The sequence below is a fragment of the Oceanobacillus sp. GQ8 genome (assembly GCF_059758495.1).
The window spans coordinates 115,343-576,715 of the sequence record NZ_JCAXEV010000001.1 but is presented as its reverse complement, the minus strand read 5'-3'; the positions used below and the strand labels follow the sequence as shown (position 1 = coordinate 576,715).

The 461,373-nt window shown below is 38.1% G+C and carries 497 protein-coding genes, 7 tRNA genes, 2 other RNA genes, 2 pseudogenes, 2 riboswitches and 3 other annotated features (2 of these 513 only partly in view); of the genes and pseudogenes, 88 read left to right on the top strand and 420 right to left on the bottom strand.

Translation table 11 applies throughout. The features are described from left to right. From AC6CHS_RS03120 to AC6CHS_RS03095, 6 genes are all read left to right on the top strand, one after another. Positions 1–76 carry the 3' portion of a gamma-glutamylcyclotransferase family protein gene (locus tag AC6CHS_RS03120; RefSeq protein ID WP_498234026.1) on the top strand. 743 nt of this gene lie to the left of the window's left edge, so the window shows 76 of its 819 coding nt (coding positions 744–819); its start codon lies off the left edge, out of view; it ends in the stop codon at positions 74–76. Positions 77–156: 80 nt separating this feature from the next. Continuing rightward, a complete protein-coding gene (locus AC6CHS_RS03115; protein WP_498234024.1) occupies positions 157–1,680 on the top strand; it encodes an FAD-dependent oxidoreductase in 1,524 nt (507 codons plus the stop codon). 72 nt (positions 1,681–1,752) lie between these two features. Then, the gene (locus AC6CHS_RS03110; RefSeq protein ID WP_498234022.1) at positions 1,753–1,989 is read left to right on the top strand and encodes a hypothetical protein; all 237 of its coding nucleotides are present in this window, start codon (positions 1,753–1,755) and stop codon (positions 1,987–1,989) included. Between the two features lie 207 nt (positions 1,990–2,196). Further along, positions 2,197–3,171 (top strand): cysteine synthase A, encoded by a 975-nt coding sequence (gene cysK, locus AC6CHS_RS03105; RefSeq protein WP_498234021.1) that lies wholly within the window; start codon positions 2,197–2,199, stop codon positions 3,169–3,171. 146 nt (positions 3,172–3,317) lie between these two features. After that, positions 3,318–3,830, top strand: coding sequence for a CPBP family glutamic-type intramembrane protease (locus AC6CHS_RS03100; protein WP_498234020.1), 513 nt, complete (start codon positions 3,318–3,320; stop codon positions 3,828–3,830). Continuing rightward, positions 3,800–3,970: a CPBP family glutamic-type intramembrane protease gene (locus tag AC6CHS_RS03095; protein WP_498234018.1), complete on the top strand. Its 171-nt coding sequence runs from the start codon at positions 3,800–3,802 to the stop codon at positions 3,968–3,970. The genes AC6CHS_RS03100 and AC6CHS_RS03095 overlap by 31 nt, the downstream gene beginning before the upstream one ends. Positions 3,971–4,797: 827 nt before the next feature. On the opposite strand, the gene AC6CHS_RS03090 is transcribed toward AC6CHS_RS03095, so the two are convergent. Further along, complete coding sequence (locus tag AC6CHS_RS03090) at positions 4,798–5,769, bottom strand: aldo/keto reductase (RefSeq protein WP_498234017.1); 972 nt, start codon at positions 5,767–5,769, stop codon at positions 4,798–4,800. A 70-nt stretch (positions 5,770–5,839) separates the two neighbouring features. After that, positions 5,840–6,592, bottom strand: coding sequence for an SDR family oxidoreductase (locus tag AC6CHS_RS03085; RefSeq protein WP_498234016.1), 753 nt, complete (start codon positions 6,590–6,592; stop codon positions 5,840–5,842). Positions 6,593–6,732: 140 nt separating this feature from the next. Here AC6CHS_RS03085 and AC6CHS_RS03080 point away from each other — a divergent pair, with 140 nt between their 5' ends. Continuing rightward, the gene (locus AC6CHS_RS03080; protein WP_498234014.1) at positions 6,733–7,176 is read left to right on the top strand and encodes a MarR family winged helix-turn-helix transcriptional regulator; all 444 of its coding nucleotides are present in this window, start codon (positions 6,733–6,735) and stop codon (positions 7,174–7,176) included. A gap of 1,151 nt (positions 7,177–8,327) precedes the next feature. Here AC6CHS_RS03080 and AC6CHS_RS03075 read toward each other — a convergent pair. Together AC6CHS_RS03075 and AC6CHS_RS03070 are read right to left on the bottom strand one after the other, a co-directional pair. Then, positions 8,328–8,570 (bottom strand): hypothetical protein, encoded by a 243-nt coding sequence (locus tag AC6CHS_RS03075; RefSeq protein ID WP_498234012.1) that lies wholly within the window; start codon positions 8,568–8,570, stop codon positions 8,328–8,330. A 49-nt stretch (positions 8,571–8,619) separates the two neighbouring features. Further along, on the bottom strand, positions 8,620–9,105 hold the full coding sequence (locus AC6CHS_RS03070; protein WP_498234010.1) for an RNA polymerase sigma factor: 486 nt from the start codon (positions 9,103–9,105) through the stop codon (positions 8,620–8,622). Positions 9,106–9,378: 273 nt separating this feature from the next. Between AC6CHS_RS03070 and AC6CHS_RS03065 the strand changes: the two are divergent. From AC6CHS_RS03065 to AC6CHS_RS03035, 7 genes and pseudogenes are all read left to right on the top strand, one after another. Next, a pseudogene (locus tag AC6CHS_RS03065) lies at positions 9,379–9,929 on the top strand (MBL fold metallo-hydrolase); the annotation flags it as partial. A 437-nt stretch (positions 9,930–10,366) separates the two neighbouring features. Continuing rightward, entirely contained in the window at positions 10,367–11,068 is a 702-nt protein-coding gene (locus AC6CHS_RS03060; RefSeq protein WP_498234008.1) for a response regulator, read from the top strand. Next, complete coding sequence (locus AC6CHS_RS03055; RefSeq protein ID WP_498234006.1) at positions 11,065–12,063, top strand: sensor histidine kinase; 999 nt, start codon at positions 11,065–11,067, stop codon at positions 12,061–12,063. Before AC6CHS_RS03060 ends, AC6CHS_RS03055 begins: the two co-directional genes overlap by 4 nt. A gap of 262 nt (positions 12,064–12,325) precedes the next feature. Continuing rightward, complete coding sequence (locus AC6CHS_RS03050) at positions 12,326–13,099, top strand: ABC transporter ATP-binding protein (protein ID WP_498234004.1); 774 nt, start codon at positions 12,326–12,328, stop codon at positions 13,097–13,099. Continuing rightward, complete coding sequence (locus AC6CHS_RS03045; protein WP_498234002.1) at positions 13,074–14,945, top strand: ABC transporter permease; 1,872 nt, start codon at positions 13,074–13,076, stop codon at positions 14,943–14,945. The genes AC6CHS_RS03050 and AC6CHS_RS03045 overlap by 26 nt, the downstream gene beginning before the upstream one ends. Positions 14,946–14,970: 25 nt before the next feature. Further along, positions 14,971–15,327 (top strand): YxeA family protein, encoded by a 357-nt coding sequence (locus tag AC6CHS_RS03040; protein WP_498234001.1) that lies wholly within the window; start codon positions 14,971–14,973, stop codon positions 15,325–15,327. Between the two features lie 133 nt (positions 15,328–15,460). Then, complete coding sequence (locus AC6CHS_RS03035; protein WP_498233999.1) at positions 15,461–15,661, top strand: GntR family transcriptional regulator; 201 nt, start codon at positions 15,461–15,463, stop codon at positions 15,659–15,661. A gap of 66 nt (positions 15,662–15,727) precedes the next feature. Here the strand turns inward: AC6CHS_RS03035 and AC6CHS_RS03030 are convergent, their stop codons facing one another. The 4 genes from AC6CHS_RS03030 to AC6CHS_RS03015 form a co-directional block, all read right to left on the bottom strand. After that, positions 15,728–15,955 (bottom strand): tyrosine-type recombinase/integrase, encoded by a 228-nt coding sequence (locus tag AC6CHS_RS03030; RefSeq protein WP_498234554.1) that lies wholly within the window; start codon positions 15,953–15,955, stop codon positions 15,728–15,730. Between the two features lie 44 nt (positions 15,956–15,999). Further along, a complete protein-coding gene (locus AC6CHS_RS03025; RefSeq protein WP_498233997.1) occupies positions 16,000–16,149 on the bottom strand; it encodes a tyrosine-type recombinase/integrase in 150 nt (49 codons plus the stop codon). After that, complete coding sequence (locus tag AC6CHS_RS03020) at positions 16,122–16,595, bottom strand: site-specific integrase (RefSeq protein ID WP_498233995.1); 474 nt, start codon at positions 16,593–16,595, stop codon at positions 16,122–16,124. Before AC6CHS_RS03020 ends, AC6CHS_RS03025 begins: the two co-directional genes overlap by 28 nt. A 345-nt stretch (positions 16,596–16,940) precedes the next feature. Then, a complete protein-coding gene (locus AC6CHS_RS03015; RefSeq protein ID WP_498234552.1) occupies positions 16,941–18,428 on the bottom strand; it encodes an FAD-dependent oxidoreductase in 1,488 nt (495 codons plus the stop codon). A gap of 163 nt (positions 18,429–18,591) precedes the next feature. Here AC6CHS_RS03015 and AC6CHS_RS03010 point away from each other — a divergent pair, with 163 nt between their 5' ends. Next, positions 18,592–18,858, top strand: coding sequence for an acylphosphatase (locus AC6CHS_RS03010; RefSeq protein WP_498233994.1), 267 nt, complete (start codon positions 18,592–18,594; stop codon positions 18,856–18,858). A gap of 70 nt (positions 18,859–18,928) precedes the next feature. Here the strand turns inward: AC6CHS_RS03010 and AC6CHS_RS03005 are convergent, their stop codons facing one another. The 3 genes from AC6CHS_RS03005 to AC6CHS_RS02995 form a co-directional block, all read right to left on the bottom strand. Next, positions 18,929–19,168, bottom strand: a complete 240-nt coding sequence (locus AC6CHS_RS03005; protein WP_036572900.1) for a ferredoxin family protein — start codon at positions 19,166–19,168, stop codon at positions 18,929–18,931. 291 nt (positions 19,169–19,459) lie between these two features. Then, positions 19,460–19,987 (bottom strand): PadR family transcriptional regulator, encoded by a 528-nt coding sequence (locus AC6CHS_RS03000; protein WP_498233991.1) that lies wholly within the window; start codon positions 19,985–19,987, stop codon positions 19,460–19,462. Positions 19,988–20,022: 35 nt separating this feature from the next. Further along, the gene (locus AC6CHS_RS02995) at positions 20,023–20,871 is read right to left on the bottom strand and encodes a sialate O-acetylesterase (RefSeq protein WP_498233990.1); all 849 of its coding nucleotides are present in this window, start codon (positions 20,869–20,871) and stop codon (positions 20,023–20,025) included. A gap of 475 nt (positions 20,872–21,346) precedes the next feature. Here AC6CHS_RS02995 and AC6CHS_RS02990 point away from each other — a divergent pair, with 475 nt between their 5' ends. Continuing rightward, positions 21,347–22,537 (top strand): M14 family metallopeptidase, encoded by a 1,191-nt coding sequence (locus AC6CHS_RS02990; RefSeq protein ID WP_498233988.1) that lies wholly within the window; start codon positions 21,347–21,349, stop codon positions 22,535–22,537. A 59-nt stretch (positions 22,538–22,596) separates the two neighbouring features. Here the strand turns inward: AC6CHS_RS02990 and AC6CHS_RS02985 are convergent, their stop codons facing one another. From AC6CHS_RS02985 to AC6CHS_RS02945, 9 genes are all read right to left on the bottom strand, one after another. Beyond that, positions 22,597–22,803, bottom strand: coding sequence for a DUF6501 family protein (locus tag AC6CHS_RS02985; RefSeq protein ID WP_036572896.1), 207 nt, complete (start codon positions 22,801–22,803; stop codon positions 22,597–22,599). A 39-nt stretch (positions 22,804–22,842) separates the two neighbouring features. Then, on the bottom strand, positions 22,843–23,802 hold the full coding sequence (gene msrB / locus AC6CHS_RS02980; protein ID WP_498233986.1) for a peptide-methionine (R)-S-oxide reductase MsrB: 960 nt from the start codon (positions 23,800–23,802) through the stop codon (positions 22,843–22,845). An 83-nt stretch (positions 23,803–23,885) separates the two neighbouring features. After that, on the bottom strand, positions 23,886–24,341 hold the full coding sequence (gene vrrA / locus AC6CHS_RS02975; RefSeq protein ID WP_498233984.1) for a VrrA/YqfQ family protein: 456 nt from the start codon (positions 24,339–24,341) through the stop codon (positions 23,886–23,888). A 325-nt stretch (positions 24,342–24,666) separates the two neighbouring features. After that, positions 24,667–24,876: a YozE family protein gene (locus AC6CHS_RS02970; RefSeq protein WP_498233982.1), complete on the bottom strand. Its 210-nt coding sequence runs from the start codon at positions 24,874–24,876 to the stop codon at positions 24,667–24,669. Positions 24,877–24,892: 16 nt separating this feature from the next. After that, a complete protein-coding gene (gene tatC / locus AC6CHS_RS02965; protein WP_238019027.1) occupies positions 24,893–25,654 on the bottom strand; it encodes a twin-arginine translocase subunit TatC in 762 nt (253 codons plus the stop codon). A 74-nt stretch (positions 25,655–25,728) separates the two neighbouring features. Further along, positions 25,729–25,926: a twin-arginine translocase TatA/TatE family subunit gene (locus AC6CHS_RS02960; protein ID WP_036572892.1), complete on the bottom strand. Its 198-nt coding sequence runs from the start codon at positions 25,924–25,926 to the stop codon at positions 25,729–25,731. A 19-nt stretch (positions 25,927–25,945) separates the two neighbouring features. Next, positions 25,946–26,140 carry a twin-arginine translocase TatA/TatE family subunit gene (gene tatA / locus AC6CHS_RS02955; RefSeq protein WP_036572891.1) on the bottom strand — a complete coding sequence of 65 codons (195 nt, stop codon included), beginning with the start codon at positions 26,138–26,140 and terminating at the stop codon, positions 25,946–25,948. A 151-nt stretch (positions 26,141–26,291) separates the two neighbouring features. Further along, entirely contained in the window at positions 26,292–26,780 is a 489-nt protein-coding gene (locus tag AC6CHS_RS02950) for a dihydrofolate reductase (RefSeq protein WP_498233979.1), read from the bottom strand. 20 nt (positions 26,781–26,800) lie between these two features. Continuing rightward, the gene (locus AC6CHS_RS02945; protein ID WP_498233978.1) at positions 26,801–27,757 is read right to left on the bottom strand and encodes a thymidylate synthase; all 957 of its coding nucleotides are present in this window, start codon (positions 27,755–27,757) and stop codon (positions 26,801–26,803) included. Positions 27,758–27,880: 123 nt separating this feature from the next. On the opposite strand from AC6CHS_RS02945, the gene AC6CHS_RS02940 reads away from it, so the two are divergent. Both AC6CHS_RS02940 and AC6CHS_RS02935 read left to right on the top strand, forming a co-directional pair. Beyond that, complete coding sequence (locus AC6CHS_RS02940; protein WP_498233976.1) at positions 27,881–28,909, top strand: C40 family peptidase; 1,029 nt, start codon at positions 27,881–27,883, stop codon at positions 28,907–28,909. Positions 28,910–28,980: 71 nt separating this feature from the next. Continuing rightward, positions 28,981–29,343: a DUF2512 family protein gene (locus tag AC6CHS_RS02935; RefSeq protein ID WP_036572886.1), complete on the top strand. Its 363-nt coding sequence runs from the start codon at positions 28,981–28,983 to the stop codon at positions 29,341–29,343. Positions 29,344–29,422: 79 nt separating this feature from the next. Here the strand turns inward: AC6CHS_RS02935 and AC6CHS_RS02930 are convergent, their stop codons facing one another. Together AC6CHS_RS02930 and AC6CHS_RS02925 are read right to left on the bottom strand one after the other, a co-directional pair. After that, positions 29,423–30,010: an HD domain-containing protein gene (locus AC6CHS_RS02930; RefSeq protein ID WP_498233975.1), complete on the bottom strand. Its 588-nt coding sequence runs from the start codon at positions 30,008–30,010 to the stop codon at positions 29,423–29,425. Then, positions 30,010–31,680: a formate--tetrahydrofolate ligase gene (locus AC6CHS_RS02925; protein ID WP_498233974.1), complete on the bottom strand. Its 1,671-nt coding sequence runs from the start codon at positions 31,678–31,680 to the stop codon at positions 30,010–30,012. Before AC6CHS_RS02925 ends, AC6CHS_RS02930 begins: the two co-directional genes overlap by 1 nt. 327 nt (positions 31,681–32,007) lie before the next feature. Here AC6CHS_RS02925 and AC6CHS_RS02920 point away from each other — a divergent pair, with 327 nt between their 5' ends. Together AC6CHS_RS02920 and AC6CHS_RS02915 are read left to right on the top strand one after the other, a co-directional pair. Further along, the gene (locus AC6CHS_RS02920; protein WP_036572880.1) at positions 32,008–32,208 is read left to right on the top strand and encodes a cold-shock protein; all 201 of its coding nucleotides are present in this window, start codon (positions 32,008–32,010) and stop codon (positions 32,206–32,208) included. Positions 32,209–32,511: 303 nt separating this feature from the next. Then, positions 32,512–33,195, top strand: a complete 684-nt coding sequence (locus tag AC6CHS_RS02915; protein ID WP_036572877.1) for a queuosine precursor transporter — start codon at positions 32,512–32,514, stop codon at positions 33,193–33,195. 15 nt (positions 33,196–33,210) lie between these two features. Here AC6CHS_RS02915 and AC6CHS_RS02910 read toward each other — a convergent pair whose 3' ends face one another. The 10 genes from AC6CHS_RS02910 to AC6CHS_RS02865 form a co-directional block, all read right to left on the bottom strand. After that, on the bottom strand, positions 33,211–33,720 hold the full coding sequence (locus AC6CHS_RS02910) for an isoprenylcysteine carboxylmethyltransferase family protein (protein WP_498233973.1): 510 nt from the start codon (positions 33,718–33,720) through the stop codon (positions 33,211–33,213). Positions 33,721–33,901: 181 nt separating this feature from the next. Further along, on the bottom strand, positions 33,902–34,423 hold the full coding sequence (locus AC6CHS_RS02905; protein WP_498233972.1) for an isoprenylcysteine carboxyl methyltransferase family protein: 522 nt from the start codon (positions 34,421–34,423) through the stop codon (positions 33,902–33,904). Then, positions 34,424–35,509: a type III polyketide synthase gene (locus tag AC6CHS_RS02900; protein WP_498233971.1), complete on the bottom strand. Its 1,086-nt coding sequence runs from the start codon at positions 35,507–35,509 to the stop codon at positions 34,424–34,426. Between the two features lie 26 nt (positions 35,510–35,535). Next, a complete protein-coding gene (locus tag AC6CHS_RS02895) occupies positions 35,536–37,035 on the bottom strand; it encodes a carboxypeptidase M32 (RefSeq protein WP_498233969.1) in 1,500 nt (499 codons plus the stop codon). Further along, a complete protein-coding gene (locus tag AC6CHS_RS02890) occupies positions 37,036–38,175 on the bottom strand; it encodes a THUMP domain-containing class I SAM-dependent RNA methyltransferase (protein WP_498233967.1) in 1,140 nt (379 codons plus the stop codon). Between the two features lie 289 nt (positions 38,176–38,464). Beyond that, an RNA gene (gene rnpB / locus AC6CHS_RS02885) (RNase P RNA component class B) lies at positions 38,465–38,842 on the bottom strand. A gap of 64 nt (positions 38,843–38,906) precedes the next feature. Continuing rightward, complete coding sequence (gpsB, locus tag AC6CHS_RS02880; RefSeq protein WP_498233966.1) at positions 38,907–39,215, bottom strand: cell division regulator GpsB; 309 nt, start codon at positions 39,213–39,215, stop codon at positions 38,907–38,909. 260 nt (positions 39,216–39,475) lie between these two features. Further along, on the bottom strand, positions 39,476–39,874 hold the full coding sequence (locus AC6CHS_RS02875; protein ID WP_036572864.1) for a cytidine deaminase: 399 nt from the start codon (positions 39,872–39,874) through the stop codon (positions 39,476–39,478). Positions 39,875–39,917: 43 nt separating this feature from the next. Next, positions 39,918–40,274 (bottom strand): DUF1798 family protein, encoded by a 357-nt coding sequence (locus AC6CHS_RS02870; protein WP_379550062.1) that lies wholly within the window; start codon positions 40,272–40,274, stop codon positions 39,918–39,920. Positions 40,275–40,346: 72 nt separating this feature from the next. Continuing rightward, positions 40,347–40,562, bottom strand: coding sequence for a hypothetical protein (locus AC6CHS_RS02865; RefSeq protein WP_498233963.1), 216 nt, complete (start codon positions 40,560–40,562; stop codon positions 40,347–40,349). A 157-nt stretch (positions 40,563–40,719) separates the two neighbouring features. Here AC6CHS_RS02865 and AC6CHS_RS02860 point away from each other — a divergent pair, with 157 nt between their 5' ends. Further along, the gene (locus AC6CHS_RS02860) at positions 40,720–40,821 is read left to right on the top strand and encodes a hypothetical protein (RefSeq protein ID WP_498233961.1); all 102 of its coding nucleotides are present in this window, start codon (positions 40,720–40,722) and stop codon (positions 40,819–40,821) included. A 182-nt stretch (positions 40,822–41,003) separates the two neighbouring features. Here the strand turns inward: AC6CHS_RS02860 and AC6CHS_RS02855 are convergent, their stop codons facing one another. Next, a complete protein-coding gene (locus AC6CHS_RS02855; RefSeq protein ID WP_498233960.1) occupies positions 41,004–41,966 on the bottom strand; it encodes a DUF2515 family protein in 963 nt (320 codons plus the stop codon). 119 nt (positions 41,967–42,085) lie between these two features. On the opposite strand from AC6CHS_RS02855, the gene recU reads away from it, so the two are divergent. Further along, a complete protein-coding gene (recU, locus tag AC6CHS_RS02850; RefSeq protein ID WP_498233958.1) occupies positions 42,086–42,685 on the top strand; it encodes a Holliday junction resolvase RecU in 600 nt (199 codons plus the stop codon). A 17-nt stretch (positions 42,686–42,702) separates the two neighbouring features. Beyond that, entirely contained in the window at positions 42,703–45,516 is a 2,814-nt protein-coding gene (locus AC6CHS_RS02845) for a PBP1A family penicillin-binding protein (RefSeq protein WP_498233956.1), read from the top strand. A gap of 43 nt (positions 45,517–45,559) precedes the next feature. Here the strand turns inward: AC6CHS_RS02845 and nth are convergent, their stop codons facing one another. From nth to AC6CHS_RS02780, 13 genes are all read right to left on the bottom strand, one after another. Beyond that, positions 45,560–46,222, bottom strand: a complete 663-nt coding sequence (nth, locus tag AC6CHS_RS02840) for an endonuclease III (RefSeq protein WP_498233954.1) — start codon at positions 46,220–46,222, stop codon at positions 45,560–45,562. Between the two features lie 3 nt (positions 46,223–46,225). Then, on the bottom strand, positions 46,226–46,912 hold the full coding sequence (locus AC6CHS_RS02835; protein ID WP_498233952.1) for a DnaD domain-containing protein: 687 nt from the start codon (positions 46,910–46,912) through the stop codon (positions 46,226–46,228). Positions 46,913–47,183: 271 nt separating this feature from the next. Continuing rightward, a complete protein-coding gene (asnS, locus tag AC6CHS_RS02830) occupies positions 47,184–48,476 on the bottom strand; it encodes an asparagine--tRNA ligase (protein WP_498233950.1) in 1,293 nt (430 codons plus the stop codon). A 19-nt stretch (positions 48,477–48,495) separates the two neighbouring features. Then, a complete protein-coding gene (locus tag AC6CHS_RS02825) occupies positions 48,496–49,683 on the bottom strand; it encodes a pyridoxal phosphate-dependent aminotransferase (protein ID WP_498233948.1) in 1,188 nt (395 codons plus the stop codon). Between the two features lie 15 nt (positions 49,684–49,698). Next, positions 49,699–50,235: a cell wall elongation regulator TseB-like domain-containing protein gene (locus AC6CHS_RS02820; protein WP_498233946.1), complete on the bottom strand. Its 537-nt coding sequence runs from the start codon at positions 50,233–50,235 to the stop codon at positions 49,699–49,701. Continuing rightward, on the bottom strand, positions 50,195–50,365 hold the full coding sequence (locus AC6CHS_RS02815) for a YpmA family protein (protein WP_081779338.1): 171 nt from the start codon (positions 50,363–50,365) through the stop codon (positions 50,195–50,197). Before AC6CHS_RS02815 ends, AC6CHS_RS02820 begins: the two co-directional genes overlap by 41 nt. 248 nt (positions 50,366–50,613) lie before the next feature. Then, a complete protein-coding gene (gene dinG, locus AC6CHS_RS02810) occupies positions 50,614–53,412 on the bottom strand; it encodes an ATP-dependent DNA helicase DinG (RefSeq protein ID WP_498233945.1) in 2,799 nt (932 codons plus the stop codon). 50 nt (positions 53,413–53,462) lie between these two features. Then, positions 53,463–54,458: a biotin--[acetyl-CoA-carboxylase] ligase gene (locus AC6CHS_RS02805; RefSeq protein WP_498233943.1), complete on the bottom strand. Its 996-nt coding sequence runs from the start codon at positions 54,456–54,458 to the stop codon at positions 53,463–53,465. Next, positions 54,425–55,627 (bottom strand): CCA tRNA nucleotidyltransferase, encoded by a 1,203-nt coding sequence (locus tag AC6CHS_RS02800; RefSeq protein WP_498233941.1) that lies wholly within the window; start codon positions 55,625–55,627, stop codon positions 54,425–54,427. The genes AC6CHS_RS02805 and AC6CHS_RS02800 overlap by 34 nt, the downstream gene beginning before the upstream one ends. 17 nt (positions 55,628–55,644) lie before the next feature. Continuing rightward, entirely contained in the window at positions 55,645–56,766 is a 1,122-nt protein-coding gene (gene bshA, locus AC6CHS_RS02795) for an N-acetyl-alpha-D-glucosaminyl L-malate synthase BshA (protein ID WP_498233939.1), read from the bottom strand. Then, complete coding sequence (locus AC6CHS_RS02790) at positions 56,763–57,185, bottom strand: methylglyoxal synthase (protein WP_498233937.1); 423 nt, start codon at positions 57,183–57,185, stop codon at positions 56,763–56,765. The genes bshA and AC6CHS_RS02790 overlap by 4 nt, the downstream gene beginning before the upstream one ends. 12 nt (positions 57,186–57,197) lie before the next feature. Continuing rightward, a complete protein-coding gene (dapB, locus tag AC6CHS_RS02785; RefSeq protein WP_498233935.1) occupies positions 57,198–57,989 on the bottom strand; it encodes a 4-hydroxy-tetrahydrodipicolinate reductase in 792 nt (263 codons plus the stop codon). A gap of 26 nt (positions 57,990–58,015) precedes the next feature. Further along, the gene (locus tag AC6CHS_RS02780; RefSeq protein WP_259343639.1) at positions 58,016–58,324 is read right to left on the bottom strand and encodes a nucleotide pyrophosphohydrolase; all 309 of its coding nucleotides are present in this window, start codon (positions 58,322–58,324) and stop codon (positions 58,016–58,018) included. A gap of 232 nt (positions 58,325–58,556) precedes the next feature. On the opposite strand from AC6CHS_RS02780, the gene AC6CHS_RS02775 reads away from it, so the two are divergent. After that, positions 58,557–59,432 carry a YitT family protein gene (locus tag AC6CHS_RS02775; protein WP_498233933.1) on the top strand — a complete coding sequence of 292 codons (876 nt, stop codon included), beginning with the start codon at positions 58,557–58,559 and terminating at the stop codon, positions 59,430–59,432. Between the two features lie 87 nt (positions 59,433–59,519). Here the strand turns inward: AC6CHS_RS02775 and AC6CHS_RS02770 are convergent, their stop codons facing one another. The 37 genes and pseudogenes from AC6CHS_RS02770 to prsW form a co-directional block, all read right to left on the bottom strand. After that, complete coding sequence (locus AC6CHS_RS02770; protein ID WP_498233931.1) at positions 59,520–60,206, bottom strand: zinc metallopeptidase; 687 nt, start codon at positions 60,204–60,206, stop codon at positions 59,520–59,522. A 63-nt stretch (positions 60,207–60,269) separates the two neighbouring features. Next, positions 60,270–60,389 (bottom strand): annotated as a pseudogene (locus tag AC6CHS_RS02765) (sporulation protein YpjB); the annotation flags it as partial. A 208-nt stretch (positions 60,390–60,597) separates the two neighbouring features. Further along, the gene (gene lhaT, locus AC6CHS_RS02760; RefSeq protein ID WP_498233930.1) at positions 60,598–61,179 is read right to left on the bottom strand and encodes a lipoprotein heptaprenylglyceryl N-acetyltransferase LhaT; all 582 of its coding nucleotides are present in this window, start codon (positions 61,177–61,179) and stop codon (positions 60,598–60,600) included. A 210-nt stretch (positions 61,180–61,389) separates the two neighbouring features. Next, complete coding sequence (locus AC6CHS_RS02755; protein ID WP_106896799.1) at positions 61,390–62,166, bottom strand: menaquinol-cytochrome c reductase cytochrome b/c subunit; 777 nt, start codon at positions 62,164–62,166, stop codon at positions 61,390–61,392. A gap of 15 nt (positions 62,167–62,181) precedes the next feature. Further along, positions 62,182–62,856 carry a menaquinol-cytochrome c reductase cytochrome b subunit gene (qcrB, locus tag AC6CHS_RS02750; protein WP_106896800.1) on the bottom strand — a complete coding sequence of 225 codons (675 nt, stop codon included), beginning with the start codon at positions 62,854–62,856 and terminating at the stop codon, positions 62,182–62,184. Positions 62,857–62,862: 6 nt separating this feature from the next. Continuing rightward, positions 62,863–63,375 (bottom strand): QcrA and Rieske domain-containing protein, encoded by a 513-nt coding sequence (locus AC6CHS_RS02745; protein ID WP_106896801.1) that lies wholly within the window; start codon positions 63,373–63,375, stop codon positions 62,863–62,865. Between the two features lie 158 nt (positions 63,376–63,533). Next, complete coding sequence (locus AC6CHS_RS02740; RefSeq protein WP_498233929.1) at positions 63,534–63,995, bottom strand: YpiF family protein; 462 nt, start codon at positions 63,993–63,995, stop codon at positions 63,534–63,536. A gap of 221 nt (positions 63,996–64,216) precedes the next feature. Next, positions 64,217–64,792, bottom strand: coding sequence for a ReoY family proteolytic degradation factor (locus tag AC6CHS_RS02735; RefSeq protein WP_106896803.1), 576 nt, complete (start codon positions 64,790–64,792; stop codon positions 64,217–64,219). Between the two features lie 41 nt (positions 64,793–64,833). Next, positions 64,834–66,102 (bottom strand): tetratricopeptide repeat protein, encoded by a 1,269-nt coding sequence (locus AC6CHS_RS02730; RefSeq protein WP_498233927.1) that lies wholly within the window; start codon positions 66,100–66,102, stop codon positions 64,834–64,836. A gap of 218 nt (positions 66,103–66,320) precedes the next feature. Then, positions 66,321–67,604 carry a 3-phosphoshikimate 1-carboxyvinyltransferase gene (gene aroA, locus AC6CHS_RS02725; protein WP_498233925.1) on the bottom strand — a complete coding sequence of 428 codons (1,284 nt, stop codon included), beginning with the start codon at positions 67,602–67,604 and terminating at the stop codon, positions 66,321–66,323. A gap of 30 nt (positions 67,605–67,634) precedes the next feature. After that, on the bottom strand, positions 67,635–68,735 hold the full coding sequence (locus AC6CHS_RS02720; RefSeq protein WP_498233924.1) for a prephenate dehydrogenase: 1,101 nt from the start codon (positions 68,733–68,735) through the stop codon (positions 67,635–67,637). After that, on the bottom strand, positions 68,732–69,838 hold the full coding sequence (gene hisC / locus AC6CHS_RS02715) for a histidinol-phosphate transaminase (protein ID WP_498234550.1): 1,107 nt from the start codon (positions 69,836–69,838) through the stop codon (positions 68,732–68,734). Before hisC ends, AC6CHS_RS02720 begins: the two co-directional genes overlap by 4 nt. Positions 69,839–69,843: 5 nt before the next feature. Further along, on the bottom strand, positions 69,844–70,218 hold the full coding sequence (gene aroH / locus AC6CHS_RS02710) for a chorismate mutase (RefSeq protein ID WP_498233923.1): 375 nt from the start codon (positions 70,216–70,218) through the stop codon (positions 69,844–69,846). Beyond that, positions 70,215–71,291 carry a 3-dehydroquinate synthase gene (aroB, locus tag AC6CHS_RS02705; RefSeq protein WP_498233922.1) on the bottom strand — a complete coding sequence of 359 codons (1,077 nt, stop codon included), beginning with the start codon at positions 71,289–71,291 and terminating at the stop codon, positions 70,215–70,217. Before aroB ends, aroH begins: the two co-directional genes overlap by 4 nt. After that, a complete protein-coding gene (gene aroC, locus AC6CHS_RS02700; protein ID WP_498233921.1) occupies positions 71,291–72,460 on the bottom strand; it encodes a chorismate synthase in 1,170 nt (389 codons plus the stop codon). The genes aroB and aroC overlap by 1 nt, the downstream gene beginning before the upstream one ends. Positions 72,461–72,562: 102 nt before the next feature. After that, positions 72,563–73,336, bottom strand: coding sequence for a CheR family methyltransferase (locus tag AC6CHS_RS02695; protein ID WP_498233919.1), 774 nt, complete (start codon positions 73,334–73,336; stop codon positions 72,563–72,565). Between the two features lie 79 nt (positions 73,337–73,415). Next, positions 73,416–73,862, bottom strand: a complete 447-nt coding sequence (ndk, locus tag AC6CHS_RS02690) for a nucleoside-diphosphate kinase (protein ID WP_498233918.1) — start codon at positions 73,860–73,862, stop codon at positions 73,416–73,418. 83 nt (positions 73,863–73,945) lie between these two features. Next, positions 73,946–74,917 carry a heptaprenyl diphosphate synthase component II gene (gene hepT / locus AC6CHS_RS02685; RefSeq protein ID WP_498233916.1) on the bottom strand — a complete coding sequence of 324 codons (972 nt, stop codon included), beginning with the start codon at positions 74,915–74,917 and terminating at the stop codon, positions 73,946–73,948. 59 nt (positions 74,918–74,976) lie between these two features. Next, positions 74,977–75,684 carry a demethylmenaquinone methyltransferase gene (menG, locus tag AC6CHS_RS02680; protein WP_498233914.1) on the bottom strand — a complete coding sequence of 236 codons (708 nt, stop codon included), beginning with the start codon at positions 75,682–75,684 and terminating at the stop codon, positions 74,977–74,979. A 4-nt stretch (positions 75,685–75,688) separates the two neighbouring features. Then, on the bottom strand, positions 75,689–76,471 hold the full coding sequence (locus tag AC6CHS_RS02675; RefSeq protein ID WP_498233912.1) for a heptaprenyl diphosphate synthase component 1: 783 nt from the start codon (positions 76,469–76,471) through the stop codon (positions 75,689–75,691). Positions 76,472–76,573: 102 nt separating this feature from the next. Continuing rightward, positions 76,574–76,798, bottom strand: coding sequence for a trp RNA-binding attenuation protein MtrB (mtrB, locus tag AC6CHS_RS02670; protein ID WP_036572810.1), 225 nt, complete (start codon positions 76,796–76,798; stop codon positions 76,574–76,576). A 150-nt stretch (positions 76,799–76,948) separates the two neighbouring features. Beyond that, entirely contained in the window at positions 76,949–77,221 is a 273-nt protein-coding gene (hbs, locus tag AC6CHS_RS02665) for a non-specific DNA-binding protein Hbs (protein ID WP_036572809.1), read from the bottom strand. Positions 77,222–77,639: 418 nt separating this feature from the next. Beyond that, positions 77,640–79,118: a stage IV sporulation protein A gene (gene spoIVA, locus AC6CHS_RS02660; protein ID WP_498233911.1), complete on the bottom strand. Its 1,479-nt coding sequence runs from the start codon at positions 79,116–79,118 to the stop codon at positions 77,640–77,642. Positions 79,119–79,320: 202 nt separating this feature from the next. Beyond that, complete coding sequence (locus AC6CHS_RS02655) at positions 79,321–80,046, bottom strand: YphF family lipoprotein (RefSeq protein ID WP_498233909.1); 726 nt, start codon at positions 80,044–80,046, stop codon at positions 79,321–79,323. 18 nt (positions 80,047–80,064) lie between these two features. After that, positions 80,065–80,262 carry a DUF2768 domain-containing protein gene (locus tag AC6CHS_RS02650; RefSeq protein WP_036572806.1) on the bottom strand — a complete coding sequence of 66 codons (198 nt, stop codon included), beginning with the start codon at positions 80,260–80,262 and terminating at the stop codon, positions 80,065–80,067. 338 nt (positions 80,263–80,600) lie between these two features. Further along, complete coding sequence (locus tag AC6CHS_RS02645; protein WP_498233907.1) at positions 80,601–80,861, bottom strand: stage VI sporulation protein F; 261 nt, start codon at positions 80,859–80,861, stop codon at positions 80,601–80,603. Positions 80,862–80,920: 59 nt separating this feature from the next. Continuing rightward, positions 80,921–81,961: an NAD(P)H-dependent glycerol-3-phosphate dehydrogenase gene (locus AC6CHS_RS02640; protein WP_498233905.1), complete on the bottom strand. Its 1,041-nt coding sequence runs from the start codon at positions 81,959–81,961 to the stop codon at positions 80,921–80,923. 13 nt (positions 81,962–81,974) lie between these two features. Continuing rightward, on the bottom strand, positions 81,975–83,285 hold the full coding sequence (gene der, locus AC6CHS_RS02635) for a ribosome biogenesis GTPase Der (RefSeq protein ID WP_036572801.1): 1,311 nt from the start codon (positions 83,283–83,285) through the stop codon (positions 81,975–81,977). A gap of 85 nt (positions 83,286–83,370) precedes the next feature. Then, on the bottom strand, positions 83,371–83,556 hold the full coding sequence (locus tag AC6CHS_RS02630) for a capping complex subunit for YIEGIA (protein WP_498233903.1): 186 nt from the start codon (positions 83,554–83,556) through the stop codon (positions 83,371–83,373). 3 nt (positions 83,557–83,559) lie between these two features. Beyond that, the gene (locus AC6CHS_RS02625) at positions 83,560–84,450 is read right to left on the bottom strand and encodes a YIEGIA family protein (protein ID WP_498233901.1); all 891 of its coding nucleotides are present in this window, start codon (positions 84,448–84,450) and stop codon (positions 83,560–83,562) included. Next, positions 84,447–85,046, bottom strand: coding sequence for a YphA family membrane protein (locus AC6CHS_RS02620; RefSeq protein WP_498233900.1), 600 nt, complete (start codon positions 85,044–85,046; stop codon positions 84,447–84,449). The genes AC6CHS_RS02625 and AC6CHS_RS02620 overlap by 4 nt, the downstream gene beginning before the upstream one ends. A gap of 227 nt (positions 85,047–85,273) precedes the next feature. Further along, positions 85,274–86,404, bottom strand: a complete 1,131-nt coding sequence (gene rpsA / locus AC6CHS_RS02615) for a 30S ribosomal protein S1 (RefSeq protein WP_498233898.1) — start codon at positions 86,402–86,404, stop codon at positions 85,274–85,276. Between the two features lie 426 nt (positions 86,405–86,830). Beyond that, on the bottom strand, positions 86,831–87,514 hold the full coding sequence (gene cmk / locus AC6CHS_RS02610; RefSeq protein ID WP_498233897.1) for a (d)CMP kinase: 684 nt from the start codon (positions 87,512–87,514) through the stop codon (positions 86,831–86,833). 176 nt (positions 87,515–87,690) lie between these two features. Further along, positions 87,691–88,347 (bottom strand): flagellar brake protein, encoded by a 657-nt coding sequence (locus AC6CHS_RS02605; RefSeq protein WP_498233895.1) that lies wholly within the window; start codon positions 88,345–88,347, stop codon positions 87,691–87,693. Positions 88,348–88,444: 97 nt separating this feature from the next. Next, a complete protein-coding gene (ypeB, locus tag AC6CHS_RS02600; RefSeq protein WP_498233893.1) occupies positions 88,445–89,788 on the bottom strand; it encodes a germination protein YpeB in 1,344 nt (447 codons plus the stop codon). Positions 89,789–89,803: 15 nt separating this feature from the next. Next, positions 89,804–90,592 (bottom strand): spore cortex-lytic enzyme, encoded by a 789-nt coding sequence (gene sleB / locus AC6CHS_RS02595; RefSeq protein ID WP_498234549.1) that lies wholly within the window; start codon positions 90,590–90,592, stop codon positions 89,804–89,806. Between the two features lie 337 nt (positions 90,593–90,929). Beyond that, entirely contained in the window at positions 90,930–91,607 is a 678-nt protein-coding gene (gene prsW / locus AC6CHS_RS02590; protein WP_498233891.1) for a glutamic-type intramembrane protease PrsW, read from the bottom strand. Between the two features lie 83 nt (positions 91,608–91,690). Here prsW and AC6CHS_RS02585 point away from each other — a divergent pair, with 83 nt between their 5' ends. Further along, positions 91,691–92,665: an asparaginase gene (locus tag AC6CHS_RS02585; protein WP_498233889.1), complete on the top strand. Its 975-nt coding sequence runs from the start codon at positions 91,691–91,693 to the stop codon at positions 92,663–92,665. A gap of 98 nt (positions 92,666–92,763) precedes the next feature. On the opposite strand, the gene AC6CHS_RS02580 is transcribed toward AC6CHS_RS02585, so the two are convergent. From AC6CHS_RS02580 to AC6CHS_RS02545, 8 genes are all read right to left on the bottom strand, one after another. Further along, the gene (locus AC6CHS_RS02580; protein WP_498233888.1) at positions 92,764–93,762 is read right to left on the bottom strand and encodes a YpdA family putative bacillithiol disulfide reductase; all 999 of its coding nucleotides are present in this window, start codon (positions 93,760–93,762) and stop codon (positions 92,764–92,766) included. A 172-nt stretch (positions 93,763–93,934) separates the two neighbouring features. Continuing rightward, entirely contained in the window at positions 93,935–95,215 is a 1,281-nt protein-coding gene (locus tag AC6CHS_RS02575; protein WP_498233886.1) for a Glu/Leu/Phe/Val family dehydrogenase, read from the bottom strand. 125 nt (positions 95,216–95,340) lie between these two features. After that, positions 95,341–96,264 carry a D-alanine--D-alanine ligase gene (locus tag AC6CHS_RS02570; protein WP_498233884.1) on the bottom strand — a complete coding sequence of 308 codons (924 nt, stop codon included), beginning with the start codon at positions 96,262–96,264 and terminating at the stop codon, positions 95,341–95,343. Between the two features lie 78 nt (positions 96,265–96,342). Continuing rightward, a complete protein-coding gene (locus AC6CHS_RS02565) occupies positions 96,343–96,927 on the bottom strand; it encodes a genetic competence negative regulator (protein WP_106896833.1) in 585 nt (194 codons plus the stop codon). 341 nt (positions 96,928–97,268) lie between these two features. Further along, on the bottom strand, positions 97,269–97,583 hold the full coding sequence (locus AC6CHS_RS02560) for a hypothetical protein (RefSeq protein ID WP_498233883.1): 315 nt from the start codon (positions 97,581–97,583) through the stop codon (positions 97,269–97,271). After that, the gene (locus AC6CHS_RS02555; protein WP_498233882.1) at positions 97,573–98,160 is read right to left on the bottom strand and encodes a CPBP family intramembrane glutamic endopeptidase; all 588 of its coding nucleotides are present in this window, start codon (positions 98,158–98,160) and stop codon (positions 97,573–97,575) included. Before AC6CHS_RS02555 ends, AC6CHS_RS02560 begins: the two co-directional genes overlap by 11 nt. Further along, a complete protein-coding gene (locus tag AC6CHS_RS02550) occupies positions 98,157–99,692 on the bottom strand; it encodes a RecQ family ATP-dependent DNA helicase (protein ID WP_498233881.1) in 1,536 nt (511 codons plus the stop codon). The genes AC6CHS_RS02555 and AC6CHS_RS02550 overlap by 4 nt, the downstream gene beginning before the upstream one ends. Further along, entirely contained in the window at positions 99,679–100,758 is a 1,080-nt protein-coding gene (locus tag AC6CHS_RS02545; RefSeq protein ID WP_498233879.1) for a YpbB family protein, read from the bottom strand. The genes AC6CHS_RS02550 and AC6CHS_RS02545 overlap by 14 nt, the downstream gene beginning before the upstream one ends. A gap of 156 nt (positions 100,759–100,914) precedes the next feature. Here AC6CHS_RS02545 and AC6CHS_RS02540 point away from each other — a divergent pair, with 156 nt between their 5' ends. Then, a complete protein-coding gene (locus AC6CHS_RS02540) occupies positions 100,915–101,169 on the top strand; it encodes a ferredoxin (RefSeq protein WP_498233878.1) in 255 nt (84 codons plus the stop codon). Between the two features lie 137 nt (positions 101,170–101,306). On the opposite strand, the gene AC6CHS_RS02535 is transcribed toward AC6CHS_RS02540, so the two are convergent. The 16 genes from AC6CHS_RS02535 to AC6CHS_RS02460 all read right to left on the bottom strand — a co-directional run bounded on the left by AC6CHS_RS02535 (position 101,307) and on the right by AC6CHS_RS02460 (position 116,075). Beyond that, positions 101,307–102,464 carry an RsiX family anti-sigma factor gene (locus AC6CHS_RS02535; RefSeq protein ID WP_498233876.1) on the bottom strand — a complete coding sequence of 386 codons (1,158 nt, stop codon included), beginning with the start codon at positions 102,462–102,464 and terminating at the stop codon, positions 101,307–101,309. Further along, entirely contained in the window at positions 102,454–102,996 is a 543-nt protein-coding gene (locus AC6CHS_RS02530) for an RNA polymerase sigma factor SigX (RefSeq protein ID WP_498233874.1), read from the bottom strand. Before AC6CHS_RS02530 ends, AC6CHS_RS02535 begins: the two co-directional genes overlap by 11 nt. 201 nt (positions 102,997–103,197) lie before the next feature. Then, complete coding sequence (locus AC6CHS_RS02525) at positions 103,198–103,698, bottom strand: ECF transporter S component (protein WP_498233873.1); 501 nt, start codon at positions 103,696–103,698, stop codon at positions 103,198–103,200. A 5-nt stretch (positions 103,699–103,703) separates the two neighbouring features. Further along, a complete protein-coding gene (locus tag AC6CHS_RS02520) occupies positions 103,704–104,138 on the bottom strand; it encodes a DUF4430 domain-containing protein (RefSeq protein ID WP_498233871.1) in 435 nt (144 codons plus the stop codon). 37 nt (positions 104,139–104,175) lie between these two features. After that, complete coding sequence (locus tag AC6CHS_RS02515; RefSeq protein ID WP_498233869.1) at positions 104,176–105,942, bottom strand: ATP-binding protein; 1,767 nt, start codon at positions 105,940–105,942, stop codon at positions 104,176–104,178. Next, positions 105,942–106,655, bottom strand: coding sequence for a response regulator transcription factor (locus tag AC6CHS_RS02510; protein ID WP_498233867.1), 714 nt, complete (start codon positions 106,653–106,655; stop codon positions 105,942–105,944). Before AC6CHS_RS02510 ends, AC6CHS_RS02515 begins: the two co-directional genes overlap by 1 nt. A 141-nt stretch (positions 106,656–106,796) precedes the next feature. Next, positions 106,797–107,990 carry a c-type cytochrome biogenesis protein CcsB gene (ccsB, locus tag AC6CHS_RS02505; RefSeq protein WP_498233866.1) on the bottom strand — a complete coding sequence of 398 codons (1,194 nt, stop codon included), beginning with the start codon at positions 107,988–107,990 and terminating at the stop codon, positions 106,797–106,799. 21 nt (positions 107,991–108,011) lie between these two features. After that, positions 108,012–109,655, bottom strand: a complete 1,644-nt coding sequence (gene resB / locus AC6CHS_RS02500; RefSeq protein ID WP_498233864.1) for a cytochrome c biogenesis protein ResB — start codon at positions 109,653–109,655, stop codon at positions 108,012–108,014. 28 nt (positions 109,656–109,683) lie between these two features. Then, positions 109,684–110,262 carry a thiol-disulfide oxidoreductase ResA gene (gene resA, locus AC6CHS_RS02495; RefSeq protein WP_498233863.1) on the bottom strand — a complete coding sequence of 193 codons (579 nt, stop codon included), beginning with the start codon at positions 110,260–110,262 and terminating at the stop codon, positions 109,684–109,686. Positions 110,263–110,325: 63 nt separating this feature from the next. Beyond that, positions 110,326–111,060, bottom strand: coding sequence for a pseudouridine synthase (locus AC6CHS_RS02490; protein ID WP_498233861.1), 735 nt, complete (start codon positions 111,058–111,060; stop codon positions 110,326–110,328). Positions 111,061–111,400: 340 nt separating this feature from the next. After that, positions 111,401–111,931, bottom strand: coding sequence for a spore maturation protein (locus AC6CHS_RS02485; protein WP_498233860.1), 531 nt, complete (start codon positions 111,929–111,931; stop codon positions 111,401–111,403). Further along, positions 111,932–112,519, bottom strand: coding sequence for a nucleoside recognition domain-containing protein (locus AC6CHS_RS02480; protein WP_498233859.1), 588 nt, complete (start codon positions 112,517–112,519; stop codon positions 111,932–111,934). A 1-nt stretch (position 112,520) separates the two neighbouring features. Continuing rightward, the gene (locus tag AC6CHS_RS02475) at positions 112,521–113,621 is read right to left on the bottom strand and encodes a D-alanyl-D-alanine carboxypeptidase family protein (RefSeq protein WP_498233858.1); all 1,101 of its coding nucleotides are present in this window, start codon (positions 113,619–113,621) and stop codon (positions 112,521–112,523) included. 142 nt (positions 113,622–113,763) lie between these two features. Continuing rightward, positions 113,764–114,636, bottom strand: a complete 873-nt coding sequence (locus tag AC6CHS_RS02470) for a superoxide dismutase (protein ID WP_498233857.1) — start codon at positions 114,634–114,636, stop codon at positions 113,764–113,766. 99 nt (positions 114,637–114,735) lie between these two features. Continuing rightward, positions 114,736–115,335, bottom strand: coding sequence for an SMC-Scp complex subunit ScpB (gene scpB, locus AC6CHS_RS02465; RefSeq protein WP_498233855.1), 600 nt, complete (start codon positions 115,333–115,335; stop codon positions 114,736–114,738). A 2-nt stretch (positions 115,336–115,337) separates the two neighbouring features. Beyond that, on the bottom strand, positions 115,338–116,075 hold the full coding sequence (locus AC6CHS_RS02460) for a segregation/condensation protein A (RefSeq protein ID WP_498233854.1): 738 nt from the start codon (positions 116,073–116,075) through the stop codon (positions 115,338–115,340). 147 nt (positions 116,076–116,222) lie between these two features. Between AC6CHS_RS02460 and AC6CHS_RS02455 the strand changes: the two genes are divergently transcribed. After that, positions 116,223–116,306: a YjcZ family sporulation protein gene (locus AC6CHS_RS02455; protein WP_036572750.1), complete on the top strand. Its 84-nt coding sequence runs from the start codon at positions 116,223–116,225 to the stop codon at positions 116,304–116,306. Positions 116,307–116,404: 98 nt separating this feature from the next. Here AC6CHS_RS02455 and AC6CHS_RS02450 read toward each other — a convergent pair whose 3' ends face one another. The 20 genes from AC6CHS_RS02450 to AC6CHS_RS02355 all read right to left on the bottom strand — a co-directional run bounded on the left by AC6CHS_RS02450 (position 116,405) and on the right by AC6CHS_RS02355 (position 133,190). Continuing rightward, positions 116,405–116,764 carry a GNAT family N-acetyltransferase gene (locus tag AC6CHS_RS02450; RefSeq protein ID WP_498233852.1) on the bottom strand — a complete coding sequence of 120 codons (360 nt, stop codon included), beginning with the start codon at positions 116,762–116,764 and terminating at the stop codon, positions 116,405–116,407. A 217-nt stretch (positions 116,765–116,981) separates the two neighbouring features. Next, positions 116,982–117,449: a site-2 protease family protein gene (locus tag AC6CHS_RS02445; RefSeq protein WP_498233850.1), complete on the bottom strand. Its 468-nt coding sequence runs from the start codon at positions 117,447–117,449 to the stop codon at positions 116,982–116,984. A gap of 35 nt (positions 117,450–117,484) precedes the next feature. Next, entirely contained in the window at positions 117,485–117,922 is a 438-nt protein-coding gene (locus tag AC6CHS_RS02440) for a peptidylprolyl isomerase (protein WP_036572746.1), read from the bottom strand. A 68-nt stretch (positions 117,923–117,990) separates the two neighbouring features. Then, positions 117,991–119,298, bottom strand: coding sequence for a diaminopimelate decarboxylase (lysA, locus tag AC6CHS_RS02435; protein WP_498233848.1), 1,308 nt, complete (start codon positions 119,296–119,298; stop codon positions 117,991–117,993). 295 nt (positions 119,299–119,593) lie between these two features. Beyond that, the gene (locus AC6CHS_RS02430) at positions 119,594–121,072 is read right to left on the bottom strand and encodes a spore germination protein (protein ID WP_498233846.1); all 1,479 of its coding nucleotides are present in this window, start codon (positions 121,070–121,072) and stop codon (positions 119,594–119,596) included. Between the two features lie 25 nt (positions 121,073–121,097). Beyond that, positions 121,098–121,526, bottom strand: coding sequence for a stage V sporulation protein AB (locus AC6CHS_RS02425; protein WP_498233845.1), 429 nt, complete (start codon positions 121,524–121,526; stop codon positions 121,098–121,100). Continuing rightward, complete coding sequence (locus tag AC6CHS_RS02420; RefSeq protein ID WP_498234547.1) at positions 121,504–122,112, bottom strand: stage V sporulation protein AA; 609 nt, start codon at positions 122,110–122,112, stop codon at positions 121,504–121,506. Before AC6CHS_RS02420 ends, AC6CHS_RS02425 begins: the two co-directional genes overlap by 23 nt. A gap of 249 nt (positions 122,113–122,361) precedes the next feature. Continuing rightward, the gene (gene sigF, locus AC6CHS_RS02415) at positions 122,362–123,123 is read right to left on the bottom strand and encodes an RNA polymerase sporulation sigma factor SigF (RefSeq protein WP_498233843.1); all 762 of its coding nucleotides are present in this window, start codon (positions 123,121–123,123) and stop codon (positions 122,362–122,364) included. Positions 123,124–123,136: 13 nt separating this feature from the next. Next, a complete protein-coding gene (gene spoIIAB / locus AC6CHS_RS02410) occupies positions 123,137–123,577 on the bottom strand; it encodes an anti-sigma F factor (protein WP_498233841.1) in 441 nt (146 codons plus the stop codon). Further along, positions 123,574–123,927, bottom strand: coding sequence for an anti-sigma F factor antagonist (gene spoIIAA, locus AC6CHS_RS02405; RefSeq protein ID WP_036572737.1), 354 nt, complete (start codon positions 123,925–123,927; stop codon positions 123,574–123,576). The genes spoIIAB and spoIIAA overlap by 4 nt, the downstream gene beginning before the upstream one ends. Positions 123,928–124,033: 106 nt before the next feature. Next, positions 124,034–125,209 carry a D-alanyl-D-alanine carboxypeptidase family protein gene (locus tag AC6CHS_RS02400; protein ID WP_498233839.1) on the bottom strand — a complete coding sequence of 392 codons (1,176 nt, stop codon included), beginning with the start codon at positions 125,207–125,209 and terminating at the stop codon, positions 124,034–124,036. A 204-nt stretch (positions 125,210–125,413) separates the two neighbouring features. Continuing rightward, a complete protein-coding gene (locus tag AC6CHS_RS02395; protein WP_498233838.1) occupies positions 125,414–126,718 on the bottom strand; it encodes a pyrimidine-nucleoside phosphorylase in 1,305 nt (434 codons plus the stop codon). Between the two features lie 15 nt (positions 126,719–126,733). Beyond that, on the bottom strand, positions 126,734–127,558 hold the full coding sequence (locus tag AC6CHS_RS02390) for a purine-nucleoside phosphorylase (protein ID WP_498233836.1): 825 nt from the start codon (positions 127,556–127,558) through the stop codon (positions 126,734–126,736). Between the two features lie 12 nt (positions 127,559–127,570). Beyond that, a complete protein-coding gene (deoB, locus tag AC6CHS_RS02385) occupies positions 127,571–128,752 on the bottom strand; it encodes a phosphopentomutase (protein WP_498233834.1) in 1,182 nt (393 codons plus the stop codon). Positions 128,753–128,869: 117 nt separating this feature from the next. Then, positions 128,870–129,763, bottom strand: coding sequence for a site-specific tyrosine recombinase XerD (gene xerD, locus AC6CHS_RS02380; RefSeq protein ID WP_498233832.1), 894 nt, complete (start codon positions 129,761–129,763; stop codon positions 128,870–128,872). A gap of 4 nt (positions 129,764–129,767) precedes the next feature. Further along, entirely contained in the window at positions 129,768–129,974 is a 207-nt protein-coding gene (locus tag AC6CHS_RS02375) for a YqzK family protein (RefSeq protein ID WP_036572728.1), read from the bottom strand. 192 nt (positions 129,975–130,166) lie between these two features. Then, entirely contained in the window at positions 130,167–130,625 is a 459-nt protein-coding gene (gene fur / locus AC6CHS_RS02370; RefSeq protein ID WP_379549911.1) for a ferric iron uptake transcriptional regulator, read from the bottom strand. 111 nt (positions 130,626–130,736) lie between these two features. Then, on the bottom strand, positions 130,737–131,375 hold the full coding sequence (gene spoIIM / locus AC6CHS_RS02365; RefSeq protein ID WP_106896867.1) for a stage II sporulation protein M: 639 nt from the start codon (positions 131,373–131,375) through the stop codon (positions 130,737–130,739). A 94-nt stretch (positions 131,376–131,469) separates the two neighbouring features. After that, positions 131,470–132,645 (bottom strand): endonuclease Q family protein, encoded by a 1,176-nt coding sequence (locus AC6CHS_RS02360; protein WP_498233829.1) that lies wholly within the window; start codon positions 132,643–132,645, stop codon positions 131,470–131,472. Positions 132,646–132,647: 2 nt separating this feature from the next. Further along, positions 132,648–133,190, bottom strand: coding sequence for an NUDIX hydrolase (locus AC6CHS_RS02355; RefSeq protein WP_498233828.1), 543 nt, complete (start codon positions 133,188–133,190; stop codon positions 132,648–132,650). Positions 133,191–133,380: 190 nt separating this feature from the next. Here AC6CHS_RS02355 and AC6CHS_RS02350 point away from each other — a divergent pair, with 190 nt between their 5' ends. Beyond that, positions 133,381–134,295, top strand: a complete 915-nt coding sequence (locus AC6CHS_RS02350) for an aldo/keto reductase (RefSeq protein WP_498233826.1) — start codon at positions 133,381–133,383, stop codon at positions 134,293–134,295. Between the two features lie 449 nt (positions 134,296–134,744). Here the strand turns inward: AC6CHS_RS02350 and AC6CHS_RS02345 are convergent, their stop codons facing one another. The 4 genes from AC6CHS_RS02345 to AC6CHS_RS02330 form a co-directional block, all read right to left on the bottom strand. Next, positions 134,745–135,068 carry an iron-sulfur cluster biosynthesis family protein gene (locus tag AC6CHS_RS02345; RefSeq protein ID WP_498233825.1) on the bottom strand — a complete coding sequence of 108 codons (324 nt, stop codon included), beginning with the start codon at positions 135,066–135,068 and terminating at the stop codon, positions 134,745–134,747. A 25-nt stretch (positions 135,069–135,093) separates the two neighbouring features. Beyond that, entirely contained in the window at positions 135,094–135,891 is a 798-nt protein-coding gene (locus AC6CHS_RS02340) for an SDR family NAD(P)-dependent oxidoreductase (protein WP_498233823.1), read from the bottom strand. Next, positions 135,866–136,840, bottom strand: a complete 975-nt coding sequence (locus tag AC6CHS_RS02335; RefSeq protein ID WP_498233821.1) for an MBL fold metallo-hydrolase — start codon at positions 136,838–136,840, stop codon at positions 135,866–135,868. Before AC6CHS_RS02335 ends, AC6CHS_RS02340 begins: the two co-directional genes overlap by 26 nt. A gap of 99 nt (positions 136,841–136,939) precedes the next feature. Continuing rightward, positions 136,940–138,577, bottom strand: a complete 1,638-nt coding sequence (locus tag AC6CHS_RS02330) for a M20/M25/M40 family metallo-hydrolase (RefSeq protein WP_498233819.1) — start codon at positions 138,575–138,577, stop codon at positions 136,940–136,942. Between the two features lie 68 nt (positions 138,578–138,645). Here AC6CHS_RS02330 and AC6CHS_RS02325 point away from each other — a divergent pair, with 68 nt between their 5' ends. From AC6CHS_RS02325 to AC6CHS_RS02310, 4 genes are read left to right on the top strand one after another with little or no spacing between them, the layout of a single operon-like run. Then, a complete protein-coding gene (locus tag AC6CHS_RS02325; protein ID WP_498233818.1) occupies positions 138,646–139,377 on the top strand; it encodes a glycerophosphodiester phosphodiesterase in 732 nt (243 codons plus the stop codon). A gap of 26 nt (positions 139,378–139,403) precedes the next feature. Continuing rightward, entirely contained in the window at positions 139,404–140,417 is a 1,014-nt protein-coding gene (gene namA / locus AC6CHS_RS02320) for an NADPH dehydrogenase NamA (protein WP_498233817.1), read from the top strand. Between the two features lie 18 nt (positions 140,418–140,435). Continuing rightward, the gene (gene rnz, locus AC6CHS_RS02315) at positions 140,436–141,362 is read left to right on the top strand and encodes a ribonuclease Z (protein ID WP_498233816.1); all 927 of its coding nucleotides are present in this window, start codon (positions 140,436–140,438) and stop codon (positions 141,360–141,362) included. Positions 141,363–141,375: 13 nt separating this feature from the next. Continuing rightward, positions 141,376–142,746 carry an aldehyde dehydrogenase gene (locus AC6CHS_RS02310; protein WP_498234546.1) on the top strand — a complete coding sequence of 457 codons (1,371 nt, stop codon included), beginning with the start codon at positions 141,376–141,378 and terminating at the stop codon, positions 142,744–142,746. Positions 142,747–142,788: 42 nt separating this feature from the next. On the opposite strand, the gene AC6CHS_RS02305 is transcribed toward AC6CHS_RS02310, so the two are convergent. The 4 genes from AC6CHS_RS02305 to mce form a co-directional block, all read right to left on the bottom strand. Then, entirely contained in the window at positions 142,789–144,039 is a 1,251-nt protein-coding gene (locus tag AC6CHS_RS02305; protein ID WP_498233815.1) for a DNA polymerase IV, read from the bottom strand. Between the two features lie 234 nt (positions 144,040–144,273). Next, positions 144,274–145,404, bottom strand: coding sequence for a M20/M25/M40 family metallo-hydrolase (locus AC6CHS_RS02300; protein WP_498233814.1), 1,131 nt, complete (start codon positions 145,402–145,404; stop codon positions 144,274–144,276). Between the two features lie 23 nt (positions 145,405–145,427). Further along, on the bottom strand, positions 145,428–146,969 hold the full coding sequence (locus tag AC6CHS_RS02295; RefSeq protein WP_498233813.1) for an acyl-CoA carboxylase subunit beta: 1,542 nt from the start codon (positions 146,967–146,969) through the stop codon (positions 145,428–145,430). Continuing rightward, the gene (gene mce, locus AC6CHS_RS02290; protein ID WP_498233812.1) at positions 146,966–147,433 is read right to left on the bottom strand and encodes a methylmalonyl-CoA epimerase; all 468 of its coding nucleotides are present in this window, start codon (positions 147,431–147,433) and stop codon (positions 146,966–146,968) included. The genes AC6CHS_RS02295 and mce overlap by 4 nt, the downstream gene beginning before the upstream one ends. Positions 147,434–147,622: 189 nt before the next feature. Between mce and prli42 the strand changes: the two genes are divergently transcribed. Beyond that, the gene (gene prli42, locus AC6CHS_RS02285) at positions 147,623–147,733 is read left to right on the top strand and encodes a stressosome-associated protein Prli42 (protein WP_119574645.1); all 111 of its coding nucleotides are present in this window, start codon (positions 147,623–147,625) and stop codon (positions 147,731–147,733) included. 84 nt (positions 147,734–147,817) lie between these two features. Here the strand turns inward: prli42 and AC6CHS_RS02280 are convergent, their stop codons facing one another. The 10 genes from AC6CHS_RS02280 to AC6CHS_RS02235 form a co-directional block, all read right to left on the bottom strand. Then, positions 147,818–148,804: an aromatic acid exporter family protein gene (locus AC6CHS_RS02280; protein ID WP_498233811.1), complete on the bottom strand. Its 987-nt coding sequence runs from the start codon at positions 148,802–148,804 to the stop codon at positions 147,818–147,820. A 166-nt stretch (positions 148,805–148,970) separates the two neighbouring features. Beyond that, the gene (locus tag AC6CHS_RS02275; RefSeq protein WP_036572699.1) at positions 148,971–149,402 is read right to left on the bottom strand and encodes a BrxA/BrxB family bacilliredoxin; all 432 of its coding nucleotides are present in this window, start codon (positions 149,400–149,402) and stop codon (positions 148,971–148,973) included. 113 nt (positions 149,403–149,515) lie between these two features. Beyond that, positions 149,516–150,790, bottom strand: a complete 1,275-nt coding sequence (locus AC6CHS_RS02270) for a dihydrolipoamide acetyltransferase family protein (protein WP_498233810.1) — start codon at positions 150,788–150,790, stop codon at positions 149,516–149,518. A 20-nt stretch (positions 150,791–150,810) separates the two neighbouring features. Next, the gene (locus AC6CHS_RS02265) at positions 150,811–151,794 is read right to left on the bottom strand and encodes an alpha-ketoacid dehydrogenase subunit beta (RefSeq protein ID WP_443149051.1); all 984 of its coding nucleotides are present in this window, start codon (positions 151,792–151,794) and stop codon (positions 150,811–150,813) included. A 15-nt stretch (positions 151,795–151,809) separates the two neighbouring features. After that, positions 151,810–152,823 (bottom strand): thiamine pyrophosphate-dependent dehydrogenase E1 component subunit alpha, encoded by a 1,014-nt coding sequence (locus AC6CHS_RS02260; protein ID WP_058949847.1) that lies wholly within the window; start codon positions 152,821–152,823, stop codon positions 151,810–151,812. Between the two features lie 12 nt (positions 152,824–152,835). Further along, entirely contained in the window at positions 152,836–154,257 is a 1,422-nt protein-coding gene (gene lpdA / locus AC6CHS_RS02255; RefSeq protein WP_498233809.1) for a dihydrolipoyl dehydrogenase, read from the bottom strand. Next, entirely contained in the window at positions 154,241–155,374 is a 1,134-nt protein-coding gene (gene buk / locus AC6CHS_RS02250; protein ID WP_498233808.1) for a butyrate kinase, read from the bottom strand. Before buk ends, lpdA begins: the two co-directional genes overlap by 17 nt. Positions 155,375–155,385: 11 nt before the next feature. Further along, entirely contained in the window at positions 155,386–156,480 is a 1,095-nt protein-coding gene (bcd, locus tag AC6CHS_RS02245; RefSeq protein ID WP_498233807.1) for a branched-chain amino acid dehydrogenase, read from the bottom strand. 12 nt (positions 156,481–156,492) lie between these two features. Further along, a complete protein-coding gene (gene yqiS / locus AC6CHS_RS02240; RefSeq protein WP_498233806.1) occupies positions 156,493–157,404 on the bottom strand; it encodes a phosphate butyryltransferase in 912 nt (303 codons plus the stop codon). Positions 157,405–157,520: 116 nt separating this feature from the next. After that, complete coding sequence (locus tag AC6CHS_RS02235) at positions 157,521–159,584, bottom strand: sigma 54-interacting transcriptional regulator (protein ID WP_498233805.1); 2,064 nt, start codon at positions 159,582–159,584, stop codon at positions 157,521–157,523. A gap of 134 nt (positions 159,585–159,718) precedes the next feature. Here AC6CHS_RS02235 and AC6CHS_RS02230 point away from each other — a divergent pair, with 134 nt between their 5' ends. Next, positions 159,719–159,961 carry a DUF2627 domain-containing protein gene (locus AC6CHS_RS02230; protein WP_498233804.1) on the top strand — a complete coding sequence of 81 codons (243 nt, stop codon included), beginning with the start codon at positions 159,719–159,721 and terminating at the stop codon, positions 159,959–159,961. Positions 159,962–160,135: 174 nt separating this feature from the next. Then, on the top strand, positions 160,136–161,482 hold the full coding sequence (locus tag AC6CHS_RS02225; RefSeq protein WP_498233803.1) for an aspartate kinase: 1,347 nt from the start codon (positions 160,136–160,138) through the stop codon (positions 161,480–161,482). A gap of 108 nt (positions 161,483–161,590) precedes the next feature. Here AC6CHS_RS02225 and spo0A read toward each other — a convergent pair whose 3' ends face one another. The 26 genes from spo0A to AC6CHS_RS02095 all read right to left on the bottom strand — a co-directional run bounded on the left by spo0A (position 161,591) and on the right by AC6CHS_RS02095 (position 183,756). Next, positions 161,591–162,367, bottom strand: coding sequence for a sporulation transcription factor Spo0A (gene spo0A, locus AC6CHS_RS02220; RefSeq protein WP_498233802.1), 777 nt, complete (start codon positions 162,365–162,367; stop codon positions 161,591–161,593). Positions 162,368–162,640: 273 nt separating this feature from the next. Then, on the bottom strand, positions 162,641–163,933 hold the full coding sequence (gene spoIVB, locus AC6CHS_RS02215) for a SpoIVB peptidase (protein ID WP_498233801.1): 1,293 nt from the start codon (positions 163,931–163,933) through the stop codon (positions 162,641–162,643). Between the two features lie 306 nt (positions 163,934–164,239). After that, complete coding sequence (gene recN / locus AC6CHS_RS02210; RefSeq protein WP_498233800.1) at positions 164,240–165,958, bottom strand: DNA repair protein RecN; 1,719 nt, start codon at positions 165,956–165,958, stop codon at positions 164,240–164,242. Positions 165,959–165,991: 33 nt separating this feature from the next. After that, positions 165,992–166,441, bottom strand: coding sequence for a transcriptional regulator AhrC/ArgR (gene ahrC / locus AC6CHS_RS02205; RefSeq protein WP_036572680.1), 450 nt, complete (start codon positions 166,439–166,441; stop codon positions 165,992–165,994). A gap of 205 nt (positions 166,442–166,646) precedes the next feature. Continuing rightward, positions 166,647–167,474 (bottom strand): TlyA family RNA methyltransferase, encoded by an 828-nt coding sequence (locus AC6CHS_RS02200; protein ID WP_498233799.1) that lies wholly within the window; start codon positions 167,472–167,474, stop codon positions 166,647–166,649. Further along, the gene (locus AC6CHS_RS02195; RefSeq protein ID WP_498233798.1) at positions 167,471–168,082 is read right to left on the bottom strand and encodes a hypothetical protein; all 612 of its coding nucleotides are present in this window, start codon (positions 168,080–168,082) and stop codon (positions 167,471–167,473) included. Before AC6CHS_RS02195 ends, AC6CHS_RS02200 begins: the two co-directional genes overlap by 4 nt. 747 nt (positions 168,083–168,829) lie before the next feature. After that, positions 168,830–169,714, bottom strand: a complete 885-nt coding sequence (locus tag AC6CHS_RS02190; RefSeq protein WP_498234544.1) for a polyprenyl synthetase family protein — start codon at positions 169,712–169,714, stop codon at positions 168,830–168,832. Further along, positions 169,714–169,947, bottom strand: a complete 234-nt coding sequence (locus tag AC6CHS_RS02185) for an exodeoxyribonuclease VII small subunit (protein WP_036572668.1) — start codon at positions 169,945–169,947, stop codon at positions 169,714–169,716. The genes AC6CHS_RS02190 and AC6CHS_RS02185 overlap by 1 nt, the downstream gene beginning before the upstream one ends. After that, positions 169,937–171,289: an exodeoxyribonuclease VII large subunit gene (gene xseA / locus AC6CHS_RS02180; protein WP_498233797.1), complete on the bottom strand. Its 1,353-nt coding sequence runs from the start codon at positions 171,287–171,289 to the stop codon at positions 169,937–169,939. The genes AC6CHS_RS02185 and xseA overlap by 11 nt, the downstream gene beginning before the upstream one ends. A 2-nt stretch (positions 171,290–171,291) precedes the next feature. After that, on the bottom strand, positions 171,292–172,140 hold the full coding sequence (gene folD, locus AC6CHS_RS02175) for a bifunctional methylenetetrahydrofolate dehydrogenase/methenyltetrahydrofolate cyclohydrolase FolD (RefSeq protein WP_498233796.1): 849 nt from the start codon (positions 172,138–172,140) through the stop codon (positions 171,292–171,294). Between the two features lie 14 nt (positions 172,141–172,154). Further along, complete coding sequence (gene nusB / locus AC6CHS_RS02170) at positions 172,155–172,535, bottom strand: transcription antitermination factor NusB (RefSeq protein ID WP_498233795.1); 381 nt, start codon at positions 172,533–172,535, stop codon at positions 172,155–172,157. A gap of 172 nt (positions 172,536–172,707) precedes the next feature. Next, positions 172,708–173,106 carry an Asp23/Gls24 family envelope stress response protein gene (locus tag AC6CHS_RS02165; protein WP_498233794.1) on the bottom strand — a complete coding sequence of 133 codons (399 nt, stop codon included), beginning with the start codon at positions 173,104–173,106 and terminating at the stop codon, positions 172,708–172,710. Positions 173,107–173,137: 31 nt separating this feature from the next. Next, positions 173,138–174,496, bottom strand: a complete 1,359-nt coding sequence (gene accC / locus AC6CHS_RS02160) for an acetyl-CoA carboxylase biotin carboxylase subunit (protein WP_498233793.1) — start codon at positions 174,494–174,496, stop codon at positions 173,138–173,140. Positions 174,497–174,509: 13 nt separating this feature from the next. After that, positions 174,510–175,007, bottom strand: a complete 498-nt coding sequence (gene accB, locus AC6CHS_RS02155; protein WP_498233792.1) for an acetyl-CoA carboxylase biotin carboxyl carrier protein — start codon at positions 175,005–175,007, stop codon at positions 174,510–174,512. A 165-nt stretch (positions 175,008–175,172) separates the two neighbouring features. Further along, positions 175,173–175,793 (bottom strand): hypothetical protein, encoded by a 621-nt coding sequence (locus AC6CHS_RS02150; protein WP_498233791.1) that lies wholly within the window; start codon positions 175,791–175,793, stop codon positions 175,173–175,175. Between the two features lie 200 nt (positions 175,794–175,993). Next, positions 175,994–176,581, bottom strand: coding sequence for a SpoIIIAH-like family protein (locus AC6CHS_RS02145; RefSeq protein ID WP_498233790.1), 588 nt, complete (start codon positions 176,579–176,581; stop codon positions 175,994–175,996). 15 nt (positions 176,582–176,596) lie between these two features. Further along, positions 176,597–177,226: a stage III sporulation protein AG gene (spoIIIAG, locus tag AC6CHS_RS02140; RefSeq protein WP_498233789.1), complete on the bottom strand. Its 630-nt coding sequence runs from the start codon at positions 177,224–177,226 to the stop codon at positions 176,597–176,599. Continuing rightward, entirely contained in the window at positions 177,223–177,849 is a 627-nt protein-coding gene (gene spoIIIAF / locus AC6CHS_RS02135; protein WP_498233788.1) for a stage III sporulation protein AF, read from the bottom strand. Before spoIIIAF ends, spoIIIAG begins: the two co-directional genes overlap by 4 nt. A gap of 11 nt (positions 177,850–177,860) precedes the next feature. Continuing rightward, positions 177,861–179,042 carry a stage III sporulation protein AE gene (spoIIIAE, locus tag AC6CHS_RS02130; protein ID WP_498233787.1) on the bottom strand — a complete coding sequence of 394 codons (1,182 nt, stop codon included), beginning with the start codon at positions 179,040–179,042 and terminating at the stop codon, positions 177,861–177,863. A gap of 41 nt (positions 179,043–179,083) precedes the next feature. Beyond that, entirely contained in the window at positions 179,084–179,476 is a 393-nt protein-coding gene (spoIIIAD, locus tag AC6CHS_RS02125; RefSeq protein WP_106896908.1) for a stage III sporulation protein AD, read from the bottom strand. A 6-nt stretch (positions 179,477–179,482) separates the two neighbouring features. Then, complete coding sequence (spoIIIAC, locus tag AC6CHS_RS02120) at positions 179,483–179,689, bottom strand: stage III sporulation protein AC (protein ID WP_036572644.1); 207 nt, start codon at positions 179,687–179,689, stop codon at positions 179,483–179,485. Between the two features lie 120 nt (positions 179,690–179,809). Then, complete coding sequence (spoIIIAB, locus tag AC6CHS_RS02115; RefSeq protein WP_498233786.1) at positions 179,810–180,322, bottom strand: stage III sporulation protein SpoIIIAB; 513 nt, start codon at positions 180,320–180,322, stop codon at positions 179,810–179,812. Next, positions 180,267–181,244 (bottom strand): stage III sporulation protein AA, encoded by a 978-nt coding sequence (spoIIIAA, locus tag AC6CHS_RS02110; protein ID WP_498233785.1) that lies wholly within the window; start codon positions 181,242–181,244, stop codon positions 180,267–180,269. The genes spoIIIAB and spoIIIAA overlap by 56 nt, the downstream gene beginning before the upstream one ends. A gap of 226 nt (positions 181,245–181,470) precedes the next feature. Continuing rightward, on the bottom strand, positions 181,471–182,028 hold the full coding sequence (gene efp, locus AC6CHS_RS02105) for an elongation factor P (protein WP_498233784.1): 558 nt from the start codon (positions 182,026–182,028) through the stop codon (positions 181,471–181,473). 32 nt (positions 182,029–182,060) lie between these two features. Next, entirely contained in the window at positions 182,061–183,122 is a 1,062-nt protein-coding gene (locus AC6CHS_RS02100; protein WP_498233783.1) for a M24 family metallopeptidase, read from the bottom strand. 118 nt (positions 183,123–183,240) lie between these two features. After that, the gene (locus tag AC6CHS_RS02095; RefSeq protein ID WP_498233782.1) at positions 183,241–183,756 is read right to left on the bottom strand and encodes a YqhR family membrane protein; all 516 of its coding nucleotides are present in this window, start codon (positions 183,754–183,756) and stop codon (positions 183,241–183,243) included. Positions 183,757–184,014: 258 nt separating this feature from the next. Between AC6CHS_RS02095 and AC6CHS_RS02090 the strand changes: the two genes are divergently transcribed. Further along, positions 184,015–184,395, top strand: coding sequence for an SA1362 family protein (locus AC6CHS_RS02090; protein ID WP_498233781.1), 381 nt, complete (start codon positions 184,015–184,017; stop codon positions 184,393–184,395). A gap of 12 nt (positions 184,396–184,407) precedes the next feature. On the opposite strand, the gene AC6CHS_RS02085 is transcribed toward AC6CHS_RS02090, so the two are convergent. Together AC6CHS_RS02085 and mntR are read right to left on the bottom strand one after the other, a co-directional pair. Further along, entirely contained in the window at positions 184,408–185,298 is an 891-nt protein-coding gene (locus AC6CHS_RS02085) for a patatin-like phospholipase family protein (protein ID WP_498233780.1), read from the bottom strand. A gap of 74 nt (positions 185,299–185,372) precedes the next feature. Further along, the gene (gene mntR / locus AC6CHS_RS02080) at positions 185,373–185,792 is read right to left on the bottom strand and encodes a transcriptional regulator MntR (protein ID WP_036572634.1); all 420 of its coding nucleotides are present in this window, start codon (positions 185,790–185,792) and stop codon (positions 185,373–185,375) included. A 206-nt stretch (positions 185,793–185,998) separates the two neighbouring features. Between mntR and AC6CHS_RS02075 the strand changes: the two genes are divergently transcribed. After that, a complete protein-coding gene (locus AC6CHS_RS02075) occupies positions 185,999–186,370 on the top strand; it encodes a rhodanese-like domain-containing protein (RefSeq protein ID WP_036572633.1) in 372 nt (123 codons plus the stop codon). 58 nt (positions 186,371–186,428) lie between these two features. Here AC6CHS_RS02075 and gcvPB read toward each other — a convergent pair whose 3' ends face one another. Genes gcvPB through gcvT form a run of 3 tightly spaced genes read right to left on the bottom strand, consistent with a single transcriptional unit; the run spans position 186,429 to position 190,353 of the window. Continuing rightward, complete coding sequence (gene gcvPB / locus AC6CHS_RS02070; RefSeq protein WP_498233779.1) at positions 186,429–187,886, bottom strand: aminomethyl-transferring glycine dehydrogenase subunit GcvPB; 1,458 nt, start codon at positions 187,884–187,886, stop codon at positions 186,429–186,431. Continuing rightward, positions 187,879–189,228 carry an aminomethyl-transferring glycine dehydrogenase subunit GcvPA gene (gene gcvPA / locus AC6CHS_RS02065; protein WP_498233778.1) on the bottom strand — a complete coding sequence of 450 codons (1,350 nt, stop codon included), beginning with the start codon at positions 189,226–189,228 and terminating at the stop codon, positions 187,879–187,881. Before gcvPA ends, gcvPB begins: the two co-directional genes overlap by 8 nt. Before the next feature lie 12 nt (positions 189,229–189,240). Next, positions 189,241–190,353 (bottom strand): glycine cleavage system aminomethyltransferase GcvT, encoded by a 1,113-nt coding sequence (gene gcvT, locus AC6CHS_RS02060; protein WP_498233777.1) that lies wholly within the window; start codon positions 190,351–190,353, stop codon positions 189,241–189,243. Positions 190,354–190,506: 153 nt separating this feature from the next. Further along, a riboswitch (glycine riboswitch) is annotated at positions 190,507–190,603 on the bottom strand. Between the two features lie 3 nt (positions 190,604–190,606). Then, positions 190,607–190,718: riboswitch (glycine riboswitch) on the bottom strand. 152 nt (positions 190,719–190,870) lie between these two features. On the opposite strand from gcvT, the gene AC6CHS_RS02055 reads away from it, so the two are divergent. Further along, positions 190,871–192,523: a DEAD/DEAH box helicase gene (locus tag AC6CHS_RS02055; RefSeq protein ID WP_498233776.1), complete on the top strand. Its 1,653-nt coding sequence runs from the start codon at positions 190,871–190,873 to the stop codon at positions 192,521–192,523. Beyond that, positions 192,513–193,292: a YqhG family protein gene (locus tag AC6CHS_RS02050; RefSeq protein ID WP_498233775.1), complete on the top strand. Its 780-nt coding sequence runs from the start codon at positions 192,513–192,515 to the stop codon at positions 193,290–193,292. Before AC6CHS_RS02055 ends, AC6CHS_RS02050 begins: the two co-directional genes overlap by 11 nt. Positions 193,293–193,511: 219 nt before the next feature. Here the strand turns inward: AC6CHS_RS02050 and AC6CHS_RS02045 are convergent, their stop codons facing one another. Further along, a complete protein-coding gene (locus tag AC6CHS_RS02045; protein ID WP_498233774.1) occupies positions 193,512–193,685 on the bottom strand; it encodes a YqzE family protein in 174 nt (57 codons plus the stop codon). Positions 193,686–193,823: 138 nt separating this feature from the next. On the opposite strand from AC6CHS_RS02045, the gene comGA reads away from it, so the two are divergent. The 8 genes from comGA to AC6CHS_RS02005 all read left to right on the top strand — a co-directional run bounded on the left by comGA (position 193,824) and on the right by AC6CHS_RS02005 (position 198,131). Beyond that, positions 193,824–194,855 (top strand): competence type IV pilus ATPase ComGA, encoded by a 1,032-nt coding sequence (comGA, locus tag AC6CHS_RS02040; RefSeq protein ID WP_498234542.1) that lies wholly within the window; start codon positions 193,824–193,826, stop codon positions 194,853–194,855. Continuing rightward, positions 194,806–195,849, top strand: a complete 1,044-nt coding sequence (locus AC6CHS_RS02035; protein ID WP_498233773.1) for a type II secretion system F family protein — start codon at positions 194,806–194,808, stop codon at positions 195,847–195,849. Before comGA ends, AC6CHS_RS02035 begins: the two co-directional genes overlap by 50 nt. A 12-nt stretch (positions 195,850–195,861) precedes the next feature. Beyond that, positions 195,862–196,170 (top strand): competence type IV pilus major pilin ComGC, encoded by a 309-nt coding sequence (gene comGC / locus AC6CHS_RS02030; protein ID WP_498233772.1) that lies wholly within the window; start codon positions 195,862–195,864, stop codon positions 196,168–196,170. Positions 196,171–196,179: 9 nt separating this feature from the next. Further along, a complete protein-coding gene (comGD, locus tag AC6CHS_RS02025; protein ID WP_498233771.1) occupies positions 196,180–196,599 on the top strand; it encodes a competence type IV pilus minor pilin ComGD in 420 nt (139 codons plus the stop codon). Further along, positions 196,586–196,936 (top strand): type II secretion system protein, encoded by a 351-nt coding sequence (locus AC6CHS_RS02020; RefSeq protein WP_498233770.1) that lies wholly within the window; start codon positions 196,586–196,588, stop codon positions 196,934–196,936. The genes comGD and AC6CHS_RS02020 overlap by 14 nt, the downstream gene beginning before the upstream one ends. A 10-nt stretch (positions 196,937–196,946) precedes the next feature. Further along, positions 196,947–197,342, top strand: a complete 396-nt coding sequence (locus tag AC6CHS_RS02015) for a competence type IV pilus minor pilin ComGF (RefSeq protein ID WP_498233769.1) — start codon at positions 196,947–196,949, stop codon at positions 197,340–197,342. Then, a complete protein-coding gene (locus tag AC6CHS_RS02010; protein WP_498233768.1) occupies positions 197,308–197,691 on the top strand; it encodes a hypothetical protein in 384 nt (127 codons plus the stop codon). The genes AC6CHS_RS02015 and AC6CHS_RS02010 overlap by 35 nt, the downstream gene beginning before the upstream one ends. A 197-nt stretch (positions 197,692–197,888) precedes the next feature. Further along, complete coding sequence (locus AC6CHS_RS02005; RefSeq protein WP_106896928.1) at positions 197,889–198,131, top strand: DUF2626 domain-containing protein; 243 nt, start codon at positions 197,889–197,891, stop codon at positions 198,129–198,131. Positions 198,132–198,175: 44 nt separating this feature from the next. Here AC6CHS_RS02005 and AC6CHS_RS02000 read toward each other — a convergent pair whose 3' ends face one another. Next, a complete protein-coding gene (locus tag AC6CHS_RS02000; RefSeq protein ID WP_498233767.1) occupies positions 198,176–198,835 on the bottom strand; it encodes an MBL fold metallo-hydrolase in 660 nt (219 codons plus the stop codon). Between the two features lie 134 nt (positions 198,836–198,969). On the opposite strand from AC6CHS_RS02000, the gene AC6CHS_RS01995 reads away from it, so the two are divergent. Further along, complete coding sequence (locus AC6CHS_RS01995; protein WP_081779330.1) at positions 198,970–199,146, top strand: DUF2759 family protein; 177 nt, start codon at positions 198,970–198,972, stop codon at positions 199,144–199,146. A gap of 136 nt (positions 199,147–199,282) precedes the next feature. On the opposite strand, the gene AC6CHS_RS01990 is transcribed toward AC6CHS_RS01995, so the two are convergent. From AC6CHS_RS01990 to AC6CHS_RS01975, 4 genes are all read right to left on the bottom strand, one after another. Next, positions 199,283–201,199 (bottom strand): LTA synthase family protein, encoded by a 1,917-nt coding sequence (locus AC6CHS_RS01990; protein WP_498233766.1) that lies wholly within the window; start codon positions 201,197–201,199, stop codon positions 199,283–199,285. A gap of 243 nt (positions 201,200–201,442) precedes the next feature. After that, on the bottom strand, positions 201,443–202,423 hold the full coding sequence (locus AC6CHS_RS01985; protein ID WP_498233765.1) for an ROK family glucokinase: 981 nt from the start codon (positions 202,421–202,423) through the stop codon (positions 201,443–201,445). A gap of 1 nt (position 202,424) precedes the next feature. Then, positions 202,425–202,637, bottom strand: a complete 213-nt coding sequence (locus tag AC6CHS_RS01980; RefSeq protein ID WP_498233764.1) for a YqgQ family protein — start codon at positions 202,635–202,637, stop codon at positions 202,425–202,427. 154 nt (positions 202,638–202,791) lie between these two features. Further along, on the bottom strand, positions 202,792–204,246 hold the full coding sequence (locus AC6CHS_RS01975; protein WP_498234540.1) for a spore germination protein: 1,455 nt from the start codon (positions 204,244–204,246) through the stop codon (positions 202,792–202,794). A gap of 141 nt (positions 204,247–204,387) precedes the next feature. Between AC6CHS_RS01975 and AC6CHS_RS01970 the strand changes: the two genes are divergently transcribed. Continuing rightward, positions 204,388–205,254, top strand: coding sequence for a hypothetical protein (locus AC6CHS_RS01970; protein WP_498233763.1), 867 nt, complete (start codon positions 204,388–204,390; stop codon positions 205,252–205,254). A 139-nt stretch (positions 205,255–205,393) separates the two neighbouring features. On the opposite strand, the gene AC6CHS_RS01965 is transcribed toward AC6CHS_RS01970, so the two are convergent. The 5 genes from AC6CHS_RS01965 to rpmG form a co-directional block, all read right to left on the bottom strand. Beyond that, the gene (locus AC6CHS_RS01965) at positions 205,394–205,888 is read right to left on the bottom strand and encodes a GNAT family N-acetyltransferase (protein WP_498233762.1); all 495 of its coding nucleotides are present in this window, start codon (positions 205,886–205,888) and stop codon (positions 205,394–205,396) included. 90 nt (positions 205,889–205,978) lie between these two features. Continuing rightward, entirely contained in the window at positions 205,979–207,520 is a 1,542-nt protein-coding gene (locus AC6CHS_RS01960; protein ID WP_498233761.1) for a rhomboid family intramembrane serine protease, read from the bottom strand. A gap of 277 nt (positions 207,521–207,797) precedes the next feature. After that, complete coding sequence (yqgO, locus tag AC6CHS_RS01955) at positions 207,798–207,995, bottom strand: protein YqgO (protein ID WP_498233760.1); 198 nt, start codon at positions 207,993–207,995, stop codon at positions 207,798–207,800. 84 nt (positions 207,996–208,079) lie between these two features. After that, the gene (locus tag AC6CHS_RS01950) at positions 208,080–208,634 is read right to left on the bottom strand and encodes a 5-formyltetrahydrofolate cyclo-ligase (protein WP_498233759.1); all 555 of its coding nucleotides are present in this window, start codon (positions 208,632–208,634) and stop codon (positions 208,080–208,082) included. A gap of 64 nt (positions 208,635–208,698) precedes the next feature. Beyond that, positions 208,699–208,848 carry a 50S ribosomal protein L33 gene (gene rpmG / locus AC6CHS_RS01945; RefSeq protein WP_011066322.1) on the bottom strand — a complete coding sequence of 50 codons (150 nt, stop codon included), beginning with the start codon at positions 208,846–208,848 and terminating at the stop codon, positions 208,699–208,701. 422 nt (positions 208,849–209,270) lie between these two features. Between rpmG and AC6CHS_RS01940 the strand changes: the two genes are divergently transcribed. Next, positions 209,271–209,486: a hypothetical protein gene (locus AC6CHS_RS01940; protein ID WP_036572581.1), complete on the top strand. Its 216-nt coding sequence runs from the start codon at positions 209,271–209,273 to the stop codon at positions 209,484–209,486. 39 nt (positions 209,487–209,525) lie between these two features. Next, positions 209,526–210,104, top strand: coding sequence for a hypothetical protein (locus AC6CHS_RS01935; RefSeq protein ID WP_498233758.1), 579 nt, complete (start codon positions 209,526–209,528; stop codon positions 210,102–210,104). Positions 210,105–210,137: 33 nt separating this feature from the next. On the opposite strand, the gene phoU is transcribed toward AC6CHS_RS01935, so the two are convergent. The 11 genes from phoU to AC6CHS_RS01880 form a co-directional block, all read right to left on the bottom strand. Continuing rightward, entirely contained in the window at positions 210,138–210,794 is a 657-nt protein-coding gene (phoU, locus tag AC6CHS_RS01930) for a phosphate signaling complex protein PhoU (RefSeq protein ID WP_498233757.1), read from the bottom strand. A 126-nt stretch (positions 210,795–210,920) separates the two neighbouring features. Further along, positions 210,921–212,993, bottom strand: a complete 2,073-nt coding sequence (locus tag AC6CHS_RS01925; RefSeq protein ID WP_498233756.1) for a peptidoglycan D,D-transpeptidase FtsI family protein — start codon at positions 212,991–212,993, stop codon at positions 210,921–210,923. A gap of 72 nt (positions 212,994–213,065) precedes the next feature. Beyond that, entirely contained in the window at positions 213,066–214,337 is a 1,272-nt protein-coding gene (locus AC6CHS_RS01920; protein WP_443149016.1) for an MFS transporter, read from the bottom strand. Positions 214,338–214,469: 132 nt separating this feature from the next. Continuing rightward, positions 214,470–215,081, bottom strand: coding sequence for a superoxide dismutase (locus AC6CHS_RS01915; RefSeq protein WP_036572569.1), 612 nt, complete (start codon positions 215,079–215,081; stop codon positions 214,470–214,472). A gap of 224 nt (positions 215,082–215,305) precedes the next feature. Next, positions 215,306–215,381: transfer RNA gene (locus tag AC6CHS_RS01910), tRNA-Phe, on the bottom strand. A 42-nt stretch (positions 215,382–215,423) separates the two neighbouring features. Further along, positions 215,424–215,516 (bottom strand) — tRNA-Ser (locus AC6CHS_RS01905). A 9-nt stretch (positions 215,517–215,525) separates the two neighbouring features. Further along, positions 215,526–215,602, bottom strand: a tRNA-Ile gene (locus tag AC6CHS_RS01900). Between the two features lie 16 nt (positions 215,603–215,618). Next, positions 215,619–215,694: transfer RNA gene (locus tag AC6CHS_RS01895), tRNA-His, on the bottom strand. A gap of 16 nt (positions 215,695–215,710) precedes the next feature. Then, positions 215,711–215,787 (bottom strand) — tRNA-Met (locus AC6CHS_RS01890). A gap of 312 nt (positions 215,788–216,099) precedes the next feature. After that, on the bottom strand, positions 216,100–217,728 hold the full coding sequence (locus AC6CHS_RS01885; RefSeq protein WP_498233755.1) for a Na/Pi cotransporter family protein: 1,629 nt from the start codon (positions 217,726–217,728) through the stop codon (positions 216,100–216,102). A 231-nt stretch (positions 217,729–217,959) separates the two neighbouring features. After that, on the bottom strand, positions 217,960–218,586 hold the full coding sequence (locus AC6CHS_RS01880; RefSeq protein ID WP_036572564.1) for an NfeD family protein: 627 nt from the start codon (positions 218,584–218,586) through the stop codon (positions 217,960–217,962). A gap of 74 nt (positions 218,587–218,660) precedes the next feature. Here AC6CHS_RS01880 and yqfZ point away from each other — a divergent pair, with 74 nt between their 5' ends. Continuing rightward, entirely contained in the window at positions 218,661–218,972 is a 312-nt protein-coding gene (gene yqfZ, locus AC6CHS_RS01875) for a protein YqfZ (RefSeq protein ID WP_498233754.1), read from the top strand. Between the two features lie 99 nt (positions 218,973–219,071). Here the strand turns inward: yqfZ and AC6CHS_RS01870 are convergent, their stop codons facing one another. Continuing rightward, positions 219,072–219,470, bottom strand: coding sequence for a hypothetical protein (locus AC6CHS_RS01870; RefSeq protein WP_498233753.1), 399 nt, complete (start codon positions 219,468–219,470; stop codon positions 219,072–219,074). Between the two features lie 161 nt (positions 219,471–219,631). Between AC6CHS_RS01870 and AC6CHS_RS01865 the strand changes: the two genes are divergently transcribed. Further along, on the top strand, positions 219,632–219,916 hold the full coding sequence (locus tag AC6CHS_RS01865; RefSeq protein WP_498233752.1) for a DUF2624 domain-containing protein: 285 nt from the start codon (positions 219,632–219,634) through the stop codon (positions 219,914–219,916). A 41-nt stretch (positions 219,917–219,957) separates the two neighbouring features. Here the strand turns inward: AC6CHS_RS01865 and AC6CHS_RS01860 are convergent, their stop codons facing one another. From AC6CHS_RS01860 to gpr, 39 genes are all read right to left on the bottom strand, one after another. Next, complete coding sequence (locus AC6CHS_RS01860) at positions 219,958–220,851, bottom strand: deoxyribonuclease IV (RefSeq protein ID WP_498233751.1); 894 nt, start codon at positions 220,849–220,851, stop codon at positions 219,958–219,960. Positions 220,852–220,874: 23 nt separating this feature from the next. Further along, complete coding sequence (locus AC6CHS_RS01855; RefSeq protein WP_498233750.1) at positions 220,875–222,188, bottom strand: DEAD/DEAH box helicase; 1,314 nt, start codon at positions 222,186–222,188, stop codon at positions 220,875–220,877. Positions 222,189–222,220: 32 nt separating this feature from the next. Further along, positions 222,221–223,339 (bottom strand): Nif3-like dinuclear metal center hexameric protein, encoded by a 1,119-nt coding sequence (locus AC6CHS_RS01850; RefSeq protein WP_498233749.1) that lies wholly within the window; start codon positions 223,337–223,339, stop codon positions 222,221–222,223. Then, the gene (locus AC6CHS_RS01845) at positions 223,317–224,042 is read right to left on the bottom strand and encodes a tRNA (adenine(22)-N(1))-methyltransferase (protein WP_498233748.1); all 726 of its coding nucleotides are present in this window, start codon (positions 224,040–224,042) and stop codon (positions 223,317–223,319) included. Before AC6CHS_RS01845 ends, AC6CHS_RS01850 begins: the two co-directional genes overlap by 23 nt. A 103-nt stretch (positions 224,043–224,145) precedes the next feature. Continuing rightward, positions 224,146–224,541, bottom strand: coding sequence for a cytochrome c550 (gene cccA / locus AC6CHS_RS01840; RefSeq protein ID WP_498233747.1), 396 nt, complete (start codon positions 224,539–224,541; stop codon positions 224,146–224,148). Positions 224,542–224,644: 103 nt separating this feature from the next. After that, the gene (locus AC6CHS_RS01835; RefSeq protein ID WP_498233746.1) at positions 224,645–225,175 is read right to left on the bottom strand and encodes a hypothetical protein; all 531 of its coding nucleotides are present in this window, start codon (positions 225,173–225,175) and stop codon (positions 224,645–224,647) included. A gap of 99 nt (positions 225,176–225,274) precedes the next feature. Beyond that, a complete protein-coding gene (gene rpoD / locus AC6CHS_RS01830) occupies positions 225,275–226,399 on the bottom strand; it encodes an RNA polymerase sigma factor RpoD (RefSeq protein WP_498233745.1) in 1,125 nt (374 codons plus the stop codon). A 29-nt stretch (positions 226,400–226,428) separates the two neighbouring features. Beyond that, on the bottom strand, positions 226,429–228,246 hold the full coding sequence (gene dnaG, locus AC6CHS_RS01825) for a DNA primase (RefSeq protein WP_498234538.1): 1,818 nt from the start codon (positions 228,244–228,246) through the stop codon (positions 226,429–226,431). A 484-nt stretch (positions 228,247–228,730) separates the two neighbouring features. Then, positions 228,731–229,534, bottom strand: coding sequence for a pyruvate, water dikinase regulatory protein (locus tag AC6CHS_RS01820; RefSeq protein WP_498233744.1), 804 nt, complete (start codon positions 229,532–229,534; stop codon positions 228,731–228,733). Between the two features lie 20 nt (positions 229,535–229,554). Further along, a complete protein-coding gene (gene ccpN, locus AC6CHS_RS01815; protein ID WP_498233743.1) occupies positions 229,555–230,184 on the bottom strand; it encodes a transcriptional regulator CcpN in 630 nt (209 codons plus the stop codon). An 88-nt stretch (positions 230,185–230,272) separates the two neighbouring features. Beyond that, complete coding sequence (gene glyS, locus AC6CHS_RS01810) at positions 230,273–232,357, bottom strand: glycine--tRNA ligase subunit beta (protein ID WP_498233742.1); 2,085 nt, start codon at positions 232,355–232,357, stop codon at positions 230,273–230,275. Next, the gene (glyQ, locus tag AC6CHS_RS01805) at positions 232,358–233,236 is read right to left on the bottom strand and encodes a glycine--tRNA ligase subunit alpha (RefSeq protein ID WP_106896957.1); all 879 of its coding nucleotides are present in this window, start codon (positions 233,234–233,236) and stop codon (positions 232,358–232,360) included. 339 nt (positions 233,237–233,575) lie between these two features. After that, entirely contained in the window at positions 233,576–234,319 is a 744-nt protein-coding gene (recO, locus tag AC6CHS_RS01800; RefSeq protein ID WP_498233741.1) for a DNA repair protein RecO, read from the bottom strand. Between the two features lie 42 nt (positions 234,320–234,361). After that, positions 234,362–234,505, bottom strand: a complete 144-nt coding sequence (locus AC6CHS_RS01795; protein WP_081779328.1) for a YqzL family protein — start codon at positions 234,503–234,505, stop codon at positions 234,362–234,364. 94 nt (positions 234,506–234,599) lie between these two features. Next, complete coding sequence (era, locus tag AC6CHS_RS01790; RefSeq protein WP_498234536.1) at positions 234,600–235,502, bottom strand: GTPase Era; 903 nt, start codon at positions 235,500–235,502, stop codon at positions 234,600–234,602. Between the two features lie 291 nt (positions 235,503–235,793). Continuing rightward, positions 235,794–236,153, bottom strand: coding sequence for a diacylglycerol kinase family protein (locus AC6CHS_RS01785; RefSeq protein WP_498233740.1), 360 nt, complete (start codon positions 236,151–236,153; stop codon positions 235,794–235,796). Further along, positions 236,143–236,607 carry an rRNA maturation RNase YbeY gene (gene ybeY / locus AC6CHS_RS01780; RefSeq protein ID WP_498233739.1) on the bottom strand — a complete coding sequence of 155 codons (465 nt, stop codon included), beginning with the start codon at positions 236,605–236,607 and terminating at the stop codon, positions 236,143–236,145. Before ybeY ends, AC6CHS_RS01785 begins: the two co-directional genes overlap by 11 nt. 1 nt (position 236,608) lies before the next feature. Beyond that, the gene (locus tag AC6CHS_RS01775; RefSeq protein WP_498233738.1) at positions 236,609–238,750 is read right to left on the bottom strand and encodes an HD family phosphohydrolase; all 2,142 of its coding nucleotides are present in this window, start codon (positions 238,748–238,750) and stop codon (positions 236,609–236,611) included. 115 nt (positions 238,751–238,865) lie between these two features. Then, on the bottom strand, positions 238,866–239,831 hold the full coding sequence (locus tag AC6CHS_RS01770) for a PhoH family protein (RefSeq protein ID WP_498233737.1): 966 nt from the start codon (positions 239,829–239,831) through the stop codon (positions 238,866–238,868). A gap of 2 nt (positions 239,832–239,833) precedes the next feature. Then, positions 239,834–241,060 carry a sporulation protein YqfD gene (gene yqfD, locus AC6CHS_RS01765; RefSeq protein WP_498233736.1) on the bottom strand — a complete coding sequence of 409 codons (1,227 nt, stop codon included), beginning with the start codon at positions 241,058–241,060 and terminating at the stop codon, positions 239,834–239,836. A gap of 22 nt (positions 241,061–241,082) precedes the next feature. Then, positions 241,083–241,364, bottom strand: coding sequence for a sporulation protein YqfC (gene yqfC, locus AC6CHS_RS01760; RefSeq protein WP_036572516.1), 282 nt, complete (start codon positions 241,362–241,364; stop codon positions 241,083–241,085). Positions 241,365–241,522: 158 nt separating this feature from the next. Further along, positions 241,523–242,038, bottom strand: coding sequence for a YqfB family membrane protein (locus tag AC6CHS_RS01755; RefSeq protein ID WP_498233735.1), 516 nt, complete (start codon positions 242,036–242,038; stop codon positions 241,523–241,525). A 31-nt stretch (positions 242,039–242,069) separates the two neighbouring features. Beyond that, complete coding sequence (floA, locus tag AC6CHS_RS01750) at positions 242,070–243,062, bottom strand: flotillin-like protein FloA (RefSeq protein ID WP_106896966.1); 993 nt, start codon at positions 243,060–243,062, stop codon at positions 242,070–242,072. 37 nt (positions 243,063–243,099) lie between these two features. Then, positions 243,100–244,428, bottom strand: a complete 1,329-nt coding sequence (locus AC6CHS_RS01745; protein WP_498233734.1) for an NfeD family protein — start codon at positions 244,426–244,428, stop codon at positions 243,100–243,102. A gap of 242 nt (positions 244,429–244,670) precedes the next feature. Further along, positions 244,671–245,117, bottom strand: a complete 447-nt coding sequence (locus AC6CHS_RS01740) for a GatB/YqeY domain-containing protein (RefSeq protein ID WP_036572509.1) — start codon at positions 245,115–245,117, stop codon at positions 244,671–244,673. A gap of 15 nt (positions 245,118–245,132) precedes the next feature. Continuing rightward, a complete protein-coding gene (rpsU, locus tag AC6CHS_RS01735; RefSeq protein ID WP_010650937.1) occupies positions 245,133–245,309 on the bottom strand; it encodes a 30S ribosomal protein S21 in 177 nt (58 codons plus the stop codon). 143 nt (positions 245,310–245,452) lie between these two features. Continuing rightward, on the bottom strand, positions 245,453–246,124 hold the full coding sequence (deoC, locus tag AC6CHS_RS01730; RefSeq protein ID WP_498233733.1) for a deoxyribose-phosphate aldolase: 672 nt from the start codon (positions 246,122–246,124) through the stop codon (positions 245,453–245,455). 118 nt (positions 246,125–246,242) lie between these two features. After that, entirely contained in the window at positions 246,243–247,589 is a 1,347-nt protein-coding gene (mtaB, locus tag AC6CHS_RS01725; RefSeq protein WP_498233732.1) for a tRNA (N(6)-L-threonylcarbamoyladenosine(37)-C(2))-methylthiotransferase MtaB, read from the bottom strand. Then, the gene (locus tag AC6CHS_RS01720) at positions 247,577–248,347 is read right to left on the bottom strand and encodes a 16S rRNA (uracil(1498)-N(3))-methyltransferase (protein WP_036572504.1); all 771 of its coding nucleotides are present in this window, start codon (positions 248,345–248,347) and stop codon (positions 247,577–247,579) included. Before AC6CHS_RS01720 ends, mtaB begins: the two co-directional genes overlap by 13 nt. 329 nt (positions 248,348–248,676) lie before the next feature. Next, a complete protein-coding gene (gene prmA / locus AC6CHS_RS01715; RefSeq protein ID WP_498233731.1) occupies positions 248,677–249,615 on the bottom strand; it encodes a 50S ribosomal protein L11 methyltransferase in 939 nt (312 codons plus the stop codon). A 105-nt stretch (positions 249,616–249,720) separates the two neighbouring features. Next, positions 249,721–250,848 carry a molecular chaperone DnaJ gene (dnaJ, locus tag AC6CHS_RS01710; RefSeq protein WP_498233730.1) on the bottom strand — a complete coding sequence of 376 codons (1,128 nt, stop codon included), beginning with the start codon at positions 250,846–250,848 and terminating at the stop codon, positions 249,721–249,723. 270 nt (positions 250,849–251,118) lie between these two features. Further along, positions 251,119–252,960, bottom strand: coding sequence for a molecular chaperone DnaK (gene dnaK, locus AC6CHS_RS01705; RefSeq protein ID WP_498233729.1), 1,842 nt, complete (start codon positions 252,958–252,960; stop codon positions 251,119–251,121). Between the two features lie 30 nt (positions 252,961–252,990). Next, positions 252,991–253,572, bottom strand: a complete 582-nt coding sequence (gene grpE / locus AC6CHS_RS01700; RefSeq protein ID WP_498233728.1) for a nucleotide exchange factor GrpE — start codon at positions 253,570–253,572, stop codon at positions 252,991–252,993. Positions 253,573–253,653: 81 nt separating this feature from the next. Then, complete coding sequence (hrcA, locus tag AC6CHS_RS01695) at positions 253,654–254,685, bottom strand: heat-inducible transcriptional repressor HrcA (RefSeq protein WP_036572495.1); 1,032 nt, start codon at positions 254,683–254,685, stop codon at positions 253,654–253,656. Positions 254,686–254,836: 151 nt separating this feature from the next. After that, a complete protein-coding gene (gene hemW / locus AC6CHS_RS01690; RefSeq protein ID WP_498233727.1) occupies positions 254,837–255,994 on the bottom strand; it encodes a radical SAM family heme chaperone HemW in 1,158 nt (385 codons plus the stop codon). Positions 255,995–256,069: 75 nt separating this feature from the next. After that, positions 256,070–257,878, bottom strand: coding sequence for a translation elongation factor 4 (gene lepA / locus AC6CHS_RS01685; RefSeq protein ID WP_498233726.1), 1,809 nt, complete (start codon positions 257,876–257,878; stop codon positions 256,070–256,072). A 554-nt stretch (positions 257,879–258,432) separates the two neighbouring features. Beyond that, the gene (locus AC6CHS_RS01680; RefSeq protein WP_498233725.1) at positions 258,433–258,756 is read right to left on the bottom strand and encodes a hypothetical protein; all 324 of its coding nucleotides are present in this window, start codon (positions 258,754–258,756) and stop codon (positions 258,433–258,435) included. Between the two features lie 3 nt (positions 258,757–258,759). Next, positions 258,760–259,935 (bottom strand): stage II sporulation protein P, encoded by a 1,176-nt coding sequence (spoIIP, locus tag AC6CHS_RS01675; protein WP_498233724.1) that lies wholly within the window; start codon positions 259,933–259,935, stop codon positions 258,760–258,762. A gap of 107 nt (positions 259,936–260,042) precedes the next feature. After that, positions 260,043–261,143 (bottom strand): GPR endopeptidase, encoded by a 1,101-nt coding sequence (gene gpr, locus AC6CHS_RS01670; protein WP_498233723.1) that lies wholly within the window; start codon positions 261,141–261,143, stop codon positions 260,043–260,045. Between the two features lie 222 nt (positions 261,144–261,365). Between gpr and rpsT the strand changes: the two genes are divergently transcribed. Next, on the top strand, positions 261,366–261,632 hold the full coding sequence (rpsT, locus tag AC6CHS_RS01665; protein ID WP_379549705.1) for a 30S ribosomal protein S20: 267 nt from the start codon (positions 261,366–261,368) through the stop codon (positions 261,630–261,632). A gap of 91 nt (positions 261,633–261,723) precedes the next feature. On the opposite strand, the gene holA is transcribed toward rpsT, so the two are convergent. Then, the gene (gene holA, locus AC6CHS_RS01660) at positions 261,724–262,740 is read right to left on the bottom strand and encodes a DNA polymerase III subunit delta (protein WP_498233722.1); all 1,017 of its coding nucleotides are present in this window, start codon (positions 262,738–262,740) and stop codon (positions 261,724–261,726) included. A gap of 312 nt (positions 262,741–263,052) precedes the next feature. On the opposite strand from holA, the gene AC6CHS_RS01655 reads away from it, so the two are divergent. Next, on the top strand, positions 263,053–263,187 hold the full coding sequence (locus tag AC6CHS_RS01655) for a YqzM family protein (protein WP_036572483.1): 135 nt from the start codon (positions 263,053–263,055) through the stop codon (positions 263,185–263,187). A gap of 182 nt (positions 263,188–263,369) precedes the next feature. Here the strand turns inward: AC6CHS_RS01655 and AC6CHS_RS01650 are convergent, their stop codons facing one another. From AC6CHS_RS01650 to AC6CHS_RS01600, 11 genes are all read right to left on the bottom strand, one after another. Continuing rightward, a complete protein-coding gene (locus tag AC6CHS_RS01650) occupies positions 263,370–265,652 on the bottom strand; it encodes a DNA internalization-related competence protein ComEC/Rec2 (protein WP_498233721.1) in 2,283 nt (760 codons plus the stop codon). Between the two features lie 2 nt (positions 265,653–265,654). Then, positions 265,655–266,230, bottom strand: a complete 576-nt coding sequence (locus AC6CHS_RS01645; RefSeq protein WP_106896982.1) for a ComE operon protein 2 — start codon at positions 266,228–266,230, stop codon at positions 265,655–265,657. A gap of 222 nt (positions 266,231–266,452) precedes the next feature. Next, the gene (locus AC6CHS_RS01640) at positions 266,453–267,046 is read right to left on the bottom strand and encodes a helix-hairpin-helix domain-containing protein (protein ID WP_106896983.1); all 594 of its coding nucleotides are present in this window, start codon (positions 267,044–267,046) and stop codon (positions 266,453–266,455) included. 93 nt (positions 267,047–267,139) lie between these two features. Beyond that, positions 267,140–267,898, bottom strand: coding sequence for a class I SAM-dependent DNA methyltransferase (locus tag AC6CHS_RS01635; RefSeq protein WP_498233720.1), 759 nt, complete (start codon positions 267,896–267,898; stop codon positions 267,140–267,142). Positions 267,899–267,902: 4 nt separating this feature from the next. After that, on the bottom strand, positions 267,903–268,253 hold the full coding sequence (gene rsfS / locus AC6CHS_RS01630; RefSeq protein WP_036572473.1) for a ribosome silencing factor: 351 nt from the start codon (positions 268,251–268,253) through the stop codon (positions 267,903–267,905). Beyond that, the gene (gene yqeK, locus AC6CHS_RS01625) at positions 268,254–268,829 is read right to left on the bottom strand and encodes a bis(5'-nucleosyl)-tetraphosphatase (symmetrical) YqeK (protein WP_106896985.1); all 576 of its coding nucleotides are present in this window, start codon (positions 268,827–268,829) and stop codon (positions 268,254–268,256) included. Then, entirely contained in the window at positions 268,819–269,385 is a 567-nt protein-coding gene (locus AC6CHS_RS01620) for a nicotinate-nucleotide adenylyltransferase (protein WP_106896986.1), read from the bottom strand. Before AC6CHS_RS01620 ends, yqeK begins: the two co-directional genes overlap by 11 nt. A gap of 16 nt (positions 269,386–269,401) precedes the next feature. Further along, entirely contained in the window at positions 269,402–269,692 is a 291-nt protein-coding gene (gene yhbY, locus AC6CHS_RS01615) for a ribosome assembly RNA-binding protein YhbY (RefSeq protein WP_106896987.1), read from the bottom strand. A 4-nt stretch (positions 269,693–269,696) separates the two neighbouring features. Then, on the bottom strand, positions 269,697–270,539 hold the full coding sequence (aroE, locus tag AC6CHS_RS01610; RefSeq protein ID WP_106896988.1) for a shikimate dehydrogenase: 843 nt from the start codon (positions 270,537–270,539) through the stop codon (positions 269,697–269,699). A gap of 10 nt (positions 270,540–270,549) precedes the next feature. Continuing rightward, a complete protein-coding gene (yqeH, locus tag AC6CHS_RS01605) occupies positions 270,550–271,653 on the bottom strand; it encodes a ribosome biogenesis GTPase YqeH (RefSeq protein WP_498233719.1) in 1,104 nt (367 codons plus the stop codon). A gap of 2 nt (positions 271,654–271,655) precedes the next feature. Then, positions 271,656–272,171, bottom strand: coding sequence for a YqeG family HAD IIIA-type phosphatase (locus AC6CHS_RS01600; protein WP_036572458.1), 516 nt, complete (start codon positions 272,169–272,171; stop codon positions 271,656–271,658). A gap of 567 nt (positions 272,172–272,738) precedes the next feature. On the opposite strand from AC6CHS_RS01600, the gene AC6CHS_RS01595 reads away from it, so the two are divergent. From AC6CHS_RS01595 to sigK, 9 genes are all read left to right on the top strand, one after another. Then, positions 272,739–272,885: a sporulation histidine kinase inhibitor Sda gene (locus tag AC6CHS_RS01595; protein ID WP_036572456.1), complete on the top strand. Its 147-nt coding sequence runs from the start codon at positions 272,739–272,741 to the stop codon at positions 272,883–272,885. Positions 272,886–273,164: 279 nt separating this feature from the next. Continuing rightward, positions 273,165–275,486, top strand: coding sequence for a Na+/H+ antiporter subunit A (locus AC6CHS_RS01590; RefSeq protein ID WP_498233718.1), 2,322 nt, complete (start codon positions 273,165–273,167; stop codon positions 275,484–275,486). Next, entirely contained in the window at positions 275,486–275,824 is a 339-nt protein-coding gene (locus AC6CHS_RS01585; protein ID WP_036572450.1) for a Na(+)/H(+) antiporter subunit C, read from the top strand. Before AC6CHS_RS01590 ends, AC6CHS_RS01585 begins: the two co-directional genes overlap by 1 nt. Continuing rightward, entirely contained in the window at positions 275,817–277,298 is a 1,482-nt protein-coding gene (locus AC6CHS_RS01580) for a Na+/H+ antiporter subunit D (protein ID WP_498233717.1), read from the top strand. The genes AC6CHS_RS01585 and AC6CHS_RS01580 overlap by 8 nt, the downstream gene beginning before the upstream one ends. 7 nt (positions 277,299–277,305) lie before the next feature. Next, on the top strand, positions 277,306–277,782 hold the full coding sequence (locus tag AC6CHS_RS01575; protein WP_036572447.1) for a Na+/H+ antiporter subunit E: 477 nt from the start codon (positions 277,306–277,308) through the stop codon (positions 277,780–277,782). Beyond that, positions 277,779–278,090 carry a Na(+)/H(+) antiporter subunit F1 gene (locus AC6CHS_RS01570; protein ID WP_036572444.1) on the top strand — a complete coding sequence of 104 codons (312 nt, stop codon included), beginning with the start codon at positions 277,779–277,781 and terminating at the stop codon, positions 278,088–278,090. Before AC6CHS_RS01575 ends, AC6CHS_RS01570 begins: the two co-directional genes overlap by 4 nt. Next, on the top strand, positions 278,083–278,460 hold the full coding sequence (mnhG, locus tag AC6CHS_RS01565) for a monovalent cation/H(+) antiporter subunit G (RefSeq protein ID WP_498233716.1): 378 nt from the start codon (positions 278,083–278,085) through the stop codon (positions 278,458–278,460). The genes AC6CHS_RS01570 and mnhG overlap by 8 nt, the downstream gene beginning before the upstream one ends. A gap of 121 nt (positions 278,461–278,581) precedes the next feature. Continuing rightward, the gene (locus AC6CHS_RS01560) at positions 278,582–280,051 is read left to right on the top strand and encodes a UDP-N-acetylmuramoyl-L-alanyl-D-glutamate--2,6-diaminopimelate ligase (RefSeq protein ID WP_498233715.1); all 1,470 of its coding nucleotides are present in this window, start codon (positions 278,582–278,584) and stop codon (positions 280,049–280,051) included. Between the two features lie 254 nt (positions 280,052–280,305). After that, entirely contained in the window at positions 280,306–281,010 is a 705-nt protein-coding gene (gene sigK, locus AC6CHS_RS01555; protein ID WP_498233714.1) for an RNA polymerase sporulation sigma factor SigK, read from the top strand. Between the two features lie 20 nt (positions 281,011–281,030). Here sigK and AC6CHS_RS01550 read toward each other — a convergent pair whose 3' ends face one another. The 22 genes from AC6CHS_RS01550 to AC6CHS_RS01445 form a co-directional block, all read right to left on the bottom strand. Continuing rightward, on the bottom strand, positions 281,031–281,261 hold the full coding sequence (locus AC6CHS_RS01550) for a YrhC family protein (protein WP_498233713.1): 231 nt from the start codon (positions 281,259–281,261) through the stop codon (positions 281,031–281,033). A 70-nt stretch (positions 281,262–281,331) separates the two neighbouring features. Further along, positions 281,332–282,021, bottom strand: coding sequence for a 5'-methylthioadenosine/S-adenosylhomocysteine nucleosidase (mtnN, locus tag AC6CHS_RS01545; RefSeq protein WP_498233712.1), 690 nt, complete (start codon positions 282,019–282,021; stop codon positions 281,332–281,334). Positions 282,022–282,044: 23 nt separating this feature from the next. Further along, entirely contained in the window at positions 282,045–282,734 is a 690-nt protein-coding gene (locus tag AC6CHS_RS01540) for a YrrS family protein (RefSeq protein ID WP_498233711.1), read from the bottom strand. Between the two features lie 416 nt (positions 282,735–283,150). Then, positions 283,151–283,891 carry a DUF4352 domain-containing protein gene (locus AC6CHS_RS01535; RefSeq protein WP_498233710.1) on the bottom strand — a complete coding sequence of 247 codons (741 nt, stop codon included), beginning with the start codon at positions 283,889–283,891 and terminating at the stop codon, positions 283,151–283,153. A gap of 111 nt (positions 283,892–284,002) precedes the next feature. After that, positions 284,003–285,394 (bottom strand): type VII secretion protein EssB/YukC, encoded by a 1,392-nt coding sequence (locus AC6CHS_RS01530; protein ID WP_498233709.1) that lies wholly within the window; start codon positions 285,392–285,394, stop codon positions 284,003–284,005. Between the two features lie 12 nt (positions 285,395–285,406). Then, the gene (locus tag AC6CHS_RS01525; RefSeq protein ID WP_498233708.1) at positions 285,407–286,309 is read right to left on the bottom strand and encodes a serine/threonine protein kinase; all 903 of its coding nucleotides are present in this window, start codon (positions 286,307–286,309) and stop codon (positions 285,407–285,409) included. A 21-nt stretch (positions 286,310–286,330) separates the two neighbouring features. Next, complete coding sequence (locus tag AC6CHS_RS01520) at positions 286,331–287,266, bottom strand: PP2C family protein-serine/threonine phosphatase (protein ID WP_498233707.1); 936 nt, start codon at positions 287,264–287,266, stop codon at positions 286,331–286,333. Continuing rightward, complete coding sequence (locus AC6CHS_RS01515; RefSeq protein ID WP_498233706.1) at positions 287,263–288,822, bottom strand: DUF6382 and FHA domain-containing protein; 1,560 nt, start codon at positions 288,820–288,822, stop codon at positions 287,263–287,265. Before AC6CHS_RS01515 ends, AC6CHS_RS01520 begins: the two co-directional genes overlap by 4 nt. A 64-nt stretch (positions 288,823–288,886) precedes the next feature. Further along, entirely contained in the window at positions 288,887–289,135 is a 249-nt protein-coding gene (locus tag AC6CHS_RS01510; RefSeq protein ID WP_498233705.1) for a hypothetical protein, read from the bottom strand. A gap of 62 nt (positions 289,136–289,197) precedes the next feature. Further along, positions 289,198–289,824 carry a DUF4352 domain-containing protein gene (locus tag AC6CHS_RS01505; RefSeq protein WP_498233704.1) on the bottom strand — a complete coding sequence of 209 codons (627 nt, stop codon included), beginning with the start codon at positions 289,822–289,824 and terminating at the stop codon, positions 289,198–289,200. A gap of 107 nt (positions 289,825–289,931) precedes the next feature. Next, the gene (locus AC6CHS_RS01500) at positions 289,932–290,456 is read right to left on the bottom strand and encodes an A24 family peptidase (RefSeq protein ID WP_498233703.1); all 525 of its coding nucleotides are present in this window, start codon (positions 290,454–290,456) and stop codon (positions 289,932–289,934) included. Positions 290,457–290,479: 23 nt separating this feature from the next. Continuing rightward, positions 290,480–291,040: a hypothetical protein gene (locus AC6CHS_RS01495; RefSeq protein ID WP_498233702.1), complete on the bottom strand. Its 561-nt coding sequence runs from the start codon at positions 291,038–291,040 to the stop codon at positions 290,480–290,482. Positions 291,041–291,265: 225 nt separating this feature from the next. Continuing rightward, positions 291,266–291,547: a hypothetical protein gene (locus AC6CHS_RS01490; RefSeq protein WP_498233701.1), complete on the bottom strand. Its 282-nt coding sequence runs from the start codon at positions 291,545–291,547 to the stop codon at positions 291,266–291,268. A gap of 200 nt (positions 291,548–291,747) precedes the next feature. Beyond that, positions 291,748–291,918, bottom strand: a complete 171-nt coding sequence (locus AC6CHS_RS01485) for a hypothetical protein (RefSeq protein WP_498233700.1) — start codon at positions 291,916–291,918, stop codon at positions 291,748–291,750. Between the two features lie 122 nt (positions 291,919–292,040). Further along, positions 292,041–292,700, bottom strand: coding sequence for a hypothetical protein (locus AC6CHS_RS01480; protein WP_498233699.1), 660 nt, complete (start codon positions 292,698–292,700; stop codon positions 292,041–292,043). Positions 292,701–292,720: 20 nt separating this feature from the next. Beyond that, complete coding sequence (locus AC6CHS_RS01475) at positions 292,721–294,901, bottom strand: DUF5702 domain-containing protein (protein ID WP_498233698.1); 2,181 nt, start codon at positions 294,899–294,901, stop codon at positions 292,721–292,723. A gap of 16 nt (positions 294,902–294,917) precedes the next feature. Next, a complete protein-coding gene (locus tag AC6CHS_RS01470) occupies positions 294,918–295,532 on the bottom strand; it encodes a TadE/TadG family type IV pilus assembly protein (RefSeq protein ID WP_498233697.1) in 615 nt (204 codons plus the stop codon). Between the two features lie 30 nt (positions 295,533–295,562). Then, positions 295,563–295,763 (bottom strand): Flp1 family type IVb pilin, encoded by a 201-nt coding sequence (locus AC6CHS_RS01465; RefSeq protein WP_498233696.1) that lies wholly within the window; start codon positions 295,761–295,763, stop codon positions 295,563–295,565. Positions 295,764–295,799: 36 nt separating this feature from the next. Next, on the bottom strand, positions 295,800–296,663 hold the full coding sequence (locus AC6CHS_RS01460; protein WP_106897012.1) for a type II secretion system F family protein: 864 nt from the start codon (positions 296,661–296,663) through the stop codon (positions 295,800–295,802). A 5-nt stretch (positions 296,664–296,668) separates the two neighbouring features. Then, on the bottom strand, positions 296,669–297,619 hold the full coding sequence (locus AC6CHS_RS01455; protein ID WP_498233695.1) for a type II secretion system F family protein: 951 nt from the start codon (positions 297,617–297,619) through the stop codon (positions 296,669–296,671). Between the two features lie 4 nt (positions 297,620–297,623). Beyond that, positions 297,624–298,868: a TadA family conjugal transfer-associated ATPase gene (locus AC6CHS_RS01450; protein ID WP_498233694.1), complete on the bottom strand. Its 1,245-nt coding sequence runs from the start codon at positions 298,866–298,868 to the stop codon at positions 297,624–297,626. Beyond that, entirely contained in the window at positions 298,846–299,982 is a 1,137-nt protein-coding gene (locus AC6CHS_RS01445) for an AAA family ATPase (protein ID WP_498233693.1), read from the bottom strand. The genes AC6CHS_RS01450 and AC6CHS_RS01445 overlap by 23 nt, the downstream gene beginning before the upstream one ends. A 611-nt stretch (positions 299,983–300,593) precedes the next feature. Here AC6CHS_RS01445 and AC6CHS_RS01440 point away from each other — a divergent pair. After that, the gene (locus AC6CHS_RS01440) at positions 300,594–302,021 is read left to right on the top strand and encodes a zinc ribbon domain-containing protein (RefSeq protein WP_498233692.1); all 1,428 of its coding nucleotides are present in this window, start codon (positions 300,594–300,596) and stop codon (positions 302,019–302,021) included. A 58-nt stretch (positions 302,022–302,079) separates the two neighbouring features. On the opposite strand, the gene greA is transcribed toward AC6CHS_RS01440, so the two are convergent. The 15 genes from greA to cymR all read right to left on the bottom strand — a co-directional run bounded on the left by greA (position 302,080) and on the right by cymR (position 317,097). After that, positions 302,080–302,556, bottom strand: a complete 477-nt coding sequence (gene greA, locus AC6CHS_RS01435) for a transcription elongation factor GreA (RefSeq protein WP_036572387.1) — start codon at positions 302,554–302,556, stop codon at positions 302,080–302,082. 180 nt (positions 302,557–302,736) lie between these two features. Further along, positions 302,737–303,375 carry a uridine kinase gene (gene udk / locus AC6CHS_RS01430; RefSeq protein WP_058949349.1) on the bottom strand — a complete coding sequence of 213 codons (639 nt, stop codon included), beginning with the start codon at positions 303,373–303,375 and terminating at the stop codon, positions 302,737–302,739. A 15-nt stretch (positions 303,376–303,390) separates the two neighbouring features. Next, complete coding sequence (locus AC6CHS_RS01425; RefSeq protein ID WP_498233691.1) at positions 303,391–304,029, bottom strand: O-methyltransferase; 639 nt, start codon at positions 304,027–304,029, stop codon at positions 303,391–303,393. Positions 304,030–304,282: 253 nt separating this feature from the next. Beyond that, the gene (gene mltG, locus AC6CHS_RS01420) at positions 304,283–305,401 is read right to left on the bottom strand and encodes an endolytic transglycosylase MltG (protein ID WP_498233690.1); all 1,119 of its coding nucleotides are present in this window, start codon (positions 305,399–305,401) and stop codon (positions 304,283–304,285) included. Between the two features lie 314 nt (positions 305,402–305,715). Then, positions 305,716–306,003, bottom strand: a complete 288-nt coding sequence (locus AC6CHS_RS01415) for a DUF1292 domain-containing protein (RefSeq protein WP_106897016.1) — start codon at positions 306,001–306,003, stop codon at positions 305,716–305,718. A 13-nt stretch (positions 306,004–306,016) separates the two neighbouring features. Beyond that, a complete protein-coding gene (ruvX, locus tag AC6CHS_RS01410; RefSeq protein ID WP_036572377.1) occupies positions 306,017–306,430 on the bottom strand; it encodes a Holliday junction resolvase RuvX in 414 nt (137 codons plus the stop codon). Continuing rightward, complete coding sequence (locus tag AC6CHS_RS01405) at positions 306,431–306,700, bottom strand: IreB family regulatory phosphoprotein (RefSeq protein WP_036572375.1); 270 nt, start codon at positions 306,698–306,700, stop codon at positions 306,431–306,433. 174 nt (positions 306,701–306,874) lie between these two features. Beyond that, positions 306,875–309,514: an alanine--tRNA ligase gene (alaS, locus tag AC6CHS_RS01400; protein ID WP_498233689.1), complete on the bottom strand. Its 2,640-nt coding sequence runs from the start codon at positions 309,512–309,514 to the stop codon at positions 306,875–306,877. Positions 309,515–309,944: 430 nt separating this feature from the next. After that, positions 309,945–311,006, bottom strand: coding sequence for an AI-2E family transporter (locus AC6CHS_RS01395; protein WP_498233688.1), 1,062 nt, complete (start codon positions 311,004–311,006; stop codon positions 309,945–309,947). A 48-nt stretch (positions 311,007–311,054) separates the two neighbouring features. Continuing rightward, positions 311,055–311,243 carry a YrzR-like zinc ribbon domain gene (locus tag AC6CHS_RS01390; RefSeq protein WP_498233687.1) on the bottom strand — a complete coding sequence of 63 codons (189 nt, stop codon included), beginning with the start codon at positions 311,241–311,243 and terminating at the stop codon, positions 311,055–311,057. A 66-nt stretch (positions 311,244–311,309) separates the two neighbouring features. Continuing rightward, on the bottom strand, positions 311,310–313,622 hold the full coding sequence (gene recD2 / locus AC6CHS_RS01385) for an SF1B family DNA helicase RecD2 (RefSeq protein WP_498233686.1): 2,313 nt from the start codon (positions 313,620–313,622) through the stop codon (positions 311,310–311,312). 19 nt (positions 313,623–313,641) lie between these two features. Next, positions 313,642–314,304: a tetratricopeptide repeat protein gene (locus tag AC6CHS_RS01380; protein ID WP_498233685.1), complete on the bottom strand. Its 663-nt coding sequence runs from the start codon at positions 314,302–314,304 to the stop codon at positions 313,642–313,644. Between the two features lie 15 nt (positions 314,305–314,319). Next, complete coding sequence (mnmA, locus tag AC6CHS_RS01375) at positions 314,320–315,432, bottom strand: tRNA 2-thiouridine(34) synthase MnmA (protein ID WP_498233684.1); 1,113 nt, start codon at positions 315,430–315,432, stop codon at positions 314,320–314,322. Positions 315,433–315,447: 15 nt separating this feature from the next. Next, positions 315,448–316,590, bottom strand: coding sequence for a cysteine desulfurase family protein (locus tag AC6CHS_RS01370; RefSeq protein WP_498233683.1), 1,143 nt, complete (start codon positions 316,588–316,590; stop codon positions 315,448–315,450). An 87-nt stretch (positions 316,591–316,677) separates the two neighbouring features. Continuing rightward, complete coding sequence (gene cymR / locus AC6CHS_RS01365) at positions 316,678–317,097, bottom strand: cysteine metabolism transcriptional regulator CymR (RefSeq protein ID WP_036572361.1); 420 nt, start codon at positions 317,095–317,097, stop codon at positions 316,678–316,680. Positions 317,098–317,329: 232 nt separating this feature from the next. On the opposite strand from cymR, the gene AC6CHS_RS01360 reads away from it, so the two are divergent. Both AC6CHS_RS01360 and AC6CHS_RS01355 read left to right on the top strand, forming a co-directional pair. Then, the gene (locus tag AC6CHS_RS01360; protein ID WP_498233682.1) at positions 317,330–318,607 is read left to right on the top strand and encodes a replication-associated recombination protein A; all 1,278 of its coding nucleotides are present in this window, start codon (positions 317,330–317,332) and stop codon (positions 318,605–318,607) included. A 369-nt stretch (positions 318,608–318,976) separates the two neighbouring features. Then, on the top strand, positions 318,977–319,645 hold the full coding sequence (locus AC6CHS_RS01355; RefSeq protein WP_498233681.1) for an RsfA family transcriptional regulator: 669 nt from the start codon (positions 318,977–318,979) through the stop codon (positions 319,643–319,645). 126 nt (positions 319,646–319,771) lie between these two features. Here AC6CHS_RS01355 and ssrS read toward each other — a convergent pair. The 4 genes from ssrS to AC6CHS_RS01335 form a co-directional block, all read right to left on the bottom strand. Further along, a non-coding RNA gene (gene ssrS, locus AC6CHS_RS01350) (6S RNA) lies at positions 319,772–319,960 on the bottom strand. A 70-nt stretch (positions 319,961–320,030) separates the two neighbouring features. After that, positions 320,031–321,812 carry an aspartate--tRNA ligase gene (aspS, locus tag AC6CHS_RS01345; RefSeq protein WP_498233680.1) on the bottom strand — a complete coding sequence of 594 codons (1,782 nt, stop codon included), beginning with the start codon at positions 321,810–321,812 and terminating at the stop codon, positions 320,031–320,033. Beyond that, the gene (gene hisS / locus AC6CHS_RS01340) at positions 321,805–323,094 is read right to left on the bottom strand and encodes a histidine--tRNA ligase (RefSeq protein WP_498233679.1); all 1,290 of its coding nucleotides are present in this window, start codon (positions 323,092–323,094) and stop codon (positions 321,805–321,807) included. The genes aspS and hisS overlap by 8 nt, the downstream gene beginning before the upstream one ends. Positions 323,095–323,201: 107 nt before the next feature. Further along, positions 323,202–323,420 (bottom strand) — a binding site (T-box leader). Between the two features lie 51 nt (positions 323,421–323,471). Then, complete coding sequence (locus tag AC6CHS_RS01335; protein ID WP_498233678.1) at positions 323,472–323,645, bottom strand: hypothetical protein; 174 nt, start codon at positions 323,643–323,645, stop codon at positions 323,472–323,474. 112 nt (positions 323,646–323,757) lie between these two features. On the opposite strand from AC6CHS_RS01335, the gene AC6CHS_RS01330 reads away from it, so the two are divergent. Then, entirely contained in the window at positions 323,758–324,831 is a 1,074-nt protein-coding gene (locus AC6CHS_RS01330) for an N-acetylmuramoyl-L-alanine amidase family protein (protein WP_498233677.1), read from the top strand. Positions 324,832–325,055: 224 nt separating this feature from the next. Here the strand turns inward: AC6CHS_RS01330 and dtd are convergent, their stop codons facing one another. The 7 genes from dtd to AC6CHS_RS01295 form a co-directional block, all read right to left on the bottom strand. After that, positions 325,056–325,499: a D-aminoacyl-tRNA deacylase gene (gene dtd / locus AC6CHS_RS01325; protein WP_498233676.1), complete on the bottom strand. Its 444-nt coding sequence runs from the start codon at positions 325,497–325,499 to the stop codon at positions 325,056–325,058. Between the two features lie 81 nt (positions 325,500–325,580). Next, positions 325,581–327,785 (bottom strand): RelA/SpoT family protein, encoded by a 2,205-nt coding sequence (locus tag AC6CHS_RS01320; RefSeq protein WP_498233675.1) that lies wholly within the window; start codon positions 327,783–327,785, stop codon positions 325,581–325,583. A 263-nt stretch (positions 327,786–328,048) separates the two neighbouring features. Continuing rightward, positions 328,049–328,561, bottom strand: coding sequence for an adenine phosphoribosyltransferase (locus AC6CHS_RS01315; RefSeq protein WP_106897032.1), 513 nt, complete (start codon positions 328,559–328,561; stop codon positions 328,049–328,051). Continuing rightward, positions 328,551–330,872, bottom strand: a complete 2,322-nt coding sequence (gene recJ, locus AC6CHS_RS01310) for a single-stranded-DNA-specific exonuclease RecJ (protein WP_498233674.1) — start codon at positions 330,870–330,872, stop codon at positions 328,551–328,553. The genes AC6CHS_RS01315 and recJ overlap by 11 nt, the downstream gene beginning before the upstream one ends. Positions 330,873–331,094: 222 nt before the next feature. Next, entirely contained in the window at positions 331,095–331,424 is a 330-nt protein-coding gene (locus AC6CHS_RS01305) for a LapA family protein (protein ID WP_379549599.1), read from the bottom strand. A 221-nt stretch (positions 331,425–331,645) separates the two neighbouring features. Further along, entirely contained in the window at positions 331,646–333,898 is a 2,253-nt protein-coding gene (gene secDF, locus AC6CHS_RS01300) for a protein translocase subunit SecDF (RefSeq protein ID WP_498233673.1), read from the bottom strand. A 97-nt stretch (positions 333,899–333,995) separates the two neighbouring features. Next, the gene (locus AC6CHS_RS01295) at positions 333,996–334,298 is read right to left on the bottom strand and encodes a post-transcriptional regulator (protein WP_498233672.1); all 303 of its coding nucleotides are present in this window, start codon (positions 334,296–334,298) and stop codon (positions 333,996–333,998) included. A 129-nt stretch (positions 334,299–334,427) separates the two neighbouring features. On the opposite strand from AC6CHS_RS01295, the gene spoVB reads away from it, so the two are divergent. Next, the gene (spoVB, locus tag AC6CHS_RS01290; RefSeq protein WP_498233671.1) at positions 334,428–335,981 is read left to right on the top strand and encodes a stage V sporulation protein B; all 1,554 of its coding nucleotides are present in this window, start codon (positions 334,428–334,430) and stop codon (positions 335,979–335,981) included. A gap of 176 nt (positions 335,982–336,157) precedes the next feature. Here the strand turns inward: spoVB and AC6CHS_RS01285 are convergent, their stop codons facing one another. Then, positions 336,158–337,456 carry an ArsB/NhaD family transporter gene (locus AC6CHS_RS01285; RefSeq protein WP_498233670.1) on the bottom strand — a complete coding sequence of 433 codons (1,299 nt, stop codon included), beginning with the start codon at positions 337,454–337,456 and terminating at the stop codon, positions 336,158–336,160. 294 nt (positions 337,457–337,750) lie between these two features. Between AC6CHS_RS01285 and AC6CHS_RS01280 the strand changes: the two genes are divergently transcribed. After that, positions 337,751–338,134, top strand: a complete 384-nt coding sequence (locus AC6CHS_RS01280) for a TIGR04086 family membrane protein (RefSeq protein WP_036572322.1) — start codon at positions 337,751–337,753, stop codon at positions 338,132–338,134. Positions 338,135–338,361: 227 nt separating this feature from the next. On the opposite strand, the gene yajC is transcribed toward AC6CHS_RS01280, so the two are convergent. From yajC to AC6CHS_RS01145, 27 genes are all read right to left on the bottom strand, one after another. Further along, positions 338,362–338,619: a preprotein translocase subunit YajC gene (gene yajC, locus AC6CHS_RS01275; protein ID WP_036572319.1), complete on the bottom strand. Its 258-nt coding sequence runs from the start codon at positions 338,617–338,619 to the stop codon at positions 338,362–338,364. A 39-nt stretch (positions 338,620–338,658) separates the two neighbouring features. Then, positions 338,659–339,798: a tRNA guanosine(34) transglycosylase Tgt gene (gene tgt, locus AC6CHS_RS01270; RefSeq protein WP_036572317.1), complete on the bottom strand. Its 1,140-nt coding sequence runs from the start codon at positions 339,796–339,798 to the stop codon at positions 338,659–338,661. Positions 339,799–339,915: 117 nt separating this feature from the next. Next, positions 339,916–340,941 carry a tRNA preQ1(34) S-adenosylmethionine ribosyltransferase-isomerase QueA gene (queA, locus tag AC6CHS_RS01265; RefSeq protein ID WP_498233669.1) on the bottom strand — a complete coding sequence of 342 codons (1,026 nt, stop codon included), beginning with the start codon at positions 340,939–340,941 and terminating at the stop codon, positions 339,916–339,918. A 15-nt stretch (positions 340,942–340,956) separates the two neighbouring features. Beyond that, positions 340,957–341,154: a DUF2905 domain-containing protein gene (locus AC6CHS_RS01260; RefSeq protein ID WP_498233668.1), complete on the bottom strand. Its 198-nt coding sequence runs from the start codon at positions 341,152–341,154 to the stop codon at positions 340,957–340,959. Beyond that, positions 341,151–342,152: a Holliday junction branch migration DNA helicase RuvB gene (ruvB, locus tag AC6CHS_RS01255; protein ID WP_036572308.1), complete on the bottom strand. Its 1,002-nt coding sequence runs from the start codon at positions 342,150–342,152 to the stop codon at positions 341,151–341,153. Before ruvB ends, AC6CHS_RS01260 begins: the two co-directional genes overlap by 4 nt. Positions 342,153–342,167: 15 nt before the next feature. Then, positions 342,168–342,773: a Holliday junction branch migration protein RuvA gene (gene ruvA, locus AC6CHS_RS01250; RefSeq protein ID WP_498233667.1), complete on the bottom strand. Its 606-nt coding sequence runs from the start codon at positions 342,771–342,773 to the stop codon at positions 342,168–342,170. Positions 342,774–342,911: 138 nt separating this feature from the next. Continuing rightward, entirely contained in the window at positions 342,912–343,643 is a 732-nt protein-coding gene (locus AC6CHS_RS01245; RefSeq protein ID WP_498233666.1) for a YebC/PmpR family DNA-binding transcriptional regulator, read from the bottom strand. 239 nt (positions 343,644–343,882) lie between these two features. Continuing rightward, positions 343,883–344,395 carry a YhcN/YlaJ family sporulation lipoprotein gene (locus AC6CHS_RS01240; RefSeq protein ID WP_498233665.1) on the bottom strand — a complete coding sequence of 171 codons (513 nt, stop codon included), beginning with the start codon at positions 344,393–344,395 and terminating at the stop codon, positions 343,883–343,885. Between the two features lie 72 nt (positions 344,396–344,467). Beyond that, complete coding sequence (gene nadE / locus AC6CHS_RS01235; protein ID WP_498233664.1) at positions 344,468–345,211, bottom strand: NAD(+) synthase; 744 nt, start codon at positions 345,209–345,211, stop codon at positions 344,468–344,470. A 241-nt stretch (positions 345,212–345,452) separates the two neighbouring features. Further along, positions 345,453–346,397: a SafA/ExsA family spore coat assembly protein gene (gene safA / locus AC6CHS_RS01230; protein WP_498233663.1), complete on the bottom strand. Its 945-nt coding sequence runs from the start codon at positions 346,395–346,397 to the stop codon at positions 345,453–345,455. A 186-nt stretch (positions 346,398–346,583) separates the two neighbouring features. After that, on the bottom strand, positions 346,584–347,441 hold the full coding sequence (gene pheA, locus AC6CHS_RS01225) for a prephenate dehydratase (RefSeq protein WP_498234535.1): 858 nt from the start codon (positions 347,439–347,441) through the stop codon (positions 346,584–346,586). Between the two features lie 32 nt (positions 347,442–347,473). Beyond that, positions 347,474–348,754, bottom strand: coding sequence for a GTPase ObgE (obgE, locus tag AC6CHS_RS01220; protein WP_498233662.1), 1,281 nt, complete (start codon positions 348,752–348,754; stop codon positions 347,474–347,476). 12 nt (positions 348,755–348,766) lie between these two features. Beyond that, positions 348,767–349,306 carry a Spo0B domain-containing protein gene (locus AC6CHS_RS01215; protein ID WP_498233661.1) on the bottom strand — a complete coding sequence of 180 codons (540 nt, stop codon included), beginning with the start codon at positions 349,304–349,306 and terminating at the stop codon, positions 348,767–348,769. Positions 349,307–349,701: 395 nt separating this feature from the next. Continuing rightward, positions 349,702–349,992, bottom strand: a complete 291-nt coding sequence (gene rpmA / locus AC6CHS_RS01210; RefSeq protein ID WP_106897049.1) for a 50S ribosomal protein L27 — start codon at positions 349,990–349,992, stop codon at positions 349,702–349,704. 14 nt (positions 349,993–350,006) lie between these two features. Continuing rightward, positions 350,007–350,333 carry a ribosomal-processing cysteine protease Prp gene (locus AC6CHS_RS01205; RefSeq protein WP_498233660.1) on the bottom strand — a complete coding sequence of 109 codons (327 nt, stop codon included), beginning with the start codon at positions 350,331–350,333 and terminating at the stop codon, positions 350,007–350,009. A gap of 12 nt (positions 350,334–350,345) precedes the next feature. After that, positions 350,346–350,654: a 50S ribosomal protein L21 gene (rplU, locus tag AC6CHS_RS01200; protein ID WP_036572291.1), complete on the bottom strand. Its 309-nt coding sequence runs from the start codon at positions 350,652–350,654 to the stop codon at positions 350,346–350,348. Positions 350,655–350,671: 17 nt separating this feature from the next. Then, positions 350,672–350,747: a sequence feature (ribosomal protein L21 leader region), on the bottom strand. 79 nt (positions 350,748–350,826) lie between these two features. Further along, positions 350,827–351,684, bottom strand: a complete 858-nt coding sequence (locus AC6CHS_RS01195) for a M50 family metallopeptidase (RefSeq protein WP_498234534.1) — start codon at positions 351,682–351,684, stop codon at positions 350,827–350,829. Further along, entirely contained in the window at positions 351,677–352,447 is a 771-nt protein-coding gene (locus AC6CHS_RS01190) for a peptidoglycan DD-metalloendopeptidase family protein (protein WP_498233659.1), read from the bottom strand. The genes AC6CHS_RS01195 and AC6CHS_RS01190 overlap by 8 nt, the downstream gene beginning before the upstream one ends. Before the next feature lie 115 nt (positions 352,448–352,562). Beyond that, positions 352,563–353,360, bottom strand: coding sequence for a septum site-determining protein MinD (minD, locus tag AC6CHS_RS01185; protein WP_036572282.1), 798 nt, complete (start codon positions 353,358–353,360; stop codon positions 352,563–352,565). Next, a complete protein-coding gene (gene minC / locus AC6CHS_RS01180; RefSeq protein WP_498233658.1) occupies positions 353,353–354,036 on the bottom strand; it encodes a septum site-determining protein MinC in 684 nt (227 codons plus the stop codon). The genes minD and minC overlap by 8 nt, the downstream gene beginning before the upstream one ends. A gap of 116 nt (positions 354,037–354,152) precedes the next feature. Then, a complete protein-coding gene (mreD, locus tag AC6CHS_RS01175) occupies positions 354,153–354,692 on the bottom strand; it encodes a rod shape-determining protein MreD (RefSeq protein ID WP_498233657.1) in 540 nt (179 codons plus the stop codon). Then, a complete protein-coding gene (gene mreC, locus AC6CHS_RS01170) occupies positions 354,689–355,579 on the bottom strand; it encodes a rod shape-determining protein MreC (RefSeq protein WP_498233656.1) in 891 nt (296 codons plus the stop codon). Before mreC ends, mreD begins: the two co-directional genes overlap by 4 nt. A 12-nt stretch (positions 355,580–355,591) precedes the next feature. Further along, positions 355,592–356,632: a rod shape-determining protein gene (locus AC6CHS_RS01165; protein ID WP_036572273.1), complete on the bottom strand. Its 1,041-nt coding sequence runs from the start codon at positions 356,630–356,632 to the stop codon at positions 355,592–355,594. A 506-nt stretch (positions 356,633–357,138) separates the two neighbouring features. Further along, positions 357,139–357,402, bottom strand: a complete 264-nt coding sequence (locus AC6CHS_RS01160; RefSeq protein ID WP_498233655.1) for a hypothetical protein — start codon at positions 357,400–357,402, stop codon at positions 357,139–357,141. Positions 357,403–357,563: 161 nt separating this feature from the next. After that, positions 357,564–358,253 carry a RadC family protein gene (gene radC, locus AC6CHS_RS01155; RefSeq protein ID WP_058949373.1) on the bottom strand — a complete coding sequence of 230 codons (690 nt, stop codon included), beginning with the start codon at positions 358,251–358,253 and terminating at the stop codon, positions 357,564–357,566. A 179-nt stretch (positions 358,254–358,432) separates the two neighbouring features. Next, positions 358,433–359,335, bottom strand: coding sequence for a hypothetical protein (locus AC6CHS_RS01150; RefSeq protein WP_498233654.1), 903 nt, complete (start codon positions 359,333–359,335; stop codon positions 358,433–358,435). A gap of 149 nt (positions 359,336–359,484) precedes the next feature. Then, complete coding sequence (locus AC6CHS_RS01145; protein WP_498233653.1) at positions 359,485–360,765, bottom strand: bifunctional folylpolyglutamate synthase/dihydrofolate synthase; 1,281 nt, start codon at positions 360,763–360,765, stop codon at positions 359,485–359,487. 86 nt (positions 360,766–360,851) lie between these two features. On the opposite strand from AC6CHS_RS01145, the gene AC6CHS_RS01140 reads away from it, so the two are divergent. Together AC6CHS_RS01140 and AC6CHS_RS01135 are read left to right on the top strand one after the other, a co-directional pair. Then, positions 360,852–361,766: an ATP-grasp domain-containing protein gene (locus tag AC6CHS_RS01140; protein ID WP_498233652.1), complete on the top strand. Its 915-nt coding sequence runs from the start codon at positions 360,852–360,854 to the stop codon at positions 361,764–361,766. Beyond that, on the top strand, positions 361,759–362,646 hold the full coding sequence (locus AC6CHS_RS01135) for an ATP-grasp domain-containing protein (protein ID WP_498233651.1): 888 nt from the start codon (positions 361,759–361,761) through the stop codon (positions 362,644–362,646). The genes AC6CHS_RS01140 and AC6CHS_RS01135 overlap by 8 nt, the downstream gene beginning before the upstream one ends. A 298-nt stretch (positions 362,647–362,944) precedes the next feature. Here AC6CHS_RS01135 and AC6CHS_RS01130 read toward each other — a convergent pair whose 3' ends face one another. After that, on the bottom strand, positions 362,945–365,590 hold the full coding sequence (locus AC6CHS_RS01130) for a valine--tRNA ligase (RefSeq protein WP_498233650.1): 2,646 nt from the start codon (positions 365,588–365,590) through the stop codon (positions 362,945–362,947). A gap of 163 nt (positions 365,591–365,753) precedes the next feature. After that, positions 365,754–365,992, bottom strand: a binding site (T-box leader). 136 nt (positions 365,993–366,128) lie between these two features. On the opposite strand from AC6CHS_RS01130, the gene AC6CHS_RS01125 reads away from it, so the two are divergent. Then, positions 366,129–366,317 (top strand): YszA family small membrane protein, encoded by a 189-nt coding sequence (locus AC6CHS_RS01125; protein WP_058949379.1) that lies wholly within the window; start codon positions 366,129–366,131, stop codon positions 366,315–366,317. Here the strand turns inward: AC6CHS_RS01125 and AC6CHS_RS01120 are convergent. From AC6CHS_RS01120 to hemA, 8 genes are all read right to left on the bottom strand, one after another. Continuing rightward, complete coding sequence (locus AC6CHS_RS01120; protein ID WP_498233649.1) at positions 366,314–367,327, bottom strand: phosphotransferase; 1,014 nt, start codon at positions 367,325–367,327, stop codon at positions 366,314–366,316. The genes AC6CHS_RS01125 and AC6CHS_RS01120 overlap by 4 nt on opposite strands. A 131-nt stretch (positions 367,328–367,458) precedes the next feature. Then, a complete protein-coding gene (gene spoVID / locus AC6CHS_RS01115) occupies positions 367,459–368,625 on the bottom strand; it encodes a stage VI sporulation protein D (protein WP_498233648.1) in 1,167 nt (388 codons plus the stop codon). A gap of 268 nt (positions 368,626–368,893) precedes the next feature. After that, a complete protein-coding gene (gene hemL, locus AC6CHS_RS01110) occupies positions 368,894–370,183 on the bottom strand; it encodes a glutamate-1-semialdehyde 2,1-aminomutase (RefSeq protein WP_498233647.1) in 1,290 nt (429 codons plus the stop codon). A 49-nt stretch (positions 370,184–370,232) separates the two neighbouring features. Then, positions 370,233–371,216, bottom strand: coding sequence for a porphobilinogen synthase (gene hemB, locus AC6CHS_RS01105; protein ID WP_498233646.1), 984 nt, complete (start codon positions 371,214–371,216; stop codon positions 370,233–370,235). A gap of 5 nt (positions 371,217–371,221) precedes the next feature. Continuing rightward, positions 371,222–371,983: a uroporphyrinogen-III synthase gene (locus AC6CHS_RS01100; protein WP_498233645.1), complete on the bottom strand. Its 762-nt coding sequence runs from the start codon at positions 371,981–371,983 to the stop codon at positions 371,222–371,224. After that, entirely contained in the window at positions 371,983–372,912 is a 930-nt protein-coding gene (hemC, locus tag AC6CHS_RS01095) for a hydroxymethylbilane synthase (protein ID WP_498233644.1), read from the bottom strand. Before hemC ends, AC6CHS_RS01100 begins: the two co-directional genes overlap by 1 nt. Positions 372,913–372,934: 22 nt before the next feature. Then, a complete protein-coding gene (locus tag AC6CHS_RS01090; RefSeq protein ID WP_498233643.1) occupies positions 372,935–373,753 on the bottom strand; it encodes a cytochrome C assembly family protein in 819 nt (272 codons plus the stop codon). A gap of 18 nt (positions 373,754–373,771) precedes the next feature. Beyond that, the gene (hemA, locus tag AC6CHS_RS01085; RefSeq protein ID WP_498233642.1) at positions 373,772–375,142 is read right to left on the bottom strand and encodes a glutamyl-tRNA reductase; all 1,371 of its coding nucleotides are present in this window, start codon (positions 375,140–375,142) and stop codon (positions 373,772–373,774) included. A 229-nt stretch (positions 375,143–375,371) separates the two neighbouring features. On the opposite strand from hemA, the gene AC6CHS_RS01080 reads away from it, so the two are divergent. Beyond that, on the top strand, positions 375,372–375,854 hold the full coding sequence (locus AC6CHS_RS01080) for a LiaI-LiaF-like domain-containing protein (RefSeq protein WP_498233641.1): 483 nt from the start codon (positions 375,372–375,374) through the stop codon (positions 375,852–375,854). Between the two features lie 44 nt (positions 375,855–375,898). Here the strand turns inward: AC6CHS_RS01080 and AC6CHS_RS01075 are convergent, their stop codons facing one another. From AC6CHS_RS01075 to AC6CHS_RS01040, 8 genes are all read right to left on the bottom strand, one after another. Continuing rightward, the gene (locus AC6CHS_RS01075) at positions 375,899–376,639 is read right to left on the bottom strand and encodes an amino acid ABC transporter ATP-binding protein (protein WP_498233640.1); all 741 of its coding nucleotides are present in this window, start codon (positions 376,637–376,639) and stop codon (positions 375,899–375,901) included. A gap of 15 nt (positions 376,640–376,654) precedes the next feature. Then, the gene (locus AC6CHS_RS01070; protein ID WP_036572241.1) at positions 376,655–377,323 is read right to left on the bottom strand and encodes an amino acid ABC transporter permease; all 669 of its coding nucleotides are present in this window, start codon (positions 377,321–377,323) and stop codon (positions 376,655–376,657) included. A gap of 58 nt (positions 377,324–377,381) precedes the next feature. Continuing rightward, the gene (locus AC6CHS_RS01065; RefSeq protein ID WP_498233639.1) at positions 377,382–378,194 is read right to left on the bottom strand and encodes a transporter substrate-binding domain-containing protein; all 813 of its coding nucleotides are present in this window, start codon (positions 378,192–378,194) and stop codon (positions 377,382–377,384) included. A 471-nt stretch (positions 378,195–378,665) separates the two neighbouring features. Next, a complete protein-coding gene (gene yihA, locus AC6CHS_RS01060) occupies positions 378,666–379,247 on the bottom strand; it encodes a ribosome biogenesis GTP-binding protein YihA/YsxC (protein WP_036572238.1) in 582 nt (193 codons plus the stop codon). Next, a complete protein-coding gene (lon, locus tag AC6CHS_RS01055) occupies positions 379,234–381,567 on the bottom strand; it encodes an endopeptidase La (RefSeq protein ID WP_498233638.1) in 2,334 nt (777 codons plus the stop codon). The genes yihA and lon overlap by 14 nt, the downstream gene beginning before the upstream one ends. A gap of 339 nt (positions 381,568–381,906) precedes the next feature. Beyond that, entirely contained in the window at positions 381,907–383,184 is a 1,278-nt protein-coding gene (clpX, locus tag AC6CHS_RS01050; RefSeq protein ID WP_036572235.1) for an ATP-dependent protease ATP-binding subunit ClpX, read from the bottom strand. Positions 383,185–383,530: 346 nt separating this feature from the next. Continuing rightward, on the bottom strand, positions 383,531–384,817 hold the full coding sequence (gene tig, locus AC6CHS_RS01045) for a trigger factor (RefSeq protein WP_498233637.1): 1,287 nt from the start codon (positions 384,815–384,817) through the stop codon (positions 383,531–383,533). 145 nt (positions 384,818–384,962) lie between these two features. Beyond that, positions 384,963–385,949 carry a DUF3196 family protein gene (locus AC6CHS_RS01040; protein WP_498233636.1) on the bottom strand — a complete coding sequence of 329 codons (987 nt, stop codon included), beginning with the start codon at positions 385,947–385,949 and terminating at the stop codon, positions 384,963–384,965. A 490-nt stretch (positions 385,950–386,439) separates the two neighbouring features. On the opposite strand from AC6CHS_RS01040, the gene AC6CHS_RS01035 reads away from it, so the two are divergent. Then, positions 386,440–386,766, top strand: a complete 327-nt coding sequence (locus AC6CHS_RS01035) for a hypothetical protein (protein ID WP_498233635.1) — start codon at positions 386,440–386,442, stop codon at positions 386,764–386,766. Between the two features lie 112 nt (positions 386,767–386,878). Here the strand turns inward: AC6CHS_RS01035 and AC6CHS_RS01030 are convergent, their stop codons facing one another. Next, positions 386,879–387,568: a CPBP family intramembrane glutamic endopeptidase gene (locus AC6CHS_RS01030; protein ID WP_498233634.1), complete on the bottom strand. Its 690-nt coding sequence runs from the start codon at positions 387,566–387,568 to the stop codon at positions 386,879–386,881. A 108-nt stretch (positions 387,569–387,676) separates the two neighbouring features. Here AC6CHS_RS01030 and AC6CHS_RS01025 point away from each other — a divergent pair, with 108 nt between their 5' ends. Continuing rightward, entirely contained in the window at positions 387,677–388,414 is a 738-nt protein-coding gene (locus AC6CHS_RS01025) for a MerR family transcriptional regulator (RefSeq protein WP_498233633.1), read from the top strand. 316 nt (positions 388,415–388,730) lie between these two features. Here AC6CHS_RS01025 and AC6CHS_RS01020 read toward each other — a convergent pair whose 3' ends face one another. Next, positions 388,731–389,438: a hypothetical protein gene (locus AC6CHS_RS01020; RefSeq protein ID WP_498233632.1), complete on the bottom strand. Its 708-nt coding sequence runs from the start codon at positions 389,436–389,438 to the stop codon at positions 388,731–388,733. Positions 389,439–389,910: 472 nt separating this feature from the next. Between AC6CHS_RS01020 and AC6CHS_RS01015 the strand changes: the two genes are divergently transcribed. The 3 genes from AC6CHS_RS01015 to AC6CHS_RS01005 all read left to right on the top strand — a co-directional run bounded on the left by AC6CHS_RS01015 (position 389,911) and on the right by AC6CHS_RS01005 (position 392,659). Continuing rightward, on the top strand, positions 389,911–390,897 hold the full coding sequence (locus AC6CHS_RS01015; RefSeq protein ID WP_498233631.1) for an alpha/beta hydrolase family protein: 987 nt from the start codon (positions 389,911–389,913) through the stop codon (positions 390,895–390,897). Between the two features lie 91 nt (positions 390,898–390,988). Next, complete coding sequence (locus tag AC6CHS_RS01010; RefSeq protein WP_498233630.1) at positions 390,989–391,207, top strand: hypothetical protein; 219 nt, start codon at positions 390,989–390,991, stop codon at positions 391,205–391,207. A gap of 96 nt (positions 391,208–391,303) precedes the next feature. Next, positions 391,304–392,659 (top strand): hypothetical protein, encoded by a 1,356-nt coding sequence (locus tag AC6CHS_RS01005; RefSeq protein ID WP_498233629.1) that lies wholly within the window; start codon positions 391,304–391,306, stop codon positions 392,657–392,659. Positions 392,660–392,713: 54 nt separating this feature from the next. Here AC6CHS_RS01005 and AC6CHS_RS01000 read toward each other — a convergent pair whose 3' ends face one another. Further along, a complete protein-coding gene (locus AC6CHS_RS01000; protein WP_498233628.1) occupies positions 392,714–393,031 on the bottom strand; it encodes a YolD-like family protein in 318 nt (105 codons plus the stop codon). A 257-nt stretch (positions 393,032–393,288) separates the two neighbouring features. Here AC6CHS_RS01000 and AC6CHS_RS00995 point away from each other — a divergent pair, with 257 nt between their 5' ends. The 3 genes from AC6CHS_RS00995 (at position 393,289) to AC6CHS_RS00985 (ending at position 394,913) form a co-directional block, all read left to right on the top strand. Next, complete coding sequence (locus tag AC6CHS_RS00995) at positions 393,289–393,648, top strand: SHOCT domain-containing protein (RefSeq protein ID WP_498233627.1); 360 nt, start codon at positions 393,289–393,291, stop codon at positions 393,646–393,648. A 66-nt stretch (positions 393,649–393,714) separates the two neighbouring features. After that, positions 393,715–393,963, top strand: coding sequence for a hypothetical protein (locus AC6CHS_RS00990; protein WP_498233626.1), 249 nt, complete (start codon positions 393,715–393,717; stop codon positions 393,961–393,963). A gap of 113 nt (positions 393,964–394,076) precedes the next feature. Beyond that, on the top strand, positions 394,077–394,913 hold the full coding sequence (locus AC6CHS_RS00985; protein WP_498233625.1) for a TIR domain-containing protein: 837 nt from the start codon (positions 394,077–394,079) through the stop codon (positions 394,911–394,913). Here AC6CHS_RS00985 and AC6CHS_RS00980 read toward each other — a convergent pair. The 47 genes from AC6CHS_RS00980 to AC6CHS_RS00750 all read right to left on the bottom strand — a co-directional run bounded on the left by AC6CHS_RS00980 (position 394,906) and on the right by AC6CHS_RS00750 (position 429,484). Further along, complete coding sequence (locus tag AC6CHS_RS00980) at positions 394,906–395,133, bottom strand: hypothetical protein (protein ID WP_498233624.1); 228 nt, start codon at positions 395,131–395,133, stop codon at positions 394,906–394,908. The genes AC6CHS_RS00985 and AC6CHS_RS00980 overlap by 8 nt on opposite strands. Before the next feature lie 53 nt (positions 395,134–395,186). After that, entirely contained in the window at positions 395,187–395,966 is a 780-nt protein-coding gene (locus tag AC6CHS_RS00975) for an N-acetylmuramoyl-L-alanine amidase (protein ID WP_498233623.1), read from the bottom strand. A 65-nt stretch (positions 395,967–396,031) separates the two neighbouring features. Beyond that, entirely contained in the window at positions 396,032–396,256 is a 225-nt protein-coding gene (locus tag AC6CHS_RS00970) for a phage holin (RefSeq protein ID WP_498233622.1), read from the bottom strand. 16 nt (positions 396,257–396,272) lie between these two features. Then, complete coding sequence (locus tag AC6CHS_RS00965; RefSeq protein WP_498233621.1) at positions 396,273–396,614, bottom strand: hypothetical protein; 342 nt, start codon at positions 396,612–396,614, stop codon at positions 396,273–396,275. Between the two features lie 66 nt (positions 396,615–396,680). After that, entirely contained in the window at positions 396,681–397,097 is a 417-nt protein-coding gene (locus AC6CHS_RS00960) for a hypothetical protein (protein WP_498233620.1), read from the bottom strand. A gap of 67 nt (positions 397,098–397,164) precedes the next feature. After that, the gene (locus tag AC6CHS_RS00955; protein WP_498233619.1) at positions 397,165–397,299 is read right to left on the bottom strand and encodes a CD1375 family protein; all 135 of its coding nucleotides are present in this window, start codon (positions 397,297–397,299) and stop codon (positions 397,165–397,167) included. Next, positions 397,300–397,605 carry a hypothetical protein gene (locus AC6CHS_RS00950; RefSeq protein ID WP_498233618.1) on the bottom strand — a complete coding sequence of 102 codons (306 nt, stop codon included), beginning with the start codon at positions 397,603–397,605 and terminating at the stop codon, positions 397,300–397,302. A gap of 16 nt (positions 397,606–397,621) precedes the next feature. Continuing rightward, complete coding sequence (locus tag AC6CHS_RS00945) at positions 397,622–400,519, bottom strand: phage tail spike protein (protein ID WP_498233617.1); 2,898 nt, start codon at positions 400,517–400,519, stop codon at positions 397,622–397,624. 12 nt (positions 400,520–400,531) lie between these two features. After that, on the bottom strand, positions 400,532–401,980 hold the full coding sequence (locus AC6CHS_RS00940; RefSeq protein ID WP_498233616.1) for a distal tail protein Dit: 1,449 nt from the start codon (positions 401,978–401,980) through the stop codon (positions 400,532–400,534). Continuing rightward, positions 401,973–405,830, bottom strand: coding sequence for a phage tail tape measure protein (locus tag AC6CHS_RS00935; RefSeq protein ID WP_498233615.1), 3,858 nt, complete (start codon positions 405,828–405,830; stop codon positions 401,973–401,975). The genes AC6CHS_RS00940 and AC6CHS_RS00935 overlap by 8 nt, the downstream gene beginning before the upstream one ends. A gap of 40 nt (positions 405,831–405,870) precedes the next feature. Then, positions 405,871–405,993 carry a phage tail assembly chaperone GT gene (gene gpGT / locus AC6CHS_RS00930; protein ID WP_498233614.1) on the bottom strand — a complete coding sequence of 41 codons (123 nt, stop codon included), beginning with the start codon at positions 405,991–405,993 and terminating at the stop codon, positions 405,871–405,873. Positions 405,994–406,055: 62 nt separating this feature from the next. Continuing rightward, positions 406,056–406,418, bottom strand: a complete 363-nt coding sequence (gpG, locus tag AC6CHS_RS00925) for a phage tail assembly chaperone G (RefSeq protein ID WP_498233613.1) — start codon at positions 406,416–406,418, stop codon at positions 406,056–406,058. Positions 406,419–406,455: 37 nt separating this feature from the next. Next, entirely contained in the window at positions 406,456–406,812 is a 357-nt protein-coding gene (locus tag AC6CHS_RS00920; RefSeq protein ID WP_498233612.1) for a hypothetical protein, read from the bottom strand. Between the two features lies 1 nt (position 406,813). Then, a complete protein-coding gene (locus AC6CHS_RS00915; protein WP_498233611.1) occupies positions 406,814–407,464 on the bottom strand; it encodes a major tail protein in 651 nt (216 codons plus the stop codon). A 38-nt stretch (positions 407,465–407,502) separates the two neighbouring features. Next, on the bottom strand, positions 407,503–407,886 hold the full coding sequence (locus tag AC6CHS_RS00910; RefSeq protein ID WP_498233610.1) for a hypothetical protein: 384 nt from the start codon (positions 407,884–407,886) through the stop codon (positions 407,503–407,505). Beyond that, positions 407,887–408,279 (bottom strand): hypothetical protein, encoded by a 393-nt coding sequence (locus AC6CHS_RS00905; RefSeq protein ID WP_498233609.1) that lies wholly within the window; start codon positions 408,277–408,279, stop codon positions 407,887–407,889. After that, positions 408,279–408,644 (bottom strand): phage head completion protein, encoded by a 366-nt coding sequence (locus AC6CHS_RS00900; RefSeq protein WP_498233608.1) that lies wholly within the window; start codon positions 408,642–408,644, stop codon positions 408,279–408,281. The genes AC6CHS_RS00905 and AC6CHS_RS00900 overlap by 1 nt, the downstream gene beginning before the upstream one ends. Before the next feature lie 13 nt (positions 408,645–408,657). After that, complete coding sequence (locus AC6CHS_RS00895; RefSeq protein WP_498234533.1) at positions 408,658–408,897, bottom strand: phage gp6-like head-tail connector protein; 240 nt, start codon at positions 408,895–408,897, stop codon at positions 408,658–408,660. Between the two features lie 58 nt (positions 408,898–408,955). Then, positions 408,956–410,113, bottom strand: a complete 1,158-nt coding sequence (locus tag AC6CHS_RS00890) for a phage major capsid protein (RefSeq protein WP_498233607.1) — start codon at positions 410,111–410,113, stop codon at positions 408,956–408,958. 12 nt (positions 410,114–410,125) lie between these two features. Then, on the bottom strand, positions 410,126–410,908 hold the full coding sequence (locus tag AC6CHS_RS00885) for a head maturation protease, ClpP-related (protein WP_498233606.1): 783 nt from the start codon (positions 410,906–410,908) through the stop codon (positions 410,126–410,128). Next, complete coding sequence (locus tag AC6CHS_RS00880) at positions 410,908–412,038, bottom strand: phage portal protein (protein ID WP_498233605.1); 1,131 nt, start codon at positions 412,036–412,038, stop codon at positions 410,908–410,910. Before AC6CHS_RS00880 ends, AC6CHS_RS00885 begins: the two co-directional genes overlap by 1 nt. A gap of 4 nt (positions 412,039–412,042) precedes the next feature. Then, the gene (locus tag AC6CHS_RS00875) at positions 412,043–412,813 is read right to left on the bottom strand and encodes a DNA-methyltransferase (protein WP_498233604.1); all 771 of its coding nucleotides are present in this window, start codon (positions 412,811–412,813) and stop codon (positions 412,043–412,045) included. Positions 412,814–412,905: 92 nt separating this feature from the next. Beyond that, complete coding sequence (locus AC6CHS_RS00870) at positions 412,906–414,549, bottom strand: terminase TerL endonuclease subunit (RefSeq protein ID WP_498234531.1); 1,644 nt, start codon at positions 414,547–414,549, stop codon at positions 412,906–412,908. Further along, positions 414,546–414,884 (bottom strand): P27 family phage terminase small subunit, encoded by a 339-nt coding sequence (locus AC6CHS_RS00865; RefSeq protein ID WP_498233603.1) that lies wholly within the window; start codon positions 414,882–414,884, stop codon positions 414,546–414,548. The genes AC6CHS_RS00870 and AC6CHS_RS00865 overlap by 4 nt, the downstream gene beginning before the upstream one ends. 238 nt (positions 414,885–415,122) lie before the next feature. Beyond that, positions 415,123–415,464 (bottom strand): HNH endonuclease, encoded by a 342-nt coding sequence (locus AC6CHS_RS00860; RefSeq protein ID WP_498234529.1) that lies wholly within the window; start codon positions 415,462–415,464, stop codon positions 415,123–415,125. A gap of 43 nt (positions 415,465–415,507) precedes the next feature. Continuing rightward, a complete protein-coding gene (locus tag AC6CHS_RS00855; protein WP_498233602.1) occupies positions 415,508–416,023 on the bottom strand; it encodes a hypothetical protein in 516 nt (171 codons plus the stop codon). Between the two features lie 98 nt (positions 416,024–416,121). Beyond that, the gene (locus tag AC6CHS_RS00850) at positions 416,122–416,352 is read right to left on the bottom strand and encodes a hypothetical protein (RefSeq protein WP_498233601.1); all 231 of its coding nucleotides are present in this window, start codon (positions 416,350–416,352) and stop codon (positions 416,122–416,124) included. Between the two features lie 62 nt (positions 416,353–416,414). After that, entirely contained in the window at positions 416,415–416,789 is a 375-nt protein-coding gene (locus AC6CHS_RS00845) for a hypothetical protein (protein WP_498233600.1), read from the bottom strand. A 61-nt stretch (positions 416,790–416,850) separates the two neighbouring features. Next, on the bottom strand, positions 416,851–417,420 hold the full coding sequence (locus AC6CHS_RS00840) for a hypothetical protein (protein WP_498233599.1): 570 nt from the start codon (positions 417,418–417,420) through the stop codon (positions 416,851–416,853). Between the two features lie 57 nt (positions 417,421–417,477). Continuing rightward, complete coding sequence (locus AC6CHS_RS00835) at positions 417,478–417,819, bottom strand: hypothetical protein (protein WP_498233598.1); 342 nt, start codon at positions 417,817–417,819, stop codon at positions 417,478–417,480. Positions 417,820–418,504: 685 nt separating this feature from the next. After that, positions 418,505–419,005: a hypothetical protein gene (locus AC6CHS_RS00830; protein WP_498233597.1), complete on the bottom strand. Its 501-nt coding sequence runs from the start codon at positions 419,003–419,005 to the stop codon at positions 418,505–418,507. Between the two features lie 205 nt (positions 419,006–419,210). Next, positions 419,211–420,146, bottom strand: a complete 936-nt coding sequence (locus tag AC6CHS_RS00825) for a hypothetical protein (RefSeq protein ID WP_498233596.1) — start codon at positions 420,144–420,146, stop codon at positions 419,211–419,213. A gap of 323 nt (positions 420,147–420,469) precedes the next feature. Continuing rightward, entirely contained in the window at positions 420,470–420,925 is a 456-nt protein-coding gene (locus tag AC6CHS_RS00820) for an ArpU family phage packaging/lysis transcriptional regulator (protein ID WP_498233595.1), read from the bottom strand. 55 nt (positions 420,926–420,980) lie between these two features. Further along, positions 420,981–421,481 (bottom strand): hypothetical protein, encoded by a 501-nt coding sequence (locus AC6CHS_RS00815; protein ID WP_498233594.1) that lies wholly within the window; start codon positions 421,479–421,481, stop codon positions 420,981–420,983. A gap of 123 nt (positions 421,482–421,604) precedes the next feature. After that, positions 421,605–422,141 (bottom strand): RuvC family protein, encoded by a 537-nt coding sequence (locus AC6CHS_RS00810; protein WP_498233593.1) that lies wholly within the window; start codon positions 422,139–422,141, stop codon positions 421,605–421,607. 251 nt (positions 422,142–422,392) lie between these two features. Continuing rightward, positions 422,393–423,682 carry a replicative DNA helicase gene (locus AC6CHS_RS00805; protein WP_498233592.1) on the bottom strand — a complete coding sequence of 430 codons (1,290 nt, stop codon included), beginning with the start codon at positions 423,680–423,682 and terminating at the stop codon, positions 422,393–422,395. Further along, positions 423,660–424,433 carry a replication protein gene (locus tag AC6CHS_RS00800; RefSeq protein ID WP_498233591.1) on the bottom strand — a complete coding sequence of 258 codons (774 nt, stop codon included), beginning with the start codon at positions 424,431–424,433 and terminating at the stop codon, positions 423,660–423,662. The genes AC6CHS_RS00805 and AC6CHS_RS00800 overlap by 23 nt, the downstream gene beginning before the upstream one ends. Before the next feature lie 14 nt (positions 424,434–424,447). Next, positions 424,448–424,783 (bottom strand): hypothetical protein, encoded by a 336-nt coding sequence (locus tag AC6CHS_RS00795; RefSeq protein WP_498233590.1) that lies wholly within the window; start codon positions 424,781–424,783, stop codon positions 424,448–424,450. After that, entirely contained in the window at positions 424,780–425,532 is a 753-nt protein-coding gene (locus tag AC6CHS_RS00790; protein WP_498233589.1) for an MBL fold metallo-hydrolase, read from the bottom strand. The genes AC6CHS_RS00795 and AC6CHS_RS00790 overlap by 4 nt, the downstream gene beginning before the upstream one ends. A 138-nt stretch (positions 425,533–425,670) precedes the next feature. Continuing rightward, entirely contained in the window at positions 425,671–426,579 is a 909-nt protein-coding gene (locus tag AC6CHS_RS00785) for a RecT family recombinase (RefSeq protein ID WP_498233588.1), read from the bottom strand. Then, positions 426,569–426,664 carry a hypothetical protein gene (locus tag AC6CHS_RS00780; protein ID WP_498234527.1) on the bottom strand — a complete coding sequence of 32 codons (96 nt, stop codon included), beginning with the start codon at positions 426,662–426,664 and terminating at the stop codon, positions 426,569–426,571. The genes AC6CHS_RS00785 and AC6CHS_RS00780 overlap by 11 nt, the downstream gene beginning before the upstream one ends. A 73-nt stretch (positions 426,665–426,737) precedes the next feature. Continuing rightward, on the bottom strand, positions 426,738–428,255 hold the full coding sequence (locus AC6CHS_RS00775; protein WP_498233587.1) for an ATPase: 1,518 nt from the start codon (positions 428,253–428,255) through the stop codon (positions 426,738–426,740). Positions 428,256–428,258: 3 nt separating this feature from the next. Then, a complete protein-coding gene (locus AC6CHS_RS00770; RefSeq protein ID WP_498233586.1) occupies positions 428,259–428,444 on the bottom strand; it encodes a hypothetical protein in 186 nt (61 codons plus the stop codon). A 182-nt stretch (positions 428,445–428,626) separates the two neighbouring features. After that, the gene (locus tag AC6CHS_RS00765) at positions 428,627–428,866 is read right to left on the bottom strand and encodes a hypothetical protein (protein WP_498233585.1); all 240 of its coding nucleotides are present in this window, start codon (positions 428,864–428,866) and stop codon (positions 428,627–428,629) included. A 14-nt stretch (positions 428,867–428,880) separates the two neighbouring features. Beyond that, on the bottom strand, positions 428,881–429,090 hold the full coding sequence (locus tag AC6CHS_RS00760; protein ID WP_498233584.1) for a hypothetical protein: 210 nt from the start codon (positions 429,088–429,090) through the stop codon (positions 428,881–428,883). Continuing rightward, positions 429,087–429,287 (bottom strand): helix-turn-helix domain-containing protein, encoded by a 201-nt coding sequence (locus AC6CHS_RS00755; protein WP_498233583.1) that lies wholly within the window; start codon positions 429,285–429,287, stop codon positions 429,087–429,089. The genes AC6CHS_RS00760 and AC6CHS_RS00755 overlap by 4 nt, the downstream gene beginning before the upstream one ends. A gap of 14 nt (positions 429,288–429,301) precedes the next feature. Then, positions 429,302–429,484, bottom strand: coding sequence for a helix-turn-helix domain-containing protein (locus AC6CHS_RS00750; RefSeq protein WP_498233582.1), 183 nt, complete (start codon positions 429,482–429,484; stop codon positions 429,302–429,304). A gap of 337 nt (positions 429,485–429,821) precedes the next feature. Here AC6CHS_RS00750 and AC6CHS_RS00745 point away from each other — a divergent pair, with 337 nt between their 5' ends. The 3 genes from AC6CHS_RS00745 (at position 429,822) to AC6CHS_RS00735 (ending at position 431,889) form a co-directional block, all read left to right on the top strand. Further along, on the top strand, positions 429,822–430,247 hold the full coding sequence (locus tag AC6CHS_RS00745) for a helix-turn-helix domain-containing protein (protein WP_498233581.1): 426 nt from the start codon (positions 429,822–429,824) through the stop codon (positions 430,245–430,247). A 93-nt stretch (positions 430,248–430,340) separates the two neighbouring features. Further along, positions 430,341–430,682 (top strand): ImmA/IrrE family metallo-endopeptidase, encoded by a 342-nt coding sequence (locus AC6CHS_RS00740; RefSeq protein ID WP_498233580.1) that lies wholly within the window; start codon positions 430,341–430,343, stop codon positions 430,680–430,682. Between the two features lie 37 nt (positions 430,683–430,719). Further along, positions 430,720–431,889, top strand: a complete 1,170-nt coding sequence (locus AC6CHS_RS00735) for a tyrosine-type recombinase/integrase (protein ID WP_498233579.1) — start codon at positions 430,720–430,722, stop codon at positions 431,887–431,889. A 94-nt stretch (positions 431,890–431,983) separates the two neighbouring features. On the opposite strand, the gene AC6CHS_RS00730 is transcribed toward AC6CHS_RS00735, so the two are convergent. From AC6CHS_RS00730 to AC6CHS_RS00695, 8 genes are all read right to left on the bottom strand, one after another. After that, positions 431,984–432,057, bottom strand: a tRNA-Arg gene (locus AC6CHS_RS00730). A 9-nt stretch (positions 432,058–432,066) separates the two neighbouring features. Further along, a tRNA-Gly gene (locus tag AC6CHS_RS00725) sits at positions 432,067–432,140 on the bottom strand. 334 nt (positions 432,141–432,474) lie between these two features. Beyond that, complete coding sequence (locus AC6CHS_RS00720) at positions 432,475–432,984, bottom strand: metallophosphoesterase (RefSeq protein ID WP_498233578.1); 510 nt, start codon at positions 432,982–432,984, stop codon at positions 432,475–432,477. Positions 432,985–433,045: 61 nt separating this feature from the next. Then, positions 433,046–433,654, bottom strand: a complete 609-nt coding sequence (locus AC6CHS_RS00715) for an XTP/dITP diphosphatase (protein WP_498234525.1) — start codon at positions 433,652–433,654, stop codon at positions 433,046–433,048. Positions 433,655–433,667: 13 nt separating this feature from the next. After that, the gene (rph, locus tag AC6CHS_RS00710) at positions 433,668–434,417 is read right to left on the bottom strand and encodes a ribonuclease PH (RefSeq protein WP_498233577.1); all 750 of its coding nucleotides are present in this window, start codon (positions 434,415–434,417) and stop codon (positions 433,668–433,670) included. A gap of 145 nt (positions 434,418–434,562) precedes the next feature. Further along, positions 434,563–435,630, bottom strand: a complete 1,068-nt coding sequence (locus AC6CHS_RS00705) for a GerMN domain-containing protein (RefSeq protein WP_498233576.1) — start codon at positions 435,628–435,630, stop codon at positions 434,563–434,565. Positions 435,631–435,820: 190 nt separating this feature from the next. Then, positions 435,821–436,642: a glutamate racemase gene (racE, locus tag AC6CHS_RS00700; RefSeq protein WP_498233575.1), complete on the bottom strand. Its 822-nt coding sequence runs from the start codon at positions 436,640–436,642 to the stop codon at positions 435,821–435,823. Between the two features lie 22 nt (positions 436,643–436,664). Then, a complete protein-coding gene (locus tag AC6CHS_RS00695; RefSeq protein WP_390620588.1) occupies positions 436,665–437,069 on the bottom strand; it encodes a MarR family winged helix-turn-helix transcriptional regulator in 405 nt (134 codons plus the stop codon). Positions 437,070–437,427: 358 nt separating this feature from the next. Between AC6CHS_RS00695 and AC6CHS_RS00690 the strand changes: the two genes are divergently transcribed. Next, positions 437,428–437,652: a helix-turn-helix domain-containing protein gene (locus AC6CHS_RS00690; protein ID WP_498233574.1), complete on the top strand. Its 225-nt coding sequence runs from the start codon at positions 437,428–437,430 to the stop codon at positions 437,650–437,652. Between the two features lie 115 nt (positions 437,653–437,767). Here AC6CHS_RS00690 and AC6CHS_RS00685 read toward each other — a convergent pair whose 3' ends face one another. The 4 genes from AC6CHS_RS00685 to AC6CHS_RS00670 form a co-directional block, all read right to left on the bottom strand. After that, positions 437,768–438,211, bottom strand: coding sequence for an acyl-CoA thioesterase (locus tag AC6CHS_RS00685; protein WP_498233573.1), 444 nt, complete (start codon positions 438,209–438,211; stop codon positions 437,768–437,770). Between the two features lie 89 nt (positions 438,212–438,300). Next, positions 438,301–439,065 carry a succinate dehydrogenase iron-sulfur subunit gene (gene sdhB, locus AC6CHS_RS00680; RefSeq protein WP_498233572.1) on the bottom strand — a complete coding sequence of 255 codons (765 nt, stop codon included), beginning with the start codon at positions 439,063–439,065 and terminating at the stop codon, positions 438,301–438,303. Next, complete coding sequence (sdhA, locus tag AC6CHS_RS00675) at positions 439,065–440,831, bottom strand: succinate dehydrogenase flavoprotein subunit (protein WP_498233571.1); 1,767 nt, start codon at positions 440,829–440,831, stop codon at positions 439,065–439,067. Before sdhA ends, sdhB begins: the two co-directional genes overlap by 1 nt. A 28-nt stretch (positions 440,832–440,859) precedes the next feature. Then, positions 440,860–441,480, bottom strand: a complete 621-nt coding sequence (locus AC6CHS_RS00670) for a succinate dehydrogenase cytochrome b558 subunit (RefSeq protein ID WP_106897089.1) — start codon at positions 441,478–441,480, stop codon at positions 440,860–440,862. A gap of 316 nt (positions 441,481–441,796) precedes the next feature. Between AC6CHS_RS00670 and AC6CHS_RS00665 the strand changes: the two genes are divergently transcribed. After that, a complete protein-coding gene (locus AC6CHS_RS00665; protein WP_498233570.1) occupies positions 441,797–442,234 on the top strand; it encodes a DUF2507 domain-containing protein in 438 nt (145 codons plus the stop codon). 79 nt (positions 442,235–442,313) lie between these two features. Here AC6CHS_RS00665 and uvrC read toward each other — a convergent pair whose 3' ends face one another. The 12 genes from uvrC to zapA all read right to left on the bottom strand — a co-directional run bounded on the left by uvrC (position 442,314) and on the right by zapA (position 455,683). Next, positions 442,314–444,104 carry an excinuclease ABC subunit UvrC gene (uvrC, locus tag AC6CHS_RS00660; protein WP_498233569.1) on the bottom strand — a complete coding sequence of 597 codons (1,791 nt, stop codon included), beginning with the start codon at positions 444,102–444,104 and terminating at the stop codon, positions 442,314–442,316. An 87-nt stretch (positions 444,105–444,191) separates the two neighbouring features. Then, on the bottom strand, positions 444,192–444,506 hold the full coding sequence (gene trxA, locus AC6CHS_RS00655) for a thioredoxin (RefSeq protein WP_036572212.1): 315 nt from the start codon (positions 444,504–444,506) through the stop codon (positions 444,192–444,194). 427 nt (positions 444,507–444,933) lie between these two features. Next, positions 444,934–445,908, bottom strand: a complete 975-nt coding sequence (locus AC6CHS_RS00650) for an electron transfer flavoprotein subunit alpha/FixB family protein (RefSeq protein ID WP_498233568.1) — start codon at positions 445,906–445,908, stop codon at positions 444,934–444,936. A 29-nt stretch (positions 445,909–445,937) separates the two neighbouring features. Continuing rightward, entirely contained in the window at positions 445,938–446,711 is a 774-nt protein-coding gene (locus tag AC6CHS_RS00645; RefSeq protein ID WP_498233567.1) for an electron transfer flavoprotein subunit beta/FixA family protein, read from the bottom strand. Between the two features lie 27 nt (positions 446,712–446,738). Beyond that, positions 446,739–447,512: an enoyl-CoA hydratase gene (locus tag AC6CHS_RS00640; RefSeq protein WP_498233566.1), complete on the bottom strand. Its 774-nt coding sequence runs from the start codon at positions 447,510–447,512 to the stop codon at positions 446,739–446,741. Positions 447,513–447,528: 16 nt separating this feature from the next. Beyond that, a complete protein-coding gene (fadR, locus tag AC6CHS_RS00635) occupies positions 447,529–448,113 on the bottom strand; it encodes a fatty acid metabolism transcriptional regulator FadR (RefSeq protein ID WP_498233565.1) in 585 nt (194 codons plus the stop codon). 132 nt (positions 448,114–448,245) lie between these two features. Continuing rightward, entirely contained in the window at positions 448,246–449,955 is a 1,710-nt protein-coding gene (locus AC6CHS_RS00630; protein WP_498233564.1) for a long-chain-fatty-acid--CoA ligase, read from the bottom strand. Positions 449,956–450,129: 174 nt separating this feature from the next. Continuing rightward, positions 450,130–450,537: a DUF350 domain-containing protein gene (locus AC6CHS_RS00625; RefSeq protein ID WP_036572201.1), complete on the bottom strand. Its 408-nt coding sequence runs from the start codon at positions 450,535–450,537 to the stop codon at positions 450,130–450,132. 21 nt (positions 450,538–450,558) lie between these two features. Continuing rightward, positions 450,559–452,904, bottom strand: coding sequence for an endonuclease MutS2 (locus AC6CHS_RS00620; RefSeq protein WP_498233563.1), 2,346 nt, complete (start codon positions 452,902–452,904; stop codon positions 450,559–450,561). 25 nt (positions 452,905–452,929) lie between these two features. Further along, a complete protein-coding gene (gene polX, locus AC6CHS_RS00615) occupies positions 452,930–454,648 on the bottom strand; it encodes a DNA polymerase/3'-5' exonuclease PolX (protein WP_498233562.1) in 1,719 nt (572 codons plus the stop codon). A 229-nt stretch (positions 454,649–454,877) separates the two neighbouring features. After that, a complete protein-coding gene (locus tag AC6CHS_RS00610) occupies positions 454,878–455,417 on the bottom strand; it encodes a CvpA family protein (RefSeq protein ID WP_498233561.1) in 540 nt (179 codons plus the stop codon). Between the two features lie 2 nt (positions 455,418–455,419). Beyond that, entirely contained in the window at positions 455,420–455,683 is a 264-nt protein-coding gene (zapA, locus tag AC6CHS_RS00605) for a cell division protein ZapA (protein ID WP_036572195.1), read from the bottom strand. Between the two features lie 151 nt (positions 455,684–455,834). Between zapA and rnhC the strand changes: the two genes are divergently transcribed. Continuing rightward, positions 455,835–456,770 carry a ribonuclease HIII gene (gene rnhC / locus AC6CHS_RS00600; protein WP_498233560.1) on the top strand — a complete coding sequence of 312 codons (936 nt, stop codon included), beginning with the start codon at positions 455,835–455,837 and terminating at the stop codon, positions 456,768–456,770. A 111-nt stretch (positions 456,771–456,881) separates the two neighbouring features. Here the strand turns inward: rnhC and pheT are convergent, their stop codons facing one another. The 3 genes from pheT to AC6CHS_RS00585 form a co-directional block, all read right to left on the bottom strand. Continuing rightward, a complete protein-coding gene (pheT, locus tag AC6CHS_RS00595; protein ID WP_498233559.1) occupies positions 456,882–459,308 on the bottom strand; it encodes a phenylalanine--tRNA ligase subunit beta in 2,427 nt (808 codons plus the stop codon). A gap of 14 nt (positions 459,309–459,322) precedes the next feature. Next, entirely contained in the window at positions 459,323–460,357 is a 1,035-nt protein-coding gene (gene pheS, locus AC6CHS_RS00590) for a phenylalanine--tRNA ligase subunit alpha (RefSeq protein WP_498233558.1), read from the bottom strand. A gap of 422 nt (positions 460,358–460,779) precedes the next feature. Continuing rightward, positions 460,780–461,373 carry the 3' portion of a TrmH family RNA methyltransferase gene (locus AC6CHS_RS00585; RefSeq protein WP_498233557.1) on the bottom strand. The gene runs 144 nt beyond the window's last position, so 594 of the gene's 738 nt are visible here — the last part of the coding sequence; the start codon falls outside the window, past its right edge; its stop codon occupies positions 460,780–460,782.

Sequence of the window (461,373 nt, the reverse complement as noted above, 5' to 3'; positions counted from 1 at the left end):
ACGGGGAGCGGCGGACATTTTATCACCATCCTATGTTGCGCGAATTCGGTCTCATATAAACCATTTATTAAATTAGAAGTTCTGACTTAGTGTTTACACCTTGCTAATTAAGGTTATTAGAATAACATAATCAAAGTTTAACCTGGAGGTATAACATTGAGACAAAATGAGACGACATCTATTTTACCTAAAGCAAATGAATCCTATTGGAGAGACACAGGAAAAGTTCCTTCATATGGTGAGCTGAAAAATGATCTTCATGTGGATACGGTAGTAGTCGGAGCAGGAATAGCTGGTGTGATGACTGCTTATCAGCTTGCCAAGGAAGGGAAAGAAGTAGCACTGCTTGAAGCGCGTGAATTATTTAGTGGTACGAGCGGTTTTACTACAGCAAAACTAACTGCACAGCATAATCTCATTTATGACGAATTAATAAATCGTTATGGACAAGAAACAGCTAAACTGTTCTATCAAGCGAATATGGAAGGGATTGCGTACATTAAGGAACTTGCCGACCAATTTGATATTGATTGTGAACTAGAAGAACGAGAAGCTTTTGTTTTTACTCAAAAAGCAGAGAACCGCAGCAAAATTTCAAAAGAGGAAGAAGCCTACGAAAAACTGGGAATTGAAGGCGAGTTTGTTGAAGACCTTCCATTAAATATGAATGTAGAAGCTGCAATTATGATGCGTAATCAGGCACAATTTCATCCGGTTAAGTTTTTAGCTGGGCTGTTAAAGGAGTTTGTAAATCTTGGTGGTAAAGTATATGACCAGACAAGGGTAATGGACATTACCGAAAAAGCCAATAAGACAGAATGTACGACAGAAAGTGGGTTAAAAGTAACAGCCAGCCAAGTGGTACAGGCAACACATTTACCAATTATAGAACCTGAAAGTAAATTCTTCTCAAAACAAAATAATCCAGAGAGCTCTTATGCACTTGCAGTGAAAACAGAAGATGAATTCCCAGACGGTTTATACATTAATGCAGACTTACCAAAACGGACGTTACGTGGTTTAGATAGTAAAACAGGAAGGGTTGTATTAGTTGGTGGAGAAAGTCATTCGACTGGTGATGGAAAGTCTTCCTCAGAGCGATACAAAGAGCTAGAATCTTTTGCCAAGGAGCTGTTTGAAGTGAAAGAGATTATAAATCGCTGGTCCGCCCATGACTATATTTCAGAAGACAGACTCCCATTTATTGGCGCGCTTTCAGAAGATCAACCTAATGTTTATGTAGTAACAGGGTTAAGCAAGTGGGGGCTGGCCATTTCTGCTACCGGTGCAAAAATTCTTACCGACACCATCCTTGAGAAAGACAATCCTTACAAAGCTATGTTTGCTCCTGAAAGGAATATTCAAGAAAGCATTTCGGTAGAACCACAGGAAGAAAATCCTAATCACTATGATGATGCCAGTGAAGAGAATAATCCGGAAGAGCTGTCAAATAATCAAGGGATGATCACCAAGCGCGATGGCGAAGAGGTAGGAGCCTATAAAGATGAACATGGCAACTTACATTATGTTGATCTTACTTGTACGCATCTCGGTTGTGGTGTCCAATGGAACGACGGTGATAATACATGGGATTGTCCCTGCCACGGATCACGTTTTAGTGGAACGGGTGAGGTAATTGAAGGTCCTGCTGTGGAGTCGCTAAAGACTTTAAATGAGTAGTAGGTCGTTATTCTTACGATGTTTCATTGACTGCTATTTATACTGAATTTGATACAAAGAAGCTGCTTCACAATGGAAGCAGCTTTTTTGGGGGTTAATCTATTTGTTACGGTTGTTGTTGCGATTGTTTTCATTACGGTTATTGTTGCGGTTATTATCATTGTTACGGTTGTTGTTATTGTTGTTATCGTCAAGGAATTCATTCGCAAATTCAACGTTGTTGATATCTTGATTGTTGTTATTGTTGTTCTCATTACGGTTGTTATTGCGGTTGTTCTGACGATTGTTGTTATTGTTGCTCATCGCTAACACTCCTTTTATTTTTTTATATGTGGTTTGGTTTTTGCAGGCCACATAACAATTACAAAAATTATTTTAACCCTTTATGCAATTCCTATACATTTCATCACACTACCAATTAATACCAATTTATCTTGTGCAGTTTACTTGTTTGTCATAACTTTAAGGTGATATGATCGAAATACAAAAGAGAGTGCGAAAAGGTAGGTTATCTATATGAAGGTTGTTCAAAATATAACAGAATTAATTGGCGAAACCCCAATGGTAAAATTAAATCGAGTCGTTCCAGAGAATGCAGCAGATGTATATATAAAGATGGAAATGTTTAATCCGAGTAAAAGTGTTAAAGACAGAGCAGCTTATAATATGATTAGAGTAGCAGAAGAGAAAGGGTTCATTAAACCAGGGGACACGATTATTGAACCAACAAGTGGGAACACCGGAATTGGCCTAGCAATGAATGCTGCCGCCAAGGGCTATAAAGCGATTCTTGTTATGCCTGACAATAGCACACAGGAAAGAAGAAACCTTCTACAGGCTTTTGGAGCAAAAGTAGTGTTAACACCGAGCAAAGAAAAAATGCCAGGTGCAATTCAAAAAGCGTTGGAGTTACAAAAGGATATACCGAACAGTTTTATTCCTCAGCAATTTGAAAATATAGCCAATCCTGACGTGCATCGTGTGACAACAGCCCCTGAGATTCTCAAACAGATGGATGGAAAACTTGATGCATTTGTATGCACCGCAGGGACAGGTGGAACGGTAACGGGCACTGGAGAAATGTTAAAAGAGAAATTACCAGAATTAAAAATAACCGTAGTTGAACCAAAAGGCTCTCCTGTTCTTTCTGGTGGCGAGCCGGGGAGTCATAAACTGGTGGGAACAAGCCCAGGATTTGTACCCGATATTTTAAATACATCTATATATGATGAAATTGTTCAAATTGAAGACGAAACTGCAGTTTCCATGTATAAAAGGTTACCTCAACAAGAAGGTATCTTCATTGGACTATCAGGAGCGGCTGCAGTCGCAGCTGCCATAGAGGAAGCAGTTCGATTAGGAAAAGGGAAACGTGTCGTATGTATAGCTCCTGATACAGGAGAAAGGTACTTAAGTATGAATCTGTTTGAGGGTAATGATGCTCAGTTTTCCAAATCACCTAAAAAAAGTCTCAATAACGTAAAACCTTAGTCTATTTCTATATTGGTAAAAAGCCTGTATTCCTTGGGAAGCAGGCTTTTTTATTGGTAAACTCATTTGAATATTTCTTATGTTAAAATAAAAGTAGTCTTTTAAAGTTGATATTTATAGCATTCTGAAAGTAAGTGGGGGAGAACATGAATAAAAAAACAACCTATATTTTGTTAAGTAGTTTCTTTACCTGTGCTGTACTGGCATTTATAGAGCATGGGATAGAGATTAATTATGTTATAAAGACTGTCTGTAAAATAAGTTTCTTTTTCATCGTTGTATGGGTCTATATGAAGTTATTCAAGGATTTTCATTTCAAACAAGTGCTTGCATTATCCAAGATGGGAAGGAGAGAATGGCTGAAAGTTATGATTCTCGGCATATCATCAGCAGGAATTGTGCTTGCTGCTTATCTGTTATTTTTACCACAAATTGATCTTAACCTGATCCAGCAAGACTTAACAGATAGACTCGGCATTACAGCAACTGGTTTTATTTTTGTCAGAATTTATGTTTCTTTTGGTAACTCTTTACTTGAAGAGTATTTCTTTAGAGGGTTTATATTCTTTAATTTACCGCGTAAATGGGGCTATATATATAGCCCGTTATTGTTTGCAAGCTACCATTTATGTTGTGGTTTACAGCTGAAATTATTTTAATTTGCTTTATTGGGTTATGGGTAATTGGTTTGGTTTTCCAGTTGGTTAATGAGAAGAACAGAACCATTTGGGCTTCATGGATAATACATATTTGCGCAGATTTAATGATTATTATAATCGGGTTAAATTTGTTTTATTAAGCCAGGTGGTAATGAAAATAGTTAATAACAACTACTCAATAAAAGTGATTTCCCAAAGTAATCCAGGACTTATGGGTAAGAAATAGTAACTTTTGGAATCCAGTAGTTTAATGGGGAAGAGAATTAATTAAAATGCTAACGGCTAATTTTTTATTTCTTCTAGTTTTCACAATATATATTCTGTGTTAAGTAAGTCTTACTTACCGGATTATGTCAATTGTTATTGTTCCATCCCTACATATTATCAGTTCCGTCTTTGAAAATTATATTCATAATAGTCATGAACATAATTTAATAATAATTATTTCCGAAAAAAGTAATTAAAATACTAAATTTGATAATATTCAACATTAGGCTATTTATCGCTTTAAGTCGTAGTATACAAGATTTATTTGAACTAATCGATAGCATACGGAGTAAAAATGCAAATTTTAAATCCTTAAAAGATACATGACTAGATTTAGAAGGTAATCCCTATAGCCATTTTTTGATTAGAGTTACGGGTAGCGTGAGAAAAGTGCGGATTTACAACGATAAGGAAATTCCCATACCAAAAAGCTCAACTCTCTCGTAAATAGAGAAATTGGGCTTTTTCATTACTTCATTAAAACACCCGATTATGGAAATTATTGTTCAGTAAGCTACCCAATACTTCGTAAATATTCGAGAGGTTGGCGCACTATTTATAGCTGAGGTTGTCACTTTTTTGGGTGACTCTTTTTCTTTAATATCGTTTTGTTCAACCATCGGTTAACCCTTAGCAATTAAGAAAATATAAAAAAAGAGCGAACACCTTTTAAGTGTTCACCCTAAGCGCAGTTGTGTATTTACACCAAGGGATGTGGTACATAAAGTTCTTCCAAATTCTTAATTTCTTCAGATGTCAATTTGACTGATAACGCCGACACTGCATCTTCAAGATGGCTTATCTTGGTCGCCCCAATAATCGGTGCTGTGACCTCTTCCTTTTGCAACAGCCATGCAAGTGCGACCTGTGCTCGTGGAATACCTCGATCTGCAGCAACCTCCGCCACTCTTTCCACTACTTTGCAATCAGCTTCTTCTGTCTTGGTAAACAGGGCCTTTGCTACTTGGTCATTTTCTGATCGAGCGGTCTGCTCATTCCAATCGCGGGTTAATCGACCTGCAGCAAAAGGTAAATATGGCGTAACGCCAACTCCATCATCTTTACAAAAAGGTAGCATTTCTCTTTCTTCCTCTCTATAAAGCAAGTTAAGTCTATTTTCCATGGATATGAAACGAGTCCAACCGTTGCGTTCTGCCACATGTTGAGCTTTTGCGAACTGCCAAGCTGACATGGAGGATGATCCGATATACCTTACCTTACCGACCTTAACTAGATCATGTAGTGCCTCCATTGTCTCTTCAATCGGTGTGTTAGGATCCCATCGATGGATTTGATACAAATCGATGTAGTCTGTACCCAATCGTCTTAGACTATTATCAACTTCAGTCATAATCGCTTTGCGGGAAAGCCCCATAGCATTTGGACCTTTACGCATTGGAACGAATACTTTTGTAGCAATGACAACTTCGTCACGGCGAGCGAAGTCCTTTAATGCTCGTCCAAGAATTTCTTCACTTGTGCCGTCAGAGTACATATTAGCGGTACTGAAAAAATTTATTCCTAATTCAATGGCTTTTTTTATGATTGGTCTGCTCTTTTCTTCATTTAGTGACCATGGCGTATTTCCTCGTTCAGGTATTCCGAAGCTCATGCTTCCAAGACATAGTTCTGAAACATCCAATCCAGACTTTCCGAGTTTTTTATTTTCCATTTGTATAACTCACTCCTTCTGTAATATGTCAAAAAATTAATAATTATTTAAATCAGCGAGAGACCCATCATCACCACGGAAGTTGACGTCTCTCATTTGAAAACGAGCCTGTAGGACCGTTCGCGTCAAGAAGAGCAAGGCTCACAGGATGGCAAGCTGCCTGTTGAACGGTTCCTGTTCCTTCAAAATTGTTGAGGTCAGTTGCAGTAAAGCCCGGGCATACCGCATTGACTTTAATACCTGTTGATTCAAGTTCAATAGCAAAAGCAAGCGTGATGGCGTTAAGGGCAGTCTTTGAAGGGCTATAAATTGCACCGAACATTTCACGATGCGAATTGTTCGGATCAGCATTGAGTGCCAGCGATCCTGCACCACTAGATATGTTGACGATGCGGGCAGCAGGTGCTTTCCTAAGAAGAGGTAGCATCGCTTGAGTAACAGCAATTACACCAAATACGTTTGTCTCAAACACAGTGCGTACCTCATCTAGAGACGCAACGCTTGGTCTGCCTAAATTACCTACCTCTTCAAGCTTCCTTCCAGGCTCACCCGCATGCGATATGCCCGCATTGTTGATAAGTACGTCGAGACGACCTAGCTCGCTACGGATACATTCTGCTGCTGATTCGATAGAATGTTGATCGGTAACATCAAGCTGTATGGCCCGAGCATCTGCCCCGACACTAATTGCTGCTTTTTTCCCTCTTTCAAAATTTCGTGAACCAACAAGGACAGTGAATCCGTGTGACGCAAGTTCCTTTGAGATTTGAAGACCAATTCCCTTATTGGCCCCAGTAACCAAGGCGACAGGTTTAGTATGCATTGTAAATTCTCCTTTCTATATGCAACTTTGTCATTACAGGTAAATTCCTCCCATTACACATTTTTTATTTGGTTGATGTATCAACCCAAATACACTTTATCACCTTGCGGTTGATGTGTCAACTATGATATTATTGATTTATGAAAAGAAAAATGATAAGTGAAGAAGAAATGCAAATATGGCATATGTGGAAAAGCTCTTATACGAACATCTTTGGGCGCGTTGTAAAAGACATGTTCGAGCAAACTGGGCTATCGGAGGGGGATTTTGGTATATTAGACCGATTGGATCTTTATGGAAAAGGCAAGCTACGCCAGCAAGAATTAGCAGACTCAATGGATTGGACCAAGAGTCGGTTGTCCCATCATTTAACGCGAATGGAAAAACGTGAACTTGTTTTAAGGGAACCATTAGAAACTGAACGAGGAGTGCAGGTAATCACTACTTCGGCCGGAAAATCAGCATTGAATAATGCACGCCCTGTCGTTTCCGTGGCAATACGTGAGCATTTTTTAGAATTATTAACCGAACAAGATATTGATTCGATTACTAATCTGGCGGAAAGAGCAAAAGCAAAGTCTTAATCGGCTTGTAAAGCCTCACCATCTTAACTGCTTTTTTTGATGTTATGCAAGAAGAGTATAATAATAAGGGACAAACTTTTTTTACAGTAAAATGGAAGTTAGGAATATGTTAGAAAGGATAGAAAGTTGGTATAAAAAGAAGTAATAGTTGAAGGCCTTCTAGGAACATTTTAACAGTCGATATTGAGGGGCAGAAAGGTTAAACATACGTGCTGATTATATTAATGGCGACGCCTACTCGGGGTAGCGTCAGGAAAATGCGGATATACAACGCTAAGCCATAAAAATCCCAAATTCCCTTTATGTTTTAAGAAAAAGTGGGATCAACCACTGTTTACCATATTCCGAAATAGTTGTAGCTTTAAAATAAAGTTTGGGAAAAAAGACCTTGAAAACCCTTATTTTACGATAAATTGAAAGGATCCATTTTGAAAAAAATTGATCAAAATGAGTTCCTCTTTTGTAGATTTAAATTTGGTTTTTATAATAAAGCTTGATCATTTCCTACAATGGTCTTCGACAATCACCCAGTTTCTTGAAGAACATTAGAAGAACATTTTAGTGGGGCCATATCCTATAAAGCGGTCACAATTGATCTGTCATTGTTCAATACATATTAACCTGGATTCCCGCCTTCACATAACGAGGAAGTGAGAAAAACCCTTGATAGTATTGGGTTTTTCTCCATTTCTTACTCACATCTTCACTCGTTATGTGTAAAGACACATAACGAGTGTGCAATAGGACAAATGCCTATCATTATCGGGTTATACACCTACCTCGTTACGAGTGTTCGGGAATCCAGGTATTAACTACTTAGTTTAAATCCATACATTGTTTTCAGCAGCTACTTCGCCTTTAATTTCACCAGTGTTGACAACACCTTTGGTATCACATACATTTTTCCTTTTGAGAGTTTGACCTCTCCATAAGGAAAGGCTATGGCCACCTCGCCATCAAGTACTATGAATACTTCATCAGTCTCTTTAAGATCGTGCCATAGAAAATCCCTTAGAACCTTTATCAGTTTATACAGGTCATTCATTTCACTTATTTTGGAGTTTCATATTATCCAGTGACGTTTATATACTTGCGGCGCTATGCTAACGACAATTTACTTTTTTATGCCGCGGTTAAAAGCCGCCTTTCTCTCAGTCTAGCGAAAAAAAGAGCCACTCTGATTTATAAAATGGTATAATAACTAAATTTCCGTATTTTGACATTAGTGTAACAAGTACGTTTGAAGACTCTGAACCAACAACTGATTGAATTATAATCTTTGGAGAAAAACCTGATTGCTCACTTGTTTCCAACATACGTGGTTCACCAACTTCTTTCCGGAAAAGGTCGACAAGCGTTTCTGATTGGCCGTTTTGTAATGCTGTAATATACATTTTGACACTATCATCTTCCGAATAAATAATAGTTTGATTCTCACCTGTTTTAATTTCCTCCGAGCCGATGAAGAACAGCCTTTACGGCCCCTTCGTTTGTCTCCATCATTTTTGACGTTTCTTGCATTGTGTAATTTAATCCATCAACGAGTAGCACTGCTATACGCTGTTTCGATGAGAGTTCTTGCAACAAAAGGTGTATTCCCTCTATGAGGGTATCTAAATTTGTTGATTTTTCATCGGCTATTGCTGAAATGTCTTGATTAAAGTCTTCGCTTAGCTTTCGTTTCCGATTTCCATCAATCCTAGTATTACGTGCAATTCGAAACAAATAGGATTTGGAGATTATTGGATTTAACGTTGTTGCATAGCTCTTATATGCCTTCATCAAAGTTTCTTGCATCAGGTCTTCTCCATTCCAAGACGATTTCATCAAGTAACGGCAATATTTTTTTAAGTCCTCCATGTAGGGTATAATGGCGTCTTGGAAATTTTTATGCGCTTCAGTAGAAACATCTTGAACAAATGGACACATTGCAAATGCCTCCTTTTTTAACTCTTCATTTATTATAAACGAAAAACAAGATCAGAAAGATACTGCAAGGATAAAAAGTATTAATATCCCCCGTAACTATTTATAACGCTTTTTCGTTTTATTAATTGATGGGGTGCATTTTCGAGGTAGATCCTTATTATAAATATGTATTTCATATTCCAGCTTAAACAGTATTATCTTCATTTTACTGACCCACTCAGGGATCGGCCCCTAGAATATTTAGCATACTGAATCTTGAAGGGAGAAAGAACTATGGAAATTTCAAACGGAGTAAAAATGATTGAATTGCAGATCGAAGCTTTCGGTGGTCGTCAAGAACTGAATCCCACTCTTATTTGGGACGCTGATTGTGCTGTTCTGATCGACACTGGGACACCTGGGAATTTGGAACAAATACGGACAGCCATGAATAGTGCCGGGATACCTTTTGAAAAATTAAAAGTTATTATTCTGACGCATCATGACATTGATCATATTGGTAGCCTTCCTGAAATTTTGCAAGAAGCTAATTCCAACATTGAAGTTTACGCTCATGAAATCGATGGGCCCTATATTGAAGGAAAGTTACCACTATTAAAGGCAAACCTTGACAGTATGGCTTGGCAACTAGAGGAGCTTTCAGCGGATAAACGTCAGGAAGTTGTGGCTCAAGTTAACAGTTCACCAAGAGCTAAAGTTGACAAAACCTTGTTTGGTGGGGAAGAGCTCCCGTTTTGTGGAGGAATCCAAGTTATTTTTTCACACCCGGGCATACACCAGGTCATATAAGTCTTTATTTAAAAAACAGCAAAACCCTATTATCTCTTATCAAGGAGAGAGTTACTGCTTAACAAATGCATTATCTAAAAGGAAATGAAGAGAAGTATTACGGGTGACAAACCTCTGCACTTTTCTATTGCAAAATACAAAAGAGATGTTTCTTAGCATAACCTAATCCGTTGTTGATTAGGCAACACTTATTATATTAGACAAAGTTTTACCTTATCTTACAAAAATGTAATATCTATTTAATAAAATTCGATGGTTACGACCTCCATTATTTTTTACAATAAAATCAATAGTTGTTAGAAATAAAGGAGCGATGAGATATGATAAAGATTTTCAATATAATTATTTGCATTATTGAGGTACTTGTAGATGGTAAGCGGGTAGTAATCGAATTAAATGACCAAATGAGTTAAAATGCAATAAACTATTAGTTTAGAGGGGTGTCTTACTAAGCAGAGAAGGGATAATATCCATGAAAAAAATCATGATAGTTGAGGATAATGATAAACTCCGTATACCTTTAGCTAAACATATAGAAAAATTCGGGTACGAAGTAATTACTTTAGAACAATTCAATGATATCGTAGGCAAATTTCTTGAGAAAGAACCTGATTTAGTATTACTAGATATAAATTTACCATCATTTGACGGCTTTTATTGGTGCAGACAGATTCGCCAACGTTCTACATGCCCGATTATCTTTATATCTGCACGAGAGGGTACAATGGATCAAATTATGGCCCTAGAAAACGGAGGGGATGACTACATTACAAAACCTTTTGAATATGATATGGTAATTGCTAAAGTCAAGAGTAATCTAAGACGAGCATATGGCGAATATGCACCCAGTCAGGGTGAGCGGATGATTGATTTTCATGGTTTGGCATTTTTACCAGAGCGAATGGAACTTCGATTTCAATTGAAGTCAACAGAGGTTTCAAAAAAGGAATTATTATTATTAGAAGTATTATTAGAACGTGGAGAAAAGATAACAAGTAGAGATCGTTTAATTGAAAAAATGTGGAATACGGATATGTTTATTGATGAAAATACGTTAAACGTTTATATCACACGGGTAAGGAAAAGACTTTCTGATATTGGAATCAAAGATGCTATTGAAACAGTTCGTGGGGCAGGTTATAGGATGAGATGTACATGGGAGGAAGTAGAATGAAGTTATTTCTTCGTTCACATTTGTCCCTTATTTTTGTTACCATCATACAGGGAATATTTGTATTTGTTTACTACTGGTTTTTAGGATTTCAAGAATTGGATCATTTGTTTTATGTCTTTATGATTCAAGTAATAACTATAGGAATTTATCTAATTTATCGATGGATACAGGATATAAAACTTTACCGATGGTTACAAAAGTCTAATGATGACGAATTATATGTAACACAATTGGGAAAAAGCGTACTAGCTGAATCCATTTATGAAAGGCAATCTGTACTCACCGAACTATATGAAAATAATCTGCAACAGGTTAAGAAAGATTTAAATGAAAGAGTAACATTTACAAATCAATGGGTACATCAAATGAAAACGCCCTTATCTGTCATCCATTTAATGATTCAAGATAATGATGAAGCGTTATTTCAGGCAATTCGAAAAGAGTTATATCGATTAGAAGATGGATTAAAAACTGTGCTATACTCATCACGACTATCTATGTTTGAAAAAGACTATTCTATTGAAAAGATCCCTCTTCAAAACTTTATGAATGAAATTATAATGGAAAATAAAAGATTGTTTATTCAATACAAAATTTTCCCTAGAAAGTACTTCCCAAAAGATAAATTGTGCGTGTATTCTGATAAGAAGTGGCTGCAATTTGTTATAGGTCAAATTATTTCAAACGCAGTTAAATATTCCGCTAACAAAAGTGATACATTAAATATCAAAATTGAGAAACAAGAAGAGTGCATCTTATTAGAAATTAAAGACTTCGGTGTTGGAATTCCTTCACAAGATATCAGAAGGGTTTTTGAACCTTATTTTACAGGAGTAAATGGAAGATTGTATCACGAGTCAACGGGAATGGGGCTTTATTTAGTAAAAGAAATTATGGGTAAGCTCCAGCATGAAATAGAACTACAATCAGAAATAGGACAAAGTACAACCTTTAAAATATATTTTAAGGAATATGTTTCATCGAATAAACACTAGCATAAAGGGAAATGAAAGAGTCGTGTTTAAAATGGACAATATAGCGGGCTAAAAACATACAAAATCGTCGCCATAAATTTCGACAAACTTCATAATTAGATTGAATCCTAAGAGGAGGAGCCTTACCCAACTAATGAAGGGGTAAGGTTCTTTTATGTCTTTTCCTTACTAAAGTGTAAGGTTGATTTAAGGTAATTCTATTTTTGTATTTTTATATTCCTTATATAATCAATATACAGTCAAATATGTAGGAGGCAATATAATGGCAGATGTATTACAAGTACAAGATTTAAATAAAATTTATGATGGAAAAGCGACCTTCCAAGCTTTAACAAATATTACGTTTAATGTGGAAAAGGGAGAATTTATTGGTGTAATGGGGCCGTCTGGATCGGGGAAAACAACACTATTAAATCTAATCTCCACCATTGATAGACCGACATCGGGACAGGTCATTGTTAACGGACAAGAGCCTCATAAATTTAAAAAAGGGAAACTTGCAGAATTTCGAAGGAAAGAACTAGGATTTGTTTTTCAGGACTTTAACTTATTAGACACATTAACATTGGAAGAAAATATTATGCTGCCTTTGACACTAGAAAGAGTAGATTCAGGTGAAATTGACAAGAAAGTACAGGCTATCACTCAAAAGCTAGGTATTGATTCAATCTTAAATAAACGAACATATGAAGTATCAGGCGGTCAGAAACAACGTACTGCAATCGCTAGAGCAATCATTCATCAGCCTTCCTTGTTGTTAGCTGACGAACCAACGGGAAACTTAGATTCTAAATCATCGAAAGACGTGATGCAGACTTTACAAATGATTAACGAAAAAGATAAAACAACGATGTTAATGGTTACCCATGATCCATCTGCTGCTAGCTATTGTGATCGAGTTATTTTCATTAAAGATGGTAAATTGTACAACGAAGTATATAAAGGAACGAATCAAAAGGTATTTTTTCAACAGATTTTAGATGTTCTATCAATGCTAGGGGGAGATTCGGATGACCTTTCCACAGTTCGCTTATAAAAATATAACGCGTAATTTGCGAGCATATCTAGCCTTTTATTTAAGCAGTTCGTTCGCTGTTATGATTTTCTTTATGTTTGCGATGTTCATCTTTCATCCTGCATTAGAAACAGGTTATATGAATAACATTGCCAAAAAAGGCATGGTATTTGCAGAATGGGTCATTTTTATATTTTCAATCTTATTTGTCCTTTATTCTGTAAGTGCCTTTTTAAAAACACGGAAAAGTGAATTTGGAATCCTTACAATTCAAGGGTCATCACCTAAACAACTTCGCCTACTAATCACACTGGAGAATGTATTCATCGGTCTTGCTTCTATCGTTACAGGAATCATTGGTGGTACAGTGCTTGCTAAACTGTTCTTTACTGCAGGGTCATATATAGTCGAAATGGAACCACTTGAACTATATTTCCCCTTGAAAGCACTAGGAATAACAATTGGGGTATTTCTACCTCTGTTTGTGCTTATTTCTCAATTTACACTCTTTATTATCCATTCAGAAGAAGTAGTTTCTTTACTGAAGGGGTCGGTCAAACCAAAAAAGGAACCAAAGCCTTCTATACCTTTTTCTATACTAGGAATGATGTTCTTAGGTGGAGGGTTTGGCTTGGCATTATTTGCAGGTATTGATATTGGTAGTGCAGTTATTATTACTGTTTGTACAGTAATAGGGACCTACTTGTTTTATAGCCAATTAAGTGTCTGGATACTGAAACTGTTGAAACGAAATAAGAAATTTTATAGAAAAGGTACAAATCTACTTTGGGTTTCTGATTTAATGTATCGAGTCAAAGATAATGCTCGTTTATTTTTCATCGTAAGTATTGTTTCTGCTGTAGCCTTTACGGCAACAGGAACTTTAGCCACTTATAAATCAATGTTTACTACTGAAGATTCATTATATGAAATGGAGTTTCTATCCTATTCTAGTAACAAGGATGAAAATGAACAACTGACATATATTCAACAACAGTTTGAACAAAAAAATATAGATTACGAGCAATCTAAATTTAAAGTGATTGAAACTGGTCAAGGATCATCGAATTATCCTGTTTTAGTTCTTTCATACAAAGATGGGATGAAGATATTACCTGAATTAAAAACTTCTAAACTTGAGGAAGGAAAAGGGGTTTACTTTGGGCAAACAGAACGAGAAGGATATACAGTACTCCAAGATAATACGACAGATTTACAATTAAATAACCAACAAATGTCGATAAAGTTGCAATCAATTGAACAGCCAGTCCTTTCTCTTCATGATGTGTTAGTTGTTAATGAAAATACCTTTAATCTATTGAAGCAAGGTAATGAGTTAGTAACCTTTTATGCTTTTCAATTTGCTAATTCAAAAGAGAACTTAGATATAAGTCAAAAGATACATGATCATATCGTTGGTGAAACATATAACCCAGATGCTAGGTACTCTTCAAAGGCCATCGAATATTATCAGACTGTTCAATTACCAAGTTTAAGTCTGTTTATTGGTTTATTTATTGGCATCATCTTTTTCTTGGCTGCTGGGAGTTTCTTGTATTTCAGGTTGTTTACGGATTTATATGAGGAAAGAAAAAAATATAAATCACTAGCTAAAATCGGATTGAGTGAAAAGGAAATGGTTAAAAACGCAAACATTCAAATGGCAATCCTCTTTTTCCTACCATTTTTGTTGGCTATTGTTGAAACAGGTTTCGCCTTACAGGTGTTACAAAGGGAGGGAGGATTTTCTAACGTATTTCAATCAGGAGTTATTACCATTTTAGGATTCTTGGGATTACAGCTTCTATACTTTATTGTCATTCGTTCTAGTTACATCAAAAATTTAAAAGAATATGTATATCGCTAATTAAAAATTAAGGGAGAGATAAATATTGAAAAAAGTAGTGAAAATAACTGTAGGAATTGTACTTGCTTTAGTTGTCATATTAGTTGGTTTTTTTACGATTGTTCCAGAAGTAGATAGAGATCTTATCAACCCTTTTGTACCTAAAGAAGAGGTATATGTACAAATCAATGAAGAACCCATTGATGCTCGCAGATATGAATATACTTTAATTGGCTATACTGAAGACGGTGATAAAAAGGAAGTAACATTTAGTTCAACAAGAGTATTAAAAGAAAATGCCTTTTTAATAGTTACTACAAAAGGGTCTTATGTAGAAAAGTGGGAAGAAATACAGGTTGAAGAACTACCAGATAGAGTAAAAGAACAGTTAAACAGTGATTGACCAAATAGATATGCCACCATCTGTTTAAAGTTCGAAATTATAAGTTTGAGTATCTGAAATGAGTAAAAGAATATTTTGTAACTATATTAAGAGAAAATAGCCATCCCAATAATTAAGATGATGGAGAGGTTATATGTTTAGATTAGATAAACAAAATAGAAATCCAACATACGAGCAGTTAACCGAAAAAATAAAAGTGGAAATTTTAAGTAATATTATTAGCCCGAATACTGTACAAAGATCATACTATGAACTTGAAAATCAAGGATATTTATATTCTATAAAAGGAAAAGGTTATTATGTCGCATCTATTAATATTTTTCAAATAGGATAGAAAATAGAACATGAGTTAAAACCACAGTTTTTAAGAGTAATACAAATGGCAAAATATCTTGGATTATCAAGTAAGGATATACTGGAATGGTTGGGTGAAGCAGATTGGATTTAATTCATTATTAAAAAGTTCCTGCAATGTACGTAGGTCAACTTTTGTATCTTGTTGCAACAAGATGGTCGCAAAAGTATGACGCAAATGATGTAGAGAAAAACGATTGGAAGGTAGACCGGCTTTTTCAAGCAATTCCTTAAATAACTTATGGACAGAGCGAACATTTAATGCTACGTTCAGCTTGCTGTAAAATACAGGTTCTGTCTCATACTATTCATTTTCTGTTAGTGTATCCCGGTAAACGTTAAGGGTTGTATTACCATAGGATGAATAGGGAGTAGGCGCTCTTTTTTTCCTTTTCCGTAAATTAAAACAGTCTTTTCATTTAAATCAATTTGCCCCCAGGTTAGTTCAACAATTTCAGAGCGTCGCATGCCGGAAGTAGCAAGCAGCTTGAACAGGTCTCATTACGTAGTGCAAAAGGGTGTCGGTCATTCTCCAAATATCGTAAAAACTGTTGGAGTTCGGCAAGCTTCATATATTTGGGGAGCTTTTTATCCGTTTTCGGTGCTACAATCCCAGCCATAAAGTCTACCGATAGATACCGTTCCTTGATACAAAAGCTAGTGAATGATTTGAGACAGGAAATTCTACGTTGGACTGAGCGAGGTTTCATCTTTTGGTTTAATACCTGATCTTGAATAAACCGACGGACGATGGAAGATGTAATATCTGACAACTCGCAGGAACGGCCATATTTCTTCAGAAAACTTTCAAAACAGCGTAGATCAAAAGCATAAGCCTGGATTGTATGCGGAGAACAGTTTTTTTCAACTTCTACATACATGAGATACTCATCCATAGCATGATACAGTTTCATTAACAACAACCTCCAAAAATTGAGTTACAAGGACGAGCTGCAAAATTATGGGCTGAAACTGTAAGTTATAAGAAACGAATCATGTATTATGTATTCCGAACAAAACGTTACAGGTTAGGAAGAAAACAACTTCACAATAATAAATCTTATAGGAATAAGGGACTTAGAGTTATTGTTCTGTTTTAGTTTTTCTAGTTTACATAATATATATTATAGGAAGTTGTGACGAAAACCAGAAATTTCATCTTATTAACAAAGTATACTTGAGATAGTGAGATATTTTATGAAAAAACTACACTAGAAACAATTTTCAAAGTGTAGTTTTTTTCTTATATTCTTTTCTAATCAACCATGTTCACTTTTAATGTCTACTTTAGCTAGAGGTTTTTTTGCTGGACCTTCCATTACCTTACCCTCATAAGAAAATCTCGAGCCGTGACATGGACAATCCCAGCTTCGGTCACCAGAATTCCATTCGACTTCACAGCCTAAATGTGTGCAGGTCGTGTCTACGGCATGCAACGTTTGCTCTTTATCCTTATAAACCCCAGTTCTTTTACCGTTAATTCGTGTAACAATTGCTTCATCTGTTTTTATTTGTGCTAACTCATTATTAGAAAAATCCAGTTTACCTTTTACCATATGTTTTGCTACATCTGCATTCATCTCAATAAATTTACGTACAGATGGATCTGGCTGAAATCTCGATGGCTCATAAATATCCGCATGTTCATTCGGTGTCTCCGTTATTTTATCAGCAAGTATCATGGCTGCTGCAGTTCCATTCGTCATACCCCATTTTCTGTAGCCTGTAGCTACATAGACATTACTCTCTCCTTTGGATACAGCACCAATATATGGTACTTTATCTATGGTGGTTAAATCTTGGGCAGACCAACGATAGGCAATATCCTTCATTTTAAAATGCTTCGATGAAAAATCCTCAAGCTTTTCATAGTGATGGATTACAGACTCTCCTTGACCTGTTTTGTGATTCTCACCTCCAATTAACCACAAGGCTCCCTTCTCACCTGGTGTACTTCTAACAGATCGTGAAGGGCTCTTTGCGTTAATATACATACCCCCAGGGTATTTTAGCTTTGAGTTGATAGCTAGAACGTAAGATCGTTCAGGGTACATTCTGGCAAAGTAAAAGCTTTGCTTATCATAAAATGGGAAATGTGATGCAGCAATCACATGATTACATGTGATACGATGGCCATCTTTTGTAACAATATTTGGGTGTTTGTTATACTCAATATCAACAGCTGTCGTATTCTCATAAAACTCGACTCCATTATCCTTGCTTGCTTGAACGAGTGCTTTTAAGTATTTTAAAGGGTGGAATTGAGCTTGGTCTTTCATCATAACCGCAGCTTTGATTGGCAGATTTAAAGGCATTTCCGACAAATATTCACTACTAATTTCTAACTTTTCATAAGCTTTTATTTCATTTTCTAGCTGCATAATATATTTATCATCATTTGTGTATACATAAGCATCTTGTGTTTCATAATCACAATCAATTTTATTTTCCGATATGGTATCCTTAATGAATTCCTTCGCCTTTATAGCAGCATGATAATACTTGGCTGTTTTTTCTTCTCCCATATGTTTCATAAATTCATCGTAGATTAAACCATGCTGTGCAGTTATTTTGGCTGTTGTATGACCTGTAGTACCATTAAGTATTTCATCAGAATCGATTAAAACAACTTTTAAATTTTGTTTGGATAATAAATAGGCTGCAGTGATACCAGTAATACCGCCCCCTACAATCCCAACATCAGCTTTTATGGAAGTGGTCAGTTTTTCAAATGTGGGTAGTTTCATTTCTCGCCAATAAGGTTCTGGAAATTGTGGAAGTTGAATTTCACTCACTAATTTGTCTCCTCTTCTGCAATATAGATTAGCATTATTATGAACTATTTTAGATGAATATATGTGTTTTAATAACAGTTAAACAGGTAATTAGAATAAATAGAGAGGTGAAATGATGAGAAAGCATCTAAATATTAGTGGACGAGTGCAAGGTGTAGGTTTTAGGAATTCAGCACAGATGAAAGCAAAAAAAATGAACCTATATGGTTGGGTTCAAAATAATGAGGATGGTACGGTAGAACTTGAAGTTGAAGGGAAAGAAGAACAGCTAAACACCTATATACAACAACTTGATGAAGGTTTAAATAAGTTTATTAACGTAGAAAACATGGAGATTGAAACCATGGAAGACTATGGGTATGATAGTTTTCAAACAAGATAATCAACTCTACATCAGTTTAGTAACAAAAAGCTCAACCGGTATTTTTTCCGGTTGAGCTTTTTGTTACTAATTATTTTTCCTCAAAAAACTTTTGGTTTATTGCGATATATGGGGTCTCTTCTTCTGGAACCTCATCCTCCATATAAATTGCTTCTACAGGACAAACAGCTTCGCAAGCACCACAATCGATGCAAATTTCTGGATCTATATAAAACATATCTTTTCCTTCTTCTATACAATCAACAGGACAAACCTCTACACATTCGCCCGCCTTTTCTTCCTTACACGGTGAAGTTATTACAAAAGCCATAAAACCATTTCCTCCTCTAATCATTACATATCCGTTTCTAATAAGTATGCTACAAGCTATTATAACTATTTTTACCAAAAATTAAAAGAGCAAACCTTCTACCTCGACATGTGTAGAGAATCTTCATTACTTAAGCTGTCGTCTAAAATGAATGTATCAAGACAAGCTGCACGTTGTTCCAAATTGACCGCTTGTCCGCAATCCTTTATATTCTCCGCCCTTCTATCCAGCACAATTTTGCTGAGGTGATGACAGTGTGCTCACATTGCCAAAAAAGGTCTGTTGTTCCCACTATACTTCTGAATCAATCTCGTTTAATAGCTCATGAAACCAATTTATATTAACTATATGGTGTGAAAGAGAATTTTCTAACATACGAACAAAATTCTTCATGAGAGTTGATCTGTTTATTAATGCTTCTTCGATGAGCGTAATTTTTTTCTTTGTTTGTTTAATCTGAACATGAATTAGTTCCCTCATCTTTTCTTTGTCGAATTCTTTTTCAAAAAGCATAGCATTATAAAAGGAAAGGTTTATATAATCTGTTTTTGTCCCGTACTTCGTCATTAAACGATTAAACTCTTTAATTCCCAAATCAGTAATAGTATATTTATTTTTTTCCCTGGATTCTGTTTTCCTCGTTTCCGAAATACGTAGAATCAATCTTTTTTCTTCTAATTGTTGAAGATTGTAATAAAATGAACCTTTGGTGTAGCTGACTACAAACTCGTAATTTCGCTCATTCATGATTGACAGCAGTTCATACCCATACGAACATTGTTTTTCTTTTAACAAACCTAAGATTAAAAGTGGAATCAATTGATCTCTCCTCATAAAATGTGATTGATTTTGCTTTACTTACTGTTATTAATCTCGGAGACATTAACAGTAAACTCCTCAAAACTCAATTGTCCTATAGCAAACTTTATACTTTGAACAAATATACGTTCATTCTTAGTTAGTTCGCGTTTTCCTACCTTTTCTATCCATTCTTGCTCTATATCCAAAATATCTAAAACATGCTTTTGTTTTAAGAAAGCTTCATAGTATCTCAATCCGAATTTTCTTTGGGATATAGCATCAATATGAATCCCATCTGGATTTGCGGTTAAGCCTTTTGATGTTACAAAATAGCAATTTTTTTCGGTATGAGCAACTTTAGATAATATCTGGTTAATTTGTTCGTATTCTACAGCGCTTTTCCCAAAACCTGATTCCCCAAGGTAGTGTCCCAACTCACCGATTATCAGCGGAATATCTGGTGCGTTTAATTCTTCTCTCAGGTGTTTAAATAGTAGAAGTAACTTATCTTCATAAGTCTTATAACTTTCTCCATAACTATCGCTTTCTCCTTGATGCCACAGAATTCCCACTAATTCACTTGTTTCCATAGCGAATTTCGCTTCTGAAATCGCGTGTCTTGTTAATAGCCCATCAATTGCCCACTCATCAATAGAGCTTCCACCCTCGGCACATGGTATTAATCCAATGGACTCGCCCGGATGATCCTCTGTCCAGGCTTGAGCAAAGGAGGTTGCCGGTCCAACACCGGCTACGTTGCGATCAAAATTAAGTGGTTCTGCCATCATTTGCCATCTACCGTTTCGCAACATATTTATATGTTCATTATAAATCGGTGATACTTCCTCTATAAAACCTCTGCCCGCCATATTTGATTGTCCGATTAATAATATTGATTTCATAGGAAAACCTTCTTTCTGAATTATAATAGTCTAATTAGACTAAGTGAGTTTAAGAGTATAGCTTCATTAGACCATTGTCAAGACATAAACATTAGTTCTTAGTTATTTCAAGTAAGCTATGGAAAGAATCAAGGAAAGAGCCACTCAACTATTGCGGCATCCTTAACCAGCAATTATTGGCAAACCTGGTTGAACATTTCTTTTATACAAATCAATCCGTGATTTTGTTCATCGAAGTTTCTTCTTCTAACAAAACAACTATTTGAAGCAACATCTTTATATAATTCGAGTATCCCTTGATGAAATCTCTTCTCCTATTTTACTAGTTCGATTGGTCGCAGTTTTTGTATATTATAGCATAATATTTAAAAATTCATACTATTTATAAAGTAATACAATCTACACACCTAGTAAGATTCACTTTTTAAACGTATAACCATATTATTTAGTAATACATGATAAGGGAGAGAATTGCATGGAGATAACAATCCGCCAAGGGGATTCATTATGGTATTACAGCCAGTTATTTGGAATTCCCCTGGTTCTAATAGAACAATCAAATTTGGGAATATCCCCCAATCAATTATCCATAGGGCAGAATGTACAAATCCCCGGTTATGTAACTGATCCCTATAACATACAGGCAAATGATACATTGTATTCTATTTCAATCCGTAATAACGTCCCTTTGGATATGTTGTTTCTAGCAAACGATTCTCTGGTTCCGAGCAATTTGCAACAGGGACAATTACTACAGATCCCCCAAAAGGTTAACGCTATGCTCTTCACTGATCCGGATAGGTATACGTATGATAGGATGTTAGAAGATCTCCAAGCATTACAAGAGGTATATCCTTTTATTCGGCAAAACATTATTGGAAATTCCGTAATGGGTAAAGATCTAATTGAATTGCAAATTGGTAATGGAGCAAAGCAAGTCCATTTAAATGGCTCTTTTCATGCAAATGAATGGATTACAACACCAGTTATTATGCGATTTTTAAACGAATATGCCCTTGCATTGACAAATCATCTTCCCATAAGAGGAGTTTTTGCATTACCATTATTTACAGATACGACTTTCTCTATCGTTCCAATGGTTAATCCAGATGGCGTAAACCTCGTTCTTAATGGTGTTGGTGCTGCTGAGGACAGAGAAGAAGAAGTTTTGGAGATAAATAGTCAACAGGCTGATTTTTCAAATTGGAAGGCGAATATTAGGGGAGTCGACCTAAATAACCAATACCCAGCACTCTGGGAAGTGGAAGCTGAACGAAAACCAACTTCCCCCGAGCCTAGGGACTTCCCAGGCTATGCCCCTTTAACTGAACCTGAGGCGATTGCAATGGGAGAATTAGCAAGACAACGTGATTTTGTGCGTGTGAATGCTTTACACACACAGGGAGAAGAAATTTATTGGGGGTTTGAAGGTTTTGAGCCACCAGAATCAGAACAAATTGTGATGGAATACGCACGAGTTAGCGGTTACGAGCCTATCCAGTATATCGATAGTTATGCAGGCTATAAGGATTGGTTTATTCAAGAGTTTCAACTCCCAGGATTTACAATAGAATTAGGCAGTGGAGTGAACCCCTTACCCATTGAACAATTTGAAGATATCTACCAAGAAACCCTCGGAATCATGCTTGCAAATCTTTATTTATAAACCAGTTCGAAGAGACTCGGTTAAAAAATAAGAGGTAAAATAACAAGGGGGCTCCCCTGTTATTTTACCTCTTCAAAGTAATCTTTACGAAAACCGCCAATGCGATTACTGTTATCCATGATGAAATAAAACTCATCTGTTTCATTTTTTACGTCATAAACTTCCCCTGGAGTTAATTTATGATGTACGATAAACTTTTTAGCATCCGCATGGACACATTTTATTTGTTTTTGTGTTTGTCTTTTATCCCAATCTAAATGAATCATGCTTGATTCCTCTCTTTGTTTACATAATATTATTATGGTTTACTTGAATAAATAAAGAAACTTTTTATAACCTTCTTCATCCATTTTGCTTACAGGTACAAATCTCATAGCAGCTGAGTTCATACAATATCGAAGCCCTCCCGCTTCCATTGGACCGTCTTCGAAGACATGTCCAAGGTGAGAATCGGAATCTTTACTTCTTATTTCTGTACGCCTCATGCCGTGTGTAGTATCTGTTTTCTCCTCCACTTGATTTTTATCAATTGGCTTAGTAAAGCTTGGCCATCCACAACCTGCATCATATTTGTCTTTAGAAGAGAATAATGGCTCTCCTGTAATAACATCGACATAAATTCCCTCTTCTTCATTATTCCAATAGTCATTTTGAAAAGGTCTTTCCGTCCCGTTTTCTTGGGTAACATGATATTGAATAGGAGTGAGTTTTTGTTTAAGCTCCTCTTTGTCAATAGCTTTCTTCCATGTGTTTTTTATAAAGTCTTCTCTTCCGGATCCTTTTTTGTACAGTCTATAATGAAACGACTGTTTCTTATAGTAATCTTGATGCTTCTCTTCCGCTAAATAGAATGGTTTTGCTGGAAGAATTGGTGTAACAATGGGCTTAGAGAATTTTCCGCTCTGCTCTAATTCCTTTTTAGACTGCTCTGCTTGTTGTCTTTGTTGCTCATTGTGGTAAAAGATAGCGGTTTGATAAGATTCTCCGCGATCGTTAAATTGTCCTCCGGCATCCGTCGGATCGATTTGTTGCCAGAATGTACGAAGTAATTGCTCATACGGCATGACGTCTGGATCAAATGTAATCTCTATAGCCTCCACATGGCCCGTTGTATCTGAGCAAACTTGTTCGTATGTTGGGTTTTCTACATGTCCCCCTGTATATCCTGATACAACGCGATGAATCCCTGGCCTCTGATCAAATGGTTCTACCATACACCAAAAGCAACCCCCGGCAAATGTTGCAATTTCTTTGTTTGAACTCATGCTATTACCTCCATTGCTGATTTCAGCTTACCTCTATTTTTCCGTTTCTTATTAAAAAAATCAAGTCGGGGGTCTTATATTTTTTAAAAAAATAGAATTGGCTTTGAATCACCGCTCGTTTCTTTCTTTCTTTGTATCCTGGGTTGATTATTTGTGGTTTGTTCTTTTCTTTGCTTTTGCTCATCTAAATCTTTTGGCGTATCCTTGGATTCTTTATCATCTGCTTCCATATCTTTAAAAGCTTTCATCATACGATACATAGATGGCAGGTTCTTTACCATTGGACCGTATTCCTGCACAATAGGTGCGGTAGACTGTACGACTTTTAAAACTTGCTGCACATTATTTAAAGTCGAAGATAGTCCACCCACCCCTTTATTTATTAATCCCACAGAGCCTTGTTGGTTTGTAAATTTACCTAAAAGTGATGGTAATCCTTGTCTAGTTGCTCCTACATTTTGATTGGGAAACATAAATGGATTAGAACTTGGACCTGATGGACGTTGGAATGGCTGGTTCCGAGGTGCTGGAAATACCATGCTGCACTTCCCCTTTATTATATGAATTTTGACTTTGCATCACTAATAGAATACGTTGCATTAACAAAATGGTGTAGGCTAAGAAATAGGGGGAATAATTTAATGGAATATTTCCCGGGCAACCGCATGATTCAACAGTTTCTCGCCGATGAAGGGGCTTAATTTGTCGAAAGGGGAACCATTATGGTGGGATAATGCTTCCTTCCTTATTTATAAAGACTGCTACCGCTTTTCTTAACTCATGTAATTTTTGATCAAACGTTTGTTTGAATATTAATAAATAAAAAAGCTGCCTTTTAGACAGCTCTTCCACTCATTGTAAATTTTATTTTTTATAATCATCCCACAACGCATCGAAGGTCACCAACGCCGTAGCAAAAGGACTGTTCCACTCGAGGTAGCTACTTAACTCGTCGTAGTCAGTAGAATGCCGTGGAAAGTTATGGTCGTAAAATGCCCAGTCCGCCAACTGTGATTTATTGTCAGGCCTTTTCTTCCCACGATAGGTCATTAAATAATGATAAAAAGAGCGCATGTATATTCCTCCTCTGTTACAGCTCCTCCTGATCCATAAATTCTTGATGCCTTTTTAATTTCTTCCTATAAACGAATGCTGAAAGACGTATACTGATTTCATAGAGAAGAATTAATGGTACTGCTACAACGAGTTGTAGTAAGAAATCAGGTGGCGTGACAATAGTGCCTATAATAATCAAGATTAAATAGGCGTATTTTCGGCTCTTGCGCATAAATTCTGGTGTTAGAACACCAATTGTGGTTAGAAACATTGCAATGATTGGAATCTCAAACAGGATCGCAAATGGCAATGTAACGCGCAACATAAATTTAAAGTACTTTTCTGTTGTAAACATCTCGTTAAACATACCTTCACTTAAACCAAGTAAAAAAGGCAGTATTAATTCTACGAATAAGTAATAGCCAAATACTAAACCAGCAATAAACAGTAAAAATACAGCAGGTATGTATGCCATGGAGGCTTTTCTCTCAAGGTCTGTTAATCCAGGTTTAATAAATGCCCAAATCTGGTATGTTAATACTGGTATTGTACCAGCGATTGCCACAAGACTTGCCATGGTAAAATAAAGCCAAATCGTCTCACCAGGGCTAATAATGTTTAGCTGAAAACTGAGATCTGCTGTGAAAAAGTGATAGATGTCCTTCACATAAATAAATCCCAAAGCGAAAAAGGCTACAAAGAAAACTGCTGTAACAATTATTCTATTTCTCAACTCTGTTAGATGTCCCGTTACGTTCATTTCCTTCTCATGTAAATCTGTACTGTTGTCTGACATATTCCACACTCCTGAATTATATCTTAGCAGACACAAAAGAAGATGCAAGGGTATGTACCTTACACCTTCATTCATTAATTTTTAGTTGATGTATGATTATTACTTTTGTTGGTGGTTTCTTCATCTGAAACAATATCTCTTGTAGCATTTTTAAATTCTTTCAGAGAACTTCCAAAAGCTTTGCCGATTTCTGGTAGCTTAGAAGGTCCAAAAACAATTAAAGCAACAATTAAAATTAATATTAAGCCCGGGATGCCGATACTACTGAACATTTCATTTCACTCCCAAGTTTTATTTTGTTTCACTTTTAGTGACTTCTTTTTCATCGTATGAGTCATCGTTAGTTAGGTCACGGGTTGACTTGCGAAACTCACTTAATGACTGTCCCGCTGCTTTCCCTATTTCTGGAAGTTTTTTCGGACCAAAGATAACAAGTGCTATGATAAGGATAAGAATCAATCCAGGAAATCCAATACTTGAAAACATCTAAACACCTTCTCTACTCTTTAAAGTTATGTCTTGATGATACAGACTTGTTTCCCTTAGTTTACCATGGAAGCCCATAGACGAACAAGCTTTTATGTGTCTCTTCTTAGTTTAATCACTTTAAATTATTTCATTCACTTTTCACAGTCAATCATTTAACTCGATCATATTGGATAAAGTAATAATCATAAGGATTACTCTCGTCCTTTTCTCCTTTTATCTTAGATGTCTCTTCCCAGTCCTTATAAGAGATTTCGGGAAAGTAAGTATCTCCCTGGAAGGCTTCATCAATCAACGTAATATACATTCGGTCAGCAAATGGCAGAACTTGCTCAAATAAACGGCCACCACCGATAACGAAGTATTCTTTTTCAGGGTTCATTTTGTTCCATTCCACAATAGTGTCCACACTCGATATACAGGTTACCCCTTTTTCTAACTCTGAAGCGCTGGTGATCACAATATTTTCTCTTTTGGGTAGCGGAAATCCTATTGACTCAAAGGTTTTTCTTCCCATGATAATTGTATTGCCTAACGTTTTTTCCTTAAAGAATCGTAAATCTTTAGGTAAATGCCATGGAAGATCATTGTTTCGTCCAATCAGGTTGTTCTGATCCATCGCCAATAACAAAGATATCATTCTATTCCCTCCTTTTTTCCCTAAACTGCGATTGGTGCTTTAATAGACGGATGAGGATTATAATTCACTACAGCAAAATCACTCATCTCAAAGTCGAAGATAGACTGCTTGTCTCCCGTAATGTTTAACTTAGGCATACTACGAACATCTCTGTCTAATTGTGTCTTTACCTGCTCAACATGATTTAGATAGATATGCGCATCACCTAAGGTATGAACGAATTCGCCAACTTCAAGGCCACATTCATATGCAATAAGATGTGTTAGCAGTGCATAACTTGCGATGTTAAAAGGTACACCTAAAAAGACGTCGGCACTTCGCTGATATAGTTGGCAAGATAGTTTCCCATCTGCTACATAAAATTGAAATAAAGTGTGACATGGCGGTAAAGCCATTGTTGGTACATCTTCAGGATTCCAAGCAGAAACGATATGACGTCGGGAATCAGGGTTATGTTTAATAGATGTAATTACATCTTTTAACTGGTCAATGGTTGTATCGTTTGAGGTTTTCCATTCTCTCCATTGTTTCCCATATACGGACCCTAAACTTCCATACTTGGCAGCAAAATCATTATCCTGCAATACATTTTGCTTAAAAAGGTTCATTTGCTCTATATATTGCGCTTTGAATGCCTCGTCCACCTGACTGCGGTTTCCGAAGTCCTTCATATCAGGTCCTTTATATTCTGTGCTATTAACCCACTTTTCGAAGGCCCACTCATTCCAAATATTATTATTATGCTCTAAAAGATAACGTATATTGGTGTCACCTTTTATGAACCATAACAGTTCAGAAGCAACAAGACGAAAAGGAACTTTTTTAGTAGTTAATAGTGGAAATCCTTTACTAAGATCAAATCGCATTTGATGACCAAAAACAGAGTATGTTCCAGTATTTGTCCGGTCCTCCTTTTTTGTTCCGTGCTCCAAAATATGTTTACACAAATCTAAGTAAGCTTGTTCACCAGTTATCATTATGATCTCCCCACTTCAATAATCTCAAATTAATGTTTATTGTAACATAAACGTAACGCATGAAAATATAATTTTCTACATAAATCTGTTAAGAGCTTTCATATCGGGAAAGGGGATTGTTGCATGCTGAATGGAACAATGGAACATGTGGTAAAACATTCCATATTGTGTAGTTATGTACTTAGTCAGCCGCTTGTTACGTACGTCGATGCATACCCTGAACTGCAAAATAAAAAATTAATGGAAACAGAACAGCTAGAGTTTGGAGAACACGGAGAGTCTATTAAACTTCTTCAGAAAAAGCTTAATAAGCTAGAATATTTTGATGCTGAATTAGATGGAGAATATGGTGTTTTAACTGCCCATGCTTTGAAAAACTTTCAGGCAGATTATAATATAACAATCAACGGCCAAGCAGATGAACAAACTATCCAGGCCTTGATAGATACCGAAAAAGATCTCTATTTAAAACAAATCCAAAGTCTTTCCACAGAAGTATATCCAGGATTAACAGGAGAAAATGTAGAAACAGTTCAAAACGCCCTTCAGTATTTTGGTTATTATAAAGGAAATATCGATGGTATATATGGACCGCTTACGAAAGAAGCACTTATTACCGCAAGCAATGAACATGATGGCATTGAGTTGGCCGAAGCTCCAGCCGTAAAGGTGACAGTCCAAAACAAGGTTGAATCAGAAGCAGTAAAGGCTCAAGTAAGTAACGCTGGTGAAAAGGAAAATGTTAAAGAAGAAAAAGAGGAAGAAAAAAAGCAGGTAGTTGTTGAAGGAATTAACGGTGGAAGCATCGTTTCCCAGGCGCACTCCTTTGTTGGTGTTCCCTACGTATGGGGCGGCACTACACCAGCAGGTTTTGACTGTAGCGGTTTTATCCAATACGTGTTCAACATGCAGGGGATCGAAACTCCAAGAACGGTAAGTGATATGTGGAATTTTGCTAAACCTGTCGATTCAAAGTCTGTTGGAGATTTGGTTTTCTTTGAAACCTATAAACCAGGTCCTTCCCATATGGGAATATATATTGGCGATGGAAAATTCATTCACGCTGGTGAATCGCGCGGCGTTGAGGTCACGAACTTAAATAATGAGTATTGGAAAGAAAGATATATTGGATCCAAACGGGTTATGAAATAGATAGGATATGTTCGGATAAGAAATAGCTGATTACATATACTAAGCTATCAAAAGAGTAAAAGGTGGATTCTATGACAGGCCTCTTATTGAAATTAATCATCACACCGTTGGGAATTGTTGTTTCATCCTGGATATTGCCAAATGTGCAATTTGCTGCTTGGTATCAGCCGATTTTGTTGGGAGCAGTGTTAGCTGTTATTGGTTATATGGGAGAGCTCATGTTTCTTGGTAGAAAAACGAAAGGCTTTGTTCTAGCAATGGATTTTGTTATATCTGCTGTCGGGATATATATTGGGGCATGGGTGTTTGCAAACACTGGTGTAACCTTACTTGGAGCCATTCTAACAGCAGTCATTCTCGTTATTACTGAGATCTTTCAACATAATTGGCTAATCAATAGTGGAAGAATAAAGAAAGAAGGCATTTTACGCTAAAAAGGTCTATAAGGATGAAAAAGTATATGTTAGAAATAGCAGGCACCGTTGTGAGGATGCCTGCTATTTCTAATTTTACTTACCATTCTTGATGAAACTTCTCCAAAAATTGTTGCATAAATTGATGTCGATCCTCTGCTAGTGATTTTGCAGTACTCGTATGCAAGGTTGATTTCAGTTTTAATAATTTATCATAGAAATGTTGAATCGTATTATCATTATCCTGTTCATGGTACATAAATTTCCCCCTTGCTCCGCCAAAAGTAAAAGCTCTAGCAATACCAATAGCACCTATGGCGTCAAGGCGGTCGGCATCTTGAACAATTTTACCTTCCAGCGAGGATGGTACTTTACCTTTACTAAACGAAATGGCGTTTATTCCTTTTACAATGGCTTCAATATTAGGTCTAGTTAATTGAAGAGACTCTAAAAAGTTTTCTAATTCTTGTATTGCCGCCTCTTCATTTTCTACAAGCTTATGATCTGCCGCATCATGCAACCATGCAATAGCCTCACATTGAAATATATTAGCATTCTCTTCCCCAGCGATTTTCATCGCCATACGGGTGACGCGTTGTAAATGATAAAGATCATGGCCTGTTCGTTCATTATTAAAGGAGTTTGTTACATACTGCCGAATTGCAGTTAATTGCTCATGCTTCTCCATTAGAATAACCCTACTATCTTGCCATCTTCTGTCACATCCATGTTTAATGCAGCGGGATGCTTTGGTAAGCCTGGCATTGTCATTACATCCCCAGTCAACACCACAATGAATTCCGCCCCAACAGAAGCTCGTAGTTCCCGTATGTGAATTGTAAATCCTGTTGGGCGTCCTACCTGTGAAGGGTCATTAGACAAAGCATATTGGGTTTTTGCCATGCACACAGGCAATCTACCCCACCCCAGATTTTCGAAAAATACTAATTGGGAGCGAGCTTTAGCGCTTAATACGATGTCATCTGCTCCGTAGATGGTTTGGGCTACAGTTCTTATTTTTTCTTCTAGAGGATCGTGTAGATCGTATGTATATTTTAAGCTTGTAGCCGGTTCTTCCGCTTTTTTGATAACTTTTTCTGCTAAGTCGATGCCGCCTGCTCCACCGTTCTTCCATACATCGGTGAGTGCTACTTCTACATTATTCGTGAAGCACCATTCTTTCAAAAAGTCTATTTCTTTTTGAGTGTCCGTCGGGAATTTATTAATTGCTACAACATATGGAAGGCCGAATGATTCGATTGTCTCTATATGTTTCTTTAAATTTTCAACCCCACTTGCAATTGCTTCCACATTTTCGGTTGTTAGTTCACTTTTCCCAACGCCACCATGCATTTTCAAAGCGCGGAGGGTAGCAACAATGACCACAGCACTAGGTTGGATGCCTCCTGCACGTGATTTAATGTTTAAAAATTTCTCTGCACCGAGATCTGCTCCAAATCCAGCCTCAGTAACAACATAGTCCCCTAGCTTTGCTGCTGTTTTGGTTGCAATGATACTATTACAGCCATGAGCAATATTAGCAAACGGACCACCATGAATGATAGCAGGCGTATTTTCCGTTGTCTGGACAAGATTAGGCTTTAATGCATCTTTTAGTAATACAGTTAATGCACCTTCTGCATCTAAATCATCAACTGTAACTGGCTTTTCATCGTAGGTGTAGCCTATTACAATCTTCTTAAGCCGGCGTTTTAAATCGTGAAGGTCCTTGGCCAGACATAAAACAGCCATGATCTCAGAGGAAACCGTAATACTAAAAGCATCTTCTCTAGGAACGCCTTTGGTAGGTCCACCTAGTCCTACTACAACTTGGCGTAATGCTCTATCATTCATATCAAGTACCCTGTTCCATTCCACTCTTCTTGGATCGATATGTAGATTGTTCCCTCTATGTATATGATTATCAATAAGCGCAGACAACGCGTTATTCGCTGTTGTGATAGCATGTAAGTCTCCCGTAAAGTGCAGGTTGATATCCTCCATTGGAAGAACTTGAGCATATCCTCCACCAGCAGCGCCACCTTTTAAGCCCATTACAGGTCCAAGACTCGGTTCACGTAACGCAATAATTGCCTTTTTATCAAGTTTATTTAATGCTTGTCCCAAACCTACTGTTACGGTCGACTTTCCTTCACCTGCTGGAGTGGGATTAATAGAGGTGACTAAAACTATTTTCCCATCGGGCTGTTCCTCTAACTTTTCTAAGAGACCTGTGGAGAGTTTTGCCTTCGTTCTACCATACGGTTCCCAGTCTTCTTCTGATAAGCCAAGATCTGTTGCAATGTCGTGAATCGGTTTTAAAGTTGTTTCCTGTGCAATTTCAATGTCTGATTTCACTCTCTTATTCCTCTTTTCTATTTGCTGGTTTGTCGAAATGTAGAAAATTATTTTGAAATGGTTACATTATACCTGTATTTTAAAAAAATTCCTAGAAAATCATTTAAATATACAGTCTATTTCTTGACTGACATGTCTATATAAGCTATATTAGACACAAGCAAAGAAGATGTATGGATCCTTTATGACACAGGCAGCTTCTATAGAAGTGGATGTAACGTGATCCTACACTTCTATAGAAGCTGCCTTCATTTATGTTCTATAAATCTGCTTTGTATTAACACGTTTCTAATTTCGAACGTGAAAGTTTCTAGGAGGATTATATTCATGGAAAACGGAGTAGTAAAATGGTTTAACGCAGAGAAAGGCTACGGTTTCATCCAATTAGAAGAAGGAAATGATGTATTCGTGCATTATTCTGCAATCCAAGAGGAAGGCTTCAAATCATTAGAAGAAGGACAAGAAGTATCCTTTGAAATAGTTGAAGGCGAACGTGGACCACAAGCTGCAAATGTAACAAAAAAATAAGTGAACGTATATAGAGGCGGTAATCTGTAAAAGGATTACCGCTTTTTCTGTTTATTTTGTCCCGGTGCAACCGTCCGTAAGTCTCCCACTTCAAAACATGAGGTGGAATCGTGATGTTTAAGTGGGAGTACACGGACGATAACACCCCGATTCGTTCAACTAACAATCAGTGGGGGAAGAATGAAAGCCCCCACTGATTGAAGTTTCACTTTATCTCTTTCGTGCATTTAGCTAAAAATATGCTATAATAATATTTTCGCGGTTCGCAAACTCCCGCGTTATCAAAACTAAGGAGGCATTTACATGTCAAATGAACTTATATGGATTTTGTTTGCACTAATCAATTTTTCTTGTTTACTCTTGTTTTATCGTTTATTTGGTAAAACAGGACTCTTTGTGTGGATTGGGATGTCAACTGTCGTCGCCAATATGCAAGTACTAAAAACGGTTGAGCTGCTCGGTCTGACAGCAACGTTAGGGAATATTATGTATGGAACAGCATACCTTGCAACCGATATAATCAACGAAAAATATGGTAAGAAAGAAGCTAAAAAAGCCGTCTGGCTTGGGTTTGCTACTTTAATTACCATGACCGTTGTAATGCAGTTCGCACTAGCGTTTCAACCAGCAGCTGATGATATTGCACAAGGGTCACTTGCTACCATCTTCGGCTTAGTAGTTCGGGTTGCAGCCGGAAGCCTCGCAGCATATATTATTAGTCAATATTTTGATGTATGGATATATGACAAACTGAGAAAACTCTTTCCTTCTGACCGGCAGCTATGGATTCGAAACAATGGTAGTACTGTAATAAGTCAATTGTTGGATTCAGTCGTGTTTTGCACAATAGCCTTCTACGGACAATTTCCGTTTTCTGTATGGCTGGAGATACTTTTAACAACATATGTTATAAAATTTATCGTCGCACTCTTAGACACACCTTTTATGTATATTGCAAAAAGGATGAACAACGAAAAGGCCAGCTAATGCTGGCCTTTTTCTTTAAGCATTGGTATAGACCTTTTGTGCTCCGCTTTGAATTGATTTAAAATAGATCATATATAAAAAGGGGAAGACGCACGCCGTGATATAAGCTCCAAATAAGAAGGAAATAAAAGCAATTTCCAATAATGTAATAACATATTCAGGTTGTTTTACATATTTGTACGGCCCTTGTTTAAACAATCTTACCCTTGGTAATGTAATCTTCTTTGCGTTCCAGAACATTCCTGCAGATCGAATGCACCACCATTTCCCACTGAGAATGATGACACAGCAAACAAAGAAGAACATATTAAAGGTGACGGTTGATTGTCTTAAAAATATCAATTCAAACAGAATGGCACCATAGCTTAAATACTGCACAATTAATAAGCCACGATAATGCTTTTCGATGGAGCTTCTCCCCCCTTTTTCTAAAAGCCATCGTTCATTTCTGCTAGAAATCTGTTTGGTAGCAATTCTTTCTACTACTAAGCCAACGATTGCAAACCACATCCAGGATACTATCACCAAAACCCTCTCCTCTACTTTTTCTGTTTAGTATTTGCATTAGGTTGTTAATTTATGAAGTCGAAATACAAGCAATTTCAACGGTGTTTTGGTGTTTGAGTCCTTTTGTACTCATAAATTATCTATATAAAAAATAAAAAGAGACAATCAACGTATTGTTGACTGTCTCTCATTTAGTAGATCATTTAGAAAAGGATGTCTCCCTTAGTGCCCGCTCCTCTGCTGGGATACGGATAAGGAGGAGGATAATATGCAGGATCGGGAATATAATACTGGTCAAATAGGCTTGAAACATAATGGGTATAATAAAGAGCTCTATCCCAACCACAACATAATTAGGATGGGAGATGTATTTATATGGACCCGTTTTAATCAATGGGTAGTTTGGTGAAACAATAATCTTTGTGTTCCAGAACTTCCCTAGTGATGTAATACACCATACCCGTAAAACTTGCGTTAAGATAAATAGTGTTAGTAAAACCAGCCCAGGATTTTGTACAGGCGCTTTTCTTGTATAAACTTCTAAAAGAATAGACAAGAAGAAAAGAGTATGGACAATAATAAACCATTTATAGTGTTCTTCCCCTTTTTCCACGCCACCTTGTGCTTTGAGCCACCGCTCATTCCGTTTGGCGATGTTTACCTCTACTAGCCTTTGAACAACAAGATAAATAAATATGACCCATAAAAATACTGGTAACATTTATGACCACTCCAGTAACAACAATTCTGAGCTAAAGCCAGGTCCGAGAGCAGAAAGTACACTTTTTGCTTTCGCAGGGTTCTGCTCCTTCATCGCTTCATTTAAGACAAAGAAAACGGTAGCAGAAGACATATTTCCATGGTTTTTTAAAACGCGATAAGAATGCTTCAATTTCGTTTTCGACGTTTCCAGGACCTCCTCCATCGCTTCCAGCACTTTTTTACCACCGGGATGGGCAATATAGGAATGGATCATGTCTTCTTCAAGCTCCCTTTCTATAAAAAAAGCTGAACTATGTTCCCTCCAAAATGAATGCACCAAGGATGGAATGCTCCTTGAAAAGATAACTTCTAATCCTTGATCTGTTACATCCCATCCCATTACATCCGTGCTATGCTTTTTCGTCCGGGAACTAGTATGCAAGATTTTAGCAGGGTTTGTTTTAAGATGGCTTCGATAAGGGGACGTCTCGCCCATTAATAAGACAGCGGCTGTTCCGTCACCGAATAAAGCGCTTCCTATTATATTACTTTTTTTTAGATCGCTTTTTTGAAAGGTTAAACTACATAATTCACAACATACGATAAGTGCTGTTTTATCTGGGTTTGCTGTAATCCAGTCATGGGCACGGGACAGAGCAATAGCTCCCCCTGCACAACCTAGCCCCCATAGCGGCATGCGTTTTATATCACTGCGAAAACCTCTCTGATTATATAAGTAGGTATCAATAGAAGGTGTCGCTATCCCAGTGCTAGAAACAAATAATATCATATCAATAGCAGCATGGGGAACTTCCTTTTTTAAGAAATTATCGTTAGTTAAACAATTGTCAATTGCTTCTAGAGAAGTCGTTACAGCATGTTGTTGATAAAGCTCGTTTCGCTCTTTAAAACTATGGTCTGACCGAAACCAATCTTTATTAACCACAAATTGTCTCGTGGCAACCTCAGCATTTTTAAAAACAGGAAGTAGCCTTGTGATATGCCTACTGGAACTACGGAAAATATCTTGAACTAGTCCCGTAATCTCTTCTTGTTGTATCGCATTGGGGGGAACCCCTAACCCAGTTGAACAAATGTATGTCATAACGCACCTTCCAACAGTTTATTCGTTTAAAATTGATAGATACCGCTATATTTCTTCGTTAAATAGTCGACGAGATACCTTGCATCCAATGCTTCACCCGTCACATCGTTGACTATCTCCAATGGCTTTTTCATTTTCCCATATTGGTGAACATGTTTGGTAAACCACTCTCTAATTTGATCGAATTCCCCTGAGGCAATAAGGTTGTTCACATTCATTTCCTTGTTCAATGTATGGTTAAATTGAGCAGCATACATATAACCAAGAGCATAGGATGGGAAATAACCAAAATCTCCTCCGGACCAATGAATGTCTTGTAGTACACCTTCTTTATCTGAAGGCGGTACTATACCTAAATAATCTTTCATTTTTTCATTCCACAAACTAGGCAAATCTTTCACGTCTATCTCGCCGTTAATGAGTGCTTTCTCAAGTTCATATCGAATCATAATATGAAGTGGATAAGTTAACTCATCTGCCTCTATGCGAATAAAGGAAGGTTTAACTTCATTTACAGCTCGATAAAATTGATTTAATGGTACAGATTGAAACGCCTCTGGGGCATAATTTTTAAATAACTCATAATGACTAGACCAGAATGATTCACTTCTACCTACAAAGTTTTCCCAAAATAAGGATTGTGATTCATGAATTCCCATAGAAGTTCCAGTAGCCAGTGGAGTACTTGCCAAATTGGGTTTTATATTTTGTTCGTAAAGCGCATGCCCACCTTCGTGGATTGTACCAAACACAGCCATACGAAAGTCTTCTTCATCATATCTAGTTGTTACGCGAACATCGTTAATGTTTAGTGAAATAGCAAAAGGATGTATGGTTTCGTCAAGCCTTCCAGAACTGAAGTCATACCCCATTCTTTCTAAAATATCTAACGTAAAAGCTTCCTGCTTTGTTTTGGGGAAATGCCCTTTGAGCACTTGTGGGTCTGGTTTTACATTGCTTTGATTGATTTTATCCAGCAAACTTGTTAGCGAATTACGTAACGCAGGGAACACTTGATCTAAAGTTTCTGTTGTGACACCTGGTTCATAATTATGTAACAATGCATCGTAAATATTTTTCTCATATCCCCAGTAATTAGCAAACTTTTTATTATAGTCCACAAGCTTTTCTAAGTATGGCTGAAAAAGCGTAAAGTCTGACTTTTCTCGTGCTTCTTGCCAGATTGCCTCGGATTTAGATTGGAGCATCACATATTCTTTAAATTCATCATGTGGGATTTTGCGATTTCTCTCATAATTCTGCTCACATTCTTCAACCGTTTTTCCTATAATATCGTCTTTTGTATTATCCTTCAGCACGTCTATGAAGTATTTCATCTTCTCGGATGTTTCAAGTTGGTGAAGCTTCTCAGCTAGAAAACCAACCATTTCTGAACGCTGCTCCACTCCCTTTTTTGGGATCTTTGTTCTCATGTCCCAATGAGCAAGAGCTATTGCTTCCTTATAAGCGCTTTGTTCTTTTAACAGTTCTTTAAAGTCCTTCTCGATTAAATATGTGTTCTCCAATTACTTCTCCCCCTTGGTTTTCTTTCCAAAGTATTGGTAGTAGTCTGTTTTTATAAACCCATTAAATAGTTTACGCTTTTTGGTAGCAGTTTTTCCATACTGTTTCTCAAATTTTTCAAAAGCAGTTAGGATATAAACACTCCAGCTAGGATGCTCTTGCATAACAGATCCAAAGTCATGATAAATCTTCGCTACCGCTTCCTTATCGCTAAGTCGTTGCCCATATGGTGGATTGCCAATGATATACCCATTTTCTTTTTTAATAGATAAATCCTTTACTTGCATTTGCTTCCAAGAGATTAAGTCACCAAACCCAGCTTCCGTGGCATTACCTTCAGAAATTTTAATTAGCTTATGGTCAATATCGGACCCCGTAATTTCAAGTTTCTGGTCATAATTTGCCTTGTCCTCTGCTTCTTCAAAGGCTTTTTCCCAATGTTTTGCTTTAATAAGCGACCAACCTTCTGAAGCGAATTCCCTATTGAAGCCAGGAGCGATATTCTGTCCAATCATAGCGGCCTCAATCGGAATCGTGCCTGAACCACAAAACGGATCAATTAATGGATACTCAGCTTTCCAGTTCGTCAGTAATACAAGTGCTGCAGCCATTGTTTCTTTAAGTGGAGCCTCACCTTGGCCAATTCTGTAGCCTCTTTTGTGAAGACCTACACCAGATGTGTCAATGGTTAGCATTGCTTCATCCTTTAATAAGGAAACCTCAACCTTGTAAAGAGCCCCTGTCTCTGGCATTTTAGAGGCAACACCATGCTTTAGCTTAAGTCGTTCTGCAATTGCCTTTTTGGTAATAGCTTGACAATCTGGAACGCTAAATAATTTGGATTGGACTGATTTCCCTGATACCGGAAACTGTCCTTCTTCAGAAATATAGTACTCCCATGGTAAGCCCTTCGTTGCTTCAAATAACTCATCAAACGTATAAGCTTTAAATCTTCCTACAAGTAATCGGACCCTATCTGCTGTTCTGAGCCATAGGTTACACCGTGGAATAGCAGAAACCGGTGCTTCAAAAACAACGCGGCCATTCTCTACTTGTACTTCATACCCCAAGCTTTTTACTTCATTCGCAACAATTGATTCAAGTCCCATTGCTGCAGTTGCAATCAATGTAACATTCTGCATGTAATGTATCCTTTCATATCTCGAAATTAATTCTTTTTCAGTTTATCATAATCCTTTGTAAAAGATGAATCCATATCCATTGAGTTAACAGCTTACCATCCGGCATAATGGGCTTGAGGAGCACCTCATCACCAACTTGTTAACTAAAAGCTTATTCGGTATTTATTATGGACATATGGGATGCTGATCTAATCCTATACAATAAAAACTCATAAAATATTAAAAAAACCTTGCTCACAGTATTGCTGTAAGCAAGGTTTTCATTTCTGTTATGATAGACCAATAAATACTCGATAAGCCATGTTCTGTCGCCAACGTACTACAAATGGTGGTCAGCCTCGTACATTGGTTGTAATCATCTATCTACAAGTGTAAAACTTGTCCCTACTTCGGTTCATTTCCCTACTGAAGGATGCCCCTACCAAAATTTGGGTTGCTCACTCGTGGGGTTTACCTCGTTCCACCTGAATCGTTTCCCATTCAGCTACGTCACTGTGGCACTTTCAAGGTACGTATTCCATATCCGAAGACTTAGGAATACCTCCTGCCGTTAACCATAAAGGTTACCTTGACTTATGAATTCGTCAAGCACGAACACTACAAACATCTCAGTTTGTGTGAGCATGGACTTTCCTCTGCATGTAGCATGCAGCGATTACGTGAGTATTTATGTTCAGTTTCCCTATTGTACCATTTTTTTGCTGATTCGACAAGTTCTGCTTTACATAAACCTAGTTATCCGTTTCTGCAAACTTTTTACCAAAAACAGCTTTCTCCAAGTTGGATAATCTTTTTAAAACATCATAATTCATTTGGGGCGCTGGTTGTGTAGATCGGCTTCTTGTTTGATCTGATGTTGTTTTCTTAAGTCGGTCATTCTCTTGTTGTAATCGGTCAATTTCTTGTTTAAATAGATCGTAATCTTGAATGATCTTGTCTAGGAACTCGTCCACTTCTTCCTGATTGTATCCTCGCATACCTGTTTTAAATTCTTTCTCAAGTATGTCTTTCCCACTAAATTGAACTTGACTTAAACTCAATTTTATCACCTCATCCTATTTACATGCCTATTTTTCCAAAATACAAACTTATTGTCAATGTAAAGTCTATTTATCCGAAACTTATTTTATACATCGTTATGCAAATTGAACGTTTCGCATACCTATATGGTACCAGTTTACCAATAAAAAAGGAACCTGAAAGATCAGCTCCCTTTACTTTTCGTTCTATACCATGCTTGTACTATTCATTATAGGTATATCATCAGTCCAGATAGTGGACTGATGTAAAGAACATGCGATTACTTTTCCATATCGGATTGGTGAAAAGAAAAAGGAAGAAGTTCCTCCATGGTCACAGTTTTAACCATTTTTTCATTATTCGTCAAGTGGATCACCATTTCACTATCAAAAAACTCACTCATCACTTGTCGACAAGAACCGCACGGCGGCACTGGACGTTTCATATCAGCTGCTACCGCCATTTCTGTAAATTCCCTTTCACCATCTGAGATTGCTTTAAAAATGGCCACTCTTTCGGCACAACATGTTACAGGATATGCTGCATTTTCAATATTACAGCCAGTATAAAGCTTACCAGATTTCGTTAACAAAGCAGCCCCCACGGGAAATGAGGAATATGGGATGTAAGCTTTTTCTCTCATCTTCAATGCTTCTTCAATCAATTTATCTTTCGTCATTTTGTATCCCCCAGTAATCATTCTTAATTTATGTAAAACGGTATTATGCTTGGGACAACTCCCGATGGATTTGATCCAGTACATAATGGATAGAATTGTTTAATTCCATATACCGTTTCCTTCTCGCATCAATATAGTAGCTATGCATAAGCATTAACTCCATGTTCTCTCTTGTGGAAGTTACTTGGTGTGGGTGTACCTGTACCTCCCTGTTCTTTACCGCCTCTAATGCGGACTGCTCCCATTGGTTAAGGAGCTCATAAACCGGTTCTGTTTCCTGCTTAACCTGTAAAAAGAATTCTCTATCTTTTTTATTTTCAGGTGGCTCACTGTATTCAAATTTGTCTTTCAGCGTGATTAGATATTGCTGAAGTTTCTCTGTCTGTTCGAGTAAATTCATATTAAAACAACCGCCTTTTGCCTTCATACTCTACCTCAATACTTTATCATCAATTTACAGAAAATGCACCTTCTACTTTAGCGAAAATGCCCCTCTGATAGTTGAGCGTGTATGACTTATCCTTAATTGCTGTGTTTCAAAGTCTTCAGAAATAGTACGATCCAAACGTGTTGTTAATTTCTGATCCATTCTTCTAACTTGATCAGCTAATCCTTGTAAGTGCAGTTCCACCGAATTCTTTTCTACTCCATTGACACTACTCTCTACATACTTTATTGCCAGCCCCATTTACACCCACTCCTCTTCATTGTGTATTTGTTTTATTCGCGTCAGAATGAAAGTGTCCTGCCTGTTCGACAAAAGAAGTAAGAAGATAACAAAAGAAGTGGAATTACTTATCATTTAGCGATAATGAGACAAACTAATAAGCGAAGGAGGGATAGTAATGAATAAGAAAAAGCAAAAGCAAAAAGCAGAAAGCGAAAAGTCCCGCTCTCTAAAAACTGGGGATAAGAAGCTACAAGGTCCGAATCGCCCTTCCACATAAAGTGAAACTTCAATCAGTGGGGGTTTTCGTTCTTCCCTCACTGATTGGTAGTTGAACGAATCGGGGTGTTAGCGTCCGTTTACTCCCACTTAAACATCACGGTTTCACTTCATGTTTTGAAGTGGGAGTCTTACGGACGGTTGCTCCGGGATAAATAGTAAGCATCAGGCCCGGCTGGATATTTACCAGTCGGGCCTAATTGCGTACTTCATATAATAGTATCCGAATAGTAAGTCGCGTTTCCTATAATATGTTTTTTTCATGTCCTTCAAAGGTGACTCTTTTGGTGTTTGCCACCATTTACTAGGAATACCCCCTGTCTTCCACCAATCTTTACGAATATTATCCTGATGTTTAATTACTGGGTAGAGTACGCGTAACATTGGAGCGTACGGATAATGTGCAGGTAAATATGGTTCATAATCCCTGCGTGAGCCAGTATGTTCTTGTGTTTTAGCAAAATAAAGGGATTTGTCATAAACATTCGGGGAATAGAGTATATTAGCAAGTCGGACACCTAAGCCTATTCGTTTCGAGATATTTGTAAATCCATGAACATACGACCCGAACACTTCTGAGGAACTAGTTGGGAATAATACAGCATTCAAACGTAAAAAATTCTGCATTATGTATGGAAGTTGATTAAAAACATGATACTGAAAGTACGTTTGTTTCACAACTGGACCTTGGATTACATTTTGTTCATTAATGATTAGGGCGATCATAAGCTTGTCGCGTTCCTGCCTTTCCCAAAATAAAATCCATTGCTCGATCATAAATGATGAAACGTGAAACTTTTTCAACAAATGAAACAGCGGTTTTCCTGCTTGCTTGGAAAGGTTATATACTAGTAACTGAGGGAAAGCATCTGAAAAAATCAGCCAATTTGCTCGCTCATACGTCATAAATAACTGGTCTCTTTCTTTTTTTCCTAAGATTTTTTTAAAAGGTTGTAAATGAAGGTCAGTCATGTTCCAGCCTGCATTTCTAGAAACCATGCTTGCAAGAAAGGCCCATTTAATTTCCGGGTTTTCTAAATAGAAGTTCTGGTAAGCCTTTGTCCGAGAAATATTGTCTTTATTATGCTTCCTTGTGGTGTTTATTATATAATGGATATATGGATCGAATGAGTCGTCTCCGTACATGGATGAACCTGCTTTCGTTTGCTATATTTTGTTTCATTCTCATCCAATTGATGCTTTTACAGTTATCATTTCCTACTATATCTGATATGATACTGTAATATGCAAGGAGGATTTTTTTAATGAACTACCCAAATGGAAAAAAAGGATCGTTAACACAACCTTCTCAAAGTAGACCCTCCAGTGCAGCAAACCATGCTTTTAGTAACAGAGGAATGACGTTAGAAGAAGATATTAATGAAACAAACCGCTTTTACCTTGATACGGACAAGGCGATTATTCATAAAAAACCAACACCTGTTCAAATTGTTAAGGTAAATTACCCAAAAAGGAGTGCTGCTGTAATAACAGAAGCATATTTCAAACAAGCATCAACCACTGACTATAATGGTGTATACCGAAGCAAGCATATAGACTTTGAAGCCAAAGAAACGAAAAACAAAACGTTATTTCCATTAGCAAATATCCATGATCACCAAGTTGCTCATATGCGTTCTGTTGTGGAACATGGTGGTATTTGTTTCTTACTAATTCGATTTACTTTATATCAAGAGACGTACTTTTTACCTGCTGAGAAACTTTTTCAGCACTGGGACGACAAATTAAAAGGTGGAAGAAAATCGATAAGCTACGACCAGATATGTCAGGAAGGGCACCTAATCCCCTTTCAATATCAGGCAAGAATTGATTATTTAGCTATCATTGATAAGCTTTATTTTTAGAGACGGAGGAATGAGTTATGGCCAATAATAGCCAATCTCGTACAGCAAGAAGAAAACAAAAGAAATCATCGAAAAAGCCTTTATGGAAAAAAATCCTACTTATTATGCTACTTATCTTTATTATTATGGGAATAGGTGCTGGGGCAACCGCAGCTTATTGGATTGCAACAGCACCCGACCTTGATGAATCAAAATTATCCGATCCCCTTGCTTCTCAAATACTAGATAAGGATGGAGAAGTATTTGCAACACTGGGGGAAGAGAAAAGAACAAAAATCAGCTATGATGACTTACCGCAGGTACTGATAGATGCGGTCACGGCTACTGAGGATGCCAGATTCTTCGAGCATTCCGGAATTGACTTACGACGCATCGGTGGTGCCGTTATTGCAAACTTTAAGAATGGCTTTGGATCAGAAGGAGCTAGTACAATTACCCAACAGGTAGTGGAAAAATCCTTTTTGTCTGCTGAAAAAAAGATCAGCTTAAAGGTTCAGGAGCAGTGGCTTGCTCTAAAACTGGAACGTGAATATTCCAAAGAAGAAATATTGGAAATGTACCTAAACAAAATTTTCTACGGTAGCGGTGCATATGGCGTTGCAAAGGCTGCTGAAACTTATTTTGGCAAGAAGGACTTAAGCGAGCTTACCCTTGCAGAGGCTGCAATTTTGGCAGGTTTACCTCAGCGTCCAACAGCATACAATCCATATGAAAATCCAGATTTAACCAAAGAACGCATGGATACTGTCCTCACGCTTATGGTACGTCATGGAAAGATATCACAAGAAGATGCGGATGAAGCAAGAGAAGTAGATATCCCTTCCATGCTGGCCGGAGTAAGCGAAAATTCTATACCTTACAAGGATTTTCTGAAGCAAGTACAACGTGAAGTAGAACAAAAAGTTGATGGTGCAGATATTTATACAGATGGCCTTAAAATACAGACTACTATTGATACAAGCATCCAGGAACACGTAGAGTTTCTTCTAACAGATAGTGAGGAAAACCCTATCCCCTACCCTGATGATGAAATGCAAGCAGGGATGACAGTGCTTGATACAAAAAATGGTGCCATTCGAGCAATTGGCGGTAGCAGGAATGGGAATGGTACGGGATACAATTACGCCATTCAAGGTGGACAACAAGGTGGTTCTACGATGAAACCTCTTTTGGCATACGGTCCAGCTATCGAATATAACAAGATGTCTACCTATCATCAGATTAATGATGATAAGCCATATGATTATGGCGGGGAAAGCCCAATTAGAAACTGGAACCGAAGCTATGCAGGTTGGATGAGTGCAAGACATGCACTAAATCAATCGCTTAACGTTCCAGCTGTGAAAACATTAGAAGAAGTAGGCTATGATAACGCACAGAACTTTGCAGAAGGCTTAGGAATAAATTTTGCAGATGATACTGTTACGATAGGTGATGTACTAGGAGGAACCGGTACGAACGTAACACCATTACAAATGGCGGGAGCATATCGAGCATTCGGGAATGAAGGTTTATACAATGACCCTTATGCCGTTACCAGTGTTGAATTCCCTGATGGCAGGACCGTCGAATTAAAGCCAGAGGCTGAAGCCGTGATGGCTGATTACACGGCCTACATGATTACGGATATGCTGAAAACGGTAATTACCGATGGCACAGGTACCGCTGCTAATGTTCCAGGTGTGACAGTAGCAGGTAAGACTGGAACAACGAGTTTACCTGACGAGTCAGGAAGCCCGGACTCCTGGTTTACTGGTTACTCAACGAATTATACGATTTCTGTCTGGACAGGTGGATACACGAATGAGGATGGACAAAGAGCAGCAATTCCGAATGGTCAAACGAAAATACCACATGCCCTGTTTAGTAATACAATGGCAGAGATCTCGCAAAATGTAGAGAATAGCGATTTTAATAAGCCAGATTCAGTAGTAGAAGCGGCAGTAGAAAAAGGGTCTCGCCCTGCAGCAAAGCCAAGTGACTACACCCCTTCTTCCCAAATCGTAACGGAGCTCTTCGTAAAGGGAACAGAACCAGATGACACCTCTGAAAAGTTTGATGAACTTGATCCTGTAAGCGGGCTATCTGCAAGCTATAACGAAGATAGTAACGCGATTGAAATTACATGGGATTACGACGGTGATGCAGATGTTTCGTTTGAAGTAAGTGCTCAGGTAGATGATGGTCAAATGCAAGGTCTCTCGACAACCGAAGATACATCTATGGAGATATCTGAAGTAGAACCTGGTACTGACTATACAATACAGGTAGTTGCAACAAGCAATGACGGGGATATGCAAAGTGAACCGGCAACGACCTCGGTTTCCGTTCCTGGCGGTGATGAGGAAGAAGAAGGAGGAAATATCCCGCCTGTTAGTGGGTTATCTGCTAAATATAATAAAGATGCCTCCATTATCGATGTGTCATGGAATTACAATGGGCCACCAGCCTCTTTTGAGGTAGCGGTTAACGGTCAAACCCAGACAGTTGAATCCAATGGCATTGAAATTAGTGGTGCCTCACCTGGTGAAACGTATGATATTGTCGTGACACCTATTGGTCAAAATGGCGCAAATGAAGGCGTCGAGGGTGAATCTCAGTCAACAAGCGTCACGGTGCCAGCGGCGGAAGAAGATACTGGCGAAGGTAGCGGTGACGATGAGGACAGCGGAGACCAAAGTGATGAGGGCTCTGATGAGGGAAATAATGATGAAGGTAATAATGAAGACAATGGTGAGGGTAATGGAAATAACGGAAATGGCAATGGAAACAATGATGAAGGTACAGACGAAGAAAGTGGAAGTGATGACGAGGAAGGTAGTGGGAATTAATCTTCCCCCCTTCTTCTAATCTAAAAAGAGGTAAACGCAGTTACTATGCGTTTACCTCTTTTTCTTTCTTCATTCGTTTTTGCCCTTCTCTACAAAGGTCTAGTAACGGACATGTTGGGCACTCAGGATTTCTCGCTTTGCAATGATACCTGCCAAAGAATATTAATCGGTGATGTGTATCGCTCCACTCTTCTATAGGCACTTTCCGCATCAACGTCTCTTCAACTTGAACAACTGAATCCTTCCACCTACAAATACCTAAGCGTTTAGATACCCGCTCTACATGCGTATCTACAGCGATTGCTGGTTCGTTAAACGCAACAGATGCTACAACATTCGCAGTTTTACGACCGACACCAGCCAGCTTCTCCAGTTCTGCTTTTGTCCTCGGTACTTCCCCACCATAATGCTCAATTAATACTTCACATAGTTTACGAATATTTTTCGCTTTATTACGATATAAGCCGATGGAACGTATGTCTTGTTGTAATTCCTCAAGGGAAACTGCAAGATAGTCCTCCGGTGCCTTATACTTTTTAAAGAGTTCAGCGGTTACTTTATTTACAAGTACATCTGTACATTGGGCGGATAATAAAACTGCTATCACTAGCTCAAAAGGATTAGCGTGCTTTAATTCGCATTCCGCATCGGGAAACATTTTTGTTATTTCATCCAAACAAAATCGTATTTGTTTTTTATTCAGCATTGGCTAATCCTCCCCTTCTAGCCAGTTATAGTAAAAAGATGTGTCCCGTTTAGTACGAGGGCCGTCTTGTTTTGTAGTCTGATTGCCATGAAACTTTTTACTCGCATCTCTTGCTTGTTCTACCGTGTGGATTCCTTTCTTGTGCCATTCTCTTAAAATACGATCAATGTACTTGAAATTCAACTTGCCCATTAAGACTGATTCTCTTAAGGCTGCCTTAATTAAAGAGGCAGCTTGTTTATCTTCATCAAGCCAACCATTGATTGTTTCAATTTCAAAAGGTGAGAGTGGTCTACCGAATTCTTGTTCAAACAGAACAAAAATCGTCCCATCTGTATGTTCTTCCGATTTTTCTTCCTTTTCCGCATAGAGTTTTTCCCATAACTCGTTTAAAGAATATACTTCACTAATCTTTTCCGTGTCTTTATTGTTATTTTGTTCAATAACCAGTACTCCTTTTTGAATTAGCTTGCGTAATAAATTGGAGCATTGTTCCTCATTTATTGTCATATTATCGGATAGTTCTGCTGGGGTGGGAAACCCAATACCCTTTTGTTGAAATTGTTGTACTTGCAAAAGAAGCATGACATCTGTTTCGTCTAGCCCCAGCGTTTGAAAAGAAGTTAAAAGTTTTATTGGTATATTAATTTGATTCAATAATATTTGTTGAATTTGCAATGGCTTCTTCATATTAACACCTCAATTGTAAGTATAGCATGATAAAGTTAGAAAAATCTCGATTTGCATTGTCTAGTGTAATACTTTTCAGTGTGAAACTTCACCATTTATTCGCGTTTTGACACATCATTTTTTAAGCGTAAAATGCCTATAGGACTGAAATTGGTTACAAGAGATATTTCTCTGAAGTTACCTGTCCCCTTCTATTTTTCCTACCGAAACGGAATAAAAATCCCTTGCACTATAAAGGCAAGGGATTACGTTTTAAAAACTTAATCGATACTTATGGATACAAACGATTTAGTAAACGTGGGAATGGAATCGTTTCTCTTACATGGTCTACACCTGATAACCATGCTACCGTTCTTTCTAAGCCGAGGCCGAAACCAGAATGTGGTACACTTCCATATTGGCGAAGTTCGAGGTACCATTTATAAGCTTGTCCAGTTAGACCATGCTCTTCATAGCGTTCCTGCATTAATTGTAGATCATCAATACGTTGAGATCCTCCAATAATTTCTCCATAACCTTCTGGAGCAATTAAATCCGCACATAACACAACATCTGAACGATCTGGATGTGGTTTCATATAAAAAGCTTTAATATCTTTTGGATAGTTTGTAATGAATACAGGCTTGTCAAAGCTTTCTGCTATAGCCGTTTCATGTGGTGCGCCAAAGTCTTCGCCCCATTCAATATCTGTAAATCCTTTTTCTTGAAGTAATGTAATCGCATCGTCATAAGAAATTCTTGGGAAAGGCGCTTTAATAGCTTCCAATTTCGATGTATCCCTCTCGAGAACATCCAACTCTAATTTACAGTTCTCTAAAACATTTTGTGCGATAAAGCTAACATATTGCTCTTGTATCTCTAAGCTTTCCTCATGGTCTACAAACGCCATTTCAGGCTCTATCATCCAGAACTCGATAAGATGCCTTCTCGTTTTAGATTTTTCGGCACGGAAGGTTGGCCCAAAAGAGAATACTTTACCAAAAGCCATTGCAGCTGCTTCCATGTACAATTGTCCACTTTGAGAGAGGTATGCTTCCTCATCAAAATACTTAGTATGGAAAAGCTCTGTTGTCCCTTCAGCAGAAGAACCAGTAAGGATTGGTGGATCTATCTTTACATAGTCATTTTCGTTGAAAAATTGGTAAGTCGAACGAATGATCTCATTACGAATCTTCATCACTGCATGCTGACGTTTTGAGCGAAGCCATAAATGTCTATGGTCCATTAAGAACTCTGTCCCATGCTCTTTTGGTGTAATTGGATAATCTGTTGCTTCATGAATCAATTCGATATCACTGACCTGCATTTCATAGCCAAAAGGAGATCTTGTATCTTCCACGATCTTACCAGTTATGTACATGGAAGATTCCTGTGTGATATTTTTTGCGAGCTGAAAAGCTTCCTCGCTGACATCACTTTTTACAACAACACCTTGGATAAAACCTGTCCCATCACGTAATTGTAAAAATGCAATTTTACCACTTGAGCGTTTATTTGATAACCATGCCCCCATAGTAACGGTTTGTTCATTATATTTTGGTGCTTGCGATATAGTAATTTTCACTTTCCTACCTCCTACACATCTATGATTGATGTTTTATAACAAATCGTTTTATTCTTTCGGCTGCTTCCTTAAGTGCTTCTGTTGAAGTAGCATAAGACAACCTAATATTATCCTCTGAGCCAAATCCAGAACCAGGTACAACGGCAACCTTTTCCTCTTCTAATAAAGCTGCTACCCAATCATCTACATTGGCATAGCCACAATTGCTTGCTGCTTCCTTAACATTAGGAAATAAGTAAAAAGCGCCTTTTGGTTTAATACAGCTAATACCAGGTATATCACTTAACAACGCGTGTAGCATTTCCAATCGTTCTGCAAATACTTTCTTCATTTCATCTAATGTTGTATCACCAGTCTGCTCATACGCCGCTAAAGCTGCATATTGAGCAATAGATGTCGGGTTTGAAGTAGAATGCGATGCAAGGTTTGTCATGGCTTTAATAATTTCTTGTGGACCAGCTGCATATCCAATTCTCCAACCAGTCATAGAGTGGGATTTACTTACACCATTGATTACGATGGTGTGTTCATATAATTCCTGTGATAACTGGGCAACTGATACATGTTCATCATCCGTATATATTAGCTTTTCGTAAATCTCATCTGAAACGATAAGGATATTATGTTTTAAGCATAACTCACCTAATGCCTGTAACTCTGCTTTTGTATACATCATACCTGTTGGGTTACTTGGAGAGTTGATAATAACAGCCTTTGTTTTCTCTGTAATCGCCGCCTCAAGCTCCTGTGGTGTCATTTTAAAATGATTGTCTTCTTTTGCAGTTACAAAAACAGGGTTCCCGCCAGCTAGTTTTACTTGCTCCGGATAGCTTACCCAATATGGTGTTGGCACAATAACTTCATCTGTTTCATCTAATAATACTTGAAATAACGTGTACAATGCATGTTTGGCGCCAGTTGTTACAATAATCTGGTCAGGACGATAACTAAGTTGATTATCTGTTTGAAACTTATTCACAATCGCATCTTTCAATTCTGCAATGCCACCAGATGGTGTATATTTTGTTCTTCCATCATTCATTGCCTCCATTGCAGCATCGAGGATATATTGTGGGGTATTAAAGTCCGGCTCTCCTGCTCCGAGTCCAATTACATCATGTCCTTGCTGTTTTAACTCCTTCGCTTTTGCTGTAATAGCAAGTGTGGAAGAGGGTGATAATGTTTTTACTCTTTTCGCTAAGTTCATTCACTTTTCACCTTTCTATTTAAACATTTGTTTTAAGCGGTATTGTTCGAATTGACTACCATCTTCGATCGCATAGTAGTCGAGAACATAACGGTCAGAAGCATCCCGATACGTGATTTCCCAGAGTACTTCTTCATCGACAATCCCTGGTACGATCTTAATAAATTCACAATCGGTACAATTGCTTTTCCACTTACGTAGCATATCTTCTTCACTAACCATCTCTTGTTCGTTAATAGTCGTCAAGGTTTTTTCTTTTCCCTCCAAAGGGTAAAAAACGAGTCTGCCTTCATTCTCATCTGTTTGACCAAATACTACATGATAGCTCTCTGCCCCATTGAAGGTGACAACTTTTTCAATCTCTGTTACAGATGTAGCAGATAAGACCTGCTTTTTTGTTGTTTCAAATCCTGCAGTTCGATTTTCGTTTATGTCATGATACAAAAATGCAGCATATATCCCTACTGCTACTACTACAATGCCTACTAGCAGCAAGCTCCATCTCAGCCAGCTAGGTTTTGTATATGGTGAAGATTGCCTGATTCTCATCATTTTCATCCAATGTTAGACCAAACATTAAATCATCCTCTTTAAGAGTTCGATTTAATGAATCGACAATTTTATAAAGATCTGATGAATATTGGAGCTTGACTGTTGACAGGGTTTGTATTTTATTATCCATCTTTTCCCCTCCAGTTAAAGAACTGCTTGTTTTATCAAATATTGTTAGACATAGTGTAGGGCTCATTGCTTATACTATAAGTATGTTGATGTAAGGTGAAACGCAATTACAGTATACCAAGTAAGCGAAGGATTGTGTTTTATTTAATTCAATAAATTTATTCCAACCTATACCATACCATCTTTCCTACTGATGCACAATTGAGGCATCAGTAGTTTTTTTCACTTTACTATTGAACAATAAATATATTAGAACCATTCCTCTGCTTTTCGCATTAACTGCTGAGTTGTATCCTTCGTTAAAGGGATCTCAGGTATAGAATCAAGAAAATACTTGCCATATCTCGCTTGAATGATCCGTGAATCACAAACGAATACAATCCCTCTATCCGTGTTTGAACGGATAAGCCTGCCAAAGCCTTGTTTAAATCGAATAACGGCATTTGGTAACGATAATTCCATGAACGCATTCTTCCCATTTTCCTTTAAGTTTGCAGATTTCGCTTCAAAAATAGGATGATCTGGTGGTTGAAATGGTAAACGTACGATAACCAGACTGGATAAGTCTTCTCCAGGTATATCTACACCTTCCCAGAATGAATTGGTACCAAGCAATATGGATTGATCAAATGATTGGAAATTCTTTTTTAGCCTGCTCCTGCTTCCACTTGATATGCCTTGCGCAATTAAAGCGTAGGTGGATGTGTCCATGATTTCTTTAAGCAGATAGTAGGATTTCTTTAACATATCATAAGATGTAAATAGAACAAGCATTCTTCCGCTGGTGATTTCAGCTAGCGAAAAGATAGCCTCACACGTGGCATAAATAAAGTCGTCCTGATTGCCATGTTTTATATCAGGAAAATCAGTCGGAATCATCAATTGAACCTGATCTTTATAAGAGAATGGAGAAGGAATCTTCTTGGTTTCAATTTCTTCGTCTGTTAATCCTAATCGCTCTTTAATAAAAGTAAACGAGTTCTTCATAGTCAGGGTAGCGCTGGTCAAAATAACACTTTCTTTTTTTGCAAAGAAATCAGTGGACAGAAAGCCTGATATATCTGTTGGCTCACTGTATAGATATACTGCATTTTTTGCTCCATATGTTTCCACCTCCACCCATTTAACGAACTTAGGTGAATCGGCTGCAAGAAAGAGGGATTCAAGATGATCCATATATTGTTGTAGCTGCTCAATATACTGTTCAACTTCATTTTTGTCATATTTATCTTCATACTGTTTCGCAAGAGTCTGATCTAGCCTTGCTAAAATATAGATTAAATCACGAAGGAAAAACATCAAACGGTTTGTCATCTCTAAAATAGTGTCCCATTTTGCCGCATCTTCCTTGCTACTTTCAAACCTGTATTGTGTCCGACCAATATCGCTTAAAGATTTTTGATGCTTATTTTGTTCGGCCACATACTGGAAAATACCTCGAAACAAATCATCGGTCTCATATTTTGCATCAATTATGAGATCATCCCATCGTTCAATCATTTCCTCTTCTATAAAGTCTCTGTATTTTGTAATCAATTGACCAATAAATTTGGGATCATTGGTCTCGCCTATTTGATTTAGCGTATACTGCATGTTCATATAATCTAGCTTAAGACCATAGTGCTTTGATGCAGTTTCCTCAAAATGATGTGCTTCATCAATGATCACTTTATCGTAGCTTGGCAATAATTGATAATCATTAAAGATATCTGTAGCTAGAAGTGCATGATTTGTAATCACAATGTCAGCCTGTTGAGCTGCTTTTCTCGCTTTCTGGTAATAGGATCTTAAAAACCATGGAGACTGGGGATCCACATGGGCTTCTGTATCTGTAGAAACGCGTCTAAAAAATAAATAACCACTTGAAGGTAATTGCACCTCGTCAATATCTCCCGTTTGTGTTTCTGTTAGCCAAACTAAAATCATGGCCTTCGTGAGGGTGATATCATAATTATCCTTCTCTGTGCTAAGTAATTCCCTTTCGAATTTTTCCAAACTGATATAATGGCTTTTCCCTTTTAGTAAAGCTGCCTTAAATGGAAATGGAAGAAGATTACGTACTAGCGGGATTTCATCTTCTAATAGCTGTGTCTGTAACTGGGTAGTAAAGGTACTGATAACCAGTCGCTGTCCAGATATAACGGCATCATAAATAGCAGGAAGTATGTATGCAAGTGATTTTCCTGTACCAGTTTCTGCTTCTATTAAAGCATGGCGTCGAGATTGAAATGCGTCATAAATGGTTTCTGACATCTCACGCTGACCTGTTCTTTTTTCATACCGAGCCATTTGTTGAGATAGTGTCCCGCCTTCTTCATAGATTGCATCTAAAAATTCTCCATAGGAGCCTATCCTAGATTGTGGCGAAATCTTTGTCTCCTTGACTTTTCTAAATGCAAGACCTTGGAAGATTTCTAATTCGGGATCTTCGTGAGTAGAAAATGCAAGCTCATTTTCTCGATCAGCCAGTAATGCGAAAAGATCTGATTTTAACATTTTCTCAAGGCGTATTAAATGTGTAATTGTCTCATATGGAAGGTTATCAAGTCGTTCCCTAAGCTTTAAAAATAGCTTTGCTGTTACGTATGCGTCAGATAATGCGCGATGCGGGTCTTCATGGTGAATTCCTAAGTACTCTGCAAGCTGACCTAATTTATAGCTGGGAGCCTTAGGGTAAAGAACACGAGCCAATTCGACCGTATCTAGAACTGGATTTTTCAGTAGTTCTCTCCCCACTGCTGCAAATTCAGCGTTTAAAAAGCCCATATCGAATGGGACGTTATGTGCAATTAAATAACTGTCTTCAAATAAAGCAGCAATTTCCTCTGCCCTTTCTTCAAATGTCGGTGCATCTTTAACATCCTCATCCCTTATACCTGTTAAACTTGATATAAATTCAGGAATGGATTTACCCGGGTTGAGGAAAGTGCCATAGCTATCAACTATTTCATTCTCTTCGATAACTACAATACCAACTTCAATAATTTTATCTCTTTTTACTGCTGAATGGCCGGTAGTTTCTAGGTCGATCACGACAAATCGTTCCACTCGACCACCTCACTTTCCCTCTATCTATACTTTCATTATATTACTACTTCTTATTCTTCCACAAACCAATCAATTTCAGCTGAATAAATTTTTTCTGCTTCTCCGTTTGATGATTCAATTAGGAGTGCACCATCCTCTGCGATACCTAAAAAAACGGCTTCCTTCTTTTCAGTACCACTATGTAAAGAAATCTTTTCGCCTATCCTAAATCCATAGTTTTCCCATTTTGATTTTACATCACGAAAACCTTTTTTGAGAAAAGATTCGTATTCTTTTTCAAGTGCTTCAAGAATTTTTTGCACTAACTCTATTATTGGCCATTCCTTCTCTGTCTCCATTTTTAAAGAAGTTGCCCTGTAATGTATGGCATCAGGTATTTCTGTATTGCCTTGGTTTACATTTAAGCCTATGCCCACTACCACATACTGGATACGATCTTGTTCAGCCTGCATCTCTGTAAGAATACCAGCTACCTTTTTATTCTGAATAAGAATATCATTTGGCCACTTTATTTTAGGTTGTATGCCATCATACTGATCCAGCACCTCAGCAATAGCTGTTGCTGTCATGAGGGTTAGCTGTGGAGCCATATATGGCGGTATATTAGGACGTAAAATGATACTCATCCATACACCCTTTCCTTTTTTGGAATGCCATACGCGCTCCATTCTTCCCCTGCCACTGGATTGTTCATCAGCTATGACCACTGTGCCATGAGGTGAGTTATCCCGTGCAGCTTGGTGTGCAACAAACTGCGTGGAGGTGACTGTAGGTTTATGAATAATCTCCTTACCTATCCACAACGTGTTAAGTCCCCATGTAATAGTATTGGAACTAACGTTTCCTGAAAATTCCTTAATTCTGTATCCTGTTTTAGGTTTCGCCTCGATCACGTACCCATCCTTTTCTAATTCTTTCATGTGTTTCCAAATTGCCGTTCTGGAAATATGTAATTGTTCCGAGAGCTGCTGACCTGAAATATAAGACTCTTTAGCATCTGCAAGCAGTCGAATCAATTTACTTCTGGTGGATTCCATTTTAACCATTCCCTTATTTTTTCTTTCTTATTGGTTAATTTTCTCATTACAACAAGATATTCTACTTGGTAAAGGAGCTTTTGCATCCAAGGCCCTTTTGTTACATCGGGAAATAATTTAATTAAATCATTCCCATCTATTTCAAGCTCTTGCCGATTTTCAATAGGCAGACCAGATGCAATAGTTCGCATTTCTTGCAGAGTTGGTATGGCGTGTTCAGAAAGAGCGGTTAATACACGAATAAAACCTGCATAGAGGTCACTCGGTAATTGATAAACAATCCAGTTTTCTAATCCATTGTTTCTAAATTCTGTCACTGCTTCAACCAGTTTGATTGTATTCCGTTTCGATTGATTGGAGGCCTTCCATTCTTTTATCCATGTGTTTATCGGAATTTGCGGACAAAGGAAGTGAAAAAAGGCAAACATTTCTGCAAGTGAGTGTAATGGTGTCTGTTTCGCTGGAAGCAGATTTATTAAACTTGGTTGGTGTTCAAAAACAGGGAGATTATTAAAAAGCTCGGTTGTTTTTAACTCCTTCATCGCCTCGGAAACATCGTCACCTGCAAAGAACTTCTCCATCTCAACAGCAATACGTTCTACAGCAACTGTATTCATTTCTTTATTTAATGACCTGATCTGTTTTTTTGTTTCTTTATCTAACGTAAATCCAAGCTGACTGGCAAATCGCACTGCTCGGACCATCCGTAGGGGATCTTCTTTAAATCGCTCAAATCCATCTCCAACCGTACGAATAATTCGTTTTTTTATGTCTTCTCTACCATGGAAGAGGTCAATAATTTGGCCTTGCTTATTCATTGCCATGGCATTAATTGTAAAATCACGTCTTTCTAGGTCTTTATCTATCTTATTAATAAATGCGACATGGTCAGGATGACGGCTGTCAGAATAGGATCCATCAATCCGAAACGTTGTAACTTCATAGGAAGTTTTTCGATGCCGAACAATAACTGTCCCATGTTCTATCCCTACTGGTATTACTTTATCAAATATATTTTGGACGAACTGCGGTGTTGCAGAGGTTGCAATGTCTACATCTCTTATCTCTCTACCAAGGAGATAATCACGAACACAGCCTCCAACGAAATAGGCTTCATGTCCGTTTTGTTCAATACGCTCTAAAACGGCAGTCGCTTCTTTAAATGGACTATCAAGCATTTTATCACCACTAGTGTTTAGTTTAGCACCCTATAATAGAGTTCGATATACTGTTGTACAATGCTCTCTGAATTGAAATAGCTGTTGGCTCTACTAAGTGCATTTTGTGAAAACTGTTCTAACTTCTCTGGATCCTGCAATAGTTCAATCCCCAGTGCGGCAGCCCGCTTCGTATCTCCTAGTTCCACGATATAGCCAGTCTCACCGTCATTCACTACTTCCGGTATGCCACCAATATTTGTTGCAATACAAGGAACTTCACAGGCCATAGCTTCAAGTAAAACCAATCCAAAGCTCTCTTTCTCGGATAAGAGTAATTTAAGATCAGAAATAGATAATAGATCACGTATATTTTTCTGTTTACCAAGAAACAGTACTTCATCCTCTATATTCAGTTTTTTTACTAGTTGAACTGCATTTGTATATTCTGGTCCATCGCCTATCAAAAGTAATTTACTCTGTACCTCCGACTGGATTTTATAGAAGGTTTGAATAACATCCTCAAGCCGTTTAACTTTACGAAAATTGGAGATGTGAATGACCACTTTTTCTTCGTCCTGGATCCCGTATTGCTTTTTCAACTCTGGAATATGCTGCTTATAGTATTCATTTTCATTTACAAAGTTATAAATCACTTCAATTTCTTTATTAACCTGTAGCATTGCTTCTGTTTGTCTAACTAAATCTGCTGACACTGCCGTGACGGCATCTGACTGCTCAATGCCATGCTTAATCATTTTTTGGAAAGTGTTATCTATACCTAAAACCGTAATATCTGTGCCATGAAGTGTTGTCACGATCTTCACCTCATGGTTGGCAATGTCTCTGGCAAGAATAGCACATACAGCATGTGGCATCGCATAATGGACATGTAGTATATCAAGTTTCTCTCTGTCAATAACCTCTGCCATTTTAGTCGCAAGGGCAAGGTCATATGGTGGATATTGAAAAACAGGATAATGATTAAGTTCTACTTCATGATAAAAAATATTTGGATATACTTTATTTAATCGAAAGGGCAAACTTGACGTAATAAAATGGATTTCATGCCCTTCCTCTGCTAACCGTATCCCCAGCTCTGTTGCGATAACACCAGAGCCACCAACAGTGGGATAACAGGTAATTCCTATCTTCTTCATCCCTGTTTTTCCTCTTCCTCTCTGTCTTTAATGATTTTTCTCCAGTCTAAGTCTCCTTGATCCAATCCTCGAATAAATATCTCAGCAGCTGCTATATTTGTCGCAAGTGGAATTTGATGAACGTCACAAAGTCGCATAAGAGCACTCACATCTGGTTCGTGTGGCTGTGCAGTTAATGGATCTCTGAAGAAAATAACCATATCCATTTCATTATTGGCAATCATGGCACCAATTTGCTGGTCTCCTCCAAGCGGGCCAGATTGAAATAAATGTACAGGTAAGGAGGTCGCTTCCGAAATCTTACTTCCTGTTGTACCTGTCGCAAACAATTGATGTCTTTTGAGAATGGAGGTATAGGCCACGGTAAAGCCAATTATTTCTTGTTTCTTCTTATCATGTGCAATTAAAGCAATATTCATTGTGTTCTCCCCCTATAAAACATTTTCTAAACCATATATAACTTCTTGTATTTCCATTACTTTATCAGTGGCTAGTTTAATCCCTTCCATAAAAGAAGTGCGATTAATTGAGTCATGCTTTATTGTTAAAGTTTGCCCAGGGCTTCCAAAGATTACTTCCTGATGGGCAACTAAGCCTGGTAAGCGAACACTATGGATTCGCATTCCATCATAATCTGCTCCCCTTGCACCTGGATAGGTCTCTTTTTCATCTGCATGTCCCTGTTTCTTATATTCCCTAGATTCCTTTATCATTTCAGCTGTTTTTACTGCAGTACCTGAAGGGGCATCTAGTTTGTTGTCATGGTGCTTCTCAATAATATCAACGTCTGGGAAATATTGTGCTGCCATTTGAGAAAATTTCATCATTAAGACGGCCCCAATAGCAAAATTAGGCGCAATAATACATCCAATTTTTCTTTCGCTAGCGAGCCAACTTAGCTCATCAATTTGTTCCTCAGTAAATCCAGTAGTACCAACAACTGGTCGAATACCATGCTCCATTGCCGCTTTCGTATGTTTATATCCTTGTTCTGGGATAGTTAATTCAATTAGAATATCTGCATCAATTTCACTAAAGCACTCCAATGCATCTTCATAGATTGGCACATCTAGATTAGGTAACTCCTTGATGTCTGCTAGCTTTTTCCCATTGTTTTTTCGGTCAATACAAGCGACCAAACGCATGTCTTCCTGAGATAGCACAAGTTTTATAGCTTCAGAGCCCATTTTGCCACGTGGTCCAGCAATAATTATCTTCTTCATTTTCTGCTTCCTCCCTGACTGGTAATCTACGTTGTTTCCTTTTTTGTCCAGCGATTTTTATCTCTTGTCTCTATTTTTGTTAGTGACGTATTAAAAGCATCAGATAAATCAATATCTAGCGAATTAGCAAAGCAGGAAAGCACAAATAAAATATCCCCTAACTCGTCTTCCACTGTCTTTGCCTGCTCGCTTTCCTTTTTGGGCTTTTCCCCATAATAGTGGTTAACTTCACGTGCTAATTCTCCCACTTCTTCCGAAAGTCTTGCCATTAAACTTAATGGAGAGAAATATCCTTCCTTGAATTGGGAAATATAATCATCGACACGTTTTTGCATTTCTTTTGTGGTATAGTCATGTGTATGAATAATAAAAAACCCCTTTATATTGATTGATACGTTTCATTCAACTAACTCTTGGCTAGATAAGTCCCTACCCAATGAAGTTTCACTTTATCCTATCTAACATGTTAGCTAATAGGCTGTGATTTGACAAACTTTTTATTCTGCCATACCGTAATTGGGGCGTGGATATAAATTATTTACATATAAATGAAGGGAGGACTTGTCCATGATATTTGGCTTAAAATTAAAAAACATTATCTTTATTTTATTAGGTTCTGCTATTTTTTCTTTTGGTATCGTCCATTTTAATATGCAAAATAACCTCGGAGAAGGCGGATTTACCGGAATTACCCTCCTTCTATATTTTATTTGGGGATGGGATCCTGCCATTACAAATATATTGTTAAATATTCCTCTATTTTTTATAGGTTGGAAATTTCTTGGCCGGAATACGTTTCTTTACACCATTATCGGGACGTCAGCAGTATCTGTCTTTCTAAGCATTTTCCAAGCGTATCAATTTCAAATAGGCTTACAGAATGATATGACACTAGTAGCTTTATTTGCAGGGGTATTTATCGGTGTGGGACTCGGTATCATATTTCGTTTTGGTGGAACCACTGGTGGTGTTGACATTATTGCGAGGCTTGTAAATAAATATGCAGGCTGGAGTATGGGGCGCACGATGTTTATATTTGACTTTGTCGTCATCGCAACATCGGTTTTTGCTATTCTTGATCTTGTTGAAGGCATGTACACACTCGTTGCAGTATATGTTGGAGCAAGGGTCATTGACTTTATTCAAGAAGGTGCCTATTCAGCAAAAGGGACAACCATTATTTCCAGTCAAAGCGAAGAAATTGCAGGAAAAATCCTTAAGGAAATGGATCGTGGTGTCACAGTCTTGGATGGCCGAGGCAGTTTTTCAGGAGAGAAGAGAGATGTGCTTTACTGTGTCGTAGCAAGGAACGAAATAGTCAGGTTAAAAGGTATCATTAACTCCATCGATCCTCATGCTTTCGTAGCAGTAAGTACTGTCCATGATGTTTTAGGTGAAGGATTTACGTTAGATGAAAATAAAAACCCCCTACATGATGATTAAAATTAAAAAGAAAGCCAAGCGATCATATAATGGCCGCTTGGCTTATTTAATGGGAAAAACATATTTAGTGTTGTGTTTAAGCTATCGTTACTCCCTTGAAGCTGCATACATTAGAATGAAGCGAAGAAGCTCGGCTACAGCTACAAGTGCAGCGGCTACATATGTCATTGCGGCAGCATTTAAAACTTTCTTGGTTTCTCGCTCTTCGTTATTTCGAATTATTCCTGTCGAAACAAGTTGACCCATAGCCCGATTGGAAGCATCAAACTCAACCGGCAATGTTACAAGCTGGAATAAAACAGCTGCTGCCATAAAAATAATCCCGAATAGAAACAGTTCCATCATCCCAGTAAAAAAACCTACGAGGATTAAAAAGAACGATAAATTTGATCCAAGGCTAGCCACAGGTACAAGCGCACTTCTAAATTTTAGAAATGCATACCCTTGTTCATCCTGGATAGCATGTCCTACCTCGTGAGCAGCCACTGCTGAGGCTGCCATTGAAGGACTGTGGAAGTTTCCTGAAGATAAGCGAACGACTTTCTTCCGAGGATCGTAGTGATCTGATAACATTCCTTTCGTTTCCTGAATGGAAACATTGTATAATCCATTATCATCTAATATTTTTCGAGCAACTTGAGCACCTGTCATTCCAGAGGAAGTTGCTTTATTTGAATACTTTTTGTACGTACTTTTAACTTTTGATTGTGCCCACAACGGGATAATCATAATGAGCGCAATGTAAATGAGATACCCACCTAACCCGCCAAACATTCTACATTCCTCCATGTTTTTAAAATAGATTCCTTAAGGTCAATTTTAGTCAAAAATGAGGATTTAGTCAATTATATTGTCTTGTTGCTTTTTCTTCTTTTCTTCCCCTTTATATTTTCTCCAGCTTACATAAGTTAATGTAATGGCAATACATCCACCTACAATTCCAATGGTCCAGAACAATAAAGTAAAATCAGCTTTCATTCCGTTTTGCTGTGCTGCTGCGCTAGGTGTATAGGCCAGAACGTGGGTTGAAGTTGTCAGCAATGTTATCTTAATCCCTATGAGGATGAACAGTAACCAGCAAATTCTTTTCTTAGCCATAGAGATCACCTCGTATATATCTTCTACATCTACTATATGGCGAGGGAACTCAATATATAACAACAACTCAGGCTCTTATACGGTTATTTCTATTTACTGTATATTGGTAAGCAATAAATATCGAAAGAATACTTAACCAAAACGTAAAATAACCAATTTTGTTCATATAATTGGTTAGGGATGAATAAATTGGCATCATTCCAAAAACATAATCAATGATATCATTATGCAATGTCCAGATCGCTGCAACGGCAATATGGCGAAGCTTTATTTTGTAATATGGAGCGTATAACAATCCCTGTAGGGCCATAGCGCCATGCGAAACCATTAGCATATATCCGGCTGGTGAAAGCGAACCATCTATAATTAACGTTAAAAGATTCATTACCACAGCCCATACGCCATATTTAAATAGCGTTATGATGCCGAGTGCTTCTATATATGGAATATTTCTTCCAAAGATGAAAAACAAGAGGAAAATAGTAAAGAACAGACTCGCTGTAGGGCTATCAGGGACGAAAATAAGAAAGATATCAGGGGTTATTGCAAGCTGGCTTTCGTACCATATATAGCCATAAATAGTACCTAATAAATTAATAATAAACAATATAATTAAAAAGCGCTTATCACGTAATATGTAGTTAACCATAGCTTCTCCTTTATTCTACCGGATTAGATAGATTAGAATCACCCACGTTCGCTTGTCTTTTAGCGAATGTGCACGTTTTTATTTATTAGGGACTTCAAAATTTCAATCTGCGTCGTCATCGTTTCCTCGATTTAATTTTTATGTATCCCTAACGTCTAAAAAAACACCTTCACCAGTTTACGTGGCAAAGGTGTTTTCTTTTAGTCATTTTTATTCAGCCTGTTCATTAACCGAAACAATAAAATCTACAAGCTGTTGTAATTCTTCATCACTACCTTGGAATTGTTCGGGGGGCATAGAACCAATCCCTTCAACCGCAATGGTAGCTATTTCTTCAGCTGAGTGCTCTGTCCCTATCAGAGCAGGTGCAGCTCCCCCACCTTGTAAATCGTCTCCATGGCATTGTAGACAACTATTTTCATAAATAGCATAGCCAGGATCCTCTGTATCAATTTCTACATCAGAGGCGGGAATAGGTTTATTTGCTTCTGCACGGCTTTCCCAGTCAACATGTGCAGCTGACTCATAGGTTAACCACATAACAGATGCAAGTCCTAAAATCATCATGCCAACTGCAATTGGCCGCTGATGTGGCCTTCTACCAGGCCCATTATCAAGGAATGGCGCAAGTAGTAGTCCTCCAAAGGCGATACCAGGTAAAACAAGAATGCCCAAGATTGTCCAATCACCACTAGCAAATTCATATTTCAGTAATTCATATAAGAATAAGAAATACCAATCCGGTAATGGTATATAGGCGGCATTCGTCGGATCGGCTACACCTTCAAGTGGTGAAGGATGAGCCAATGTCAATGTTAAAAATCCAGCAAGGAAGACAGCACCAACCAACCATTCTTTTAATAAAAAGTTGGGCCAGAAAGCTTCTGTTCTTCCGGGATATTCAGAATAATCTTTTGGTACGTTAGGTTTTCTCTCAGCAGAAATACGAGAATCCCCTACAAATTTCATGCCTTTTCCCTTATGCACAGCTTTCCCTCCTTTTTATAATGGTCCTGAAATACCTTGTCTTCGTATTAGTATAAAGTGAGCAGCCATCAATCCAAATAAAGCTGCTGGCAGGAAAAATACATGGATTGCAAAGAAACGAGTTAATGTTTGCGCACCAACAATGGATGGATCACCAGATAGTAATGTTTTAAGCTGGGTTCCAATAAATGGAACCTGTTCTGCTATCTCCAGTCCAACCTGTGTTGCAAAAAATGCTTTATTATCCCAAGGTAATAAATACCCTGTGAAACCAAGGCCAAGCATAATAAAGAAAATTAATACTCCGACAATCCAGTTAAGCTCACGTGGTTTTTTATAAGCCCCTTGGAAAAACACTCGCAATGTATGTAGTAGTAACATGACAATGACAACACTAGCTCCCCAATGGTGCATTCCACGGACAATTTGCCCATGCGCCACTTCTGTCTGCAAGTAATATACCGACTTCCATGCATTCTCAATATCGGGAACATAGTACATGGTCAAAAACATCCCAGAAAGGATTTGAATGACTACGACAAAGAATGTCAGACCGCCAAAGCAATATACAAATGCAGAGAAGTGATGGGCTGGATTAACATGTTCTGGAACCTCGTGATCAGCAATATCCCGCCATATTGGCGTAATATCTATACGATCGTCGATCCAATCATAAATTTTTTGTAGCATAAATCATTACGCCTCCTCTCTAGGAACTGCATCGCCAAGAAACAACATTCCGTCTCTAACTTCTTGTTCATAAACATCTAGTGGAGCTAATGGTGGTGTACCTGGAACGTTTTCACCGCTCTTGTAATAGCGTCCATTATGGCAAGGACAAAAGAATTCATTCGGATAAGACTCATTACCTTCCCAGGATACGACACATCCTAGATGCTTACATATCGGGGAAAAAGCCTGAATTTCATCATTTTCATCCTTAAATACCCATGCAGACCTACTAACCTCAGACTCATACCATCCATCCACCTGATCAATTTTCCAATCAATTCGTTGTGGCTCGGTTGTAATATCCTCAACAGCCAGACTGACATTGGTCAACCCACCATGTCCAGACTCTTTAAGGACAGGATCTACAGCCATACGAACCATTGGCATTAGCATACCAGCAGCCATAAATCCGCCAACGCCTGTAAGCGTATAATTTAAAAACTGTCTACGGGATACTTGTTGCTTTTTCTCACTCATCTGTTTCCCCCCTCTTTACATTAATCACGGGACAATTATTAGTTAATTATCATATTACTAGGACATTACCATGATAGCGCAAACTGCTTGTCCGGTCAATAAATATTCAGCCTAATAACAAAATTAACTGTTCTAAATGAAAATGCATACATTTTTTATTATACCCAATAGGAACGGATCAATTCTCCTAACTGGTCTACCTGGTCTTTTATAACCGCGCGCATTTCAGCTGATTGCAGGTTTCCAGATTTACTTCCAGGCAACCAAAGAAGCGTACCATCCAACTCTTTCTCTAACTTCTTCCAACCAGAATCAAAGGTAAGAAAGAAAACATGTTCAAAAGGCTGCTGCTTTACATCTTGAACCCACTGATTAAGACGAGATACTTCTGTGTCCTTGGTGGTGCTTTTCAGGTAATGTAAAGGTGGTGTAAGCAATACTCTCCCCGTCAGTTCTTTTTCAATCTCATTTGCTAGAATGTGAATAACCTCACTTTGAAAGGTGCTTGATGGTAATGTATTATCATCTGAAACCTGAAAAGGCACCAATGGAATAAGTACACTATCGATAAAGTCTTTTGCCTCCATATACTGAATAATATCATTCTTTTTCCACTTCATTATTATCCACCATCCTCTCTTTGTTTTTACAATATGTAGCTAAATACATCTAAAGTCTATAAGTTTCAACCTCATTATACGATAAAAAAGGAGGATCAAAGTTACTGTAATACATCCACTTTTTTCAGGTCAAAGGTGACTCGTTGTGATGATTCAATAATATAGCTATAAATGCGAAATGCTTACATAAATCTTATCTTAACCAATCAAAAAAAATCAACCTATTGCTCCTGCAAAGGTTGATTTTTGGAAAACGAGTCTTCTAGCTTCTTTAATTCATTGGAAAGGTCAAGGAACCTTTGCTGATCCATTTTATCTAGAGCCAGATCGATTTCCTGAGTTAAATAGCTTCGTTTAAATGTGTAAATTGATCTTTCTAGTAGATCTTCAGCTATCTGCTGGTCCTTTTCTGTTATAAAATATTCATCTGGAATGTAGGGGTTTTCTTCTAATACCGCCACATATGCAGCATTTTGATAGGATTTCTTAAAATTTAATTGTAAATATAAAGGTTCATTATGGTTAAGTCGAATGTCATGGAATGATTTTTCAGCATCTGTTGTCACCAATTGGTTTTTATAGAATCTAAATGGTGTCTCTTCGGAACAGTGGCTCGTCATAATGATACCTCGCGGACAAAATTTAGCTTCCCTAACAAAGTGGACGTTTGCCAGGATTTCATCATGATTGACCAAATAATTTAAGATCCATACACTTTCTCTTTTTTTCAGTTGATAATGGTTAAGAAACCACTGAAGAAACCCTTTTTTATCTTGTATGGAAATAGGAGTTTGCATCTATTTTCAGTCCCCCTTCAATTATCTGTTCTTGCATTACATTACGCTTCAGTGTTCGCTTGTTTCAAGCGACTTAAAAATCCTTCCACATCATCATCCAAGGGTTGCTGCGCCATATAGGATTCCAATATCGGTATTGCCTCCTGGACCCTCCCTTCCTCTGTAAGAAAATAACCATATTCCTTCATAAAGTCACTGTCCTGATTAAGGCTATTATATGCTTCCTTATAATGGTTTAATGCATCTTTATATAATTCTTCCTCATTATAAGCTCGGGCAAGTTCCCATTCATAAAGAGGATCACTAGCTCCTGTACTTTTAATTTCGCCAACGAGCTCAATAATCCCTTTAAAATTCTCATTATTTTTTAATAGTTCTATTAAAAATAGGACTCCTTCCTTATAATCTGGGTCTATTGCCACAGCTTCCCGCATCCACTTTTCGCTTTCATCATTTTTATCAAGTTTATGTGCTAACTGACCCGCCATAAAATATAGTTCTTTGTTGAATTCATCGTACTTTAACCCTTTAATGGCTGTTTCATAAGCTTCTTTTTCCAAGCCTTCTTCTTCATATGCGCCTGCAAGCTTTTGGTAAACGGTATGGTAATATGGATCTGTTTCTACCACACGTTCCCAAGCCTTAATAGCAATGTCTTTCCGATCTGCTTGATTTGCGGTCACGCCATATTTGAAAAGAGAATCCGAGTTTTCCATCTCTTGGCCTTGGTAAATCTCCAAAGCTTTTTCGTATTCACCTGACGCTGCAAGGGATTCCGCGCGTCTATCATCAATAGATACATTTGCCAGCTCTTTAATATCCATGCTTGCAACCTTATCATAATAGGTGGTGGCACCTCGGTATTCTCCGATCGAGAATAGCAATTCTGCAAGCGCAAAATCAATAATAGGTTCATTAGGAGCAACCTGTTTGGCGTTCAACAGCTTTTGCTCAGCTACTTCAAATAATCCTTGGGCCTGATATAAATCCGCAAGCTGGATTAGCACCTGAACATAGGCTTCATCATCCTCTTTAACCTCGTTCAATAATTCAATTGCAGACTCATCTTTTTCCAATTCAATGTAGATATCAGCTAAAGTGATCTTTAACTCACTTTCTTCAGGGTATAATTGAAGCAATTCATCTAAAATTTCGCTTGCCTCCGGTAAAAACCCCCACTGCAAATAAAGTTCTGCTATTGTATACTTCTCTTCTGGGTCCGCAGTTGGTAAATAACCCTCCAAGAGTTGTATTGCTTTTTCTGTTTGTTTTGCTTCCATTAAATGGACAGCTTCCATGATTGTTTCCATATATTAAGCATCCTTTCCTACCGTACCTTTTCATTATAACCAACCCTGCTGCACATAGAAATCAAGATCTGTACTGTTCCTATACATTGAAAAGAAACATATAACCTATGTGAACTTCCTTTATAACAAAAATGTTCTTGGAACTAAAAGAATCCGCTTTAAGCAGATTCTTTTAGTTGATTACTATTAATCAACGAAATGTAATATAACGTTAACTTTTATTTTATCCGTTGTAAATCCTCAAAGAAGCTTGGATAGGATATGGCTATAGAAGATATATCATCTATGATAACATCTTCTTCTGTAATTAATGAAGCAATTGCACTCATCATGGCGATACGATGATCGTTATAGGAGGCAGCTTTCCCACCTTTTAGTTGAGTTTTCCCATGAATAAGCATCCCGTCTTCTGTAGCTTCAATAGAAGCTCCTAACCCGTTTAATACATTTGTAACAGCTGTAATTCGATCCGTTTCCTTTACTCGAAGTTCCTCTGCATCTTTAATTATAGTCGTTCCTTCAGCTTGAGTGGCAAGTAAAGCAAGCACTGGAATTTCATCAATTAGTCGAGGGATCAAATCTCCCTCTATCGTTACACTTCTTAGTTCTCCACCTTCAACGATAATATCTCCGAAGCTTTCTCCACCTAATATTTGCTCATTCAAGATATTTATTCGTACACCCATCTTTTGGATCACATCAAGTATTCCTGTTCGTGTATGGTTTAATCCAACGCGCTTCAATGTCAATTTGCTACCAGGTACGATTGCAGTTGCAACGATAAAGAAAGCGGCAGATGAAATATCACCTGGTACATATACGTCTGTACCCTTCAATGTTTTTTCGTTTGTAACAGTAGTTTTTAGTCCTTCTGTTTTAATGGAGGCACCGAAGGCCTGTAACATCGTTTCTGTATGATTTCTGGTTAGATTAGACTCTCTAACTATCGTTTCTCCTTTTGCCTGTATACCTGCCAGCAATACCGCTGACTTCACTTGTGCACTTTTAACGGGCAAACTGTAATCAATTCCTGCCAAGGGCTGACCCGTAATAGTTAATGGTAAATAACTGCCAGAATCAGCCCCATCAATTTTTGCGCCCATTTTCTTTAGTGGGTTCACAACCCGATCCATAGGTCTTTTTGTTAAGGAAGCGTCGCCATACACCGTTGAGTTGAACTTCATTCCAGCAAGTACCCCAAGCATTAACCTAGCAGTTGTTCCGGAATTTCCGAAATCAAGTCGTTCTGTAGGTTCCTTTAGGTTTGTTATTCCCTTGCCTTCTATTTTGAGTTCGTCTCCTCTTTTATTTATAGAAACACCCATCGCTTGGAAGGCTTTTACAGTCCGCATGCAATCTTCCCCATCAAGGAAGTGGCGCACATGTGTAACGCCATGTGCCATAGAACCGAACATTACGGCGCGGTGAGAGATCGACTTATCTCCAGGAACTTCTATTTCTCCATCTAGGGAATGATTAACAGATTTCAATCGCTTTTCCATTAAAGTCCTTCCTCCTTTATATGATACAAATTATTTTTCAACCATTGTTTCATAACCATGATCACGTAATAATTGGCTTGCATGGACCAAAAAAGTTTGGGAAGAAAAAGATAAACGTAATGCTCCCGTGATCCCTTCTCTAATTTCAAGAATTTGTATATTATTAATACTAATAGAATGCTCTGCTAGCAACTGCGTAACACTAGCAATAGCACCTGTTTGGTCACGTATGTCGACATAGAGATCATGATAAGAAGGAATGGCACCTTTTTCTTTTTTACCAAGTCCGTCTCGGTATACTTGAGCTTCCTCTAGATAGGAGATCATTTTCTTTCTATCTTTTTGCTCTACAAGTTGCTTAAGAAAGGACATTTCTTTAATCCACTCATCTAGTAATTGGACCATTTTTTCTCGATTATGATGAAAAATATCTTGCCAAAGGACTGGATTACTTGAGGCAATACGCGTAATATCACGGAACCCCCCTGCTGCAAGATTTGGTAAATACTGATGTGTCTCTTCCCACTTTCTAGCCTGGTGAACAAGGGAAGAGGCAATGAGGTGAGGGAAATGTGACACAACACCCGTCATTTCGTCATGTTCTGTTGCATTTAATTCAATAAATTTACAATTTGTTGCTGAAAGAATTTCTTTTAGTTGTTTAACTTGATTCGTATGTACAGTACTTCCCGAAACGAGGACATAGATAGCATTCTCAAATAAATGGGCCTTTGCTGCCTGTACTCCTTTTTTGTGCGACCCTGCCATGGGATGTCCGCCAATAAAGTATAGGTGGGGGTTTACTAAATTCTCAGCAGTCTCCATTACTGGCCTTTTTACAGAGGACACATCTGTTATGATAATGTCCTTCTCAAAATTTACATTATCAAGCTGCTCCATTAATCTAATTGTCTCAGAAATAGGAGCTGCTAGAATGATATAGTCAGCTCTTTTAGCGACTGTCATCAGGTCAGTAGCAGCTTCATGAATCATCCCCATTTCTAAAGCAAACTGGAGTGTTTCGTTATTTGTATCATAACCTATTACATAATGACCATTATCACGAACCACACTTTTCGCAATGGATCCGCCAATTAGGCCAAGGCCCGCCACTACGATTACTTGTTTCACAATGAAAGCTCCTTCTTTAATTGTTCATTATAACTTCTAAGAACATTTTTTAATGTTTCCATGTCATTCTCTGTACCGAGTGTCATTCTAATTGTTTGTGGACAACCTAGGAGTTCTCCAGGACGGACAATATAGCCTCTTTCAATTAGATGTTGGAAGACATCCATCCCACTAACTGGGGTAGAAACAAGCAGGAAATTAGTTTGTGATGGAATATATCTCCAACCGAGCTCATCAAGAAACGCTTCAAAGGACTCTCTGACCGAAAGATTCCTCGAATAAGTTTCCTTAATAAACATCTCATCCTCTATTGCCATTTGGGCTGCTTTTTGAGCTATAGATGTGGTGTTAAATGGCCCACGAATCACATCCAGCTTTCGAATTAGTTCTGGATTGGCAAGTCCATATCCAATTCGCAGACCAGCGAGGCCGTAAGCTTTGGAAAGTGTCCGTAAGATGATCAAATTGGGATAGCGCGATAGTAATTTTATTGCTTGAGGGTCTTCCCTCTCTTCCATGTACTCATAATACGCTTCATCTAATGCTACTACGATATGCTGTGGGCATTTATCAAGAAAGTCATATAGTAACTCTTTTTCAATAACACTACCAGTAGGGTTGTTTGGAGAACAAAGCCACATAACATTCGTTTGATCATCAATCGCTTTAAGCATGGAATCAAGATCATGATGCCCATCAACTGTAGGGACTTCCTTAATGTCAGCTCCTTCAATTAAGGCATTATGTTTATATTGAGGGAAGGATGGTGTAGGCATGATTACATTAACACCTGAATATAAAAAAGCCCTGCTCAACATTTGAACAATCTCTTCGGATCCGCTCCCGAAGATAATTTGATCTTCTTCTACTTCACATTTTTCTGCTACAGCTTTTCTAAGCTCAGTAGAATAACCATCTGGATAAATGTTAAAATCGATCGGGTTTTCTTTAAAAAATGCTTTTAATGTCGGAGAATAACCATATGGGTTCTCATTAGAGGAAAGCTTAACGATTCTCTCTAAACCATATGCTTCCTTAATTTCTTTCATTTGTTTTCCTTGTTGGTATGGCGTCAACTTATCTAGAACCTTTTTCCCTCGCATGATAGTCATAAACCACCTTTCTCAGTTAAATCAGGACGTAGCTTTATTGCTTCATTGTGAAAGATGTGGTTAATTCTAGATTGGTCAATTTCTATATTGGCGACCATCATAACACGGATACAGTTTGACAGACTGCCTGGAACGTCTATTTCTGTCATACACATTACAGGCACATACGTGTAACCTGGCAATTCACGCAAACCTTTGGCTGGAAAGGTTGCATTTAAATCTTGTGTAACAGAGATAAACACATGGGAAATATCTTCTGGTGCAATGTTGTTAGCTGTAACCATTTCTTCTATTAGTTTACGTGTTTCTTCTATTATGGTAGTTGCTTCATTTTGAACTACAGTTGTTGCCCCTCTTATACCACGTGTCATACTTCCACCAACCTTTTTGAAAATGAATGTAAATAGTTTTGTAACGCTTCGTCAGAAACAATTCTATTCACAGGCTTTCCTATATTCTCTAGTAGTACCATTTGTATATTCTTATCTACCGTTTTTTTGTCTGCTTTCATTTTTTTAATTAAAACTTCTGTATCTGAAATTAACTTTGCATGAAGTGGATAGTCATTTACCTTCATCCAATCATATATTTCCTTATATGGAAGAGTCGTTTTAAAAAGGTCCTCACTAATATGTAGTGAGAATAACGTGCCGATTGCTACCGCCTCACCATGGGTTAGCTTACCGTATCCATGATAGGACTCAAGGGCGTGGCCAAGTGTATGACCAAGATTAAGATACTTACGAACTCCAGCTTCTTTCTCGTCTTGTTGTACAATTGCTGCTTTCTTCAAAATTCCTGCTTTTAAATCCATGCTGAGTTTGCTAGGAACGAGATTATTTAAATCTGCATTTAAAACATTGGCTAAAGTAATCTGATCCGTAATCAAGGCTTCTTTGACTAACTCTGCGTAACCTGAACGAACTTCTTTTGTAGGAAGTGTAGATAATGTTTCCATGTCATATATGACTGCGGTAGGAGGATAGAAGCTGCCGATGAGATTTTTACCGTACTCATGGTTAATGGCAACCTTACCTCCAACACTACTATCATGTGCTAGAATTGTTGTTGGCATCTGTATATAATCAACACCACGCATGAAGGTGGCCGCAACAAACCCTGCCAAATCGCCTACTACTCCGCCTCCAAGCGCTACTATTAAAGAATTTCTATCTAATCCGCATTCTAAAGCAACAGTTTGCAACTTATAGAATGTAGCAATGTCTTTTGATTGTTCTCCTGCGTTAATACTTGTGTGAAAAATGTGTTCGCTATCTAACCCTGCTAGAACATCCTCTAAGAATAATTCACCAACTTTTTCATCTGTCACAATTAAGATGGAAGAATAGTCTTTGCTAACAAATTTACTAAGCTGGGATCGTATTCCTTCTCCCATGGTAATGGTGTAATCATGCATACTTGATTTGATTACGATTTCCTCCATTAAAAACACCTGATTTCTTCTCTATATTCCTCCACAGCCTTTTTCAGTTGAGAAAATTGATCACTTGTAAATTGTTCTGTTAAAGCATTAGCTAATTCAAAAGCTACAACGTGTTCCATAACCACAGCAGCTGCAGGAACCGCACAAGCATCTGATCGCTCTACCGTTGCTTTGAAAGGCTCTTTTGAATCAATATCAACGCTTTGAAGAGGCTTTTTCATAAGTGTAGGGATTGGTTTCATAACCCCTTTAATCACAAGTGGCATTCCTGTAGTCATCCCACCTTCAAAGCCTCCTAGACGGTTTGTTTTACGGTAATATCCAGAGGTTTTGTCCCAGGCTATCTCGTCATGTACGTTACTTCCATTTCGGCGGGCTGCTTCAAATCCTAAGCCAAACTCCACTCCTTTAAACGCATTAATACTGACAACAGCGCCTGCAATCCGGCTATCAAGTTTTCTATCAAAATGTACATAGGAACCCACACCAGCAGGCATTCCTTCTACGTAGACCTCTACCACCCCACCGATCGAGTCTCCTTCTTTCTTTGCCTGATCAATTGCATCCATCATAGGTTGTTCTACTTCTTTATCTAGAACCCTAACTGGGGATTCTTCAGCCGTATTTTGTCTTTCCTGTATAGTTAATTCAGGCTTTTCCTCTGCTTCGATTCCTGCAATCTCCCTAACATAGGAAGCTACCTCTATACCTAGTTGTCTAAGTAATGTTTTTGCTACAGCTCCGGCTGCCACCCTAGCAGCAGTTTCACGTGCAGACGACCTTTCCAATACATTACGAATGTCGCGATGTCCATATTTCAAAGCACCGTTTAAATCTGCATGGCCTGGTCTAGGTCTTGTTATGACTCTTCTGATTTTTGTATCTTCATCAATTGGGTCATCACCCATAATATCTACCCAGTGTTTAAAATCATCATTATGTATAACGAGAGATAGCGGTGATCCTAAAGTGTAGCCATGTCTAACTCCGCTCGTAATTTCCACAAGGTCTTTTTCAATCTGCATTCTTTTACCACGCCCATGTCCTTTCTGTCTACGTAGTAAGGATTCATTAATGTTTTCTTTCTGTAATGGCATTCCAGCTGGGACGTTTTCAATAATGGTAGTTAATTGTTTTCCATGGGATTCTCCTGCAGTTAAATAGCGCATATTCATACTCCTTTAAGATTTTTCTAACTACTATAACATATCTTACAGAATTGTGGTAAAAAAAATCATGAAATGCTCAATTTATGTATAAAACAGCCCATCTTATCGTTTCTCATAGAAGAAAGTATCCTTTAAGCTCATCTTGTATGTAGCTGGACTAAAAATCTGTTCCGTGCTACCGACAAACAGAAATCCTCCATTTTTAAGTGATGCGCTGAAATTATGATAAATGGTTTCCTTTGCAGGGTCAGTAAAATAAATTAGGACATTTCTACATACGATCAAGTCCATGTTTTTGGGATAACTATCAGCTAGTAAATTGTGCTGCTTAAATATGATCTTTTCTTTAAGGATAGGTTTTACAGTATAAAGGCCATGATGTTCACTAAAATATTTTTCTTTTAATTTAGCAGGTAATTCTTTTAATGACTGCTCACTGTAAATTCCCTGCTTCGCTTTTTCTAAGGCGTTTTGATCAATATCAGTTGCGGTAATTTGAAAATTTGTCTCGGGAAAATATTCATTTAAAAGGATTGCTAGACTATAAGGTTCCTCACCTGTAGAGCATGCAGCACTCCAAATAGATAGTTTTGGTGTGTTTTGTAGCAACAATGGGAAAATTTCCTTTTCCAATACTTCCCAACGCTTTGGATTGCGATAAAATTCAGATACATTAATTGTAATTCTATCAATGAACTCATTTAATAATAATTCTTCTTGATTTAAAGCTTCAAAATATGATTTAAAACTAGAATAGCCCCTTTTATTTCGTAAAGAGGTAAGTCTTCTTTTCATTTGTGCCTCTTTATATAAATTAAGGTCAATCCCAAGTTTCAATTTTATATTTGCGGTAAATCCAACGTATTCGTCAATCATGTTTATTCCTCTTTCGCCAGCTTAATTTTTTATAAATGAAAAACCTCCGCATTTAAAACGGAGGCTTTTGCTTAATTGCTTAATAAATCCAAGCACTATCCTGTTTTTCGTAAGAATTGGTTTCGCTTTCATTGAAGAACAACGCGATTTCTCTTTCAGCGCTTTCTGGTGAATCAGAACCATGAATAACATTTTTACCAACTGTCACACCGAAGTCACCGCGTATTGTCCCTGGCGCTGCTTCAAGAGGGTTCGTTTTACCCATCATTTCTCTTGCAGTTGGGATAACATCCTGTCCTTCCCAAACCATTGCAAATACAGGGCCAGAGGTGATAAATTCCACCAATTCCCCGAAGAAAGGTCTTTCCTTATGCTCAGCATAATGATTCTTTGCTAGATCCTCTGAAATTACCATAAGCTTTGCCCCAACGAGTTTAAACCCTTTTCTCTCAAAACGGTTTACGATCTCGCCAATTAAGTTACGTTGTACACCATCGGGTTTTACCATTAAAAAAGTTGTCTCCATGCTTTCACCCCTCTAATATGTATAGGCTTAATAGACTACCGTAAAAATTCTATCAAATTTTTTGAAAAATAACAATAGATTTATCAAGAACGTCTTTTACCGATATATTTAGCAATGTTCTCTAGAGTATGCTTTGCCCGCCCTTCCGGCAGTTCCTCCAAAGCTTTTAAGGCTTTTTGCAGATATAGTTCACTTAGTTGATAGGATTGCTCAATGGCATCGGTATTTTTTAAAGCATACAAAATATTACCAAGCTGCTCTCCGTCTAGAGTGTCGTTGGCTTGGATTGCACTTTTTAAAACAGAAGTAAATTTTTTATCTTTCATTGCGTATAGTACAGGCAATGTTATATTACCTTGTAATAGATCACTACCTGACGGCTTACCCAATTCTTTTTCCGTTGAGGTGAAATCTAATATATCATCAATAATTTGGTAGGACATTCCAATATAATAGCCATATTTATAAAGATTGTTAGCTTGTGCTTCTGTTAAATCAGAAACTAAGGCCCCCAATTGACAACTTGTAGCAATGAGAAGAGCCGTCTTACGTTTAATACGACGCAAATAATCGCGAAGCCCTTGGTTCCAATTGTATTTGTCTTTTATTTGTTCTATCTCTCCGACACAAACTTCCACAATTGTTCGTGAAAGAAGCTGGTGAACAGGAGTATCTTCAATCTGGGTTATTTCTTCAAGTGCTCTAGCTAATATATAATCCCCTGTATACATAGCAACCCTATTGCCATAAAGTTCCCGGATAGTTGGCTGACCCCTTCTTAACGATGCATCATCAATAACATCATCGTGGACTAATGTAGCCATATGAATGAGTTCAAGCGATACAGCAACCGTTTTGACGCGGTCTGGCTGATATCTTCCCAGTTGTCCTGATAGTATCACAAAAACAGGTCTTATCCTTTTACCACCTGCTTTAAGAAGCTCAGTAGAGGCAGCATGCAGAATAGGATGCTCTGCTTGAAATACCTCATTAAGGGATTCCTCTATTATGTCTAAATCTCTTTTTAAAAAACTATAAACTCTTGCTAGCTTCATGTGTGTCACCTTTAACTTCACTTAAAAAGTATAAATTTATTAATCCATAAAAGATTGCTTTATTTGTGCCCCATATGCATGGCAGCTACTCCACCGGTATAGCTCTTGACTTCTACACGGGAAAAACCTGCTTGTTGAAATAATTGTTCTAATTTTTCTTTATCCGGAAAGTCCTTTGCTGACTCATGCAACCAGGCATATTCTTTATAGCTCTTTGCCATCATTCTACCAAGCAATGGCATTATAAATCGGAAGTAAAGATAGTATAGCTGGCGAAATCCTATTAGTGATGGCTGAGAGGTTTCCAAGCATACTACTTTCCCACCTGGCTTAACTACCCTATACATCTCTTTTAGCACCGTTACATAGTCAGGAACATTGCGCAACCCAAAGCCTATCGTCACATAGTCAAACGAATCATCTTCGAAAGGTAGCTCCATAGCATTCCCATGCAGTAATTCAAGCTGGGATAATTGAAGATCTTCTTTCTTTTCTTTGGCAATCGATAACATATTTTCACTAAAGTCTAGTCCGATAACCTTTCCACTTGGGCCCACAGTAGCTGCTGAAGAAATTGCCCAATCGCCTGTTCCACTGCAAACGTCAAGAACTTGTGAGCCTTCTGCCATATTCATCCGGCGCATAACATCTTTTCGCCATGACTTATGACGCTGAAAGGAAATGATGGAATTCATTTTGTCGTATTTCCCATAAATCTTTTCGAACACATGGTGTACTCGTTCTTCTTTAGATTGTTGTGGCTTCATGTATCTATCCTTCTTCCGCTAACGTGCTGTTTTCTTTTAGGAGTTTTTGGATTGCTTCTCCAAGTATTGTCTCCTTATTTGCATAGTTTTTCATAAAAAGAGAAAGCTTTTGAAGACTTCCACCAATTTTTTCGTTTACTATAGCAAGAACGTCTTCCTTGTTTCCTTTATCTGTATAATGAATTCCTGCATCAATCAATAGTGAATTACCATGTTGCAAATAGTTCTGCTTCTCTCGGAGTAAACGGTTCGTTAAAATCCATTCCCTGTAAATACTTTCGTAGGCGTTGTTATCAACATAGTTTGCAACACTTGTAATAAGTAATGATTCTATGTTTGTTAAAATGTTGAGGTAATCTTCAAAAGTAGATGCCTCATTATAGTACAATTTCATTTTATTTTCGTTTATTTCTTTAATGGCATTTGCCAATTTATGTATAAGATCTATTTCTTTCATCTCTGATAAGAGTAAATAATAAAGGCCACTGTAATAATCTCCAGCTAATACATTTAGCTGTCCAGCTACTTTTCTTCCTTTGTCTTCATCCACCTTACTAGTCGCAGGAACCTTTTCATGCGTATCAAGCGCCACCTGGACGAGCATAGCTGTAATAATGTAGCTTTCTTTTTGCGAAGTAGACAAGGAAGTCTCATCTATGATCACAGTTAATAGGACAAGCTTGGCTTCATCTAATATGGGCTTCTCAATATGCTTATATAAGTAAGCATGTCTCATTTTTTCACGGAGTAGCTCTTTTAGGTGGTAAATGTCTAATCTTGCAGTCATCAAAATATCACCATAGCCCTTTCATTGTTTCACTAACGCTTTCGTTATTATAGCATAAATTAAGTGATATCGATAATCAAACAATCCGACAAAGCCTTATCACTATGTATTTTCAATCTCGCCATGGCTAGTTTGTATGATTGCCTTGCCTCTAACTTTTACCGCAGAAGTATGCTCCGTAAACTGGGCAATCATCACTTCATTTCTATCAAGCTTTTCGGAATGATGGAATCTAGTATCTGTCCCTCTAGTCAATCCAATCACGCTGACACCATCTTCCAAAGCCTTTATAACGAAAAAGTCTGATTTAGCTGTTGAATCATCCATATTTATTCCTCCTTAGCATTCTCATTAAAATAATCTACCATCTATCCTGCACTGTCAAACATCCAGGTACTAACTATTAAGTATAGGAAGATAAATTTAAGAAAAAAAGGATACGCCTAAGCGTATCCTCTCCCTTCGCCCTATGTAAAATTATTTTACACTATCTTTAAGGGCTTTTCCTGGTTTGAAAGCAGGAACTTTACTTGCAGGGATTTCAATCTCTTCTCCAGTTTGTGGGTTACGCCCTTTACGAGCTGAACGCTCACGTACCTCAAAGTTACCAAATCCGATTAGTTGTACTTTTTCACCGTCTTTTAGTGAATCCATGACAGATTCGAAAACTGCATCAACTGCTTTGGTTGCATCTTTCTTAGAAAGATCGCTTTTTTCTGCTACAGCATTAATTAAGTCTGTTTTGTTCATGACATTCACCTCCTCCCAAATCATTTCAATCGAGATTAGCTCACAAAAAGAAACTATCATCATTTGTTTACCAATCTGCCTGTTTTTATACTTAAAGCCATCACTTTCTTTTGATGACAAGGCTTATATTAACCGAGTTCGCTGCAAAATTCAACAATTAGTGCTGAATTTCTATGTTTTTATTTAAAAAAAGTAAAATATATCCAAAGAAACCCCTAATTTTTACCAAATTAATGTATTTTAATAACTTGTCTGATTTGCTGCGATACTCTGGCTTTAAAGCTTATTATACATATACGACATGAATATCAGAATTCCTGCCGTTGCAGGAAAAATATCTTGGGCAGAGTGAAAAATGACGGATTATCTAATCAAATTATCTTTTTAAAAACAAACAAAAAGCAGCTAAAATTAGCTGCTAAAGGATAATTGCTATTAATCCACCAGAACCTTCGTTAATAATTCGTTCCAGTGTATCTTTTAATTTGTATCTTGCATTCTCAGGCATGAGAGCAATTTTTGCTTGGATTCCTTCCCGCACGATAGAACTTAATGATCTACCAAATATATCAGATTCCCAAATGGACAATGGGTCTTCCTCAAAGTCCTGCATTAGGTAACGAACTAGTTCTTCGCTTTGCTTTTCTGTGCCAATAATTGGTGCAAATTCTGATTCAACCTCTACTTTAATCATGTGAATGGATGGAGCAACAGCCTTTAAACGAACACCGAAGCGCGACCCTTGCCGAATTATCTCTGGTTCATCTAATATCATGTCTTCAAGGGATGGTGCTGCAATACCATAGCCAGTCTGTTTCACCATTTTTAGAGCACCAGATACCTGGTCAAATTCTCTCTTTGCATGCGCAAAATCCTGCATTAACTGAAGTAAATGGTCTTTTCCTCGAATCTCTTCTCCCACAATTTCTTTAAGAATATTATCGTAAAGATAGTCAGGGGCATGGAGGTCAATTTCTGCTACTCCTTCTCCCATCTCCATACCTGCCAGGTTAGCTTTATCAATATATTCATAGTCCCTAAATTCACCGACTATTTGATCTACATCCCTTAACCGCTTAATGTTTTTAACTGTTTCCTGTATCGCTTCTTGGTAATTTTTTCGTAACCAATGCTTTTCGTTTAATACCATAACCCAGCTTGGAAGGTTAACATTAACCTCTAATACTGGAAACTCATACAATGATTCTCTAAGGACATTATACACGTCATGCTCTGTCATAGATTCAACACTCATAGCTAGCACTGGTATATCATACTTCTCTACTAGGTCCTGCCTAAGTAGCTCTGTCTCCTGGCTAGTTGGCTTAACCGAGTTTACAACCATGATAAACGGTTTGCCCACTTCTTTTAATTCATCCACTACTTTTGCTTCAGCATCGATATAATCACTTCTTGGTATTTCGCCAATTGAACCATCTGTTGTAACAACAACACCTATAGTCGAATGCTCCTGAATTACTTTTCTTGTTCCGATTTCTGCAGCATCATGAAATGGAATAGGTTCTTCATACCACGGAGTATTGATCATTCTTGGTCCATTCTCATCTTCATAACCCTTGGCGCCCTGTACAGCATAACCTACACAATCAACTAGTCTTACATTTACATCTAGTCCTTCTTCCACATTAATAGATACTGCTTGATTCGGAATAAATTTAGGCTCTGTTGTCATAATTGTTTTTCCAGCAGCACTTTGTGGCAGTTCGTCAAGCGCCCGAGCACGATCTGTATCATCCTCGATGCTAGGAAGTACAACCAGCTCCATGAATTTCTTAATAAACGTCGATTTTCCCGTCCGGACAGCACCTACTATACCAAGGTAAATATCTCCATTTGTCCGTTTTGAAATATCTTTAAAAATATCAACTCTTTCCAAAAGATCCCCTCCCGATCTCCTTGCATTTGTTTACGTACAGACTGCGATTAATTGACATTACAAGTCTATGATGTTGTCCTATCAAAATATGACTTAAATATGTGTAAAAGTATTATTACTCATTCCCTTCGCATCCAAATGTATGGCGGTATACAAATAAACCCTTGCAACAATATATGTTACAAGGGCATGTTTATGATATTTATTTGTCATTCATAAATACTGGTTCCCCTGAACGGACAGTATAGGGTAACGAGTATGCAGGGACGAATGGTGTGTTCTCTGCAAGCAGAAATCGTATATCATCCCCCTCCTGGTATGTGTGCTCATAGTCCTCTAATGCATTAAGAAGATCAATACGATAATCGACATAGAGATTTCCATCTACATCCATAATAATAGGAAGATTTTCTTGTGAATATGGACTAACAACATGTGGTGGGTTTTCAAATCCTAATTTTTCATAATCAATTGTAAATATACCTTCTTCTATTTCCTTTTTAAATGGTGGATATATATGATCATTTCGATATATATCTAATTTGACATTTACACTTCTAATTTGCTCTGTAATGCGCAAATCAATTAATTTCACCCTAGGATCTTCCTCGGGGGTAATCAATGTATATTGGTAAAGACCCCCATTTTCATAAGCAGTACCTGGTATTTCTTGTAGAATGTTATTTTCCTTTAATAAGGAAAAATCAACCAAGTATTTTTGAAATAAAGGAGTATCATTGTCCTTTGTTTTAATTGGGACCAAACCCTGCTTCATTTCTCTATACTGCTCCACCGCGCTCTGAACCATCTCTAATTGGGCTTCATTAGGTGGTTGGTTCTTTGCAAGTTCTCCTTGGGGATATAAGCAACCGCTTAATACGGCAAGTACACAAACCATAGTGAAAACAAGTATGTAGTTGTGTTTCATATTAATCCTCCCTATGTACTATCCTGTTGGTCCACTGAATACAATATAAAAGATAATAAGTCCACCTGAAATTAAAAATATGTATGCAAGAATTGACACAATCACGGCTAATATTCCTTTAAGCTTATAGCGACTTAGCAGAATGAGCCCTATAGCAAGAAATAAAAATATCATGCCAGCGAATGATATGTACATCTTAAGCATTGATAAAGACAATTTTCTTCACTCCTGTATGCGTTCTCTTAACAATTTCATGCATGGAGTATTATACCATAGAGTAATCAAACCAAACATAAAATTGCGTTTTTTATAAAGAAAAGCGTAAAGTGCCGTATTGAGGAACGCCAACTAAATACGACCCTTCTTGGGTCAACGTTGGCATGACCCGGTTCCACAGTGCACACAAAATTTAAAATGAAAAAACCGGGATTAAGAGGGCTAGCCTTATCCCGGAATGACTAAATAATGTCCGCTACAGCTCTATTGTGAATGCTTGTGCGATTTAGTGTATGCAGCTGGAAGCATTACTGTATCCTCAATTGCCTATACTCCTACTACTTTTTAAAAAGTTTGTTTAATGATTGCATATCCATTGGAACATTGTTCTTTGTAATAGACTCAACTATTTTGTCTTCTTTTTCTTTTGGTATAGATTTATTAGCTAACTTGGCCAAATGACGAACCAGTTTTCTCACAGTTTGCTCATTGGAAAAATCAGCATTCTTCACAGAATCAGCAACTTTATATACATCCTCTGGCTTTACATTTGCATTCTTCTGTATCTTATCAAACAGACCTTTTTGAAAGTTATTCACCTATTCTCCTCCTTGCATGTGTTATTCAACATAGTATATGCAAGGAGGTATAATCCGTGTTATTGGGTATATCGCTCATTTAAAAGCGCTGCAAGGTCGTCCATTTCTTCTCGCTTCGTTCTACTCATCAATTGCTCGACAACCTTTTTAGGGTTCTCTTCTTTAAAGAGAATCTCGTATATACCTTTGGTAATTGGCATTTCTACATCTTGCTCTTCAGCAAATTGATAGGCAGCCTTAACCGTCCTAACACCTTCGACGGCCATGCCCATTTGTTCTAATACATCATCAAGCTTATAACCTTTGCCCAATAGGTTCCCGGCACGCCAGTTTCTACTATGCACACTCGTGCAAGTCACAATTAAGTCGCCGACTCCAGGCAAACCTAGGAAGCTTAATGGATTTGCACCAAGGGAAGTTCCTAGTCTGGCAATTTCAGCCAATCCTCTCGTTATTAGAGCAGCTTTAGCATTATCTCCATAACCAAGACCATCTGAAATTCCTGCTCCAAGCGCAATAATATTTTTTAAAGCGCCACCTAGTTCAATTCCTAATATATCTGGGCTCGTATATACACGAAACGCATCATTAATAAATAAATCTTGAGCGTATGAGGCATTTTGGGCATCCTTTGAGGATACTGTTACCGTAGTTGGTTGTCTTAATGCTACTTCTTCAGCATGGCTAGGTCCCGATAGTACAACAATTTCTTCTTCCGTGTATTGTTCCATCTCTTCAGCTATTAACTGTGATACTCGTTTAAGTGTTACAGGTTCTATCCCTTTAGTTGCATGGATGATGGTAACTTTTTGTTTTAAGACAGCTTGAAGCTGCTTACAAACTTCGCGAATTGCTTTGGTAGGAACCACTACAATTACTGCAGATACTTCATCCACTGCTTCGCTTAGATCGTGATATGCTCTAATGTGTTTAGGTATCTCCACATTTTTAAGATACTTTTCATTTCGATGCAGGTTATTTATTGCTTCAGCCTGTTCACTACGGTGTGTCCATAATCGTACTTCATGATCATTATCAGCAAGGACAATACTTAAGGCTGTTCCCCAGCTCCCTGCCCCAATAACTGCTACTTTCTCCATATGCCCTTCCTCCTTATTGTCTTCTTCTTGCAAACAGTTTTATAGGTGTTCCAACAAAACCAAAGGCATCTCTAATTTTGTTTTCTAGAAAACGTTCGTAGGAAAAATGCATTAATTCGGGATCGTTTACAAATACCACGAAACTCGGTGGTTTGACAGCAACTTGTGTTGCATAAAGCACCTTAAGCCTCTTCCCTTTTAAGGTAGGGGTAGGGTTCATTGCAATTGCATCCATAATGACATCATTTAACACATTGGTAGGTACACGTTTTGCATGATTTTCACTTGCTAATTTGACTGCAGGTAAAAGGGTGTGTAATCGCTTTTTGGTCTTTGCAGATAGGAAGACCACTGGTGCGTAATCTAAATACTGAAAATGCGCACGAACTTTTGTCTCGAATTCCTTCATAGCTTTCTCGTTTGATTCTACGGTATCCCATTTATTTACTACAATGACAATAGCTCTTCCCGCTTCATGTGCGTAACCAGCAATTTTCTTGTCTTGCTCTCTAATACCGGTTTCTGCATCAATTAAAACGAGCACAACGTCAGATCGTTCAATGGCTTTTAGTGCCCGTAAAACACTATATTTTTCAGTTGTTTCGTAAACTTTTCCTCTCTTACGCATACCAGCCGTATCAATAATCACGTAATCTTGTTCGTCTCGAGTTAGTGTGGTATCAATTGCATCTCTTGTGGTCCCTTCTATTTCACTCACAATAACTCGTTCTTCGTTAAGCATGGCATTAACAAGGGAAGATTTCCCAACATTCGGGCGACCAATTAAACTAAAGTAAATGGTCTCTTCATCATAGACTTCTTCAGATCGTTGTGGAAAATGCCCTACAACTGCGTCTAATAAATCCCCTAACCCTAATCCATGCGATCCTGATATAGGGAATGGTTCTCCAAAACCTAATGAGTAGTATTCATAAATAGTCTCACGCATTTCTGGGTTATCAATTTTGTTTATTCCCAGAACAACTGGCTTGTTAGATTTAAATAGTAGCTTGGCTACTTCTTCATCAGCCCCAGTTATGCCTTCCCGACCATTTAACAGAAAGATAATAACATCAGCTTCATCAATTGCTATCTCTGCCTGTTGTCTCATTTGGACTAGGAGTGGTTCATCTCCAATCTCTATTCCACCAGTATCAATAAGATTGAATTTGGAAGTTAGCCATTCAGCTTCTGCATATATTCGGTCACGCGTTACACCTGGTATATCTTCAACAATTGAAATTCTTTCTCCGACTAGTCTATTAAATATTGTCGATTTTCCGACATTAGGTCTTCCTACGATTGCTACAACAGATTTTCTCATGAAAGGAGCATCCTCTCTCTATACGTTCTTATTTTCCTAACATTTATTCATTCTAGCAAAAGTAACACATATTAACAATTTATTTTTAATGTTTTACAATGATGTATATCTCATCCGAGAGGGAATGCGCAATCCCATCCGTTATTGCTTCAAGGTTTGCAGCTACCTTTGCTGACTCTTTTGCATCATTACAATAAAAAATAGGCGCGCCACCACTGACTTTTGATTGGTTTGTTGTTATTACTGCCAAAATTGCTTTTTCAATCTTCATATTTTATTGTTTCTCCTTACTATGAGATTTTGACTCTGATGGCATTCGGATTGCATTTTCCAAAACTGGTACGGCACCTATTACTTCAATCGCTTTTTGCTTCTCCCTTAACTGTGGAAGAATAAATATACCAATTCGTCCATCGTCTAAATCTCTCTTGATTAAAGGGGTTAGAGCTGGAGTCCCAGAATCCCTTACAACACCTAGTGAAACAGAAACATCATGAAGGATCGCCTGACGTTGTCCAAGATTTCCAATCGTAGTTATGACATTCATATTTTTCGGTGTCAAAATAAAACCCATTCCATATTTAAGAATTTCCTCTTGCCTTTCAGGTAGCCCTATATTCATAATATAAATATTGTCCACGTATAGGCCAGCCCCTTCAAAACGAAGCTCACGGTAGTCTATGTTGACAATATCTTTGATTGTAGAACCACTCATTAGTGCTTTATTCACAATTAAGCTCACAATCGCTCCGGCAAGCGCGATGTAAACGTTAAATACAATATACAAGAGAGTGGTAATAAATGCAGTCATGATAACAAGATAGTTTCTACTTTCAAATGAAATGGCAATGCCCTCAATATATGTATTCCCACGGGGTACCAGTTCAAACTCATCAACTTCGGTTAGTGTGTTACGCTCCATATTTCTAACTTCTCTAAATTGCGTGGCAGCTACTGTAAGAAAGGTGACAGCTGTGAATTCCATTTCCATTATAGCTGGAACGGCCACTGCTCCAAGTGCGGCAGCAATAAATCCAAGTGATAAATGAATAACTTTCCCATGTAAGTATGTAGGGTACTGTCGATAATCAGTCCTAAGCATTAAAATTCTCGCGAATGTTCCTAATAACACCCCAAAGATTATAGGATATGTATATTCATTCATTTTGCTACCTCCAGGTCTATAGGTATAGTATGATGCTTGGCTTTTTTGGTTCTACTTTTTCGTATTATGTCTAAAAACACAATAAATACTATCGCAATCATAATATTGCCTAAAAAAGGAAGCTCCCCAGTGCCTCTTGAAACTCCGTATGAAGACAGAGTAAAGCTAAAGACACATTCGCCAAAGCTAGTTCCAAGCAGTACTACACATAACCGGCTCTCAAGCCCCCTCACAAGCAGCAGGGCTGTCAGACCAAGGAGAAGAGGAACTAACACTTCTCTAGGCCAAAAAAGCCATATTGGAGCAGCTTTTTCCCAAAAAAGGAGGGAAGCATAGCCAAGCATTATAGTAAAGGTACATATGGTTAGGTAAATCTGCCGCTTAAGGTGAAGGAGGAGAATAATGGAACTTATTATTAAAAGAAATAAGGAGGCATTATATTCTATCTCTCTTATCATTACACTGGTATTAGATAAAATTAAAATGCCCAGGAGCCATACTGTAAATAAGTCTCTTTTCTTTCCTCTCTTCATAAAAAACGTTGTCATGATCCAAAGCATCCATCCAACCCAATAAAAATATGCTTCGTTTGTCATTAATAATCTCACCTGCCCCTCTTCATTATGGGTATTTTAGCTGTTATGTATACAATCGCCCATATTGAAAGCGGACAGCTGTGTATGATAGAAATAGGCTCAGTTACGTCAAGTTAAACAAACTTGTTTATTCCAGAACATATGTCACAATTAACCGGTATATATAATTTTATAGACAACAAAAAAGCGCCTCCCAAACTGGGAGACGCTTTTTTCTATAATTAATATTATTTGTACTTATTTAATTTATCTCCGATGAAATCACCTAACTGGAAACCAGACTGATCCTCATCTTTTGCGTATTGCTTATATTCCTTTTCAGCTTGTTCTTGTTCTAACTCCTTAATACTTAATGAAATACGCTCTTCGTTTTCATTTACATCAAGTATTTTGACGTTAACTTTTTGTCCAACTTCTAGTACTTCTTGAGGTGTACCAATATGTCGGTTGGCAATTTGCGAAATATGCACAAGACCTTCTACCCCAGCTTCAATTTCAACAAATGCACCAAAGTTAACTAGTCGTCTGACTGTCCCTTCGACTGTATCACCAGCCGAGAATCTACTTTCAATATCTGACCATGGACCCGGGATTGTATTTTTATGAGATAAGGAAATTCGCTCGTTATCCATATCTACTGAAAGGACTTCAACTTTTAGTTTTTCTCCTTCAGAAACTATATCTGAAGCCTTTTCAACGTGTTTATGAGCTAATTGGGAGATATGAACAAGTCCATCTACTCCTCCAAGATCCACAAATACACCAAAGTTTGTAATACGTTGTACTGTACCTTCAAGCACTTGACCTGCTTCTAAAGACTGTAGCAACTCACCTTTTTTCGCCTGCGCTTCATCTTCAGCTACAGCGCGGTGTGAAAGGATAATACGATTCTGATCTTTGTCCAGTTCAGCAATTTTAACGGCAAGCATTTTATTTTTATAGTCTGAGAAATCTTCCACAAAATACGTTTCGACTAATGAAGCAGGAATAAATCCTCTAACCCCTACATCTACTACAAGGCCGCCCTTCACTACCTCTTTCACTTCTGTTTCAAAGATTTCACCACTTTTGTATTTTTCTTCAAGCTCTACCCATGCTTGATCAGCATCTATTGCTTTCTTAGAAAGGACAACTTCATCATCATCTATTTTTTTAACTTTAAGAGTAAGTTCGTCTCCTTCTTTCACAACGTCCCCAGCTTGTTCCACATGCAAACTGGATAGCTCACCAATTGGTACTATACCCTCTGTTTTGTAACCAATGTCTACAAGTACTTGTTTTTCTTCAACCTTGATTACCTTACCAGTAATAGTAGTACCTACTTGTAATTCTGGTAATTCATTGTTTTGTTCTGTCATATCCTAGCCCTCCTAAGTACATATCAAAAAACGCATTAACGTAACATCATTTAACTCTATCTTTTTGAATTTAGAATTAAATAGAAAGTTCCTTTTCTATAACTTCTAATAATTATAATTATTTGTCAAGTAATGTTGTTTGATTCTGATAATTTTCTTTATTCGATTATACGATCTCATGTATGCTTAATTATCTTTGAAACTCCGCTTAATGGCCATTTCACCATAAATGCTTCGCGTCTTAAAATGGAAAAACTTCAGCTATAATTAAATTTCCCCAAATAATGATTTTTAAAACAGTCACCTTATTTGAGTCTTGTATGTATGAAAAAGCAACTTCCCTACTATCTCTCCCTATCGAATAAATGGGAAGATAAAGCAGAAGAAGTTACCTTGGAAGTTAATCTTACATGACCAATATAACACCTAAGAACGTTGGAGAACCTTATACGCTTCATTTAAGATATTGTCAGCTACTTGTCCAATAGTTAGAGAAGTAGTGTCTATTTCCACCGCATTCTCTGCCTTAATAAGCGGTGCAGCTTCTCGTTGAGAATCAATTAAATCCCTTTGCTCAATTTCCTTTTTTAATTCCTCTAGGTCAACGTTGTACCCTTTTTTAGTATTTTCTTCAAACCTCCGTTTAGCCCGTTCTTCGACAGATGCTATGAGAAATATCTTCACCTCTGCATTAGGAAGAACATGCGTTCCTATATCTCGTCCGTCCATTACCACGCTCGTATGGGCTGCCAATGCTTGCTGACGGGCTACCATTTCTCTCCTGATCTCTGGGTGCATCGCCACATAGGAAACATTGTTTGTAACCTCTTGTGATCGTATTGCCTCCGTAACATCCTCCGTATCCAAGATGACCAATTGACCAGTTGCACTTTGTTTTAATTTAATTGTAGTGTTTGCTAGCAATCCTACCAATGGTTCTTCTTTTTGTAAGTCGACTTGATTATTTATTGCTTTTAGCGTTAATGCCCTGTACATTGCTCCAGTGTCAATATAGACACATGAAAGTTTTTCTGCGACTATCTTTGCTACAGTACTTTTACCTGCAGCTGCTGGGCCATCAATTGCGATGGCTATCATTTCATTTTCCATTTATAAAGCTCATTCCTCTCAACTATCATTCGACTATCATTCAGCCTCATAACCAACATTAAATGAACATAGCCAGCTAGAGATGAAAATCTGGCAATAGCCGAAATCTTAACTATTCTATATAAATCATAACATACCAATAAAATAATGGTCTATTCGGATACAAAAACTGAAATTTAAACGGATAGTTCCTTTTTCCTTGCTTCTCGCTGTTTTTCAAAAGAAAAACGAATTATTTTATGTTGGTCTTCTTTTAAGAGGTTAATGAATTTCAATGATGCTGTATGTACAAGTGTATCTTGCTCTTTAATGAAAACCAACTCCGCTTCGGCATTAATATAGAAATATTCCCCTGATTGCATATCTAAAGTGAGCCATAAATCTAAAGGTCCATCACTCTCCATTGTTTTGCCATGTGGTAGGATTACAGAGAGGCCACCCCCACTAATATCCGTACTCACAGTGACAATTGGTGAAAAAGAATTATTCTTAGAATGGATAGCAACATCTATCGCTGCCTCTACTCTTACAAATTCCCTTCTTTGTATTCGTTTTAGATCATCGCCAGGCAATTTAATGGCCAAGCCAGGAACGGTTAACTTTACTTTAGCAACAATTTCTGTCTTAAAAGCATATAAGTTCTGCTTTTCATCCATATACATTGCTCTTAACACGGTGCCTTTTGGTATAAAGGAAGTTTTTTTAGTTTTTTCGTGTATTGGATAATCGATAAATAGATAATGTTCACTTTTTTCGATAATTTTGCATCGATACGTCTCCATCTTTTTTCCTGCTTTTTTCAACTCAAGAGTAAGTACGCTCCCAATTTTCACTTGAAATCCCTCCGTACTGGTAAAAAATCACTACACTAATTCGATATACCTATTATCACAGAAAACGGAAAAAAGAGAAAGACTAATGTCTCTCTCTTTAGCTATTTGCTGCATAATTAGCTTCTGCACCATCTAACTTTTCTACCTTTTCTTCTTTTCCATCCATTGCGTTAATAAATATTCGGTATGTCTCATTCCCCATGATACCTAAGAACTCATATGTCAGGACTTCTTCACCGAGGTCATTGTCAATAACTGCTAGAAACGATTCTTGAATTTCAACTTTTTGATTAACTGCTTCCTTTGCCTCATCCTCTGATAGTGTTGGTTCTGGTATCTCTCTTTCAGTATGGTTCATCAGATAATCTCTCGCTGTAAGACCAAGAATGTCACCGGTATCTAATGCAACCTTTATTTCTAACGCGTCAGAATAAACCCTCACTCCGTCCTGGTTATAAAGAAATGAATAGACACCTATATTGTCATATTGGCTACTCAAGAACAACTCCATGTCTTTAAATTGGTATTTCGCCAAGTAATCCTTTGCCTTTTCCATACCTTCATTTAGGCTAATCTGTTTATCCTTGATTTGCCTTTGTACTAAAACTGTAATGGGGTGTCCACCTTGTTCTGTTAGATCCATATATGCGCTTTTTTTATTATCTTTATAAGAGATACTATATGTTGGAATGTCCGCACCATCTCCACTTTTGGTAACATGTAGCTTTTCGGCATCTTTCACATCAAGTATTTCTTTCCCCTTCTCACGTACCTGTTCTTCAGAAATTTTTTCTCCGTTTATCCCCTTATAAGCATGATCTTGAGAGGAAGTGCCAACTATGGGAGAGTCTACATTACTTTCAGAGTAACCCTCGACTGTCTTTTCCACAGTTTGAAAACCATCAACGATTGTGTTATCTACTTGCTCCTCTCCATTTGCCAATGCTAACTGTACATCCATCCACCGTAAGTTATTATCAAGTACGACATGCTGGACTTGACGCAATTCATCTTTAATATCGCCTGACTGCTGGTATAGCTCTTCAAAAGATTTTGTCTCTTCCTCAGAAAGTGGTTCATCATCTAAATTCCGTACGGCAGTCTTGTAGGTAAAATCCCCTATATTTGATAAGAATTCTTCGGTTTTATTAAATGGCAAAAGTCCTAATGGCAACTGTCCTACATTTGAGAGGGCTTCTGAAGTTAATCTCCAGATATCTACCATTTGCGGGGAAAGACTTTGGCCTGAATTCATTGCTAACGCAGAACCTATTTTATCGTGCAGTAAATCAACGTGATAGGAAAGCTCATGGAAAGATCTTTGGTACGTGTTTTCAGCTTGTATTAAAACAGCATTTTTTTCTTGATGTTCCTGGTAACCCCAAAAAGCAGTTCCAGTAACCCCAATTGCCAAAACAGCGATTATGATCCACCTAATCAATGTCATCACACCTTTCTATTTACAGAATATATGTTTTCCTATTTGCTTTATCTGTGGTCTTGTCCAGATCCAACTTGATGTAGCTGTGTCAGGATTAAAGTAATAAAGTGCATTACCAGTAGGGTCCCACCCATTTATAGCATCAAGCACTGCCTCTTTTGCCGTTTCATTCGGGGTTAACCAAATTTGTCCATCGGCTACAGCGGTGAATGCTCTAGGCTCAAAAATTACACCCGAAGCGTTATTTGGGAATGTAGGGCTTTCTACTCGGTTTAATATTACTGCGGCAACCGCTACTTGTCCGACATAGGGTTCCCCTCTAGCTTCCCCGTATACAGCATTGGCCAATAATTGGATGTCGTTCTGAGAATAACCCTGTGGGACATTTACTGATGTATTTCCTGTAGCAGGGGCATCTTCACTTTGGCCCCCTCCGCCTTGATTTGTTTGTTTCTTGTTATCCGTACCGCCATAATGTGTAAATTTATTACCCTGGTTTAACTGTTCTTTGACATATTGCTCATCATAATTACTTGCTTGTGCTAATTTATCCTTGGTGGACTGGCCGGCCAGCCCATCTACTTCCATGCCGAACTCATATTGGAAATTTCTTAATGCCCAATATGTTCCCCAGCCAAAGACACCGTCAATCTTGCCATTATAAAATCCTAAATATTGTAATCTAGCCTGCAATTCAATTACATCATCTCCCACTGCACCTTGTTGTATGACTTGAGAGCTAAAAGCATGTACCGGACTTTCCGGGTGAGTTGCTTGAAGCGTTACACATAAAATAGGTATCATAATAAAGAATAGGAACTTTTTATGCTTCATATGGTATCCTCCTGGTTATTTCATTATGTTGTAAACCTATTTTTTGAAGAAACCTACTTTTTATTCACCCTGTTTATACCAATATCTTTTTATAGGAGAAATAAAATAGGCTGATATAAAGTGAACCTTCAATCAGTGGGGGTTTTCATTCTTCCCCCACTGATTGTTAGTTGAACGAATCGGGGTGTTAGCGACCGTGTACTCCCACTTAAACACCACGGTTTCTCTTCTTGTTTTAAAGTGGGAGTCTTACGGACGGTTGTACCGGGATAAAAAATACCCCCTGTCAATTCACTGACAGAGGGTATTAGGCACCTTGCTTTTTTTTCTGAAACATCGTTAATGGTGCAGCTTCACTGGCTATTTTCACACGTCGTAGTCCAAGAATCCATAATAAGATCATAAAAGGGACTAAGAAGAGAAGCCAATTACCAGGAACGATGTTTAAGATATAATTATAGGTTCCATGGAGTAGAAACGGTATAATAAAAGCCATTGCAATGTTACGTTTCTTATGATGTTTGTTTGTTTTCGCCTTACCGAAATAATAGCCCATGATAACTCCTATAAGGGCGTGAGATGAGACAGGGAAAAGAGCTCTGCTCAGGGCATATCCTATTCCATTTGTAAACAAGTACAAAACATTTTCTACTGTGGCAAATCCTAGACTAATTGCCACGGCATAAACAATACCATCATAGTGTGCATCGAATTCAGAATGATGATAGATGGTATAAATAAATAAAAACCACTTAAAAAACTCTTCAGTTAAGGAGGTATATAGAAAAGATTCAACTAAATAATTATCTGTCAAGCCTTCTGTAGTAAGAACATATTGAATGAACATGATTGGGAACACAAGTAAACATCCAATAATAAATGTACGTATAAGTAATGGAAGGGGTTCTGAATAACGGTCTTTCAAATAGAAGAAAGACATGAGTGCGATGGCCGGTGCAATTCCAGCTGAAAATATAGCAAACATCAAACGGCCCCTTTCCTAATTTACTATCATTATGTTATCACTAAAGAAGGATAAAGAAAACAACATTTGTGAGGGAGAATAAAATGAAAAAGAAAATATTAATTATTCATACAGGCGGAACTATTTCTATGGTGGAGAATAAAACCACTGGGGAAGTTACAACAGCAACAAAACATCCATTATCAGAGCTAACTTACTATTTTAATCAATATGCTGATGTAGAGGAAATGACGGAGTTTTCTCTCCCATCCCCCCATATTGAACCAAGACACATGCTGCAACTTGCTAATCGAATAAAGGAAGAGCTCCCTTCCTACGAGGGGATCGTCGTGACACATGGAACAGATACATTAGAAGAAACCGCTTTTTTCCTTGATCTTATCGTTCATACTGATAAGCCAATCATTATAACAGGTGCCATGCGTTCAAGTAATGAAATCGGATCAGACGCACTATATAACTTAATAAGTTCCATTCGCGTTGCTAGTGATGGCAATGCAAGTAAAAAGGGAGTACTAGTAGTGATGAATGATGAGGTACATACTGCTAGAAATGTAACAAAGACTTCTACAAGTAATATTGCTACCTTCCAAAGTCCGCAATATGGTCCTCTTGGAATCATAACAAAGGATTCGATCATTTTTCATCACACGATTACTTCGCGATATTGCTATAATGTAGATGCAATTAATCAACGCGTTTATTTGCTAAAAGCATATGCAGGGATGGATAATGGTCTGTTAGAGGCTGTCTTAGCAGCAAGACCAGACGGATTAGTTATCGAGGCATTAGGCCAAGGTAATCTACCTAAAGAATCAGTTCCTTATTTAGCAAAGATTATGGAATCTCAGATACCTATTGTACTTGTTTCACGCTGTTTCCAGGGAATTGTTCAGCCGACTTATGGATATGAGGGTGGAGGACGTAAGTTAAAAGAAATGGGAGTTATCTTTTCTAATGGATTAACAGGTCCTAAAGCGCGAATTAAGTTGCAGATCGCATTGGAACAGAAGATGGACTTTACAAAACTAAAAGATATTTTTGAAAAGGAAAACTAAGAAACCGATTGGTTAAAGGAAACAAGGGCTGGGACGTTATGTCCTAGCCCTTGTTAAAACGCGAATCATAAGATAAGAAAAAAGAGTGCTTTTGTTGTTTAATTTTCTTTTGTCCCATCCACTACTCTACCAGTAATTATTCTGGCAATGTCCTCTCCGTGAAAGCGTCCATTTTCAATAAATAATTTATTATTATTATATCCTGCAGCTACAACGCCAGCTATAAACAAATTGTCTATATTGGTTTCATAGCTGTTTTCTTTGTAAGAAGGTGATCCTGTCGCGGCATCAACATGTATTCCAGCGCTATTTAGAAATTCTAAATCTGGCTTATAACCAGTCATAGCAAACACAAAATCGTTTTTAATTGTTTTTTCTTTTTCACCAACACGATAGCGAAGACTGTTTTCCTTAATCTCTACTATATTTGCGTTAAATTCCATCTTAACAATTCCTTTTCTTACCAGGGAATCAAATTCTGGTAAGATCCATGGTTTGATGCTCTTCGAATACTCTGCACCTCTGTATAATACTGTTACATTAGCTCCTGCTTTATGAAGCTCAAGTGTGGCATCTACTGCAGAGTTTTTGCCACCAATTACGACAACATCCTTTTTAAAATAAGGATGCCCTTCTTTAAAATAATGTGTAACTTTATTCAGCTTTTCACCTGGAATATTCATATAGTTAGGTTGATCATAATAGCCAGTTGCTATTATGACATAATCAGCCGAATAAGTATTTACCTGGTCACTACGTGTAATGGTGGACAGCTGAAATAAGCCTTCCTTTTTTGTAATTTCAGTAACTTTTTCAAAGGCATTAATTCGTAATTCTTCACGCATAGCCACAGATCTGTAATATGCAAGTGCCTCATTTCTAACAGGTTTTTGTTTTTCTGTAATAAATGGAATGTTTCCTATTTCTAGTTTCTCACTGGAACTAAAAAATGTTTGGTGTGTAGGAAACTGGTGAATCGTGTTTACAATATTTTCTTTTTCAATGATTAATGGGGTAAAACCCTCTTTTTTTAATTCCAAAGCACAGGATAAGCCACACGGCCCTCCCCCTACAATAATTACTTTTTCATGTTGCACAATATGCACTTCCTTTAGAAGAATTCTATCTCGCAGGCTGTTTACCGAAGATTTATTTAGTTAATCTTAATATCTAAGTTCCTCTTCAAGCAATAATAAACGTAAAAAAACTCCTATCTAATAATACAGGATAAGAGTTTTTTTGTCATACAATTGATTTCTCAGCAGGCCGTTAGACCCAACCGCGGAATCGTGATGCTTCCGCCATTTTCCTTACACCGACCATATAAGCAGCAAGACGCATGTCAATTCTTCTAGTCTCCGCTGTGTTATATATGGAATTAAATCCTTTAATCATAATTTCATGTAGCTTTTTATCAATTTCTTCTTCGGTCCAATAGTAACCTTGATTGTTTTGTACCCATTCAAAATAGGAAACAGTAACGCCACCAGCAGAAGCAAGCACATCGGGAACTAGTAAAATACCTCGTTCACTCAAAATCCTCGTTGCTTCCATTGTCGTTGGACCATTTGCAGCCTCGACGACAATACTAGCTTTGATTTTATGTGCATTGTGCTCTGTAATCTGATTTTCGACTGCTGCTGGTACAAGAATATCACAATCCAATTCTAATAAATCCTGATTGGAAATTGTATTATTAAAGAGTTTCGTTACGGAACCGAAGCTGTCTCTTCTATCGAGCAGATAATCAATGTCTAATCCATCAGGGTCATGCAACGCACCGTGTGCATCAGAGATTCCGACAACTTTTGCCCCTGCATCGTTAAGGAATTTCGCCAGGAAGCTCCCCGCGTTACCAAATCCCTGGACAACAACGCGAGCCCCTTCTACTTTAAGGCCCTTCTTTTTAGCAGCTTCATTAATACAAATTGTAACCCCTTTGGCTGTAGCAGATTCTCTTCCATGCGACCCACCAAGAACGATAGGTTTACCAGTAATGAAACCAGGACTATTGAATTCATCTATACGACTATACTCATCCATCATCCATGCCATAATTTGAGAGTTTGTAAAAACGTCAGGAGCAGGAATATCTTTAGTTGGTCCTACAATTTGGCTGATAGCACGTACATAGCCCCTACTAATCCCCTCTAACTCTCTAAAAGACATTTCTCGAGGATCACAGACAATGCCACCTTTACCACCACCATAAGGAAGATCTACAATACCCGCCTTCAAACTCATCCAAATGGAAAGAGCTTTCACTTCTGTCTCAGTGACATTTGGGTGGAACCTTACCCCGCCTTTTGTAGGTCCAACTGCATCATTATGTTGAGCCCGGTAACCTGTGAAAATTTTGATTGATCCATCATCCATTCGAACAGGAATACGAACCGTCATCATACGAATCGGTTCTTTTAGTAGTTCAAATACTTCATCAGGGTAACCCAACTTCTCCAATGCAGTTTTTACAACAGTTTGTGTGGAACTTAATACATCCGGTTTTTCATTACTTTCTCTGGTAGAATCTGCTGCGTTATCGGCTACCATGAATTTACCTCCTATAATATCTGTAAATAGTTTATAATAGCTGTTCTCAGAAATTAGTATACACGTTCATATCAAATATGCAATAAAGAATACGAGAAATATACTAATATTAAAAGATACTTTTTCTAGTTTTTATCTCCTACTGTTCGTTTAATAAATGTTTCTATCATAGAGTCATAATCAAGCCCAATAACCTTGGCAGCATCCGGAAATAGACTAGTTGGTGTCATACCCGGAAGTGTGTTTACTTCTAGAATTACAGGCTGATTTTCCTCTGTCAATATAAAATCTACTCGAGAATAGGTTTTACAGCCAAGTACGCTGTGAGCTTTAACAGCCAGCTCTTGGATAGTCTTGGATGTCTCGGAATCAATTTGTGCCGGGACAATATGTTCACTCCCACCAGCAGCATATTTAGACTCATAATCGTAATAAGCATTTTTCGGAATGATTTCAATAATTGGAAGTGCTTTCTCTCCAAGAACCGCTACTGTAATCTCTCTTCCTTGAATAAAATCTTCAACCAAAATCATATCATCACTCATCGCAGCACTGTTTAAACCATCTAATATTTGTTCTGGGTTTTCTACTATTGTCAAACCCAATGTAGATCCTTCACTATTTGGCTTAATAACAAACGGCACCTTAAATACTTGGTTAACTTCTTTTTCTACATCTTGCAAATTTGTCTTGTCTGTAATAGTATACACCTTACTTTTTGCTACAGGGATATCGTTCGATTCAAATATCTGCTTGGCCTTCGCTTTATCCATAGCAAGCGCAGATGCTAATACTCCTGATCCTACATAAGGCAAGCCTAGCATTTCCAGCAGTCCCTGGACACGCCCATCTTCCCCAAATTTCCCGTGAAGCCCGATAAATACAAGATCTACATTTAATTCAAGGATTTCTTCAAGCCTTTCAGGGTGAAAATCAATTCCTGTAACTTCATGCCCGTTGTTTTTCAGTGCTTGTATAATTCCTTTCCCTGAGGAGAGCGAAACTTCTCGTTCTCCTGAGGTCCCTCCATATAGTACAGCAATTTTCATTCCGTGCACTCCTTATCTCAGTTCTCTAGCAAAACCATATACTATCGTATCATTTTAAACAGTCATGTTCTATCATTTTTAATCTATATGGAAGGTTTTCATAATGTTTTTAACAGCATCTGCTACATAAATTTGCTTCCCATATTCAATTAAGCGGTAAGAAGTAATAATGCTCGGACTGGAGTACTCAGACATGATGGCAATTACGTCTTCTTTATCCATATCTTCCAGATCATCATCACTTAGAAGCATGTAATAGGTACCTTGCATAAAGTAAACCTGGCCGCCATTTATGCCGATTTGGCTCAAATAAGAAGCAACCTGAATGATGTTTTCAAAGTCTGAAAATGAAAAAATTAATTCTTTACTTTCATCCAGTGTCACTTTCATCTCAATAAAATCCTCATCCCAATCCATATTTTCAAATTTTTGTGTGACGATAACATGCATGCCTTGTGCCTGCATCAGATGAACTTGAACAAGAAGTTCACCTTCCAACTCAAAATCCAGTTCGGAACTCGCTTCGTACATCATATCACTAAACAGGTTCTGGACGCTTGTAGCATCATGCCACAGATTTTCTTTTGTAAACCCACGTTCAATCAAATCATCAAAAGTTAAAAAAATAGTGAACTGGTCATCAGACACTCTTTCTATGCGCATACAGCATCCTCCTCCAAATAATCATCTGTTTAAAGCGGTCTAATTATTATTCCCTTACAAAGCTCTTTCTCTATACTATATGCTTTTCGTTAGTATGTTGAACTTGACAGCCTCATTTTTCACTACTTTCAAGCTTTAGCCTAGGTATTCCAATCTGAGATATCAAAGAAATGTATTAGACCATCAACGGTAGATGGGTTTTAGCATTCTTTCTCTCGCAGAAAAAATAGGCATCTACCGTCGTGAAGTGTAGGGAAGCAACAGAATGCTCTAAAAAATTGTACCATTATTTTACCTTGGATTACCTATAGAACTTACAAATTTAACGCCTTGTCGTATTATTAGCTTGTGAAAAATAACATTATTTCATCCTGCCATATAAAATACACTCCTGCCAGGATACAAAATAAAAAGATAACAACAATTGTTAGCCTAAATAAAGACATACTCATTTTCAATTTAGGGCGCTTTGAGTTCTGATCATGTATTTCTTTTCTGGGAGGTAAGTTAAGTAGGTCCATCTCATCACCTTTGGGATGACTTTCTGTTTCTTCTCTTTCATTCGGTGCCATTGGTTCAACAGAATTCTCAAGTTCCACAAAAATCCTTCGAAGCTCGTCAGCCTGATCTTCTGTTTCTTTTGTATTATGCTTCACTGATTATTCCTCCCTTATAATAGCGAATGGTTACCCCCAATAAAAAATCAACAATAAAATGTGCCGTAATAGTTACAAACAAATTCCCGGTTTGTTCGAATAAATAACCAATATAAAAACTAATCATTAGAACAGAAGCCAGGAGAACAGGCTTTTTCAAATAACGTATATGGACGATTGCAAAGAAGACACTTGCAATAACATATCCAAATGAGGTCTGAATGACACCTCTAAATAATATTTCTTCACTCCCAGCAACAAGCAAGGAAAGGAAAAAAATAAAGGAGACTGGCTGCCCCTTAAATAGTTTTTCATTAACCCCACCGTCGTCGAAGGTAGACTTCGGTAAGAAGCGCATCAAAATAACATCAATTAAGACGATTATAATACCAGGCAATAGTCCAAAATAAAAAATCTCTTTTGGGTTCCAATTAAAGTATCGGAGCCAATCCCCTATTGAATCGAATAATAACAAACTTAATACAATACTAGCAGCAAGGAGAAGACCTTGTGAAAGTATAACTTGCTTTCTTAGTTCTCTATCAGTCATTTCTAATATAATTTCTCTTTGACTCATTGCACATCCACCAAAAGGAGTTTTTTAAGTTTTTCTTCCCAAGAGTATGCCTTCTCTCGTTGGTGTGTTAGCTGTTCAGGTTGCCAATCTTTCCAAGAAAAACCACAATTACTGCAACACTGATCGACTGGTTCAGTATACGACGGCTGGAAATCTTGATAAAGCTTTTTCCGGAGACAACCCGTGTGATAAACCCACTTAATGACGGACTGTAGTTGCTTGTCCTTCTTCATTAATCGCTCCTCACACCTATTGCTAATAGCAAGAAAAGCTTCTTTCCATAATAGTTGATCATACATTATAACGTAGTTTTCTTTAAGGATATCATGTTTTTCAAGTTGATACTGTAAAAAACGCCACTTTGATTCGGAAACTTGAAACACCGCTAAATTCTCTTGATCTGTAGTGGGAAGCGATCGACCTTGATCATACATCGCTTTTAATTGGCGGAACACGGTAGTTATTTCATTTTTGGTTGGCAGTTCACCTTTTATTATATTCTTTGGTAAAAAAACATCACTTTCGGAAAATAACAATAGGCCCACACTCGATTTATTATCGCGTCCTGCTCTCCCAACCTCTTGTATATAGGCTTCCAGCTGTGGCGTTAAATGGTAATGTATGATCAACCGAACGTCTTTTTTATTTATCCCCATTCCAAAGGCGCTTGTGCAACAAATGGCATCTAACTGACCATTCATAAATTGTTGTTGGATTATAATTCGGTCTTGTGACTCCATTCCACCATGATAAAATGCAACGCGACGATCTGTTTGTAAACTAAGAAGAGCCGATATATTTTCTGCCTCTAACCGGCTGGAAAAGTATATAATAGTCGGAACATAATAAGCTTTTAACAACGACACAATTTTCTCCTGTTTTTCCTTGTCACCAGATAAGTGTTCAACATTAAACGTAATGTTCGGTTTGTCAATTGGATAGATATGTTTTATCATATTCGGTTTATTCAAATATGATAAAATATCCTGCTGAACATTTGTCGTGGCAGTAGCACTTAACGCTAGTACAGTTGGGTGGTCCAAAAAGGTAATTATTTTTTTAAGTTTCAAATAGTCTGGTCTAAATTCATGCCCCCATTGCGAGATACAATGGGCTTCGTCGACAACGAAAAGATCTACTCCTACCAGCTTTAATTTTCGCTGAACATCTGGTCGCTGAAGCAATTCTGGAGATATATATATTAATTTATACCGATGTAATGTATTCCATATTTCCCTCCGTTCCTTCGTGTCCATGAAACTATTGATGGCAACAACACCTTTTATATTTATTGCCTTTAATTGTTTTACTTGATCCATCATAAGTGAAATTAACGGTGAGACAACTATTGTTACACCTTTCAAAAGCATTGCCGGCAATTGATAACAGATAGACTTACCAGATCCGGTTGGAAGTACTCCTAATACATCGTTACCTGACATAGTATCCTCAATAATTTCCCGTTGACCTGGACGAAAAGCTTGATAGCCAAAATACGTATCAAGCCCCTTTTCTAAGTTAATTGTAGACATTATTATCACCCGTTTGCTCTACATAATCGATTCCTGCCATAAATAGCCGTATTTGAAAATATGTAGTATCTAATTCTGTTAGTCCTTTAATTTCCTTTAATTTATTAGAAGATGCTTTTTCAGTCGCTGCTAAAATGTCCTTCTGAATATCGGTAGGAACATAGCGCTCAATAGGAAAGTCCATTTGATAAAGCGCAATCTCCACAAGGTGATCCTGAATTGTATTAATACGTAAATTGCGTACCAATGCAATATTTTCAATGGAGTAGTCTTTCTCAAGTAACTGGTAAGTCTTATAAGCAGATTCTGTCATAAGACGTTTATTGTTTCCTTCTTCTATCATCTGATAAAGCAACGGGAAAGATGCTTTATTTTCCAAGATTTGGTGAGCCATTTTATGAGAAATACCATTTAGGAGTATCTGTACATCTTCTATAGTCATATCATAATTTTTAGCTAATTGCTCCCAGCTCATGCCATAGTACTGGTGTCCACTTAACCTGTCAACAAAAATGCTGGCTTCCTTTTCTTTAATACTCTGGAGTAATGGTAAAAGTTCGCTATGTAATTCGTTCAGGTAAATAGAAATTCGTTCTTTATTTAACCTATATTGTTCTTTCACCCAGTTTTCAACCAAGGGATTGTCCAGTACCGGAATAAAAGAGAAATGTTTCATCCCTACATTAGAAAACGTTTGGACAAGCAGGATTAATCGTTCAAGAAATAACACTGCACTGCTTTTGAACTTTAAGCCGTTAAAATAATGTAGTGGCAGCTGCTCTTTAATTTCTTGAAGCCATGCTTCCCCTTGGTTGGTTAATTCAAGCGTAAGCGAAGTATGATCCCGTATTATAAACCCTTCCTCATGTAATTCTTTAAGTATTCGATCGTAAACAGTTCGTTCTAATTTTCTGTGGACACCGTAATATTTTGTTAGGTGATACAGATGAATATCTTGTACTGTTTGCACAGACTTTTTTCCTGTAAGGATGTGGAAGGTTGCTGATTCTGTTCTTTCCACAGATAACGTTTTACAGCATAATAGCACGATTCCTTTGAGCAGCATCATTTCTCCTCCTCTCTTCTACCTGTAAGGAATATATAATTCTATTATAAAGAATGGTAACATGAAAAGAAAGATAAGCTGTTGTTATTGAGATTAGAAGGAATCCGTTTATAATGGATTAATGATTGAGTATAAGACCAATTTGGAGGTGGAGTAGTGCCAAAGTACACCATTGTAGATATTGAAACGTGTATTGCTTGTGGTGCGTGCGGTGCGGCTGCACCAGAAATATATGATTACGATGACGAAGGAATTGCATATGTAAGACTGGACGATAACAAGGGAATGATCGAGGTAAATCCTGAATTAGAAGAAGACATGCTTGATGCATTTGAAGGTTGTCCAACGGATTCAGTAAAAGTATCTTCACAGCCTTTCAACGGCGACCCCTTAAAATATGAAGAGGATTAAACTTTGTTATACCAAAATAAATCATATTTCCATATTTGACAAGGCTACCATAATGTTAGCTTATACCCACCATACCATTTTTTGTGCCGAGCGAATAGTTATATCAGATTCGCTCGGCTCCTATCTTACCTGGAACATTAATGAAGCATAATCGGGTTCACAGCATCAGGAACTCGCAGTGGTTCTGATACATCATAATAACCTACTCTGTCACCTGAGATATTATTTATCTTTACAAATTTATACCCAAAACTCTTTGCAGTCATTAAGATTGCCTCCACCATGATGGTACCAGTACGACTATCCTCTATGGCGATCTCGTTTTCTAACGATATATCGAGCTGCTCACCTTGTGTGACGACTGAGAATTCCATTTCATCTGGAACAGTCGGAAAAACATTATAGTCTTCCTCCCCTATTTGCATCTCTGCAAGTGCTTCCTCTATTGTTGTATATTCATCGAGAGGTACCTCGACAAGCAAATTATTTTGTTCGTTGCTATATAGTTTATAGGCAGTTTTCGTTTTATTTAAAGCCAATTCATGAATGGTACCAAATTGACCGAAGTCTATCCCCTCAGTATTATTAAAAACAGCTTTTTCAATACCATATGGCGAGAACATAGAACGTAACTGGTCTTCAAACATATTGGGCACAGTAGAGCCTTCACTAATACTAAAACCTTTTGGTAGCTCTAAAATCACTTCTTTATTTCCCTCATCTAATTTAAACGATACCCCTTTGAATAAATAATTTGAACTAATCGGAACATATTCCTTTAAATAGTTCTCTAGCTGGTTATAATATATTTCTTTTGAGTTGTCTTCTGGAGCAATAAAAGAAACAGGGATGACAAACTGCAATTGTGGGTCACTTGTTACACCATGGATGACCATAGATTGCTCGTTCGTCTGTTGCACAAACATTCCCACCTGATTAGAAGATTCCATATTTCCATTCGATTGGGCGGCATTTTCTTGGTCCGCGCTTTTCTCTATTAATGTTTCTTCTTCTGTAGCGTACTCCATCGCATCCTGTTGCGTACTGTTCTCTTTTAAGACATTGGTGTTCGTGTAGTAAAGGAAAGAAATAAAAACCAAAACGGTTGTCGCAAGCAGGGTACTGGCGAGAGGTATCCATCTCTTTCTATGCTTATATTGTTTTGTAGGTTCACCCTGCTTCATTTGAGCAAAGACCTGTTGTCTAATTGCTTCTTTATCACGCCTATCTGTAAATGTTGGAAATTGTGAAAGCTGTTCAGTAATGTCGTCATACTTCTGCTTGTTAGAATCCATTAGATGCCCCTCCTTTCTCCTGCTCTTCGATAATGTGTTTTCTTAATAACTTAAGCCCTCTGTGTTGAGTTGTTTTCACCTTGCTAACAGTGAAATTTAAAATAGCTGCAGTCTCCTGGATAGAAAATGACTGGATATATCTAAGGATGAGAACACTTTTTTGATCAACTGTGCAAAAATCAAGGTATGTATATAAATTTTTAATTTCTTCAGTTTTAATTGCCATTTCTTCAGGTAGTGGACGCTCATCCTTTATAAAATGGCTTTTCTCACCCCAATCAAAATAATCAGCGATTCGATCTCGGGTACGTTTCTTCCTACGAAAATGATCGAGACTTACATGTCTAGCAATGGAAAAAAGCCATGTCTTAATACTGCTATCTCCCCTAAACCGTTCAGAAGATTTAAGTACCTTCAAGTAGACCTCCTGCACTAAGTCTTCTGTTACCTGCTTATCTTTTACCATATAAAATATAAATTGATACAAATCTTGATGGTATTGATCATAAATTTTATCAAAAACGACCTTCATGCAAGATCCCCCGTTCTAATAGATAGTCGTTTGTCTCTTTAAAAAGTTACAGTCTAGGTACACTATATGTCAGTATGTTGGATTTTAGCAAGTCCATCTGTAATTAGGTTTTATAAGGGGGTCTTAAAATTAAAAATGATCCACTTTAATAGGGATCATTTTCGATAGTAAATTAAAATTCCATAAATAAAATTTACCAATTTAAGTGATAAGTTTATTTTTGTAGTGTTTAAATAGGTAGTAAAAGACCGGGTAAAACAACATGATAAACAAAGCATTTCCAATAGCATGCTGAGTGTCAAAAGGTAACCCCGCAATATAATACGGCCAAAAATGTCCACTAATTTGATAATTAGTCAGGGAAATAATGAACCCATATAGAAATCCAGAGAATGCAGCATAAATGGCGATAATGAAAAGTGGCGCTCTTCTTAGTTGCTTCCTAAAAAGCCCGCTAACGAGGCCGATGAGTCCCCAAGATATCAACTGCCAAATAGCCCAGATCCCCATCCCAAGAAGCATGTTAGAAAGAAAGGTCACCAATATTGTTAGGATCAGCGCAGAAGCTGGTCCGAGCATTAAGCCACATATAATGATAAGTGCAGTAACTGGTTGAACATTAGGCAGGAATGCGAATACATACCTGCCTAATACTGCCAATGAAGCCAGCAACGCCAATAAAGTAAGCTTATAACTATTCACTTACATTATTTCCATTTTTGAAAATCAAGAATGACTTCATCACCAGCTTGTAATTCATACTCGGCTGCACCTACATTAGGAGATTCACCATTTACGGTATAGATCCAGGCTCTTTCTTCATCATCATCTGAAGAAACGCGTTCAATTGACGTTATAAATTTGCCAGTATCATCCGTTTCTACATAGAAATTCTCCTCCAATACATCTAAAAGAAGATCCCCTTCTTCGACTGGTATTTCCTTTTCATGGATATATTCCTCACCCTGGTCTTTCGTTAACGTAATTCTTACCGTGTCTTCGTTTTGTTCAGAGGACTGATTGCTCTCTACTTGGTCAGAGTTTGACTCTGGTGCGGTCTCTTGATTCGTTCCTGAACCACAAGCTGTAAGTAGTACAAAAAAAAGTAAGATAGCCCCTGTTTTCCATAGTATTTTATGCATCCTATCTCCTCCACTTCTTATCTAATATTTATTTAGATTAGCTACTCCGTTTATGTGGCAATCGTATGGTAAATGAAGTTCCTTCGTTTATCTTGCTTTTAACTGTAATAATTCCATGGTGAGAATCAATGATATTTTTCGCTATAGCAAGCCCTAAACCAGTGCCTTTCTTTTTGTCATTACGAGCTCTGGATTTATCTGCTTTATAAAACCTTTCAAAGATAAATGGTAGATCATCTTCGGGAATACCACTTCCACTATCTTTAATCTCGATAGAAAGCTCACTATTATCATTGCTGGCATATACGGTAACATGTCCCTCTTCACAGGTATGCCTGATTGCATTATCTATCAGATTGATCAATACTTGTTCCATACGATCAGGATCAAATCGTGCTGTTTGCTTTACTATGTTGTATTTTAATTCAATACGTATTTTTCCTTCCGTTGCCAACCCACTAAACTTCTTCACTATCCGTTTAAGGTATGGCTCTACCTCAACCTCTTCCACTTGAAGCTGCTGGTGTCCTGCTTCCATCCTTGCAAGGTCAAGCAATTCGTTTACCAGCCTACCCATTCGTAATGATTCTTCATGAATAATTTGGCCAAGCTCATTTTTTTGTTCCTTCGTTTCAGCTATATCATCGACAATTGCTTCACTATAACCTTGAAGCATCGATATTGGAGTTCTTAATTCATGCGATACATTTGCAATAAAATCTTTACGCAATTTATCCAGGCGCCTCTCCTCCGTCATATCCCGAATTACCGCAACAGCACCTCTAACAAATGTTTGATCATATAAGGGTGTCATTAACATTACCCAGTTCCGCCCCTGAAGACTAATTTCATGAAGTACTTCTGTTTCTCCTTCAATAACTTGCAACAAGATTTGGTTTAGCTCATCCGGTAGCTTTCGATCCTCACTACTAACTGCTCGGTTATTCTCGTAATACAAGCTTTCAATAAATCTTTCGGCTGGTCTATTGGTTACGATCATATCTCCATTTCGATTTAAAGTGATGACACCATCCGCCATCGAGCTTACAATACTTGAGAGCTGTTCTTTCTCTTGTCTTAATGCATTAATATGGAATTTCAATTGTCTTCCCATACGGTTAAAGGCCAACGCAAGCTCCCCTATTTCATCATGGGTTAGAATAGGAACTTTCGTGTCAAACTCCCCTCTTGTCAAATCAAAAGCAGCCTCTCGCATTTTAATTAGCGGTGAAGTAATTCTTGTAGAGAGGAAGAAAGCAAAAATAACAGTCAGGATAATCGCGATTCCTGCTGCAAGAAAGATAATCTTCGTAGTTTCTGCTTTCGTTTGATCAATAACGTCAAGTGACTGGTATACAAAGATAGCTCCTTGGTTATCTGGAGTGGGGATGCCAACAATCATTGCTTCTGTATTACCATCAGGCAACAGCATTTGCTTGCGAATTTCATTATTACTTTCAAGTTCCTCTAATAACTTCTCTTTTTGCAGCCATGTTTCCTCAAGTCTTGATAAGTTATCATCTCCACCTTTGGATACCCATACATCACTATCTTCGTATAAAATAGCTACACGACTAGCAGGATCTTTAACTCTTTCCGTCGTTTCCGCAATCAAGTCTCTGCTCTCATGCTGTTCAAGTAGTACCGATACCTTTGTAGCTGTCTGTAACATGTCGCTTTCTGCAGATTCAATATGAAAGTTTTCAAAGAACTGCAACAGCAAAATTGTTAAAATAAATAGAACAAAGGAAACAAGTAAAAGTATAGTTATTGCAAGCTTACCAACGACACTTTTCCAAAACATTAGCTTTCTTCTACCTCGAACTTATAGCCTACTCCCCATACTGTTACGATCATTTTTGCTGCTTCAGAAGAAACCGTATTGAGCTTTTCCCTTAACCGCTTAACATGTGTATCAACAGTCCGTAAATCACCGAAAAATTCATATTGCCATACTTCCTTTAAAAGGTGCTCTCTATTAAACACTTTGTCCGGTGATTTTGCTAGGAAGCATAATAATTCATACTCTTTCGGTGTCAAGTTGACTTCCTGTCCCTCAGCCATGACACGGTGTGCATCATCATCAATTTCTAGATGTGGGAATACCAATACATTTTTTGCAGCTCCGTTTCCTTGGTTAACAGATGAAGGTGATACTCTGCGTAATAATGCCTTTACCCTGAGCACTACTTCTCTTGGGCTGAATGGCTTGACGATATAGTCGTCAGCACCAATTTCAAATCCTTGGACTCGATTCGCTTCTTCCCCTTTAGCAGTAAGCATAATGACAGGGGTGGATTTTTCTTTTCTTAACTCCTGACATACTTCTATTCCATCCATTTCTGGCATCATAATGTCGAGCAAAATAACATCATATTCATTGGAAAGAGATAATTCAAGTGCGTCTTTACCATTGTCAGCTTCTTCTACTTCATACTCTTCACGTTCCAAATACATCCTGATTAATCTGCGAATACGTTCTTCATCATCTACTATTAATACCTTTCCAAGTGGCATTTGGTCAGTCCCCCTATCAAATTATTAACTTTAAGTATAAACATAGTTTGCACGTATCTCATATTGGTTGTATAAATATATGTTAACAGTAAAACAAGGCATTCCACGATGAATACCTTGTTAAGTTGTGAATTCGTTTTGTTAAGCATAAGAATGCAGGCCTGCTAGTACAAGGTTCACCACAATTAAGTTGAACATAATAATTGCAAAACCTACTGCAGCAAGCCATGCAGATTTCTCACCATGCCAACCTCTTGAGAGGCGAAGATGAAGAAACGCTGCGTAAAAGAACCAGGTGATAAGCGCCCATACTTCCTTAGGGTCCCAACCCCAAAATCTTCCCCAGGCTTCTTCCGCCCAAATGGCAGCAAAGATCAAGCCTCCGAGTGTGAAGACAGGAAAGCCAATTGCAACAGCACGATATGCAACTTCATCCAATAGATCAAGCTTTGCATTCTTTAAGAGTGGCTGTATTGCTGCACCAAGTCTCTTACGGAGAACGAGCCTTAGTAATAGATAAACAATAGAGCCAGTTAGAATAGACCAAATTAAGGTATTGAATTTTCTACCTGCATCTGCTCCATGCATCCAGGCTGGTGTCTCAAATAGTGGTTCCATTACATCTTTGGTCAGCAGTGTACCATCTGTCGGCCCTGCGATAGCAGGTAGATGATATTCTGTTGTTACGGTGTTACCACCAGTAGCAGGATAATCAAACTGCGCACTATAATGCATTAAGTTAAATACTACCGTGATGATAATAAAGCCAACGAACAATATAAGAGAATACAATACAACTTCTAGCCACGTTGTATGCTTGCTTTTGACGGTCTGATCAATCTTTTTAATAAGATAAATTAACCCTGCAACAAAGCTGATTGTCAAAATACCCTGTCCAAGAGAGACAGTAGTCACATGAATGTATAGCCAATGACTTTGTAATGAAGGAATTAATGGCGATACTTCTGTAGGGAACATGCTCGCATATGCAATAATAATTAAAGCCACAGGCAATGCGAAAAGCCCTAGTACAGAGATCTTGTATATAAAGTAAATGACAATGAACGCGAATACGATCGTCATTCCGAAAAATGTCATAAACTCAAATAAATTACTTACTGGTGCATGTCCACTGACAATCCATCTGGTGATAAAATAACCTATTTGTGCTATCAAGCCAATGATAGTTAACGTGATCCCAATTCCACCAGCTTTCCCTTTTTTGTTTTTTCCTCGTTTATCTCGGATTGTTGCGGAGAAAAAGATTGTTGCGATCAAATATAGAATAAAAGCAGTGTAAAGTAGTGCACTACTCCACTGTATTAAATCACTCATGAGAAACCTCCTGTTCAACTATTAGTCGTTTATTTCCTGCTGGTCTGCTACATTTTTAATGGTTGTCCCTGAAATTACTTTTTCAATATCCTTCTTAACACCATACCAATTCTTATTCGTATGAGCTGCTAATAATAATCCGCCATCTTTCGGGTTTACCCAAATTCTTCTATGCTGCCAGTACATTCCCTGGATAACACCAATCATAAAGATCGCAGCTCCCAACCCGAAAAATGGTAGAGAGTAATCTTTTCGAACAGTTAACCCACTTGCATCACGCATCTCAAAATCTGTAATTCCAACATTATATTGGTTTTCACCAGATGCATCAATATTCTTTCCAATGCCTAGAAAGCTAATCTCAGGTGTATCACTGTCGGGTGGGTATACAAACATTACAAACGCCGGATTTCTCGGATAATTAGTCTCGGAAGCAGGTGTCCCATCATCTTGTAAATAATAATCCGGATAATAATTTCGCAATTCTACTTTAAAACCATTTTCTAGTTCGTACTCTGATTCCGGATTAGTCAGGTTTATTGTGAACGTATCGAGGGCTTCTTCCTCTGGATCGTCGTTTTTATGAATTTTAAACGACATTTTTTCAAATTCGTTAGCTTGGTATCCTGATTGGTAAACAGAATAGCCATCAAATTTCACAGGATGATTCATTCGTATCGAACCTTCTGCGATCTGCTTCAGCTCTGCTTCAGCACCTGGCAACGGATTATCTTCTGTCTTATATATAGTGACATCTGTTTGGTAATTACTAGGTACATCCGCTCCTTCTAACGAGATGGCATCACGAAAACGTTCATCATTTTCATCATATGTTTCTAGGATAAAGTCCTGATTCTCAATGTAGTATTCTCCATCGGTTCCCGGGATGACCAATTGTTCACCTTCTCTTACCCATACATACTCGTTCGTATAGAAGAAAGGTGTTGACCGCAGGATAGCAGCAATTAATATAATGATTAATCCAATATGGTTAACATATGGGCCCCATCTTGAAAAACGGCCTTTCTCAGCAAGTATGTACCCCTCTTCGTCCCTTACTTTATAACGCTGTTTTTTCAAATTCTCTTTTAACGTTACCAAATCCTCGGTCGGAACGTTGTCCGACTTACTGAACAAACGTTGTCGACTCAAAAAGGACTCATGTCGTTTTGCCTTTTGATGTCTAAGCGCTTTGAATAAAGGAACAAACCTGTCAAGACTCGCAATCACAAGCGACACACCTATTAGTCCTATAAGGATCATATACCACCAAGAGCTGTATAAGTGGTGAAATCCCAATTGGTAATATATAAGGCCTAAAATTCCATATCGGTCTTCATAGAAAAACTCAGGAGCTCTATTCGGCGCATCTGCTGGTATGTATATTTCTTGCGGGAATATTGAGCCAATCGCCGAAGAGACCAAAGCTATAAATATAAGCCATACGCCTACTTTCACGGAAGAAAAAAAGCTCCAAATTTTATCCACTATAGATTTATTATAGGTTTGCGATCGTCTAGCAGTTCCGTCATAACGCATATTAAGTAGATTTTTCTCGTCATTTCCTTCGATATGCTGGTTCCCCTCAATAGGCTTCCCACATGCTTCACACAGGATTGTACCTTCAGGGTTCATATGCCCGCAATCACACTTCGTTTTTTTCATAAAAATCCCTCACAATTTGTAATCACTATCACGATGCATTTGGTTGTATATCCTGTAAATGTTTTTCTAAGGATTCCAGTGACAATGCTCCTTCCACAATATGTTCTATTGTGCCGTCTGGGTTAATAAAGAAAGTACTTGGTATCGGACCAATCTTATAAAGGTCTTTCACTTCGCCTGCTGCATCGTAAGGAATGGGAAATGTCAGATTGTAATCATCAATAAACCTATTCACAACTAACTCGGTTGCATCTAAGCTTACAGCGATGATCTCGACTCCTTTTTCTTTGTATTCAGGATAGAGTTGTTCCATATAAGGCATTTCCTTCTTACATGGTTTACACCAAGTTCCCCAGAAATTCAACATAACGCCCTTGCCTTTGTAGTCGCTAAGCCTAAAAGATTCCAAATCATTATTATGGCTAATTTGATTAAGCATGAAATCTGGTGCCTGATCACCCACATCATAAATTGTATTATCTTTTTGCAAATTAGAAACTAATGCGAAGATAAGCGCAATAACCAATATGGCAAGGATGCTAATTCTGAAAATAAAGCGGTTTCTCTTTTTGTTCTTTTTCGTTTTCTTTGCTTGATCCCGACTCAAACAGATCACTCCTCCAAGTAATTATTATACCATTAGACCTGGAAGCTAATTTTGACTATTATCTTACAATTTCAACGCCAAATTTCGCATCTGTTTAACTTCTTTTGGCGTCAATGCGCGATATTTCCCTGGCTGTAGTCCATCAAGATTTAAAAGACCATATGATTCCCGTTTTAGCTTCTCAACAGGGTAGCCTAAGCTCTCCATCATTCTTCTTACATGGCGGTTCTTTCCTTCGCGTAGAGTTAATTCAAGTAGCATAGAGTCCTTTTTCTTATCTACGGAAAGAACATTATACTGAACTGCTTTTAATAAGTCTTTGTCGGATTTTACTCCTTTTTTAAGCTGTCCTAATTCTGTCTTAGTTGGTATGCCTTTGAGCTTGGCAACATACACTTTATCGACCTCATATTTTGGATGCATTAGTAGGTTAGCGAATTCGCCATCATTTGTTAAAAGCAAGACCCCGGAAGAATCATAGTCCAGTCTACCAACAGGGTAGACACGTTCAGGGATGCCTACAAGTAGATCTGTTACAACTTTTCTATCTTTATCGTCTTTAACACTGGAGATAACGCCCCGTGGCTTATAGAGTAAGTAGTAAACCAACTCTTCCTTCACCAATGGAACCCCATCCACTTCAATGCTATCACTCGGCGTTACCTTTGTACCAAGTTCCGTTACAACCCGGCCATTCACCTTTACTTTTCCTTCCGTTATAAATCCTTCTGCTTTTCTTCTTGAGGCAAGACCACTTTGGGCAATAACCTTTTGAAGACGTTCATTCATGTTTGACATTTATATCACCATTTCCTTTTGTATCGAACCATTTAACATGGCGTGAGACTTACGCTAACTTACTTGTCCAGAACTTGTTTGACTATTGCCAGGTTTCTAAAGATGTGAGTTAAAACGTTCCCAAGCAATTGTACCATATATTATAAACTAAAAATAATTCTTAAACACATAAAGAGAGTAACATTTATAGAACAAAACTCGGTTTCCAAATTAGAAAAGTAAAAAAACCGAATGACCTTCGACCTTTAAAATTACTAGTCGAACCCACTCGGCTTTTTTACGCTATGCAGTTTTCAAAGTGAAAATTGAAAGAAAGCTTTTATGATACATCTGCATGTCTTTAACCAAATACGAGCCTTACAACGATGATAGAAGCAACTATCCCAATAACATCTGCCAACAGGCCAACCTTTAAGGCATAGCGCATTTTCCGTATTCCGACTGCACCAAAATAGACAGTTAATATATAGAGTGTTGTATCAGTGCTCCCCTGCATGGTTGAAGCAAGTCTACCAATGAAAGAGTCGGGACCGTGTGTTTGAATTAGCTCCGTAGTCATACCTAACGCTGCTGTTCCGGAAATTGGTCTAACAAGAGCCAGTGGTATAATATCGGGCGGGATACCTATTAGGCTTAAAAGGGGAGCTATCAGCCCAATAAAGGCTTCCATGGCCCCTGATGCTCGGAGAATAGAAATTGAAACAATCATTCCAACCAAAAAAGGAAGTAAAGAAAAGGCCATTTTGACACCCTCTTTCCCTCCCTCTACAAACGTTTCATATGCAGGCACTTTTTTCCACGATGCTACTAGTAGTACAATTAAAATAAAGGACGGTATGAGCCAAACGCTGACAGAGGTTACAATTCCCATTTACTTTCCCCTCCGATTACTTCTATAAAAATAGAATCTATCAATTAAAATCGCACTTGTAGTCGAGATAATAGTAGCTATGATAGTAGTACCAACTATTTCAGTCGGTGATACAGAGTTATATTGCATGCGAATTGCTATTACTGTTGTAGGAATAATTGTAAGGCTGGAGGTATTTAGGGCTAAAAAAGTAATCATAGAACGAGAGGCTGTATCTGTACCACTTAGTTGCTTCATTTGTTCCATTGCCTTTATTCCCATTGGAGTTGCTGCATTACCTAATCCAAACAGATTAGCTGTTAAATTGGATAGGATATATCCCATTGCTGGGTGATCCTTTGGTATTTCAGGAAAGAGCCTACTCACCAACGGACGAAAACCTTTGGCAAGAATCCGTAGAATCCCCGCTTCTTCTGCAACTCGCATAATTCCCAACCAAAACACTAGCACACTAATAAGCCCAATTGATAGGGTAACTGCTTCACTAGAGCTTTGAAAAATAGCTTCATTTACTTTATCCATTGTCCCCGCAAGCATGGCATAAACAATCCCGATAATAGCCATACCTGCCCATATAAGGTTAACCATATTATGGCCATCCCACTATGTCTTGAAAAATATCTAGAGTACTTGTAAAAAAATTATCTCTTTGTTTTACTTCGTCTTCTTTATAAATAAATACTTCGCCAATTTGATCTTCATTAAAATAGTAGACCTTCTTGCCGATAATATTATCCTCTGACTTAGATTGATCTTTTAGAATGTAATTTTGCTGCGTAATGAGCGATCGTTCTGATTTTGCTAAAGGAAAATGTATTTCTGATGCGATATGACCAACAATAGGCTCCTCGAAATCAGGCAACGTATAGGCAGCTTTTCCTTTATCATCAATCGTCTCAAGGGAATAATTTTCAAACCCCCATTCAAACATTCCTATATGATCTTGCCAATCATTAGGGGCATTTAATGTTACTGCAATCAGCTTCATACCATCCTTTTCTGCTGAACTTACTAGTGTTCTTCCTGTCTTTTTTGTATAGCCAGTTTTCCCGCCAATACAGTATTCATACAATTGGGTTAGGAGTTTATTCTTGTTTTGCCAGCTGTACGTCCTACTTTTGGAAAGGTATGACGTTGCTCCTGTAATCTCTTGAAACTTCTCATTATCCATCGCATATTGCATAAGGATTGCCATATCATAAGCTGTGGAATAGTGGGTATCTGAATCAAGACCATGCGGGTTATCAAAGTGCGTGTTTGTCATCCCAAGCCATTTAGCCTTCTCATTCATAAGATGAACAAATCCCTCTTCACTTCCCCCAATATGTTCTCCTATCACAACAGCGGCATCATTCCCAGAACGTAACATCAAACCATAAACCAGGTCTTCCACAAGCATTTTTTCCCCTTGCTCCAAGTAAATAGATGATCCTTCTGTATGTATTGCCTTTCTGCTTGTCTTTGCCATTTCTCCCATTTTCCCAGACTCTATCGCTACGATCGCCGTCATGATTTTCGTAATGCTAGCAATAGATTGTTTTTCATGCGCTTTCTTTTCAAATAAAACCCTGCCAGTAGACTGTTCAATTAAGATGGCATTATTTGCTGAAACTCCTGGTGCTGCTTGTCCAGCAATTGGGTATAAAAAAACAATTATAAAAAAGATAAGAAGTGTAGATATAAATCTCATAGCAGGCTTCCTCCCACAGGTTAGGTGTCTGTATAGTCTATGCATGTCTACATTAGTTATGACATGTAAGTATTCAACAAAAACTAACTATAAGAGGATCCTGCTTATTAAAATAACAGAATTAATCTATACAACTTAAAGATTAATAAAGTGCCCACTTTAGTTTTTTAGCTTTAGAAAATCTCTCATTCACATTTTGCCAGTTAACAACATTCCACCAATTTTCAATATATGATTCTTTATCCGTTTTATATTGTAAATAGTAGGCATGCTCCCACATATCCAAAACAAGCAATGGAATAATATCTGCTATTTGAAACAGTTGATGTTTCTCAAATGATTGTACACCAAGCCTTCCATTTCTCGGATTCCAATACAGAACAGCCCACCCATCACCCTCAACAGAGGAAGCTGTATTACTAAAAAGACTTTTGAATTTCTTCCACGTACCAAAATCTTTTTCAATTTGTTTTAATATTTCTCCAGAAGGTTTCTTATCTGAATTAGGAGTCATATTAAACCAAAAAATAGTGTGGAGATTATGGCCAGAGCCATGAAACGCTTGTTCTCTCAGCCAGTGCTTTACGAGACTCTTATCAGGCTGTTTTACATATAGTTCGTTTTCTGCTTTATTAAGCCCATCGACATATGCTTGATGGTGCACATCATGATGCAATCGCATGATTGCTTCACTTATATAAGGCTCCAATGCATTATAATTATAGGGAAGCTGAGGAAGCTTGTGTTTTCCATACCCAACCTGTTCGGTATTACTATTATTTTTGTGTTTCATTGACAGGACGATCCGTTGGGCATCCTCTTGCAACACGTTAATAATCTCATCATCAGGAGTAAGTTCACGGCTTGTATTGACTTTAACATCTTCTATCCATGTTTCTAACTGTTTTTTTAAGCTATCCTTTTCTTCAGCGCTGATTTCTAGACTATCTATTTTCCTTTGGACTTCTTCTCCCCACACCAGTAATTCTTGTAAGTAATTTTGAATTGTACTCATATCATCACCTCGCTGTAGCATATGCCCAGTAAATAAGATTGGTGAAACAATAACTAGTCTGGAGTTAAACAAAAAAAGCTGGCCATTATGCCAGCTTTTTTAATTAGATGGTTCATCTTCTTTCAATTGTTCATTAAATCTCTCAAAAAAAAGATCAGCCTCTTCTTCTAATTCACTATTTGATTGCCCTTCCGGTAATGGAGGAAGGTCCTCAAGGGACGTTAACCCAAAAAATGTTAGAAATTCCTTGCTTGTCCCGAATAAAATAGGTCTGCCTATACTGTCTTTTCTTCCAACTTCTTCGATTAGCATTCTTGCCACGAGAGTTTGCACAGGACGATCACTCTTTACCCCACGAATTTCTTCGATTTCAGTTCGAGTAATAGGTTGCTGATAAGCAATTATGGCTAATGTTTCCAACGCCGCCTGTGACATTCGAGTGGAATGGGGTGTTTCAATAAACTTTTGATAATACTTACTATGTTCCGGTTTTGTCGTAAGATGGTAGGATCCATGTGAGTGCATCAACATTATCCCACGTTCTTTATTCTCATAATCATACTTCAACTCTTCTAGTATGGTATGCACAGAGGCCTCTGTTATTTCAAGAATATTCGATAGCTGTTTAACCGTAATTCCTTCATCTCCACTTGCAAACAATAGGCCCTCCAATATTGCTTTCATTTGCTGAATTTCCACTGCTATTCCTCCATATAGTGAACGAGTAAAGCATCAAAATGCCTCTCTTGTTCACAAAACACTTTCCTAGACTTCATTAATTCTAATAATGCCATAAACGTTATGACAATATGAGTTCGTGACTGGTAAGTGAAAAGTTCATCAAAATAGACGCCTTCTCGTCTGTCACGAACAAGCTCTATGACCTCATCCATTCGCTGTTCAATCGGTATCTCAGCTCTCTGAACCTTAGTATCAAGCGGTTCTTTCCATTTTTTCCGTTCCATCATTTTCCCTAAAGCCCCGAGCATGTCATAAATAGTTAATTCACCTTTCACTACTTTTGGAGGACTTTGTGTAAGCTCCTCAAATATAACAGGAGATCTTGTAAACAAATGACTAGATTCCTCTTCTTTCTGCTTTAGCTTTTCTGCTGCATCTTTATATTTGCGATATTCAATTAATCGATGCATCAGTTCCTCTCTTGGATCTTCTACATATTCATCCATCTCTTCATCTATTTCCTGTTTCGGTAAGAGCATTTGACTTTTAATAGCGACTAAAGTCGCTGCCATTACTAAATACTCACTGGCGATATTCAAATCCAGCTTCTGCATTGTGTGTATGTAGTGCATATACTGTTCTGTAATCTGTGCTACAGGGATATCATTTATATCAATTTCATATTTATTTATTAGATGCAACAGCAAATCAAGCGGTCCTTCAAATGCCTCCAGCTTAACCTGATAAGCTTCGCTCATAAGCAAACTTCCTCTCATGAATAATGAAAATAAAAAGCAATGTAACATCCGCCCAAACAACTTGGAGCATTTCATCATACGTTATTAACGTAAGATAAATGTTACCATAAAACATTTATGTTAAGAAGAAAAAGGAGGAATTTCATTATGAGTAATAGTTATGGCGGAGGTTTCGCGTTAATCGTAGTATTGTTTATTCTTTTAATTATTGTTGGTGCTTCTTGGTTCTAAGATTCTAGCGAAACCCAAAATTGCATCGCTAAAATATTTCCTTAATGGAAAGAAGAAAAAGGCCAGCCTCTAAGGCTGGCTTTTTTTGATGGTATGATTTATTCTATATCATCGTCACACTTTGTGTAAAACTGTTGAATCTCATCAGCAGCACAAACCGCGTATTTTTCCTCATAAAGCTTCGACACTTCATTTACCATTTTCTTGCCAATCCCCTGATTTCTGTGGGAAGGATTAACAGAAATATGCTGAATGACAGCATTAATATCCTCTTCCAGTCTTACTCCAACAGCTCCCAGTACATCATCAGCTTCTTTCCATAAGAAGAGATGCCAATCAGAATTCGTCTCGTATTCTTTTATTGTGCTCTGGAGTTTTTTTACGTCTTTTTCTTCAGGCATAAAAGATAAAAGACCCATTGCAATCTTCTCCAGACTTTTTTTGTAACGAATTAACATAGATACCCCTCATTAACAAAAAAGCTCCCAAATGTCTTTTAGTTCGCTATTTTGCTGTTATTTTTATGACCGATTACGGCTGATTTGTATCCTAGGTTTCGGTTACCCAAAAGGTGTTTATATATATTTATGCACGATATGACAGCAATTGTCAAATCAGCTAGTTTTTTTTATCCTATTATGTATCATCATGAACAATTAACAGAAAATGCATACATTAGCTGTTCATTTTATCTTTGTGCACAATCGTTTCAAGTATATTGTATCCGTCAGACTTCTGATTTTTCAACTTAAATGGTACTAAATTAATAATGACTAACCAGAGATTAAATAAAGCGAACAAGTGTAAGTAATCGCTTTTAAAATGACTCTGTAACTCCCAAACAGAAAGGAATACAACAACATTGACAAAAGGCCCGAATATACTAATTATGAATCTTTCAAAACGACTAAAAGGTGTGACTCGTTCACTATTTGCATATCCCCCCATGAAATATCCCGCATGAATAATGAAATGGAGTTTGCCGGGAGAGTATTCGATCACTCGCTTCCCCCGGCCAATAATTAGGTAAACAAGTTCAGCCTTAAAAATAATTCCTGCTATTGCATGTCCAAGTTCATGTAAAAAAATACTAATTGGTGCTGCAACAAACAGGAGAAAGGTTATGAGATAAATATCCACCATTTCGAACTCCCTAAGGTAGGATTGGGCCTACGCGGTTATTCAGAAAATACCTTAACCTCTTTCATTACATCCCCATTTTTCATTGCTTTCGCATGTTCTATTCCAGACGTAACTTGACCAAACACTGTATGTACGCCATTTAGATGTGGTTGTGGCTCATGAACAATAAAGAATTGACAGCTTCCCGTGTTTTTCCCCGCATGTGCCATAGACAGACTGCCTTCGACATGCTTATGAGGGTTTCCTTCCGTTTCACAATCAATTGTATAACCTGCAGAACCAGTACCATTTCCAGTAGGGCAACCACCTTGGCTAACAAAACCATCAATTACACGGTGGAAAGTTAAACCGTTATAAAACTCTTCATTAGCAAGCTTTTCAAAGTTAGCTACTGTATTTGGAGCCTCGTTCGGGTATAATTCAAATTCTATTTTATTGCCATTTTCCATTAGGAAATATCCTTTTTTAGTCATGTTTGCATCTCCTTTAAATTTAATAAACCACGACAAGTTTATCATTTAATCTATAAATTGAAAAGCAATTACAAGTAAGACAAATCGTTCTTAACTACGTCTTGATAGCTTTCTCTTTTTACGACAAGCTTTGCTTCTTTATTTTCCACAAAGACTACAGCAGGTTTAGCAAACCGGTTATAGTGGCTTGCCATGGAATAACCATAAGCACCAGTGGAAAAAATTGCTAATAGATCATTAGTTTGTACTTCTGGTACCGGCAAATCCCAAATAAGCATATCACCAGATTCACAGCATTTTCCAGCAACGGAAACTTCTTTTATAGGAGTTTGGTCGGCTTTATTTGCAATAACTGCTTCATACTTTGCTCCATATAAAGCAGGTCGTAGATTATCTGTCATACCTCCATCTACAGATATATACTCTCTTATGCCAGGAATCGACTTCATTGAGCCAATCGTATATAAAGTAACGCCGGTATTTCCGACTATTGCCCGTCCTGGTTCGATCCAAATTTCCGGCAGAGGAATATCCATTTTTTCTGATTGTTTTCTAACCTCTTCCACTAGTGCATAGACATATTGTTCATATGGTATAGGCTCATCCTCGGAAGTATAACGGATTCCAAATCCTCCTCCCAGGTTCAAGACTTCTGGAATATAGTTGTCGTTTCGCTTCCATTTGGCTAGCTCTGCAAATAATATTTCTGTAGCACTTAGAAAGCGGTCTGTTTCAAATATTTGTGAACCAATGTGGCAATGTAATCCTTTAAAGCGAATAGATGGATACTTTTTAAGGAGTTGGAAAGCTTCATCGGCCTGACCGTTTTTTAAATTAAAGCCAAACTTTGAGTCCTCGTTCCCCGTCATAATATACTGGTGGGTTTTTGAATTGACACCCGGAGTAACGCGCATTAGAACATCCATTTCTTTATTTTGCAGATCTAGGAGTTCTCCTAGCAGTTCAATCTCATAAAAATTATCCAAGACGATACATCCGATATTTTGTTCTATTGCCATTTGTAGTTCTTGTCTGCTTTTATTATTTCCATGCATATGGATTCTTTCGGATGGAAATCCTGCTTCAAGCGCGGTATAAAGTTCACCTTCTGATACAACATCAAGGCAAAGCCCTTCCTGTTGTATTACTTGGAGCATTGCAATGGATGAAAATGCTTTACTCGCATACGCTACTTTTGCATTAACACCCAATTCTTTGAAAGTGTTAACAAATGAACGAGCATTCTTTCTTATGAGGGAAACATCATATACATATAATGGTGTACCGAAGTCATGTGCCAAGCTTAGGGCATCTACTCCTCCAATTTCTAGATGGCCATGACTATTAACAGTAAATGGGTGTCTATCGATGATCATAAAGCGTCCTCCGTTACTAAATATAATTTAAAACTTTATCATAATAAAGCTGAATTGAAAAGAGGACAAGACCAAGACTTATCGCAATAGTGGCTTTTAATGCAAAAAAATTTAAAAGTTGTTTGGTAATTGTTATCTAAGCTACGTATTTTTCTGCTATTGCTATGTTTAAAGCGAATGACTATAAAGATGCCGAGCAATATTCCTACTTTGTCTAAAAGTATCGAATGATCGTTCGGCATTTTCGTAACTATTTCAAGTGTATTAATCTCACCTTCCAACTTGGAAAGGTAGATTATTTTTTTGTTGGCTGACGGTAGTTATTTTTCGGATGTACTATACTTGGCCTGTTGTTCGAGTATGGTACAGGAATACGGAAGATAATCTGTAGCATAGCTTTTGGATTGAAAGGCAAAAAAGGCCACAAATAAGGGGTCTTAATTGATTTTAGATTAACAAGGTATATAATATGAAGCGTTATCCCGATCACAAACCCAATTGCGCCAAATAAACCAGTGAAAATCACCATTATAATATTGACTACTTTATTTGCAACACTTAGTTCGTAACTTGGAGTAACGTATGACCCTATCGCACTGATTGATACATAGAGAATGACTTCTGGACTAAACATCCCCACATCAATTGCTATTTGGCCTATTAACACGGCTGCAATTAAACCCATTGAAGTGGATAAGGGAGTCGGTGTGTGGATGGCAGCCATTCTCAAAAATTCAATCCCAATAACAGCCATCACAATTTGGATCGTAATTGGAATATTTCCTTCCTCATTTGGCCCGATAAAAGCAAGTGCTTTCGGAAGAATCGTAGGGTCGAGTACGAAGAGTAACCAAAGTGGCAAGAGATACATGGAAGCAAGGATTGCTAAGAAACGGATCCATCTTACAAATGTTCCAATCGCTGGTGCCTGTCTATACTCTTCAGCATGCTGTAAATGATGAAAAAAAGTAGTTGGCAATATGATTGCACTCGGGGAAGTATCAACCAAAATGAGGACATGCCCTTCAAGTAAATGATTTGCAGCGACATCTGGTCTTTCCGTATACCTGACAAGAGGATATGGATTCCATTTTCGATCAATGATAAACTCCTCAATGGTTTTATCTGCCATACTAATACCGTCAATTTCAATCTCCTGTATTTTCTTCTTGATTAAATGGACTAGTCCTTCATCTGCGATATCCTTTACGTAGCTTACGCAGACATCTGTCTTCGATCTTTCACCGACCTTAAGCATTTCGTGTCTAAGCCTTGCATCCCGTAACCTTCTTCTCGTTAGGGCGGTATTTTCGATAATATTTTCAGTATAACCATCTCGAGAACCACGGATAACGCGCTCTGTATCTGGTTCTTCTGGTGTCCGTCCTGGGTAGTGACGAACATCGACAACATAGGCAAATCTTTCTCCATCAATAAATACAACAATAAGTCCAGACAAAACCTGATCTACTGATTCATCCATCGTTTTAACCGATTCAACCTGTTGATGTAAGAGACGATTTTCAATTATTTCAGGTAACTTCTTACTGTTGGATTCGTGATCATTTAAGTTAACCAGTTCCTTCAAAAGGTCCTGAATAATAAGAGAGTCACACAATCCTGTTAGATAATAAACATGCACTTTCCTTTTTAATATAATAACTTCTCTAAAACCGAGGTCAAATGAAACGTCCATTCCAAGACGTTTTTCCATATAAGCTTTGTTTTCTTTTATATTTGCTGCAATTTCTATTTTATCATCTTTTTGACGCATGCTTTCACACCTTCCACCAGCAGAATTACTTTACAAAATAAATCCATTGAAAAAGTGACCCTGCGACTTTTCCAAATAAAATAGCCATTAGCATCCACAAGAGATAGCCATCCATCCCGATCCTTTTAGATAAAATCGGGAATACATTCAAGACTTCAGTTAGAGCTGCGGCTAGCATTCCATTAAATATTCCATGAAATAGCCCCCAAATGACTAAGAATAAAAGAGGCTGCTCCCAGTTTATCGATGTAAAGGATAAATAGGTTCCAAACAAACTTCCTGCGATAACACAACCAATATATACTTTTAACATTTTTCCAGTTTTACTCAATTGTATTAATCTTGGTATAACGCCTAAAACAGTAAGAAAGGCAACAAAACCTCCTCCTACAGCCATTCCGCTTGATAGTCCGATAACTACTTGTATTAGATTAGTCAAAAGGCTTACGATCATTTAATTCGCTCTCATATTGAATGACGTAATTGTCAAGGTCTTGCTGATATTTATAAATTTCAACCTCAAGCGGACTTGGTTCCTCGTTAAACCGTCTGTTAAACCAGTGATTAAAAAACAGTAGCATCCCTAACCCTAATCCTAGAGAATAAGGTATTTGTATCCATAAAGGATATTCATTTTCCTTACCTGTTAATAGAAAATGTAATTTCTGTTGTACCTCCTGCATGCTTACATCATAATGAAAATTCATTAACGTCATTGCGGTACCAATAAACAGAATGAGCCAGACTACTGTTGCAAATAAAACGTTAGGCGACTTACTTTTTTTAAGGATGCGGATGATCGTTTGCTCCGGGCCAATTAACTGAAACTCCATATCTTCAAACAGTTGACTTAAATGGTCAATAATAACAAAACCATCAATTATTACGATCGATTGGTCCTTTTTGGACAGACGGTAGATTGGTACGGATTCTAGCTTTTTCTTCCATACTGGTTGTGCAGAAATATGAGCGATATCTTTTAGCTTTAATTCCTTTAGTGTCGTAATTTCTAAGTGCTTCTTCATTCTCAGGTAAATCATCTCACTCACAGCTAATCACCCTCTACCAGAATCGTTTATAATGTATTATTTACAGAACAATGGTTTTTATGATTGGTAATTTAAAAAAGCATATTGCTGTAAATTTATCGAGGCGTGTAATATGAACAAAAAAACCGAGCAACCACTCGAATCTTACTTCCCGGGGGGTTCAGTACCCTCATAAGAAACGAATGGTTGTTCGGAATTAGCGTTAGCACTACTTATTGTGCAACCTGTTTAAAAATATTGTCATGAAGTAAAGTCTAAGTTTACTTTCATATCATGTAAAATTTTCTTCTCTAATCTCGAGACTTGTACTTGTGAGATTCCTAGCCGCTCAGCTACTTCAGACTGTGTTTGATCTTTGTAGTAACGCAGGTATACAATTAGGCGCTCCCTTTCATTCAGACAACGAATAGCTTCTTGCAAGCTAATCCTGTCAAACCACCTTGTATCCTGATCAGCAATTTGATCAAGCAAGGTAATTGGATCCCCATCATTTTCAAATACGGTTTCATGAATAGAATGAGGTGACTTTGCCGCTTCCTGTGCATGGACAATATCTTCCGGGGAGAGCTCCATAGCCTCTGCTAATTCTTTAACAGTAGGTGAACGACCGAATTTTTTTGTCAGCTCGTCTTTTTTTCTACGAATTTTATTACCCGTTTCCTTTAAAGACCTGCTTACTTTGACACTGCCATCATCGCGAATAAAACGTTGAATTTCTCCAATAATCATGGGCACAGCATAGGTAGAAAAGCGAACATCATAGGACAGGTCAAACTTATCAATTGATTTAATTAAACCAATACTACCAATCTGAAACAAATCATCTGGATCATAACCACGATTAATAAAACGCTGTACAACTGACCACACTAAGCGTACGTTCTTTTCAACTAGTATATCCCTAGCCAGTTTATCACCCTGCTGACTAAGTTTAATATATTCTTTAACCTGATCATCTGTTAGTGTTTCTTTCCGCTTCTGGCGCTCAACATTTACATTCATAGGCACCCCACCTCTATTTACAAACAGACTTTGTTTTGGCGAGCTGCTTTGTCATATGAACTGTAGTTCCTTTGTCGGGTAAGGAGATAACTTCCACTGTGTCCATAAAGTTCTCGATAATGGTAAATCCCATTCCAGAACGTTCCATATCTGGTTTGGAAGTATACAGTGGCTGTCTCGCTTCCTCAACATCGCCTATTCCAATGCCATCATCCTTTATCGTCAACTCTATCCCATCTTCTGTGATGGTACAGGAAATAAAGATCTTTTGATTCGGATCATTATTGTACCCGTGAATAATGGAATTTGTGACAGCCTCAGAAACGACTGTCTTTATTTCAGTTAATTCGTCCATCGTAGGATCAATTTGTGTTATAAAAGAGCCCACCGTAACACGCGCAAAAGCCTCGTTCTCACTAATGCTAGAAAATTCCAAAGACATTTCATTTCTCATGAAGCCACCCCCAAAGTCATTAAGGCAAATGATTCGTTCTCCTCTAATCGAACGATTTTAAACAAACCAGACATCTCGAATAGGCGTTTAATAGGTGGCGATACAGAACAGACAACCATTTCTCCGCCTAACTGTAACACCTCTTTATATCTACCTAATACAACTCCAAGTCCAGAACTATCCATGAAGCTTACATCTTCAAGATTTAGAATGACGTGCTTCACCGGATTCGTATACATGGTATCCTTCCACTGATCACGCAGTCCTTCTGCCTCATGGTGATCCAGCTCTCCGGACAATCGAACAATTAGTACTTCTTCTTTCACTGCAAAGTTTGCCTGAAGACCCATCTGTATTCCTCCTTATTTATCCTTCATGTACTTCTTTTTCTTCATTACTTGCAATAATTCCTGCATGATGACAAAAGAAGAAGGAAAGGTACTAAATCAGTGGATATTAGTCAAACTTCACCAATTTCTGCAACGATCTTTTCATTAATGTATAGTAACTTGCTTTTTCAATTGTTTCTTTTACGGTTAGTTGTGATTCTGATAACACGTTGTCTCCATCCTTTACGATTAAAGTTCCAACATGATCTCCTTTTTTTATAGGCAAGACTAGGTCTTGCTTCATTTTCACCTCAGTTGTAATATTATCAACTGAATCTCCTTTTGCATGCAGAGTACTAATGGATTCAGAAGCAACCACCTCATTCTGCTTTTTCTCAGCCTTAGTCAGTCGAAGTGTTGTGATTACATCTCCTTTTGCAAAAAGCTTGTTCGTTTGAAATTTATTGAAAGCATAATCAAGCATCTCAGATACAGATGCGTTTCGTTCTTTCGTTGTTTTTGCTCCCATCACTACTGCAATAACCCGCATTCCGTCTTTCTCAGCAGTCGCAGTTAAGCAGTATTTTGCCTCATTGGTAAAGCCCGTTTTAAGTCCATCTACACCTGGATAAAAACGAACAAGTTTATTTGTATTAACCAGCCAAAATTCATTTTCCTGACCTTTTCTTAAGTAGTCCTCATAAACAGAAGTGTAGTTTGTTATAGATTCGTATTTTAGTAATTCTTTTGCGATTATCGCCATATCGTATGCTGTACTATAATGATCATCAGCAGGGAGACCAGTAGTGTTTTGAAATTTTGTATCCTTTAGCTTTAATTCTTTCACCTTTTTATTCATCAAGCTGACAAATTCTTCTTCACTGCCAGCAACTCTTTCAGCCATGGCTACACTAGCATCGTTTCCAGAGGCTATTGCTATTCCTTTCAGCAGATCATTTACAGTCATTTCCTCTCCCGCTTCCAGGAAAATTTGTGATCCACCCATGGAGGCAGCGCGCTCACTTACCCGAACCGTCTCATCTAATTTCAAGCTTCCCTTTTCTAACTGCTCCATGATTAAAAGTAATGTCATAATTTTAGTCATGCTCGCAGGAGGAAGCTTTTCATGTGCGTTTTTGTCGAATAAAAGCTTTCCTGTATCACGTTCTAATAAAATGGCTGAATCAGCACCTTTAGCAAGGTTTGCTTTGCTATTGTCACTACTTTTTTCTTCTGCTGCTACTGGTATAGTCATTGCAAAAACACATAAAAGCACGATGCTTAGTAGTACAATTTTTTTCATAGCTATCCCTCCAACAATCAATATATAGTTAGGATTGACAATCATAAGTGTATTTATACGCACTAACATTTCCTTGATTGCGGATACAAACTACAGAAAATTGACTGAGTATTTTTGTTGATAGCTATTTAGAAAAAAAGAGCATGGCCTTATGTACAAGGCCATGCTCTTGAGAAATTACTTCCTATGTTGCTTAAGAAACAGTTATTTTGTTATAGTATCATATACTAACGTTGGTGCAGGTACATTTTCACTAGCTATTACAATGCTATCATATAGTTTAGCGCGGACTTCATCAACATTTTCCTGATTAGCATGAATTGTTAGTAACGCTTCGCCCTCTTTTACGCTATCACCGATTTTCTTATGAAGAACAATACCAACAGCAAGGTCTATTTCCGAATCCTTTGTTGCTCTACCTGCTCCTAACATCATTGCGGCAGTACCAATATCATCGGCAATGATTTTCGAAACCGTACCGGCTGATAAACTAGGTAATTTTATCTTGTACTCTGCTTGTGGCATGTTTTCAGGATGATCTGCGACAGATGCATCTCCACCTTGTGAAGCAAGAAAAGTTTTAAATTGCTCAAAGGCTTTCCCATTTGCAATGCTTTCCTTTAATTTCTCTCTTGCTTCCTCCATATTTTCAGCCTTATTAGCTAAAACAACCATCTGACTTCCTAAAGTAAGACAAAGTTCGGTTAAATCTTGGGGACCTTGCCCCTTTAATGTATCAATTGCTTCATTAATTTCAAGCGCGTTGCCGATTGCATACCCAAGCGGTTGGCTCATATCAGAAATTACTGCCATCGTTTGTCTACCTACTCGATTCCCTATTGTCACCATTGCTTCAGCAAGCTTTTGGGCATCTTCTAAGTTTTTCATAAATGCCCCAGCGCCTGTTTTAACGTCCAGCACAATTGCATCTGCTCCTGATGCAATTTTTTTACTCATGATAGAACTTGCAATCAGAGGTATGGAATTGACGGTTGCCGTAACATCGCGTAAACCATATAGCTTTTTATCAGCTGGTGTTAGATTCCCTGACTGGCCGATTACAGCAACTTTATTTTGATTTACAAGTTCAATAAACTTCTCGTTGCTTATTTCCACGTGAAAACCGGGGACTGCTTCAAGCTTATCTATCGTTCCTCCTGTATGGCCGAGACCTCTTCCACTCATTTTTGCTACTGGTACACCAACAGAAGCTACCAATGGTGCAAGGATAAGCGTAGTCGTATCACCAACCCCACCAGTGGAATGCTTATCTACCTTTACGCCAGAAATCTCAGATAAATCTATTTGATCTCCTGATTCCACCATAGCGGAAGTTAGATTTGCACGTTCCTCCACAGTCATATCTTCAAAATATATCGCCATTAACAACGCACTTGCTTGATAATCTGGAATTTCTCCATTGGTATACCCGTCAATAAAGAAATAGATTTCTTCTTTTGTAAGTTCATGACCATCTCGTTTTTTTTCAATAATGTCATACATTCTCATTTTGATCACCTCATTTTATGATAGTGGTAATGTCTGAACAATCTGTTTCACAAACCGTAAAAAGTCTTCTCTTACTTTTTCAGTTGTTTCGATTACCTCTGTATGGGTCAAAGGTTGATCCAATATACCAGCTGCCATGTTTGAGATACATGAGATTCCTAAAACACGAAGCCCTGCATGACCAGCAACAATCACTTCCGGTACGGTAGACATACCAACAGCATCTGCCCCTATCGTACGTAGCATCTTAACTTCAGCAGGTGTTTCATAGGAAGGACCAGTATTTCCAGCATATACACCTTGACGTACTGATAGCCCTAATTCGTTAGCACATGCTAGTGCACACTTAATAAATTCCCTATCATAAACTTGTGACATATCCGGAAAACGTACCCCTAAACTATCATCATTCTTTCCGATTAGTGGATTATCACCCATATTATTAAGGTGATCTGAGATAATCATTAGATCTCCAGGGTTATACGTTTCATTTACTCCTCCGGCAGCATTTGTCACAATCACAGCCTCTATTCCAAGTTGTTTCATGACACGAACAGGAAAGGTTACTTGTGTCATGCTATAGCCTTCGTAGTAATGAAATCTTCCTTGCATTGCAATAACTTGTTTCCCTTCTAAGGTGCCAACTACAAGCTGGCCCTTATGACCAGAAACAGTGGACACAGGGAAATGCGGAATCTCTTCATAGGGTATATTCACTGGGTTTTCTATTTCTTCACCCAACACACCTAAACCAGACCCAAGGATTAAACCTAGAGTTGGCTTTGCTTCCAATTTATCTTGAATAAATGCTGTAGCTTCTTTTAATTCCATATGATTCATCATGTCATCCCCTTAATTTTTTATATCTTTTAAAAAGCTTTCACCATGTTCTAGTGTAGCCACTTCAAAATTAGCTGCAATCGTTGCACCAATGTCAGCAAATGTCTTTCTTACCGGGAGTTCTGTAGCTTCTGTTATTCCGGTGTGATAAGCCAGTAATGGCACGTATTCACGTGTATGGTCAGTTCCATGATGGACTGGATCGTTCCCGTGGTCAGCTGTAATCAATAGCAAGTCATCTTCTTTCATTTTCCCTAACACTTCTGGTAGCCTTGCATCAAACGCTTCTAGTGCCTTTCCATACCCCTTGGGGTCACGTCGGTGGCCAAACTTGGCATCAAAATCCACCAAATTCAGAAAACTGATGCCAGTAAAATCTTTGTCCATGCTTTCCACTATTTTAGTCATGCCATCTTCATTGTCTGTCGTCCTAATCGCTTCAGTGACACCTTCTCCATCATAAATATCCGAAATTTTCCCTATCGCAATTACGTCATATTTCTGATCCTGCAATTCGTTCATCACTGTATGTCCAAATGGTTTAAGAGCATAATCATGGCGATTAGAGGTTCTTTCGAACGCACCAGGTGAACCAATAAACGGTCTTGCTATCACACGGCCAACCATATATTTTTCATCAAGTGTTAACTCTCTGGCTATTTCACATATACGGTACTGTTCTTCAAGTGGAATAATCTCTTCGTGTGCGGCTATCTGTAGTACCGAGTCTGCAGATGTATAAACTATAAGAGCTCCTGTGTCCATATGTTCTTGCCCAAGTTCATCGAGGATTTCTGTGCCCGATGCAGGTTTGTTACCGATTATTTTACGGCCAGATTTCTCTTCTAATTCATTAATTAGTTCATCAGGAAAACCTTCAGGGAAAGTACGGAAAGGTTGCTCGATGTGTAGACCCATAATCTCCCAGTGCCCTGTCATCGTGTCTTTTCCATTAGACGCTTCCTGCATTTTCGTATAGTGGGCTTTCGGCTTTTCTGCCTTATTAATACCTTTAATTTCTCTAATATTACTTAATCCAAGTGATCCCATATTCGGCATCTTAAGCCCATTCATATGCTCGGCGATATGTCCGAGCGTATCTGCACCCTTGTCATTAAATTTTTCAGCGTCTGGTGCCTCGCCAATCCCAACTGAATCCATTACGATTAAAAATACACGTTTAAATTTTCCCATGTTGATACCTCCTGTACATTATCTTCCCATATTTCTGCTGTTATATGTTTATTTTCGTTAGCTATGTATACTTGTGATTCAACCCACTTGTAGGATGTCAGACAACTAAAACTGTAATTAAGCTCTGGGATGATAAGAATCATAAATATCTTTTAATCTAGCTTTTGTAACATGTGTGTAAATTTGGGTGGTAGAAATGTCAGCATGTCCTAGCATTTCCTGCACTACACGCAAATCTGCCCCATTCTCTAATAAATGGGTTGCAAAGGAATGGCGTAATGTATGTGGTGTAATACTTTTCTTTATCCCTGCAGTTTGTGCAGACGCTTTTAGTACTTTCCAGAAGCCCTGTCTGCTCAGTGGCCGACCATGTTGGTTTACAAAAACAGACTGGTCGTCCTTTTTATTTTTAACTAGAGTCGGTCTTGCCTGGTGTAAATAGGTCTCGATTGCTTTAATTGCCACATTGCCTAGTGGGACGATCCGTTCTTTCGATCCCTTTCCGAAACACTGGACGAAACCCATCGTTAGATGCAAGTCACCAATTTTTAGTGAAAGAAGTTCACTCACCCTTAACCCTGTAGCATAAAGCAGTTCAAACATCGCTCTGTTTCGAATATGCAACGGGGAAGCAGCAGGAATTTGTAGAAGTGTTTCAATATCCTTCAATGACAAAATGTCAGGAAGCTTCTGATCTTTCTTAGGCGTTTCAATATTAAGACTAGCATCCTGGTTAACCAATTGTTCTCTAACAAGGAATTGATGGAAGGATCTAATGGATGATACATGTCTGGCAATTGTTGCAGAGGATTTATTATCATCCTTTAAAATATGTAAGAAGCCAACAATATCGGAGCGCCTTATTTGATTCCAATCCGTTTTTTCTAGTACTTTTTCCGTATAGTATAGATAATGAGAAAGATCTCGATTATACGACTGCAATGTGTTATCTGAAAGTCCTTTTTCTATGCGTAAAAAATGATAATAATCCTCTAAAGCATCTTTCAGCATCCGATTACTCCCCCAAGCGAAAAAATAGATTTAATCTGTCTAGCAGACTTGATTCTTGTTGAAACACTTTTACTGCAGGGCCATCCGGTTGATCATAACGATGGAATTCTTCATACTCCGTATGCATAGCTTTAAGCCCGAAATAAAATAAACAGGTGCAGGCAGTAAAGATAATGAAAACCTTTAACGTGTCCCATACTAATCGTTTCAAATGTATAACTCCCCTTCTGTTACCTTCTATTATTAGAAGATATGCCAAAAAAGATTAACATTATACATAGAAACATAGAAGTTTTAAAAAGAACACTGCCTACAATTTACCCTTTTTAATAGCTTTTGTAAATGCTTACTTATAGTTAGCAAATCAAAAATGCCTTTCTTCAGCTGAAAAAAGGCAACAGGACTATTTTTTCAATGTAGTGGTTCCTTCATGACATTTCCTACATATGCCGTGGAAAGTCAATCGATGATCTTTTACTTGAAATCCCCAGTCTCGCTCAACAATTTTTTCTACATCACCCAATAAGTCATTTTCAATTTCTTCAACTGAACCGCATTCTATACAAACAAGATGGTGATGGAAGTGTTCTGCGCCTTCTTTTCTTAGATCATAACGAGACACACCGTCGCCAAAATTAATCTTATCTACAATCTTTAGTTCTGATAATAACTCTAATGTACGATAAACTGTTGCCAAACCGATCTCAGGTGCTTTTTCCTTTACCAGTAAATAGATATCTTCTGCACTCAGATGGTCTTCTTCTCTTTCAAGCAAAACCCTAACCGTGGCTTCCCGTTGTGGAGTAAGCTTATAGCTCTGTGCATGGAGCTGTTTTTTTATTTGGTCTATGCGATGTTCCATGGCAGGTTCCCTCCCTCGTATCCCATCTTTATTATAGGCATCGAATTAGAACGTGTCAAAATATAATTTGATTATTATTTTATATTTATAATTATTATAGTTTAAGTTTTATTATTGGTAAAATGATTTGACTATATATGTCATCGCTTCATTCGATACATAGGTCTCTAATAAAGCTGCTGCGAATGAAAGGATCAAGAGAAAACCAAATATCATAGCATATCTCCCAAAAGGCTGGAAGACTGGTTGCGATACTTTACGAGTAAATAATTTTCCCAGCAATTTTAGAGAAAAGATCATTGCTAAACTACCCGCAACAATATATATAGGTATAATCAGAATATTTTGTGGTGCTATGGAAAAAGTAGCTAGTAAAAAGCCATCCATTCCTAGTTGATTTACGATAAACCCAACTGAAAATCCTACGACAAGGCCTTTAATAAACAATAAGATCCATACAATCGGAAGCCCGATTACGGACAACCCAAGTATAAATAGTAAGAGTAGATATTTCACATGATAGAAGAAACTATTTTTTAAGATCGTTGTATTTTCAGTTAGTTGCTGATTGTGAAGCTGACCGAAAAAACGTTCCAAATAAAAAATGAGATCCTGTTTTTGAACGACACTCATACTATTAACTAGAATGGCACCAAATACGATCCCTGTCATAAACAGGATAATCATAAACAAGTAGATGGTGGCATGATCTTTTAGGTGGTCTGTAATAATAGCTCTATTTTTATACATTCCGAATCCTCCATTCAAGAGATACTGCTATACTAAAAACTATGAAGAATTCCAGTTAAAAATACCAACTTTACTATTATTACTTTCTTATAAATCATGTCTCATCCGAAATTATCTTTCCATACTTCCCCCCGCCACCAGCTTTTATCCCTAATTTTCCCTCTCGCATTTGGATGATAGATTTGGCAATCTTCCCTTGTACGATCTCTTCCATTTCTTCTAATGGAGCGCGGTGAATCACATTCATTTCGTTGTCAAATCTCTTCAGTAACTTCTCATACGTTTTCTTTCCAAGGTAAGGAATATATTCAAGCGGTACTTGATAAAAGTAAGGTGGTCGGTTCTGCTTATTCGGTATACCGTTACTTAGTTCATTTATTCGATCTGCCACACCTTTTGTTATTTTGTTGGAACCACAGTGAATACAATGTGTCGATTTTGAGGGAGTATGTTGGTTACACTCATTACAAACTGTAAGATGGTACTTGCCCAGTGCTGGGTTCATACCATAGTTAGCAGAGATAGCCCGCCCTTTCACATTGTGTAATGCCCATAGAAACTCTTTAAACGATGGGCTTTCCATTCGTACTACTTGATATTCACGAGCGATTTTAGCCAGGGAGTGTGCATCAGAGTTTGTTAAAAAAGTATAGGCATGTAGTTCAGCAAGCTGATCCGCCATTTCGGTGTCAGAACTAAGTCCCAGTTCAATCCCGTCAATTAGATCTGAATCAAATACCTCGGTCAGCGATTTTCTAACTCCTTTTCCGAACAAGCTTTTAAACGGGGTAAAGACGTGCGCGGGAATGAAAATACCTTCTAGCTCTTTAATCTTGTATTGTAATTCTTTTCCAGTTCCATAGTAGCGTTGTGAGCTTAAATTGATATTTGTCATTCTCTGTGCGAGCCATTCGGTAAACTCGGACATGCTTTTAAGATTAGGAAGAAAACACAATACATGAATAGGTCCCTGACTGGAAGCATCATATATTTCAATTTCTGATCCAAGTAATAAAGTAACCCCTTCAAATTGTATCCCACCGTCTTCTAATTCCCGTGCTTCCCCAGATTTAATCAGCATGTTGATTTCTCTCTGAACCGCTGGGGCATGGCAATCAATCACACCAATCATGCCCATCCCCTTATTCCTGCTTGCTTCTATAAGAATGTTCGTTAACGTTAGCGACTTTGCACCAGTTATTTTCACTGGCCTATTATCCATATCTCTACCAATATGAATATGCATATCAACAAAATAATTTGATAGCATGATTATCTCCCCAATGCATGCAAGTAAAGAATTGCATAATTTGTTTTGGCATCATGAATTCTTTCTTGCTCGACAAGCTCTTTCGCCTCATCTAATGTCAGTTCAAGGACCTCAACAAACTCGTCTTCGTCACTTTCGGGTTGAGTATCCATCTTCTCAAGCTCATCCGTTATATAGATATGCATTAATTCATCTGCAAAACCGGGTGATGTGTAAAATGATGTAACGAATGAAAGCTCGTTAGTTGTATAACCTGTTTCTTCCTCTAATTCACGTCTGGCAGTAACTTCGGGCGCTTCACCAATTTCCACTTTCCCAGCTGGGATTTCAACCAGTGACTTTTCAAGTGGCTTGCGAAATTGTTCCACTAACACAATTTTATTATCTTTTGTAATTGGAATTACTGCTACTGCTCCTGGGTGCTTAATTAATTCTCTTTTCGCTGTTCTCCCATTTGGAAGACTTACTTCATCCACCCGCAAATCAACAACTTTCCCTTCATAAATGGAAGTTGTGTTTATTGTTTTTTCTTCAAACTTCTTCATATATAATCCTTCTTTCTTTTGTTCTTCGTTTCAGGAACACTACTTCGTTAAAATGATTTCCCTTATAACAAGCATTCAATTAACTTTCTTCTGTTAGTATAAGATATTATAAAGGCCACCGCAAAATAGTTGTATTGCGTTTAAGTACTTTTTACAATGGGAATAGTACTAAATTAGGAGGATGATTCGTTTGAGAGAAAATCAATTGGGTAAATCGGGAATTATGATTTCTGCCCTCACATTAGGTTGTATGTCACTTGGCACAGATGAAAAAAAGGCAAAAAATATAATCAATATGGCACTTGATAGAGGAATAACACATCTTGATACGGCAGATCTATATGATTTTGGTACAAATGAAGAAATCGTAGGAAAAGCAATTAAAGGAAAACGAGATAAGGTTGTTCTCACAACAAAAGTGGGAAATCATTTTAATAAAGAAACAAAAGACTGGCACTGGGACCCATCAGCTAAACATATAACGGAAGGGGTAAAAGACAGTTTACATCGTCTACAGACAGATTATATTGACTTCTATATGTTGCATGGTGGCACGCTCGATGACCCAATAGATGAATCAATTGAAGCATTTGAACGTTTGAAAGAAGAAGGTTACATACGAAGTTATGGAATTTCCTCTATACGTCCTAATGTTATTCGTGAGTATGTAAAACACTCAACGATTGATGCTGTTATGATGCAATATAGTATCTTTGATCGCCGCCCCGAGGAGGAACTACTTGATCTACTACACGCAAATGGAATCAGTGTACTTGCAAGAGGCCCATTAGCCAAAGGAATGTTGAGTAATCAGGCTAAACAAAAGATTGAGGCGAAAGGAAGTGAAGGGTACCTCACCCACTCCTACGATGACTTACAGAAATACTATGAGAGACTATCCAATCTCACATTTAAAGGTGGCCTGCAAGAACTTGCTCTACAATATGTACTCAAACACCCAGCTGTTGCCAGTGCAGTATTTGGCTCAAGTTCTATAGAACAACTAAAGGCTAGCACTGGATTCTCATTAGAAGAACTTTCAAATGAAACTTATTTGGAAATTCAGCATGATGTAAAACCAATTCGGTATGAAAATCATCGGTAACTATAAGCACACAGCTTTTATCTTTCTATTGTATAAATTAGGGGCTGAGACATAACGTCCCAGCCCTTTTAAAACGCGAACAATAATAAAAAACTGCTTAATTACCGCTCTGGAAAATACTCCGCTTTCCGTGGGCACGGCCTTGGGCTAACAGGATGTTGGTCACGAAGGGGTTGCCACAGGACGTGGCGCTCTTAGCCTTTGTTCCTTTACTTGCGGGGCCTTCGGACTCGTGTTGTTTCCACTGGACAAGTAAGGTTTCGGCAGCATTTCATCGCACGCAGAAAATGCGAATGCATTTTCAAGGAGTCTCCGCATTTTTCCTTCGCTAAAGTGTGATTCAGATACAAAAAAATTAGGTACTATCCGGAAGTGTTCGAACTTTTTCTGCAATACTCCGTTTGAATGTACGGTTTTTTCTTGTTTAGTTTTCTTATGTCCCAGACTCTTTATATTTCACATATACTTTGTGGTGCGATAAATGGATTTAGGATTCCTTCAGGACTCGATAAACGAAGCATGCCATTTATTACATCAAGCTTCATTGATTCAGCAAAAAATACTTTTTGGTGCTCTTGTATTAAAACAGGGAAGCTGTCACTTTCTATCTCAAAATAGTCATTTGTATAGCCATTAGTAAATCTTATTGTAGGTACGCCATTTACACCACAACCACATCCCTCTGTGTCATACCAGAGAACAACATAACGATTTTGATTTACATTTCTTTTTTCCAGTTCCTCTTTTGCACCTGGGGTGATATGAAGTTCCATACTATTCCCTCCATTTGATCTTTGTTTATTTTTTATTAAATTGCGTTTCAAGGAGTTTTTCCATCATACCTGGAAAAACATGGTACAGTCTGCTCCCTGCTTCCATCCAACCAGGCATATTAATTTCCCTTTTCTGCTTGAACAGGTTTCGCGTAACTTTGTTTGCAACACAATTAGGGTCTAGTATATAACGGCCAACATTTTTCTTATACGACCCTTTAGGATCTGCCTGAGTAAAAAAGTTTGTATCTACAGGTCCTAAATTTACTGCTGTAACAAAAATGTGATCTTTTGCAGTTTCCATACGCAAACTATTAGTAAAACCAATAACGGCATGTTTCGTTGCAGCGTAGACAGCCGATTTAGGAGTAGATATTTTTCCTGCCTGTGAGGCAATGTTTACGATATGCCCTTGTTGCTTTTGCTGAAAATGTGGGAGGAGCATTTTTGTAAAGTGTATTAAAGAGATAACATTAACTTGAAACATGCTTTCTACGTCCTGCATAGATATTTCTTCAACAAGCTGAAATTTGCCAAAACCAGCATTATTGATTAGTCCATCTATATTAGGATGGTCATGTAAGAGTAAGTCCACTGTCCGCATCATTTCGTTTTTATTCGATAAATCACAAGTATAGTAATAACAATCGATGTTAAAAGTTTGTTTTATTTTATCACAATGCTCCTTCATTTTAGCAGTGGAACGTGCTATTAGAAGTGGTACCCCTCCACTTGCAGCGATATGCCATACGATGCTTTCTCCAATTCCACTTGAGGCGCCAGTAACAATTACTTTTTTATTTTCCAGCCGTCGTTGCTTCATAAAACTTCGTCGTCCCCTCTGTACTTTTGCTAACAAGCCCACCCGCTTTAAGATAGTCGAGCTGGCCAATAATATCTGACATAGTCAAATCAATTTGGCTCTCATAACGCATCGGGAATATTTTTTGACATAGTTGAAAAGCAGTTTGTTTACCTGTTTGAAGGAAAGCTAATACATTAGCAGCACGTTTTTCCTGTTTATTAAAACGAGACTGAACGATCTCCGATACATTCGAAAAGATCTCTCCATGACCTGGTAAAACCTGACTAATTTCGATAGATACACACTTTTGAAGGCTATCCCTATACTGTAGCATGGGAGATGCTCTTCGTTCCCCTTTATGTATTGGGGCTTCAACTACAGGATTGGAAGAAATGTTTTTCAATAAATGGTCTCCGCCGATGAATATTCCATCAGACTCTCTATAAAAAGAAACATGGCTCTGTGCATGGCCCTTCGTGTTAAGGACCTGCCAATCAGGATGTCCTGGCAGCCTATCCCCCTCTTCAAGAGTTTTGGTTAAATGGCCCTCTCCAGCATAGCTTAATAAGGACCGTAACTTTTTTCCTATACCCTGAAAACGTTCAGGAATATCACATTGGATAAAATATTCTTTGAAGAAATCCTCATATCTATTAAAATATTGCTCGTCTTTTCTTAACCACAGGTCAACAAGATGATTAGCCATTATTTCCCTAGCACGTGGAAATGCCTCAATCAATCCAGTGTGATCTGGATGATGATGCGTCAATATAATTTGTTCAATATCCCTTGGATGATAGCCAATTTGTTTTAATTGTATTTGAAATGCTTCATAAGCTTCTTTTGTCTTTACTCCTGCGTCAATAAGAGACAACACTTCTCCTTTTAGTAAATAAACATGTACATCCCCAACTGCAAAAGGAGTTGGGACAGTGATTTGATATAATGTATTGTCAATAATTTTCATGATTTCCACCCTTTAAGATAAGCATAGCGTACGGTGTCGTTCCCGAACTCAGCAATAATGAATAGCCATTCATTATTGCTATTCTACACTATTTTTAGCTTATTGTCTTTTCGGGGAACTTTCCAGCAACTGTTGTATGGCTCTGGAAATAATAGTAGGTAAAGAATGAAAGCTATAATTTAACTCTAGCCTTTCAGTCCACTGGTGAGGATCCCTCCCCAATGGCCCAATATTCAGAATTGGCATTTTTAATTGCTCCATCATTTCCTCAGGAAAGACAAAACCATTATGCTGAAGCGGCATGTTTGCTGTAAGCTGCTTTATTCTGCTATTAGAGGTAACAGGACCTACAAAGCTCAAATCGGACAAACCAGTGAAAAACTCTGAATTAACTAAATCAATACCATAATTTTCTTTTGTAAACTTTTTTATATCAGCCATAACATATTGTATATACGGGTCATGGTGTGAAGACACAGCAGGATAAAATGGCGGACTGTAGAACAACACGATCATTGGAGCTAAGTCATTACACATGGCTGCTAATTCCTGAACTAATAACGTGGAAAAGTCACGGTCTCCCTGTTCCCGTTGACTGCTTAACAGGTTTTGCCGGCGGTTTATTTCTTCTTGGCCATACCTTTTAACAGCCTCTTGGTATAATTCCTCATACATAAATACACTTACCTTTGAAGCAGGCATGGTAAAGTCCTTTGCTACTGTTGCAAAATGCTCTGCTTTCTTTTTTACATATGCTTCAATTTGCTTTACAGCTTTATTAGCACTATCCAGAAGCTTTCCGTTTAATTCTTCAAAGCTTTGTTTTAAATAAAGAACGTTATACATTGCGATGGCAGCTTGAGGCGTCTGCACAGAATATTCCGCTTTTAAATCTCGATGCATTAAACTCACAGGTGGTGGCGTGATTTCATCTTCTATTTGCTCAATAAATGCCTCATTTAATTCCATCTGCTGTGATAAAAAACTAATCATTAGATTGGGGTTAATCCCTGCGAATGGTTCCCCAACATGTGATTCTTTTCCATAACAATAAAATCCAGGAAGCACTTTTCCAATCGATCCCGTGTATACATAATGAGCAGGATCTCCAGGGTATTTGCTAAACATAGGCTCACTATTTAAGCAGGCAATGTATTCTATTTCTTCGGTTTCTTTTAAGTGATTTAACACGGGAAGTGCTGTAAGCATACCACTAGAATTCACTTCCTCATCAGGTACAGAAAGTAGTAACACGTTCCCATCAAACTCCCCTTCAATTGCTCGTTCTAGCATTGCTAGTTGAAGCGCCAACCCCGCCTTCATATCCATCGTCCCTCTTCCAAACAGCCAATCCCCTGCTTCTAGATCCTTTCTAACATTCTCAGGGAGTTGATGCTTTGATTGGAAGAGTTCCTTTGTCAGTTCCTTAGGATGAAAGGCTAAATTTCTAAGAGAGCCATAATCTTCAACACCAACCACATCAAAGTGGCTCAGCAGGATAACCGTGTCTTTTTTCTTTTGCTTTCCTTTCACAAGTGCTGTTAACAGCCTCCTTCCATCTTCTAATGGATGAAGATTCAAAGAAGATGCGTTCTTTTGAAAGTATTCCTTTTGGGATAGGATGTGATAAAGATATTCCGCAATTGCAATTTCCGCAGTTGAACCAGTTATACTTTGATATTGTACTATGGAGCAAAGTAAATCCGTTAACTCTTCTTTCGTTTGCCACTTTTTCAATTTAAATCCCCCTGTCTAAATTGACTTTTGCCCTAAAATAAAACACAATTAATATAGAGGTGAAACTATTGCAAACAAAAATTATTGCGCATCGAGGTGCAAGTAAATACGCACCAGAAAACACGATGCCAGCCTTTGAACTAGCGCTTGAGCTTGGCGCTGATGGTATCGAAACAGATGTTCAGTTAACAAAGGATAAAGTACCTGTATTAATTCATGATGAAAACGTAAAGCGGACCTCCGATGGAAAAGGCTACGTTAAGGACTTAACCTATGAACAATTAATCAATCTCGATATGGGTTCTTGGTTCTCCACTAAATTCATTGGAACAAAGATTGTTTCATTAGAAAACTTCCTACAATGGGTCCAAGATAAACCGTTACATTTAAATATTGAACTAAAAAATAATAAAATAGATTATAAGGACTTAGAAAAGATTGTACTAGATTTATTAACCAACTATCAGTTATTAAATCGTACCACACTATCTACCTTTAATCCAAAGAGCGTAAAGAGGTTGCATGAGCTTACTAGTAAGGTCGATATCGCTTTTTTAAATTCAAAACGAATGAAATATTTCACTAAGTATGCTAAAAATCTTGGCGCTTCCTCAATCCATATCAAGTATCGCTTACTAAATTCTCGATTAATGGAGAAAAGCAGACAGCATCACCTGAATGTTCGTGTCTATACCGTGAACAAACCGTCACACTTAATACGCTGTTTCAACCAGGAATGCGATGCGATTTTTACTGATGTGCCAGATGTCGCTAAGGATTATCGTAGATTATTCACCTGATCTTTTTATAACGGGAGGAAGAAAACATGGCTAAACTATTTTCACCAATTAACTTTAAAAACGTAACCTTAAAAAACAGAATTGTAATGGCACCAATGTGTATGTACTCCTGTAACGAAGAAGATGGCAAGGTTACTCCTTTCCATGTAACACATTATACTTCCCGGGCTGTTGGCCAGGTTGGATTAATCATGCTTGAAGCAACAGCTGTTCAACCAGAAGGTCGCATTTCTTCTCAGGACCTAGGTATTTGGGATGATGATCATGTAGAAGGGCTTACAGATTTAAACCATCAGATTCATCATTTTGGTTCCAAAACAGCTATACAGCTGGCTCATGCTGGTAGAAAAGCACAATTAGATTCCAACATCTTTGCTCCGTCTGCCCTAGCCTTCAACGATTCCTATAAAACACCTCAACAAATGACTGTAGAAGATATCAAGGAAACGATCGAAGCGTTTAAAGCTGCAAGCAAAAGAGCAAAACAGGCAAACTTTGACATTATAGAAATACACGCAGCTCATGGTTATTTAATTAATCAATTTCTTTCTCCATTAACAAATAAACGTGAAGATTCCTATGGCGGTAGTAGAGAAAATCGCTACCGTTTACTCGAGGAAATTATTTCAGCAGTAAAACAAGCGTGGGATGGTCCGTTGTTTGTACGGATATCTACCGATGAATACGCAGAGGGCGGAAATAGTTTGGATGATTTTGTCTATTTTTCTCGTAGAATGCGCGAACAAGGAATTGAGTTGATTGATTGCAGCTCTGGTGGTGTTGTGCCAGCATCTATCTCTGCCTATCCAGGCTATCAGCTTCCACGCTGTGAGATGATCAGAAAAGAAGCAAACATCTCAACAGGCGCTGTAGGTCTCATTACTACAGGCGTGCAGGCTGAGGAAATTATACAGAATGAACGTGCCGATCTAATCTTCCTGGCAAGAGCATTGTTGAGAGATCCGTATTGGCCAAGAACGGCAGCTACTGAATTAAACGAAAAACTATCTGCCCCTAAACAATATGAGCGTGGCTGGTAAATCATGGAGGAATAAATTATGGAACTCGTTTTTCTTGGGACTGGCGCAGGTGTTCCCTCAAAGGAACGGAATGTAACGTCCATAGCCTTAACTCTCTTACAAGAGCAAAACAGTGTTTGGCTATTTGATTGTGGTGAAGCAACCCAACATCAAATACTAAATACCTCGATTAAGCCTAGAAAGATTAATAAAATCTTTATTACCCATCTACATGGCGACCACTTATTCGGTTTACCAGGACTTTTAAGCAGCAGATCTTTTCAAGGAGGCGAAGAAAAAGTCACCTTATACGGACCAGAAGGATTAAAGAATTTTGTTTCTACTTCTTTAAAAGTTAGTGGCACCCATTTACGTTATCCTATCGACATCCAGGAAATTACTGAAGGTAAAATCTATGAAGACGATCAGTTTACCGTGTTTGCAAAACAGCTCGATCACGGTATAACTAGTTATGGTTATCGCATTGAAGAAAAGGACCGACCAGGAGAACTACTTGTAGAGCGGCTAAAAGAACAAGGCGTTCAGCCTGGTCCCATCTATCGCCAAATAAAAGAGAGCCCCTTTGTGGATATCGCTGACGGACAGCGGCTAGTAAGTGAAGATTTTATTGGGCCAAACAAACCAGGAAGAGTTCTAGCTATACTTGGGGATACGCGTGCTCTGGCAACACACCATGAATTCATAAAAGATGCGGATGTTCTTGTGCATGAAGCTACCTTTGAAAGGGAAAAGGAACAGATGGCATGGGACTATTTCCATTCTACTACTACACAAGCAGCCGAAGCCGCAAGACAAGCTAATGTTGGGAAATTGGTGCTGACACATATTTCCTCTCGTTACCAAGGAGAAGATAACGATCGCTTACTCCAAGAAGCAAAGCAAATATTTTCCAATACAAAACTTGCTACGGACTTCTTCAAACTAGACATCACTGCACATTCATAAGGGGGAGATCAACATCACTACAATCAAACAAATCGTAGAAGAACAGCGGGCTTTTTATCAAAATGGAAATACAAGAGACTATCAGACTCGTAAAGCATCATTAGAAAGCTTGAAAAGGATGCTTAAGAAGCATGAAAAAGATATATATCATGCCTTGCGATCAGATTTGAACAAATCTGAACACGAAGCCTATACTACTGAGATTGGTTTTCTTTACTCGGAAATCGACTTTACTTTAAAAAATTTAATGAATTGGATGGAGCCAACGAAAGTCACTGCTCCTATTACTCATAAGGGAACCAAAAACTACATTGTGCACGAGCCCTATGGCGTTAGCTTAATTATTTCGCCATGGAACTACCCACTCCAACTAGCCCTCGCTCCGGCAATTGGTGCTATTGCTGCGGGAAATTGCGTGGTAATAAAACCTTCGGAGCACGCTAGAGCAACTTCCTCTTTATTGGCAAGTATGATAAAACGTACATTTGACCCTTCCTATATTACGGTTATTGAAGGTGAAAAAGAAACGAATCAAGAACTGCTACGCCAGCGTTTTGATTACATTTTCTTTACTGGTAGCACAGATGTTGGAAGAATTGTGATGAAGCAAGCCAGCAAATATCTTACCCCGGTCACACTTGAACTAGGTGGTAAGAGTCCTGCCATTGTTGATAAGGATGCTAATATCAACTTGGCTGCCAAACGTATAGTGTGGGGTAAATTTACAAATGCTGGCCAAACTTGTGTAGCTCCAGATTATGTATATGTTCATGAAAAAGTGAAATTTAAGCTATTGAAAGCAATGAAAAAATATATTAAGTCTTTTTATGGAAAAGAACCTTTAAATAATCCTGATTATACTAAAATCATTAATGAAAGACATTTCGATCGAATTTTAGGATATCTAACAGATGGTACCCTGCTTCATGGGGGCAATGCAGAAAAACAATCACTTATGATCGAACCAACTATTCTTGATAAAATTTCATGGGACGACAGCGTAATGCAGGAGGAAATATTCGGACCTGTTTTGCCGGTTCTATCTTTTACAAATGTAGAAGAAGCTGTGGAAATGATTAGTAAGCAGGAAAAGCCACTGGCACTTTATTATTTTGGAGAAAATATTAAGACACAAGAGCAGGTCATTCAATATCTTTCTTTTGGTGGTGGAAGCATTAATGATACGATCTTTCATTTAGCAAACCCTCATCTTCCATTCGGTGGTGTTGGCAATAGTGGAATGGGACAGTACCATGGTCAATCTAGCTTTAAGACATTTTCCCACCAAAAAAGTATTCTAAAGCAATCAACTAAATTTGATGTGCCTTTCCGTTATCCTGGAAGCAAACTGGGCAAGGCTGTAATCAAGCGAATTATGAAGTAACACCAAAAAGCTCCCAATTTTTCATCTAGCGAAAAATGGGAGCTATTCTTTTTTATAGTCATCAAGAAAATCTTTTTGAAAACTAGTTCTTGGTTGATCTTCTTCTTTAACCGCTTCTAGTTTTTTAAATACATCCTTGCCATACTTCTCTGATAATCCTTCTATTGCTTCATAAAGCTTTTCTTTTCCTGCCTCTTTCTCATACGTAAACAGGTCTAATTGCTTTGCAATATTCTTTTTCACTTCCACATCTTGAAGCGTGATGCCGAGTAATCTAACAGGCTCTTGATTCCAATGTTTATGGAAAAGTTCTTCTGCTTCATACATAATTTCATCTTTTGTATCAATATACCGATAAAGCTTCTTGCTCCGTGTAATCGTTTTACGATCTTGGTATCTTATCATTAATTGTATACTCTGCCCTGCTGCATTCTTTCTTTTCATTCTGCGCTCCACGTTCTCTGAAAGAATCGCAAGTAGCCTTCTTACTTCCTGTTCATCAACAGTATCATAAGGTAAGGTTTGTGAGCTTCCAATGCTTTTAAATTCAAAAACGGCATCTGGATCAACTGGTCTGTTATCTATTCCATTTGCTCTGTTTTTAAGTCGTTCCCCATTTATACCGAGTACTTGCTTTAATTCATACGTATTATAATTTGCCAGATCACCAATAGTCTTTATTCCTTTTTCAATCAATTTCGTTGCTGTCTTTTCCCCCACACCATACATTTCCCCTATGGGAAGTGGCCAAAGTGTTGAAGCCAGCTCCCTTTTCCTTAAAACCGTTATGCCTAATGGTTTTTTCATATCGGAGGCCATTTTGGCTAGAAATTTATTAGGTGCAATCCCAATACTACAGGGTAAGTCTAATTCATCAAGTACTCTTTTTTGTAATGAATCGGCTATTTGTAATGGCGTAAGATCACTGGTTACATGGGTTATATCCATATACCCTTCATCAATGGAAACAGGCTGAACATCTGGCGTGATCTCTGATAGAATACGGAATAGCGCTTTTGATGCTGCACGGTACCGTTCAAAGTTTGGACGCATCACAATGAGTTCAGGGCAATTCCTTTTTGCCTGCCAAATTGTCATGGTCGTTTTAACACCTTTTGCACGGGCCTCATAACTGCTTGTCACAACAATCCCTTTCCGTTCCTCCGGATTACCCGCAATAGCCAAGGCTTTACCTTTTAAATCAGGGTTGTAAGCAGCTTCCACAGAGGCATAAAAACAGTTCATATCTATATGGAAAATAACCCGTCCTTTGTGAGGATTGTTTGCTGTCAATTTCATACACCCTTTATTATTATCTATAACAATTATAACACAAGAAAAGCGGAGAGCGCCCATACTAAAGAACGCCGGCTAAAAACGACCCGTCCTGGGTCAACACCGGCATGACCCAGATCCTCCAAATGAACCATCCAAAGAGAAACCCTCTTAAGGCTTCACCTCAAAAGGGTTTCTCAGTATGAGTTATAAAACGAGGTTGTCGAAAGTAAATTGCTGTTCAATATACCTTTACGCTTCTTTAGCTGCTTCCGTTATAATAGATCCGACAAGCTCTGTTATCTTCACAAGTTCTGCTACTGGGATACGTTCGTTAGTAGTATGAATTTCTTCATATCCCACAGCAAGGTTAACCGTAGGGACGCCATGACCAGCTATTACGTTGGCATCACTTCCACCACCGCTTTGTAATAGCTTACTTTCACGTCCTACTGCCTTTGCTGCACGACGAGCTACCTCAACGACCTGGTCTCCTGCCTTTTGTTTAAACCCTGGATACATAACGTTAATCTGAACATCAGCTGAACCACCAAGTTCCTGTGCCGTTTTTTCGAATGCTTCTTTCATCTTGGCAACTTGTGCTTCCATTTTCTCTGGTACAAGAGATCTCGCCTCAGCAAGGATTTCCACATGATCTACGACAATATTAGTCTGCTTGCCACCTTCAAAGCGACCAATATTAGCAGTAGTTTCCTCATCAATTCGTCCTAAAGGCATTTTAGCAATAGCCTTTGCTGCTAATGTAATAGCGGAAATTCCTTTTTCAGGCGCTACACCTGCATGAGCTGTTTTTCCTTTTATAACGGCGAAAACCTTCGCTTGGGTAGGGGCAGCGACGATAATATCTCCTACATCCCCATTACTATCCAATGCATAGCCATACTTCGCATTAATATGTTCTGGGTTCAATGCTTTTGCACCCACTAGTCCTGATTCTTCACCAACAGTAATAATAAATTGAATATCCCCATGTTCTGTATTGTTCTCTTTAAGTACACGGATTGCCTCTAGCATTGCCGCTAAGCCTGCTTTATCGTCAGCTCCAAGGATTGTTGTTCCATCCGAAACAATATAGTCACCTTCAATTGAAGGCTTAATTCCCTTACCTGGTACTACTGTATCCATATGAGAAGTGAAATAAATTGGATCTACTCCTGACTTCGTTCCCTTTAAGGTGCAAATAAGATTTCCAGCTCCATGGCCAGTCACTTCTGATGCATTATCTTCCACTACCTCAACGCCAAGGTCTGTAAATTTTCGCTTCAGTACCGCTGCAATTTCTGTTTCATATTTTGTTTCTGAGTCAATTTGGACAAGTTCAAAAAATTCGTTGATTAATCTTTCCTGGTTTACTGTAGTCATAGATTTTAGTCCTCCAATAGTTACTATAATGGCATGTTACCATGTTTTTTCTCTGGTCGTTCCACTTGTTTATTATACATCATTTCCAAAGCTTGAATAAGTTTAATGCGCGTTTTCTCTGGAAAAATCACATCATCGATCATCCCTAAGGCAGCAGCCGTATAAGGATTAGCGTGCTTTTCTCGATAAACGGCTATCTTCTCTTCTCTAGCTTTCTCTGGGTTTTGGGCTTTCTTTATTTCATCACTGTTTAAAACACTCACTGCACCTTCTGGGCCCATGACAGCAATTTCAGCCTGCGGCCAAGCGTAGACTACATCAGCACCGAGCGATTTACTATTAAGGGCGACAAAAGCACCACCATATGCTTTACGTAAAATTACCGTGATTTTAGGAACAGTTGCCTCTGCATAGGCATAGGCAATTTTTGCTCCATGCCGAATAATTCCCTCGTGCTCTTGCTTTACCCCCGGTAAGAAACCCGTAACATCTTCTAAAGTAATGAGGGGAATATGAAAGCAATCACAAAAACGTATAAATCGCGCTGCTTTATCACTAGCATCGATGTCCAGTCCCCCGGCTTTATACTTCGGCTGGTTACAAACCAATCCAATAGCTATTCCATGCACCCTAGCAAAACCTACTACAATATTCTTTGCAAATTTGTCATGAATCTCCATAAAAGAATCCGCATCTACTATTTGCTCAACTATTCGCCTTACGTCATAGGCTGTCTTGCTATCAGAGGGAACCAATTCGAGTAATCTTGGTCGCTCATGATTTTCTTCACTAATGGGTAATGGCTTTGTCTTTTGTTGGTTTTGCTCAGGTAGAAACATTAAAAGTTCCTTAACCGCGTCCAACGCTTCCCATTCTGTTGGTTTTGTGAGATGGGCATTCCCACTTTTTTGGCTGTGTATAAAAGAGCCGCCCAGTTCTTCGGCCGTGATTTGCTCTCCTGTAACCTCCTGCATTACCTTAGGTCCTGTCACAAACATCTGAGAGATTTTTTCTACCATGATGACAAAGTCTGTCAATGCGGGAGAATAAACTGCCCCACCCGCACTTGGTCCCATTATGACAGAAATCTGGGGTATAACACCAGAATAAAGGACGTTTCGGTAAAAAATCTGACCATATCCATCTAATGAGGAAACCCCTTCTTGAATACGTGCCCCACCAGAATCAATTAAACCAATAATAGGAAGACGATTTTTACCAGCAAGGTCAAGAATTGTTGCTATCTTTTTCCCATGCATTTCACCTAGAGATCCACCTAATACTGTAAAATCTTGCGCATAAACATATACGGCCTTTCCAGCTATCTTACCAAAGCCACCAACAACCCCATCTCCATTTAAAGATTCTAGATTATTGCTATGTTTTCGTTCTGTTAAAAAAGGTTGGATTTCTATAAAACTACCCGGATCAAGTAAATAGGTCAGACGTTCTCTCGCCGTCCACTTCCCTTTAGAATGTTGCTTAGAAGTTCGCTTTTCTCCTCCACCTGTTTCCACTTGTTCTCGTTTGCTAGCTAGCTCTTTTATGTACTTGGATGGGGTCATTGTTCTCTACGCCCTCTATACTCGCAGAATTCGACTAATGTACCATTTGTAGCACCTGGATGGATAAATAAGATATCACTGTTCCTAGCGCCCTTTTTCACACCTTCATTGACTATTGGCAGATTTTTTGCTTTTAAGTCTATAAGTACTTTTTCTATGTCGTTTGTTTCAAAGGCAATGTGGTGAAGGCCTTCACCATATTTGTTTAAATATGATTGCAAAGGGGAATTTGTATGGCTTGGCTCCAATAATTCTATCAAAATATTTTCAGCTTTTAAGTGAACAATTCTAACCCCTTCAGAGAGTACTTCTTCTTTGCTCTCAACTCGTAATCCTAAGACTTCTGTATAAAAGGGCAATGCTCTATCCAGATCTCTTACTGCAATTGCAATATGAGAAATCCTTGGTGGAAGAGACATAGTACTGTTGTCAGCTGTAGCTTTTGTTCTCGCACAAAAGTCCATAAAATCTTCTCCCTCCTATTTCAGCTTCTTAATAAAAAGTTTCTCTACTATAAGAAGATTAATATGCTTCAAATTATTGGAGGATAACTTTATCTTTTGCAACATTTAGTTCTTTTAAACTTTTACTTGTCCAAATCCGGTTTTCACGATAAAATACAAGTAACAGAAGGGTTCAAAGGGGGAAAGAAAATGGCTGCAAAAAAATCAAAGCGTCAAAGAAGGACTACAGTCATCGTGTACATTATGATTATTGCAATGGTACTTTCAACATTAACTGCTGGACTGGCAATGTTTATATAATTAATCGGCAAAAGACTGAAATCAAAATTGATTTCAGTCTTTTTTAATGGAAAAAATAGCAACGACACGCTTTTTAACGGCGCCTTACGCTTTTGCTTTAGATTTTGCCTCTTTTTTATGTTGGATGTCGCTCTTTTTAAATTTCTGTTTCAATAATAAGTAGTCTTCTATTTCATGGAGAAGGCGAAACAGATTAGCACGAGTTTCGAATTCCTCACGTGTTTCAGGCAGTTCTTCCTCATCAAACTCTTTTTGTAATTTAGTTAGTTCCTCTAAGTACAATATGGCTGTATTACCTGGATGAACAGCTTTTGATAAGCTTTCAAAGAAAACAGCAACTTTTTCAGAAATGGATATTTTATTTGGTAATTTTGTTACGAGTGGTAGCATCCTTTTCAACAATTCAAATTGTCGCTGGCGCATATAAAAATAATCCTTATATGGGTGCTTGCTACGCAATAGATGATTCTCTTTGTCCCGTTCAACTAAATCAAAAGCTTCCTCAAGGATCTGTTCTGTTTCAGATATTTCCTTGCCATCCCAATGTATCTCTTTATTGCGGATATATAAAGCTACCTCATACAAAATAGTCTGGAAATTACTTTCCACTCTGTTCTGCTTATTTTTTAACTTTTTATCCAAGCTCGGCATGTATAAATTTAATAACAGTCCTGTACCAATTCCCACAATGATCAATACAAACTGATCTGTTAAAAAATTCAAATCTATCCCCGAGGCACTATATAAATTTAAAATAATTACAGAGCTTGTAGCGATTCCCTGTGTAATTTTTAAATAAACAGTCGTCGGTATAAATACCGCTAGCATCAAACCCACTGAAACAGGATGGTAGCCAATGATCTCGAAGAATACTAAAGAAAAAACACTTGCTAGTACACAAGCCAAAAAACGGTTCCAGGCACTTAGAAAAGATTGTTTTCTTGAAGGCTGGATACAAAGAATAGTTAAAATTCCTGCTGAAACAAAGTTTGTTAAACCAAGAAATTGAGCAATAGATATGGCAAGAGGTGTACCTATTGCCGTTTTTATCGTTCTATAGCCGATCTTCACTTTTATAACTCCTTTAACTCGCATTGCTTTACGGCATATTCGTTTTGTAACGAATGTTCACGTTTCTCTTAGGCTTGAAACGTGAAAAAAGAGGCTGACCTAAATAAATAGCGACAGCCTCTTTTTAATATACACTTTTTGCTTATTAAAACAAGCAAAAAATGCGTTAAATTTCTTCACAGTGTTCATCAAATATGGATTGCAATCTGCCAACAACATCCATCGCGCTATGGCCTTCTATATCATGTCTTTCTAACATGGTTACAATCTCCCCATCTTTCAAAAATGCGAAGGAAGGTGATGAAGGAGGATATCCTTCAAAATAGCTTCGTGCTTTTTCTGTAGCTTCCTTGTCCTGACCGGCAAAAACAGTAACTAAATGATCTGGTCGTTTGTCATAATGAACAGAATTAGCTGCAGCTGGGCGAGCTACTCCTCCTGCACATCCACAAACAGAATTCACCATCACAAGGGTCGTCCCTTTACGAGCAACTGCTTGATCTACATCTTCTGGTGTTTTCAGTTCTTCGTATCCTGCTTCCGTTATATCTTCACGTGCTGCATTGACAACATCATTCATAAAAATGTTGAAATCCATACGAAATCCAACCCCTTACGTTAAATTAGTTCTATCAAATCTTGTAAACAGCATACCAAGTTTTACTTGATTTATCAATTTATTAAGATTAACAACATACTATGCTCGCTGATTTAGTAAATACTCATTGTCTTTTCATTCATATTTTCTAACGTTTTCTTTAGATAGGAGAGGAAATTCCCACAAACTAAACCATCTAATACTCTATGGTCAAGGGATAAAGATAGATTAACCATATCTCTAGCTGCAAACATATTGTCGACAATAACTGGACGCTTTACGATCGATTCTACTTGTAAAATGGCAGCCTGCGGGTGGTTAATGACACCCATTGAACTAATTGACCCAAAAGAACCAGTATTATTGACCGTAAATGTACCACCTTTCATGTCGTCCCCTGTTAATTTACCTTTCCTCGCTTTAGCTGCCAGTTCAGTAATATCTTTGGCAATTCCTTTAATACTCTTCTCGTCAGCATTCTTTATTACAGGGACAAATAATTCCTCATCTTTTGCTACGGCAATGGATAGGTTGATTGCCTTTTTCTGTATGATTTTATCTCCAGCCCACATACTGTTTAATTGAGGATATTCTTTCAATGCCTGAGCAACTGCTTTTACAAAGAAAGCAAAGAACGTAAGGCTGAATCCTTCTTTTTTCTTAAAATCATCTTTAATTTGGTTACGATATGTGACCAGATCTGTCACATCCACCTCCACAGTCATCCATGCATGAGGAATCTCCTGTTTAGATCGAACCATGTTTTGCGCAATTGCTTTTCGTACCCCTGTTACAGGGATTTCAATATCTCCTTGTTGCACATCTGAAACAGATGCGGAAGAAGTAGCTTTTTCTACAACTGTCTCTGACTGAGCTTGAGAAGACTTAGAAGACACTTCTTGATTACTGCTTGTCGTTTTTGGTTTTCCATTTGACAAGTAGTTTTCAATGTCTTTCCGCGTTATCCTACCTTTTTGACCAGAACCAGTAACTTGGTCAAGATCAATATCCTTCTCTTGTGCTAGGCGGAGCACTGCAGGAGAATAGCGTTTTTTCATGGATTGATCTTGATTCGGTTGCTCTGTAGTTTCTTTTGGATCCTCAACCGTTTCTTTATTCGTAGGCTGTGTTGAATCGCCTGCGCTGTCTTCTGTATCGATGTAGCACATTAAATCACCGACAGCAATGGTTTGCCCTTCTTCGGCAACGAGCTCTTTAATGGTACCAGTGAAGGAAGAAGGTACTTCTGCATTCACTTTATCTGTTAGTACCTCTGCAATTGGATCATATTTATTTACTTTGTCGCCTACTTGAACAAGCCAAGAGCTTATTGTTCCCTCTGTTACACTTTCCCCTAACTGGGGCATGTTAATTTTTTCCGAAGCCATTATTCAATCCTCCTTCAAGTTTAAAATTCCGCAAGTTCTCGCATCGCTTTTTCTACTTTATCCGGGTTCATCATAAAATACTTCTCCATAGTTGGTGCATAAGGCATGGATGGCACATCTGGGCCAGCAAGACGCTTAATTGGTGCATCAAGATCGAATAAACAGTTTTCTGCAACAATTGCTGCTACTTCCCCAATAATGCTTCCTTCTTTATTGTCTTCTGTTACAAGAAGTACTTTACCCGTTTTTTGAGCTGCCTCTATTATGGCTTCTTTATCTAATGGATAAACGGTACGTAAATCTAGAATATGAGCGTCGATTCCTTCTTCTGCAAGTTTTTCAGCAGCTTGTAGAGCGAAATGGACACACAAACCATACGTAATAACGGTGATATCAGAGCCTTCTCGCTTCACATCTGCCTTGCCGATCGGGAGTACATAGTCATCTTCAGGAACCTCGCCTTTAAGTAACCGGTACGCTCTTTTATGCTCTAAGAAAAGGACAGGATCATTGTCCCTAATAGATGCTTTTAACAGTCCTTTTACATCATAAGGTGTAGAGGGCATAACAATCTTTAACCCAGGCTGATTAGCAAAAACTGCTTCAATTGACTGGGAATGATAAAGCGCTCCGTGAACTCCTCCGCCATATGGGGCACGAATAGTCATCGGAACATTCCAATCATTATTGGAACGGTAGCGCATCTTTGCAGCTTCTGAGATAATTTGGTTGACGGCAGGCATAATGAAGTCAGCGAATTGCATTTCCGCAACTGGACGCATTCCGTACATTGCTGCCCCAATCCCTACACCTGCTATTGCAGACTCAGCAAGCGGCGTGTCAAGCACACGTGCTTCACCAAATTCATCATAAAGACCATCTGTTGCGCGGAATACGCCGCCTTTTTTTCCTACATCTTCTCCCAAAACAAATACTTTTTCATCTCGTTGCATTTCTTCTTTTAGTGCAGCTGTCACTGCTTGAATATACGACATTACTGGCATGTTTCTATTCCCTCCCTACTCTTCATAAACATATTTTAATGCATGTTCCGCTTCAGCGTATGCTGCGTTCTCAGCATAGTCAGTTGCTTCATTTACAATGGAGTTAATTTCGTCTATCATTTCTTTTTCCGATTCATCACTTAACACACCATTTTCCTTTAAGTACGCAGCAAAAGTAATAATAGAATCCTTCTTCCTGGCTTCTTCCACTTCATCACTTTCCCGATACTGACGATCATCATCATCACTTGAATGTGCAGTAAGTCTGTATGAAACTGCTTCAATTAGGGTCGGGCCTTCTCCGTTGATCGCCCTTTCTCTTGCTTCTTTAACAGCTTCATATACAGCTAACGGGTCGTTTCCGTCAACAGTTACTCCAGGCATCCCATAACCAATCGCACGGTCAGAAACATTTTTGCTCGCAATTTGTTTCTCTATTGGAACAGATATGGCATATTTATTGTTTTCTACCATTGTAATAACAGGGAGCTTATGTACCCCTGCAAAGTTCAATCCTTCATGAAAGTCCCCTTGATTAGATGAACCTTCTCCAAGAGTTACAAAAGAAACAAAATCCTTCTTTTCCATTTTTCCAGCTAGTGCCACGCCCACTGCATGTGGTACTTGTGTAGTTACTGGGGAAGAACCACTTAAAATCCTGTTCTTTTTCTGGCCAAAATGTCCAGGCATCTGTCTTCCACCTGAGTTAGGGTCCTCAGCTTTTGCGAAACCTGATAACATCAATTCTTTTGCGGTCATACCAAATGCTAGAACCACACCCATATCTCTGTAATATGGTGCCGTGTAATCTTTTTCCCGATCTAGTGCGAAGGAAGCCCCTACCTGAGCGGCCTCCTGTCCCTGACAGGAAATAACAAATGGAATTTTACCAGCACGATTTAAAAGCCACATGCGCTCATCCAATTTTCTGGCAAGCAGCATGGTTCTAAACATTTCAATAACCTGATCATCAGTCAATCCTAACGCTTCATGACGTTCTTTTCCCAATTTAATAGCCTCCTTTTTCATTAAAACTATCTTTTATCCATGTATCTGCTTTCCTTCTACTGCTAAAGCAGCTTCCCCAACAATCTCAGACAATGTCGGATGTGGATGCACTGTATGGCCAAGCTCCCATGGTGTAGCATCCAATACTTTGGCAAGTCCAGCTTCTGAGATAAGATCCGTTACATGTGGACCAACCATATGAATACCAAGCAAGTCCTCGGTTTTCTTGTCTGCAACTATTTTTACAAAGCCTTCTGATTCCCCGTGAACCAATGCTTTTCCAATTGCTTTAAAAGGAAACTTTCCAACCTTTACTTCATAGCCTTTTTCAGTAGCCTGTTTCTCAGTTAAACCTACGCTTGCCGCCTCAGGGCTTGAATAGATGCAAGAAGGAATATTATCATATTCTAATGCAAGAGGTTTTTCGTCTGCCATATGCTCGACAGCTACAATACCTTCGTGTGATGCCACATGAGCAAGTTGCATTCCACCAATAACATCTCCAATTGCGTATATATGCGATTCTTTCGTTTGGAAGAATGCATTTGTTTTGATAAAGCCATTTTCTAATACAATGTCCGTGTTTTCTATTCCAATGTTGGTTGTATTTGCTTCACGTCCGACAGACACAAGCATTTTATCAGCAATATAGGATTCCACGGCATCCGCTTTTTCTGCTGAAATAGTTACATTGCTGTTAAGTTCAAGACTATCAGGAAGAACCTTTGCGCCTTTAACAAACGTTACTCCTCTTTTTTTCAATTGCTTTTCAACCTCTGATGCAACAGCCTTGTCCTCTGTTGGTAAGATTTGTGTCGCATATTCCAAGACAGTCACCTTTACCCCAAAGTCAGTCAGCATAGAAGCCCATTCAACGCCAATAACGCCGCCTCCAACAATAAGAATAGACTCAGGGAGAGTTTGCATTTTTAAAGCATCATCAGAACTCATGACCATTTCCCCGTCCAGTTCCAACCCAGGAAGTGATTTAGGTTTAGAGCCAGTTGCGATAAGAACATTTTTAGGGACGATCATAGTATTTTCATCCCCGTTAGCATATTCAATGGATATGGTTCCAGGCATTGGAGAAAAAATACTTGGTCCTAAAATACGGCCATAGCCCTGGAAAACATCAATTTTCCCCTTTTTCATTAATCCCTGTACACCTTTATGCAATGTATCAACAATTTTATTCTTTCGTTCTTGTACTTTATTAAAGTTTAAGCTCGGATCCTTCGTTTCCACACCATACTCGGCAGCTTCTTTTGTCTGTCTAAGTACCTCTGCGCTTCTTAAAAGAGCTTTTGATGGAATACAGCCTCTATGCAGGCATGTTCCGCCCAATTCTCCTTTTTCCACGACTGCTACTTGCATTCCTAGCTGGGAGGCACGAATAGCAGCCACATAGCCGCCCGTTCCTCCGCCAAGAATGACTAAATCATATTCTTTTGCCATACAAGAATCGCTCCTCTTTGTCATCATTAGGATAAACTTTAGGTTCTTCTTGCTCCCGAAGCACTCGAAGAACACCCTCGTTAAGTGCCTCTAATTCATTTTCACCAGGGTATACGACCGTATCAGCAATCCAATTTACCCGTTTCATAATCATTTCGGTGAAGGTTTTCCCATAAGCCAACCCACCCGTAAGTACGATTAAATCTACTCTACCCTTAAGAACGGAAGCCATAGAACCGATTTCCTTTGCGATTTGATAAGCCATCGCTTCATATACTTCTTCCGCGTATGTATCTCCGGCTTCAATTCGCTTTTCTACTTCTACTGCATCGTTTGTTTCAAGGTATGCCATTAGGCCACCCTGCCCGACTATTTTTTTCATAATTTCACCAACATAGTACTCTCCGGAGAAGCATAGTGAAACGAGGTCCCCTGCTGGAACCGTTCCCGCACGTTCTGGAGAAAATGGGCCATCGCCATGTAGTCCGTTGTTTACATCTACTACTTTGCCACCTTTATGGGCCCCAATGGTTATTCCACCGCCCATATGTGTGACAATCATATTCATCTCTTCATATGCCTTATCAGCATCGTGGGCTGCCTTTCTTGCTACAGCTTTTTGGTTTAGAGCATGGAAAATACTCTTTCTGGGTATTTCAGGTACTCCTGAGTATCGTGCGATATCAGCAAGTTCATCCACAACCACCGGATCGACAATAAATGCAGGGATGTTTAACCCACTGGCAATTTCATTAGCGATAATTCCTCCAAGGTTTGAAGCATGTTCGCCATTATAACCAGTTTGCAGGTCATGTAGCATGATGTCATTTACCTCATAAGTTCCACCTTCAATGGGTTGTAATAGACCACCCCTGCCGCAAACAGCACTCAATTTGGAAATGTTAATGCCTTCATAGTCTAATTGTTCAAGAATAACGTTTTTTCTAAAATCATATTGATCCATTATGTTGGGATACTGGCTAAGATCTTCCCCACTGTGACGTATTGACTTTTCGAAAATACATATGTCATTCTCAAAAACCCCAATTTTAGTAGAAGTAGAGCCAGGATTAATGACTAAGTTTCTGTAATTTGATTGCAAAGTATTACCCTCCATTGCACACACGATTACCTTCTGCTCAGGATATGGTGGTCATTTAGTAAGAATTGGCTTCTTGAATTTCTTTTCGCTTCAATTCGCTCTTCTGCCATACGATCAGCAGCTACATATGTCGGGATGTTATCTGTTCTGGAAATTTCAAATACTCTTGTTAAACTATCATATATTGTTTCAACTTTTTTCATGGCCCGTTTTTGATTATATCCAACGAGTTCGTCCGCAACATTAATAACACCACCAGAATTTATTACATAATCTGGTGCATAAACGATCCCTTTTTCATGAATGATGTCCCCATGCTTAGAAGACTTAAGCTGATTATTTGCTGATCCAGCAATAATTTTTGCTTTTAATCGATTTATTGTATCATCATTAACCGTTGCACCCAATGCACAAGGTGCATAAATATCACAATCAACATCATAGATATCATCCGGTTCTACGGCTGTTGCATTAAATGCCTCTACAGCTCTCTCAACAGATTGTTTATTGATATCTGTTACAATTAGTTTAGCACCTTCCTCATGTAGGAATTCACAGAGCGCATACGCAACATTTCCTACTCCCTGTATAGCAACTGTTTTGCCTTCTAGTGAATCACTACCATAAGCTTCCATAGCTGCTGCTTTCATACCTTTGTATACGCCGTATGCAGTGACAGGGGAAGGATTGCCTGATGAACCTGATTCAGGTGAAATTCCTGTTACAAAATCTGTTTCAAGGTGAATTAAATCCATATCATGGACAGTAGTTCCAACGTCCTCTGCCGTAATATAACGACCATTTAACCCCTGAATATATCTACCAAAGGCACGGAACATTTCTGGATTCTTATCTTTTTTTGGATCCCCGATAATAACGGTCTTCCCTCCACCGAGATTTAATCCAGCAGCTGCATTTTTATATGTCATTCCTTTAGCAAGCCGAAGTGCATCTTCAATCGCCTCTGCTTCCGATTTATATGTCCACATTCTAGTTCCACCAAGTGCAGGTCCTAAAGTTGTATCATGTATGGCTATAATCGCCTTCAGTCCAGAGCTCTTATCCTGACAAAAAACAAGCTGTTCATAATCATATTTCTCCATATAAGTAAATATTTCCATTATAATTTCCTCCTAAAAAGTAGTTGTGGTAGCTAAAGCTAAAGATAGTGAATATAATTTACTTTTTGCATCATCTGATCTAGATGGCAAAACAATTGGTGCTTTTGCACCACTAACCATAGCTGCCACATTTGCACCTGCAAAGTAAATAAATGATTTATAGAGTGCATTGCCAACATCAATCGTCGGTACTAACAAAATGTCTGGATCCCCTGCGACTTCAGATTGGATACCTTTATGCTTTGCTGCTTCAACAGAAACAGCATTATCAAAAGCTAATGGACCATCGACAATACAATTTTTAATTTGACCACGTTTTTGCATTTGCGTAAGTAATGCTGCATCAACGGTGGACTGCATTGCTTCGTTCACTGTTTCAACAGGTGCTAGGACCGCAACTTTTGGTTTCTCTAAACCGATGCCTCTAGCTACCACCACAGCATTTTTAACAATTTCGGCTTTTTCCTTCAAATTTGGCTTGATGTTCATTGCTGGATCTGTTAAAAATAGCAAGCGGTCACGACCAGGAATTTCAAAAAGCGCCACATGTGATAAAATGTTTCCCGTTCTGAGTCCAAATTCCTTATTTAAAACAGCCTTTAATAGTGTCTTTGTGGAAATATTCCCTTTCATTAAGACATCAGCTTCCTGGTGTGAAACTGCCTTAACAGCAGCTTGAGCCGCTTCATCAGGTGTCGCAGTTTCTTTAACAATAATAAAAGCATTTTCCAAATCGAGGGCAACCTCTTTTGCTGCATCTTTAATTTTCTCCAAGTTACCGAATAGTATAAATGAACATAGATCTTGTTCTAAAGCATCGCGTACAGCCAGTAACACTTCTTTATCTGCTGCATTTGCAATGGAAACGGTTTTTCTGTTTTCTGAATTTCGATTATTTGATATAAGCGCATCTAAACTCTTCAAGTTTGACCTCCTGTCTGCCCAATATATATGTAGCAAATTTCATGCCAACTTCCTTTTGCCGTATTAACGCATAATCAAGGTGCTATTGATTTGACGCAAACATGCAAACATGCAAACTATTGCATGTTGTTTTTTTCAATTTTATATTTTTCCATTTTGTAATAAAGATTACGAATAGAGATTTTTAAATCTTTAGCTGTTTTTGTTTTATTAAAGTTGTTTTGCTTGTATGTTTCGTATATATAAGTACGTTCAAATTTTTCCATAGCCTCTTGGAGTGGTTGTCCTTGCCTTGGACTAAAATTCTGGGTCTCTGTTTCTATCCGAGCTGACTGAAGATCAGGAAGATCTTTTGCTTTTATCTCTTCCTGCGACATGTCCATGTATATCATGGCACGTCCAATTACATTTTCTAGCTCTCTAATATTACCTGGCCAATGGTAGTTCTTTAACTTACTCAGTGCTTCAGCCGAAATCGATTGGACATTACGTCCATAATCTTCGTTGATTTTAAGAATCATATGCTGAACAAGTACAGGCAGGTCAGATAACCTCTCCTTTAGTCTTGGAATGTAAATTGGGAGGCGATTCAACCGATAATAGAGGTCTTCACGAAATGATTTTTTTATTATTGCTTTTTCAAGATTAACATTTGTCGCAGCAATAATACGAACGTTTATGCTAATTGGCTCTGTGCCACCTACCCGCACAATCTCTTGCTCTTGGAGTACACGCAATAACTTCGCTTGCATATTTAAAGATAACTCCCCGATTTCATCAAGGAAAATGCTACCGTTATTTGCTTCTTCAAAGTAGCCCTTTTTCCCACCATGCTTCGCTCCCGAAAACGCTCCCTCTTCATAACCAAATAACTCACTTTCCAAAATCGATTCAGCAATAGCCGCGCAATTTACCCGAATGAATTTATTATGCTTCCTGTCACTTTCATTATGAATTGCGTGGGCAAATAGTTCCTTTCCAGTACCTGACTCACCTCTTAGCAAAACAATTGCTGGTGTTTTGGCTCCTACCTTTGCCTGTTCCAAAGCCAGTTTCATTTCCACTGAATCCCCAAGAATGTCTCGGAATGTATATTTCGCTTCAAGGTTACGAATGATTTGTCTAGCCCGTCTTAGTTCACTCGTTAGCGACTGAATTTCTGAGACATCATGTAAAACACCAACGCTACCCTTAATTTTTCCATCCACGATGATAGGTGCTACGTTGACATAAACATCCTTACGCCCTGGACCAACTTTCATTCTAACTCCTCGAACAGCTCTTCGGGTCTGCAATACCTTTAAATGCATGCTCTCCCCTTCAGAAATATCCACTGTTGCCGGCTTACCGATTATATCCGCTTCTTTTAAACCAGTAATTCGCGTGTAAGCAGGGTTAATCATCATCCCATTCCCGTTTTCATCTACGACGGTAATGGCTTCATCAGACGAATGGATAATAGCCTCTAGCATCGTTTTTATCTCATTTAAATCCGTATTTTCTTCAGCAAGGTTCACAACCTCTGTTATATCTTTAAAAACAGCAAAAGCACCAACCAAATTCTGCTCGGCATCTATAACAGGGATTCTCGTGGTAATGATTTGTTTCCCATTATCAAGCGTTAATTTTTGGTTTACCTCTTTTCGTTTATTGCGAAGAATCTTAGGCAGACGAGTATTTGGTATAACGGTCTGTATATATTTCCCTTCTACTTGTTTTTTTGCTAGGCCAACAATTTGTTCAGCACTTTTATTCACAAACTGAACAACACCTTGGTTATTAACAACAATCATTCCGTCTCGAATGTTATTTAAAATAAGATGTTGATTGTTCATCTGCAACTTTATCCGTTCGAGCAAGGCTTCTTTCTCGTTAAAAAGCTCCGAGATTATGTATGCAACACTTCCTGGGATTACAACTGTTTTTCTGTTTCGTTTGTCAACAATCTCATCCAGTACCTTTTCTTTCCCTGTTGCTTCAATAACAATATCTATATCTTTGTTTATCCACTTTTTCCAGTCATAACCTATTTCAATTCCATACTTCTGGGCAACCTCTAAACCTTCAGCCTGTTTGTCTACATCAATTACTGCTACAATGTTCATCTGATTTGCCTGATAAAGTATGTTTAACAGAATACTACCGCCTTTACCTGCCCCAACGATAAGTACACGCTTCATCTCATCCCACCTTGCATTAATTTGCACAGTTCTATAATACGCTATCATGCATACTTTGGCAAATACCTTTGGGTACATTTAGCGTACAACCTCTGATATAATAATAAGGAATATATAATCCAAGGGGAAATCATATGAGTAGATCACTTGCCTTAATTGTTCTCATTATTCCAGGTATTATTGCAGCATTTGGCATTAAACTTATGAGAGACGCACTTTTTTCTGAATTCTATCCTATTTTTCTACATATAGGTGTACAATTTGTTGTCGGCCTTCTCTTTTTCATTGCAGGCTTAGGTTTCATCGGTGGTTTTATTGTTTATCGAGATCGCAAAAGACAAAAAAATAAAGAACAAACAAAAAAGATGGACAAGTAGCCATCTTTTTTTATGAAAATAGGATCTACCTTTAAGCTCGGCATTCTTCTCTTTTAAACTTCTAGCTAAGAGTGTTAAAACGAAGAGACATCTCTATTGTTTGTTTTGTAGTGTCCATATTTCTGAATGTGTGTTATTATTTTATATAAAAATTATTGATTCAGGAGGCTTTTTATGAAAGTAGCAAAATTTGGGGGAAGCTCGATGGCAACAGCAACCCAACTTCAAAAAGTGGGTAATATAATTCAAGACGACCCCGCAAGAAAAATTATTGTCGTCTCTGCTCCAGGTAAAAGGACACCTGATGATGTAAAAATAACCGATTTATTAATTCAGCTCGGTGAAGCATACATAAATGGTGAATCATATGAGCAAAGCTATGAGAGAGTCATCGATCGTTTTAGAGAGATAACTGAAGACCTTTCGCTTGATATAGCTCTGTTAGAGGACATTGAACAAACAATTAAATCCGTAATAGGTCAAGACACATCTTCAATCTCCAAACTAGATGCCCTAAAGTCTATTGGGGAAGATAGTTCGGCAAAGATTCTTAGTGCTTATCTTTGTTCGATTGGGTTAGATGCTTCTTATATTAATCCAAAGGATGCTGGCATTATTGTGAGTAATGATCCAGGTAATGCACAAATTTTGGATGATAGCTTTGCAAGAATATACAACTTACGTGAAAAAGTCGGAATATTAGTTATACCTGGATTTTTCGGATACACAGAGCAAGGTGAATTAATGACCTTCTCTAGAGGTGGTTCTGATATAACCGGATCCATTGTCGCAGCAGGAGTAAAAGCAACACTCTACGAAAATTTCACAGATGTAGATTCCGTTTATGCGGTTAACCCATCCATCGTAGCAAATCCAAAAGAAATTAAGACATTAACATACAAAGAAATGCGGGAACTTTCCTATGCGGGGTTCTCTGTTTTTCACGACGAAGCTCTTATACCAGCTTTTAAAGAACAAATTCCTGTCTGTATTAAAAATACAAATAAACCTCACTTACCAGGAACAAATATTGTAGCCGAGAAAAAACAAGACGAAAAATGTGTCGTTGGTATTGCAAGTGACACCGGGTTTAGCAGTTTGTATGTAAGTAAATACCTTATGAACAGAGAAATTGGCTTTGGTAGGAAACTACTGAACATTTTAGAGGATGAAGGTGTCTCGTTTGAGCATGCACCGTCTGGTATTGATGACATGTCCGTCATTATACGTGACAGCAAATTAACAAAAGAGAAAGAAGCTAATATTACAAAGCGTATATACGATGAACTACATCCTGACACGATAATCATGCACAGGGACTTGGCTATGATTATGGTGGTAGGAGAAGGCTTAGTCAGCACTGTTGGTGTTGCACAAAAGGCAACTACCGCGCTTGCAAGTGCAAACGTGAATATTGAGATGATTAACCAGGGTTCTTCAGAGGTTTCCATGATGTTTGGGATAAAAGCAGAGGACCTTAACCGTTCTGTAGAATCGCTATATCATGTGTTTTTTGATTAAGTAGTAAAACACTGCAATAATTTGCAGACTCACTCTTATACTACATGATAAAAAAGAAAAAGACGATTCACCTCAAGGGAATCATCTTTTTCTTTTTATTATGTTGCTTTAACTCGCTTTATGCTCTAATCTCAAACGATCTGCAACCATTGCAATAAATTCGGAATTCGTTGGCTTTGCTTTTGTAATGGAGATGGTATAACCAAATAAAGCGGAAATTGAATCTATATTTCCCCTGCTCCAAGCTACTTCGATGGCATGGCGAATCGCCCTCTCAACCCGGGAAGCTGTTGTGTTAAACTTCTTAGCAATATCCGGATAAAGAACCTTGGTAATTGAACCAAGCAATTCTATGTCGTTATATACCATCGTAATCGCCTCTCGCAAATACATGTAGCCTTTAATATGAGCAGGAACACCAATTTCATGAATAATATTCGTAATGCTCGCTTCAAGATCTTGCTTTTTTCTTTCCTTACGTACCACCTTTTTGGCAGCTGAAGGCATGGAGTTTGTTCCCTGAACCTGACGAACCTGGTCAGCTAAATTGTCAAGATCAAACGGTTTTAATATAAAATAGGAAGCACCTAAATCTACGGCCTTTTTCATTACTTCCTCTTGGCCAAATGCTGTTAGCATAATTACATTTGGCTTGTTGCCGTCCATTCCTCGAACTGTATTTAAAACGGCAAGACCGTCAACATGTGGCATAATAATATCTAATATTAACACGTCGGGTTCATGGTCTTCTAACATTGTAAGACAATCTCTGCCATTAAATGCTGTACCAATCACCTCGATATCTTCTTGCTCTTCAAAGTAATCCTCCATTAACTGCACTAACTCCCTGTTATCATCCACCAAACAAACCGAAATTTTATCCACTCAAAAGCTCCTCCTTTATGTAATAAACTCTTCTTATTCTTACTTATTCTACACAACTTCTAAATATCCTTTATTTATTTAAAAAACTTTGGCTTTTTCTACAAATACTAGAAATATCATCGTTTTACTACGGGTTACGCTATGATTCGATAAATTTATACATGTTTTGTCGAAAAATATTTACAATGTTAGTATAACATAATGTGGCGTTATGTTTTCTGTTAATTACAAAAAAAGTGACTTGGATGGAAAATATCCATACAAGTCACTACTTTAACCCGCTTTTTGCTCATCTCTTGTTTGCTTATAAATATTAACTCCTGCATCTTGAAGCATCCATTCAATATGAACACCATATCCTGATGTCGGATCATTAACGAAAACGTGCGTCACCGCCCCAATTATCTTACCATCTTGTATGATAGGACTACCGCTCATGCCCTGAACAATCCCTCCTGTCTTTTTCAGGAGCTCCTTATCTGTAACCTGAATGACCATTCCTTTTGTTGCCGGGAATTTTTGAGGAACAGAGCTTACTACCTCAATATCAAATTCCTCCACTTTTTCATCCTCAAGTACAGTCAAGATCTTTGCTGGTCCTTCTTTTACTTCATGGGATAAAGCTACTGGCAGAGGTTTGTCATTTTTGCCATTTTTAATGGTCTCTTCCAACTTACCAAATATGCCAAACGGTGTATTTTTTGTTATGGATCCAATTTGGTTTTCCTTCACAGAAAATCTTGCTTGTTTTTCACCGGGGACGCCATTATTTCCTTTTTCTATTGCCGTAACTGTCGATTTTACAATGGTACCGTCGTGTATCTCTATAGGTTTTTTCGTATCCATATCTGATATAACATGCCCTAAAGCACCATATTTCTTCGATTTCGGTTCATAAAACGTCATCGTCCCAATTCCCGCTGCCGAATCCCTGATATATAGACCAATTTTATAATCTTCTTCCTTATCGTCTAATACAGGAGTCAGTTTCGTATCGATTATTTCCTTGCCCCTTTTTATTTTTACATCCAATGACTTATTTTGTTGACCAGCTTTTTCTACAAATGGTCTAACTTCCTTCATTTCTTTGATGGGTTTCCCATCAATCTCCAACAAAACATCGCCAACCTTAATTTTTGCTTCTTCACCTGGAGATAGTGACTTATCTGCGACATTTACCAAGTGATGTCCAACAACCAAAACACCTTGGGTGTGAAGTTGTACCCCAATGGATTGCCCTCCTGGAATTACTTTCATATCATCTAAAACAGAGACATCAACTTTTTTTATTGGCAAGCCTGCAACTTCATACATAAGCTGACTATTTCCAGAATCCTTCGTTTCAAAAACAGAACTATCTACGGCCTGTACAGCTTGACTGCTTGAGGCAATGTGTGATTTCTCTCCTAAATTGGGCAGTTCAATCGGAGACTCGTTATGAAAAGTAACAATTTCATCGGGAATGGATAGATACTGCTTTACAGGGGATATAAAGGGTATGGATAATACGAAAGCAAACAATATCGAGCCAACCCATAGTCGTATTTTATTTTCTTGTGGTTTCAAGTTTCCATTCACTCTCCTCGTTCCTAACCCATACCAGCAACTTATTTATTTGTGTACTTCTAATTTGACCGAACAAGACCTGTTTTAAACTGGTGAAACCTAAGCAAGATGTGTAACATTTCCTTTTTTAAAACCTTTAATTATTGTATAACCTTTTATAAAGGAGCTTTCCTCGTATGCATTCACGACAAGTTGGAAGAAATTCGCATATGTATCAAAACCTCTGTAGTTTCCGAAGGCTTAATTAAAGCAAAATAAAAAAGCCAGTTATTATAGCATCTGACTTTTCAAGAAAAAATATCCTTTTTATTTGGATTTAAATGTAAGAGCCATGTCCAGTAATTCCTTGGCATGATCCTTGGCAGTTTCAGTAAGCTTCGTGCCTGTGATCATTCTACTCAATTCCACCACTTGTTGATCAGTCGTCAATTCTTCAACTTTTGTAGCAGTACGGTTGTTACTCTCAGCTTTTTCAATTAGTTTATGTGTATCAGCCATGGCTGCTACCTGTGGCAAGTGAGTAATACATAACACCTGAGAACTATTTGATATTTGATAAATCTTCTCTGCAATAGCTTGAGCTACACGTCCGCTTACTCCAGTATCTACTTCATCAAATATAACACTAGTTACACCCTGATGTTTGGCAAAGATTTTTTTCAGCGCCAGCATAATCCGTGATAATTCCCCACCTGATGCTACTTTATGAAGATCTTTCAACGGCTCGCCTGCATTTGTAGAAATCAAAAAGCGCACTCTATCAAAACCATTCTTATGCAACTTTTGCTTTTGCTCATCGAATCCCACTTCATCATGATTCGTTTGTTGAAATGATATTGAAAAAGTCGCCTTCTCTAAATATAGATCTTTTAACTCGTTCTTAATTTCATCCATTAATGCATTCGCGTTTTCTACTCGTATGTCATGTAACTGTTTGGCCTCAAGAAATGCATCCTTCTTAACTTCCTCTATTTGTTCAGAAAGTTTAGCGAGGTGGGAATCTTTATTGGTTATTTCTTCAATTTCTTCTTCTATCTTCGCCATATAATGAAGAATATCATTAACAGTAGGTCCGTATTTCTTCTTTAATCTGTTAATTTCATTTAATCTGGACTCTACTTCATTTAGCCTACCCGGATTATACTGCTGTGATTCACTATAGTTCCTCAAAGAATAGGTTAATTCCTCCAGGGCATAATAATGATTGGAAATTTCCTCAGCTTTATCACTAATAAACGAATCAAAGTTACTGCTTACATCTAACGCCGTACGGGCAGTGTTCACCCATTCAAGACCTTTTTGTTCTCCATATAAGGCATTGTAAGCATCTTGCAAAGCCGTATAAATTTTTTCGAAGTTAGCTAAAGATATTCGTTCCTCTTCAAGCGCCGTATCTTCATTTGGTTCCAAATTAGCTTGTTCTAGCTCTTGGAGCTGGAACTCCAATAAATCTAGACGATGGGCCATTTCTTGTTCATTTTCACTTAGTTCTTTATACCTTGTCTTTAGATTACTAAGACGTTCATAAAGGTAGCTGTATTCTTTCTTTGTAGGTTTCATCGCTTCCGGATCATAAAGATCGAGCAACTCTAAATGGCTTTCAGGGTCCATTAAAGACTGTGTTTCATGCTGACTGTGAATATCGATTAATGTTTTGCCAAATTCACGCAGTATACCTAAAGTCACAAGCTTGCTATTAACCCGACATATACTTTTACCATTCGAGGTTATGGTCCGTTGAAGAACGACTTGTTCATCAGATATCTCAATACCAAAATCCCTGCCCACTTGATAAATGGGATGCTCTTTTCTATCTAGAGTAAACAAACCTTCGATCTCAGCCTTTTTAGCTCCATGGCGAACAAATTCAACAGATCCTCTGCCACCTGCTAATAATTGAACTGCATCAATTATAATAGACTTACCAGCACCAGTTTCTCCTGTCAGCACAGTTAACCCCTCATTAAATGTTATGGATATTTGATCAATAATTGCAAAATCCCGAATAGATAATTCTGTTAACATATATAACATTCATCTCCATTTTAGAAATAATCATTAGAGCATTGTTAAAAATCGTTCCTTAATTAGTGCTGCGTTCTCTTCTGTTCTGCAAATAATTAGGCATGTATCATCACCACAGATTGTTCCCATAATTTCTTCCCAATCAAGATTATCAATCAATGCGCCAACTGCTTGTGCATTTCCTGGTAGTGTTTTAAGGATAATCAGATGACTCGCATGTTCTATTTTCACAAAAGCATCCATGACGAGTCTTTTTAGCTTGTCTAGTGGGTTAAATCGTTGATCTGCAGGAAGACTGTACTTATATTTTCCGTTGGAAGCAGGTACCTTTACTAGATGGAGTTCTTTTATATCACGTGAAACCGTTGCTTGGGTGACTTTATAGTCTAATCTCTTTAGCCGATCAACCAGATCATCCTGTGTTTCGATTTCATTTTCTGTTATTAACTCACGAATTTTAATATGACGTTGTATTTTACTCATATAACACCTCTTCATTTTCTATAAAGTGAAACTTCAATCAGTGGAGGTTTTTGTTCATCCCCCACTGATTGTTAGTTGAACGAATCGGGGTGTTAGCGGCCGTTTACTCCCACTTAAACATCACGGTTTCACTTCATGTTTCGAAGTGGGAGTTTTACGGACGCTTGCTCCGGGATAAACACAAACGGCCTACATCAGTAGCCCGTTATTTTTCTTGTGATGTATGGAACTCATGGTGTGCACGCTCTACTATCTCTTCTATTTCGACAGTCGACTCAGGTATTCCTTCCTTTTCTTTTCGCCAGCCAAAGTGCGCAAGAAATTCTATATTACCATCTCCACCGGTAATAGGGGAATATGTAAGATCAATTAATTCATACTCTTCCTCTGTTGCAAAATGAATAATATCCTTTAATACCTGTTTATGAACTTTCTTATCACGAACAATTCCCTTTTTTCCCACTTGTTCTCTTCCCGCTTCGAATTGTGGTTTAATTAACGCAATTACATCACTATTTTCTGCAAGCAATTGTCGAAGCACAGGTAAAATAAGTCTTAGCGATATAAAGGAAACATCAATTGTAGCAAGATTAGGAGTACCTTCCTGAAGCATATCTTTGGTAACATATCTAAAATTAGTTCGTTCCATTACAACTACACGATTATCATTTCGTAGCTTCCAGTCAAGTTGATTGTAGCCAACATCGATTGCATAGCTTCGCTTCAACCCATTTTGTAAAGCACAATCAGTAAAACCACCTGTAGAGGAACCCACATCTACCATTATTTTATCTTTTACTGATATACCAAAGTATTTTAAAGCCTTTTCAAGCTTTAGTCCACCTCTTCCGACATACGGAATAAGCTTACCTTTTACGGTAAGGGGGATAGCACTATCCACTTTCATACCAGGCTTGTCAAGGCGCTCCTGTTCCGAGTACACCAACCCTGCCATAATGACTCGCTTTGCCTTTTCTCTAGATTCAATTAAATTCCGTTCTACCAGTAGTATGTCTAATCTTGTTTTTGTCATCTTGTCTGTCCTTTATTACGTGTCTTATTTTTTGTAGTATTAGAAAACACAGTGATTTTTAATTTGTTTTCCACTAGGGATATTATTTTCCCAGCAAAAAAAATGATTCTTGTGGAGGCATTAATCCCAAAATATTTCCCTAATGCTTTCCCACCTACAGTTAATGCAGCTACAATACTTGTTAAAACAACTGATAGAATAATTTGTAGGGTGGAACCATCACCTTCGCCGAACAGGTTGGCGATCTGTAAAACAACGATAGCTGTAGCCGTACCACTGACAATCCCGGAGATATCTCCGATCACGTCATTACAGAAACTCGCGAATCTGTCAGCATTCCTTACGATCATAACTGCTTCCTTAGCTCCAGGTACCCTTTCTGCTGCCATGGCATGGAAAGGTGTTTCATCTGCTGCTGTTGCTGCAATCCCCATCATATCAAATAAAATACCGATGAGAACAATTAATAGGACAATGAACAATCCTACAAACCAAACTACCCCTCCTAAAATAGAGGAAGAGATAACTGAAAAAATAGCCGCTAGCACAAAAGTGATAACGGCAATGGTTAAGCTAAACTTCAAAGAACGCTTTATATTGGGATTCATTTCATACCTCGATTTATTGTTAAAATATGTAGTAAGGAATGGTCATTTAAAAGGTAAAAACTGTGGCTTAGGTCCAGTAGGTTTTCCCAAATGATTACCTCATGTTGCCATGTAGGCGGTTCCCCTTTAAAATCATCTTAGCATTGTCACCAATTGCTAGACTGGATTACCACTTAGTCCACACTATAATCCCTTTTAAAAGTCTTCGAACAGTCTAGGAGATTTCCTCAGCAGCCTTTAACCGTCCCCTAGCCTCTTTTGCAGTGCTGATTTCATAGAGATGAAAATAGTCAACCCATTGGCCATATGAGTTGCTACCTATGACTCTAATCCCCTCAAACACCACTCAAGGCAGGCTACGCTGCAAATATGATGTCCCTTACCATATTGTGCAGGTTCATACCCCATTCCATAATAGCTCCTAGGCTTAGTCGCTACTACAGAGATGGGCCTCCGCGGTAATCGGGTCAACGCCCACATGCCTTTGTGGATCGCCCAAAAACCTTAACTCCCAGCATAAACCCAAGGCTGGGCGCCTCAAGCCTACACAAGGAACTTCATCGATGTGCCCTTTGGCGAATTTTTAGGCCCGCCTTCAGAAACGGAAGACTGACTAGAATACTGCACCATTCCTTTTATAAAATTATTATAGCACAAACTCGCACGTTTTTCATTTATTTAAGCTGTTTTTCCAGTAAGTTTCATACTGATGCTGATTTGTTGTATGGTTTATTAAAAAAAGGCAAATTAATAATCACGATTGCTAAAATAATCGGTTAATTCCATAAGAGTCGAGCCTTCAGCTCCTGCAAGCTGCAATGCTTTTTTTGCTTCCGTTACATAGTAGTCTTTTCTATTTTGAGCACCTTCAAGTCCTAGTAATTTTGGATAAGTACTCTTTTGATTTTCTTCATCACTTCCAACAGGCTTCCCTAATTTCTCTTGATCTCCTGTTACATCAAGAATATCATCCTGCACTTGGAAAATGAGACCAAGATAATATGCAAATTTTTCTAATGCTGCAAGTTGTTTTTCATTCGCACCAGCAATATATGCGCCCGCAAAGACAGCAAACCTTAACAATTCCCCTGTCTTTAATGTATGGATCCGTTCTAACTCTTCCAGAGAAACCGCACGATCTTCTGCTTCCATGTCAAGTAATTGTCCACCTACCATCCCAGTAGGACCACTTACTTGTGCAAGCATTTTGACTAAGCGAATTCTTTGTTCATCAGAGAGACCTGTATCAGTTCCCACAATTTCAAAACTGTATGTAAGAAGAGCGTCACCAGCTAAAATTGCTGTGGCTTCATTGAAGACTTTATGATTCGTAGGTTTCCCTCTCCGATAATCATCATTATCCATAGCTGGCAAATCATCGTGGATAAGGGAGTAGGTATGAATCATTTCAAGGGCAACAGCAGTTGGCAAGACCTTCTCAAGTTTATCCCCATAAGCCTCGTAGCTTGCTAATAGCAGGATTGGTCTAAGTCTTTTCCCACCAGCTTCAACAGAATATAGCATAGATTCTTTAAGTACCTCAGGAATTGTTAGTTGATCAAGCTGGTTTATTAATTCTTTTTGAACCAGTTCCTTATTACGATCGATATATACACTTAAGTCCGTCAAAATCACTCTTCCCCCTCTACATGAAAAGGTTCTAAATCTCCTTGCTCATTCATAATAGTAGTCATCTTTTCTTGCACATTTTTTAACTTGTCATTACAAAGTTTAGAAAGCTTCATTCCATCCTGATAATACGTGATGGCTCTTTCTAATGGGACATCTCCCTCTTCTAATTTTTCAACTAGGCTTTCCAACTCCTTCATTGCCTCTTCAAACGAAAGTTCTTGTTTATCTGTCATTGCTCTCCTCCTCGATATCCTGTACCTGACAGTTTAATTTACCATCTGCTAGCGTTACTTCAATATAATCCTTTTTCTCAACATCTTTAACGGACTTAATTAATTCACCATCTGAACTGTATGGAAGGGCGAATCCTCTTTTCATTGTTTCTAAAGGGTTAAGCAAAGTCAGTTTATCAATTAGGCCGCTCCACTCCGTGGTTTTTCTCTGCAATATTTGCGACATACTAGCATTTTGCCGTTTTTTCATCTCAATAAGACGGTCCCCTGCACGGTTAATTTTCTCATTTGGATGTTGGAGGGCAATGCGATTATGCAAATTACGATAACGCTCTTGCAAGGTTCTTACCTGGTAGGAAAGCCCTTTTGTTAAAGATTCTACTGCAGTGTCTAGTGCTTGCTCCTTTTGTTTAATAAGCTGTTCAGGATACCTGAAAGCATAAGACTGTTTTAATTGCTTCAAGTGTTTCTGGTGAGTCGTTAATAGTCTTTCCAGCTCTCGTTGTACAGTTTTTCTACTTTTCCTAATGCTTTCAAACAACTCATCCTGAGACTGTACGGCAATTTCTCCTGCTGCAGTTGGAGTTGGAGCACGTAAATCGGCAACAAAATCACTAATAGTCGTGTCTGTTTCATGACCAACCGCCGATATAATAGGAGTCTTTGACTTAAAAATTGCTTCTGCTACTATTTCTTCGTTGAAACACCAAAGTTCTTCAATTGATCCACCACCCCTCCCCACAATCAGTACATCAAGGGAGAGTCGATTATTCGCAGTATCTATTGCTTTCACTACTGACTTAGCAGCATTAGGCCCTTGGACCAAAACTGGTATAACGGTTAATTCGGCAATGGGATATCTTCTTTTAATTGTGGTGATAATGTCCCTAACCGCTGCGCCTGTTGGTGATGTTATGATACCAATGCGTTCAGGGAAAAGTGGTAGAACTTTTTTATATTCCGCATTAAAGTAGCCTTGCTTGCTCAGCTTTTCTTTTAACTGCTCATAGGCAAGATATAACGCCCCTATTCCATCTGGTTCCATATCCTGTATGTAAAGCTGATATTGCCCATGGGCTTCATAGACACTTATTTCGCCTTTGATTAGCACATTCATTCCATTTTCTGGCCTGAATTTTAAAGACCGATTATTGCCAGCAAACATGACAGACTGCATTCTTGCCTGTTCATCTTTAATAGTCATGTACATATGTCCACGGCTATGCTGCTTGAAATTAGAAATTTCCCCTCTTAGCCATACATTTCTTAAGTGTGGATCAGTATCCATTTTACGCTTCAAATATCTAGTTAATGCAGTAACAGTTAAATACTTGTCTTTCACGTCTATGCCAGCCCTTTTGCAGCTTTAATCGTATTTTCAAGCAACATTGTGATTGTCATCGGACCAACTCCACGAGGAACAGGGGTAATGTAAGATGCCTTCTCTTTTGCTGCTTCAAAATCTACATCTCCTGTCAGGGATCCATCTTCCAATCGATTTATCCCTACATCGATCACGACAGCTCCTTCCTTAATATGCTCTGCACGAATGGCATTTACTTTGCCAACTGCCGCAATGAGAATGTCTGCTTGTTGCGTCAACTGCTGTAAATTGGTTGTTCTTGAATGGCAATATGTAACAGTAGCATGTTCATTTAGCAACAATTGACCTACTGGTTTTCCGACAATATTGCTTCGCCCAACTACCACTGCATGTTTTCCAGCAATAGGAATGTTTTTTGATTTAAGCATTGTAATAATGCCGAACGGGGTGCATGGCAAGAATGCATCCTCACCAGTCATCATCCGGCCAATATTAATGGGATGAAAGCCATCTACATCTTTTTCATAGGAAATGGTATCAATGACCTTTTGTTCCCGGATTTGTTTAGGAAGTGGTAATTGAACAAGAATACCATGAACGGATGGGTCTTCATTAAGTATTTCAATTTGCTGCAGCAATTGTGCCTCAGTCGTGTCACTATCCATTTCGATTACATCAGAAAGGATTCCTGTCTCTTTGCACGCTTTCTTTTTGCCGTTGACATAGCTTTTCGAAGCAGGATTGTCACCAACCAAAATAACGCTTAATTTGGGATAAATACCACGATCATTTAGCTCTGATACCTTCTGATTCATTTCCAGTCTCAATTCGTGTGCTAAGTCTTTTCCGCTTATTATTTCTGCAGCCATTGATTACTTCCCCTTTATTTATTTATTTTAGATAATACACCGTTAATAAACTTACCAGATTTATCATCGCCGTAAGTATTAGCTAGTTCCACAGCTTCATTTATGGATACATTAACTGGAATGTCTTCGAGATACTTCATCTCAAATGCAGCAATTCGTATAATTGTCTTTTCAACAGAAGCGATCCGTTGTAGACTCCAGTTCTCTAGGTTGTCGGAAATGATCTTGTCCAATTCCGTTTTATGTGATGCTACTCCTTCAACGAGCAATGTTAAAAAAGCATCATTCTCCTCTGATTCAAGAAACTCAGCGATAGCCTGTTTCGGTTCATTATCGTTTATATCCAATTGGAAGAGTATTTGAAATGCTTTCTCCCTTGCTGCATGTCTATTCATTCTAAATTAGCTCCTTTTATCCTTATCTCCTACAAATCATAACATGATTGAAATCTCAATGCTAGAATCAAACTAATAATCCACACGTCAAAAAGAGCTTACCATCACAGGGCTGAAAAATTAAAAACAGGATCAGAAGAAGTTACTTTCTGATCCTGTCTAAACCATATCCCTATTCTTCGTAATTATCGTGCTCTTCTTTAATATCCATCTGAATGCCAACAACATGAATATTTATTTCATCAATTTCTAATGCTGTCATATTCTTCAGAGTTTGACGTATATTTGTCTGTAGATTTTGAGCAACCTGTGGAATGGAGACGCCGAAATGCAATATTACGTAGAGATCAATCAGTATGCCACTTTCTGTCAGCTCTACCTTGACACCCTTACTATGTGCTTTTTTCCCAAAACGTTCTGCTACTCCGGATGCAAAGTTCCCACGCATTGCATATAATCCTTCGGTTTCGGCAGCTGCAATACCAGCGATTACTTCTATTACTTCAGGTGCAATTTCCACACCACCAAGGCTCGTATCATCACTCACATTTAACAAAGGCTGTTCACTCATCGTCTCATCACTCCTTTATTAATACTTTCTTCTAATCCCCTTTTTCGAGGATTGGGTGATCTTCAAGAAACTTTGTATTAAAATCACCTTCGATGAAAATTTCATGTTCCATCAGTTGACGATGGAACGGGATTGTTGTATGAACCCCCTCGATAACAAATTCATCGAGTGCCCTTCTCATACGGTCAACCGCTTCTTTACGTGTTGCACCATATGTAATCAACTTAGCAACCATGGAATCATAATACGGTGGGATATAATAACCAGGGTATGCGGCAGAATCCACTCGAACACCTAGACCACCTGGCGTTAAATACATGTTAATTTCCCCAGCAGATGGCATGAAATTTTTGAATGGATTTTCTGCATTGATCCTACACTCTAGTGCCCAACCATTAAACTGGATGTCTTCTTGTTTGAAAGAGAGTTCTTCATTATTTGCAATTTTAATTTGCTCTTTAATCAAATCTACACCTGTTACTTGCTCTGTTACTGGATGTTCAACCTGAATCCGAGTATTCATCTCCATAAAATAGAACTCATTTGATTTTCTGTCAAAGATATATTCAATGGTTCCTGCACCCTCATAATTAACCGCCTTTGCAGCTTGCACAGATGCATCACCCATTTTTTGTCGTATTTCTTCCGTTAAGGCTGGAGATGGTGATTCTTCAACCAACTTTTGAAGACGTCGTTGTATTGTACAATCTCTTTCCCCTAAGTGTACTACATTCCCGTGTCTGTCAGCCAACACTTGTATTTCCACATGACGAAAATCTTCAATATACTTTTCAAGATAGACGCCAGGGTTTCCAAAAGCTGTTTCTGCTTCATTCTGGGTAATCTGGATTCCTTTAACTAACTCTTCCTCTGTTCGTGCAACGCGGATCCCTTTACCGCCCCCACCAGCAGTGGCTTTAATAATAATTGGGTAACCAATCTCTAAAGCTAATCCTTTCGCTTGCTCCTCATCTTCAATGATACCATTAGAACCAGGAACAATCGGAACATTTGCTTGTTTCATTGTTTCTCTTGCGACATCCTTAATCCCCATTTTTTGAATCGCTTCAGGGGTTGGTCCAACGAATGTAATATTACATGCTCTACAAATCTCTGCGAAATCGGCATTTTCCGCTAGAAAGCCGTATCCTGGATGAATGGCGTCTACTTTAGTAGATGTAGCCACGCTCATAATATTTGTAAAGTTAAGGTAACTGTCCTTCGATAAAGTTGGTCCAATACAATATGCTTCATCTGCCATTTGCACATGAAGTGCTTCTTTATCTGCTTCAGAGTAAACAGCGATTGTTTCAATGCCCATTTCCTTACAAGCACGAATAATCCGAACAGCTATTTCTCCTCTATTAGCAATCAATAATCTTTTAATCACACCATACATCCCCTTACTTTGTGGTTACTCTAAACAATGGCTGCCCGTATTCAACTAGATCGCCATTATCTGCAAGAATTTCCACGATTTCTCCCTTTACTTCCGCTTCGATTTCATTAAATAATTTCATTGCCTCTACAATACACACAACAGTAGAAGGATCTACTTTACTGCCGTTTTTCACAAAAGGATCACTTTCAGGCGTAGGTGCCATGTAGAAAGTTCCCACCATTGGTGAAACAATCTCATAGTCATAAGCCTTGCTTTCTGTTTCATTGTTTGATGTATCTGCTTCTGTTTGTGCTTGGGTTTCTGTTGTATTCACAAGTTTTTCACTTTGTGTTGCGACTGGAGCTGATACATTAGGCACTGGAGCAGTTACTGCTGGTACACCAGTCTCATTATTTTTCTTCATTTTCACGGTAGTTCCGTTCGTTTCATACGAAAATTCATCAATAGATGATTCATCAATTAGTTTAATTATTTCACGTATTTCTTCTACCTTTAACATATTTACAGGCACCCTTTCATTTCTATAACTTTAATATTAGGTACTAATAACTCCTCTTAATATAGTACGATAAATGTATGGTAAACATCAAGATAATTTCACTATTGCACTCTCAGAAGTCCATTATAGTTAATACAGGCATTGACTGAAAGCACACTTCTTTTACTATGCTTCTTGAGGTTTCAACGGCTCTTCTGCCACCTTCCCATACTCTCTAAGAACCTCCGTAATCTTATCTTTTGTTTCTTCAGATATCACGATGCAGTAGGAACTAAAAAGATGTCGTTTGAAGACTAATTCATAACCCGCTTCGTTGACCTCTTTAGTATGGCCATAGAAACGATGGTCGATATCAATTGGCTTGAACTGGAATGATTTTATGTCTTTCCAATGTACAAATCGCCCCCCATCCAATAGACCGTCCCTTACAATAGAGTACATATTGAATAAATTATGCAAGTATAAAAGCGAAATAGCCGGAGTCAGAAGTAGTGGCCAATTTTCAAGAGATACTGTGTGTATAAACAATGCCAGCATAAACAAAAGGAACACTCCATATATTATGATACCATTTTTCTGGTTCTTATAAGTTGGCCGGACTACTGGCCTTACAGGATGTCTTCTGATTGCCATAATATCCTTCTCCTCAACTGGGAAAATGGCTTTTTTTCTCATCTTCACTAAAACTTGAATGTACCGCATGATATGGTAAGCAATTAGCATTAGAAATAAAACGATCACCGTGATTTTCAAAAAACTCACATTTTCTGAATAACCTTTTTCCATAAATTACATTTATTATTCTTTATTACTTAGCTGAAACAAACTATTGTGGGATACTTCTTATTATAAGTATAAACGATCTATGGAAGAAACTGGAGTACTATGTGTATATTTTCAGAAAAGATTTCCTTTTTGTCTAACTGCTTCTAGCGCTTCACGGTACATAAAAAAACCGAACACCCTAAAGTGTCCGGTTTTCCTTATTACTCTTCTTCACTGCTTGCTGGCTGATAATTCACATCTACAACCACATCTCTATCAAATTCATCCCTTACCATCTGCATAATGTTATTTGCCTCGGTCGGTGATAGTTCTTCAGCTCTTACGTGTACGTGTACTTTATCATCCTCAGAGCGGACGAGAACATCTGGATATTCACCAGACTCTGCAATACTTCCTTCCAAAATTGTTTCTTTTGTTTCAACTTCTTCAATCACGTCAATCTCTTTTAATGCTTCATCTTTTTCTTCAGGTGAGCTTGAGCTTGAAGCAACGACATCTGTAAGACGATCCTTTGTTTTACTTCGTTGATCGGTGAGTTCCATTCTAATTGTTGTAAATAGTTCATTTTCTCCAAGGTTTGAAATACTATCCACTTCTGTCTCATCTTGGTTTCCATCAGCTTCTCCCTCATCCTCAGAAGGATCAGTTGATGCAGCTTCTTCTGAATCATCTTGTCCATTATTTAGATAAGCCAGATCTTCACTATCAGGTGAAGTCATGTAATACACACTCAACACAATCATGAGACTCAACATAGTTAGTAACCAAACAGTTTGCTTTTTTAACATTATTTCTTCCTCCCTTTAATTCTTTGGCATTACTGATACTCTATGTGTTGGAACATCAAGTACGCGAGATGTTGACTCTATTATCCAATTCTTTACCGAAGCGTGGTCTGCCCCTTTGGCGACTACAAACACACCTCTTACTTCCGGTTTCTTTGTTTGGATAAGCAATGGGACTTCCCCTTCACCTTGCCTGACTAATACGGTTTGTGCTTCTTCCGTACTGTCCTGCACCTTTCTTGTGCCACCATTTTTGTCTGACTCATCTGTTGATTGCTGGCCGTAAATAAGATTTTTTTCATAGACTTTAATTTTAGTTGATTCAAGATTGACCATTACCTCAGCTTCAGATACACCTTTTATATTATTTAGCATGGATTCGAGATCTTTTTTATAGCTTTCTTCCAATTCAGAGATGTCTGAGGTGGTCATATCTTCATTTGATTTAACCTGTTTAGCAGTTTCTTCTGATTCTTCATCCAGGTTATGCGTTATCTCTTGCTGTGGTGGTGTCTCATCAGAAGAAGTAAATAAATTGCCTACAATGATTAACATCAGACCACCTAGTGCAAGAATCAGCATATAGCCTGTCTTTTTCGAAGGACCTTTGGCTCCATTTTTAAAAAGTTTATCCAATAATTGTTTCAAGATGCCCCTCCCTCCCAAATGATGGTCAGTTCTTTCTCTTGTAAATCCCAAACATCTCTTAACAGACTTACTATTTGTTTTTCTTCTTCTTCATTATCTTTTGTGACTGCTGGCTCTTCCGTGTTAATTACCACATCTTCAACTATACTCACTGCTCCCTCCCCATCTTCTTCTATTTCTCTTATACTAACAATGACCTCATCGAGAACTTCGAATGATATTTCATCTTCCTGAGAAAACAAGAAGCTTATATCTGTAATCTCGACATGATAGTCCTCCAGTAATGGATCCTGTGCAAGATCCGTAAGTTGGACAGCCATTTGTTCTAAAATATATGCAGACTGTGATGTTTCTATTTCACTTTTTTGAAATTCGATTAAACTTTCTACATCTTCTCCTTCATTTCCCTGCTGTATCACCTGCTGAAAGGAACGGTTTAACTGGCTTCCAATATCAATTTGAAATAAATAGAAAACAGGTTTTAAAAGGATCAAAATTAGAATTAATCCTACAATTAACTTGATATATTTCTTCATGGAGGTTGAGGGCATTAATAAATCTATTATGGTAGCTAGTAGTACAAATATGATAATTTGGGTAACCCATTGGATCAAAGCATCCATTTTTCATCATCCTATCGTAAAAGCAGCGTTAAATTACTAGCTATGACTATAATCACAATTGCTAATAGAAACATAAACGACACAGCCAGCATGCATGCTAGAATGTATACGATATATTTACTGATCGTATTTATACTTGAAATAACTGGCCCATCGCCTAGCGGCTGTAATATTGCTGCAGCAATTTTATAAATGAGCGCAATTGCAAATATTTTTAGTGCAGGGAATAAAGCAATAAATATAATGAGTAGTAATCCGACTAACCCTACTGCATTTTTCAATAGTAAAGAGGCACTAAGAATGGTGTCCGCTGCGTCCGTAAATGTTCTGCCAATGACAGGAATAAAATTACCTGTAATAAATTTTGCAGTTTTCATTGCGACACCATCCTGAATTGCACTGGTCGCACCTTGTACGGACATAACCCCAAGAAATATCGTGAAAAAGACACCCAGCATCCCCAACCCTACTGTTTTAAACAGATTTGCAAGATGCGTTACTTTATAATTCTCACTAAGACTACTAACAATTAGCAGAAGGGCTGATAAAAATAAAAGCGGTAAAATAATAGTGGAGACGAGAATACCGCTAAAATTCACTAGAAAAATAATGATTGGATGGAAGAATGATACGGATACTATGTTCCCAAAAGTAGCCATTAAGCCTAGCATTAATGGAAGTAAGGCAATCATAAAGCTGCTCATCGTATCAATGGCTTCCTTGGCATAGGAAACAGCGAGATAAAAGCTGTTCAATGCAATGAATATTAAAACAATATAGACTACAAAGTAGGCGATTTTACTTACAGAGCTCTTTTCAAAGGCATTATGCATTGTTTGCAGAAGTACCGAAAACAAGATAAGCATAATTAACAAACCTAGTAATTTACCGTTTATAATCAGTTCATGAAATAAAAATTCTAGTAGTCCATTTATTGCATTTTTAATAGAAAGTTCACCGTTATCTTTAATAAACTCATATACACTCGTCTTCTCCAATTCTGGAAGGTAACCACCATATTCACTTACCAGGTCTGTCCAATAGCTCTGTACCTCTGTTAAGGACACTTCTTCAAGTACCTTATCGCTAGGATCTTCCACACTAACTGTAGGCGATGCACTTACCGAGGCTTGTCCAAACAATAAACAGAAAAAAACGGTTAGGAACAGGATTGACTTCTTATTTGGCTTCATTCACTATAACTTCCCCCTTCAAAGGAAATGGAGGGATTTGACTACGTTGTAGGTAGAAAACGTATAATGGCTTCGATTACAGCGCTAATAATCGGAACCGCAAGTAAAAGGATAAATATTTTCCCTGCCAGTTCAATTTTTGCAGCTACTGAACCTAACCCAGCATCCTTTGTAATCCCCGCCCCAAGTTCAGCAATATAAGCAATTCCTATTATTTTTAGAATGGTATCCATATACATACCTTCCACGTTCGCTTTTGTACCCAATGATTGAATCAGCTGAAAAATACTGCTAATCTGCTGGATGACCGAAAAGAAGATAATTATCCCGGTTATCAGAATGACAAAAAACGCCATGGAGCTGTTTATCTCTTTTAAAATGATATATAAAATGCTAGCAACGATACCAAGTGTTACAATTTGTACAATATCCATTAACGATTACCCTTGAAAGAGAAAGACTGATTTAATTTGCTGGAAGAGATCTGATAGTCCGTTAATAACTACAACGAGTACTATAATAAAACCTATCAGTGTAGCAAATTGAGCAATTTCCTCTTTCCCCATCTGTTTTAAAATGGTATGAATAAGCGCCACAATTATGCCAATGCCAGCTATCTGAAATAGAATGGATGCATCTGTAAACATGGACTGGCTCCTTTCACTAATAATGCGTGTCCATAAAGGTGGATTATGTTTTTCCTACGTTGTTTGGAAAGTATTCCATTAAACGCAAGATATTCATCAATTAGGGCTTCATGTATTTCCTTATAAAAGAAGTAAAACAACAAACAGTCCACACAAAACGCCGAGACTTTTCGCCATCTTGCCGTATTTTAAATGGTGATCCCTTGCTTCTTCTAATTCGCGTTCTAGGTGACTGAGCGTGAGTTGAATATGCTTTTGTTGTTGGTGAAAATCATGCTGCCCCAGGGTTCTCCCAAATTGCTTGATTATTTCTTGCTCATTACGTCCTAAACTTGAGTACTTCATCAGCCCATCAACCGATTGTTCCCATACTGAAAATAGATCGCGCTTATCGTGCTGTAGTTCGGAATATAAGGTGTCAAAAAACTTGCTAGTTGGCTGAGGTGTTTGTTTGGCAATTACCAAGAACGCCTCATTTAGTGGAAGCTGACTATATAAAATCTCAGCCTCAAGTATTTGCAATGCATTCTTTAATTGCCTTATTTGCTTTGGTCTATTAGAGAGTCTGCTACTCCACTCAAACCCTACCCACGTGCTCGTTATGACGAAAAGAAGTGCCCCAATCCATTGCATGTGGCCTGTCCTCCGTTACCTCTGAAATAATCTCACCATACTCGTTATAAACTTTACTAATTTGTCCAGGAATTCGTTTCCTGTCTAATAAAATAAACCGTTGAAAAACATGTTGCTCAAATAAATTGTACAAAGATGGTCGTTTTTTTAATTCCTCTAGGCTTTTTCCATGGATGGAACTAATAATAATAACACCCGCATTTATCGCTTCTAGTAATGCTTGTACATCTTTTTTGCTACCTATTTCGTCGACAACTAAGACTTCCGGAGACATGGAGCGTATCATCATCATCATTCCTTCTGCTTTCGGACAGGCATCCATGACATCAGCTCTAGTACCTATATTGTGTTGTGGCACTCCTTTTATTGAGCCGGCAATCTCGGAACGTTCATCGACAATCCCAACTTTCCTTGCTGAAATATTCTTCCAACCTGAAGCTATTTGCCTTGCAGTATCACGGAGAAGTGTCGTTTTTCCTGTTTGCGGAGGACCAACGAATAATGTATTAAGATAGTCTTGCTGGTAAAGAGAAGGCATAATTTTATCTGCACAGCCAATTCTTTCCTTTGCTACACGAATATTTAAGAACGTTATGTGCTGAATCGCTTTTACTGCTCCTTGCATTGTATTAACTTTCCCAGCAATTCCGATTCTGTGTCCGCCTTCAATCGTAATATAGCCTTCGCGTAATTCGTCTTCCATTCGATATAAAGAGAACTCACTAAGTTGATTTACCATATAGGTAAAATCCTGTTTAGTCAGCGTGATCGCTGTATCCCATTCGTTCCTCGTGTTTAGGATGATTTCTAACTGCTTATTCAGTCGACATCGAATTTCTTGAAGCTCATTCCACCTGCCAGCAATATGCTTCTGAAGGGGTGCTTGCAATCCTTCTGGAAATAACCGGATTATTTCTTCCATATAAAACTTCCTCACTTTGCTTGATAGCTTATTATTAAATGTATGATGAAATTAAGCATTTATGACTTAGAAAGTAGCTCAGCTTCCAGTAAATCTATTTTAAGAGAAACCCAATTTGTGCAATGATAGATGTCAGCGCAACATTATATTCTTTATTACATAAAAAAAGAGGCTGTACCAAAATGAATTGGTACAGCCTCTTTTTTATTTCTTCATGCTTTGAAATTTATGCTCTTGATACATATTTTCCATCAGAGGTGTTGATAACAAGCACGTCTCCCTGATTAATGAAAAATGGAACTTGTACAGAATGGCCTGTCTCTAGTTTTGCTGGTTTAGATCCACCACTTGCTGTATCTCCTTTTATCCCAGGTTCGGTTTCAATAACTTCTAACTCTACGTTATTTGGAAGGTCTACTCCTAATATTTCGCCATCATAAGTAATGATATGAACTTCCATATTCTCTTTAATGAATTTTAATTCATGTTGGATTTGATCAGTTGTTAGCTCAATTTGTTCATACGAGTTCGAATCCATAAATGCATGAGCATCCCCTGAAGCGTAAAGATATTGCATCTTTCTATTTTCAATATGTGCCTTACTTACTTTCTCTCCGCCGCGGAATGTTTTTTCCTGAATATTCCCATTACGGAGATTGCGTAGCTTAGATCTAACAAAGGCTGCTCCTTTACCAGGCTTTACGTGTTGGAATTCCAAAACCTGCCATATATCATTGTCAACTTCAATTGTTAGTCCTGTTTTAAAATCATTTACTGAAATCATACTTATTTTTTCCTCCTCATCAAAAGCTCAACTTATAAATGTATTAATTCTTTTGGTGCGTGTGTGAGGCGTTCATTACCCCTCTCGGTTACAATAATATCATCTTCAATCCTGCATCCGCCAACTTCTGGAATATAAATTCCTGGCTCAACCGTTACTACCATACCGGCTTCTAGCTTCTTATCACTTCTAAAGGATAATCCAGGACCTTCATGTACTTCTAGACCAAGACCATGGCCAGTTGAATGGCCAAAATAGTCTCCGTAGCCTTTTTCCGTAATATAGTCCCGTGTCAGTGCATCTGCTTCTTTACCCGTAATACCTGGCTTAACACCCGCTACACCAAGAAGCTGTGCCTCTAAGACTGTATTATAAATGGTAGTGAGTTCGTCACTGATTTCTCCTACTGCAAAGGTTCTTGTAATATCTGAACAATACCCTTCATACCATGCTCCGTAGTCAAGCGTTACCAACTCACCTGAGTTAATTTCTTTATTTGAAGCCACGCCATGCGGTAATGCTGAACGAAGACCAGATGCCACAATAATATCAAAACTGGAGGAAACAGCACCTTGTTTTCGCATGAAAAATTCAAGTTCGTTCGAGACATCAATTTCCTTAACTCCAGGCTTAATAAAGGACTGTATATGTACAAAAGCATCATCCGCAATCTTAGCAGCCTTTTTCATTACAGCTAGTTCATCAGCTGTTTTAATAAGTCGCATTTCTTCAACAAGACCACTAATAGGCTTCATGTCAACATCAAATACTTTTTTATAATTTTCATATTGGGCAAAGGTTACATGATCCTTTTCAAAACCAAGGTGTTTAATACCCATTTCCTTTAGCTGGTCACGTATTTCTTGTTCAATTAATTGTTTGTGCTCTACAACTTGAAATTCAGTTGCTTGTTCAGTAGCCTGAGCGGTATAACGAAAATCTGTTATAAAACGTGCATGCTCTTTACTAATAAGTGCTACCCCGGCAGTTCCAGTAAATCCAGACACGTAGCGTCTGTTAATAGAACTAGTGATAAGTATTGCATCCAACTCATTTTTTTCTAACAATTCACGTAACTTTGTTAGCTTCCCCACTAAGAATCATCCCTTTCTCTATTACATTTCTATACGTAAAACGATGGATGACTTCAGTTTATCATAAACCTTCGTAATTAATAAGTATTTACGTTCTTTTGCTGTGCAATTTAGCCTGCTATGCGTGCTTGTTATGTTCATTCTTCTCTTTCATTACTTTATCATGGTAATCATAAGATAATGAATATCCAATAAAAGTTCCATATAAGACATAGAGACAAATAGTCGTCACAATCGTTTCTTGATTAAATTCCTGAATGGGTTTAATATTAGTGAAAATTGGATCTAATATAAAAAACAAGATCCCCCATAAGATCACACCATAAACAGCCCCCATCCACATGGAGTTTATTTTCCGCATGAAAAGGTAATAGATAAATGCTACCAAAACAGACAAACCACCTAGGATCATAATAGTGATTACGGTACCAAGCCATCCATCAGTCCATGTGGCTGTTGTCCATGAACGCAAAACGTATGATTTTGGTGCAACCTCTGTAAAGTTAAAGTAGGCTAAAATTGTAGCAATAAGCCCCCAGAACACACCACCGACAAATCCAGTTACTGCGGACTGACTAAATAATGTTAAGGGCTCTTCTCTTTTATTTTGGTCTAATTGTTTCTTATCGCTCATTTGATCACCTCGCTTAATATTATGACCAATATAAGAATTTGCAATCCTATATAATGTGATGTTTTCTTTCTGAGCAACTGGTTTTCCGCATCAAAATCAAGTAAAATAAAAACAAACCATTCTAGTAAAACTGAATACTTTTAAGTGTTATAGGAAATAATAAATAATAAGAGCATATAGAAAATGGGCTTTAGGAATAAATAGTGCGATAACCTCGTAAGGAAGAATTGGAATTAATTTCAGAATGGTGGAAAAACAATGCAACGGAATAAAATCTCCATATTTATTTATCTCATTATTGGTTTAGCTGCTATCGGTTTAGTATCTCAACTTTTGACAAATACAAGTGGGTTTTTTACTAACATCTTAGTCATGATTGGTACGGGGATTGTTTTTTTTGGTGTTATTTATTTTTTATTTTTGCGTAAGCGAACTACTTCGGATGACATGAAAAAATACAAGCAGGCAGTAAAACAATCGAAAGCAAAATACCAAGACAATCGGCCCGTCTACCACACACAGTCAAAGGGAACCAAATCAGTTTCAACACCGACTAGAAAGAAAGTGTCAAAACGGGCTTCTCACCTTAGGGTAATTGAGGGAAATAAGCAGAAAAAAAATGACCGCGCTACTTTTTAAGTAGGGTCATTTTTATTTTGGCCATTTTTGTAAGAAAACCTCAGCACTTTCCATTCCTATATCTATAAGGTTCTCCTTCGTTGATTCATTAATAGATAAGTTAATTGCACCAATTCCTTCTACCGGGACAAAGATGATGTTTCTTTTTTGTGCTGTAGATATGTAACGTGTGTCATGGGCCATTTTCATTGTGGCAAAAAGCGCCTGAAACATATCTAGTGCGTTTCGTATCCTTCTAGGCTCTGTATTTTCCACAGTCTCACTTAACTTAACACCAAGAATCGGTCTATCCTGTTTTCCTTTTTGGTTATCAAATATCCATAGAGGAAAGTTGCTTAACAGCCCACCATCTACGATAATACTTTTAGTATTACTTTTTCCGGGAAGCTTTTTAGGCATAAAAAAATAAGGAAATCCCGCGCTCATGCGGACAGCTTTTGCAACAGGAAAATGTAGCGGATTGATACCATAAATTCTTTCCAAGTCATCTGGTATAACGACAAGCTTACCTAGTGACAAATCACTTACCACTACTTTTAAATACCCTCTGGGGAGATCGTTAAATGTATAGATGTTTTTCTCAGCAAGCTGGCTATATAACCAGTTTTCTAATTTGTCGCCTTTGTTAATGCCCAGTTGAAAATAGAGAAATACCCACTTACTAAACGGTAACCACTTTGTAATCAGAGGCGGGTCGAGGAACATTTTAAGATCAAGTTCATCTAGCTTTAAACGAATATCATCGACATCAAATCCAGAAGCCAAAAAAGAAGCAATAATAGCGCCTGCCGATGTCCCAGCTACACGTTCAAGCTTCAATTCCTTACTTTTCAACACTTCTAAAACACCAAGAAATGCATAGGCTTTTACACCGCCACCTGAAAACACACCATCGATTTTCATGACACCACTCCTTATGCCTGACAAAGGATGTTTATACATTTTTAAGCATAAGGATGACATAATAGAACTATTTTTTATTTCTCAGCTTGCTTTTGGATGTCTCTTAATTGATTAACCCGCTTACTATCTTGCTTAAAGTAGTTCACTAAGTCACCTATACGGTCAATGGAATTCCAGCTTAGATGATGCTCAATTCCTTCAACATCTTCATAAATATTTTCTTTTTCAACTCCGATGATTTCTAAGAAGTCTTCTAATAATTCGTGGCGGAAGACTAGTCTTTCTCCAACCTTTTTCCCTTTAGCTGTAAGAATGAAGCCTCTATATTTCTCGTAATTTAAATAATCATCTTTATCAAGTTTTTGTACCATTTTTGTAACGGAAGAAGGATGTACTTCTAGTGCTTCGGCAATATCGGAAACTCTTGCATATCCCTTCGATTCCATTAAGTTATAGATTTGCTCTATATAATCTTCCATACTTGGTGTAGGCATGTATTCTCCTCATTTCAAGAATCTTTTTTTATCTAATGCAAAACTGTTTCTAATAAAAGGATACATGAAATAATATTGTTATACAAGTGGTTGCAAATATACCAACTCTATTGACTTGGTTCAAAAGAACGAAAATACTTTGAAAAAATAGCTGTTTGCGCATATAATAGAGAAGAAGTATACGGACAGACGGGGGAAAAACTAGCATGGAATTTTTAGTAATCGCTATTGTTGCTTTATTGGTTGTTGGCGTATTTCGCTACTTTAGACAGAAAAACTACCTGAAGGTACTTACAGAGCAACAGTTCAGAGAAGGCTATCGTAAAGCACAATTAATCGATGTCAGGGAACCACAGGAATTTGACAAGGGGCATATCCTTGGCGCAAGAAATATACCATTGACACAAATGAAACAACGTTTAATTGAGATGAGGCCGGACAAGCCTGTATATCTATACTGCCAAAGTGGGTCACGATCAGCGCGTGCGGCTCAACTTCTAAATAAAAAAGGCTATACAGATATTTATCAGCTAAAAGGCGGATTCAAGAAATGGACAGGTAAAATTAAAGCCAAATAAAAAAATCCTGGGGTGCAAATGACCTCAGGATTTTTATTTGTTTCCATAGAAAATGTTACTATTTTTGATATCTTAAAACTGGTTTTCTTGCAGCGAGTGTTTCATCCATTCGATTCACAATCGTATTATGCGGGGCTTCCTGAACTATTTCTGGATTATTCTCTACCTCTTTCGCAATAGCTAACATGGAATCTATAAATGCATCTAATGTTTCTTTAGACTCCGTTTCTGTTGGCTCCACCATCATCGCTTCTTCTACATTAAGTGGAAAATAAATGGTTGGTGGATGGTAGCCAAAATCAAGCAGTCTTTTAGCAATGTCGAGTGTTCGAACACCTAGCTTTTTTTGTCGCTTGCCAGATAATACAAATTCATGCTTGCAGTGCTGGTCATATGGTAAATCATATTCCTTCTGCAGTTTTCTCATCATATAATTTGCGTTAAGAACTGCATATTCACTTGCTTTCTTAAGTCCTTCCGCCCCCATTGTTCGAATATACGTGTAGGCACGAAGGTTAATTCCAAAATTGCCATAGTAAGGCTTTACTCTACCAATAGAAGAAGGACGATCATATTCAAATACATATTTTTCTTCTTTTTTGGTAAGTAGAGGTTTTGGCAAATAGGCGGCAAGTTCCTCCGATACACCTACTGGTCCCGATCCAGGACCACCCCCGCCATGAGGGCCTGTAAATGTTTTATGAAGGTTTAAATGGACTGCATCAAATCCCATATCCCCAGGTCTGGCATACCCCATTATTGCATTGAGATTTGCACCATCGTAGTACAATTTCCCGCCTGCACTATGAATAATCTCAGCCATTTCTATTATCTCCGTTTCAAATAATCCAAGCGTATTTGGATTTGTCAGCATAAGTGCGGCTGTTTTTTCATCCACAACCCGTTTTAAGTCATCTAAATCAACTAAACCATTTTCATTCGTTTTTACCGTTATAGCCTTAAACCCAGCTACTGTTGCGGACGCAGGATTTGTACCATGGGCTGAATCTGGCACAATAACATTTGTCCGATTAACGTCCCCATTTGCTTCATGGAAAGCACGGATCATCATGAGGGCCGTCCACTCGCCGTGAGCTCCAGCTGCTGATTGCAAAGAAACTTCATGCATCCCTGTAATTTCCTTAAGAGAAGACTGCAGGTCATACATCATTTCCATCGCACCTTGAACACTTTCTGTTTCCTGATATGGGTGGATATGGCTAAATCCATCAAATCGTGCTACATCTTCATTCATCTTTGGGTTGTATTTCATTGTACAAGAACCAAGTGGGTAAAAACCGGAATCCACGCCGTAATTTCGATTTGATAACCCTGTATAATGGCGCATGATGTCCAATTCACTTACTTCAGGTAAATCTGCTGGGGTAGTTCGGATATAATTACTTTCTATATCTGCATCCAGATCAAAATCCGGGATATCTAATTCAGGTAAACTATAGCTTGTACGTCCTTCCTTGCTACGTTCAAACATTAACGGAAAATCCTTCTTATTCATGCAAATCCCCCAATTCCTTCACAAAGATGTCTATCTCCTCTTTTGTACGGCTCTCCGTAACAGCAATCAACATATGATTTATAAGTTCAGGATAATTCTCTCCCAAATCATATCCACCAATAAACCCTTTATTTAAAAGCTGTTTATTAATTTCACTTATGTTGGACCCAAGATCCACTACCAATTCATTAAAGAACATCCCTTCATGTGCAACTCGCAGGCCTGTCTCTTTCAACTTCTGTTTCATGTACCGAGCTTTTTTCATATTTAAAACTGCCATTTTTCTTAAGCCGTGTTTTCCAATCGAACTCATCGCAACAGAGCTTGCAAGTGCGTTTAACGCCTGGTTCGAACAGATGTTTGACGTAGCTTTATCTCTTCGAATGTGCTGTTCTCTTGCCTGTAATGTTAAAACAAACCCTCGCACACCGTCCTCATCGACCGTTTGGCCTACTAAGCGTCCAGGTACTTTGCGCATTAATTTATCCGTGGTTGCAAAATAGCCACAATGTGGTCCGCCAAATTGCGCAGGAATACCAAAGACTTGCGTATCCCCTACCACAATATCAGCGCCGAACTCCCCAGGTGGTGTCAAATAGCCAAGTGAAAGCGGGTTACTTGAAGTAATAAGCATTGTTTTGGTTTGGCTCTTTACCAGCTCATTAATTTTTTCCAATGGCTCTATTTGACCAAAGAAGTTTGGATATTGCACAACGACACTTGCAGTATCCTCATCGATTGCGTCTGCCAATTGCTGTAAGTTCGTATACCCATCTTCACAGTCAATTTCCACAATTTCCAGTTCTGGCCCTTTTGCATATGTTTCGATAACAGCACGTGATTCTGGATGTACTGCTTTGGACACGAGAATTTTTTTTCGTTTTGTATGAGCTGCACTTAAATTAACAGCCTCTGCTAGAGATGTTCCGCCATCATACATCGAAGAATTGGCTACAGGTAATCCAGTTAATTCGGATATCATGGTTTGAAATTCAAAAATTGCCTGTAGTTCACCTTGAGAAATTTCTGGCTGGTAGGGCGTATAAGCAGTATAAAATTCGGAGCGTGAAATTACATGATCTACAACAGATGGAATATAATGATCATAAACACCAGCTCCTAAAAAAGAAGCATGTGTTTTAAGATTTACATTTTTATTTGCCATATCGGCAAGTTCCTTCTTTAATTGTGCTTCATTTGCTGGCTTTTTTAAGTTTAAACTTCCTCTAAAGCGAATCTGTTCTGGTATATCAGCAAATAATTCTTCCGTAGAGTCCACACCAATTGTTGCCAACATCTCTTGTTTGTCTGAGTCTGTCATCGGTAAATATCTAAATTCCATCTCGGTCCCTCCCTATTTCTCTCTTTTATAAAAAGGTGTTTTAATTACAACACTACTTAATTCTCTGTTTCTTACTTGAACAGTCAATTGTTGGTCTAATTGAGCTAATTCTCGTTTGACTAGTACCAGGCCAATGTTTTTTTTCAAAGTTGGAGATTGTGTTCCCGATGTCACAAATCCGACTTCTTCTCCCTCATAGAGAACTTTGTAACCATGTCTCGGAATCCCCTTATCTATCATTTCAATACCGACAAGTTTACGATCAGGTCCTTCTTCTAATTGTTTCTTTAAAACTTCACGACCAATAAAGTCTCCTTTATCCACTTTCACAGCAAATGTTAAGCCAGCTTCAATTGGCGTAATGGTTGCGGATAACTCTTGCCCATAGAGTGCTAGATTTGCTTCAAAACGCAAGGTATCTCTTGCTCCTAGACCAATTGGTTCAAGTCCTTGGTTTGCTCCTTTTTCTAATAAAAGATTCCATAAATCGGGTGCATAATCTTTATCAATATAAATTTCAAATCCGTCTTCCCCTGTATACCCTGTTCTTGAAACAAGGGCAGTCGCTGCAATGTTGCCGATCTTAACGCTCTGTGCGAATCGGAAAAATTTTATTGAACCTAAATCAGTGTCAGTCAGTTGCTGTAAAATTCTTTCTGCCAGTGGCCCCTGTAAGGCTAGTTGCGCATAATCATCGGATACATTGCTGATCGAAACCTCGTCATTTGAGTAAGTGTTATTCTCTACTAACCATTCATAATCTTTTTTTGTATTTGCAGCATTTACAACGAGTAGATAGTCATTTTCTGCAAGCATATAAATAATAAAATCATCTACTGTTCCACCATCTGGGTAGCACATCAGTGTATACTGCGCTCGATCTGGAACAAGTTTTGTAACATCATTTGTCGTGATCCCCTGGAGGTATTCTTTGCTTTTGGGCCCTGTTACGTGTATTTCGCCCATATGTGATACATCAAACAGCCCTGCCTTTGTCCTTGTAACTTCATGTTCCTGTTTAATGCTTGAGAATTGAACTGGAAGGTCCCACCCGCCAAAATCAATTGTCTTCGCCCCGCTTTTTTTATACTCGGAATACAATGGGGTGCGCTGTAGATCAGTCATTATCTTCACTCCTTTTCACCACTTTTAGTGGAAAAATTTTTACACTTATTCACCTATAGCGACGATGAATGTTTTTATAAACTTGGATCGCTATTATGCATTAATTCCAAGCGTACAAAAAAAGACAGAGATTCCACTGTTAATCAATGAAATCTCTGTCCTTAAACCAGAAAGTTGCATAGCTGTCCCTATTATGTACATACAGCTACTTGCTTCGTGGGTGGTTTACTTATGTAAACTCTCTCCAGAGGTGCGTCCTACAAGAGTCTTTTTGCCTGAGAGATTCGCATATTTGCTTGCTCCTTCGGCGTTATCTTCCAAATTGACTAACGAAATGGAACGATAATCTCTCCCCATGTAATCATTCGCTTTTATGAAATAGTTGAAGTTGGATATACTATGTACTACTTATTACAGGGAATGCTCTAATTTCAAATTCATTATAGCATAGAAATGTTTTATAAAGTAGAAATTATGAAGAAACTCTTAATAAAACTATTTATAAAGGAAGTATCTTATGAATGAAATATCAATCCAAAAGGATTCTAACTATATCGGTCAATTACAAACAGAGCTAGAAAAAGGAGAAGCCTTGTCTTCTTGGGAACTATTTTCGATGACGTACGAAGCAGAATTAACCTCGATGACACCTGAATTCCATGGTCTTCGGTCGCTCGATTTCTTACCGCATGTGAATTTTATGGATCACCAGGTCTCAACAGCTCAACAGGTTATCGAACAGATGAATGGGCGAGCCATACTAGCAGATGAGGTAGGACTTGGAAAGACGATAGAAGCTGGATTAGTCATGAAAGAATATATGATTAGAGGATTAGTTAAAAAGATTTTAATCTTAGTTCCCGCTTCCCTTGTTAACCAATGGGAAAGAGAATTAAATGAAAAATTTTACATACCTGCTATAGGTCATCGAAGAAACTATGCATGGGAAGAATACGATATTTTAATTTCATCGATGGACACAGCGAAGCGTTCTCCACATAGAGAGAAAATTCTTGATATTGATTATGATTTAATTCTGATAGATGAAGCACATAAGTTAAAGAACCACAAAACAAAAAACTACGAGTTCGTTCGCTCTTTAAAAAAGAAATATTGCTTATTACTAACCGCTACACCTGTGCAAAATAAGCTTGTAGAGATATTTAACCTCGTCTCCATTCTTAAACCAGGCCATCTTGGTAATTATGATGACTTCCTTACTAAGTTTGGCAAAGATAGAACAAAGATGAAGGACGATCTATTTCTTAAGCAATTAGTTCAAAAGGTAATGGTTAGGAACACAAGGGCGGAAACCACCATTAAAAACACGAAACGGAATATCGAAACAGTCTGGCTAGAATTCTCTGAACCTGAAAAAGAAGTATACCAGTTACTGGAGAATAGTATTCACAAAAGCTCTTTCTCAAAAATAACCTATTTAAGAGAGTTCTGTTCCTCAAGAGAGGCATGCTACCTTTCATTAGCAAAACTTAATGATATAAATAATCCCAATGAATTACTTCAAACAATCACCAGCAAAATTGAAGCACTCCCGCACCATAAGAAAGCTGAGAAGCTGGTTGAGTTGATAAAAGATATTGGAGATGAAAAGGTCATTGTGTTTACAGAGTATCGTGCTAGCCAATTGTATTTGCAATGGTATTTGCAACAGCATGGTATCTCTTCTGTCCCATTTCGTGGGGGGTTTAAACGTGGAAAAAAAGATTGGATGCGCCAATTGTTTGAAAACCATGCTCAAGTGCTCATCGCAACGGAAGCAGGAGGAGAAGGAATTAACCTTCAATTTTGTAACTACATGATTAATTATGACTTACCATGGAATCCAATGCGATTAGAGCAACGAATTGGTAGAATCCATCGATACGGCCAGGAAAATGACGTCCACATATATAATTTTGCCATTAGAGAAACAATTGAGGAACATATTATGACATTACTTTATGAAAAAATAGAACTATTTGAGAAGGTTATTGGACATCTCGATAATATATTAGCTGAACTGGAGATAACCAACATGGAAAAAGAAATTGCAACAATTTATTCTGAATCAGAGTCAATGGGTGAAGCAAAAATTAAGCTTGATAACCTTTCACATGTCTTAAAGAACACGTTCCATGCTGGATCTGAGGAGGAGCAATATGGCAATTGAAAACTTAAATGAATTTCTCGCTGGTTATTTCCGTGCCCATCACTGTCAGTTACTCAGTAATAGGAATGGCATCCTACAGGTTCAACTAACCGAAGAAATGGACCGAGCATTAATGAACAGACCATTTTATTGGCATTATATTAAAAAGATGGGCCGTGAAGGTGAACCAAAACAGCTGACATTTATAACAAACCCCGACAAAAGAGAAGAACAAGGTGAATGGATTCATTTTGGCAGTCCTCGCCTGCAACAAATCCTTCGTCATTTGAAGCAAAATGAGAAGTACACAAAGCTTTTTCAGCGTGTTGATACACAAGTAAATACCCCTATGTATCCTTGGCTTGTGGTCAATTTGAAAATAAGTTATAAGGGCAAGCAGAAAAAAGAAGAAATCTTCTCTCTAGGTTTACAAATGGTGACAGGTGAAATGAGAGCAGAAATGATGGATACACTCCGAACCTTATCTCTACAGCAAACCATTTCTGACTATTGTTATACAATATCACCAATTATTCGTCTAAACAGTGGTTTTAAGCGACTGGAGGCTGTAATAGACAACTACATTGAGAACCAAACCCATGACTGGGCAAAAGCTTCCCTTTCAGCTATGAAGGAAGATATTGACACGTTAAAACACTTTTATGTAGAACAAAACGATATAGAGACAGAAACAATGGAAAAAGAAATTGCAGAGATTGAAGAGAGATATCGACCTGTTATCTCCTATGAGGTTATAAATGGCGGCATGTTTTATCTTTCCAAGGTGTAACCAAGTGCGGAGAGCGGTGTACTAAAGACCGAAGTTTAAAGATAACTTTTCATGGGGGTAAGGTATAATCCGGCTCCATCCGCTCCTCTAGTGAACTGCCTTCAACAGTGGGATAGACCGACGTCCTTTAGAGATAATGCAACGAAAAGCCACCAGACAAGGAATGACAACTTTTCTGGTGGCGATAAATTATAACGGTGTTATATATTTTTACTTTAATTATTTACGCAGAAAGGTTTTGATTGCAAAAGGCAGTACACCAAGCCAGCGTGAGCTGTATACTGGCCGAGGGACCTTTTCTTGTTTCTTCCTTTTTTTTCGTTCCTCTTGTGGCAAATCCAAATAGGCTACAACCTGTTCTGTCATAAATTTGAGATAGTCGTTACCAGACATGCTTATCATCCTTAAAGATCTTGTTTTGATTAGCTTGTCCAAACCCTTCTCGATTTATGCTAAAAAAATTTTAATTAAAAGAAGGAATCTCGCTAATAATGTCGAATCTAGTCGGTATGGTGCAATAATATGCAGGAGGTGAGTCCTTTGAACCACGCCACCGCACTATCCAAAAAGCTCTTCAACGAAGCATTCCGTCAATTAGCCACAGACATTCACTTCTATCCTTTTGAAACAGGTACAGATGTCTATTTTCGAATTCATGGCAAACGCATGTATCACACTTCGCTTCCCACTTCCACTTATCGTTCCTTACTCTCTTATTACAAATTTGCTTCAGGTATGGACATTGGCGAGATTAGAAAACCACAAAACGGTACACTTACCCACCAAGCAATAGATAAATTAATTTCCCTTCGGCTCTCCACCCTCCCTGTAAAAGAACATGAAAGCTTAGCAATACGACTACTTCCAGAGCAAAATCTATTGAGACTTGATCAGCTTTTTCTCTTTTCTTACCAACTACAAAAATTGAAAAGGTGGGTATCTAGCCGTTCTGGTATCATTCTATTAACAGGCCCGACAGGAAGTGGAAAGACGACCACTCTTTATGCATTACTTCAGACAATTCTTCAAGAAAAATCCTACCAAACCATCACTTTAGAGGATCCAATCGAAAGAAAAATGGATAATATGCTTCAGGTTCAGGTAAATGAAAAGGCTGGAGTTACTTATCAAGCAGGACTTAAAGCAGCTTTAAGGCATGATCCAGATATTATAATGGTTGGTGAGATACGTGATTCCTTCACGGCTAAATTTGCATTTGACGCGTCTCTAACAGGGCATTTAGTTTTCAGTACGCTTCATGCCAAAAATACCACAGGGACCATTCATAGATTGCTGGAAATGGGATTAAAAAAAAGTGACTTGGAGCAATCCTTGCTGGCCGTAGCTTCACTCGAGCTACTCCCTTTACAGATCGACGGAACAACCAAGCGACGCGGTGCTATTATGGAATTACTTGAAGGAAAACAGTTGGAAGAGTCGATTCTTAATAGAAGCTGTAATATGGTAGAACGACTTCATTCCTTCGACCATTTAAGAAAGAAGGCTCTTGCTTATGGATTTATTTCCGAAAGCGTTTATAAAGAATTACAAACCCACTCATGAGATGCAATTGGCATTTTTAACCAGATTGCATCGGCTATTATCAATAGGGTACCCTCTCATGCCTGCATTGGAGCGGACCAAGTGGGAAGATAGGTTTGTAAAGTTAGCTGACACAATAACTCAGGCATTAACAGCTGGGAAAACAATTGATGAAGCGTTTGAATTGGCAGCATTCCACCCTCATATAGTCAGCCACCTCTATCTGAGCAGAACGACGGGGAATTTAGAGGAAAGCATAAGTAAGGCAGCAGACACATTCAGTGACCGCATATTCTATTTTAATAAAATCAAACAAATAACTAGATATCCTCTACTTCTTCTATTCATCTTTTGCATTCTGTTATTTCTCATGAAACAGCTCGTACTTCCTTCCTTTTCGAGTCTGTTCCAATCAACCTCCGCCTCCTCCACCCTTGTTCTCTTTATGCTCCTAGTGGATTATGTAGTTTATCTCCTTGTCATAATTGCATTCATTGGATTGTTCATTGTTTTCCTTTGGCCAATTTACACGAGGAAAGTAACCACAAATACGCTTATCAAAATTTATCAATCCCTTCCCCTATGTCGCAGCTATATTAAGACCCACACCTCCCTACTCTTTGCAGCACATTTCAGTTCTCTTCTAAAAACTGGCATTTCTTATTATGACATAGTTCACCAAATGTCAGGGTTAAAGAAACAGCGTGTCATTTCCTTCTATGCATCTCACTTAAAAGAAGAACTATCAAAAGGCTATACGATGTCTTCCTTACTAGATTCTTTACCGCTTTTTGATAACAAACTATCTTTATTATTTAATCAAGACACAAGTTCAGTGCACTTAACGCAAGACCTTGATATGTTTACAGAAGTATTAACAGAAGAAATGAAGCGGAGAGCCCTTAGACTTGTGACATATATCCAGCCAGTATTTTTCCTAGTACTAGCAGGCTTCATTATTTTTATTTATATAACAATCATGTGGCCAATGTACGAACTAATTAAAACGATATAAAGGAGACTTATCATGTTAAAAAACGAGCGCGGTTTTACACTAATTGAGATGCTAATCGTGTTAATGATTATTTCAGTATTAATATTGCTCTTTATACCTAGCCTTAGCGGGAAGAGCGAAGAAGTGAACTCAACAGGCTGTGAAGCACTAGTAGCAGTAGTCCAGGCTCAGGTAGATGCTTACTATTTAACCGAACGAGAATATCCTGCTACACTTGCTATCCTGGTAGAAGAAGATTATATAACATCAGAACAAACAACTTGCAGTAATAACCTTTCCTTAGGATATGCAGATGGCCAAGTAACAGCGCCTAGTTTGTAGGACATTAATATGAACGAGGACGGCTTTACACTAATTGAGATGCTTATGGTGTTAGGTATACTTTCGACCTTGGTTTTACTCGCTTTCCCCCTACAATTTGATGTATTAAAAGAACAGGAAGAAAAACTTTTTTTTAAAACCTTAGCGTCTGACGTTTTATATATCCAGCAACGTTCCACCCTATCAAGTGGGATGAATCGGATAACTTTTAATGAAAACAGCTATCGCATTACAGTAGACGGACGACCAGATAAGAATCGAACCTATCCTAAAGGGCTGACTATTGATACACGAACAGATCGAAATATCAACTTCAATTATAATGGGAATATAAAAAATCCAAGAACACTTTATCTGATCTCATCGCTAAACAGCTATAGGATGGTGTTTCCGTTTGGGAAGGGAAGATTTTATCTTGAGAAACAATAAAGGTTTTACCTTAATTGAAGTGCTTATCACAGTATCAATCCTATTAGGTGTTGTTATTACAGTGATTCCCTTACTTCAGTTACTAAGACTTGAAAGCGAGACCCTTAAAGACAGACGATATATGAACCAAGAATTACTTGATGAGCTACAGTCCTTTCTATGGTCACCTGGGCGTCCTCTCCCCCAATCTAACCATACAACCTTTCAAGAAAACGGAATGAAAGCCGTATACCATTTTACGCTAGAACGTGATTTGATAAAAGGATGTGTCGAATGGACGAATGTTAAAGAAAAAAGAGAAACAATCTGTTTATATGGTGTTCCTAAAAAGAAGTAGTGGATTCACTATGATCCAATCATTGTTAGCAATCAGCTTCCTCGCCTTAAGCCTCCCTTTTCTCACTTCCCTTCTGAAAGCTGCCGACATACCACTTCACGAGCAGGAGCTTTCTGTCCAACAATTCTTTACCTTCTTACAAGACGATGTAAAAAATGCAACAAGCTTTAAGCTAAAAGATGCTGGTAAGATATTAGAACTCAACCTTGTCGGTGGAGCGAATACGACGCTTGAGGAATATGGTAACTTGATTCGTCGCAGGGTAAACGGGACGGGACATGAGATTTATTTAAGAAATATAGCAAATCTTCGCTTTGAACAAGCTACTTACGGATTTTCCATATTCGTTACGATGGAGGATGGTGAAACATTTGAAAAGACGATCATATGGTACGATGACGAATGAAAGAGGATTTTTTCTTCCCTATGTGCTGGTAGTCCTCTCGATCATTTTCCTTTTGCTTTTTCACGGAACTGCAGGTTATCGTAATGAACTTCATATGACTGATATGCAAATGGAGCAAACTAAAATAGAAACACTTTTTCAATCCTCTAGGCAACTACTAATTGAAGAGATTAAAGCTACCGGAAATGTAACAAGTCAAGCTTCCTATCTTTTTCCACATGGAGAGGTATTTATTGTTGTAGAGCGAATTAATGAAGCTACCTGTTTATTAGCCTTTACCATTACGACGGAAGGAAATGCAGTAAAAAATATCGAAAGCCCACTTTTGGTAAGCGGACTATTGGATTAGATAGTTCCACAATCATAATCTTTTATGAGTTGGTTATACTAAATAAAGGAAGGATTAACGATAGGCAGATGCAATCGTTTACGTCTAAATTTCCCTCTATTTTGCAAATCTTTCTTTTGTTTAGCAAGATTCGTTTACAAGTAGCAGAAGGTCGTTTATAATAACAATGAAAAGGTTACCTAGAAGGAGGGGGAAGCATGGATCGTATGTTTCGCGTGCTTGCCTTTTGGACTGGCATATTCACCGTTATGTTATTTATCGGTGATATGCAAGGAGCAGCTCTTCTTTTCCTGGTTCAAACGGCATTTTTCCTTACAGTAAGTTATTTGAAATTATCTGAGCGTATGTATATGTATTTATTCGGGGCTTATTGTACGGTATTTTTTATCGGCTTTACATGGTACTCGGAGTTTATACTAGTACCAGGCTTCGGACATTAAAAAACAGGGCATCCAGTCAACTATTTTGACCGATGCCCTGTTTTTTAATGGTCAGGGAAAAAGGGATTTTGGTGCTTTTCAAACCCAATAGTGGTTTCAGGACCGTGACCTGGAAAGACCGTATAGCCATCATTCAAGTTATATAACTTGTTTCGGATGCTTTTTTCTAGCACATTTATGTCCCCGCCAGTGAGATCCGTTCTTCCTATCCCTTGTTTGAATAGTACATCTCCACTAATTACTATAGACTGATCAGGGAAAACAAAGCTTACACTCCCTGGTGAGTGTCCTGGTGTATGTCTTATCTCAAACTTAAAGCCATACATCTCTATATCGCCTTCTCGGAGCTCGTGATCTGCCTCATAAGTGGTTATTTCTTGTCCCATAAGACCTAGCGAACCATTTAATGAAGCATCCTGTAGCCAATTGCTTTCCTCAGAGTGTAAGTAAACTTCAATTTGATACATTCCTCTTAATTCTTGGACTGCTCCTATATGGTCAAAATGAGCATGTGTTAATAAAATAGCTTTCGGAGTCAGCATAAGGTCTTCCATAAGTGCTATTACTTTTTCTGGATTTCCTCCGGGATCAATAATCAATGCTTTTCCTTCTTTATGTATGATATAACAATTTGTTCCTATAGGCCCTAATGATAACGCTTTTACTTCCATCTCAATCCCTCCAACTGCTTGTCGCCAATTCATTCATTTTTAGTCCATGTATTTCTCGACAAATGATACGAAATACTATAAAATAAATAATATATTGGGTTAGTTACATAATAATATAAACGGTAGTCACTATCAATTTTATGAACTGAACAAGGGGGTTAACTAAGATGCATATCGTTTTGGCAATATTATTATTATTGGTTGCATTACTTGCAGTTGTATCTGTTATTCGTCAGCTTAAATACAAAAACTTCTTCGCTCTAGCATTTTCTGCAATTGCTGCTGTTGCATTTGGATTTTTCTCTATAGCAACGCTTATCACTGAGATCTCGGGAATGAATTAAAATAAGGGTGAACAACAAAAAGTCCGTACGGTTATTTAACTAATTCGGGCTTTTTTTATTTTATCAGATCAACCTATTAAAAAACGGAGGTTTCCTTGTGACTGCTCAGCAGTCCTTGGTCACCTCCGTTTTATTGTTATTTTTCTTTATCATCAAGTTCAATAAACCGAAACAGATCTCCATAAATCATGTCATCTGAATAAGCAAGTTCCTGATCTACTTTATCCGCTATAGGAGTACAAGTAGTTACCTCTTCATCAATTGAAACATCTAGAGAGGCTTCACTTTCCTCTTCTACTGGCTCACCTGTTTGGCGATCATAGCAAATACCGCTTGTGAAAACGAAATCTTCATTTATAAAATCGCCATTTCTTAAGGCAATATAATCTTTTCGTTCATTTGAGAACAAATCATTTCCAAAATATATATCATCTTCATTTTCAATCCCCAGCAAGCTTAGCAGAGTCGGTTTGACATCAATCTGCCCTGATACCTCAGAACGTACTTCCCCTTTCCCATGACCAGGAATGTGAACAAAGAAAGGCACCCGCTGAAGCTGTACGTGATCAAAAGGAGTAATTTCCTCTTTATCGAGATACTGACTCATCGCTTTATTATGATTGGCGCTTATCCCATAATGATCTCCCATAATGACGATAATCGAATCTTCATATAATCCTGCAGCCTTTAACTGTTCAAAAAATTGCTCAATGGATTCATCCATATAACGGACTGTAGGAAAGAAATTATTTAGAGTAGCTGAGTTAGAATCATAAGCATCTATAGACTTATCTTCATCCGTTAATTCAAACGGAAAGTGATTTGTCAACGTTATAAATTTAGAGTAATAAGGTTCCTTTAATGTCTTAATATGATCAATAGATTGTTCGAAAAAAGGTTTATCTTTTAATCCCCAACCTACAGAATTATCGTCTGTTACCTCATAAGCCTCTTTCCCATAAAACGCATCAATACCTAGGCTTTCGTACATCTGGTCTCTATTCCAGAAACTTTTATTATTCGCATGGAAAACATTCGAAGTGTAACCTTCTTGACCTAGGATTTCGGGCATTGCGTTGTATTCATTCTGTCCATGTGTAAAGAAAACAGCCCCCCGAGACAAAGGATACAGGGAGTTTTCAACCAAAAATTCAGAATCAGAAGTTTTCCCCTGCTCTGTCTGATGATAGAAATTTTCAAAGTAATACGTGTCTTCATCTTCTGTTAAGCTATTAAAGAATGGCGTAATTTCTTCCCCATTTACTTCATTATTGATCACAAAACTTTGTAAAGACTCGGCATTGATAAAGATAACGTTTTTATCTTCCGCAACCCCGAACATCTCTGATTTTTGATCAGCCTTAACGTTATTCTCTACATACTTCTTAATTTCAGGAATTTCATTGCCATCCGCAAAAACTTTCTGTGTAGTTGCTTTTGTATTAATCGCAATGTCGTATATATGGTAGTTAAATAGCCCTATATTCTTCACAAGATATTCGCGGTCAAATGCACGCGTGAAAAGCTGTGGGCGCTCCATCTCTGCCAAAAAAAAGTTTCCGGCAATTAGTACAAGAGACATTGCTAAAGCAAATACTTTCCCTCTCCTTGAAAAATCTATAATGAAACTATCTGCTCGTCTTTTGCTTAAATACCATATTACTGCTACGTCGATAAACAATAAAACGTCATACGGTTTCATCAAGGATAAGATACTTTTCCCTAGGTCAGCAGCATTACTTCCCTGTAATAACTGGGGAATGGTGATAAAATCAGCAAACGATCGATAAAACACAATATTAGCAAATACTACTAGGGAAGCAAGTAATGCTGTATACCGTAGAAACTTCATTTGTCTTGATTTTTTGCTGAACCAGACGCTAATTGCAAATAACAAAAAGGTTGAAACAAATGGATTTATAAATAGGATTAACTCTTGCATTATATTTTCAAGGTCGATATTAAATATAAAACGGTAAACGATGTATGTTTTTACCCCAAATAATATAGTAGCAATGATAAAAAAAGGCATTTTCTTTTGATTAAAATTCATCTTTGTTTCCTCCTGCTTTTCCCTTACAACACATTGTCAAAATAACATATATGTACATAGCTAACATATTCCTATCACTATTTATCAATTCCCCTGCATTTATATTATAAACGCAAGGATAAATTCATGTATGATTTCTGTAAAGCACATATAAGTATAAGACGTATTGAATATAATAAAAGTTTCAAAGCAACATAAAAAATTTTGGTGGATTACAATAATCTACAGGAAAAGGTAGAAAAACTAGAAAGAAACATGAAGAACTTTTTGCTTTACTAGGAATGCCGCCCCTATGATGCCCGCATCATTTCCCAGCTCTGCAACTCTCATATCGCAAATGGAACTTACCCTTTCAAGGGCATATTTTTCAAAAGATGCCTTAATCGCATCAAGTAATTGATCTCCAGCTTTAGACACGCCACCGCCAATTAATACTTTGGACGGGTTAAGGAGTGCACCCATATTAGCAATAACTAAACCAAGTACATCGGCAGTATAGTGAACAATGGAAGTAGCTTCTTCATCCCCTAATGCCGCATAGTGGAAAATATCTTTAGCAGTTAAGACACCGTGATTTCCAAAATGTTCCTTTAGTTTACTTTCCCTATTCCCCGCTTCAATTAACTCCATCCCCTGTCTTACAATCCCCGTGGCTGAAGCTATTGTTTCAAGACAACCTGTTCTTCCACAGTTACAAGGTCTTCCAGCTGTTTCAATCGTCATATGTCCAATTTCACCAGCCATCCCGTTTGCACCGTTTACAATATCACCGTTCGCAATAATGCCTCCACCTACACCAGTTCCAAGTGTAATGGCAATTACATTTTTCTCCTGACGACCTGCTCCCCTCCAATTCTCGCCTAGCACAGCGACATTTGCATCGTTCTCTACAAAAACTGGAAGTCCTGAAAGTTGTTTTAAATGACCTGGTAAATCATACTCCTTCCAGCCAATATTAACTGCTTCGTATATATAGCCAGTATCTCCGTCAATAAACCCAGGTGCGCCTAAACCAATACCTAATATATTATCTGATGAGATATTCAATTCAGATAGCTTCTGTTGGACGGAGTTCCAGACATCCTCCATAATATGCTGCCCACCATCTGATTTATCTGTTTTAATTTCCCATTTCTTATAAATATCACCCGCTGCTGAAATAATGCCAATCTTTACACTCGTTCCTCCAACATCAACACCAACAATCCATTCGCTCTGAGTCATGTTAAGTGTTCCCCCTTCTCTCTTTTTCTACTTTAGATATTTCGCTTCGCAAAAGTAACTTGGCCATTGTATAGTCTTCTACACTAATAAAATCCCATTTATGCAATTCAGTTAGCTCCATGTCCATCAATTCCAAATCTCCCAAACGATCCCCCGTATATACAAACGTTCCATATCGTTTAAGAAGTTGTTGAACATCATAAATTGTTTTCATAAAAATCACCAAATTTAATTATAGCAAACTTCTTTTATAATAGGAACTACAATAAAAGCGATGGGATTTGGTGTGGGAGACTACATACGCCTTGTCCTGGTGCGATATCGACATAACACGATTCTTTATGCATAAAAAAACCGCAGGTAACCTGTTAACGGTCAGGGTCCTGCGGGTTTAAAAAGAGTGGTCTTCTGTTTTTTAATGGGATGGGTGTCCGTACAAAAATGTCCCGAAATGGACGATAGGAAAAAGGCAGGAACGGCCAAAAATAAGGTATATGAAACGACTGCATTCTGGCAAGATAAAGAATCCAAAGTGTAATTCCAGTTACATATCCCATTACACCAAACAAAGAAGTGCAGATTAATAAAAAGATACGTACGAGCCGATTAGCTAAACTCATTTCATAACTCGGTGTTGCGTATGTTCCTATAGCAGCTACGGCCAAGTATAAAACAACTTCATTAGAGAACCATCCAACTTCCACAGAGATTTGTCCAATTAGAATGGCTGCCACTAGTCCAAGAGCAGTGGCTAAAGAAGATGGCGTATGAATGGCAGCCATGCGCAAGACATCAATTCCTATTTCTGCAATTATAAACTGGGCAATTATAGGCACAACACCCATTTGGTTTGGACCAATGAACTCTAATCCAGTTGGCAGCAGTTCAGGATTTACAGAAAATAAATAGTATAGTGGAAGAATAAAAATCGAAGCGAATACAGCAATGAACCTTATCAGACGTAAATAGGCACCCACTAATGGCTTCTGCCGGTATTCTTCCGCGTGTTGCAGGTGATGCCAATACGTTGCGGGTGTAATCATGACACTTGGTGAGCCATCGATGATAAGCAATACATGTCCCTCATAAAGGTGAGATGCAGCTGTGTCAGGTCTTTCTGTGTATCGAACTGTCGGATATGGGTTCCAATAACGCCCACTAAGAAATTCTTCGATCGTTTTTTCGGCCATCGGCAGTCCGTCTGTATCAATTTTATCTAATACGCCTTTCAAATGTTCGACTCTTTCCATGTCTGCAATATCTTCAATATAACAAATACAAACATCTGTCAAAGAACGGCGCCCAACCTGGGTATATTCCATTCTTAGCGTTCTATCACGTACTCTTCTTCTTGTTAAAGCCGTGTTGAATACAAGTGTTTCCACATATCCATCCCTGGACCCTCGTACTACTCTTTCTAAATCTGGCTCGGCAGGGGTTCTTGCGGGATATGTTCTGGCATCGATCATGATTACTTTATTGATACCTTCTACGACCAATGCGGAAGGACCAGCAAGTATTTGCTTAGTAGCCAGGTTAAGGTCATCCACCTGTTCTATCTCTACGTAGGGAATATACGTTTTAAGTAATTTGGCTAATGGATCAGGTTCAATATCTTCGGGCTCCAACTTTGCAAGTAACTTCATCAAAAGGTGGAGAATGTCATCCTTTGCAAATCCATCTATTAAAAACAATGCCATTCTTCTTCCAGCATACTCTAAATCCAGTTGTATAATATCAAAGCTTTTATCGACACCAAGTCTTTTTGATAAATATTCTACATTTTTATCATAGCTGGTGTACATAACTTTTTCTTTGTTCATTTCTTCTGACATATCCTCACCCAACTCTTTCCTTCATAATGCTAGTTTGACAAGCTGGGTTGTTTTCTATACATCTAACATATCTTCTTTCCAAAATTCATACAATGGATTAGACAAGCTACTCTAGAGGGTGAATAGTTGATGAATAAATGGGGATTTCTTTCAATCATTATTGTTTCAATAAGTGCTGCTGTCATCATTTATGTAATAAACATTCATACGTTGCCTGCCATAACCTATTTTCCTATAACAGAGAATCAACGTTTTGAGAAAGTACAAACAGATATATCGCTGTTTTCGGAAAATGGGAATGATTCATATGAAATTATTTGGTCAGCAACTTCAGTCAGCGAAGCTCCAACCTACCTTAGACAAGACGCTTCTCTATTATTTGATAATGGGAGACTACGAGGGGTAAGAAGTAAATGGAAGCAAAATACAGACAGTATTATTATGAAAGAACGGTTATTCCATGAAGACAGCAGCTTATTTCAAGCTATTACGTTTCATCACGGTGAGATTCATAAACAAGATAAATCCATTCATAGTATGCAACAAATAACTGCAGATCAACTATATGTCATTGACTCTCCTACAACTGCTTTAGAATCGTTTAAAAAACCACAGAATAATTATGAGGTGGAGTGGAAAAACCTCTTGGAAAAAACCACTCGTCAGCAGCTTTTATACCATTGGAATCAGCTATTTACTCATTTTGATATAGATAGTCGCAACTATCTATCCGTCCCTTTGACGAGCCTGGCTACTTATCAAACAGAACCACTACCATCTTTAACACAGCAGGAAACAGACAAAATCATGGGGCAGTTATGGGAGGGGCTCTATAAGAATTATATTGTACCTGCCACAACGAAAAACAACAAAAAACCTACTAGCTACATCCCCATTATTCTTTTTAGTAAAGATCAAGATCATTTACTTGTACTTTTTGAGCTAAATGGGAGAAAAAATCAGCTTATACAAAAGTATAGTCTTACTGAAAACTAAAAAAGTGCTAATGAGCACTTTTTTAGTTTATTCCCATATGTTTCTTCATTAGGAAATAATATTTATATCGTCTTAGCTTCCGGTTATCCCCTACTTCAAAAACCTGAGGGAAACTCCAGTAAATGAAAGTTTCACTTTATTATAATTTCTTATAATAAAAATTATTATCTTTGTAATTACCGAAGGCATCCTGCGAATAAGCTGGCACTTGTCCGTATAGCTCATACCCCTCTGATTGATAAAGCATGTTAGCTGAGGATCCCTTGGCTGTATCCAATAATAGAAGCGTTCTCTTTTCTTGCTTGGCTGCTTGTTCGGCAAACTGAAGGAGTTTTCTCGCTACCCCCTTCCTACGTGCTTCTGGATGTGTCATTAACTTGGCAATTTCGGCTCGGTGCAGTCCATTCTCCTTATTTGCGAGGTGTAACTGAATTGTACCTACTACCTTACCATCAAGGAGACAAATAAATAATTGAACCTGCTCGGATACAACATTTTTCCAGTAATGAATGGCTGTTTCGTAATGCATGGGATATAAATAATTAAGTGCAGCACCTTCAGCTACTACTTCTTGAAACAAAGTTGCCAATTCTTCCTGATAGGCAGCTATATCTTTTATTTCTACGATTTGCAACAGATTTACCCCCATCTCAAATTTTTTCTAAGTGAATGCCTCATTCTCTTATTGACTGCTAGCTTAGTTGAAAAAAGCAATAGATACTTTTTAAGGACTTTGTTCCATTAATTGATCATATAAACTTTTAATATTTTCATCTTTAGGGTTAAGTTGACTAGCACGTTCAATCGCTTCTCTCGCCTTTGTCAAATCTCCCTTATTCGCATAAAGCACGGCCAAGTTATAGTGAGCTTCTGACAAGCTATTGTCAATTACTATTGTTTTTTCAAGGTCTGTCTCCGCCTCTTCTGATCGATCTAATTGTATATAAGCATACGACCGTTGAAAAAGCAGATTCGCCTCCAATTCTCCCTCTTTTGCCAGCCCCTCAGTGGCAACCTCTACAACTTCCTGATACTTTTCCTGCTGTAAAAGTTCCTCAATTTGCATTAAATAATATTCTTGGCTAGTTTCGTTATGCTGGATACCAAAAGCTACCAGCCCACTTAACAGTAAGAAATAGATTACCAATGCGCTAAGTTGGAGTGCAATCTTTTTCTTTTGTGGCAAATGGATAATGGCAGAAACAATAAACCCTGCAGCAAGTCCACCTAAATGTGCACTATAATCAACTTGAGGCACTAGGAATCCAAAAACAATATTAATAGCTAGAATGATTAAGACGCCACGCCCCATTGTTTGAAAAAAGATTTTCTTATATATCACTCCGAAAAACAATAAGGCGCCAAATAAACCAAATAATGCACCTGAAGCACCGGCAGAAATATTATAGGAAAAGGCAAAGCTTGCAAGTCCCCCTCCAATACCAGCTAGGAAGTAGATGAATAAAAATCTTGCTGATCCGTAAATTCTTTCTACGGTGGAACCTAGGTAATAAACAGCCAGCATATTCATCATTAAATGCAAAACCCCGATATGTAAAAACATCGAGCTTATTATTCTCCACCATTCTCCTTCAATAATTGCCGGGTTGTATTTTGCCCCAGATTCAATAAGATTGTGAATATCTTCACTGCCACCTCGTACTTCCAACCAAATAAATAAAATAATATTTATAGCTAACAACAAATACGTTAAGAATGGTTTACCATAAAAAAATAAATTATCTACTTCTTTTTTCTTTGCAAAAAGTGCGTCCTGTAATGCCTTTTTATAAATTAAAACAGCAGTTTCCTTCTCTTCATTGGAACCTCCCTCTAACGGTGGGTCCACTTCAAGGGAACGGAATAGTCGTGATTTTTCTTCTTTGCTGTTTCCATCAGTAGTAATATAATAGACATTCATTTTCGTGGCATTTTTCTCTTTTAATTGCATAGGATTTTTTAGAAATTCCCAGTCATCAACTGGTGGGTGTGATGAAAAATAAACATTATGTATTGTAACAAATTTTCCAGTGATGACTTTACTCAATGCTTTACATCGTTGAAATGTAATCGCGATATCATTGCGTAAATGATTTTTCCAGTCGAATCCCTTATGTATAAGTCTAATCACATTGGAGTTTCGTTTCACATTTTGCTCTAGCCAAATTTCTTCATCTTTATTATTTATATATAGTACCTCGAACTGGTGTTTCGTTACGAAGTGATGCGCCAGTTGATACATTGAAAATTGTTCATCTAAGTACATGGTCTCCCCTCCTGCCTTTCCATCATACCAAACTTTTACCCCGGTGCAACCGTCCGTAAGACTCCCACTTTAAAACATGAAGTGACAACGGGATGTTTAAGTGGGAGTACACGGACACTAACACCCCGATTCGTTCAACTAACAATCAGTGGGGGAAGAACAAAAACCCCCCTGATTGAAGTTTCACTTTATATACTTATCCTGATAAAGGTCTCTTCATGCTAGTGATTTCTTGTGGGTAAATTACAAAAAAGAAGCTGCCATGGCAGCTTCTTTTTTACATCTCATTCGATTGTTGTTTTCCAAACAAACCAGGTAATATTTTCGATCGAATAGTTGGCATATTCATGGATAAGGTAACAGCAAGACGTCGTAAAAAACTAATTGCCAGTAATGTATTAACGATTCTGTATCGCCATTTATACACAACACCTATAATACCTAATATTCCTAAAACAATTGTCGTAACTCGCATACACTTTTCACCTTCTCTTTCTTTAGATGGTGAACTTAGTTTGAGGTGGTTCATCATTATTTATACATCTAGCTTATTTGCTCTCTACCAAGATTTCTCTGCTGTTATGATATGTTGAACTGGAATATCAAATGACTCTGCTGGTACTTGATCAACAAGTTGCTCAGAATGCATGAGTGAAGCTGTTACATTTGGATAATCGGCAAGATAACGATCATAATATCCTCCACCAAAACCAATTCGATAACCCCGTTTGTCAAAAACGAGACCTGGGACTAATAATAGCTGAATTTCCATTTTAGCCACTGGTTGTGTCACAGTTGGATTTGGCTCAAGCAAATTATAGTAAACTACCTCTAATTGATTAAATGACTCTAACTTATAAAAGGTAAGCATCTTTTCCTTTGGCGAGCATTTTGGAACGCACACCGTTTTTCCAGCCTTCCAAGCTTCTTCAATAATTGGCTTGGTATCCCACTCCATTGCTTGGGAGACGGTTAACCCAATTGTAGTTGCTTGCTCCCAAATAGAACTGGAAACCAATTGATCCTTAAGTTTTTTTTCTGTTATGTATCTGTCTTCCTTACTAACCCCTTTTAAAAATTCTATCGAGCTTGCACGCAATTCTGCTTTTATCAAAACAATCAGCTCCCTAAAATATAAATAAAACCCCTGTCATCAATGACAGGAGTTTCGTTTAAAACTATTTAGTCTCGCGATGTAAAGTGTGTTTTTTAAGACGTGGACTATATTTCTTAAGCTCGATACGTTCAGGGTTCGTACGTTTGTTTTTTGTTGAAATATAGTTACGATCACCTGTTTCAGTACAAGCTAATGTAATGTTTACGCGCATAATTTTCCCTCCAAACTATAAGAAACTTGCTTATAGGCAGCTCAGCATTCATTTCAGACTTAATAATAATAGCAGAATTTCGCCAAACTATCAAGAAGTAACAAAAAAATTATTTTATCTCCCTATAATTCTCTTTCACGGGTTACTGCCACATCAATTCTTTATTTAGGTAAAACATATTTCTCATTATAATTATTCGTTTCAATTAAATTTATTATTTTAGAAAGCCTTTATGATAGATTATAAGTGGGTAATTATTTAGCTCAATCTATGATTCCACCAAGCATTGTTTATTCGGTTTTCGTTTTGAAAACTATATATTTACTATGGTCTAGTGCTTGTTTATATGATATAACTAGTAATGTAGAATAAAAGCGAAATGACTCAAATTAAGCATTTGCTGATAATAAGGAGGTTGAAAAATGTTATTCGCAGTCATTGCTATTCTTGTGGTTGCTATTGTGTTATTCGTTCTGTCTTTCTTTATGAATGACCGTTTGGAAGATTTGGAAAGCCAGCTCGAGCAATTTTCTATTTCAACAATGCAAGATACATATCAAATGAAGAAGAAGATTAAGATTTTGGAAGAAGAATTACTTACTGAAAACTACCCAGAAGACTTAACTAAAAGCAATTGATCCAAAAGGTAACAATCTGTATTTGAAAAGGAGAAACCAATGAAACAAAGTGTACGATCGTTTGCTATAGGGTTATTTACTGCAGGTATACTGCTACTTGGCGGGATATTCTTTTTTGGTACCGGTGGAGAGAAAGTAGAGGATTTAGCTGCAGAGGACCTAATCGACCTTGTTGAACAAAAAGGCTACTATGTCTTAAATAAAGAAGAATATATTGCTGCTTCGGTTGGAGATGAAAGTAAAACAGCTTCCGCTGAAACTGATTCTAAAGAAGAAAATTCCGAACAGGAATTTTCCAATAAAGAAGAGGACGCTTCGAAAGATCAGGAAGACGAAGCAACTGAGAAAGCCAAAGAAGAAAACTCTGATGAAAATGATAACGAAAAAGCAGAAAAGGAAGAAGAAAAGGAAAAAACTCCCTACACGTTAAAGATAAAAGAAGGAATGGCCTCTTCTGATATCAGCTCTGTATTAGAAAATAACGATATTATTGATGATGCAGGAGACTTTAATGAATACCTGATAGATAATGATTATCACTTGAAGGTACAAATTGGTGAATATGAACTTACCACTGGCATGAGCCATTATGAAGTAGCTGAGGCAATTACAAAATAAGTAGTATGGCAGATTTTAACTGCCATACTGCTTTTAATTTAAATTATAATTTTCACCTTTAACTAGGAACAAAATACTTTCCCCGATGTTCGTTATATGGTCCGCATAGCGCTCCAAATATCTAGCGCAAAATGAGACTTGCATAACATATTGAATTTTGTCAGGATTTGTAGCTGTTTCACCAAGCAATTCACTGATAATTAATTTGTACAATCGGTCCACTTTATCATCCATCGCAGATAGACTACTTGCAAGTGTTATATCTTCTTCTCTAAAGGCTTTTAAAGCCGTGTGAAGCATGTCTTTAGCAATTTCATGCATCTTCTTTAATCCTTCTGGTAATACAACCTCATTATATTCACCTAAATAGATCGTAGCATTGGCAATATTTTTTGCGTTATCTGCCATACGTTCCAAATCTGTTACAATCCTTAAAGCAATAATGAGCCTTCTCAAGTCTGTTGCTACCGGTTGTTGCTTGGCAATAAGTAAAATGGTTTTATCATTAATATCAATCTCCAGCTTGTCAATATTATAATCCTGTTCAATAATTGCCTTAGCTTGCTCTGTGTCTTTGTTAAATAATGCGTTAATTGCATTCACTAATGCTTCCTCGGCTGCATCTGCTAACCGGACGATATCATTATTTATTTCTTCCAGCTCATGGTGAAACTGTCCACGAGTCGCCATGGAATCCCCCCTATTCTCTCTAACATACTATAAGGGTAACAGGTAAGTATTAAGCTATTATTTACTCTTTGTAAAATTTTCGTAAACAAAAAAACAGCCCTCCTCCGCAGGAGAGCTGTTTTCTACTTAGTTCTCTTCTTCCTCACTATCATCTTGCATATCAAAATATGCATCAAGAATGCGTGAAGCCATATTATGCTGGATAGGATGTTGATCTTTAATTTTCCCTGTGTTTGGTGCAATAACAGCAAACGCTACTTCCGGGTCATCATATGGTGCATAGCCAACTAGTGAAAGGTTCTCTGTATCAACCAGATTACCATTCTCATCTATCGCAAAATTTTCTGCAGTCCCTGTTTTGGCTGCTGGCATGTAATCTTTATTTGCAAGTTCGCTGGCTGTCCCAACCGTAGCCACAAGTCGGAAGCCTTGTTGTACTCTTTTAATATAGGATTCATCCATTTCAATTTTATTTAGTACTTCCGTATTCGCATTGCGATATACTGAGCCTAATTGTTCGTCAGAAGTTCCAGGCTCCCGGATCTCTTTTAGAAAATGTGGACGTACACGGTAACCGTCGTTTGCTATAGTTGAGACATACTGCGCCAATTGCATTGCTGTGTAAGAATCATATTGTCCTATAGCATAGTCCATTAGTAAACCTGGATTATTATTTGAATCTCCGACAACGCCAACACTTTCATATGGATAGTCGATTCCCGTCTTTACCCCTAACCCAAACTGTCGGAAGTAGTTCCGCATCTGCTGCCATGCAGCTGAATCAAACGATGCCGTACTGCCGTCAGGAAAAGGATACCTATTCTCTCCACCCATTTTTAAAGCAATATAGAACATATAAACGTTGGAAGACTTCTGCAAAGCTCTAAGGTCATCAACAGGTCCCAATCGACTATACGAACCCTTTATTCTCCCCGCAATATTAATTGGTTTGTCATTGAAAGTCTGTCCAGGAGTTATGACACCTGATTGTAATCCCGCTAGTACCGTTGCTCCTTTTACTGTAGATCCAGGTAAATTTGCATTATACAAAGTCCGAAGCTCTGCATTCGAGTATTCCTTTGTCTTCTTATTATATGCTTGCCCACTAGCGGCCAAAATTTCTCCTGTTTTTGGGTTCATAACAACTGCGATGGCATCTTCCATAAATCTATTCGCATAAGGATGCTTACTCTTGGCAGCTTTTAGCTCCTCACGAACAATTTTGTCCACTTCTTTTTGGAACTCCATATCGACCGTGAGCACGAGATCTTTTCCTCGTTCCCCTTCTACAATCGTTTTAGAATCGATTACTCGTCCAGACTTGGTTGTCGTATATTGAATCTGTTCTTTTCTGCCACGAAGAGATTCTTCATAATATTCTTCCAGACCACTCTTGCCGACACGGTCATTTCTGCTATACCCTCTTGTCATGTAATAGGCTTCACTTTCAGCTGGAATACCCTGTTCTTGTGAAGTAATGGAACCGAGTAAGCCTTTGAAAGTGTCCTTGTATGGATATTCTCTGTCCCAATCAGTTGTTGCATTAACACCCGGTAGTTCACCAAGATGTTCTGCAACTTGAGCATATTCTTTTGCAGTAACATCTTCATTTTTAACAATTTGTGGTGTTAAAGAATAAGCTTTGTCTAACTCTTTTTTTATTGCTATGACTTCTAACTCTTGCTTCGAAAATTTATCTTGATCTATGTCTTCCTCTGGAATACGCTCTAAAACAAGCTTATAAAAATCAGAATTACTAAGCTCTTTTCGCTCTTCCGCAGTTACGCGATCTTCTGCTTTTTCTATGTCTTGTAAATATATATATTCCTGTATGTTTCTTTCCGTAATCCCGTCTAGATAATCTTCACTATCCATTGAAATGAATGTTGCAAGTTTTTTGGCGACCTTTAGCCTATCTTCAGCCTGTGTCCCCTTTGCTGGAGTATAGGTAATGGAATAAAGTGGTTTATTATCGACCACCACGTTGTGATTAGCGTCATAAATCTTCCCACGCGGTACTGGTATTTTTGTGGTGTCTTGAATCGTTCTGTCAATTTCCTCCTGAAATGCTTCCCCATTAAGTATTTGCACAACACCAAGCTGCATAATCAGTACGGAAAACATAAGAAACACAACAAAAAACAATATGTTAATCCGAAAGGGAAGTTGTGCTTTTTTCTTTCTTTTCTTATTACCCATTGCTTCTCCCCCATAATAAAAATAGTCATATATTTTTATTATAACACGTCTGATAGTATAATCTAAGTGGATTTATCGGTTTTTTTCATCTGTTATTTGATCTTTTATTAAGACCTCTTTCTTTTGCTTTGTTCCGAGGTAAATATTCTTAACAAAAAAGTAAATGATCAAGTGTCCGCTCCCAAGAATTATAAGCAAGACTGGTATCACTTGCTTTGCTGGGAACAGCATGACTGCTCCCAAGAAGAGGACAATAGAAGCAACTCTCCCTAAATTTACGAATAGTTCTCTTACAACAATGTACTCTACGCGCATCTCCTTGGCTTTCCAAGCCTTACCAATCACATCATACGTCATGGAGACGTATGGAACGTTAATAATCGGGTAAGCAATTCCAATAAAAACAGCATATATGATTAATTGGACGTAACCTAAATTAAACAGGATAATAAAGGTGGAGAAAAAGAGAATTAGTCCACCAAGTAAAATCGCTTTTTTGCGCAGTTTATTTTTAATAAACTTTGTTGCGATGAAATAAAACACAAAAGAAAGCCCTGATAAGACTAAGTTAAACATACCAAGTGAAAATTCACTTTGGGTTATCAAGAAAACCCATATAGAAATAATAAAGGCAAAAATACCCTCACGCAGTCCCTGAAAAGTGTGCGCATGTAAGATCCTTCGCCAATTCTTATTATGGTGGCGCTCCTGTAAGATTCTTCTAAAATGAAAGCTTCCTTCAGCTCTTCGCCTATTAAGAAAAAAGCTACAAGCGACCGCCAAAATAAACAGGATAAAGGAAATTGTAAAGATGGTCGTGTACCCAATGTTTGCTTCCATACGAGCAATAATTATCCCAGCCAACAACGGGCCAATCATACCACCAAAGGACTGAAGCACCCCTAGGAAGCCATTAAAAAAGTCACGTGTTTCAGGTTCCGTAATTTCGAATGTAAGTACATTAAAAGCAAGCCAGTAGAAGCCATAACCAATCCCTAGTAGGCTCCCTAATAAAAAATTGTACTTTGAAGCTTGTTCTCCAATAAGAAGAACACTTAGAAAAAATATGGACAGAAAGATTACTCCAAGCCGGAGGACGACCACCCTATCCACTTTTTTAGCTAATTTCCCCGCTAAAATAAATGTAGCGGGTTGAAATAGGTATATGGCCAGGTTGTAGATGGCAATCGTAATATAATCACCCGACTGCTTCCACAAATATATGTTTACAAAAGTATTGGACAAGAATATTCCCAGAGAATACAATCCGCCAATAACAAGCAAAAAAAGTAGATCTTTATTTATATCTAATTTCTCTTGGTAAAATTGTATAGCCTTCCGCATGAATCATACTCCTTCATGAATCCTTTCTTAGTTTGAACAGAAGTAATGGAGATATGCAGTATGCTTTTTACTAATCCATATAAAAAGAGCACAGGGCTCTAAGCCTTGCGCTCTTTGAATTAAAGACTATTTTTATTTTGCTTCATTGTAGTTTTTATTTACTTGATCCCAGTTAACTACATTCCAGAATGCAGATACATAATCAGGGCGTTTGTTTTGATATTTCAAGTAATAAGCATGCTCCCAAACATCAAGACCTAATAGAGGAGTTTTTCCATCCATTAGAGGTGTATCCTGATTTGGTGTGCTTGTTACTTCAAGCTCTCCATTGTTAAGAACTAGCCATGCCCAGCCGGATCCAAAGCGAGTTGTTGCAGCATTTTCAAATTCTTCCTTGAATTTATCAAAACTGCCAAACTTACTGTTTAGTTTGTCTGCAAGCTCACCTGATGGCTCGCCGCCACCATTTGGTGATAAGACGTTCCAGAATAAAGTATGGTTTGCATGTCCGCCACCATTATTGCGAACGGCAGTGCGTGCGCTTTCTGGTACCGCATCTAAATTGCTTAAAAGGTCTTCTAATGATTTATTTTGAAGATCTGCATGCCCTTCTAATGCTCCGTTAAGCTTCGTAACATAAGTGTTATGATGCTTCGTGTGGTGAATGTTCATTGTCTCTTTGTCGATAGTTGGTTCTAACGCGTCGTATGCGTATGGTAGTTCTGGTAATTCAAATTTTGCCATAATTAATGTTCCTCCTCTAATAAATATGTTTATTAAAAGGAATGTATCCACCCTTTATGGAAAGAGTATCAAAGCACGCATACAGTTGCAACTAATATGCATGCGTATCAAATATAGCCTTCCAAAAAAAATCCCCTAGTTCTACTCAAAATTTACGTAGCTTCTATGTAGAAAACTTTTGAAAACACAAAAAAACAGGCCTTCGCCTGTACATCATTTTAAAATGGTGGCTCGGGACGGAATCGAACCGCCGACACAGGGATTTTCAGTCCCTTGCTCTACCGACTGAGCTACCGAGCCATTATGAAAAATATTATTAAATTGTTTTTGTTTAAGTATGTATGGAGGAGGTAGAGGGATTCGAACCCCCGCGCGGTTTGACCCGCCTGTCGGTTTTCAAGACCGATCCCTTCAGCCAGACTTGGGTATACCTCCGAGTTTTTATGGTGGACCCTGCAGGACTCGAACCTGCGACCGATCGGTTATGAGCCGATAGCTCTAACCAACTGAGCTAAGGGTCCTTTGCTTTTATATTTATGGGGCGACCGGTGGGGATTGAACCCACGAATGCCGGAGCCACAATCCGGTGCGTTAACCACTTCGCCACGACCGCCATAAAATTATGAAATTGGTGGCGGCGGAGGGGATCGAACCCCCGACCTCACGGGTATGAACCGTACGCTCTCGCCAGCTGAGCTACACCGCCATGTTTATCTTGTTAGTAGTGACTGGTAGGATACATTGTAACCTGATTACCGTGTCTTTTTTGTTACGCATTGTTTCGGCGACAAGATATAATTTACCACGTTCGACAAAAACTGTCAATCATTTTTTTAAAAAGATTTTTTTCTTTTTACAATCTATGTAGTTTGTCCTCGGAAACGACAATATATAATATATCACTTTCCTAACTCGATTTCAATAATAAAATTATTTTTATTTTATTTTGAACATTAAACAATTTTTAATACCATCTAAAATAGAAAAGAAGAGCCTTAACAGACCCTTCTTTTCATCCTTACTCTTCTCCTAACACTTCTTCCGCAATATTAACGGCATGATCCCCTATTCGTTCGAGATTGCTGATAATATCTACGAAAACGATCCCTGCAGAACCACTGCATAACCCTTCGTTCATTCGAATGATATGTTTTTTCCTAAACTTCCGCTCCATCTTATCAATTTCATCTTCTTTTTGTACAACTGCCAGAGCTTCTTCACGATCTGTTTTTTCAAGTGAACGAATAGCCTGCTTCACTGTAGCAATTGTCAGCTCAAACATTTCGTTAAGATCTTCATTCGCTTTATCAGTAAGATGTACTTTATTTGAAATCTTATAGTCAATAAGCTCGATAATGTTTTCAAAATGGTCCCCAATCCGTTCAATATCGCGTACAGAGTCCATGAGGGCAGTATGCTTGCTACTCTCTAGCTCTGTTAGAGAGCCTGCAGAAATACTTACTAAATACTCGGTAATCTTGCGGTCGAGGTTATTTAGAGCACCCTCTACCTGCATAGCCATATCTGAATGCTTTTGGGAATGGTTGTTTAAATAGAGATTTGTCTCTTCCAATCCTTGATACGCATATTCCCCCATCCGGATAACTTCGGCTTTTGCTTGGTCCAAAGCCAGTGTAGAAGATTGCTGAATAAAAATAGGGTCTAGATGCTTTGGTTTATATTCAACTATCGTATCTTCTCCAGGAATTATTTTTGTTACAAGCCATGCTAATGCACCGATAAATGGAAATTGGATAATCGTATTTGTTACGTTAAAAGTACCATGGGCGAATGCTATTGTCATTTCAGCATTCAAGTCAAATTGTCCTTGCAGGTAAGTAATTACCTGGGTGAAAACTCCAAGAAAAACAATAAATATAGTTGCACCGACCAGATTAAAAATAACATGCGTGTAGGCAGCACGCTTTGCTGCTACCGATGCACCGATAGACGCAAGAACTGCGGTTATCGTTGTACCAAGGTTGTCCCCAAAAAGTACAGGTATAGCGGCTTTAAGTTCAATGGCACCTTCTGAAAATAGACCTTGCAGAATTCCAATAGTGGCACTTGAACTTTGCACAATTAAGGTAAATACTGTTCCAATCACCACTCCTAGTATTGGACTATCACTCATATTTAAAGTCAACTGTTGAAAGGATTCCAGTTCTCTTAATGGTGACATACCACTGCTCATTAGCTCCAAGCCAAAGAATAAGGCACCAAAACCAAATATAGTTTGTCCAATGGCGTTAACCAGTGTGTTTTTAAAGAAAAACAGTAAGAAACAGCCCACTGCAATAATTGGCAGCGCATATTCCCCAAGGTCAATCCCAATAATAAACGCGGTTACGGTTGTCCCGATGTTCGCTCCCATTATTACACCAATTGCTTGTCTGAATGTCATAAAACCTGCATTTACTAGACCAACCGTCAAAACGGTTGTACCTGAACTACTTTGAATCAGGATAGTTACAATAATTCCAGCTAAAACTCCCATAAAAGGATTGCTTGTAAATTTATCAAGAATGTTTCTTAACCGATCTCCTGCCGATTTTTGAAGTCCTTCTCCCATGTATTTTATACCAAGAAGAAAGATCCCTAATCCTCCGATAAATTCAAATAACAGTGTTTGCAGATCTAATTCCAATCCCTTTTACCACCCTTCATTCATGTAGAAATTTGTCGCACACTTAGACTATTATTAATAAATATAAATACTTTGTAAAGGTTTTGCGTACAAATTTAACATTAAATTTACAAACCGTTTATCGCTTCCCTTTTATTTAGTTCCCTACTCCTGTTGTTAAAATGCAATCAATGGGCAAATAAAAAATCTTTTACAAACCGATTGGTTCATAAAAGATTCTAATATTAACTATTATTGTTTTTCAACTAAAATTTTTGTTCCATCAACCATCGCTACTCGTATTGAAGTTCCTTTTGTTATCCATTGCCCATTTGACACCGCACTATAGTCCTTATTGTTAACCCTAATTGTCCCTACAGGCCTTAAATCAGTCAGTGTTACGCCTTCCTGATCAACAAGTGTGGCATAAGTTTCATTTATTGAATTATAGCCTGCTTCCGTTGAAAGCTGATCCTTTAGTGTTAACTTATTCCACATATCCCTTCGTTTAAATACTTTCAAAAATAGAAATGACGCACCGGTCCCTAGCAACACGCCTAATACAGCATAAAGACCGGCTGTCAAATTAGGTGCTGGTAAAGCCACTGCTGTTAGCATAGCTGCAAGTCCAATGGTGGCAAGCGTACCATCGTTCAGGAGTTTACCATCAATGATGATAAGTAATAATCCTATAAAGTAGATAATAAGCATAAGAATAACAGAACCTGTCTCAACATAAGCACCAAAATATACTGTAATAAATCCAATTCCCAATAGAGCAAAAAAACCACGCATATTAACGAGTACCTCACCAATTAGAAACAAAGTACCAAAACCAGTAATAACAAGTGCAATCCATTCTAAATTTAATATATCCAAGAGAAATCCTCCTCCCTACATCTAATGATACGTTTAACACAATGGTTTAGTTTCAATAAAAGGGGGCAAAATGTATGTCATTTTTAAAAAGATGCACACTTTTTCTAATATGTGTATTCCTCATTGCAGCTGTCTATACAGATTTAACAAAAGGAAGTTTACCTATGACTCCAGAAAATAACGAGTCTAATACAACAAATTATACCGCGAAACAATTAAAAGTACAGCAGGGTGAAACAGTTCTTTCTATAATTGAGAAAATTAACCCTACTTTAACCGAAATAAGTGTCGATAATTTTGTAACTGATTTTCAAGTACTTAATGCGGATGCTGATCCATTTCACCTACAAGTAGACCGTTACTATTATTTTCCTGTTTATGAATGAGTACAAAACATATATAGATATTAATACAGTGTATCCGCAAAGATTCTATGACAAGAAAAAAAGGGCTGATACCCTCAGCCCTTTTTACCATACAGTTATTTAAATAAATGGCAGTATAAATAACGTAATGGCGATTGAAATAGTTCCTGCAGCTATTGCTATATTGCCCAACGTGTCTGCACCTTTGCTCCTTGAGACAAAACCGAAAATAATACCCGCAGCCCCCATAATAACAGGCCATACAAAAAATGAAATAACTGAGAGCGCAATTGCAATCCATCCATATGTGTAATTCACATCAGATTCCGTCTCAGAGGTTGTATTAGCATCTTCAATTAAAGAGGCATTATAGTCATCTGCGGTTAATTCAGCAGCGTACTCTTCGTCTCTGGTGCTATCTGGTTCTACTCCAACATAATCTTCATTCTTACGGTTTTCACCATGATTTGGCGCTTGCTCAACTTGGTTCTTATCTTGATAAGATTTGAACTCATCCATATTAAAGGAAACCTCCTTTATTTACTTGAGGTGCAGTCTTAGTCTATGGATATTTAACTGAATTACCTATGGTATTTTTTGGAGTGCATTTCTTTTTGTTAACGATTTCTGCAATCAGAGCATAAGCTATGAAGTGAAATAAAAACTAAAGGAGGAACAATATGTCTTTTTTCATTAAGCAAATGATAACTTCTAAATTAAAGCAACTCTCACCCGAAGAATTATTAAAATACGCAAAGCAATATGGTTTCACGATCACAAGAGAACAAGCTAATTCTATAGCTCAGTACTTAAAATCACATAACGTAGACCCCTTTACGGAGAAAGGTCGCAATACAATGGTCCAAGAATTAGCTGAGAGAACGGATGTTTCCACAGCCCAAAAGGCACACAAGCTTTTTACTGAGCTTATTACTTCATATGGCCTTGAACATTTATTCGAATAAAAAAAGGCAGGAAGCTGCTATAAGCGTTCCTGCCAATCATGTTAGTTTCCCATTATTTCTTCTTTTAGATTATCATTAAATTCGCCGGACTTGATCATATCAATTTCATGTTTATATGGCGCTTTTTTATCTTTTTTATCTTCACCAACAAAAGGGGTTTCTAAAATCTTTGGTAATTCTTCTAATTGCGGATGGTGTATGACTTTATGTAAAGCCGTAAACCCAATATGGCCAAAGCCGATGTTCTCATGCCTGTCTTTATGTGCCCCTCTTTCGTTTTTACTATCATTTACATGGACAACTTTAATGCGATCGACTCCGATAATTTTATCAAATTCATTTAATACACTATCAAAATCATTTACAATGTCATATCCTGCATCGTGGATATGGCAAGTGTCCATACATACAGAGAGCTTTTCATTATGGGTGACACCATCAATTATTTTGGCGATTTCATCAAAGGTTCGTCCAATCTCAGACCCTTTGCCAGCCATCGTTTCCAATGCAATTTGTACATCTTTTTCTTTTTCTAATACTTCATTTAAACCTTCGACTATTTTCTTGATTGCCTCTTCAGGCCCTGCACCTACGTGGGCGCCGGGATGCAATACAATTTGTTTTGCACCGAGTGCTGCTGTCCTATCAATTTCGCTACGCAGAAAGTTAACACCTAAATCAAAGGTTTGTGGCTTTGTTGTGTTACCAATATTTATAATATATGGAGCATGTACTACAAGGTCTTGTATTCCATGTTGCTTCATATGTTCGAGCCCTTCTGAAATATTTAATTCTTCGATGGGCTTTCTTCTTGTATTCTGTGGGGCTCCTGTATATATCATAAACGTGTTTTCCCCATATGAAACTGCTTGCTCACTTGATCCTAATAACATTTTCTTCCCGTTCATTGAAACATGTGATCCTATCTTCAACAACTTAAGCACCTCTCCACGTTATTTTATTTTTTAAATTTATTTTTACGTGTCATCTCTCTTTTTATCTTGGTCTGTTGATATTTCATTTTCTTTTTATACCCTGGCTTTACTTTTTTAGCCTTTTTAACACGTTTCCAGGCTTCTTGTTCCACATCTGTTGTTGTATTCGTTCGAAGTTTACGTTGATTCCAAGGTTTTGCTTCCGTCCACTCCCCTTTACGGAGATCTGTATAAGTGAAAGTAAGCCCTTTTTGTTCTAGCTTTTGAATGAGCTTTATATCATCATCCTGGTAAATACTAATCGCCGTGCCTTCCATACCGGCTCTAGCAGTTCGTCCAACTCGATGAATATAAAAATCTTCTTCTTTTGGAAGCTGAGCATTTATCACATGACTGACACCCTTTATATCAATTCCTCGTGATGCTAAATCTGTTGCAACGATGTATTGATAGCGGAGACTTTGGATCTCTTTAAGCACCCTTTTTCGTTCTCTGGGTGCTAATCCACCATGAATAAGACCAACTTTTAACCCTTTTTGTTGTAGAGAATCTGCCAACTGGTTCGCTTTTTCTTTTCCATTTGTAAAGATAATGGCTAGATAGGGTTGGATCGTTTTGGAAATTTCAAAAAGAAGTTGTGCTTCATCACGGTGTTTTAGGGCAATTAGTTGATGCTCCATCGTTTCGGGCGAAAAATGATCTTTTATTTTTATATATAACGGATTCTCTAAATATTTTCTAAAGAAATGCTGTAGGCGCTGGGGAATAGTCGCTGAAAATACTAAAAGTTGAATATCTTTTGCTGACCGAACCAATAATTGGTCGACATCCGTAATAAATCCCATATCTAACATTAAATCTGCTTCATCTACGACAAAAGATTTTGCAGAATAAATGGATACTGCTTCATCTTTCACTAAATCAAGAATTCTACCAGGCGTTCCAACAATAATATGCGGTGGCTGTTTTAATTTTTCTGCCATTTTCTGTTTATCTGTTCCGCCAATTAGTAATTTCGCAACCCATTGCTTTTCCCTATCAGCATAATGGATAATACGTTTCACTTCATCATAAAGCTGTGTTGCCAACTCTCTAGTGGGAGCAGTAATGACAAATTGTACTTCTTTCTTGTTCGTGTCAATCTGATTAAACATGGGCAGTAGAAAAGCATGGGTCTTACCAGAACCAGTACGTGACTGTCCAATAACACTGGTCCCTTTTAAAATTGATGGTATAGCCTTTTTCTGTATTTCTGTCGGTTCCTTGAAACCCAATCGCTCTATAACATTCTGCATGATTGGGTGAAAAGAGAATTCACTAAAGTTGTTTTGTTCCATTCAAATAGAACTCCTTTATACAAATTTTTATTTTAAATAAACGTGAAAGGATCTGTATTGGCAGTAGATGCCAATAGTTCAATACCATTTTCACTAAATTCATTTTCCAAGTATTGAACAACGGCTTCTTTCATTACTTTTTCAGCGTAATGACCCGGGTCAATAATAGCAAGACCTGTTTGCCAAGCATCCTGAGCAGTGTGGAAGGTCATGTCACCCGTAACAAAAGTATCAGCTCCAGCGTTGCGTGCAGCCCGTATATATTTTTCTCCACTTCCGCCTAAAACAGCAACTTTTTTTACCGGGCGGTCAAGGTCGCCTGTAACACGTACCCCAGGTATGTCTAATTGCTTCTTAACTAGTGAACTAAATTCTTGTAGACTTAGTTCCTCTTTCAATGTGCCGACTCTGCCGAGGCCATATTTCTTTCCTTCATTTTCCAATCGGAAGATATCATAGGCCACCTCTTCATATGGGTGTGCGGAAATCGTGGCAGCAAGAATCTTATTTAGCAGACTTTCTTGAACAATGGTTTCTATTTTAACCTCAGGAACAAACTCCATTTTATTTTGGGATCCAATATAAGGGTTTGTCCCTTCTAATGGTTTAAATGTCCCTTCCCCCATAGTTTGAAAAGTACAGTGGCTGTAATTACCGATATGACCTGCTCCTGCTTTTCCTAAGGCCTCACGTAATTCTTTTTGATGTGTTTGAGGTACATAAACTACTAATTTATAAAGTGTTTCTGTTCTCTCTTTTATAAGAACCTTTGTGTTATTTATTTTTAGTTTTTCACAAAGTACATCATTCACTCCACCTTCAGCAATATCCAAGTTTGTATGTGCAGCATAAACGGTTATATTATGTTGTAATAGCTTGTGCAGCACACGCCCCTGTGGTGTATCTGTATTGAGCTGTTTGACTGGTTTAAACAACAATGGATGGTGAGCTATGATTAAGTTCACATTTTTTGCAATAGCTTCGTCCACTACCTCTTCCAATACATCTAATGTTACCATAATCTTTTTAACAGGCGTACTAAAAGAGCCAACTTGCAAACCGACATTATCCCAATCGTAAGCTAGTGATTTTGGAGCAAGTCTTTCCATCGCAGCAAAAACATTTTTATTAGTGATCTTTGTTTTCGTCATTGATTATCTCCTCCATCCATTTTAACTCTTGAGTAAATTGTTTTATTTTAATCTCGTCTTTCACTTTTGCTCGCTCCATTTGCAAAAGAACGCGTTGTAGCTTCTCATACTCGTGACGCCATTTTTTAAAAAATGCTACGTTCCGGTCCTTCATCAAATATGGTCCAAAGAGCAGCTGTCTTTCAAGTAGCTCATCTTGGTAAGGTGAAGACGTATCGTCTCGTTTGGCGGATAATATCTCGTATATATGACCATTCTCTTCTAGAATACCTTCATTTTCAATTATGTAATCATTGTCTAGAAACCATTTTCTTACACTTCTAGCATCTATATTTGGCTGCGCAATGATTTGCTTAACCGAACCAAGCTTATCTTTACCGTCTTCCAATATACTACGAATAAGCGAACCGCCCATCCCTGCAATAACTAATTGGTCTACTTCCTCTTTTTCAAGTACTGCCAATCCATTTCCCAACCGTACATCAATACGATCATTCATGTTAAATTGCTTTACTGTTTTGACTGCACTCTCATAAGGGCCTACATTTACTTCTCCAGCAATCGCTTGAGCAGAATGATCCTGCAGGCACACATAGCATGGTAAATAGGCATGATCCGAACCTATGTCTGCAAAAAATGCTTCTTTTGGTAATAGAGAAGCTACTTTCTTTAATCTTTCAGATAAATTGATATTAAATGACATAACTATCTCAACTTTCTATTATATCGTAATTTCTAGGTAATAAGAAAAGCTTTCTGTCGTAATTGGCAGAAAGCTTAACTATCTGGATTTCATATCGTTAAAACTACTTCTTTTCGGCAAGCCAAGCAGCCAAGACTTCCGCTTCTTGTTCTGTTGCCATTCCTGCTGGCATAGAACCGCGACCATTAATAATAACATCATGTATTTCTTCTTCTGACAATTTGCTTCCTACCTGTGTTAAATCCGGTCCTACTCCACCGGATAGGTCAGCACCGTGGCAGCTTGAACAATTAGATTTAAAGATTGCTTCTGGGTCTTCAGATGTTTCTCCTTCACTAGACTCTCCCTCAGAAGACTCCCCGCCTTCTTCGGTTTGTTCTCCTTCTTCAGCCTGGTGAATTTGTTCACGTTGGTCCAAACCAATAACAGATATAACAATTACAGCAAGTATTCCCAATAGAGCTATTAATGCATATGGGATAACTGGGTTTCTTCTCATTGCGTTTCCTCCTTATGTAATCCCCATATTCTATTTCGCTAGAAAAGACTATTTATATTTTACTCGAAAAACCAAATTGTTTAAAGAGTTTACCTATTAAAATTCACAAAATAATGTAAAGGCAAGTAAATAATAGAGCAACTATACCCGTATAAACTAAATATTTAAGTCGTTGGCGTTTTCCTATCAAGATCCAAGAACAGAAGTTAACTGCAAAAAACAAACTAGTATAAATATCGTGGAAGTGAAGTAACTTCCCAATTGTCAACGTTATTAAGAATATAAGAAATAAGCTTGTAATTAAACCTGCGTGATAGAGTGTATTATCCCTGTTTTTCATAGAGGCATACGTCCAGCCACTGTAGCATAGAAAAAGGAGTAACATACCAAGTTGCAAAAACAGGTCTATTTGCGTAAAATAAAGAACATAGAATGAGAACGGTAACAAAATAGACACTAAAATAATTTGCAAGCTATTCTTAGGTCGTTTTTTAGCGCTATTTTCCTTCCCTGTAACCCCTTCGCCATTGGTATATAACGCAAGTAGGAAATCACAGTATGTATCAGGAAGCAAGTGGTGTTCTTTCCAGTAGTTAATCTCTCTCACAATAGTAGCAATTCTATCCTCTGACATCCCTCACACTCCCATAAAAGAATGCTAAAAGAGCGTTTTTCCTTATAGTAATAGGAGGGGCCATTGAACATGCAGCATGTACAATGACCGTACTACTATTTAATCAAGGAAATCCTTTAATCGTTTGCTTCGGCTAGGATGTCTTAACTTTCTTAGAGCTTTAGCTTCGATCTGACGGATTCTCTCACGTGTCACTCCAAAGACTTTTCCGACTTCCTCAAGCGTTCTAGTTCGTCCGTCGTCAAGTCCAAAACGTAAACGTAATACGTTCTCTTCACGATCTGTTAGTGTGTCAAGTACGTCTTCCAGCTGTTCTTTTAATAATTCATAGGCAGCATGATCTGATGGTGACACTGCTTCCTGATCTTCTATAAAGTCGCCAAGATGTGAATCATCTTCTTCACCGATTGGCGTTTCTAATGATACAGGCTCTTGTGCAATTTTCAAGATATCACGAACTTTGTCTGGTGAGAGTTCCATTTCTTCACCAATTTCTTCTGGTGTAGGCTCCCTACCCAAGTCCTGTAGTAATTGACGTTGTACCCGGATAAGCTTGTTAATGGTTTCAACCATATGAACCGGAATACGGATGGTTCTGGCTTGGTCGGCAATAGCACGCGTAATAGCTTGGCGGATCCACCAAGTTGCATACGTACTAAATTTGAATCCTTTTCGGTAGTCAAATTTCTCAACAGCTTTCATCAGACCCATGTTTCCTTCTTGGATCAGATCGAGAAATAGCATACCTCGTCCAACATAACGTTTAGCAATACTTACAACTAGACGAAGGTTTGCTTCAGCAAGTCGTCTCTTTGCTTCGTCTTCATCATTTTCAATTCTTGTTGCAAGATCAATCTCTTCCGCAGCAGACAAAAGATCCACTCGTCCAATTTCCTTTAAGTACATACGAACAGGATCATTAATTTTGATTCCTAGTGGGACACTCAGATCATTAAGGTTAAATTCTTCTTCCTTAGCAATTTGCTGCATGTTCGGATCATCTTCGGATTCACCAATTATCTCGACACCCTGTTCTCCAAGGTACTCGTAAAATTCATCCATTTGATCAGATTCGATTACAAAATTGGATAGGCGATCAGCTATTTCCTCATATGCCAGCACACCACGCTTTTTCCCCATCTCAAGTAATTGATCTTTTGCTTGTTCAATGGTTAGTTCAGGCTCATTATTTTCTTTGGTTTCTGAAGGCTTATTTTCGGCCATGAGTCCCCCTCCTTCCAGACTACGTTAAATTAATTCGTATTCTTTAATTGTTTTCGTATTTCCATGATTTGTTTAGCAATCTGAGCTGCTTTTAATGGATCATTCTGCCTCTCAGCCATTACTTGTTGATTTTTCAACGATTGAATGTCCGTCACATCATTTGCTTGCGTACGAATCACTCTAATATAATCGTTGATCTCTTTATCACTGATATCTTCAAAAACAGGGGCCATTGCAATTTCAATCACCAGCTGCTTTAACTTTTGGTCAGTTAGCCGTTCAATGAATAAACTTACATCGGCTGTATGACCGTCTTCATAAAAAGCGTATAAATAGGTAGCAATAATTTTGTGCTCATCCACATTAAATGCCGCCCCAAGCTCTTCACGAACATTTTCAGCAATGGATGCGTCCTGTAACATATATGAAATGAGTTTTTTCTCAGCATTTTGAAAAGCAGGTAGTAATTTTTTGCTTCGAACAGATACTATTCCATTATTAGTATATCTGTTCTTTTCGCTCTTATCCTTCACTCTGCCGTTTCTACTTTGGTATGACTGTAACTCACCAGCTAAAGTATCCAGTGATATGTCAAATTCCTTACTTAACTCTTTTAAGTAATATTCCCGTTCCACTGGACTATCAATCATCGCAAGCTGCTCAAGCATTTTTTCAATATACTTAATGCGGTCACCTTCAAGATTTAAATTATACGCTTGACGGTGATATCGCATATAAAACGCGATAAAGGTCTCACTTGCTTTTATCACTTCATTCTGGAAGGCTTCTTTGCCGTATTTCTGAATAAAGCTGTCTGGATCAAGTCCATCCTTTAATCTTGCTATTTTCACTTCACAACCAACAGTGCGCAACAAATCAGCGGCTTTGCTCGTTGCTTCGACACCAGCATTATCTCCGTCATAGCAAATAATAACCGTGTTCACATAACGTTTTAACAATTTCGCTTGATATTCCGTCAGCGATGTTCCCATTGTAGCAACTACATTTCTGACATCGGCCTGGTAGGCGGATATAACGTCCATATATCCCTCAAACAAAACTGCTTCGCCTTCTTTGCGAATGTACTTTCTAGCTAAATCGAAGTTAAACAGTAGCTTACCTTTTTGGAATAAATCACTTTCTGGGCTATTTAGATACTTCGGTTCTTGACCTTCCCCTAAAGCTCGCCCGGCAAATGCAACTGTTTTCCCCAAATGATTTCGGATTGGAAAGATCACCCTGCCCCGAAACCGGTCACTTACACTATTATCATTCAGAAGCGAAACTAAACCTGCTTTGACAAGGATTTGTCTATGAAACCCCTTTTTTTCTAGGAATTCAGCAGTAAAGTCCTTTGCATTTGGTGCAAAACCTAACTGAAATGCATCAATTGCCTCTTCTGCCAACCCTCTAGCTTGTAAATAGTGGTATCCCTCTTTGCCATCTTTCGCATATCGTAATAAGTGATGGTAAAGCTTTGTAACCCATTCATAAGCGGACAGAACGCTCTGGCTTTCCTGTGATAAGGAGGATTCTTTTTTAATCTCCGTGTCAGGTAATTCCTTGCCAGACCTGTCTGCTAAGAATTGTAGTGCTTCATAGAAAGAATAACTTTCCATTTCCATTAGGAAGGTTACAACATTGCCTCCCTTACCACAACCAAAACAGTGAAATATTTGTTTTTCCTGTGTTACGGAGAAGGAAGGAGACTTTTCTCCATGAAACGGACAAAGCCCAAAATAATTCCGACCTTGTTTTTTCAATTGAACGTAGTCCCCGATAACATCCACAATATCATTAGCTTGTCGAATTTCTTCGATTACTGTTTCGGGAATTTGATTTGCCATTGACATCACCATACTATCATTACTATTCGTCGTATAAGAAAGAAAATCCTTCATTATTCGACAATATTTTTTCTTTACGGAGAAAAAATTCCTTCTTTTGCGAAGTATCTCTGAGAAGGATTAGTTGCAAATAACACGTGCAATTATTTTGTTATTTTACTTACTCCATCAAATTCAGGTATGAAGCTCCGTAATAATGACTATCCTAAAACAAGGTTAAACGAATTAAAACGAACTAAATAGTTACTTGCTTTACACTATTTCTACATATTCCATAAAGAATCCTTCTTTTAATTGAATGTTTTACTTTTCAGAATATGCACCAGTCATATAAATAGAACGATTGTTTCTATATATATCTTTACACAAATTACGATTATAATACACTTTAACCAAAAACGCCAGAGTTTAGCACATTAATTTAATTAAAAGTCGTAACAAAAAACATTCTATCTAATGAATAGAATGTTAAATTGTTATCTCCTTAATCCTGAATTAATTGTAATATATTATTCGCCGTCTCTTCGACAGCCTTATTCGAAACATCAATTACTTTACAGCCAATCCGATTGACAACATCATCAAAATAACGAAGCTCCTGATGTATCCTCTCTATATTGGCATATGTAGCCTGCCCACCAAGTCCGAGTGCCTTTAATCGCTCTTTTCTTATTTCATTTAATTTATCTGGGCTAATCCGCAACCCGATACATTTATCAGGATGTACCTCAAAGAGTTCTTCTGGTGGATCAACTTCTGGAACAATAGGAACATTGGCTACCTTTAATCGCTTATGTGCAAGAAATTGTGACAATGGTGTTTTGGAAGTTCGAGAAACACCGATCAGGACGATATCAGCACGTGCAATTCCTCTTGCATCACGGCCATCATCATACTTAACAGCAAATTCAATAGCTTCAACTCTCTTAAAGTAATCTTCATCGAGTTTATGAACAAGCCCTGCTTCCATCCTCGGCAAGTTATCAAAAACACGTTCCATAGAAGCAAGCATAGGACCCATGATATCTATGGCTTCAATATTCATCTCCACAGCCTGATCATTTACGTACTTTCTTAAAACTGGATCAACTAGAGTAAATCCAATCATTCCCTTATTCTCTTTCGTCAGTTGCATTACTTCATCAATTGTACCAGTATCCTCTACATAAGGGATCCGATGTATTTTATACTCTCCATTATTAAACTGACTAAGCCCCGCTTTGATTACAAGTTCAGCGGTTTCTCCGACAGAGTCTGAAATAACGTATACAATCGGTGTCAATGTCATCCATATGCCCCCTTCATATATTAAACTTGGTCATTTGTAATCAGCTCGACAAATACCTTAGTAATAGTAGTCTTGGTAATTCGGCCAATGACTTCAAGGCCCGTTTTTGTGTCCCGTACAACAGGAATTCCGTCTATTTGCTTATTTATCAGCTTCATCGCAACATCAATCAATAAATCTTCTTTTCTGCAGACTGTTATATTCGGCATCCTGGTCATAATAATATGTACTGGCACACTGTTTAAGTCCTGCTGTCCAATGCTTGCTCGCAATAAATCCTTACGGGATAAAACACCAGTTAAACAAAACTGATCATCCACGACAAACAATGTCCCCACATCTTCAAGAAACATGGTTGATATGGCGTCATACACAGACACACTTTCTTTTACCACAATCGGAACATGCTGGAACTGCTGAACCTTAAATTTTTTGATTTGTTCTGTAAGTAACTCCGATCCTGTCTTCCCTGTGAAAAAATAGCCTACTCGCGGTCTAGCATCAAGAAACCCGGCCATCGTCAGGATGGCCAGATCTGGTCTTAATGTTGCACGTGTCAGACTTAATTTTTCTGCGATGTTTTCACCAGTTATCGGTCCAGCTTCTTTTACAATCTCTATAATTCGTTCCTGTCTTTTCGATAATTCCATCAAGCCACCACCTGGCGATCAATATTGCATACTTGCATCATATTATAGCTTATACACAAAGAAAAAGAAAATATAGCAACAAATGTTACTAGAAATGCTGCTTCCATTCAATATTTGCAAGATCAGCGTAGTCTCTAATCAGCATTGCAATCTGCTGAACAAGTGCTAAGCGGTTGGCACGGATATTTTCATCGTCGGCCATGACCATGTTATGTTCAAAGAATTCATGGATAGATTCAGAAAGGGTCGAAAGAACGTCTAATGCAGCTTTTGCCTCTTTCCCCTCTTTTTTATCCTGATATTTCTCTTGCACCAATTGGAAGTTCTGATACAATTTTTTTTCAGAATCTGTTTCAAATAAATTCGTATCCACATTACCAGGCTTTTCTTCCTTGGCGAGATTCAAGAGTCTGACAAGCGCCTCTAGTACTGGCTTGAATGCTTCATCTATTCTAACTGCAGACAATGCTTGTGCTTTTGAAATAGTGTAAGACACATTGCCAATTTCCTCATGCAATACAGCCTGTGTTATATCTTGTTCGACTCCTACTTCTTTCAAGATAAAGCTGGCGCGAGCTGTAAAGAAAGAATGTAGTTCTTTGTGTACATCTGTTTCTTCTTTTATCTGAATACCGGTTTCCTTTAGTAGCTGTACAGTGATAGTCAGTAATTCCTCAAGCGTAATATTCCATCCTCTTGCTTCAAGAATACGCATTACACCAAGAGCTTGACGCCTTAGTCCATATGGGTCCTGTGAGCCTGTTGGCGTAAGCCCTATGGCAATGCAACCCACTATGGTATCTAATTTATCTGCTACACTAACCATTGCGCCAATCTCACTATCAGGTAGTGTACCGTTTGCTTGCACAGGTAAGTAATGTTCTTTTATAGCGCTGGCAACCTGTTCTTTTTCTCCAAAGTGAAGTGCATATTTTTCGCCTATAATCCCTTGAAGCTTGGTAAATTCATTTACCATATTCGTCATAAGGTCAAATTTGCAAATTTCTGCAGTTCTTAATGCCTGCTTTGTAATTTCTTCGTTGCTGTCAAGCCGTTTTGCTAATTCCCCTGTAATACCTATAATGCGTTTTGTTTTATCTCCTATTGTGCCAAGTTTTTCCTGGAAAACAACCTTACCCAATTTTTCTTGGAAAAAGTCTATGGAATGCTTTTTGTCTTCATTGTAGAAGAAAGCTGCATCGGATAAACGAGCACGTAACACTTTCTCATTTCCTTTTATAACCGTCTGTAAGCCGTTTGAATCACCATTACGTACTCCTACGAAATGAGGCAATAGTTCGCCTTCCATTGATTTAACCGGAAAGTATCGTTGGTGTTCCTTCATAGATGTGATGAGTACTTCAGAAGGAAGCTTTAAATACTGTTCTTCAAAAGATCCAATAAAGAGTGTTGGGTATTCAACAAGGTTTCGAACCTCTGCAAGTAATTCTTTATCGACTGGTATTTGATAACCATTCTCCTCTTCAGCTGACTCTATTTCATCTAGAATCATCTTCTCCCTTACACGTGTATCAACAATCACATAACTCTCTTCTAGTTTCCCCTTATACTCTTCTGGATTTGTTAGTGTGATTTTATCTCCTAGAAAGCGGTGGCCGTATGTGACATTACTTGTTATCACGCTTGCTACTTCAAATGGAATTACCTCACTGCCAAATAAAGCAACAATCCATCTAATCGGCCTTGCATAACGTAATGATTGCGTTCCCCAACGCATGTTTTTACCAAATTGGATGGACTCAATAATGGACTGAAATGCCGGAAGTAGCTCATATGTTGGCTTTCCTTTAATCACTTTTGAGACATAAATATAGTTTGTTCCTTTCATTTCTTTGATATAAATATCGGAGACATCTTTTCCCTGTCCTTTAGTAAAGCCTATAGCTGCCTTAGACCAATTACCACTCTCATCTTTGGCAATTTTCTCAGCAGGTCCTTTTGCTTCTTCTTCGATAGTTTCCTGCTCTTCAGCTACCCCTGTAATGTGGACTGCAAGCCTTCTGGGAGTAGAATAGCTATTAATAGAATTAAAAGCAATCCGTTGTTCTTCAAACCAACTTGCCGTCTTCTCTTTTAGTTGGGTTTCTGCATCATCGACAAACCTGGCAGGTAGTTCTTCTAGTCCGATTTCAAGTAAGATATCCTTTGCCATTTACTTCTCCTCCTTTTGAAGCATAGGGAAACCAAGCCTTTCCCGTTCCGCTACATATGCCTTTGCAATGCTTCTGGCAAGATTACGTATCCTTCCAATGTACCCCGTTCTTTCGGTCACGGATATGACTCCTTTGGCATCAAGTAAATTAAAGGTGTGTGAACACTTAAGGACATAATCATATGAAGGAAAGACTAAACCTTTCTCCATCGTTACCTTTGCTTCTTGTTCGTACATTTCGAATAACTGAAACAGCATGTCTGTGTTCGACTGCTCAAACGTATAGACAGAATGCTCGTATTCTGGCTGGAAAAAGATATCCTTTACTGTTACACCTTTTGTCCATTCAAGGTCAAAAACATTTTCTTTATCTTGGATGTATGATGCGAGGCGCTCAATGCCATAAGTAAGCTCTACTGTAACCGGACTCGCTTCTAGACCACCAATTTGTTGAAAGTACGTGAATTGTGTGATTTCCATTCCATCTAACCAAACTTCCCAACCAAGCCCCGCTGCACCCAATGTAGGGTTTTCCCAGTTATCTTCCACGAAGCGAATGTCATGTTTTAAAGGATCAATCCCAAGTTTTTTAAGTGACTCTAGATATAGCTCCTGAATATTATCAGGTGATGGTTTCATGATCACCTGAAACTGGTGGTGCTGATAAAGGCGATTCGGGTTTTCTCCATATCTGCCGTCATCTGGCCGTCTTGATGGCTCTACATATGCTACATTCCATGGTTCTGGTCCAAGGCTTCTCAATAATGTCATGGGTGACATCGTACCAGCACCTTTTTCCACATCATATGCTTGCATGATAATACAATTTTGGTCTGACCAGTGCTTTTGCAAAGTCAAAATCATTTCTTGAATATTCATTGTCACAAACCTCCGTTTTATCAATTGACATGTCATAGCTTTTTGGCTATAAATTTCCTTTCCTAGCGTACAAAAAACCCGTCCCTATGTCTATTGTATAGACATAGGGACGGGTTTTAGCCGCGGTTCCACCCTATTTGCTCAAGCAAGAATGAGCCACTTTATTGGAACTACTCCAGAGGTGCCATTCCTTTATGTACTGTCATTCGGCTTACACGATCCCGAATTCGCTGTGCACAGATCCCAAAAAGTACTAATCTCTATCACTGTAGCTATTATTCACAATGAAATATGTAAAAATAATACGTCATAAACTCCTGTCTTGTCAAGTTGAATCCCTTATGAGAACAAGTCAATCTGTGATAGGAATTTTCTTGATTTTAAATAAAAACCCCCATATGCATCATAGTAACTGTTCAACAACTGTCGAAGGAGGTTTTTATTTTCCTCTTTTACCGAGATAGATCCGACCTGGTCTAAATTAACTGCTGAAAATACATACAAAAGCCGTGTGACGGAATCTGGAAGCTCTACTGCTGCGCCATCTAAATAGCGACACTGTTTACAGAGAAGTCCACCTTCTTGTATGGAAAAAGCATAAGGGCTTTGCTTTCTCCCACAATTGGCACAACGGTCAACAGTTGGAGCAAAACCACCTTTTTGAAAGAGTTTCATTTCCAGCATCATTATGGGAATTACAGGATCTTCTTTTTCTGCAATCCAATGCATAGTCCGCTCGAATTCATCATATATATTGATGTCCGGACTTTTTTGGTCCATTAATTTATCCAGCAATTCAGAGATATAAGCGGCATAAGAGGTTTTTACAATATCTTCTCGTATCGCGCGCAGAGAATGAAGAACCTCTCCCTGCTGCAGGGTGCTTAACCCACTATTTAGATAAACGAAAAATTCACCATAAATGAATGGCTGCGTAACGGCAGCCATTCGGCTTTTAGGTTTTTTAGCACCCTTTGCCAAGAGAGAGAACTTGCCTACCTTTTTACTAAAGATCGTGACTATCTTATTGGTTTCACCATAATCCGTCGTTTTAATTACGAAGCCATTTATTTTCTCTAACACAGACCTTCCCCTTTTCTAACGGAATGTGCCCAAGTTTTCCTACTAAAGCTGTGAATCCATTGAAGTTTCTTCCTGCTCCGTCTGTCCAGTAATAGTATTGTTTGGTTCATTTTCCAACTCTTTCATTAATAAATAGGTTTCAATGTTTCCCGTCTGACTAAAAACTCTCCAGGTTAAGTCGATCACAAGAAACCCCACCTTTCTTTTTAGTTTGAAAATGTAACTCATTAATTAGAATGACCACACGAGCTAAAACAATTAGTATAAAAATTTACCATGTTTAATATTCGTCGCTTCTAAACCCGTATTCATGAAGCTGATTTTGTTTGTTTCTCCAGTCTTTTTTTACCTTTACCCAAAGTTCGAGATAAACTTTTGATCCAAGTAATGCTTCAATATCTTGTCTAGCATATTTTCCAATATTTTTCAGCATGCTCCCCTGTTTACCAATTAGAATGCCTTTTTGTGTCTTTCTTTCTGTCACTATGGTCGCTTGAATAAACAGCGAGTTATTATCCCGTTCTTCCATGTTTTCCATGACAACAGCTATGGAATGGGGTATCTCTTCTCTTGTTAATTGCAATACTTTTTCTCGAATCAGTTCAGTAATAATAAAACGTTCAGGGTGATCCGTCACCTGATCCTCGGGATAGTATTGAGGACCTTCAGGCAAATTACCTTTCAAAACGTCTAGTAAGTGGGTCACATTATTTCCTTCAAGCGCCGAAATAGGGATGACTTCTTCAAATTGCAATTTCCCTTTGTATTGCTCAATTAGAGGGAAAAGGTCATCAGGGTGGATCAGATCTATTTTATTTATAACAAGATAGACTGGTCGATTTACATTTTGTAGCATATCGAGGATATACTGATCTCCTCTGCCATATCCTTCTTTTGCATTAATCATAAATAAAATAGAATCCACCTCATTAAGCGTGTTTTCCGCTGTCTTGACCATAAAATCTCCCAGGCGATGCTTTGGTTTGTGAATCCCTGGGGTGTCGATAAAGACAATTTGGGCGTCATCCTGTGTGAGTACCCCTTGAATCTTATTTCTTGTGGTTTGCGCTTTGTCACTCATAATAGCAATTTTTTGTCCAATTACTTTGTTCATAAACGTTGATTTCCCCACATTGGGTCTACCGATGATTGCTACAAATCCTGATTTGAAATTTTCCATGATGTTTCCTCCAAGACGAGATTTCTTTTTATTATCATACTACAAATACTAGCTACTTTCATATAATCGACAAAACCTTTAAAAACTTTCTATCTTCTGCAAGAATATTACACGTTCTCTTATTACGTCAGTGCCTATTGAAAAGCTTTAAATTATAAGTCAAATTAGAAAAAACAGGGTTTCGCTCGACTTTTAGCGAAAATAATCTCCTTTTACATTTGGCTCTTGGAATTAGAGTTCTCCAAAATAAAATGTATTTACTTACCTACGTGAAAAAAGCCCCTCCTCGGGACTTTATATACCCACTATTTTAGGGATAAAAACAACCAACCCTATAATTGCCGCCATGATAGCACAAAGCAACACTGCCCCCGCAGACAGATCCTTCACAATTTTTGCTTTTGGATGAATCTCTGGATTAAGGTAGTCAAGCATTTTTTCAATTGCGCTGTTCACACATTCCGTCACTAAAACGCTACCTATCGCTACTACAATAAATAACCATTCTACCTGGCTCAATTGCATAACCAACCCAGTCATGATGACAATAGCAGTTACAAGCAGGTGAATTCGGAAATTTCTTTCCGACCTCACCACACTTATAATACCATTCCAAGCAAATTTAAAGCCAATGGACTTTCGATTATCTTTCAATGCCAAATGCACCCAAGATTTCTTCTTGTCTTTTAAACATAACCACTTCGTCTTCTTTTCTAATATGGTCATATCCTAGCAAATGAAGAAAGCCATGAAGTGTGAGAAATGCTAATTCACGCTCAAGTGAATGATTATAATCGTCAGCCTGTTCTTTCGCCTTATCAACAGAGATGACGATATCACCAAGAATAAGTGGCATCTCATCGCCAACGATGTTTAACTCACCTTCAACCGTTTCCTGCATCGCAAAAGAGATGACATCTGTAGGTACATCCTTTTGTCGATAATTTCTGTTCAGCTCCTGAATTTCATCGTTATCAACAAAATTAATCGACATTTCTGCCTCAGTAGAGATTTTTTCCTCTTTTGCTGCAAATCTTATAAGTTGTTGAAGCATGTCAATATAATCACTATCCACTGTATTAGTACTGTCATGAAAATCAATATACATACTATTTTGCCTCCTTCATTGGGTATTGAATTCTTGAATGGAATATCCCTTTGAGTGTATCACAGATGGTACGTTGTACTAAATTTAAATCCTGTAGCGTTAATGGACTTTCATCCAACTGCCCATCTGTCATTCTATCTCTAATAATGGAGGCCACAATATCCTCAATTTTTTCCTCAGTTGGCTCTTTTAAAGATCGAACAGCTGCCTCAACAGAATCACAAATACAAATAATGGCAGCTTCTTTTGTCTGGGGTTTGGGCCCGGGATAACGATAGTCGGATTCCTTCACATCTTTATTTTTATCCTTTTCTTTGTAATAAAAGTATTTCAATAGTGTTGTTCCATGATGCTGGGATGCAATATCAATGATCTCTTTTGGTATGCGATATTTTTGTAGCATTTCAGCTCCATCATAAGGATGGCTAATAATAATTTCTGCACTTTGCTTCGGACTAATCACATCATGTGGGTTTTTAATGGCTAGCTGATTTTCAATAAAATAATGCGGTCTTACGGTTTTCCCCATGTCATGATAATATGCCCCGACCCTCGCTAACAAACCATTTGCTCCAATCGCTTCACACGCTGTTTCACTGAGATTAGCAACCATAATTGAATGATGATAGGTCCCAGGTGCTTCTGTTAACAGTTTTTTTAGCAATGGCTGATTAGGACTAGAAAGCTGCAACAATTTGATATCAGAAAGGATACCAAGGACGGTCTCAAAAAATGGTAATAACCCTATAGTTAATACTGCTGACAAGAAAGCCGCTCCGATTCCATATGCTGTTTGAATAAATATATCTCCAATAGCATATTTTTCGAAGGATAGAAATACAAATGATAGTAGTGTTACAATATTTACAATAGACATTCCTGCTCCGGCCTTCAAAATCGCCAAACGATCCTTCACATTCATAAGGAAAATGATAGCTGCTAGCTGTGATAGCAAAAAATAAATACCAGCTTCAATATTTAGTGAGCCTGGAATTTGATAATTGAAAATAATGCTTCCCAAAGTGGCATATATTACACTCAAAACAATAGCTGAGCGCTCATGGATTAATTGTTTAATGAGCAGCACACCCGTCGCCAACGGAACTACAAAGAATAACTGATTGCTTTGTGTCGTATATAAGCTAACGATTTTCATCAAAGAAACAACAATGACACTTATCAGCACAATGGAAGCAATTTTACGCTTATCTGCATGAAACTTTTTTGTAACCCAATTCATTTCATACGCTACAAAACAGGATAGTAAAATGACTAAGAAGCCTAAGCCAATGATGGGGTATATATTACGCTCATTATTAAGCAATCCAACAAGCTTCATTTCTTCGTAAACTTCATTTGTAATGGTTTGGCCTTCACGCACGATCACTTCACCAGCTCGTATCATCACCGGCTCTACACTACTAGCAGCGTTTTTACGTGCTTCGCTTGTATTCTCTGCATCATAGATAGAATTTTCCACTACAGCGAAGTTTGCTAATTCTGATAATACTTCTGTAACATTCTCATTTAATGAGGAATATGCAATAATTTCCTTGGCATTTGATCTAGCACTAGCTAAGCTTTCTGTTCTTACACCCGTTTCAAAGGTATCATTTAATGCTTCAAGCAGTATTTCTTTGCCTTTTCCACGCTGCTCTTCGGGCATGTTCACAAGACTTGATAGCGTAGCATCGCTCAACTCCTCTGTAATTTCATCTGAAAGAATCTGCTTTAAACGCTGCACTTTTTCCTGACTAGTCAGCGGTACCCTTGTTGCATCTTCATTATTCTCTTCAGTATTGGAATTCTCTTCTTCAAGCTTTGAAATCGCTTCAAAAACCTCGTTCGTATAAGATAGACGCTCCTCTGTAATTTCTTCTGAGATATTGAACCTGTCTTCAACAGACTGGACGGTCTCTCTCGTTTTTCTTTGTGTTTCTTGTTCATTTTCTATGGTGATTGGAGAACGGATTGTTTCCGTGGCATTTGCAAACCGTTCTATATTGTATACTTCTGTATGTACGTTTCCCAGTGTTATGAAGAAGAAGAAAACGGCAATCAACACTGTCGCTATTAATATAAGAAACCAGTTCTTTCTTAAACTTCGATAAACCCTCTTATTTAACCCTTTGTTCTTTTTCAATTTCTCTCCCCCCCCACATCCATCTCAATAGAAAAACTGAATATCCCTTTTTAGTAGTTCTGCATAATTTGTATTTTAAAACGAATAGAGAATAAGACCCTTCTCAGGGTCTTATTTAGCTTGATTCCCCTTTTTCGTACGCATTTATAATACGTTGTACTAGAGGATGACGGACAACATCTGTTTGCTCCAGATAGGTAAAAGAAATACCTTTTACTTGATCAAGCATCTGTGCAGCAGCCTGTAATCCGGATTTTTTCCCTTTTGGAAGATCTATCTGGGTGACATCACCGGTAATAACCATTTTTGAACCAAAGCCTAATCTTGTTAAAAACATTTTCATTTGTTCAGGTGTTGTATTTTGAGCCTCATCTAAAATGACAAAAGCATCATCCAATGTTCTCCCCCTCATATAAGCAAGAGGTGCAATTTCTATTGTTTCTCGTTCGATTAACCTTTGCGTATGTTCTACTCCCAAAACATCGTGTAAAGCATCGTACAAGGGACGAAGGTATGGATCAACTTTCTCTTTTAGATCACCAGGTAAGAAACCTAGGCTTTCTCCTGCTTCTACAGCTGGTCGTGTTAAGATGATCTTCTTGATATTGCCATTTTTTAGAGCATGTACAGCCATTACAACTGCTAGATACGTTTTACCGGTTCCTGCTGGTCCAATACCGAACACAAGATCATTTGCTTTAATGGATGCAATATACTTCTTTTGACCAAGTGTTTTGACACGGATGGATTTCCCTTTAACATTTTTAGTTATCTCATCCTCAAATAAAGTTTCAAACTGATCAATCTTACCTTTTTTTGCCAGGTCAACAGCATATACGACGTCGCGTTCAGAAATGGTTAACCCTTTTCTAATAAGAGATAACATGGTTAAGAGTATGTTCTGCACAAGCGTAATATTGGTCTCATCTCCTGATACGCGAACGACTTCTCCTCTTGTAACAATAGAAACATTTAACTGTTCTTCCAATTGAAGAAGATATTTATCGTTTGTTCCAAACAAGGCTAACGCTTCATTTGGACTGTTGAGTTGTAAATCAATTTCCGTTAGGTTCTCTGACATAATCAATCTCCTTGAGTTAAAGGTTGGGCTTTTGCAATGTTCTCTTCAACGTTAATATATAAGTTTAATTTAACTTTACCATTCTCGATTGTTTCATGCAAAACTTTTTCGGAAACGATTACGGCATCCGGGCCAAGTTGGAGTGCCAACTCTTGTTTTGCCTGCTCAATTCCTGCTTTAACCGCTTCCTCCTGAGAACGTTCTACACTAGTATACGTTTTTTCATTCAAAGTGGTTTCAATAAATTGTACAGGCAACTCCCATTTTAAAAATTTGATCTTGTTCTGATTTATTTCCCTATGAATATGTTTGTAATCTGGTGTACCAAATCCCCATACTGGCAAATGGAAATTCCCAGCTTTTAAGAAGAATTTTTTTTCTTTATTTCCTGTTAAGCTCTCATAGCTTGTTTCCAATGGAGCTGTTACGTTCACTTCATACCAAGTAGTTGCAATAATCTCACCTTCAGCTGCTACTAGCTCTTTTTTTGCTTCTTTCTTTTTATCTTCTTCCTTATTATCTTCTGTAGTTGTCTCGTTTATAACACCTGAAACAAGCTTATCACCAGGTTTCACATAATCGTTTACTTGAACCATTGCTAGCCCATTTGAGACATACATTTTCTTGATGACCCCTTTTTTGGTTGCTACTAGATCCCTTGGTCCTATAGGCTCTTCTTCTTCGACAATGATTTTCTCTACCCCTTCGAGAGAGAAGGTTGTCCCTTTTTGCTCCACACCTACCCATAATAGCTCAGGCACATCCTTAACTAATTTCTGTTGAATCTCATTTGGGGACTTTAATGAGAAAATCCAAGCCCCTGGATGTATACCATCACTTTGTAGCTGCTTATTAATTTTTTCTTCAATATCCTTAGGAACCCCCGTTATTTTAACCTCCCAAATAATATTAGAGAGAAATAAAATAAGAAACATGCTAAGGATTATGCCAAGTAATAATTCCTTACGTCTAACAAATCTTCGTAATAGAAAGGGATAGCCTTTTCTATCGGTAAACTTTAATTTGTAATTGGTTTGTTTATTAAGTTTACGAAGATATTTAAGGTCCCGTAGCTTTAAGTTACCATCACACCTATCAGGTGCTTTCTTTCTAACATTCCAGACCGTTATTCCAGCGCTTGTACAATATTGAAAAAAAAGCTCAGGCTTTTCACCTGTGACGGATAATGTAACATAACCTGTCAGATAAGAATCCTGTACCTGTTTCATTTTTTCCCCCTTAACACCCTAGTTATTCTGGTACAAACTTCACTTCCTGAATGGTGCCCTCTAATAAGATTTCTTCCGGTAGCATCATCTTTAATACAAAGCCCGATCCCGTTATTTGAATAAATCCTTTATTTATTTTCAGCTTAAGCTCTGTTTCAGAATATGTGGCCAGGCCTTTATGATTCTCAATGTAGACATGTAACTGTCCTATAATGGTGATGCGTGGAAGTTCAAGCACTATATCAGAAGGAAGCGCAAGATATTTTATTAACCACGGGCGAATCCCTTGTTGCAATTTCTTCACAGATGCAGCCCCCTCTCCTCTACATATTTATGTTTCCAATACTTTAATAAGAACTGGAAACGTAGAAAACAACCTGTCTTAAGGGGCATTTACAAAATAAAATTCCAATAAAAAAATCCAGAACAAGGAAGGATATATTCCTCATTCTGGATTATCTATTATTTTCTTTCTGACGTTACACTTCGATAAGGCTTCTTAGCTCTTGGTGGTCCAAGTATCTCAGCCATGATTACCCCATTTGCAACACCTTGCTTTGTGAGGTTGCGGTCGAACCGTTTCTTAAACTTTTTTTGTTTGGTAGATAACTGTTCTTCTTTCTTTTCCTTTACTTCCCTCAACGAGGAGCTTCTCTGCAGATTATCTGGAATGCTTTTTGCAGAGCGCTTAGTTGTAGCATACCTATCAGCCAACTGATCAAGTTGGCTCTGATGCTTCTCCTCAACAGAAGAAGTATCTACTGTGCTATGTTGAGTGTTTGTGGAAGTAGATGTTCTTTGGCTCGGCATATTCGTTCTTCCCGACGGTGTTGAAGTTGGCCGGGGCTGATTGGGAGACTGCTGTTCTCCCTTATTATCAGATCCATTTTTAAAAAAGCCAATAATACCGGCAACAATGGCAATTAGGATGAAAATATTGCCAAAAATTGCTTCCATTAAATTGGATATAGCATCCATTTACAAAACGCCTCCTTTATTACCAAAGCGCTTAGTTTTGATCGTTGTCATCGTGATTTTCAGACAATTTACCAAGCGAGTCACGCATGTCAGTATCTGCATCAATATTTCTATAATTCATATAATCCATTACTCCAAGATTTCCTGAACGTAATGCTTCTGCAAGAGCCAATGGAACATCTGCCTCTGCTTCTACCACTTTAGCACGCATTTCTTGTACTCTAGCAACCATTTCCTGTTCTTGTGCAACAGCCATTGCACGACGTTCTTCGGCTTTTGCTTGCGCGATGTTTTTATCAGCCTCTGCCTGATCAGTTTGCAGAATGGCTCCAATGTTTTTCCCGATATCCACGTCTGCAATATCGATCGAAAGGATTTCAAACGCTGTACCAGCATCAAGTCCACGATTTAACACATTATGTGAGATGGAATCCGGATTTTCCAGTACTTTAGTATGAGCTTCTGAGCTACCAATTGTACTTACCACACCTTCACCAACACGGGCAATAACAGTTTCTTCGCCCGCACCACCGACCAAACGGTCAATGTTTGCTCTAACTGTAATTCTCGCTTTTGCTTTTACTTCAATCCCATCCATCGCAATACCGGCAATAAATGGCGTTTCAATCACCTTAGGATTTACACTCATTTGTACAGCTTCCAGTACGTCACGCCCAGCAAGGTCAATAGCTGCTCCTCGTTCAAAAGGAAGCTCGATATTTGCTCTGTGAGCGGCAATTAGCGCATTAACTACTCTGTCCACATTACCACCAGCAAGGTAATGACTCTCAAGCTGGTTCGTTGTCACATCAAGCCCGGCTTTATGTGCTTTAATCAATGGGTTAATAACACGATTTGGCACAACACGACGAAGACGCATACCAATCAATGTAAAGATGCCCACTTTCACACCGGCAGCTAGTGCGCTAATCCATAGCATCACGGGTATGAAAGTAAATAAAATTGCTACTGCAATCAATATTACCGCTATAATAATTAACGGCATTAGATCTTGTATTTCCATGTAAGTTCCTCCTGTTAATTGTTTTTATTTATTAAAGTTAGATTTCTCTAACTACAATACGAGCTCCTTCTACCTTAACGATCTTCACGTTTCGGTTTGTTTCAATAAAACTACCTTCTGACACTACATCGAGACGCTCATTGTCAAACACTGCTGTACCGGCAGGACGAAGTGGCGTAACCGTCTTACCTTCCAGCCCTAATAGCTCTAAGCGATTTGCTGTCGACACATATCCCAGTTCAGTAGTTGTTTGGTCTCTTAGAATGATATGGCGAAAGACCCCTTTGTCTAGGCCAATTCTTCTAAATAAAATGACGGAGGCAATAACAGCGACCATAAAGGCTATTGCGATACTCATAGACATATGGCCAATGTCATACCCAGACATCAGCAGAGATCCAATGATAGCGCCAATTCCCAATAAGCCAAGAATTCCCCCAGGGACAAAAAATTCTACAATTAGTAACACAACTCCTAGTAGGAGAAGAATCATGGCTTCCATACCCGCCAAACCTGCTACAAAGTGGCCATAGAAAAATAAGATTAACGCGATAATGCCCATGGATCCTGGTACACCAAAACCTGGAGAATAGAGTTCTACAATCAAGCCTAGACTGGCTACTGATAGTAGGATAGGAATAACAATAGGATTGGTCAGAAATCTAGCTACCTCCTCAGCAATTGTTGTTTCTTTTTCAACAATAGTAGCGTCAGAAAGACCAAGCTCATTTAATAGTTCTACTCTGTCATCAACCGTACCTTCTGAATAATCAACTTCTGTTGCAATACTTGGAGTTAAGGTTAAATACTCTCCCTCTCCTGCACCGTACTCGGATAGATCAATACTTGGATCTGCCATGGCAGCTGCATATAGCGGATCTCTACCTTTAGACTCCGCAGCACTTCGCATCGATGCAAGCCACGCAGATTGTGCTTTTTTATCTGCAGCATTTCCATCAGAAGTAATAACACCACTTGCACCCATGGTCGCTTGTGGACGCATGTATATTGTATCCGTATTTAATGCAATGTATGAGCCAGCGGACAATGCTTCATTTACTACGAATGATGTAGTTGGTATTTCCAACGCCTGTAAATGACCTGCTATCTGTCCAGCAGAATCCACTCGACCGCCTGGTGTATTTATTTCAAAGATGATATGATCTGCACCCTGTTCGACAGCTTCATCTGTCGTTCTTTTCAAAAAAGCTTCCAGTCCCCGTTCTACTTCCTTTTCAATAGGAATCACATAAACTGTTTTACCTGCCCCATTATCAGCATGAGCAATGCTTTTTATAAAAGGGGTACATAAAAATAAAACGGAAAATATTAGTACTATGTATGGTAGCAGCCTCTTTCTTGACAATATAGGATTCACCTCCTCTAAACTGTTCCTCTTTATATATACGGAATCGTAAGGAGTAAAGTTTCATTTTTCTTTATACTCCTCTAAATAGTATCATATATTCGAGACTGTTTGTAAATTTTAAACAAACTTACTTAGACTACAATTAATAATTGATACAAGTTACAAAAAATATTGTTGAGAAGAAAAGTTCGTATAAAAAAAATCCCTGCTAATGCTAGCAGGGATTTTTTTTATTTAAATTAGTCCAAATGCTGTTGTACGAGTTTGTTAATCCGAGAGCCATCTGCCTTACCTTTAACCTTTGGCATGACAGCACTCATCACTTTACCCATATCTTTCTTAGATGTTGCGTTAACTTCCCGAATCGTTGACTGAACAATTACCTCAAGCTCTTCTTCTGTAAGCTGTTTCGGCATATATTCTTGCAAAATATTGATTTCAACTTCAAGTTTTTTAACAAGATCTTCGCGTCCAGCTGATTTGAATTCTTGGAGGGAATCTTTTCTTTGCTTTAACTCTCTTGAAAGGATTGTTAATTCTTCATCCTCACTAATTGAGTCTTTACCAAGCTTAATTGATTCATTTTGCAATGAAGATTTAACCATACGGATAACGCTCAGTTTTTCTTTATCCTTCTGCTTCATTGCCTGCTTCATATCTTGATTCAGCTGTTCAAGTAATCCCATGCTCTTGCACCCACTTTAGAATTTACGCTTTCTAGCAGCTTCAGATTTCTTCTTACGCTTAACACTAGGTTTTTCATAATGTTCACGCTTGCGATATTCCTGCAGTGTACCACTTTTTGACACACTACGCTTGAAGCGACGAAGAGCATCCTCAAGAGACTCGTTTTTACGAACGCGAGTTGTATTTGACATGCTAATTTCCCTCCCTCCGAAGCACAAAAAAGAATTGTACCGGCATATGTAATCTGCTATCACATGCCTTGTTAAAGTATAATATATTCCTAGTTATTGGTCAACAAATTATTTACATTCTGTTAAAGTTTTGCATAAAAACTTTAATAGTCGGAAGTCCCAGTATTACCGTTAATGATATCAATCCCAGCGCTTGCGCCTATTCTAGTTGCACCAGCGTCTATCATCGCCTCCGTGGAAGCTAGGTCTCTAACACCTCCGGAAGCTTTTACACCCATATCTGGGCCAACCGTTTCGCGCATAAGTTTAATGTCCTCTACTGAGGCTCCACCCCCAGAAAAACCAGTGGATGTTTTAACAAAATCAGCTCCGGCCTCTTTTGCAAGCTTACATGCGCGTACTTTTTCTTCGTCAGTTAGCAAGGATGTTTCAATAATAACCTTCGTTAACGCTTTTCCTTTAGCTTCTTCAACAACTGCTTGAATATCTGTTTTTACCAGATCATCATGTTTAGCTTTTAGTTCACCAACATTGATTACCATATCTACCTCTGTTGCCCCATCGCTAACAGCTTGTTTTGTTTCAAATACTTTTGTCTGTGTGGAGTTAGCACCAAGTGGGAAGCCAATTACAGTACACACCTTTACATCCGTGTCTTTTAAATGTTTATAACAAAGCGGAACCCAATATGGGTTTACGCAAACAGATGCAAAGTGGTATTCTTTTGCTTCTTCTACAATTTTTTCAATTTGTTCTTGTGTTGTAGCTGGTTTTAATAGGGTATGATCTATATAGCTTGCTAAATTTTTACTCATCGTGTCATCCTTCCTCTTTTGCAGCACGTGCTTTTCTTCCATAATATCATGTAGCATAGTAGAAATCTAATTTTATGAGAAACAACGAATAAGAAAAACCGGTCCGCAGACCGGTTTTTTATTTCGCTGCTACTGTTGGAGCATCTTCCATCACCCTAACAAAGGTTCCCGCGTTATATGGGTAGCCGGATTGGTTAATTTTTACTCGAACAAGCTTTCCTATCATATCGTGTGTTCCTTCAAAACGTACTTTAAGATAATTGTCAGTATAACCTACAAGCATTTCCGGATTGTTTTCATCATGGACTCGCTCTTCCGGTATTACTTCAAGTACCTGATTCTCAAATTCTGAAGCATATTCTTTTGCTAGCTGGTCAGATAGCTCAATGAGTTTGTGGACACGGTCATTTTTAACATCCTCTTCCACTTGGTTGTCCATTCTTGCGGCAGGTGTACCCGTTCTTCTGGAAAAAGGAAATACGTGTAACTCAGAATATCCAATTTCTTTAATAAACGCATAGGTCTCTTGGAACTCTTCATCCGTTTCACCCGGGAACCCAACAATAACATCGGATGTAATTGCAAGTCCTGGCAAGGCTTTACGTATTTTCATAACCTTCTCTTTATAAAAATCGCTAGAATATTTCCGACGCATTCTGGCAAGAACAGTATCTGAGCCTGATTGTAAGGGAATATGCAAATGACGAACGATTTTTTCGGATTGATCTAAAACTTCAATTACTTCGTCTGTAATTTGACTGGCTTCGATTGAAGAAATGCGGATACGCTTTAACCCTTCCACTTTTGTTTCCAGATCTTTAAGCAACATTGCAAAGTTATAATCTTTACGGTCTTCCCCATACCCTGCTGTGTGAATTCCTGTTAGCACAATTTCTTTGTAACCAGCATCGACTAAGTTCTGCGCCTGTTTAATTACACTTTCAGGATCTCTTGAACGAAGTAAGCCTCGAGACCAAGGAATAATACAGAAGGTGCAGAAATTATTACAACCCTCCTGAATCTTCAGTGATGCACGTGTTCTATCAGTGAATTCAGGAACATCCATTTCTTCAAAAACACGGTTTTTCATTATGTTGGTGACACCATTAATTGGTTCACGAGTCTGTTTATGTTCTTCGATGTATTTAATCATATTCTTACGGTCCTGTGTGCCGACAACAACGTCGACTCCAGGTATTTCCATGATTTCACCAGGAGAAGTTTGCGCATAACACCCCGTTACACAAACAATGGCTTCCGGATTTTTCCGAATTGCACGTCTGATTATCTGTCTGCTTTTTTTGTCTCCTGTATTGGTTACAGTACAAGTATTAATTACATAAACATCAGAGTCATGGTCGAAATCCACTCGCTCATAGCCGTTATCCATGAACATTCGCCAAATCCCCTCTGTTTCATAATGATTCACTTTACATCCTAATGTATGAAATGCTACTGTTGGCATTCATTCCACCTCAATTCTTCAAAATGATAAGAAACACTCGCAAGCATATACAGGGCAGCTGTTTCAGTACGTAAAATACGCGGCCCTAAACGAACGGGACTAAATTCACTTTCTTTTAACTGTTCTGCTTCATCTTCCGAAATACCACCTTCAGGACCAATGAGCACTAACAATTTTTGCCCTTCTTTCATCCCCTGCAAAATCGTACTAAACGATTGGTAATTGGTTGTTTTTGCTTCTTCTTCATAGGCAAAAATTTTTACATCATATTGTTTGCTTTCGTCGATTAGCTCTGATAATGACAAAATTGTTTTTATCTCAGGGATAAGGTTTCGATGGCTTTGCTCGCTTGCTTCTTTCGCTATTTTTTCAAACCGCTCTTTTTTCTTGTGACGTTTTTTATCGTCCCACTTTACTACAGAACGTTTAGCCTGAACAGGTATAAAAGCTTTGGCACCTAGCTCGGTTCCCTTTTGAATGATAAGGTCTAATTTATCTCCTTTGGGTAAGCCTTGCGCAATGGTAACATCAACTGGTAGTTCAACAGAATTGTCTAGCCACTCTATCACGGTAGCATGAACAGCGTCTGACTCAACGGAAGCTATAATGCAGCGTGCGGCATGTCCAGCTGGGTGGCTGCAAATTATTTCATCTTCTGCTTTTAGACGGACAACCCTGTTAATATGATGGACATCATCACCGGAAATTGTTACGGATTCAGCTTGCCAATTTTCCTCAGGAACAAAGTATTGCTGCATGCCTTACACACCTACCTCCATGTTACTATTCTTATCTTCTTATATTTAACTCCATGCGGCGCTCTATGCTTTTTTTATTGTCTAGCTCCGAGCGCCAGAAACTAGGCTACTTCGTAAATCGCCTTGCCATATAGAAGACTTGCTGAATGGTGTTAACCAGAAGCTTAGTCGCACTTATGCCTGGAAGGTGAAAGTCATCTTCAGTTCGAGATTTAAGTGGGTCGACTAAAAACGGCCTTTGCGGCCAACGCCGACATACCCCTTTTGCAGGGGCAAGATTCCTTTATCTCAGTTAATTCACTCCAGTCGCTATGTTTCTTAGCGGCGCTCTATGCTTTTTTTGCTACAATGGAGACCCAGTCTTCTAGCTCATTGACTTGGATAATTGTGAAGCCTTGTTCCTCTAATTTATCTTTTACAAGTTGCTTTTTATTTTGAATTATTCCTGAAGTAATAAAGTAGCCACCTGGCTTCAAATTTCTCCAAGCGTCATCAACAAAGCGAACAATAATTTCAGCGAGTATGTTCGACACAATGACGTCAGCTTGGTCGTTCACGTGGTCAAGAAGATTATTTTGCTTTGTATGTATCTTCTCCCCTAACTTATTTAGCTTGGCATTTAATCGTGTACTCGTCACTGCTACGTCATCTAAATCAAAGGCATCTACTTTTTCTGCTCCTAACAAAGCAGCAGCAATACTCAACACACCTGAACCTGAACCAACGTCGATCACGTTATCTCCTTCTGCTAAAAATTGCTCTAAGGCTTGGATGCTTAAAACCGTAGTTGGGTGGGTACCTGTACCAAATGCCATACCTGGATCTAATTCAATGATAATCTCATCACTTGATACAGGTTCATATTCCTCCCAAGTTGGTGTAATTGTAATTCTTTTTGAGATCTTAACAGGCTTGTAATACTTTTTCCAAGCAGTAGCCCACTCTTCCTCATTTACTTCACTTAGAGAGATTTGGTTCTTTCCTAGGTCAATATCATAAAGCATTAATTCATTAATTGCCTGTTTAATCTCCTCAACTGTTTCTCCAAAAAAACTATTGACTGGAAGGTATGCCTTAATATAGACCCCTTCCTCAGGATATTCAGAAGGGTCAAGTTCAAATACTTCCCCAAATGGAGTCGCATGTGCTTTCACTAAGTCCATTGGGTCTTCAATCACCAGGCCACTTGCCCCTGTTTCATGAAGAATGTTAGATATTGGCTCAATTGCTTCATTTGTTGTATGAATGCAGACCTCTGACCATTTCATTACCGCTCACCCATTTCTCTTGAGAAATTAAGAAACTTTGTTTTTGAAGCAACAGCTTTCAATCTTTCCTATTCTCATAATATGTACACGGTGCTTAACGCACCGCTATTCACTTTTAAAAGCTTTTTTAAACCGCTGAAACAGAGAACTCTCCTGCTCATCTGTAGCTTCATTCCCAGCTATATCATTAAATTCTCTTAATAATTCTTTTTGTCTCTCAGTTAATTTCGTAGGAGTAACTATTTTGACTTTAATATGTTGGTCACCTTGTCCATAACCACGAACATTTGGTGCCCCCTTCCCTTTCATGCGGAAAGTTTTTCCTGTTTGGGTTCCGGCTGGTATTTTAAGCATTACATTTCCATGAACCGTTGGAACTTCTACTTCATCCCCAAGTGCAGCCTGTGTAAAGGTTAGTGGCAGTTCACAGAAAATATGATCTCCTTCACGTTCAAAGAATTCATCTCTTCTCACTTGAACCACGACATATAAATCGCCTGGAGGTCCTCCGTTTACGCCTGCTTCTCCTTTACCAGAAACTCGAATTTGCTGTCCTTCATCTATTCCGGCTGGTATTGTAATATGGATTTTCTTATGCTTCTTGACTTTTCCATTTCCTCCACAAGTATTACACTTTTCAGGAATTATTTTACCGGTACCGTTACAGTAATTACAAACTCGTTTGTTTACAACCCTACCGAAAGGAGTGTTCTGTTCCATATTTAACTGTCCAGAACCGTTACAGTGCGAACATGTTTTTGTTTTAGTCCCAGGTTTAGCTCCAGACCCATTACATGTATCACAGTTTTCTTCTTTAGGAATTGTAATATCTGTTTCCTTGCCAAATATGGCCTCTTTAAAATCGAGGACCATGGTATATTGTAAATCAGCGCCTTGTTGCGGTGCATTGGGGTCTCTTCGTCTACCCCCGCCGCCGAAGAACATATCAAAGATATCTCCGAACCCACCAAAGTCTTGTGCTCCACCGCCAAATCCTCCAAACCCCTGTCCTTGAGGATCTGCATGACCAAATTGATCATATTGAGCACGTTTCTGCTCATTACTGAGCACCTCATAAGCTTCTTTTGCTTCTTTAAATTTTTCTGATGCATCTGCTTCTTTATTGACGTCTGGATGATATTTTCTTGCCAATTTACGATAAGCTTTCTTTATTTCTTCTTTTGGAGCCTCTTTACTTACCCCAAGAACGTCATAATAATCTCGCTTACTCAACTCCATCACTCTCCCGACACACACTATTGCATAAATTTTATCATATCATCAAGTTAACTCGCATGGCAAATCGGTTTTGGCTTTCTGAAAGAACCGCATTTACTCACAAAATGAATCTGAACACTTGAAATAACAAAAACCTATATAGGTGATATTTTTACTCTCTCAATGTGTAAAAAAGTCAAAGCCAAGAGAATCCTGACTTTGACTTTGGATTACAGGGTAAGATCTCTCTCCCACTATATTTTTATTATAGCGAGATATCCTGCATTATTTATTTTCTTTACTTTCTTCATCATCTACTTCTTGATAGTCAGCATCTACTACATCATCGCCGCTGTTTTCTTGGCCTTCTTGACCTTGTTGAGCTTCTGCATCTTTTTGCATTTGCTCATACATCTTAACAGATAGCTGTTGAACTTGTTCCTGCAATGCTTCTTTTTTCTCTTTAATTTGATCAAGATCATCAGATTCTAATGCAGTTTTTAATTCTTCTTTTGCAGCTTCTGCTTTTTGTTTTTCTTCTTCAGATACATTGTCTCCAAGATCTTTAATTGTTTTATCAGTAATGAAGACAAGCTGGTCTGCTTCATTACGCAACTCTACTTCTTCACGGCGTTTTTTGTCAGCTTCAGCATTTTCTTCTGCTTCTTGAACCATTTTTTCTACTTCATCGTCAGAAAGACCAGAAGAAGATTTAATGGTAATAGATTGCTCTTTATTCGTACCCATATCTTTAGCACGTACATTAACAATACCATTAGCATCAATATCGAAGGATACTTCGATTTGAGGTACTCCTCTTGGTGCTGGTGGAATATCTGTTAGTTGGAAACGGCCAAGTGTTTTATTATCAGCAGCCATTTCACGTTCACCTTGCAATACATGAATATCAACAGCTGTTTGGTTGTCAGCAGCAGTAGAGAATACTTGTGAATGACTTGTTGGAATTGTTGTATTACGCTCGATTAATTTTGTAAAGACAGATCCCATTGTTTCAATACCAAGAGATAGTGGTGTTACATCAAGTAAAACAACATCTTTCACATCACCTTGAAGTACGCCACCTTGAATTGCTGCACCTAATGCTACAACTTCATCAGGGTTAACTCCTTTTGAAGGATCCTGACCGATTTCTCGTTTGATTGCCTCTTGTACTGCTGGGATACGTGTAGAACCACCAACAAGGATAACTTTATCAATCTCATTTGATGAAAGATCTGCATCTTGCAATGCTTTTCTTGTAGGTACCATTGTACGCTCAACTAATTCTGAAGAAAGCTCTTCAAATTTAGCACGCGTCATGTTCATTTCTAAATGAAGTGGACCTGCTTCACCAGCTGTAATAAACGGTAGTGAAATTTGTGTTTGAGACACACCAGAAAGATCTTTTTTCGCTTTTTCAGCTGCATCTTTAAGACGTTGTGTCGCCATTTTATCTTTGGAAAGATCAATGCCATTTTCTTTTTTGAATTCTTGAACCATGTAATCAATTATTACATTATCAAAGTCATCCCCACCAAGTCTGTTATCACCTGCAGTTGAAACAACCTCAAATGTACCATCACCAATATCAAGAATGGATACATCAAACGTACCGCCACCAAGGTCGTAAACTAGGATAGTTTGATCTTGATCTTCTTTATCAATACCATATGCAAGTGCTGCAGCAGTTGGTTCATTGATAATACGCTCTACTTCTAATCCAGCAATCTTACCAGCATCTTTTGTTGCTTGACGCTCTGCATCATTAAAGTATGCAGGTACAGTAATTACAGCTTTTTCTACCTTCTCACCAATATAATCTTCTGCATAAGATTTAATATGCTGAAGAATAATTGCTGATACTTCCTGTGGTGTATATTCTTTGTCTTCAATTTTAACTTTATAATCTGTTCCCATATGACGCTTAACGGATTGAATCGTATTAGGGTTAGTGATTGCTTGACGTTTCGCAACCTCCCCTACTTGACGTTCACCATTTTTAAAAGATACAACAGATGGTGTAGTACGGTTGCCTTCCGGGTTAGGAATAACAACTGCTTCTCCACCTTCCATTACAGACACACATGAGTTAGTAGTACCTAAATCAATTCCAATAATTTTACTCATCTTCCATTTCCTCCTTAACTGCGCTTCTCTTTATTTATTCACTTTAACCATTGCTGGTCGAATAACACGATCTTTAAGCATATAACCTTTTTGTAGCTCTTCGACTACGGTATTCGCTTCTAATTCAGCATCTTCAATTTGCATTACAGCATGATGAAGATTAGGATCGAATTCCTTGCCAGTTGTTTCAATTTCTTCCACACCAGCTGACTTCAACGCATCCTTAAGTTGACGATAAACCATTGTAATTCCCTCAACTAAGCTTGCATTTTCTTCAGAACTTTCTACCTGAAGGGCTCTTTCAAAGTTATCAACCGCAGGTAACAAATCATTTACCAAGTCTTGTGATTTGTACTTGCGATCAGCTTCTTTTTCTTTTTGTGTTCTTTTCTTAAAATTATCGAATTCAGCCTGCAATCGCAAAAAGCGTCCGTATACTTCATCTTTTTCTTGCTTTAGTTTGTCCACTTCTTGTTGTAAGGGGTCCGGACTTTCTCCTGCGTTTCCAGCTTCTTCCATGATGCTTTCTTCTGAATCAATCACTTCTATATGTTCTGATTCATTATTTTCGGTTTCATTTTCATTTATAACGTTTTTATCTTCGCTTTCCACTATGTGCCACCTCCTATTAAATCATCCTGTTAAACTATACCACTTCATGTACTGTAGATAAAATGGTCTGCCTTCAACTGTTTACTCATTGTTTTTATACCACATGTACAATGCATCTGTCATTTCATTCGATACAATGTTCAGCAGCGAAATGACCTTTTTGTATTCCATTCTCATCGGACCTAGTAATGCAATCGTTCCAAGCTGCCCATCCCCTAACTGATAGGAGGAGGTAATTAAGCTGAAATCTTTAATTGCATCTACTTCGTTTTCTTTCCCGATCGAGACATTAATACCATGGTCTGTATGTTTGAGCAGGCTAATTATTTCTTCTTCTTTATCCATCATGGTAAAGAAAGAGCGGATTTTATCCACATCATTAAATTCAGGCTGTCTTAAAATATTAGATTTACCACCAATATAAAGTTTGACCGGGTGATCTGACAAAAATGCTGCTTTAAGGTAATCATAGGAACGATCAAAATCCTCTACATACATCTTCATCATAGCTGCAATTTCTGTGTTGAAAATCTCTTGCAGCTTCAAAATAGGAACATCATGCAGCCGATTATTCAAGATGTTTACCATTCTTTCCAAATCTGATGGGTTTACTTCAGCCGGAATGGAAAACGATCTGTGTTCAACATGACCTGTATTCGTAACAAGGATAGCTACAGCTGTATGTGCCGATAACGTAATCAACTGTACTTGCTTCAACTTCGTTTCGAATAATTCCGGCCCCAAAATAATGGATGTATAGTTGGTTAATTCAGACAGTACTTCGGCTGACATTTGAACAATCTGTTCAAATTCGAAAAACCCATCCTTTAACATATGGCTGATCACATTCCCCTTGTGAGTTTGCCCCGCAGGAGAAATCAAATGATCAACATAATAGCGATAGCCCTTTTCAGATGGAACTCTCCCAGAGGAAGAATGTGTCTTTTCCAGGTAGCCTTGCTCTTCTAAATCTGCCATTTCGTTGCGAATTGTTGCAGCACTAAATGGTATATGCTCTTTCTTTGAAATAGCTCTAGACCCAACAGGATGAGCTGACTCGATGAAATCATCAACAATGACTTGTAGTATTAATAACTGCCTTTCTGTTAACATGATGATCACCCCTGTTAGCACTCTCTAGCCGCGAGTGCTAATTCTAATATTAAATTATCAAATCATATTTTTTTTGTCAACGACCATGCCTCAGAAATTGAAAATCCCACATAAGAACCAACATTTTAAAAAGATTGGTTTTCTTCATTTCTTATATCGTAACCGGATCGTCAAGTAAGAAACGTTCAAATACTTCGTTTGCAAGAAGAAGACCGTCATCTGTTAGACGCACCCAGTCTTTATCTTCAGCCAACCAATCTCTACGAATAAGCTCCTCAATCGAACTACTGTAAAGATCTGCAGGGGCAATACCAAACTTATTTTGAAAAAGCTTTTTGCTTACCCCTTTCGTTCTACGAAGACCTAGGAACATTTCTTCTTCAATTCTTTCTTTCCTAGTAATAGTATCTACATGAAGAATTGGGCGGCCATCTTTCATTGCTTGCTTCGTATAAGCTGGAAGTGGTTTAATATTTCCGTATCGTTTACCTGGAAGATAGCCATATGCACCAGCCCCAAAGCCATAATAATATTCATTACCCCAGTAGGTTAAATTATGCTTACTTTCGTAGCCTGGTTTCGCAAAATTACTTATTTCGTACTGCTCAATCCCATAAGCTTTCGTCGTCTCCCTTAATAAATGGTACATGTCTACTTCTTCTTCCTGTGCTGGGCGATGAAGCTTCCCTTTTTTATGCTTCTGATAAAAAACTGTCTTAGGTTCGATTTGCAAAGCATAGGTAGACAAATGTGGAAGTCCGAAAGACATAGCTTCTTCTAAAGACCCCTTGAACTGGTCTACCGTCTGGTTCGGCAAAGCATAAATCAAATCAAGACTTATATTTGAGAAACCATGTTGTTTTAATCTGTCTACAGTTTGATAAACATCTTTAATCTTATGCAGTCGCCCCAGTTCTTCTAACTTTTGGTCATCAAACACCTGTACTCCTAGAGAGATGCGATTGACACCGTATGCTGCAAGAAGCTGTATCTTTTGTTCATCAAAATCACCTGGATTTGCTTCAATCGTATATTCTTCGCAACTTGAAACATCAAATTTTGTATCAATAATTTTTAATAGGGATGTAAGCTGCGTTAAAGTCAATGCAGTAGGGGTTCCTCCGCCGATAAAAATCGTTTTAATTTTGTTTTTCTCACCTGGTACATTCGTATTAATTTCATTTGCTAATGCCTCTATATACTCTGTAGCCAGCTTTTCATTAAAGAAAAACTTTGTGAAATCACAATAGTGACAGATCTGCTCACAGAACGGAATATGAATATAAACCGATTGAATTTCGTTTTTCAATGTAAATCCTCCAGTGTAAAAGGAAAAGGGAAACCTGCAGTCTTTAACACCCACAAGTTCTCCCTCCCTTTACGATTAATCATCATTCATTTGTAAGACGGCCATAAATGCTTCCTGTGGCACTTCAACAGAGCCTACCATCTTCATTCGTTTTTTACCCTCTTTTTGTTTCTCTAATAACTTACGTTTCCGTGATATGTCCCCACCGTAACATTTAGCTAGCACATTTTTACGCATTGCTTTAATAGTGGAACGGGCTACGATTTTATTACCAATCGCCGCTTGAACAGGGACCTCAAATTGCTGGCGTGGAATAAGTTCTTTTAATTTGTCGACAATTTGCTTTCCTCTTTCATAAGCAAAATCACGATGAACAATAAAGGAAAGCGCATCAATCGTTTCTGCATTTAGAAGAATATCCATTTTAACTAATGTAGATTCTCTATAACCAATTAACTCATAATCAAAAGATGCATACCCTTTTGTTTGAGATTTTAGTTGATCAAAGAAATCATACACTATTTCTGACAAAGGAATGTTATATACTACATTAACGCGAATATCATCTAAATATTCCATATCAATAAATTGCCCGCGCTTTTTCTGCGTTATTTCCATAACCGCGCCCACATATTCATTAGGTACCATTATCGTAGCCTTGACGAATGGCTCTCGAATTTGACTTATTTGTTGAGGGTCTGGCATTAACGATGGATTATCTATCTCCATCAAATCCCCATTCGTTTGCTCAACTTCATAGATTACACTAGGAGCAGTCGTAATTAAATCAATATTAAATTCTCTTTCAACTCGTTCCTGAATAATTTCCATATGCAATAGACCAAGAAAACCACAGCGGAAACCAAAGCCTAATGCCTGTGACGTTTCAGGTTCGTATTGTAAAGAAGAATCATTTAATTCAAGTCGTTCAAGCGCCTCTCTAAGATCATTATAGTCATTCGAATCGACAGGATAAAGACCACAGAATACCATAGGATTCAGTCTTCGGTAGCCTGGTAATGGTTCTGCAGCAGGTCTATTAGCAAGTGTAATGGTATCCCCAACTCTAGAATCCCCAACATTTTTAATGGAGGCTGTTAGGAAACCAACATCTCCTACTGTAAGTTCCTTTTTACTAATAGGCTTTGGTCCGAAAACACCTAGCTCATTCACTTCGAATGTTTTTCCGGTTGCCATCATCTGTATTTTGTCTCCAACTTTTACAGACCCTTCTTTAATACATACATAGGCAACAACCCCACGATACGGATCATACAATGAATCGAAAATCAATGCTTGAAGGGGTTTTTCAACATCTCCCGCTGGCGCAGGAACTGCTTCAGTAATCCGTTCCAAAATGTCTTCAATGCCAATATTTGATTTGGCGCTTGCTAGAATAACATCGTCTTGATCAATGCCGATAACATCTTCCAATTCCTGCTTCACCCGGTCTGGATCCGCACTTGGGAGGTCAATCTTATTAATGACTGGAATTATTTCAAGTTCATTATCTAACGCTAGATAAACATTCGCCAACGTCTGTGCTTCGATCCCTTGGGCTGCGTCCACTACAAGGATCGCTCCTTCGCAGGCAGCCAAACTTCTAGAAACTTCATATGTAAAATCCACATGCCCCGGGGTGTCAATTAGATGAAATATAAATTCTTCTCCACTTTTGCTTGTATATTCCAACTGAACTGCATTTAATTTAATTGTAATACCGCGTTCTCTTTCAAGGTCCATTGCGTCCAGTAACTGATCCTTCATTTCACGTTGCGTTATCGCTTTGGTATTTTCCAAAATCCGATCAGCCAACGTAGATTTACCGTGGTCAATATGGGCGATAATTGAAAAGTTACGGACATTTCTCTGTTTTTTTGCCATTATTGGTGTTCACTCCTACACGCCTTTTATCTTAAATTAGATAAAAGTTCCAAATTTATCGCTGTAATTTATCCCGGTGCAACCGTCCGTAAGACTCCCACTTCAAAACATGAGGTGAAACCGTAAGTTTTTAGTGGGAGTAAACGGACGCTAACACCCCGATTCGCTCAACTAACAATCAGTGGGGGAAGAATGAAACCCCACTGATTGAAGTTTCACTTTATATAAGGATTATGAATCCCCTTTTAGTTCACTATCAAATAATAATCTATAACTCGGATGGAGCAACCTCTTAAAAGCTCCACTTCTAACAACGATAAGGGCTAGCATTGATTATAGCAATAGCCTGTCTTATATTCAAGAAATATCGAAATAGGAACAAAGCATCATCACCTTTACTTGTAAAATGGAGAAAGAAAGTCTCTGACTGAAATCTATAACAAATCTTCTTTGCTAAGTGAGAAAGTCTCGCTAGTATTGAACGGAAGCAAGTGTTAAACGCATCCTCTTACAAACAAAAAAAGCAAAGATGTTGTAAGCATCCTTGCTCCCCCCTAAAAAAAGATCTGTGATATTTGGTACATAATCTGTACAATTGCTTCATAAAAGCCTTTGACACCGGCCTCCATTATGGAAGCCGTCTTTTGGGTGAGATTTGTTGGTTCTTCCATTTGGAGAGAGGTAGCAGAATTGTCAGGTGACTCTTCTGTCTCTTTCTCTTTCTCATTCCCCGAAACAGGTAGCTCTTCCTTAGCTTCATCATGCTGTTCTGCTTTCGGTTCTTCAAGGATTATTGCTTCGTCCTTATTCAGGCCATATAGCATCCCCGTAAGGAAAAAGACAGCGAGCAATAACAAGACAACGATTGAACGTAACATCGATTACTCTCCCTCCGCATCGGCATCAACTTTTTCTGCATCCCAATAAAATTCACTAAACACATCGGCAATTGCATCGGCTGATCGGTAAAGCTCATCCATATTATTTCCCACTCCACCAACCTCCACTAACAATGCATTTTCCGTAAGATCTTGATTATATATACCATTCACACCAGCGCCAGCTTTTGTAATTACCCCACGGCTTAGACCAGGGTACTTTTTCTCTATTAGATCGTGAAGTGCCCTAGCGACTTTTAGATTCTTTTTATAATTTGGGTGCTCTAATCCAACTACAAACATAATTCGGGCATAATTCTCTCCATTTAGCTTTTTGGTTGTTTTTTCCCTTCCTATCGAATCACGATGCAAATCAAAGACGTACTGGATCTCTTTATTTGTTGCCAGCGCCTCTGCTGCCACTTCCCGAGAAGCATCGTATGACTTTCCAAATCCCCAGCCTTTGCCATTCAGTATACTCATAATGTCACTATCATCTACACTTGTTCCAATACCGTTTTTCTCTAATGATTCCGCAAGACGATCACTCACCATCGTTATGTTAACTTCTTTGTGACTTGCCTGATTTGGATCTGTAACACCAGGAAGGTGCGGCAAAAAGGACTCTCTGTTGTGCGTGTTATATATATAAACGACATCTCGATCACCTGTGGTAGGCGTATCTTCTGTTTCCTCGTTTTTCTCCTTCTCCACTTCTTCGTCTTCTTCAGTTTCTTTGACTACTGCATCACGATCTTTTAGAACATCCTCTAAAGGAGGAGAGGATTCCATTGGTAAATTTGTATAGTTAGTGCCTTCCCCAGCGATTAGAATACGACTGTCGAACTCCGAAAATCCAGGTAGTTCATTGCCAAGGAGGCTTCTTGGATCATTTGGTTTTACACTAGTTGCAACTTGCAATAATGCTGAAGATATTTTTGGCATCCTTTTATCATCTGGATACGCTTCTCTATAGACTCTATTTTCCATTCCAAGTAGATAGAGGAAGGTAGAGCTATCGATATCACTGGTCAAATTGGTAATGACTTCTGATGATAGTCGGTAAGCTGGCTTTATGGTGGTAAGTATCCCGATACCAATAAATAATACGATGATACCGAGCAAGTATAGCCCACCTCTTTTATATAAAGTCTGTATCCCTCTATTTCTCCGCAGCATACATCTAACCTCCCGAAATCCGACTCTATAGTTCACTCTATGAGCGGTGTTTCGGAAGTAGAACTAATTCTTTTAGAATGCAATAACTTTAATAGAGAGTCATTTCCCTATCTCGAATAGGAAGCGAAATTGTCGACATTGACCTTTTCATGAAGTGCTGCATTAACGCCATTAGAAATTACACTTGCCATATCAATCATAAATCCATCTACTTCTTTAGGTGTTACCATTAGATTATGACCAATCGGTGTCAGCACTTCTGTAATTAATTTCCGCTTTTCTTCATCAGATAATGTGCCGACAATACCAAGAAAGGTTTGCCTTTGTTCATCATTTGGAAGGTCTTCTTCTGAAAATTTTTTGGTACCAAAATTCATGCTAGCTGGCGCGAGCGCTTTAGAAGGTCTGTCTTTCTCGTTCCATTCCCTGCCAAAATGCTTTAAAATATAATCGATTGTATCACTAGTAATAGTTACGGCATCTACTACTGTTGGAACACCTATGGCCATTACCGGAACACCGAGCGTATCTTTACTTAGTTCTTTCCTTTTGTTCCCCACTCCTGAACCTGGATGAATCCCGGTATCAGATATCTGTATTGTCTCATTTACTCTTTCAATAGAGCGTGAAGCTAATGCATCAATTGCTAAAACAAAGTCCGGTTTTAATTTCTCCACAATCCCAAAGATGATATCACTCGTTTCTATACCTGTTACACCCATCACTCCTGGTGTAACTGCAGCAACAGGGCGATACCCTTCTGAGACTGTTTCCTGCTGAAGCTTAAACAAGTGACTCGTCACTAGTATTTTTTCAACTGTCATCGGTCCTAGTGCATCTGGGGTAACATTCCAATTACCTAACCCTACAATTAAACCAGTACTGTCTGGCCCTATATTATTTTTAGCAATTAGTTCTTCTAACTCCTTCGCCAAAATTTTAGCTGCTGCTTCCTGCCTGGCTGTATCCTGTTTTTTTACACCATCAGCATAAATTGTAATGTATGAACCAGGTTTCTTTCCAAGCATTTTGGCGCCCTCTTCGTCTATATCAACATAGGATATCTTTATGTTGTCTTGCTCTCTCTCTTTAATAGTCACCCCTGTTAGCTTTCTTTCATCAGATTGATCCTTTTCCACGTACATATCCTTTGCTTCAATGGCAAGGTCTGTACGGACTTGAAATACGTTATCTTGTTGCTCCTTCATGTCTCTCATCCTTTCAGAACTCATTAGTAATTAGAATTAACAAATTCACTTAAAACATACAATTTGCTGAAGAAGACAACAAAGCTATTGAAAACAATCGGTTCCTTTGGTAAAATGTCTCTTGTCCACTAACAAAGTAATGAAGGCATTGCCTTTGCTTAAATTAGATTGGGATACATTAGAATTGGAATGTAAGTTGAAGTTCTTTTAGGAGGTGAAATAATGGCTAATATTAAATCTGCAATGAAGCGCGTAGAAACAAACAGCAAAAAACGCTTGCAAAATAACGCTCAGAAATCAGAAATGCGTTCTCAAATTAAACGTGTTGAACGTCTAGTAGAAGCAAATGATGCGGAAAACGCAAAAACTGCTTTGCAAACAACAATCAAGCATATTGACAAAGCTGTTCAAAAAGGAATTATTCATCAAAACAACGGTGATCGTCAAAAATCCCGTCTGACTAAAAAAGTTAATACAATTGGTGCTTAATAGACCAAATAAAAAACGATCCCCTAAGGATCGTTTTTTTACTTTCCAAAAACTTATTTTGTTACTTAGATCAAAATCCCCTAAGAGCCCATCATCTTATTTGCACTAAATCATAGAGCAGAAGCTCCAGAGTAAGCTCTTTTTCCATTCCGCCAACTTTCATTGCTGCATCGGCATTAGCAAGCTTGTCCATTATACGTTGCAACACATGAAGCTGAAATTTCTTCTCCCTGCTTAAGGCAATTTTAATAACATAAGGGTGTACACCAAGTTGCTTTTGCATCTGGGACTGTGTATACCCCTTCTGTTTTAACAGTTTTACTCTTAAGATGGTGCGAAACTGAAAACTAAGCAATCCAATTAGGGCAATTGGTTCTTCCTTCAATTTCTGCAAATCCTTAGAAATAGAGATTGCCTTATACAAATCTCCCTCTATTACAGCATCAACCAAACGAAGCGATGAGTTATCTGCAGTATGTGCAATTAACTGTTCTGCAATCTCCCTTGTAATAACCCCATTCTCTCCTACATATAAAGCCAACTTCGTCAATTCATTCTCTAGCATCTGTAGGTTAGTTGACAACTCTGATTCAAAAATTTCCAAAGCATCAGGAGCAATGCTGACTTTAAATTGAACAGCTAAGTCTTTAATCCATTTATTGACTTCATACTCTTTTACCGGGTTACATACTGCCACTGTTGCTTGCTTTTTAAGTAGCTTACTTACTTTCTTTCGTTCATCTATTTTTTCATATGGTGCTATCAACACAAGGACCGTGTAATCAACAGGGTTAGAAAGGTATCTTTCTAATGTACTTACCTCATGTTCAAAGGATAATTTATCAGGCTTAGCTTTTAAAAAGACTGGGTTATTTGCAAAAACTAACTTCCTACCACCAAAAAAAGGATAGGTTTCCGTATCCGTAACGACCTCTTGAATTGGTGTCTCATCTAATTCATATATCGAAAGATTTTCCTTCTCTTGGCCCAACACTTGCTTTATTAGTTCCTTTTTAAGTTTCTCGATAAAATATGTTTCCGTTCCGTAAATCATATAAACCGGAGCAACTTCTTTTTTCAAACTTTTCATGACTTCCAGATAACTCATTCCACTCACTCCACTACTATGTATACCATAATGGTACGTCTTCAAAGGTGGAATAGCAAGGAATTTTTAGAGGGAAATAAACTTCATTATTTCCCTCCGATATCTATATAAACGCTTTGCTTCAAGGCCTAGGAACTATCGGCAAAACGATATTTGTTCTCCTTTATAGAGTATCCATCAATGCCTTAAAGTATGGTTGTTAAGTCTTTCTATAATTGGAGACGTATAAATCGTCTGTAATAAATATTTAGCCATAAGTGGATTTTTTAACGTTTTTAATTTATACTAAATGGTGATATAGGAGGGGTAAAAGTGAATGATTTTGAAAAGAATGTACAATCCAAAAACAATGATGTAGTTGATTCCATTAAAGGCTTTGCTTTTTCATTTATTTTCTTCACTTTAATTTTTGCGATCGGTGTCATTATCAGCGTAGCCGGCCGTTAGACGTGAATAAAGTAATAAGTAGTCAGCAATGTGCCGTGCTGATTAACCAAGAGACTGCTCCGATACAGTCTCTTTTTTTCTTGGAGTTATAAAATGAGCATGTAGCATTCTTTAATGAAAGTAGCATCATCAGGCTAGCTTTGCTTCTTAACCTAACCCTGTGCTTTTGGTCATACATTATCCTATGGTAGAAATTTATAAAAGGTTCCTTCTTCTTGGGTAAATACAAACTGTACGGCTCCATCTTTATCTGTTCGTAAAATTGTGGCTTCAACATTCTCTAATCCAGCAATGACTTCCTCAGTTGGATGGCCATATCTATTATTCCTTCCAGCTGATATCAACGCAATTTCTGGTTCGATATGTTCTAAAAATGTATCATCCGATGATGAACTACTACCATGATGCGCAACTTTTAATACATCAATAGATAAATGGTCGTAAGAACGCATAAGCTTCTTTTCTTCCTCCCTGCCAATGTCACCTGTGAATAGCCACGATTGTCCACCAAATTCTGATAGTAGTACGATTGAATTTTCATTTGGAGATCCTTTATCATTCATTGGTGCCAGCACATGTAGCTGTTGTCCTCCCAAATTAAGTTGATCCCCCTGTTTAACACGCTGAACTGTAATATTTTTTTGATTCCATAATTCTTTTGACATCTGATCAATCTCATAATATTCACTCACTATAATTTGATCTGTCTTATACTCCTCAGCCAAATATTGGACACTGCCTGAATGATCAATATCCTTATGCGTTATTATAATGGCATCAAGCTTAGTAACCCCTCTCGATTTTAAATAGGGCTGAATGATTTGTTTATATTTCGAGTTGGTTGGTGTTCGTTCAGGAAACGATACACCAGCGCCCGCATCTATTAGAAAAACTCCTTTGCGGTATGGCAATTCAACTACATAGGCATCTCCCTGCCCAATATCAAGCATTGTAACCACTCCATACGGCGAGAAATAGGGTATAGCTACAAAATACGAAACTAAAACCATGATAGTTGAGCCGGCGACAAATGCATTTTTGTTGTCTTTGTTTTGTACATAATACATAAAAACAAAAAATAACCCGTAATAGACAGCAACAAACTCAATTGCCATCCCGTCCATTGTCCATGGATAATTAACATGCTCGTCAAAGAACGTAAGCAAAGTTAAAAGTACATTTTGCGTCATTGAAAATAACTTATCGAAGACATTGATAATCGGTAAAGGAGAAATGAGGAGAAAAAGGAACATGGAGGGAATGACCAGAACAGAGAAATACGGAACGACAAGAGTGTTGACCAAGACAGAGAGTGGTTGAAAAATGTAGAAATGATGGAACAACAATGGAAGGATCATCATTTGGGCTACAAAGCTAATCTTTAATCCTTGTTCTATCAGTGAATTTGAATTAGAAAGCCATTTTTGTGAGAGAAGTAATCCTAGCGTAACGAGGAATGAAAGTTGAAACCCAACATGGTAAACCATATAAGGATTTATTAAAACAAATAGTAGAAACACTAAACTAAGGACGTCGGTGTAACTAAAGGCTCTCTTAAATTTTCTTAAGAGGATAAAACATACTACCATCATGCTTGCACGCCAAATCGAAGGCTCTCCTCCAGCTACAACTGCATAGGCAGGAAGTAAAAATAGTATAAGCCACTGTGCTTTTTCTTTTGTAAGCAAATTGAGTTTTATTAGGGCGAAATACAAAAAAGCCACAAATAAACCAACATGTAAACCTGAAATTGCCAAAAGATGAGATAGACTCCATCTTTGAAAAAGTTCAATGGTATCTTCAGGGATTGCGGAATCATCTCCCAGTACTAAGCCCTTCATCCAGGCACTCGTATTTGAAGATACTCGTTTATCTATATAGGTGGATATATTTTCACGTAAGGTGTAAAAGCGGTGAAATAAGTCTTGGCCTGTACAGGTAACGTCATGTAAAGTGCTTAAATTGACTTGATACGTTATTTTCTTCGAAGCTAAATAGTCCCGATAGTTAAATTCCCCAGGATTCGTACTCGGATTAGGGCGTTCTGGAACCCCTTGGAATTCACAAGTAGCGTCAGACTTTAAATGAGATGAGTTTAATGTTTCTGAGACATCATTTTGGAAGTACATAACGAGGTAACGTTGATTAGTGGCGTTATCTTCAAAGGTGAATTGGATATGTGTTGGTTTCTTTTCGATCGGCCCGCTAATTTGACCAATAAAGCTTTGTTCAGGAAGCGAGGTTTCTGAGAATCCAGGTTGGGAATCTTGGATCTTTGGAGTGTAGAGGAGGAAAAAGCAAAGGAAGGCTGAAGTCAGAAGAAACGTAGCCTTTCTCAGCCTTCTTTGAAAAAATAAGTATCCGAGCCATATAATATAGCAGGCAACAAAGAGATAATTCGATGCCAGAACGGTGATAATACTAACCGTGACAGCCATCGCTACGATATGCCAGTTTCCTTTCAAGCTTAACCCCTACTAGTTGTTGCGGAAAATAAGGCGTCCGCTTTCTCTTTTAGTTTTTCAAATTCCTTATGCTCGGTACTATCCGACAACATAGCAAGCAACTCGTCAACATAGTTTTGTTTTTCCTGATAATTTAAATCTACAGCTAAGTAATCCAAGGCAACCTTTTTCACAGAAACACCAGCTTCTTTAAATAACTGAATGGCATATTCATTGTTTCGGTAATCTTCTTTATAATAGATCGTTTTAATACCTGCTTGAATTAATTGCTTAGAACATTGAAGGCATGGGAAATGAGTCACGTAGACATCCGCATCTTGCGTTGGCACCCCAAATTTAGCACATTGTAATAATGCATTTGCTTCCGCATGCACGGTTCGTACGCAATGACCATCCACTACATAACAGCCTTCATCAATACAGTGGATACTTCCGGAGACACTCCCATTATAGCCACCAGCAATAATTCGTTTATCTCTTACAATGGACGCACCTACCATCAATCTAGTACAGGTACTTCTCAATGCAAGTAGCTGACTTTGTGCCATAAAATACTGATCCCACGAAATTCTTTCCATTTTTAAGTCCCCTTTTTCAATATGCTATTAGTAGTTTACCTTTCGTTATTTCTGTTCGTCAATAAAGTGAAACTTCAATCAGCGGGGGTTTTCATTTCCCCCACTGATTTTTATTTGAACGAATCGGGGTGTTAGCGTCCGTTTATTCCCACTATAAACTTACAGTTTCACTTCATGTTTGGAAGTGAGAGTTTTACGGACGGTTGCACCGGAATAAAGTGGTTATGGCACTTGAATAGAATCTTGTAACTGTTCGATTGTTTTTTCACCAATTCCCGAAACATTAAGTAAATCTTCCAACGATTGAAAAAGTCCATTTTCTTCTCGATAAGCAATAATTGCCTCTGCTTTACTCGGCCCAATCCCACTCAGTGTCTCAATTTCTTCTTTGCTAGCCGAATTAAGATGTACCTTTTCTGAGCCTATCTCGTTATTGGACACATTTTCAATAACGTCTCCGGTTGTCGGGACAATAATACTCATCTCATCATGTACCTTTTGTGCAAGATTTACTTGAGTTTGATCAGCTTCATTTGTGAAGCCACCAGCTCTTTGGATCATATCATGGACTCGTTCCCCTGGAGTAGCTTCAAAGACACCAGGATTGTTTACCTCTCCTTTAATATCGACATAAATTGAAACATCCTCGACAAAGGCATCTTCAGTATCGTCCGGAGGATCATCCGTTTGGGAGGGGGTTACTTGATTGAGGTTTTTATCACCTGTAGTAGAATTATCTCTTGAGAGAAACAGAAACAGGATCATAACAGCAGCCGCGACAATAAAGATCCCCGCTTTTTTTACTGTTTTTAACAACGTTTTCCATCTCCTTTCATTAAAATTAGGGGATATCTTTTATATTCGATACCAACTCTCGTATTCCTTCAAACAAAAAAAGAGGAGGATAGTTTAACTATCCTTCCCTTTTTCAGCTGAAAAAAAGATTCTCTCCGCATGTTCCAAGTCAATTTCTTCATTCTCCTGGAAATCCCCGTGTACTTTTATGTTTTTAAAGCCTGTCCTCTTTAATAAATTTATATAAAAATTCGGTTTATATGTCCGTTGGTGATGATTTTCATCAAATCGTACATATGTGTCGTCCTCTTGAGACTGAAAAAAAGTCAACTCATGAAACATTTCTCCTGGCACCTCTCCTTGATGACAGAACCAAATATAGGAAGCATCTTCCAGTACATCTGCAAAGGTTTGGTTTACGTAGTTATTTTCGACTTGATGGATGGAATGCACATCAAAAATGAACAGCCCATCTTCTTTAAGGCTATCCGCCACTCCTTGAAAGACGCTTGTTAAATCATTTTCCTCAGTAATATAGTTGATTACATCACAATAGCTAATAGCTGCATCCAAATCCCCAAGGCCTTGTAAATCTTTTAGATCCTGATTTAACCACTGGACTTTAAGGCCTGCATTACTACACTTTTGTTCCGCATATGCTAGCATGTCGGAGGAATAATCAACACCTATCACCTGATAGTCCTCCATCGCAAGTCGTTTGGTTATCTCACCAGTGCCACAACCTAAATCAGCGATTTTTTGTACGGATGTTCCATATTCTTTAAAGATGTATTGCGTAAATTCAAGCCAGGCATCATACGGTGCACTCTCCATGAGGCGGTCGTATACGTTAGCCATCTGTTTATAGGCCATCTATCTAGCCCTCATGATCAAACTGAAGGCGTTCTGCGTCTCCCCAGAGTCTTTCAAGATTATAATAAACACGCTCTTCTCTATGGAACACATGACATACAACGTCACCTAAATCAACAAGTACCCATCTGGATTGTTCTAGGCCTTCAATTCGACTAACAGCTACACCTGCCTCATCCATCGCTTCTTTAATGCCTCGCGCTATTGCCTGAACCTGTCTTTCTGTGTTTGCATGGCAAATTAAAAAGTAATCTGCAACTAATGACACCTCATTCATATCAAGTGCCGTAATATCTTCTGCACGCTTGTCATCACAAGCCTTTGCTGCTAATTTTACAATTTCCTTATTTTCCATTCATTCATTACCTCCGTTTATATGACTGCTTAAATCATTGTAAGCATGGAATGTATCCGGGTAGATTTTAGCATTTTTTCTTATTAAATATTGTATTGTATTTCGAACTGCTAGCCAGCAGGCATGCTCCAAATTAGTTTTCGCCGACTCTCTAACTTCTTCTATCCCAGGAAAGCTTCTTCCTGGTTCAATATAGTCAGCCAAAAAAATAATCTTTTCTAACTTGGTCATATTGGCTCTTCCAGTTGTATGGTATTTGATAGCGCCCTTAATATCTTCGTCTTTTAGGCCACATTCCTCTTCAACCAAAATTGCTCCAATTGGTGCATGCCATAGCTCAGAATGAAAGTCCAATAAATCGTTAGGCAAGTTAAATGCTTTGATTTGCTGTTCCATTTCTTCTAAAGGACGATACTTAGCATAATCGTGTAAAATTCCTGCTAACTCCGCCTTTTCCTTTGACCCACCATAGAGATCAACTAGATAGCGCGCTGTTTCTGCTACCCGAAGTGAATGGTCAAACCTTGCCTCTGTTAGGTGAGGCTCTACAAGCTCCTTCGCCTTACTAATTTCCATATAAATAATTCTCCTTAATATACGCTTGCACACGTTCTGTGGTTAGATAAGTGATTTGTTGATTTAATTTAACCCTTTGCCTCAAATCTGTTGAAGAAATGTCAACACTAGGAATATCAACGATTATTACAGGGTAATCCGTGTCTAATGTTGATCCTGCTCTTTTAACCCCTACAAATTGTACTAAGTTAACTAACTCTTCAATTTGATACCATTTCGGCAAATATTCCACCATATCTGCGCCGATAATAAAATAGAAGTCATGATCAGGATGCATTTCCTTTAAACGCTTGATGGTATCAATTGTATAGGATTTTCCCGTCCTATCTATTTCTATTGTATTCAGCTTGAAAAAGGGATTATTACTAATTGCACAATTAACCATTTTCATACGATCTTCTGCAGTTGTACCTAGATCCGCTTTATGTGGCGGAGTAAAGGAAGGAATAAACCAAACTTCCTCTAATTCAAGTTTTTCACGCGCTTCCTCAGCAATCATCAGATGACCGAGATGCGGAGGGTCAAACGTGCCACCTAGGATACCTACTTTCTTCATATTAAACACCCCTTCTTTAGGGAAGTAAAAGCTGTTTGTTCTCTTCAGACTCGCGGTAAAGCACAATATTGTTTCCAATTATTTGAGCAATTTCCGCTCCCGTTCCCTCTGCTAGTTTTTCCGCAACAGTATGCTTATCCTCAAGGCAATTTTGTAAAATACTTACCTTAAGTAATTCCCTCTTCTCGAGTGCATCTCCTATTTGCTCTATCATGTTGTCATTTACCCCATCTTTTCCTACTTGGAAAATAGGCTTAAGCTGATTTGCTTCAGCTCGCAAAAATCGTTTCTGCTTACCTGTTAACATCGTATCATCCTTCCAATATTGTTTTTAATTCCCTATCCATCTCACCAATAGGTACGCGCTTGCCTGTCCAAATTTCAAAAGCATACTGTGCCTGGTACAATAACATAGTATGCCCGTAGTGGAGTTTCGCTCCAAGATCATCAGCCTGCTGTAAAAAAGCAGTCTTAATCGGTTGGTAAACGATATCGCTTACGATTGCGCCCTTTTTTATTTGGTTTAATGGAATAATTGATGTATCCGTTTCTGGTTTCATACCCACCGAGGAGGTCTGGATAATGAGATCGTACCGTCCAGTTAGTCTTGCTGCCTCTTCTAATGTGAACACTTCTGTCACGGTTCCCTCACCTTGAAGAAGTGCAATTTCCTCTGCCTTTTCTATTGTCCGATTTGCAATATCGACGTTTTTAAAACCTGCATTCACAAAAGCATGATAGATTCCCCTACAAGCCCCACCTGCACCAAGTAGTAAGACATGTACTTTATCCTGTTTTATTATTTCTGGATATTCTTCTACAAGCGACCGTAAATAACCCATGCCATCTGTGTTATATCCTATCCATTGCCCATCCTCAACACAAATTGTATTAACAGCACCAATATCAGCTGCTCCGGGATCGACCTGGTCTAAAAAGGGAAGAATCTTCTGCTTATAAGGAACTGTAATATTAAAGCCATTCAAATTTTCCTGTTTTAGCATGGAAATCTCTTCATGAAAGTTCGTATCAGGCGAAATTTCTATTCGTCTATAGCTACCATTTACTCTAACTTGATTCATAAAGGACTCATGAATCCATGGAGAAAGAGAATGTTCAATCGGATATCCAATTAACCCAAGACGATAGACCATAAGCTCCCCCCTATAATAATGATTTTCTAATAGAGGCGGAAACCTCTTTTGGACTGTGAGCCGCAACTGTTACATCTTCTGCAATCACACTTACCCAACCCAGGCCAGGAAATACGATATCCGTCTTTTCCCCACCTGTTAGCCGGAAAGCATTCTCTTTTAGTTCTGGTAGAACCTCTAATGTCTTTTGATCAGGTGGTGACAGTAGCTCCCCAATATGTTGTTCATATAATTCATCTGCATTTTCTAATTTTGTTCGGTGTATAGGAACTTGATTAGAGAAATAACATACAAAGGAAGTTCGTTTCCCTTTTACGAAGTCTAATCTTGCCAATCCACCAAAGTAAAGAGTTTGCCCACTGTTCAATTGATACACTCTTGGCTTAATTTCCTTGTTCGGTGTAATAAGCTTTAAGTCTTGTTCAGATACATAGTGCGCAATTTGCTGCCTATTCACAATACCAGGTGTGTCGATTAATGATGTTTCATCATCAAGAGGAATCTCAATGAATCCAAGGGTTGTGCCAGGGAAATAAGAAGTGGTAATTACTTCTCCATACCCGGTCGATTGTTTAATCAAGCGATTTATAAACGTGGATTTCCCAACGTTTGTCGTCCCTACTATATATACATCTCGGTTTTTACGTTGTTCCTCAATAACTTCAGTCAGGTCCTTCATACCGTATCCATTTGTTGAGGAAATTAAGCAAACTTCCTTGACATTAATACCAGCCTCCTTGGCCGAGGACCGAAGCCATTGTTCCAATTTCCGCTTGTTTGTTGATTTAGGCAGCAGATCAACCTTATTACCGACCAATACAATGGGATTATCTCCTACAATTCTTGGTAGACTTTTAATCAGGCTGCCATGCACATCAAATATATCTACAACATGTACTACGAGCCCATTCGCACTTCTAATCGAGCTAACCATCTTCAAGAAATCATCGTCTGTAATGGCTACGTCCTGAATTTCATTATAATGCTTCAATCGAAAGCAACGTTTACAGAGTATGTTCTCCTTTTCCAATGAAGATGCTGGTGTGTAACCAGGCGCTTGTGGGTCTGAAGTTTGAATAAGGACACCACAACCTTGACAATATAATTCTTCCATCCCTATTCCTCCCAGGTGATTTTTCCTTTTTTCCTCATATAATGTAATATTCTTCGTTCAATCTTCCGGTTGATCTTCGTTATTTTTCCATCTGTTTGAACTATCGGTACAACTAAAATGGTATAGAAACCAGCAAAGTTCCCACCTAAAACATCTGTTAGCAACTGATCGCCAATCACTACAATTTCTTCTTTCTTCATTCCCATTTGTTTTGCTACCGACTTAAAGGCTTTGCTCAAAGGCTTTCTTGCACTAAAAACGAATGGCGTTTCCAATGGCTCAGAAAATACTTTGACTCGCTCCTGCTTATTGTTTGAAATAATCGTTACTTTAATGTCATTTTCTTTCATTTGTTTGAACCATTCAATTACTTCCGGAGTAGCATCCTTCACATCCCAAGCAACTAGCGTGTTGTCAAGATCTGTAATAATACCTTTAATACCTTTGCTTTTTAAAACTTCTGGATTAATATCAAAAACGCTTTTCACATGTTCGTTCGGCAAAAACTTTTTTAACAACCTTCACACCTCATATTCTCAATCATCAGTTCGAACTTCATACGAATCACCATTATAAACCATTCTATAATAACATTCCATAATGTAAAACTTCAATCTGTGGGGGATTTCTTTTGGATGCTTGGTAATACTAGGAGGGTATGACCAAAACGGGACTTGGACAGGATCAGACAATAACTGGGAGTTAGATCCCCTTTTCATCTCACCACTTGGGCATAGAATGCAGTGTAAATTAAAAGAAAAAGTTCTTTAGAGGAATTTCATGGAATTTTGCATAAATCGTCTTTCTTTCATTATAAAAACGAAACGCATCTGTGTTGAATCTTGTAGATAGCTATAAATATTCCAAGAATCGTTCGACAAATATCCCTAAAATCCGCAATTGTGGATAACTTTACTAACATAAGAAAAGTTGTTGTAACAACATTTGTCGATATAAAAAAGTAATTATACACACCTTATCTACAAGGGTTTGTAGATAACTTTCGCCTTGTCCTGCCATATATAAAGTGGTAAGTTATTAATAACCTAATTGGGAAAATTACAAACTTTAGGAGGGCTGAGTTGATGGAACATTTGTCAGATGAACTATTAATTGAATCTTATTACACAGCAAATGAATTAAATTTGAGCCCTGACTTTCTAAACTTAATTGAAGAGGAAATTCACAGAAGGAGATTGTCCCATAAAATCACAGAAAAAAGACCCGTCTAAAAAATTTTATATTTAAATATGAAGAAACGCGTTAACCCCTATTATTTTGCGAAATAACAGGGGTTATTTATTTTTCTTAAATTTATATTGTGTTAAACTAATCCTTGAATATTGGAACTTACATAGCCTACAGCAGACCATCGTTTTTGTATTAAAAATGTGTTTGGAGAAAATATAAGGGTCTAGTAGATTTTGAATTAAAACCAATTACTCAATGGAAGAGCAGAGGATTTACACATAGAGATACAACTAAGATTTTATAAGGAGGAATACCGTTAGATGATATTTGCTGTATTAATACCACTTCTTGTTGCTTGTTTTATTCCCACACTCAGCAAGGCTAAAAATAAGATACATACTGGGATATTCACTTTCTTTGTGCCATTCTTTATCTTTCTGTATTTTATTAGATTTGTAGGAAAAGACTTTACACCTATTCGGCAAACCTACAATTGGATCCCCTCTCTAGGAATTAATTTGGATTTCTATCTTGATGGGTTGAGCTTATTATTTGTTCTATTGATAAGCGGGATAGGATCACTTGTTGTCCTTTATTCCATCTTCTATTTGGATAAACAAGAACGACTAGGCCATTTTTACGTTTACTTATTGCTCTTTATGACGGCAATGTTTGGAGTTGTTCTTTCAGATAATGTATTTGTCTTATATACATTCTGGGAGTTAACATCTATTTCTTCATTCCTGCTAATTGGTTATTGGCATTTTAAAGAAAGATCGAGATATGGTGCATTAAAATCAATGCTAATTACCATTTTTGGTGGTTTGAGCATGTTCGGCGGTTTCATTCTGCTCTCCGTTATAACAGGCACAACAAGTATTCAAGAGATGATCAGCCAAACAGATGTCATACTTTCAAGTAATTATCTTCCATTAATTCTTGCATTCATTCTGCTTGGAGCTTTTACTAAATCCGCTCAGTTTCCATTTCACATCTGGCTACCAGACGCTATGGAAGCACCTACTCCGGTTAGTGCCTATCTTCACTCGGCTACCATGGTTAAAGCAGGAATCTTCCTGATAGCAAGATTTTCTCCAATATTCTCTGGTTATGAAGGTTTCTTTATTACAGTTAGTCTCGTTGGAATCGTAACACTTTGCTGGGGCTCATACATGGCAGTGAGACAAACAGACCTAAAAGCAATCCTTGCATTTTCAACCATCAGTCAGCTAGGTATGATCATGGCAATGCTAGGATTTGGTACAACTGCGGCGGTCTTTGCTGCTGTCTTCCATATTTTAAACCATGCCACGTTTAAGGGAAGCCTCTTTATGATTGCAGGAATTATCGATCATGAAACAGGCACAAGGGATATTAGAAAATTAGGTGGATTGTTTACACTTCTTCCTATCTCTGCAACATTGGCTATATTTGGAACATTTTCTATGGCAGGTGTTCCGTTCCCATTCCTGAATGGTTTTTATAGTAAAGAATTATTCTTTGAAGCTACCTTGGATTTGGAGAGTGCTTCCTTATTAACTGAGCTAATTCCTTATTTAGCTATTCTTGGAAGTATCTTCACCTTTGTATACTCTATGTATTTCTTTTTTGGTGTTTTCACAGGACCTAAAAAGCTTAATCAATTACCGAAGAAACCACATGAAGCACCTGTTGGAATGTTACTATCACCCATTATTCTCGTCCTTGGTGTAATTTTAATTGGATTATTTCCTAACATTGTTAATGCACCTTTCATTCAACATGCTGCAGAAGCGGTTAACAGTAATGCAGAATACCATAAAATTGGTTTCTGGCACGGTTGGGATTTCACCCCACTTCATATGTCCCTAATCGTTGTTGCTCTTGGAATCGTGTTGTTCTTAACACGGAAAAAGTGGAGTGGTGTGTACAAAGTTCTACCTGGCAAGTTAAGTTTTAACCGAGTTTATGACGGTCTTGTTAACAAGCTGGATACCTACTCTGCAGGTATTACGAATTCATATATGACTGGTTCATTAAAGCTGTACATGTCCTTGATTCTCGCCACGATGATTATCGTGACAACCGGCTTTATGTTGCTAACAGATGGATTTACGATTAGCTCAAATAACCTTGCTGACATTACCATTATTGAAGTGTCTATTGTCATTATCATGGTAGTGGCTGCCATCGCAACGATATTTACAAAACATAATATGGCTGCTCTTCTTATACTAGGAGTGGTTGGTTATGGGGTTGCTCTACTATTTGTTATCTACCGAGCACCGGATATAGCACTAACACAGTTTGTTGTAGAAACCATAACAGTAGCATTGTTTATTCTATGCTTTTACCATTTGCCGAAGTTAAGAAAAACAGACGATTCAAGTGGGTCCAAAACGCTAAATGCTGTATTGGCAATTGGGTTTGGTGCCATGATGACTTTAATTGGTATATCTGCCTATAGCACGAACTGGTTTGACTCCATTTCGGATTACTTCCTAAAAACCTCCTACAAACTAGGAGGCGGAGATAATGTCGTGAACGTTATCCTAGTCGATATGCGTGGGCTGGATACCTTATTCGAAATTGCAGTTCTCGGTATTGCTGCACTCGCCATCTTTAGCCTCATTAAACTTAAGAAAAACAAGGGGGCAGAATAATGGAAATAATCATCCTTATCTTATCAGGTATATTATTTGCAACGGCTATTTACAATTTACTGCAAAAACAATTACTACGAATTGTAATCGGAACTGCTCTTCTATCTCATGGTGCCCATCTGTTCATTTTAACAATGGGAAAGCTAAAAACAGGGCAGCCTCCGATTCTTACGGAAGGGGTTTCCGACTACACGGATCCCCTTCCCCAAGCATTAATTTTAACTTCCATTGTAATCAGCTTTGGTGTGACCAGTCTGCTTCTCGTACTGGCATACCGGACGACACAGGAAAATAAAACAGATAATATGGAACAATTAAGGGGTAAGGCAAATGAGTAATTTAGCAGTTCTACCAATCATCCTGCCACTCGTGGCAGCCATTGTGTTAATATTTTTCAATTCTAAAGTGAACGTTTCCCGTACCTTAACAAAAGTTTTTTCTCTAATTGGGCTTGGTTTAAGTGGATACATTGTGTGGGAAGTTTTAAAGAATGGTACGATTATACTGGAGACAGGTGACTGGGTAGCACCGTACGGCATTGTCCTTGTAATGGATTCCCTTGCAGCTGTCCTTGTGATGACTACTAACGTCATTGCAGTTGCCTGTGCTTTTTACGCCCCTTCTGCCGGACTTGGAGAAAAAGAAAATTACTATTTTTATCCTTTTTTCTTTTTCTTAATCACGGGTGTCTCAGGGGCTTTCATTACTGGGGATTTATTTAACCTATTTGTATTCTTTGAAGTATTGTTAATGGCTTCCTATGCACTCATTGTACTTGGTGGTGACAAAGTACAATTAAGGGAATCACTAAAGTACTTACTTATTAACTTATTTTCCTCCATGCTTTTCGTTACGGCAGTGGCCTTCGTGTATGGTGCAGTTGGGACCGTTAATATGGCACAAATAGCGCAGCGCGTTCAAGAAGCAGATCAACAAGGAATATTAACAACTGTAGGTATCCTACTATTCTTTGTCTTTGCTACGAAGGCGGCTTTATTTCCCCTTTACTACTGGCTTCCGAAATCGTATGTCGTTCCGAATCCAGTGATTTCTGCTTTATTCGGTGCCCTGTTAACAAAAGTAGGTATTTATTCGATCTTCCGTGTTTTCACACTAATTTTCGTCCATCGAGTGGACTTAACCCACGAAGTCTTTATCTGGTTTGCAGGGTTGTCGATGGTCTTCGGTATAATCGGAGCTCTCTCAACTTCCAATATTAAGCTAATTATTGCATACAATATAATTCCAGCAATTGGGTTTATACTCCTTGGGATAGGAGTTATGAACGAGACAGCTATAAGTGGATCCGTCTATTATTTAGTACATGATATGATCATTAAATCAGCACTATTTTTACTTGTTGGTGTTATCGCCTATATTGCTGGTACATCTGACTTAAAGAAAATGGGAGGGCTTATTCACACCTATCCCCTACTAGGTTGGCTCTTATTTATTGCAGCGTTTGTGCTAGCAGGTATTCCACCATTTAGTGGTTTTATTGGAAAGCTTCTATTATTACAAGGAGCGTTTGAGGGTGAGCATATAATTATCATCCTTATCGGACTTTTAACAAGTCTGCTTATCCTATATTCTGTTGCAAAAATTTTCATCCATGCTTTCTGGGGTGACAAAGATGCAATGGGCCCAATAGAGAAAAAATCTACCAAAGGGATGGTAGCTCCGATTGTATTCTTGCTCGCTCTTTCAGTCATAATGGGAGTCGGAGCTGAATATTTCTACCCTATTGCAGACTCAATAGCTGCATACCTGATGGATCCGCAAATCTATATTGATTCTGTGTTAAAGGAGTAGTGAACTAATGGCATTTCAGATTGTTATAAATTTAATCATCGCATTTTTATGGATGTTCTTAAGTGAATCGTATTCTGCTCCCAGCTTTATTGCTGGTTACTTGTTAGGTATACTTTTGCTTTTCCTTCTGCGCCGTTTTGTTCCTGATACCTTTTATCTGAGGCGAATTTTTAAGATTGGAGCCCTGCTCCTCCTCTTTATAAAAGAATTGTTATCTTCAAACTGGGAAATTGTAAAACTTGTATACAAACCGAAGCAGGACTTTGAGCCAGGTATTTTTGCATTGCCAATTGATGTGAAAAGCAATTGGGAAATTACGTTGCTAGCAAATCTAATTTCCTTAACGCCTGGTACCCTATCCGTAGCTATTTCTCGTGATAACACGAAAATATTTATCCATGCAATGCACATACAAGACAGTGAGGAAGCCATTTCTTCAATTAAAAATACATTTGAGAAAGCAATTCTGGAGGTGTCAAGATGACGGAGGTTTTATCCATCACCGAAAATATTCTAGACATAGCTGTCACCATCAGTTTTGCAGGTATAGCTATTTCACTTCTATTGCTTCTCTATCAGGTCATTGTCGGTCCAACCCAACCGGACCGCGCTGTTGCGCTAGATGCAATAGGAATTAACATTATGGCCTTAGCCGGTATCATGGCAGTCTATCTGGTAACATCCAAACTAAATGATGTTATTTTATTGGTTGGAATTCTTGCATTCCTTGGAACACTTTCCATTGCAAAATATTTAGAAAAGGGTGTTATCATTGATAGAGACGTTGATTAATATTATCATTAACATTCTTGTTATCATCTCCCTGTTGGCAGGTACGTTCTTCATCCTGTCTTCCTCCATAGGGATTGTGCGATTTCCAGATGTTTATACGAGGCTGCATACTGCTACCAAAGCCTCCACTTTAGGTATTGCTTTTATATTAATCGCAGCGTTCTTATATCTCTACGCTGCGCACTCCATTGTGAGTGGTAAATTATTACTCGCAATTGTATTTATTCTTTTAACGGCACCCGTATCGGCCCACATGATCGGAAGAGCCGCACATGCCAATGGGGTAAAACCAGTCCTGAAAAATCGAGGAGATGCATATCAGGAAGCGAAAGATGCGTATATCAAGCAACAATCATCAGATAAAAGTTAAAAGCGACTATAACTAGTTGCTTTTTTTCTTAAAAAATTCAAGATATCTATTCAGTAGATATAGATAGAATATGTTACATACGGATAAAATAAGTAATAAGAAGAATTAGAGGTGACGGTCAATGAATACAGAAAACTTACTAGAATGTCTCCATGTCAAACAAATAGTTGGTCCTCTTCCACTAAACATCCAATCAATTCAGCAGGATTCAAGAAAAGTGGAAGATGGTTCGATGTTCGTTTGCATAAAAGGGTATACCGTTGACGGCCACCACTTCATAGAAGATGCTATTGATCGTGGTGCAACTATTATAGTAGCGGAAGAGAAACCTGACATCGATTTATCCAACACAGCACTCGTTATCGTACCAAATACTGCTAAAGCACTTGCTCATCTCGCAAATAGATTTTATTCTTATCCCTCTATAGATATGGATATTATCGGGGTTACTGGAACAAATGGTAAAACAAGCGTATCAACACTTATAAATAAGTTACTTGAAAATTCGGGGCGTAAAACGGCTCTAGCTGGAACAACCGGGATCACAATTAATGGTGAAGTCAAACATACCGACAATACGACCTGTGACGTGTTAGGGAATCAGAAAATGTTAAAAGAGGCAGAGGATCTTGGAGTCGAAGATGTGGTTATGGAAGTGTCTTCACATGGACTGGCCCAGGGGCGAGTATGGGGGATTGATTTTAATATAGCTATCTTTACCAATCTAACTCAAGACCATCTTGATTACCATCAAAGTATGGAACAGTATGGATATATCAAAGGCTTATTATTTGCCCAATTAGGTAATGATGCAACAAAACGTAAGTATGCCATCCTAAATAAAGACGATGCCTGGTCAAAAATTTATGAAAACATGTCACCTGCTGAGGTCTTAACATATGGAATATCAGAAGAAGCCGATTTTCAAGCCAAACAAATCCAATATTTTGAGGATAGGACCTTGTTTACCCTCCAAAGCCCTGAAGGAGGTTATTCTGTAGAGACTAGGTTACTCGGAGAGTTTAATGTATATAATGTTCTTGCAGCGTTATCTACTTTATTCGTCAAAGGTATCCAACTGTCTGCAGCCGTGAATCTACTCAAGTTGATTAATCCAATTGAGGGAAGAATGGAGAAAGTAAAGCACAATGCGCCGCTTAAAGTTTTTATCGATTATGCGCATACGCCTGATGCTATCCGAAGTTCCATTACATCCGTCTCAACATTTAAAAGAAATCGCCTCATCTATGTAGCTGGAACAGGCGGCGACCGAGATAAAGAAAAACGGCCTCTTATGGCCAAAGAAGCATCCACTGCTGACATCGTCATTTTAACTATTAATGATTTACGGAACGAAGATGCTACAAGTATCCTTCAAGATATGGAACAAGGAATGCAACACGAGAATTATGGTATGATTGCCGATCGTAAAGAGGCTATCGAACATGCGGTAGAGATAAGCGAACCTGGTGACATTCTAATCATTGCGGGGAAAGGTAAAGAGCATTATCAAATCACAGGAAATACAAAACAACCCCATAGTGATGAAACGGTAGTAACAGAGTGCTTAAACCGAAAATATAATAAATGAAATACCAAGTACTTCTTTCGGGAAGTGCTTTTTTTACACGTTAGAAAAGTATAAAATTTCAGCTAGGAAGCAATGTCGACGTAGTTAAAATTTTGAAGTCCCAAGTATAAGAAAAACGTACACATTCTCTAATAGACGAGCGAATGCGAGTTTTTCTAATTATCTTTAGAAGGACAGACACGAAAAGCCCCTTATCTACATAAAATCGAATTATAGGCAATAGCCCAGCCGGCACTTTTAGGAGGTGGATATATTTGTCCGGAATATTAAGCGTGCTTGCTCTTCTAATAAAAGAAACCCTTTTCTTTGTCTCGTATGTGAAAAACCATGCCTTCCCCCAGCCGCTTCCCCCAGAAGATGAGATAAAATATTTGAAAGAAATGAAAGAAGGAAGTGAGACTGCTCGTAACAAGCTTATCGAGCATAATTTACGCTTAGTGGCACACATCGTTAAAAAGTTTGAGAATACAGGTGAAGATGTAGAAGATTTGATATCCATAGGTACCATTGGTTTAATCAAAGGGGTGGAGAGTTTTTCTGTTGATAAAGGCACAAAGCTTGCGACATATGCAGCCCGTTGTATCGAAAATGAAATTTTAATGCATTTACGAGCATTAAAGAAAGTAAAAAAAGATGTTTCCCTCCATGATCCGATCGGGCAGGATAAAGAAGGAAATGAAATCAGCCTTATTGATATTCTAGAGGCTGAAAACGATAATATTATCGAATACATCCAGTTAAATATGGAAATTGCCAAGATGCAGGAATACTTTACAATTTTGGATAAACGGGAAAAAGAAGTCATTATCTACCGTTATGGCTTAAATGATCATAAAGAAATGACCCAAAGAGAAATTGCCAAGATGCTGAATATATCAAGAAGTTATGTATCACGTATTGAAAAACGGGCCCTTATGAAAGTGTTTCATGAATATTACCGTAAAGAACGTAGAAATTGAAGAATGAGCGCTGATTCAAATCAGCGCTCATTCTCTATTTCTTTCTTTATATTAAGTTGCTTAACCGCTAAAATTATTCCCGTTACAATACCACCAAGTGACAATACGAATAGCATATCCCCATTGCCTGGGGGTTTCATATACGTATTAATGATGGCACCCATATATAGGTAACTGCTTAATATTAGTAGAACTGCAGTAAAACGCTGATAATCTTTCCATTTCAACTCTAATTTCTTTTGTTTATCCAATACGTCCCCTCCTCTATAACGCATCATAACATAAATTATGCATACTTTTGGAAGGTAAATAATGGACATATTACATACTTTTGAGCATGGTCATAATCAGAGTAGCTGCATTTTTCGCTGCCTTCTCAAGAAACTGGTCAAAGGAAACAGATGATTCTTTGCCAGCAATATCTGAAAGAGCACGAATAACAACAAATGGCTTTCCGTATTGATGGCAAACCTGTGCGATTGCAGCTGCTTCCATTTCTGCTGCGATCATCTCAGGAAATTTCTCTCTAACGAACGCTACTCGTTCTGGATCCTGCATGAAGGAATCACCTGTTGCAATGATTCCTTCTTGATAACTTAAGCCCATTTCTTTTACTGAAGAGATTGTTTTTAATACAAGATCTGTATCGGCATCATACATAGCCGGCATGCCAGGCACCTGGCCATATGCATATTGGAAAGCCGTTACATCAACGTCATGATGTACCACCTGAGTGGAAATAACAACATCGCCTACTTCCAATTTTTCAGCAAATCCACCTGCGGAACCTGTGTTGATGATATGCGAGGGTTCGTATCTTTCATGCATAATGGTCGTCGCCATTGCTGCGTTCACTTTTCCTATACCAGATTGAAGAATGACAACTTCTTTTCCGTTTATTTGTCCTTTTACAAATTTACATCCGGCGATGCTTTCCTCACTTTGGTTTGATACATTTTGTAAAAGTAATGCAACTTCTTCATCCATTGCTCCTATAATACCTATTGTCATGATTATGCCTCCGATTTGTGCGATTAGTTGTTATTAGGTACTGAATTTAAGACTTCTACCTTGGTCGGCTGCCAGCCTTCATTATCAACCCAAGATAAATAGACACGGTAAATTTCTGATTGACTTTCATTAGATACAGTAGCTTCTACTTTTTGATCTCCACCATTTCCGACCCAATGTGTGGTCATCGTACTAGCATTAAGTCCTGTGGCTAGCTCAACAGCCCTTGCTATCTCCTGTCTATCCTGCGAGCCACTATCATAGTTTGTAGTATGAGGCCCCTCTTGGTCTGTTCCAACTGGTTCCCAATTTCCGGTGTATGCTTCTTTTACATTTTCTCCAGAAGGTTCAACCTGTTCTGTTTCAATATCTTCTGCAGACTGATTCTCGTCTCCATCTGTTTCAGCATCCGATTCTTCATCGTTGGCTTCGTTTGCTTGTTCATCTGAATTAGAGGAGTTGTTTTCATCTGTTTCGGCTTGCTCTTCATTTGATTCTTCAGTGTCATTATTAGTTGATTCATTTGTAGATTTATTTTCTTCTGTGGTCTGTTTTTCCTCTGATGCTTGGTCATCCCCACCACCAAATATCCACATACCAAGTAAAACTACTACAAGAAGAGAACCTGCTATCATTAGAACAGAAATAGATTTTGTATTCTTCCTTCTTTTTTCAAATTTATCAACTCTGGAATGTTTATCGAAATCATTCATGGCCTTCCCTCCCTATGTTTACTCTACTATAGTATCATATTTTTAAGATAGAATAATATGATAGGGATATTACAAAAGTAATTTTCATTCGTGTTTTAACACTTATAATAATGAGGTTACTCCTTTGCTTCTTCTGCAGGAATAGTCCAGATCACCTGGTTACTGGTCTCCGCAGCAATATTGCCAACTTTTTTAGTGAAATAATAGTTACCTTTAAAATATAAATGTCTCATACTGACTTCTCTTAATTGCAATTTTCACTATTAACAACCCAATACCCCTTTAACTAATTTACAAAAAATTGAGATCACACCCCAACACCATTAATTTAAACAATTCACTTTTAACCACATATTAAAACACACTCTAAATAGTCTAAGCTAACTATCTAGAGTGTGTTAAACTTACAAAATCAATTACTGTAATTCCTCTTTTGCAATTTCCCAAACAACGTTGTTACTCTCTCCTGAGCCTTCTGTTATACCTGATCGCATTTTAAAGTAATACGTATCTCCATCATAGACCTCTGTTACAAATTGACCTGTAGACTCCTCATTTGGTGTAATATCATCAGTCATCTGTTCCACACTATCAAAACTCTCTGCATAATCACCATAACCAGTCATCTCTAAATCATCTGTCACTCTAAGACCGTATAGAAAATCTTGTGCATTCCATGTTTCTTCTCCAGTGTTCTTAATTGTTATATTCATTAAAAAGAAATGATCTGCTTGAGATTCCTCTCCATCTAATTCGTCTAATAACTCTGCAGAATTTACTGTCACCTCAAAAGTACCCATCGTGTCATCAAAATACCCTGTGTCACCTACTTTAAGTCCTATCTGGTCTGGTGTTTCAATTCCAAAACCTGCTGTTGTTTCCCTAATTTCAACTGAATCGCTCTGATTATCAAGAACTACATCACTTAAGTTTTCTTCGGACTCCTCAGAATCCTCCTCTGACTTATTGTTATCTTCAGTACTAGCTTCACTCGCATCGTTATCTGAAGAATCCTCACCTTTATTACTATTTCCTTCGATCGTTTCATTTAAATTTTGCTCATCCTCATTGGCTTTCGTATCCTCTTCATTTGCACAGGCACCCAATATCAATATACTACTTACAATTATTAAAAAACTCGTTAGTTTACTTTTCATTATTACCACCTCTTTACTAAAATTTTTTTTTAGTATACTTCAATTTTGTCTACTAGTCTCAATTAAGAAAAAATGCTGTATAGTTTCAACTAACCTACACAGCATATGCTATTAATCCTTCAATTCTTTTATCTTTTTATTTAATTCATCCAATTTCTCACCTTTTTCTTCTTTGTCCATATCTTTGTTATCTTCTGCCTTTTTCTTTTCTATTTCTAAGCTACCAATTTGGACCTGTTTGTTCTTAAGCTCTTTTCCTAACTTCATTGCTTCTTTATTGTTTTCAAGCTCAAGATAGCTATTAGCTGCTAAGAGTTTAGCATGATTATTGTCGGAAATTTGCTTATATACTTCTAATACTGTTTCATAATCTTTCTCTAGCCATGCTTGTTCAATTAATACTTCTGGTGCACTGGACGTTAGTGATAGAATGACGTCATTTGCTTCATCATTTTCAAGCTGAGCTAATTTTCCTACGATTTCAGCTTGATAGGCTTCACCCATTCCAGCAGCTTTTGTCAAACTATCTACCGTATTCAACTTGATATACTGCTGGATTAACGTTTGCTCAGCATTTTTGTCAGGACTATTAACTTTCTCCAAGTTGGTAATTGCTGCTTCTGTATTGCCTGCCATTGCCTCTTGATATCCTTTTATAATAAGTTGGTTTTGATCTACCTTCTCTTGAAGCTCCTGATTTTCTTCCGTTAAACTATTCTCTTGCTCACTCATTTCACTCTCAAGAGCGCTGGCTGAATCTGCCAAAGGTACCACTTTAATAAGGTACAACCCGATCATGCCGATTAAAACACCAATTAGCACACCTGACATAAGGGATAGTTTTATCTTTTTTGGTTGTTTCACTTCGGTTGTTTTGCGACTATCTTTATGGGTTTTCTTGTCTTCTGAAGAGACAGCTGGAACATGTGTGGCAAATAGCTTTCGAAGTTGGTCGATAGAAGTTGCTATATTAATTGCATTCAGTAAGCTATTGTTTCCTGACACCAAAAGCTGCTTATCTTCAACTATATCTTCAAAAGTATGATTGCTGTGTAATGCTATTAATATTGGCTTTAGCTCGTTTAATAAGCCTTGCTCAGTAAATTCCTCAGGTGGTAAAACAGAACGGATACTGCGATGTGCAAAGTTTACATCCCCTCGCTCATTTACATAAATGTTTGCAGGATGCAGAAAAGTGCTGAATTGTGTACCAACTAAGCTCTCTGTTTGCAAGAGTTTATCAGTCACTTTTTTCTTCTTCTTGTCGTCCATCGTCTTAATTTGGGCCAAGCATACATAACCAGCCTTTTTCTTATAAAAGATGGTAACAAGATCTTCCTTCACTTGATAATGCTGGCAAGAGAAAAACAGGGATTCATCGCGTTTTAATTCTTCAAGTTGTTCTACATCTTGAATGTTCGTCTCTTCTCTGGAAATCTGATATGTAACCAACCCTTCGTTCTCCATTATCCGACCATATGGTAGTTTACTATACTCACTCATTTTTTCGCCTCCTTACAAAGAAAATAATATAATTGTTGCAACTACTGCTAAAGAACCAATTACATATGGTAAAAGATTCTTTTTTGAGTACTGTTTTGATTTTCGATGTTCCCATTCTTCTCTAGCTTTTAATAAGAGTATCTTCGCCTCTCTAACATCCTGCAGTCTGTCTTCGGGATCCAATTCAACAAGTTGGTCAACACAGGCTTCAAGACTTTTCGGGATAGATGAATTGAGTGATTTTATTGGCTCTTGTGCGATATACACATATTTCCCTCTAGATAAAAGATAGTAAAGCAATGCTCCAAGAGAGAATAAATCGGTACGTTTATCCGTCTGCTTTTTTTCGAATTGCTCTGGCGCTGCAAAACCTACTGTTCCAATCTGAACAGTGTCCCTCATCTGTTTTTCCTGGTATTTACGTGAAATTCCGAAGTCAATCAACTTGATCTGATCATCCTTCTTTAATAAAATATTTCCTGGCTTCAGATCACGGTATATAATCGGATGAGGTTTGCGAGTATGTAAGTAATATAGTACATCACAGAGCTGTACCCCAATGTTTACAATATCCTCAAGCTTAAGTTCATTAGAGTCGTCTTCCAGAAATTGTGTTAAAGATACACCTTCCACATACTCCAACACAAGGTAGAAATAATTATCATCCTGAAAAAAGTCAACTACACGCGGCAAAATAGAGTGATCTAGTTCACTTAATAGCTTTGTCTCATCTATCAACTTTCTCGATAGCTTACTAGACATATTTGAGATCTTCACAGCCCACTCTTGAAATGAATTGTTCATGTCTTGGACGCGATATACCTCCGACATACCACCAGTTGCTATGTGCTCTACTACCTTGTATTTTTCACGTAAAATGTCACCTGGCTTCACGAAGATATTATGTTTACTCATTGTTAACACCCCATGCCTCCACTACCATTTCATTCCCAGTATTGATAACAAATTTCGTCTTCCTTTTGTTTCTGTTTTCTCCACATATAAGTTCCGAATGAGCATGAGTGTAATGTTGTCTTCAGCATTGGAAAAATTACAAAAGTTTATTAAGTACTCACACATCATTTGTAGATTTGTGTATTCCTTCTCCAGATTTATTAACATAGTTAAGATCTCTTCATTAGAATACAAGGAATGAAAGCCATCCGAACATACAAGAAACATATCACTTGATTGATATTGCCCCATTTTTATTTGCGGGTTTATTTCATCCTCTATTCCAAGACATTGTGTCAATACATTTCGCTTCGGGTGATTGCGGGCATCCTCATCTGTTAAGATCCCATCCTTTACTTGTCTTTCCACCCATGAATGATCCTCTGTTAGCTTCACTAGTTCAGGGTTTGATTCCAAAATTTCTGTGCTCTGTTCTTGCAGGAGACTAGTAAGGTCCTCCTGGTTAGCATGATGAAAATATTGCTGTAACCCGTAATTCCAGCCTCTCATCTGATAAATCCTACTATCCCCAACATGGAGAACAACATATTGGCCTTTAAACATAATGAGCAAGGAGAGTGTCGTTCCCATCTTCTTCCCTGTATGCAAACTCGTAGCTTTAATTGAAGTATTTATCTGTTTCATGGTCGATACACCCTCTCGGGCAATTCGTTTCATTATATCTCGCTTTTTTAATAGTTTGATGATGCGCTTATCCCACCATCTTTGAAAAAAAGATATTGCTAATTTGCTGGCGGTGTCTCCAACCTCATAGCCACCCATCCCATCTGCCACAGCGAACATCGCAATTTCGTTTCCTTCGCTATCAATGGCATGGCGATGCAGATAGGAATCTTCATTCTTATTTTTTCTAGTCCCTTTGTGTGTAGCTTTACCAGTTTGCCATCTTCTGCTCACGAGGAATGACTCCATTTAAAAATATAAGTGGCTTTTCCAAGCATAATTTCATCATCTTCCTGAAGTGCATACACCTTGTATGGGACCATGGTATTTCCATTTAGCTTCGAGCCGTTTTTCGACCCTAAATCCTTTATGCCATAAGAAGTGGAATCAATTTGGATAATTTCTGCGTGTAGGCGGGATACCCCGGTTGCTTCCTCCGCATAGCTTACAGCGTCTGCATTTCTACCAATAAGAAAGTTATTTCGATTCAGTTCAATTGTTTCCTCCTGTCCATCAGGGGAAGTTTTAGATAATATTGCTGTTACATTTGATGGAGCAGTTGATGTGGTAGATAGATTAGCTTCATCCTCCAATAACACCGTATCATCCGATGGGTTTGTCAATAGTGTGGTATCCATGGCTGTTGCAGCGGCTAGCTGTTGACTTGCATATGCTGGTTGCTGTGTCTGTGTTTGATGTTGGAGCGTCTCTTTTGACGGTTGACTATAGCTTTGTGGCTGAGGTTGGGCCTGTGTCTGTAGATTAACAGGGTTCACTCCTACCTGTTTCCCATTCCCTTTTTGTTTTTTCACTGGATTCGAAGTTTGAGTTTCTATTGGCTTCACTCCAGGGCGCCACCATTTAATGTAAGTAACAACTGCCACTACAATGATAATAGAAAGTCCACTGCTTACTGCCAGCATAGCCTGTGTAGTCACTGCATCGTATAACTTCCATATTAAAGCTAGGGATAATAACGTCCCAGAGAATATATAGACCTTTTCTCTTGATGTTAGTTTTGGCAGCTTCTTTATTGTTTTATACTGAGTTGGAGTCACAGTTGACTGTTCATTTTGTGAGGTAGTTACTTTAGTTCCATTATTGCTGGATGGCTGCTGTTTATTGGACGATGGATGGACCCCATTCTCATTTATTCCCGCTTCATTAGAAAATCCACTAACCTGGCTAGAGTGGTTCACATTTGATCGCAAGGAAATTAACTCTAATAAAAGCTTTTTCAGACCACCTACACTAAAACCATCGTTTTTAATATAATTTAAGATGCTTTTAAATTCGTTCCCTTGAAGACCTTCTACCTCTCCAGCAACATCGGTTAAAAGTTTTTTCATATCCTCTGTAACATTGGTCTCTTTGTCTAATTTTTTCACAGGTAAATAGGCGATATAGATATCACCGGGGTTCTTTCCAATATAAATAAAATCCTGTCTTAAGATAAATTTCTCTTGATCTAGCATATAGGAAGAACAGCTTTCCAAAGTAGATATAATAGACAGGAACACTTGATAATAATCATTCATTGTTGCGTTCTTCTTTTGAAAATAGGATGTCAACTTACTTTTTGAGGTAAGATCGTAAAATAGCTTTGTTTTTAAGTCCATATTTTCTACGGAAAGGGAAAGCAAATGTGGTATTGAATTAGACTGAATCATTTTAAGTTGAACCTCATTTAGGTCTCCCGAAGTAATACTTTTACCATTTTGTTCTGTGAACACAATTGATTGACCGTTATGATTCGAATAATCATAGTGAAGGCCATAAATTTGCCCCATTATTTTCCCTCCTGGCTTGTCGAATAGATTTTATAAGACATATGTTTGTAAAATGTGTAAGAAGTCAATCATCCCTTCCACCATCAAAAGGGCTTCGATTAGGGTTTTTGGTACCTATAGTGGTGCCCACAATTATAAGGAAGATAATAAACATTATAAAGATACCAACAACTATTGCAGTAGTTTCCTTTTCAACTAAATCCGTCTTCATCAACAGATCTGCCAGTGCATCGGCTGACCAGAAAAAAGCTACCAAAATAAATTCCATTATTTTCGAGGCTATATTTGACAAAAAATCTATTATTTCTGTCATCTTGGCCCTCCCCTTACAGTAAATAGAGAAAGCTTACTATCTATTCGGCTTCGTTTCTACATCTACTTGGATTCCTCTGGTGAGAAGGTAAACGTTACGTAATTAGATAACCCTTCAAGGTGCTTAGCCATTGTCATAATATACTTCTCACTCTTTGCTACATCAAATAAAAGAGAGCCCGATTGAGTCTCCCCAGGCGCAATCTCGCTATCCCACGCCTCTACCACACCATCGATATAAAACCATGTGAAACCACTTGAGTTTTCCTTTGTCTCTAAACTAGTACTGCTAAATGCATCCACGCCTGTTAAGGGCCCATCGCTTAGATTTTTAACAGTTAAATCTAAAATGACATAGTTCCCTTGTTCTGAAGGAGTTTCACCTGCTTTTTCTGTTACTTCAACTGCATCCAGTGTCACCTCAAATTCTGTGAAATTATTTTCTACTTTTGCAGTGTCACCAATTTTCAATCCTAGTTGATCTTCCGCAGAGATGCCTTTCTCATCGCTTTGCGTTTCACCAGTTGTACCATCATCAGAGCCATCCTCTTGCTGATCTGAACTAATCTCATTTTCGCTTGTATCCTCATTTACATCATCGTTCTCCGTAGTATTTTGTTGTTCTTCCTCATTACAAGCAGTGAGGAACAATCCTAACAATAAAACAATACTAAAACATAAATATTTCATCTTATGGATTCTCCTTTAGCCATTATCAATATGAGTAATCAGTTGAGCTGGGTGTCTTATAATCCTAGAATATTTTCTAAAGTTTGAATGCTTTAACTTCTACTCACCTACATAAAGTTATAATAATACGTCACAATTACAGCGGGTATTACAGCGTACATAAAAGGGAACCTAGTCGTTTTGTTTATATCAAACTCTCTTAAATCCTTCAGCTTCCCGGAAAGGAGTGAATTTACAAAATTAAAGAGCATATTTAAGAAGTTCCTCAGAAATGTTTTCATGAATAACAATAAAATAATTCCAATTACCCCTGCAAACACTACGGAATACATCATGAAGTAGAACACCATTGGAACTCCTGTAATAGCACCAATTGCAGCAAACAACTTTACATCCCCTGCTCCTATAGCCTTAAACAAATACAAAACAAGAAAAATGCCGCCCCCTGCAAGGAGCCCTATAAAAGAAAAAATAAGACCGTCTAAACCAGATATTATAAGATGATATAGGATACCTAATATCATCGCAGCAGCAGTTAACCAATTCGGTAATTTATTAAATCTGATATCCCAAATAAGTGCAATCAGCAGGACTACAAATAGCAGATAGTCAGAACCTTGTAGCAAAATCATCACCCCTCTCTACCAATTTCAATTTAAGATCCTGCCCATAGCCTTTCGTAGGATGTTTTTTTAAGAATAATTTCTTTATTAACAAATGGTACAGCTACATCAATTTTATAGCTGGCGTCTATTTCTATAAACGCCCCATCTCCAGTAAAGCTTGTGGGATGCGTAACTTGATCAATTGATAAATTGGATGAATCAAAAAAACTTCCTCCCACTTTATCAGCAAACTTATCCTGAATAACAGGTTCTAACAAATCCGCTGATATGCTTTGTAAATAACCATTGACATCAATATTTATATCTAAATATTCCATACTGTCTGTTAGCAAACTGGCAGCAAGGTTTAGATCCAAATCCTCGTGAATCCCTGATAACTTATCATTTAAAATATCCTCCACTGCAGTGGTCGCCAAATCTGCAGGATAGGCGTGGGTCGCAATCACTTCATTGGTTTCCGAAACAGATTGGTATAATGCCATGTCAGCAATTGAAATTCGAATAATAGTCGCTAAGAAAACGATAAATAACATAAAAAAGGGTAGTACCATCGCTGCTTCTAACGTTATACTTCCTTCTTCTTTCCTCATGAAATGTCGAATAGCAACTCGCCCCCCATCTAGACTTCACTACCTATACTGCTTCGTGATTAAAATCATTTGTTAAGAATATTCATATAACTACACAAAATAATCTCTTTGCATTAGATTCATCCCCCTCAAAACCACAGGGTTACTAGCTTAATATGTATAAATAGATACCTAGTAGTATTATGGAATTTAAATTCCATAATACTACAGGCACATTAGTATTTATTATCTCACTTCTTTATCTGGAATAGTCCAGATAACCTCATTACTTGAGCCAGAAGTAGTTATTCCTGATCTTAAGCGGAAATAATATTCTTCTGCTTCATAAACTTCTGTAATATATTGTCCTGAAACTTCCTCGCCTGGTTTTAAATCGCCTGTCATCTCGTCAATACTTGCAAAACTCTCAGAGTAATCTTGATATCCTGTCATATCAAGTGCAATTGTTACTTCAAAACCGTATAATAAATCTTCTACAGGTTGGGTAGTTTCACCTGTATTCTTCACTGTAATATCAAGTATTATATAGCCCCCGATTTCGGAGACCTTTTCGTCTACTTCTTGCTGGATCGCCGCATCATCTAACGTTATTTCAAAAGTGGTCAGGTCTGTATCAAATCTACCAGTATCACCAATTGTCAGATCCAGTTGGTCTTCTGTTTGGGTTTCAAAACCTCCACTAACATTTTCTGAGTCCTCCTCGTCTTCTACTGAAGTGTCATTTTTTTTTCTTCATCTTCCTGCTCATCTTTATTATTATTTCCTTCTATAGTTTCCTCCAAATTTTGTTCTTCATCATTTGTGCTTCCTTCTTCATCACTACATGCGCTAATTATCAATGTTATCAATACTAATAAAATAACCAACCACTTTTTCAATTTCCCCACCTCCTGCATCGTACCTCGGTGACTTTCCCGCCTATGTATATATGCAGACTGTTTAACCTAACAGCATTGTAGTAATTAAAACTACAACACTGTAGGTAAACATTGTCTATCTGCTATTTAGCTTCCTTTGCAGGAATAGTCCAAATAACCTCATTACTTGCACCAGACCCTGTGATCCCTGATCTTAAGCGGAAATAATACTCTTCTGCTTCATAAATTTTTGTAATAAACTGTCCAGAAACTTCTTCACCTTTGTCTAATTCACCGGTCATATGATCTAGACTTTCATAATTTTCGGAGTAATTTTGATATCCAGTCATTTCGAGGTTATCCGTAACTTCAAACCCATATAGTAAATCTTGTACAGGTTGAGTGGTTGCACCCGTATTCTTTACAGTAATATCTAGAATTATATAGCCATAGAGTTCAGATTTTTTACCTTCTACTTCTTGCTGAATTTTGGCATTTTCTAAGGTTATTTCAAAAGTAGTTAGGTCTGTATCAAATTTCCCAGTGTCCCCAATAGTCAGATCCAATTGGTCTTCAGTTTGTGTTTCAAAACCTCCACTGACATCTTCTGACTCTTCTTCTGAAGTATCATTTTCTTTTTCTTCCTCTTCTTCTTCCTCTTCCTTCTCGTCTCCATTATTATTTCCTTCTATAGTTTCCTCTAGATTCTGCTCTTCATCCTTTTTGCTATCTTCTTCATCACTGCATGCACTGATTACCAATGTAATCATCATAACCAATATAACAACCAACCACTTTTTCAATATTCCCACTCCTTTTATACTTAATATGAATAGTTTATTGCTTTCTCAATTATAAACTTGTTTCCTTCTACATTTCCTTCAAGCACTCCCGTTTCTCCTAACATCTTAGATAACCCAGGTAAAAACCATAAATTAACAGAGCTTTTAGCATTTGCTGTAATATATGTAGAAGCACTTGTTAAGTCCGTCTCCGTTTCTTGATCTATAACCGCCATCACCCTCTCTGTCTTTTTTCCTTCACTATGCGCAAACAAAAATAGTCTTAAGTGATCTTTATAATCCATAGTTGGATACTCTTTACCTGGGATTAAGTCGACAACTCTCCCCGAAGTTAATATCCTCATATCATCTAATGTCTGAACAAACGCATCTCCTAAAGCTGCAACCCAAAAATAAGGTCCAAAAAGTTTGCTTCTCGGTTTTTTCAATGCATCAACAAAGTTAATTGCAAACCTCACTGCAAAAATTTCACTAAGTGCTGCCATGTAATTAGCCCCAAAAGAATCAAAACCATATATTATATACTCAACTTGGTTATTATCAAAGGTATACCCTGAGGTCCCACCTGTAGGAAAAGTATGACTGCTAAACCTAGTTAGAATGTACTCGTTAAAATAAAGCTCATCTCGACCATTAATTAATTGCTCTCCGATATTTTTAAACAATGTATCGATAAAATTCATTGCTTGGTCTGCTGTATCATCTTTATCCTCTAATCCAAAACTTTCACCATTTGACTCTATTGCTCCCTCATATTTGATTACTAATTCTGACAAACTTTCATATACTTTCGTGTCACCAGTAATATCTTCATAAGCTCCAATCCATTCATCCATTTGGTCTTTAAGATTACCTAATTCATCATCAGCCCGTTCATTTTCTTCTTCAAGCTCATCATCTTTAAACTCCTTTCTGCCTTCTTCCAATAAGTCTATAGCATTCTGAATATGTTTTTGAGAAGTGTCATGATATGTTCTGGAATTAACTACGTCAGATTCTATCCCATTTTTATTTCTGTTTTTAAATCCATTTTCTACAGTACTTTTCAACTCTTTTAATTTAGGAATCAAAGCATCTGATCTGGTTTCCTTAGTCAGACTATCGATTCCTTTTTGTATTTCGTCCTCAACATCTGTAAAAAGCTCTTCATCAAGCACATAATCATCTATAGAGCCTGTCGCTTCGCTCACATCTCCACCAGTGTCTAAATCACTATTGTTCTCGCCTTGTGCGTTATCATAGATATCTCCCTTGCTATCCTTTGCTTCACTAATTTTTCGGCTTATACTGTCGTTGTTTTCTTTAGCCTCACCTAATAGTTCTAGGGCTTGATCCAGATCTTCTTTTGCTTCTTTGGCAATAGGGATGATGTCATTTAATAATTCAAGAGCATTTTTATGATATTTATCAGCTTCTTCTTTATCTTCTTTTTCCTGTTCCTTTTCTTCATCAGTTTTTTCTTCGTCATCTTCCTCTGGTGGGTCCTTAGGATATGCTTTTATATATTCTAAATGTCCCCAATACAAATCTTCCAAATTGTTTACAGCCGGATATGCAGTTCTACTTTCAGAATGTATTTTAGATTGAATGGAGTCCAGTTTTTCCTTTGCTGATTTAAGGGATGCCTCGACATCGTCTAGGTTCTGTTCTCTGTCATCCACATCCCCTTCAATATCTTTTATAACATCGGTATAAACGGATACTTCTTCCATGTCATCTGAGAGAGCTAAGAAACTTTCTATAATGGATTCACCAATTTCAATAGGAGCTTTATATTTCATCTCCTCTAAGACTTGGTACTTAAAAACATCCTTGTTTGCAAGGCTTCTATTCAGATTTAACTCCGTCGTTATTTCACTCTCTTCAGGCTGTACATCTACGAACTTAAACCCTTCTCCATCCCCTGGTTCGAGATTCTTTGCAAATACCTTCTTAAAAAGTTCACTAGATTGACCTTGGTCTCCATCAAACGCAAACAAGCCTTTGTCCTGTAATCCTTGGTTATAGGAAGACATTGTAGAACGAAGCGCTACCTTTGCAGCTTGTTCTGTCTGCCTTTCAGCTACTAGAATACGTGCATAATCAATTAACACAGCGTTAAATAAGAAAAGGAGTAGGGTGATGATAATCAGATAAATGGATACAGCCCCTTTATCATCCATAATAAATTTGTGTATAAACTTCTTTATACCTTTCTTCAAAACAACTACCCCTTTTCTACTTGCCCTTACCCATAAAGTCAAAGATATAGCTACCGTATTTAGCGATCTTCCCAGATCCATATATTACAAAGTCAGTATTTCTAATTAACTCGGTCGGTTCAGTAATTGGTTGTTTTGCCACCGCACTAATTCCATTTCCACCAAAAAGTTTTGAAATAGAGGAAGGGAGGGCTAAAGATTTCTTTAAGGAAACTTCTATCTCTCGAATCAGAAAACCATTATTAAAGGAAATTTCTCCATTGTAATCATTAATTCGATCAATCTTTTTTGTTACTAAACTATTATCAGCTGATCCTTCTAGACCAAATTTGCTTAATACATTGTTACCTGTTAACCGCCAGTATAAGCCGTCCCCGTTTGCCTGCGTAGAAAGTTCTTCCACACCAAACGCTGCTGTTTCTACATCCATGGAACTATTGTTCCAAGTATAGGCAAGATCACTGGCAATACTGTTGGCTTTGTAATGTAGGGTAGCCTTCTCATAGATAACTAGACTAAAGAATATAAAGCAGATAACCAACATCATAAGGATAGGGAAAATAAGAGATGCTTCAATCGTAAAACTACCCTGTTCATTCTTCTTTAAAGTGGAGAATGATTGTTTAAACATTTTAACTGTTCAAGCCCTTCGTATAAAATTTTATTCTCCATTACCTCCCTGTTTAAATTTATCAATCTCTGTACCACCAAAGTCGAGTAAACTTTTTACCCACTCCATAATACTCTTTCTAAACAACAACGCGATAACAACAATAACTGCGATAATCAGCATAATTTCCAAGGTCTGTAGACCATCTTCATCCTTCCAAAACTTCTTACAAGCGTTTTTAAACTTTTTCATTTTATGATTCCTCCTAAGATTTTATATATAACCTGATTACATGATTGTAATCGCGGGGTAACCTACTATAATCATGACTGCTACAAAGATGATGATTAAGGGAAACACCATTTTGGATGATGCTTCCTCACCCTTTGTTTTGGAAATGTTCTTCCGTTTTTCCCATAGCTCGTGTGATAACTCACGAAGTGCGAGTATTAAATCATTTCCACCTTTTCGATAGTTTAATAGTATGGTTGTAGTAAAAATAGAAATTTCTTGTATTCCACACTTTTTACTTAAGTCATTTAAGACCTGGTGGAATGGCTCATTACTTACCATCTTATTTACTGTCTCGGTCAACTCTCTAATAAGCGGAGAGTTTGGATTTTGGGTTGTGGTAACACAGCGAATTAGTGCCTGTTGCACCGTTTCTCCTGCATTAACTAAGAGAATAACTTTATTTACCACCTCTGGAAGCTCTGTTAAAATGTCCTCTTTTCGTTCCTTCTCCTGACTGGCCAATTTAGCAACCATCGCGTATGGAATCATGACAGTAAAGATCAATCCAACAATTAATATCGTTGTGTCCCCTTCAGAAAGCAATGTGAAAAGAAAGGTTCCCAGTAAGCAGACAAGTGATGTGGAAATTAATTGCGCGACATACATTCTCGTGTGCTGTAAAGCTGTACGGTTGCCATAGAGACTAATCATTTTCTGCTGGATTTTAGCAATTTGACTATATAACCGCTCCATAATTTTAAAGTGATCAATTAAATATAAAGAAACGGGGGCCATAAACATTAGTGGATACTGATCCTTAAAGTCTTCAACCACGACATCGTAGCGTTTTCCGACCTTTAAAGATAATCCAAAATAGATTCCGATTATAATGAACGTTAATATTGCGTAAATAACCATACTTATCACACCTTAATATCCATAATTCGCTGTCCATACCAGTATGAGAAAACGAGCAATCCAAGGCAGATGGTCATAAATACCGGCCCTCTGCTACTCCATTGGTACATTGGAGCCAAGTAATCTTCTGCACTGTATTTAAGTAATAGAATCATTCCTATAGGAGCAACACTCATAATTCGGGACTCAAATTTCTTCTGTGATACCATTACGGCAACTTCTTGTTGTATATCAATTTTTTCACTAATAATGTCTGATGTTCTTCTGATTACTTCTACAAGGTTTCCACCAGTCCGTTTACATGTGATAAAAACATTAGTGAAATTTTGAATATCTTCCATATCTGAACGATTACTAAAATCAAGCAATGCATTTTCAATCGTTTCACCGTTTTCGATCCTTCGGTTAATAACCTCAAACTCCCGAATGATTAATGTATTAGGATCTGGGTAGAGCAAATACAGATCGGCGACCACTTCACGAAAGCTATTCTCGATGGATCTTCCCGCTGCTAAGGAAGAAGACAAGGAGGCAATGGCTTCTTTGAACTGTACTTTTAGCTTTTCTTTACGCTTGTTTAATAAGGTTTTCCGTTGGACTTTAGGATAGAGCAGACCTAACGCTCCCATTATGATAGTAGCAATTATACTTTCATAAAAAAGGTATCCTACGAAGGAAAAAAAAGCTCCTGCTATAACAGCGTAAAACACAAATTCCTTTACTGAGAGCCGATAAACAGCGTAATTAACCAGATGGCCTTCTACTTCTTTGTTCTGCTTTTCGTTATGTTTTTCCATGAAATGCTTCTTTTTAAGCAGTTCTAATTCCTTGTTTTTTTTGTCAGCTAGCTTACTGTCTAGCGGAATAGCTGCTTCCTTCTTTTTTCGCCTTCTAACAGTATAAAAATAGGCTCCCACTAAGCTAAGCAAAAGGATAATTAGTATAACATCTGTCATGTGTTCACCCACTCAGTCTTTCCTGATTAACAGAAATTCCAGCCAACTGTGCTTTTGTTTCATTCAGAAGGTCATTACCTGTTGACTGCAATTCACCAATCACTTTTCCTGTATCCGTTTCTCCTTCTTCAACAAATTCATAAAGCGGGTTGAGAAGGACCTCACCGTTTTCTACCCCAATCACTTCACTTATGGCTACTACTTTCCTCGTATTATCCCTAAGTCGCATGAGGTGAACCATAATATCGATGGAAGAGCTGATTTGCTGGCGAATAACTTCTACTGGTAAAGAAGCACCACTTAACACCATTGTTTCCAGTCTGCTGAGCATATCTTTCGTTGAGTTCGCATGACCCGTAGAAAGCGATCCATCATGGCCTGTATTCATGGCCTGAAGCATATCCAATGCCTCGGCACCACGGACCTCCCCAACAATTATCCGATCAGGACGCATTCTTAGAGAAGATTTAATCAAATCTCTAATTGAAATTTCGCCCTTTCCTTCTGTATTGGCATTTCTAGTTTCCAAACTTACGAGGTTTGGGACACTTTTGATTTGCAATTCTGCTGAATCCTCAATTGTGATAATCCGTTCATCCTGTGGAATAAAGTTAGATAGTACGTTAAGGAAGGTCGTTTTACCAGATCCGGTACCTCCACCAATGAAAATATTATATTTCGAGACAACGAGCTTTTGTAAAAACTCGGATGCTTCCTTCGAGATAGAGTTCTTCTCAATTAAATCCTCAATCATGAGTGGTTTTTCCGGGAATTTACGAATGGTCATGACCGGTCCTTTTAATGCAATTGGCGGTAAGACCACGTTCACCCTCGATCCATCATGAAGCCTTGCATCCACAATTGGCGAAGATTCATTAACCACACGATCCACTTTAGAAACAATTGCCTGGATTATATCCTCCAGTTTTTGTTCACTCTCAAACTGTATGTCTACCTGAGAGGTGGAACCATCTTTTTCGATAAATACTTCTTTATGGTTATTGACCATAATCTCTGTAATGCTTCTATCGTCTATTAATGGTTGAAGAACATCATAGCCTCTAAATGCATTGTAAATTCGTTCTACAAGATACTTTATCTCACTCGATTTCAACTTGTGTTCACTTGCATAATCAAAAACAGCGGCTTCTACATATTCTCGTAGCTCATCATTTTTAATAGAATGCATTAAATCAAGGGTTTCACGTAAATGCTGGATTAGTTCTTTAATTACCTTCTCTGTTTCCACTTACGACACCCTCCCTTACTGGGATGATTTTGTCCTGAATAATGGCTTGTAGTTCCTGGTTAAATAGCTCATTCCCTAAAATCTCTGAGCTTGACTGCATACTAGACCAGGTTTCAATGTAAGGGAGATAACCATCAATGCTCATTTCTGCAGCTTCAATATGTTGCACAGGCATTCCTATATGTTTGTTTAGAAGAACATGCGTCTTATCTTTCACAAGGTTTTCTTTCCCTACTAATTTCTCTTCCTCTGCAAAGAAGCTTTTAAGTTTTAATTGACTTTGTACATCGTTCACGATTGTCCAGATGACATGATCTGCTTCCTTCAACACTGCAATATTGCGTTCATGCAATGAACTGTCAAGATCCACTACCACGTAATCATAAGTACCAGTTTCTACAATCCCGTTTACTAATGTACCTACATCCTTTTCGGACATTTCCAGCATCTCATCAGCATTTATTTCCAAATCGAAGTAATCAACCATGGAATAGGGATCGTATTTTTTTAATGCTTCTAATTTTGAGCGAAGTTGCTCTGTCTCTGCCTTTACATAATAAAATATTTGCAAAGATGGTCTATCTTCTGCAGATGTAAAATACAGGCTTGTTGAATTAAATAACTCAAGATTCAGATAGAAAACTTTTGCATCTGTAAGTGCAAGCTGTTTACTTAGATTTACTGCAACGGTTGTTTTACCAGCTCCGCCACTTGTTGAATAGGATGCAATAACCCTTGTTTGCTTACTTCTACTCAGAAGCTTTCCAGCTACTTCATTGTGCTCATAATAAATAGCTAACATGGAGGATATCAGTTGGTTTAATCTTTGATATCGATATATAGCATTCATTCCATTTTTCCCTTTAACTTCATCATCCTCTAACGTCATAATCGTTGTTCCAGGATTTACTTGAAGATTTTCTGTTAATAAAGAAGTACTAATCAATAAGATATCGATCTGTTGACCTTGATGTATGTATGTGTGTAAATTAGTAGCTTCCGTAAAGCACGTTACAATAAACTGATTTGTCTCTTCTGAGGTCCGCATAAATGCGGATAATGACTCCAAGTAATCTTTATTATCATCCAATATGACTACACGTAACTTTTTCATGCATTCACCACCGTCATTTCACTATCGTCTTTGTCACTTCTAAATATTACTAAATTTGTCACATGAAATTAAGAGCTATAAGCAAAAACAGTTCCATTTACCCATTGTCATTAGTATATTATCTTAAATTCAAGATAATTTTCTGGCTTAAATAGCAATAATTAATCCAGAAAGCGTATAATAGATAAAAAAGCAAAACATAACGTTTGGATTAAGAGCGTTTTTAAGTGAATAACAGTCTTTAACTGAATAATTAATAATTTTGAATAATTAATCAAAAAAGTAAGATTGTAATTTAATGGAAGTGTATGGAGACCATATGCCTGATTCTTTTTATCTAATTTTGTTTTGGAGTAAAAATAAACCGGGATTGTAACAAAAATGTAATATTTAAAAGGAGAAAAATTGAAGTTTAATACCTGTTGTAGAATAAAAAATGTGTAGTAGCATTACCTATTACCCTTTTAGAAAGTGCCAGGTGTTTTCGAGATTAATAATATATACCCAGATAAAAAACTTCTAAACAGTAAAATTGGTTCATAATTAATCAACTTGAATATGTTACGATTAATTACATACTATTACAATTCGTTTAAGGAGGGATTTATCAAGTGAAATGTAACCATTGTGGTGCCGCTTTAAAAAGCAATACGAGTAAATTTTGCCCTGAATGTGGAGCAGATCTTACAGAACAAATTGTAAAGGCAAAAAGAAGAAGTAAAAAGATTTTATTCATCATTGTCCCCGTTCTGGTTCTCGTTGCGGTACTTTCTGTTTTCTTTTTTATTGCGAAGGGGAAATTCACACCAGAAAATACTGTAGCTTCGTTTGAAGAGGCAGTTGAACAGGAAGATGCCGGCATGTTAGTTGATTTGTTAACTCCAGCACACGATTCTCTTGAAATCACGGAAGAGAATACTGCTCTATTCATAACCTATCTAAAGGATCACCCTACTGCGTATGAAGAGCTTTTAAGTAGACTACATAACCAGGTAGAATTCATCAAGTCCACGCCTGAAAAAAGTAATGGGACAGCCTACTTAGATGATATGTATGGAACCGTTAATATCAGACAAGACGGCAAAGAATGGCTCCTATTTGATGGCTACCAGTTACAAGTCGTACCAGCATTTATTAAATTAAATACAGCAAATAAAGATGTTGAATTACTTATAAACGGAGAAGTAGCGGGAACATCAACTGAAGAAGATTTTACGGATACATACGGACCGTTTATGCCTGGATCCTATGAAGCAATGGCCAACTTTAAAAATGATTATTCTCAAGTAGAGGAAAAAGTAGAAATAGAACTCTTTACAATGAGACAGGACACCGTAGAGGAGTCTTTTAAGTTACCAATAAGCGAGATTTCTGTTGAATCCTTATTAGATGGCTATACGTTAGCTCTCAACGGGGAGAAAACTGATATTGAAATACAAGAGGGAGAACAGACTGTGGGAACATTCCCAACAGATGGGTCAGTTTCTTATTCTTTCCATAAAGATTTCCCTTGGGGAGAGGTAAGCAGTGAGGAAGAACCATTGGAAAGTAATTATGTTGGACTTGATACAGTAAATGCGTTAACGCCTGAAATGGAAACAAACATAATGGAACAACTTAATACTACAATTGCGGAGTACCATCAGGCATTAGCTGAAAAGGACGTATCCATAATGAAAACTGGTGTTACCAATAAAATGAAGGATACACTAAAGGAGAGACAGGCAAATACTGCAAAAAAGTATCCTGAATATCAAGGTAAACTTATACGCGCAGAATATGACCTCTCTAACATCTCAAACCCTGTATTCGACGAGGAATTAGATGCCTACACGATAACAATGAGAGCCCACTATATTTTTTATGAACCAGTGGAAAACCTTGGGTGGTTACTAGCTGACTGGGAGAAAGATGAATATACGCGTAGTAGAGAATTAGAGTTAGTTTACGATGAGGATGCGGAGCAATGGAAACTGGATACTTATGAAAACGAGTATTTTATAATTACTTCAAGTTTCGAAAAAGCATTCGATTTATAGTTAAATAAATTTATAATTGTTAAACATAAAAAAAGCGGGGACGCACCCCGCTTTTTCTCTATTCTACTTTTGTAATTTTAACCTGAATGTCTCCACCAGGTGTTGCAACTGAAACTTCTGTACCTATTTCATGTCCTAAAAGACTTTTCGCCATCGGAGAATCGTTCGAGATCTTCCCTTCAAACGGATCGGCTTCTGCACTACCTACAATAGTATACGTTTCTTCATCACCATCTGGTAGTTCTTGAAACGTTACAGATTTACCTAGTGAAACAATGTCTGGGTTATCGTTATCATTTTCTATAATAACAGCATTGCGTATCATTTTTTCAACTTGAGCAATTCTAGATTCAACAAAGGCTTGGTCGTCTTTTGCTGCATCGTACTCGGAGTTCTCAGAAAGATCACCAAAGTCACGAGCAACTTTAATCCGTTCCACAACCTCTTGTCTACGCTCTGTTTTTAAATGATGTAATTCCTGTTCTAACTTTTCTTTCCCCTCTTGTGTCATATAAAAGCTTTTCTCTATTGCCATTAAAAAAACACTCCTTTTCTGACTTCCTTGGAAATGATTAGCTATATCAATTGAGAATAATTCTCATGATAAGTAAAAATATACTAAACAATACTATGGCAGATTTTATTTATATTTTCAATAGTTTTCTTATTATTTTCTAAAATTTTCCTTAGTTTGTCTTTCTGATTGTATAAAATTTTACTTAAGTTGCTTGTTTTTTTCTAATATATTTTCAATTTTTGTTGCCATAAGATCTATTGCAACATGATTCTGCCCACCCTCTGGAATAATAATATCGGCATAACGCTTCGTTGGCTCAATAAATTGCAGGTGAGATGGGCGGACATTTTGGATATATTGATCAATCACGGAATCAAGTGTTCTGCCGCGCTCCTTAATATCCCTTAATAGTCTACGAATAATTCGTAAATCAGCATCCGTATCAACAAATACCTTTATATCCATCAAATCAACCAGTCTAGGGTCCTCAAGAATTAAGATTCCCTCCAGGATGATAACTTCTTTAGGCTCTACAGGAATTACATCACTTGAACGTGTGTGTAGCTTATAATCATAAACAGGCTTTTCTATTGGTTTATTTCTTAATAACTCGTGTAAATGTTCAATTAATAAGTCATTATCAAACGCTAAAGGGTGGTCATAGTTTGTGTTTAACCGCTCCTCTAGTGGTAGATCACTTTGGTCCTTATAGTAATAATCTTGCTCAATAACGAGCACCGTTTTATCGGTAAAGCGCTGGGATATAGATCTAGTAACAGAAGTTTTTCCACTACCACTTCCCCCTGCTACACCAATTACTACTGGTCTGTCTTGCATTCTTTGTTACTCCTTTCAGGGCTTTCGTACACTAATTGCTACCCCATCACCTATGGGAACAATAGACGTTGTGAAGTGTGGGTGCTGCATTAGCCATTCGTTGTAATCAATAATTTTACCCACCATTTTTTTATATCGACCAGTTGCCTTCTCAGGCTCAGCGACATACCCTTTGAATAATACATTATCTGAAAGAATTACGCCACCCGTAGATAACATTGGACTAGCTAGCTCGAAAAATCGCTTATATTGTCCTTTTGCTGCATCGATAAATACTAAATCAAACATCCCATCCAATTTAGGGATTTCTTCCAAGGCATCACCAAGAATAACAGAGATATTATTCTCTTTTCCTAGCTGACGGATTCTCTCTAAAGCCTGTTTATATCTTTCTTCATCACGTTCGATCGTAACAATGCTTGCTTCTGGGTTTGCTTGTAGCATACGTAATGCAGAGTATCCAATAGCCGTACCAATCTCTAATATTCTTTTTGGTTGATTCATGCGAATTAATTGAGTTACAAAATGCATACTGACTTTATCCATAATTGGGACATGGTCAGTAATCGCCTCCGCTTCCATCTCTTCTATCCATGCTTCTTTTGTTGGTAACAGGTCAATTAAATAGTTGTTCATTTCTTCTTTCAGATACATGCAACTACCTCTTTTCCTTAAACTCTAACTCATTACATTTAAAACTTGTTACTTTGCTATAAAGACTTATATTGTCTCGTTGTGTTAGAAAAACTCGTATTCGCTCATCTTTTTAGCCAATGTGTCCGTTTTTCTTATACTTGGGACTTCAAAATTTTAACTACGTCGTTATTTCTCCCTAGCTAAAATTTTATACTTTCCAAATGTGTAAAAAAGGGAAATGTGAACGTCTCATTCACACTCCCTATTAGATTTAATTAATATGTTCATCCTTATATTCCAAATGCTCTTCGTAGGTCTCGGCGTAATAGATATCGCCTTCCCCATCATGTAAAAAATAAAGAAAATCTGAATCCTCAGGATGTAATGCAGCATCCAGTGAGCTCTCTGCAAAATTGCCAATTGGCCCTACAGGAAGTGCGTCTACATAGTACGTATTATAAGGCGATTCAATTTCTAGGTCTTTATTCAGTACTTTATCTTTATGTTCTCCCAGAGCGTATAGAACAGTCGGGTCTGTCTGAAGCTTCATCCCCTCTTCCATCCGGTTTATGAATACTCCAGAAATTTTCTTGCGTTGTTCCTCATTTCCAGATTCCTTTTCAACCAATGACGCATAGGTTAACACCTCATGGAGGCTAAAATCGGACTCATTAATCGCCTCTCGGTATTCTGCAATAACGGAGTCTGTTTTATTCAACATTTCTTTGACCACTGCTTCTACGGATGGCGAATCGACATAGAAATTATACGTTGCGGCAAACAAATATCCTTCTAGAGGTGTCTTTATCTCTGGGTCAAGGATGTCTTCTGTTAGTATCGAAGGATATGCTTCGATAAGTTGCTCAATGTATGCCTGATCATTTACAGTGTTTAAAAAGTCTTCTTTTGTAAACGATAGTTCCTTGGCATATATTTCAGCAATTTCCTCAATCGTTTTACCCTCAGGAACAGTAACAGTATGTACCGGCTCCGCAATTACTCGGCCTTCTTTCAGTGATTCAATTATTTCATCAATTGACATAGACGGTGTGAATGTATATTCCCCAGCTTGAAAGTCTGATTCGTTTTTAAACTTTATATAAAAACGAAATATCCGCTCATCTTTAATAATCCCATTATCTTCAAGAATTGCAGCAATAGTAGAGGTTGAAGAACCAATTGGTATATCAACGGTAACCTCTTCATCACTAGAAGGATCCACAGGTTCTAATGCAGATTTAACATACAAATAGCCGGATATACTACCAATTATAAGTATAAGAAGCAATGAAATGATAATGATTGCTACAATCTTTCTCACCGTTTTAGCTTCTTCACTTCGAGCAATGAGATTGTCCTTAAAATTGCCATTCTTTTTCTTCTTGGACATTAAGTATCCCCCTCTCATCCGCTATATTATACTAAAATATACGATTATATGCCATTATAATCCTACAATTCGACAGGTACGGGTTATATTTCTTATTGCTATTGCCTAAGGAATTAACATAATCATACAAGATATATTACTTCCCATTCCGCTTTCATAAGTAGATATAGACACATTTGAGGGAATTATTGTAGAAAATGAGTACAGCGAAATGAATAATTGTATGTCTCTATTGAGCTCATAGACGATAAAAAATAATAGTACTCAAAAAAAGCTGGTGCCCCTTATTAGGACACCAGCAGTTTGTGCATTTTTTAGGATTCGTTCTCTTCATCTGCAAGTGTGTGTAACATTTCTTCAACCATTTCCCATTCTTCATCTGATTCGATTGGGAATAAAGATAAGTCATCATCATCTTTTGACTTCTCTTCATAACGGAAAGCATATACTTCAACTTCCTCGTCTTCTGACTGTTCCACTGGTGTAACAGCGATGTACGAATGACTTGTTTTGTCTACATCAAAAGTAAATAAAACCTCAAATAAATGTTCTTCCCCGTTTTCGTCCGGTATTATGATACGCTCTTTTTCTTCTAGTGCCATTTATATCACTCCTTTATTTTTGATTTAGAAAGCCTTGCAAAATCATCACGGCAGCCATCTTATCGATAACTTTCTTCCTTTTCTTCCTACTCATGTCTGCTTCCAAAAGAACACGTTCAGCAGCTACAGTCGTTAGACGTTCATCCCATAATACGGTATCAATGTGATGGGTTTTTTCGATATGTTCTGCATAACGCTGAGATGCTTCGCCACGTTCCCCAATAGAACCATTCATATTTTTAGGAAGGCCAATAACAGCTTTTCCAATTTCGTTCTCTGCTATAATTTCTGCAAGTTTTGAGTCTGCAGAAGTAATGCTCTCTTCGTTCCATTCGATTGTAGTTAGCCCTTGAGCAGTCCAACCAAACGCGTCACTTACAGCAACACCGATTGTTTTGGATCCTACATCCAGTCCTAGTATTTTCATTTAGTTATTCCTTTGCTGTTGTTCTAAATAAAATTTGACCAGCTCTTCTATGACTTCATCCCGCTCAATTTTACGGATCAAATTCCTTGCATCATTGTAGCGCGGGATATATGCAGGATCACCTGATAGTAAATAACCCACAATCTGATTGATCGGATTATATCCTTTTTCACGTAGCGCTTCATGCACGGTAAAAAGAATTTCCTTTATATCCTGATCAAAAGGTTCCTCCGAAAAATTAAATTTCATCGTTTTATCAATTGAGCTCATCATGACACCTCGATCTTAGAATAACACTTTGTTCCTGCTTTGATTAATAGATTTGTTCTACTCAAACCAGTTTGTAACCAGATTTTCCCGAACCTGTCACCGTTAAATTCATTCTAACATGTCTGTGTGTTTCATTATACTTATTCCTATCGCTCGTTACAAGCTGAAAGGAAATTATTTCAGATTATCCGCAATATATTCGCTCGTTACAGATAGAGCCTCACCGATTTTGCTAGTGTCTTTTCCACCAGCTTGTGCCATATCTGGGCGGCCACCGCCACCACCGCCACAAATTCCTGCTGCTAACTTGATAAGTTGTCCAGCCTGTAAGCCGCGTTCAATTAAATCTTTGGAAACACCTGAAGCTAGCTGCACTTTTCCATTATTTTCTGCTGCTAATAAAATGACACCAGATCCTAGTTTTTGTTTTAATTCATCAACCATGTTCCGTAACTGGTTCATATCTTTTACATTTACTTTTTGAGCAAGAAACGGGACATCTTGGCTTTTTTCTACTTTATCTAAAATGGAAGAAGCCTCTACATTGGAAAGTTTCGCGTTCAATGATTCATTTTCCTTCTGTAGTGTCCGAATTTCCTGGAATAGACCATTAATACGCTCTGGAACGTTTTCATCTGTTGATTTCACTTGACTTGCAGCCTCTCTTAATACATGCAGCTTACTATTCAGGAATGTGTAAGCATGCTTGCTCGTAACTGCTTCAATTCTTCTTGTTCCTGCCCCAATCCCACTTTCTGAGCTGATCTTAAACAGACCAATCTCTGACGTATTGGAAACATGACAGCCACCGCATAGTTCAATACTATAGTCTTCCATTTGTACAACCCTAACAACATCACCATATTTCTCACCAAACAGGGCCATTGCCCCCATTTCTTTGGCTTCGTCCTTCTGCATCGTCTCAATCTTAACCGGCATAGATTCCCATATTTTTTCATTTACAATTGTTTCAATTTGCTGTAATTCTTCATCTGTCACTGCGCTAAAATGAGAAAAGTCAAAGCGCAGTCGATCTGGACTCACAAGGGAACCAGCTTGATTAACATAATCACCTAGTACATCCTTCAATGCTTGGTGTAGCAAGTGTGTTGCAGTATGGTTTTTCACCACTGCCGCCCTAAACGGATTATCTATTTTCGCTTTGAGGCTATCCCCAGTACGAAGCTCTCCTTCAGTTACTGTTACATGGTGAACATGCTGGCCTTTTGGCGCTTTTTGAACATCCTTTACATAAGCAGTCCCTTTTTCTGAATAAAGCCAGCCTTTATCCGCTACCTGTCCACCACTTTCGGCATAAAACGGGGTGCGATCAAGTAGTAAAAAGACTTCCTCGCCCTCTTGGGCTACATTTGTTCTTTCATTCTCATTAATAATGGCAGCAAGTTTTGTTTCTTTTTCCAGCTCGTTATAGCCGACAAATTCACTTTCTACCTCTATATCTCCTAAAAGGCTATCTTGAACCTGCATAGAATCTACTTTCTGACGGGCATTTCTTGCACGTTCACGCTGTTTCTTCATCTCTTTTTCAAAGCCTTCAAGGTCGATCGTAAATCCTTGTTCTTCCACATACTCTTCCGTTAATTCTTTAGGAAAACCGTACGTGTCATAAAGACGGAAGACTTCTACCCCTGGAAAGACATTGCTACCCTTTGTTTTTTCTTTTTTAATGATCGTACTTAAAATCTCTAGGCCATCATTTAAGGTTTCATGGAAACGTGTTTCCTCAACTTTTATGATATTCTCAATCAGTTCACGTTGTTTTAACACTTCTGGATAAAAATCCTTCATGATGTTGCCTACTGTTTCGACAAGTCCGAACATAAATGGTTTTTCTATGCCAATCTCTTTAGCAAATCGCACGGCACGACGTAATAGTCTTCTAAGAACATAGCCTCTCCCTTCATTTGAAGGAACTGCTCCATCGCCTATAGCAAAGCTGACTGTACGGACGTGGTCGGCAATCACTTTAAATGCTGTATCGCCTGTCTTTGTCTTTCCATACTTGGTGTTCGCAAGTTCTTCGGTTTTCCGGATAATAGGCATAAACAAATCTGTTTCAAAGTTAGTAGGAACATCCTGGATAACCGAAACCATTCTTTCTAGTCCCATGCCTGTATCAATGTTTTTCTTAGGTAAAGGGGTGTACGTATCATCTGGATTATGGTTAAACTGAGAAAACACTAAATTCCATATTTCTAAATAGCGATCATTTTCTCCACCAGGATATAGTTCAGGATCTTTGGGATCGTTTCCGTATTTTTCTCCTCTATCATAGAAGATCTCTGTGTTTGGACCACTTGGACCCTCCCCAATGTCCCAGAAATTTTCCTCTAAACGAATGATGCGTTCTTCTGGGATCTTTATGTCATGTAGCCAAATATCAAATGCTTCATCATCTTCTGGATGAACAGTAACAGAGAGCAATGCTGGATCAAACCCAATCCATTTACTGCTCGTTAAAAATTCCCATGCCCACTCAATTGCCTCTTTTTTAAAATAATCCCCTATTGAGAAATTACCCAGCATTTCAAAAAAAGTATGGTGTCTTGCTGTGAAACCAACATTTTCGATATCATTGGTTCGGATAGATTTTTGGGCATTTACAAGCCGAGGGTTATCTGGAATCACCCTACCATCAAAATATTTTTTCAGTGTAGCTACCCCACTATTAATCCATAGCAATGTCGGATCCTCTTGTGGAACGAGTGATGCACTTGGTTCAACACGATGCCCTTTTTCCTTAAAGAAATCGATATACATTTGCCTTACTTCTGCAGATGTTAACTGTTTCATCCATATACCTCCTATGTGTTTTATAAAAAACAAAAAAACCCCTCTCTGCACAATGCAGGGACGAGTTTCGTTCGCGGTACCACCCTAATTACAAATAAGTACAAGACTTATTCATCACTTGATCATGGTAACGGTATGAAACCGACGGGGATTAACCGCACTCTGGTTTAGCATTCCATGCGTCCTATTCAGGTTTTCTTTCAGCCAAGGAAAACCCTCTCTTATCAATCGACCTTCATGTACTTGGAACCTTCTACGTATTGGTTTTATTGTTATTAAACTATGCACAGTTTTTTATTATAGTTCAGCGATATTATAGAAAACATTGTAGCCAATGTCAAGAAAAAGCCTAGACATCGGGTAAAAGGGTAACAACGGAATTAGATAATCTCTTGCCAGATCCCACTGAAACCGTTAAACATCATCCAAGTTAATGCTCTGTATGGAGCAAATGCTTTATGATGACCTTGGACGTTGTAAAGACAGGTACAGCAAGAATCATACCAAGTACCCCAAACAACTGTCCGCCAAGTAATAATGCAAATATAATGGCAATGGGGTGCATATTTATGCTTTTCCCAACAATATACGGTGCAAGTAAATTACTTTCAATCAATTGCAGTACAAACACGGATAGGATAACAAATAAAACCATTTTCCCCGACATTGTTAATGCGATTGCTACGGCAGGAACTGCCCCAATGATTGGACCAAAATAAGGAATGATATTTGTAATTCCCATAATGAGTGCTAAGAGGAGGGCATACTGCAACCCAAGTAATTGAAATAGAATAAAAGAGGTTATGCTCACAAATAGACAAACAATTAACTGACCTCGAATGTAATTGCCAATTGTTTCATCTACCGCTCTTACCATTTTACCTGTCCTAGACTTATACTTTTCCGGAATATATCTTTTAATATAGGATTTAATTTTAGTATCATCCTTGAGAAAATAGAATACAAGAACCGGAATAACCGTTATGACGACAATCATATCAAATATCTTTGTCGTACTTTCTATTATATTTGAAAGCAAACCATTCACAAAACCTTCGAGTCGAATAATAAGCTCATCAATTTTATCATGGACCGTTTCAGGTAAGAAGGAAGTATATTCATACATTTGATAGATAAGTTTTTCATACATGCTAATAAATTGTGGAAGCTGTTCATTTAGATCCCTGATTTGGAGTAGCATAACTGGAAAAATGCGATAGACTAAGTAACCCACACCTCCGAAGAATAATAAGTAAATAAGTAAGATTGCCAAGCCTCGTGGAATTCCTAAGCCGTGAATCCGATTTATCACAGGATAAAGCAAGTATGCAATGAAACAAGCAATGATAAAAGGTGCTAATAAATGCCATAAAAAAGAAAATACAGCTCCGTACAATGGAAACAACTTTACCATTAAATAAACAAATAAAAAAAGAAAAATACCAAAGATTAACCAGTAGAGAATAGTCAATCCCTTCCTGTCTTTGAACATAGTCCGTCCCCCTCGCATACTACATACTTCATTTAATGCTTCAGGTGACTACCAATGTATTTTTCTTTCTTCCTGGGAGAAAAGATCATCTAGCGAACTAAGCGAGCCATCTGCTTCAACCTGGTGAACTTTTAGCTCATCATTGACGACCGCCATTTCAATAAAACAAGTCCAACAATAATATTGTTGTACGCCAATTTTACCAATATCCCTGCCATTACAATTCGGACAACGCATTAACTCAAGCCCCTTTAACATAAAACTTATTAAGCTAGGCTTTCCCAAATTGTAACAAATTATACATTACATAAAGTCATACGGCGAAATTTCCTCTTCTTCGTGTTCTTCACTTACATCTAATGGTTTTTCAAGTCGTGCTTGCAGTTGTTCTTTTAAAGCTGAATAGCGTTTATTTGTATCCATTGTTTCAATGCCGCGAATGAACGCACGCTGTTCCCCACAAATAATAAGGGATTGTTTACTACGGGTAATTGCTGTATATAACAAATTCTTGCGTAGCATTCGGTTATACGCAGACACTACTGGTAAAATTACGATCGGAAATTCACTACCTTGTGATTTATGAATCGAAATACAGTAGGCATGCATAATATTTGTGTAGTCTTTCCTTTCATACACCACTTCTTTTTCATCATAGACGATGACGAGTTGTTCCACATTATCTGTGTTTTCATCTTCCGTAAAAATGGCCACAACCTCACCAATGTCACCATTATATACGCCATCTTCAGGTTGGTTAACGAGCTGAATCACTTTGTCTCCTACACGAAATACTGCATCCTGTGTTCGTACCTCTCGCTTTTGCGGAGTTTTCGGATTCACCAATTTCTGAAGTTCCTTGTTAATCATCGTTATGCCAGCCTGTGAGCGATACATTGGTGCAAGCACCTGAATATCACGGACTTCAATTCCTTTGTCCATTGCCTTAGAAAAAATCTTTACGATAACGTCTAGCAGCTGCGGCTCATAGCAAGAAATATAGCTAAAATCCTTATCATTTTCCAGGTTGGTCGCCTGGTCATTTTTTATTTCGTGAGCAAGCTGAATAATTTTTGATCCTTCTTTTTGCCGATAAACCTCGGTTAGACGTACAAAAGGAATATTTCCACTGCTAAGCAAATCAGATAGGACTTGACCAGGACCGACAGAAGGAAGCTGGTCCTCGTCCCCTACTATTAACACCTGCATGTTTTTAGGGATAGCTTTAAACAAACTGTTCGCAAGCCAAATATCTACCATAGAAAATTCATCGATAATTAGAAATTTCCCATCAAGTTGTTCGCTTTCTCCTTTTTCAAAACCGCTTACTCCGTCCCAGCCAAGCAAGCGATGAATGGTAACGGCAGGAAGTCCAGTTGATTCTGTTAAACGCTTTGCAGCACGGCCAGTTGGTGCCGTAAGAATAAACGGATACTCCGAGCGATCCTGGTAGTCCTCTTTGTTTAACGAGAGATTATGGATGGAGGCATAAGCATTTAAAATACCTTTCACAACAGTTGTTTTCCCTGTCCCTGGCCCACCAGTTAATATCATCATTTTGGAATGGATTGCCTGATTGATCGCTTCAAACTGTTCCTTCCCATAGCTCAAAACTTCCTCTTCTTCCATCGATCCGATGATTTTCATTAATTCTGCGGTTGGTGTCTCATGATCTGTCTCTTCACTCATAATGCGTTTTACCTGTGCTGCAAAACCATCTTCTGCATAATAAAGGGAAGGCAAATAAACATTGCCTTCTTGAAGGATAATCTTTTTCTCAGTATTTAACTCTGTCAATCTGTTGTGAATGACTTCATGTGTTAAGTCCACTGTTGCTAGCAAATCGAGAACCCTGGTAGTACATTCATCCATTGGCATATAAACGTTGCCTTCTTGAACGCTTTTTTGCAACACATAAATACAGCCTGCTCCAATACGATTAGGATGTGTGGGGGCAAGTCCATTTCTTCCGGCTATTTCATCAGCTGTTTGAAAGCCAAAGCCTTCAATATCAAAAACATAACGATATGGGTCCTCTTCCAAAATATCAATTGCTTCTTCTTTATACGCCTGATAAATTTTTTGTGCCATTTTTAGACCAATATGGTAGGTTGCAAGATGAACAACAACATGTTCAAAACCCTGGTTCTCTTGCAACGTTCTAGCAAGAGATTCTGCCTTCTCTTTTTTTATCCCTGGGACGCCCTCTAAAACTTTAGGGTCATTCAAGATTTTCGAAATAGCACTTTCTCCAAGCTTCCCAACTATTTTTTCGGCTGTTTTTTCGCCAATCCCGTAAAAAATATCGCTGGATAGATACGCCACCAACCCATCCTTCGTATCTGGAATAAACGTTTTATAGGAATGAACATTATACTGCATTCCGAATTTAGCATGCTTCTCAAATTCTCCATAAAAAAAGTAGGGTGTATTTTCCTGGAGAGTGGAAAAATACCCCTTTGCCACAACATCCTTCTCTTGAAAATCTTCATCTGTTTCCAGTATTCTAATCTTTGCAATAGAAAAATGCTCTGTCTCATTATGAAAAATGGTGTAGACTAGTTCTCCTTTTATATAGCCAACTTTTTCTTCCTCGGAATGCCTGCCCATTTCCATTTAACACAACCCCACAATCTTACATTTCGCTTAGTAACTGTTCTGCGTTTTTCTTTCCGTTCTGTGCCAGAACGTGATCAGGTTGAGCTTCAAGCGCACGTTCAAAATGCTCCAACCCTTTATTTATCTTATCTTCAAATAGTGCAATAACTCCAAGGTTATAGTGCGCATCACTATGTGCCTCATTTAAACGGATGACTTTGTCAAAAACGGAACCAGCATCCGAGATGTGATCACTTTGCGCAAGTGCTAGTCCGTATTGAAAGAGAATTTCCTCATCCTCTGGTGCCAGTTCAGCGGCCCTAAGCAAATAAGGAAGTGCTAGCTTATCGTGCTCCTGTTGCAAGAATGTCATACCAAGCATATAGTACACATCTGCTTCTTCTAAACCAAGTTCAATCGCTTTTTGGTAGTTGACCTGTGCTTTTTCATAATTAGCTTGTTCAACATATAAATTTCCTAAGCCATAGTAAGAAGTAGCAGCTTTCTCATCTAGTTCGATGGCCTTTTCAAAAAAACGTTGGGCACGCTCTTGGTCATTAACATGCAATAGTAAATTACCAAAGTTAATGTATCCAACAGGATCATTTGGCTGCTCCTCAATTACTTCCGTAAAAAGAGCTGCTGCCTCTTCAAATTTATTATCTTGCATATAAGCAATAGCCTGCTTGTTTTTATCCATCGTAAAACCCCTTATTTATCCAACATAATTTAGTGCTTTCTCTTCTTTTAAAATTTCATCTATCGTACCGCCACCTAGGCAAACCTCACCATCATAGAATACAACAGCTTGTCCTGGTGTAACAGCACGTTCCATTTCAGCAAAATCAACTCTTACCTTACCATCTTCCAGCAATGACACCGTAACCTTGCTATCTTTTTGACGGTATCTAAATTTAGCTGTACATGTGAATGTGTTTTCTACTCTATCTTTGTTAATCCAATTTAAATCAGTTGCTATTAGGCCGTCAGAATACAGGGTATCATGAGAATATCCTTGCTCCACATAGAGAATATTATCATTAAGATTTTTACCGACTACAAACCAAGGATCTCCTGCCCCACCAATTCCAAGTCCTTGACGTTGTCCAATTGTATAGTACATTAAGCCATCATGTTTTCCTTTTGTTTCTCCAGATAATGTCTTCATTTCTCCAGGTTGTGCTGGCAAGTACTCACTCAAAAACTCTTTAAAATTTCGTTCGCCGATAAAGCAAATTCCTGTACTGTCTTTTTTATCTGCCGTTACAAGGTCATGTTTCTTTGCTATTTCTCTAACCTCAGATTTTGGAAGGTGCCCTAGTGGGAACATAACTTTCTCTAGAACTTCTTCTGTCAATTGGTTTAGGAAGTAAGTTTGGTCTTTATTGTCATCCACCCCACGAAGCATTTCCACTCGTCCATCTGTTTCACGAACTTGTGCATAATGGCCTGTTGCCAAATAGTCCGCTCCGAGTGAAATAGCGTGGTCTAGAAAAGCCTTGAATTTTATTTCTTTATTACACATTACATCTGGGTTCGGTGTTCTACCGGCTTTGTATTCATCAAGGAAATACGTGAATACTTTATCCCAATATTGTTTCTCAAAGTTTACGGCATAGTAAGGGATATCTAACTGGTTACAAACTCGTACAACGTCATCATAATCCTCTGTTGCTGTACAAACTCCAAATTCATCGGTGTCATCCCAGTTTTTCATAAATATCCCGACAACATCATAGCCTTGTTGTTTTAATAGTAAAGCTGCAACAGAGGAATCTACTCCTCCGCTCATGCCCACTACCACTCTTGTATCTTCAATTCTTTTCATTTTCATTCATCCTTTTTATGAAACTAATCGTTTTACTATTTTGGACACTCTTTCTGCAGCTTCTTCTACATTTTCCTTTGAATTCGCAAGTCCAAAGCTAAATCGGATGGAATTAGTTGTACATGGATGTCCTTCACCAAACATCGCACTAAGTACATGGGAGGGCTCTACTGAACCTGCTGTACAAGCACTGCCACTTGAAGCAGCAATTCCGCTAAGATCAAAATTAGTAAGAAGTGCTTCCACATTGGTTCCAGGAAAACTAATATTTACAATAGAAGCAATCGCCGATTCCGGATCGCCATTTATAGCAAAATCTATTTCATTATTTTTTAGTATTTGTACGAAGTGATCCTTAAAGCTTTGATAAAGCTTATTTCTCTCCTGTCGCTTCTCCATAGCTATTTCAACTGCTCGTTTAAAACCTACAATAGCCGGAACATTTTCTGTACCTGGGCGACGTTTTCGCTCCTGTTCACCGCCAAATTGTAATGCCTGCATTGCAATACCTTCCTTTACATATAGAAAGGCTATTCCTTTAGGGCCGTTTATTTTATGAGAAGAAACGGTAAGCAGATCAATACTCATTTCCTTTACATTCAAATCCAGTAATCCATATGCTTGGACTGCATCTGTATGAAAATATGCCTGGTGTTGGCTCACAAGCTTCGCTGCTTCTTCAATTGGCTGTATAATTCCCGTCTCATTATTTACAAACATAATTGAAACGAGAATCGTATCGTCACGAAGAGAAGTACGTAAATCCTCAATTGCTATTTTACCGTCCTTATAAATCGGTAAATAAGTAACTTCGAATCCCATTTTCTCCAGTTTTTCTGCAGTATGCAAAGTCGCATGATGTTCCTGGCTTACGGTGATAATATGTTTTCCTTTATGCTGGTTAGCTAAGGCCGTCCCAATTAAGGCCATATTATCTGCCTCTGTACCACCACTTGTAAATATAAGCTCTTTTTCATTAGCATGGATGCTTCCTGCTAATACCCTTCTCGCTTCATCCAGTTGCTGTCTCGCTTTTCTACCAAACGAATGAACACTGGACGGGTTACCAAATACGTCTGTATATATCGGAATCATAGTAGCAATTACTTCTTCGTGCATCGGGCTTGTTGCAGCGTGATCCAAATAGATTTGTTCCATTGTAATCGATCCTTCCAAACAATTTATCTCAAAATGATTTACCTAACATATGGTGAGAGAATAACCCCATCATAATGAAGTTTCACTTTATATATAAAACATGTAGCCTTCTTCAGGCTGCTCCCCGTTATGGTTCGCCAAATCCTCTAGTGTTGTAGTATCCAAAACATCTTTCACTGCATCTCTTATTCGCATCCATAGTGCTTGCTTAGCAGGTTCTTCGTCCTCAATGCCTTCGACTGGTGTGATAGGTCCTTCTAAAACCCGGATAATATCTCCTGCACTAATCGTGGCAGGCTCTTTTGCCAGAATATATCCTCCATATGCACCTCGGATGCTCTTAATTAATCCCGCGTTTCGCAACGGAGATGCTAGCTGTTCCAAATAGTGTTCTGATAAATCATTTTCTCTTGCAATATTTTTTAAAGAGGTCGGCCCATTACCGTGCTTTTTAGCTAGATCGATCATAATGGTGAGACCATATCTTCCTTTAGTTGAAATCTTCACTTGTTACACCTCTATTTTAAGTACAATGCTATCCTGTTTATACATGATAGTATAGCACGAATCTTGTCTTTCTTGCATTTTATCGGCATCATGCTTAAGCTAAGGTTAGACATATCTATTGCGCGTATAACACTTCAACCAGTTAGTTTCGGACTTTTTTAAACGGGTTGAAAAAACAATAGAATGTACATTTTTTAAAGAAACTACTATTTTACTATAGAGGACGGTATAAATGAAACAGAAACCACTTGCCTTTCGAATGCGACCTGCAAACATTTATGAAATTATTGGACAGGAGCATTTGGTTGGAGAAGGAAAAATTATTTATAGAATGGTAGAAGCGAACCGATTAGCTTCGATGATTTTATTTGGGCCACCCGGCACTGGCAAAACTTCAATGGCTCAGGCACTTGCCAAAAGCCTTGGTTTACCTGTGAAAAAACTGAACGCTGTGACAGATAAGAAGAAAGACATGGAAATTGCTGTAGAAGAAGCAAAAATGCGTGGACAACTCGTTTTAATATTGGATGAAGTACACCGGCTGGATAAAGCGAAACAGGACTTTTTACTTCCTCACTTAGAAAGTAATTTAATTACATTGATTGGCTGTACAACGAGCAATCCTTACCACTCAATTAATCCAGCAATAAGAAGTAGGTGTCATTTATTCGAACTTCATCGATTGTCTGAGGAACATGTTAAGGTAGCCATCAAAAGAGCAATTCAAGACGATCAGGAAGGTTTTGGTGACCTGACAATAGAACTAACAGATGAAGCATTAAGTCACTTTTCCGGCAGTGCAAATGGGGATATGCGATCTGCTCTAAACGGACTGGAACTGGCGGTGGCTTCTACCCCCAAAAACAGTGATGGGCACATCGTAATTGACTTAAATATAGCAGAAGAATGTATGCAAAAGAAGAGTTTTTCTCATGATAAAGGGGGCGATGCTCATTATGACGTCCTATCAGCATTTCAAAAATCAATCCGTGGGAGCGATGTCGATGCGGCGCTCCATTACTTGGGAAGGCTGATTGAAGCAGGCGATCTTGATAGTATTGCACGCCGAATGATTGTAACCGCCTATGAGGATATCGGGCTTGCAAACCCACAAGCTGGCCCACGGGCTATTGCTGCGGTACAGGCAGCTGAACGTTTAGGCTTTCCGGAAGCTCGCATCCCCCTCTCCGTTGCCATTGTGGAATTATGTCTTTCTCCAAAATCAAATACTGCTTATAAAGCTTTGGATGCAGCACTTGCTGATATCCAGAATGGGAGAAGTGGGGAAATACCATCTCATTTAAAAGACGCGCACTATCTGGGAGCCAGTAAACTCGGACGAGGTGTAGAATACAAATACCCTCACAACTATGATAATGCCTGGATCGACCAACAATACTTGCCAGACTCTATTAAAAACAAACACTATTACCAGCCAAAGAGTACAGGTAAGTTTGAAGCAGCCATGAAACAAGTGTATGAAAAGCTACAGAGTGAGAAGAAACAATAAAGTGAAACTTCAATCAGTGGGAGTTTTCTTTCTTCCCCCACTGATTGTTAGTTGAACGAATCGGGGTGTTAGCGTCCGTTTACTCCCTCTTAAACATCAATGTTTTACTTCATGTTTTGAAGTGGAAGTCTTACGGACGGTTGCACCGGGATAAAGGTCTCCCTAACTACTAGCCTGTTTTTTCAAGAGAAAGTAGTAAGACAAATTATACAGAAAACAGAGAAGTCTGGCGATAATATTTTTAAAAAGCAATACAAGAAAAAAAACGACTCTCATAATCAAGGTATAAAATTACTCCATATCGGTAAAGATAACATTATAAAACATGAAATCTATGATTAATTTTTATCGATGAAGGAGTTGAACCAAATGGTTAAAGTAAGACAGGATGCATGGTCCCATGAAGATGATTTATTGTTGGCGGAAACCGTTTTACGCCATATTAGAGAAGGTAGTACACAATTAAATGCGTTTGATGAAGTAGGGGATAAGCTAAATCGCACCTCTGCTGCATGTGGATTTCGCTGGAATGCAGAAGTTCGTACAAAGTATGACAATGCTATTGATCTTGCAAAAAGACAGAGAAAAGAGAAGAAACGCGCTTTAGCTGGACATTCTCCACGCGTAATGAAACCCGTGGCCCAAATCTCAGCGCAAACTTCTGAGAGCGACTATCAACCTGTAGAGCAAACACAAACACCTGCAGTAGTTGAAAGCACAGCTATCACCATGGATACCGTGATTCGCTTTCTAAAGGATGTTAAAAAAGACTACTATGCTTCCAATCAATCAAAAGCTTCTCTAGCTCAAATGGAACAAGAGAATACGAAGTTAAAAGAAGAAGTAAAAGAATTAAATCACCAATTAAAACAAACTGAGAATCAGCTTGCAACCATTCAAGAGGATTATCAGGTATTCATCCAAATTATGGATAGAGCAAGAAAAATGACGGTCCTAGAAGAAACTGGCGCTTCAGCCCCACCAGCTTTCCGTATGGACAAAAACGGAAATCTTCAGCAGCTTGCTCAAGGAAATTAATAAAACAAAAGTGCAAGCGGCTACTTCTTTTTAAGAATGGTCTGAAGCTCGATTTTTTTCTTCCCTATCTATCAAGCAAAAAAGAAGCCCCCCTGCATTATTTCTACAGGGGGCTTCTTTTTATGTAGTAATCCCGATTGTGCCGTCCGGTAACAAGTTTTGATCCCGCTCATAGCAGGTGGGTGCTCTGTTCTGCATATATTATGCTTCCTCTCCACAAGGGAGAGGCATGCACGCAACACAGAAACGAAACGAGCTCCCAAATAATCAGTTGTTCGGTCAAACACTTTATTCAGACGTACACATCAGGATTAATAACTTTATGATTTTGTAAATTCATCTTAACATATACCCCGTGGCTTTTCAACGGTAGTATTTATTTGTCTTATTCTTTCTCAGTTGTGGCTTTTTCTGTTAACCCGATTGAAAGCTCATCCAACTGGGCATGGCTTACCGGACTAGGTGCTTCTGTAAGTAAGTCAGATGCAGAAGCGGTTTTCGGAAACAGGATGGTGTCTCGTAAATTCGTTCTTCCGGCCAATAGCATTATAATTCTATCTAATCCTAGTGCCACACCCCCATGAGGTGGAGCTCCATATTCTAGTGCTTCCATCAAAAAGCCAAACTGGTCATTTGCTTCTTCCTCAGTAAAGCCTAGTACGCGGAACATCTGTTGTTGCTGTTCTTTCTTATATATACGAATGGATCCCCCACCAAGCTCATATCCATTTAAAACAAGGTCATATGCATTTGCTCTTACATTACCTGGATCTGTCTCTAACAAAGAAGCGTCTTCCTCAACAGGTGACGTAAACGGATGATGCGCAGCAAAATATCTACCAAGCTCTTCATCATACTCCAGTAGCGGCCAATCCGTTACCCATAGGAAGTTGAATAAATCGTTATCAATCAGCTGAAGTTCTTTTCCCAGCTTTAATCGGAGGGCGCCAAGACTGTCATATACAACACTTGTTTTATCAGAACCAAATAATAGAAGATCTCCGTCTTCAACATCCGCAGTCTCTTTAATCCCTTTCACTTCATCTTCTGATAAGAATTTTGATATTGGTCCTTTTAAGTCTTCTCCTTCTGCTTTCAGCCAAGCCATTCCCTTTGCACCATAAACTTTAACAAATTCTGTTAGTTTATCAATGTCTTTTCTTGAATAATTAGCTGCCTGCCCTTTTACGTTTAACAGACAAACTTTACCGCCTGATTCGATAGCACTTTTAAACACTTTAAAATCAGAGTTTGCTAATACTTCGGTCACATGTGTTAGTTCCATACCAAAGCGCGTATCCGGTTTATCGGAACCATATCTAGCCATTGCTTCATCGTATGGCATTCTTGGTAGTGGGAGTGTAATATCTAAATTCTTAACTTCCTTCATGACTTGTTTCATCATTTCCTCCGTCATGGCCATGATATCATCACTTGACATAAAGGATGTTTCAATATCAATTTGTGTGAATTCTGGTTGACGGTCTGCTCTTAGATCCTCATCACGGAAACAGCGTGCAATTTGATAATACTTTTCAAATCCACCCATCATAATTAACTGTTTAAACAGTTGAGGAGATTGTGGTAAAGCATAAAATTCTCCTGCATGAACCCTGCTTGGCACAAGATAGTCTCTTGCTCCTTCTGGTGTGCTCTTTGTTAAAATAGGTGTTTCCATTTCAAGAAAATCATTGTTATTCAAATAATTCCTCACTGCTTGTGTTGTTTTATGACGCAACTTAAATGTTTCTTGAAGCGGCCCTCTGCGCAGATCCATGTAACGATATTTCAATCGCAAATCCTCGGATACCTCTGTTTCATCCTGGATGACAAAAGGAGGCGTTTTTGCTTTATTAATAATCGTTAATTCATTTGCAAGTACTTCGATTGTCCCGGTATTCATATTTGGATTTACCGTGGATGGATCTCTTTTTACAACATTTCCTTTTATTTGAACTACATATTCTGTTCTTACTACCTCAGCAGTCTCCAATGCTTCCTTGGAAATGTCCGGATTAAAAACAACCTGAACGAGTCCTGACTTATCACGAAGATCTATAAAAATTAGACCACCAAGATCCCTTCTTTTCTGCACCCATCCTTTTAGTAATACGGATTGCTCAATATGAGCATCGCGTAGCGTTCCTGCGTAAACTCTTTCACTCATTTCCTTTGCCTCCCTGCAACGTTCCTTTCATGTATGAAACAACTTCCTGGAGCTTAACTTCTATTTGATCACCTGTCTCAAGGTTTTTAACATTTATCATCTGCTTTTCTAATTCCTCATCGCCTAGCACTAGCACATAGCTACTGTTAAAGCGATCAGCAGATTTAAATTGCGCCTTCATTTTACGTCCGAGGTAGTCCTTATCTGCCTGAATTCCCACAGCACGAAGTTCATGAAGAATTTTTACAGACTCTTTTTCGGCTTGGTCGCCCATCGCAACAACATAACAATCTAATTGCTCCTCTATTGCGACTTGCTTATTCTCAGCTTCAAGTGCCATAATTAGGCGCTCAAATCCCATTCCAAAACCGATTCCCGGCGTGTCAGGACCACCTAGCTCTTCGACAAGGCCATTATATCTGCCTCCACCAGCTAATGTCGTGATGGCACCAAAACCTTCTGCTTCACTCATGATTTCGAAAGCTGTGTGATTATAATAATCAAGTCCTCTAACCAGATTTTTATCAACTTCATACTCAATGCCCATCATCGTTAAATAGCTTTTAACCTGTTCAAAGTAATTCTTGGATTCATCGTTTAAGTAGTCTAGAATAGATGGCGCATTTTTCATGGCAGGGTGTTCCCTATCCTTTTTACAGTCTAAGATTCGAAGCGGGTTTTGCTCTAGCCTTATTTGACAGTCACTACATAGTTCTTCCTTAACAGGTGAAAAATGCTCTACAAGCGCTCTTCTGTGATTGTCTCTACTTTCACTGTCACCAAGTGAATTAATGACGAGCTTTAATGAAGTCAATCCCACCTCTTTATAACACGTCATAGCTAAGTCAATAACTTCAGCGTCCACCGCCGGATCAGCACTTCCTAGCACCTCTACTCCAAACTGATTTAACTGCCGCATTCTCCCTTTTTGTGGGCGTTCATAACGAAACATCGGCGCGAAATAGTATAGCTTTGTTGGCTGAATAGGATTACCAAATAATTTGTTTTCGACATAGGCACGGGCAACAGATGCTGTCCCTTCTGGTCTAAGGGTTAGACTCCGTCCACCTCTATCTTCAAAGGTATACATTTCTTTTTGGACAATGTCTGTAGAATCGCCTACACCGCGTTGGAATAATTCGGTGTGCTCAAAAACTGGTGTCCGAATCTCATTAAAATTGTACCGATCACAAATATCTTTTATTTTTTTCTCGGCATACTGCCATTTCCTTGTGCTTTCAGGAAGTAAGTCCACAGTACCTCTTGGCGCCTTCATATTCATTGCAAATCCTCCTATATAACATCATTTGATAAAACACTATTGTTTTTCTGTGCATGTGGATCTCGCGTCTTTTCTAAAAAAACATAAAAAACTCCCGTCCCTTAAAAATAAGGGACGGGAGTTCACCCGCGTTGCCACCCTAGTTGATGCAATAATATTGCATCCGCTCTTCACAGTTAACGCCTGCAAAACGTTTATACTTACATATCAGCATAAAGCCTCGGGAGTGTCTTTCGTTGAGCCATCAAGTGAAAATGCTCTCAGCCTCTGGCATTTTCTCTCTTATTTATGTGGGACTCCTCTACTTTTTCCGTCATCGGTTCTTTTATTCGTGTATTATGGAATGACTATTATATTAATTGCTACATGAAGGATTGTCAAGCACGATTCAGTTTTTTCTTTAGCATTTTCACTTCACCTAAGGAAATTCCGAATTCCTGAGCTATTTCCATATGATTAGCATGTCCCTCCATCTCTACAAACTGATGGAGATTTACGCCAAATAATTCTTTGTTATTGGTGGAAGTCCATTGTTTCTCACCATATCGCATGCAATTTTCCCTCCAAGATCGTCTAAGATTTCCTAACTTACCATTAGTTTTGCCTAAACGGTCTATTTTTATTATACTTTGTTAAAGAGTACATAATTTAGGAGGAACTATTTTGCGCATAGAGAGAAAATGGCTTACCTTCTTCAGTTTAGCAGTAATCTGGTTTGCATTCCCTTTTACTATTTTCGCTGATGAAATAGAGCTTACAGGAGACAGTGTAAACATACGCAGCGGTCCTGGTACTAATTTTGATGTAATTGGAAGCGGAAATACTGGAGATACATACGAACTGCTTGAAGAGCAAGGGGATTGGATAAGAATCCAATTTAATGAAGAGGACGGCTGGGTAACAAGCTCCTTCACAAAGATGGTAGAGGCAGAGGAAGAAGAAAAAGAAGATGAGAAAGTAACAGAAACGAGCACAAGCTCTGTAGAAACAATATCTATTCCATTTGATAACACTCATATCCGGTCCGCTCCCTCAACTGACGGGGAGATTGTTGGATTTGCTGAAAAAGGAGATACCTTTAATGTGATTGGTGATCAGGAAGATTGGTTTGAGGTTTCCAACAATGATTTATCCGGCTTTGTATCCAAACGGATAATCAAGAAGAGCCCTAGCTCATCTACTTCTACTTCAGTCTTTAAAAACAAGACTATCGTTATTGATGCCGGCCATGGCGGACGGGATGTTGGAGCGATTGGTTCCTCTGAGGTACTTGAAAAGGATGTCACGTTTCTAACCGCACAGGAATTAGCAAGCGAACTCACCATGCTTGGTGCTGAAGTATTACAGACTCGCCTAGAGGATGAATACATTTCATTGAGCAGCAGAGTAAGCTATGCCAATACGATGGAAACAGACGCCTTTATTAGCATACATTATAATAGCATACCAGAACACCCTGATGTAACCGGGATCGGCACCTATTTTTATAAAGGAAAGAATGAAGTTCTTGCTTCCTACATTCAATCAGAGCTGGTAAAAGAAACAGAAGCCACAGACAGAGGTGTTACCCATGGGAATTTTCTAGTTCTAAGGCAAAGCATGCAGCCTTCTGCACTTTTAGAACTAGGCTTCCTATCCAACCCAGATAAAGAGTCTTTACTTGGAACAGTTGCTTACCAAAAGAAACTTGTTTCCGGAATTGTCAACGGCCTGGGTAAATACTTTGCTAACGAGTAATCGAAAGAAAAAGCTGGACATGTTCGAATAATTATTCGACTTTGTCCAGCTTTTTGATTTTCATACTTTTATTGTCATATTATTAGCTATCATCCTTACCACGAGATGCTAATATTCTCTAAATGATAACTCATGATAACTCTGGTTATTACTCTTCAGCAATCATTGTTCTTATGCGCCGTAAGCGGTTCTTCACTCTATCTTTATACTTTTCATTCACATTCTTACTCTTTACTATCAATAATGAGAGTCACAGGTCCAGAATTCGTTAACTGCACGTCCATCATTTCGCCGAACTTGCCTGTTTCCACATGTATATTTTGTTCTTTAACAAGCTCATTGAATTGATTATAGAGCTCTAACGCATCATCTGGCCTGGCAGCCTGCATAAAGTTTGGCCTCCTGCCTTTTCTCGTATCTCCATAAAGGGTAAACTGCGATATAGAGAGCAGACTCCCATCCGTATCCTGTAAAGATAAATTCATTTTTTCATTTTCATCCTCAAAGATTCGGAGGTGAATGATTTTCTGAACTAGGTACTTTGCGTCCTCTATAGTATCTTCATGAGTAATTCCCAACAACACGACTAGTCCCTTGTCAATGCTGCCAACAACTTCGCCATCCACTAAAACACTGGCATCTTTCGCTCGTTGTATTACTGCTTTCATTCAGGCATTCCCCCGATCTGCTCTTTATTGAAAGTGTCATTTAACTTCCTGAAAAACTAGGCCCTCTTTGTTAATGAGCTACTATTGCAGAGTTCTTGTAACGGTATAAACATCTTTTATCTGTTTAATTCGCTCTACAATTTTGCGTAGGTGTCCGGTATTATGGATTAAAATAGTAATCTGGATGAGCGCCATTTTATTTCGATCTGATTTACCATTTACGTAGGTAATATTTGTTTTCGTTTCGTTTACTGCCTGTAGTACTTCATTTACTAGGCCTCGGCGATCATATCCAGATATCTCCAGCTCTACATGGTATTGTTTTTGGACAGAATGGTTCTTTTCCCATTCCACATGCAAATAGCGTTGTTTAGCTTCATCGGTTTGAACATTTGGGCAATCAGACCGGTGGACGGAAACGCCTCTTCCCTTTGTGATATATCCCATAATCTCATCCCCAGGAACTGGGTTACAGCACTTGGATAAACGAACTAAGAGATTATCGACACCTTCTACTCTTACCCCTGAATCTCGCTTATGAGGTTTTTTTTCTTTGAGCTCCGTTGTCTTTACTTCTTCAATGGTTTGAGCAAGATCTTGCTCTTTTAGTTTAGTCTGTCTAATTTTATCAGTAAGTCTTGTAGCTATAAGTGCTGCTGTAATTCCCTGATACCCGACAGCTGCATACATATCATCTTCATTCATAAAATTGAATTTCTCATAAACCCTTTGCAAATTCTCTTGTGTCAGAACTTCTTTTGGTTCCAAACTTAACGCTTGGATTTCCCGATCTACTGCTTCTTTGCCCTTAGCAATATTTTCGTCACGCCGTTGCTTTTTGAAGAATTGCTTAATCTTGCTCTTTGCTTGTGAAGTTTGGGTGATCTTCAGCCAATCCTGTGATGGCCCATAAGAGTGCTTAGAAGTCATCACTTCAATAATATCGCCATTTTTTAAACTGTAATCAAGTGGCTCCATTTTCCCGTTAATCTTCGCACCAATTGTTTTATTGCCTATTTCGGTATGAATTTTATAAGCAAAGTCAAGTGGGACAGATCCTGAAGGCAATTCGATTACATCGCCTTTAGGTGTAAATACATAAACCATATCGGAGAAAAGATCGACTTTTAATGTCTCCATGAATTCTTCCGCATCATGTGTTTCATTCTGCCAGTCAAGTATTTCTCTGAACCATGTTAGCTTTTCTTCAAAAGATTTCTTACTAGTATGCGCCTGCTTCCCTTCTTTATAGGCCCAATGCGCAGCAATGCCATACTCGGCAATCTCATGCATTTCTTTCGTGCGGATTTGCACTTCTAACGGATCCCCTTTTGGCCCAATTACTGTCGTATGAAGCGACTGGTAAAGGTTAGGCTTAGGCATCGCAATGTAATCCTTAAAGCGCCCTGGCATGGGTTTCCAGCACGTATGAATTATGCCGAGTACTGCATAGCAGTCTTTAATACTATCCACGAGAATACGTACAGCAAGAAGATCATATATTTCATTAAACTGTTTATTTTGCTCCACCATTTTGTGATAGATGCTATATAGATGCTTCGGCCTACCGGACATTTCCGCCTGTATATTTACTTCATCTAATTGCTTCGTGACTTCGTTCATTACTTCATCTATATAGGATTCTCGTTGATCCCTTTTTTGCTTCATCAGTTGAACAATACGGTAATATTGCTGTGGATTTAAATATCGTAGTGCTGTATCTTCCAGTTCCCATTTAATTGTTGAAATTCCAAGCCGATGTGCCAAAGGTGCGAAAATTTCCAGGGTCTCATTAGATATGCGGCGTTGTTTCTCAGGAGGCAGATGTTTTAGGGTTCTCATATTATGGAGGCGGTCAGCAAGTTTGATTAATATAACTCGAATATCTTTTGCCATCGCGACAAACATTTTGCGATGGTTTTCAGCCTGTATTGCTTCCTTCGATTTATACTTAATCTTACCCAACTTGGTAACACCGTCAACTAGCAATGCTACTTCTCTATTAAAAGCAGTCTCTAGTTCCTCAACAGTTATTTCTGTGTCCTCCACCACATCATGTAGGAAACCTCCAGCGATTGTTTCTGCGTCCATCTCTAAGTCAGCTAGGATTCCTGCGACTTGTACTGGATGAATAATATAAGGTTCCCCTGATTTACGAAATTGCTCTGCATGTGCATTTTCTGCAAATTTATATGCATGCCTAATAAACGTAGCATCTTCTTCTGTTAGATACTCACGCACCTTTTTAATAATGTCTTCTATTGATACTATATTATCCTTTGCCATGTAATCACCTTGTTTGGAAAAGTTCGTTATGTTCCGAATGTATTTTAAAAGCGTTTCATTTCAATTCTTAGCGTTCATTTGCTTCTTAACTGATATAATATATAAAACGGTTAGTAAAAACTATATAATGCATATTATATGCTTTTCCGACACGTATGTACAATGATTAAAAAATAAAAATATATTAAGATGAATTGCTGTAAAATTTAGAAGAACAGGTCTGACGGATATTATTCCATCAGACCTGTTCTTCATTCTAGTAATTAATAGCTCATTAAGGAAAGCACATCATATCCGTCGAGTTTTTGCATACCATCCAAGTAACTCAATTCTATTATGAAAGCGCACCCAACTACAATACCACCTAATTCTTCAACTAACTTAATAGTTGCTTCAATTGTACCGCCTGTTGCAAGCAAATCATCCGTGATCAAAACACGTTGTCCTGGTTTGATTGCATCTTTATGAATAGTCAGCACGTTACTTCCATATTCAAGACCATAGTTTACTTTAATAACTTCACGTGGAAGCTTTCCTTCTTTCCTTACGGGTGCAAACCCAACTTCTAAGGCATAGGAAACCGGGCAGCCAACAATAAATCCACGCGCTTCAGGACCTACTACGATGTCAATCTCCTTCTCTTTTGCAAACGACACTATTTCGTCAACAGCTGATTTAAAAGCTTTCCCGTTATCCATCAAAGGCGTAATATCTTTAAAGCGAATACCCTCTTTTGGCCAATCTTCTACTATTTTTACATATTGTTTATAATCCATAACTTAGTTCCTCCTTGGGACTTTCCACTTGGTCCATGCAATTATTGAACCAGTTTCTCAATTCGTTGTAATTTGAGTAATATAATGTCTTTTCTATTTCAGCTTGTTCTAGCTGTGTCTGATATGCAGAAGACTCCAAAAGATCTTTTTTATCTGGTTTTGGATTCACTGTAATAATACCGTTATCTATTTTAACAAAGCCGAGTTCAAAAAACACCTCTGAAATAAAATAGATGCGTTCTTTGCTCCACCCTTTTGTATTCATGACTACATTTATCTCACTATTTAGGTCAAGAACCTTTTTCTTTAACAGAACAGCATAATACCATTTAAAGTCTTCGCGTGTCGGTAGAGCATTCAAGAAGGCACTGTTTTCTATATAATAGCATGCATGAATATTTTGTGGTTTTGCCTTTTGTATTAACTCTTTTAATTTTGAAAGATCCTGTGGCATATCATAGATGTAAAGAGCATCTGTAGCAGGTACCACTTCCATGGCGTCATATTGAATATATTGTACGTCGCTCCCCAAATCAATTTGCGGATTACCAACTACTAGGTTGGAGTTATGGTGCTCAATATATGGGGTGAGATTTATATTCTTTCTTCCACGGTGATCAAACAACTGCCACTGTCTAATTTCCATATCCTGCAGTACGATTTGGGGTTTTCTATTGCCGTTCCATTCATTTATTCCCAACTCCCCAACAACCGTTACGGGGGTATTAGGAGATATATGTGGGTAAAGCTCACCAAACCCAAAACCAATTCCCTCTACATTCTTTCCTTCTTCTTTAAACAATAACTTAAGATGCCGCTTCGTGCTCCCTATTTGTCTTAATTCAGACGGGATTGCAGTCAGTTGAAATATAGGTTTAGGATTCTTCATTCCGAAAGGAGCAAGCTTTCCTATTTCGTCAACAAGCTTCTCATTAACATCTTCTATACTCACTTCACTACTGATTTCTAACAGCTGTTTAAAATCTTCATCTGCTAGTTCATTACGAATGAGTTCATTTAACCGAATTTGCAATTCATCTAAATTCTCGAGTGGTAATGTCATGCCAGCCGCTTGGGAATGCCCGCCAAAATGAGTAAATAGGTCCCTTACAGTCATACAATTTTTAAATAAATCAAAAGCAGGGATACTTCGAGCAGAACCTTTTACTTGGGAGGTTCCTGGCTTTTTAGTTAATACAATCGCAGGCTGATCAAATTTTCGTACTAGCTTTGATGCAACAATACCTAGCACACCTTCATTCCAGCCCTCTTTTGCTACAATAATGACACCTTTTTCTTGATTTGGATCCACCATTTTTTCGGCTTCTTTGACTATATCATTTACAATTTGTTGTCTTTTTACATTAATCTGGTCAATCTCTGTAGCAATCTCTTCCGCTTCCGTTTTATCGTCTGTCATTAGAAGCTGTACAGCCAAATCGGCATCCTGTAATCTTCCTACAGCATTGATTCGTGGACCAATTAAAAAGCCAACATCCTCTTCTGACACGTTCCCTTCAATATTACAGACACGCATAAGTTCCTGTAACCCAACATTATTGGTTTGGGCAAGAGCTCGTAATCCATGATAAGCCAAGACGCGATTCTCACTGACCAATGGTACAAGATCAGCAATTGTCCCAATAGCCACAAATGGGAGAAATTGTTTTGGAAAATATCCCAGTAGGTATTCTGCAAATTTAAAGGCAACCCCAACTCCTGCTAATTCTGGAAAAATATCAGCTGTAGAGCGCTTTGGGTGTATAATTGCATATGCGTCAGGAGGCTGCTCTTGAATTTCATGGTGGTCGGTTATAATTAAGTCCAGACCGATCTCTTTAGCTACTTCTGCCTCATGTACTGCAGCTATCCCATTATCCACTGTTATAATAAGTGCATAGCCTTGTTCTTTCGCTTCTCTAAAAGCAGCTTCATTTGGGCCATAGCCCTCCTTAAAGCGGTTTGGAATATAGTAATCACACTCTGCGCCAAGCTCTTTTAATGCAAGGAGCATAACTGTTGTAGAGCTAACTCCATCAGCATCATAGTCTCCATACACAAGAATCTTCTCATGTTGGTCAATAGCCACTCGAACACGATCTGCAGCTACCTCAATTGAATCGAAGTCTGCAGCGTTATGTAATGTACTTATATCAGGTGAGAGGAATTGTCTAGCCTCCTCGCCAGTCTTTATACCTCGCTGAACTAAAAGCTCTTTGATAATTGGCGATAACGTAATGGAGTCGTCCATCCAATGGTCTTCCTCATTCGTTATTTCTTTACTTCTCCATTTTGTCTTGCTTTGTAACATAAATTCACCCCTGACTAATCTATTATACAAGAGTAAGTCAAGGGTAGCAATGCTGTTTTCTTCCATTGTTATTTTATCCCGGTGCGACCGTCCGTAAGACTCCCACTTCAAAACATGAAGTGAAACCGTGATGTTTAAGTGGGAGTAAACGGACGCTAACACCCCGATTCGTTCAACTAACAATCAGTGGGGGAAGTACAAAAACCTCCACTGATTGAAGTTTCACTTTATCTCGTCTACCTGGTTTATATCAGTATCATTCTGGATGTTCTCACCAGGCTCTAAGCCATTTTCGCGTAATTGTGTATGCAGGGTTTCATTTTCTTTTTGTAAACTTCGAACTTGTCGCTGTAGGCGAAACATTCGAATCACACCCACCGCAGCAGTAATAATTCCTCCCATTAAGACGGAGAAAAGAATAATTAGAATAAGCGGGGATTCCGCTGTCCAGAATAAATAGTTAACTTCAACCGGATCTACATTAGTTACTGCAAACACTGCCACAATAATAACGAAAATAATTGCCAAAATAACATAGCCTTGCCCTTTCATGTAATTCCTCCTTCTAATATCGCATTCTTAAGTATCATACCCTGGATTTGCTTTAATTAAGCAAGAAACTAGTGACAGTTCATTAACCTAATCATCAATTAAGCAAGTGGGTGTTTAGGTTTGCTTATATTGAAATGGATAAAAAAAGCCGAACAGTTTCGAAGGTGGAGCCTTCAAATTCTGTTCGACTTTAACTTTAGTAGAGGCTTATAAATGTTTTACTATACTTGTGGACCTTCCACACGTTTCTTCTTGGTAAAGTCTACAGGTTTATTCTTAATCATTTTCCCTCTCCAAACTAACCAAATTTGCGCAGCTAGGAAGAGAGAAGAGTATGTTCCGACAATTAGCCCCACAGTTAATGCAATAGCAAATCCTGTTATAGGTGAAGCTCCGAGGAACAAGAATGCTAAAACGGCTATCAATGTCGTTATAGTTGTATTCAAGCTCCTTGTTAAAGTTTGTACAAGACTTCTATTCACAATAACAGCGAGATCCTTAAACGATTTAATCCGTTTCTCTTTACGCAGATTTTCCCTGATTCTATCAAACGTAACAATCGTATCGTTAATCGAGTAACCGACAATCGTAAGAATTGCAGCTACAATCGTGACATCAAACTCGATGCGAGTAATACTGAAAATAACCAGAACAAAAAATGCATCATGCAACAATGCAATAATCGCTGTTATTGCAAAGAACAGTTCAAATCGGAACGCAACATAAATAATCATAAATATGGAAGCAATTCCAACTGCATATAGTGCATTCTTCACTAGTTCCTCCCCAACAATTGGAGATACCACACTGATATTTGGTGAACTTCCGTACGCATCTTCAAAATATGTGGTCACTTCAGAAACCTTGTCCTCCGATAGCACTTTATCAAACCTTGCCACACCTCGGTCATTATTATCACCTGAGATAACGACGTCAGCTTCTAAGCCGAGGCTTTCAAAGTCAGATGTAACTTGCTCTTCAGTTATGCTGTCTTCTGCCGTTACTTCAATCCGAGAACCACTGGTGAAATCAATCCCTGGATTTAACTTAAACAGAAGTAATGAGGCAATACCCACTACTACCATAGCGATAGAAATAGCAAAGAATTTTTTGCGATGTTGTACAATGTTAAATTTTTTATTAAAGAATTCTGGTTCAGGCTGTTCTTTACTGGAAATATCCTTCACGGAATCTTTTTTAACCCCAAACCAACCTAACCGTTTGTTTAGAACTTTACTCTTCACCCAGAGTCCTAGTAACAATCTTGTCCCAAATACGGCTGTCAAGAAGCTTACTACGATGCTAACAATCAGCATTGTGGCAAAGCCCTTCACTGAACTAGTACCAAACATAAAGAGGACTGCAGCAGCTAGCAATGTCGTAATATTTGCATCAAATATAGTCGATAAGGAGTTTTTAGAACCTGTTTTAAATGCCGCTATTACAGATTTTCCTGTCCGTAATTCTTCTCTAATGCGTTCAAACGTTATAACATTGGCGTCTACTGCCATCCCGACACCCAAAATAAGTGCAGCTATTCCTGGTAGTGTCAACACACCATTCATGAGTTCGAAGATAACAAGTATTAAATAGATATAAATACTTAAATTAACTGCCGCTACAAATCCTGGTAAACGATAAACAATGATCATAAATATAAAGATCAATGCTACACCGACAAAGCCAGCAAAAACTGTTTTATCTAGTGCCATTTCCCCGAATTGTGCTCCTACGGAAGTAGAGTACAGTTCCGTCATGTGAACAGGTAATGAACCGGAATTTATAATATCAGCTAAACGCTGTGCTGATTCAACAGTGAAATTACCAGAAATCATTACATTTGTAGTATTTAGTGTTTGTGTGATGCTAGGTGCGGAAATATACTTTGGATCTTCTTTTTCCGATTCAGCTGCAAAAGAATCGCCTTCCTGATAATCCATCCAGATGACAAGTAAGTTATCTGGCGCACCCATGTTTTTAATTTGCGTTGACACTTCTCCAAATTTAGCCGCATCCTTTAGTTGCAATGTGACGATCGGTGCATTTGTCGTCTGATCAAAATCCTGCTTCGCACTTCCTTCTTTCACATCGTTACCGTTTAAAAGCTCATTGTCATTGACATCTCTGAAAGATAGTCTTGCAGAGGTTGAGAGGATTTCTCTTGCCTCTGTCTGATCCTGGACACCAGCAAGTTGCACCCGTATTCTATTTTCTCCCTCAATATCAATGCTCGCCTCACTGATCCCTAAGCGGTTAACACGTTCATTTAATATCTGGACAGTTGATTCAAGTAATTTCCTATCTACTTCTTGGCTTTCATCTACTGGCTCTACCTCATAGAGAACCTCGAAACCACCTTGAAGGTCCAACCCTAAATTAATATCTTTCGTTACACCAGTAACCGTTGATCCGATCAGACCCCCAAAAATAAGTACGATCAGAAAAAAGGCGACGATTCTGCCTCTCTTTTTCATTTATCTATGCCTCCAAACAATTGGCTAGGTTATTCCAGCCAATACTTTTCACTAAATTTTTACTAGAAATTAAAATCATCTCTTGCAATTATGTAAACTATCCACCATCTTCTTGACCACCCGCAGTTAAAGCAGAAATGGATGCAAATAAATTATCATCCTGGTAAGCCGCTACAGTCAGATAACTAATATAGGTTCCAGATCTAAGGTGGAAAATATCTTGCACCACTTCGTAAATTCGCTTTTCTGGATTACCTTTCCAAACCTTTTTAACTAGGCAGTCCCAGATCTCTTCGGGATTAGCCCTTGAGTATCCCATCATTTGAAATTCATCAGCCTTACTCTCTAATGTTGGCATAATCATGGCCTTCCATTCTGATACAGTTTGTACAATTTCCATAGTGTCCCTCCTTACACGGAGAATAGAATCTATTTCTTCTTTAATCCTTCTTGTCATGCTTGGCCCACTTGCAAGCATATATATCATTGTATATGAAAAATTATTATTTGAGAAGGCAGGTCGGCTATAATGACCAAACAAACATTTCTGCAAGGCACACTTATTTTAATTTTAGCTGGTATGATTACCCGATTTCTAGGTTTTATCAATCGAATTGTCGTAGCCCGGCTCATGGGAGAAGAAGGTGTGGGCCTTTATATGATGGCTCTCCCCACTTTATTTATGGTAATGACACTGACTCAGCTTGGGCTTCCTGTCGCCATTTCCAAAAGGGTTGCGGAAGCGGAAGCTAAAAATGATTCACAAAAAGTGAAGAAAATAGTAATCGTTTCTTTAATCGCTACGGGAATAACCAGTGTTCTATTTACTGTCGGTCTTATGTTTGCAGCACCCTTTGTAGCAACCTCACTTTTGACAGATGGACGGACACTATATCCTTTAATGGCTATTAGCCCTATTATTCCTATTGTTGCGATATCCTCTGTTCTGAGAGGATACTTTCAAGGTAAGCAGAACATGAAGCCACAGAGCTATGCACAGGTGATCGAACAGATTGTTCGAATAACATGCGTTGCTTTTTTCGTTAAGCTATTACTTCCATATGGCGTAGAGTATGCAGCAGCAGGTGCCATGATCAGTGTTATCTTGGGTGAGTTTATTTCCCTCTTATACATGATTTACATGTTTAAAAGAAAGAAAAAGATTAAAATTCGCACGAAATTTTTTAGCTATTTAAAATCTAGCCGTTCTACAGTAAAAGAACTGTTCTCCATTGCTCTTCCAAGTACTGGAAGTAGAATGATAGGCTCCTTTACAAATTTTTTAGAACCCATACTTGTTGCGCAAAGTCTTGCTATTGCAGGCATTTCAAGTTCCCTGGCAACAAGGCAATACGGAGAGCTCACAGGCTATATCTTCCCATTACTATTTTTACCAACATTTATTACACATTCCCTGTCCATCGCTCTCGTTCCGTCTATTTCAGAAGCAGAAGCCAATTTAAACAAGGGCTTGGTTCATTACCGTATCCATCAGTCCATTCGCTTGTCATTCGCTTCCGGCGCCATTGCAACAGTAGTGCTATGCCTATTTTCCTCACCGATCCTCACCTATATGTACGGGACAGACAAAGCTAGTAGCTTGCTTGTATTAATGGCACCTTTTTTCATTTTACTCTATGTCCAATCACCATTACAAGCTGCATTACAAGCACTCGATTTAGCAAAACCGGCCATGTGGAATAGCTTAATCGGGGCGCTGTGTAAATTAAGTGTATTGTTCTTTCTCGCATCAAATCCCAGCTTTGGAATTAACGGTGTAGCCATTGCCATGTCTGTTGGTGTAGTACTTGTTACTTTACTTCACTTTGCAGCCTTACAAAAAGCCATTCAATTTTCCATACCGTTGGTCGATATTGGTAAAATGATTCTTTTAATCGGTACAACCTGGGTGATCGGCTCTTGGATCAGAAATCTATATGAATCGATGGGGCCAAATTTATTTCTCTTTATACTTGCTCTCATCATACTTCTTATCTTTTATGTTATCACTCTCTTTATCCTTCGATTTATCTCAAGAGAGGAACTTATACAATTACCCTTATTTAAAAAATGGTTGAAGTAATAACTTGAGCGCAGGCATCTATACTAGTGAACGCCGCCTATGCGGTAGACCATTTTTATCGGCCTCCCTCCATTCACAAATCGATAACATCTATCGCCCTGAAAAAAAGAGACATGCCTATGGTTAAACCTAGGCATGTCTTCTTTTTATGCAACAAAACCTGCCCGTGGCAGGTTTTATAGCTGGCTTATATATGGTAATAGGTATCGTAAATATATATAAATCGTTGAAATGACGAGGGATAGTAACACGATTGGCACCCCAAACAGCATAAATCGAACGAAAGAAATTCTATCACCTGAACGTTCTGCCAATCCGGCAACTACCACATTTGCAGAAGATCCAATTAGTGTAGCATTCCCACCTAAGCAAGCACCGAGCGATAGAGCCCACCATATCGGATCCAAGTATACCATTCCATAGCTTTCAAACTCCTGTACTACAGGGATCATTGCCGCTACAAAAGGAATATTATCCACTATTCCAGAGAAAATCCCCGATACCCAAAGCACCAGCAAAGTAGTATTTACATAGTCCCCATCTGTTGTAAGAACAATAGCACGAGCAAGTTCATCAATTACTCCAACCTCTTGTAGCCCACCTACAAGCGTAAATAAACCTACAAAGAAAAATAGCGTAACCCATTCTACCTTTTCAAAAACCCTCTCAGCTTCTAATTCGTCTTGAGTTAGAAACAGTAGAAGTAGTGCTCCTGCTAAAGCAATCGCGGTTAGATCGATATGAACAAAAGCATGAAGAAGAAAGCCTGTTATCGTTAATATAAGAACGCTAATCGATTTATAAAGCATGGGTGTCTTATGTAGATGAGCCGCAGCATCCATCTTTTCTAACTCCCTAGCATCGATCACTGAATTTGATAGCGTTTTTCTAAAACAAAGGTAAATAAAAAGTATCATGGTTAGAAACATGATCAAGGCAATCGGTCCGACATGTATAAAGAAAGAAAGAAAGGTTAGATGTTCTACTGCTTGTCCAATCATAATATTCGGAGGATCTCCGATTAATGTTGCAGCACCTCCTATATTTGAACTAAATATAATCATTAATAAGTATGGAAAGGATGGTATGTTTAATAGTTTTGTGATTTTCAGGAGAATTGGTACAAAAATAAGAACGGTTGTCACATTATCAAGCATTGCTGAACCTACCGCGGTTAATACGCCAACACCTACTAGAAGTGGAATAGGTCTTCCCCCTACCCGCTGCGCGAAGCGGATTGCAATAAAGGTGAATAAGCCCGTTTTTTCAGTAATAGAAATGAGCACCATCATAGAAAATAGCAATGCAATTGTAGCCCAGTCGATGTATTCTGTAAATATATCCTGTGTTGTAAAAATTCCAGTTAATAATAAAAGGGTTCCTCCAGATAGCGCTACTATTGCTCGGTTTATTTTATCAGTCATAATGAAAAAATAGCTAACTATAAAAATAATTGTTGCAAGAAGGACGTCCATTTCTCACCCACTTTCACAATTCGTTATAAAGTGAAACTTCAATCAGTGGGGATTTCATTCTTCTCCCACTGATTGTTAGTTGAATGAATCGGGGTGTTAGCGTCCGTTTATTCCCACTTAAACATCACTGTTTTACTTCATGTTTTGAAGTGGGAGTCTTACGGACGGTTGCACCGGGATAGATATTGCTTTCTATACTATTTCTATGTGAGGACAGACTAAAATATTTTTCGTCTATTTTATTTTTTCTTGAATACTATTAATGTAAGTGGACAATCTCAGGGGGGATAATGAGTGAACAAACAACAATTTACAGCCCTATTGTATGGGTGGATTATCGTGTTAGGTCTTATACTACTTGCCAGCTTCATCTTAGCGTTACTACTTCGTTTTTCTACATTCAATGAACCGGCCTTAACGTGGGTAACACTCGTAATTGGATTAATTTCTCTATTTATAGGTGGAATGGTAGCTGGAGCCAAAAGCAAAGCCAAGGGGTGGATTATTGGAGCTTTAACAGGAATGGGATTTACCTTGTTTACATTCCTTGTCCAATATCTAGGGTATCAAGTCGGGTTTAGCATGGAACAGACGATTCATCATACAGCCTATATTCTTGTAGCTTTATTTGGTGGTGTAATAGGTGTTAATATTACCGGAGGACAGGTTGAGAAGTAGTGAAGCTTATTCGTATACTTTGGTAGAATACGAAGGATATGTAACGTTGACAAACTAGCATTCGCTTCTTTAGCAAACGTGTATACCAATATTATTTCCTAGAAATAAAATAAAACGAAGTTAACAAGATTCCGTTAACTTCGTTTTTCTATGTATTAGATACATAATGTTACTTAAAAACCATCCACCACAGGAGAAATGCCTATGGTGGCACCTTAGTCTACTTACTATTGTCTAACTTCACGGATTGCTGAACGGTCATACGTCAGCTTAGTACCGTCACCAGACTGAATTACGACAGTGTTTTCATCGATAGCGTGAACAACACCGTGGAATCCACCGATAGTAACAACGGATTGGCCTTTTTGTAGCTCTGACTGCATCTGTTTCACTTGCTTCTGGCGTTTTTGTTGTGGACGTATTAGCAAGAAATAGAAGATTACAAACATAAGAATAATTGGTGATAGTGATATAAGCATATCCATCTTTGTATTCCCTCCTTTCAAAATATATAAAAAACCTCTTTAGAAGTTCTTCGCATCCGGTTTATTCAGACCATATTGCTCAAAGAATTCTTCTTTAAAGTCACCAAGTCTATCTTCAGCAATTGCTGTTCGGACTTGCTCCATTAATTTTAACAGAAAATAGAGGTTATGATAAGTAGTAAGCCTAAAACCGAATGTTTCGTTACATTTAATTAAATGGCGAATGTATGCACGGGAGTAATTTTTACATACATGACAGTCACAATTCTCGTCAATCGGCCCAAAATCTCTAGCGAACTTTGCATTTCGTACAACAAGTCGTCCATTTGACGTCATGCATGTCCCATTTCGTGCGATCCTTGTTGGAAGCACACAATCAAACATATCAATTCCTCTTATGGCTCCATCAATCAAAGAATCCGGTGAACCAACTCCCATCAAGTAGCGTGGCTTATTAGACGGCATTAGGGGAGCCGTAAAGTCTAATACACGGTTCATAACATCTTTTGGTTCTCCAACAGATAGCCCGCCAATTGCATAGCCGGGTAGATCTAAGGAAACTAAATCCTGTGCACTTAATTTACGTAAATCTTCATACTCGCCGCCTTGAATTATACCAAACAAGCCTTGATCATGTTGTCGTTGATGCGCTTCTAGGCAACGTTCTGCCCAGCGTGAGGTACGCTCTACAGAAGATTTCATATACTCATAGCTGGCAGGATATGGTGGACACTCGTCAAAGGCCATCATGATGTCTGATCCGAGCGCATTTTGAATTTCCATTGCCCTTTCCGGTGATAAAAAGAGTTTATCTCCACTTAGATGGTTTCTAAAATGAACTCCTTCTTCTTTGATTTCCCGCATGTCACTCAAACTGAAGACTTGAAATCCACCAGAATCAGTCAAAATAGCGCCATCCCAATTCATAAACTTGTGTAATCCTCCAGCTTCTCTTACGATGTCCTCTCCTGGTCGAAGCCATAGATGGTACGTATTCGACAAGATGATATTCGCATTCATCTCTTGAAGCTCTTCAGGGCTCATCGTTTTCACAGTAGCAAGTGTCCCGACTGGCATGAATGTTGGGGTATCAAATGAACCGTGCGGTGTATGGACACGTCCCAATCTCGCCCCTGTTTGTTTACATGTTTTTATTAATTCATATGTTATGGGTGTCATAAAGTATTCGTCCTTTTTAATATATTAAGCATGAGGATAGATTCCTCATGCTACACTTACTTTCTAAGTAGTCTCTAGTAGGCACATTCAGAATGTTTCAAAAATCAACTTATCAAATCAAATAATTAACATAGCGTCGCCGAAACTAAAGAACCGGTATTTTTCTCTTACTGCTTCTTCATAGGCATGTAAAATGGAATTTTTGTCTGCCAAAGCACTGACTAACATAATTAACGTAGATTTAGGCAGATGAAAGTTTGTTATAAGCCCATCAACTGCACGGAATTCGTATGGTGGATAAATAAAAATATCTGTCCAGCCACTTGTTTCCACAAACGTGCCATTATCTCTAGCGATTGTTTCTAACGTTCTAGTGGACGTTGTACCTACTGAGATAATCCTTCCACCTTGCTCTTTTATTTGATTTAGTGTAACAGCTGTTTCTTGGGACATATGATAAAATTCCGAGTGCATTTGGTGATCATCAATATTATCTACACTTACAGGACGAAACGTTCCTAACCCTACATGTAAGGTTATGAAAGATACTGTAATTCCTTTTGCTTTGAGCTCATCAAGCAATTCATTTGTGAAATGTAGCCCTGCTGTTGGCGCTGCAGCCGAACCCTCTTCTTTTGCATATACAGTCTGGTATCTTTCCTTTTCAGGTAGCTTTTCTTTTATATATGGAGGAAGAGGCATTTCTCCGAGCTCATCAAGAACTTCATAAAATATACCGCTATAGGAAAATTCCATTACTCGCCCACCATGCTCTTTCAATCCTACACAAGTAGCTTGTAACTTTCCGCCTCCGAACGTAATAACAGATCCTTGCTTTACTTTTTTTGCAGGCTTAGCTAGTACTTCCCAAGTATCTCCATTTTCTTGGTGTAATAAAAGCACTTCAATATTTGCTCCTGTGTCTTCCTTCACACCGTATAGTCTTGCAGGCAATACGCGCGTATCATTTAGTACAAGGGCGTCACCTGGTTTAATGTAATCTTTTACATCTTTAAATTTCTTATGTTCCAGTTCTTTCTTGTTTTTATCTAGGACAAGTAGTCTAGAGGATGTACGATCCTTGAGTGGTGTTTGTGCAATTAGTTCCTCTGGTAAATGAAAATCAAAATCTTCTATATTCATGTTGCATCTCCTTACTTAACGAAACTTTCCTAAGATAAAGAATACCAAGGAAAGTATAATACTTACAATAATTGAAGTCATAATCGGAAAATGAACCGTGACATTTCCCTTCTTGAAAGAAAAATCACCAGGTAATTTTCCAATAAACGTCCATACAATTCCAATAAGGACCATAATAATCCCTGCGACAATAAGCAATTTACCTATACTCATTCTGAGCCAGGCACTTTCATTCCAAAATGTAGGTATGCTTTTGGTGTGACAATTCTCCCTCTTGGTGTTCTTTGGATAAAACCGATTTGTAATAAATATGGTTCGTAAACATCTTCAATTGTTTGAGATTCCTCACCAATTGTAGCAGCTATTGTATCCAACCCAACAGGTCCACCCTGGAAGTTTTCTATCATTCCTTTTAATAGCTTATGATCGATGTGGTCAAGTCCTTCATCATCAACCTGTAACATCGTTAAAGCGTCAGCTGTTGTATCTGCGCTTATCTCTACCTCGCCCTTCACTTGCGAGATATCTCGAATCCTTTTTAGCAAGCGATTTGCAATCCTCGGGGTGCCCCTAGAACGTCTGGCCACTTCCGTTGCAGCTTCCTTTGTAATAGAGGTTTGAAAAATTTCGGCTGTTCGCTCAATAATAGAGCATAAATCTTTCGCTTCATAAAACTCCAAGCGGCTAAGTACGCCAAATCGGTCGCGAAGAGGTGCTGATAATAGTCCTGCCCTTGTAGTAGCACCTACCAATGTAAATGGGGGTAAGTCAATCCTAACCGACCTTGCACTCGGTCCTGTGCCTATAACAATATCGAGGAAAAAATCCTCCATTGCAGGATATAATACTTCCTCTACAGAACGCGGAAGGCGGTGAATCTCATCAATAAACAGCACATCACCAGGTTCTAAAGAAGACAATATAGCTGCAAGATCTCCAGCTCGTTCTATGGCAGGTCCAGAGGTGGAACGGAATTGCACTCCCATTTCATTTGCAATAATTGCTGCTAATGTGGTTTTCCCTAACCCTGGAGGGCCATACAACAGAACGTGGTCCAATGGTTCTTCTCTCATTCTAGCTGCCTTAATAAAAATACTAAGATTTTCTTTAACCTTCTGCTGTCCAATATACTGATTTAAAGCAGAAGGCCGAAGACTTAGCTCAACTGAATCTTCTTCTTGAAATTCTCCTGTAACCATACGTTCTTCCATTATTCTCCCCCTCTCCTACTTTTTCATTAATAAAGATAATGCTTTTCTAATAAGCTCATCCGCGTTTTTACTATCCGTTGCTTTTAACTCTGGCATAATACCTTTTATTTCCCTATCCGTATATCCAAGCGCCTTTAATGCTTCCGCAGCCTCCTGAAGACCTTCTGCATCTGCATCCTTTGCATTAGCCATATCGGTTTCCACTTCGGTGATGGTAAGGACGTTTGTAAGCTTACCTTTTAGATCTAGAATAATTTGCCTTGCTGTCTTTTTCCCTACCCCTGGAAAGCTCGTTAAGAATTTGTCATCTTCCCGTTCAATTGCTGCTGCGATGCCAGCTACATCCACTCCACTGAGTATTGCCAATGCGCCTTTTGGGCCTATTCCGGAGACAGAAATTAGTTTGGTAAACAAAAATTTCTCATCTTCATTTTTAAATCCATACAAAATCTGCGCGTCTTCCCTTACGTGATGATATGTATGGATCTTAATCTCTTTATGTAACGACGACTGAAACACAAAAGGATTGGCACAAAATAATTCGTAGCCAATTCCTTGAACGTCCATGATGATGGAATCATCTAAGATATATGTAAGCATTCCTTTAATATAAGCAATCATTCATCCGTCTCCTTTACAATCCTTTCACCATTCTATCATAACTTTACAATCAGCGAAACTTACAGTTATTACGCATAATTAACTAATAAAAGAAGCTCCTATCCTCGAACGGGAATAGAAACTTCCTTGTTAAATGAGTTAATTTGATTCTTCTAAATTGTGATGAATGTCCTGTACATCTTCGTTTTCTTCTAACGTCTCTATAAGGGTTAACATTTTGCTCTCGTCGGTTTCATTCAGAGCACTGTATGTTTGTGGAAAGAGGGTTACTTCAGAATCAGCTATTTCGTAACCATTTTCCGTTAGGTGTGTCACGACATCTTGGAAGTTTTCTGGTTCAGTAAAGATTTCATAAGCTTCTTCTTCTGTTGTAATATCCTCTGCTCCTGCCTCAAGAGCTTCTAATGTAAGTTCGTCTTCATCAATTTCCCCATTTTCATTCGCAATTACGATGTATCCTTTACGGTCAAACATGAAAGAAACACTTCCATTTTCTCCAAGGTTGCCGTCATTTTTCTTAAATGCATGGCGAACTTCTGCAGCAGTACGGTTTTTATTATCTGTTAAAACATTAACGATAACTGCAACACCACCAGGTCCATACCCTTCATATGTTAGTTCCTCAAAGCTAGCACCATCAAGTGTACCAGTTGCCTTTTTTATTGCACGATCAATATTATCATTAGGCATATTATCCGCTTTCGCCTTATCTACTACTAGACGTAGAGAAGCATTTGTTGAGATGTCCCCGCCTCCCTGTTTCGCAGCAGTATATATATCTTTCGCGTGGCGCATAAAAACTTTACCTTTTTTTGCATCCTGTGCATTTTTTCTTCTTTGTATATTCTTCCATTTAGAATGACCAGCCATCGGACATTCTCCTCTCTAGAAATTTCCTTTTTAACTATACCAAAAAAAAGGAATTTCATAAAGCGAAACTTCATTTAGTGGGGCTCGCTACCTCTTACACCAAATGTTCGTTTACCGGGCCGGTCCTTTACTGACAGTTTATCCCACTTCAAAACTTGATATCTTTTCCCTTCTTGAATTGGAGGACTTTCTGTCACTTTAAGGGGGATAAAAAACTAATGGCTAGATAACGTCATTTATTATGGCGTATTTCCATTTGGTTTGGCATCTCGGTTCTTCATATATTCCCAATAAGCATTATCTGTAAAGACAATAATTTCCTTTTTTGTATCTGGAAGTAATTTTTGAATTTCCTCTTTCACCCGCTTTGGTACATCTTCTGTAGCATACTCCCTTTGTATGAGCCCTACTAAAATTTGATCCTCTGTGGAAGCAACCTGTGCTGTTACAATATCTTTTCGATTCTCCAATTCCTCGGATAGCCATAACGCCTCTTCGTTCGTATAAGCATCTGAGTAACCGTTTTTAAAATCAGCATCATTGGCACCTTCCTGTTTACTTTGCGGGTAGCCCCCTTGCTCACCTATAGAAAGTTCTTTCCCTTGTTCTCTTTCTTTATGTTCTTGTTCAGTCTCATAATTTATATACTCTGTTTTTTGCTGGTTATCATCTGACTGCCCTTGTTCCTCCGTACCAGAATTGCATCCAGTAAGTATCAACAATGCTAGCCCAAATACTAATTTTGTTTTCAAAAAAAAACCTCCTTTATCCATAGTTTGGATAAGGAAGGTTTTTTTACACAGTCAATTTTAGGGAATTACACATTATTGCTCGCGCTTAAATTGCGGAAGTGCCTCACGCTTATGGGCAGACTTTTTATGCAAGGATTCAATAATTTCTTTATCGCGTTCAGGAATTTGCTCTCCTTTAAGATAGGCGTCAATTGTATCATAGCTTGTTCCCATCTCATCTTCATCAGTTTGTCCTTCCCATAGATCAGCACTTGGCTTTTTCTTAACAATATGACTAGGAACACCAAGGTAACTTGCCATATCACGGACTTCCTGTTTTGTAAATTCAACAATTGGAAGAATATCAGCACCACCGTCACCGTACTTTGTAAAGTAACCTGTATACCACTCTGCTGCATTATCTGTTCCAACTACCATGTAGTTATAATTCGTTGCAAGTGCATATAACGTGCTCATACGAAGGCGTGCGCGAAGGTTAGCACCAGCTAACTTATCATTTTCTTCAATGAATGTGTTGCTTTCATTTAAACTGTCTTTGATTTCAGAGTACATAATTTTATGTGTCTCTGTAAGATCAACTGTCATAGATTTAATTCCACTGCTCTCCACTACCTGCTTGGCATCATCCAAATTCGAATCACTTGTATAAATTGGAAGCAACACACCTAAAGAATTATCTGGGAAAGCACGTTGTATTAAATGTGAAACGACTGCAGAATCTAATCCACCACTAATACCTACCAAGAGGCCATTGACTCCAGCCTGCTTAACTTGGTCACGTAACCACTGTACAATTTGGTCTACCTGTTTTTCCACTGCTATCTCTCCTTTTAAATAATCAATATTAAACATTTTATCACTATTTCACTTTTTTTAAAAAAATAACGACGTTTAAAGCATTTCATCTACACTTTCTTATACGCATGATTACCTACAAGCTTTTATTCCCGTCTCTTGAAAATACAAACATAAAAAAATGTAGTAACGTTGAAACCTATATGTAGCGTTCTTCTCCAAAAAAATAGAGACGATATCTTTTCTCGTCTCTATGTTTATTCTATTCACCTTTAGTTGAATCCTTATTATCTTCTTCTCGATTACTAAAATCAGGATATGCTGGGGGCGTCGGAGCAAAATTCGATGTACCGTCAAATTGTTGTGGAAACATTTGCGGTTGAAACGGCTGCTGTCCCTGTTGTTGAAATGGCTGTTGCCCCTGATTTTGGAATGGCTGCTGTCCCATGGACATTTGATGTTGCATAGGATCGAACATCATGTGGTGTGGGCTACCGTGCATTTTTGGTCCAGAACATCCGCAATCGTCCTTACCATGCTGCATATGTGCAGGAGCCATACCGTGATGAGGGTCCATAGCATGCATTGGTCCCATTGGCCAGTCAGAAACCTGGGCCATTACCGGAAACGGGACAGGTGGATAACATGGATGTACGATGTGACAGCACATTGGGACCGTATGTGTTGGTGCCTGTTGTGGCTGCATGTGGAACTGTGGTTGTAATTCTGGTTTTGGAGATGGCTTCGGATAGGTTTTAGCTTCAACCTTTGGCTTCTCTTTCGGCTTTTCCTTTTTCATCTCCTTTTTCGGCTGCACATGATGGTGTGTTTCTGGGAAGTTAATCGTCGTATAATTTTGAAATTCTTGTTCTAAAATTGGCATTTGCATAATGGGTTGGTTTGGCATCTGCGGCATCTGCGGCATTTGAGGCATCTGTGGTTTTGGCACTTCTTTTTCGTCTTCCTTCATTACTGGCATCGGTTTAGGGGAGGTGTCCTTGTATGGTTGCTTTACCGTTTCCTTTTTTGGCATGTGTTCCTGTTTTACAGCTTTAGAACTGCTCGGAATTTTAATTTTCATTCCAGGCATAATCATATCAGGACTCGACAATTGGCTATTCATTTGCTTTAACTCTTCAAAATCTACCCCATATTTCTTGGATAATTCCCAGAGTGTATCTCCTTTTTGAACAATGTGTATTTTCAAAACGAACCGAACTCCTTTCGATATAGAACTGGGCTAATTACTCTATATCAACATATGCAAGCATACAGAAAAAGTTGAAAGATATTTTAGAAAAAGTCTTCTATTGTCACCACCAGACTTTTTTACGAATGACTTTTTCAACAACAAAAAAACCGCCTATCTCAATAAATAGGCGGCGTAAGGATGTTAAATAGTTAATTTATAAACGGGATATGTCCCCATTATCGTTACATTACAACCCAAAGCTTCTAATTCCCCTTTTACTCCTGGAAACAATACATCATCATAGGGCTGATCGACATCAATGATAAAGAAATAATTTCCTAAGCCAGTTTTCATTGGCCTAGATTCTATTTTAGACAAACTCATTTTTCTCCAAGCGAACGCAGACAGAACTTGATGCAAAGCACCAGCTTGGTCACTAGGTAAGGAAATGAGCATACTGGTTTTCTCTATGCTAACAGGATGTTTAATTTTTAGCTTTTTTTCATCCTTGCAAAGTACCACAAAACGAGTATGGTTATTTGAATAGTCATGGATGTTTTCCTGTAATAGTTTGAGACCATACACCTCTGCTGCTAATTTGTTTCCAATTGCAGCAATCGGCAAATCGCTCTTACTTACAATCTCTGCAGCTTTCCCTGTTGAAGTGGTGTACTGAATCTTAGCCTCAGGTAGCGACTGGTGAAGATATTGATGACATTGGGCGATGGCATGACTATGAGAATGCACTTCCGTAATATCGCCAAGACTACCCTGGAAGGTCGGTTGTACCAACAAATGCTGCTGTATAGGCACTACAATTTCAGCCACAATTGGTAGTCTTACTTGGTGTACCAAATAATCTACTGTTAGCTGAACCGTCCCTTCGATTGCATTTTCAAGTGGCACAACAGCGATATCTATCTCATCATGTTCTACTGCGTCAATACATTCTGGAATGGTTGCATAGCTTTCTTTATGTTCTCCATTAAATGCTGCATCTACAGCTAGTTTTGTAAAGGTCCCTTTAGGCCCCAAATAACCAATAGTTGCTGACAAAATTTCTCCCCCTATTTCCCTTGGAACTGCATCTATTACTCGATAAATTCGAATTCAAAATCAAGCAGTCGTATCGTATCGCCGTCCCTCGCACCCCGTTCACGAAGGGCTTTATCTACGCCCATTCCTCTTATCTGTCTAGAGAAACGCTGGATTGCTTCATCTCTTGCAAAGTCCGTCATTTTGAATAATTTTTCAATTTTAACGCCTGAAAGCACATACGCACCATCATCGTCACGTGTAATTTCAAATGGTGCATCCTCTTTTGTATGGCGATAAATAACTTTTTCTTCAACTTCGTCCATCTTAGGTGCAACCTTAGGAATAGCATCCAGTTGGTCGGCAATTGCAAATAGAATATCACGCAAGCCTTCTTTAGTTAAAGCAGATATTTCGTAAACTGGAATATCCTCACCAAGCTGTTCTTTAAACATTTCTAAGTTATCCGAAGCACCAGGCATATCCATTTTATTTGCTGCTATAATTTGCGGACGTTCTGTCAGCTTCATGTCATACTCTATTAGTTCTTGGTTTATTTTCACAAAATCGTCGTAAGGATCACGGCCTTCTGTTCCGGCCATATCGATTACATGAACAATCAACCTTGTTCTCTCTACATGGCGCAAAAACTGATGGCCAAGTCCTACTCCCTCATGGGCCCCTTCTATTAAGCCTGGTAAATCAGCCATAACAAAGCTGCGCTGATCACTCGTGTCGATGACACCCAGGTTGGGAGCAAGCGTAGTAAAATGATAATCAGCAATTTTCGGTTTAGCGGCACTTACAACAGAAAGAAATGTCGACTTACCTACACTTGGGAAACCGACCAATCCAACATCGGCAATTAATTTAAGTTCGACTTTTATGTTTCGTTCCTGCCCTGGCTCACCATTTTCAGCCATATCTGGTGCAGGATTTCTTGGTGTAGCAAACCGTGTATTTCCTCTTCCCCCACGGCCACCGTGGACAATGATAGCCCTTTGCTTATGTGCTGTTAAATCAGCAATGACCTCATCAGTTTCTTCATCTATAACCGTAGTACCTGGAGGAACTGGGACTACTAATGGTACAGCATTTTTACCATGCTGTGTTTTGCTCATCCCATTTTCACCACGCTTACCTTTAAAGTGACGATTATAACGAAAATCCATCAAAGTATTTAATCCTTCATCAACCTCAAAAACAACATCGCCGCCATTACCGCCGTCTCCACCAGCAGGACCGCCTTTCGGTACATATTTTTCTCGACGGTATGCGACAAGTCCATTCCCGCCATCTCCTGCCTTCACATACACACTAACCTGATCTACAAACATTGTTGACTCACCTCATATTTCACACGGAATTGCGAACGTACACACGATTCCGTCATTGGTATTTTCTATACTCATTTGATATTCCAATTCCAAGCCATTAAGCTCTTTAATTACTTCTTCTTTGTCTTTAAAATTCCCATTAATGGACAATTTGACACGTAAAACTTCCTGTTTATCTGTATCTTCGAGAAGAAGTTTCGCCTCAAACAGCTCCATTTTTTCGTGCAAGTGACTAATAAGTGATATAACACGATTACATTGTCTAACCAATTGCTCATCGGATTGAGATATTTTTTTATTTTCGGTATGTATTTGGTAGGTCAGACGAAAATCTTCATAATAGCCATTAAATTGGATGACCCACAATGTTAATAACGTGCCTTGTAAATGCATGAGTTTTCTTTCTTCATTGTAATATTCCAGACTTTCTTGGACTTTACTCTCCACTCTGTCTGTTTTATTCATACTTAAGTAGCCATGAATTATTTGTAAATGGTTCATTAAATCATGACGATAATGCTGCAGTAATAAGATAACATCCTTCTCGTTCATGTCTTCCCTCCATTACATATCAAAGTATAGCAGAAAAACCAGTAATCTTCCTAACCAGAGAAGTATATGTAATTAGAAAAGCGCGGAGCGGCCGTAATAGGGATCCGGGTAAGCCACTGGTTCAAACCAGTCACAAGCCTCTTTATCAGAAGGCGATTTGCGAAGTCACCTAGCTTGGCACTCGGAGCTAGACATCTGTGCAGATTACTTTTTAGAAAGGCAGAAACACCTTAATAGTACAGACAGGCACTACCATTTTAAACTAGCATAACATAAGATACTCTTCTGTACCGAATATAGATTTATTCTTTTCATTGAACAAGGGTATATTGTTTCATATACTAAAAAAACTCCAACCTTAAGAAAGTTGGAGTTTTTTACGTACATGCAAAATGTTATGCTTCCTGTGCCACTGGATAAACACTAACTTTTTTGCGGTCACGGCCAACGCGTTCAAACTTAACAACGCCGTCAGCTTTTGCAAAAAGTGTGTCATCTCCACCACGACCAACGTTTTCACCTGGATAGATCTTCGTACCGCGTTGACGGTAAAGAATAGAACCACCAGTTACGAATTGGCCATCAGCACGTTTAGCACCAAGACGTTTGGATTCTGAATCACGACCGTTCTTAGTACTACCAGCACCTTTTTTCTGTGAGAAAAACTGCAAATCAAGACGTAGCATACCACTGCACCTCCTTATAAAGTACGAATCTTAATAAATTCTCCATATTCACTCTCAATAGATTGTAATGATACCAGCATGCCCTCAAACAGGAGTTGTACCTGTTCTATGTTGTCCACTGCATTGGTGGGGATCTGGACATAAAGATATCCGCCATCCTCACCTTGCTCAATTTGTAAATCAGCATTACACAGTGTCATCACAGCATTAACTGTACCAATCGAAACTGCTGAGACTCCTGCACAAACAAGATCATAGCCATAAGGTCCACTATCTGCATGTCCAGAAAGTTTAAATGCGGTTATTCGATTGTCATTACGATAAATTGTTACCTGAATCATAGAGAAATACCTTTATGCATTGATTTTATCAATAACTAATTTTGTATAAGGCTGACGATGACCTTGTTTACGATGATAGTTCTTTTTAGGCTTGAACTTGAAAACTGTAACCTTTTTCTGACGACCATGCTTTTCAACTTTAGCAGTGACAGTTGCACCTTCAACATATGGTGCGCCTACTTTCACATCGTCTCCACCTACGAATAGAACTTTTTCAAATGTTACAGCGTCATTTGCATCTGCTGCAACTTTTTCTACGTAAATTTCTTGGCCTTCCACAACTTTAACTTGCTTACCACCTGTTTCGATAATTGCGTACATAATAACTTGCACCTCCTTAATTAACTCAGACTCGCCATTCAGGTACTCTCTCAAGAGTTTATCCAAACCTGTTCTGTGCGGTTGTAGCACTGGTGCTACGATGAATAACGTATTGATGTTACCATGTATTAACTAGGTTTGTCAAGGCATCACACGACAAATTCTCTATGTTTCAAGCACCTTTCTCTATAATTTCCCCAACATTTTGATGGTATTTTTTATACTTGAAATAGGCTTGCAAACATTCCTGTTCCTCTAATACAGTATGCCTACCATGTTTATCTGTCACATAGATGGTATGCCTCTTTTCTTGGCTAAAGCCAGAAAACACTCTCATTAAAGAGCTCTCAGGTGATACATACAGTGGCTTATGTTTCATTATCTTAGTCTTTTTTTCATAACGTTTTAGTAAAAACCGCATAAACACGTAATGACGTTGTTTCCATTCTGACTGGTTTTCCATAAATAAGAAGAGCGCGATAAGAAATGTGCTTAACGTAAAAGAAGGAAGTATTAGTTGTACAAGGAGAAAAACTACAGCTAACATCATAGAAAAGAGTATAACGATATGATAGGCTCGTTTGTATGGAAGTAATAGAGCAAGCAATAAAAACAATAGTTTTCCACCATCAAGTGGCCATAAAGGCAGTAAGTTGAATAATAGGATAGCTGTATTATAGTATAACATCAAATCAATTAAAGAAGTAGGCAACAAATCGCTATATGATAGAGCAAATATGCCTGCATAGATCCATATATGCTGCAGTGGACCGGCAATTGTGACGAGAGCTTCTTCGGCAATTGGCCTTGTCCCATGCTCGTCTGTTTTCATCACCCCACCAAACACCCAAAGCATAATGGTGCCAATTCTCCAATCAAACCATTTCGCCATCGTAAAATGCCCTAGTTCATGAATTAACACAATAAGGAGTATTACTGCCATTTCCACGAAAGTACCTGTCAAAAAGGATATGAAGAAAAAAGCAAGTAAGATGGGGTGGAAATGGATTTTTGGCAAGTAATTACTCACTATCGTCAACTTTAATTACCTGCACGGGATCAATATAGTCCTTATCTTTTTCAATGGCAAAATATACGGTGGTACTATCTGGCTGTGGCGTAAAATGTCCAATTGGCTGATTGCTCTTCACAAATTGGTAAAGATGAACATTCAAGTCACTAAGTTCCCCATACGTTGATATACTTCCATCAGAATGCTGAATCTTAATTGTTTTATTTGTGGAGCTATCATTCCCAGCAAACACTACAACGCCATCACGCAAGGCTGACACAGCAGAGGTCTCTTCAGGTGCTATCAGAATCCCAGTCCCATTAGCTTGGAAAGACTCTGTTACACTGCCGGATACAGGTAAAGCAAGTACTTCTTCTGTAACGCTTTCAGCATTGTCACCATTAGGGGGCACGGCCAACGGTGTTCCAAATGATTCCTGATACCATTGGTTAACTTTAGCAAACGGAAACTCCTCTGTGAGTACGCCGCTCGTCCACTCCTTTGGTGATTGCAATACTGGAGCATTAATTTCCCATACTAAGGCCACACCAAAAAAAAGCATGGTAGATAAAATTCCTTTTAGCAGAAAACCACCCATTACACTGTTCTTTTTGCTCCCTGTAGCTCCCTGACCATCGTATATGGGCAGATAACCATGCTTTTCTTCATCTTGTGGAAATACAGGTATTACCTGTCTTTTTCCAGCTTCTTTCACTGTTACCCCGCGAGCTTTCTTTCTTTGATTAATAGATTGCCTAACCTTTTTAACTCCATTATCCATTATCCTCACAATCCTTCTCATACTTTTGTACAAGTTTATGAGGGACAGTTGAGAGATATGTTAAAAACCTGAGAACACGAGTAATTGCTCGTGTTCTCAGGTTACTAGTTTACTATTATGCACGTATACCTAAAAACTTTTTCACTTTCTGAAAAACACCTTTTTCATCTTCAAGAGATTGAAGGGGAACCGTTTCACCGAGAATTCTTCTCGCAATATTACGATAAGCAATAGAAGCTTTTGAATTTGGCTGGAGAGCTACGGGTTCTCCACTATTTGATGCCTTTATAACATCATCATCGTCCACCACAATTCCGATTAAATCGATGGATAAAATTTGCACAATATCATCAATCTCAATCATATCGCCGTTTTTCATCATGTGGTTACGAATACGGTTAATAACTAGGAGCGGTGGATCAATACTTTCCTGTTCTAAAAGCCCTACAATGCGATCAGCATCTCTTACACTTGATTTTTCAGGAGTAGTTACAACAATTGCTTTATCAGCACCCGCTATAGCATTTTTAAATCCTTGCTCAATACCTGCAGGACAGTCAATAATTACATAGTCATACTCCTGCTTTAATTCTCCAACAATCTTTCTCATACCTTCTTCTGTAACAGCCGACTTATCACTTGTTTGAGCTGCTGGCAAGAGGGATAAGTAATCGAAACGCTTGTCTTTAATCAAGGCTTGTTTAAGTTTACAACGCTCTTCTATTACATCAACAATATCGTAAATAATTCGATTCTCAAGCCCCATCACAACATCCAAGTTTCGCAAACCAATATCAGTATCTATCAAGCATACCTTTTTATCCATAAGTGCTAAACCTGTACCTATATTGGCCGTTGTAGTGGTCTTCCCTACTCCACCCTTACCAGATGTAATAACAATTGCCTCACCCATTTTGCATTCTCCTTCCGAATCCGCTTATTTCGCTTTTATGTGAAAGAACTTGTAGTCGATCTATTATGATTTTATCTTGTTCTTCATCAATGAGACCACATTCCATATACACACCATCAGATTCATAATCTGGAGCACGACTGATATATTCTGCAATTCTAAGCTGACTTGGTTTCATATAGGAGGCTGTGATAAAAGCCTGCTTGTCACCATTAATGCCTGCATGAGCAATCCCATTCAGTCTTCCCATTATGTAGATATTACCTGTCGAAACAACTTTTCCTCCAGGATTTACATCTCCAATTAAAAGTAGGTCACCTGTAACCTCCAGCACCTGTCCTGAACGTATAATACGATTAACCGTTTTAACTTCACTCGCTTCTTGCCACTGCAAAGCTTCGTCTCTTCGGACCACATCGGAGACAATCGAGTCAATCGTAAACCTTTCATCCTCGGCAATAATTTTTCTCAATATTTCTTTCTGTTCTTCCTGTACATATCTATTACCTAGCTTCACTTTAACTGATACAACCGGTTCGTCATGCTTCGGACGGCTTGCATGTATTTTTTCACGCAATTCATTTAAAGCATGCTCAAAAGTACAGGAATCATCAACAAATAAAGTGAGTCCTTCCTTTGTACCCTTTATGGTTATAAACTGTTTTTTATCAAGCACGATTACTCACCTCATTACTGTTACCTTAGCAATAATTCAACTTACTATCATCTTTTCAAAAATCCGATCGTTACGAGCACTTCTTCAATGGTACAAGAGTAGTAGCACAATACTTTTTATAATGTATTACTTCTAGATAATTGTTCCTGCCCCCAAGTAGTGAGACGCTTTACTACAATAGGATAAAGAACGACCAAGAAAACAAGATTGGAAACAAGTGTTGGAAGTAACCGCATCATAAAGTAGTCCTTCCACATCATATCGTTTACTCCTGCAACCAAATAAATAACGTGGATAGAAATATCAGAAAGTATGACCGCTACAGCCCCCAATAAAATGCTGACATGAATATTTCCGTGCAACATTTTATTCAAAAGATGAGCAATATATATAGCTAATGCATAGGAAAACATATATACACCTAATATTCCCGTATATACCACATCAATTAACAGACCAAAAGTTAGTGCATAAATGATAGAAAAGTAAGTAGTCTCCTTATCATAAAAAATTGTAATAAAGACTAGAAATATAAGAACCCAGTGCGGCACAATCAGCAGATCTCCTGTCAAAAGACTTCCTGGTAAAAGATCCAGTGCCACACCTTCCATAACAAGAAATAGAAAGAGAATTAGTGGGAGGTATAGCCGCTTCATTCAGCCTCCTCCTCACTGTCTGCTGTGTCCTCTTCTTCATCCATGGCTCTGTCTACCACGATTACTTGGTTTATATCATACATATCGGCAGCTGGCTCTACTAAAGCAGTCCGAGTTAATCCATATTGATCTGGTACCACTTCTTTCACTTCACCGATTGGTAAACCAGAAGGAAATACACCACCTAGTCCAGAGGAGAATACTAACTCTCCTTCCTTAAGGTCTTTATCTGATTCCTCTATTATTCGGAATAAAAGGGAGCCAGATTCTTCATCATATTCTTCTATCATACCTCTTATATCTTTATCGTCCTCTTCACGAGAAACAGAGGCAGAGATCCGGTTAAATTGATCAAATCCCGTTAATAACTGTACCTTAGCAGTAGACGAAGATGTAGTAAGAATCTTTCCAATCATGCCGTCGGGTGTGATGACAGCCATGTTCTCAGCCACTCCATCATCTTTACCCTTATTGATCGTAACTTGTTCAACCCAACGTTCCGGAGATCGAGACATGACAGAAGCTTGGATTGGCGTAAAATTACGCAATTGATCCGATTCCTTTAGATCCGCAATTTCTCTCAGCTCTTCATTCTCCGCTTTTAATCCTTGGACTTCATAAATTAATCCTTTATACTCTGCCAATTTCTCTTTCAATACCTGGTTTTCTGTGTAGGTGTCACGAAAATCATCAATATTTGTAAAGATGTCGGTTATAAAATTAACTGGTGTGTGTACTACTTTTTGTGCAAATCCTACTGTATCAAGTACAAATTGTTCGGCAATCGTTAAATTCGCCCTGTCTCTTAATGAGAAACCAATCAAAGCAACAAGAACGATAAAGCCAATCAAAAAAATAAATAGTTTTCTTCTACGTAAAAATGACATCTTAACACCTGCTTAATCTATTGTAGGTCGTGATGATACATTCGGATGGGAACGGAAATGTTGAATGTAATCTAAAGATTTACCTGTACCGATTGCTACACTTTCTAGCGGGTCCTCTGTAACAAAAACAGGCATTTTTGTTTCATCACTGATAACCTGGTCAATGTTTCGAAGAAGAGATCCTCCACCTGAAAGAACAATTCCACGATCCATAATATCTGCCGCAAGTTCGGGTGGCGTCTTCTCGAGCGTCGTCTTTACAGATTCTACAATAGCTGTCACTGTATCTTCAAGCGACGTGGCAATTTCTTTTGCTGTAATCGTAATGGTTTTCGGCAATCCAGTTAACAGATCACGGCCCCGGATATCCATCTCATCGTCACCAGTAACTTCTCCGGCTGTTCCAATATCCATTTTAATAGACTCAGCAGAACGTTCACCAATGAGTAGATTATAATTCTTTTTAATATAGGAAATAATCGCCTCGTCCATATCATCTCCAGCCACACGAATGGATTGGCTCGTTACAACGCCACCCAATGAAATCACCGCTACTTCTGTAGTTCCGCCACCAATATCTACAATCATACTTCCAGTCGGTTCCCATACCGGAAGGCCAGCACCAATCGCTGCAGCAAATGGCTCTGAAATTGGAAATGCCTCTTTCGCACCTGCCTGCTTAGTGGCATCAATGACAGCTCTTTCCTCCACCATGGTTATTCCAGAAGGAACACAAACCATCACGTTTGGTTTTTTTGCAAAATAAGATCGATTTTTCATTGCTTTTTTTATATAGTATTTCATCATAACTGCTGTCGTATCATAATCAGCAATTACTCCATCCTTCATTGGACGAATAACTGTAATGTTACCAGGTGTTCTGCCAATCATATTGCGGGCGGAATTTCCAACTGCTTCCACATCACCTGTTTGAATATTTTTCGCTACAACAGAAGGTTCACGTACTACCACGCCTTTTCCTTTTACAAAAACCAGAGTATTGGCGGTACCCAAGTCTATTCCCAAATCTTGAGATAAATTAAAAATTCCCAATCAAATCTCCCTCTCCAAAATCACACTATATCGATTATTTATATGTTTTGTGCTGTCAGGTTCTTTACCTTCATTACATGCACGCACTTAAGACTGCCTGAGTAACAATCTTAATAGCGCCACTTTCAAAATAAAATCGAAAAATGGCGCTGTTTATATGTTCGTCAATATAATTATACGAGAAAATCCATAAAATAGATAGTATTATCCATGTCCTCTATTAGGATTTTTAACATGTTTCTATTACAAACGATATTATACAAACATATCTTTAATAAAGTAAGACAAGTTAGTTCGGTTGTATGTTGTTTTTTTCTTGTTAGTGTGGAGTTACATTTCGCTATGTATTGGCATGCGCTATGCTTATAATTATTTTTCTTTTATTCCTTTTCTATTGGTTTCTTGATATTATTTGTAATCGATCTGAGTTCAAAAAGTAATTGAACCCTCGAACCCAGACCTTTTTTGCAGCCCTGTAATATGCCAGAATAAATATGGTCGTCAATTTATTTCGATTCTAAAATGTTTTGAATTGTCTCTAACTGCCTTTCCAGATTCTCCAGCCTTTTTTCTAACTGCTCATCTTTTTTATTCTGTAAGGCTTCTTCTTCGATAGCTTCTTCAATAGCTAATGTTGCCGCATAGGTTCCTAATGCATCTCCTAATGTACTGAGTAATCCTGCGACCCAGGCGACTTTTAGACTTCCAGCAAGCGTTGCATCTTGTTCTGGTGTAGAGCTTTTGGCATTATTTCTGTATTTCTCATTCATGCGTCCTAACCCCTGTACAATCACATCTTATAAATAAAATATTCGAGTTGGGCATTTTCCGTTAATACTATTTAACATCTAATAATTAATTCTCATTAAAGTTCAATTAAACTTCTAATTGAAACATGTCAGGTTGGATTTGTTACGCTTAATCTTTATATTTACACATATCCTTTTTCTTTCAAAGAGACAAATTTTCGATCCCCGATAATAAGATGATCTAATAGCTCAATACCAATCATTTTTCCTGAGTCAACTAACCTTCTCGTTACATGGATATCTTCTTTAGAGGGGGTTGGGTCACCTGAGGGATGGTTGTGGATGACAATAATAGAAGCCGCTGAACGTTTGACTGCCTCTCTGAATACTTCTCTAGGGTGAACGATGGAAGCATTGAGACTGCCGATAAAAATGGTTTGCCTATGAATGACTTGATTCTTTGTGTCTAGGAAGAGAACAACAAAATGCTCTTGTCGTAAGCTACGCATTTCTTCCATGACATAATTCGCTCCGTCTTCTGGGGATCGAATGACATAACGAACATCCGGTTTGTATTGATTCATGCGCTTTCCCAATTCAATTGCGGATAAGAGTTGGACACCTTTTGCCGAACCAATCCCTTTAATAGCGGTCAATTCTTCGATTGTTGCATCGTGCAACAGTTTGAGCCCTTCGAAATGCATAAGTACACGATTGGAAAGGGCCATTACAGATTCAGCTTTCGTACCCGTACCAAGCAAGATAGCCAGTAATTCCTGATTTGATAGGTGATCAGCACCATACTCCAGCATCCTTTCGCGAGGGCGATCATTTTTGGGAACATTTTTAATCATAATGGAGGAAACTGTCATCGTCTATCATCCTTTCTTTGATATCCTCCATTATATATTTACTAGCGAGCAGAACAACTTAATAAAATAATATTTCCTTCATTAGTTTTTTTGGTAAACATGCATTTTCTACTAGATAAAATGGCTTATTTAAATAGGTTAATCATTAGATAATGTAATTGTTTATAGTTACTCTCTTATTACTTTTCCGCTGAATTCGTATAAAGATTCCACAACAAGAGTAGCTGATGTTGTGCCTTCTGTGAAGTTAAATCCTCTGCCAATTCCGCGCTATTTCTCACTTCTTCTGCAAGCGCACTGAATTGACCGGCTTGTTTGGGTATTGTTTGAGCCAACTTGTCCCATGTTTCTTTTTCAAAAGGGCGTTCATTAGAAAGTCCTTTTTTGGTTTCAATCCAGGTTTTTTGCAATTGCTCTAGCCAAGCTTTATTATCTTCTGATACATGCAACGTACCTGCTCCAGTACTCCATTCCTTCACATAAAATTCTAATCCGTCCTTGGTCATCTCGTCCCGAAGCTGTGTTGCCCCCTCTTTATCTTGTGCCATACCTGCCAGGAGATAGAATTGATTCTCTTTCTCCCACAAAATGGTCGATACCCCGGCTTCTTTATATGTTTCAGCCCACTCTGAAGCATTCTCTCTCCCTGAAAACACACCTGCTTGTAAAACAAAAGCATTCACTGGTTCTAGTGCTACTTCGGCATTGCTACTTTCCTCATTAGCTGTTTCTAATTCTGCCGGAACTGCAGCACTACCATTTGTTGGTAACTCCGGATCAATCGTGCCAAACATTCGAAGCATGATAATTCCTAATAGTGTCCCTACCCCCAATGCAGATGCAATGGTAAGCAAAACAGGCTTAAGAGCCCCCCAACGTTTGGACTTATTTGATTTGGAATTAAATTCATTTGGGATCTTTCTTTGAAAAAGCGGTACGTCCTCATTATCCTGCAGTCTCTCCACCGATGCTGCTGCTTCTTCCTTGGATCGGGGGTCAGACAATTTACTTGAAGAGGTATTTATTTTCACCTTAATCTGCTTCCCGTTTTCCCACAACACGACCATTTTGTCCTTGTCCACATTTTCCCCTCCGTTACTGGAATGGTAGTTACACACACTCTAGCATACGTAGGTTGAAAAGTAAGAAGAATCTTGTCACACTATCAAAAAAAACTTTAGACATAAATCGCCGTTTCAAAACGTAGCTAATCAATTTTTATCGACTGACTTTACCTTTTAGAAATATCGAAAAAGCCTTCAACCTGCATAATAAAATGAAGAGAGCCGGTAATGAAATACACAGCGTTTGCATCATTCATTGCGTTAACCGCTTCACGCCATGGAACAAAGTACAGAGAAGGATCTTTAATAAGAAAAGATTGAAGTTCATCTTTACTAGCTGCACGAGGATGATCGAACGTTGTTAAGGTTATCGTAGCAAAATAAGACCGCAGTTTGTCTAGCATTCTCTCCACGTCTTTGTCCTTAAAAACACCAAACAAAAGATGTCTTTCCTTACTCGGATAATAGGTCTGTACAGAAGAAAGAAAAGATTCAATTCCGTCTGGGTTATGTGCACCATCCAAGATCACCTGCGGATCATGACAAACTTGCTCAAATCTTCCGGGCACTCTTGTATGCTTCATAGCGGTTAGGGCAACAGGTAGATCCATCATATAACCTTTTTGCTTAAGTAGTTTTATTGCCTTTACTGCTAAAGCAGCATTTTCCGCCTGATGAACGCCTTTCATTTGCAGTTGCAATGTGCGAGTCATAGTAGAGCCATCCTGCCACGTCACATGCTGTATATCGTTTTTAATTACTGGTGTACGAATGGTAAAGTGGTCGCCGAGTTGATAAAGATCTGCTTCACACCTGTTTGCTTCCTCTACAATGACGCGATTTGCATTCGGCTTCAGATCACCTGTAATAACAGGTATTCCTTTTTTTATAATACCTGCCTTATGGTAAGCAATTTGCTCTATACGTTCACCCAAAAAGCTAGTATGATCCATAGCAACATTTGTTATAATGGATAGGATCGGTACAAAACAATTTGTGGTATCCTCTCTACCACCCATACCAGCCTCTATAACAGCAATATCGGTGTGCTGGGAAAAATAAAGACATGCGATTGCTGTCATAATCTCAAATTCTGTCGGATGCATATCCTGCTCATCGAGTACTTTAATAACTGGGTAGAGTCTATTTAACTCTATAATGAACTCAGCTTCCGTGATTGGTCTGTCTTGCAACCAAATATGCCCCGTTACAGTTTGACTAGGCGATGAGAATAGCCCTGTTTTGTAGTTATTGGCTATAAGTGCGTCTTTTAAGAAATGAGAGGTTGATCCTTTGCCGTTCGTACCAGCAATATGAATAGCTTTCATCCGTTTTTGAGGTTCGCCGGATAGTCTCAATAGTGCTTGTATTCGCTCAAGGCCTGGTTTGATTCCAAAGGTTTTTCTTTGTTCAAAGAAATCAACCACCTGGTCAAATGTTGTAAACATATATATCCCCTACCTATAGTGTATTATGATAGTTTAAGTTCTAGTAATTCTAAACTAGAATTAGTATAGCAGAAAGGAGCATTCTCATGAATTTACACGGTTGGATCGTTTATAATGGAAGTCTAAAAGGTAACAAGTTTCTCGACTTTGCTGAATGGATACAAGAGGCAGCCTTAAAGCAAGGGAGTTCCACAACTATCTATAAAAATAATGAGTTGCTTGTATCATTACAAACAAATAAAATAAAAATCTTATCTGATAATTCGCCATCATTACCGGATTATGTCGTTTTCGCTGATAAGGACATCTATCTGGCAAAGCAGCTGGAATTACTTGGAATTCCTGTATTCAACCGGTCTTCTGCAATTGAGGTAAGTGATGACAAAATCGCTACATTTCAGCAGCTGTCCCAATACGATATTTCACTGCCGGCTACTATTGTAGCTCCAAAGGTATTTATGAAAGACAATACTCATTTAGAGGACGTACATATCATTGCCAAAGAGCTCGGCTTTCCTCTAATTATTAAAGAAGCTTTTGGGTCATTTGGCGAGCAAGTTTATTTAATACATGACGAAGATGAACTACACAAAAAGGTACTTGAACTTCAAGGAAAACCATATCTTTATCAAGCTTTTATTTCTTCCAGCTACGGAAAAGATCTTAGGCTTCAAGTAGTCGGTGATCATGTGGTTGCTGCCATGAAAAGACAAGCATCGAACGACTTTCGCGCTAATGTATCTGCTGGCGGCACCATGCAAGCTTACACACCTTCAGCTCAAGAAGAAGAACTAGCTATTACCGCGACCAAGGCAATAGGCGCAGATTTTGCTGGAGTGGACCTTCTATTTGGCGAAGACGGACCCCTCGTATGTGAAATTAACTCTAACGCCCACATACGTAGCATGTTTGATTGCACTGGAATAAATGTTGCCGACTATATGGTGCAGTATGTTTTAGAAGTTATTAAGAACGGAAGAATAAGGAATAGCCATGATTAATGGGTGGCTTATTTATGATAAAGAAAAAGCAGAGGAAAATCGCTCTTATATAGACTGGTTTATAGCAGAGGCTTCCCAGCAAGATGTCTTGCTTTCCCTAATTTACAGAGAAGATCTCCTCATTGGGATAAGTAATGATCAGCCCATAATAAAATGGAAAGGTGAGTTCGTCTCCTTTCCAGACTTTGCCGTTATAAGAACAATTGATACATTGTTAAGCAAACAACTTGAGTTCATTGGTATTCATGTCTTTAATTCATCTGCAATATCCTATATGGCGAACAACAAGGCAATGACCCATCTTGCTATACAACGATTAGGTATTCCAATGTTAGACAGCTTTTTCCTTAGAAAAGAAGATGCTTTGCATGGGCAACCTCCTATCGATTTTCCATTTGTTTTAAAAGAACCGCATGGTAGAGGCGGGTCCCAGGTATTCTTGATCGAGGATATCTCCATGTTCGATCAATCAATCCCTTACATTGATTCTGACTATATGGTGATACAGTCATGTAAGGTACAACTTGGTAAAGACATTCGTGTATTCGTAGTTGGGAAAAAAATAATCGGGGCAGTCTTGCGAAAGAGTGACAAAGACTTCCGTGCCAATTACAAACTTGGTGGATCTGCTGAAGCTTATATATTAAGTGAGAAGGAACAAAGCCAAATTGAAAAAATCATCGCTTCATTTGAATTTGGAATGGTTGGCATCGATTTTTTATTGGATGAAAAAGGAACCCTTCTGTTTAACGAAATAGAAGATATTGTTGGTTCGAGGACACTTAGTGCTGTAAGTGATGTCAATATTTTAAAGATCTATATTCAGCATATTAAAGATGAATTGAACAGGAACCAGGCTGGAACAGAAGAATTTTTTTAAAAAAGAAATCCGAACTACGATTGTTTTTCACTCAATCTAGTTCGGACTTTCATTTGCTTTAAGAAGTGAAAAACCAATCAGCGAAGTGTATTTCCGGAGTGATAATTAAAGATCCTATATCACGTCTAGTTTTTCACTGATTAGAAAAACTCGCATTCGCTCGTCCTTTAGCGAATGTGTACGTTTTTCTTATACTTGGAACCTTAAAATTTCAACTGCGTCGATTTTGCTTCCTTGCTGAAATTGTATCTTTCCTAACGTGTAAAATAAGTTATGTCACGCCCTCTTTTACTTAAAGTTATTTCAATTCCTGTAATCTTGCTTTCACTTTGGCTTGCTTATCTAAATAATCTTTTTCTTTCTGTTTCTCTTCTTCTACTACATGTTCTGGCGCCTTGCTGACGAAACCTTGATTCGCTAGCTTTTTCTGAACACGTTCCACTTCTTTCGTCCATTTAGCCAACTCATTTTCAAGCCGCTCTATTTCTTTTTCGAAATCAATTAATCCTTCAAGTGGGAAGAAAAGCTCCGCTCCAGTAACAACCGAACTCATAGCCTTCTCAGGTACTGAAACCTTCTCAGCTATCTCTAACTCACTTGTATTACAAAAACGTTCAAGATAATGACGATTATGTTCCAACTCTGCTGAAATCGCAGCTGATTCGGTTTGGATACGTAGTTTAATTTGTTTAGACATTGGTGTGTCTACTTCAGCTCGAATATTTCGCACTGATTTGATGATTGAAACGAGACGTTTCATTTCATTTACCGCTTGTTCGTCATCAAATGCAGGATTTTCTTCTGGCCATTTTGCAATGGTGATAGAAGTTCCTTCATGTGGTAACTGTTGCCAAATTTCTTCTGTAATAAATGGCATAAATGGGTGCAACATACGCATCGTCTGATCTAAAACATAGGCAAGTACAGAGCGAGTTGTTTTTTTCCGGTCTTCATCCTCACCATATAATGGTAGCTTTGCCATCTCAATATACCAATCACACAAATCATCCCATATAAAGTTGTATAAATGACGGCCCGCTTCACCGAACTCGTATTTCTCATTATTTTTTGTTACATGCCCAATTGTCTCATTAAGTCTGGCCAGTATCCATTTATCTGCTAGAGATTTTTCCCCTGACAAATCAATATCTTCATACGTAAAGCCTTCCATGTTCATTAGTGAGAATCTCGAAGCATTCCATACTTTATTGGCAAAATTCCAAGTTGATTCAACTTTTTCCCAATGGAAACGCAGATCCTGCCCTGGGGTAGACCCTGTTAATAAGAAGTACCGTAGAGAGTCTGCTCCATATTTTTCGATGACATCCATTGGATCAACACCGTTTCCAAGGGATTTACTCATTTTACGGCCTTCTGCATCCCGTATTAATCCATGAATTAATACGTCATTAAAAGGTTTAACGTCGGTGAATTCCTTCGATTGGAATATCATTCGTGCGACCCAGAAAAAGATAATGTCATATCCAGTCACCAATACACCTGTTGGGAAATATCGTTTAAAATCGTCCGAATCTGTATCCGGCCAGCCCATTGTAGAAAATGGCCATAAGGCAGATGAAAACCATGTATCTAAAACATCCTCATCCTGTACCCAGTTTTCACTGTCTTTAGGAGCTTCTTTGCCAACATATAATTCATTTGTTTCTTTATGATACCATGCAGGTATTCGGTGCCCCCACCATAGCTGACGAGAGATACACCAGTCACGAATGTTATCCATCCAATTTAAATAGGTGCGCTCAAATCGATCAGGTACAAAATTAACTTTATCCTCTGTTTGTTGCATTTCCACAGCAGCATCTGCCAGTGGCTGCATATCTACAAACCATTGGGTAGACAGGTAAGGCTCTACAACTGCCCCACTTCTTTCCGAATGTCCCACTTGATGAGTATGGTCTTCTATTTTAAATAGCACGTCCATATCCTCAAGGTCCTTCACAATCTGCTTTCGGCAATCAAACCGATCTAAACCTTCGTATTTCCCAGCCTTTTCATTCATTGTTCCATCCTCGTTCATGACTAGGATTCTTTCCAGATTGTGTCGGTTTCCAATTTCAAAATCATTCGGGTCATGTGCGGGAGTTATTTTAACAGCTCCTGAACCAAATTCTCTATCCACATAATCATCGGCAACAATTTCTATCTCCCGACCAGTAATTGGTAAGATAACTTTCTTACCAATTAAATGGCTATAGCGTTCGTCTTTCGGATGTACGGCAACTGCTGTATCACCAAGCATCGTTTCAGGCCGTGTGGTGGCTATTTCAATATACTCTTCACTATCCTTAATTGGATAACGTAAGTGATAAAATTTCCCCTGTACTTCCTCGTAAATAACCTCAATATCTGAAAGTGCAGTTTTGGTTTTCGGGTCCCAGTTAATAATATATTCGCCACGATAAATCCAGCCTTTTTCATACAGTTTAACGAACACTTCTTTAACTGCCTCTGACAATCCCTCATCAAGCGTAAAGCGTTCACGAGAATAATCTAATCCTAAGCCTAATTTTTCCCATTGTGAACGAATAAAATCTGCATATTCGGATTTCCATTCCCAAGCAGTTTCGAGAAATTTCTCTCTACCTAGCTCATAGCGGTTCGTTCCTTGTTCCTTTAGCTTCGCTTCTACTTTAGCCTGAGTAGCGATGCCAGCATGGTCCATACCAGGAAGCCATAGTACATCATATCCTTGCATTCGCTTCATTCTTGAGATCGTATCCTGCATGGTCGTATCCCATGCATGGCCAAGGTGGAGTCTTCCTGTTACGTTAGGTGGCGGAATTACAATAGAATAGGCTTCTTTCTTAGAATCCTTCCCTTCTGCTTCAAAATACTTTCCATCTAACCAAAATTGGTACCTGTTTTCTTCTACTTCCTTCGGGTTATACTTTGCAGACAGTGCTTGTTTTTCTTGTTCACTCATACTTAATCCTCCTTTTTCCATTTAGAAAAAATAGCAATCGCTAGTCGGTTAACGATCTGTACGTTTTTCTTATACTTGGTACTTACATTTTTACCTACGTCATCACTTCTACCCAGCTAAAAATTTTATGCTTTTTAACGTAAAAAAAACCTTTTCATCCTATAGAAAGGACGAAAAAGTTCTAATTTCCGTGGTACCACCTTTGTTTACAGGTCACATACAGACCTGTACACTTCATTAATTGATAACGGTTCGTAACCGGCATTCTCCTACTAACGTAAGCGTTCAAAGATGCAGCATCAGGAGCGACCTTCCAGAATACGCTCAGCCGGGAAACTTTCACCATCTGTTTCCCTCTCTTTAGACAGCTCATTCTGTACTCTTCTCCATCATCACTATTATAATATCTAGATACATTTTATAGTTAAGCTGTATTTACGTCAACTATTATTTAGCAGGGTTGCACAATCACCCTATGTTTATACATAGTATATTAAAACACACACCAAAAGTGAAGGGTAGAAAGGAGAAGATTATAATGGCCCGTTATTACCGGTATAAACTCCCACCATGGGCAAGAAACTGCTTATTTGTAGCCGAAAAGGTCACATTACCTATCCTGATATTTCAGTTAGTCCGCACATTATTTTTTCCGACTACATTTGATGTTTTTTTACTTGGTTTAATCGTTGGGGTCTTTATAGCTTTTTATTTGGAATGGATTTAGCTATCTAGATCATCAAAATTAACTGTTTCATGCTCCTTTTCCACATAATCAGACCATTGTAGGCCAAAAGTTAGCTGTCTGTATGCACGTTGTAATTGTCTCGTTCTTGCTAACATTGTTTGGTTTGAAGGGTCTTCAAGATATTCTTGAACTAACCGAAAATAGGAAGATGGGTGCAGTAAATGGATTGTCAAAAGCTGTAACTCTTTTTCAGTTAGTTCATTTTCCTTTATGTAAGAATGAAATTCCTCTGTATAAGCAGTTATTGGAGCATCATAATCAAGCGTTTCGGAACGATAAAAACGCACTAAATCCATTGTAGCATTCTCATATCGTGCTTGTTCCCAATTAATAAGCTGGGCATTGTTATGATGCACTATATGTTCTCTGCTTAACTGCCCATGACAAAAACTACTATTCCAGGTTACTTGCTCATCGTTGGACACATAAACAAGTTGGTCCAGGCGTTTATTCAAAACTTGAAACACCATGTCAATATCGCGAAACTGTGAGCATACCAATAATTCAAATGGAGACATATAGTGGCTGCGCTCAAAACGATCAACCGTTCTGTTTAATTCATTAAAAAGTGTTTCACAAGCCTGCTTGTATGTACCAAATTCACGAACGAAAGTGTCTTTTTCAATTTGTTTAGTCTGTTTCGTTTTTGCATGCACAGCACCAAGGTTGCTATAAAAATCGGCAATGTTTCGTTCCTTGCCTCTACCGTTATCTTGGTCGACCCATGGACTAAGATAATAAAAGCTTCCGAGATGTTCCTGATATAGTTGACCATTTCTTGTCATATATACTGGCAAAATAGCATGTAGCTGATGATACTCAGCCAATTTAAACGACTTTTCCCAATTTGCGATCGTACTGGAAGACAGCTTGCTTTCTTTTAGTGCATAGCTGCGATTTCCATCGCTTATCTTCCATAAACGTTTCGTAACCTTTTCTATAGTCAACGGGTATACAGAATACGACTGCAATATATTTTCGGCTTCCATTCTAGCTCACCACCTTAGAGGAATCGTTATTCCCGTCTTTGCTCATCATTCTATCTAGTAGAGATTTATACTTTCCTAACTTGTAAATAAGTACTACCCCTTGTTTTTAACCAAGGGGCAGTGAATTAAATTTATCTCTTCTTTGGAATGTATAACAGCTGTCCCTCCGACACTTCAAACTCATCATCGAGCTGGTTTTGCTTGATAAGTTGTAGAGTTGTAACCTGATAGCGCTCTGCGATAGATTCGATTGTATCCCTTTCTTGCACGATACAAAGACGCATCTTTGTATATTTTTCCTCCTCACTATCACGGAACATGTCTGATAGGTAGCTAACATCCTGAACAGGATCTTCACGGTTTTCTGAACTATCCTGTACGTCATACTCTACCGTCGATTCTTCCCAATCTTCTTCGTTTTCTTCTACATCTAATATCTCAGATTCAGATTCACTTTCACTGTTACTTTCTTCTGGTGCAGATTTGTTAAAAAACTCACTAAAGGACTTCGTTTCTTTATATTTCCATCTGCCTTCTTCTGCTTCTTCTTTACTACCATCATCCAACTCTTTTTTAAGCTCTGGTATTTCAGGAGGAGTAAAAGGAAAGGCTTTAACCTCTTCTAATGGCTCTTCCTTTTCTTTTAACTCAAACTGGAAATCCAATTTTTCTCTATCTAAGAGAGACTCGTCATCTTGTGTTTCCTCTTCTTCCCTTTCTTCATTGCCTGTTTCATCTGGCTGTTCATCCTCTTCTTGCGTCTCAAATGAATGAGCTGGTTGTTCCGTGTCATCTCTTAATTGTTGCTCTGAGTTCGCTACTTCTTCCTCGTTTGCTTGGTCTATTTCACTTCTCGGTGTTTCCTTTATTTCACTTATCCCATATATCTCAATGGTAGAATACAGCTTAAGACTACTTTCATCTGGAATCTCGTAATCAAAGGAATCGATATAGACCGACACATCATTAAGATTGTGTACGCGATAGGTAGGTACAGAAATTTCCACTGGGAAACGGTGGGTAAATTCCACTCTACCATCTGGGTATTCTTCGACTTTTTCAACAAAACGCTTTGCTTGATAGTCTTCTAGTTCAATCGTATCTTCTTTCTGAGAAGCAACCTTTTGATATTCCCCTTTTAACTCAATAACTCCACGTATGGAAATGTATTCATTAAAAGGCTGTATCGAAATATCAGGTTCTAACGAAATGCCTTTCATCTCCGCGACTTCCTGACCTCTTTCAAAAGAAAGAACTTCATTCAATTCAAAACTAAAAACTGAGCGATCATTTGACACCTAGCTTCCTCCCTTCAACATATTCCATATGTTTATATGTCTTATTCATCTATATGAACGACAAATTAGGGATATGCTTGATTTAGCCGATTCGATCTATCCCCCCAAAAAAAGAATGGACATACCAAGTAAAAAAGTGTAGAAAAATTCCCATTCAAACGCTTATAAATGAATAATCATTCATTTCAATTAAAATGTAAAGCCGTGTGGACTCGACTTCTCAAGGAATTCGAATAACACACGGCTTTTCTGTAGCAAAGTTTTATAATTATTTTTTTATTGACGCAAAGGCATGGTTAACAGCACTAATTGTTTTTTCAATATCTTCGTCAGTGTGTGAAGTAGAAAGGAATAATCCTTCAAATTGCGAAGGTGGGAGGAATACTCCCTGCTCCATCATCGCTCTATAATATTGAGCAAAAAAATCTAAGTTGGCTGATTGTGCAGTCTCATAATTAATTACCTCTTGATCAGTAAAGAAGACACCTACCATGGAACCCGCCCGATTAATTTGCAGTGGGATGTCATGGGCATTCGCAGCATCTTTAAACCCTTCCATCAAGCGATCAACTTTTTTATTTATTTGCTCATAGGAGGATTTGTCTAGAGCACTAAGTGTCTCCAGGCCTGCCGTCATTGCGAGTGGGTTACCTGACAAAGTACCTGCTTGATAAATTGTGCCCGTTGGAGCTACCTTTTCCATGATTTCACGCTTCCCACCGTAAGCACCTACTGGCAAACCGCCTCCAATTACTTTCCCAAGGCAGGTTAGATCAGGTGTCACTCCGAAATGGCCTTGAGCACAATGGAAGCCTACACGGAACCCTGTCATAACCTCATCAAAGATAAGAAGTGTACCATTTTCTTCCGTGATGGTACGTAAATCCTGCAGGAAGGAATCCTGTGGAGGAACAACACCCATATTTCCGGAAACCGGTTCAACAATTACCGCAGCAATATCATCGCCAAATTGTTCAAATGCATAGCGAACACTTTTCATGTCATTATATGGCACAGTAATGGTATTCTCTGCTACTCCTTTCGGTACACCAGGGCTATCCGGTAGACCTAATGTTGCTACACCCGATCCTGCTTTAATTAGTAAGGAGTCACCATGTCCGTGATAATTCCCTTCAAACTTAAGAATTTTGTCTCTTCCGGTATACCCTCTAGCAAGCCTTAAAGCACTCATGGTAGCCTCTGTACCAGAATTAACCATTCTCACCATTTCTATAGATGGCACACGATCAATAACCAATTGTGCCAACTCATTTTCGAGTAAAGTAGGGGCACCAAAGCTTGTCCCTTTTTCAACGACTTCTCTTAATTTACTAACTACTCGGTCATCTGCATGTCCTAATATAAGGGGCCCCCAGCTAAGTACATAATCGATATATTCATTTCCATCAATATCATAAATTCTGGAACCTTTGCCTGATTGCATGAATACAGGTGACATGCCAACAGATTTAAATGCGCGTACAGGAGAATTCACTCCGCCGGGCATTAAATCAACTGCTTCTTTGTATGCATCTTCTGAATTTCTTAAATTAATCATATCGAATCAATCACCTCTATTGAATTTTATCCTGTCCCGCAGGTAGCTCTTACTTTTCATTCAACCATTTTGCTACATCTTTTGCAAAGTATGTGATAATTAAGTCAGCGCCTGCACGTTTCATAGAAGTTAATTTTTCCATCACAAGCTCTTTTTCATTAATCCAGCCATTTAATGCAGCTGCCTTTACCATGGAATACTCCCCACTCACATTATACGCCACTACGGGAACATTCGTATTGTTTTTAACATCACGGACAATATCCAAATAAGAAAGGGCCGGTTTCACGATTAAAAAGTCTGCACCCTCTGCAACGTCCGATTCGGCTTCTCTCAATGCTTCCTGGCGGTTTGCAGGATCCATTTGGTACGTTTTACGGTCCCCAAATTGTGGCGTACTGTCTGCTGCATCACGGAAGGGGCCATAAAATGCTGAAGCATATTTTACGGCATAAGACATGATTGGAATATTTGTATAGCCCGCTTCGTCCAACGCTTGTCGAATGACAGTTACAAAACCATCCATCATGTTAGATGGTGCAATAATGTCTGCACCTGCTTCAGCCTGTGATACAGCTGTTTTCGCTAAAAGTGGAAGAGATGCATCGTTGTCAACATCATGATTATGAATTAGACCGCAATGGCCATGTGACGTGTATTCACAAAGACATGTATCAGCTACAACAAGGAGTTCAGGATAGACTGCTTTTACCTTTCTCGTAGCTAGTTGTACAATTCCTTCAGCAATAAATGCGCCTGTTCCTTCTTCGTCCTTTTCGTTCGGTACACCAAACAACATAATTGCTTTAATTCCTAACTCATGGATCTCCTTAAGTTCTTCTTCTAAACGATCAAGGGTTACCTGAAAAACGCCAGGCATGGAAGGAACCTCGTTTTTAACATTTGTTCCTTCTAATATAAATAAAGGGTATATAAAATCATCGGTGCTTAATTTTGTCTCCCTTACTAATGAACGCATTGAAGCAGAACTACGTAGCCTGCGATGTCGTTTAAACTCAGATGTATTTGACATATTATCTATCCCTTCCTTGAAATGTGATCAGTTATGCTTTGTATCATTCCATCAATGGTGAATTTATTTGGTGTTAAAATATATTGAAACCCAAGCTCTCTTGCCCTTTTGCTCGTTGTGTTCCCTATACATACACAGGGAATGTTAGCTGGAATAACCCCCACCATTTCACAAAAGGCTTCAACGGTTGAGGGGCTAGTAAAGCTAACATAGTCTAACTTTGTTTCGCTTATGGCTTTAATAAGCTGAGGTTGTCTTTCATAACTGAAATGTGTATCATACACCTCCAGCATATCAAAATCCAACCCAGATTGACGAAATTTTTCCGGTAACACTTTCCTGGATCGATTGCCCCGAATGAGTAACAATTTACCAGGGGCAGGAAACCTCTTTAAAAAATCGCTTGCCATTGTGTTCGCATTATATGTTTCTGGTGTAAAGGTTTCATCGTACCCATATCGCTTCAAAGCACTACTCGTTTTTTCCCCTACTGTTGCAATTTTGGCAGAAATACACGAAGAGTTCTCTAGCTTTTTCCTTAACTCAAAAAAACAATCGACACCATTAGCACTTGTAAACAAAATCCAGTCATATTGGGATAGGTTTCTCAATACTTCCCAAGTAAAATCTGATTCTTTACACACGATTTCTAACAGAGGAACGACTACTGGATTACCCCCGTGTTGGGTGATTTTCTCGGCAAAAAGATTTGCCTGTTCTGCTCCTCTTGTAACCAAAATGTTTTTTTGCTTAAGGGAAAAAGACATTAGCTGTCCAACTCCTCTTTTACCCTCTCCACTATTTCTTTAGCCCCTTGGTCTGCAAGTATACGTGCAGCTTCTTCCCCAACTTTATAGGGCTCTGTGCCACGTACAACCTCTTTCAAGATAGTTTTACCGTCTGGTGTTCCTACGAGTGCTGTCAGTACTATCTCTTCTTTATCCAAATAAGCATATCCGCCAATCGGAACCTGGCAACCACCTTCTAATAAATGAAGGAAGGTTCTTTCTGCTGTTACCGTTCTTGTTGTATATTGATCATTAATTAGATCTAGAAGTGTATGCAACTCATGATCATCTTCTCGACATTCAATAGCGAGTGCCCCTTGTCCAACTGCCGGTACACAAACCTCAGGTTCAAGGTATTCTGTAATAAGTTCTTCGCTCAAACCAACCCGCTTTAAACCGGAGACAGCCAGAATAATGGCATCATAGTCTTCTTCCTGCAATTTGCGAATCCGTGTTTCAATATTTCCACGAATCCACTTAATTTCAACATCTGGCCGTTCAGCAAGCATCTGCGCAGCACGCCTTAAGCTACTTGTTCCGATGATGGCACCCTCTGGAAGGTCCTTTAGGGCTACATTTCCTTTTGAAATAAAGGCATCACGATGATCTTCACGTACAGGTATAGAAGAGATCGTCAGTCCCTCTGGCATGCTTGATGGCATATCTTTCATACTATGTACAGCAAAGTCAATTTCTTTGTCGTACATTGCTTGTTCGATTTCTTTTACAAAAAGCCCTTTTCCTCCAACCTTAGATAGCGTAACATCGAGAATCCGATCGCCCTTCGTTACAATTTTCTTTACTTCAAAGTCATTTTGTACGCCAGCTTTCTTTAATTGTTCAATTACCCAGTTTGTTTGAGTAAGGGCAAGATTACTTTTCCTTGAACCAACTACGATTTTTCGCATAAATATCCTCCTAATATGAATCTTAAAAGTGAAAATTTGAAAGTACACTAAATAAAAAGAAGTTTACCAATAACATCAAAAATGCTGCAGAATTATATATTGCGATGCGCTTCCCACTATAACCACGGCCTACCCGCAATAAAAGATACACGATATAGACGAGCAATACGAGAATAGATCCAGCTGTTTTCAGATCAAACCAATAAAACTCTGAGCTGGATACATAGGCCCAAACAACGCCTAGCGTGATGGCAATTAATAACAAAGGGACACCGATCGTAATAGCTAGGAGCGCATACCGATCCAGCATTTTTAGATCTCCTAGGCGCCATATCCACTTTAGACCTTTCTTCTCCTTCAGTATTCGATATTGCGCAATATACATAAGTGAGCAAAAAAAGGAAAGTGTGAAGAAACCGTAAGATAAAATAGCCAAGGAAATATGGGCCACCAGCATTTCATCTACTAATCGCACTCCACCTGTTGTGAAAGTTTCCTGAGCTTTTGTGGAAATATAGAGTAATAGAATAAAGAAACTAAATAAATTAATAAAAAACAAAATAAAATGTATCGTAAATAATACATTTACGATAAGCGACAATGTGAGAAGCACCCAGGAATAAAAGAATAAGCTGTCCGTAAACGTAAAAATTGGTAAATTATGTTCTAAAATGACTTCAAACAGCAAGAATAGCGTTTGAATAACCCATACCATACAAAGCAACCAGAAAGCTGCTTTATTTGCCTTCCGGTTGTTCTGAATGAAATCAATAAAGTACCCAATCAAACTTAGTCCATAAATAATTAAAATGAATTCATAAACCCATTTCAGTTCAAACATCATCTGAAAATCCTTTCATCAAATGGTTGTCATACTGTCCAGCATTGGAAAGGATACTTCGTTCTTATTTATTTTTTTGGAAGTACTATTTTTTTTTACCTGTTTCGCAAGTTCTTCCTGTAACTCATCCTCTATTCCAAATATCTCCACAAACAGATCCAATGATTCTTTTGCTTTGGCATTGCCAGCCATTTCTTTTGCTTGTGTAACCGGCTGCTTTAAAAGCTGATTAATGATGCTCTTGGTATGTTTGTTAATTACTTTTTTCTCTCTCTCTGTTAGATCAGGGATCTTCCGCTCAATGCTTTGTACCGTTTCAGCTTGAATAGAAAGAGCTTTTTGGCGAAGTGCGGAAATAATAGGAACAACACCAAGCGTTTTTAACCATTCCTTAAAAGCAACAATTTCCCCTTCAATCATTATCTCAATCTGCTCCGCTGCTGCTTTTCTTGAAGCAAGGTTTTCATCCACAATATGCTGTAAATCATCAATATCATACAGGAATACATTGTCCAATTCACTTATCGCAGGGTCCAAATCTCTCGGAACAGCAATATCTACCAAAAATAAGGGGCTGCCTTTTCTTTTTTTCTGAATTGGAGCAAGCATACTCTTAGTCAATACAACCTCATCGGAACCTGTTGACGTAATCAAGATATCCGCATCAAGCAGGACATCTGGGAGTCCATTTAATGGAACGGCTTTTGCTGCGAATTTTTCTGCAAGCAATTCTGCTTTTTCCAATGTTCTATTTAATACCGTAATTTCCGTTGCTCCAGAACCTTGCAAGTTTTTAGCAGCAAGTTCACCCATTTTCCCAGCGCCAAGAATTGCTACATGCTTGTTCTGCAAGTCACCAAAAATCTTCTTTGCAAGCTCGACTGCAGCATAGCTAACTGATACAGCGTTTTGTCCTATAGCTGTATCTTTCTGCGCACGTTTACCAAATGTGATCGCTTGCTTGAACAACTCATTTAAAACGGTCCCCGTTGTATCGCCCTCTTGGGAAGTTAAAAAGGCATGCTTTACTTGGCCAAGGATTTGCGTCTCTCCAACGACCATGGAATCAAGGCCTGTTGTGACACGAAATAACTGTTCAATAGCAGCATCATCCTCAGCGATTCGCAAATAGGTGGAAAGTTCTGCTTTATCAATATCAAACCAATCAGTCATGAATTTTTTAATATAATAACGTCCTGTATGGACTTGATCCACTACAGCGTAAATTTCCGTACGATTACAAGTGGAAACAATAACATTTTCCAATACACTCTTTTGCTCATTTAATTTTACCATTGCATCTGAGAGTGCATCCTCGGAAAAAGTAAGGTTTTCCCTAATTTCGACTGGGGCTGTTTTGTAGTTAAACCCAACCTTCAGTATATGCATCACATCTACCCCCAAAAAAACTTTCAAGCCAGTCCATATTCGTGCCATGGCTTAGACATATTAACTATATTATAACATGTGTATCCAGTCACATTGTAGAGAAATGTGAACAGATTCTGAAACAATGTGTTAGGATATAACGTATATGAATTAGTACGAATGTACTGTATCATAAATAAGATTGAATAGGCAAGGAATCAACCTATAATGAGGAAAGGTTTGTGAGACAGTGAAAAAACAGAACGCACTTCCAGCATATATACTAATCGGAATCGGTATCTTTTTCTTATTACGGCAATTAAAACTTCCGATTATAACCGATTTCTATTCATGGCAGACCATTATCATTATTATCGGTTTAGCACTTCTTATACATAGTTATACTTCCAAAAGCTATCACAATCTATTCAGCGGCTCGGTTTTGCTAGGTATCGGGATTCATTTGCACGGCATACAGCATTATGATTTTTGGATAGATCATTGGGCTGTATATCCTCTAATTATTGGGATTGCCTTCCTTGTTAGACGGACAAAAGTCAAACAAGGGCTTTTCCCTGGAGTCATCCTTACTGCCGTTTCTATCCTGCTTATATTCTCGGTATCACTCCCCCCTTGGCTCGATTGGGTCTATCAGGTGGTTGATACACTTGAACAATTTTGGCCGGTTGTATTAATTTTAATTGGATTGTATTTACTCATGAAAAGGAAATAGGGGAAATCAGCCTTGTTAGCTGATTTCCCCTTGTCTTAATTTCTTTATAGAATGGAGCTTAAAAATGCTTTTGTCCGCTCCTCCTGTGGGCGATCAAATAAATCAGATGGCTTGCCAGTTTCCACAATTTTACCATCGTGCATGTACACCACCCAATCGCCAACCTCTCGAGCAAAGCCCATTTCATGTGTTACGACGACCATTGTCATTCCTTCTACCGCAAGCTCTTTCATGGTAGCAAGCACTTCTCCCACTAACTCTGGATCTAGTGCAGAAGTTGGCTCATCAAACAACATTACATCTGGCTTCATGGCAAGCGCACGAGCAATCGCCACACGTTGCTTTTGTCCTCCAGACAATGTTGACGGGTAAACATTATATTTGTCTCCAAGGCCCACTTTATCTAGCAGTTCTTTCCCTTCCTTTTCTGCCTGCTGTCGACTAAGGCCCTTCACCTGTATCGGTGCTTCTGTAACATTACCGAGAACCGTCTTATGAGGAAATAAGTTAAAATGCTGAAATACCATTCCAACCTTTTCTCTGATCTTGTTTAGATTGTGGGTTTCTTTTTCCACTCTTTCTGACTCAATCGTTATAGTCCCACTATTTTTGATTTCGAGGAAATTTAAGCAGCGCAATAATGTACTCTTTCCTGAACCACTAGCCCCAACTAATACAACAACATCACTTTCTTTAACTGTCATATCTATGTCCTTCAGTACGTGTAAATCGCCAAAGGATTTATTAAGCTTATCTACTCGAATCATTTCTCTTACTTCACTCATCGTTTACCTCCTGAATCAATCGCTCTGCGCTAATTTCTTTTCAACTTTATTTACTATTAATGTAAGAATTAAGACAATGAACAGGTAATAGATGGCTACCGTAATGAAATACGGAAGGTAGTCAAAGGTATTTGAACCCATTGTACTTGCCACACCAAAAAGATCCTGCATTCCAATAAAGGAAATAAGGGAAGAATCTTTTATTCCAATAATGAATTGGTTTCCTAGAGATGGAACTGCCCGGCGAAAAGCCTGGGGAAGGATAATTCTACGCATCGTTAGCCCACTCGTCATGCCTAAAGATCGACCTGCTTCCAATTGCCCTTTATCAATAGACTGAATGGCCCCCCGGATGATTTCTGCAATGTATGCTCCACTATGAAATGCAAGGCCCGCTACGCCAGCCCAGAACATTGGCATTAGGAAAATATCCGTAAGCCCATAATACAAAATAAAGATTTGGACAATTAATGGCGTACCACGAACGATCCAAATATACGCATCTGCAATCCATTGTAAAATTTTAATGTTAGAAATTTTTAAAATAGCAAAGAATAGACCGATTACACAGGCAATAAGTAGTGAGGCGATTGACAATTTAAATGTAATCCAAAGTCCATCTAAAAATACATCAAAGCTATCTATAAATATATCGAAGAAACTCAAAATTGACGACAACAACATTCATCTCCTTATTCGTACAAATGTGCGCAAAATATGCGCACATTATCTCTTTATTCCGTTATTCCGTTGTTTCCGGTTCTTCTGTAATATCTTCACCAATCCACTCTTCAGCTAGCTCTGCAAGTTCTCCGCTGTCCTTCATCTCCTGAAGTGCTTCATCAATTGCATTAAGTAGCTCTTCATTTTCTTTGCTAACGGCGATTGCTTGATTACTTACACCAAGTTGGCCACGATTTTCAATTTCCAGACCGTTTTCGATTGCCGTAATGCCTGTTATATCATCGGTGATTACTGCATCATGGTGACCACTTGCTAATGATTGTAGTGCTACTACATCACTGTCAACTTGGGGAATATTATCCGTATATTCCTCTGCGATGGATACATAAGAAGAGCCTCGGGATACGGATATTTCCTTGCCATTAAGGTCATCCGCCGAAGTTATATCACTATCAGGACGTGTATAAATTACCGGACCTGAGTAATAATATGGTTCTGTGAAATTAACCTGCTCTTTCCGCTCGTCCGTAATGGTGTGACTAGCTACCGCGATATCGTAACGTCCCTCATTTACACCTGTAACAATACCCGAGAACTTAGCCTTTTGTTGAACAGGTTCTAATCCTAGTTTTTCAGCGATGGCTTCCCCGACAGCGATATCGTAACCAACCATCTCACTGCCTTCCATGTAACTAAATGGCTTAAACTCTCCTGAAGCTGCAAATGTAAGCTTGCCATCTTTTATCAGATTATAGTCTCCACCTGCTTCTGCTTCACCTGAATCAGCGTTTGTATTCCCCTCTTCTGATCCACAAGCTGTCAATAGTAAAATAATTAAAGCAGAAAAAATCACAATATTCAGTCTTTTCATCCGTTAATCTCCCTCTCTTTAATATGCTACGTTGTTTTTATTCGGATACACGCTTGTACTCGCTCTATTGTCGCGCACCGATAACTAAAATTATAGCAATCTACACTTCTTACTACCAACCTCCTAACCTCCCATTTCACCACATGTATGTATGAATTTTTTTAATATGGTGTAATTACCTCTCTTCTTCTTATATATACCCGCATTACCTCGTCAATACTCCTATATTCTTAAAAATTTTCAAAAAGTCTATTATTTCCAAGGAATGGCATGTCTCTTAACTTAGCTTTATAGTAGTTTCCATACCCGAGGCAAGACTTTTTCACCTAATAAAAAAGCCAAACACCATTCAAATAGTTTTGACTGGTGCCTGACTGTATCTGATTTAATTTAGCAAATTGCCCATCTAGAAAGGAACTTAAGTACATCAGAAGAGCTTAGACTAAGACTAAGATATTTCCTATAGCAAGGTTAAATATACTGGCTTAGTAATCTCCACGCTTCTTCTTTGCCTTCTCCTGTTTCCGAGGAAAACGGCAGGAGATGGTCCTCTTCGTCCATTTCTAATGCCTTTTTTGTTCTTTTCACATGACTAGCACGTTTGTTTTTAGGTACTTTATCAAGCTTTGTAGCAACAATGATAACACGCAGGTCATAATGCTTAAGAAAATGGTACATTTGAATATCATCGTTTGTTGGCTCATGCCGGACATCCGTTATTAACAATACGGCTTTAAGTGTTTCGCGTGTTTCGAAATACTCCTCCATCATGACGCCCCATTTTTCCCTCTCCTTTTTAGAGACTTTGGCATAACCATACCCAGGAACATCTACAAAATAAAATACTTCATTTATTTTATAGAAATTGAGGGTTTGTGTTTTCCCAGGTTTGGATGAGGTTCTGGCAAGGTTTTTCCTATTAATAAGCTTATTTATGAAGGAAGATTTCCCAACATTCGATCTTCCAGCCAAGGCGATCTCTGGTAGGCGATCACCTGGATATTGCTTTTGACTTACTGCGCTAATTACGATTTCTGCATTATTTACTTTCATTTTTCTCCTCCACCAGTGCATACTTTAGTACCTCATCTAAGTGTGAAACTTTGATAAAGGTTAATTCATTTCGCACGCTCTCCGGAATATCCTCTATATCTTTTTCATTGTCAGCAGGAATAATAATTGTCGTTATCCCTGCACGATGTGCACTTAAAGACTTTTCCTTTAGTCCACCAATGGGAAGAACTCTTCCACGGAGCGTAATCTCCCCGGTCATCCCAACTTCTTTCTTCACTGCACGTCCTGTTAATGCTGAAACCAGGGCGGTAGCCATCGTAATTCCTGCTGATGGTCCGTCCTTTGGTGTAGCGCCTTCTGGTACGTGGATATGGATATCATATTTTTCATAAAAGTCAGGCGCAATTTTAAGTTCTGTGGCTCTTGAACGTATATAACTAAATGCAGCTTGTGCAGACTCCTGCATGACATCACCAAGCTTCCCAGTAAGTGTTAGCTTTCCTTTACCAGGATAGTGGGATACTTCAATAGAAAGTATGTCTCCGCCAGCTGCTGTATATGCCAGACCTGTCGCTGTACCTACTTGATCTTCTTGTTCCCTTAGGCCATAACGATAAATAGGTTTGCCCAACAGCTCCTCAAGGCTTTTCTCAGTAATAATGACGCGCTTTTTCTCTTCAGATATTATGATCCTTGCAGCTTTTCTGCAAATTGTAGCAAGCTGTCTTTCTAGATTTCTAACTCCAGCTTCACGTGTGTATCTACGTATTAATTTTAATAATGCTTCATCTCTCATTTGTAGAGTGCTTTTCTTAAGACCGTTTTCTCTTAATTGCTTTGGTAATAAATGTTCTTTCGCAATATGCAACTTTTCCACTTCTGTATAACCGGCAATAGAGATAAGCTCCATCCGATCCAGCAATGGTCCTGGAATATTGTTTACATAATTTGCGGTCGCAACAAATAATACGTTCGACAAATCATATGTTTCTTCAATAAAATGATCACTGAAGTTACTGTTTTGTTCAGGGTCCAATACTTCAAGCATCGCGGATGAGGGATCTCCACGGAAATCATTGGACATCTTATCAATTTCGTCTAAAAGAAAAACAGGGTTTATTGTCTTTGCTTTTTTCATCCCTTGGATAATCCGTCCTGGCATTGCACCAATATAGGTTCGGCGGTGGCCTCGAATCTCAGCCTCGTCCCTGACACCCCCTAATGATATACGTACAAAGTTACGATTAATAGACCGTGCAATCGATTTTGCCAGTGATGTTTTCCCCACACCAGGAGGTCCTACAAGACAAAGGATCGGTCCCTTAATAGAATTGGTTAATTTTTGAACAGCAAGATACTCCAATATTCGTTCCTTTACTTTATCTAGCCCATAATGATCAGTATTAAGAATATCCTCAGCCTTGTTTATCTCAATTGTATCTTCAGACTGTTGCGTCCAAGGTAATGCAATTAGCCATTCTAAATAGTTTCTAATGACTGAACTTTCCGCAGAGCTTTGTGGCACTTTCTCATAACGGTCTAATTCTTTCAGTGCAACCTCCATAATATTCTCGGGCATATCGGAATTCGTTATTTTATCTTTTAACTGTCCAACTTCCCCTGTTTTGCCGTCTTTCTCTCCAAGTTCTTTCTGGATCGCCTTCATCTGTTCGCGTAAGTAGTATTCTTTTTGCGTTTTTTCCATTGAGGTCTTTACTCGTTGTCCAATTTTCTTCTCAAGATCAAGTACCTTTTTTTCGTTTGTGATAAGTTTAATAAGATATTTGAGTCTTCCTATGACATTGTGGGTTTCCAGCAATTCCTGTTTTTCTTTTATTTTAAGAGATAAATGCGAGGTAATGAGATCAGCTAGCCTTGATGGCTCATCTATATCTGCGACCGTTGCATAGGTTTCTTTATTAACTTTTCGAGAAACGGATACATATTGTTCAAAAAGCCCTAATAAAGAGCGCATAAGTGCTTCCTCTTCGTTCGAGTCACCGTGTATATCTTCTCGTTTCTCGATTTCTACCTGAAATGCATCGCCATTATCTTCTGTGTAACGAATGATTTCACCTCGGTGTAGACCTTCAACCAATACACGCATTGTTCCATTAGGCAATTTTAACATTTGCTTCACTACTGCCATAGTCCCGATGGAATAGATATCTTTAGGTTCTGGATCATCCATACTTACCTTCCTCTGTGCAACAAGAAAAATATTTTGGTCCCCCATCATTGCTTGCTCAAGTGCTGCGATGGATTTATCTCTTCCTACATCCAAATGTATTACCATTGATGGAAAAACCAGTAACCCACGCAAAGGAAGGAGAGGGAGTTGTATTGTCTCTTTAGTCATGAAACGACCTCCGTATTTCGTTAATATGTATAATATAAGTTAAAATTCTTCTATGTGTTCTTAAAGTTTATATAAAGCTGAACCATTTGTAAACGTGAAATACTATACATCTTGTTTATATTGTAGCATTCCCTTCATCAACCCAACCTAATCAGAAAAATAACCTCCCAATGGATTGGGGAATATTTTGGGATTAGTATGAAGGAATTGATTTATAAAAGCACTTACAACTCTAGTCAAAGATGCAAAAAAAGACTGTCTTGGCAACTAAATCACTCAAGACAGTCTTGTGCTACCCGTTCCGTATCTTTGTAAAACAGCGATAAACTTTAGAAAGGCTTAAGCACTTTCTTTAGGCTCTTTATTTCCTTCTTTGACGGTTCCATCGCGGAAGATAAGTTTTGGACTGCCATTCTCTTCCAGTACGGTATCTTTCGTAATAACACATTTTTCAATATCATCTCTTGAAGGCAGCTCAAACATAACATCAAGCATAATACCTTCAATAATGGACCTTAGACCACGGGCCCCTGTTTTTCGTTCAATTGCTTTCTTGGCAATTTCTTTTAATGCTTCTTCCTCAATTTCCAACTCTACATTATCAATTGAGAATAGTTTTTCGTATTGTTTTACGAGCGCATTTTTTGGTTTGGTCAGAATTTCAACAAGTGCTTCTTCATCTAATGGTGTCAAGCTACCAATTACAGGAATACGACCGATAAATTCGGGAATTAAACCGTAACGAAGTAGATCTTCTGGCAACACTTTAGAAAGTAGTTCACCCATTTCGAAATCCTGTTGCTTCTCATTTGAGCCAAACCCAATAACTTTTTTACCAAGACGTCGTTTAATTACCTGGTCGATCCCATCAAACGCACCGCCAACGATAAACAAGATATTTGTTGTATCGATTTGAATAAATTCTTGATGAGGATGCTTACGTCCTCCTTGTGGTGGTACACTCGCTACAGTTCCTTCTAGAATTTTCAATAGCGCTTGCTGTACCCCTTCACCAGAAACGTCTCTTGTGATAGAAGGATTTTCAGACTTACGTGCAACCTTATCAATTTCATCAATATAAATGATGCCTTTTTCTGCTTTTTCTACATCGTAATCCGCTGCCTGGATCAGTTTAAGAAGGATATTTTCTACATCTTCTCCTACATAACCTGCTTCAGTTAAGGAAGTAGCGTCCGCCATTGCAAATGGCACATTAATGATTCTTGCCAACGTTTGAGCAAGAAGTGTTTTCCCGCTACCAGTTGGGCCAATCATTGAAATATTACTTTTAGACAATTCCACATCATCACCAGTGGCTTTCGGGGAATTGATCCGTTTGTAGTGGTTGTATACCGCAACTGAAAGATTTTTCTTCGCTTTGTCCTGTCCAATTACGTAGTCATCTAGTATTTCACAGATCTCTTTTGGTTTTGGAATTTCTTTCAGTTCAGTATCTTCCTCTGTACCTAGTTCCTCTTCCACAATTTCCGTGCAAAGCTCAATACATTCATCACATATATAAACGCCTGGTCCGGCAACTAGCTTACGTACTTGTTCTTGACTCTTTCCACAAAACGAACATTTCAGTTGTCCTTTTTCTTCATTAAACTTAAACATTAATTTCACCCCTAAAAGTTTAAATCTCCACCTGAATGGAATTTTCAGGATTCAACTTTCATAGTCATCATATCAGATCAAATTTAAAATACAAAGCGATACACTTTCATAACAATAGCATAATCTAATTATGGATAATAATCCGTAAAAGTCAAATCATACTACTTATACTATATGTAACTTTCTAAAATTAAGTATTTTTATTAAAACAGATAATCCATCATATTTTTTAGCCTAGGGGCTAAGATAACAAATGGAAAGTAATATGAGAAAACAAGGTGCGACTTCTCTGCACCTTGTTTTAGTATTTACCTTATCTAACTGAGTCTAAACAAAATTGTTTGAATTAGACAGTTTTACTGTTCTCAACAAGAAATTCGATTGCTTTGCGCATTTTAAGGTCGCCTTTAACAGCGTCAGTATTTCCGCCAAGCATTTGTTTTAACTGATCCAATTCAGTTCCGTACATAGACGCCATTTTTTCAAGCTCTGCTTCTACGTCTTCTTCGGTAACCTCAAGGTTCTCCTCGTTGACAATAGCTTCCAGTGTAAGGTTTGTTTTGACGCGTTTTTCAGCATCTTCTTTCATTTGTTCTTTTAAAGCATTCTCATCTTGACCGGAAAATTGAGAATACATTTCCAATGTCATCCCTTGCGCTTGTAGACGCTGTTCAAATTCTTTAACCATTTGATCAAGTTCTGTATTAACCATTGCTTCAGGTATCTCAACCTGTGCATTTTCTGAAGCTTTTTCAATTAATGTTTCTCTTGTTTGATTTTCAGCATCTTGTTTTCTTTGAGCTTCAAGTTCTTCTTTTTTCTTGCTCTTCAATTCTTCTAGCGTTTCTACTTCTTCGTCTACATCTTTAGCGAATTCATCATCAAGCTCTGGAAGTTCTTTTGCTTTTACTTCATTTAATTTCACTTTAAATGTAGCTTTTTTACCTGCAAGTTCTTCAGCATGGTAATCTTCAGGGAATGTTACTTCAATTTCTGTTTCTTCACCTGGAGTTTTTCCAACTAATTGCTCTTCAAATCCTGGAATGAATTGTCCGGAGCCAATTTCTAGTGAATGGTTTTCACCTTTTCCACCTTCAAAAGCTTCTCCATCTAGGAAACCTTCAAAATCCATAACAACAGTATCGCCTTCTTCAACGCTACCTTCTTCTTTTACAATTAATTCCGCGTGATGCTGACGTTGATGCTCCAATTCGTGGTTAACATCTTCATCTGTGACTTCAACAGACTGTTCTTCTACCTCAAGCCCTTTGTATTCACCTAGTGTCACTTCTGGTTTAACTGTCACTTTAGCAGTGAAAACAAGTGGCTGACCTTGTTCAATCGTATCGATATCAATTTCCGGCTGTGCTACTGGATCGATTCCTGCTTCTTCTACTGCACTGATATAAGCTTCTGGTAGAACAATGTCCACAGCATCTTGATATAATGCTTCTACACCAAAGCGGTTTTCAAAGATTTTACGCGGAATTTTCCCTTTACGGAATCCAGGAATTTGAACATCCTTGGAAACCTTTTTAAAAGCCTGATCTAATCCTTTATCAAACGTTTCTGCAGAGACTTCAAAAGTAAGTACTCCTTCATTTCCTTCTTGCTTTTCCCATTTTACTGACATAAAATTTCCCTCCAAAATCAAATCTATTGTTTCCAATCATTTTACACGTTCATTATGATAACTACTTATATAATGATCTAAATTTACAACCATCTTATTATAACATAATTACTATGCCTTTCAAGCATTTCAAGCCCAGTCTCTACTACTCTTCAATAATGCTTAAGTAGAGGGAGTCACATAGCATAACCTCTTCACTAAACTGTTGCATTTTGTCAGATAGTGACGACTCCTCTTCCATATGTATACCAAGGTATTCCTGGCCAACATGTTTTATTGCCTCAGCCAGCTGGAATACTTCCTCTGAAGGGGGAAGTATTGGATAATGTACATACAAGAAACGAAACAACAATTTTTCTAGCATTTCAAATAGCGTAGGGTTTTTTTGCTCCGTTTCTTCCAATAAATTTCTGGTTTGATGCCATATCGCAATATCGTCAAGCTTCTCTAACTCGGAAGGTGTTACGGTGTATTCCCTTCCGAATTTATGTATGCCTACCTCTTGGTTATAGTCTGATTCTGCTAACCATTGCGTAATTACCGTTTTGACAACAGGGTGTACTTTCTCATTAGTGAGCATCGGTGGAATCGTTTTAGTTGGCAGTGCGGACATCTGCCTTAAACTTTCTATGATTCTCCACTGTTCTCGATGATCCTCTTCTTCTATGGCTTCAACGAGACCATTTAGTTGAGAGCTTGACCTCTCCACCGTTAAATCTGCTTTCATCTTACTGCTCATCGTGTATAATTGTCGAAATTGTTCTTCCAGCGGCGATGGAACGTCACCAATTTCAAATTCATAATCTACTTGTTCCATTAACAATTCATATTGATTCGTCTGAAATAAAATCGTCAAATAAATATGTACGTAATGATAATAATGTTCATCTTTCTCTGTAAGTAATTCTTCACATATCTCTTGTGCTTCAGTATGTCGGTCTAATTCCATTAGACAAATTAGCCTCCCAATTATTATTTCATGGGATCTTATGTGATAGCTTAACAATTTGTCCAACTTAGAAAGGGCCTCTTCATACCTTTTATCTTTAAGGGCCTGCACACTCTCTTCTTCCAAAACATCTTTCCACTTTGGGAAGAGAATAACATTCTCTTTTTCTGTATGCTGCTGCATCAATTTCCTCCTTTCCAACGTATTTATTCTATTATTAATCAGTCAATAGAGATACATACCCTGATTTTGAATAAATAAACCTCTTACCAAAGAAATTTGAATGCAAAAAGACAGATTTTAGCCTGTTTTCTTCATTTAGTTAACAAACTATAAGTTAGAAGTAGGTTTTGTCTATATAAGTACAAATCACCTACAAGATCGCCGCATACTATGTAGAACTAAGCTATGTAATTATAACATGAATCTAAGTCAACATGCCGAAATAGTAAGTGGTTATATATTTTAACCATTTTTCTAGAAAGTTTAACACAGATACTTAATGTTTGCTAGAACCCATCATGAACGAAAAACACCTCACCGTACCATCAAGGGCACTAAACTTTAAACTATCTCTTCTACTAAAAACAGACGATTGACTTGAGCAAACTGCCATTCCAAACTATCACTTTTAGAATAAGATACATTATCAAGATAAAAGGAGGGAAATACAATGGGAAAAAGAAGAAGTCAGAATAGAAGCTTTGATCAGAATGGAAACCAAGAATATTACTTTGCTAAAGCGCATGCAGATGTAGATTTTGACAGCGATATCGACGTTGACAACGAGAATGACAATGAGAATGATCTAAAAAACAAGAACAATAACTATAATATCGTAAAAGTTTACGTCAACGGTTGTGATGTTAGAACTAATAGTGAGAATGAAGAAGTTGATGCAGAAGCCGAAGAAGCTGAACAAAAACCTAGACGAAGGTGCAGTAATAATAGAAACAATGTACTCGGTGTAAACCAACGTAATAAAAAGCACAGAAGTTAATTTATTGTATTATATGAAATGGAGCAGAGTCTGCTTTCTTTATTGAAAAGAGAGCAGGCTCTTTTTTCATCCTATTTAATAGACATTTTAAACGAACGATGACGAAAATATATTAAGCTATAGTAGTTAAAATAACCGCTACCCCGTTAAAAGTTCCATGAATAATCATACCAGGTATAATAGAATTTGTTTTCTCATAAGTCCATGCGAAAACCAAACCGGAAACAAAATTTACAGGCAACGTATTATACGTAGGAATGTGAACGAGCATAAATATTATGGAGCTAAAGAAGAGGCCAGGTACTAACCCCCATTTAACTCTAAACCACTTATAAAGAAAGCCTCTGTAAAAGATCTCTTCATACACGGGAGAAATAATTGCGGCTGAGACAAAGCCAATCACTAAATTTATCCAGTTCATATTTTGTTTTAAGGATTCTGTTTTATCATTATCCGTACCAATACCTAATAAGTCCATTATGCTTACAAGCGCGATACTCGTTGCAATTAAGATTAGTAGCCAAACAAATATCCATTTCCAATAATCTTTCTTAAATGTATGAATACCTATTTCACCCCAACTATAATTAGAAGGCCTTAAAGCTACCACATACACAGCAGTAGTAAAAACAATCGCCATAATCAATCCTGTTAATGTACCGGCATATAGATTACTATGAAGAACGCTCCTTAACAAGTCTTGTAATAGCCCTTCTAATAATAAGGGTACAATTAAAAAAGTAAGTATCAGTAAAATGATAAGTTCCTTAGATGTCCATTTTTCCTCAAAAAAATTATTCAATTCTGATTCCTCCAAATATACTATGGTATATTTAGAATAAAAGATTACGCTACGTAACCTGCAAGCATAAAAGGGGAATTTTCATGAAATATTTTTCTACCGGCGAAGTTGCAAAAAAAGCTAAACATAACTAAACGAACAATTCGTTATTACGATAGCATTGGCTTAGTAGTACCAGATGTTAAAGATCAAAATGGTAAGCGATGCTACACAAAAGAAGATATTCTACTTCTACAAAAAGTTCTACTATTAAAATCCACTTCTCTTTCTTTGGATAATATCAAAAAAATAATTAACCAGATTTCAATTGAACAAATTGTGGAAATCCATAAGGAACAACTTCTTACAAATATAGAAGATTTAAAGAAGTCCTTAGCCTACACAATTTCGCTTATTAATACAATTAAGTTGGAAGGCTCCATACCATGGGAGCGACTTTTACCTCTTGTTTCCAAAGATCTTGATTCTAGAAATGAAAATAAAAATAAGGTAATGAACAAATTATTTATTGAAGAAGAAAAAGAAGTTTTGGAGAATAACCTCCCCAGAATGGAGACAGATTCATCTAGTATTAAGAAATGGATTAATTTAATAAGAAGAGTTGAATTAAGTATGAATGCAGGAAACACCCCTAGCTCCGTTAAAGCTCAAATTATAGCGGAAGACACATTACTATTATCGAAAGACATGTTTAATGGAAATAGTGATTTGGAAAGAAAATTTTGGGAGGCTAGAAAATCAAAAGAAGATTCACAGGCAATGAAATTGTATCCGGTCGACGATAGCATCCTAGAATATTTAGATGAAGCGATAGAACAATTTAATAATAGTAATAACTTAGTGTAAAAGAAGCCCAGATTGTCAGAGAGCTTTCTTCAATATATAAAAATATTAAAAACCTTACAAACGAAGTGTTTGTAAGGTTTTTTGAGACGTCCCAGGCAGGATTCGAACCTGCGACCCACAGCTTAGAAGGCTGTTATTTTATGTTTTTATTATTTCTCGAAATGCTACAATGTGCTATATAATAGTGTTTTGTAGCATTCTTTTGTTTCAAAGTATTTTACTTTTTCATGTGTTTTTTTCGATTTTCACAAAAATGGTATCCTGTTGGTCTCCTAGGATACCAAACCAGTTTCTTCTATTATATATTGCGCCATTTTTATTCAAATTTTATTTCATACTCAGTTTTATCTGCTACCTCATCAAATGAGTTTAAATCATGAACCGGATTAAAGATAAGTCTTAAGTTGTTTATATCTGGATTTTTAAGAGCAAAAGCTTGAGTATAATCTTGCTTAACGTTACCTAGAAAATCAGTTTGCAAGCTTTGCAGTAAAAATTCATCCATTTCAGCGTCGACTTGTTCTTGTTGATCTGTAACAATGTTACTTAAGTTAGACCAATAAAGGTCATCTTCAGTTGTATTTTCCACTGTATATATCAGTTGTAAGTATGTTAATTCATCTCCTATTTCTTCACTAATAAACTGGCTCATATGATTCCTGAATTGAGATGTTATATCGGTATTTTTAATCAATTTTGCATTTATTAAGTTTATTTTTAAAGGTCCTTGCTCTATAGTTTCATTTATTTCTTTTATCTTTAATAATTCCACTTTACCAGAAGGGCCTGTTGCTGTTTGCCCAACTTCTATTAGTTCTCCTTCTTTTTGAACTTCTTCTTCGTCTCTTTTATCTTTATTTTCATCAGTGTCTTCCTCTATCGTTTTTTCAACGGACTCTTCTGTGTCCATTGTTTCAGCTTCATCTGTTTCTTTCGCGCTACTTGTCTCTGTTTTTTCATCCTGAGAACAGGCCACCGTTAGAAACACTAACATGGAAAATAATAATACCAATAATTTCTTCATCAAATCCCCCTAAACGTTTTACCTCATATTACCATAAAAAAGAAGGACTTTGGACTCACATGTTGAATTTAGCTACAAGGAGTTGATAACAATGACTAAAATGCACTGCCCTGTGTGTCGGACAGAGTACCTTGATGATGACTTGGTATGTTTGGATGACCTAAACACAGTAACTCACTTACACTGTAGCGACAAACAGACGACTTATAAAGACGCAAGGACATTTAAAGAGATGGTTTACAAATACGACTTTTTTAAGAAACTTAGAATAAAAATTTGAAAGGACGCCCCCCCCCCTTCTCCTATGAAGAAAAGGGGGTTTTTTGTTTTAAAGCTTATAGCAGTTATATCTAGCAAACTTTTCTTATAACGTAAACTTTATGTAAATTTTTGAAAAATTTAAGTTTTATTGTCAGTTCATGTGGTAGGATTGCATCTGTATTACAAAATAATTTTAAAAAGGAGACTTTGCATGAGAAAAATCGTTAAGTGTGTTTTACTAAGCCTCACAATTGTACTAGCCTTTTCCCTTCTTGTTACAAAGCCAGCCGAAGCCAAATTTAGTGACAATCCTAATGCATTGTACTATCAACTAGCCTCCCAAGTTTATAAAGTTAATGGCTTTTCTTCTGGAGAAAGGAGCATTCAAAATCAACTAACTGGTTTATACAGAAATAAATTTAAAGTAATAGATTCTATTGATACCGGTAATAACCCTCTTCATCCAGCTGGAAGAAAGAAAAATGGGTCTACGGGAAATTTAAGAGGAACTGGTTTTCAAGCTGTTACAGTAGTTGCAAAAAACAGTAGAAAATTATATGTTGCATTCGCAGGAACTGATCCTAATGATTTAATTGATCTTAATACTACGTTAAATATTATGCAAAACGATGACCCAGGCCAAATGTACCAAGCTCAATTATATATGAATTACTTATATGATACATACCCTGAGTATAGGAATTATAAATGGTATTTTACCGGTCATTCATTGGGAGGTTATTTGTCAGTAAAATTATATTTGGATATTCGATCCGCTAATTGGCTTAACAGTCGTTACTCTTTATTACACGGGGGGCCAATTAAGAAATCAACTATAAGTGGAGTTTATACATTTAACGCTTTGCCAATACCAAAGTTTCAAGTCCCTTCTACCCAATGGAATGCTAATAAAAATAATGTCTATAATTCAGATATAAAAAATTTATATATTCAAAATGAATGGTTAAACGGTGTTTACGACATGCATAGATCAACGTTAGATTATTTTGGTACCCAGGGAGCTGTTAATACTGGTATACCTTATTATTCTAGAATAAATTATAATAAATCCCCTGGGTCCACCGGGCATTCTATTACATCTGATTTAATAGGATATCATATGCATGCTTCAAAATATAAGAAAACTGTCAAGGATAGCCATGCTATTAAAACTCTATCGAGATATGTAACTAATTAGTTTTTCTTAATAATATTTAAGTCAATAATTACTACACAATGCCCCCTTCTGCTACCTATATTCGATTATAGGGTTAGGAGGGGATTTTATTATGGAAAAGAAGTTACCTGGACACATTGCTGGTTTTGGAACATTAAGAGATATGGAACGACTTGAGCAAGATTACTATGGAAAGTTTACGGATGCAGGTATGAGCGAGCTTATTTTAAAAGATGAGCTGACAACGAAAGAATGTGATACGTTGTGCGAGGAGTTGTCAGGTGAAGTTGTGGTCTTTAATTATAAGAACTACATTCATAAAAGAGGATAGCTACCTTATGATATAATAAGTATTATTTACCAAAGACCTTTTAGGTCTTTGGAATCTAAATAAAGCAATGTAAAAACAAATACAGGGGTGTTAAAGTTGACTAGTATGAAAGATCATTTTAAAAAATTCGAAAAAGAACTAATCAAATTTCTTGGCTTTGAAATTATTTATAATAATGAAAAAGAAGGTTACGATTTAACTTTACCAAACGAATTAATGAAAGTTGAAAACACTACCGTTACATATCTAAATGATATGATAGAGGCTACTCTAAAAGAGTATTATGAGGAAACTGATAATTTGAAGCCGTATCAATATTCGGCGATTATAGAAGAAATAGCTCTTAATTTTTTTCACCTAAAGAAAAAGGGTTTTGAAAACCTCTATAGCTTCTACTTAAAGTTAAAAGACATTAGTTATATTACCTATGAAGGAGAACAAAATAGACTTAGTTTTATAATCACTTCCAAAACTTTAGAAACATACTTAGCAAGTAAACATGTTGAAATTATTAAGTTTGATAGAGAATATGACATAGAAAAACTACTTACACTGGAAAAGAAATCACTGCTGCTAATTGATGGTTTATCTTTAACACTACTAATAAATAAGGAGTTTAGAGTGATAGGAATAATACGTAAGCAGGATAATAACAGTGACCTAGCGAATGTCATCCTAAGTGAAAAAGACTTTCAGAATTCCCTATTGAAATTACTATTTTTAAGGTCTAGTAAATCTACTGACGTTACCGAAGAGTACATTGATAAAATCAAAGGAGAGATGACAGCAGGTGCTATTCCTTTAATTAACCGTACTAATTACATAGAAATTAGGAATCAAGAAACGTTTTGGTATATAACTCCAAGCGTATATTTACTAAATAAAAACGGTAAATGGTCATATAAAAACTTTTATATTTTAAAATGTTTAATTTTTGAGCAACTGTCTGATTATAATTACATAGAATATCCAAAGGAAGAAGATAAATTTGATAAGATAGTAAACAAAATTTCTGTCTTTGTAGACCATCTTCAAAACCTATCACAAAAACATCATGGGGCTTTGTTTGTTATTTGTAATTTGGCTAAAGATGGGGATAAATTCCTTAGATATTCTCAAAATCTTTATTTAGATATAATAAAAAAAGAAAATGGTTTTATACCTATAGACAAAATTGATAAGTATTTATTTGAATCAATTTCAACAGTTGATGGTGCAGTTGTTTTGTCAGACGAATTAGAGATAGAGGATTTTGGTCGCTTTATAGAAACTTCGAAAATAACTGCAGAAGAAGATCAAAACAAGGGCACGCAAATTAAGGAACCGACATTCGAACAAGGAGCAAGATCCATCGCTGCTAAAAAAGCATCATATTACGGAACAGCCATTAAAGTATCAGAAGACGGTGACATAAATGTATACATTAAAGGCGAGTTAAGATTACGCTTATAGTAAATCTATGAACATTGCTTTTAAAATTTTAAGCCTCCATTTGGGGGTTTTTTTCTAATCTAACCAAGTACCAGTTAAACTATCCAACGGTAATACTTCCTCGTCAATTGTTATAAATTGATTAAGTACATCTACGCCTAAGAGCTTACCCTTTATCTTATGGTAATCATGATTTTTAAAATACTCTATTTCAATGGTAAGATCATCTTTTAAGGCAAGCTGCAAAGCTAGGTTCATTTCTTCTTTTTGAAATTCAGAGATCATAGGCTTTTCTTTCCATTCTTGCTGTTCATTTATTTGTTTTAAAATTTCTATGTGTTCCGGCATCATCATTGAAGTCCATTTAATTGTTCCTCTGTCATTTAGACTCATTGTTAAGCACCTACCTTATGTTTAATCGTTCTAGTTGAAAGGATGTTATCTAACTTAAAATTACGCGCTTTATCCGGAACGTTTGTTCCTATTATATTAATTGAACTTACGTTTCGTCAATGTAAATTAAAACTTTATATGGTATTTCTCTCCAATTATTGATACTATCTAATCGTAAAGGGGGAATATACATATGACTTACATTTTTAAAAAACCAAATACAACTGTGGAGCTTCAAACGTAGTAAAAACGATTTAATGATACACAAGCCACTGCGTGGTGAAACAAAAGTATTATATAGTCAAATCCAAGAAATTAAATATAAAGAAGCTACATGGTCTTCATCAGGTTATTTACAATTATCTACTCCTAGAAGCTCTATGGTCGGTGTTTTAAGGACTGTAGATCAGCCACAAAATGCTGTAAAATTTAAAAAAGATAAAAATGAAGATGCTTTAGGCCTAAAACATGAAATTGAAAAGCGGATGGAAAACATCAAAAAAGGAAACTCTGAACCTAATGTAGGATCTCTTAAGGAATTAAAATCATTAGTTGATGAAGGAGTTATAACTGAAGAAGAGTTTCAACTAAAGAAGAAACAGATATTGAACATATAGATTAGTTATAAAAGAAGTGAATAATAATGAATGAAATAAGTTTGGGAAGATGTGGAGGAAAAAATAATGGATAATAATAAAAACAATCGATTAATAAATATAGCGAACGTCTTTACAATTTTTGCTTTTATATATTTAATTTATTCGACTGGTGATATCGCATATAGCTATATTGCTTCTATGAATGCTAATCCTCATCTAAACGTAAATCAAATATTCAAATGGAATAGTTTTTTAAGTGAAGTAGCTAATGACGGTTTTAGGGTATTAGTTTTGTTTGGGATTGGTGCAATATTACGTAGACTTAAAGTTTGATATTAAGCCCCCACAAGTGTGAGGGCTTTTTTATGTAATAAATTAGTATTTAAGAAGGACATTAAACTTTTTATGTCGAAATATGCATAAACCAATCTTTCAAGGAGGTAATTATGAGTATTTCAATGCAAGAATCAAAAATCCAAAGACTCCAACGCGAATTAAAAACTCTAGAAGGGCAGCGTGCTAGAGCAGTTAGTGACGAAGCTAGCTCGCTTAAAAAAATTAATAGCGCGCAAACATCTATGAATAGAACCAAGAACGCAACCATTGTGAAAAATAAACTGAGAGAAATTGACAGGGAGAACAAGAAAGTACAAACTGCGAAATCAAAACAAGCAGACACGCTTAAAAAGATAAGCAAAAAGCAAGAAGATATAAACAAAGCAAATAACGAATTAGTAAAAATAAGACAGAAAGAGCAAGAAAAGCTTTTTAAGCAACAAGATGATAAATTAAAAGATTATCAACAGCAGCAACAGTCCCTTATTGAAAATGCTCAAACTATTGAACCTGTTACCGATCAAATGAATGAAGAATTAAAGAAATACGATGTTTTTATTTCACATTCTTCTGATGACAAAAATTATGTTGAGGATTTAGCTAGTATGCTTAAATCTGAAAATATAAAGACTTGGTATGATACCGACGACATTCCTTGGGGCGGGAGTATTAGACAGGAAATAGATAAAGGACTCGCTAATTCAAAATACGGTATAGTGATTATCTCTCCATCTTTTATTGACAAGTATTGGACAAACTATGAGCTGGATGGCATTTTAACCAAGCAAAGTAGAACTGGAGCTCAAATGATTTTACCTATTTGGCATAATGTAACAGCGGAAATTGTAAGTAAAAAATCACCGTCTCTATCTGGCATTAACGCTCTTAACACAGCTCTTATCACCAAAGAACAAATTGTTGATAATGTAAAGAAATTAATTAAATAACTCTGTTTTTTACTAATAAGTCTATAATCCTATAGTAGTCATAACTACCATAAGCTTCTGGTTTAAGGTAAGGATAAGGGACTTCTCCTTTAGACTTAGCTACTAAAAGAGGTTGTTCTGCCCAATCTGGAACCTTTGAGATTAGTATGTTTTCCAAAACACTTACTTTTATCTCAAGACTTTTCACTGTACTTTCAAGTTCTTTAATTCTTTGCTCCATATTATCTCTCCTACAGTTTATTAAGCCCCCACAAGAGTGAGGGCTTTTCTTTTTTACTTCGTATAATACCTTACATAATTAGAGTTGGCTGTAATATACAACCCACTCTTAATTTGATACATATGCCCTCCGCCTACTGGGAACTTGTCCCGAATAACGGTAAACACTTCTCCTCTATTTACAATGACAGCTTTGTCGTCCCAATCAACAGTATTATACGTCCAGAGAGAATCTGTTACAATCTCCACATATCCTTGCCCGGATCCGCCATCATCTTTCTTTTTCAACCCAAAGTGGGAAGCAATGGAATCGGCCAACGCTTTACCTGTATTATCCATTACAACGTCATTTCGCATTTTCTTGATATCAATGGTGGAATCCATGAACCCACCTTCAACAAGAATGGCTGGCATGTTCGATTCACGTAGCATATGAAAGTTCGCTGTTTTAATGCCACGGTCACGGAGCCCCATTGCTGTCACAATACTAGGATGAATTTTTCGAGCCAAAGAATTTCCAGAAGAGGAACCAGGATAGTGATACGTTTCTGTACCTGTCCACGATCCCCATTGCCCTGTATTGGCATTGTGGTGGTAAGATACTAAAATATGCGCATTAGCATTATTTGCCTTGTTAGTTCTAGTAGAAAGTGGTACGTCTGTATTTCCAGTAGGATCATCCAATCTCACAATACGTGTGTTCTCATAGCCTCCAAGGTAACGAATAGCAGCCGAAACTACCTTATTGTTAAAGCTCCATTCTCTTTCTCCTGCAGGTGTTCTCTTTCCCGGTGTGTTAATTCCATGTCCTGCTCCAATAGCAATAATAGCCATAATAAATCTCCTCCTTGATATTTTATATTAGAAAAACGGCTTGCCCGTTTGGACTAGCCGTTTGACTATTTGGTAAGGTTATTTCGTTGTAAAACTTTCTTTTGTTGTTTTCCTTTAAGCGTAATATAGTTGTTCTTAAACCAAGTCCAAACGGATGCTAGAAAAGCCAATCCATAAGCGATCGTTTCCTCGTCTAATACCGGAATAGTTTGCAAACCATACTGAGCCAGCAATGCGTTTAACCACGCAATAGCTAGTGCTACTGTTCTAACGATAGTACCTTTGTCCATTTTGTTTCACCTCCCTTCAATTTGCTAAATAAGTCAATAAAAAAACCGCTATGGATATGGCTAATGCCAACCATGACGGTAAGTTCTTAAAAGTATTTTCTCTTTGTTTAACAATTCGCTCCACATCATCTTTACTTGCTGATAAAGATAATTTCTTACTCAATACTTCAATGTCTTTCTCGTTTTCTTTTGCTCGGTTATAGGCACCTTTAGCAATATCGTAAGTCTCATTGATCTTGTCTTTCATATCAAGCAAGTTGTCCAATTTTCCATTTTGTTCAGCAAGTGACACTTTTACTTCCATGAGCACGGTCATGAATTTTTCCATGTCCTCCACTTCCTTCGCTGTTTGTGTCATCCTCGACCCCCTAACGTTGTGACGTAAAAAATGACCCGGCAAAACAATTTCGAGTCATAAACTTATCTAGTTTCTTTTGTATTTTAATAACAATTCAATTAACCCAATTAGATACTCATCATCCCTAATTTGCCTAACCCTGTCCCCATCAATTTCCCATAAGTGTTTTATCAATACAACTAAAAAGTATACTAATATTAGAAATGGGATGATCCAAAAAGATACTCCTTCCTCAGAGGTTTTGAAAAATTGTATTAGCATTTGGAACAAAAACGTTATTATTGCTGTAAGCATTATTAAGAGGAGCATAGGACTAACTTGCAAAGATTTGTTCATAGATTTTACTTTTTCTCTTAATACTTCCAACTCTAAACAATTCATTTGTTTCACACTCGAAATTTTAATTGACTTATATCTTCTCTGGAGTGCTTTAAGTTCTCTGTCTATTAGATCCTCTAACATAATTACATTTGTATTTTTCATAAAAAAACCTCCCCCAATTTTCTATATCGACTACAGGGGGAGTGTTTTAAACCATAAAAATAACGCCTTACTGGGCGTTTATCAGATCTTCTCTACCTTCTGCTATTAAAATTGCATCTACATCTGGTTTTAACTGAGCAGGGACTCTCTTATAATCCCATTTCCCTCTAATTACATATGTTGCAAATAACATGGCCAACATCTACTCACCTCCTCCCATAATCATTGACGTTAATTCCATTAGTGCTATGGCGTTAAGTTCCTCGTCTGATACTTCGCTTTGTTCGGACTGTTCGTCCTCTATAAGTTGTTTTTCGTATTCTTCGTCTTTCACTACTTCGCCTTCTACGTACTTATACACGTAAGGTCCGAATTGATTATTAAACATTTCATGGTCTGTACTTATTTCTAACTTTACATTATCTAAGAGCACCCCTCCCTTTGAGAAAGGGGTAGAAGACACGCCTTGTAATCTATTGTTTTCATCAAGGATAGAGTAGAATATCACACTGGAACCCCCTTTATTAAAATTCGTATATTGCCCGCAATTGAACGTTACTTGAACCACCCGAGTTGTTCCAAGAAGAACCTTCTATCCGGTCATGACTCGGAAAAAATGTCTTACCCGTTACATTAACGCTTGTACTAGACATAGATTCTGTAAACAGTTGATGTACGCTGTTCCCGAGTGCCATAGCTTTAGGTAAAACGTGATATTGATAAGCTACGTTTGAACCTTTCCTTGACCATTCCATGATCCAACCATTAGGGCAGTCGTGGATAGACTTGGACGGTATTACGTCTGCTATGTCCGTAAGGTAAACAGAACCCGACCACAACGTCTCTCCTTTTGTGCTTATCGGGTAACGTCCATTGGCAACGTCCCATATAGCGTCTTCGTGATCGTAAACAGTTGGAATTGTTCCTTCTACTAGCTGCAATCCGTCACATTGAAACCATCTATCTGTATCGCTCCATATGGTAATTTTTAGACTGTCTGTATCAGCGAAATTGGAAGGTGTTGTAAACGTTGAAGTATACCTGCTTACGGAATAATCGTTGCTCACTGCCGGGAATAGTTCACCGGATAAGTTGGCTAAATCATTTTCGTCTGCGTCCACATGGAATACAGTCAGTCCGGGCTTACCTCCCCCGCTTGCATTCCAGTGCCTTCTAAAAAATCCGGATAAAGTATATGTGGTATCTGCGGATATCCCCTCATACACTAATTGATCCACTGTGTTATTCAGTTTTACAACGATAGCTTGTTTACCATACATGGGCATTGCTTCCGGTTTATCTGGAGCGAACACGGTGGCAACTTTCGCTGTTCCGTATTTCTTCCTCCAAGGGCTTCTAGTTTGTTTCGAGTTATCCGCCATATCGAGCCAGTTATACGTATAGCTGTCGCTCCCTAACGAGTCTGCATCCGCTTTTACGAGTTCGAACGAGTGGTCTTTTATAAGGTTCTGCTTTGCTTTCAAGCTATATTTAAGACCTGTGTCTCCCTCTTCTAAAGTGAAATCGCCATCTTGAACAGTTACCTCCCCAAAGGTACCTGTAGCACCTTCTAGATCACCAGCATATTTGATGTTTCCATTCGTATCAAAATAGAGAACATCCTGCCATGCAGACGAAGTACTTGATCTCCTTTGCACAACATAACCTACTGTACTGTTCATCACTGTACGAACTAACCCGTCCCCTCGAGCTGTGACAAATCCATCTTCATTGGTGAAACTAATGCCGTTATAATCTCTTCCTTTAATCAATCCGTTTGCTTCCAGATAAGCTTCTGCATCTGCGATAGCATCCAAGTAGGCTGCTTCGGATACTGCGTCTGCATGTCCTTTGGCTTCTTGTTTCGCTTGCTCTGCCTTTTCTTGTGCACCCTCCGGAGTTTCTTTTCTGCTAGGATCGTAACCGTTCTCGAAAGTAGTGTCACCGTTCACTATATTTGGTCCTTGTGGGCCTTCGGGTCCACTATCGCCATCATTTCCGTCAAACACATTCGTAATGGTAATACGACCAATGGACATTACAGTATTTTGCATGACATCTACCGTATATGTGGCTTTTTCATCAACCTCAGCTGCAGTAATGGTTATTGTCTTCCCACTTCTATTCCAATCACTGACTGGAATACCGTTTTTATCCCTTTTATTCCAAACGTAGGCGTAATTCTCTCCTGCTTCATCTACCACCGCTCCCGATAAAAAGACCTCAGCAGTAAGTTCCGTGGATCCATCACCATTCTTAAATGTGTCCCCAGCTGAAGAAGCAACAGAAGTAATCAGCATACGAGCCATTCTTCTGCGTATTTCCGCTTGCATGGATTGCCAGATAGCCTGCACTTGTTCTTCGGTGTACTCGATATAATCTCCTAGAACAACATTTTTACGTGATTTATCTTTAATGCTTCGTTCCTGTGTATGAACTCTTGCCTCTAAATACAAAGGAGGGTTAAACTTGGTATCTTTTATCTTGATCGTATCTCCAAACCGAATCTTCTTATTTTCCATACCTGGTACGTTTTCAAGATCAGCAATAGTAGATTCATATTCCACCACCTCATTCACACGCTTTTCTAACTCGTTCTCCGTAAGCTCACGTAATCGGGACGTTGTCATTTCCTGATCACTAGATTGTGGTTCATACGTATCCCATAAATGCTGTAATTCACCTATTACAGGGTCCGGTCTTCCCCATCGTTGGAGAGCCTCGTCATCTGTAACAATGACTTCTAAACGTGTGCCATCGTCTTGTTCGGGACTTAGACCTTTGAGTGCTGTATAGACATTCTCCGTTTTCTCTCTACGTTGTATACCGATTAAGTCTCGTCCAAACTCTATTTCACGGCCACGCCACTCCCCTATACGTTCTAATAAATCTACATAACGGCCAATAATACGCCCGCCTTTTACCTCAACACGGAAACGTAATTCAAGCCCAAACTCACTAGCAATTCTCTTTAGAAACGCATAAGGGTTGGTGTGCTCTTCGATATGGAACGTACGGTACCCTTCACCTTCAATAATACCTGGACGCCATTCTGTACTATTAGTGGCACGGCTAACTGCGGTTGTAGGAGTTTCTTCTTTAAATGTTTGAGAGGCTATTGGTTCAGCTTTCTTTAATGTTAAATAACTGGCATCCGCATAAATTTCCGCTTTAAGGCCACTTTCATCTCGAAACTTAAGCGATTCATTAATAATAAATTCTTTATACCCTTGATCTTCTGCAGGGATGATAACGCGGTTCAGTTTGCCAAGATGTTCAGAGAAAGGCTTATCTGCAAAGGTTGTAAACTCGTAGGTTTCCAAGTTATCTTGCAAGGATTGGCGATGAACATCGGAGAAGAAATTATTTTCTGTTATAAAATCTAGTATGTCGTCTGATTGGCCGTTTGTAATGTGTATCATCGTTTCTCCTCCTTACCTGTACCTTGGTCTAAATTTCACATTGCCAAAGAAGCTATTTGCTGGATGCATAATCAACTGATTTTCTCCTTTAGTTAAACTAAAAAAAGACCCTCCAAAATCCTTAAGGTCTTTACGGTCTTCTCCGTTTATTAAAATCTCTTCGTTTACATGGTCAAAAGTAACAATATCACCTGGATAGAGAATATATAGTGTATTATCTACCTTGTTTTGGGCTAACTCATAAACATTTACGTAATTAATGCGGGTACGAAAAGTACGGTTTCTATCCTTCCAGTTACCGATGAACAGCTGCACATACTTTAATTTCCCAAGATAATCACTACTTACGTTCATGGAACGAGTAAAAGTTGCACGGTGTCTCCCATTACGAATTTCGGCAATGTAGAAAGTGAATTTTTTCCCCTCTCGCTTTACTCGTAAATACATAAGCGATACCTTTTTCAAATCGTCTTGTTGATAGTTTCCCCCGCCAATAACATATCTTGTACTATTATCAACGTACTCTCCAACTCTTCCTAGCCCATTCCTCCGCCAAAGATTACGGTTATTGTCATTTATCCCCATCTTGCCTAACATTTTCATGCCTTCGTCAAACATGTATATTTCCATTCGGTAGTTATCTATTTCATGATTGGAGATAATGTCAAAGGTTGTATCTATCTCAAAATCCTGAATGGATGGGATCTCTTTTATAACAGCTGGACCATGCATTTTCTCTCCACTTCCGTAGTTTTCTGCAAGTATTCCTGTGCCGTCATGACGCATAGTTCCAGCTATATTTCCAATCCAATCATCAATTCGTGTGGGAGTACTGTCCCATGTATCTAAGGTACTACCATTCTCACTAAGAATTAATTCCCTACCGTTTACAATATCCACGTCATCCTCTGATGGTGTCCCAATCAGCATGTATTCCTGATTCTGATTTTGTACCATAGCAAATGTTGAAGGCTGTTCAACTTCTAATTCAATGATCGGGTCAGATGGCGCGGTACCTTTGTTTCTAATAATGCCCGTATCAGACGTAAATTCTGTGGTGACTTCTGGCCCGTAAGCGTAAGGATCTAAACATAGAAAGTTAATAGAGCCTTGTCTCATGATCCCTATTCGCTCAAAATCTTCAATTGTATTTTGGACAATCGCATAATAGGTGCGCCCTGGTTCATCATCAAACTGTAATTTTGCCGGTTCTTCTGTTATCAACCATTCAGCTAATTCATCTTTTAACTGCAAGGCATGTTCATCATTCTTTGCTATAAAAGCTATTGGTTGGTTAAAAGGCATAGCTTCTATATCGGTAGATTGCAAATGTGCTCCTGCCATACCAGATACGTTTAATAGGCTTCTTTGAACAGGGGTGAAAAGAGGCTTAGTTCTACCTCTGGTCATGTGCAACCATGGTTTTCTTATGCCGTTAAAAGTAAATGTTTTCTTAGACAAATCTATCCCTCCCATCCTGCCTTCGTCTTTGTGTCTCTGTTATAACAGGCTCTAATCCTTTTCCTAGTGATCTAGCATCTATGATAGGATTGGTGTCCTTAGCCAGCAGCTGCATCAATATTTCGTTCTGTTGCAAGGTAGCACTCAACAGCTCTTTTATAGGAGTATCTGTATTAGAAGATGATCCAGCAGAAACACCTGCAGTATCGAAGCTTTTCCCTAATAGAGCCAATAGCTTGGAAAAGTCAGTTCTAATATTGCCTGGTGCCAAAAGCGATTGCCATCCGTCTGTTCCATCTGCATATTTAGGTGCAGTACGCATTAACTCTTTAGTTTTTCTTGCTGGCATTACATGGGTGCCTTTTGGCAAATCAGGATATAAGGTTGGTCGATCAGCACTTAAAAACATCTTCCCTGTAGGTAATGTTACTAACTCTCTTCCGGCATTAGTTCCAATACCATCACCAAGAACAGCATTACCGCCGGGGTGCCCTGTTGAGGGTGTACCACTTGCCCAGAACTTGAATCCATTCGTTACAAATTCTATTGCTTTTTTTACTGGTGACTTTGCTTTCCGATCTAACTCGTCAATTGATCCGTTATCCGTAACAGTTACAGGCTTGGTTAACCCTGCTCTAGCAGCGAAATCTAATACAGATATAGTACCGTTATCTGATACATCAACATCCTTGTCTACATCTTTCCCAGCCTCTTTGGTACGTTCTTTTTCTTTTCCAATACCAATAGATGTCTTGTAATTATTTTCATCAATCTGAGATCCTTGTCCTTCAAGGGCTTTTGTTCCATAATTTATTTTGTCTTTAGCTTCATTCCACAAGCCTGCTTCCCTAAGGATTTGCTCTAGAACGTCGTCATTTTTAAATATCTTTCGATCAATTTCATTAATCTGCTCTTGAATCTTTTGCTTGTTTGCCCCTTCTTGCTTCCAATTCTCTACTAAATTCCCTCTCTCTTCTAGTAGCTTTTCGTTTTTCTTATCCATCTGTTTGAGGATATTTCCTTCCTCAATTTTAATTTCAGATGTCTTAGCAAGGTTGGCGACACGCTTCTCTTTCTCCTTGTCCAATGAGCCTAATTTTGTGTCTATCAAAGAATTAAGATCATTGTACAGGTCTAATTCTTCGTAAAGATAATTTTTGACTTCTTGCTGCTGCCCCACAATCTCTTGTAAGGTTTCTCGTCTTTCTCTATCTTTTTCATTAAGCACACCGTTCTTTTCTAATTTAGCATCTAATTCAGCGAGCTCCTGTTGATTCTTGGCTAACTTTTCATCAAGTTGAGCAAGACCTTTTTCACCCTCAGCATTGATTCCTACTTGCTTAAGAATGATGTTGGCCATTTGGGAATCTAGCGCTTTTCCTTTCTCGATTTCTGTTTCAGCATTTTCGATAATCTCCCGTTGCTCACCCTTTTGGGTTCTAAGGCTATCTATTGTGTCCCCAACGCCTTCATTAATTAGTTGGTTTAACAATTGCTCCTCCTGTTTTAACGCGTGTACTTCTTCCTCGGTTCTTTTAGCATCAGTTTGTGCGGTTCGATTTTGTAACAATAGATCAAGTAATTCTTTCTCGGACATGTTCTTGTAATCAGCTAGAAGATTTATTTGCTCATCTATTTTCTGTTCTTCTTTTTTTGCAGCTTTAATTTCTTTAAGATACTCAACTCTATTTGTTTCAACCTTCATTTTTTCAAGTTCTAATTCAATTCTAGTCATTTCATGCAAGCTATCAATGTACTCTTTAACTGAGTCCGTGTTAGTCACAAAAGCGTTGCCTGATTCTGATACAGATTGCTTTACATCAGGTGCCTGCTCTATAATGTTTTTATTAGCTGTCCATAATTCATTTAATTCGTCTTTTGACAAGCCACTATTTTTAGCAAGCTCATCATATTGCTTTTGAAGTGCCTTGATTTCCCCTGGATTACTAGACTCACTTATCCGTTGGTTTAAGTCGTTCAATTCAGCCAGTTGCTCGTTACTAATTTTTGCTTTGCCAGACAACTTATCGAATGTCTCAGCGCTATTTTCTAGTTGTACTGCTTGATCACTTAGGGACTGAGCAACATCCAAGTTAACTTCTTCCGCTTCTTTCGACTTTTTAATAAGGTCAATCACTGTAAGCGTAACTCCTGCCACACCAGCAATAGCTAGTCCGGCAACTCCAGCTTTGCCCAAAAGAGCCAATGAACCAGCTGCGCCCTTACCACTTGCAACTCCAATAGACTTAGAAACACCACCCAGGCCTTGCATTAATGCACCTGCTCCAAATGTTAGCTTCCCAAAGATACTTAACACTGGACCTGCAGCTGCAGCTAATAAGCCAAACTTGATAATGTTCTGTTGGGTTTCTGGATTCAATTCGGAAAACCACTTCGTCAAATCCTTCAAGACCTGAACAGTATCTTCTAGTGAAGGCTTTAAATTCTTATAAACTTCGATAAAGAGATCCTCAGCCATAGAGCGTAATTCTTTCAGACTACCAGTAAGATTATCCTGCATCGTATCAGCCATGTCTGCAGCTACACCGTCGGACTCTTTAATAGCTTTGCTTAGCTTTTTATAATCATCCTCAGATGAATTGATAATAGCTAATGCTCCCGCCATTGCTTCTTGCCCAAATATGGTCGAAGCAGCTTGGGCTTGTTGATCTTTATCCAACTTTCCAACGCTTTTCCTTAAGTCTCCCATAACCTTATCAAGGGATTTCATATTACCCTCGGAATCAGTAAGGGAAATACCATATTCTTTCATGAGCTTTTTAGCTTCTCCAGTTGGCTTAGCAATTCTTGTCAACATGCTTCGTAATGCTGTACCAGCTTGAGTGGATTTAATTCCGCTGTTTGCCATCAATCCTATAGCATGAGATACATCTTCCATTGTATAGCCAAGGGACCCCGCTACAGGGGCGACATACTTAAATGCTTCCCCTAACCCTTTAACGTCCGTATTCGCACTAGAAGAGGCGGCTGCTAATACGTCAGCCATTCGTCCACTCTCTTTAGCGGACAAGCCGAATGCAGTTAAACCATCCGTTAAAATGTCCGACACGCTTGCAAGGTCTTCTCCAGAGGCGGCTGCTAGATCCATAACCCCAGAAATACCATCCATCATGTCTGTTGTTTCCCAACCAGCTAAAGACATGTAATAGAATGCATCACTTGCTTCTTTGGCGCTAAATACCGTGGTGGATCCCATTTCTCGAGCTTTGGTTTCTAACTTGGCAATATCATCTGCACTCGCTCCAGAAACAGCTTGAACCTTAGACATCCCTGCTTCAAAGTCCATTCCTGTTTTAATAGCAATACCACCAGCCACAGTTAATGGCATGGTCACATTACGGTTTAGAGAACTACCAACATTTTGCATGCCTGTTCCAAATGTTTTCATTTTCCCGCCAACGTTATCTAATTTGTCTCCCATCTTTGTCCAGCTGGAATTGGCAATCCGTTGTTCTTCTTTTAATCTTGCAAGCTCTGACTTAGTGCCTTCAATGTAACGTTCCAGGTTGTTTAATGCAGCAGCCTGATTGTTATATTCTCTAGCTGCCTTCTCCGCTTCCACGGACCCTTCACCATGTTCTTTGACCATTTTTTCATAGCTTGTCTTCGCTTTGTCCGTTACTGCCCGCTGCACTTCTAACTTTTTATTCAACCCTTTAAGCCTTGTCTCATACTTTCCGATTGATCTATCACTACGATCAAACGCGGACATATTGGCTTTCATTTCGGAGTTAACGGTTGTTAGTTTAGACTTTAAATCCTGCAGTCCAGAGTTTACCTTCATTGTCTCCAGATCGAGCCCTATCGACAGCCCTTCAAGTCTTTCCATTCGTGTTTACCTCCTTCCTGCAGAAATAGAAAAAAGACCCTTATCCGCGAAACGCTGCGATTAAGGATCTTTCCTCTTTTGGTTTGTTTTCTTCTTTCATAAGTTCAGTGACAAAATGCAATGGCATATCTAGAATTTCATTAATGTCTTTACCTTTTTTCATAAAGGCTAGGATGAGTTTGTCTAGATATTCCGCTTGTTTCTGCAAAGAAAAGTCCTCATCCGTTAGCTTTTCTTCGCCAGGAAGTTTTTTGTATCAGCACTTTGTTGACCGATAGCTACAAATATCAGTGTCGCTCGCAGTGCATCTCTACCGCCTGGAGCATGAAGTCTATCATAAATATCATCAGAAGTTATTTTTCCTCCATAAATCTCATTTGCTACAAAATGGACAAGCTTATCAAACTTTTCCGATTCAGGACTTGTGACATCTTCTTCTAATTCGTTGTAAAGATCTAGTGCGCTCTTTGCTACACGTAATGAAATAAATGCAGGAGTCCATACTTTTTCAATTTCTGGTTCCTCACCCTTTGCGACTTCCTCTGGATTCTTCACAAGCTCAATCATATTTCTTTTTAGTTCAGCCATATGTTAGTGCTCCTTTCAAAATTAAAAAGAGCAGGGACTAATCCTGCTCTTTGATTAATACTTTATTTTGTTTGTTTTTGATAGATGCTAATTCTTGAATACGTTCTTTTTCAACATCTTTATTTTCTTTTCGTGGGTAAGGATCGCCTTTAAAATAAACGAATCCATTGTCTTCCAGATCTTTAAAGTCATGGACAACGACATAAACCTTAGATTCAGGCTCTTCTTTTGTTTCGATGTTTCCCTCTTCTGCAGCTGTATTTGAGTCGCTTGGCTCTTTTTCCTGCTCTCCATTCAGAAGTTTAAGAAGCTCGTCCTGTTTCATGTTGCTTTTATATTCAATATTTTTTTCGTCCAACTGCTTTTTAATCTCTGGAATAGTTAGTTTACTCATATTAAGCTCCCTCCGGTTCTGTTGGTGTTCCTGCATCAGGGTGTGGTACACCAAATACTTTTGTAAATAATGCGTCGCGGTTTGTTGTTTGACCTTTCGGATCATAGGCAAATAGAACAGACTTTTCTTCATCAAACCCAGCTACTTCACGGTCCATGAATTGTGCAGTGATTTCTTCTGTTGAAAACTCTGTGCTTCCACCTTTCGTATTACCAGTAACAGATGGGCGGGTAAACATGCCTTTTGGCAAACCTACATATTCACGCGATCCGTTTTCAAATGTTTTGGCAAAAATAACACCTACATATGGAGGACTATCATTACTTCCGGTTGCTGTAATCCCATCAACTGTTTCCCAACCTAACAAAATTTCTTTGTCCTCTAGTGGGATTTTGTGAAATCCAGAAGTGACAGATACATCCCCACCGGACACTGCGATTTCAGCTGTTACATTATCGCCATAAGCCCTAACTGGTTCTTGTGGCATTTCGACCGTAATATTTTGTAAGAACTTCACACGCTCAATTGATTCGGCAACTGTCCCATCGCCGACAACCCCGTAGTAAAATTCATCTACTCCTGTTGATGCACGGTAATTTTTTTCTTCTGCAAAATGCTGCAAGTTCATTTTTAACAGATTTTCTTTGTTCATCATTCTTCCTCCTTATTTGTGAAATAGAAAATGACAGCCTATAAGCTGTCAAAGTCTTCTCGATATAAAGTTCCTCTATAACGTCGAGCATCACGATAAACGCCTTGATCATATTCTTTTGGTCCAGATCTTTGAGCAAATCCGAATTTGTTCCACATGATATCTCGTATTTTATCTGCTATTTGATCAGTCAACTTCCTGTTTCTGGACCATACTTCAATCTGTAACAGGCTATCTATCCTTAACCATTCATTGTCTGCATAAGTGGTGGTCGTTGGTGTATCAATTGGTTCTATAACAATATGTGGTTTTTCTAAATCGCCAGTCGCCGGATACTCGTAGTATTTAATCCTATCTAGTGCCTGTTCTCGGATGTAATCGTCAGCGACCAGCGCGTTATATACCTCTTCTAATACATCCATCTACAACCCACCTTTTAATGCCTTTCTTACTGCATCCCGATATGCCTTCTCACTGCTTTTCATTGCTCTGGCTATTGCGCCCTTACCCCTTGGATTCGGATTTTTAATAGTACCCCACTCATTCAAATGAATAATACGATACCTGCCTCTTGGTCCTTTCCAATGTACTTTTATTGTACGGGTCCCATTTACCCAAACAGGTCCGGTAATTGTAATTTCCTCTATACTTCCGCCTTTGTCTCTAAAACTTTCAAACTCACGTTTCATTACTTTGACAAACTCATTGGCAGCATCTATCAAAGCTTTGTCACTAATCCGCTGCATGCCCTGCTGACCAAGTTTGTTTTCTAGTTGAGATAACAGTTTCGGAAGTCCGCTTATTTTCACACCCACTATACCAGCCTCCCAATAACCTTAATAAACTTGTTGTTTTGCGGATCCGGTTGAACGTGCTTTACATTGTAACGATCATCTTTATACTGTGGATGATCGATGGAGATATAATGCTTGTCTGTTGGAATGTAGTCTTGCTGTGGATCACGAATTGTTATAGTGATGTCGGACAGGGTGCCGTTCGATTTTGCTAACTCTACATCTTTCATCCAGACTTCATCAATCTTCGCCCATGTATTAAACAAAGGTTTTTCTTCTTTTTCTCCCGGTTCCGGTCCTGTTTTAGGAACGTATTTATAGAAAGTGACAGGTGTACGCAATTCACCACTATGCACTCTTGGTGGCTTATATTTAAACTCCCTCAACTTCATCACCTTCCTATGCAAAAACCATATCCATTCCCAGTGAGTTTATATCACTTAGAAAGTTATCCTCGAAATACTCAATCGCATCGTTATAGGCATATCTAGAACGCTCCATAACAAGTTCCTTTGCTCTGATATCAAGATTCGCTTCTCCTGAAAGATCGAATTCTCCACACTTATCTTCCACATATGCAACAGAAGAGGATAACAACCTATTCAAATTGTCATCCTCTCCGCTATGTGTTATATGCATACGGTCCTTAAATGCTTGTAAAAATTCTGGTGTGATGTCCAATCACATCACCTCCCCACTATGCCCCAGCTGGTTCTTCTGTCCCTAGATCAAGGTTTAGATCATAGACCTGTGAAGCATATTTATCTTTAGGTTTACCTGTTGCAAATTGTTTAGCAATATACAGCGTTGCATCTTCTAAAGCCATAGTTTCTTTATATTCTTTGATAGGTTCACTTCCACCTAAGGCAGCAGTGTATTCACCCTTAACAAAGAAAAGAAGCTTGTTTTTTGGTACAAACACTGACTCAGTTTGAATTGGATTAAATGGCAAGTTCGTTACATAAGCCCCGTTTGCATTTTGTGTAGTTGCGTTCGCTTTGATGTCGAACGTGTCAAATGGATTCGAAACCATGACTACTTTTCCTTCGATTTTCTTAGGTTCTTCGGCATCTGTTTTACCGTCTCCTTCTAACTTTTTAGCTAGAAGCTTCATAACATCTTTCATTTCGTTGATTGTAGTTCTGCCTGGTTCAAATGTTAACGTACCAGCTGACGTTTTATCAGGATATACACCGTCAACCACACTTCCTGCAGGATTTTTTAGTAATCCAATAGGTTGGTCTTTACCTGTTCCAGCGACAAACCCACGTTCAAGTCCTACAGCCATTGCCTCTTTAATGATTGTACGAACATAGCGTTCTACCCAGGCTGGTCCAAGTTTCAACATGTCGTTAGCTAGTGGGATAAACGCTGTTAATTTAAGTTGAGTAATGGATTCTTTACGGAATGCAGCATTTAACTGCCCTTTGATACCATCAAATAATGGTCCCCATACAGCTGCTCCTGATGGATCTGAGAAGATAAACTCCGTAACTGCTCCAAGGTTTTCTAAACCAAGGTGATTTAGAAGTGGGTGTTCTTTCTTCAACTCTTCAAAAACTCGTTCTTGAGTTGTTTTTGGAAGGGTTTCAGTTTTCTTAAATCCGCCTTCCTCTACAACAGCATTGAAAAATTTGTGTTCTTCAGAAGTCAAGACGTTTTGGCCTCTTGCTTGCATCACTGCATTGTCTGCCATTTGGGTATTTACTTGGTTCATAATGTCACCTTGTACATCTTTTGCTAAGGCTTCAAGCATACTGTTTAAAGCTTCTGCTTGTTGTTCCTCTGTTCCATTTTGTGTTGCTGCAGCAAAAGCCTGTTTCTTTTCTTCAAAATTATTAAATGTAATTGGCATGTTCATTCTCCTTTATTTTAAATTTAAAAAAAGCTTACTCATGTTCTGCTTTGGTTCAGCAGGAGTAGGCTCTGGTTCCTGTATATTATTTTGTAATTCATTCTTCAATTCGCTTTTAAACTCTGCAAACATTTGCTTGATGGTTTCTTCATCTAAATCATTATTAGATGTGCCACTGGGCTTATTAAACCCACCTTGATTCCTAACTTTATCAATTACTTGTTGTGGTAATACAACGGAATCTACAGCTGCTACTGCTTGATAATTTTCATCAAACATTACTTGATCAATCAAATTATGTTCCATTGCTTGTTGAGCTGTCATCCAAGTAGTATCATCCATCATTGTTCGTAAATCTTCATCTGATTTACCGCTTTTTATCTTATAAGCGTTAATGATAGATTGGTTGACATTTTTCAGGAAACCAGCATTTTTTTCCATGTCCCTATAATCCCCAAAAGTTCCATTAGCTGCATTATGAATCATCATCTGAGCAGTAGGCGACATCATGACTTTCTTACCCGCCATTGCAATGACACTAGCTGCGCTTGCTGCAATCCCAACTATCTTGACTGTTGAGTCACCTGGATAGTCTTTGATTATTGAATATATCTCGGAACCATCAAAAACTGATCCACCAGGGCTATTGATTAGAATTTCTAAATCATCCCCATTTGCATTTTCGAGTGCTTTTTCCACCATTTTCGGAGATGTATGTTCTACATCAAAAAACTCGTAAATCCAAGCTATATCATCAGATACAACGGTACCTTTAACTTTTAATTTATACGGCATTATTTCTCACCTCCTTCAATCTGTTCTGAATAGTTCTTAGTCATCACATACTTATCGTGTATCGGATCATCAGATTCTTCCAATCCAGCTGCATCTCGTAACTCATGACCATTTGCGACGCTAGATGAACGGAGTTTGTCGATAGCAGTAGCTATATCAAAAATGTTTTGATAGGATGCCCTACGTATGCTGAATTGCTCCCCATTCAAAAAGTTTTTTTTCTCAATGAATTTTCCATTTAACTCGTCCTTAATCTTTTTAAGCAACGGATCAATACAAAATATCATTGCATTACGCGTTTGCTTTTCAACATCAGCCATTTCACCATGTATTAAGGATGGAGGAAAACCTAATGCTTTAGCTACTTGATCAAGGAATCCATTTGTGGCTTTATTAATATCCTCGATAGATTGACCGCTGCCTGATTGGTTTCTGGAATGTTCTTCATACTTAAAGCCCTTTTGTTGAGGCACAATCGCGAATGCTTTGCTTCTTATCGACGCATACATATCATTAATAAACTTTTGCATTTTTTCTCGTTTCTTAGGATCTTTACTCTGGACGTCATCCGTATCTACAGTAGAACGTATTTGATTCTTGTATTTTTGAAACTCTAGCAATCTGCCGATCAATTCACCATAATCGTCGTATAATGTATCGATTAATTTAGAAAGCTTTTCATTGTCGTACTCTAAAAAAACAACCTCACTCATAGGAAACGTTCGTTTATAAGTGAAGTTCTTAATCGTAACGCCTTGAAAAACGTCTTCAACAAGGCCATATTCAGTTCGTGTATAGTCATCAGCTATTAATAAATCATCCGAATCAGATTTAACAATTAAACATTCGTTATCATGAATCAACTTATAAATAACTGTTTGCCAAAAATGAGCTGCAGTCATATTTTTGTTAGGTCGAACATTCAAACGATAATACAGTTCATCTTTTGTTATTTTGTTGTCTTTTCTGACCCTAAACTCTGACTGGCTAATTATTCTAGCAATAAAATTCACACATGTTTGTATGGCCAATTGTTTTTGACATACTCGTTCTGATGTTGACTCCAATAAGTCAATGTCATACATCTGTTCTAATTCACTATTTCGATTAAACAAATTTAAAAATCCCAATTCCTCACCTCCTTTTAATAGTTACATGTGGGAGTCCCAACTCCTCTCTATTACCATTGGTTCTCTCTAGCCCTTTGAGACAATATTCCTCTTCTAGCTCAAAGCCGATCCAATTTCTTTTTGCATTGTCAGCAGCTACTGCAGTAGTAAAACCACCCATGCAATTATCCAAGACCGTTTCGCCTTCATGAGTGTAAGTACGTATAATATACTCAAATAGCTCCTCTGGCTTCTGAGTAGGGTGAAATGTCCCTTTATCACGCGGGAAAGATACAACCGATTTGGGATAATTGGTATAACGTACAACATGATAGTTACTTAGAGTTTTATTTCTATCACCTAATGCTTGCATACTGGGATTTCTTTTAACCTGTTTTGGTTTAATTTTCATTAAGCCCTGTGGGTTGTAAGTCGGGAGCTTTTTATAAAACACACAAATGTTTTCATGGTTTTTTAATGGCATCCGGTTTGCGTTTGGAAATCCTGTAACATGGTTTTCTTTCTTCCAAATCCACTCGTAACGGAACCACTTAAAATTCGATTCTATTAGCTTAGTAGTAAATGGCTGGCTAGCTGTAAGCACAATGGCTCCATTATCTTTTATGATTCGCTTATATTGTTCCCACAATAGATCAAATGGGATAATGCTATCCCAAGAGCACCTGGTAGTTCCGTAAGGCAAATCGCATAAAATCAAATCAACTGAACCGTCAGGAATATGTTTCATCCCCTCTAAGCAATCCATATTATAAATAGTGTTTCGTTCAATGTTCATATCTTTTCCCCTCATCTTATGATATAGTATTGAAGGGGAACAGTTGTTCTCTTTTTGGTATTTGGGATCCGCATTGCGGGTCTTTTTTTTCTTTAGAAACTTATTGAATCGAGATAAAATTCTTCTTCCTCTTCCAAGTAATTATCTGCTTGCCATAGTGCATAAACGAAGGCTGTAAAACCATCTGTTTTCCTTCTCACTTCATCTTTCTTCAAGAAATCTTTATTTCCATCATTTTTTATCTTTACTGCAATGTTATTGGTGTTCCAACGCATTAAAGCATTGTCCCCAAAGATTATTCTGTTTTGAGCAAAGAGCATTTCAATTCTTGGAGCAAGCTTTGCATAAATGGCGTGAGGGTTTCGAACGTATAAAACATGAAAACCTTCCGCTTCTAATGCGTGTTTCACTATATCTAATCGGAATGTATCTCCTATTATGGTATTAAGTCCGTATTTCTCACGCATTTCGCAAAAATACTGGACCATATATTCTATATTAATCACATCTCCATCTAGTAACGTGATTAACCCCTGTTCTTCCCACTCGTATATAGGTGGTTTCAAATTCGCTTCTTTTATAAAATCACGTCTAGCAAACTGGTGACTATCCCAAATATAATTGTCACCTTCTTTGAACAAAACACCACATGCAGTAAAGTCTTTAATGAATGAGAAGTCAATTGCCCCTATGCATGTTTGGTTTTGCAACTTTTCATATGGTATAGGCTTGTTCGTAGCCAAGATATCATTCCAAGATGCAATTCTAGTTGTGGTGTCTTCTTGTGGTAAGTTCATTCTTTTGGCCATAAACTCTGAACGACCAGAAGGATCATCTTCCAGATCTAGATACTCATCCATTACGGTGTCGAACAGTTCTTCTGCATACGGACTCAAAGGCTTACTAAACATTGGATTTGCCTTTTCCCATAAATCCGTATTTTCTACGTCTTCTTTTTTATCCATCTTGCAGATGAAAACGAAGCGATTTTGTCGCTTACTTCCACCTTTCAATACTTCCATACATTGCTCAATAAATTTATCAAAAAAACCACCACGGACGTGACCGTTGGTGGATATGAATATACGCCTTCTATGCTTTACTTTTCCTAAACCAGAGCTCAGGGTGTTAATCAGTTTCATGCCTTCGTAAATATGCCACTCATCAAAGATTAAGCAACCGGGACGGCCACCATCTTTTGTATCAGCGTTAGATGTCCTGAAGCGAAACTCAGCCAAAGACTTTTTCCCAGTGATTTTTGTCTTGGTCCAGGTGAAAAACTTTTTCATGAAATTCTTATGCTTTTCTTTCATGTTGTAAACTTCTTTGATGGACGTTTCCGCTTGCTCTTCACTATTGGCTACAACATCCACGTTATAACCGTCAATGCCGTGAGCAGGGCTAATGAAATAATCTCCCAATCCCGAAATAAGACCGTTCTTCCCATTACCGCGTGGTATCACGATAACGATATCTTTGTAGAACAGCTTATCGCGCTTCTTATACTTAAGAAATATAAATGGAATGATGAACTTCTGGAATGGTTCCAACTTGAAATACCATTTTTCAATATAACTTATACATTGCTCAATTTGTTCTTCATCAAAATATATATCATCTCGAACGAGGACTTCTGTCTCAAGCTGCCTAACCAAATCTATTCTCTCTTGATTGAATAAGATCTTTCCTGTTCGCCACATTTTTATATAGTCATCTACATACTTTTGTTGGATCAGTATAAGTCACTGACTTCTGGTTCGTCATTATCCTTCTTGTCCTCATTTAGATCAGGGGGGTTGATCATTTCAAATTTGATAGATTTTTCAAGAGAAATTAATGTTTTTGTGAGACTATTTAAGTCTTTTATAGCAGGATTTGCTTTCATAAATTCCTGACTGCCGTTTACTGTTTTGGTCAGCACACCATGTTTGTTGATCTCAGTTTGAAGTTTTCTAATTTGCTTTACAAGTGCGACATACCGCTTAACTTTATCGATTTCTACTAAATCGCTCGTATCAATACGTAGCAATAATTGTTTTTCCAATTCGGTAATTTTGACAGTTCGACTCACAAAAACACCCCCCCTCTATTTTTATCCCCCCTAATACGAGTGTGGATTTTCATATATTTTTTGGACAGCAGAGCCCCCTCCCCGGTCCCCAGGGGATAAAAAAACGCGAAACTTTTTAGGCGGGGGGGACTACTTATTACTTTTACTGTCTGGTCCTTGCACTGGATAAATCAATTCCTCTATACATAAACCTCATTGCGTACATAAATGCCATTAAAGAATCTCATGCTTCATTGCTTCACCACCATTCATCATCCCATTTTCGTTTCTTACTCGGCTTTCCTATCTTATCGAAGGTCCTGCCTTCTTTAATGTTGTGATGATTAATACATAATGTCTGCAGGTTATCTAATACAAGTGCCAGTTTAGGATAATCCTCTATCGGATACTTATGGTCCACATTAAGCACAGTCTCTTTACGTTTACCTTCTTGCTTAATGGAATCGACAGTTACATTACCTTCAGCTTTACAATGTTGACATTCATAGTTATCACGTTTTAACGCTTCTAGCCTTAGTTGCTCCCATGCTTTAGAACGATAGAATTTACGCTTTTGTTCTTTGGTTTTGTATTCAGGAATAAGAATCACCCCATAATAAAAAGACACCTCACTATAAGATGCCTTACACGCTATTATTATTTTTCTTTTCAAAAGCTTCTTCAATCAAAATATTGTACTTGTAAAGTTTAATTGTATGTTTCTTTAAAATTAAATTCATTAAGATAACTGCAAAATATACCGATAGAAATGAAACAGCTATAGGAAAAATTATAAGATTTGTTAGACTTATAGAATTAATCATTTGAATCAGATTCTCTGTACTCATAATTTCTTTATCAAACATCTTAAATATAAATTGAGATCCTATAGTTACTAAACCAATAATTGCTGTAGTAATAGCTGCTAAAAAACCCACTAATAAATTATACAAATTATTATTCATACTACTTGTATCTCTATTAAAATCTATTGAAGCTTTAATTCGAGATTTCATCATTTTAATTTCCTCTATGGAATGATGCTCACAGATATCGCTCACAATAATAATATCATCACTAATAGTGTGCTTTTTTATTGAGCCGTATCTTCTTTCTAGGTACTTAATAACAATTTTTGCTTGTTTAAAATCTCTCCTCAAATTTACCACCCTTATTTTATATCGGATGGCATAATTAATTATAAAGCATATTAATTCATCTGAAATACGATAATAAAAAGACATCTCAATGAGATGTCTTAATTACTCCATATGTTTCCTGCTATATACAAGGACAAAAGAGATCCACCAATAATTACTACTATTGCTATAACCCGAGCTATATCTCTTAAAAACCCTTTTGGAATTAAATTAAGAATAATTAAAAATACAATTCCTAAAATTACTGCAGTAATACCCATTATTATAAATGGACCTGCTACTTCCCATATATCATTCCAATTAAATAAATTTGCTTCTAAACCATCCATAAAATCCCTCCTTTGTATTTATCGTCAAATATTGAGGGATTTAAAGAAGAATTTATGACACCTCATTGAGATGCCTCATACTTGGTTATTAATTGCTGAGATCGTTCATCCAGTTGAGCTGATCTTTTATCAATCCTTTTCTGAATCTTTTCAACTTGTTCAAGGAAGGATCTTGCTTTTGATCCATTGAATTCCTTTGTGCCTCTTAAAGAACTCGCTCTTTTGTTTATCCCGCCTATTCGTTCTCTATCTCTGCGGTTATCTTTCATCATTCTCCTGGAGACTCTATCCATAAGCAGTATTATGTGTTTGTTATTACAATGAGGACAGTTCCAGTATCTAGACTGAATACCTGGCTTTATCTCCCTATCATCTATAACGATTTGTTTAGGTACTATTATACCTTCGCATGATTCGCATTGCGTGAGATTAAACATCTAGCAACCTCCTTGAACAATAAAAAGACATCTTATCAAGGTGTCTTTAATTATCTACCTTTTATTTAAATTTGAACTCCGAGACTAACTCTTCAATATTTTTAAATGTAGAAAGTTGATTAACACTCGAGTCTTCCTTCATTTTTAGAAAAATAGTGTTAACCATTTTTTGTTGATCTACTGTTAGATTTACTTTATTCCGTTGCTTTATAAGTAACTTATCAAGTTCTTCAAGGATCTCGATACTGATAGGAGTTGGTATTTTATCTTCATTATACATGAACACTCTTTCTAAAAAATTTATTAGATTATAATTAACATATTCATCTACAGTGTCGGCCACCAGTGGGTTTAACATTCCGGTATGATTTTTAACTAGTGTGTCTATTCTTGAGTTATGTTTATTTAATTTCTTTCTTAGATCTTGGATAATATCTAGGTTATATTCTTCATTTAATTCTTTCTTCACATCAATTTTTATCTTTTCTATTTGTTTTGAAGATAACCTCCACTGTAAAATGCCTATAAAAGCTAATACTATGGCTAGTATTCCGATAAAAATGGAAAAAGACCATTGGTACATAGATATTAACCTGTCTACATGATCCATGTAAATTTCGGTTGAATTCAATCAGAATGCCTCCTTTATATTATTTACCTAATAGCCCCTAATACTAATAATTCTCAATTATTTAGGACGGTGACTATCAAACTCTACTTTTAAATTATTATATGTTTGGTAGAAATCGTTAATATCTTTTTTGGTAATTTTACTTTTTAATAGTTTTTGATTGTAAATAGTATAATATAAAACATAGTCAGAGAAAGGGACCATTTCAATTTTTTCCTTTGTTCTTATCGCTTGTTCATTCATTATTGTTACTTTATGTTCCCACTCTTTATAGGCACATTCTAAAATTCTTCCTTTAATATCCTTTTTGTAATCCAAATTCTTATTAATTATTGAAACTATAATGTTCCCGATTATCGTTAAAGCTGCCAAACTAACACCAACCCATAGACCTTCCATCTTTAACACCTCCTTGGACTCTGTAATACCAATATTCGACAAAAATTTTAAATTTCCTTCCTTAATATTTCCTAGTAAATCTCATTTGCTAGTATTCTTTCTTTAATTCTTTCTTTAATTCTTTCTTTAGCGTTTTAGTATTATATGAAGGAAAAATTTTCACTGTACCCGAGTTAGGGTATAGCACTGTACTCAACGTAGGGTACATCACTGTACTCTAGTTAGGGTATAGTAAAAGGTATCCCTAATTAGGGTACAAACAAACATTCGCTTATGATTTGGTTATGTCTAATTGGTTTTCCGATAATATAAATTTATCACCTTTTTAACAAAGCTTCTTGTACATTAACGGTAAATAAACTGGAATTATTTCGATTTTTTTTCGTAAAAAAACCGCCATGTAAGCTAAGTAGTTCCGATACTGCGGTGAAAATTTAAAAAGCAATCTAAATAGACACACTAAACGTACTATTTTTAGCAACATTAATATAATAAAAATCGCTTGAATTTTATTACCAAGCGTTTTGTTTTACAACTTTCTTTATTCAATTAAAGCACCCGTTACTTTAAGTACAAAATTTCACAATCACTAATCTTCAGTACCTTTAAAAATGGCTCTGTTAATGAATATTGTTGAAATTCCAATTAAGTGTAAGAGATACCTTTATGATATCTTTTTTCTCGTCTATTCTTTATTAAGAGCTTCTCGTTTTAATATTTCATCCCTTACTTTTTCTATTGCTTTGTTAGTATAGTCTTGTTTCAATTTAACAGCTTTATTTCTGTACATGGATGACTCAATTTCCAATTCCTTGCATTTTTCCTGTAAAGAAACTAGATTCTTGTTAAATATAGGATTTTTTAATAACCTTTCTCTCTGTTTCATTCTTGCTTCCCAAGTTTTATATTTACGTTCACCTGATGCAATCCTTGCTTGTTCATATTCTTTATCCATTTCTTTACGAATGTCAACACTCTGATTATACGATGCTGAAGACGTAGATTCATACAAATCTATTTGCACACGTAATTTTTCACTAAGAACAACTTTAGGATTGCAATAATCGCAAACAACATCGTAACGTATTTTTGTCTGTCCCCAGTCATTGTCACCATAAGTACAATACTTAAAACCCCGCCCACATTCACAGGGTCCTTCTTTACTTGTCGTGTATTCCCAACTCATTAATAACCATCTCCTATAAAGGGTTATTCTTAAAATTTTCAATTGAATAGCACTTTCAATTTACATTTCTAATTAGGCATATTATACCATGCGTCCTATGTGTAAAAACCAACAATGTTCTTTAACAAAGCCTTAATAATAAATAAAAATTCTAGCTTAAAAAATAACATTAGTCCGAAGAGGTGCAACTACTTACTTTTAATACTTAAGATTTCATTATTCTTATTCCGTATTCATCTGGATATACACCAAATATATTCCATGTTTGTAAGATACAATCCTTTAATGGTTCTATGTCTTCAACCTTTTTCCAATTAGGATAAGTTTTGTTCAACTGTCTAAGTGCGGATTTTAAAGAAAACCAACAATCACTTATTTGATAATTACTTATGAAACTATCTAATTGTCGTTCGTTAATTAATGCCATATCTTTTGCAATACCATCCAACTCACCAATAGTGGTTGAGAACACCTTTAGTAAATGACTTGTTTTTAATTGAAGTTCCCTGAAAAAATTTAATGTTTCTAGCTCTCCATTTTGATATTTTTCAATATCTTTTTTTACTTCCTCTTGAGTGTAGCTTATTATATCTGTTAAAAAATCTGTGTTTACAATATTATTTTGATCTTTAGTAGTAACAGCCATCTTCGGAACGATATATTCGCTGAATATGTTCATTGCATGTGCATTTAATACACTATCGATGGTATTGGATTCTAAATCTATTTCAGCTTGAAACTCCACCATATTCGCTAAATCATTTTGTTCATGAACATGACACAATTCATGATGAATTGTATTCCAAGATAATATTTGAGCATTTTCTTCTCCAAAAAACAGGTGCAATAGTATTTCTTTACGAAGAAAAATTCTTTCCTTCAGTTCTCCATGTATTTCAACTTCCATTGTTTTTCCAAATGCAGTTCCCATTGCATTATTTGTTGAACCTCTTTCCGACATACCCTGTTCTATTTGAAATTCCAATACAGATTTATCGAAATCGTTAGGAAAATATAAGAAATCTAATTTAGATAAATTTAAAACTCCTGAGAAACTTTCTGTAATCAGCTTTTCTAGCGATTCTTTCATTTGCTCTATAATATTTTCTTCAATCCCATCCAGTCTATCAATAACAATCATCCTTCAAACCTCCTTATAAACAGCATTTTTTCTAATTTCCATATTATATATTAATTGCAACAAAGCGATATATTTAGCTTTAAAGTGGATTTTAATCAAATTCTATTACAACTTTGTTCACAATCCTGCCCCTTTAGTTGAATAACTTATAATTCGAAACATCATATCAATACTTTAACATAAAATTACAATTACTTCCTTGGTTTATTAGAATACTGTATATCTAAGTATATAAAGAAAAATAAGAAGACCAAATCATATTCGATTTGGTCTGTTAATTAGTATGTTGTTTTGTATGTTTTTCCACCGAAGCAGAAACTTAGTTAGTTATTCGTATATTCTTTTGTTACTGCAATATTCAAGTTCAAAGCTAGCTTGTAAAAAGCTTTCCAACGTATCTTGGCATATGTTTTTTCACTTATTGGTGGTTGGAATGTGAAGCAGTATACCTTATAATCCGATAAATATTCAGAGTCCTCACTCAAATATCGCTCCTCGATCAAAAACCTTTCCATCTTAGGTAAACGTCTTACAGCACGTTCCACCTTTTCACAATATCTTCTGCGCCATTCACGTTCATCGACATTATGAGTAGCAGCCATACCTGTCTGATCACTAATAGTATTCGCCTTTCCACCACCTACGTCATCATAACTCGCTGTAATGGATGTCTCTCTTTCCTCGAATGTTAAGTATTTAAAGAGACGATACTTTTCCAACGCTGCCTCCACTTCCTGTTGTGTTGCTTTTCTATCTAATTCTGGTAGCTCAAAACTCATCTAGTAGCATCCCCCTCTAAATAGGAGTGGCCCCAGTTGCCCAGGACCGAATCTATTAATTTAGTAATTCATCATCATCTAATTGAATGTCTGGATGGTCAAAACTCACATCATCATCTTCCCCGTTTGGAATATCGTCGATGCTGACTTGTCCTTCCACTACTTCAACAGTGCCATCATTCCCCACGCTATAGTCAATGCCTTCGTGTTGTTCTGTAGCTTCTTCAAATTCTTCTATGCTGAGTTGAGATGGTTCAAGGAAAAGTGTTACGCTGCTTCCTGCAAATTTGTATAATTGCAGTACTTTACCTTCACTATCACCTTTCACATTGAACTTAAGAACAGTCTTTTTACTATCTCGCTGGATCGACTTAAACTCTGCAGATAATTGGCCGGCTTCACTACCCTCCACTTCCAGTACAGCAATATTACCAGCAAGTGTGAGCAGCTCGTCAGAATGCTCTAGCTCGTCCCCTTGTATATGAAACTCCAATACTTCCTTTTTATCGTCCTTCTGGATCTTCTTAAACAACACTTTTAATTCCATTCTAGACATATAACTCATTCCTCTCATTATTTAGCCACTGTTAAAGCGCCATTTGATTTTTAATGCACAATGCGAGCATTTATATTCATAAACCTTTGAACCTCTCAAAATATCTCTAAATGCTTTCTGTAATTATCCAAGGTGTACTTTGGTTAATACTTCGGCTTGATAATTAAATTGAACCCTCTTTAACACCAGTGATCTAGCTATTTGCGCCATAATATAAGCATCTACCACGTTGTCACTAGAATGAGTAAAGCCAAAGTGCTCTTTTGCTGCATTCATTACTGCGCGTTTCTTTTGTGGTCCGGTTAGTCTTGTTTTACTTCCTGGTTCTCCTGTCCATCCGGTAACACCAACAAATTTTTTCACTGCATTAGGAGCCACTTCGTAATAATTAAATCTCCTTCTGGAGAGAGAATTTCTAATGTTCCATCCAAGTCCGTACTGGAAATCAACACCTTGTCCAGTTGAATTAAAGGAAAATCCTTCAATACAGATGACATCCTTTGGTCCAATATGCTCCATCACTTCATCAATCAAAGTAACCATTCTTTTTGGATCCTGATCACCCACTCCAGTAAGTTCTTTAGCTCGTACAATATTTCCCTGATCATTCAATGCTACAAATCCAGTTTTAGTTGATGGGTCAATTCCTACGAATCTCATTTTTATACTCCTTTTAATCTAATTAATATATAATAGAATCATAATTTCTTTTTCCAGGCCCAGTTCCCAGGGCAGGTTCAGGCAGAAGTCCAAAGTGATACCCCAGCGAAAATAGTAAAGAAAGGAGTGGAGATAATGAAAAAACTTTTCACAAGTCTTAAAGGGTTACAAATTATTATTCAAGCACTAGCTTTAGTAGTAAACTTTATGATTTTCGGCAACTCCATCGCTGGGGCGCCTGGAAAAGGGAATTAACTCTTTTTGTCTAACTCCACGAATTGCTGTTTCCAACCTCTAAACAGAAGCCGAAACTCATTCAATCCTGTGTTACGTCCCTTGGCTATAAACTGCTGCACTACCTTGCCGTTAGGTTCGGTGTCGCGTGGATCCAACCAAAGGAATTCAACTACGTCAGCATCTTGTTCAATGGACCCGGATTCTTTCAAGTCCGCTTGTGATGGCTTACCTTTATTTCGTTCGGATTCTCTGTTCATTTGGGATAACATCATAAACACACAATTCATTTCACGAGCTATTTGTTTGGCTGCTCCCGTCACCTTTCCAATTGCAGTAGACCTGTTTTCCCCATTTTTTTGTGGAATCTTCATAATCTGTAGGTAATCGATTGCTATCATGGCAATGTCTCCAAGCTGCCTTTTAAATCTCCGGGCGGTTGCTCTGACTTCCTCAATAGTTACACCGCTACTGTCTTGAATATAGATTGGTAGTTTTTCTAATCGGTTGTACGCTTCTTCAATTTCTCCATACTGTCTAGGACTCAACTCTTTATTCCGAACCCGGTTATAAGGGATCCCTGTCATATTAGAAACCATTCTATCCTTAAGCTGGGCATCATCCATTTCTTGTGACCAGATTAATACCGGTCCCGAATGAGCCACTCCCATGACCCTTTGTAGAAGCATTGCTGTTTTACCTACAGAAGGGCGACCAGCTGAGACAAATAAGTCTCCTCTATAGACTCCTTTTGCCCAGGTATCGAACTGTGGAAATCCCGTCTTAATATAACTAACTTCCTTGTTGGTAAGATGTTGGAAGTAGGTTTGTCTCGTTTCAGCTATGCTTTTCATCCGTCCCTTCTCTTTTGGACGTATTTCTGTGGCAAGGGCTTCTACTGCAGCAAAGTATTCATCATCACTGTCAAAGTCTTCTGGTGACGTTTCAGCTATTTTGTTTCCAATCTCTGCACCTCGTCTACGTACAGCCTTAGATCTAACAATATTAGCGTGTTGTATTACATTGGCTGTGGTTGGACACGATTCTGCAAGTTTTGAGAAATAAGATACACTGACCTCATTAGCACGATTATTCTTTACGTACGTTTCTGTAACAGTGACTACATCTACTGGCTGTTCTTTCTTTTCTAGCCACCTCATTACACGGTAGATTTGCTGGTGTCTTAAATCTTTAAAGTCCCTGTCTTCAAGAAAAATAATGTCATCCAGTACGTTGGGATCCAGAAACACTGCCCCTAGCACAGATTGTTCAGCTGTTAAATCTTCAATTTGTCCAGTTAAACTCATCCGGATCCTTCCCTTCTGCTATCCATTGTTGTAGCGCAATTTCCATGTCTCGTTGATCTGGCTGCTGATTTGGTTGAGAAGGTTTTTTCTCAGCGTTCATTCTAATAGCAAGGTCCAAAAACTTATCTCGTAATTTCTTAGCTGATAGAATATTAGTCTTCCAGAATGGATCCTGTGTAACCCAATCCATTACTTCCTTAGCTTGCTTTTTGGTTACTCCGTCCAGTTCAACCAGCTTCCTAAATTCATCAGCATAGTTTTGGAGGTTAGCTTTCTTAACTAAGTGCTCTACGCCTGCTTCTTTTGCTACAGCAGTGATAAGTGTATGAAAATAAACGGCCATCTTGTAATAGGTGTTGTCTTCGGTGTATTTCGTTTTCTTTTGTTTAGGTTTTTTATTCGTTTTTATCTCTGGAATAGGTTCCTTGCTACTTTCCTTCTTGTCCCATTCTTTATAATTCTTGTTGAATGACAAGACTCTCGCCCCTTTCTGACCAATCTCTATGGATTTGATAACATTCCTTGCAATTAATACTTTAAGTTCCCGATCAACAGCACTGCGGCTAGAATTAATAACTTCTGCAAGGTAGGTAACCGATAACTCTCTTTCTTTTCTCTGGTAGCCATATGTATTTCTCCATACAGCTAACACGATTCGAAACTGAGTTCCATTGAGATTGGCCTTCATTATTTCATTAATAATTTCATTGGCAATCCTTGTGTGCCCGTTATGCAGTTGTGGATTTGCCATAAATAATCATCCGTTCATGTTTGTTTTTGAATGTAACTCACAATGGTATCTGCAAAAACCTGAATGTCTTTTTGTTCGTTTTCAACGTATGGCTTGTCTAACCATTCATTAAGCATCTGTGCTAATTCTTCGCGAACATCCATAATAGGTTCATAACCATTCGCTAAAGCTTGGAGATACAAACTAGGATTTTCTTTGGCAAAGTTTTTTAGGATTAAGGATTGTCCATGAACTATAGCGAAAGGGATGGACATTAACATAAGATCTCTATCTGCAGGACTCATTAGCGTCCAAAGGTTTTTGTGATAATCTAGAGCATCTGCTACCTTTTTGGGTATTTTCACTTTCATGTAACAACCTCCAATTTATAATGTGTATCTCGTTTAAATCCTTTTTTCATTAAAGCTTTAATAGTAGTCATCTCAGCCAAGGCAATGATGTTGTTGTTGCTGCTTAAATGCGTAAGGTAAATTTGCTCTCCGTTGCCCTGGACTAATTCTGTAAGTGCTGCAGCTGTCTGCTTGTTTGATAGATGCCCCATATCAGATAGCACCCTAGCCTTTACGCTGTTCGGATAATCAGAAGCTTCAACCATCCTTGGTTCGTGGTTGCTTTCTATGATGTAGACATCCGAGCCTTTCATAACATTCAATATGAGCTGTTCGACTTTTCCTGTGTCTAAACAAATTGATACTTTAAAATCAGTTTTATGATTTGTTACTGTATATCCAAGTGGTCGATATGCGTCATGATGTACTTCAAAAGGGACGACTATAAAATGTTCTGGAGCTCCAAAGATTCCACCTATACCTATTTTGTTTATCAGGTGGCTTTCCACACTTTGAATGTCCTTCCACTCTTCCTCACCCGCATATACAGGAATGTTGTACTTATTAGCCAACGGCAACCCTTTTGTATGGTCCTTATGAGCGTGGGTAATAAAGATAACTTCAATCTTGTTTGGTGTGATACCAACTTCCAGAAGCCTTTTCTCTATCTTAGTTTTAGCTATGCCAGCATCTACTAGAATGGTAGATTCTCCACTTGTTAAGGCAATGCAGTTACCAGCGGATCCGGAGGCTAATATATCTACTTTCATTTTGTACCCCTCATTTCATCCTGGCACCGCGGGCAAATCTTAAGCCCGCGATAATATTCCTCTTTACCAAGATTAATTTCTTTGCCGCACAGCTGACAATCTGGTCTGCGCTCATAGACAATTCCTTGTGGCAAGTGCTTAATCGAGTAACTCATCGTCAGCAGCCTGCGCTTGTGCTTCTTGCATTTCTAGGTGTACGTCCAGTAATTCGATTAAGCCAACTAGCTCAGCCTCAGTTGCCGGATCACTCATCTTGACGTTGTTGTCTTCAACGTATTTACCGATCTTGGCATTAGTTGTTATTCCAAGCTGTTTGAATTTCTGTTTCATTTCTTTTCTCAACTTTTGAAGTGGATCTTCATCCTTAGGCATGTCCTCTGGTTGATCAATTGTATCTGGATTAGGAGTAATGTCTTTACGCTCCTTTGGATTGTACTCAGGTACGCTATTACCTTGATCTACTTCTTGGTCATCAAATTCCAATCCAAATTGGCCTTTTAAAGCACGTCTTAGCACATGCTTTTTAAACATATCCCCAAAGTAGTTAGTCCACATTGTTTTTTGCATTCCGATATTTGATTTTTCCAAGTGTGATACCTCTTCACGCTCCATAAACACTGGGAAAGGAATTACGCCTTCTCTATAAGCTATCGCATAAGCAGCAATTACTTTTCCACGCGGGAATGTGATTTTGTGGTCTTCAACAACCATGAAGGAACGCCCTTTATCATCTGTTTTTCTACCTACAACAACCTCGTCATTTTCATGTACAAGTTGTACATCATAGCCTAAATAGCCCTCTGATTCTTTAGCCTTTCTAACATAAAAGTCATATCCATATTGAATATTTAACTGACCTTGTCTCACCGTTGGATAAATCTCATTAAGAACCGGATTTGCGCCAGATGATTTAGCAATGGACATGAACAACTTGAATTGGGATTCGTCACAATTCTTACCGATAGTTTCGCGAATTGTATTTATATCTTGATTTGATAGTTCTCCAAAAGCCATTCCTTGATATACTTGTAAGCTATTATTTGCCATTGTTTGTTGCCTCCAAATTAATATTTTTTGTGTTGCCAGTTTCCCGACGAACAACCTCTAATCGGTTATCGAGATTTTTTGCGATCAGCCAGTTGTTTGGATTGAGATTTTTTGCTGCTAAAATTCCTTGAGTCTGCGCGTGGGCGTTTTACCGTGTTTCATACTTCTACACCCTCAATTTTCAATTCCTTACCAGCTACCACTTGGCTAATGATTAACTGGCCTGAAGGCTCCTTAAACCTTGTAATGGATTCAGCGTTATCAACAAATGTCGGAGCAACCAATTCGCTTTGTTCGGATAGCACTTCTCTAAGTTCTAAACCTGCTCTGATTCCTTCCGATAAAGAAAGCTTACGATAGCCCCTGCCGTCCATTTCAATCTCAAAGTCTGGCTTAATGTCACCGTTCTTCTGCTCTTTAAATAGATTGATAGATAAAGTTTCAAATAAGGCTTGTACCTTTTCAGCCTGCAGTTCTGCTTCTTTGGCATAGAAGGCTTTAATGCTATCAATAATAAAGATGGACTCATTGAGCGAATTGAGCGTATCTTTTTCGGCTGTTTGAGCTTCTTCCAACTGTTCTTTAAGTGATTCGATCTGTTTATGCTTGCTGATCTCCTGTTGGATTGGATAACGTTTGTCTTCCAAATCGCGAACCTGGTTAATCTGTTCCGTAACGTCAATGTATTCCAGGTCTTTTATCTGGTCCCGTAACTTATTACGCTTTGCAACTAAATCTGCATGTTGCTGTTTATATTCTTGCTCGCGTTTTTCTTTATCCTTCTCAACCATTTCAACAGCTTCTTCATCCAATGGGCGTTTACAGGTACGACATGTATCTTCTATTACTTCATCCCGTAACTTCGGCCAACGCTCTTTAGACATGGCAACTTGATCCGTAAGAGCATTTACTTGTGATTGCAGATTATTAAATTCTCGGTTCTTATCACCTGCAGAGTCCGTTACCTTTTCAATTTCTTTAATCTCTTTTAATAGCTGACTATCTTCAACTTGGAGAGATTCTAAAGGAACGGTTGGAGCATTATTCTCATATTGTTCCTTAAGCGTCTTGGTGCGACTCTGTGCTGCTATATACTTTTTACCTAGCTTGGTCTTATTCTCACGATATATTTTCTCTAGGTCAGCCAAAGAGTGCTTCTTAACCAATTTACTTAGTGTGTCGGCTTGTGCTCTGGGCAACTCCTTAAACACTTCTTTATTTGCCGGAGCTGATACATACTTTAAAAGCATTGGTCTTTGCTCCTTAGTTGGGTGGAGCGTAAAAAAGTAATTTGGATTATACAGTGATAAGAAAAGATCTTTATCAAATAGTTTATCCAGTAACTCGTTATAATCCGTTGCTTTGCTTGGAACCTCGTTAATGTAGTAAGTTGCCTTACCTTTCTTTAGAGATCGTCCTAGCAAAGTTTCCATCCCATCAACGCTTAGCAATAGTGAAACCAATGCCTCTTCTGCATCGTAATTACTAGGAAATGGGTCGAATTTGGTAGACCCCATTAAGTCTGTACCGTATAATAACCATGTAATAGCTTCTCCGATGGAGCTTTTACCTTTTGTATTGTCACCAGTGATTACCGTGCGCTCGCCAAAGTTTACGGTTAGTTCCTGGTGACTTTTAAAGTTTTGTAGAGTAAGAGATTTAAATTTTATATCCATTCATTAAGACTCCTTTTGATAAATGATTAATGCATCTGCTGCCATTTCCTCTTCATTAGCACTTGCGCTAAATTTTATATCAATGACCTCAACATCTGCATTTTCTTCTAGCCACTTGTTTATTACTCCATCAATGACTCCGCCAGCTATTTGTTTAGTAGCAATGCTACCCGCAACGCCTATTTCCAATTAACTCACCCCCTTCAAATGATTAATGCCAGGAACAATCCGACTGCCGTTGCTCCGATTAAGCTTGATCGTTTCATAGATTCTCACCACCTTTCAGTAAGTAACAGCTAAACTCCATAACCAGATAACAACTAATGCGAACAACGCATTGTAGAACCAATCGGAATCTGTTATTTTCTTCATCAGAACCAATGCCTTTGAGCGTATTCTGCAGAAGCAATTTGTTCGCTCTTTTTCTTCTTCTCATGAAGTGCAAAGAGCTCAATAAATGAGTGTTCTATTTGAAATACTGCATTCTTCTTTAAGTCTTGATTTGCAGTTTCTGCAGCTTTTAATCCATCAAGACCTGCACTCATTAGATTTTCAATATGATCTAATACCTTAGGCATGTCCTCCATCTTGTAATGATCTAGTAAAGCCATTTAGTTTCCCTCCCTTATATATCCCTGGCATAGCTTATTTCTCGATAAAGCTTCATAACTTCTGGATTGTGATATGCATAAGCAGTTGAGTAACGCATTGGAATGTTATAGCATTCTTCCATATCTGACATAAGGTTTGTTAAGCGTGTAGTCCGAACTGGTTCCTTGCCTTTTTTTATTTCCTCGAAACGATCACGGAACCTTTCTAGTTCTTCATGTGTCATTTGGTTTCACTCCTTTCAGGATCCAGCCAGTTTTCAATTTTATTTAAATCAAATATAATTTTGGATCCTACTCTCTTATGAGGGATCTTGTCCTCTTTAACCAAACGGTAAATAAATGATTTAGATAGTTTGTTACCAGTTTGATCAAGGTAATTAACTAACCCCTTAACATCAGTGCGCTTTCCAATTTGATTCATTTCTCACACCTTCCTTAGACACCTAAAATCTTCTTAATGTGTTTTATATGCTCTTGGGCTTTAGGGCCAGTTCTTTTTCCGTTTAAAATATCCGAGAGATAAGCCCCTGATATTCCAAGTAATTTAGCTAGTTCACTGTGTTTCATCTTCCTTTTATAAAGTTCAGAACGCACATGAATACTTAAATCTTCTGGCATAATCAATTCTCCTTTTATTTAGTTATACCGTCGTTGGCTCGGTATCACAGCGCACAGTTTAATAAATTAGCTAATATTTTAGCGAAAGTAATTGACCCAAATTAGCGCGTATGCTATTATAAATGCATAGCTAAATAAGACTATAAAAAGCCTGTAATATCACATTTTTCAGCTCCCCAGCGTTTAAAATGTATTTAGATAGGTCATATTTTTTATTGTCTTTTTCGCTAATAAAATAGCTTACCTAGAGTATATTAGCATTTGCGCTATTTGTCAACTTGTTATTAGCGTAAATATTATATGTATTTTTTTGTAAGCCTTCGAAAGGTTGATATACGTGGGTTTAGTAGAAAAAATTAAAATGTTATGTGATGAAAAAAAAGTTACTTTTGCAGAAGTAGAAAGGAAAACAGGTATATCTAATGGTCAAATACGCCGTTGGGATAATTCATCTCCCAAAATTGATAATGTTCGCAAAGTAGCCGATTATTTTGATGTGTCTACAGATTACCTTCTTGGTCGTACTGATACAAAAAGATATTACGATTTAACTGAAAGAGATGAAAAGAATATACAAAAAGAACTTGAAGAGATGATTAATAATTTGAGTAGTACGTCGGGTTACGCTGCATTTGACGGTAATTCTATAGATGAATTGGATGAGGAAGATAAGGAACTTTTAATTGCTTCATTAGAGAACACCTTGCGCTTGTCTAAACGGTTAGCCAAGAAGAAATTTACCCCTAAAAAATATAGAGATTAAGGTGGTTTGTTTAGTTTGGAGTCTGTTACAACAAAGGTTAATAACTTGATATCGAAATATGGCACTAATAATCCTTTTGAATTGGTAGATCTAATGGGTTTCGAAATACTATATGAAAACTTAGGAAAGATTTTTGGTTACTATAGCAAAGTATGTCGTATACCAGTAATCCATATTAATAACTCTTTAAGCGATCAACTAAGACATTTCACCTGTGCGCATGAACTTGGACATGCAATTTTACACCCTGACGCAAATACTTCTTTTTTAAAAACGAATACGTATTTCGCAACTGATCGAATTGAAGTTGAAGCAAATACGTTTGCGGTAGAGCTTTTATTTCACCAGGGAGGTGATCAAAGTATAAGTATTCAAGAAGCTGTAAAAGATTACGGCATACCTAAGCAATTTCTGCTTAAAAATTTTTACCCATAAAACAGAACAAACATTCCCATTCTTAGGAGGTAGTATTATGGCAAGCTATAGAGAAATATCGAAAGGTAAGTATAAATTAACTGTAGAACTAGGCTATGTGGGAGGAAAAAGAAAGAAGAAAAATAAAACGGTCTCTGCTAAAAACAAAACTGAAGCAAGTAAAATGCTAACCCTATTTGAAGCAGATGTTTTATCTAAACAGTTACTAGATGAAACCAAGTTATCTGTAGAAGGGTTTTACAATCAATGGCTTGATAAGTTTGCAAAAGACCATTACGGCATTCGCACACTTCAAGAAACCAAGAATATCTTTGAAAAAAGGCTGATACCTGAATTTGGTCCAATGAAAATAAAGGACGTAAAGAAGATCCATATTGTTAATTATTTTGATGATTTAAAGAAGAATGGGAAACGTTTGGATGGTAAGGAAGGTAAATTATCGACTTCAAGTATAAAGAACGTCTACAAGGCTTTAAATGCCTTATTTAAAGTGGCGGAGGAATGGGAACTTATTGAAAGTAATCCTTGTGAAAAAATCAAATTACCGAAAGTAGTTCATAAAAAGTCGGATGTATATTCATTAGAAGAATCAAAACAGTTATTCTCTAGCCTTGAGAAAGAAGAAATTACATGGCAGTTAATTGTACAAGCAGCTGCAGTACTTGGTGCTCGTGAAGGTGAAATAGCAGCATTGGAAGGGAGGCACCTTGATGTAGCTAATAACGCTATTACAATAGAACAAGCTTTAGTTAATATTACTGGTGAAGGGATAAAACTAAAGTCCACAAAAACAGACCGTACCCGCAAGGTTTCTGTACCACAGGAATTAATAAAAGCCCTAAAAAAACTACGGGCAATAAAATACGAGCATCAAATGGAAGTAGGAGAAGACCTTTGGAAATGGCCGGGTCATTTATTCTTATTTTCAAATGAATATGGCCAACCTTTACGTCCTGATTCTATTAGTCAAAGATGGATACGTTTTTTAAATAAAGAAGGAAACAAAGAGTTAAAGAAAATCAGATTTCATGATCTAAGGCACACTTCAGCTACCCTCTTAATTAATCAGGGTGTACATGCAAAAATTATCCAAGAGAGACTAGGACACTCTAAAATAAGCACCACCATGGATACTTATGGACACGTATTACAAGAAGCAGAACAAAGTGCAGCCACTCATTTTGAAACATTATTTAAGAAGTCATAAAAATGGTATCCTATCGGTATCTTTTCAAGCAAATTAAATCCTCTAATAAAATAAAAAAACCTCACAACGCTTGTGGTTGTAAGGCTTCATTTGACGTCCCAGGCAGGATTCGAACCTGCGACCCACAGCTTAGAAGGCTGTTGCTCTATCCTGCTGAGCTACTGGGACAAGTATGTATGGAGCGGGTGAAGGGAATCGAACCCTCATCATCAGCTTGGAAGGCTGAGGTTTTACCACTAAACTACACCCGCATATAATATGCAATTGGGTTGTTATTATAACACGTTTTATAAATGGATCTTTACTGCCTCTACATCTTCTAGAATACTCACAGAGGATTCATGCTTCGAGGCAACTCGACGTTTACTCGGTAGATGCCTTACTCGTCACTAAACTACACCCGCATTGGATAAGTATGTATGAATAATTGTCCCTCATAGAGCAGTTTGTTTTGTTCATTACTTTTTTAACGGACAAGAAATATTATATTCATAAATCGTGAAAATGTCAACACTTTATTAAAAAAAGATGAAAACCTGACAGGCATTGGTGAAAAAATAGCCTGGCAGGCCTCTCTTTCATCGTTTATATGGAAGCATGATAAGCTAAATCTTTTACCTCTTTGCCATCCAATGTGTAAAAATTGACGTCAATTTCTCCTGGAGTTTTCCACTCCATGATAGCATAAGTCTTTTCCATTCTTCCTCTTGGCTGGCGAATACTTCCAGGATTGATAAATAACTGGTCATTCACCTGCTGCGCTCCTGCCACATGCGTATGGCCAAAACAAATAATCTTTGCACCTAATTCCTCAGCACGATACCCAGCTGTTAACAAATTTTGTTTTACATTATGCAAGTGTCCATGCACAGCAAGGATTTTAACTTTAGCAATTTCCATTGTCTGTTCTTCTGGATATCTTGTGTCCAGGTCACAATTTCCTGCTACTTTAAAGAAACCTTCCATTTCTTCAGAATCAAGATCCAGTTCAGAATCTCCACAGTGAATCATATATTCTAAATTATGCTCTTTTTTAATTTGAAGTAATTCATCTGTTAACCCATGACTATCACTTATTACAAGAACCTTGGTCATTTATCATCACCCCAACTATGTATAATCTCACATCGGCAACATGAATAGAGGGAACCACTTCCTATGCTTTTCTTTCTTTATACCCTTTTATCCATTCATCAAACTGCTGAATAGCTTTCGTTCTATGACTAATACGATTCTTTTCTTCGGCAGTTAATTCTGCCATCGTCTTCTCTTGATCGCTTGGTATAAAAATGGGGTCATAGCCAAAACCGTTTGTTCCGCTTTTTTCTACTGCAATATGCCCCTCACAATATCCAGTTCGAAAGATTGTTTTCTCCCCAGGTATAGATAGCGCAATAACACAAACAAATTGGGCGGTGCGCTCCAACTTCGGTACTCCTTGCAGCTTGTTTAATACTTTGTCCATGTTGGCATTGTCGTTTTTATCGGCACCAGCATATCTGGCTGAATATACACCTGGTTCACCATTCAAAGCGTTAATTACTAATCCTGAATCATCCGCAAGTACAGGTATTCCCAACTTTAAAGAAATTTCTTCGGCTTTTAGTGCTGCATTTTCTTCGAAGGTAACACCAGTTTCTTCAACATCTGGTAAGTCTTCCTTAAGATCAAGCATAGATAATGCCTCGATATGATAACGGGAAAAGAATTGCTTAAATTCAGCAGCTTTTCCCGCATTTCTAGTCGCTATGAGAACTTGTTCCATTACAATCACTCCGTTATTCTTTTGTTTCACCAATTCGTTCAGCTAAGTCACCAATTGTTTCACGTTGAATTTCAAAGATCTGTTCTATTCCCTCTCCAGCTAACTTAAGCATTGTCTGTAATTGATTAGCTGTAAAGGTAGCTTCCTCACCTGTACCCTGTATTTCTACAAATTCTTGCTGTCCAGTCATAACGATGTTCATGTCAACATTCGCTTGAGAATCTTCTTCATAATTTAAATCTAATATTTCCATGCCATCTGGTAAAACACCCACCGATACGGCACCAAGAAATTGTGTAACAGGCATCTTTTTGATTTTCTTTGCTTCTAATAGTTTGCCGAATGCCAAGACGACTGCAACAAATGCACCTGTAATAGAAGCTGTACGTGTACCACCATCCGCTTGAATAACGTCACAATCTACCCAGACGGTGCGCTCTCCTATACTGTCCAAGTCCACAACCGAACGCAAAGCTCTGCCAATTAAACGTTGAATCTCCATTGTTCTTCCACTAACTTTCCCTTTAGATGATTCACGAATATTTCGTTGCTCTGTAGCCCTCGGTAGCATAGCATACTCAGCAGTAATCCATCCCTTTCCCTGACCACGAAGAAATGGTGGAACTCTGTCTTCAATACTTGCATTGCATATTACTTTTGTATTGCCTACCTCAATTAACACAGAGCCTTCTGGATGTGTAATATAGTTCGCTGTAATATTTACAGACCGTAAACTATTTATTTTTCTTTCATCGTTTCTCATGAATGTCTCCTCCTTGTTTCAACCAATAGCTTAACATATTTTGCGCGAAATCAACACGTTAATACATTATAAGAAAAGGGTATTTTAAACCCCGAATCTAAAGATTAAAAAATAAAAAAGAGGCTATATTGCTTAGCCCCTTCGCTTAAAGCTTTTCAGTTGGTGTAAATTGTTGTTTCGTAACAGGCTCCTCGTATGTTTCGCCGTTTTCATTGACCAGTTGCTCGACATTCTCCACTTTTACATCAACTGCTTCAATACCTTCCTGCTCAGTCAATGTCCTTACTATGGTCTCCATCACATCGTCTGCGATAACACCTTCCCCATCTTTCAGTAAGATATCTTCACTAAATGTTAGGTTCAGTACACCATCACTAAGTGTTGGTTCTCCTGTCAGGAGAGTAGTAGAATTAAAAACGTGCTGCACGTTCGTATTAAAACCAGGTCCCTCGAGTAGTGATTGTACAATGGAAGCATAAATGTCTTCATCATTTGCCTCTACATACTGTGTTACTGGCACGTAGTAGCGATTCTCATCATGCTCTGTAGGGTAATACATCGTGACAGCTTTACTATTAATTAAATCAGTGGTGTCTGTTTCTGTAACATTAATTCCGTTTGCCCTAGAATAACCTTCACCGATCGGGGTACCATTGACTGGCATTTCTTTTACCGCATGTCCATTAATTTGCAGCTGAACGGTATTAACATTATCGAATTGGGTCAGTGTATGTGTTATTGATTCAAGTATTTGTAATTCCTCTTTTGCATCATAGTCTTGAAACTCCTCTGAGAAATCGACCACTATCGTTCCGTCTTCCTGAAGATTCACTCCAAGAATTTCTGTCCCCTCTGGAAGCACAGCCCGGAATCCATTTGGCAACATGGAAGTGACTGGTCCACCTTTAACTAAGTGTTCCAATACTTGAGAAGCTACCTCTTTTGATTCTGGATTAGGCAATTCTATAGTCTGTGCCGCTACCATGCCATTTGCATCCACTAAGTAAAGTTCTCTTGGTACAGTCTCATTTACGCTTGTTTCTTCACCGTCCCCTGCCACACTTTCATTATCTCCCCCGTCTTCTAGATTATCAACGGGTGATGCGTTTTGTGGTGGATCCATATCCTCCAGCGATTCCTCTCCCTGAAAACAACCTGATAATAATATGGCCATTGTAATACTTCCTGTTAATAATATCCCGCGCTTATACATGTCTTTCCCCCCTAGGATGGTTTGTACTACTATGTATACGAGCCTCCCGTGAAAATAGACCAAAACAAGATAAAAATAAGTGAGAAAGAAATCAGCGCGATTTATTAATATGTTGAAAATGATTGTGTGGACGTTTTTTCCAAGTAAGTCCATTCTTTCTAATACATAAAAAACCCAGTAACCTATAAGATTAGGTTTTCTGGGTTTGGCCAAGTTGTGCTTTTTTTATGGTAACCATCTGTAAATATGGATCTTTAAATATACTTTTAGCAATCTCAATAAAGATTTCCAACTCACCTGTTGTATAAAACTCGTGAACTGGTATGACATCACCTGTATTAATAATCTTATGCACATCTAGAATAGTACTCGTTTCTCTGGCTGTTTCTTCACTCGATGAGATAACTGTCACCTGTTCTCCCATTACATTTTGAATAGTAGGTTTAAGCAAAGGATAGTGCGTACAACCAAGTATCAGTGTATCCATCTCTCCTACCATTAGCGGAGATAATGATGACTCTACAACTTCTTGAGCCTTTTTCCCGGTTAAAATTCCCTGTTCTACCATTGGTACAAATAATGGGCAGGCCAGAGCATTTACTTTAATGCTTGAATGGATGCTTTCAAGTGCCTTTGTATATGCCTCACTACGAATTGTTCCTTCTGTTCCAATAACGCCAATATTATTATTTCTCGTAAACTTGATAGCAGCCCTTGCACCAGGTTGAATAACACCGATAACCGGAATATCTAATTTCTCTTGAAGCTCCTGCAATGTAAACGCCGTTGCAGTATTACACGCCACCACGAGCATTTTAATGTTTTTCTCCAGCAAAAAATCTACTAACTCCCAAGTGAATTTTTTCACTTCTTCTTCCGATCTAGGACCATATGGGCATCTAGCTGTGTCTCCAAGATAGATTAATTTTTCTTTCGGCAGCTGCCTCATCAGTTCATATGCTACCGTGAGTCCGCCTACCCCAGAGTCGATGACCCCAATTGCCTGCTCCACAAAAATCCCCTCTACTTTTCTATTATTTTTTATCTACTTGTATCATTTCTTCATGTAAAAAATCGAGTAGCTCACTTAATTGCTCTGTTTGTTCAAGGGAAAATTTATCAAGCACTTCACCAAGATATTCCTGCCTCTTTTGAATTACTTCTTCAATTATGGATTCTCCCTTTTCTAACACATGAATCCGGACTACCCTTCTGTCCTTAGAATCACGCACGCGTTCTACCAACTCGTTTCTTTCCATACGATCCACCAAGTCAGTCGTTGTACTAAATGCCAAACTAATTTTATTTGATAATTCACCTATTGTTAAATCGCCTTCTTCAAGCAACCATTGCAATGCAACAAACTGCGGGGAGGTGATAGGATAATTATTTAAAATCTTACGTCCATTTTGTTTTATAATACCTGATATATAGCGCATACGTTTTTCTATTTTGTTTATTGTGATCGTAGATGCATCGGTTTTCAAAAATGTAACCCCCTAATGATCTTTCATTGCTCTTAAAGTTAACCACTATCATGTAAACAGGATTTCAACCTATAATATTCAGTAAACAGTCAAAATGTTTCAATTTTAAACTAGTCCTATTCTACTGTTCCCATTATAGCCACAATCGTTATAAAAATAAATGATTAACCTATTATACCAAAATTTCATCTGTTTCACATTGAAGTTATTGTAATTGTACGCACCGTTTTCTCATTCCCTTCATACTTTATAGAGACTAAATAATTTCCCTTCAATTTGCAGCTCTATAAGAGCAAGGAGGGGTTAACATTTGAAGGACAACGATTTTAAACCGAAGCAACTACTGACAAAGCGAGAGAAGGAAGTATTCGAATTGTTAGTACAGGATAAAACAACAAAAGACATTGCTCAGGAGCTTTTCATATCAGAGAAAACTGTCCGCAATCACATTTCAAATGCTATGCAAAAGTTAGGAGTCAAGGGGCGATCACAAGCTGTTGTAGAGCTCCTTCGTATGGGGGAATTAAAGCTCTAGATTAAAAAAACCGACTTTCAACAGGAAGTCGGTTTTGTTTGTATATTGAGTAATACTAACTTCAGTCCATACGAAGCTTAATCACCTGTGAGGTTGTCTATAGTTTTGTTTTAATCTATGTTGCTAGCAATTCTTTTTTTATTTCTTCACTTATTGGCAAAGGTCTTCCAGTCTTAGGGTGAACATAAACAAGTCTTCCTCTTCCAGTCAAAGCAACTTCCCCATCAACGACCCCCATATAGTGAATATCAATCGACGTATTGCCAACATGATTCGCTTTTACATACATGGTTAAGTTTTCATTGAAATACATTTGTTGCAGGTAGTCGCACTGTAAATCAGCGACCACTGGTATACCAGCATCTTCTTCAGACTTGGTATTGAATAAGCCAACCGATTTTAAAAATTCAATTCTTGCTTGTTCGAAATAAATAAAAGGAGAGACATTATTAACATGTCCAAACATGTCCGTCTCGGAAAATCGAATTTTTATAGGCGTGGAAAAAGAAAAAGAACTTCTCCACTCCTCTAGATTTTCAATATATGATATCGTTTTCATTATTTAGTCCTCCAATTGTTCCCTAAAAAATAGTGTAGCACAAAGCCCCCTTGTTACCCATCGAGGCAAAAGGGGGCTTTTACTACCACTTAATGTGCGTGATCACTACCAAAGAAATTTTTAAATGCTTGAATGTTTGTAGCACGGTTCATTGCTGCAATAGATGTAGTCAAAGGTATTCCTTTTGGACATACTTGCACACAGTTTTGTGAGTTACCACATCCATCAATTCCGCCTTCATCCATTAAACCATTTAATCTTTCACTTGCATTCATTTCACCAGTTGGGTGAGCATTGAAAAGACGTGCTTGTGATAATGCTGCAGGTCCAATGAAATTAGACTTATCATTCACATTAGGACATGCTTCTAGACAAACACCGCATGTCATACATTTTGAAAGCTCATAAGCCCATTGACGTTTCTTTTCAGGCATACGAGGTCCCGGCCCTAAATCATGTGTTCCATCAATTGGAATCCAAGCTTTTACTTGTTTTAATGCATCAAACATTCGTTCACGATCAACAATTAGATCTCTTACAACAGGGAATGTAGACATTGGCTCAAGACGAATTGGCTGCTCTAATTTATCTACTAAGGCCGCACAAGATTGTCTAGCTGTTCCGTTAATTACCATGGAACAAGCTCCACAAACCTCTTCTAAACAGTTCATATCCCAGTATACAGGAGCGGTTTTATCACCATTCGCGTTTACCGGGTTTTGCCGTATTTCCATTAAGCCAGAGATAACATTCATGTTTTTTCGATAAGGAACATGAAATGTTTCTTCATAAGGAGCAGATTCAGGACTGTCCTGTCTGGTAATAATAAACGTAACGGTTTGTTGTTCAGCCATCATTTCTTACTCCCTTCACTTTTTTTTGTATAATCGCGCTTACGTGGTTTGATTAGAGACGTATCTACAGGTTCGTATGTAAATACAGGTTCTTCTGTCTCTTGGTTAAATGCGGCAACGGTTGTTTTCAACCAATCTTCATCATTACGATCAGGGAACTCTGGTTTGTAATGCGCACCGCGACTTTCATTACGATTATATGCACCGATTGTAATAACGCGAGCTAGGTGAAGCATGTTTTTCAACTGACGGGTGAACATTACACCTTGATTGCTCCATCTGGAAGTGTCATTAATGTTAATATTTTCCCAACGCTCCAACAACTCTTGTATTTTCTTATCGGTTTTTAATAGTTTCTCATTATCTCGAACAACTGTTACATTATCAGTCATCCATTCGCCTAGCTCTTTATGAATTTGATAGGCATTTTCTGTACCTTTCATATTCATTAATGCTTCGAACTTCTCACGTTCTTCTTTTTCAGTTCTCTCGAATAACTCTGGAGAGATGTCATCTACATGTTTATCCAGTCCGTCGATGTATTTTATAGCATTAGGACCAGCTACCGAACCGCCATAAATAGCGGATAGCAACGAGTTAGCACCTAAACGGTTCCCTCCATGCTGGGAATAGTCACATTCTCCAGCAGCAAAAATCCCAGGGATATTTGTCATTTGATCATAATCAACCCATAGGCCACCCATTGAGTAATGAACAGCAGGGAAAATTTTCATTGGAACTTTTCTAGGATCTTCACCTACAAATTTTTCATAGATTTCGATAATCCCACCAAGTTTTACATCCAGTTCCTTTGGATCTTTATGAGAAAGATCTAAATAAACCATATTCTCCCCATTGATTCCAAGCTTCTGATTTACACACACGTCAAAAATTTCACGTGTAGCAATATCACGAGGTACAAGGTTTCCGTAAGCAGGGTATTTTTCTTCAAGGAAGTACCATGGTTCCCCATCCTTATAAGTCCAAACGCGCCCACCCTCTCCACGAGCTGACTCACTCATAAGACGCAGCTTGTCATCCCCTGGTATTGCAGTTGGATGTATTTGGATAAATTCACCGTTTGCATATTTTGCACCTTGTTGATAAAGCACACTTGCAGCAGAGCCGGTATTAATAATTGAATTGGTAGATTTACCAAAAATAATTCCTGGACCACCGGTCGCAATAATTGTTGCATCCGAAGGGAAAGATTTAATTTCGTGTGTCTTAATATCCTGTGCTACAATTCCTCTACCTGTTCCTTCGTCATCTATAATGGCGCCAACAAATTCCCAGCTTTCAAATTTATTAACAAGTCCTTCAACTTCATAGCGACGAACTTGTTCATCCAATGCATATAGCAACTGCTGTCCTGTTGTTGCCCCAGCGTACGCTGTTCTATGATGCTGGGTTCCACCGAAACGGCGAAAATCAAGTAGCCCTTCTGGTGTCCGGTTAAACATAACACCCATTCGATCCAACATATGGATAATACTTGGAGCTGCATCACACATTGCTTTTACAGGAGGTTGATTCGCTAGGAAGTCTCCACCGTAAACTGTATCATCAAAGTGAATATCTGGAGAATCCCCTTCCCCTTTCGTATTAACCGCACCGTTAATACCACCTTGTGCACAAACAGAGTGAGAACGTTTAACAGGTACAATAGAGAATAAATCTACATTCACACCCGCTTCAGCTGCTTTGATTGTTGCCATCAGGCCGGCAAGTCCGCCGCCAACAACAGCAATTTTGCGATTACTCATAATGAACACTCACTCCTCTTTCTATAAATTAAACGCCGTAAGCAAATTGAATTAATGTTCTTACACCTAAATAGCTTATCGCTAAAAAGATTAGCAATGTTGCATATGTAGCGATTTTTTGAGATTTTGGTGACTGTGTGAAGCCCCATGTTACAAGGAAACTCCATAAACCATTTGCAAAATGGAAAGTAGTAGAAATGACACCAATAATATAGAACCAGAACATAAATGGATTAGTTAAAATATTTTCCATTAGGCTATAATCAAGATCTACATTACCCATCCCAAGCTGTATCCGTGTTTCCCATACATGCCAGGCAATAAATACGAGTGTTACAATGCCTGTGAATCGTTGTACGTAGAACATCCAATTTCGGAAATAATTGTATCTTTTCATGTTATTTCGCGCGACAAATACAATATAAACCCCTAGAATTGCATGAAACAGAATTGGCAGATAAATGACTACGGTTTCAAGCAATAGCCTAAATGGTAGTCCATGCATAAAACCAGCTGCCTTATTAAAACTTTCTTCACCATACACAGCAAAATGATTCACCACTAAGTGCTGAACCAGAAAGAGCCCAATTGGTATTACGCCTAATAGTGAGTGTAATCTCCTGTAAAAAAACTCACGATGCTCTGCCATGTGTTACCCCCCCTTAGTTTCAAAGTTTACGATTTTCATAACTAGTAACATCAACAAATAGTATCGGTTTTTGTGTTGTTTCCTTACTATTTGCATAATGTACAATTTGCGACATATTTATTGTACTTCTAACTAGAAAAAGCGTCAAGAAAACGTTACCGTAATCTTATAGAAAGTCTTCCGAAAAAAAAAGAAATTTATAAGAAGAACTTCCAACGGTACACTTGCTAATTTCGTTAATTATATAGATAATAAGACTAGCAATTTACTTCTTCATACATAAGAAGCAGGCTACCTATTGGAAAGGATGACATTCATGTCAAAGGAACAAGATACACTTGATAATTCTTTATTAACTAACCTTCAAAGCACTGGTGCTGGATACGATATTCTTCGATACATTGGTTTACCTGAATTATTTGGTAATGAATCCGATACATTGCTTTATTTTATGGGACGAAATCTTGCTAGAAAGTTTGCTCTTGAATCCATGGAAGATATTTATGATATTGTGGAGAAATTAGGATGGGGAAAATTGGAGCTTGTAAAAGAAAAGAAAAAAGAGCTAGTCTTTCAGTTGATGGCCGATAGTGTGGCACAACGACTACAAGCCCCATTAAATACTGATTTTCGACTTGAAGCTGGATTTCTCGCAGAAGCTGTAGAACGACTAGTAGGACACGAATGTGAGTGTACCGAGGATATACATCGAAAAATTCACCAAGTTCAATTCAATATTATGTATGCGAAATAAATTTATTAAGCAGTTCTATATGGAAAAGCCACGAAGTATAAATACTTCGTGGCTTTTCTATTCACGGACTAATAAAATGTTATTCGCTATCCTTATTTTCTCTCGTTAAATGCGCTAAAATATCTTCAGCAGTGGTTATTGGGATACCTAATTTCGTGATATCGGTAACAGTTGCTTTCTTAATTTCCTTCACTGATTTAAAGTGAGTAAGAAGTAATTTTCTCCTTTTTTCCCCAATCCCTGGTATCTTATCAAGCTCTGACTGGAACAAGTTTTTGCCCCTTAACTGTCTGTGGAATGTAATAGCAAAACGATGGACCTCTTCCTGTATTCGTTGGACGAGATAAAACTCCTGCGACTGACGTTTTAACGGAATTACTGTTGGTGGGAAACCGTACAATAATTCACTCGTTTTATGGCGGTCATCTTTCGCTAATCCGCATAACGGAATATCAAGCCCCAATTCGTTTACCAAAACATCTAACGCCGCACTCATTTGTCCTTTCCCACCATCGACTATAATCATATCTGGCAATGGTAATCCATCCTTAAGTACCCTTGAGTATCTACGGCGGACAACTTCACGCATGGTATCATAGTCATCTGGTCCTTCTACGTCTTTAATCTTATACTTTCTATATTCCTTTTTATTTGGTTTTCCGTCTATAAAGACAACCATAGCAGAAACAGGGTCCGTTCCCTGAATATTTGAATTATCAAAGGCTTCAATACGATGTGGTGTCTCAATATTAAGCGTTTCACCCAACTGTTCAACCGCCACAATGGTCCGCTCCTCATCTCTCTCTATAATAGAGAATTTCTCCTTCAACGCGATTTCCGCATTTTTGGTCGCCAATTCCACCAATTCTTTTTTACGGCCTCTATATGGTGTATGGACATCTACTTCCAATAATTCCTTCACCAAATCATTATCAACACCAATTGGAACAAGAATCTGCTTCGGCTTTGGATGGTGCTGGTGTATATAAAACCTTCCGACATAGCTGAGAAATGTATCCGTTGCATCATCAAAGAAAGGAAACACTGCAACATCACGCTCAATTAGCTTCCCCTGCCTAATGAAAAACACTTGAACACACATCCAGCCTTTGTCATAGCTGTAACCAAAGATGTCACGATCGGCATTGTCATTAAGCGTCATTTTCTGTTGTTCCATTACTATTTCTATATGCTCGATTTGATCACGGAGCTCCATCGCACGTTCAAAGTTCAGTTGCTCACTAGCCAGCAACATTTTTTGCTTAAGATCAGCTTTAATCTTTTTATATCCTCCATGTAAAAAGGAAGAGATACTCTGAACAATTGAAAAATATTCCTTTTTAGAGGGGGGATTTTCACTACATGCTTTACACTGCCCCAAGTGATAGTATAAACAGACCCTCCCTGGTGGGTTATTGCATTTTCTTAATGGATACAAGCGATCTAGAAGTTTCTTCGTTTCTCTTGCTGCAATAACATTCGGGTATGGGCCAAAATACTTCCCCTTATCTTTTTTAACTTTACGGGTTATTAATAATCGAGGATGTCTCTCAGACGTAATTTTTAGGTAAGGGTAGGATTTATCATCTTTGAGCATGACATTAAACTTGGGATCATATTTTTTAATTAAATTCATTTCCAATATTAGAGCTTCTATCTCCGAAGTTGTTACAATGTATTCAAAATCTATAATTTCCTGCACAAGCCGCTGTGTCTTCCTGTCATTAGCACCAGTAAAATAAGATCGAACACGATTCCGTAAAAGCTTTGATTTTCCAACATAAATAACGGTACCATGTTTATCCTTCATTAAATAACAGCCCGGTTGCAATGGCAGGACAGCAAGTTTCTCTTTAATCATCTGATTCATGTTATCCATTCCTTTTATCACTTAGAAAATCCCTTGTTACATAGGCAACAAGGGATTTTAATTTACTTTCTATTCACTATACCATTATTACGCGTGCTTGTTAATAAGATCTACAAGCGCTTCTTTAGGTTGGAAACCGATAACTTGATCTACTACGTTACCATCTTTAAACAATAGTAGTGTAGGGATACTCATAACACCATATTTACCAGCAGTTTCCTGGTTTTCATCTACATCAAGTTTAACGATCTGTACTTTATCTTCCATTTCGCCATCGATTTCTTCGAGTACTGGTGCAATCATTTTACAAGGTCCACACCAAGGCGCCCAAAAATCAGCTAATACTAGTCCTTCAGCAGTTTCTTTAGCGAAGTTTTGATCTGTTACGTTCGTAATTGCCATTCTAATTCCTCCTTAAGTGAAGCTTTAAATCATACACCGAGTATACCATCGTTATTATTTCCTTGCGAATACTTTGCTTATACATAAGAAAAGCGCAGAGCCCCCGCTTAGAAACGTAGCGGCTGGAGCGCTTCAACTGAGATAAAGGAATCACGGTGAGTTTGCGAACCGATGATGACTTTCACCTTCCAGGTATAAGTGCGACTAGGCCTCTGGTTGTCACTAATCGGCAAGTCTTCTTTATCGTAGGGCGATTCGCGAAGTCGCCTAGTTTCTGGGGCTCGGAGCTAGACATAAGAAAAGCGCAGAGCCCCTGCTAACTTGGAACGCCGACTAAGGACGACCCATCCTAGGTCAACGCCGGCATGACCCGGTCCCCCGGGCCACGTAGTAATTGGATAGAAAATAGAAAAAGCAATAGCTTTTTCTATTGCTTCATTTTTTTAATTTCTTCAATTAACAGTGGAAGGATTTCAAATAAATCCCCTACAATTCCATAGTCTGCTACATTAAAAATGTTTGCTTCAGGGTCCTTGTTAATGGCAACAATAACCTTAGAGTTGGACATTCCGGCAAGATGCTGAATTGCTCCAGAAATCCCTACAGCAATATACAAGTCTGGGGTAACAACCTTCCCAGTCTGGCCGATTTGCAGAGAATAGTCGCAGTACTCTGCATCACAAGCTCCACGCGAGGCCCCGACTGCACCACCAAGCACTTCTGCCAATTCATACAATGGCTTGAACCCTTCTTCACTTTTGACACCTCTACCACCCGCGACAATTACATTCGCTTCAGAAAGATCTACTCCTTCTGCTGCTTTTCGAATAACATCTTTAATTACAGTTCGAATACCTGCAACATCTATATCTTTTGTGATTACTTCACCTTTCCGGCTATCATCTCGTTCCAGTGCTGGTACGTTGTTTGGTCTTATCGTAAAGAATGTTAACCCACTTGTTACTGTCTTCTTTTCAAATGCTTTTCCAGAATATATTGGTCGTGTGAAAACTGGTGTATCCCCATCTAGTTCTAAATCCACCACATCTGAAACAAGACCACTCTCTAATTTACTTGCAAGCTTTGGTGTAAGATCCTTCCCAACCGAGGTGTGTCCCATAACAATACCAGAAGGCGCTTCTTCTTTAATTACGGATAGGATGGCCTGCCCATAACCTTCTGACGTATACGCTTTCAAATTATCGTGCTTTATTGTGATTACTTTATCGGCACCAAAATAGATCATTTCCTCAGCTTGACTTCCTTGATCTGTATCACCGCATATTATGCCAACAACTTCACCTTCGGGCTGAATCTTCTTAGCTGCTGCAATTGCTTCATAGGTCACATTTCGTAATGTACCTTCCCTTGCTTCACCAATAACTAAAAATTTATCACTCATTACGTCTTCCCCTTTCTGACTGAACGGTTTTATAGCACTTTTGCATCGTTTTTAAGTAAAGATACTAGCTCCTGAACCTGATCACCAATTTCCCCTTCAAGAACTCTTCCAGCTTCTTTTTCCGGTGGCAGAAAAATCTCAACTGTTCTCGTTTTCGCTTCAAGTTCATCTTCATCAAGGTCTAAATCATCTAATTCCAGCTCTTCAAGAGGTTTCTTTTTCGCTTTCATAATGCCTGGAAGAGATGGATACCTTGGTTCATTTAAACCTTGTTGGCATGTCACCAATAAAGGCAGTGTTGATTCTACGACTTCGACGTCACCTTCTACATCTTTTTCTAGGGAAACTGTGTCATTATCAATCTTTAAGCTGGTAATCGTTGTAATATAAGGCATACCCAACAATTCAGCTAATCTCGGTCCGACCTGTCCACTCGCTTCATCAATCGCAACATTACCTGCAAGGATTAAGTCGACTTGTTTATCTTTAAAATACGCTTCGAGGATACGTGAAGTAGTATATTGATCTCCATCTTCTAAATCTTCCTCCGTATTAATTAAGACTGCTTTATCCGCTCCCATCGCCAACGCTGTTCGAAGCTGTTTCTCGGATTCTTCATCTCCTACTGTTACTACTGTAACCTCTCCTCCATGCTCATCCCGCTGGTTAATTGCTTCTTCGACCGCATACTCATCATATGGATTAATGATAAATTCAGCGCCGTCATCTTCAATTTTTCCTGATGATATATTTATTTTTTCCTCAGTATCAAACGTTCTTTTTAACAGTACATATATATCCAATTTTGTTCCTCCTCAAGTAAAAGTGGATTACTTATCTATAAAGTTTGGTTTGCGTTTTTCCAAGAATGCCTGGATACCTTCTTTAGCATCCTGGGAACCAAAAACTTCTTTAAAAGCATTTGCTTCAGCCTCCAATCCTCTGTCAAAGAGGTCCGTTTTCGCATAAGGCACTAAATTCATAATATGCTGAATGGAAGGTCTACTTTTTTCTGCTATTTTTTTTGCAAGTTTACTAGTTTCAGTAAACAATTCATCCTCTTCCACGACCCTATTGGCAAGCCCAAAGTGATATGCTTCCTCCCCAGATATAGGTTCACCAGATAAGATCATTTCATATGCTTTGGCATTCCCTACATGCTGCGGTAAGCGCTGGGTTCCCGCAAAACCTGGAATGATACCAAGAGTAAGCTCAGGCAGTCCAAGCTTAGCAGTTTTTGTTACAATTCGAATATGGCATGCCATTGCCAGTTCCAATCCTCCCCCAAGCGCTGCTCCATGAATCGCTGCGATAACTGGTATTGGAAAATGTTCAATCTTGTTAAAAAGCTGTTGTCCTTTTTGTGCTAGTGATTTAGAATCTGAAGAATCTTGAAAAGAAGTAAACTCTTTTATATCAGCCCCTGCTGAGAAAAACCTTCCGTCTCCTTTTAACACAATTGCTTTCACACCCTTATCAGCTTCCACTTTTTTTAGTTTTTCTTCCAATTCAAGTAGAAGTGTGCTAGAGAGTGCATTAGCAGGTGGACTTTGAATAGTTAGATAAGCTACCCCGTCCTTTACATCATAAGCTAAAATAGACATCTTTCTCCCCCCTTTGTTATTTTACAGTTAGGCCATTTGTAAGTAATTGATGAACGTCTCCTGCCTGATCTACTAAGTTGTATTTTCTTTCCTTCATTACCCAGTTGGTCACTGTTTCATCCAATGTACCAAATATCATTTGTCTTACAAGTGGTAGAATTAATTCCTTTCGAAAAAGCCCATCCTGCATTCCTTCTTTAATTATACTGTCGATCAAGGTCAAATAGGGCTTTAAAACTTGGTTAATTTTCACCCTCAATTCAGGATTAGACTGGCGCAGTTCTAGCTGCGTTACTACAGCCAAATGTTGGTTGCTTGCCAATTGCTGAAAATGCATTTCAATTAGTGCTAAAAGCTTTTTATTCGCATCTTCTTTTTGCTCAATGGACTTTTCGGTTTGTTCTATGAACTGTCCCATCTTCTCTTCAAAAACCGAGACTAAAATATCCTCCTTGTTTTTAAAATATAGATAGATGGTGCCATCTGCAACTCCTGCCTTTTTGGCAATTTTTGAAACCTGTGAGGCATGATAACCATTTTCAGCTATTACTTCCACTGCTGCCTCAATAATTTGCTTATACTTTGGTTTTCGTTTATTCATCTTAATCTCCTAATCTAAACAAAAAATAATCAAATGAATGAATCATCATTCATATTTTATTTTACGATCAAAGATGATATCTGTCAACCGATATAAGTTGTCCAAACTTTTTCCAACAAGAGCCGTATGGGCTCATGCTTTTTGAATGTTTTCCGCTTCTTCCTCTTTCCGTTTTTCTTTTTCTTCGTTTACTAAGCTGCGTCTTAGTATTTTCCCGACTGCTGTTTTTGGTAGCTCTTTCCTAAATTCATAAATTTTTGGTACTTTATATGCTGCCAAATGCTTTCTACAAAAACGATTTAATTCTTCCTCGTTTAAAGTTGATCCAGTCTTAAGTACGATGTAGGCCTTAACAGTTTCTCCTCGATAGGCGTCTGGTACTCCTGCGACTACCGCTTCTTGAATCCCCTCATGCTCGTAAAGCACTTCTTCCACTTCTCTAGGATAAATGTTATACCCGCCTGCAATAATCATATCTTTTTTACGATCAACTACATAGAAATACCCATCTTCATCCATGTACCCTAAGTCTCCAGTGAATAGCCACCCATCTTTCAATACTAAATCTGTTTCTTCCTGATTATTCCAGTAACCTTTCATTACTTGCGGTCCGTTTACTACAATTTCACCTATTTCACCTATTTCAGCTTCCTCATCCGTCTCCATTACCACGACTTTACATTCTGTGTCAGGCCAAGGTACTCCAATACTTCCATTAATCCTCTTTTCCCAAACAAAGTTCGCATGGGTTACAGGAGAAGTTTCTGTTAGTCCATACCCTTCCACCAATTTACCACCAGTTATTTTTTCAAATTGCTCCTGTATTTCGATAGGAAGTGGAGCGGATCCACTGATGCAGGCTTCAATAGAGGATAAATCATAGTTAGATAGATCAGGATGGTTTAGCAGGCCAATATAGATGGTTGGCGCTCCCGGGAAGAGTGTGGGCTTTTGCTTATCAATTGTTTTCAAAACTTCCTTTGCATCAAATTTAGGCAGTAATACCATTTTGGAACCTACCATAATAGAATTGTTCATGACGGTTGTCATTCCGTACACATGAAAGAAAGGCAGAACTCCGAGAACAATATCCTCTTCACCTTTAGTATTGTATAACCAAGCATCACACATTTGAACATTAGAAACTAAGTTATAATGTGTCAGCATAACGCCTTTGGGATATCCTGTTGTGCCACCCGTATACTGTAGTAATGCAAGGTCCACCATTGGATCAATATCCACTTTCTGGTAAGAAGTTTCCGATGCAGAAATTGCTTTTCCCCAGCTATGGGTTATCTCTGATTCTTCTACTTTCACAACCATTTTATATTGTCTCTTTTGAACAAAAGGATAAACCATATTCTTGGGAAATGGTAGGTAATCCTTGATGCCTGTGACAATTGAATGCTTGATGTTTGTCTTAGGAATAACGTTGGTAACGGTAGGAAGGAGAATATCCAAGCAAATAATAAAGCTTGCCTCTGAATCTTTTAACTGGTACTCCAATTCTCTTTCTTTATAAAGGGGGTTAGTCTGTACAACAACGGCCCCAGCCATAAGTGTAGCATAATATCCAATTACCGCTTGGGGACAATTTGGTAGCATAATGGCGACTTTATCGCCTTTTTTCAGCCCCTTCTTCTGCATAAAGAATGCCAGTTTTTTTGCTTCCTCGTACAAAGCCTCAAAACTTATCTCCTTCCCCATAAAATAAAGCGCTTTCTTTTTTGCGAATCGGGAAGCACTTTCTTCAAGAAATGCGTGCAAGGGCTTCCTGTCATACGTAATACTGGTAGGTATCTCAGAGGGGTAATGCTTTAACCATCTTTTACTCTGCCCCATTCTATATCTCCTCCTTTATTACTATACTATTTTTTATTATAACGGTAAATTTCAATTTTTGAAAATTTTATGTAACTTTTATTTAAATAAATACACGATGCCAACTATCATAAAAATAACCGCTACAACTGTTAATATTTTTGCCAACCTGTCAAGTATCATAAAAACGCTCCCCTATTCTATGCTAACGCCAATAACAAATGCCAATCCAATGGATATCATCATGGAAATTAAACCAACTGCTTTGTTTCCTTTTCCAATTTCTTCATCAACTTTTATCGTTGGGGTGAGAAATTCAAAAATAAAATACCCAAACAATAATAACAAAAAGCCAAATGCTCCCCAGCCAATACTTTGAAGCACCGTATCATTATGCTCAATGGAAAAGCGAAAAATGGTAGCTATTCCAAATATTTTCCCTCCGGTTGCCATTGCTACTGCTAAATTTCCCTTTTTAATCTCTTCCCAATTTCTATAAGATGTTACTGTTTCAAATATGGCTAGGAATACAAGTGTGGCTAATATAACCACACTGTATCTAGCAGCCGTTACAACAATAACATTTTCCCAAAATGTACTCACAGCGCTTCCTCCTATTTGTCACTAACGCAATTCTATAACGGTAACTCCACTACCGCCTTCTCCCGCTTCTCCAGGTCTCTGCCCCGCAATTCTCGGATGCTTCTTGACGAACTCTTTTACACCATTGCGCAAGGCACCTGTTCCTTTACCATGTATGATTGATACCTTCCCGTATCCGGCAAGTAAGCTGTCATCAATATACTTTTCTAGTTTTAAAAGAGCATCCTCAAACCTTTCGCCACGTAGATCAAGTTCTGTACTAACATGATAATTAGATCCACGTATGGTAGTGAGGGGTTTTTCATAGGTTTGCTTTTGCTTTCCTAATGGCTGGAGATCCTCACGCTTCATTTTGACTTTCATTATACCGACTTGTACGAGGAATTCCTTATCACTAACCTTTTCTACAATCGTACCCTTCTGATTAAGTTTCAGAAGTTTCACTTCATCACCAGCTTTGATCTCTTTCTTGGACTGTGCTGGCGCAGAAGGCTGTTGTTCTTTTTTCTTTTGTTGTAGCTTAGGCTGTGCATCTTCTAGCATCTTTTTCGCTTCGATCCACTCATGTTCCTTTAACTTCGTCTCTGTCTTCATTTTACGTATTTCATCGACAATTAGCTCGGCTTCCTCGCGGGCTTTTGCTAATGCTTTCTCTGCCTTTTCCTCAGCTTTCTTATAAAGAGCTTCTCGTTTTTGTTCAAATTGGTTCCAGGCATTTCTTATGTCTTGATGTAATTCTTCACTTGCTATAAGCGTTCGATGTGCTTCTTCGTATTCTCTTTCAGCAGAAAGCTGTGAATCTTCGAGTGAGGCAATCATGTTTTCAACACTTTTTGTATCAACACCGATTAACCCTTTAGCCTGGTCGATCACTTGATTATCCAACCCCAGCCTTTTAGAGATTTCAAAAGCATTACTGCGACCAGGAACGCCAATTAATAGACGATAAGTTGGTCGTAGGGTCTGCACATTAAATTCTACTGAAGCATTTACGACATTTTCTCTGTTATAACCATAGGCCTTTAATTCAGGGTAATGAGTGGTTGCAATTACTCTGGCCCCTCTACTTATCACATCATCTAAGATGGACATCGCAAGTGCTGCTCCCTCTTGTGGATCAGTACCTGCTCCGAGTTCATCGAATAAGACAAGTGTCTTATCATCGACTTTTTTCAAAATATCTACGATGTTAGTCATATGAGATGAGAAGGTGCTAAGATTTTGCTCAATCGATTGTTCATCACCTATATCTGCAAATACGTGTTGGAATACAGCAAGCTCACACCCATCCAATGCGGGAACCTGTAAACCAGATTGTGCCATGAGTGTGCAGAGTCCGATCATCTTTAAGGTGACTGTTTTCCCACCTGTATTGGGTCCTGTTATGACAATAGAGGTATATGACTCTCCAATTTCTACATCATTCGGGACCACTTCCTCTTTAGGAATGAGTGGATGTCTAGCTTGTTGCATTTTAATTATTCCGTTACCATTCATTTTTGGCATCGAAGCCTTCATTTGTTTACCCAGTTTTGCTCTAGCAAACATAACATCGATATCTGATAATACCTCAATATTGATTAGTAATGGGGCTTCCTCTAATGCAATCTGTTCGGTGATTTCCTGAAGAATTCTTTCAATCTCTTGCTTTTCTTTTACCGATGCCTCTTGGAGCTGGTTATTAAGGTCAACGATTGCTTTAGGTTCCATAAACAATGTCTGACCTGAGGATGATTGATCATGTACAATGCCACCTATCGCTCCTCTGTACTCTTGCTTTACAGGCAGTACATAGCGATCATTACGAATGGTAATAATGGCGTCCGAAAGCATATTGCTATTAGTTCGTGTATAATTTTCCAATCTATCCCGGACCCTGCTTTCATAGGTCCTTATAGAGGAACGAATACTGCGTAATTTCTGGGAAGCACTATCCATCACATAACCGTGATCATCAATACAGCTTTTTATTAGTTGCTCAAGTTCTCTTAATGGTGTGATCTGCTCCACAAGCTCTTCTAAGATAGGGTACGTTTCTTCCAACTTGCCAACAAAATCTTTAACTTGCCTTCCACCATAAATGGTATTTGCCACATCTAAACATTCGTCAGTCCCTAAACTACCTCCGATTACCGAGCGTTTGATGCTTGCCCGTATGTCAGAAATACCACCAAGAGGCATTTCTGTATTTAAACGCACAATTTGGGAAGCTTCATCCGTCTCTTTCTGGCGCTGTATGACTTCTTCCATGTCCACAGATGGCTTTGTTTGAACCGCAAGACGTTTACCTAAAGACGTTGCTGCATGGTCTTTTAATTGATCTATTATTTTATCGAATTCCATTACCCGAAGGATTCGCTCATTCATAAAAGTGTTACTCCTTTTTTCTTCCTTATTTATTCCGTGAGAAGTATTTCTTTAGCTCGTCAACGGACCAAGTATTCATAACGGTGTCCTTTTCAATCCAACCTTTTCTGGCAATGCCTACTCCGTACTTCATATGCTCCAACATTTGATAATTATGCGCATCCGTATTTATCGCCAGGTTCACCCCTGAGTCTTGGGCTTTTCTGGCCCACTCTGCAGCTATGTCCAGGCGATTAGGGTTGGCGTTAATTTCTAAAGCAGTATTTGTTTCTTTCGCTTTTTTGATAAGCTGTACCATATCTACTTGATACCCTTCGCGTCTTCCTATCAACCTACCTGTAGGATGGGCAATTAAGGACACGTAGGGATTTTCAAGCGCAGCCTGTAACCTACCCATTATTTTCTCCTTTGACTGATTAAAATTGGAATGAATCGCCGCAATGACAAAATCCATTTCCTTTAAAAAGTCATCAGAAAAATCCAGAGTTCCATCTGGTCGTATATCCATTTCTACCCCAGCAAAAACATGGATATCTTTATAAGTTTCGTTTAGCTTTTCAATTTGATCTCGTTGCTTCCTTAAGCGATCTTCATCAAGACCATTTGCTACCCGTAGGTACTTAGAATGATCTGTAATCGCAATATAGCGATAGTTTCTTCTTCTTGCTTCTTCTACCATTTCCTCCAGTGACTGTGCCCCATCGCTCGCTGTGGTATGCATATGTAAGTCACCACGAATGTCAGTAAGTTCAAGCAGGTTATTTGAAGAGAAGAATTCTTCCACTTCTCCTGTATTTTCTCTTACTTCTGGAGGGATATATGGTAAACCAAAATGTTTAAAGAAGGCTTCTTCCGTGGGAAAGTGTAATGTCTCACCTGTTTCCTCAACATCTACCCCATACTCGTTAATTTTTTCGCCACGTGATTTTGCAAGCTGTCGCATGGCAACATTGTGTTCCTTTGACCCTGTAAAATGATGTAAGGTGGAAGCAAATTCGGACTGATCAACCAAACGAAAATCTACGTTAATATCATAGATATCCTCAAGTGTCACAGATACCTTCGTATCTCCTTTGGCGATTACATCTTTAAGATTCTCTATCTTTAGTAATGCCTCTCTAACACGTTCTGGCTGTTCGGTTGCAATGATAAAATCAATGTCTTTTATTGTTTCCCGCATTCGTCTGAGGCTACCAGCACGGGAATACTGCTGGATTTCACTAACCTGGCTTAGGTATGCTTCAATTTTTTCAGCAATTGGAAGCATGATAGCAATTGGCAGACGTTCTGGACGTTTTCCAGCATCCTCTAGTGCAGAAAGAATTTTTTCTGCCGTTTTCTTTCCAAAACCAGCTAATGCCTCAACCTGTCCATTCTCACACGCTTCTTTTAGAGATGCGCCATCCCTTACACCAAGTTCTTGATATAGCTTGGCTAATTTCTTACCACCAAGACCAGGTAAATCTAATAAAGGTATGAGTCCTTCTGGTATTTCCTTTTCTAATTGTGCAAGTGTTTCCGAATTGCCTGTTTCAACGAATGCTTCTATTACCGAACTGGTTCCCTTTCCAATCCCACTGATTTTTTGAAAGTCTTCAATGGCAGAAAGCGACCTTTCATCCTTCTCAAGGCCCTGTGCTGCTTTTCGGTATGCAGCTATCTTGAACGTATTTTCACCTTTTAATTCCATATAAATTGCAATTTTTTCAAGTAATTTAATGACGTCTTTTTTATTTACACTCATTGTAATTCACCTACATTCACTAATAGTCTCTTTCTTATCTTAAGAGAATGGCTACTTATTTCTACGCCTTCATTGCTTCCAACGTTTAACTTCCCTCACGTGTAAAAAAACTGATTCAAACTAGTTAATACTTATTGTACATGACATACAACTGTATCACTACTACTTGAACCAGTCAGTTATGGTGCATCTATTGCTTTTTCATTCATAGTTAGGTTATTCAATCAGATTAAGCCACCGTATTAAACCAAAGATCCTTTAATTTCTCTGATAAGTAAGGGGTGTGTTCTAACATCCCAAGAGCGATGGAAGAGTCATTTATCCATGATTGTATGCTGGCAACTGGCGTAAGGGCAAAAATATACAGGACAATAAACAATAAAAGATAAACCTCTAAAAATCCCAGCACTGCACCAAGCAGTTTATTTACTGAATTCAAGACAGGTAAGGATGCCACAAAATCAAGCATTGAGGCAATAATTTGTAATATAACTCTGACTGCAAAAAATATGATAACAAAGGCAATTGCATTATAAAAACCACTTTCTAACGGAAGTGCTTGAAGGAAATCTGCCCAAGCTCCCTGATCTGTTAAATCGGGATAAGGTATCCACAGTTTTAGCTTCGGACCCAAATTATCATAGTAGAGAGATGCTGCTATTAGGGCTAAAATAAACCCTAACAAATGGAATAGCTGGAGTATGAACCCTCGCTTCAATCCCACGAATAAACCAAAAATTAATATAATCAGTATGATAAGATCAAACATATCTAGTTATCCTCTTTCTTTTTTAATGAACCTAATAATGCTGCATAGTCCTCTTTTAATTTTAAGTAATCATTCATTGTATTCACGGCTGTAAGTACTGCAAGCTTGGTCGTATCAAGGTGCCTGTTAGCCTCTTGGATTTCATTCATTTTTTGATCAACTAGGCTGGCAACGAGGCGAACATGACTTGCAGATTCCTCCCCAACAATCGTATATGATTTATTATGTATATCAACAGTGATCCGCGATTTATTATTTTGGGTCACGGGAATACCCTCCTGCCTGATAAAAAATTCTACATCTTATATTAACATGAAGTGAATGAATTAGGAAACCGAGATATCATGGAACAAACCCGTTTTCTTCTGTCGCTGTTTTTGCTATAGTCAATCTATCGGAAAAAGAGGAGTTGAGTAAATGCCACAGTCTGTGCACACGTTACCATATAATACAATTAAGAAAATGATGCAGCATTATCATACATCTCTAACTACTACTCCACAGGGAGCGTTTTTTCGGGCAAAGACCGAACATGCGGTCATAACAGCCTACAAATCCGGAAAGGTTTTATTTCAAGGCGCAAGTCCGGAAAAGGAAGCAGGAAAATGGACAGATGCAACAGTAAACACTTCCACAAAAAAAGGGAATCCCACAGGGAAACCGCAATCTACATATGCACCACCTTCCACTTTATTTTCCCAGAGTCATATAGGAACAGATGAAGCTGGTACAGGAGATTACTTCGGCCCCATCACGGTAGCTGGCGTTTATGTAAGTGCAGACCAAATTGATACGTTGAAAAAAATGGGGGTAAAGGATTCAAAAAACCTAACCGATGCTACCATAAGGAAGCTTTCAAGAGAAATTGTGAAAATGAACATCCCCTATACGCTGATGGTGCTAGCAAATGAAAAGTACAATAAGCTACAGGCCAGTGGCTGGTCACAAGGTAAAATGAAGGCTATGCTACATCACTCTGTCATTAAAAGCCTTTTAAAGAAAGTAGAAGATAAACCCATGGAGGGTGTATTAATTGACCAGTTTTGTGAGCCAGCAATTTATAAGCGGCATATTGCTTCTGAAAAACAAGCACTTGCAGAAAAGACCTATTTTATGACAAAGGCAGAAAGCTACTCCATTGCAGTTGCGGCTGGATCAATCATTGCAAGAAGTCGTTTTCTCGATGAAATAGATAGGCTAACCGAAAAGCTTGGTGTTACGATCCCAAAAGGCGCGTCCAAAAAAGTTGACCAAGTTATCGCCAGACTTATCACAGAACATGGGGAAGACGCATTAAACCACTGTGCTAAGACCCATTTTGCAAATACCACAAAAGCGAAAGCCTATTTATAAAGTGAAACTTCATTTGGTGGGGGTTTTACTGCCAGTTGAGGCGGGATAAGCAAGAAACAAGCCGACCAATTAATCGTATCGACTAATTGATCGGCTTTTATACTATCACTATTATGATCTTACATATGCATCATATTTCTCATTTACGTTATAAAGGATGTTAGTGTAAGACTCTTCTACTTCTTCGTCAGTAAGAGTTTTATCAGGGTGTTGATACACTAGACTGTACGCAACTGATTTCTTGTTTTCCCCTATGTTTTCTCCTTGATAGACATCAAATATATCGACTTCTTTCACTAATGGGGCTCCTAATTCTACAATCGTTTGTTTCACATCTCCAGCAGGAATATGCTTATCCATGATAAAGGCTATATCCCTTGAAATGGATGGATACTTCGGAATTTGACTATAGGAAGGAACAGCACTATGCTCGGCAATCACTTCTTCCATATTTACGTCAAATACATACGTATCTTTAAGGCCATTTTCTTTTTGTAAGGCAGGATGTACTTGGCCAATAAACCCAACTTCCTTACCATTAATGAGTAGTACAGCACTTCTACCTGGGTGCATCTGTGGTATTGATCCTTTTTTGAAGGAGACTGGTAATTTTAGGTAGTCAAACAATCCTTCCATTATGCCTTTCACCACATAAAAATCAACCTCTTTTTTCTCCTGTTGCCAAGGATGCTCCATCCATTTTCCGGAAAGTGCGCCAGACAATCTAAGTTGCTCAGATGGTTGGCTCGTAATCATCTTTTCCTGGGAAACGAAGATTTTACCTAACTCAAAGTAAAACAGATCTGCTTGATTTCTTGCCTGGTTGTAGGAAATGGTACTTAATAACTCTGGCAAAAGACTTAACCTTAAATATTTATGATCCTCACTCATCGGCATAGAAAGCGCAACGGCTTGTGGATCTAATTTTTGAATTTCTGGACTGATAAGTTGACTGATCTTCGCTGAGCTTGTTAAGGAGTACGTTATTGTCTCCATAAGTCCAACACTTTGTAAGTAACGTTTCACATCTCTCTTTAGCTGCTGTGTCTCTGTAAGAGCCCCAGCATGGGCTTCCCCTTCTGGTAATGTGAAAGGCAAGTTATCGTACCCATAAACACGTGCAATTTCTTCGAGTAAATCTTCAAAAATTGTAATATCTCCCCTGCGAGTTGGTGCATATACAATAAACTCTTCATGATCCTGTTCAAAATGAAAGCGAAGCTTGCGAAATATATCAGCAATATCTTCAGCTGTTATCTCTGTTCCAAGTCGCTTATTTACTTCACTTGTCATAAGATTAATCTTTTTCTCAGTTCGATCAATTTGGTCGAATTCAACCACATTAGCAAGGACTTTTCCACCAGCATATTGTGTTAAAAGCTGACACGCTCTTTGACCTGCTTCTTTTACTCTGTTTGGATCGATTCCTTTCTCAAAACGTGTGCTCGACTCACTACGTAAACCAGTATCCTTCACTGCTTTTCTTACTGCAGAGGATTCAAAATAAGCGGCTTCAAGTAGTACAGTTTTAGTCTGTTCATGAACTTCTGTATCAAGACCACCCATTACGCCAGCTAAGGCAACAGGCTTTTTGCCATTCGTAATAACTAGTTGTTCTTCTGAGAGCGTTCTTTCCTGCTCATCAAGCGTCACAAGTGTCTCGCCATCCTTAGCACGTCGAACCAAAATGTTTTCTGACTGCAAGCGATCATAGTCAAATGCATGTAATGGCTGACCATACTCCAACATTACAAAGTTGGTAATGTCCACGACATTGTTAATCGGTCTAATACCCGCTGCGATTAGATGATTTTTCATCCAAAGTGGGGAATCTTTTATCTCAATATCTTTAATAATAAAAGCTCCATAATAAGGATTTAGATCTTTAGCTTCGACTTCAACATTTATAAAGTCTGCAGCATCTTCACCTGTAACTTCTACTTCCTCACTTGGCAGTTGAAGTGGCTGATCCAGCAGTGCAGCAACTTCATAGGCTACCCCTAACATGGAAAGACAATCCGCGCGATTGGGTGTTAATTCAAATTCAAGCACAGCGTCGTTAAGGTTTAATAACGGTTCGACACTCTCTCCCACTGTTACATCTTCAGGGAAAACAAAAATTCCTTCAGCGAACTCTTTTGGTACATATTTTTCTTCGATACCAAGTTCCTGCAGGGAGCAGATCATTCCGTTTGATTCAACGCCACGTAATTTGACTTTCTTAATTTTAAAGTTACCTGGCAACACAGCCCCTGGCTTAGCTACAGCAACTTTCTGTCCTTGCGCGATATTCGGTGCACCACAGATAATCTGTAACGTTTCTTCTCCCGTATCGACTTGACATAGATTTAGCTTGTCTGCATTAGGATGTTTTTCACAGGATTGTACATATCCTACGACCACATTCTCACTTTTCTCCGCAACGTATTCTACACTTTCCACTTCAATCCCGGACTTTGTTACTTTTTCAGCTAACTGCTCCGGCCTTATTTCTCCAATATCTACATAATTCTTTAACCAATTAAGTGATACTAACATTGACCTCTACCTCCTTACGCGTTATGGTACTGTTTCAAAAATCGTTTATCGTTTGTATAAAACTGTCTAATATCATTCACACCATACTTCAGCATGGCAATTCGTTCTGGCCCCATTCCAAAGGCAAATCCAGTGTAAACTTTCGGATCATATCCGGCCATTTCCAATACATTCGGATGTACCATACCTGCACCGAGAATTTCAATCCAGCCTGTGCCCTTACATACAGAGCACCCCTGGCCATTACATACCTTACAAGAGATATCCATCTCTACTGATGGTTCTGTAAATGGGAAAAAGCTAGGGCGTAATCGGATTTCCCGATCTTTCCCAAACATCTTCTTAGCAAACTGATCCAATGTTCCTTTTAGATCACTCATGCGAACGTCTTTGCCTACATAAAGTCCTTCTATCTGTGTAAACTGATGAGAGTGTGTTGCGTCATCTGTATCTCTTCTATACACTTTTCCAGGGCAAATCATTTTCACCGACTGATCACCGTCAAATTCCTTCATTGTCCTTGCCTGCACAGGAGAGGTGTGTGTTCGCATTAATAGTTCGTTTGTTACGTAGAATGTATCTTGCATGTCCCTTGCTGGATGGCCTTTAGGCAGATTTAATGCCTCAAAGTTATAATAATCTGTTTCCACCTCTGGGCCTTCTCTTACTTCATAACCCATTCCAATAAATAGATCTTCAATTTCTTCTACAATTTTTGTTAGAAGATGCTCTCCCCCGACGTTAACTGGACGACCTGGCAAGGTGACATCTATTGCTTCTTCCTCCAGTTGTTTTTCAAGTGCGAGCTCTTCAAGTTTTTGCCCCTTTTCTTCAAGGGCAGCCGTAATTGCTTCGCGTACCTCATTTGCTAATTCCCCAACAATTGGTCGCTCTTCCTTTGATAGCTTCCCCATCCCGCGTAATACACTGGTTAGAGAGCCCTTTTTCCCAAGGTAGGCAACCTTAATGTCCTGTAACTCTTTTAATTCTTCTGCACTCACAATTCTACCAAGTGCTTCTTGTTTAATTGTTTCCAACTGTTCCTTCATACTGTTTTACCTCCTTTTATCTTCGTAAATGCCGCACGGTTCTTTATTAAAAGATCCTTCTTTTTTAATCTGCTTTAAGCAATAATGAGAGAAGTGACTCGTTTAAAAAAGAATACAAAAAGCCCCATCCCAGAAAAGGGACGAGGCTATAAATTCGCGGTACCACCCTAATTGATGCATTAATGTATAAAAATGCATCCAGCTCTAACATGATAACGGAATGTTCCGGATCACCTTTACCTGTAGTATAAAACAGGGTCCCGGTGTCAGCTCCAGAGTGAAATAATAACAGTCTTTATGGTTAAAATGCTTTCAGTCTAGGCATTTTTTCCCTTTCCCACGTGATCATGTTATCTGGCTCTATCTACGCTTTTCTATTAAGAATACACTTATTATATGCAATTTAAAATACTTGTGCAACATTATCCTTTAATATAGTACATTAAAATTCCGGCTGCAATGCTAACATTAAGAGATTCTGCTTCTCCGTATATGGGAATTTTGACCACAGTATCTGCCTCTTCCTGTAAAACTTGTTGCACACCAGCACCTTCATTTCCTAGAATAAGTGCTACTTTACTATTCCTGTTGGTTTCACTGAAATTATGTGCGTTTTGTAAAGCAGTTGCCCAAATTGTATACCCATTCCGCTTTAATTGTTCTATTTCTATTTCTAAAGGAGCTGCTTTAATGGGAATATGGAATAGAGATCCTTGCGTCGATCTAACCACTTTATCATTGTATAGATCAACGGTGCCTGAACCAAGGATAATTCCACCAAATCCAGCTGCATCTGCAGTGCGAATCATTGTTCCTAAATTTCCAGGATCCTGAATAGCATCAATTAGCAACAGATGATCATCTAAATCGACTATTGCTTCTTTCATTTTTACAACCGCAGCAATACCTTGAGGAGACTTCGTTTGCGATACATGCTGAAATACTTGTTCTGTCACAAAACTTACTGGTATTTCTTCACACCATTTCGGTAGCTGAACATCCTCCTGGACAATAAC

Bases quoted from the DNA above. Each gene is read 5' to 3' on its own strand.
- AC6CHS_RS03110 (WP_498234022.1), top strand. From the start codon at position 1,753: ATGGAAGCAGCTTTTTTGGGGGTTAATCTATTTGTTACGGTTGTTGTT.
- cysK (WP_498234021.1), top strand. From the start codon at position 2,197: ATGAAGGTTGTTCAAAATATAACAGAATTAATTGGCGAAACCCCAATG.
- AC6CHS_RS03100 (WP_498234020.1), top strand. From the start codon at position 3,318: ATGAATAAAAAAACAACCTATATTTTGTTAAGTAGTTTCTTTACCTGT.
- AC6CHS_RS03095 (WP_498234018.1), top strand. From the start codon at position 3,800: ATGTTGTGGTTTACAGCTGAAATTATTTTAATTTGCTTTATTGGGTTA.
- AC6CHS_RS03090 (WP_498234017.1), bottom strand. From the start codon at position 5,769: ATGGAAAATAAAAAACTCGGAAAGTCTGGATTGGATGTTTCAGAACTA.
- AC6CHS_RS03085 (WP_498234016.1), bottom strand. From the start codon at position 6,592: ATGCATACTAAACCTGTCGCCTTGGTTACTGGGGCCAATAAGGGAATT.
- AC6CHS_RS03080 (WP_498234014.1), top strand. From the start codon at position 6,733: ATGAAAAGAAAAATGATAAGTGAAGAAGAAATGCAAATATGGCATATG.
- AC6CHS_RS03075 (WP_498234012.1), bottom strand. From the start codon at position 8,570: ATGTATATTACAGCATTACAAAACGGCCAATCAGAAACGCTTGTCGAC.
- AC6CHS_RS03070 (WP_498234010.1), bottom strand. From the start codon at position 9,105: ATGTGTCCATTTGTTCAAGATGTTTCTACTGAAGCGCATAAAAATTTC.
- AC6CHS_RS03060 (WP_498234008.1), top strand. From the start codon at position 10,367: ATGAAAAAAATCATGATAGTTGAGGATAATGATAAACTCCGTATACCT.
- AC6CHS_RS03055 (WP_498234006.1), top strand. From the start codon at position 11,065: ATGAAGTTATTTCTTCGTTCACATTTGTCCCTTATTTTTGTTACCATC.
- AC6CHS_RS03050 (WP_498234004.1), top strand. From the start codon at position 12,326: ATGGCAGATGTATTACAAGTACAAGATTTAAATAAAATTTATGATGGA.
- AC6CHS_RS03045 (WP_498234002.1), top strand. From the start codon at position 13,074: ATGACCTTTCCACAGTTCGCTTATAAAAATATAACGCGTAATTTGCGA.
- AC6CHS_RS03035 (WP_498233999.1), top strand. From the start codon at position 15,461: ATGTTTAGATTAGATAAACAAAATAGAAATCCAACATACGAGCAGTTA.
- AC6CHS_RS03025 (WP_498233997.1), bottom strand. From the start codon at position 16,149: ATGCGACGCTCTGAAATTGTTGAACTAACCTGGGGGCAAATTGATTTA.
- AC6CHS_RS03020 (WP_498233995.1), bottom strand. From the start codon at position 16,595: ATGAAACTGTATCATGCTATGGATGAGTATCTCATGTATGTAGAAGTT.
- AC6CHS_RS03015 (WP_498234552.1), bottom strand. From the start codon at position 18,428: ATGAAACTACCCACATTTGAAAAACTGACCACTTCCATAAAAGCTGAT.
- AC6CHS_RS03010 (WP_498233994.1), top strand. From the start codon at position 18,592: ATGAGAAAGCATCTAAATATTAGTGGACGAGTGCAAGGTGTAGGTTTT.
- AC6CHS_RS03005 (WP_036572900.1), bottom strand. From the start codon at position 19,168: ATGGCTTTTGTAATAACTTCACCGTGTAAGGAAGAAAAGGCGGGCGAA.
- AC6CHS_RS02995 (WP_498233990.1), bottom strand. From the start codon at position 20,871: ATGAAATCAATATTATTAATCGGACAATCAAATATGGCGGGCAGAGGT.
- AC6CHS_RS02990 (WP_498233988.1), top strand. From the start codon at position 21,347: ATGGAGATAACAATCCGCCAAGGGGATTCATTATGGTATTACAGCCAG.
- AC6CHS_RS02985 (WP_036572896.1), bottom strand. From the start codon at position 22,803: ATGATTCATTTAGATTGGGATAAAAGACAAACACAAAAACAAATAAAA.
- msrB (WP_498233986.1), bottom strand. From the start codon at position 23,802: ATGAGTTCAAACAAAGAAATTGCAACATTTGCCGGGGGTTGCTTTTGG.
- vrrA (WP_498233984.1), bottom strand. From the start codon at position 24,341: ATGGTATTTCCAGCACCTCGGAACCAGCCATTCCAACGTCCATCAGGT.
- AC6CHS_RS02970 (WP_498233982.1), bottom strand. From the start codon at position 24,876: ATGCGCTCTTTTTATCATTATTTAATGACCTATCGTGGGAAGAAAAGG.
- tatC (WP_238019027.1), bottom strand. From the start codon at position 25,654: ATGTCAGACAACAGTACAGATTTACATGAGAAGGAAATGAACGTAACG.
- AC6CHS_RS02960 (WP_036572892.1), bottom strand. From the start codon at position 25,926: ATGTTCAGTAGTATCGGCATCCCGGGCTTAATATTAATTTTAATTGTT.
- tatA (WP_036572891.1), bottom strand. From the start codon at position 26,140: ATGTTTTCAAGTATTGGATTTCCTGGATTGATTCTTATCCTTATCATA.
- AC6CHS_RS02950 (WP_498233979.1), bottom strand. From the start codon at position 26,780: ATGATATCTTTGTTATTGGCGATGGATCAGAACAACCTGATTGGACGA.
- AC6CHS_RS02945 (WP_498233978.1), bottom strand. From the start codon at position 27,757: ATGATAACTGGTGAACAAGCTTACTTAGATTTGTGTAAACATATTTTG.
- AC6CHS_RS02940 (WP_498233976.1), top strand. From the start codon at position 27,881: ATGCTGAATGGAACAATGGAACATGTGGTAAAACATTCCATATTGTGT.
- AC6CHS_RS02935 (WP_036572886.1), top strand. From the start codon at position 28,981: ATGACAGGCCTCTTATTGAAATTAATCATCACACCGTTGGGAATTGTT.
- AC6CHS_RS02930 (WP_498233975.1), bottom strand. From the start codon at position 30,010: ATGGAGAAGCATGAGCAATTAACTGCAATTCGGCAGTATGTAACAAAC.
- AC6CHS_RS02920 (WP_036572880.1), top strand. From the start codon at position 32,008: ATGGAAAACGGAGTAGTAAAATGGTTTAACGCAGAGAAAGGCTACGGT.
- AC6CHS_RS02915 (WP_036572877.1), top strand. From the start codon at position 32,512: ATGTCAAATGAACTTATATGGATTTTGTTTGCACTAATCAATTTTTCT.
- AC6CHS_RS02905 (WP_498233972.1), bottom strand. From the start codon at position 34,423: ATGTTACCAGTATTTTTATGGGTCATATTTATTTATCTTGTTGTTCAA.
- AC6CHS_RS02900 (WP_498233971.1), bottom strand. From the start codon at position 35,509: ATGACATACATTTGTTCAACTGGGTTAGGGGTTCCCCCCAATGCGATA.
- AC6CHS_RS02890 (WP_498233967.1), bottom strand. From the start codon at position 38,175: ATGCAGAATGTTACATTGATTGCAACTGCAGCAATGGGACTTGAATCA.
- AC6CHS_RS02875 (WP_036572864.1), bottom strand. From the start codon at position 39,874: ATGACGAAAGATAAATTGATTGAAGAAGCATTGAAGATGAGAGAAAAA.
- AC6CHS_RS02870 (WP_379550062.1), bottom strand. From the start codon at position 40,274: ATGAATTTACTCGAACAGACAGAGAAACTTCAGCAATATCTAATCACG.
- AC6CHS_RS02865 (WP_498233963.1), bottom strand. From the start codon at position 40,562: ATGGGGCTGGCAATAAAGTATGTAGAGAGTAGTGTCAATGGAGTAGAA.
- AC6CHS_RS02860 (WP_498233961.1), top strand. From the start codon at position 40,720: ATGAATAAGAAAAAGCAAAAGCAAAAAGCAGAAAGCGAAAAGTCCCGC.
- AC6CHS_RS02855 (WP_498233960.1), bottom strand. From the start codon at position 41,966: ATGTACGGAGACGACTCATTCGATCCATATATCCATTATATAATAAAC.
- recU (WP_498233958.1), top strand. From the start codon at position 42,086: ATGAACTACCCAAATGGAAAAAAAGGATCGTTAACACAACCTTCTCAA.
- AC6CHS_RS02845 (WP_498233956.1), top strand. From the start codon at position 42,703: ATGGCCAATAATAGCCAATCTCGTACAGCAAGAAGAAAACAAAAGAAA.
- nth (WP_498233954.1), bottom strand. From the start codon at position 46,222: ATGCTGAATAAAAAACAAATACGATTTTGTTTGGATGAAATAACAAAA.
- AC6CHS_RS02835 (WP_498233952.1), bottom strand. From the start codon at position 46,912: ATGAAGAAGCCATTGCAAATTCAACAAATATTATTGAATCAAATTAAT.
- AC6CHS_RS02825 (WP_498233948.1), bottom strand. From the start codon at position 49,683: ATGAACTTAGCGAAAAGAGTAAAAACATTATCACCCTCTTCCACACTT.
- AC6CHS_RS02820 (WP_498233946.1), bottom strand. From the start codon at position 50,235: ATGATGAGAATCAGGCAATCTTCACCATATACAAAACCTAGCTGGCTG.
- AC6CHS_RS02815 (WP_081779338.1), bottom strand. From the start codon at position 50,365: ATGGATAATAAAATACAAACCCTGTCAACAGTCAAGCTCCAATATTCA.
- AC6CHS_RS02805 (WP_498233943.1), bottom strand. From the start codon at position 54,458: ATGGTTAAAATGGAATCCACCAGAAGTAAATTGATTCGACTGCTTGCA.
- AC6CHS_RS02800 (WP_498233941.1), bottom strand. From the start codon at position 55,627: ATGCTTGATAGTCCATTTAAAGAAGCGACTGCCGTTTTAGAGCGTATT.
- bshA (WP_498233939.1), bottom strand. From the start codon at position 56,766: ATGAAGAAGATAGGAATTACCTGTTATCCCACTGTTGGTGGCTCTGGT.
- AC6CHS_RS02790 (WP_498233937.1), bottom strand. From the start codon at position 57,185: ATGAATATTGCTTTAATTGCACATGATAAGAAGAAACAAGAAATAATT.
- dapB (WP_498233935.1), bottom strand. From the start codon at position 57,989: ATGAAGAAGATAATTATTGCTGGACCACGTGGCAAAATGGGCTCTGAA.
- AC6CHS_RS02780 (WP_259343639.1), bottom strand. From the start codon at position 58,324: ATGCAAAAACGTGTCGATGATTATATTTCCCAATTCAAGGAAGGATAT.
- AC6CHS_RS02775 (WP_498233933.1), top strand. From the start codon at position 58,557: ATGATATTTGGCTTAAAATTAAAAAACATTATCTTTATTTTATTAGGT.
- AC6CHS_RS02770 (WP_498233931.1), bottom strand. From the start codon at position 60,206: ATGTTTGGCGGGTTAGGTGGGTATCTCATTTACATTGCGCTCATTATG.
- lhaT (WP_498233930.1), bottom strand. From the start codon at position 61,179: ATGGTTAACTACATATTACGTGATAAGCGCTTTTTAATTATATTGTTT.
- qcrB (WP_106896800.1), bottom strand. From the start codon at position 62,856: ATGCTACAAAAAATTTATGATTGGATCGACGATCGTATAGATATTACG.
- AC6CHS_RS02745 (WP_106896801.1), bottom strand. From the start codon at position 63,375: ATGAGTGAGAAAAAGCAACAAGTATCCCGTAGACAGTTTTTAAATTAT.
- AC6CHS_RS02740 (WP_498233929.1), bottom strand. From the start codon at position 63,995: ATGAAGTGGAAAAAGAATGATATTATTCAGTATATGGAGGCAAAAGAC.
- AC6CHS_RS02735 (WP_106896803.1), bottom strand. From the start codon at position 64,792: ATGCAAACTCCTATTTCCATACAAGATAAAAAAGGGTTTCTTCAGTGG.
- AC6CHS_RS02730 (WP_498233927.1), bottom strand. From the start codon at position 66,102: ATGGAAACAATCATGGAAGCTGTCCATTTAATGGAAGCAAAACAAACA.
- aroA (WP_498233925.1), bottom strand. From the start codon at position 67,604: ATGGAAAAGCGATTGAAATCTGTTAATCATTCCCTAGATGGAGAAATA.
- hisC (WP_498234550.1), bottom strand. From the start codon at position 69,838: ATGCGAGGGAAAAAGGTTCTAGATAAGTTGACGCCATACCAACAAGGA.
- aroH (WP_498233923.1), bottom strand. From the start codon at position 70,218: ATGACACGTGGTATAAGAGGGGCAACAACTGTAGTTCAAAATGAAGCA.
- aroB (WP_498233922.1), bottom strand. From the start codon at position 71,291: ATGGAGGAAATCGTAATCAAATCAAGTATGCATGATTACACCATTACC.
- aroC (WP_498233921.1), bottom strand. From the start codon at position 72,460: ATGCGCTATTTAACTGCAGGAGAATCCCATGGAAAACAATTAACTACC.
- AC6CHS_RS02695 (WP_498233919.1), bottom strand. From the start codon at position 73,336: ATGATTGACGAATACGTTGGATTTACCGCAAATATAAAATTGAAACTT.
- ndk (WP_498233918.1), bottom strand. From the start codon at position 73,862: ATGGAGACAACTTTTTTAATGGTAAAACCCGATGGTGTACAACGTAAC.
- hepT (WP_498233916.1), bottom strand. From the start codon at position 74,917: ATGAAGCTAGCAAGAGTTTATAGTTTTTTAAAAAGAGATTTAGACATA.
- menG (WP_498233914.1), bottom strand. From the start codon at position 75,684: ATGAAGCCACAACAATCTAAAGAAGAACGAGTACACCATGTGTTCGAA.
- AC6CHS_RS02675 (WP_498233912.1), bottom strand. From the start codon at position 76,471: ATGACTGCAAGATTAGACATTTACCACCTAAAAGAGCTACTCCGTGAA.
- mtrB (WP_036572810.1), bottom strand. From the start codon at position 76,798: ATGGATGATTCAACAGCTAAATCAGACTTTTTCGTTATAAAGGCTTTG.
- hbs (WP_036572809.1), bottom strand. From the start codon at position 77,221: ATGAACAAAACAGACTTAATTAATGCTGTAGCAGAAAAAAGCGATCTT.
- AC6CHS_RS02655 (WP_498233909.1), bottom strand. From the start codon at position 80,046: ATGAAACACAACTACATACTTGTTTTCACTATGGTTTGTGTACTTGCC.
- AC6CHS_RS02640 (WP_498233905.1), bottom strand. From the start codon at position 81,961: ATGGAGAAAGTAGCAGTTATTGGGGCAGGGAGCTGGGGAACAGCCTTA.
- der (WP_036572801.1), bottom strand. From the start codon at position 83,285: ATGAGAAAATCTGTTGTAGCAATCGTAGGAAGACCTAATGTCGGAAAA.
- AC6CHS_RS02630 (WP_498233903.1), bottom strand. From the start codon at position 83,556: ATGAAGATTGAAAAAGCAATTTTGGCAGTAATAACAACAAACCAATCA.
- AC6CHS_RS02625 (WP_498233901.1), bottom strand. From the start codon at position 84,450: ATGAATGAATATACATATCCTATAATCTTTGGGGTGTTATTAGGAACA.
- AC6CHS_RS02620 (WP_498233900.1), bottom strand. From the start codon at position 85,046: ATGACAAACGAAGCATATTTTTATTGGGTTGGATGGATGCTTTGGATC.
- rpsA (WP_498233898.1), bottom strand. From the start codon at position 86,404: ATGACAGAACAAAACAATGAATTACCAGAATTACAAGTAGGTACTACT.
- cmk (WP_498233897.1), bottom strand. From the start codon at position 87,514: ATGGAAAATGAAATGATAGCCATCGCAATTGATGGCCCAGCAGCTGCA.
- sleB (WP_498234549.1), bottom strand. From the start codon at position 90,592: ATGATACCTATTTTATGTGTAACGCTTCAAGCAACTCACCCGGAAAGT.
- prsW (WP_498233891.1), bottom strand. From the start codon at position 91,607: ATGTTTGCTATATTTTCAGCTGGAATTGCACCGGCCATCGCACTCATG.
- AC6CHS_RS02585 (WP_498233889.1), top strand. From the start codon at position 91,691: ATGAAAAAGAAAATATTAATTATTCATACAGGCGGAACTATTTCTATG.
- AC6CHS_RS02575 (WP_498233886.1), bottom strand. From the start codon at position 95,215: ATGGTAGCCGATAACGCAGCAGATTCTACCAGAGAAAGTAATGAAAAA.
- AC6CHS_RS02570 (WP_498233884.1), bottom strand. From the start codon at position 96,264: ATGAAAATTGCTGTACTATATGGAGGGACCTCAGGAGAACGAGAAGTT.
- AC6CHS_RS02565 (WP_106896833.1), bottom strand. From the start codon at position 96,927: ATGCGCATAGAAAGAGTGTCTGATGACCAGTTCACTATTTTTTTAACT.
- AC6CHS_RS02555 (WP_498233882.1), bottom strand. From the start codon at position 98,160: ATGAGTCAAAGAGAAATTATATTAGAAATGACTGATAGAGAACTAAGA.
- AC6CHS_RS02550 (WP_498233881.1), bottom strand. From the start codon at position 99,692: ATGTCTACAATTAACTTAGAAAAGGGGCTTGATACGTATTTTGGCTAT.
- AC6CHS_RS02545 (WP_498233879.1), bottom strand. From the start codon at position 100,758: ATGCTGCTCAAAGGAATCGTGCTATTATGCTGTAAAACGTTATCTGTG.
- AC6CHS_RS02535 (WP_498233876.1), bottom strand. From the start codon at position 102,464: ATGGATTCTAACAAGCAGAAGTATGACGACATTACTGAACAGCTTTCA.
- AC6CHS_RS02530 (WP_498233874.1), bottom strand. From the start codon at position 102,996: ATGAAGGTCGTTTTTGATAAAATTTATGATCAATACCATCAAGATTTG.
- AC6CHS_RS02520 (WP_498233871.1), bottom strand. From the start codon at position 104,138: ATGCATAAAATACTATGGAAAACAGGGGCTATCTTACTTTTTTTTGTA.
- AC6CHS_RS02515 (WP_498233869.1), bottom strand. From the start codon at position 105,942: ATGTTTTGGAAAAGTGTCGTTGGTAAGCTTGCAATAACTATACTTTTA.
- AC6CHS_RS02510 (WP_498233867.1), bottom strand. From the start codon at position 106,655: ATGCCACTTGGAAAGGTATTAATAGTAGATGATGAAGAACGTATTCGC.
- ccsB (WP_498233866.1), bottom strand. From the start codon at position 107,990: ATGAGTGATTTAATACAGTGGAGTAGTGCACTACTTTACACTGCTTTT.
- resB (WP_498233864.1), bottom strand. From the start codon at position 109,655: ATGAAAAAAACGAAGTGTGATTGCGGGCATATGAACCCTGAAGGTACA.
- AC6CHS_RS02490 (WP_498233861.1), bottom strand. From the start codon at position 111,060: ATGTCAAACATGAATGAACGTCTTCAAAAGGTTATTGCCCAAAGTGGT.
- AC6CHS_RS02485 (WP_498233860.1), bottom strand. From the start codon at position 111,931: ATGGGAATTGTAACCTCTGTCAGCGTTTGGCTCATACCGTCCTTTATT.
- AC6CHS_RS02480 (WP_498233859.1), bottom strand. From the start codon at position 112,519: ATGGTTAACCTTATATGGGCAGGTATGGCTATTATCGGGATTGTTTAT.
- AC6CHS_RS02475 (WP_498233858.1), bottom strand. From the start codon at position 113,621: ATGAGATTTATATCTACACTTCTTATCTTTTTTATAATTGTTTTTTTA.
- AC6CHS_RS02470 (WP_498233857.1), bottom strand. From the start codon at position 114,636: ATGAGTACAATTCAAAATTACTTACAAGAATTACTGGTGTGGGGAGAA.
- AC6CHS_RS02460 (WP_498233854.1), bottom strand. From the start codon at position 116,075: ATGAGCGAAGCTTATCAGGTTAAGCTGGAGGCATTTGAAGGACCGCTT.
- AC6CHS_RS02455 (WP_036572750.1), top strand. From the start codon at position 116,223: ATGAGTAATAGTTATGGCGGAGGTTTCGCGTTAATCGTAGTATTGTTT.
- AC6CHS_RS02450 (WP_498233852.1), bottom strand. From the start codon at position 116,764: ATGTTAATTCGTTACAAAAAAAGTCTGGAGAAGATTGCAATGGGTCTT.
- AC6CHS_RS02445 (WP_498233850.1), bottom strand. From the start codon at position 117,449: ATGGTGGATATTTATCTCATAACCTTTCTCCTGTTTGTTGCAGCACCA.
- AC6CHS_RS02440 (WP_036572746.1), bottom strand. From the start codon at position 117,922: ATGACTAAAAAAGGATATTTCCTAATGGAAAATGGCAATAAAATAGAA.
- lysA (WP_498233848.1), bottom strand. From the start codon at position 119,298: ATGATCATCGATAGACACCCATTTACTGTTAATAGTCATGGCCATCTA.
- AC6CHS_RS02430 (WP_498233846.1), bottom strand. From the start codon at position 121,072: ATGCGTCAAAAAGATGATAAAATAGAAATTGCAGCAAATATAAAAGAA.
- AC6CHS_RS02425 (WP_498233845.1), bottom strand. From the start codon at position 121,526: ATGATCGTAAGCCTTTTGACTAATCTAATACAAGTAGTTATCGGACTA.
- AC6CHS_RS02420 (WP_498234547.1), bottom strand. From the start codon at position 122,112: ATGATTTACCTGAGAATGAAGAAGCACTTAGAAATTACGACACTAAAG.
- sigF (WP_498233843.1), bottom strand. From the start codon at position 123,123: ATGAATGTAAATGTTGAGCGCCAGAAGCGGAAAGAAACACTAACAGAT.
- spoIIAB (WP_498233841.1), bottom strand. From the start codon at position 123,577: ATGAGAAATGAAATGTCTTTGGAATTTTCTAGCATTAGTGAGAACGAG.
- spoIIAA (WP_036572737.1), bottom strand. From the start codon at position 123,927: ATGGGTCTTCAGGCAAACTTTGCAGTGAAAGAAGAAGTACTAATTGTT.
- AC6CHS_RS02400 (WP_498233839.1), bottom strand. From the start codon at position 125,209: ATGAAAAAAATTGTACTACTAAGCATCGTGCTTTTATGTGTTTTTGCA.
- AC6CHS_RS02395 (WP_498233838.1), bottom strand. From the start codon at position 126,718: ATGAGAATGTATGACATTATTGAAAAAAAACGAGATGGTCATGAACTT.
- AC6CHS_RS02390 (WP_498233836.1), bottom strand. From the start codon at position 127,558: ATGAATCATATGGAATTAAAAGAAGCTACAGCATTTATTCAAGATAAA.
- deoB (WP_498233834.1), bottom strand. From the start codon at position 128,752: ATGGGAAAATTTAAACGTGTATTTTTAATCGTAATGGATTCAGTTGGG.
- xerD (WP_498233832.1), bottom strand. From the start codon at position 129,763: ATGCTGAAAGATGCTTTAGAGGATTATTATCATTTTTTACGCATAGAA.
- fur (WP_379549911.1), bottom strand. From the start codon at position 130,625: ATGGAACATCGCATAGACCAAATAAAAAAACAGCTCCATGCACAGAGC.
- spoIIM (WP_106896867.1), bottom strand. From the start codon at position 131,375: ATGTATAAAAATAGAGCTATTATTACAGACCACCTAAAAGATCATGCC.
- AC6CHS_RS02360 (WP_498233829.1), bottom strand. From the start codon at position 132,645: ATGCTATCAAATTATTTTGTTGATATGCATATTCATATTGGTAGAGAT.
- AC6CHS_RS02355 (WP_498233828.1), bottom strand. From the start codon at position 133,190: ATGAAGAAGTTTGAAGAAAAAACAATAAACACAACTTCCATTTATGAA.
- AC6CHS_RS02345 (WP_498233825.1), bottom strand. From the start codon at position 135,068: ATGGAACTTCATATCACCCCAGGTGCAAAAGAGGAACTGGAAAAAAGA.
- AC6CHS_RS02340 (WP_498233823.1), bottom strand. From the start codon at position 135,891: ATGAAGCAACGACGGCTGGAAAATAAAAAAGTAATTGTTACTGGCGCC.
- AC6CHS_RS02335 (WP_498233821.1), bottom strand. From the start codon at position 136,840: ATGAAAATTATTGACAATACATTATATCAAATCACTGTCCCAACTCCT.
- namA (WP_498233817.1), top strand. From the start codon at position 139,404: ATGGCTAAACTATTTTCACCAATTAACTTTAAAAACGTAACCTTAAAA.
- rnz (WP_498233816.1), top strand. From the start codon at position 140,436: ATGGAACTCGTTTTTCTTGGGACTGGCGCAGGTGTTCCCTCAAAGGAA.
- AC6CHS_RS02300 (WP_498233814.1), bottom strand. From the start codon at position 145,404: ATGACTACAGTAAACCAGGAAAGATTAATCAACGAATTTTTTGAACTT.
- AC6CHS_RS02295 (WP_498233813.1), bottom strand. From the start codon at position 146,969: ATGACCCCATCCAAGTACATAAAAGAGCTAGCTAGCAAACGAGAACAA.
- mce (WP_498233812.1), bottom strand. From the start codon at position 147,433: ATGGACTTTTGTGCGAGAACAAAAGCTACAGCTGACAACAGTACTATG.
- prli42 (WP_119574645.1), top strand. From the start codon at position 147,623: ATGGCTGCAAAAAAATCAAAGCGTCAAAGAAGGACTACAGTCATCGTG.
- AC6CHS_RS02275 (WP_036572699.1), bottom strand. From the start codon at position 149,402: ATGGATTTCAACATTTTTATGAATGATGTTGTCAATGCAGCACGTGAA.
- AC6CHS_RS02270 (WP_498233810.1), bottom strand. From the start codon at position 150,790: ATGGCTTCGGAAAAAATTAACATGCCCCAGTTAGGGGAAAGTGTAACA.
- AC6CHS_RS02265 (WP_443149051.1), bottom strand. From the start codon at position 151,794: ATGCCAGTAATGTCGTATATTCAAGCAGTGACAGCTGCACTAAAAGAA.
- AC6CHS_RS02260 (WP_058949847.1), bottom strand. From the start codon at position 152,823: ATGAAAAAGGAGGCTATTAAATTGGGAAAAGAACGTCATGAAGCGTTA.
- lpdA (WP_498233809.1), bottom strand. From the start codon at position 154,257: ATGGCAAAAGAATATGATTTAGTCATTCTTGGCGGAGGAACGGGCGGC.
- buk (WP_498233808.1), bottom strand. From the start codon at position 155,374: ATGGAGGGTAATACTTTGCAATCAAATTACAGAAACTTAGTCATTAAT.
- bcd (WP_498233807.1), bottom strand. From the start codon at position 156,480: ATGGAAATATTTACTTATATGGAGAAATATGATTATGAACAGCTTGTT.
- AC6CHS_RS02235 (WP_498233805.1), bottom strand. From the start codon at position 159,584: ATGAAGCGTGTACTTATCGTTGGGGCAGGTAAAGGCGGTAGTATTCTG.
- AC6CHS_RS02230 (WP_498233804.1), top strand. From the start codon at position 159,719: ATGAGTAGATCACTTGCCTTAATTGTTCTCATTATTCCAGGTATTATT.
- AC6CHS_RS02225 (WP_498233803.1), top strand. From the start codon at position 160,136: ATGAAAGTAGCAAAATTTGGGGGAAGCTCGATGGCAACAGCAACCCAA.
- recN (WP_498233800.1), bottom strand. From the start codon at position 165,958: ATGTTAACAGAATTATCTATTCGGGATTTTGCAATTATTGATCAAATA.
- ahrC (WP_036572680.1), bottom strand. From the start codon at position 166,441: ATGAGTAAAATACAACGTCATATTAAAATTCGTGAGTTAATAACAGAA.
- AC6CHS_RS02200 (WP_498233799.1), bottom strand. From the start codon at position 167,474: ATGACAAAAACAAGATTAGACATACTACTGGTAGAACGGAATTTAATT.
- AC6CHS_RS02195 (WP_498233798.1), bottom strand. From the start codon at position 168,082: ATGAATCCCAATATAAAGCGTTCTTTGAAGTTTAGCTTAACCATTGCC.
- AC6CHS_RS02185 (WP_036572668.1), bottom strand. From the start codon at position 169,947: ATGACAGATAAACAAGAACTTTCGTTTGAAGAGGCAATGAAGGAGTTG.
- folD (WP_498233796.1), bottom strand. From the start codon at position 172,140: ATGGCTGCAGAAATAATAAGCGGAAAAGACTTAGCACACGAATTGAGA.
- nusB (WP_498233795.1), bottom strand. From the start codon at position 172,535: ATGAATAGACATGCAGCAAGGGAGAAAGCATTTCAAATACTCTTCCAA.
- AC6CHS_RS02165 (WP_498233794.1), bottom strand. From the start codon at position 173,106: ATGAGTGAACAGCCTTTGTTAAATGTGAGTGATGATACGAGCCTTGGT.
- accB (WP_498233792.1), bottom strand. From the start codon at position 175,007: ATGTTAAAGGTAGAAGAAATACGTGAAATAATTAAACTAATTGATGAA.
- AC6CHS_RS02150 (WP_498233791.1), bottom strand. From the start codon at position 175,793: ATGGAAAAAGGTTATTCAGAAAATGTGAGTTTTTTGAAAATCACGGTG.
- AC6CHS_RS02145 (WP_498233790.1), bottom strand. From the start codon at position 176,581: ATGTTAAAAAAGCAAACTGTTTGGTTACTAACTATGTTGAGTCTCATG.
- spoIIIAF (WP_498233788.1), bottom strand. From the start codon at position 177,849: ATGGATGCTTTGATCCAATGGGTTACCCAAATTATCATATTTGTACTA.
- spoIIIAE (WP_498233787.1), bottom strand. From the start codon at position 179,042: ATGAAGCCAAATAAGAAGTCAATCCTGTTCCTAACCGTTTTTTTCTGT.
- spoIIIAD (WP_106896908.1), bottom strand. From the start codon at position 179,476: ATGGATATTGTACAAATTGTAACACTTGGTATCGTTGCTAGCATTTTA.
- spoIIIAC (WP_036572644.1), bottom strand. From the start codon at position 179,689: ATGTTTACAGATGCATCCATTCTATTTCAGATAGCTGGCATTGGCATA.
- spoIIIAB (WP_498233786.1), bottom strand. From the start codon at position 180,322: ATGCAATGGATTGGGGCACTTCTTTTCGTCATAACGAGCACGTGGGTA.
- spoIIIAA (WP_498233785.1), bottom strand. From the start codon at position 181,244: ATGGAAGAAATAATCCGGTTATTTCCAGAAGGATTGCAAGCACCCCTT.
- efp (WP_498233784.1), bottom strand. From the start codon at position 182,028: ATGATTTCAGTAAATGATTTTAAAACAGGACTAACAATTGAAGTTGAC.
- AC6CHS_RS02095 (WP_498233782.1), bottom strand. From the start codon at position 183,756: ATGAGCGATAAGAAACAATTAGACCAAAATAAAAGAGAAGAGCCCTTA.
- AC6CHS_RS02090 (WP_498233781.1), top strand. From the start codon at position 184,015: ATGCAACGGAATAAAATCTCCATATTTATTTATCTCATTATTGGTTTA.
- AC6CHS_RS02085 (WP_498233780.1), bottom strand. From the start codon at position 185,298: ATGAAAATCGATGGTGTGTTTTCAGGTGGCGGTGTAAAAGCCTATGCA.
- mntR (WP_036572634.1), bottom strand. From the start codon at position 185,792: ATGCCTACACCAAGTATGGAAGATTATATAGAGCAAATCTATAACTTA.
- AC6CHS_RS02075 (WP_036572633.1), top strand. From the start codon at position 185,999: ATGGAATTTTTAGTAATCGCTATTGTTGCTTTATTGGTTGTTGGCGTA.
- gcvPB (WP_498233779.1), bottom strand. From the start codon at position 187,886: ATGAATAAGAAGGATTTTCCGTTAATGTTTGAACGTAGCAAGGAAGGA.
- gcvPA (WP_498233778.1), bottom strand. From the start codon at position 189,228: ATGGAATTTAGATATTTACCGATGACAGACTCAGACAAACAAGAGATG.
- gcvT (WP_498233777.1), bottom strand. From the start codon at position 190,353: ATGACTGATCTACAGCGCACCCCATTGTATTCCGAGTATAAAAAAAGC.
- AC6CHS_RS02055 (WP_498233776.1), top strand. From the start codon at position 190,871: ATGAATGAAATATCAATCCAAAAGGATTCTAACTATATCGGTCAATTA.
- AC6CHS_RS02050 (WP_498233775.1), top strand. From the start codon at position 192,513: ATGGCAATTGAAAACTTAAATGAATTTCTCGCTGGTTATTTCCGTGCC.
- AC6CHS_RS02045 (WP_498233774.1), bottom strand. From the start codon at position 193,685: ATGTCTGGTAACGACTATCTCAAATTTATGACAGAACAGGTTGTAGCC.
- AC6CHS_RS02035 (WP_498233773.1), top strand. From the start codon at position 194,806: ATGGATTTATTTCCGAAAGCGTTTATAAAGAATTACAAACCCACTCAT.
- comGC (WP_498233772.1), top strand. From the start codon at position 195,862: ATGTTAAAAAACGAGCGCGGTTTTACACTAATTGAGATGCTAATCGTG.
- comGD (WP_498233771.1), top strand. From the start codon at position 196,180: ATGAACGAGGACGGCTTTACACTAATTGAGATGCTTATGGTGTTAGGT.
- AC6CHS_RS02015 (WP_498233769.1), top strand. From the start codon at position 196,947: ATGATCCAATCATTGTTAGCAATCAGCTTCCTCGCCTTAAGCCTCCCT.
- AC6CHS_RS02005 (WP_106896928.1), top strand. From the start codon at position 197,889: ATGGATCGTATGTTTCGCGTGCTTGCCTTTTGGACTGGCATATTCACC.
- AC6CHS_RS02000 (WP_498233767.1), bottom strand. From the start codon at position 198,835: ATGAATTGGCGACAAGCAGTTGGAGGGATTGAGATGGAAGTAAAAGCG.
- AC6CHS_RS01995 (WP_081779330.1), top strand. From the start codon at position 198,970: ATGCATATCGTTTTGGCAATATTATTATTATTGGTTGCATTACTTGCA.
- AC6CHS_RS01990 (WP_498233766.1), bottom strand. From the start codon at position 201,199: ATGAATTTTAATCAAAAGAAAATGCCTTTTTTTATCATTGCTACTATA.
- AC6CHS_RS01985 (WP_498233765.1), bottom strand. From the start codon at position 202,423: ATGACTCAGAGCGAATGGATTGTTGGTGTTGATGTTGGAGGAACGAGT.
- AC6CHS_RS01980 (WP_498233764.1), bottom strand. From the start codon at position 202,637: ATGAAAACAATTTATGATGTTCAACAACTTCTTAAACGATATGGAACG.
- AC6CHS_RS01975 (WP_498234540.1), bottom strand. From the start codon at position 204,246: ATGAACAAAGAAAAAGTTATGTACACCAGCTATGATAAAAATGTAGAA.
- AC6CHS_RS01970 (WP_498233763.1), top strand. From the start codon at position 204,388: ATGAATAAATGGGGATTTCTTTCAATCATTATTGTTTCAATAAGTGCT.
- AC6CHS_RS01960 (WP_498233761.1), bottom strand. From the start codon at position 207,520: ATGTACTTAGATGAACAATTTTCAATGTATCAACTGGCGCATCACTTC.
- yqgO (WP_498233760.1), bottom strand. From the start codon at position 207,995: ATGCGAGTTACGACAATTGTTTTAGGAATATTAGGTATTATAGGTGTT.
- rpmG (WP_011066322.1), bottom strand. From the start codon at position 208,848: ATGCGCGTAAACATTACATTAGCTTGTACTGAAACAGGTGATCGTAAC.
- AC6CHS_RS01940 (WP_036572581.1), top strand. From the start codon at position 209,271: ATGTTATTCGCAGTCATTGCTATTCTTGTGGTTGCTATTGTGTTATTC.
- AC6CHS_RS01935 (WP_498233758.1), top strand. From the start codon at position 209,526: ATGAAACAAAGTGTACGATCGTTTGCTATAGGGTTATTTACTGCAGGT.
- phoU (WP_498233757.1), bottom strand. From the start codon at position 210,794: ATGGCGACTCGTGGACAGTTTCACCATGAGCTGGAAGAAATAAATAAT.
- AC6CHS_RS01925 (WP_498233756.1), bottom strand. From the start codon at position 212,993: ATGGGTAATAAGAAAAGAAAGAAAAAAGCACAACTTCCCTTTCGGATT.
- AC6CHS_RS01920 (WP_443149016.1), bottom strand. From the start codon at position 214,337: ATGCGGAAGGCTATACAATTTTACCAAGAGAAATTAGATATAAATAAA.
- AC6CHS_RS01915 (WP_036572569.1), bottom strand. From the start codon at position 215,081: ATGGCAAAATTTGAATTACCAGAACTACCATACGCATACGACGCGTTA.
- yqfZ (WP_498233754.1), top strand. From the start codon at position 218,661: ATGTCATTTTTAAAAAGATGCACACTTTTTCTAATATGTGTATTCCTC.
- AC6CHS_RS01870 (WP_498233753.1), bottom strand. From the start codon at position 219,470: ATGGATGAGTTCAAATCTTATCAAGATAAGAACCAAGTTGAGCAAGCG.
- AC6CHS_RS01865 (WP_498233752.1), top strand. From the start codon at position 219,632: ATGTCTTTTTTCATTAAGCAAATGATAACTTCTAAATTAAAGCAACTC.
- AC6CHS_RS01855 (WP_498233750.1), bottom strand. From the start codon at position 222,188: ATGGAACAAAACAACTTTAGTGAATTCTCTTTTCACCCAATCATGCAG.
- AC6CHS_RS01850 (WP_498233749.1), bottom strand. From the start codon at position 223,339: ATGACGAAAACAAAGATCACTAATAAAAATGTTTTTGCTGCGATGGAA.
- AC6CHS_RS01845 (WP_498233748.1), bottom strand. From the start codon at position 224,042: ATGTCATTTAATATCAATTTATCTGAAAGATTAAAGAAAGTAGCTTCT.
- cccA (WP_498233747.1), bottom strand. From the start codon at position 224,541: ATGAGAAGAAACCCAGTTATCCCATATGCATTAATAGCTCTATTGGGA.
- AC6CHS_RS01835 (WP_498233746.1), bottom strand. From the start codon at position 225,175: ATGTCAGAGGATAGAATTGCTACTATTGTGAGAGAGATTAACTACTGG.
- rpoD (WP_498233745.1), bottom strand. From the start codon at position 226,399: ATGGCCGAAAATAAGCCTTCAGAAACCAAAGAAAATAATGAGCCTGAA.
- dnaG (WP_498234538.1), bottom strand. From the start codon at position 228,246: ATGGCAAATCAAATTCCCGAAACAGTAATCGAAGAAATTCGACAAGCT.
- AC6CHS_RS01820 (WP_498233744.1), bottom strand. From the start codon at position 229,534: ATGACATTGACACCGATTGTATACGTTATTTCAGACTCTGTCGGAGAA.
- ccpN (WP_498233743.1), bottom strand. From the start codon at position 230,184: ATGGAATTATCGAAAAGACAGGAACGAATTATAGAGATTGTAAAAGAA.
- glyS (WP_498233742.1), bottom strand. From the start codon at position 232,357: ATGGCAAAGGATATCTTACTTGAAATCGGACTAGAAGAACTACCTGCC.
- glyQ (WP_106896957.1), bottom strand. From the start codon at position 233,236: ATGAATATTCAAGAAATGATTTTGACTTTGCAAAAGCACTGGTCAGAC.
- ybeY (WP_498233739.1), bottom strand. From the start codon at position 236,607: ATGTATATTGATTTTCATGACAGTACTAATACAGTGGATAGTGATTAT.
- AC6CHS_RS01770 (WP_498233737.1), bottom strand. From the start codon at position 239,831: ATGTCAGAGAACCTAACGGAAATTGATTTACAACTCAACAGTCCAAAT.
- yqfD (WP_498233736.1), bottom strand. From the start codon at position 241,060: ATGAAACAGGTACAGGATTCTTATCTGACAGGTTATGTTACATTATCC.
- AC6CHS_RS01755 (WP_498233735.1), bottom strand. From the start codon at position 242,038: ATGGATGCTATATCCAATTTAATGGAAGCAATTTTTGGCAATATTTTC.
- floA (WP_106896966.1), bottom strand. From the start codon at position 243,062: ATGGAAATACAAGATCTAATGCCGTTAATTATTATAGCGGTAATATTG.
- AC6CHS_RS01740 (WP_036572509.1), bottom strand. From the start codon at position 245,117: ATGGGATTACTTGAACAGCTGAATCAAGATATGAAGCAGGCAATGAAG.
- rpsU (WP_010650937.1), bottom strand. From the start codon at position 245,309: ATGTCAAATACAACTCGCGTTCGTAAAAACGAGTCTCTTGAGGATGCT.
- deoC (WP_498233733.1), bottom strand. From the start codon at position 246,124: ATGAGTAAAAATTTAGCAAGCTATATAGATCATACCCTATTAAAACCA.
- mtaB (WP_498233732.1), bottom strand. From the start codon at position 247,589: ATGCCAACAGTAGCATTTCATACATTAGGATGTAAAGTGAATCATTAT.
- AC6CHS_RS01720 (WP_036572504.1), bottom strand. From the start codon at position 248,347: ATGCAGCAATACTTTGTTCCTGAGGAAAATTGGCAAGCTGAATCCGTA.
- prmA (WP_498233731.1), bottom strand. From the start codon at position 249,615: ATGAAATGGTCAGAGGTCTGCATTCATACAACAAATGAAGCAATTGAG.
- dnaK (WP_498233729.1), bottom strand. From the start codon at position 252,960: ATGAGTAAAATTATTGGAATTGATTTAGGTACTACTAACTCATGTGTG.
- hrcA (WP_036572495.1), bottom strand. From the start codon at position 254,685: ATGTTAACAGAAAGGCAGTTATTAATACTACAAGTCATTGTTGATGAT.
- lepA (WP_498233726.1), bottom strand. From the start codon at position 257,878: ATGGCAAAAAAACAGAGAAATGTCCGTAACTTTTCAATTATCGCCCAT.
- AC6CHS_RS01680 (WP_498233725.1), bottom strand. From the start codon at position 258,756: ATGTTACGTTCAATCGTTGTCTTGTTATTGCTCGCTGTCTTTTTCCTT.
- spoIIP (WP_498233724.1), bottom strand. From the start codon at position 259,935: ATGCTGCGGAGAAATAGAGGGATACAGACTTTATATAAAAGAGGTGGG.
- gpr (WP_498233723.1), bottom strand. From the start codon at position 261,143: ATGAAGGAGCAACAAGATAACGTATTTCAAGTCCGTACAGACCTTGCC.
- rpsT (WP_379549705.1), top strand. From the start codon at position 261,366: ATGGCTAATATTAAATCTGCAATGAAGCGCGTAGAAACAAACAGCAAA.
- holA (WP_498233722.1), bottom strand. From the start codon at position 262,740: ATGAGTTATCTGGAAGTCATGAAAAGTTTGAAAAAAGAAGTTGCTCCG.
- AC6CHS_RS01645 (WP_106896982.1), bottom strand. From the start codon at position 266,230: ATGGAAAGAATTTCGTGGGATCAGTATTTTATGGCACAAAGTCAGCTA.
- AC6CHS_RS01635 (WP_498233720.1), bottom strand. From the start codon at position 267,898: ATGGCCTATAAACAGATGGCTAACGTATACGACCGCCTCATGGAGAGT.
- rsfS (WP_036572473.1), bottom strand. From the start codon at position 268,253: ATGGAAAATAAGGAAATTGTAAAATTAGCAGCAAAGGCTTGTGATGAC.
- yqeK (WP_106896985.1), bottom strand. From the start codon at position 268,829: ATGGAAATTAGTAAGGCGAAGGAGCTTGTAGAGCCTCACCTAACAGAG.
- AC6CHS_RS01620 (WP_106896986.1), bottom strand. From the start codon at position 269,385: ATGAAGAAAGTAGGTATCCTAGGTGGCACGTTTGACCCTCCGCATCTC.
- yhbY (WP_106896987.1), bottom strand. From the start codon at position 269,692: ATGTTAACAGGTAAGCAGAAACGATTTTTGCGAGCTGAAGCAAATCAG.
- aroE (WP_106896988.1), bottom strand. From the start codon at position 270,539: ATGGTCTATCGTCTTGGGTTAATTGGATATCCGATTGAACATTCTCTT.
- yqeH (WP_498233719.1), bottom strand. From the start codon at position 271,653: ATGGAAGAATTATATTGTCAAGGTTGTGGTGTCCTTATTCAAACTTCA.
- AC6CHS_RS01595 (WP_036572456.1), top strand. From the start codon at position 272,739: ATGGAACATTTGTCAGATGAACTATTAATTGAATCTTATTACACAGCA.
- AC6CHS_RS01590 (WP_498233718.1), top strand. From the start codon at position 273,165: ATGATATTTGCTGTATTAATACCACTTCTTGTTGCTTGTTTTATTCCC.
- AC6CHS_RS01585 (WP_036572450.1), top strand. From the start codon at position 275,486: ATGGAAATAATCATCCTTATCTTATCAGGTATATTATTTGCAACGGCT.
- AC6CHS_RS01580 (WP_498233717.1), top strand. From the start codon at position 275,817: ATGAGTAATTTAGCAGTTCTACCAATCATCCTGCCACTCGTGGCAGCC.
- AC6CHS_RS01575 (WP_036572447.1), top strand. From the start codon at position 277,306: ATGGCATTTCAGATTGTTATAAATTTAATCATCGCATTTTTATGGATG.
- AC6CHS_RS01570 (WP_036572444.1), top strand. From the start codon at position 277,779: ATGACGGAGGTTTTATCCATCACCGAAAATATTCTAGACATAGCTGTC.
- AC6CHS_RS01560 (WP_498233715.1), top strand. From the start codon at position 278,582: ATGAATACAGAAAACTTACTAGAATGTCTCCATGTCAAACAAATAGTT.
- mtnN (WP_498233712.1), bottom strand. From the start codon at position 282,021: ATGACAATAGGTATTATAGGAGCAATGGATGAAGAAGTTGCATTACTT.
- AC6CHS_RS01540 (WP_498233711.1), bottom strand. From the start codon at position 282,734: ATGAATGATTTCGATAAACATTCCAGAGTTGATAAATTTGAAAAAAGA.
- AC6CHS_RS01535 (WP_498233710.1), bottom strand. From the start codon at position 283,891: ATGAAAAGTAAACTAACGAGTTTTTTAATAATTGTAAGTAGTATATTG.
- AC6CHS_RS01530 (WP_498233709.1), bottom strand. From the start codon at position 285,394: ATGAGTGAGTATAGTAAACTACCATATGGTCGGATAATGGAGAACGAA.
- AC6CHS_RS01525 (WP_498233708.1), bottom strand. From the start codon at position 286,309: ATGAGTAAACATAATATCTTCGTGAAGCCAGGTGACATTTTACGTGAA.
- AC6CHS_RS01515 (WP_498233706.1), bottom strand. From the start codon at position 288,822: ATGGGGCAAATTTATGGCCTTCACTATGATTATTCGAATCATAACGGT.
- AC6CHS_RS01510 (WP_498233705.1), bottom strand. From the start codon at position 289,135: ATGACAGAAATAATAGATTTTTTGTCAAATATAGCCTCGAAAATAATG.
- AC6CHS_RS01505 (WP_498233704.1), bottom strand. From the start codon at position 289,824: ATGAAATATTTATGTTTTAGTATTGTTTTATTGTTAGGATTGTTCCTC.
- AC6CHS_RS01500 (WP_498233703.1), bottom strand. From the start codon at position 290,456: ATGATTTTGCTACAAGGTTCTGACTATCTGCTATTTGTAGTCCTGCTG.
- AC6CHS_RS01495 (WP_498233702.1), bottom strand. From the start codon at position 291,040: ATGAGGAAAGAAGAAGGAAGTATAACGTTAGAAGCAGCGATGGTACTA.
- AC6CHS_RS01470 (WP_498233697.1), bottom strand. From the start codon at position 295,532: ATGTTTAAACAATCATTCTCCACTTTAAAGAAGAATGAACAGGGTAGT.
- AC6CHS_RS01465 (WP_498233696.1), bottom strand. From the start codon at position 295,763: ATGAAAAAGTTTAAAAACGCTTGTAAGAAGTTTTGGAAGGATGAAGAT.
- AC6CHS_RS01460 (WP_106897012.1), bottom strand. From the start codon at position 296,663: ATGGTTATTTACGCAATATTAACGTTCATTATAATCGGAATCTATTTT.
- AC6CHS_RS01455 (WP_498233695.1), bottom strand. From the start codon at position 297,619: ATGACAGATGTTATACTAATTATCCTTTTGCTTAGCTTAGTGGGAGCC.
- AC6CHS_RS01445 (WP_498233693.1), bottom strand. From the start codon at position 299,982: ATGAAAAAGTTACGTGTAGTCATATTGGATGATAATAAAGATTACTTG.
- greA (WP_036572387.1), bottom strand. From the start codon at position 302,556: ATGGCAATAGAGAAAAGCTTTTATATGACACAAGAGGGGAAAGAAAAG.
- udk (WP_058949349.1), bottom strand. From the start codon at position 303,375: ATGCAAGACAGACCAGTAGTAATTGGTGTAGCAGGGGGAAGTGGTAGT.
- AC6CHS_RS01425 (WP_498233691.1), bottom strand. From the start codon at position 304,029: ATGTATCTGAAAGAAGAAATGAACAACTATTTAATTGACCTGTTACCA.
- mltG (WP_498233690.1), bottom strand. From the start codon at position 305,401: ATGTCCAAGAAGAAAAAGAATGGCAATTTTAAGGACAATCTCATTGCT.
- AC6CHS_RS01415 (WP_106897016.1), bottom strand. From the start codon at position 306,003: ATGGCACTAGAAGAAAAAGAGCGTATCATAATACCGGACGAAAACGGG.
- ruvX (WP_036572377.1), bottom strand. From the start codon at position 306,430: ATGAAAATACTAGGACTGGATGTAGGATCCAAAACAATCGGTGTTGCT.
- AC6CHS_RS01405 (WP_036572375.1), bottom strand. From the start codon at position 306,700: ATGAGCTCAATTGATAAAACGATGAAATTTAATTTTTCGGAGGAACCT.
- alaS (WP_498233689.1), bottom strand. From the start codon at position 309,514: ATGAAACAGTTAACATCTGCAGAAGTAAGGCAAATGTATATCGATTTC.
- AC6CHS_RS01395 (WP_498233688.1), bottom strand. From the start codon at position 311,006: ATGTTCAAAGACAGGAAGGGATTGACTATTCTCTACTGGTTAATCTTT.
- AC6CHS_RS01390 (WP_498233687.1), bottom strand. From the start codon at position 311,243: ATGCGTTGTCCGAATTGTAATGGCAGGGATATTGGTAAAATTGGCGTA.
- recD2 (WP_498233686.1), bottom strand. From the start codon at position 313,622: ATGGAAATGGGCAGGCATTCCGAGGAAGAAAAAGTTGGCTATATAAAA.
- AC6CHS_RS01380 (WP_498233685.1), bottom strand. From the start codon at position 314,304: ATGGATAAAAACAAGCAGGCTATTGCTTATATGCAAGATAATAAATTT.
- mnmA (WP_498233684.1), bottom strand. From the start codon at position 315,432: ATGAAAAGAATTGAAGATACAAGAGTGGTAGTGGGCATGAGCGGAGGA.
- AC6CHS_RS01370 (WP_498233683.1), bottom strand. From the start codon at position 316,590: ATGGAACAAATCTATTTGGATCACGCTGCAACAAGCCCGATGCACGAA.
- AC6CHS_RS01360 (WP_498233682.1), top strand. From the start codon at position 317,330: ATGAAACAGAAACCACTTGCCTTTCGAATGCGACCTGCAAACATTTAT.
- AC6CHS_RS01355 (WP_498233681.1), top strand. From the start codon at position 318,977: ATGGTTAAAGTAAGACAGGATGCATGGTCCCATGAAGATGATTTATTG.
- aspS (WP_498233680.1), bottom strand. From the start codon at position 321,812: ATGAGTGAAAGAGTTTACGCAGGAACGCTACGCGATGCTCATATTGAG.
- hisS (WP_498233679.1), bottom strand. From the start codon at position 323,094: ATGAATATGAAGGCGCCAAGAGGTACTGTGGACTTACTTCCTGAAAGC.
- AC6CHS_RS01335 (WP_498233678.1), bottom strand. From the start codon at position 323,645: ATGCGATATGGTGAGAAACAATGGACTTCCACCAATAACAAAGAATTA.
- dtd (WP_498233676.1), bottom strand. From the start codon at position 325,499: ATGAAAGCAGTAATACAACGAGCGAAAGATGCCAGTGTTTTAGTGGAT.
- AC6CHS_RS01320 (WP_498233675.1), bottom strand. From the start codon at position 327,785: ATGGCAAAGGATAATATAGTATCAATAGAAGACATTATTAAAAAGGTG.
- AC6CHS_RS01315 (WP_106897032.1), bottom strand. From the start codon at position 328,561: ATGGATTATAAACAATATGTAAAAATAGTAGAAGATTGGCCAAAAGAG.
- recJ (WP_498233674.1), bottom strand. From the start codon at position 330,872: ATGTTACAAAGCAAGACAAAATGGAGAAGTAAAGAAATAACGAATGAG.
- AC6CHS_RS01305 (WP_379549599.1), bottom strand. From the start codon at position 331,424: ATGAAAGGGCAAGGCTATGTTATTTTGGCAATTATTTTCGTTATTATT.
- secDF (WP_498233673.1), bottom strand. From the start codon at position 333,898: ATGAAAAAGAGAGGCAGAATCGTCGCCTTTTTTCTGATCGTACTTATT.
- AC6CHS_RS01295 (WP_498233672.1), bottom strand. From the start codon at position 334,298: ATGGAAATTGTACAAACTGTATCAGAATGGAAGGCCATGATTATGCCA.
- spoVB (WP_498233671.1), top strand. From the start codon at position 334,428: ATGACCAAACAAACATTTCTGCAAGGCACACTTATTTTAATTTTAGCT.
- AC6CHS_RS01285 (WP_498233670.1), bottom strand. From the start codon at position 337,456: ATGGACGTCCTTCTTGCAACAATTATTTTTATAGTTAGCTATTTTTTC.
- yajC (WP_036572319.1), bottom strand. From the start codon at position 338,619: ATGGATATGCTTATATCACTATCACCAATTATTCTTATGTTTGTAATC.
- tgt (WP_036572317.1), bottom strand. From the start codon at position 339,798: ATGACACCCATAACATATGAATTAATAAAAACATGTAAACAAACAGGG.
- queA (WP_498233669.1), bottom strand. From the start codon at position 340,941: ATGAATATAGAAGATTTTGATTTTCATTTACCAGAGGAACTAATTGCA.
- AC6CHS_RS01260 (WP_498233668.1), bottom strand. From the start codon at position 341,154: ATGAGTATAGGTAAATTGCTTATTGTCGCAGGGATTATTATGGTCCTT.
- ruvB (WP_036572308.1), bottom strand. From the start codon at position 342,152: ATGGAAGAACGTATGGTTACAGGAGAATTTCAAGAAGAAGATTCAGTT.
- ruvA (WP_498233667.1), bottom strand. From the start codon at position 342,773: ATGATTGCTTATATTAAAGGAATGCTTACATATATCTTAGATGATTCC.
- AC6CHS_RS01245 (WP_498233666.1), bottom strand. From the start codon at position 343,643: ATGGCTGGTCATTCTAAATGGAAGAATATACAAAGAAGAAAAAATGCA.
- obgE (WP_498233662.1), bottom strand. From the start codon at position 348,754: ATGTTTGTAGATCAGGTTAGTGTGTATGTGAAGGCAGGAGATGGCGGG.
- AC6CHS_RS01215 (WP_498233661.1), bottom strand. From the start codon at position 349,306: ATGAACGAGAAGGATGTTATCTTATTACTGCAGCATTATCGTCATGAT.
- rpmA (WP_106897049.1), bottom strand. From the start codon at position 349,992: ATGCTACGTCTTGATTTGCAGTTTTTCTCACAGAAAAAAGGTGCTGGT.
- AC6CHS_RS01205 (WP_498233660.1), bottom strand. From the start codon at position 350,333: ATGATTCAGGTAACAATTTATCGTAATGACAATCGAATAACCGCATTT.
- rplU (WP_036572291.1), bottom strand. From the start codon at position 350,654: ATGTACGCAATTATCGAAACAGGTGGTAAGCAAGTTAAAGTTGTGGAA.
- AC6CHS_RS01190 (WP_498233659.1), bottom strand. From the start codon at position 352,447: ATGGATAATGGAGTTAAAAAGGTTAGGCAATCTATTAATCAAAGAAAG.
- minD (WP_036572282.1), bottom strand. From the start codon at position 353,360: ATGGGTGAGGCAATTGTTATTACATCTGGTAAGGGTGGAGTAGGGAAG.
- mreD (WP_498233657.1), bottom strand. From the start codon at position 354,692: ATGAAGCGGCTATACCTCCCACTAATTCTCTTTCTATTTCTTGTTATG.
- mreC (WP_498233656.1), bottom strand. From the start codon at position 355,579: ATGTCATTTTTACGTAGAAGAAAACTATTTATTTTTTTGATTGGCTTT.
- AC6CHS_RS01160 (WP_498233655.1), bottom strand. From the start codon at position 357,402: ATGAATGAGAAATACAGAAATAATGCCAAAAGCTCTACACCAGAACAA.
- radC (WP_058949373.1), bottom strand. From the start codon at position 358,253: ATGACAGTTTCCTCCATTATGATTAAAAATGTTCCCAAAAATGATCGC.
- AC6CHS_RS01145 (WP_498233653.1), bottom strand. From the start codon at position 360,765: ATGTTTACAACATTTGACCAGGTGGTTGATTTCTTTGAACAAAGAAAA.
- AC6CHS_RS01140 (WP_498233652.1), top strand. From the start codon at position 360,852: ATGAATTTACACGGTTGGATCGTTTATAATGGAAGTCTAAAAGGTAAC.
- AC6CHS_RS01135 (WP_498233651.1), top strand. From the start codon at position 361,759: ATGATTAATGGGTGGCTTATTTATGATAAAGAAAAAGCAGAGGAAAAT.
- AC6CHS_RS01130 (WP_498233650.1), bottom strand. From the start codon at position 365,590: ATGAGTGAACAAGAAAAACAAGCACTGTCTGCAAAGTATAACCCGAAG.
- AC6CHS_RS01125 (WP_058949379.1), top strand. From the start codon at position 366,129: ATGGCCCGTTATTACCGGTATAAACTCCCACCATGGGCAAGAAACTGC.
- AC6CHS_RS01120 (WP_498233649.1), bottom strand. From the start codon at position 367,327: ATGGAAGCCGAAAATATATTGCAGTCGTATTCTGTATACCCGTTGACT.
- hemL (WP_498233647.1), bottom strand. From the start codon at position 370,183: ATGATTAATTTAAGAAATTCAGAAGATGCATACAAAGAAGCAGTTGAT.
- hemB (WP_498233646.1), bottom strand. From the start codon at position 371,216: ATGTCAAATACATCTGAGTTTAAACGACATCGCAGGCTACGTAGTTCT.
- AC6CHS_RS01100 (WP_498233645.1), bottom strand. From the start codon at position 371,983: ATGTCTTTTTCCCTTAAGCAAAAAAACATTTTGGTTACAAGAGGAGCA.
- hemC (WP_498233644.1), bottom strand. From the start codon at position 372,912: ATGCGAAAAATCGTAGTTGGTTCAAGGAAAAGTAATCTTGCCCTTACT.
- AC6CHS_RS01090 (WP_498233643.1), bottom strand. From the start codon at position 373,753: ATGTTTGAACTGAAATGGGTTTATGAATTCATTTTAATTATTTATGGA.
- hemA (WP_498233642.1), bottom strand. From the start codon at position 375,142: ATGCATATACTGAAGGTTGGGTTTAACTACAAAACAGCCCCAGTCGAA.
- AC6CHS_RS01075 (WP_498233640.1), bottom strand. From the start codon at position 376,639: ATGAGTGAAGTAAGAGAAATGATTCGAGTAGATAAGCTTAATAAATCC.
- AC6CHS_RS01070 (WP_036572241.1), bottom strand. From the start codon at position 377,323: ATGTTGTTGTCGTCAATTTTGAGTTTCTTCGATATATTTATAGATAGC.
- AC6CHS_RS01065 (WP_498233639.1), bottom strand. From the start codon at position 378,194: ATGAAAAGACTGAATATTGTGATTTTTTCTGCTTTAATTATTTTACTA.
- yihA (WP_036572238.1), bottom strand. From the start codon at position 379,247: ATGAAAGTAAATAATGCAGAAATCGTAATTAGCGCAGTAAGTCAAAAG.
- lon (WP_498233638.1), bottom strand. From the start codon at position 381,567: ATGACTAAAGAGACAATACAACTCCCTCTCCTTCCTTTGCGTGGGTTA.
- clpX (WP_036572235.1), bottom strand. From the start codon at position 383,184: ATGTTTAAGTTTAATGAAGAAAAAGGACAACTGAAATGTTCGTTTTGT.
- tig (WP_498233637.1), bottom strand. From the start codon at position 384,817: ATGTCAGTAAAATGGGAAAAGCAAGAAGGAAATGAAGGAGTACTTACT.
- AC6CHS_RS01040 (WP_498233636.1), bottom strand. From the start codon at position 385,949: ATGCAGCAGCATACAGAAAAAGAGAATGTTATTCTCTTCCCAAAGTGG.
- AC6CHS_RS01035 (WP_498233635.1), top strand. From the start codon at position 386,440: ATGGGAAAAAGAAGAAGTCAGAATAGAAGCTTTGATCAGAATGGAAAC.
- AC6CHS_RS01020 (WP_498233632.1), bottom strand. From the start codon at position 389,438: ATGAAGAAATTATTGGTATTATTATTTTCCATGTTAGTGTTTCTAACG.
- AC6CHS_RS01015 (WP_498233631.1), top strand. From the start codon at position 389,911: ATGAGAAAAATCGTTAAGTGTGTTTTACTAAGCCTCACAATTGTACTA.
- AC6CHS_RS01010 (WP_498233630.1), top strand. From the start codon at position 390,989: ATGGAAAAGAAGTTACCTGGACACATTGCTGGTTTTGGAACATTAAGA.
- AC6CHS_RS01000 (WP_498233628.1), bottom strand. From the start codon at position 393,031: ATGAGTCTAAATGACAGAGGAACAATTAAATGGACTTCAATGATGATG.
- AC6CHS_RS00995 (WP_498233627.1), top strand. From the start codon at position 393,289: ATGATACACAAGCCACTGCGTGGTGAAACAAAAGTATTATATAGTCAA.
- AC6CHS_RS00990 (WP_498233626.1), top strand. From the start codon at position 393,715: ATGGATAATAATAAAAACAATCGATTAATAAATATAGCGAACGTCTTT.
- AC6CHS_RS00985 (WP_498233625.1), top strand. From the start codon at position 394,077: ATGAGTATTTCAATGCAAGAATCAAAAATCCAAAGACTCCAACGCGAA.
- AC6CHS_RS00980 (WP_498233624.1), bottom strand. From the start codon at position 395,133: ATGGAGCAAAGAATTAAAGAACTTGAAAGTACAGTGAAAAGTCTTGAG.
- AC6CHS_RS00975 (WP_498233623.1), bottom strand. From the start codon at position 395,966: ATGGCTATTATTGCTATTGGAGCAGGACATGGAATTAACACACCGGGA.
- AC6CHS_RS00970 (WP_498233622.1), bottom strand. From the start codon at position 396,256: ATGGACAAAGGTACTATCGTTAGAACAGTAGCACTAGCTATTGCGTGG.
- AC6CHS_RS00965 (WP_498233621.1), bottom strand. From the start codon at position 396,614: ATGACACAAACAGCGAAGGAAGTGGAGGACATGGAAAAATTCATGACC.
- AC6CHS_RS00960 (WP_498233620.1), bottom strand. From the start codon at position 397,097: ATGAAAAATACAAATGTAATTATGTTAGAGGATCTAATAGACAGAGAA.
- AC6CHS_RS00955 (WP_498233619.1), bottom strand. From the start codon at position 397,299: ATGTTGGCCATGTTATTTGCAACATATGTAATTAGAGGGAAATGGGAT.
- AC6CHS_RS00945 (WP_498233617.1), bottom strand. From the start codon at position 400,519: ATGATACACATTACAAACGGCCAATCAGACGACATACTAGATTTTATA.
- AC6CHS_RS00935 (WP_498233615.1), bottom strand. From the start codon at position 405,830: ATGGAAAGACTTGAAGGGCTGTCGATAGGGCTCGATCTGGAGACAATG.
- gpGT (WP_498233614.1), bottom strand. From the start codon at position 405,993: ATGAAAAAAGGTAAAGACATTAATGAAATTCTAGATATGCCATTGCAT.
- gpG (WP_498233613.1), bottom strand. From the start codon at position 406,418: ATGGCTGAACTAAAAAGAAATATGATTGAGCTTGTGAAGAATCCAGAG.
- AC6CHS_RS00920 (WP_498233612.1), bottom strand. From the start codon at position 406,812: ATGAGTAAACTAACTATTCCAGAGATTAAAAAGCAGTTGGACGAAAAA.
- AC6CHS_RS00915 (WP_498233611.1), bottom strand. From the start codon at position 407,464: ATGAACAAAGAAAATCTGTTAAAAATGAACTTGCAGCATTTTGCAGAA.
- AC6CHS_RS00910 (WP_498233610.1), bottom strand. From the start codon at position 407,886: ATGGATGTATTAGAAGAGGTATATAACGCGCTGGTCGCTGACGATTAC.
- AC6CHS_RS00895 (WP_498234533.1), bottom strand. From the start codon at position 408,897: ATGCATATAACACATAGCGGAGAGGATGACAATTTGAATAGGTTGTTA.
- AC6CHS_RS00890 (WP_498233607.1), bottom strand. From the start codon at position 410,113: ATGCCAATTACATTTAATAATTTTGAAGAAAAGAAACAGGCTTTTGCT.
- AC6CHS_RS00885 (WP_498233606.1), bottom strand. From the start codon at position 410,908: ATGCCGTATAAATTAAAAGTTAAAGGTACCGTTGTATCTGATGATATA.
- AC6CHS_RS00875 (WP_498233604.1), bottom strand. From the start codon at position 412,813: ATGAACATTGAACGAAACACTATTTATAATATGGATTGCTTAGAGGGG.
- AC6CHS_RS00850 (WP_498233601.1), bottom strand. From the start codon at position 416,352: ATGGATGGTTTAGAAGCAAATTTATTTAATTGGAATGATATATGGGAA.
- AC6CHS_RS00845 (WP_498233600.1), bottom strand. From the start codon at position 416,789: ATGTTTAATCTCACGCAATGCGAATCATGCGAAGGTATAATAGTACCT.
- AC6CHS_RS00835 (WP_498233598.1), bottom strand. From the start codon at position 417,819: ATGGAAGGTCTATGGGTTGGTGTTAGTTTGGCAGCTTTAACGATAATC.
- AC6CHS_RS00830 (WP_498233597.1), bottom strand. From the start codon at position 419,005: ATGAGTTGGGAATACACGACAAGTAAAGAAGGACCCTGTGAATGTGGG.
- AC6CHS_RS00825 (WP_498233596.1), bottom strand. From the start codon at position 420,146: ATGATTGTTATTGATAGACTGGATGGGATTGAAGAAAATATTATAGAG.
- AC6CHS_RS00820 (WP_498233595.1), bottom strand. From the start codon at position 420,925: ATGAGTTTTGAGCTACCAGAATTAGATAGAAAAGCAACACAACAGGAA.
- AC6CHS_RS00815 (WP_498233594.1), bottom strand. From the start codon at position 421,481: ATGTCTAGAATGGAATTAAAAGTGTTGTTTAAGAAGATCCAGAAGGAC.
- AC6CHS_RS00810 (WP_498233593.1), bottom strand. From the start codon at position 422,141: ATGAGATTCGTAGGAATTGACCCATCAACTAAAACTGGATTTGTAGCA.
- AC6CHS_RS00805 (WP_498233592.1), bottom strand. From the start codon at position 423,682: ATGAGTTTAACTGGACAAATTGAAGATTTAACAGCTGAACAATCTGTG.
- AC6CHS_RS00800 (WP_498233591.1), bottom strand. From the start codon at position 424,433: ATGGCAAATCCACAACTGCATAACGGGCACACAAGGATTGCCAATGAA.
- AC6CHS_RS00795 (WP_498233590.1), bottom strand. From the start codon at position 424,783: ATGAAAGTGAAAATACCCAAAAAGGTAGCAGATGCTCTAGATTATCAC.
- AC6CHS_RS00790 (WP_498233589.1), bottom strand. From the start codon at position 425,532: ATGAAAGTAGATATATTAGCCTCCGGATCCGCTGGTAACTGCATTGCC.
- AC6CHS_RS00785 (WP_498233588.1), bottom strand. From the start codon at position 426,579: ATGGCAAATAATAGCTTACAAGTATATCAAGGAATGGCTTTTGGAGAA.
- AC6CHS_RS00775 (WP_498233587.1), bottom strand. From the start codon at position 428,255: ATGGATATAAAATTTAAATCTCTTACTCTACAAAACTTTAAAAGTCAC.
- AC6CHS_RS00765 (WP_498233585.1), bottom strand. From the start codon at position 428,866: ATGGCTTTACTAGATCATTACAAGATGGAGGACATGCCTAAGGTATTA.
- AC6CHS_RS00760 (WP_498233584.1), bottom strand. From the start codon at position 429,090: ATGACACATGAAGAACTAGAAAGGTTCCGTGATCGTTTCGAGGAAATA.
- AC6CHS_RS00755 (WP_498233583.1), bottom strand. From the start codon at position 429,287: ATGAATCAAATTGGAAAGCGCACTGATGTTAAGGGGTTAGTTAATTAC.
- AC6CHS_RS00750 (WP_498233582.1), bottom strand. From the start codon at position 429,484: ATGCCAGAAGATTTAAGTATTCATGTGCGTTCTGAACTTTATAAAAGG.
- AC6CHS_RS00740 (WP_498233580.1), top strand. From the start codon at position 430,341: ATGGGTTTCGAAATACTATATGAAAACTTAGGAAAGATTTTTGGTTAC.
- AC6CHS_RS00735 (WP_498233579.1), top strand. From the start codon at position 430,720: ATGGCAAGCTATAGAGAAATATCGAAAGGTAAGTATAAATTAACTGTA.
- AC6CHS_RS00720 (WP_498233578.1), bottom strand. From the start codon at position 432,984: ATGACCAAGGTTCTTGTAATAAGTGATAGTCATGGGTTAACAGATGAA.
- AC6CHS_RS00715 (WP_498234525.1), bottom strand. From the start codon at position 433,654: ATGGAACAAGTTCTCATAGCGACTAGAAATGCGGGAAAAGCTGCTGAA.
- rph (WP_498233577.1), bottom strand. From the start codon at position 434,417: ATGAGAAACGATGAAAGAAAAATAAATAGTTTACGGTCTGTAAATATT.
- AC6CHS_RS00705 (WP_498233576.1), bottom strand. From the start codon at position 435,630: ATGTATAAGCGCGGGATATTATTAACAGGAAGTATTACAATGGCCATA.
- AC6CHS_RS00695 (WP_390620588.1), bottom strand. From the start codon at position 437,069: ATGCGCTATATATCAGGTATTATAAAACAAAATGGACGTAAGATTTTA.
- AC6CHS_RS00685 (WP_498233573.1), bottom strand. From the start codon at position 438,211: ATGAAAACGATATCATATATTGAAAATCTAGAGGAGTGGAGAAGTTCT.
- sdhB (WP_498233572.1), bottom strand. From the start codon at position 439,065: ATGGCTGAACAACAAACCGTTACGTTTATTATTACCAGACAGGACAGT.
- sdhA (WP_498233571.1), bottom strand. From the start codon at position 440,831: ATGAGTAATCGCAAAATTGCTGTTGTTGGCGGCGGACTTGCCGGCCTG.
- AC6CHS_RS00670 (WP_106897089.1), bottom strand. From the start codon at position 441,480: ATGGCAGAGCATCGTGAGTTTTTTTACAGGAGATTACACTCACTATTA.
- AC6CHS_RS00665 (WP_498233570.1), top strand. From the start codon at position 441,797: ATGTCAAAGGAACAAGATACACTTGATAATTCTTTATTAACTAACCTT.
- uvrC (WP_498233569.1), bottom strand. From the start codon at position 444,104: ATGAATCAGATGATTAAAGAGAAACTTGCTGTCCTGCCATTGCAACCG.
- trxA (WP_036572212.1), bottom strand. From the start codon at position 444,506: ATGGCAATTACGAACGTAACAGATCAAAACTTCGCTAAAGAAACTGCT.
- AC6CHS_RS00650 (WP_498233568.1), bottom strand. From the start codon at position 445,908: ATGAGTGATAAATTTTTAGTTATTGGTGAAGCAAGGGAAGGTACATTA.
- AC6CHS_RS00640 (WP_498233566.1), bottom strand. From the start codon at position 447,512: ATGTCTATTTTAGCTTATGATGTAAAGGACGGGGTAGCTTATCTAACT.
- fadR (WP_498233565.1), bottom strand. From the start codon at position 448,113: ATGAATAAACGAAAACCAAAGTATAAGCAAATTATTGAGGCAGCAGTG.
- AC6CHS_RS00630 (WP_498233564.1), bottom strand. From the start codon at position 449,955: ATGGGGCAGAGTAAAAGATGGTTAAAGCATTACCCCTCTGAGATACCT.
- AC6CHS_RS00620 (WP_498233563.1), bottom strand. From the start codon at position 452,904: ATGAATGAGCGAATCCTTCGGGTAATGGAATTCGATAAAATAATAGAT.
- polX (WP_498233562.1), bottom strand. From the start codon at position 454,648: ATGAGTGTAAATAAAAAAGACGTCATTAAATTACTTGAAAAAATTGCA.
- AC6CHS_RS00610 (WP_498233561.1), bottom strand. From the start codon at position 455,417: ATGTTTGATCTTATCATACTGATTATATTAATTTTTGGTTTATTCGTG.
- rnhC (WP_498233560.1), top strand. From the start codon at position 455,835: ATGCCACAGTCTGTGCACACGTTACCATATAATACAATTAAGAAAATG.
- pheT (WP_498233559.1), bottom strand. From the start codon at position 459,308: ATGTTAGTATCACTTAATTGGTTAAAGAATTATGTAGATATTGGAGAA.
- pheS (WP_498233558.1), bottom strand. From the start codon at position 460,357: ATGAAGGAACAGTTGGAAACAATTAAACAAGAAGCACTTGGTAGAATT.